The following is a 461373-nucleotide window of genomic DNA, read 5'->3' on the forward strand; positions in this document are numbered from 1 at the left end:
ATCGCCTGAACACGCTTTTGCATGTCGCTCAGATAATCCTGCGTACTGAGTTCAATATCCAGCCACACGGGTTTATCGCCCTGATAGGTCTGGAAGGCGGACAGCTGTTGTTCAATATCACTCAGGCTGCCTTTAATCAGCTGCATCGGCTGGGTTACGGGAATGGGAAGTAGATCTATTTGCGGTGGCGCATCGGGTATGAAGCTGACCAGACAAACGGACTTCTCACTGCCGAGCTCATCAAAACTCAGCGGGATAGGTGAACCGCTGTAGCGAATGTGCTCACTTTGGGTCACGCGCTGCGGGCGGTGAATATGCCCGAGGGCGATATAATCCGCAGGGGGAAAAGCCTGAGCAGGGAAGGCATCGAGCGTACCAATGTAGATATCGCGCACGGATTCCGAGGCGCTTGCACCAATCGTCGTCAGATGCCCGGTTGCAATAATTGGTAACGGCAGGCCAAGCTCGTCTCGCTTTTGGCAAGCCAATTGGTAACACTGTTGGTAGTGCGCGGTAATGGCTTCCTGTAGCGCGAGCTGTTTTTCATCACCGGATTGTCCGGCTTTGCTGGTTAGCACATCACGCGGACGTAAAAAAGGAATGGCACAGAGCAGGGCGCCGGGCTGCCGCTGACGGTTTTCCAGCAGGAGCACCTGTTGGGCGGGCTCGTCGCTGGCGCAGGCGATGACCCGCGTATTCAGGCAGGCCAGTAAACCACGGGATTCATTTAACATCGCGACGGAATCGTGGTTGCCGCCGAGAATGACAAGCTGGCAGCCCGTGCGCTGTAGTTCCACCACGAAGCTATAGTACATTTCCCGCGCATAGCTAGGAGGCGAGCCGTTATCAAAAATATCGCCTGCGACTATAATGGCATCGACGTGGTGCAGTTCCACTTGGGCGATAAGCCAGTGCAGAAAAGCCTGATGCTCAGTTGCGCGGCTTTTGGTATAAAAATATTGCCCTAAATGCCAATCGGCGGTGTGGATAATGCGCATCGTGCTCTCTCGATATTCATGCCGTGTGGCGTTGGATGACGTTGTCATTGTTCATTATGTGACATGGTGTGTCATCGCGATGGTGCTCTGTCACCGTAATGCCGTGATTATATATAGCAGGAATGACGGCTGTCGCGGTGGAATCAAGAGTTTGGAAAGCAGCTCGAAAAATCAGATGTACGCGCTGTAACACCATGCGATGAGGAGCCGTATGTTTTTCATAAATCTGTCATAAAACTGACGCATAATGCCTTTCGCCTGCTAACAGCGACGATGATTAACGACAGGATTAACAATGGCAAAACGCATATTAGTCGTGGAAGATGAAGCACCAATTCGTGAAATGGTCTGCTTTGTACTGGAACAAAATGGTTATCAACCAGTGGAAGCCGAAGATTATGACAGTGCGGTAACGCAACTGTCAGAGCCGTTCCCAGAGCTGGTGTTATTGGACTGGATGCTGCCAGGCGGTTCGGGCCTGCAATTCATCAAGCATATGAAGCGCGAAGCGCTGACGCGTGATATTCCGGTAATGATGTTGACCGCGCGTGGCGAAGAAGAAGACCGCGTGCGTGGGCTTGAAGTGGGGGCGGATGATTACATTACCAAACCGTTTTCACCCAAAGAATTAGTGGCGCGTATCAAAGCCGTGATGCGCCGAATTTCACCGATGGCGGTGGAAGAAGTGATTGAAATGCGTGGCCTGAGCCTTGACCCTTCTTCCCATCGCGTGACGACCGAAGAGCACGCGTTAGACATGGGGCCGACAGAATTTAAACTGCTGCATTTCTTTATGACGCATCCTGAACGTGTTTATAGCCGGGAACAGTTGCTGAATCACGTTTGGGGCACTAACGTTTATGTTGAGGATCGTACTGTCGACGTCCATATTCGTCGCCTGCGTAAAGCGCTGGAAACCAGCGGACATGACAAAATGGTGCAAACCGTTCGGGGAACGGGCTACCGTTTTTCAACGCGTTACTGAGGTAATCGTAACCGGAGAAATATTAACGTGCTAGAACGTTTATCCTGGAAAAGGCTGGCATTGGAGCTAGCTTTTTTTTGTTTGCCCGCTTTACTGCTGGGGCTGATTTTTGGCTATCTGCCCTGGTTTCTGCTGGTCGCCGTATTAGGCTTACTCTGCTGGAATTTTTATAACCAGCTCAAACTCTCTTATTGGCTGTGGGTTGACCGTAGTATGACGCCACCGCCTGGTCGCTGGAGCTGGGAGCCATTGTTTTATGGGCTCTATCAGATGCAGTTGCGTAATCGACGCCGTCGCCGGGAACTGGCGCTCTTGATCAAACGGTTTCGCAGTGGCGCTGAATCATTGCCAGATGCCGTAGTGATCACCACCGAAGAGGGAACGATTTTCTGGTGTAATCATCTGGCACAGCACCTACTCAATTTCCGCTGGCCGGAGGATAACGGTCAGAATATCCTCAACTTATTGCGCTATCCTGAATTCACTAATTACATGAAGGGGCAAGATTTTAGTCGTCCTCTCACGTTGCAGTTGAATAATTCCCACCATGTTGAATTCCGCGTGATGCCGTATTCCGAAGGGCAACTTCTGATGGTAGTGCGTGACATTACGCAAATGCATCAACTCGAAGGTGCCAGACGTAACTTTTTTGCCAATGTTAGCCATGAACTGCGTACGCCACTGACGGTGTTGCAAGGCTATCTGGAAATGATGCAGGAAGAAACGCTGGATGCCGCGCTACGTGGGAAGGCGTTGAATACGATGCAGGAACAGACTCGACGCATGGACGGGCTGGTCAAACAACTGCTGACCTTGTCGCGGATTGAGGCTGCGACGGCGATTGATTTGAATGAAAAAGTCGATATTCCGTTAATACTGCGCGTATTACAGCGTGAAGCGCAGACCCTGAGTCAGGGGCGTCATGAGATCGTCTTTCGTGTAAATGAAAACCTCCGCGTGTTTGGTAATGAAGAACAACTGCGCAGTGCGGTATCCAATCTGGTGTATAACGCGGTCAACCATACGCCAGCAGGAACGCGTATCGAAGTCTGCTGGCAGAAGATCCCACAAGGTGCGCAATTTCAGGTCAGCGATAACGGGCCGGGGATTGCGGCTGAGCACTTGCCGCGCCTGACTGAACGTTTTTATCGCGTGGATAAGGCGCGTTCGCGGCAAACCGGCGGCAGCGGGTTGGGGCTGGCGATTGTTAAGCACGCACTTAGCCACCACGATTCCCGTCTGGAGATCATGAGTGAAGATGGTCTGGGATCGCGTTTTGTCTTTACGTTGCCGAATCGGTTGATTGTCCCTGCCTCTCTGGCTGAAAATACGGTGAAACCTTCAGCCTGACGGAAAACGCTATCTATGACATCCGCCACTCGTATTGCGGGCGCTTTTTTACTGCTGCTCAGCGCGTTGTGCTCCGCACAGCCTCGTCAGATGCTGGCGGGTAATCTTTCCAGTGCGGGGTCGGATACGCTGGCTAACCTGATGGCCTTTTGGGCGGCGGATTTCAGTCAGCATTATCCGAACGTGAATTTACAGATTCAGGCTGCTGGCTCATCGTCTGCGCCGACGTCTCTGGCGTCGGGGGCAGCCCAGCTTGGGCCGATGAGCAGGGCGATGAAAGCTAGCGAAATTGAGGCGTTTGTTCAGCACTACGGTTATCCACCGCTGGCGGTGCCTGTGGCTATGGATGCGCTAGTCGTGTTGGTTAATCAGGATAACCCTCTGCTTGGATTAAACTTGTCACAGTTGGATGCTATCTTTTCGATTACGCAGCGCTGTGGTAATCAGCAGCCGATAAAACAGTGGGGCGACCTCGGCTTACGCGGTAGCTGGGAGAAACGGACGTTACTACGCTATGGGCGAAATTCTGCCTCAGGAACCTATGGGTTCTTTAAACAAAAAGCGCTATGCCGCGGCGATTTCCTTCCTCAAGTTAATGAATTACCCGGTTCGGCGTCCGTGGTACAAGCGGTTGCGGCATCAACTGATGCGATTGGTTACGCCAGCGTGGGCTTTCGTACTAGCGGCGTGAAGATGTTGCCATTAGCTGCTCAAGGCACCGATTATATTTATCCTTCGACGGAAAATATCCGCAGCGGTTTGTATCCCTACACCCGTTATCTCTATATCTATGTCAACAAAGCGCCCAGTCAACCCCTGGAAGCGCTGACAGCGGCATTTTTAGCCCGTGTGCTGTCCGAAACGGGGCAGTCGCTGGTGAATCAGGATGGTTATTTGCCGCTGCCAGAAGAAACGCGTCGTCAGGCGCGGCAGCAGATTGGCTTGCCTGAATAATGTCTCTTCCATCATGAATTTGCGCTATCTTCACGCTACATGAATTTTATTCATGTGATGTGAAAAATCTTCTATTGCCCTGTGATTCGCCACGTGACAGGATAGCTTTAAATTTAGACGTCCAGATGGCTAAATAAGATTAAATGTAACTATCCCTCTGGGCAAATATTTCATATTGAAACTATATGCCAGTACGTTTCTTTCCTAAAGATAGGTGCTGGTAACATGTCAGGAGCGACAGATGGCGAATACCTTATCCCCTTTCCGTGCCGATATCGTCGGCAGTTTCTTGCGTCCGGCTGCGATTAAGCAGGCTCGTCTTCAGCATCAGGCGGGCGAGATTGATGATGTCGCGCTGCGGAATATTGAAGATCGTGAGATTCTGCGGGTGGTAGACAAGCAGCGTGAAGCGGGCTTGAAGATAGTGACGGACGGTGAGCTGCGTCGTGCCTGGTGGCACTTTGACTTCTTTGCCGACTTGCACGGTGTAGAGCGTTACGAAGCCGATCACGGTATTCAATTCAACGGTATTCAGACTAAATCCCATGCGATTCGTGTCGTGGATAAAGTGAGTTTTAATCCCCAACACCCAATGCTCGATCATTTCCGCTACCTGAACAGCATTTCTGGTGATGCAGTTGCTAAAATGACGATTCCTAGCCCAAGCGTTATGCATTTCCGCGGCGGACGAAAAGCGATTGATGCGACAGTTTATCCCGATCTGGCTGACTACTTTGACGATTTGGCGCAAACCTGGCGCGATGCGATCCACGCATTTTATGATGCGGGTTGCCGCTTCCTACAACTGGATGACACCGTGTGGGCCTATTTGTGCTCTGACGATCAAAAACGCCAGATCCGAGAACGTGGTGAAGATCCCGCACAGTTGGCACGGACCTATGCCGATGTCCTGAATAAAGCGCTGGCTGATAAACCAGCCGATCTGGTTATCGGTTTACACGTTTGTCGTGGCAATTTCCGTTCGACCTGGATTTCTGAAGGCGGGTATGAACCTGTTGCAGAAATTCTGTTTGGTGAGGTGAACGTCGATGCATTCTTCCTGGAATACGACACCGAGCGAGCGGGGGGCTTTGAACCGCTGCGTTTTGTGAAACCGGGTCATCAGCAGGTTGTGCTAGGGCTGATCACCACGAAGAACGGCGAGCTGGAAGACGCTGAGGTTGTGCAGGCACGCATCGCGGAAGCGGCAAAGTATGTCGATCTCAGCCAGATTTGCCTGAGCCCGCAGTGTGGCTTTGCTTCAACGGAAGAGGGCAACAGCCTGACGGAAGAGCAGCAGTGGAATAAGCTGAGACTTGTTGTGGATATTGCTAATCGCGTGTGGTGACACCGATGAAGTAACCTTATTCCTATAATGGATATACCGAGGCTGGATCGTACGATCCGGCCTTTTTTGTGGCTGTTATCCCGCTTTCTATCTGCGACGTTTTTGTGCAATATGTTTTTTTTATGATCGAACAACGCATTTTATGTCGTTTTTTGTCAGTTTTATTGCAATGAAATATCGATAAATGCGCAAATCATGTGTCATGCAAATCAGTATAAACCAATTTATATCCTTATTTTTTAGTATAGAAAGGATAGATACTCTGGTTTTTAGATCTCCGCTTGTCTTTTTACGCTATAAACGGTTTACTTAGCACCCAATATGGCTGTTCAAAAAATAACTCCTAGTATATGACCGCCATCTTTCGCGTCGCCAGAGTGTTGGCATCATGCTTCGGGCTACTCATTTGCGGATGGCTTCTGGCGGCGATAAACGACACGATTTCCTTTCTATCGATTTGATACAGGCAACACGACATAACTATGAGCCATCGTTTAACTTCCAAAGATATTGTGGCATTAGGTTTTATGACCTTTGCTTTATTCGTGGGGGCTGGAAATATTATTTTCCCGCCTATGGTGGGATTGCAGGCAGGAGAGCATGTTTGGACTGCTGCAATCGGCTTCTTGCTGACAGCGGTTGGCCTACCTGTACTAACTGTCATTGCGCTTGCTCGGGTTGGTGGCGGCGTTGATGCGTTAAGCTCGCCGATTGGTAAAAAGGCCGGTGTAGTCTTGGCTACCGTGTGCTATCTGGCTGTTGGGCCACTGTTCGCGACGCCGCGTACGGCAACCGTTTCGTTTGAAGTCGGCTTGGCTCCTTTGGTTGGTAATGGCGCGTCTCCTCTGTTGATTTATAGCCTGATTTATTTTGCTATTGTGATCGCGATTTCCCTGTATCCGGGCAAACTGCTGGATACGGTCGGCCATGTGCTGGCGCCGTTGAAGATCATCGCTCTGGCGGTATTGGGTATTGCCGCAGTGCTGTGGCCTGCGGGTACGCCAATTCCTGCGACAGAGGAATATGAGCATCTGCCGTTTTCCAATGGTTTCGTTAACGGCTATCTGACGATGGATACGCTGGGCGCAATGGTCTTTGGTATCGTGATCGTCAATGCGGCGCGTTCACGTGGAGTGACAAGCTCAGTACTGCTGACGCGTTATACCGTGTGGGCTGGGTTAATTGCAGGTATTGGCCTGACGTTGGTCTATTTGAGCCTGTTCCAGCTTGGTTCTGTCAGCGGCGAACTGGTGCCGCAGGCGCTGAACGGGGCAGAGATCCTCCATGCTTATGTGCAACACACTTTTGGTAACATGGGAAGCAGCTTCCTGGCGTTGCTAATCTTTATCGCGTGTCTGGTGACGGCGGTGGGATTGACCTGTGCGTGTGCTGAATTCTTTGCACAATATCTGCCGTTGTCCTATCGCACGCTGGTATTTGTGTTGGGAACGTTCTCGATGGTGGTGTCCAACTTGGGTTTGAGCCATTTAATCCAACTTTCCATTCCTGTACTGACGGCGATTTACCCACCGTGTATCATTCTGGTTTTACTGAGTTTTACGCTGCGTTGGTGGAATAGCGCTTCGCGTATTGTGGCTCCCGTCATGCTAGTCAGCCTGTTATTTGGCATGATTGATGGTGTAAAATCATCGGCTTTCAAATCGCTGTTGCCAGAGTGGAGCCTCAATCTGCCACTGAGTGAGCAAGGATTGGCCTGGTTGCCACCGTCGCTGCTGATTTTACTGGTTGCAGTGATTTACGACAGACTGTGTGGTCGTCAGGAAGTTACGGTACATCAATAATATCGTTAAGACCTGATAGCGCTGGGGCGGTAGGGGTATCCTACTGTTCCAGCACAGCGTTAGGTTTCTGCACCACAGGTATTTGCCTGTGGTTTTTCTTTTTGTAATGTTTTTCTCTTATTAAGACAGGGTTGCTTATCAATGGAACAACCATCTTCCAAGCTCAAGCGTGGGTTAAGCACGCGGCATATCCGCTTTATCGCCCTTGGCTCGGCGATCGGAACCGGCCTGTTTTATGGCTCCGCTAGCGCGATCCAAATGGCTGGCCCCAGCGTGTTGCTGGCTTACCTGATTGGTGGGATTGTCGCATATATCATCATGCGCGCCTTGGGTGAAATGTCGGTGCATAACCCGCAATCCAGCTCGTTTTCTCGCTATGCGCAGGATTATCTCGGTCCACTGGCGGGCTATATCACCGGCTGGACCTACTGCTTTGAGATGCTGATTGTCGCCATTGCCGATGTGACCGCGTTTGGTATCTACATGGGCGTCTGGTTCCCTGCGGTGCCGCATTGGGTGTGGGTCTTGAGCGTGGTGCTCATCATCGGTGCCATCAACCTGATGAATGTAAAAGCGTTTGGTGAACTGGAGTTTTGGCTCTCTTTCTTCAAAGTTGCCACCATTATCATCATGATCGTTGCTGGAATCGGCATTATCGTTTGGGGGATTGGCAACGGCGGAGAACCTACCGGTATCCATAATCTATGGAGCAATGGCGGATTCTTCAGTAATGGTGTAATGGGGATGATTCTATCGCTACAGCTAGTGATGTTTGCTTATGGCGGCGTGGAGATCATTGGGATCACCGCCGGTGAGGCCAAAGACCCGCATAAATCCATCCCTCGCGCGATTAACTCTGTACCCTGGCGTATTTTGGTGTTCTATGTCGGTACGCTATTCGTCATTATGTCGATTTACCCGTGGAATCAGGTAGGCACCAACGGTAGCCCGTTTGTGTTAACGTTCCAGCATATGGGTATTACGGCGGCGGCAGGTATTCTGAATTTTGTTGTGATTACCGCGTCGCTGTCGGCGATTAACAGTGACGTCTTCGGCGTCGGCCGTATGCTACACGGGATGGCGGAGCAGGGGCATGCACCGAAAGTGTTTAGCCGCATTTCCAAACGTGGTATTCCGTGGGTTACGGTGGTCGTGATGATGATGGCGCTGCTGGTAGCGGTGTACCTGAACTACATTATGCCCGGCAAAGTATTCCTGGTGATTGCTTCACTGGCCACCTTTGCGACAGTGTGGGTGTGGATCATGATTCTGTTCTCTCAGATTGCGTTCCGTCGCCGTTTGAGCCCGGATGAAGTGAAGGCGCTGGCATTCCCGCTGCGCGGGGGGATAGTGACCTCCGTGTTCGGCATTATCTTCCTGTTCTTCATCATCGGATTAATTGGCTACTTCCCGGACACGCGCGTGTCGCTGTATGTCGGTATTATCTGGATAGGGCTGCTTTTAGTGGGCTATGTCTGGAAGAAGAAGCATCAGAACGCGGTAGCGGCACAGAATTAAGTTAGTTGCTTGCTATTAGAAGAAGCGCTCAGACTGTCAGTTGACAAACCTTTTTGTCGAACGAAAACGGGAGTAACGAAATAGAAGAGTAAAGCGTTTGCGCCATGGATGGCGCAAGCCGAGCTTACATGGACGTACTTGCAGCGTCTTTACGATCTATTCGTTACTCCCGCACTACGGACTTTATTAGCAACCTCTGCGCTTCCATTGGAGCATTTTTTTGTGCCTATTTCGCTTCCTGCGTAGTCATTTTCTGCGCCATTACCCGCATATCGTGACCGGTTGGTGTCTGATGAATGCGGAGATCGAACTCGGGCAGAATCGCAAAGATATGGTCGAAAATGTCAGACTGAATACTTTCATAGTCGACCCAGGCGGTGGTGTTGGTAAACGCATAAATTTCCAGCGGTACCCCTTCAGACGTTGGCGCAAGCTGCCGTACCATTAGCGTCATTCCTTTATGAATTCCCGGATGGGTACGCAGGTAAACCTGAAGATAGGCGCGGAACGTCCCCAGATTGGTTAGACGACGGCCGTTCAGCGGGGATGTCAGATCGGAGTCTGACTGTGCGTTGTGCTGCTCCAACTCGCTCTTCTTGTTTTGGATATACGCTGACAGTAACTTGCTGCGCAGCAATCGCGCCTGTTCGTCTTCCGTCATGAAATGCACGCTGGTGGTATCGATATTGATGCTACGCTTTATGCGCCGTCCCCCCGATTCCGACATCGAACGCCAGTTTTTGAAGGAGTCGGACACCAGCGAATAGGTGGGAATGGTGGTGACAGTATTGTCCCAGTTTTTCACTTTTACTGTTGTCAGCCCGATGTCGATAACGGCACCGTCAGCGCCATATTTCGGCATTTCGAGCCAGTCTCCCAGCGTCAACATATCGTTAGCGGAAAGCTGGATTCCTGCCACGAGTCCCATAATCGGATCTTTGAACACCAACATCAGCACGGCGGCCATGGCACCTAAACCACTAATCAGAATCAGCGGTGATTTCCCGATGAGCAGTGATACCACCATGATACTGATGACGATGGTGGCGATCAGTTTCAGACTCTGGAAGATACCGCGCAGCGGCAATTGAGCGGCGACTTTGGTTCGTGCGGAAACATTGAGCAGCACATCGAGTAGCGAGAACAGAGACAGCAGCGCAAAAATCATGATCCACACTTGAGAGCAGATGATGAGCGCTTCACGGGTTTCACTTTGCGAAGGCAGCCACACAAAGACCTGAATATTCAGGATCACCCCTTGCAACAGGAAGGCGAGCCGGTTAAACAAGTTGTGCTGTGTCAGCGCCTGCTTCCACCCGTGTCCTTCGGTCTTTCCTGGTTTATTGAGTGAGCGTAGAACCAGCCGTTTCAACACAACCTGATGCAAAATCAGGTGGATGACGGCAGAAATGAGCAATATCAGCCCAAGAACAATCAGTAACGCAATGAGGCTAGCGTGTTGTATTCCAGCTTCTCTCAGCCATAGCGCGAGATTTTGTTGCATGCGTTCTCCTTTTATTCCAGTGAATCTGTCGTGCATTAACACGATGTGGCTTTAAGGCTAAGGATTTAGCGCCCCTAGTCAACCTTTTGTATTTTTTGGGATCGCGAAGGCGAGCAGTGAGAAGATCGATGAGAGAAACATCGCGAAAAAAAAGCCAGTCGCATAGCAACTGGCTTGATTATCACATTGCCCATGAGGGCAACGATGAGGGATTACAGCTTGTCTGCGTTTTCAGACAGGTATTTCGCTACGCCATCTGGTGACGCGCCCATACCGGATTTCCCTTTTTCCCACTGTGCCGGACAGACTTCGCCGTGCTCTTCGTGGAATTGCAGCGCGTCAACGGTACGCAGCATTTCATCAATGTTACGACCCAGCGGCAGATCGTTAACGACCTGATGGCGAACCACACCGCTTTTGTCGATCAGGAAAGAACCACGCAGTGCAACACCGGCTTCTGGGTGCTCAATGCCGTAGGCCTTCTGGATTTCGCGCTTAATGTCAGCAACCATCGCATATTGCACTTCGCCGATGCCGCCTTTGTCTACAGGGGTTTTACGCCATGCATTGTGAACAAACTCGGAATCGAAAGAAACACCAACCACTTCTACGCCACGTTTCTTGAACTCGGCATAGCGGTGATCGAAAGCAATCAGTTCTGATGGGCAAACGAAGGTAAAGTCCATCGGCCAGAAGAAAATCACGGCTGCTTTACCGTTGATGTGCTTCTTCAGGTTGAAATTTTCGACGATTTCGCCACTGCCTAAAACGGCAGCTGCGGTAAAGTCTGGGGCTTGACGAGTTACCAGGACCATAATTACTCCTGTAGATAGCGGTTAATGATCGGAAGATATAAAAAACAGCGATCAGTATAGGGATTCTGTCTGAGTGAATACAGGCAAAGAGACCAATCAATGAGATAGCTTTTGTCTATTGAACTCATCGCTATTTCCTTTCAATAAATTATATTAACCCTTTTAATCGAAAGGACAATATCCCTGTCATACTTCAAGCTGCTTGTGCGTTGGCTGCCCTTACTCGCCCCAGTCACTTACCTGAGTAAGCTCCTGGGGACTCGCGCAGTTGCCGCGTTACAAGGCCGCATGGCCTTGTCCTAAAGGACCAACGCAGAGCGTTGTTCAAAACGCTCACGTTTTGTCACGCAACTCGAATTATTTAAGGTATAGGTGGCGTAGAAAAACGGAAAAGTTGTGATCTCACAGCCGTTGCGTTTTCGCTAATTGCATCATGCGTGGATAAAATTGCCAGAAGAGTATTTCAAATTGGTGATAGTGCTGTTCGATGTCCTGAAACGAGCCGGACAGCGCGGCCAGCTTCGGGCGTCGTACTGACATTCTGTGCAGCACATCAGCGATAAACGGCAGTTCCGCATAGCGTGTCATCCAACGTTCCGGCCACAAATAGCGATTCAGGTTCTGAAAGCGTTCGGGGGTTTGCGCCAGATGAGGTTCGATTTGTGACTGGGCACCATCGATAAAGGTCTGCAAAGGCGTATCGGGCACCAGCTGTAGCCAGTGACGTGCAAGATAGTGATCCCACAGCACATCTAGCGTAATGGGAGCGACGCGGCGAAATTCATCACTGAAATACTGACGTGCCTGTTTGACCTCTGGCAGACTGTCGGTCAGCGAGTCAACGCGGCGATGCAGTCGGATACCCGCGACAATCTCGTCAGCGTAGCTGTCCTGTGGGTTGCCGCGAACAAAGTCCGCCATCAGATTACCTAATAGGGAACTGTCGGCCAGCGTGGCCAGATGAAGGTGTGCAAGAAAATTCATCGTGACAGTATATACCTTTTCTATTGGGTATAATGCATTCCACGACTCAGATGCTTATTTCTTGCAGCCATGCGCTTGCGGCTCTAGACTAGGCCGCCCATTTTTAATGTATTAACAGCTAAGTGAATTGCCATGCGTGTTACCGATTTTTCGTTTGAACTTCCTGAATCATTGATTGCCCATTATCCACAAGCAGAACGCAGTGGGTGCCGCCTGCTATCGCTGGACGGGCCGACGGGAGATCTGACGCACGGCGTGTTTACCGATTTGCTGGATAAACTGAATCCCGGCGATCTGCTGGTGTTCAACAATACGCGCGTGATTCCTGCTCGTCTGTTTGGTCGTAAAGCCAGCGGCGGCAAACTGGAAGTGCTGGTGGAACGCGTGCTGGACGATCGTCGGGTATTGGCGCACGTTCGCGCGTCAAAAGCGCCAAAGCCGGGCACGGAGCTGTTGCTGGGCGATGATGAAAGCGTCAAGGCCACGATGGCGGCTCGTCACGATGCGCTATTTGAGCTGCATTTTGATGACTCCCGCGATGTTCTATCGATCCTGAATGCTATCGGCCATATGCCGTTGCCACCTTACATCGATAGGCCTGATGAAGACGCTGACCGTGAGCTATATCAGACGGTGTATAGCCAGCGTCCGGGGGCGGTAGCGGCGCCGACGGCAGGTTTGCATTTTGATGAGCCGATGTTAGCTGCGCTACGCGAGAAAGACATTGAAATGGCATTCGTCACGTTGCACGTTGGTGCCGGGACTTTCCAGCCAGTACGCGTCGATACGATCGAAGATCACATTATGCACGCCGAATATGCTGAAGTACCGCAGGATGTCGTCGATGCTGTGCTGGCGTGTAAGGCGCGGGGAAATCGCGTGATCGCGGTGGGTACCACCTCGGTACGTTCACTGGAAAGTGCCGCTCAGGCCAGTCAGGATGCGCTGATTGCACCATTTTTCGACGATACCAAAATTTTTATCTATCCGGGTTATCACTACCGCGTTATTGATGCGCTAGTAACTAATTTCCATTTGCCTGAATCGACGTTAATCATGTTGGTGTCCGCCTTCGCCGGTTACCAGAACACGATGTCTGCCTACCGTGAAGCGGTGGCAGAGCAATATCGCTTTTTCAGCTACGGTGATGCGATGTTTATTACGCACAACCCGCTGGCTGAACAGGAAAAAGTGGGATAAATCCTGCTTTCCGCTCAAGAGGAACGTCACAGACCACGCTCTGTCAGGCGTTAATACATCATTATCATCAGACTGTTTTTCTGATGCTGGAGGTTAAGTGAAGTACGAATTACAAACAACAGACGGCCGCGCGCGACGCGGCAGATTGATTTTTGAACGTGGCGTGGTGGAAACCCCGGCTTTTATGCCCGTGGGGACGTACGGCACGGTGAAGGGCATGACGCCGGAAGAAGTGAAAGAGACTGGCGCACAGATTTTGCTCGGCAATACGTTCCATCTGTGGCTACGTCCCGGTCAGGAAATCATGAAACTGCACGGCGATCTGCATGACTTCATGCAGTGGCACGGCCCCATTCTGACGGACTCTGGCGGTTTTCAGGTATTCAGCCTCGGCGACATTCGCAAAATTACTGAGCAGGGCGTGCATTTCCGTAACCCGATCAATGGGGATTCGATTTTCCTTAGCCCGGAAAAATCGATGGAGATTCAGCACGATCTCGGTTCCGATATTGTCATGATCTTTGATGAGTGTACGCCGTACCCCGCCGATTGGGATTACGCCAAGCGCTCTATGGAGATGTCCCTGCGCTGGGCGAAACGCAGCCGTCAGCGTTTTGACGAACTAGAGAATAAAAATGCGCTGTTCGGTATTATTCAGGGTAGTGTTTACGAAGATTTACGTGATGTATCCGTAAAAGGTCTGGTAGACATTGGCTTTGATGGGTACGCTGTGGGCGGTTTGGCAGTGGGTGAACCGAAAGAGGACATGCACCGTATTCTGGAGCACGTTTGCCCACAGATTCCAGAAGATAAACCACGCTATCTGATGGGCGTGGGCAAGCCGGAAGATTTGGTGGAAGGTGTACGTCGCGGTGTCGATATGTTTGACTGCGTGATGCCAACGCGTAACGCACGTAACGGACATCTTTTCGTGACTGATGGCGTGGTGAAAATCCGTAATGCGAAGCATAAAGATGATGTCAGCTCGCTGGATGAACACTGTGATTGCTACACGTGTCGCAATTATAGTCGCGCCTACTTGCATCATCTTGACCGTTGCAACGAAATACTCGGAGCACGACTCAATACCATTCATAACTTGCGTTATTATCAGCGTTTAATGGCAGGTTTACGTCAGGCCATTGAAGAGGGTAAATTAGAGCACTTTGTGGTGGATTTTTACCAACGGATAGGCAAACCCATTCCGCCGCTTGCTGAAAAAGACGTTGCCGCAAGCAACTGACAGCCCGTTTGCTATGAATAGCATTTTGCTGTGAAGCGTTTTTACGATTGTAAGGTTGATAATTTATCTTTTTGATAGCTTATCTTTTGACAAAAAAGAGGATATTTAAATGAGTCTTTTCATCTCCGATGCTGTAGCTGCAACCGGCGCTCCGGCTCAGGGAAGCCCGTACTCTCTGGTTATTATGCTGGCCGTTTTTGGTCTGATTTTCTACTTTATGATCCTGCGTCCTCAGCAAAAACGCGCCAAGGAACACAAGAAGTTAATGGATTCCATCGGCAAGGGTGATGAAGTCTTGACGACTGGCGGTCTGGTTGGTCGCGTGACTAAAGTGTCCGAAACTGGCTATATTGCGATTGCGTTGAACGAGACCAATGAAGTGGTTATCAAACGTGATTTCGTGGCTGCCGTGCTGCCGAAGGGCACGATTAAGGCCCTGTAATTTCCGATTTTCCCGAAGGGAACTGCCGTGTTAAATCGTTATCCTTTGTGGAAGTACCTGATGCTGGTCGTGGTGTTGTTCGTCGGCCTGCTCTACGCACTTCCTAACCTATATGGTGAGGATCCGGCGGTACAAGTTACTGGCGCGCGGGGAACCGCCGCCAGCGAAACGACGCTGATCCAAGTCCAGAATGTCTTAAAAGAACAAAACATTACCAGTAAGTCGATTGCATTGGAAAATGGTGCAATCCTGGCTCGCTTCTCTAACCCTGATGTTCAACTCCGCGCGCGCGAAGCGCTCGTTAATGAGCTGGGCGAAAAATTCGTCGTCGCACTTAACCTTGCTCCCGCCACGCCAACGTGGCTGCGGTTGTTAGGCGCTGAACCGATGAAATTGGGGCTCGATCTGCGCGGCGGCGTTCACTTCCTGATGGAAGTGGATATGGATACGGCGCTGGGTAAACTGCAAGAACAAACCATGGACTCTTTGCGCAGCGATCTGCGTGAGAAGAACATCCCTTATGCCGCAGTGCGTAAAATTGATAATTACGGCGTCGAAATTCGTTTCCGTGATGCTCAAACGCGTGATGAGGGCATCAACTATCTGACGACTCGTCACCGTAATCTGGTTCTCAGCAGCAGCGGTAGCAACCTGCTACGTGCAGTGATGTCTGATGAACGTCTGCGTGAAGCACGTGAATACGCCGTACAGCAGAACATCAATATCCTGCGTAACCGTGTGAACCAACTGGGTGTCGCCGAACCGCTAGTACAGCGTCAGGGCGCCGATCGTATCGTTGTTGAGTTACCGGGTATCCAGGACACGGCGCGCGCGAAAGAAATTCTTGGTGCCACCGCTACGCTGGAATTCCGTCTGGTCAACAGTAATGCTGATGCGACCGCAGCGGCGAACGGCCGCGTGCCGGGCGATTCCGAAGTGAAGAATATGCGTGACGGTTCACCCGTTGTGCTGTTCAAACGCGTCATTCTGACGGGTGATCACATCACTGACTCAACATCAAGCAATGACGAATACAACCGTCCTCAGGTGAATATTTCTCTGGACAGCGCGGGTGGCAACACCATGTCCAACTTCACCAAAGACAGTATCGGCAAGCTGATGGCGACGCTGTTCGTGGAATATAAAGACAGCGGTAAGAAAGATGCGACGGGCCGTTCGATACTGGAAAAACACGAAGAAGTCATCAACGTAGCGACGATTCAGTCGCGACTGGGTAACAGCTTCCGTATTACCGGCATTGATAACCCGAATGAGGCGCGTCAGCTTTCTCTGCTGCTGCGTGCGGGTGCGCTGATTGCACCGATCCAGATTGTGGAAGAACGTACTATTGGGCCAACGTTGGGGATGCAAAACATCACTCAGGGTCTGGAAGCCTGTTTGTGGGGCTTGATCGCGTCGATCCTCTTCATGGTCTTCTTCTACAAGAAGTTTGGTGTCATCGCGACCAGTGCATTGGTTGCTAACCTGGTGTTGATTGTCGGCGTGATGTCTCTGCTACCAGGCGCGACGCTAACTATGCCGGGTATCGCGGGTATCGTGCTTACACTGGCGGTTGCAGTCGATGCTAACGTACTCATTAACGAACGTATCAAAGAAGAACTCAGCAATGGTCGCTCTATACAGCAGGCTATTCATGAGGGCTACAAAGGTGCATTCAGTTCGATTGTTGATGCGAACGTCACGACGTTGATTAAAGTCATCATCCTGTATGCGGTTGGTACCGGTTCTATCAAAGGGTTTGCTATCACGACTGCGATTGGGATTGCGACCTCAATGTTTACGGCGATCGTCGGTACTCGTGCCATCGTTAACCTGCTTTACGGCGGTAAACGTATCAACAAGCTGTCTATCTAGGAGTGCGTTGTGGCACAGGAACAGGAATACAACATTGAACAACTCAATCACGGGCGTAAAGTCCATGATTTCATGCGCTGGGACACATTGGCATTTGTCATTTCCGGTCTGCTGATTATCGCGTCTATTGCGATTATGGGTGTACGTGGTTTCAACTGGGGACTCGATTTTACCGGTGGTACGGTCATTGAGATTAACCTTGAGAAACCGATCGATCTCGATGTCCTGCGTAGTTCATTAGAGACCTCTGGGTTTTCAGAGCCGCAGGTGCAGAATTTCGGTAGCAGCCGTGACGTGATGGTACGTATGCCACCAGTTTCTGGCAGCGAGAACGAAGCGCTCGGTAACAAAGTGCTGAAGGTGGTGAACGATACCTTCCAGCAGCATGCGACGGTGAAACGTATTGAGTTTGTCGGGCCGAGCGTGGGGAGTGATTTGGCACAGGCGGGCGCATTGGCGCTGATGTCTGCGCTGATTGCTATCCTCATTTATATCGGTTTTCGTTTTGAATGGCGTCTGGCGATGAGTGCCGTACTGGCTTTGGCGCACGATACGATCATCACGATGGGTCTGCTGTCTCTGTTCTCTATTGAGATTGACCTAACGATCATTGCGTCGCTGATGTCGGTAATTGGTTATTCACTTAACGATAAGATCGTGGTATCTGACCGTATTCGTGAGAACTTCCGCAAGATTCGTCGTGGCACACCTTACGAAATTACCAACATTTCTCTGACGCAGACATTGCACCGTACCATTATTACATCAGCGACCACGTTGGCGATGATCGTGATCCTCATGGTCTTCGGTGGAGCCCTGTTGCATGGCTTCTCGTTAACGATGTTTATTGGTGTGATCATCGGTACGATCTCTTCTATCTATGTTTCTTCTGCTCTGGCGCTGAAACTGGGTATGAAGCGCGAGCATTTGATCGTTCAGAAAGTGGAAAAAGAAGGGGCGGACCAACCGTCTATCCTGCCTTAATCTGCTGACGGTAAACATGAAAAACCCCGCGTCGCTGCGGGGTTTTTTGCATCTTAGCGTTGGGAAATGTGTTTACTAAGGGGACTCGGTGGCGGCAACAGGCGGCGGAGCCTGTATTTCCTGGACCTGATGTAAACGAACAAAGCCAAGTTCTTCCGGCGACAAACCACTCAGACGCAATTCAATAATCGCTTCAGCTTTGGGTAACAATGTGGGTGAGACAACAAAGGACTGTGTTTGCGTATCCCCTGCTAAAGGTTTCCCGCTAACGGGGTCGAGTCGTCCCCAGTCCAACTGTGCGCCAAAGGCGGGTAATCCCTTCGCATCAAGCGTGCGAATGTGTAACAACGCGCTGGTTCCGTTCGCTTCAGTCTCTATATTGCGTAACGAGACACTGAGCCTGCCAATACTGCTTTCTAACGGTATGCTCGTCTGCGCAGCCGGCAGTAAATAAACACCAGAGGTAGATTGGGAATTCAACGCATTTTGCCGCTCCAACGCCGTGGCCTGATCGGTTAGCGTTTGTAATTGATGGTTTAGCTGACCTATCTGATTCTGCAATTTGGGCATCTGGCGCTGTTCGGCGCACCCCGCTAGCAATAATAGCGCTGGCAAGAAGGTCAGTACGCGATATCGGGTTCTCATATCTGTGGTTCCCCTTTCGATGTCTTATTCATTGATCCCTGTTGCTGAGTTTAGCTGTGATTAAGTCTAAGTCATAGGTGAGACAGCTTTTTTCATCCGCTTACCGGAAGAGATGCGAAACCCTTCGCAACGTGAATCAGGAGTTTTGGTTAGTCCGTTAATTCAGGGTAAACTGTCTTTACGTTAAGGATTACTGGTCAGGACACATCATGCATTGCCCATTTTGTTCCGCTGTTGATACCAAAGTCATTGATTCCCGTCTGGTCGGCGAAGGTTCTCAAGTCCGTCGTCGTCGGCAGTGTCTGGTTTGTCATGAACGCTTCACTACGTTTGAAGTGGCTGAACTGGTGATGCCGCGAGTCATCAAAAGCAATGAAGTGCGCGAGCCGTTTAATGAAGACAAATTGCGTAGCGGGATGTTGAAAGCGCTGGAAAAAAGGCCAGTGAGTTCTGATGACGTCGAAATGGCGATTAATCATATAAAATCTCATCTCCGTGCGACCGGAGAACGTGAGGTGACTACCAAAATGGTCGGCAACCTGGTAATGGAGGCGTTGAGAAAGCTGGATAAAGTGGCTTATATCCGGTTTGCCTCGGTGTACAGGAGTTTTGAAGATATCCGCGAATTTGGCGAAGAGATTGCGCGTTTGCAGGATTAAGACGCGTCGATTTGAAAGAGATAAGAGGGTCGGAATGAGCGCTTTTCAGGAAAACGGTCACTTGCCGCAGGATGAATTCTACATGGCGCGTGCGTTAGAGCTGGCACGTCGTGGCCGTTTTACGACGGCACCTAACCCCAATGTTGGCTGTGTGATCGTGCGTGATGGTGAAATTGTCGGTGAAGGCTACCATTTCCGTGCGGGTGAACCCCATGCTGAGGTACATGCTCTGAGAATGGCGGGAGAGCGCGCGCGTGATGCGACGGCCTATGTCACACTGGAACCGTGCAGCCACCACGGACGAACGCCGCCTTGTGCCGATGCGTTGATTGCGGCTGGCGTTTCCCGAGTGGTTGCCGCGATGCAGGACCCCAACCCGCAGGTTGCTGGTCGTGGTTTGCATCGCTTACAGCAAGCAGGGATTACCGTTAGCCATGGCGTGATGATGGCTGAAGCAGAGAAAGTCAATGTTGGCTTCCTGAAACGTATGCGGACGGGTTTTCCTTATGTGCAGCTCAAAATGGCGGCGTCTTTGGATGGGCGTACTGCGATGGCGTCGGGAGAAAGCCAGTGGATTACTTCACCGCAGGCACGGCAGGATGTACAGCGTTTTCGTGCCGAGAGTGCGGCGATTCTAAGCAGCAGCGCGACGGTATTGGCCGACGATCCTTCTCTTACTGTACGGTGGTCAGAACTGGATGCTGATGTCCAGAAGCGCTATTCCGAAGCCGATCTCAGGCAGCCCATTAGGGTGATTGTGGACAGCAAGCAGCGGGTCACGCCGCAACATCGTGTTATTAGCCAACCGGGTGAGACCTGGCTGGCGCGTGTTCAGGCAGATGAACAGATATGGCCGCAGGGCGTTGAGCAAGTCATGCTACCGCAGCACAATGGCGGTGTTGATCTGGTGGCACTGATGATGGTGTTGGGAAGACGTCAGATTAATTCTGTCTGGGTTGAAGCTGGAGCGAGTTTGGCCGGGGCGTTGCTTAATGCCGGTGTCGTTGATGAACTCATCGTTTATCTTGCCCCCAAACTACTGGGTGAAAATGCCCGTTCGCTATGCCTCTTGCCAGGGCTAGATCAACTGTCTCAGGCACCGGAATTTGACATCGTAGAGGTTCGCCAGATTGGTCCAGATTTGCGATTACGCCTGAGACCCAAATTCTGATATACCCTAAATAATTCAAGTTTCAGGACAAACGTTAATGTTTGAACAACGCACATGCAACTTGAAGTATGACGGGTATACATATGTAAATACGTGGCACAGGCCTGACAAAACCGGATACGTGCCAACAAAAATTATGATAGAATCCGCCCCCCTGCGGGCCATAAAGACCAAATACAAGGAAAGCTATGAACGTTATCGAAGGTGTTGTTGCTACTCCTGATGCCCGTGTGGCGATTGCGATTGCGCGTTTTAACCATTTTATTAACGATAGCCTGCTGGAAGGTGCGGTTGATGCATTGAAACGCATCGGTCAGGTTAAAGACGAAAATATCACCGTTGTTTGGGTGCCGGGTGCTTACGAACTGCCATTGACGGTTCGTGCGCTGACCAAAAGTGCGAAAAATGGCGGGTATGATGCCGTTATTGCTCTGGGAACGGTCATTCGCGGTGGAACAGCGCATTTTGAATTTGTTGCTGGTGAATGTAGCTCAGGCTTGTCCTCCGTTGCGATGGATAGCGAAATTCCTGTTGCTTTCGGCGTTCTGACGACGGAAAGCATTGAACAGGCGATTGAGCGTGCTGGCACGAAAGCGGGGAACAAAGGTGCAGAAGCCGCCTTGACCGCGCTAGAAATGATTAATGTATTGAAAGCGATTAAGTAAGCCTGATTAAGTAAGGGGAATTCCGTGAAACCTGCTGCTCGTCGCCGCGCTCGTGAATGTGCGGTTCAAGCGCTTTACTCCTGGCAATTATCTAAAAATGATATTGCCGATGTTGAACACCAATTCCTGAGCGAGCAGGATGTCAAAGATGTCGACATTGCCTATTTCCGTGAATTGCTGGCGGGTGTTGCCACTCAAGCTGAAAAGCTGGATCAACTGATGGCACCTTTCCTGTCTCGCCAGATCGAGGAATTGGGACAGGTTGAAAAAGCGATTCTGCGTTTGGCTATGTTTGAGCTGAGCAAGCGCGAAGATGTTCCTTACAAAGTGGCGATTAACGAGGCCATCGAACTGGCTAAAATCTTCGGTGCTGAAGATAGCCATAAGTTTGTGAATGGCGTGCTGGACAAAGCTGCTCCGAGTGTACGGAAAGGCAAGAAGTAAAATGAATCGCATCAGGGCCGGATATCCGGCCCTGATCGCTTTTGAATGATAGGCTGGCTGGAAAGGTTATGGTTGAAGGTGAGTTTGACCTTATTGCCCGCTATTTTAATCGGGTCCGAAGTTCACGTCGCGATGTTGAGTTAGGCATCGGTGATGACTGTGCGTTACTGACGGTGGCAGATAAGCAGATGTTGGCGGTGAGTACCGACACACTCGTATCTGGCGTTCATTTCCTACCTGATATCGATCCCGCCGATCTAGGTTACAAATCTCTGGCGGTCAATTTAAGCGATCTGGCTGCAATGGGTGCCGATCCTGCCTGGCTTTCTCTGGCTATTACTCTACCTAAAAGCAACAGCCAGTGGCTGTCCGCCTATAGCGACAGCTTGTTTGAGCTGCTTGATTATTATGGCATGCAGTTGGTAGGCGGCGATACGACGCGTGGTCCATTGAGCCTGACATTGACTATCCATGGTCTGGTGCCTGTAGGACGGGCATTGACGCGTCGCGGGGCGAGAATTGGCGACTGGATTTATGTTACCGGTTCATTAGGCGATAGCGCTGCCGGTCTGGCTATCCTCCAGAATTCACTGCATGTTGATGATGAGGGCACGCGTCAGGGATTGATTCAGCGTCATCTTCGTCCTCAACCTAGAATTTTGCAAGGGCAGGCGCTGCGCGATCTGGCTAGTTCCGCCATCGATCTTTCCGACGGTCTCATCTCCGATCTACAGCATATACTTAAAGCCAGCGAGTGTGGTGCACGTATTCATCTGGATGCGATTCCACAATCTGATTGGTTGCGAAGCTGCACGGACGAAGAACAGGCGTTGCGCTGGGCACTATCTGGCGGCGAAGACTATGAGCTGTGCTTTACCGTGCCGGAAATTAACCGTGGTGCGCTGGAACTTGCCTTGGGGCATCTCGGCGCTGACTATACCTGTATCGGGCAAATCGGGCCTTCATCCGAAGGGTTACGCTTTTTCATAGATAATAAAGTGACCGAGTTGAGCTGGAAAGGGTATGACCATTTTAGCGAACAAGACTGACCCCGCGAACAAAACGAAGGGTTCTGTTGTAACAAAACTCCGCTTATGGTTGGGTAATCCGTGGCATTTGCTGCTGGCGACTCTACTGTGTCATTGCACCGGGGCTATGTGTCGCCCCGGTTGCCGATAGTTTCTTATTTCGTCCACTGTATAATTTTTCGCTCGATGCCAGCGGCATCCAGATCGAAGTCGGCACGGATCTCTTCCTGCGAACCTTGCGGGATAAATACATCTGGTAGCCCGATGTTCAGCACCGAGATGGCAAGGCGTTTCGCCATCAGGAATTCATTTACGCCGCTCCCGGCACCGCCCATGACTGAGTTCTCTTCCAGCGTCACGAATGTGCTGTGAGACTGTGCCAACTCTTCAAGTAACGCTTCATCTAGCGGTTTCACAAAACGCATGTCGACGAGCGTGGCGTTCAATTTCTCAGCCGCAATCTGCGCTTCCGGTAATAGCGTACCAAAATTCAGAATAGCGATCGTTTCACCCTGACGACGCACCACACCTTTACCGATTGGCAGTTCTGATAATGGCGCCAGTTCCGTACCCGTACCGTTTCCACGCGGGTAACGCACCGCTGTAGGGCCTTTCTGGTAGTGGTAGCCGGTGTGCAGCATCTGACGACATTCATTTTCATCGCTGGGTGTCATAATGACCATATTCGGGATACAGCGTAAGAAAGAGAGATCGAATGCACCCTGATGCGTTTGCCCGTCTGCACCAACAATACCACCGCGATCGATCGCAAACAGAACCGGTAGATTCTGAATCGCCACATCGTGGATAACCTGATCGTAAGCACGTTGCAGGAAAGTAGAGTAAATGGCGACGACGGGATGATAGCCACCGACGGCCAGACCAGCAGCAAACGTTACAGCATGCTGCTCGGCAATCGCCACGTCAAAATATTGTTGCGGATAGTCGCGGGAAAATTGCACCATGCCGGAGCCTTCACGCATTGCTGGTGTGACCGCCATGAGCTTGCTGTCTTTGGCGGCAGTTTCTTGTAACCATTGGCCGAAGATCTTGGAATAGGTTGGCTGTGCGCCTTCTTTGCTTTTTGGCAATGTGCCGCTGGCGGGATCGAATTTTGGCACGGCGTGCCAGCTGATCGGATCTTGCTCGGCGGGGGCGTACCCTTTGCCTTTCTTCGTCATGATGTGCAGAAGCTGAGGGCCTTTCAGATTACGCATATTTTTCAGCGTATGCGCCAGAGCCTGAACGTCATGACCATCGACTGGGCCGATATAGTTAAAGCCGAGCTCCTCAAATAGCGTACCTGGAACGACCATGCCTTTAAGGTGTTCTTCGGTGCGTTTCACCAGCTCTTTGATTGGAGGCAAGCCGGATAACACCTTTTTACCGCCTTCACGTAAACTGGCATAAAGCTTGCCGGATAGCAGTTGCGCCAGATGGTTGTTCAATGCACCGACGTTTTCCGAAATCGACATCTCATTGTCGTTTAGCACCACCAGCAGATCGGATTTGATGTCGCCTGCGTGGTTCATCGCCTCAAAGGCCATGCCCGCAGTAATCGCGCCGTCACCAATCACACAAACCGTACGACGGCCTTTTCCTTCACGCTCGGCTGCGACGGCCATGCCCAGTCCAGCACTGATGGAGGTGGATGAATGCCCGACGCTTAATACGTCATATTCACTTTCATCACGCCACGGAAAGGGGTGCAGGCCGCCTTTTTGGCGGATCGTTGAAATACGATCGCGACGACCCGTCAGGATCTTATGCGGATAAGCCTGATGACCAACATCCCATACCAGATGATCAAAAGGGGTGTTGTAGACGTAGTGTAGCGCAACCGTCAATTCAACCGTCCCCAACCCTGAAGCAAAATGTCCGCTTGAACGGCTGACGCTATCTAGCAAATATTGGCGCAGTTCATCGCACAGCGCTGGTAGGCTCTCTTTCGGCAACAGTCGAAGTTCATCCGGTGTTTCCACTAACGCTAATGTAGGGTACTTCGCGGTATCAAAACTCATAGAGACTCATTAGGTAATTACTTATCGCGTTCAACGATGAAATTCGCCAGCGCTTGTAGTGGTGCAATATTCAGGGACGTAGAGCTAGATGCAACGAGATCGTCCAGCGATGCCAGTGATTCCTGATAAAGCTCCTGTGCTTTTTTTCGTGCGTTATCTAACCCCAGCAGGCTGGGGTAGGTGCTTTTACCTAACTGCTGGTCTACACCCTGACGTTTGCCTGTTGTCGCGCTGTCGCCAACAACATCGAGAATATCGTCCTGAACCTGAAAGGCGAGCCCAATCGCGTTAGCATAACGATCCAAGTGCGGTAAAGCTGCACGCCCTGCGTCACCCGCGGCGAATGCGCCCAGTCGGACTGCGGCGCGGATCAAGGCTCCCGTTTTGTGGCGATGAATTCGCTCTAACGCAGCTAAATCGACCTGATGGCCTTCCGCTTCCAGATCGAAAGCCTGACCGCCGCACATGCCTGCTACGCCACTTGCCTGCGCTAATTCTGAGATCATTGCCAGCCGATCGCGGTCAGAAACCTGCGGCATCGGCGCATCGGTCAGTATAGAGAATGCCAGCGTTTGCAGTGCATCACCTGCCAGAATGGCGTTGGCCTCACCAAATTTGATGTGGCAGGTCGGTTGTCCGCGGCGTAAATCATCGTCATCCATTGCTGGCAGATCATCATGAATCAATGAATAGGCATGGATACATTCTACTGCCGCTGCTGGGGCATCCAGGCTCTCTAGCGGCATGCCAAACAGTTCGCCAGTAGTATAAACCAGAAATGGACGCAGGCGTTTGCCACCTAAGAGTGAGCCATACTCCATTGCATTGACCAGTGGACTACTCTGAAAGGGGAGAGCGGCGATGAAGTGCCCCAACATACGGTTAGTACGTTGGTAATGCGCATTCAGTTGCGTGCTGAAATCGGTCATAGCGACTCATTATCCGGCGTAAATGGTGACAGCGGTGCATCGGGGTCGTCGCTCAGCAGGATTTGTACGCGTTGTTCGGCCTGTTGCAGCTTTTGCTGTCCCTGACGAGCGAGCTGGATGCCATGTTCGAACGCATTTAGCGCATCATCCAGCGGCAGTTCACCTGATTCGAGGCGGGTAACGATTTTTTCCAGTTCGTTCAGCGAGCTTTCAAAGCTGACTGGCTGCTCGGTCTTCTTAGGCATAGTGGTTTCAGAATCCTGGTGTTATACGCCGTTGGCTTGTAGCGGCAAAGCGTGGTATTGCGTTTAGTCACCCGTGGATGGCGTGACGATTATACGGTTAAAACGCACAGTATATCTGCATATAATGATATACTCCGCGCCCTGGATGCTATTGGTAAAATCATCTCTGTTCTGGCTGATTTTACCGATAACGTGATTTTAGTGCTCAGGGTAAATTTATTTACACCTGTCTGACCAAGTAACGACAGCCACCATGAAGTTTATCATTAAATTGTTCCCGGAAATCACCATCAAGAGCCAATCTGTGCGGTTGCGCTTTATCAAGATTCTAACCGGAAACATTCGCAACGTATTAAAACACTATGATGAAACGCTGGCGGTTGTCCGTCACTGGGATCATATCGAAGTTCGGGCCAAAGACGAAAGCCAGCGTGGCGCGATTCGTGATGCGCTGACGAGAATTCCGGGTATTCACCATATTCTGGAAGTTGAAGATCATTCCTATACTGATGTGCACAACATCTTTGAACAGGCGTTGGCGCTGTACCGTGAACAACTGGAAGGCAAGACGTTTTGTGTGCGGGTGAAACGCCGCGGTAAGCATGAATTTAGCTCACAGGATGTGGAACGCTATGTTGGCGGCGGGCTGAATCAGCACATTGAAACGGCGCGAGTCAATCTCACTTCTCCGCAGATCACTGTAAATCTGGAAATCGAGCAGGATCGTCTGCTGCTGATTAAAGGCCGCTATGAAGGGATCGGCGGCTATCCGATCGGTACGCAGGAAGATGTACTGTCTCTCATTTCTGGTGGTTTCGATTCTGGTGTGTCCAGCTACATGTTGATGCGCCGAGGGTGCCGCGTGCATTACTGTTTCTTCAACCTTGGCGGTGCGGCGCACGAGATTGGGGTGAAACAGGTGGCACATTACCTGTGGAATCGATTTGGTAGTTCGCACCGGGTGCGTTTTATTGCTATCGATTTCGATCCCGTTGTCGGTGAAATTCTGGAGAAGGTTGACGACGGCCAGATGGGGGTTGTTTTGAAGCGCATGATGGTGCGTGCGGCCTCCAAAATAGCTGAGCGTTATGGCGTTCAGGCGTTGGTGACCGGTGAAGCGCTAGGGCAGGTTTCCAGCCAGACGCTGACTAACCTGCGCTTGATCGACAATGCTTCCGATACCCTGATTTTGCGCCCGCTGATTTCTCATGATAAAGAGCACATTATCAAACAGGCTCGCGAGCTGGGAACGGAAGATTTTGCTAAAACGATGCCGGAATACTGCGGTGTGATCTCCAAAAGCCCGACGGTGAAGGCGGTAAAAGCGAAGATTGAGGCCGAAGAAGGGCATTTTGATTTCGCTATTCTGGATCGTGTGGTGAGCGAAGCGCGGAATATTGATATTCGTGAGATCGCCGAGCAGACCAAGCAAGACGTGGTTGAAGTCGAAACGGTTGCCTCATTTGCACCAACCGACGTACTGCTGGATATCCGCTCGCCGGATGAACAGGATGATAAGCCGCTGGAGCTGGATCAGATCGAAATCAAATCCTTACCGTTCTACAAGCTGGGTACGCAGTTTGGCGATTTGGATCAGAGCAAAACCTACCTGCTTTACTGCGAGCGCGGCGTGATGAGCCGCTTGCAGGCGCTATACCTGCGTGAGCAAGGTTTTAGCAATGTGAAGGTCTACCGACCGTAATAGAATAAGGCGTGAGCCTTGAATTTATTCGTGGGGCGAAAACGGTGGTAAAGGATAGAAGAGTAAAGCGTTTGCGCCATGGATGGCGCAACCCGAGCGTACAGGGATGTATTTACAGCGTCTTTACGATCTATCTATTACCACCGCGTGATGAATAAAATCAGGCGCGCAAGCGCCTTTCTCATTTACGCTAATCACGATAGTTATGAATACCCGGTGGCAGGATGAGCTGTGCGGCGACTTCAGCAGCTTTTTCTTTTCCCAGTAGCAAATCAATAATCTTCAAGGCGAAATCCATGCTGGTGCCCGGTCCCTGTGTGGTTAACAGATTCACACGCGGATCGTAGACGACACGTTTTTCCATCCATTTTTCTGGCGCAATCTTATCCTTAAACGCCGGATAGCCCGTCATGTTTCCGACGGGGAACAACTGATGATATTCCAGCACCAGCGCAGGCGTTGCACACATCGCAGCGACAATTTTTCCTTCCAGATGCGCCTGTCTGATGCACTCCACCAGTATTGGGCTATCGCGGAAGCATTCCGCGCCTTGCAGTCCACCTGGTAAGACCAGCACATCGAAAGGCCGATCGGCGACGGCAGCCAGCGGCGCATCCGCCAGTAGCCTTACCCCGCGTGAGCAGACGATTTCAAGATTGCCATCGCTGGCTACGCTGGCAAGCGTGACCTGAATACCCGCGCGGACAAGCAAATCGATGGTCGTGACGGCTTCAGTTTCTTCACTACCAGGTGCCAGACACACCAGTGCCGATGCGGTCATAATCGTTTTCCTTTTGCTTAATGTAGTCAAACAGGCGGGCATTTTCGGGGAGCGTCAGGCCGTGAAGACGTGCTCGGTGCAGTAAATACCCGGTAATGTAGTCAATTTCGGTATGTCGCTGAGCGATGACGTCCTGCAACATTGATGAGGTATTTGCTGCGGTGTTCTGAATAATTTGATTCACGTAGAGCAGTAGACTGTCTTGCGATGTATGGAAGCCCTCTCGTTCCATAACATCGGCTACTTCCTGACAAAGTGAAGCGATCGGTTCTGGATAGGCGGCAAGTTCGCCATTGGTGCAGTGATATTTCACTGTTAGCGGATTGATGACGCAGTTAGCCGCCAGCTTCAGCCAGCAGGTCGCGCTGATATTGCTATGCCAGGCCACATCAGGTAAAGCCTGATGGAGTATTTCAGCTAAATGACTTTGACTACTGTCCCCGTTAAACGTCCCTATGTGCGTCGTGCCTGCGGCAACGTGTACAACGTTGTTTGCGTCGCGCCGTGCGGCATGGGTGGTGATTCCGATCACCAGCGGCTGTAGTAACCGCGGTAATTCTTCCTGTGTACCCATGCCGTTATGTAATAGCAGAATCGTGCAATGTGGGTTGAGCTGGGGCAACAGTATGGTAACGGCATCGGAGACCTGCCAGGCTTTTAGCGTGACCAGCAGCAACTCGCTCTGGGCAAGGTGATCGGGATCGTTAGCTGTCAGATTGAGATTACAGTGCTGGCCGTCCAGCATGGTGACATTGACCGCACAATACGGTTGCGGAATGCGGAGCCATCCCTGGACATCATGCCCTTGCTGATGCAACGATGCGAGCCAAAGTTGGCCTAGCGCACCACAGCCAAGAACGGTGATTTTCATGTACGTCTCCCTTATTTGATGCGGGCGCTGTCGTTCTGCCATCATAGGCTATCATTCATGTCACGATCTTGTGCTATTCGGCCTGTTTACCCGATATAGAGTAAAAATCGGGATCGTGTCTGGTATCTTGCTTATCGCAGAAGAGCGGTTATTATGCTCGCCAGCCACATTTGTCAGGAGAGCGAATTATGCCATCTTTCGATATTGTTTCGGAAATTGATATGCAGGAAGTCCGTAACGCGGTGGAAAATGCCACGCGTGAGCTGAGCACACGCTGGGATTTTCGTAATGTTCCGGCCAGCTTTGAACTGAATGAGAAATCGCAAAGTATTAAAGCGACCAGCGAGTCTGATTTTCAGGTGCAGCAACTGATTGATATTATGCGCGAGAAACTGCTGAAGCGTGGGATTGAAGGTGGGGCGTTAGAGGTCCCGGAAGCGTTCGAGCACAGCGGTAAAACGTACAGCGTGGAAGCGAAGCTGAAGCAAGGCATTGAAACTACGTTGGCGAAGCAAATTATCAAGCTGATTAAAGACAGCAAGCTGAAAGTGCAGGCGCAGATTCAAGGTGAACAGGTTCGCGTTACTGGGAAATCACGTGATGATTTACAAGGTGTGATGGCATTGATTCGCGGTGGTAATTTGGGACAGCCGTTCCAGTTTACTAACTTCCGCGATTGATACTTTTAGTCCCATGTCGGTGAATAACAAGGCCAGCGAAAGCTGGCCTTTTGCTTGACTTAAACTTGGCCCGCTACTTGTTCTAACTGCTGCCGATTGGTCTTTTTGTTGTCGATCTTCACATAGGCGCTGTATTCATCCGGCACGATAACGACTTCCGCAACGCCGGGCTGAGTGCGAATTCTCTGTTCCAACTCACTATCCTGCAATGCTAAATCAGTCAGAGAGATTCTCAGACTACTGAGATAGGGCGGTTCCTGCATGGTGAAGCTGACGAATAGCCAGATAGCCGCAATGGCTGCGCCAGCCATAAACACGACAGATGCGCCATAAAGCTCAAACAGCCCGCCACCGAGACTTCCTCCGATTGCTACACCGATAAACTGTGTGGTGGAGTAAACCCCCATTGCAGTGCCTTTGTATCCGGCAGGCGATTCCTTGCTGATTAGCGATGGTAGCAGCGCCTCCATGACGTTAAAAGCCAGGAAGAACAACTGTACGCCGATGATAATTTGCCAGAGATGGTTACCCGCATCCCACAGGACGACCTCTGCGGCGATTAATACCACGATGCAACCGATGAAAACCTGCTTCATCCGCCTTTTCACTTCGGCATAGATAATGAAGGGGACGACACCGGCAAAGGAAACCAACATAGTGACTAGGTAAACTTTCCAGTGATCTTGCGGTTCCAGTCCTGCGGATTCCATTGCGCGGGGTAGGGCAACGAAGCTCGACATCAATAAAATATGCAGGCACATGATGCCGATATTCAGTTTCAGCAGGCGGCTATTGCCGAGCACCTTGCGGAAACTGCCACGTACCATCGCTGATTCTCGATTCAGGACGTGTGCTGGTGCGGAAGGAATCAATGTCAGCGTGATAGCAATGCCCGCGAGTGATAGAACGGCGATGCCCCAGAAAAGTGCCTGCAAGCCGAAAGCGTGAGTAATGATAGGACCAAGGACCATGGCGATAGCAAAGGTGACGCCGAAGCTCACGCCGATAAACGCCATAGCTTTGGTTCGGTTTTGTTCACGCGTCAGGTCGGAAAGCAGCGCCATGACGGCAGCGGAGATGGCGCCCGCGCCCTGCAATGCCCTGCCAAGGATAATGCCCCAAATGGAGTCGCTCAGTGCGGCGATGGCGCTACCCAGTGCAAAAATGAGTAGTCCCCCGACGATCAGCGGCTTTCTACCAATACGGTCGGAGACCAGACCGAAGGGGATCTGGAAAATAGCCTGCATCAAACCATAGATACCAATCGCAATCCCGATCAGTGCTTCACTGGCACCTTGTAATGCCATACCGTAGGTGGTCAAAACGGGCAACACCATGAACATGCCAAGCATGCGTAGTGAAAAAACGGCACCCAAGCCCCATGTGGCGCGTAATTCGCCTGGGGTCATTTTATTATCGTTCATTCATTACCTCTGAAAACAATTGGCGCTATTTTAGTGCGTTATTGGCCAGACAGTAAACGATAGGTTTGTTACGTGATTTGGCGGAGGGGAAAGTAGGGGAGGAAAGTAGGGGGGGAAAGTAGGGGAAAGTAGAGGGAAAAGAAAAACGCAGGGAGCGTTTTTCAACGTCGCTTTTGCGACGGCCCGAAGGGGGGAGAGCAGGAAGCTCGCCATAAAAAAACAGGCGGACGAGCCACCTGTTTTTTAATGTATAGAACGCAGCTTGTGATTAACGCAGATAGGTCAGCAGGACTTCATGCGCTGGCGCCATTGAATCTACAGACATCATCACGCTCAGTGAGGTAATCGCGACGATGGAGAAAACAAACAGCTTTCTTGCCCATACGCGGTCATCAATCGCATTTTTATAGCCTGACAACGCCATACCTAACCACCATACGCTAACTGCGGCGGCAACGATGAGGTATTTGTAGCCGGCGTAACCGCCGAGAGACAGCATCAATGTTGCGACCGCAAACGCGACGATATAGAGCGTGATGTGGTTTTTCGCAACGGAGATACCTTTCACAACAGGTAGTACCGGGATGTTAGCTGCTTGATAATCCTTGAAGCGGAAAATCGCAATCGCGTAGGAATGCGGCATCTGCCACAGGCTAAAGATCAACAGTAGAATCAATGCACCCGCGTCGAACTGGTTGCTGACGGCGCAGTAACCAATAACCGGGGGTGCTGCGCCGGACAGGCTGCCAATCAGCGTGCCATAAACAGAATGCCGCTTCATATACAGGCTATATACACCGACATACACAACGAATCCCATCACCGCCAGCCACATAGCCAGCGGATTAGCCGCGATGTACAGCAGAGCAAAGCCCGCAATACCTAACAGCGATGCGTAAACCAGCGTTACCTTCAGCGAAATCAGTCCTTTTACCAGAACCCGATTTTTGGTTCTCTCCATTTTCTTGTCGATGTCGCGGTCAATAACGTTGTTAAACACGCAGCCAGATGCAACGACTAACGACACACCCACGAGGGTGGCGAGAAACAAGGGATAATCAATGCGGCCTTGTGCCGCAAGGAGAAACCCACCGATAACGGAAATCAGATTTCCGAAAATAATTCCTGGTTTAGTAACTTGCAGGTATTGCTTAATCATCTTTTACGGCTCTGTTACTGGATCATCATATTGTGGTGTGCGCTCATCATAATCCAGATGGAGCCCACGACGACAATCGCGATAATCAGGACGGCAAACACAAGAGCCACCACGTTCCAGCGCTCTTCTGAGGACGTATTCAGGTGCAGGAAGTACACCAGATGCACCAGAATTTGAACCACTGCACATCCCACCACCGTGAAAAGAATGGCGTTATGCGATGCGGTGCCGCTCATGACCATACTGAAAGGAATGACTGTCAAAATAACAGACAGAACAAAACCTATCACATACGACTTAACGCTACCGTGGCTGGCACCTGCATGATCGGTTGTTGAATGACTCATTAGATTGCCCCCAGCAGATAAACAACGGTGAAGACACAAATCCACACCACGTCAAGGAAGTGCCAGAACAGGCTCAGACACATCAGACGCGTTTTGTTGGTTGCAGTCAGCCCACGTTTGGACACCTGAATCATCATGATGACCAACCAGATCAGACCGCCCGTTACGTGGAGCCCGTGAGTACCGACCAGTGCGAAGAAGGCGGACAGGAACGCGCTGCGATCCGGGCCATAGCCTTCAACGATCAGGTGATGGAATTCATAGATTTCCATCCCGATAAACACCAGACCGAACAAGAAGGTCACACCTAACCAGGTATTAACCTGAGCTTTGTTGCCCTTGTTCATGGCGATCATCGCCATGCCGTAAGTAATACTACTGAACAACAGCGCGAACGTTTCCACCAGCACGAAAGGCAGTTGGAAAATGTCTTTCCCGCTTGGGCCACCAGCAGTACCGTTAACCAGTACCGCATAGGTCGCGAACAGTGACCCGAAAATGATCAGGTCGCTCATCAGGTAGACCCAGAAGCCAAATACCTTATTGGCTCCTGTGTCGTGGTGCCCATGCTCTGCATGGGCGGTATTGTGGTTAGTCAGAGTTTCAGTTGACATGTTTCACGCCTGCCTTACTGAGTTGATCAAAATTCTGATTCTCAATTTGCTCAATTTCTTTAACCGGTACGTAGTAATCCACGTCCTGATTAAAGCTGTGCACAATCCAGGTCACAATCATGCCTGCGAAGCTAGCGATGACCAGCCACCAGATATGCCAGATCATAGCAAAACCGAATACCAGGCTAAATGCAGAGATAATCACACCAGCGCCGGTATTCTTCGGCATGTGAATCTCTTCATAGCTGGCAGGACGTTTGTAAGCTTCACCTTTTTCTTTCGCTTCCCAGAAAGCATCACGCTCGTCAACATGTGGCACGATAGCGAAGTTGTAGAACGGCGCAGGAGAAGACGTTGCCCACTCCAGTGTGCGTCCACCCCACGGGTCACCCGTCAGATCGCGATTCTGGTCACGGTCACGGATACTGACGTAGAACTGGATAACCTGACACAGTACACCGATACCGATTAATACTGCACCGATGGAAGCCACAACCAGCAACGCGTGGAACTCAGGGTTAATTTGCTGGCTCAGACGACGCGTCATACCCATGAAGCCGAGAATGTACAGCGGCATAAAGGCAACGAAGAAGCCGATAATCCAGAACCAGAAAGCGCGTTTACCCCAGGTTTCATTCAGGGTGAAACCAAAGGCTTTAGGGAACCAGTAAGTAATACCTGCGAAGCAACCAAACACCACACCGCCGATGATCACGTTATGGAAGTGAGCAATCAGGAACAGACTGTTGTGTAGGACAAAGTTCGCGCCCGGTACGGCCAGCAGTACCCCGGTCATCCCACCAATGGTGAAGGTGATGATGAAGCCCGTCGTCCACAGCATCGTGGAGTGAGACTGAATACGACCTTGGTACATGGTGAACAGCCAGTTGAAGATTTTAACCCCGGTAGGGATTGAAATAATCATGGTGGCTATACCAAAGAAGGCGTTGACGTTCGCGCCGGACCCCATGGTAAAGAAGTGGTGCAGCCAAACGATGAACGACAGAACCGTAATCGCAATGGTTGCCCATACCAATGAGGTGTAGCCAAACAGACGTTTTTTACAGAAGGTAGCAACCACTTCGGAGTAAACACCGAATATCGGCAGCACCAGAATGTAAACCTCAGGATGACCCCATGCCCAAATCAGGTTGATGTACATCATCATGTTGCCACCCATATCATTGGTAAAGAAATGGGTGCCGAGGTAACGGTCAAGCGTCAGCAGCGCAATGGTAACGGTCAATATCGGGAATGCGGCAATGATCAGCACGTTGGTACACAGCGCTGTCCAGGTAAATACTGGCATTTTCATCAGCGTCATGCCCGGTGCACGCATCTTCAGAATTGTCGCGAAGAAGTTAACGCCCGTCAGCGTGGTACCGATACCGGATATCTGTAGACTCCATATCCAGTAATCGACCCCGACGCCGGGACTGTACTCCTTGCCTGACAGCGGCGGATAGGCTACCCAGCCAGTCTGCGCGAATTCACCCACGCCGAGAGAGAGGTTGATCAAGACCACGCCAGCTACAAACAACCAGAAGCTGAGGGAGTTCAGGAAGGGGAAAGCAACGTCACGCGCACCGATCTGCAAGGGAACCGCAAGGTTCATCAAGCCAACAACGAACGGGGTTGCCACGAAGAAGATCATGATGACACCGTGAGCGGTGAAGATCTGATCGTAGTGGTGAGCGTTTAGGAAGCCCTCTTGCCCGGCAGAGGCAAGAACCTGCTGACCGCGCATCATGATGGCATCGGCAAAGCCACGTATCATCATCACCAAACCAACGATGATATACATGATACCGATTTTTTTGTGGTCTACAGAGGTGAACCACTCGGCCCACAGCCATTTCCACTTACCGAAATAGGTTATTGCCGCCAGTAGCGCAAGGCCACCAACGATGATCGCCGCCACGGTGACCATAATAATGGGTTCGTGGTACGGAACCGCATCGAGTGTAAGTTTTCCGAACATCGTATTATCCCTCGGCTCCTTTGTGCGAGCTATGCTCGCCCATGTTCATACCCTCACCGTGTTGCATGTTTTCATCGGGCTTCATGCCTTCACCATGATGTTGCATGTTCATGTCGTTGCCTATGAATTTGCGAATAATATTATTGAACAAATCCGGCTGGACACTGGAGAAGTATTCGACAGGATGGAATTCACTTGGCTTAGCCAGCGCGTTGAATTCATCCATGGTATTCAGTGTCTTGGCGGACGCACGAACGTTCGCAACCCACTGATCGAATTCCTGTTGGGTTGGTGTGGCAATTGCGGTGAACTTCATACCAGAGAAGCCTTTACCACTATAACCGCCAGAGATACCGTCATATTTGCCCGGTTCATTAGCAATTAAATGGAGCTTCGTCTGCATTCCAGCCATGGCGTAAATCTGTCCACCAAGACGAGGGATGAAGAAGGAGTTCATCACGGAGTCGGATGTGATCTTGAATGCAACAGGCACGTTGGCAGGGAAAGCCAATTCGTTAACCGTAGCGATACCAAGGTCCGGGTAAACAAACAGCCATTTCCAGTCAAGCGAAACAACTTCGACATTGATAGGTTTGACGTCTGATACCAGCGGCTTGTACGGATCAAGCGAGTGGGTCGTCTTCCAGGTAATCGTGCCAAGAATAACGATAATGATAATTGGTACAGTCCAGACTACGGCTTCTATCTTGTTGGAGTGTGACCAGTTCGGGGTATATTTTGCCTTTTCATTAGAAGCACGGAACTTCCAAGCAAAAGCTATCGTCATAACGATAACGGGAATCACAACGATCAACATCAGCCCGATGGCAGTCAGTATTAGCGATCTTTGTTCTAACCCGATCTCTCCTTTGGGGTTCATCAGCGCCATATCGCAACCGCTCAGTAGAACAGTGGCTGCAAATAAAGACAGCATCCCAAAAATTTTATTGTATTTCTTGAGTCTCATCTAGCGACCTCAATAACAAGGGCTCTATTGTCATTTCATGCGAGCGGGCATTTTACGGGAAGGTTACTGCACTGTAAACATGATTAAGGTTATGTCAGCCGATTGTTGCTGTTTTTTGCCCTTAATGTCACAAAGATAGCCAAAATAAAAATGGTATTTAAAAACAGCAAATTAAGTGGCTACCCAGATGAGAGTATGGATGGATAATAAGAAATTACAACTTACCGTAACGCTTATTTTCTATTTTTAGTTTACTGGGATTTTTGCCCAATCTGTGTTTTTGATAACGAATGAAATTAGTTCTGGGGAGATTTTACGAGGAAATAAAATTCCCTCTAGCAAGATAATTATGAAAAAAATAATTAAATAAGGAATGGGGTAATTGGTCCAGGCAGTAGGGGGGAACAGCCTGAACCAATATCGTTAGTGTACGGACGGCTTAGATGCTCGTCTGAGTGACAGATAATCCAGCAGACTACCGAAGAAAATTCCCAGCAGCGCGAGCGTACCGCCTGCGGCGAGCAGGCATTCTGCCAACAGCGGCAATGAAGACCATTCCAGCGCATTACTGATGAGCAAAATGAGCCACAATGCCAGCAACATCACACCCAATCCCAACACATGCAAAGCCTTCTTGTAATAATTCGGGAAGTTTGTGCGTAACTGAAAGGTGTCTGTTTTTTGGGTAAATTCCAGCGTCTCGCGGCAAATCATCAGGATTGCCAGACCCGGCAATGCGGCAAAAATCGAGAATAGATAGAACCATGCCCAGCCGTAAGATTCGACAAACCAGCCAGCAATAGGGCCAACATAAACCCGCCCGACGGCGGCAAGGGCGGAAAGCAGAGCAAACTGTGTGGCTGAGAACGACTTATTACACAGCGTCATCAATAGTGCGACGAATGCTGCTGTCCCCATACCGCCGCAGAGATTTTCCAGAAAAACAGCGGTAGCCATGGTGAACAGATTTTTGGCGGTGATAGCGAGCAACCAGTACCCCGCGTTGGACACGGCCTGAAGAATACCAAACAGCATCAGCGCTCTGAACAGGGAGAGCCGCTGCATCAATAATCCACCGTAAATGGCTCCCACGATGGTGGCGAGGAGTCCAAGCGTCTTATTAACCAGCCCGACATCACCCGCATTGAAACCAACGCCGCGTATCAGGAAGGTTGTTGTCAGGCTGACCGCAAAGGCGTCACCGAGCTTGTATAACACGATAAGCAGAAGAATGAGCCAGGCGTTGTTGCGTGCGAAGAAATCGCGCAGGGGGGCAACAATCGCTTGCTCCATGCTGCGCGGCGCTGGCTGGCTATTCAGTGGTTCCGGTGCTAACAGGGTCGCGAAGACACCGATCAGCATGAGTCCTGCCATTAACCAATAGGTGGCCTGCCAGCCGAAATAGCGATCGGCCATCCACAACGCCAGTCCACCAGAAACCAGCATCGCCAGACGATAACCTAATACTGAGGTGGCTGCGCCTGTGCCGCGTTCTTCTGGGGGAAGTAAATCCGTCTTATAGGCATCAAAAACAATATCCTGAGAAGCGGAGCAGAATGCGACCAGAACCGCCAGCGCAGCCAGCCACCAGAGATCGCGAGCCGGGTTCATAAACCCCATACCAATAATGGCAGCAATCAGCAGAAGTTGACTGAGTATCAGCCAGCCGCGGCGTCGGCCGAGAAACGGTGGGGTGTAGCGGTCCATCAGCGGGGACCATAAGAACTTGAATACGTAGGCCTGACCAACCAAAGAGAAGAAACCAATGGTTTTCAGATCGACATTCTCGACGGTCATCCAGGCTTGCAAGGTGCCGGAGGTCAATGCCAATGGTAAACCGGAAGCGAAGCCAAGCAACAGCATAAAAAGCGAATTACGTTGGCTGAACAAAGCAATGATGCGACTAAACATGAAGAGTCCTTTCCCTTGCTCCGTGAGCGTTCAGGAGCAAGGGAAGCGGCGTACAGAAATTAACGGGCGTTTTCTTTGATAAAGCTACTTACTGTTGTGTCTTGTGCCATGTCGTTGATGACATCGCCTAACACCGTGTTAACGGCATTGGTAATGTTCTCATTATTGGCAGTAAACGCGCCCTGAACGTTATAGGTTGAGCGGTAGTTCTTCACCTGCTTGTTGCCATTTGCTGCCTGAGAAATGATGGAGATATCCGCTTTGGTGGTGATGTTGTAGCGCAGGTTGCCTTCGGAGACATCGGCGTACAGGTGGTTAACCACGATCTGCAAGGCTACTGGGCCGCCAGTACCGATCATGTAACCACGCGCGGTCATTTGTTTCTCCAGCGCTTCTTGCAACAGAAAACGCAGATCGCGAGAAGGCGTCAGCGTAATCAGTTGGCCATCGCGATTCACTTTCGCCAGAGCCTGATCGGCGCGTTGGTCTGCACCATTGATACTAATCGTTACGCCCATCAGCGTCGGGTCTTGGGAAGGCAGGCTGATTTTGGGGGTGATGTTCAGCGTGTTGCTTTTTGCTGCACATCCTGCAAGCAGAATGACGGCCAGAAGAGGGAAAAATAATTTTTTTAACATTCGTATTTTCTCAGTAATGATTAGTGTGGTGAGCTGACAAATATTGTTGATATCATATCATCGCCACAGGCAGGAAAAAGAGCCGATAGCAGGTAAATTGTCCTGAAATTCATCTTTTTCATGCTTTTGACACGAAAAAAACGTTTTATCACATCAAGCCCGTCGATGGCATATCAACCTGTTGCGAACATTTTTCTTCCTTTAATGCCGTCTTTTGCGCATTGCAGTTTGAAAAAACGCTAAGGTTAAATGATTCGGGCATCGGTGAATGACAGCTATGTCGCGTTGATATCAATTTTTCTCCAAGCTGAAAGGGTAGCCGTATGATGCGTGAAACGATAGAAGAAAAGTTGCGTGTGGGTTTTGAACCCGTTCACTTAGAGGTGACTGATGAAAGCTATCGCCACAACGTGCCTGCGGGAGCGGAAAGTCATTTTAAAGTTGTGCTGGTCAGCGATAAATTCACGGGCGAACGCGTGATTGGACGACACCGTTCTGTCTATGCCGTATTAGCGGCGGAACTTGCAGGCTCCGTACACGCCTTAGCGCTACATACATACACGACGAAAGAGTGGGTCAGTTTGCAAAATGCCGTCCCTTCTTCACCGCCCTGTGGCGGCGCTGGCATCCTTTCTTAAGTCATGAATATGACCCGTTCCTGACATATCGGAGCGGGTTACTAACAAAAGTGTGAATCTGTTGCTGTAATAGTCTGCCCGCCGTTCTCGACTCATCCTCTCTATATCGCTATAATGCTGCGTCTATTTTTCCTGAATGTATTCGGGACGCTTCTGACTACAAGGACGGGGTTGGCAATTTCCCGGTTCTGCAGGGTTGATTCGAGCTGTGCGCTTTGGTGCTGGCCATCTGAATTAAATCTTGCTGTCGTGAGAGTTTTTCGTCGCGAGAATAGTTTTGGGGTTGACCGATCACTGTGATTTTTTGAGGTAACAAGATGCAAGTTTCAGTTGAAACCACTCAAGGTCTGGGACGTCGCGTAACGATTACCGTTGCAGCTGACATCATTGAGAGTGCGGTGAAGAGCGAGCTGGTCAACGCGGCTAAAAAAGTACGTATTGACGGTTTTCGTAAAGGCAAAGTGCCGATGAATGTTGTTGCTCAGCGTTATGGTGCCTCTGTGCGTCAGGACGTATTGGGTGACCTGATGCAGCGCAACTTTGTTGACGCTATCATCAAAGAAAAAATTAATCCGGTTGGCGCGCCTAACTATATCCCTGGCGAATACGCTGTCGGTGGCGACTTCACTTACTCTGTTGAGTTTGATGTCTACCCAGAAGTCGAACTGAAAGGTCTGGAAGCAATCGAAGTTGAAAAACCGGTTGTTGAAGTGACTGATGCTGACGTTGACACCATGCTGGACACGCTGCGTAAGCAACAGGCGACCTGGAAAGAAACTGATCGCGCTGCGGCAGCGGAAGATCGTGCCACTATCGATTTCACCGGCTCTATTGACGGTGAAGTTTTCGAAGGCGGAGAAGCATCTGACTTCGTTCTGGCAATGGGCCAGAATCGCATGATCCCAGGCTTTGAAGATGGCATCGTTGGGCACAAAGCGGGCGAAGAATTCACGATCAACGTGAACTTCCCAGAAGATTACCACGCAGAAAACCTGAAAGGGAAAGCGGCTCAGTTTGCTATCGTCCTGAAGAAAGTTGAAGAGCGTGAGCTGCCTGAACTGACTGAAGAATTCATCAAACGTTTCGGCGTGGCTGATGGTTCTCAGGAAGGCCTGCGTGCTGAAGTCCGTAAAAATATGGAACGTGAGCTGAAAGGCGCGGTGCGTAACCGTGTGAAAACTCAGGTTCTGGACGGACTGATCAACGCCAACGAAATCGAAGTGCCTGTTGCACTGATCGATGGCGAAATCGATGTTCTGCGCCGTCAGGCTGCACAGCGTTTTGGTGGCAACGAGAAGCAAGCGCTGGAATTGCCGCGTGAGCTGTTCGAAGAGCAAGCGAAACGCCGCGTTGTTATCGGTCTGCTGTTGGGCGAAGTGATCAGCAGCAATGAGCTGAAAGCTGATGAAGCGCGCGTTAATGCACTGATCGAAGAAATGGCTTCTGCCTACGAAGATCCGCAGGAAGTTATCGAGTTCTACGGCAAAAATAAAGAACTGCTGAACAACATGCGTAACGTTGCGTTGGAAGAACAAGCGGTAGAAACGGTTCTTGCTAAAGCGAAAGTCGTTGAGAAATCAGTAAGCTTCAACGAACTGATGAACCAAACGACTACGGCATAAGCTTTGTTGATATCAACATTGTTTATTGTGTAGCGGGGATGCTTCCCTATTAAAAGCCCGTGCCTTATGGCGCGGGCTTTTTGCTTGTAGGTCTATGCCATCTTGATACTGATGGTGAGCATTTGGACGCTACGTGATCTCCTGCGTACCCGTCAGAGAAGACTCAAGGCATGATTGCCTGAAATTGCACTATGATTAACTCAGTGAAGAATTTATTAGGTCAGGCAAAGAGTTAAACCACAGGTTTACTGTGTCGATAACGTGTTAATAATAAAATAATTGGCTCTTTAATACAGAGCGATTGATAGTGTAAGCTTGAAATACAATGTATGTGCCCCCACTCACTGAAGAGGAAAAGCTGGCACAGCAGGTAAAGATTATCGGCGGTTGGGTTGTTCAACAGGAGCTCAGGGATGGATAGGGCAGGGTTCCATAGTCATCCCCCCCTATCTCTAGTAGAATTGAGCGATGCAATGATTGAACGACGCAATAAGAGTGCCGGACGCATTTTATCTAGGAGACGTGAATGTCATACAGTGGCGAACAAGAAAGACAAGCACCTCATATGGCGTTAGTGCCGATGGTGGTTGAACAGACCTCGCGTGGGGAACGTTCTTACGATATCTATTCCCGTCTGCTAAAAGAACGGATAATCTTCCTGACTGGTCAGGTGGAAGATCACATGGCGAATCTGGTTGTGGCACAGATGCTCTTTCTGGAAGCCGAAAACCCAGAAAAAGACATTTATCTGTACATTAACTCGCCAGGTGGCGTTATTACGGCGGGCATGTCCATTTACGACACCATGCAGTTTATCAAACCGGACGTCAGTACAATCTGTATGGGGCAGGCTTGTTCAATGGGCGCGTTCCTGCTGACGGCAGGCGCTAAAGGCAAACGTATTTGCTTGCCTAACTCGCGTGTCATGATTCACCAGCCGTTGGGTGGTTTCCAGGGGCAGGCAACGGATATTGAAATCCATGCCAAAGAAATACTGAAAGTGAAAGCCAAAATGAATGAGCTGATGGCGAAGCACACGGGGCAACCTCTTGAAGCGATAGAGAGAGACACTGAGCGCGATCGTTTCCTCTCCGCGAGTGAGGCAGTAGAATACGGTTTAGTAGACTCCGTATTCACTAACCGTGGGTGATCATTCGCCATATTAGCGATCTGGTGTGGCTAAAATCAGTGTTCGACCGATAGTCTGTTGTGCGGGGTTGTTTTACGCGTATTGGCTATAAGTATCGGCGTTCGTTGTAGCGGTATCGCTGTGGTTGGCCTGCGGGCAAAAGACGAAAAGAGGTTTGACTCATGACAGATAAGCGCAAAGACGGTTCAGGAAAGTTACTGTACTGCTCTTTTTGCGGCAAAAGCCAGCATGAAGTGCGTAAGCTGATTGCCGGGCCGTCGGTGTATATCTGCGATGAATGTGTTGACTTGTGTAACGACATTATTCGCGAAGAAATTAAGGAAGTTGCGCCCCACCGTGAGCGCAGTGCGTTGCCGACGCCGCACGAAATTCGCCGCCACCTTGACGATTACGTCATTGGTCAAGAGCAGGCCAAGAAGGTATTGGCCGTTGCGGTCTATAACCACTATAAACGCTTGCGTAATGGTGACAGCAGCAACGGGATCGAACTGGGTAAAAGTAACATCCTGCTGATCGGCCCGACAGGGAGTGGTAAAACGCTGTTGGCCGAAACGCTGGCGCGTTTCCTGGATGTTCCGTTCACGATGGCGGATGCGACCACGCTGACTGAAGCGGGTTACGTCGGCGAAGACGTTGAAAACATCATTCAGAAGCTGTTGCAGAAATGCGATTACGATGTGCAGAAAGCGCAGCGTGGGATTGTCTACATCGATGAAATCGACAAAATTTCTCGGAAGTCAGACAACCCATCGATCACTCGTGATGTCTCTGGTGAAGGCGTGCAGCAGGCGCTGCTGAAGCTGATCGAAGGGACAATTGCCGCAGTTCCACCGCAGGGTGGACGTAAGCATCCACAGCAGGAGTTCTTGCAGGTTGATACCTCTAAGATCCTCTTTATCTGCGGCGGCGCGTTTGCGGGTCTGGACAAAGTGATCGAGCAGCGTACCGATACGGGACGCGGTATTGGCTTCAACGCGACGGTTAAAGGATCGGCTGAGAAAGCGACCGAAGGCGAACTGCTAAGCAATGTTGAACCAGGTGACTTGATTAAATTTGGTTTGATCCCTGAGTTCATTGGCCGTCTACCTGTGGTTGCTACGCTGAGAGAATTGAGCGAAGACGCGTTGATTCAGATCCTGCGTGAGCCGAAAAATGCACTGACTAAACAGTATCAGGCGCTGTTCAATCTGGAAGGCGTTGAGCTGGAATTCCGTGATGAAGCACTGACGGCGATTGCAAAGAAAGCGATGGTACGTAAGACCGGTGCTCGCGGTTTGCGTTCTATTGTTGAAGCCGCGTTGCTGGAAACGATGTACGATCTGCCGTCGTTGGAAAGTGTGGATAAAGTGGTTATCGACGAATCTGTGATTGCTGGGCAGTCGGAACCATTATTAATCTATGGAAAACCTGAGACACAGCAGGCTTCCGGCGAATAATTAATCAATTAAACAGCGTCACAAAATAAAAATGGGGGATTTTATCCCCCATTTGTTTTTTACACGCATGCTGGTCGTTGAATGTGAGATATTTATCCCCATATACTCAAATACCTATTTGATGAAACCGTGAAAACCGCGTTTCACGAGATTCCCATAACCTGGCGGAAACGAAACTAAGAGAGAGCTCTATGAACCCTGAGCGTTCCGAACGCATAGAAATCCCCGTATTGCCCTTGCGCGATGTGGTGGTTTATCCGCACATGGTCATTCCGTTGTTTGTTGGTCGGGAGAAATCGATTCGGTGCCTTGAAGCCGCAATGGATCATGACAAGAAGATCATGCTGGTGGCACAGAAAGAAGCTTCAACGGATGAGCCAAGTATTAACGATCTTTTCTCGGTAGGGACGGTAGCCTCAATTCTTCAAATGCTGAAACTGCCTGACGGTACGGTAAAAGTACTGGTCGAGGGGTTACAGCGTGCGCGTATTACCACGCTCTCTGATAGCGGTGAGCACTTCGCGGCACACGCCGAATATCTTGATTCCCCGGCGATTGACGAGCGCGAGCAGGAAGTTCTTATGCGTACGGCGATCAATCAGTTTGAGGGATATATCAAACTGAATAAGAAGATCCCGCCGGAAGTGCTGACATCGCTGAACAGCATTGATGATGCTGCGCGTCTAGCCGATACCATTGCTGCGCACATGCCACTGAAATTGGCTGATAAACAGTCTGTACTTGAAATATTCGATATTACTGAACGTTTGGAGTACCTGATGGCGATGATGGAATCTGAAATCGACCTGTTGCAGGTAGAAAAACGAATCCGCGGTCGTGTTAAGAAGCAAATGGAAAAAAGCCAGCGTGAGTACTATCTGAATGAGCAAATGAAAGCCATTCAGAAAGAGCTGGGCGAGATGGACGACGCACCGGATGAACACGAAGCGTTAAAGCGTAAGATTGAAGCGGCAAAAATGCCGAAAGACGCGCGTGAAAAAGCCGAAGCTGAATTGCAAAAGCTGAAGATGATGTCGCCAATGTCTGCGGAAGCGACAGTGGTGCGTAGCTATATCGACTGGATGGTGCAGGTGCCATGGAATGCGCGCAGCAAAGTGAAGAAAGATTTGCTGAAAGCGCAGGAAATGCTGGATACCGATCATTATGGTCTGGATCGCGTCAAAGAACGTATTCTTGAATATCTCGCAGTACAGAGTCGCGTCAGCAAAATCAGAGGTCCAATTCTCTGCCTTGTAGGGCCTCCTGGCGTGGGTAAAACGTCGCTTGGTCAGTCTATTGCTAAAGCGACCGGGCGTCAGTATGTGCGTATGGCGTTGGGTGGCGTGCGTGACGAAGCGGAAATCCGTGGGCACCGTCGTACCTATATCGGTTCAATGCCGGGCAAACTGATCCAGAAGATGGCGAAAGTCGGTGTAAAAAACCCGCTGTTCCTGTTGGATGAGATCGACAAGATGTCTTCCGACATGCGTGGCGATCCGGCTTCTGCCTTGCTGGAAGTACTCGATCCTGAGCAAAACGTGGCGTTTAACGATCACTATCTGGAAGTCGATTACGATCTGTCCGATGTGATGTTTGTTGCCACGTCTAACTCCATGAACATCCCAGCACCGTTGCTTGACCGTATGGAAGTTATTCGTCTTTCCGGCTATACCGAAGATGAAAAACTGAATATCGCCAAACAGCATTTACTGCCGAAACAAATTGAGCGTAATGCACTGAAAAATGGCGAGTTGTCGGTAGAGGACAGTGCGATTGTTGGTATTATCCGTTATTACACACGTGAAGCTGGCGTGCGTAGTCTGGAGCGTGAAATCTCCAAACTGTGCCGCAAAGCAGTGAAAACGCTGCTGATGGATAAATCAACTAAACACATCCAGATTTCGGGCGATAACCTTAAGGATTTCCTTGGGGTACAGCGCTTTGACTATGGGCGTGCGGACGATGAAAACCGCGTAGGGCAGGTGACTGGTCTGGCTTGGACAGAAGTGGGTGGCGATCTGTTGACGATTGAAACCGCCTGTGTCCCTGGCAAGGGCAAGCTGACCTATACTGGATCGTTGGGTGAGGTAATGCAGGAGTCGATTCAGGCTGCGCTTACCGTGGTTCGTGCCCGTGCGGAAAAATTAGGCATCAACGCTGATTTTTATGAGAAACGTGATATTCACGTTCACGTTCCTGAAGGTGCGACGCCGAAAGATGGGCCAAGTGCGGGTATTGCTATGTGTACTGCGTTGGTTTCTTGTCTGACAGGGAACCCGGTACGTGCTGACGTGGCAATGACGGGTGAGATTACTCTGCGTGGTCTGGTGTTGCCGATCGGTGGTCTGAAAGAGAAATTGCTGGCTGCACACCGCGGTGGAATCAAGACGGTATTGATCCCAGATGATAACAAACGCGATCTGGAAGATATTCCGCAGAACGTGATTGCCGATCTGGAGATTCATCCGGTGAAACGTATTGAGGAAGTGTTGGCGTTAGCGTTGCTGAATGCGCCTTCTGGCATCCAGGTGGTCTCGACCCCTAAAGCCAGAACCAAGGCCAAGGCAAAATAGTGACCTGTCGCAAAAACCCTTGAGAAAATCAGGGCTGGTGAGTGAAATCGTGCTTGCCAGCTTTTTTTTGTACCGCTAAGTTAGAGCACTGTTAGTTTTAGCCGTAACTGGCTAAGCATGACAGAATTGATAATAAGTTACGTGTCGCGTCTTGGGACATCGAAGCGCGATAAGAGAATTCCAGAGGGGATGACAGAGTGAACAAGTCACAATTGATCGACAAAATTGCCGCAGATGCTGATATTTCCAAAGCGGCAGCAGGGCGTGTGTTAGATGCAATTATTGGTTCCGTTACCGAATCCCTGAAAGAAGGGGATGATGTTGCTTTGGTTGGCTTTGGTACTTTCTCCGTACGTGAACGTGCTGCTCGTACCGGCCGTAACCCGCAAACTGGTAAGGAAATCAGTATCCCTGCGGCAAAAGTACCAGGATTCCGTGCTGGTAAAACGCTGAAAGACGCCGTTAACTGATTATTACGTCACAGGTTTGGCTGATAACCACTTTGGGCGCCAAACAATACCTGACGCAATGATATTGGTAAGGTAAGATACGAGGCGCATCATTTTGTGATGTGCCTTTTATTTATATAGAACCATACCCTAAATAATTCGAGTTGCGTGAAGGCGGCAAAAGAGGGAGTTCCGATGAGCTTACTCCGGTAAGTGATTCAGGCGGCTGGTAAATCTGCCAGAAGCAGATTTGAACGCTGTTTGCAGCGGCTCCTGCGCGGCGAGGTACACGGATGTGTACCGAGTAACGCAGCTAATGCACATGCAGTTTGAAGTATGTAAGTGCGCCCTAGCCTTGTATTGGGCTTATAGCAAGGATGCATGGCTCCGGCCAGCGCAGGGAGTTTTATTCATTCTACAGCGGAGTGTTGTCACATTATGATGGACAATTTACGTACGGCCGCGAATAACGTCGTGCTCAAAATTATTCTTGCTTTGATCATCGCATCATTCGTTTTAACTGGCGTTGGTGATTATCTTATTGGTGGTTCAGGAGATTACGCTGCAAAGGTGAACGGGCAGGAAATTACCCGTGGACAGCTTGAGCAAGCGGTACAAAACGAACGCAGTCGTCAGCAGGAAACCTTGGGTGAGAATTTCTCTATCCTGGCGAGTAATGACGGCTACATGCAGCAATTGCGTAAGCAGGCACTCTCCCAACTCATTGATGAAACCTTGCTGGATCAGTATGCCAACAAGCTAGGACTGAACATCAGTGATGAGCAAATCAGACAGGCAATCTTTGACGTTCCCGCGTTTCAGACAAACAACCGTTTTGATAACGAAAAATATCTGGATCAGGTTCGTCGCCTTGGCGTAACGCCGGATATGTATGCTCAGATGCTGCGTAAGCAATTGACTTCACAACAGTTGATTCGTGGCTTTGGCAATACAGCATTCCTGCTGCCGCAGGAGATTGATAATCTGGTGAAACTGGCTGCACAAGATCGCGTTGTTCGTGTGGCAACCATTGATGTCGCTGCCAAGGCGAAAGCTCAAGCGGTGGCTGATGATGAAGTCCTGAGCTATTACGATCAAAACAAAGGGCGTTTCATCGCACCAGAAGAATTCAAGGTCAGCTATATCGCACTGGATGCTGCAAGCATCATGGACAGTGTGAAAGTGGATGATAAAGCCATCAATGATTTCTACGAACAGAACAAGAACGACTATTCCCAACCTGAACGCAAGAAATTCAGCGTCATTCAGGTGAAGAATGAGGCCGACGCCACGTCTGTTTTGGATGCGCTGAAGCAAGGTGGTGATTTCGCTACGCTGGCTAAAGAGAAATCAACTGACATCATCTCACGTCGTAACGGTGGCGATCTGGGGTGGATGGACGAAAGCAGCATGATTGATGAGCTTAAGCAGGCAAAACTGACGGAGAAAGGTCAGGTTTCCGCAGCGATTAAATCCTCTGTTGGCTATCTTATCGTGCGTTTGGATGATGTTCAGCCGCAGCAGGTCAAGCCGCTGAGCGAAGTGCGTGCTGAAATTGCTGAGAAAGTGAAGCATGATAAAGCGCAGGATGGCTACTATGCGTTGCAACAAAAAGTCAGCGAAGCGGCTAGCAATGACAACGAATCTCTGGCTTCAGCAGAAGAAGCTGCCGGTGTGAAAGCAACGCAGACCGATTGGTTTACGCGTGAGCAGGTTCCCGCCGCGTTGAACTTCCAGCCAGTAACGCAGGCTATTTTTAGCGGTGCACTGCTGGGGGAAAACGGTTCTGCGGGCAATAACTCCGATGTGATTAACGTTGACGGTGACCGTGCTTTCGTTCTGCGTATCACTGAGCACAAGCCCGAAAGTACTCGCCCTCTGGATCAGGTTCGCACCGAGATCGTAGAGACGCTGAAACGTCAGAAAGCTGAACAGCAGGCTCGCGTAGACGCTGAAAAAATTCTGGCTGAACTGAAGCAAGGTAAGGACGATGCACTTAAAGCTGCTGGATTAAGCTTTGGTGAGGCAAAAACGCTGTCATCTATCTCTCAGGGCGATGCAACGGCCGAGACCATTTTTGCTATGCCGCATCCAGAGAAAGATAAACCTTCTTATGCGATTACTCAGGATCAGGCCGGGAACGTTGTGTTGGCTGCGCTGGATAGTGTGACGCCACATCAGCTAAATGAAGAGCAGAAAACACAGTTTGCCAGCCAGGTTCAGCAAGGTTCTCTGGGCGCGCTGTTCGATTCTCTGTTGTCCAGCTTGCGTAGCGAAGCAAAAATCAAGATGGGCAATGCGGCGCAGGAACAGCAATAAGCTCCGCAAAAATTTGCAAATCGTTGCAACAACCAAAGGCCGCTTTCGCGGCCTTTTCCACATTTAAATTCTGCTGTTTGCGGTGTTGATAGGTCTGCGGCAAGGTAGCCGTGCTGTCACACACATGGAGGAAACAGCATGAAAAAATCAGGAATAAAAGCACTGTGTTTGATAATTGGTATGAGTTTGTCTGGGCTGCCATTACTGGGGCAGGCAGCACCTAAAGTCGCTGACAGTACGGCGACGGCGGTGAAGTCTGCGCCAGCAGATCAGAAAGCGGAAAAAGCAACGCTTCCTGATGGTGATGAGGATAAGGTAAGCATTAACACGGCGGGGGCGGCTGAGTTAGCTGAAATCATGAACGGTGTCGGTCTTAAAAAGGCGGAGGCGATCGTTAGCTATCGTGAACAAAATGGTCCTTTTACCCAGATCGATCAATTAACTGAGGTCCCAGGCATTGGGGCTGCATTAGTTGAACGTAATCTCTCTCGTTTAAAATTGTGATATCAGTCGCAGCCCAGTCGAGCGTCTTCTCTGGGCTGTGAACCTCTGCTAGGCTAATTATCAGGTCATACCAGTTGTTGGTTTTGTCACAGGAGTATTACGTCTATGCAGACTTTCATTACCGTTCGTGGTTATCACATTGATGTTTATCAGCACGTTAATAACGCGCGCTATTTGGAGTTTCTGGAAGAGGCGCGTTGGCAGTGGCTGGAAACGTTGCCTGCTTTTGGCTGGATGCATAGCAACAATATTGCTTTCGTCGTGGTGAACATCAATATCAACTATCGCAAACCCGCCGTTCTCGGTGATGTGCTGCGTATTGATAGTGAGCTGCTGCAGATAAATACGAAAAGTGGGGTGATCAGTCAGAAGATAGCCCGAGTGTCTGATGACAGTGATGTGGCGGATGCCACGCTAACGTTTGTCTGCATCGATTTATTGACGCAAAAAGCACTGCCGCTGGAGGGAGAACTGCTGGAACACCTAAACGAGATTTGCCGTTAATTGAAGCAACAGGCCACGGTTGTACGACGTGGCCTGCTGTTTTTTGGCGTTGCGTGATGTCTCTGTGTTGTGAGGTATCAGCGTAGCCCTGCTTTTTGCTTCAGTGATGCCATGACTGCCGCAGAATCGTTTTGGTATTGTGTGAGCCCGTTTGCGCGTAAATGGCAGGCGGCACACTGGCCACATCCATCGCCCTTGATGCCGTTATAGCAGGTTAACGTGTGATAACGTACGGTATCGAGCTGCTGGTAATAATCAGCCAGTGCCCAAGTCTCAGCCTTATTGAGCCACATCAGCGGCGTTTCAAAACGGATATCGCGAGCAATACCTAAAACGATGGCCTGATTCAATGACTTGACGAATTCGTCGCGACAGTCTGGGTAGCCGGAAAAATCGGTCTCACACACGCCAGTAATGACGGCTTCGGCACCAACCTGGTAGGCGTAGATGGAGGCGAGTGTCAGGAAGAGAATGTTTCTTCCTGGAACGAAGGTGTTGGGGATGCCTTGCGCATTGGCATCGTAATCAGGAACCGGGATGCTGTCGCGCGTCAGGCTGCTGGTGGCGAGTTCATTCAGTAAGCCCACGTCCAGAACCTTATGTGCCGTTGCACCCAGTTTCAGGCTGAGTTCCCGAGCGACATCAATTTCGGCGCGGTGGCGTTGACCATAATCGAAGGTGATGCAGTGGACATCATCATAATGTTGCAGAGCTTGGATCAGGCAAGTTGTGGAATCTTGTCCACCGCTAAAAACGACAACCGCACGCTTCATTCTTCATTCACCTTAACGCGACGTTAACCGCAATACGTTTGTAATGCACTGCGGTACAAAGTCGCTATGTTACCTGAAACCAGGTTACCTGAAAAATGGCCTGTATTCAGCGCTGCGGCTGCGCGCCGAATACACAGATCTCACGCCGGGCTGGATTCAGACAGTAGATGAGATATCTCTGGGGTGTTTAGCGCATCAAGGTACGGGCTAATGTCGCCGATATTTTTTTCTACCCAACTGCTGTTGTAGTAGGTATCCAAATAGCGTTCTCCGCTGTCGCATAGCAAGGTCACAATCGCGCCTTTTTGACCACGGCTAGCCATCTCTTTCGCCAGTTGCAGCATACCCCAGACGTTGGTGCCGGTAGAGGCTCCCGCTTTGCGGCCTAATACGCTTTCCAGCCAGTACAGTGTTGCGATGCTGGCAGCGTCCGGTACTTTAATCATGCTATCAATAACGCCTGGAATGAAAGAAGGCTCGGCTCGCGGGCGGCCGATACCTTCTATCCGGCTACCGCACGGACCTGTGATGGAACGATCCCGCTGCTGGTAGCAGTCGTAGAAGACGGAGTTTTCTGGATCGACAACGACCAATTGCGTATCCAATCCCTGATAACGAATGTAGCGTCCGAGCGTTGCCGATGTGCCGCCAGTTCCTGCGCTCATCACGATGTAGTCCGGCACGGGATGCGGTTCGCGTGCCATTTGGCGGTAAATGCTGTCAGCGATATTGTTATTGCCACGCCAGTCAGTGGCGCGTTCTGCATAGGTGAACTGATCCATATAATGGCCGTTCATCTCTTGCGCTAACTGTTCAGATGCCGCATAAATTTGCCCCGCCTGTTCAACAAAATGGCAACGTCCACCATAGAAAGCGATTTGCTCAATTTTTCTTTTTGCTGTGCAGGAGGGCATGACGGCGATAAACGGTAGGCCGAGCAAGCGTGCAAAATACGCTTCTGATACCGCTGTGCTACCAGATGACGCTTCGATAATTGGCGTGCCTTCTTTAATCCAACCGTTGCACAGCCCGTAGAGAAACAAAGAGCGAGCCAGACGGTGCTTCAAGCTGCCGCTGGGGTGTGTGCTTTCATCTTTGAGGTAAAAATAGATACCGGGATAATCCGGCAGTGTCAGACGGATAAGATGCGTATCCGCCGAACGCTGAAAATCTGCTTCGATGGCGCTGATGGCATTTTTAACCCAGGCATTGGTCATGATGAAAACTCGGTTAGATAACTATGTGAATAGATTAACGAGTTTTCAGGATAAAAAAATTATCTTTTTATCTCTTCATGGCCAATTTTATAGAAAAATTAACTCCTTCAATTTATTTTTGGGGTTTATTTTTCTATTAAAATACGATGACATCGTTACCCAAAAATCATAGCAATCGCAGCGGCTATTACTACGAGAGCCATTAAAGTAAATGCCATATTGATGGCACTAATAATGAAAGGGAATGCGATTACTGCGATGCCGAGCATTGCCGCGCTGATGCAAGGTCTGGCAGATTCGCGGCGAGAGAAGCCGAAAATAGCGAAAATAATCGCGAGACAGCCTAATGCTGATGTTGCAGCAATAACGAGTCGTCGTTCATTAAAGGATGACTCAGGTTGTTGTGTCGGGGGGGCTTTCCCCATCAGCCTGTTTAGGGTTGTGTCTCGGATAGAAACAATTTTCTCTGCGATTTGTTCTTCAATGGTGACGTCGGGCGTCGATGGCCCTGCCCAAAAGTAGGAAACGGCAATAAGCAGTGCCAATGCACCAAGTACCATCCCAATCGTGCTGAATTTACTCTTTTTATCTGTTGTCATCATTTTCGCCACTCCTGATTGGCATAAAATACGCTGTTGGTCGATATCGCCACAAATCGTAGAACTCAACCAGCCTGTTTATCGTATCACTCTCTGTAAAAGGTAATGAATTCCCATATTATACAGTTCGTTATGTTTTTTCATTATCGAATGGTGATGTGGTTTTCTGACGTTGTCAGCGAGTGTTGAAGCCAATTTGGGGCGGAAAGAACATTGCTTTTCTCTCCCAATGGCGGAAAGTAGAGAAAAGTTTTCTATGGAGTGGCCTTATGTTGGATAAAATTGATCGCACATTGCTGAATATGCTGCAACAGGATTGTACGCTCTCGCTACAGACGCTGGCCGATGCGGTCAATTTGACATCCACACCGTGCTGGAAACGTCTAAAGCGTTTGGAAGAAGAGGGGATAATCAGAGCGCGAGTGGCACTACTAGATAATGAACGTTTGGGTTTAGGGTTGACGGCGTTTGTCTTATTAAAGACGCAACAGCACAATCGGGACTGGTATCAGACCTTTACTCGCGTGGTGTCCGACATGCCGGAGGTACTGGCTTTCTATCGTATGGCTGGCGAATACGATTACCTGATGCAGGTTCAGGTCGCTGATATGAAAAGCTATGATGATTTCTATAAGCGGTTAGTGAATGGCATTCCCGGGCTAGTCGATGTAACATCTAGCTTTGCTATGGAACGAATCAAACATACCACGGCATTGCCCTTATCCCTGTGATCTATCGTTCATCCGTCTTTTAATAATCATTTTTCTGAGTCTGTCATGACCCGTCTGACTATTGGAACGAAAACCGCGTGAGACTGTTTGCTCAACTAAGTTGGTATTTTCGCCGCGAATGGCGTCGCTATCTGGGCGCTGTCGCACTACTCATTGCGATTGCTATTCTGCAATTACTCCCTCCAAAACTGGTTGGCGTGATTGTCGATGGTGTGACGCAACGCGGCATGTCGATGGCCGAAATGATGCAGTGGATTGGCGTGATGCTACTGACCGCCGTCATGGTCTATCTGCTGCGCTATGTGTGGCGTGTATTCCTGTTTGGGGCCTCATACCAGTTGGCGGTCGAGTTACGAGAAGATTTTTACCGCCAGTTAAGCCGCCAGCATCCTGCATTTTATCAACGCCACCGTACTGGCGATCTCATGGCGCGCGCGACTAACGATGTCGATCGCGTGGTATTTGCTGCCGGCGAAGGCGTGTTGACACTGGTTGATTCGATGGTGATGGGCTGTGCTGTGCTGGTGGTCATGTGTACGCAGATTAGTTGGGAGCTCACTTTGCTGGCGCTGCTCCCGATGCCCATCATGGCACTTTTCATCAAACGTTATGGCACCCAACTGCATAACCGTTTTAAATCCGCACAGGCGGCATTTTCTTCGCTTAACGATCAGGCGCAGGAAAGTTTGACCAGTATTCGGATGATTAAAGCCTTTGGGTTGGAAAACTATCAATCTGCACGTTTCGCGCAGGTTGCCGCGGATGCTGGCGCTAAAAATATGCACGTTGCCCGAGTCGATGCCCGCTTCGATCCCACGATTTATATTGCCGTCGGGCTGTCGAATTTGCTGGCGATTGGCGGCGGCAGTTGGATGGTGATCAATGGTTCGCTGACATTAGGCTTGTTGACCAGTTTTGTCATGTATCTGGGATTGATGATATGGCCGATGCTGGCGCTGGCCTGGATGTTTAATATTGTTGAACGCGGTAGTGCGGCATATGGCCGTATTCGACAGCTACTCGCGGAAGACGCTGTGGTGAAAGACGGTGAGGAGTCATTGCCTGCCGATCGGGGCGTGTTGGCAGTGAATATCTCCGCGTTTCGCTATCCTGATAATACCCGCGATGCTTTAAAAAATATTCAATTTACCTTGGCTCCGGGCAATATGTTGGGGCTATGCGGGCCGACAGGTTCGGGAAAAAGTACGCTGCTAGCCCTGATCTTGCGTAATTTCGATAGCCAATCGGGAGAGATTCGTTATCACGAGCGTCCATTGAATGCCATTCGCTTGGATGAGCTCAGGAGCCGTTTTGCCGTTGTCGGACAAATGCCTTTTTTGTTCTCGGATTCGGTGGCACAAAATATTGCACTGGGTCGCCCGAATGCCACGCAGCAGGAGATTGAACATGCGGCACGGCTTGCGAGTGTGCATGATGATATTTTGCGTTTGCCTCAGGGTTACCTGACAGAAGTTGGCGAACGCGGCGTGATGCTCTCTGGCGGTCAAAAACAGCGAATCGCGATTGCACGAGCGCTACTACTGGATGCTGAAATTTTGGTGCTGGACGATGCGCTGTCTGCGGTTGATGGGCGAACGGAGCACCAGATTTTGCAGAATCTCAAAACATGGGGCGAAAAACGGACGCTGATCATCAGTGCACACCGCCTGTCAGCCCTAACCGAGGCGAATGAAATTGTGGTGCTGCAACAGGGGCAAACCGTGCAGCGTGGCACGCACCGAGCGCTGGCGGCAGAACCTGGCTGGTATCGGGATATGTATCGTTATCAACAGCTGGAGGCGGCGCTGGATGATGTGCCGCAGTTGGAAGGATCGAAAAATGAATAGCCCCCAACAGTTTTGGCCAACCCTGAAACGTTTGCTGGCCTATGGTTCCCCCTGGCGAAAACCGCTGATGTTCGGTGTCCTGATGCTGTGGGTTGCTGCTATCGCTGAAGTTTCTGGTCCTATATTGGTGAGCTATTTCATTGATCATCTGGTGGCTAAAGGCCAATTCCCGGTGGCGATTGCGGCTGGCTTGGCAATGGCCTATATCCTGCTGCAAATTTTGGCGGCTTCACTGCACTATTTTCAGACGTTATTGTTTAATCGGGTAGCCGTTGGTGTCGTGCAGCAACTGCGTATTGATGTCATGGATGCTGCATTGCGCCAGCCGCTTAGCACATTTGATACGCAACCTGTCGGGCAGTTGATTTCACGCGTCACCAATGACACAGAAGTCGTGAAAGATTTGTACGTCATGGTGGTGTCAACAGTATTACGCAGTGCGGCACTGGTTGGTGCGATGCTGGTAGCGATGTTCAGTCTGAACTGGCAGATGGCGCTTGTTGCGCTGATGATTTTCCCCGCAGTAGCGGCGGTTATGGCGCTCTACCACCGCTTTAGTACGCCGATTGTACGCAAAGTGAGAAGCTATCTGGCGGACATTAATGACGGTTTCAACGAAGTCATTAATGGCATGGGTATCATTCAGCAATTCCGCCAGCAGGCACGTTTTGGGAAGAAGCTAGGCGTAGCCAGCCATGCGCATTACGAAGCACGTATGAAGGCCTTGCGTCTGGAAGGTTTCCTGCTGCGGCCTCTGCTCAGCTTATTTGCCGCGATGGTACTGTGTGGGTTGTTGATCCAATTCGGTTTTAGCTCTATGGGGTCGGTTGGTGTTGGGGTCTTGTATGCCTTTATCAACTACCTTGGCCGGTTGAATGAACCGCTAATTGAACTGACGACTCAGCAATCGATGTTGCAGCAGGCGGTTGTTGCCGGTGAACGTATCTTTGAGTTGATGGATGGCACAAAGCAGCGCTACGGAAATGACGATCGTCCTCTGGTGTCTGGACGCGTTGATATTAACGATGTCTCTTTCTCCTATGGCACAGAAAAACGTGTGCTACAGAATATTTCTCTGACGATACCCGATCGCGGCTTTGTCGCTTTAGTGGGGCATACCGGTAGTGGAAAAAGTACATTAGCCAGCTTACTCATGGGGTATTACGCCGCGGGGGAGGGTGAGATTCGGCTTGATGGTCGGCCGCTATCGACGTTATCCCATGGAGTTTTGCGCCAAAATGTGGCAATGGTGCAACAGGACCCGGTAGTGCTGGCGGAGTCCATGTTTGTGAATGTAACTCTGGGGCGTGATATCAGTGAAGAGGCCGTTTGGCGGGTGCTGGAAGTGGTGCAGCTCGCTGAATTGGTTCGTGATCTCCCTGAAGGGTTACATACGCGCATTGGTGAGCAGGGGAATAACCTGTCTACTGGACAAAAACAGCTGTTAGCGATTGCAAGGGTGCTGGTGCAAACGCCTAAAATCCTGATTCTCGATGAAGCGACGGCGAATATTGATTCGGGTACGGAGCAAGCGGTACAAAAGGCGCTGCGAATTATTAGGGAACAGACAACCTTAATTATCATTGCACATCGGCTTTCCACCATCGTTGAGGCAGATACGATCATGGTGCTCCATCACGGACAAACCGTCGAACGGGGAACACATGAGCAACTGCTGCAACAGCAGGGGCGCTATTATCAAATGTATCAGTTGCAACTGGCCGGAGAGGATCTTGCTAGCACCAGTACCGAGCCTTGTACCGCATAGCACCATTATCTGTCATTCCACGTTCTGCACCGCGTCGAGTGGTGCAGAACGACAGTCAGCTCATGTCTTCGCACCATCAGCAAGCATCATGATTCAGCTTTTTGCTCGCTCTGCACTGAAAACACTCTCGATGCACTAATTCGGTGCGTTTTTTGCCCGTATCTTTCCATCTTTCTTTCCTATTGAATTTGATTTTTACCCTTTCCCATCTTTAATCACGTTATCTTTCCTGATTTATGCCAGATAAATCATTTATGGCACACCGTTTGCTTTAATCATTGCGTAGACCGACTTCATAGAGCGCGTAATCGAACAAGTGGCGGGCGAAAGCCTGAACGTAATGGCTAGGGGGAAGATAAATGAAACTGGTTACTGTGGTGATAAAACCATTCAAGCTGGAAGATGTACGTGAAGCGTTATCTTCTGTCGGCATTCAGGGGCTTACTGTCACTGAGGTGAAAGGATTTGGTCGTCAGAAAGGGCATGCGGAGCTATACCGTGGTGCTGAATACAGCGTTAACTTTTTGCCCAAGGTAAAAATTGATATCGCGATTGCAGACGATCAACTGGACGAAGTCATCGACGTCATCAGCAAAGCCGCGTATACCGGAAAAATTGGTGATGGCAAGATTTTTGTCGCCGAGCTGCAAAGGGTTATCCGTATTCGTACGGGTGAAACTGACGAAGCCGCACTTTAACAACACCTAGCGTAGATACGTAAATAGGGATGGATGAAAATGAAAAAACTACTCTCTTCATTAGGTCTCGGTGTGGCGGCATTACTCCCGACCTGGGCAATGGCTGCAACACCGACGATTGATAAAGCGGATAACGCTTTTATTATGATTTGTACCGCGCTGGTACTCTTTATGACTATACCGGGCATCGCACTGTTTTATGGCGGCCTGATCCGTTCAAAGAACGTTCTGTCTATGATGACGCAGGTGAGCGTAACATTCGCAATGGTCTGTATCCTGTGGGTTGTTTATGGATATAGTTTGGCCTTCAGCGAAGGTAACGCGTTCTTCGGTGGGTTCAGCACCTTTATGTTGAAAGGCATTGGGATTGAGTCTATCAGTGGCACTTTCTATCAGTTTGTACACGTAGCGTATCAGGCTTCCTTCGCCTGCATCACCGTTGCGCTGATTGTCGGGGCAATTGCTGAGCGTATTCGTTTCTCTGCGGTGCTGATTTTTGTTGCACTGTGGCTGACATTCTCTTATCTGCCAATGACGCACATGGTGTGGGGCGGTGGTTATCTGGCGGCGGATGGCGCACTGGACTTCGCGGGCGGTACGGTCGTTCACATCAACGCTGCGGTTGCTGGGTTAGTTGGTGCTTACCTGCTGGGCAAGCGTGCCGGCTTTGGTAAAGAAGCGTTTAAACCGCATAACCTGCCGATGGTATTTATCGGTACGGCGATTCTGTATATCGGCTGGTTTGGTTTCAATGCCGGTTCTGCGGGCGCTGCGAACGGTATTGCTGCTCTGGCTTTCCTGAATACGGTTGTTGCGACTGCTGCTGCCATTCTGGCATGGGTTGGCGGTGAGTGGCTGGTTCGCGGTAAACCTTCTTTGCTAGGTGCGTGCTCTGGCTGTATCGCGGGTCTGGTGGCCATTACCCCAGCGGCAGGTACGGTAGGTGTGGGTGGCGCATTGATCATCGGTCTGGCTGGTGGTGTTGCCGGTCTGTGGGGCGTAACAGTACTGAAAAGATGGCTGCGCGTGGATGACCCGTGTGATGTGTTCGGTGTTCACGGCGTGTGCGGTATCGTTGGTTGTATCCTGACAGGTGTGTTCTCTTCGGCTTCGCTGGGTGGTACTGGCTATGCAGAAGGCGTGACGATGGCGCATCAAGTTTGGGTGCAACTGTTCAGCGTGATTGTTTGTCTGGTGTGGTCTGGCGTAGTGGCATTCGTTGCTTTCAAAGTGGCGGATATGATTGTCGGCCTGCGTGTACCTGAAGAGCAAGAGCGCGAAGGTCTGGACGTCAACAGCCATGGCGAGAGCGCTTACAACCAGTAATTGTGCTTATAACCAGTAAGTGAGATCGACAGTAAACAGGCGTGGGGGAAACTCCACGCCTGTTTTATTTACGACATTATATAGCCTAAATAATTCGAGTTTCAGGCAGGCGGCAAGAGAAGGACAAATTCGTCTGGAACGAATTTGACCAGCCAGAGGCTGGCCTTCGGTGAGAGACAGGATGTCTCTCATTTCATCCCGATGAGCTTACTCAGGTAAGTGATTCGGGTGACTGACAAACCTGCCAGAGGCTAGTTTGAACGCTGCTTGCAGCGGCCCCAACGGGGCGAGCCACACGCCAGTGTGCCGAGTAACGCGGCCAACGCACATGCAACTTGAAGTATGACGGGTATAGTGAATTTAGTGCTCGCGGCGACGCATGACGCCTTCCTGCATGCTGGATGCAACCAGCACGCCTTCTCGGGTATAGAATTGCCCGCGCACGAAGCCACGAGCGCCGGATGCGGACGTGCTTTCTACGGTGTATAGCAGCCAGTCATCCAGCCGGAAATCACGGTGGAACCACATTGAGTGATCGATCGTGGCAACTTGCATACCTGGTTCCAAAAAGCCGACGCCATGAGGCTGCAAGGCGGTGAGTAAGAAATTGCAGTCAGACGTATAGCCGAGAAGATATTGATGAATACGCTTATCGTCCGGCAGCGTGCTACTGGCACGACACCAAACGTGCCTGACTGGCTCGTCCACTTCCCCCTTCAGGGGATTGTGGAATTTAACCGGGCGCATCTCAATCGGACTAGCTTGAATAAATTTATCGCGAAAGCGTGGCGGCAGAAGGTGCTGCATACTTTGCGCGATTTCTTGTTCGGATTGTAGTGCTTCTGGCGGTGCGACGTCTGGCATCACATTTTGGTGCTCAAACCCTTCCTCATGGCTTTGAAAAGAGGCCGTCATATAAAAAATGGGTCGACCATTTTGGATAGCACTAACGCGTCGGGCGCTAAAACTATTGCCATCGCGTAGGTTTTCAACGTCATAAATAATCGGTTTCTGGCTGTCGCCGGGTAGCAAAAAGTAGCTGTGAAAAGAGTGAATGTTGCGCTCGATAGGAACGGTCTGCTTGGCGGCTGACATCGCCTGTCCCACGACTTGCCCACCAAAGACCTGGCGCAGCCCCAAATCATCGCTTTGTCCGCGAAATAGCCCTTCTTCGAGTTTCTCTAAATGCAAGAGGTCGAGAAGGTGTTGTAGTGATTGACTCATGGTATCGGCCTCAATGGATGCGGATGGTTAGTTATCTGTTTGTTCTGTAAGGTTTAAAATATCTATTTGTGGCTTTTTACTATAATGAATGTGTGGTTTTTAGGAAAATATCAGAATTTTGCACCATCACTATTATGTTTATTGAATCATACTATTTGTAAGTGCCGGTTTACGATACCGGTAGTCTGACAATAATAAAGGAGACTGACCGAATGAAATTATGGCATATCTTAGGCGGTATCACGTTATCGATGACTCTGGCCGCATGTGCACAGAGAAGTGATTATGGCGTTTCTCCTCAGACTGGCGCACCTGTTACCTCTGTTTCCTCACAGCGCCCGGCTGTCGCAATGCCTGCGGTAACGGGTACAGTGAATATTCGTCAGCGTATTGCGTTGCCTCATAACGCGGTTTTGACCGTTACGGTGTCTGATGCATCGCTGGCGGATGCGCCTTCAAAAGTGATTACTCAGAGTGTGACGCGTACAGAAGGAAAGCAGGCACCTTTCCAATTCGAGTTACCGTATAACCCGGCTGATATTCAGCCCAACGCGCGTATCTTACTCAGCGCGGCAGTTGCGATCGATAATCGCGTCGTCATGGTGACGGAGAACGTCTTACCCGTTATTAGCAATGGGGTGAACCGTGCCGATTTGGTATTGGTGCCTGTTGCTTCAGTCCCGTTACCCGCGAAAAATCAGGGATCGATGATATCCAATCCGGCGAATGAAACCCCTCATATGCTTCAGGGGCAACCTGCTTCATCCTCTATGGTGCCTGCGCAGCCAATCTGGTAATTCATCAGTATACGCGCCGTTATGGCGCGTATTGCCAGCGATACTTAGCAAGATCCACCTTACCCTGGCGATTGAAAATAATGCCTTCCGCTTGTAGCGCTGATTTTTGGCGTAGGTAATCTCCACCGACGAGTGATATTTCGCCTTTACGGTTGATTACCCTATGCCAGGGGAGTTTACTGTCTTTCGGCAAACGTTTTAACACACCGCCGACTTGCCTCGAAGCTCTGGGCGAGTCGGCAAGTTGCGCGATATCGCCATAGGTTGCTATTTTTCCATAGGGAATCGCCGCGACAATTTGAAAAACGCGTTGGCGGAAATTATCGTTTTCTTCTGACATCAGCGCATATTCCTGGCTGCTCCTGAATCGATTGGATGCCATAGTGGCACAGCAGGGTGGGCAAGAAAACAACGGTTAGTGTGTGTTAGCTTGCAATTGCTTATCTCATCGCCGATAATGCCCACCGCTTTGTGACGAGCAGTAGCATTGTTATAAAGTTGTCAATGGAGGCCCTGTCGGTTCTCCCGCAACACTAACCTGTGGACTCGGTCAGATCCGGAAGGAAGCAGCCGCAGCAGGAGACGTGTGTGCCGGGATGTAGCTGGCAGGGCCTCCACCATTTCTGCTCTTGCATGGATGCTTCATCGTCGACGAGGTATTCATTCTCTGTCGATAAACTCGACTCGCCGCCATAAACCCACTCTCATACATAATCTTTGTGCCGTCATTCTCGATTCTACAGGCGTCGTTGCTTGAACTCTGTTTTTTCTGGCGGATTCTCGGATCTCTTTACTTCGCGATTAATCATTGCGCCAATTATTACGACCCCTGTTTTTATCACGGGATATACCATTTATGATGATATCAATGCGATTGCTATATGCCGTTATACTTCAAGTTACCTGTGCATTGGCGGCGTTCATTCACCCGAACCACTTACCTGAGTAAACCCATCGGTATGAAATGATAGACGTCTTGTCTCTCACCGAAGGCCAACTGTTGGCTGGTCAAATTCGTGCCCGATGAATTTGTCCTTTCCTTGCCGCATTATTCAAAATGAGTTCGTTTGGTCCTGAAGTTCGAATTATTTAGGGTATAAATGATAAACGGTAGGGAAATAAATGGGGTGAAATAGTATTTCATTTTTTATGTGGAAAATACAATTTGTTACAAGTCTTGTTTAATTAATGTATTAAAAAGATAATAAAAACAAAGGCCGATAATATTATCGGCACAGTGTATTTAATGTCAGTTTTTGTATGCACGCCGTTAGAAATTAACGGACGTATCGCCATACTGCGGTAGGAACTTTGTCGTAGAGTTTGTTCATCGTCAGCTCTGCCAGACGATGATCGGCTGCAGAAAAGAACATCTCCAGCTCATCATTGGAGAGTTCATACTTGTTTTTTTCAATAACGCGTTCGAGAGTGTCTATGGTTGTGCATTTACGCAAACGCATCAAATAATCGATTTTTTTCATAATGGCCTATGCAAACAGTACCTGGTGGTTAAAAAATATAAATAAATTATTGCTTAAGTTTTAGCAGGCGTACAGACGTTCTCCCCTGAGAACATTCCGAATAATTTTGCTTTAGACTTCTGCCAGCGTCGTAGTTCAGCATCATTAATACCATAGTTGCTAAACAAGACGTAAGTATCATCTAAATACTTTTCTACCTGCTCTGAAAGCTCACTTTCGTTAGGGTATTTTATTTTAAATGTGAGAATAAACGTAGCGATATGCTCAATAAGCTCATTTAATTGGAGATTGATCGCAGAGGTTGGATCATTGACCCAGCCATGACTGCTATCGCCTAACGTTGCTATGCTTTCATCACACAGATTCTCACATAAGAATCTGAGTTGGGCAATATCATAATGTTTTGGTGTGTACTCATCCATATCAATCCCTCCGTTAAGCCGTTATTCAGTGTTACTGCGGTTAACACCTGGTAAACAGGTAGACTGATGAAGCCTGCAAGATAAAGACGTTAGCATTGTTTCGTATTGATGTTGTTACAGACAATGCGTTTAGCCATTGTGATTCGTTCAACATTGAATGAGACAACGGCGATTTTCGAACCTCTCACATATTACTATGTCGTGAAATAGGGCTGGCGTAAATACCAACCTATCATGACTTAACCTTAAGTATAGCTATACCATGTTGGTTACGATTAGGTCATTCTATATATGACTATAGCAAAAGCGTTCGTGAAATTCGCGGATAATAGGTAAGGTTTTCACCGCTATTTATTTTGATTAATCCTCAGATTTTTTTGTAACAATGAGCATAGAATAAACTCATCGGCAGCTTATTTAATTGTTTCTATCTGAAAATATGAGAAAGGGTAGAAGAAATGCGAAGAGATTGTTTGGTAGTACGGTATCGTGATTATTGTTATCTTATTGTTTAATAAGTTTTTTAACGAAAACACATCCCGTACAGCCTTACTCACGTCATAGCATAGACTGTATCGGGATGTGGTAGAGAAAGATTAACCTTTTTTCTTTTTTCCGCCCTGCACGGCCTTGAAGCGCGGGTTGGATTTACATATAACGTAAACTCGCCCGCGACGGCGGACCACAATACAATCTTTGTGACGATTTTTTGCTGAACGCAGCGAACTAAGCACCTGCATTTAATAACCCTCTCTGATTACTTGAAGAAGTTCCCAAAGCGCTGCTGGAAGCGCGCCGTGCTGCCTTCTTTGGAATATTCTTTTTGCTTCCCGGTGTAATAGGGATGCGACGCCGAAGAAACATCAATGGTTATGTAAGGGTAGTTGACGCCCTCAAGCTCGATTGTCCGATCGGTTTTAATGGTTGACCCTGTCCTGTAATAGACATCCGCGCTGGTATCGTGAAATACCACTGTACGATAGTCAGGGTGAATTCCTGCCTTCATTATTGCCTCTATTGTTATGTTATAACATATCTGTATGTTGCGCTTTTTTATCATCATGATCAACCATTATGTTGCAGTGAGGCGGCAGCATTATCTAAATCATTGTAGATACGAATAAGATGAAAAAGCACAGTGTGCCGTTTAGCTTGGATTAGTCGGGTATAGGGCAGAAGAGATAAAAAAGGCCGCTAGGCGGCCTTTTAGAGTAGATATGGGGTGTTACGAAGTATTAGTGGGCTGCTGTATCGTCTGCTTTCTTACTGAAGCGACGACGAACCACAACAAAGAACACAGGGACGAAGAAGATGGCCAGCACGGTTGCTGTAATCATCCCGCCCATTACGCCAGTACCGACGGCATTTTGTGCACCGGAGCCTGCACCGCTACTGATTACCAGAGGCATTACGCCGAGGATAAAGGCCAGCGATGTCATCAGGATTGGGCGCAAACGCATACGAATCGCATCCAGCGTTGCCTCTATCAGTCCTTTCCCTTCTTTTTCCATCAGATCTTTAGCAAATTCGACGATCAATATGGCGTTCTTCGCGGATAGCCCTATGGTTGTCAGCAGGCCCACCTTAAAGTAAACGTCGTTTTCAAGACCTGTCATATTTGCCGCAATCAATGCACCAACGATCCCCAATGGAACAACCAGCATGACGGAGAACGGTATTGACCAGCTTTCATAAAGCGCAGCCAGACACAGGAACACGACAATCAATGAAATGGCATAGATTGCAGGTGCCTGGTTACCAGACAACCGTTCCTGATAAGACATCCCCGTCCATTCGTAGCCGATACCTTGCGGTAACTGTGCCACGAAACTTTCCATCAATGCCATAGCCTCACCGGTACTCTTACCTGGCGCGGCTTGACCTTGGATTTGCATCGATGGCTGGCCGTTATAACGTTCCAGACGCGGTGAACCGTATTCCCAGTGGCTCTGCGTGAAGGCAGAGAACGGCACCATTTGTCCATTGTTACCGCGGATGTACCAGTTTTTGATGTCATCTGGCAGCATACGGAAAGGCGCATCGGCCTGAACGTACACTTTCTTCACGCGACCGCGATCGATAAAGTCATTTACATAAGAACCACCCAGCGTGGTTGCCAATGTTGAACTGATATCCGACAGCGACACGCCAAGCGCCTGTGCTTTTTCCTGATCGATATCGAGACGGAACTGCGGTGTATCTTCCATCCCGTTAGGACGAACTTGTATCAGCGTATCAGGGCGTTGTGCCGCCATACCTAGCAGTTGGTTACGTGCTTCCGTCAGTTTTGCGTGCCCAAGGTTGGCTTGGTCAATTAACTGGAAGTCGAAACCTGTTGCGGTACCCAGTTCGATAATCGCAGGAAGGTTGACTGCGAAAACCATAGCTTCTTTATACTGGCTAAAGGCTGCGTTTGCTCGGCCTGCAATCGCCATAACTTTATTTTCTGCGCCGCTTCGTTCACTCCAGTCATTCAGACTGGCGAAAGCCAGACCGGCATTCTGCCCACGACCAGAGAACCCGAAACCTGTGACCGTAAACACAGACTTGACGTTATTTTTCTCATTTTCGAGATAATATTGCGTCATTCTGTCCATGATTTTTTGGGTGTTTTCCTGCGTCGCACCTGAAGGCAACTGAACAATGTTCAGAAGAACCCCTTGGTCTTCATCTGGCAGGAAGGACGTAGGCAAACGTAAGAACAAGAGTGCCAGACCCACAACAATCAACAGATAGATAACCAGATAACGACCGGTACTACGCAGAATATTAGCAACGCTGTCGGTGTAGTGATGCGTGCTCTTCTCAAACACTCTGTTGAACCAGCCGAAGAAGCCGGTTTTCTCACTGTGATCGCCTTTGGCGATCGGTTTTAGCAGGGTCGCACAAAGAGCTGGTGTCAAAATCAACGCAACCAGAACTGACAGCACCATCGCAGAAACGATTGTGATGGAGAACTGGCGATAGATTGCCCCTGTGGAGCCACCGGTAAACGCCATCGGGACGAATACAGCGGACAATACCAGCGCAATGCCGACCAACGCCCCTTGGATTTGCTCCATGGATCGTTTGGTTGCTTCTTTAGGCGGCAGACCTTCTTCTGCCATGACACGTTCCACGTTTTCCACGACGACGATGGCGTCATCCACCAGAAGCCCGATAGCGAGAACCATCGCGAACATCGTCAAGGTGTTTATGGAATAGCCAAACGCGGAGAGGATAGCAAATGTCCCCAGCAAAACGACTGGTACTGCGATTGTTGGGATCAGCGTGGCACGGAAGTTCTGCAAGAACAGGTACATCACCAGGAAGACCAGTACGATAGCTTCCACCAGCGTTTTCACTACTTCGTTGATGGAGATCTTAACGAAGGGCGTTGTATCGTACGGGTAAACGACTTTCAAACCTGTGGGGAAGAACTCTTCCGCTTTGGTTAGTGCCTCTTTTACTGCCGTTGCCGTATCCAGCGCGTTCGCGCCTGTTGCCAACTTGATACCAATACCGGCAGCGGGTTTACCATTGAAACGTGCGATAACGTCGTAGCCTTCAGCACCCAGCTCAACGCGTGCAACGTCTTTAAGGCGAACCTGAGAACCATCAGCGTTAACTTTCAGCAGTATTTTAGAAAATTCTTCTGCTGAATTCAGGCGAGTCTGAGCAATGATCGAGGCATTCAACTGCTGGCCCGGAACAGGTGGCGCTCCCCCTAATTGCCCTGCGGCGATCTGGTTGTTTTGAACTCGGATTGCTGCGCTGACATCACCTGCGGTTAACTGATAGTTATTCAGCTTGTTCGGATCTAGCCAGATACGCATAGCGTACTGGGAACCAAATAGCTGCGCGTCGCCTACGCCGGATGTACGACTGATAGGGTCTTTAACGTTAGCGGCCACGTAGTCAGCGATATCTTCCTGCGACATTTTACCGTCTTCACTGATGAAGGCGGCAACCATGAGGAAGCTACTACTTGATTTCTGAACGTTAACCCCTTGCTGCTGTACTTCCTGCGGTAATAGCGGCATGGCCAGTTGCAGTTTGTTCTGCACCTGAACCTGCGCGATATCTGGATCGGTACCTGCCTCAAAGGTCAGCGTAATCTGGACTGTACCGGAAGAGTCACTGCTTGATGACATATACATCAGGTTGTCGATACCGTTCATATTCTGTTCGATAACCTGTGTAACGGAATCTTGCAGCGTTGATGCATCGGCCCCTGGATAAGTTGCTGTTACGTCAATCGCGGGCGGTGCGATCGTCGGATACTGGGCAATAGGTAATTTAACAATTGCCAGCAACCCCGTCAGCATCACCATGATGGCGAGTACCCATGCAAAAATGGGTCGATCTATAAAAAACTTAGCCATGAATTATACCGGCTCCTGTTAGAACGTCTTAAGACTTCGCGGGTTCTGCTGACGCTTGCGGCGCCTGCTGATTTTCTGGAGCGACTTCTTGAGTTTTCACCTGTGCACCGGGTCTGATTTTTTGCAGACCGGTGACAATAACGCGATCGCCCGCTTTCAAGCCTTCGGTAACCAACCATTTGTCACCAACTGCTTTACTGGTTTTAAGCGTGCGAGGTTCCACTTTATCGCCTTCTCCCACCACCATCGCAGTAGCCTGACCACGTGGGTCGCGGGTGACGCCTTGCTGTGGTACTAATAAGGCGGTCGGATTAACGCCGGAATCGAGGCGAGCACGCACAAACATGCCGGGCAGCAGGTTATGCTGTGGGTTCGGGAAAATGGCACGCAGCGTGATGGAACCTGTGGTTTCATCTACCGTAACATCAGAAAATTCCAATGTACCCGCCTCTGCATATTCAGTACCGTTTTCCAACAGCAGACGCACATTCGCTTTACCTTGATTCTGCTTCAGCGTGCCGTTTTCCAGTTCTTTTTTCAGTTGCAAGAAATCATTACTGGATTGGGTGACATCAACATAGATCGGATCAAGCTGTTGCACGGTCGTTAATGCTGCCGTTTGCCCGGTTCCTACTAATGCCCCTTCTGTTACCGTTGATCTTCCTACACGGCCTTCGATCGGCGAATTAACTTTGGTGTAAGCCAGATTGATTTGCGCGGTATCCACTGCTGCTTTGGCAGCCAGAACGGCAGCATCAGCCTGACGGGACGTGGCGACAGCCTGATCGTAATCCTGCTTGCTGACGTAGTTGGTGCCCAGCAGTGGCTTATAGCGATTAACCGTCAGACGGGCAATTTCTGCCTGAGCCTGAGCCTGAGCGAGTGAACCTTTGGCGCTGTTGTAATTTGCCTGATAGGTCGCAGGATCGATCTGATACAGCGATGCACCCGCTTTAACGTCAGACCCTTCAACAAAATTACGTTTTAGGATAATTCCGCCAACCTGTGGGCGAACCTCAGCAATGCGGTAAGCACTTGTGCGGCCCGGCAGCTCGGTCATGACATTCAGTGCTTCCGTTTTTAACGTGACAATACCCACTTCAGGCATCTGCTGCTGCGCGCCACCTTGCTGATTATTGCCGCTATCACATCCTGCGAGCATTAAGCCGCCAGAAAGCATCAGAACTGCCGCCAGAGGCGTTAGCCTTCTGTTTTTGTTCATAGATAAACCTCAAGTGTCCGATTTGAAATTGACCAATGGATCACAAGCCCAAAAACCCATTGCTGCTATAGTCTTATGTTCATGCTATGTTACATACATACTTGAATGTATGTAAATCTCACTTTCCTTCAAATACAGCGTTATGGCACGAAAAACCAAATTATCATGGCACGAAAAACCAAAAAACAGGCTCAGGAAACCCGACAACAGATACTGGATACCGCGTTAAGAGTGTTCTCTGAGCATGGTGTGTCTGCGACTTCATTGTCCGACATTGCGACTGCTGCTGGTGTGACCCGCGGTGCTATTTATTGGCATTTTAAAAACAAAGCCGAAATTTTTGACGGAATCTGGGCGTTGGCTGAGTCAAAAATAGATGAGTTTAAAATAGAGTATCAGACAAAATTCCCTGATAATCCACTCTGCGTGATGCGTGAATTATTGATTTATATGCTGCGTTTAACCGTTAGCGATACGCACTGGCGCTCGATTATGGAAATCGCATTTCACAAATGTGAGTTTGTCGGTGAAATGTTGCAATCGTATAATGCGCGCAAAGAGCTCTATCTTTCCTGCTATGTTGATATTGAAGAAAATCTGATTGAGTGCATCCGTCTGGGCATGTTGCCGATGGACATTTATCCCCGCCGTGCTGCGATTGCGCTGCGTGCCTATTTTTCCGGTGTGATGGAAAACTGGCTATTTATGCCGGAAAGTTTCGATCTCGATCAGGAAGCCCCGGCGCTGGTGGATGCGTTTATCGATATGCTGCATTTTAGCCCAGCGCTACGTAAACCTGCGGCTTAACCTGGCTTACAAATTTTACCATTAAGCACCGGAATTATTCTTTTTGGGCAGAAGATTTCACACTGTTTTCTTCTTGCTGGCATTTTTTCTCAAAATCGGCACGCACAATCTCCAGCGCAGCCAGTGCGATACGCGGTTCGATCTGGTTTTCTTCCAGCAGCATAATCAAATCGACCGCCAGCTTGACGTCGGGTGGGGCATTTTCAAGTGACATGAATCAATTCCTCTTTTTCTCTGCGACGCTATAAGCCTTGCTCCCGGCGTTCGATCTGACGTTCTAATCGTGCCAACGCTTGGCGGCAGCGTGCAAGTCGTCCTTCCAGCGCTGCCAACTCTTTTTGCAGCCGCTGTTGCTCGCTGAAAAGCGTTTGGGTGATGAGCAGACTTTCTCTATCCTGAATCATGGAAAGCAAACGGCGTTCATAGTCCTGATGTTCCGCTAGCTTGTGATACACATCTTCATCTGGCTGTGGCGTAGTGCGTTGCTCCTGTCTGCGTAGTGACTGCGTCGCCAGCTCACGCTGCAAGGCGGCTATCTGGCTGACCAGCTTTTCAGCCAGAAATGCTACGCGATCGGTGCGCTGCTCTGCGACCAGCTGTTTTATTGTGTGCAGATTTTGTTCAACCTCGGCGCGATAATCACGCAGTCGGGTGCCGTAACTGCTAAAGAGTTGACGATCAAAGCGTGATTGCGGCACCGCTTTATCCGCCAGCGGTTCTAGCTCTTTCGACAGCGAATTAATTTGTTGCTCAAGCGCCTGCAGCAATTGATGCGTGTTCACTTTTTTCCCTTACGATTAAGGTCAATAATTCAGCCAGCTTACTCAGGCGTGATATGTCAGCATGGTAAGTTATACGACGCTTTGTGGCCTGCATGAGGATATCTTAACTAATCCATCGGGCAAGGTGGTGATAAAGTGTGATGTTAGTTGTAGCAGACAAAGCGTAAAGGTGAATATGTATCGCGTGTTGCTGATTATACTGGGGTGGGTTTCTGTTGTGCTGGCAACGTTGGGTGTCGTGTTGCCTTTATTACCGACCACGCCTTTCTTGTTACTGGCGGCCTGGTGCTTTGCCCGTTCGTCCCCGCGTTTCCATGACTGGCTACTGTACCGTTCCTGGTTTGGCAGCTATCTGCGCCATTGGCAACAACATCGGGCATTGCCGCCGGGAGCAAAATGGAAGGCTGTCACCATGATTCTGTTAACGTTCGCGCTTTCGCTCTGGCTGGTTAAACTGGTTTGGGTCAGGATTTTGCTGTTGGTGATTTTGGCAATGTTGTTGACCTTCATGCTTCGTTTACCTGTGGTTGATCCAGAACAACAAATGCAAGGCGTGAATCCGAAAAGATAGCGTAAGCGGCGGTCTCTGTGACAAGAATACAAAAAATACCCACCCAGAGTGCGGATAGTTGCATTTGTCCGCCACTTTGACTAGATTTGAGCGTTTTCGTGCGCGGGTCGCCATTCTCCTCTTTGTCATAATGCTTATTCATCACATCATGCGATGGTGAAAGCCTTGTGGCGACCGGCATTTGTATGTTTAGAACGTTTTATCAGGCACAACTATGATGACCGTAACAGCGCAGCAGCAGGCAGAATTAATTAAAAACAGTATCAAAAGCATCCCCGACTATCCAAAGCCGGGCATACTGTTCCGTGATGTCACCAGCCTGCTGGAAGATCCCGTAGCCTATGCGGCCAGTATTGAGATGCTGGCGAACCATTACCGCAACACCGGTGTGACGAAGGTTGTCGGTACGGAAGCGCGTGGTTTTCTGTTTGGCGCACCGGTTGCTCTGGCGCTGGGCGTGGGTTTTGTTCCCGTGCGCAAACCGGGCAAACTGCCACGCCCGACGATCGGTGAAAGCTATGAGCTGGAGTACGGTTCAGATACGCTGGAAATTCATGCAGATGCGATCTCCGCAGGGGATAATGTGCTGGTGATCGACGATCTGCTGGCAACGGGGGGAACGCTCGAAGCCACGGTGAAATTGATCCGTCGTCTGGGTGGCACGGTGAATGATGCCGCTTTTATCATTAACTTGTTCGATCTGGGTGGTGAGCAACGTCTGACCGAGATGGGCGTAACCTGCTATAGCCTGGTTGACTTCCCCGGACATTAATCATAACAGTCTCGCCGATAGCGGCGTGGCTGTGTTAGCATGATCGCCTCAATAACTCGACTGTTGCGGTATTGATGAGCTATCAGGTTCTTGCCCGTAAGTGGCGTCCTCAAACCTTTACCCATGTTGTCGGTCAGGAACATGTCCTGACCGCGTTGGCTAACGGCCTTTCTCTAGGCAGAATCCATCACGCTTATTTGTTTTCTGGCACTCGTGGTGTTGGGAAGACGACAATTGCCCGTTTGCTGGCAAAAGGGCTGAATTGCGAACAGGGCGTGACGGCAACGCCGTGCGGCCGGTGTGATAACTGCCGAGAAATCGAACAGGGTCGTTTTGTCGATCTAATCGAAATCGATGCCGCGTCTCGCACAAAAGTAGAAGATACACGCGATCTGCTGGATAACGTGCAATATGCCCCAGCGCGTGGGCGATTCAAGGTGTACCTGATTGACGAAGTACACATGCTATCTCGTCACAGCTTTAATGCACTGCTGAAAACGTTGGAGGAACCCCCTCCACACGTCAAATTTTTGCTAGCGACCACCGATCCGCAGAAACTGCCGGTGACCATTTTGTCGCGCTGCCTGCAATTTCACCTCAAAGCGCTGGATGTCGAACAGATTCGCGCGCATTTGGAACTGGTATTACAGGCGGAAAATCTGGTCAGTGAACCACGAGCACTGCAACTCTTGGCGCGCGCTGCCGATGGTAGCTTGCGTGATGCTCTGAGTTTGACCGATCAGGCGATTGCCATGGGGCAGGGGCAGGTCACGACCGTTTCCGTCAGCCAAATGCTCGGTACGTTGGACGACGAGCAACCGCTAGCGCTTATCGAAGCGCTGGCGAAAGGCGATGGCGCACAGGTGATGTCGCTGTTAGATCAGGTTGCGGCACGCGGTGTGGACTGGGAATCGCTGCTGGTGGAAACCCAGACGCTGTTACACCGTATTGCGATGGTTCAACTGCTGCCAGCAGCGCTGGGCGATGATTACGCTGCTGTTGAAGCGCGTATGCGAGAGTTGGCCCGTGCGCTACCGCCTGCGGACGTGCAGCTTTACTATCAGACGATACTCATTGGCCGCAAAGAACTGCCTTTTGCGCCCGATCGCCGGATGGGCGTGGAAATGACGTTGCTGAGAGCGTTGGCGTTTCATCCCAGTCAGATAATTGCCGAACCTGTTGCACCAATAAGCGTCGCGCCAGTTCAGGCTACGCGAGTGCCTTCTATTCAGCCTCCTGTGCAACAGCCCGTAGCTACAGCATCGGCGACGGTTCGTGTGCCAGTGTCGCAACACGCTGAATCTCATAACGACGTGCTACCGTCGTCTTATTCTCCCGAACTGCCGATGGATGTCTCCGCGTATGCACCGCCGTTAGGGGAACTGACGGCTTCGGCCAGCGCCGCGGAGCAGCATGGTGAGAGCGAACTGCCTGATGCGACGTCTCAACTGCTACAGGCTCGCAGCCAGCTACTGAGAAAGCAGGGGAGTACGCCACCAAAAAAGGCTGAACCGGCAGCGTCTGACAACACGCGGCCGGCAACTTCAGCGCTGGAGCGATTGGCTTCGGTAACTGAGCGTAGCATTCAACGGCAAAACGCGAAAACCTCGCCTTCCGAACCCAAAAAACCGGAAGCGTATCGTTGGCGGGCGCAAAACAAGGTTGATGAGGTGAAGGCCGATGTGGCGACGCCAAAGGCACTGCGTTCGGCCTTAGAGCACGAAAAGACGCCGGAGCTGGCGGCACGGCTGGCGGAAGAGTCGCTGGAGCGGGATGCCTGGGCGGCGGAAATCCATCGCCTGACGTTGCCAAAGCTGGTACAACAGCTGGCGCTTAATGCGTTTAAAGAGAGTGAGGAAGCAGGTAAAGTCCATCTTCATCTGCGTTCATCCCAGCGGCATCTGAATTCGCCTGCGGCGCAAAAGACGCTGATAGATGCATTGACGGCCCACTACGGGCATCCTGTAGAATTACTGATTACTGAAGACGACAACCCGGCGGTGCGGACGCCGCTGGAGTGGCGTCAGGCTATCTATGAAGAGAAGCTGGCGCAGGCGCGTCAGTCGATCCTGGCCGATACGACGATTCAAACGCTGCGGCGTTTCTTTGATGCGGAACTGGACGAAGAAAGTATCCGCCCTGTTTAACCGCTGCGAGTGCGCAGCCCGACGTGATAGAGAGAAAACTATGTTTGGTAAAGGTGGAATTGGCAACCTGATGAAGCAAGCCCAGCAGATGCAGGAAAAAATGCAGCAGATGCAGGAAGAGGTGGCGAATCTGGAAGTCACGGGTGAATCAGGTGCCGGTCTGGTGAAAATCACAATTAACGGTGCGCATAACTGCCGTCGCGTTGAAATCGATCCAAGTCTGATGGAAGACGACAAAGAGATGCTGGAAGATCTGATCGCTGCGGCGTTCAACGATGCTGCGCGTCGCATCGCTGAAACGCAGAAAGAGAAGATGGCAGCGGTTTCCAGCGGTATGCAATTGCCGCCGGGCTTCAAGATGCCGTTCTAATGCAGACCAGTCCGCTTCTTGAATCATTGATGGAAGCGCTGCGCTGCCTGCCGGGCGTTGGACCCAAATCGGCGCAGCGCATGGCGTTTCAACTACTGCAACGTAACCGCAGCGGTGGTATGCGTCTGGCGCAGGCGTTGACGCGGGCGATGTCCGAAATCGGCCACTGTAGCGATTGTCGGACATTCACCGAGCAGGACGTTTGTGCGATTTGCTCGAACCCGCGCCGCCAGCAAAATGGGCAGATTTGCGTGGTAGAAAGCCCGGCTGATATTCATGCGATTGAACAGACGGGGCAGTTTGCTGGCCGTTACTTTGTGCTGATGGGACATTTGTCGCCGCTGGATGGCATCGGCCCAGATGATATCGGTTTGGGGCGGTTGGAAGAGCGCCTGCAAGTGGAATCGATCAGCGAAGTTATTCTGGCTACCAACCCGACGGTAGAAGGTGATGCTACGGCGAACTATATCGCTGAACTCTGCGCGCAACATGGTGTGATGGCCAGCCGCATTGCACACGGTGTTCCCGTTGGCGGTGAGCTGGAAATGGTCGATGGCACAACGCTTTCTCATTCGCTCGCAGGTCGTCAGCCTTTCCGGTTTTAATCTGTCGGCTGTCAGCGTCATTCTCTGACAGCCGCGTCTTCTTTTCTTCTCCCACCATTTTCTTGAACCGCTGAAATTTACCCCTTGAAATCATCCTGATTTATCCCCATCTGGTACTTATCGTCAGTTTAATCAGCCTGAATAATATTAGGATTGAGGTAAGCAACAATGAGTATGAAAGGCCAAGAAACTCGCGGGTTCCAGTCCGAAGTTAAGCAACTCCTGCATTTGATGATCCATTCGCTTTATTCCAACAAAGAAATTTTTCTGCGTGAATTGATCTCCAACTCCTCCGATGCGGCGGACAAATTGCGCTTTCGCGCGCTGTCTACCCCTGAACTGTACGCAGGCGATGGCGATTTGCGCGTGCGAGTGTCTACCGATAAAGAAAAACGAACCCTGACGATTTCTGACAACGGTATCGGCATGAGCCGTGATGAGGTGATTGATAACCTTGGTACGATTGCGAAGTCTGGCACCAAGGCCTTTCTGGAATCCATGGGTTCTGAGCAGGTTAAAGATAGCCAACTTATTGGTCAGTTCGGTGTGGGCTTTTACTCCGCGTTCATTGTTGCGGATAAAGTGACCGTGCGTACCCGTGCTGCGGGCGCGAATGCCGATCAGGGCGTGTATTGGGAATCTGCCGGTGAAGGCGATTACACTATTGCCGACATCACCAAAGACGATCGCGGTACGGAAATCACGCTGCACCTGCGCGAAGGTGAAGACGAGTTTCTGGATGATTGGCGTGTGCGTTCTGTCATCAGTAAATATTCCGACCATATCGCGCTGCCGGTAGAAATCGAATCCCGGACAGAAAGTGAAGAAGAAGGCGGTGAGTCCACCGTTAGCTGGGAAAAGATTAACAAGGCACAAGCTTTGTGGACGCGCAGTAAATCTGAAGTCAGCGATGATGAGTACAACGAATTTTATAAGCACATCTCCCATGACTTTACCGATCCGCTGAGCTGGAGCCACAATCGTGTGGAAGGTAAGCAGGAATATACCAGCCTGCTTTACATCCCTGCGCGTGCACCGTGGGATATGTGGAATCGCGATCATAAACACGGTCTGAAATTGTACGTTCAGCGCGTCTTTATTATGGATGATGCCGAACAGTTCATGCCGAATTACCTGCGTTTTGTGCGCGGCCTGATTGATTCCAACGATCTGCCGTTGAACGTTTCCCGTGAGATTTTGCAGGACAGCCGTGTGACGCAGAACCTGCGTAATGCACTGACTAAACGCGTGCTGCAAATGCTGGATAAACTGGCGAAAGACGACGCGGAAAAATACCAGGCGTTCTGGCAACAGTTTGGTCTGGTGCTGAAAGAAGGCCCGGCGGAAGACGGCAGTAACCGTGAAGCGATCGCGAAATTACTGCGTTTTGCTACCACGCAATCTGACAGTTCTGCGCAGACGGTATCGCTGGAAGATTACGTCAGTCGAATGGTAGAAGGTCAGGACAAGATCTACTACATCACCGCAGACAGCTATGCTGCGGCGAAGAGCAGCCCACATCTGGAGCTGTTCCGTAAGAAAGGTATTGAGGTATTGCTGTTGTCCGAGCGTATTGACGAGTGGATGATGAGCTACCTGACCGAGTTTGACGGTAAATCCTTCCAGTCTGTCAGCAAGGCGGATGATGCGCTGGATAAACTGGCTGATGAAGAAAACGATGCGCAGAAAGAAGCACAAAAAGCGCTGGAGCCGTTTGTTGAGCGTGTGAAAACCCTGCTGGGCGAGCGCGTTAAAGATGTGCGTTTCACCTACCGTTTGACCGACACGCCTGCGATTGTCGTGACTGATGCGGACGAGATGAGCACACAGATGGCAAAACTGTTCGCCGCCGCTGGTCAACAGGCACCGGAAGTGAAGTACATCTTTGAACTGAACCCGGAGCATGCGTTAATTAAACGTGCAGCCGACGTTTCTGATGAAGCTGAATTTGGCGAGTGGGTTGAGCTGCTGCTTGATCAGGCGTTGCTGGCCGAACGTGGCACGTTGGACGATCCGAATCTGTTCATCCGCCGTATGAATCAGCTGTTAAGTGCCTGATAGTGATGTCCTTCAGATCCCGGTGCCAACCGGGATCTTCCCCGACTTTTACGCTTCCTTCCTCTGACGAGGGTTTATTCGTCTACACTAAATGGCAACATTGGGCAGGCGGCAAACCGTATTTTTAGGTATCTGGCTTTTTTTCATCTGCCTATACATTGCTGAAGCGAGCCCGTTCCTTGAGCATAAGCGTCTGGAATGGTATGGTTTAGCGTTTTTCAAATTTATTTTATAAATATTACATAGCAAGGGGATTTACGCGATGCGTATTATTCTGCTGGGCGCTCCGGGCGCAGGCAAAGGTACTCAGGCTCAATTCATCATGGAAAAATACGGTATTCCGCAGATTTCCACGGGTGACATGCTGCGTGCTGCGGTAAAAGCGGGTACTGAATTGGGCAAACAGGCTAAAGAAATCATGGACGCGGGTAAACTCGTCACTGATGAACTGGTCATTGCTCTGGTTAAAGAACGCATCGCCCAGGACGATTGCCGTAATGGTTTTCTGCTGGATGGCTTCCCACGCACTATTCCACAAGCTGATGCGATGAAAGACGCTGGCATCAATGTGGATTACGTTATCGAATTCGCCGTTCCTGACGAACTGATCATCGATCGTATCGTTGGCCGTCGCGTGCATGCGGCATCCGGTCGTGTCTATCATGTAAAATTCAATCCGCCTAAAGTTGAAGGCAAAGATGACGTGACAGGCGAAGATCTGAGCATTCGTAAGGACGATCAGGAAGATACCGTGCGTAAACGTCTGGTTGAGTACCATCAGCAGACTGCACCGTTAGTTTCTTACTATCAAAAAGAAGCTGATGCGGGTAATACGCGCTACTTCAAAGTAGAAGGTACGCGTAAAGTGGAAGAAGTTCGCGCAGAGCTGGAAACTATTCTGGGCTAATTTTTCTAGTGAACTGAGTTCCACCCTCTGAATGCCAGATAATCGTCTGGCATTTTTTCGTTCTGAAACCCTCTCTTGTTTATTTTCCTCTATTAGTAGCATTGGTATTACCCCTGTTATCTACCCGTATTTGTTTAGCTTTTTTTCGCTACAATATACCCGTCATACTTCAAGCTGCATGTTCGTTGGCTTCCCTTGCTCACCCCAGTCACTTACTTGTGTAAGCTCCTGGGGATTCGTGCGGTTGCCGCCTGCCTGCAACTCGAATTATTTAGGGTATAGACACTTGATGTTACGCACTGGCGGGCTGAAAGAAAGCTTGCTTCTCCACAAAAGGAAGACGGCGATGAAACAAGAGAAATACGGCGTGCTGATGGTGAACTTAGGAACACCCGATGCCCCAACGCCGCAGGCGGTAAGACGTTATCTGGCTGAGTTTCTGAGCGATAGACGTGTGGTGGATACGCCGCGTTTGCTCTGGTGGCCTCTGCTGCGCGGCATCATACTACCAACTCGCTCACCGCGAGTGGCAAAGCTCTATCAATCGGTCTGGATGGAAGGGGGATCGCCGCTGTTGGTGATTAGCCGCCAGCAGCAGCAGGCACTGGCTGCACGCATGCCGGAAACGCCCGTTGAGCTGGGAATGAGCTATGGTTCTCCTAGCTTGCGTTCAGCGCTGGATAAGTTACTGGCGCAGGGGGTAACGCAACTGGTGGTCTTGCCGATGTATCCGCAATATTCCTGCTCAACGACTGCCGCCGTGTGGGATGGGCTAGCTGCGCAACTGCGTGATAATCGTCAACTGCCTGCGATTCGCTTTATCCGTGATTACGCTGAACATCCTGCCTATATTGCGGCACTGAAGCACCGCGTTGAACAGTCTTTTGCGGAGCATGGTGAACCGGACAGACTGGTGATTTCTTATCACGGTATCCCTGTGCGTTATGCCAATGAAGGGGACGACTATCCTCAGCGCTGTCGGGCGACGACAGAGGCACTGATTGCTGCGCTGGGGCTGCCGGAAGGAAAAATAATGATGACCTTCCAGTCGCGTTTTGGCCGTGAGCCTTGGCTGACGCCGTATACGGACGAAACCATGCAGGGGTTGCCTGCGCAGGGCGTTAAACATATTCAGATTATGTGCCCGGGTTTTGCTGCTGACTGTCTGGAAACGTTGGAAGAAATTCAGGAACAGAACCGTGAAATCTTCCTGCACGCAGGTGGAGAGGCTTTCCACTACATTCCTGCGCTCAATGATGATCCGCTGCATATCGATCTGCTGGAACAGTTAGTCGGAAAAAATGGGTAAGATGGTGTCTGTTTGGTGGTGCTTGACGATATCGCGTCTGCATCTGAGAGCATAAAAAAATGGCGGACATAATGTGTCCGCCATTTTTTGTATTCAGTAGTATATAGCTACTTAGATAGGACACGCCTGAGGTGCTGGTGGAATTTCATCCAGCTTCAAGAGTGTAATCATACTGTTGGCGATTTCCCGCTCTCCCATTACCACCTCGTTCGCTCCGTGCTCGGTAATGTAGCTGACTTCATCGTCATAGTGCGCACGCGCGATAATCTCCAGATCGGCGCGCTTCTCACGGGCTGCTGCGACGATTTCCCCGGCTTCATAGCCGTTTGGAATCGTCAGTAATAGCCAACGAGCACAGTCGAGACGAGCAATATCCATAATTTCAGGTTTGGTGGCATTACCCAATACGGCCTTGATTCCTTGTTCACGCAGTGCATCGACACGTGTGCGTGAATTCTCAATGACTACTACGGGAATTCCAGCCTGATGCAACTTGGCACCAATAAGACTACCGACGCGGCCATAGCCGACCAGTAGCGCGTGGTTGCACATATCGACAGGAATCTGTTTCTCTTCCTCAATCGCTTCTTCCACAATTTGCTCTTCTATTGTTTCGTTCTTCGCCAGATAGCGTTCAAGCAGCGTAAACAGGAGCGGGTTTATCATGATGGAGAGAATGGCACCAGCCAGTACCAGATTTCGTCCTTCTTCAGACAACAGCCCTAACACAATGCCGAGCCCGGCCAAAATAAAGGCAAATTCACCGATCTGCGCCAGACTGGCGGAAATCGTTAATGCCGTCCGTTTTGAGTGACCAAAGAGACGAACCAGCACGAAAGCGGCCGCTGACTTACCGAACACAATGATTGCCAGTGTGATCAGCACGGAAATGGGGTCGTTCAGTAGGATCATCGGATCAAACAGCATTCCGACGGAAACGAAGAACAGTACAGCGAAGGCATCGCGTAGCGGCAAGGTATCGTGCGCTGCCCGCTGGCTGAGTTCTGATTCGTTCAATACCACGCCAGCGAAGAATGCACCTAGAGCAAAGGAGACATCAAACAGTTTCACTGCGCCAAAGGCAATACCCAATGCCATCGCTAACACTGCCAGCGTGAAAAGCTCGCGTGATCCGGTGCTGGCGCTTTTTGCCAACACCCAGGGCACCAGACGGCGGCCTACTACAATCATCAGGGTGATAAACGCAATGACTTTACCGATGGTCCAGGCTAAGTCAGCCAGCAGTTTGCTGGTATCGGCATGTTCAGATCCGATCATGTCGCCGAAGGCGGGCAGCAGGACTAGCGTAAGCACCATAGCCAGATCTTCTACGATCAGCCAACCGATGGCGATTTGACCACGTTGGCTATCAATAAGCTGACGTTCTTCCAACGCACGTAGCAGAACCACGGTACTGGCGGTAGACAGACAGAGGCCAAAAACCAGGCCGCTCGCCAGGTTCCAGCCCAGCATAGTGGACAACCCCATTCCAAGCAGCGTTGCCACAGCTATCTGGGCTATTGCACCGGGAATGGCGATGGACTTTACCGCCATCAGGTCTTTCAGAGAGAAGTGCAGGCCGACGCCAAACATCAGCAGGATTACGCCGAGTTCAGCCAGTTCTGATGCCAGTGACGTATCGGCGACGAAGCCGGGGGTAAAAGGACCGACAAGTACGCCTGCGGCAAGGTAACCAACAAGGGGAGAGATGCGCAGGCGGTTTGCCAGAATGCCAAGAAGGAAGGCAAGAACCAGCCCCCCGGCGATAGTAGAAATTAGCGGTGTTGCAGCATGCATCCCAACTCCTTGTGCCATAGGTGAAACGTAATTGAGCGGATTTACCCTTCTTGCCTTGAAGCTGCAACGTAGTTAGCAGTACTTACGCATCCTTATCACTTTTATTATATGTATCGAAAAGTGTATTGGGAGGTGTTCGTTTGCTGTCTGCCTGCAACGCCAATTATTCTGGGTATACATAAATTCTATTGCATGTAGAGAAATGTTGCTTGGATAAAAGTGGTATTTTATGAAAAATATCAGTTTCTCCAGCTAAAGATAGTGTAACACAGATTTAGTGATGGTTTCTGGTGATAAGCATTGATAAACATGCGTAATTATTCTGATAGCGTAATGTTCTTGACTGTAATGCCTCACTGCTTTTCACTGTATTCAGTGAAAAAAAATTTTCTACCGGTGTAAAACCCCGGAAAACAGAGGATAAACGGTATGATGCTGGGTTATTCCGATGAAGCATCCATATTAACAAGAGTTCATGACGGCGCGACGACAGTGCCAGGTCAGTACGATATGACTCTAGCTACGATGCCTAATCTGATTTTGTCGGCTATCGCACATTGCTGACGAACGGCGTGAACGTGCTTGGCGCATTGTTCATCTGGCTGTGATAATTTGTGCAATGAATTTCTCAGTGGTTCCACTGCAGTTTTAAAATAAACGGAGATTTATCATGCGCTTTTCACTAAAAGCTCTGGGATGTGCGATGGCGGTATCGCTGGCGCTAACGCCTGTTATGTCAATGGCTTGGGAAAAAGACAAAACATACGCCATCACTATTTTGCATACGAATGACCACCACGGCCATTTCTGGCATAACGATCACGGCGAATATGGTTTGGCGGCACAAAAAACGTTGGTCGACCAGATTCGTCAGGAAGTGGCGAGCAAAGGTGGTAGCGTATTACTACTTTCCGGCGGTGATATTAACACCGGCGTACCTGAGTCCGATTTGCAGGATGCAGAGCCTGATTTTCGTGGTATGAACATGGTTGGCTATGATGCGATGGCGCTTGGCAACCACGAATTCGATAATCCACTGTCTGTGCTGCGTCAGCAGGAGAAATGGGCAAAATTCCCGCTATTATCGGCTAACATCTACCAAAAAAGTACTAATCAGCGCTTGTTCAAGCCTTATGCCCTGTTCGACAAGCAAGGTGTAAAAATCGCAGTTATCGGCCTGACAACGGATGATACGGCCAAATTAGGCAATCCTGAGTATTTTACCGATATCGAATTCCGTAATCCTTCGGCGGAAGCGAAGCAGGTTGTTGAGCAATTGCGTAAGAGCGAAAAACCGGATGTGATTATTGCCGCGACGCATATGGGGCACTATGACGATGGTAATCACGGCTCTAACGCGCCAGGTGATGTGGAAATGGCGCGTAGCTTACCTGCTGGCTATCTGGACATGATCGTTGGTGGTCACTCGCAGGACCCGGTCTGTATGGCGCAGGAAAATAAAAAACAGGTGGATTATGTGCCGGGTACGCCTTGTGCACCCGATCGCCAGAACGGCACCTGGATTGTTCAGGCGCATGAGTGGGGTAAATATGTCGGTCGTGCTGATTTCACATTCCGTAATGGCGAATTGAAGCTTGAACACTATCAACTGATACCGATCAACCTGAAGAAGAAAGTAGAAAAAGACGGCAAAACCGAACGTGTGTTCTATACGCATGAAATCGCACAGGATTCTGACGTCATGAAAATGCTGACGCCGTTCCAGGAAAAAGGGCAGGCGCAACTAGGTATTAAGATTGGTAGCGTGAAAGGCAAGTTGGAAGGCGATCGTAATCAGGTACGTTTCCGTCAGACCAATTTGGCTCGCGTGCTGCTGTCAGCGCAGCTTGAGCGTGCAGAGGCAGATTTTGCCATTATGAGCGGCGGCGGTGTGCGTGATTCGATTGAACCGGGTGATATCACTTATAAAGATGTACTGAAGGTTCAGCCATTTGCGAATACGCTGGTTTATATCGATATGAAAGGCAGTGACGTCGAAAAATATCTGGCTGTTGCCGCCAATAAAAAGGTGGATTCTGGTGCCTATGCACAATTCCTTAACGTCAGCCTGACGGCCGATGGTCAAGGTGTGCAGAACGTGAAAATCAAAGGCGAACCGTTGCAGGCCGATAAAGTTTATCGTATGGCAACGCTGAACTTTAATGCGATGGGGGGCGATGGCTACCCGCGTCTTGATAATCTACCAGGCTATGTGAACACTGGCTTTGTCGATGCGGAAGTGTTGAAGCAATACATCGAGAAACATTCTCCGCTGGATGCAGAAGCCTATGCCCCGAAAGGTGAGATTGTTTATAAATAACTGATAATAATAGCGGTTTTTTCCCCTTTTCTGGTGGCGAAAACCGCTGTTTTTTCTCTGAGGGATCTTCAAGAAATATGTTTTATTTAGTCCCTTAGCTGTTAAATTGAAATAATATAATTAATTGATGTGACTTGTTAAATTATATTATTTTTTTCTTAATTCGCTTTAAAATAGTTCCCCCGCCAAATAAACGACACTCCTGATGCCTTTTATCAACGGAGTCGTCAGCACCATGAAAGATATTAATATTGAAATCAACGTCTGTGACAGCACAGGTAAATCCACATGTACCGTTCACCCTCCTATCCTGATTAATCCTCACACTTGCTGCCATTCTGATAACGGAAGCGGGCAAGAACCCGGCGTTTCGGGTGTCGCCTCTGTATTCGGGCGGACTGGTGTTGTCACTGCCCAGTCTGGAGATTATACGGCCGATCAGATTACCGAAACGGCCACCAGAAAATTTGTCACATCGGATGAAAAAGCAGTCTGGAATGCGAAGCAGAATGAGTTAATTTCTGGCACTACTATCCGTACGCTCTTTGGCCAGTCATTGTTGGGCAGCGGTGATCTTTCACTAACGCCAGCGCAAATGGGTGCAGCCGCGGTAGGACATACTCATACCACAGCGGAAATCACCGACTACACGCAAAAAACAAAACAGCTCATCCATTCCTCACTGGAAGCAGGAACAGGCGTGACGTTGAGCTATGACCCTGCGAATGAGAAAACGGTAATTAGCGCCACGGGCGGCGGTTCCGGCAGCGGCAGTTCCGGTTATGTTGTCGCAGACAGACAGGGCGCAACGGCAGGACAAAATCACGTGTTCAGCATTAGCCCACAAAATAAATTTAATCTCGCGGCGTATGCGCTGAAAGAAGACGCGGGTACGGTAAATCAGACTTATGTTGTTGATGAGTTTAATGCATCGAGTGAGTCAAATTATAATACAACGGCAGATGTTATTTTTGATGGCTCGGTAAATTTATACCGCGGTGGGGTTTCCTCGCTGGTTTATGATGGTAGTAATTTCAGTCACGTTATCCCTAATGAAGGGAAGAATATAAGTATTATGTCGATGACATCATCATTAATTCCGTCCATGACGTCTGACACTAATCTCGGTAATTATGTATTTGGCTCTAGTGGTAATTTTATAGAAAATGGTTTTGAATATAAACCATATGTTCTATTTGATAATGATCCTGATACTAATTGGTTTTCTGATCACCGTAGATCACCATCAGTGTCAGCGCCAATATGGATTAGTATTGAACTGCCTGAACCAGTAGTATGCACTGGATATAAAATTACAAATAGAGTTGATAGTCAATTCGTGAATTCTCCTAACTCATGGGTTTTTCAGGGGAGTTATGATGGTATTTCTTGGGTTGATTTACATTCTATTGTTGGGAATGGGGATAATATCGCCGGGTCAGTTAGAGTATTTGAGTTTAAAAATCACACAGCATATAAAATTTTTAGGATGCTAATTACTGAAAAGAATGGTTCTACAGTAGATAAATATGTTTCTTTATCTGGCTTTAAGATTTTTTCTTTGAGTAAATTTATATTTAATTTTAAAGGAAAGAACTATTCCATTCAAGGTTCAGATCTAGAGGAAATAGTGGGGGATATAGACAGTTCGACAATTGAGATGAAAGGAAATTATGTTGCTGATATTCCTGGTGTTCTCAATTTTGGAAATGATATAAGAGTTATTTCTAATGAAGACTTAAAGGTAAATATATCGTTTACTCCATATTCTCAAATAGTCATATCTAAATCACTAACACCTTTAGCTAGTTATTCCTCCATCAACTCAGCTAGTCTTGTGTCTATGCAAACTGGCAACGGCAAAGTACGTGTCGCTGTCACGCGAGATCTGGTGAACTGGCATGTCTTGCGGAATGGGGTATGGGTTGATGTTGGTGCGCTGTCAGTAGATACGGCAGGTGCAACGGCGCTGATTGCAGACGGTATGACGCCAACTGAACTCGGCGCAATTACGTTGGCACAGTGGGCGCAACTGTTTGCATCCAACAATGGCGTACCGGACTCACTTGCGTTTGCATTCGCACTTGATATCACCGATCCGGTGGCGGATGTCGCGACCATTGACCGGCTGGCGCTGAACGTCAACGATGCGTCTAGCTGGAAAGTGCAATCCCCTGCGGAAGTGGAAATCCGTTGGCGCACCGACAGCGTGACATTCCGCACCGCTACGGCGGGTAATTACAAACTGGCGTATCAGGTTCCGTAATCGCTCACGATACTCAACTCTTTACTGGCCGCGAATTTCGCGGCTTTTTTGCATCTGTGTTTCATATAAAAAGAATAAATAGATTAATAAATCACTTTAAAATAATTCCCCCGCCAAATAAACGATGCTCCTGACGCCTTTTATCAACGGAGTTATCAGCACCATGAAAGATATTAATATTGAAATCAATGTCTGTGACAGCACCGGTAAATCAACATGTACTGTTCATCCTCACACTTGCTGCCATTCTGATAATGGAAGCGGGCAAGAACCCGGTGTTTCTGGTGTCGCCTCTGTATTCGGGCGGACTGGTGTTGTTACTGCCCAGTCTGGAGATTATACGGCCGATCAGATTACCGAAACGGCCACCAGAAAATTTGTCACATCGGATGAAAAAGCAGTCTGGAATGCGAAGCAGGATGAGTTAATTTCTGGCACTACTATCCGTACGCTCTTTGGCCAGTCATTGTTGGGCAGCGGTGATCTTTCACTAACGCCAGCGCAAATGGGGGCAGCCGCGGTAGGACATACTCATACCACAGCGGAAATCACCGACTACACGCAAAAAACAAAACAGCTCATCCATTCCTCACTGGAAGCAGGAACGGGCGTGACGCTGAGCTATAACCCTGCGAGTGAGAAAACAGTAATTAGCGCCACGGGCGGCGGTTCCGGCAGCGGCAGTTCCGGTTATGTTGTCGCAGACCGACAGGGCGCAACGGCAGGACAAAATCACGTGTTCAGCATGAGCCCACAAAATAAATTTAATCTCGCGGCGTATGCGCTGAAAGAAGAAGCGGGTACGGCAAACCAGACTTATATTGTTGATGAGTTTAATGCATCGAGTGAGCCAAATTACAACGCGACTGGTGCGGTTATTTTGGATGGAAAAATGCATAAGTTTTCTGGTGAAGTGCTCAGGCTTAATAAAGATGAGGATGTCTACTCTGTGCCAGTTCGAGCAGATGGAAAATATATTAATATTTCCGTTGCTAAAAAATCTGTTGTTCCGAAGATGACATCAAATACCAATCCACTTGGATATGTTATTAGTGCTAGTGATATGTCCAGACCTCAATTTTTACCTTACTTTGCATTTGATAATGACAATAATTTATCTAGCAATGAATATGACTCTTGGGGCGGGCTAAATGCTGCGACTGTAGCTAATCCTCATTGGGTTAGGGTTGATCTTCCAGCCCCTGCGACAATTTCCAGTTATAGTTTTGCTAACAGGACGGCCATTTATAATAATGGTCCAAAGGACTGGATTTTTCAGGGTTCTAATGATGGTGGCAATACGTGGGATAATTTGCATGTCGTAAATAATGACATCAATAATACGCTTGGTGCTGTTCGTATTTATAGATTGCCATCCCCGGGAACCTATAAAAGTTTCCGGTTGTTTGTTACTGCTGGTTGTAATGGTAATAATTATTTAACATTGAAGAAATTTAACTTATTTCAGCCTGAAAATGTTCTAATTGGTAGCAAGGGTAAATGGTATTCTGCAAATAACGGTGTATTGACTGAGGTATCCTCGGCCGATTTTGATAGCGGCTTCATTAATTCAGGTTGGATACCAGATAAATCAATCTCTGACATGCTACCAATCAAGGTTGTTGGCAATGCTCAAATTGATTTATTTTCGTCGTATATCCCGTATACGCAAATTGCAATTCAAAAATCACTGATGCCCGCCACATGGCCTCAAATCAACTCCGCAACGCTAACAGCAACACAAACTGGCAACGGCAAAGTACGTGTCGCCGTCACGCGAGATCTGGTGAACTGGCATGTCTTGCGCAATGGGGTATGGGTTGATGTTGGTGCGCTGTCAGTAGATACGGCAGGCGCAACGGCGCTGATTGCAGACGGTATGACGCCAACTGAACTCGGCGCAATTACGTTGGCACAGTGGGCGCAACTGTTTGCATCCAACAATGGTGTACCGGACTCACTTGCGTTTGCATTCGCACTTGATATCACCGATCCGGTGGCAGATGTCGCGACCATTGACCGGCTGGCGCTGAACGTCAACGATGCGTCTAGCTGGAAAGTGCAATCCCCTGCGGAAGTGGAAATCCGTTGGCGCACCGACAGCGTGACATTCCGCACCGCGACGGCGGGTAATTACAAACTGGCGTATCAGGTTCCGTAATCGCTCACGATACTCAACTCTTTACTGGCCGCGAATTTCGCGGCCTTCTCTTTTTGATGTAGCCCCATTTTTCTCCAGCCACTCACTGCGTCATTCTAACCGCTTAGCACGCTATTCTGCCGCCTACCCAAATACCTGCTCCACGCGCGTACGCGATGACGTACTGTGCCGCCACTCTCTTCCTTATCTGAAATACGCGATGGCTCGCGTTATCGCACAACGCTTTACCAGGGTTTATTTTTCCACAGCTAACAAAATCAAACGATTGTGATTTTTAATTGAAGGATGTCTTATGAAGAGCAATTCCATTCTTAAACACATCCCCTGGATGATTCTTGGAATCATTGGGGCTGCCTGCCTCGGCGTAGTCGCACTACGTCGCGGTGAGCATGTCAGTGCCTTATGGATTATTGTTGCTTCTGTCGCCGTTTATCTCGTGGCTTATCGATACTACAGCCTGTATATCGCACAAAAAGTCATGCAGTTGGACCCAACCAGAGCAACCCCTGCTGTTGTCAATAACGACGGCCTTAACTACGTGCCAACGAACCGTAACGTGCTGTTCGGGCACCACTTTGCCGCTATCGCCGGTGCAGGTCCGTTGGTCGGGCCGGTACTGGCCGCACAGGTCGGTTACCTGCCTGGCACCTTATGGTTGCTGGCGGGGGTTGTGCTGGCGGGTGCCGTGCAGGACTTCATGGTGCTGTTTATTTCGACCCGTCGTAACGGCGCGTCGTTAGGCGAAATCGTTAAGAAAGAACTTGGTCCAGTACCGGGTACGATTGCGCTGTTCGGCTGCTTCCTTATCATGATCATCATTCTTGCCGTACTGGCGCTGATTGTGGTGAAAGCACTGGCAGAAAGCCCGTGGGGCGTCTTTACCGTTTGTTCTACAGTGCCGATCGCGCTGTTTATGGGTGTCTACATGCGCTTTATCCGCCCGGGTAAAGTCGGTGAAATCTCGGTGATCGGGATCGTACTGCTGGTGCTGGCAATCTGGTTTGGTGGCGTAGTGGCACACGACCCGTACTGGGGCCCAGCGCTGACCTTCAAAGATACAACCATCACCTATACGCTGATTGGCTATGCCTTCGTGTCTGCGCTGCTGCCGGTATGGTTGATTCTGGCGCCGCGTGACTATCTGGCGACCTTCCTGAAAATTGGTGTCATCGTCGGTCTGGCAATTGGTATCGTGATCCTGAATCCTGATCTGAAAATGCCAGCGGTAACGCAGTTTGTAGATGGCACTGGTCCAGTCTGGAAAGGTACGCTGTTCCCGTTCCTGTTTATTACGATCGCCTGTGGTGCGGTGTCTGGTTTCCACGCGTTGATTGCTTCCGGTACTACGCCGAAATTGATGGCTAACGAAAACGATGCGCGTTTCATCGGTTACGGTGCCATGCTGATGGAATCTTTCGTGGCGATCATGGCATTGGTTGCGGCGTCTATCATCGAACCAGGTCTATACTTCGCGATGAATACCCCGCCAGCGGCGTTGGGTATTACGATGCCAGATCTGCATAGATTGGGCACGGCGGATGCGCCAATGATTCTGGCGCAGTTACAGGATGTATCCGCACACGCGGCGGCGACTGTTAGCTCCTGGGGCTTCGTGATTTCTCCTGAGCAAATTCTGCAAACGGCGAAAGATATCGGTGAGCCTTCCGTCCTGAACCGTGCAGGCGGTGCACCAACCTTGGCTGTTGGTATCGCACACGTGTTCCACCAGATCATTCCTGGTGCTGACATGGGCTTCTGGTATCACTTCGGTATTCTGTTTGAAGCGCTGTTCATTCTGACGGCATTGGATGCGGGTACGCGTGCTGGCCGCTTCATGTTGCAGGATCTCTTGGGTAACTTCGTTCCATTCCTGAAGAAAACTGACTCGCTGATCGCGGGTATGATCGGCACCGCGGGCTGTGTCGGTCTGTGGGGCTACCTGTTATACCAAGGTGTCGTTGATCCGCTGGGCGGCGTGAAGAGCCTGTGGCCGTTGTTCGGTATCTCTAACCAGATGCTGGCTGCGGTGGCGCTGATACTGGGTACGGTTATCCTGATTAAGATGAAACGTACACAGTACATTTGGGTCACGCTGGTTCCGGCTATTTGGCTACTGATCTGTACCACTTGGGCGCTGGGTCTGAAACTGTTCAGCGACAACCCACAGTTGGAAGGCTTCTTCTACATGGCGAACATGTTCAAGGGCAAAATTGCAGAAGGTGGTGCGGATCTGAGCGCGCAGCAGATTTCGAATATGAACCATATCGTGACCAATAACTATACCAACGCCGGTCTGAGCATTCTGTTCCTGATCGTGGTGTACAGCATCATCGCGTACGGTATTAAAGCGGCGTTGGCTGCACGTAAAGTCGCTGAACGTACCGATCAGGAAACACCGTATGTTCCGGTTCCTGAAGGTGGCGTGAAAGTTTCTTCCGGTCACTAAGCCACTCGCGCCCGTCAGATTTTGCGAGACCGCTTGCAAGGCTGAACGCGAAAGATGACGGGTATAGATACCCTGTATAATGTATAACGTTATACAGGGTATTTTTTATCTAGCCGCTATTGCAGGCGATGGTCTGGAGGTAATGATGTTTGGCAATCTGGGAAAAGCAGGAAAATATTTGGGCCAGGCGGCGCGTATGCTGGTCGGTATGCCAGATTATGATACCTATGTTCAGCATATGCAGACTAATCATCCCGATAAACCTGCGATGACGTACGAAGAATTCTTCCGCGAACGCCAGCAGGCACGTTACGGCGGAGACGGCAAAGGCGGGATGCGTTGCTGTTAACGACTTGGAATCTGTTATGACTGAACCTTTATCATCTGATGTGACTAAACCCGTGTATGTCACTATTCTGACCGGGTTTCTCGGTGCAGGAAAAACCACCTTACTACGGCATATCCTGAATGCCGATCACGGTTATAAAATTGCTGTGATTGAAAACGAATTCGGTGAAGTCCCCATCGATAATACATTAATCGGTGAACGTGCTAGCCAGATTACGACGTTGAGCAACGGCTGCATCTGCTGTACACAGTCCAATGAGCTGGCTGATGCGCTGCTCGATCTGGTTGATGGTGTGGATACCGGTACGCTGGATTTTGATCACGTCATCATTGAATGCACCGGTATGGCCGATCCGGGGCCGGTGGCACAGACCTTCTTCTCGCATGACGTTATCTGTGAACGCTTTGTGCTGGACGGGATTATTACGCTGGTGGATGCCGTACATGCGCAGCAACAGCTCGATCAGTTCACTATCGCCCAGTCGCAGATTGGCTATGCAGACCGCATACTGCTAACCAAAACCGACGTGGCAGCCGAAGACGAAACGCTGCTACCGCGTCTTCAGCGCATCAATGCGCGTGCACCGATCTACTCTGTGGTACATGGCGATATCGATCTGAGCGTGCTGTTTAACATCGACGGTTTTGTCCTCAGCGACAAGCTGGATGTGAAAACGCCGGTATTTCGCTTTGTTGCACCTACGCAGAATAACGTGCAGTCGATAGTTGTGTATCTTGATGATGCCGTTGAGCTTCAGGCTGTTTCCGATGTGATGGAAAACTTGCTGCTACAATTCTCCGATAATCTACTGCGTTATAAAGGTATTCTGGCCATCAACGGTGACGACCGTCGTCTGCTGTTTCAGGGCGTTCAGCGCTTGTATAGCGCAGACTGGGACAGAGAATGGCAAGCTGATGAAGAAAGAAAGAGCGTGCTGGTGTTTATTGGTGTGGATTTACCTGAACAGGAAATCCGTGATGCTTTCGCTCGTCTGACGGCATAACGTTTCTGCCTTTTTGTGCTGGTCATTCAGGCCAGCACTATCATCTCTTCAATCCTATTCTCGTTCTATTCCTGGTTCTGCTTGTGTCGCATTCTGTCTGACGGGGGAGTGCTGATTCTCAGAATGGGAATAGTGCAATTGCCTGAAAAAAATCCTACCTTATTGTAATTATTACAAATAGAGCTAAAACGTGATCGCCCCTCGCTTTTTAATGATGTGTTGGTGATATTTTATTAAAACGATATTTCATTATTCTGCGAGGTTAAGTATGCGTAGTGGTCTTGCTCTGTCATTAATGGCTTCCTGCATCACACTGGGTATTCAAGCTGGTACGGCACAGGCGGCCAGTTCAGTGAAATTCCCGGATAAAATCTGTGACGTCACGCAATACGGGGCTGAAGGCCATCGCCTACAGATCGCGCTAAATACCGAAGCTTTCCAGAAGGCAATTGATGATTGTGCTGCGGCTGGCGGTGGAACGGTACATGTTCCTCGCGGTAACTATCTGGTCGATCCGCTGTTCCTGAAAAGTAACATCCGACTGGATCTGGCAAAAGATGCCACTATCGTCGCGTCGACCGAAGTCGCGGCGTATCGCGCGACGGAAAAAACTAAATACGCTGAAGCGGAAAATGGCTGGCTTCCCTTTATCAGTATTGCCGATGCGCAGAACGTGGCGATTACCGGCGAAGGCACTATTGATGGGCAGGGCGCTGTCTGGTGGGAGCGCTGGCGTGAGAATATTCGTGCGACTGGCAAGAAAGGCGGGACCGATCGTCCCCGTCTGATTTATATCAAAAGCTCCAGCAACGTGCTGGTGGATGGTGTCACACTCACCCATTCCCCTAGCTTCCATATTGTGATGCGTTACTCGCACGATGTGGATGTTAACGGTACGCGGATTCTGTCACCGTGGCATGCGCCGAACACCGATGCTATCGACCCGATTGATAGCCAGAACATCCGCATTACTAATAATTACATTGACTGTAATGACGACCATATCGCGATAAAAGCCGAGAAGCCGGATAGCCGCTTCCCGAATGGTGTCGTGGATAACATCTACATCGCCAACAATATCCTGAAGCAGGGACGCGGCATTTCCATCGGCAGCGAAACGTCTGGCGGCGTGAATAACGTGCTGGTTGAAAACAACCAGTTTGAAGGTTCCATGTACGGTATCCGCATTAAAACCCTGCGTGGTAAAGGCGGCGAAGTGAAAAACATCACTTACCGTAATACCAAAATGGTGGATGTCGAAATCCCGCTGGTCTTTGCCGCTTACTACAAAGCTGCGCCGATTGTGCAGGCTGAGGTAGATAAGATGCTGGCCGAAGGTGGCTTCACGATGGGTGAGCAGATTTACCCACCGGATACCGATCCAGAGCAGCCGTTCGATCAGTACAAGACGCCGCATTTCAGCAATGTGACGATCGAGAATTTGGAATCGACCGGGAAGACCAAAGCCGCAGCGTACATTATCGGCGTACCGGAAGCGCCACTCAGTGGTTTCCACTTTGATAACGTGCGCATTGATGCGGATAAAGGTATTCGCATCAGGAACGCGGAGCTACAAACCAAAGGACTGACGCTGAATGTGAAGGACGGTCTGGTGATGCAGTTGGATAAAGGGGCGAAAGTCGATCAGTAATCGATTATACCCTAAATAATTCGAGTTTCAGGACAAAACGTTAACGTTTTGAACAGCGCTTGCGCTGACCCCAAAGGGGTGAGGCCACAAGGCCGAATAACGCGGCAAGGGAAGGCATCCCGATGAGCTTACTCAAGTAAGTGATTCGGGTGACTGAGAGCAGCCAACGCACATGCAACTTGAAGTATGACGAGTATATGAAGCGGTAGCAGGGGACACACTGGCCGTGGAGTCCTCTGCTATCTGCTTCACTTTACTACCTATCGTCTGGCAGGCTACGCTTGTTTAACCGCAGTAATTAATCATGTTTGGCGATATCAGCAAAAGTGGCACGCAGTAGCCGTGCCAAATCGTTTGCCGATAGTTCAATGTCCAATCCTCGTTTACCGCCGGAGATGAAAATGGTATCGAACTGGCGTGCCGGTTCATCAATCACGGTCGGCAGTAGTTTCTTCTGCCCGAGTGGGCTGATTCCTCCCACCAGATAACCCGTTACACGCTGGGCGATGACCGGATCGGCCATATCGGCCTTTTTAGCAGACAGCGCGCGAGCGACTTTCTTGAGATCCAGCATCCCTGCGACCGGTGTGACGGCCACGGCGAGGTTTTTTGCATCACCATTCAGGGAAACAAGTAGCGTTTTATAAACCTGTTCTTTATTCAGCCCCAGCTTTCTGGCCGCTTCCTCGCCAAAGTTGGTTTCGTCACTGTCGTGGTGGTAGCTGTGTAGCGTAAAGGCGATCTTGTTTTTTTCGAGTAAATTGACTGCGGGTGTCATGACTTCACTATCCTTAAACCTTTTGTGGGCCTTATCTTACGGACGCGGTGGCACGTCATAGTGTGTTCTTTTACTGAGTTTATGAATGGCTACTTTTTAGCAGAGAAGGTAAATTTTCATCGCCATACAGATGCAGTGCGCCGACGGCCACAATGTAATTTCCAGGTGGTAGCGCCTGAAGCTGTTGTTGCCAGCGGTGGTTACGTTGACCCATCAGCAGGTCGGACATCTCATTGCTGAACGTCGCGGGAATCTCCGGTTTATATTTTCCTGGTCTGCTGTCTAGCCACCAGCCTACCATCGTTTGCAGCAGACGGGCATTGGCGTGCCAGTGTTGAATCGTATCTTCCAGCAGCAACAGGCCACCCTGAGGCAGTTGCTGTAACAGATTAACCTGCGTCTGCTGTCCTTCCAGTTCGATAACCTGAATGCCGTGAGATTTTGCAGCATTAATCAACTGATAATCAATGCCGCAGTCGGGGCGTAAGCCCAGCAGTTGGGCCTGTCTTGCTTGTAGCATCAGCGCGACCTGCCAGCCCGGAAGCGTATTGACCGTGCTCTCATCGAAAGAGAGCGATTCGCAGATTTTTTGCAACTGGCGATAGTTTTCTGGACTGAGGCGCTGTACGAGCGGTGGCTCGGCATCATTCTTACCGAAGGGGGAATGAGAATCAGAGATATCGGCTTCTACGATCAGAGCGGTTGCCTGTCGAAGTTGTTGTAGCAGCGTAGCGGGCAGCGGTGCCATATCTTGGCTGCCCATATGAATGCTGCCGACCAGATGCAACTGTCGTTTGTTAGTGAGTTGAACGTCTATCGCCGGGTAGGCATAAGCTAGCGGTGAAACAAAGCCAAGAAAAGTCGCGATCCTACGCAGCAGTTGCCCCATTGGTTCCGTCTCCTGATGTGTGAACAACTATGCTAAACGCTAGATACGGAACAATACAAGGGGTACCAATCCTAAGGGCGCGGAAGCCTACGTGTTTGGCTACTCACTTCCTATCGATTCTCCCTATGCGTAAAATATTGATGGGTGTGTATTGGTGTGTATAATGAAAGTCAGGTTAGGAGGATACATGAAATCAACCGACCTGATAAAGGAGCTGGCAGCGGCAGGTTGTGAGTGCAAACGGCATAACGGCGGGAGTCACCAAATATGGTGGTCGCCTATTACTGGAAAAACGTTTCCAGTGCCGCATCCAAAAAAGGATTTACCACTTGGAACTGTCAAATCCATCAAAAAAATGGCGGGGATCTGATCCCCGCCTTTTCGGAGGCAATATGTTTTTTTCAGTCGGTGTAGAAACGCCAAAAGATGATGCTACGGCATATGGGCTGATCGTTCCGGCATTGTGTACTGATGATTACGGTTGCTTCTCTGCGGCGGACAGCCAGCAAGAGATTGCACGCATGGCGCGGGAAGCGATTTTAACTCTTATTGATGAAGCCGTGAGCCGTGGAAATCTGGACATTAGACGACTTAATGACGCTGGACACCTCATCTATGCGGCGATGCCAGATTTTGCGGACTATGATAGTTGGTTCGTGCTGGATATCGATCTATCAGCTTTTGAGGGAAAGCCACAGCGATTGAACATTTCTCTTCCCGATACGTTGATACAGCGTATTGATAATCGCGTGCGAGAGCAGCCGGGTACTTATCGCGATCGCAGCCATTTTTTGGCAGAAGCCGCACGCCATGAGCTGGAATGAGCGCGGTTGAATAGGTCTGGTTGCCAGCGATAAATATCGTGACGATGTTCGGCAAAGGAAAACGCGGCGCGTTGTTGAGACGTGCCGCGTTTGCATTACTGGCTTTTAGGCTTAAAGCGCAGCAAGCGGTTGGCGTTGCTGACCACCGTGATAGAGGAGAGCGCCATCGCGGCACCGGCGACGACCGGGCTGAGCAGCGTTCCGGTCAGCGGGTAGAGCACGCCTGCGGCAATCGGTATACCCAGCGAGTTATAGATAAACGCGCCCAGCAGGTTTTGCTTCATGTTGCGCAGCGTGGCATTGGAGAGTGCTAGTGCATCGGCGACACCGTGCAGGCTGTGGCGCATCAGCGTGATAGCGGCGGTCTCAATCGCGATATCACTGCCGCCGCCCATTGCAATGCCGACATCGGCCTGCGCCAGTGCGGGTGCATCGTTGATGCCATCGCCAATCATCGCCACGCGTTTGCCTTGCGCCTGTAGCTTTTTGATAGCCTCTGCTTTGCCGTCTGGCAGCACCCCAGCAATCACCTGATCGATACCGGCTTCTTTAGCAATGCTCCTTGCCGTGAGTGGGTTGTCTCCTGTGAGCATAACTAATTGATAGCCCTGCTGGTGTAGACGTTGCAATGCGCTGACGCTATCCGCTCGCAGTGGATCGTGAATAGAGAATACCGCAATGATGTGACCATTTGCTGCGAGCAACACCGGCGTAATGCCGCGCTGAGCCTGCTCGTTGATCAGCGTTTCACCTTCGGTGATATCAATCTGATGCTGTGTGAGCAGTGCTGGATTCCCCAGCAGTAGATCGACATCCGAGATCTTGCCGCTGACGCCGAGACCACGCAGCGTGCGGAACTGCTCGACTTGCGCGAGCGTAAGGTTTTCCGCACGTTCAAGAATTGCCTTCGCCAGTGGATGATGAGATCCCTGTTCCAACGACGCTGCCCAGGTTAGCGCCAGTGCTTCCGTGACATCACCGACGGTATGAATCGCTACGACGCGCGGCTGCCCTTCGGTTAGCGTCCCGGTTTTGTCAAACACCAACACATCCAACTTGCTGGCCTGTTGCAAGGCATCGGCATCCCGAACCAGAACGCCAAACTCCGCTGCACGTCCAACGCCGGAAATAATCGACATCGGCGTTGCCAGCCCAAGCGCACAGGGGCAAGCAATAATCAGAACCGTTGTGACGATAATGAGCGTATAGACTATCTGCGGCTGTGGCCCGACAAAGAACCAGATCGCACCGCTGAGAAGCGCGATGGCAACGACGACGGGAACAAACACGGCAGAAATACGATCTGCTAGCTGGCCGATAGCGGGTTTGCTGCTTTGCGCCTGTCTGACCAGCCTGATGATTCGCGACAGGGTAGTTTGGTTGCCGATTGCGTCAGCCCGGAAGAGAACGCTGCCATCGGAAACCAATGTGCCGGCGTGAACGTTGTCGCCAGTTGTTTTAGATTGCGGGATCGGTTCCCCGGTCAGCATGGCTTCGTCGACCCACACTTCGCCTTGCAAAATCTCACCGTCGACAGGAATACGATCGCCAGTTGTCAGGCGCAACGTCATGCCGGACTGGACTTCTGACAGCGGAATGGATTTTTCTCCTTCTGCCGTCACGACGCGGGCAGTAGGCGGTGTTAAGTCCAGCAGCCGTTCTAACGCACGTGAAGATCGCTGACGGGCGCGCTGTTCCAGCGCATGACCCAGGTTGATTAAACCAATGATCATCGCGCTTGCTTCGTAGTAAAGATGGCGCGCCGCCATCGGGAAAAGATCCGGCCACAAGTTGACGGTGATAGAGTAAAGCCATGCCGCGCCCGTTCCCAGCGCGACCAGCGTATCCATGGTGGCGGTACCGTTTTTCAAGCTACGCCAGGCATTACGGTAAAAATGGCTACCAGCAAACACCATCACCGCCAGCGTCAGAATACCGATGACGAGCCATGGTGTGCGGCTTTCTGGCGTCAGGCTCATGCTGCCGCCCAATACGCCCCACAGCATCAGGGGGACACCAAGCAGCAAACCTAGCGCCGCCTGCCACTGAAAACGTCGAATTGCCTGCTGAGCCGTTTGCTGTTGGCGCGCCCGGCGCGCTTCTTCGTCCTGAATAATTTCCGCGCCATAGCCTGCTTGCTCAACGGCAGCAATCAGCGCCTCAGGCTCAGCGTGACCGCTTACTAACGCGCTGCGTTCTGCCAGATTTACCCGCGCCTGCGTAACGCCGCTGACGTTTTGCAGCGCCGTCTGTACGCGGCTTACGCAGCTGGCGCAGCTCATGCCCTGAAGCAGGAGCTGTACGCTGTCGTCATCGTTGGTGGACGATGTGGTTGTTGCCGGAAGAGTTTTCTCGGCCGCTGGCAGCGCTTCCGGCGTTGTCGCTACCTGTGCCAGCGGCTCAGTTTTTGGGTGAGCGCTCTCCTGTACGCTGGCGTGATAGCCGGCTTCTTCAATCGCGCTAATCAGTACCGTGGCCTCAACGTTGCCATACACGGCGGCCTGCTCTGTAGTGACATCCGTTGCCACGACGCCGGGAATGGCTTCCAGCACTTTACGTGTCGCGGCGACGCAGTGATTGCAGCTCAGGCCGGAAAGCTGGAGAGACACATCCGGCGTGGTGGCGAGTTGCGCGTCGTAACCAACCTTTTCGATAGTGTCGATCAGCGTTTGAGAATCAACGGCTCCGCTGACTCTGGCATACTGTTGGGTGACGTCGGTTTGTTCGACAGCAGGTAGCGCGTCCAGTGCTTTTTTAACGCGTTGAACACAGTGCCCGCAGGTCAGCCCCTGCAAGGACAACACGATGGTTTGTGACATAACAATTTTCTCCCGTGATCACAGCCGGAGGTGAAAGACGTTGACCGGCTATCTGATTTCTACTAGTTATTGAGTAAGGTAAACCTTCTAGCAAGGGGAGGGTCAAGGGGGAAATCATGAATATCAGTGATGTTGCGAAAAAAACCGGTCTTAGCAGTAAAACCATTCGCTTTTATGAAGAGAAAGAACTTCTGACTACGCCGCTGCGTTCTGAAAATGGTTATCGTAGCTACGACGAGCATCATGTCGAAGAGCTAACGCTGCTGCGTCAGGCGCGCCAGGTTGGTTTTAATCTGGAGGAATGCCGGGAACTGGTTACGCTATTTAACGATCCGCTGCGGCGCAGTGCGGATGTCAAAGCGCGAACTTTGCAGAAAGTGCAGGAAATCGAGATGCATATCGAAGAGTTGAAAACAATGCGTGAACAACTGCTGGCGTTGGCCGAACAGTGCCCTGGTGACGGAAGTGCTGAGTGTCCGATCATTAATAATCTGGCGGGCTGCTGTCAGAAAGGGGAGTCGGGCTCCCCTAAATAGTGCGCTCTGTTAGTGCTCAATCGGCCGGACATGCAGTGTGATGCCGTCAACGGCAAACACTTCAACATGCGTGCCGGCAGGCAGTTCCTGCTCTGATTTCACGCGCCAACTGCTATCGCCGATGTTGACCCGGCCAAAGCCGTTAATCACGGGTTCGGTCAGGGTAGCGCGCAGGCCAATCAACTGTTGCCCACGTTGGTTAAGCGTTGACGGTGGGCGCGACAGCGTTCGCTTACGCAGCCAATACCACCAGAGCAACGCCGTAACGATCGTCATGATGGCGAAAATTGTCCCCTGCCATGGCCAGCCCAGCGGCATAACCCACGTGAGTAGCCCAACCAATACGGCGGATAAGCCGCTCCACAGCAGATAACCGCTGGCACCTAGCATTTCGGCGGCTAAAAGCAGACCGCCGAGTGACAGCCAGAACCAGTGTGCATTTTCCATCACCAGTTCAATGCCCATTATTGACCTCGGCTGTCTTTGCTGTCTTTAATCAGCTCGGTGATCCCGCCAATGGCTCCCATCAGGTTACTGGCTTCTAGCGGCATCATGATCACTTTGCTGTTATTGGAGGAGCCAATCTGCTGCAAGGCATCGGTATATTTCTGGGCGACAAAGTAGTTAATTGCCTGAATGTTACCCGCCGCGATGGCCTCAGAGACCATTTTAGTTGCCTGTGCTTCTGCTTCTGCCGCACGTTCACGCGCTTCCGCTTCAAGGAATGCGGACTGGCGTTGGCCTTCCGCCTTCAGAATTTGCGACTGCTTTTCCCCTTCGGCTTTCAGGATAGCGGCCTGACGTACCCCTTCAGCCTCCAGAATATCGGCACGTTTGTTACGTTCCGCTTTCATCTGCGCGTTCATTGCCGCAATCAGTTCTGCTGGCGGACGGACGTCGCGGATCTCAATACGCGTGATTTTAATGCCCCACGGATTGGTGGCTTCGTCAACGATGTGCAGCAGGCGAGTATTGATGCTGTCGCGCTGGGACAACATTTCGTCCAGCTCCATGGAACCCAGCACGGTACGGAAGTTGGTCATGGTGAGGTTGACGATAGCCTGTTCCAGATTACTGACTTCATAGGCCGCCCGCGCTGGATCGATTACCTGAATAAAGCAGACGGCATCAATCGCTACATTGGCGTTATCGCGTGAGATAATTTCCTGAGAGGGGATGTCTAATACCTGTTCCATCATGTTGATTTTACGACCAACACGATCCATGAAAGGCACGACCAGATTAAGCCCCGGCATCAGCGTTTTGGTGTAGCGGCCAAAACGTTCTACAGTCCATTGGTATCCCTGAGGTACGATTTTGATGCCTGACCAGACGATGATAAGTGCAACAAAGATCAAAACGGGAATGACGGTAAGCATAGTATTAACCTCTATTTATGACTGTTTTTTGAGTGTCCCAGAGAAAATTAGGCGAAAATGTATTGCATGACGATTCTAGCGCCATCCACGGCTAAAACCTATCTTTGACGGCAGCCAGCCCGAGAGAGTCGGACTGGCTGGTTAATTGAGGGGATGCGTTGTCGAGATCAGAGACGAGACGTGGCTGCTGGCAAGCCCGTCAAGAGGCGCTGTGGTGCATTGATGAACTGGGGCGTATCGATAGAATCAGTGAGAATAAAGGTGGAGACGGATGCCGATAGCTGTTGAGCCAGATCTTGCAGCGATTGTGTCGCCGCGGTGGACTGCTCGACCAACGACACATTTTGCTGTGTGGCCATATCAATTTGCCCGATGGCAATGTTTATCTGGTTGATCCCTTCGCTCTGCTCTCCGCTGGCGCGCGCAATCTCATTCATGATCTGGCCGACGGTTGACGCGTTGTCGACCAGCGCACCGATCGATGATTCTGCGGTTTCCACCATCTCCATACCTTCATGGATTTTATCTACTGAGTTATCAATGAGCACTTTAATCTCTTTGGCGGCTAATGCGCTGCGCTGCGCCAGATTGCGTACCTCACCTGCGACAACGGCAAATCCACGCCCTTGCTCACCCGCTCTGGCGGCTTCAACAGCGGCGTTCAGCGCCAGAATATTAGTTTGGAATGCAATGCCGTCAATCGTACCGATAATTTCCACCATGCGGCGCGATGAATCGCGAATGTCGCGCATTTTTTCTGTTACCTGTTTCATCGTCGCTGTGCTGTCTTGCATATCCTTCGATGCTTCGGAAGCAAGGGCGTCGGCGCGATGAGTATTTTCAGCCGTGTTTTTCAGCGTGGACGTTAACTGCTCCATTGATGAGACGGTTTCTTCCAGCGAACTGGCCTGATGTTCAGTCCGAGCCGATAGATCGCTATTTCCGGCGCTCAATTGCGATGTCGCTGTGGAGATCGCGCTGGCACCGTCGCGTACCTGACTGACAATATCTCGTAGGCTGACTGTCATATTGTTTAATTCATTAAGTAATATACCTGCTTCATCTTTCGTCGAGCCTTGCAGAGAATGTGTCAGGTTACCTTTTGCGACATTCTGGGCTAAATGTAATGCCTGCGTTAATGGCGGAATAATGCTGCGAATGACGATGCGAGAAATGATAAAGCTAAAGACAATACCAACTACAATAATAAACAGGAGAAATAACCTGGCTGTGTGATATTCATCATGTACCGTTTTTTCCGACTGCGTCATTCTATTATTCGATTCATCAATAAACTGCTCAGCCAGTGATTTCAGCGTCGTGCCAAGCGGCCAGGTTACATTTAACGCCTGTTCACGTAACCCGTCTTTGTTACCTATTTTGGCTTCCTGAAGTAAGTTATCGCTCGATTGGGAAAAGGCCTGATGCGCTTTTTTTAGTTCAGCCAATTTCTCTTGAAGGCCAGGATCATTTACGACCAGTCGCTGTAGTTGATCCAGATTTTCAACCATCTTGCTGCGATGTTTTTTAATTGCTTCAATTGTTGCCTCGTTGTCTTCCGGCTTTTCATTGATAAAAAAAGCGGATTGTTCGACGAAGACGTTATTTATTTCACTAATTAACGTATTGGCGTAAGCCGTGGTGGGATATAGCGTCTGAACTATTTTTTCTACTTGATTATTAAGGCTGGATAAATTAACCGTTGAAATAAAGCCAATAATAGCGACTATTAGCATCCCTGCACCGAATCCGGTGTTTAATCTTGTGCTTATTCTCATGTGATAGGTCCTTTTTTGCTATGTATAGTCAAAATCGTAAAACAAATGTATATCGAGTTGTAATATGATGGTTATTATTTTGGCATGATGTGTCGATATTATTGACTTATTCTGAGTAAAGAAAAAATAACCAAATAAGCGAGCTTATTCAATTAAATAATCTTCAATAGCAAGAACAAAAAATATGAAAGAGATAGGGCTATAGATCCAGTTCGATGTCGCCTTGCGGCATACAGCAGCAGGGGAGGATTTCATCCTGTTGGATACAGGCTAGTGGTGTTTGACGATACGCGACTCTGCCTTTTACCAGACGCAGCCGACAGGAACCGCAATAGCCAGAGCGGCACTGGTATTCAATGCTGACGCGGTTGGATTCCAGCACATCCAGCAGGGAAGGGCCATCGTCTGAACAGGAAAACTGCGCACCTGATGTGCGCAGCGTAATAGTTGGATTGCTCATCGATTACAGTTGGAAATCGCTCAGGTCGTCGTCGCTGATTTCTGAATCGATCTGACCGACCAGATAAGAGCTGACTTCAACTTCCTGCGGTGCAACCTGTACGTTATCGGATACCAGCCAGGCGTTAATCCACGGAATGGGGTTAGTACGCGTCTGGAATGGCAGCGGCAGACCTACTGCCTGCATGCGGATGTTGGTGATGTATTCCACGTACTGGCACAGAATATCTTTGTTCAGGCCAATCATCGAACCGTCGCGGAACAGGTATTCAGCCCACTCTTTTTCTTGCTGAGCGGCGAGTACGAACAGGTCATAGCACTCCTGCTGACACTCTTCGGCAATCTGCGCCATTTCAGGGTCGTCATGACCAGAACGCATCAGGTTCAGCATGTGTTGCGTGCCAGTCAGGTGCAGTGCTTCGTCACGGGCGATGAGCTTGATGATTTTGGCGTTGCCTTCCATCAGTTCACGTTCTGCAAAAGCAAACGAGCAGGCAAAGCTGACATAGAAACGAATCGCCTCCAGTGCGTTAACGCTCATCAGGCAGATATACAGCTGTTTTTTCAGCGTATGTAAATCCACGGTGATGGTTTTACCGTTAACCTGATGTGTCCCTGCGCCCAGAAGATGGTAGTAGCTGGTCATCTCGATCAGCGAATCGTAGTAGCCGGAGATATCCTTGGCACGCTTCAGAATCTCTTCGTTCGTTACGATATCGTCAAATACCAGCGACGGATCGTTCACGATATTACGAATAATATGGGTGTAGGAACGTGAGTGAATGGTTTCCGAGAATGCCCAGGTTTCCACCCAGGTTTCCAGCTCAGGGATAGAGATTAGCGGCAGTAACGCTACGTTTGGGCTACGTCCCTGAATCGAATCCAGCAGCGTCTGGTATTTCAGGTTGCTGATGAAGATGTGTTTTTCATGATCGGGGAGTGCCTGATAGTCGATGCGGTCGCGAGACACATCAACTTCTTCCGGACGCCAGAAGAAGGACAGCTGTTTTTCGATTAGCTTTTCGAAAATTTCATATTTTTGCTGATCGAAACGTGCAACGTTAACAGACTGGCCGAAGAACATGGGTTCTAGCAACTGGTCATTTTTATTCTGTGAAAAAGTGGTGTAGGCCATTAATCTCTCCAAAAAATGCCGTGAGCATTTTTTAACGCCGCTTGCGGCTGCGGGTAAAACGCCCGCGCTAAAAGGATAAAAGGCTGCATCGCAGCCTTTTATTATTGGCTTAAATCTTACACGCGCCGCCTTCGCAGCCATCGTCCTGTGGCTCTGCCAACAGATCGTCTTGTACGTCTTCAGCGCCGTCACGGGTGTTTTGGTAATACAGCGTTTTAACGCCGAATTTGTAGGCCGTGACCAGATCTTTCAGCAACTGCTTCATCGGCACCCGACCTGACGGGAAGCGTGATGGATCGTAGTTGGTGTTGGAGGAGATCGCCTGATCGACAAATTTCTGCATCAGACCCACCAGTTGCAGGTATCCATCGTTATTTGGCATGTCCCACAGCAGTTCGTAGGCATCTTTCAGCGTTTCGTACTCTGGCACGACTTGGCGCAAAATGCCGTCTTTGGACGCTTTGACGCTGATGTGGCCGCGCGGTGGTTCAATACCGTTGGTGGCGTTAGAGATTTGAGACGACGTTTCAGACGGCATTAGCGCAGACAGCGTTGAGTTACGCAGGCCGTACGCTTTAATATCTTTACGCAACGCTTCCCAGTCGAGATGCAGCGGTTCGTTGCAAATCGCGTCCAGATCGCGCTTGTAGGTATCGATCGGTAAAATACCCTGTGAGTAGGTGGTTTCATTGAACCATGGGCAGGCACCTTGCTCACGCGCCAGCACATTCGATGCCTTCAGGAGATAGTATTGGATCGCTTCAAACGTTTTGTGCGTCAGGCCGTTGGCGCTGCCATCGGAGTAACGTACGCCATTTTTCGCCAGATAGTAGGCAAAGTTGATGACGCCAATGCCCAACGTACGACGACCCATCGCACCACGCTCTGCTGCCTTAATCGGGTAATCCTGATAATCCAGCAGGGCATCCAGCGCGCGTACTGCGAGCGTGGCTAAATCTTCCAAATCGTCCAGGCTGTTAATTGCGCCGAGGTTAAACGCTGACAGCGTACACAGTGCGATTTCACCGTTTTCATCATTCACATCGTTCAACGGCTTGGTCGGCAACGCGATTTCCAGACACAGGTTGGACTGACGAACCGGCGCAATCACCGGATCGAACGGACTGTGCGTATTGCAGTGGTCAACGTTCTGAATATAGATACGGCCTGTAGAAGCACGTTCCTGCATCATCAGGGAGAACAGTTCAACGGCTTTGATGCGCTGCTTGCGGATGCTGTCATCCTGCTCGTATTTCACATACAGGCGCTCGAACTCATTCTGATCGGCGAAGAACGCGTCGTATAGCCCCGGAACGTCAGATGGGCTGAACAGCGTGATCTCTTCACCTTTTACCAAGCGCTGATACATCAGTTTGTTCAACTGTACGCCGTAATCGAGGTGACGAACGCGGTTGCCTTCTACGCCACGGTTGTTTTTCAACACCAGCAGACTTTCTACTTCCAGATGCCACAGCGGATAGAACAGCGTGGCAGCCCCGCCGCGTACGCCGCCCTGAGAGCAGGATTTCACGGCTGTCTGGAAATGCTTATAGAAAGGGATACAGCCGGTATGGAACGCTTCACCGCCACGGATTGGGCTACCGAGCGCACGGATGTGGCCCGCGTTGATGCCGATACCGGCACGCTGGGAAACATATTTCACGATAGCGCTGGACGTTGCGTTGATGGAATCCAGACTGTCACCGCATTCGATCAGCACGCAGGAACTGAACTGACGTGTCGGGGTGCGCACACCCGCCATGATTGGCGTTGGCAGAGAAATTTTGAATGTGGAAATCGCGTCATAGAAACGTTTAACGTAATCCAGACGGGTTTCACGCGGGTAGCCGGAGAACAGGCAGGCGGCGACCAGAATGTACAGGAACTGGGCGCTTTCGTAGATATCACCGGTCACGCGGTTTTGGACCAGATATTTTCCTTCCAGCTGTTTAACCGCAGCATAGGAGAAATTCATGTCACGCCAGTGATCGATGAAAGCGTCCATCTGAGCGAATTCTTCGGGGCTATAGTCTTCCAGCAGGTGCTTGTCGTATTTACCCAGTTCTACCATGTTGGTGACGTGCGTCAGCAGCGCGGGGGGTTCAAACTGACCGTAGGCTTTCTTGCGCAGATGGAAGATAGCCAGACGCGCGGCCAGGTATTGATAATCTGGGCTTTCGCGGGAGATAAGATCGGCAGCGGCCTTGATGATGGTCTCATGGATATCAGAGGTTTTGATACTGTCGTAAAACTGAATGTGGGAACGCAGTTCCACCTGAGAAACGGAGACATTGTGTAAACCTTCTGCGGCCCAGGTAATGACGCGGTGGATTTTATCCAAATTGATTTTTTCTTTACTGCCATCGCGTTTGGTAACGAGCAAGCTCTGGTTCATGTTGGGATTTACCTGTTGATGAAAATAAAAAAATATCCCCCGTTTATTCACAGAAATTCCTCTGTGACTAACTCTGTGGATAAATACTAGATATGGATATTTTTTGATAAATGGCTACTACATGGTGAGTATTCTAGTCTGGATTCGTTTGAGTACAAGGCTTGATTTTGGTGTTAATTTCAGGTTGCTGAAGCGTTGGTTTCTCGAAATCCTGATTTTGTAAGGGCTAAGAGGATGTCAATATTCTGTAAAAAAAATAAGTCGCGTCCATTTTGTTGGTTTTTCAGATAAACCCAAAAAATTGCGCGGTGAAAAACCACGCAACTTTTAAGAGTATTCTTAATGGGTTCTATTTATCGTGGCGGGTATGAAGCATGTAGTTCACGTCTACGTTTGGACCGAGCTTAAAGTGGTCCGTCAACGGGTTGTAATGCAGCCCGGTGATATGCTTTTCACGCAGCGGCGTACTGTCAACCCAGTGCATCAGCTCTGCTGGGCGAATGAATTTCTTAATATCGTGCGTGCCGCGTGGCACCATTTTTAAAACATACTCAGCGCCGATAACGGCCATCATCCACGCTTTTGCATTGCGGTTGATCGTGGAGAAAAACACGTGCCCGCCTGGCTTGACCAACTTAGCGCAAGCCTGCACCACGGAGTGCGGATCGGGAACGTGTTCCAGCATCTCCATGCAGGTGACCACATCGTAAAGGCCTGGGTGAGCATGAGCATGGGCTTCTACCGTTTCCTGCACGTAATCGACAGTGATACCGCTTTCCAGCGCATGTAAACGCGCAACGTCTAACGGCTCTGCGCCCATATCCAGCCCGGTGACGTCCGCACCTTCACGCGCCATGCTCTCGGCCAAAATGCCGCCGCCGCAGCCGACATCCAACACTTTCTTGCCGAACAGGCCTTCCGCACGCCGTGAAATATAGCCCAGACGCAGCGGATTAATGCGGTGCAAGGGTTTGAATTCACCGTCTAAATCCCACCAGCGGGAGGCAATAGCCTCAAATTTGGCAATTTCCTGATGGTCAACGTTCGGGGTTTGATTTTCTACATTCATGTGTCATCGCTGCCTTTCATCATCTTCTACTGCCGCGAGTATACCCCTTCATGTCGCAACGTGCAGCGCTGTCGCTTTTTTCTGTGGGATAAACATTCATGAGGAAAACAGTCTGTTCAGAGCGGAAGGGAGTTTCCCCCGAAACGGCGGTTTGTGATATAATTTTTCACCTTTTGAACAGTTCACCTTTCTGAACGGTTCACTTTTCTGAACACGGGTAGATGCCTAAATAGAGGGATAGCGGCTCCATGAGCGACCTTGCCAGAGAAATCACACCGGTCAATATTGAAGAAGAGCTGAAAAGCTCGTATCTGGATTATGCGATGTCCGTTATTGTCGGACGTGCATTACCAGATGTTCGAGATGGACTGAAACCGGTACACCGCCGCGTACTGTATGCGATGAGCGTACTGGGTAACGACTGGAACAAACCGTATAAAAAATCCGCCCGTGTCGTCGGGGATGTCATCGGTAAATACCACCCGCACGGCGACTCTGCCGTTTATGAAACCATCGTGCGTATGGCGCAGCCTTTTTCACTGCGCTACATGCTGGTTGATGGTCAGGGTAACTTTGGTTCGATTGACGGCGACTCCGCTGCGGCCATGCGTTATACCGAAATTCGCATGTCGAAAATTGCTCATGAACTGCTGGCCGATCTCGAAAAAGAGACGGTCGATTTTGTGCCGAACTATGACGGCACCGAGCAGATTCCTGACGTCATGCCTACGCGTATTCCCAACCTGCTGGTTAACGGCTCTTCCGGTATCGCCGTCGGGATGGCAACGAACATTCCACCGCACAACCTGACGGAAGTTGTGAACGGCTGTCTGGCGTATATCGACGATGAAAACATTACCCTTGAAGGGTTGATGGAGCACATCAAAGGCCCGGATTTCCCAACGGCGGCGATCATCAATGGCCGACGCGGTATTGAAGAGGCCTATCGCACCGGGCGCGGTAAAATTTACATCCGTGCGCGTGCTGAAGTTGAAGCGGACGCGAAAACCGGACGTGAAACCATCATCGTGCATGAAATTCCGTACCAGGTGAACAAAGCACGCCTGATCGAGAAAATTGCTGAGCTGGTCAAAGACAAACGTATTGAAGGGATTAGCGCCCTGCGTGACGAATCCGATAAAGACGGTATGCGTATCGTCATCGAGATTAAGCGCGACGCCGTGGGCGAAGTGGTCCTGAATAATCTGTATTCCCAGACGCAGCTTCAGACGTCATTCGGCATCAACATGGTGGCACTGCATCAGGGCCAGCCTAAGATCATGCCGCTGAAGGACATTCTGGTTGCGTTTGTGCGCCATCGCCGTGAAGTGGTGACGCGCCGTACCATTTTTGAACTGCGTAAAGCCCGTGACCGCGCCCATATCCTGGAAGGTCTGGCCATTGCGCTGGCGAACATCGATCCGATTATCGAACTGATTCGTCGTGCGGCGTCACCTGCTGAAGCGAAAGCCTCGCTGATCGCACAAGCGTGGGAACTGGGCAGCGTTTCTACCATGTTGGAACGCGCGGGCGATGATGCTGCACGTCCAGAGTGGCTGGAGCCAGAGTTCGGTATTCGTGACGGCCGCTACTACCTGACAGAACAGCAAGCGCAGGCGATTCTGGATCTACGTTTGCAAAAACTGACTGGGATGGAGCACGAAAAGCTGCTGGATGAATATAAAGCGCTGTTGGCGGAGATCGCTGAGCTGCTTTATATCCTCAACAGTCCTGAGCGCCTGATGGAAGTGATCCGCGAAGAGCTGGAAGCAATCAAAACGCAGTACAGCGATGAGCGCCGCACAGAAATCACGGCGAATAGCGCCGATATCAATATCGAAGACCTGATTAATCAGGAAGATGTTGTCGTCACGCTGTCTCACCAGGGTTATGTGAAGTATCAGCCGCTGAGCGATTACGAAGCCCAACGTCGTGGTGGTCGTGGTAAATCTGCGGCTCGTATTAAAGAAGAAGACTTTATCGATCGTCTGCTGGTAGCCAATACCCACGACACGATCCTGTGCTTCTCCAGCCGTGGCCGTCTGTACTGGATGAAGGTGTATCAATTGCCGGAAGCCAGCCGTGGCGCGCGCGGTCGTCCGATCGTTAACCTGCTGCCGCTTGAGCCAAATGAACGTATCACGGCGATTCTGCCAGTCCGTGAATACGAAGAAGGCCGCCATATCTTCATGGCAACCGCGAGCGGTACGGTGAAGAAAACGGCGTTGACGGAATTCAGCCGTCCGCGTAGCGCGGGGATCATCGCCGTTAACCTGAACGAGGGTGACGAGCTGATTGGCGTTGACCTGACCGATGGCAGCGATGAAGCGATGCTGTTCTCAGCGGAAGGTAAAGTAGTCCGCTTCTCTGAACAGGCGGTGCGCTCCATGGGGCGTACGGCAACGGGCGTTCGTGGTATCAACCTGCAAGGTGAAGATCGCGTGGTGTCGTTGATTATTCCTCGCGGTGAGGGCGACATCCTGACCGTCACACAAAATGGCTTTGGTAAACGTACTGCGGTGAGTGAGTACCCAACCAAGTCACGTGCGACGAAAGGGGTTATCTCTATCAAGGTCAGCGAGCGTAACGGTAAAGTGGTTGGTGCGGTTCAGGTTGATGCCGCAGACCAGATTATGATGATCACCGATGCGGGAACGCTGGTGCGTACACGCGTGTCTGAAGTCAGCATCGTTGGGCGTAACACCCAGGGTGTTACGCTGATTCGTACGGCGGAAGACGAAAATGTTGTCGGCCTGCAACGTGTTGCTGAACCGGTAGAAGATGAAGAGCTGGATGGCGTGGTAAACGTTGAAGGTGAAATTGCCGAAGACGATGATGCTATCGACGACATGGATGGCGATGATGATATCGCTGAAGATGACGAATAAGCCTTTTCCTTAAACTGGAATGAGCCGAGTAAGCCAGCGCGATGCGCTGGCTTTTTTTATCGACACTCGGTAGTGTATCAGCCAACTGGTTCTTCCATCATTCAACGGTATTCACTTGAAATATCTCGCCTCATTCCATACCACATTAAAAGTCTCCCGCTATTTGTTCCGGGTTTTGGCGATCATGCTGTGGGTGTTAGGCGCGCTAATATCCGTTTTCTATATTACTAAAGTATTGAATGAAAAAGAGTCGGAGCTGCGGCAGGAATATAATCTTAGCTTTGATCAGTCGCAGGGATACATCCGCCATGCTGCGGATATTGTGCGCGAACTTCAGTATCTGGCGGCAAATCGTTTAGTGCTGGCGAGAGAAAGGGCTGAGCCGCCAACAGAAGAGGGGCCGGGTGTTTCTGTTTATGCGCTTACGCCCGGCGCAACCTGTTCCATGCAATATGGCGGGAATGCAGCGCTGCTCTCATTGAGTCATTTTTTCAATGGCTGGCAGGATAATTTCTCTGCCGTCTACGATCTTAATCGGGTCTTTTTTGTCGGCGGCGATCGGCGCTGTATGGTTGATTTTGGCATTCGTAATCAGTCGCTTGACCGTGATAACTTGCTTAAAAATGTGCAGGATCGGTTTCAGGATCAGAAGAAAAATCGTACCCAAACTGGGCGTGATGAAACGCTTTATTGGATTACCCCCGCATCCATCCCCGATGTCGGCTATTTATATGCACTCACGCCGATCTATGTGGATAACAAGCTGGAAGTCATCATGGGGATTGAACAGACGATTCGTCTGGATGACTTCGTCACCGTCAGCAAATTTCCGCTCAATGCCAAGTTGTTGGATCAATATAATCAGGTCGTTTTACAGTTTTCCGATGACAGAGGGCTCTCTGCTTCCTCGGCAGAGGGTTATCCCTCCGATCATAACTATTTTGGTTATGCGAATGGCTATGATGAACTCATTCTGAAGAAGGCGCTGCCGCCTACTTCGTTCAGTATTGTGTACTCGCTGCCGCTGAAGGTGCTGTTGTCACATATCAGTGCATTGATGATCAATATGCTCGTGCTGAATATCCTTTCGGCAATTCTATTGTTTGTGTTGGCGCTGGTGTTTGAGCGAAAAATGCTGTTGCCTGCGGAAGTGAATGCCTTTCAGTTGGAAGAGAATGAGCAATTCAACCGCAAGATCGTGGCGTCGGCACCGGTAGGCATTTGTATTCTGCGTATTAGTGACGGTACAAATATCCTCAGTAACGAACTGGCGCACAACTACCTTAATTTACTCACCCACGAAGACCGATTGAGAATTACCCGCATTATTTGCGAGCAGCAGTCCAAGTTTGTGGATGTGATGACCAGCCGTAACCACCACCTGCAAATCAGCTTTGTCCATTCGCGTTACCGCAATGAAAATGTGGCGATTTGTGTGCTGCTGGACGTTAGCGCGCGCGTCAAAATGGAAGAGTCGCTACAGGAAATGGCGAATGCCGCCGAGCAGGCAAGCCAGTCTAAATCGATGTTCCTTGCCACTGTGAGCCATGAATTGCGCACGCCGCTTTATGGCATTATTGGCAATCTTGATTTGCTGCAAACCAAGGCGCTGCCGCAGGATGCTAACCGTTTGGTCTTGGCGATGAACAACTCTTCCTCACTGCTGCTGAAGATCATCAGCGATATCCTCGATTTTTCCAAGATTGAGTCGGAGCAGTTGAAGATAGAACCCTGTGAATTTGCACCGCATGAGGTGATCAGCCACATCACCAGTAACTATCTCCCGCTGGTGGTCAAAAAACGCCTGATGCTGTACTGCTTTATCGATCCTAATGTACCGGTCAGCCTGTTTGGCGATCCTGTTCGTTTACAGCAGGTGCTGTCTAACCTGTTGAGTAACGCGATCAAGTTTACGGATACGGGCTGCATCATTTTTGAAGTTGGCTGCCGCGATGGTTATCTGGAATTTGTGGTGCGTGATACTGGTGTGGGTATTCAACCGCGTGAGGCAGTGAAGTTGTTTGATCCATTCTTCCAAGCGGGGAGTGGTGTACAGCGCCATTTTCAGGGTACAGGACTAGGGTTGGCCATTTGTGAGAAGCTGGTCAATCTGATGGATGGCGACATTACCATCGAGTCGGAACCGGGGCTCGGCAGCCTGTTTGGCGTCAGGATTCCGTTGTATAAAGCGCACTATGCTCCCGTGGCGATCAACGCCAGCCTGCAAGGGAAAATATGCTGGTTGAGGGTGCGCAATGCCCGGCTGGAGGCATATCTACTGACGTTGTTGCAGAACCAAGGCGTGCAGGCTGTGCGTTACCAAAATCAAACTGTGTCGCCCGATGATGTGATGATTAGTGATTACAGCCCGCCAGAAGATATTACTGTTCGGGCGCATATCGTGATAAGCGGCGCACATAACGGATCGGCACAGAAAGTGAGTGAGGGCCACTGGGTGCAGGGGACATCGACACCTCAACATCTGCCTGATTTGCTGGAGAAAATTTATCGCTCAGAAAGTGAAGAAAACACTCGCGAGGAGATTTCACCGCCGCTGACGCACTATGAGCGGGTTGAGAATGGCGACATTATGATTCTTGTCGTTGACGATCACCCTATCAACCGTCGATTGCTGGCCGATCAGTTGGGTTCTCTGGGGTATCAGGCGATGACGGCGAATGACGGCGTAGATGGGCTGAGCGTATTGAGTAAACACCACATTGATATCGTGCTGACGGACGTCAACATGCCGAATATGGATGGTTATTTATTCACCCAGCGCATGCGGGAGCAGGGGCTACGCTTCCCGGTCATTGGCGTGACGGCGAATGCATTGGCAGAGGAAAGAGAACGCTGCCTTGGGGCGGGGATGGATCACTGTTTGTCAAAACCGGTTACGCTGGATACATTGCAGCAGGCGCTGGCGTATTACAGTAACGTGGTGCGTCAGGCGAGAACATCCGAGAAGTGACCTGCATCGGCGCAATTGCCGATGCAGGGAGAAAAACCTAGTCGACCTGTGTCGCGCCGCCGTTAACGGAGGACAGGTAGTTGAGCAGGGCGATATCGTTCTCGACGCCGAGCTTGGTCATGGCTGATTTCTTCTGGCTACTGATCGTTTTGATACTGCGATTCAGTTTTTTGGCGATTTCGGTCACTAAAAAGCCTTCTGCAAACAAACGCAGTACTTCACTTTCTTTCGGGGACAGACGTTTATCGCCGTAGCCGCTGGCGCTGATTTTCTCCAGCACTTTGGATACGCTGTCCGGCGTGAATTTCTTTCCTTTTTGCAGGGCTGCTAGCGCTTTGGGTAAATCGGTCGGCGCGCCCTGTTTCAGTACGATGCCTTCAATGTCCAGATCCAGCACCGCACTCAGAATCGCCGGATTATTGTTCATGGTGAGAACAATAATAGAGAGATGAGGGAAGTGACGCTTAATGTATTTAATGAGCGTTATACCATCGCCGTATTTATCGCCTGGCATGGATAAATCGGTGATTAAAACATTAGCGTCCAGCTTAGGCAGGTTATTGATCAGCGCGGTTGAGTCTTCAAATTCGCCAACCACATTGACCCATTCAATTTGCTCAAGTGATTTTTTGATTCCAAAAAGGACAATAGGATGGTCGTCGGCAATAATTACGTTTAGGTTACTCATCGTTTTGGTTACTCATCTTGTTGGCTACCTTGCTGCCCTTTAGGTTCGCTTGGGGATAGTAATGCACTGACAAACCTCTCAATTTCATGAAGGTTAGCCTCAATCTGTACACTATCGTGCGCGGTAATATGCTGTTCAAGCTGTTCACACAACTGTTTGCCAGGGTGCAGATTCAGCATGGCAAACACGCCTTTCAGCCGGTGCGCCGTCTGCGAAAGTGACGGAAAATCGCCTGCTTCCGCTTCAGTATACAGCCTCTTTAAATCATCCGGTACTGTCTCCACGAACAGCGAATAATAGTCGCTTGACGCCAATTGTGCGGCGTAAAATTCGATATCGTTCTGTTCTCCTTCCTGCGTCGTATCGGGGGGTGTTTCCAGTTGCAGTTCAATCAGCTTAAGCAATGCCTCCAGCAGGAGGTGGCTGATATTGTAGTTCACCCGTAAACGGCGCGGGCCCAAAGGCATTAGCGTGTCATCGTCATGACTCAACAGCAGCGTATAATCTGCTTTTTTCTCCGGGTCATCAGTAATAAAAATATCGGCTTCCTGAGTAATCTGGCGTTCATCGCTGATCAGATAATTCGCTCCCCAGCCCGCCAGCATATTACCGACGATATTCTGTACTTCATCAGACGTTACATCCAGCAGAACGGTAATACCATCCAGCAGTTTTTCGTCCTCAACGGACAGCGCTTCCGGCTCTAGTTTTAACGTCAAAATATAGTGTGTACCTAGCCCGGATTTACTGTTGATGGTTAACGCGCCGCCCAGTCTATTACAGAGTTGATTGCACAAAAATAAGGTCAATCCTGAATTTTGTCCGAAATGGTCGGAAGTTGCAGGATGCAGGAAAGGATGCCGAATATTTTCCTGCTCTTTACCTGAAATATGTGTTCCTGTATCGCTGACCTGAATAACCAGCCTGTCCGGCTCATTATTTTTTCTGTCAACCGACACCGTAATTTTTCCGTAATCCGTATTGGTCACCGAATAATTTAGCAGCAGTGCCAGCATCTTTTTCAACAGCTCGGCATCACCCACATAAGTTTGATTACTATCCAGATGATAATGATGGAATAAGGTTAACCCTTTTTGATTCAACCGTGGCAGCAGCTCAAGGAGAACATTGTCGATAAGCGCTAGCGGTGAAAAACTGGCGTTGACTACCGTCCATTCCTGCGCCTCCAGCTTTTCATGCAGGGCGATATTTTCCAACAGCTCGATCGCGCAGCGGGTATCTGCTGTGAGTTGCTCCAGCGTCTGTGCTTCTATGACCGCCGCATCACTGTGGCGTATCGCCTGAATATGTTGTTGTAGTGAGATCAACGGTTGTTTGAATTCGCTGAGCAGGTTTTGGAATAGGCGTTTTCTGGCATGAATATTCTTTTCATATTCACGCTGGGCTAGCAGTAATTTCCGCTGCACCAGAATCTCTTTATCCTGTTCGCGCAGTAGGAAGAGACAATAGTCTGGTGAATATTGGCTACGAAATTGGCGGATTTCATACATTTCATTATTGATAGTGACCTGAATAACGCCCTGATGTTCGTCTGCCATATTGGTGATTTTTTGCAGGCTCAGGTGAGGAAGCAGATGCTCTGCACGCTCATTTTGTATAATGATCTTGTTGCTGCTGAAATCATAAACCAATACGCCCATCGGGATTTTTCCCGTGGTTTCGCGGTAAATATCCAGCTTATTTTCCAACTGATGGGATAAGTCTTCGTCGGGATGCGCATACGTCCGCCGGAAAAGATAAAAACCTATAACGGACAAACTCAGCAGAACCAGATTCAGCAGTAGAAACCAGATGTTATTACGCAACACATCAATCATCAGAGCTTTCACCGGCACCTGAAAAACGATTTTTAGCGGTGCATTAACGAGTGTGGCGGAGATTTCAAGATTAGAGCCATGAAGCTGCACGTCAGCTGCGCCTTCGCCATTATTGCTGCTGTCAATATTGCTGGCCGCTGGCGTATCTGGCTTCAGCATAAGATGCTCGCGCGGAATCGTGTCTGGGATTAAATCGTTAATTGGCAAATCGAATGCCAGAATCGTCGCCAGATGGCCCGGCTGATTGAATGTGGTGCGCAGCGTAAAATAGTAGTCGTTATAGAAGCGTAATTTACGCAGCGGGGAAAAACTTTCGCGCTCGTCTAATACATTCGCCTGTTGTAGCATTTCTGTTCGGCGGGCTTCGGCAATGACCGTAATATAATTGCCGCGGAACTGCGAAGAGATATCTTTCAGCGTTTGCGTAGAAATCATCGTCAGGCTGTTGTCGATACCGTTCAGGTAATACATGGAATAGACGTTATTCTCTGCTCCCCAGAGAATATCGAGATAGCGTGATATCCGACGAACCGATGTCAGCGTCCCTTTATCGTGTTGCCCAAAAATCAACGCATCCGTTTTCTGACCGTTTTTTTCTACATAGAAAACATTGGGCATTAAATTAATCGCGCTAATGTTGGCGTCACTAGCGGACGGTTCACTATTCAGACTGCCGTAAATTTGATAGGTGAAAAAACGGTAAGTATCGACGCGTTTCTGTATGCCCTGAGCAATGGTCGTCAGCGAATGCTTTTTGTCCGCCAGCAAATCGTTGATGTAGCTATAGCCAAACGTTCCAGTAATAAGGAGCGATAACACCGTAAGGAGGGAAAAATAACGCAAGATCATGGCTGGCATCAATTAACGCTCCTGATTAGCGGATGACTGCTCGTGCACTGGCGCTGACGGCCAGCAACAGCAGTGCGACGAACCCGAATGCGGTAGCCAAATTGCTGAGCTGCGCAATAAAGCCGAGAATGGTTGGGCCGATAAGAATGCCCGCATAGCCTACTGTGGTAATGGAGGCGATGGCCAGATTGGGTGGCATGATCTTTTGGTTTCCCGCCGCGCTGAAGAGGATCGGTACTACATTGGATGCGCCGATACCCACCATCACGAAGCCAAGAATGGCGGTTACTGCATTATCAATACTGATCGTTAACAGCAGACCGAGTGCGGCACAGAGGCTGCCGCCAGTCAGAATCGCGTAGCGCCCAAGCGCATTAACAATGCGATCGCCATTGAGTCTGCCGAGCGTCATCGCGACGGAAAATGCCGCATAGCCCATACCCGCCTGTGCGCCGCTCAGGTTGCGCTCAACCGTTAGAAAGAGGGCGCTCCAATCCAATATCGAACCTTCGGCCAGGAACATGATGAAGCAGAGTGAACCAATGAACATGACCCATCCGCGTGGGATCACAAACAACGGGCCGCCTTCATTTTGATTTGTGGTGCGTAGCAGATGCTTATGCGCCATTGTCATGAATAGCAGCACCAACGCAACAATAGTCAGTATCGCCATTAACGGGGACAGACCAAGCCATAGCAGGGCGCTGACGCCACCAGCGCCGACAATCCCGCCGATGCTAAAGAAACCATGAAAGCCGGACATCATCGCGCGGCCGCTGGCACGTTCTACGATGACGGCCTGAATATTCATGGCAACATCGATCATACCAATAGATGCGCCAAAAAAGAGCAGCACGACTGCCATCAACGGCAGCGTTTCTGCTTGCGTCAGGGCGGGCAATATCAGACAAAGCAGCGCGCTTGCCAGCAAAATAACGCTGCGGCATCCCCATTTACTGGTGAGGAAGCCGGTGAGCGGCATGGCCAACAGCGAACCAATGCCCAGAGAAAGTAACAACATCCCGAGAGAGGCATCACTGATAGCCAGTCGCGCTTTAACAAAGGGCACCAGCGGTGCCCAGGAAGCCATAGCAAAACCTGCAACAAAGAAAGCGATGCGCGTGGCTGCCTGTGCTTTTTTGCCCGGCAGATTCTGATTAATGCTTAACGAGTTGGAATGCAGTGTCGTACTCATCCTGAACGAGGCTATCCGGTATACGTGACAAGAGCCTATTTTTACCATAATTAGCAGTCTGAATGGAAAGAATCCAAGCAGACGGCGAAAGGCGAGAGGTGAAAATATGTCTTGATGCGATGCCGCACGCAAAAAAATGCCGACTAGATAATCGGCAGAAGAAAGGGTCAATTGAAGCAATAATGATGATGAAATAAGATTTTAGTGCGATGTGTGCGTACCGTTTTGCCGTTTGATGCGATTTCACCCCGTGCTCACCGTTGTGGTCATGCGGATACCCTTTAGGGAGTAAAAAATTTCCAGGAGAAATTTTTAACGTTGCGCAAGCAACGGCCTGTAAGGGTGACGGCCAGGGATGGTACGTCATAAAAATGTACTGAAACGCACTCTGCTGGTGGTGGCTTTTGCGTCTTGCATAACCTCTCACCCACGACGTGTTTTTTTCCCGTATAATCCCCTACTTTGTGTTAGGTCTCCGGGGTGACGGTGAAACAACTTTCCGACTTGCTGCGCCATATGCAGCAAGATTTGCGCGAGCCACAGCCTGAACGCGCAGGTTTCAGACAAATAACGCGTTCATTACGCCTCAGTGAGGCGGCTGAGTTATTGCCGTGGTTGGCGACTCAGCCTGTGTATCCCCAGTTCTATTGGCAGCACCGTCAGGATCGTGAAGAGGTTGCCGTTTGTGGCAAGGTGTGTGGATTTCGTCATATTCAGGACGCTGAGGCATTCCTCGTTCAGCTGCAGTGCGATCCCGATGTCCGCATCTGGGGGCTGAATGCATTTAACCAGTCGAAAGAAGAGGGCGCTTCGTCGCCCGGCTACCTGTTCTTGCCCCGTGCGGAACTGCGACGTCAGGATGATACGCTCAGCCTGAGCATTAACCTGTTCAGTGAAACGTCATTGCAACAGGATGCTGTCGAAGCTTCTGCGTTTATTAACCTGCTGCTTCCACCCGCGCCATTGCCTCTTTTGCATGCGCAAGTGCAGTCTGTTGCGCATCTGCCTGAGCGTCAGGGGTGGATTGATTTGCTTCAGCGGGCGCTGCATGACATCAAAACAGGGCTAATGGAAAAAGTCGTTTTGGCGCGGGCAACCACGCTAACCCTGACACAACCGCTACAGGCAACCACTTTTATGGCTGCCAGCCGTGCGGCGAATCATCACTGTTTCCATTTCATGCTGGCACACGATGCGCGTCATGCGTTTCTTGGTTCCAGCCCGGAGCGGCTTTATCGCCGGCGAGGGAGCGAATTGGAAACGGAAGCTTTGGCGGGAACGGTGGCAAGCGATCGCGATGCACACAAAGCCGCGGAACTGGCCGATTGGCTGATGAAAGACACTAAGAATCAGTGCGAGAACATGCTGGTGGTGGATGATATTTGTCAGCGGCTACAGCAATCTGCGCTGTCGCTGGATGTCATGCCGCCAGAAATTGTGCGTTTGCGTAAGGTGCAGCACCTGCGTCGCACCATTCATGCCACGCTGCGAACCGCGTCTGATAGTGCGTGCCTGAATACATTGCAGCCTACGGCGGCAGTAGCGGGTTTGCCGAGGCAGGAGGCACGCCGCTTTATTGCGGCTAATGAGCCGTTTGAGCGCGGTTGGTATGCGGGTTCTGCGGGTTACTTGTCGCGTCAGCAGTCTGAATTCAGCGTGGCACTGCGTTCAGCAGAAGTGCGGGATCATGTTTTGACGCTCTATGCTGGTGCCGGAATTGTGGCCGATTCTGATCCAGAACAAGAATGGCAGGAGTTGGAAAACAAAGCTGCGGGGCTGAGATCGCTGTTAGACGGTGATATGTCATAGTTTTGTTTTATGGTTGTTGTGCCAGGTACTGGTTTATATCAAAGTCGGCGTGGTAAAAAAAAATATAATAAGGCTGATCGCGATAGTTGTTGAAGGGCAACCAGGCCGCCAACAGTTGGATCAAGAGTATTTGCTATACCCTAAATAATTCGAGTTGCAGGACAAATTGGCTTAGCCGATTTGAACGCCGCTTGCGGCGGCCCTTCAGGGTGACGCTCAGAGATGAGCTGAGTATTGCCAACGCACATGCAGCTTGAAGTATGACGGGAATAACCTGCAACCTGAGTTGTTGAGTACATCATGTCAACAAGTGTATTTAATCGCCGCTGGGCTACATTGCTGCTGGAATCGCTGACCCGTCATGGCGTCCGGCATATCTGCATCGCGCCTGGTTCTCGCTCTACCCCGCTGACGCTGTCTGCGGCAGATAATCGTGCACTAATTTGCCACACGCATTTTGATGAGCGGGGGTTGGGGCATCTTGCGCTCGGGCTGGCAAAGGCTTCGCGTGAACCGGTTGCGATTATCGTGACGTCAGGTACTGCCGCTGCCAACCTTTATCCGGCAATTATTGAAGCAGGACTGACCGGTGAACGGCTGGTGGTTTTGACAGCCGATCGTCCACCGGAGCTGATTGACTGCGGGGCGAATCAGGCGATTCGCCAGCATGCACTGTATGCGTCACACCCCACGCTGGCGCTGGATTTACCGCGCCCTACGCCCGATATTCCTGCTAACTGGCTGGTTTCCTCCGTGGATAGTGCGATGGCACGGCTTACGCACGGTGCGTTGCACATTAACTGTCCCTTTGCTGAACCGCTTTACGGTGCTGATGATGGCACGGCTTATCAAGACTGGCTGATGACGCTGGGTGACTGGTGGAACAGCCGCGAGCCTTGGCTACGTGAAATGCGCCAGAGTGCGCTGGCGGTGCAGCCGGACTGGCCGCAGTGGCGGCAGAGGCGTGGCGTTGTCCTCGCTGGGCGTGTGAGCCCCGAACAAGGAACGCGTCTTGCGGCGTGGGCGAGCGAATTGGGCTGGCCGTTGATTGGTGATGTGCTGTCGCAAAGCGGGCAACCTTTGCCTTGCGCGGATATTTGGCTGGCACACCCTGAAGCGGCAAGTCTTTTACGACAGGCAGACATCGTCTTACAGTTCGGCGGTAGCCTGACCGGTAAACGCCTGCTGCAATGGCAAGAACAGTGTCAGCCGCAAGAATTTTGGTTAATTGACGATCTGCCGGGACGACTGGACCCGGCTCACCATCGCGGGCGTCGTTTGGTTGCGGATGTTGGCGAATGGCTGTCGGCGCATCCAGCAGAAAAACAGGCGTCGTGGGCGGATTTGTTGGTGGATATTGCCGACAGAACGCAGCGGCAGATCGATACGCATCTGGCTTCCCGTTTTGGTGAAGCGCAGCTGGCGCAGCGAATACCAGCGCTGCTGCCGCCGGATGGGCAGCTGTTTGTCGGCAATAGCCTCGTGGTGCGTCTGATCGATGCACTGGCACAGCTTCCGCAGGGATATCCCGTGTATGGGAATCGAGGAGCCAGCGGCATCGATGGCCTGATTTCTACGCTGGCTGGTGTACAGCGCGCCACGGCGAAAGCGACGCTGGGCATCGTTGGCGATCTCTCTGCATTATACGATTTGAATGCGCTGGCGCTGTTGCGTCAGTCTCCCGCACCGCTGGTGCTGATCGTGGTGAACAATAACGGTGGTCAGATCTTTTCCCTGCTGCCTACGCCGGTTGACCAGCGCGAAGCGTTTTATTGCATGCCACAAAATGTGGAATTCGGACACGCTGCGGCGATGTTTGGCCTGAATTACGGGCGTGCCGAGAACTGGGAACAACTCGCGGATACGGTGTCAAATTGCTGGACGCAGGGCGGGATCACGCTGCTTGAAGTGGTGGTTGAACCGAAAGACGGCGCGGAAACGCTCAATGAGCTGGTCGCGCAGGTGGCGGCGTGGGTTCACTAGATTCTCAGGGGCTAGGTTGTCGAACAGTGATGCATGGCGCGGTGGCTCCCATGCAGCCGTGGCTGGTGTGCCTGCATGGTTTATTAGGCAGTGGCGAGGACTGGCTGCCTGTCCTGCCGTGTTTTCGTGACTGGCCCGTGCTGCTGGTCGATTTACCCGGACACGGCACGTCACGAGCTAGTACTACAGCAGATTTTGCCGATATCAGCCGCCAATTAACCGCAACGCTGCTGGCGCAGGGCATCGAACGTTATTGGCTGCTGGGCTATTCGCTCGGTGGGCGCATTGCGATGTATCACGCCTGCGACGGGCACCATGACGGCATGCTGGGGCTGCTGGTCGAAGGGGGACATCCCGGTTTGGCAACGCAAGAACTGCGTACGGAACGTATTCATCATGATGCACGCTGGGCGCAGCGTTTTCGTCAGGAGCCCTTGCCAGAGGTCTTGCAGGATTGGTATCAGCAGGCCGTTTTTGCCGATGTGGATTCAGCGCAGCGTGAGCAACTGATAGTACGTCGCAGCGGCAATCATGGCGCGTCTGTTGCGGCGATGCTGGAAGCGACCTCGCTGGGGCGGCAGCCTTTTTTGGCGGAACGCCTGCGGCATCTGTCGATCCCTTTTGTTTACTTATGCGGTGCCCGCGATGTGAAATTTCAGACGCTGGCGGCGCAATACGGCCTGCCGTTACTGAGCATCGCTCAGGCGGGTCATAATGCTCATCAGGCGAACCCAACGGCCTATGCCGAGCGGGTTCGCTCTTTTCTTTTGCACCCCGTTAAGGACTGATAACTATGCTTTATCCGAGTGAAGAACTGCTTTACGCCCCCGTTGAATGGCACGATTGCAGCGGCGACTTCGCCGATATTCTCTACCATAAATCTATCGATGGGATTGCCAAAATCACCATTAACCGTCCTCAGGTACGCAATGCGTTTCGTCCGCAAACGGTAAAAGAGATGATTCAGGCGCTCGATAATGCGCGTCATGACGATGGTATCGGGACGATTATCCTGACCGGTGCTGGCGATAAAGCATTCTGCTCCGGCGGCGATCAGAAAGTACGTGGCGACTACGGCGGTTATCAGGATGACAGCGGTGTGCACCACCTGAACGTGCTGGATTTCCAGCGCCAGATCCGCACCTGCCCAAAACCGGTTGTCGCGATGGTCGCAGGCTATTCCATCGGTGGCGGACATGTGCTGCATATGATGTGCGATCTGACGATTGCGGCAGAAAACGCCATCTTCGGTCAAACTGGCCCGCGCGTCGGCTCCTTTGACGGCGGCTGGGGCGCTTCTTACATGGCTCGCATTGTTGGTCAGAAGAAAGCACGTGAAATCTGGTTCCTGTGCCGCCAGTACGATGCGGCACAAGCGTTGGATATGGGGTTGGTGAACACCGTGGTTCCGTTGGCCGATCTGGAAAAAGAGACGGTGCGCTGGTGCCGTGAAATGTTGCAAAACAGCCCGATGGCGTTGCGTTGCCTGAAAGCGGCACTGAACGCGGACTGTGACGGTCAGGCTGGCTTGCAGGAACTGGCGGGCAACGCCACCATGTTGTTCTATATGACGGACGAAGGGCAGGAAGGTCGTAACGCGTTTAATGAAAAACGCCAGCCTGACTTCAGCAAATTCAAACGGAATCCGTAATGCGTCGGGTCACTCTCTATCGTTACAGCGTGCCGATGGAAGCCGGGGTGGTGCTGCGTAATCAGCGTCTGAAAACCCGCGATGGCCTTATCGTTCGCCTGCAAGACGGTGAACGGTTGGGCTGGGGCGAGATTGCGCCGTTGCCGGAGTTCAGCGTGGAAACGCTGGCAGAGGCGGAATCCGCCGCGCTTGAACAACTGCAATCGTGGGCGACGGGGCGAGCATTTTCTGACGATCTTCCGCCGTCTGTTGCCTTTGGATTGAGCTGTGCACAGGCCGAACTGGATCAGCACCTGCCTCAGGCGGCGGACTATCGCAAAGCGCCGCTGTGTAATGGCGATCCTGATGAACTGTTCGAGATGCTTCAGGCGATGCCGGGCGAGAAAGTGGCAAAGATAAAAGTCGGTCTGTACGAAGCGGTGCGTGACGGCATGATCGTTAACGTCCTGCTGGAAGCCTTGCCGGACTTGAAGCTCCGCCTGGATGCCAACCGTAGTTGGACGCGAGCCAAAGCGGACGGCTTCGCCCGCTATGTCGCTCCGTCATTGCGTTCACGTATTGCCTTTCTCGAAGAGCCCTGCAAAACCCGTGACGAATCCCGTGAGTTTGCGCGGGAAACCGGCATCAACATTGCCTGGGACGAGAGCGTGCGCGAGGCGGATTTTCGGGTGGAAGCCGAGCCGAGCGTGAGCGCGATTGTGATCAAGCCGACGCTGGTCGGCAGTCTGGCACGCTGTCAGCAACTGGTGCAGGAAACGCATCAGGCCGGATTAACGGCGGTGATCAGCTCCAGCATTGAATCCAGTCTGGGTCTAACGCAACTGGCGCGGGTGGCACACTGGCTAACGCCGGGCACGGTTCCAGGGCTGGATACGTTAGATCTGATGCAGGCACAGGTGATTCAACGCTGGCCGGATAGTACGTTGCCGCTTCTGGCTACCGAGCAAATGGACGTGGTATGGCAATCCTGACTGACTGGCCTTGGCGATACTGGGCTAGCCAGACGCCCCTGTCTGTTGCATTGATTGAAGACGAAATCCGCTGGAGCTGGCAGGCGCTCGCCCAGCGGGTGGATCGTTTGGCAGAACATCTCACACAGCAGGGTGTTACCGCTGAAAGCACGGTAGCACTACGTGGGAAAAACAGCGTACAGATGCTGTTCTGTTATTTGGCGCTGTTACAGTGCGGTGTGCGAGTACTTCCGCTGAATCCACAATTGCCTGATGCATTAACCGAGGCGCTGCTGCCCACGCTGGGTGTGGGCTATGGCCTGTGTCTGAATGATAAGCTCTGGCCGAACACCGTACGCTCGCTTTCTTTACCATCGGCTTCCTCGTCATTAGGTGATACCGAAGCAACCAACTACACGAGTCGATTATGCTGGCAGGCCGATCGGCTAGCGACGCTGACGCTGACATCCGGTTCTAGCGGAATGCCGAAAGCGGTGGTGCACACGTTCGCTGCTCATCTCTCCAGTGCGGAAGGCGTGGTCCAAATAATGGCATTTTCCGCCAGCGACAGTTGGCTGTTGTCACTTCCGCTCTTTCACGTATCCGGGCAAGGTATTGTCTGGCGCTGGCTTGCTACTGGGGCGACGATCGTTGTCCGTGCGCATCAACCGCTGGAAAGCGCACTGCGCGATTGTACCCATGCTTCTCTGGTGCCGACTCAACTGTGGCGACTGCTATCGGAGGAGACATTACCTACGGCTCTGAAAGCCGTATTGCTTGGCGGTGCGACGATCCCGCAGGTGCTGACGCAGCAGGCAGAAGCACGAGGCGTAAGCTGCTGGTGTGGTTATGGTCTGACGGAACTGGCGTCCACAGTTTGCGCTAAACGTGCCGATGGTCGCTCGGGCGTCGGTATGCCGCTACAGGGACGAGAGATCCGGTTGGTGGAGGAGGAAATTCTGCTGCGTGGCAGCACGTTAGCGACTGGCTATTGGCGTGACGGAAAACTGATCCCGCTGCTTGATGATGACGGCTGGTTCCACACGCGAGATCGCGGGCGATTTGTCGAGGGTGAGTGGCACATTCTGGGGCGTTTGGATAATCAATTTTTCAGCGGTGGGGAAGGCGTTCAGCCCGAGAATATCGAAGCCGTGCTGTTGACGCATCCCGACGTTCAACAGGCATGTGTGGTGCCCGTTGAAGATGTGGAGTTTGGCCATCGCCCTGTTGCGGTAGTCGAGGTGGCGCATTCCACGACGCTTGATGCGGTGTGCGATTGGCTACAGCCGCAGCTTGCCGGATTTCAGCGTCCGGTAGCGTATTACACGTTGCCAACTGAACTGAAAAACGGTGGAATTAAGCTTTCTCGCCAGCAGGTGAAAAGCTGGGTCAACGCCATGCGCCATCAGCTCAAACCATAGTGCGACTTGGCTTTACACTATTTCATGCTGGAGTGAAGGCGCGTTTCGGGTAGAATCGGCAGCGATAACATCTTTACACGCGCGTTTAACGACGGTTTTAAGGATATTGAAAATGAAAAGATTTGTGATTGCCTGTGCGGGAAGCCTGTTGCTTGCAAGTGCTTCTGTACATGCCATTAGCCTTTCCGGGGAAGCAGGCCGTGACTACGCAGGTGCTAGCGCGGGCTTCGGTCTGGGTATTCCAGGGCTTGCTGGTAACGTGAGCTATTCCCATGGCGACAACAACAATGATGTATACGGTTTTGGTCTGGGGTACACCATCCCTGTTGGCCCACTTAAGTTGACGCTGGGTGGTAAAGCGCTGTACCTGAATCAGGATCACGGCAATGATGGCTATGGTGTTGCTCTGGGCGGTGGCGTGCAGTGGCCGCTAAGCCGTCAGTTCTCACTGTATGGTGAAGGTTACTATGCGCCGGATTCATTCTCCAGCCATGTTGACCACTATGTTGAAGGGAAAGCGGGCGTTCGTTGGCAGGTGTTTGCACCGCTGAGCGTCGATGTCGGTTACCGCTATATCAATATGGCGCGTGAAAACGGCCCAGATAACAAGTTGGCTGATTCTGCCTATATCGGCGTTGGGCTGAACTTCTAATATACCGTCATACATCAAGCCGCAGGTGTACTGGCTTGATGTCGTGACTGGAAAGAAAAAAGAGCGTGAATGTTGAGTTCACGCTCTTTTTTATGGCGTGCTTCCTGCACGCGACGTTAATTGATTGACGGCAGCCAGCCCGCCACCATCGCTAACTGGATCAGAATAATGCCCACGCCGCTGGCGAAGATCAGCACCAAGACGGGTGCACCACCGCGGGTCGCGCGCATTTCAGGACGCCGCTTGCGTACCTGCCAGCTCAGCAAGGCGGGAATGAGTAACGCTAGCACGGCCAGCGCAATTGCTGCATAGCCCAAGGCCATTACAAAACCTTGCGGATAAAAGAGTGCGAATACCAGTGGTGGAATAAAGGTCAGCAGGCCCGTCTGCGCGCGCCCTATGACGCTATTCTTACGCTTAAACAAGTCGGCTAAATAATCGAATAACCCTAGCGCCACGCCGAGGAAAGAGGTCGCCAGTGCCAGATCGGCAAACAGGTGGACGGCGAGTTCAACGTGCGGTGAGGCAACCAGCGTACGAATAGCCTGCATCAACCCATTCAATCCTGCCTGATCGGCCAAAATAGCATTGAATGTTGAAGAGCTGAGGCTGCCCAACATCACGAGCTGCCAGAAAATATAGGCAATCAGCGGTATCACGCTACCGATAAGAAATATTCGGCGCAGCTTACGGCTGTCGCCCCCCATGTAGTGGACAATGCTGGGGATGCTGCCGTGAAAGCCGAATGAGGTCAGAATGACGGGCAATGCCGAGAGCGTCAGACCCTGTTGCAGTGGGAGCGTTAACAGATTGACGCGTTGAATGTGTGGCACCATGACTGCGAGCATGATGACGAGCATCAGTACCTTGCCGCTAAACAGGATACGGTTAAACAAGTCGACGGAAGACGTGCCGATGCAGACGACCCCGCCGGCAACCAGCGTGAAGAGCAGAATGCCTGCGGACAATGGAAGTGAGTAGCCACTCCACTGACTAATGCTGCTAGCGAGCAGTTCGCCTGCGCCGCTGATATACGCTGCCGTGAGCGCATACATCAGAAATAGCATACTGAAACCGGTGATCCACTGTCCCCAACGGCCGAGATAGATTTTTGCCAACGTGCCTAACCCAGTGTGCGACGGCTGATGTTGATACACTTCGACCAGCAACAAGGCGCTGTAACACATCAGCGCCCACAGACCGATTAATATCATCAAGGTAGTACCAAACCCGACGCCAGCCGTTGCCAGTGGCATCGCCAACATTCCTGCTCCAATTGTGGTACCAGCAACGATAAAAATACTGCCAAGAGTACGATTTTTCACCTATTCCTCTATATATAGCGTGGCTATCCAGATATTTTTGGCAGCAGGGTAGAGTATTCAGTGATTTCTGTCAAAACGCCGTTACGAAGAGTGTAATTTTATATTTACACCAGAGGCGAGCCATCGGCAGCGGAGCATTATTGGACAGGCTGAAAGAAATATTGTGTTTGCTCATCCGAGTTTTTAAAGTGGATTCAGGATTATCATCAGGAGTAAAAAAATGCTTAGGGTTGAGATGTTATGTACCGGCGATGAAGTGCTGCATGGCCAGATTATTGACACCAATGCGGCCTGGCTGGCGGATTATCTGTTTGTGCAGGGATTACCGATGACCAGCCGGATGACGGTGGGTGACGATCTCGATGCGCTGGTGACCGCAATCACGCAGCGTAGCCAGATAGCCGATATCCTGATTGTAAACGGTGGGCTGGGGCCGACCAGCGACGATCTCAGCGCATTGGCGGCAGCTACCGCCGCTGGAGAGGGATTGGTTGAGCACGCCGAATGGCTGGCGCGTATGGAGGCTTTCTTTGCCGAACGCGGTAGAGTCATGGCTCCCAGCAACCGCAAACAGGCGCAAATCCCTGCCAGCGCGGAAATGGTGGATAACCCGGTAGGCACCGCCTGTGGCTTTGCACTGCAATTGAACAAATGCCTGATGTTCTTTACGCCGGGCGTCCCCTCTGAATTTAAGGTCATGGTCGATCAGCAAATTATGCCGCGTCTGCGCGAGCGTTTTGCTGTCGCCGATGCTCCGCTGTGCTTGCGTTTGACGACCTTTGGCCGTTCAGAAAGCGATCTGGCAAGCCAGTTAGATGGTATGGCATTACCGCCGGGCGTGGTGCTGGGCTACCGATCTTCTATGCCGATTATTGAACTGAAGTTAACTGGCCCGGCTGCGCAGCAGGAAAAGATGGAGCAACTGTGGGAAACGGTGCGCACTGTAGCAGGCGAGAATACGATCTTTGAAGGCACAGAAGGGTTACCCGCACAGCTTGCTCGACGCCTTGCCGAACGTGATATGACGTTGGCGGTGAGTGAGCACTTCACGGCGGGGTTGCTCAACTGGCAGCTCCAGTCTGCAAGTGCTCCGCTGGCTGGCGGAGAGTTGCTGGCAAGCGTTCAAGATGCCAGCCTGTCTGGATTAGCGGGCTACGCTCGCCATCTGGCAGAGCGTCAGGGCGCATCGTTAGCGCTGGTGGTCGGCAGCAGGGACGATGCTGAGCTTTCCTTAGCGCTGCATACGCCGGAAGGATCTTTCGCCCAAACGATACAGTTCAACGTACAGCGCTACAGCCTGAAAACGCATCAAGAGGTTGTTGCTATGCTGGCGATGAACATGCTGCGCCGCTGGCTAAACGGCTGGTCAGTCTACGGCGGACACGGTTGGATTACGGTGCTGAAGACGCTGTAGTCAGCGGGGGATTGAGGGGCTCTGCCTAGCTGCATTTCTATTCGGCTTTCGGGGGTAGTTTCGTGCGCGATGATACCGTTATTTTCATGCTACCTCGTAGCACGCGCCCGACAAGGGACGGCTCAAACGCCGCTCGCCCCTTGACCCCAGGCTTTTCGGCGGAAATTATGCCGCTAACGCGGTGCCTTCGTCGGTATCAGGCTCAACGGACCGCTTGCGACACGTTTACTCGCCCCATAAATAATGGGGCTCACCCTTCGGGCCAGCACACGTGCTGTTCAAAAACGTCTCTGACGTTTTTGTCCGACGTGGCGCAAGCTTTCGCCGCGTCCTGCGGCTCATCCTAAGCCTGCTATCTCCTCAGCATAATTTTTTACGCCGAGTTAGCACACCCGAAATCATCGTATCAATCCAATATAGGCGATGACGAATGTTTGAAATAAGAAGGCCAGAATCAACGTTCTGGCCTTCTTCACAAGAGAATTAATACAGTAGCGAGTAGAGTTGGCGCCGGTAGCGGGCAGCGAGGGCGTCGCTGGTACCGAGGGCGGCCATGATGTCCATCAGCGTTTTGCGTGCGCTGCCGTTAGCGGCGGCCAGATCTTTTTTCAGGAATCCCATCAGTAGTTCAAGCGCTTCTTCATTACGGCCAACCTGATGCAGTTGCAGAGATAACTGTACTGCCAGATCCGCATTTTGTGGGTCAGCGTCCAACTGCTGCTGTAAATGCTGAATTTCCGGCGTGTCTGCTGCCTGTTTCAGCAACTCAATCTGCGCAACGAGGCTGTGATAGCGCGTGTCTTGATCCTGCAAAGGAATGGTCGCCAGCACGGCTTCAGCGTCTTCACTGCGCTTAATTTGAATCTGCACTTCTGCCAGCAGCAGGCCGATGTCGCTGCGCTGTTGGCTGAGTTGCCAGGCGTCTTTCAGTAGCTGCATCGCTTCTGGCAGTTTGTCTTCTTGAATCAGCTGCTGTGCCTGCGCGACTTTCAGCTCTTCTTCTTTCGGCAGTGCGCGTTTCAGTAGTTCACGAATCGCTTCTTCCGGCTGTGGCCCTTGAAAACCGTCCAGCGGTTGCCCGTCTTTAAACAGATAAACGGTTGGGATTGAGCGCAGGCCAAACTGAGCGGCGACGCGTTGTTCGGCATCACAGTCCACCTTCGCCAGAACAAACTGCCCCGCGTATTCCTGCGCCAGTTTATCCAGCACCGGCTCCAATTCCAGACAGTGCTGGCTACGTCCCGACCAGAAGTAAAACAGGACTGGCAGTGTCGTGGAGTGTTCCAAAACCTGATGCAGGTTGGATTCGTTAACGTCAACGATAGTCGCTTGTTGTTCTAACATGAGTAGTCTCTCTTACTTCTTGAATTCACTTGACCTTTAGATGGGGCCTGTCGGTGCCACTTACAAGCCTCGTGCAGCGGTGAGTGAGCAATACGTCACTTTCTACTGCCTTATCCTCGTAATACTTTATCCAGCAGACATCCCGGTAGCAGGCGACGCAGCCAGGTTAAGGCATGGGCTACCAGCGTCACGGGATAGCGTAATTTAGGCCGCGAGCTTTCCAGCGCATGATGGAGCTTCGGCAGTATCGCTTCCGGCGGCAGCGTAAAACGTTTAGCGATACCGGGGTTGGTGACCGGCTTGTCCGTCTGCGTCTGTGCCACGTTATCAGTAAAGCGAGTGCTAATCGGGCCGGGTTCGATCAGGCTGACGTGCAGCCCGCTGCCGTGTAATTCCATACGCAATGCGTCCGACCAGGCTTCCAGTGCATATTTGCTGGCGGCATACGCGCCGCGTCCCGGTGTGGATACCAGCCCCATGACCGAACTGGTCTGGATGATGCGGCCTTCGCCGTGTGGTAGCATCGCGGGTAATAACAACTGCGTAAGCTGGTGCGTGCCAAACAGGTTGCTGGAAAACTGCTGTTCGAGCTGCTGGCGTGAGATTGTATTCAATGGTCCATACAGGCCATATCCGGCGTTATTAAACAAGCCATACAGATGGTTATCGGTCAGTCTGATCACCTCCGCTGCGGCCTGTTCAACGCTGGCGTTGTCATCCAGATCGAGCGCTATGGTTTCCAAACCCAATGCGGTCAGACGCGCGATATCCTCTGCGCGGCGGCAGGCCGCGATCACGCGATAGCCGCGTTTTTGCAAATCCTGTGCGGCAATCAGGCCAATGCCGCTAGAGCAACCGGTAATGAAGACCGTTTTTTGCATAACTTTACCTAATTCAAAAGCCTATTTATTAAGACTCATGGTTAACTAAGGGTTCCAGCTGCTTCGCCATCCATTCTGCGATAAACGGTTGGGCATCACGGGTTGGATGGATGCCATCTTCCATCATCCATTCGGGTTTAAGATACACCTGCTCCATAAAGAAAGGCAGCAGAGGAAGCGCAAACTGCTCCGCGAGTTTGGGGTAGATATTGCTGAATGACTCGGTGTAGCGGCGGCCATAGTTGGTCGGCAAACGAACCTGCATGAGCAGCGGCTGGGCGTTAGCCTGTTTGACTAGCGTAATGATTTTTGCCAGATCTTGCTCGATATTGGCTGCCGGAAACCCTCGAAGCCCGTCATTGCCGCCCAGTTCAATCAGCACCCAGCGTGGCTGGTGCTGTTTTAGCAGAGCAGGAATACGAGCCAGCCCTTGTGCGGTGGTGTCACCGCTAATGCTGGCGTTAACCACCGCGATGCCTTTTTTCTGCGTCTGCCACTGGGTGTTCAGCAGCGTTGGCCACGCGTTAGCAGCCGGCATCTGGTAGCCCGCACTGAGGCTATCACCCAGAATTAATAATGTGTCAGCGGCGAAAGCGCGTACGCTGCATAATCCCAGAAGCAAAAGGACGAAAACATGTTTGCGAAGACCAGCCCAGCGAGTGCTACGCCAAGCAAAACTGCGCACGTAGAAAACATTCTTGAAGTTCATCATCTTAGTAAGCACGTTGGTCAAGGAGAGAATCGGCTTTCCATCCTTACCGGAGTTGAGCTTATTGTCAAACCTGCGCAGACAATTGCCCTGATTGGCGAATCTGGTTCGGGGAAGTCAACCTTGCTGGGGATTTTGGCTGGTCTGGATGATGGCACAGAAGGGGATGTGAGCCTGATGGGCAAATCGCTGAATGCGCTGGATGAAGAAGGCCGCGCGGCGCTACGTGCCCAGCATGTCGGTTTTGTTTTTCAGTCTTTTATGCTGGTACCGACGCTGAATGCATTGGAGAACGTACAGTTACCCGCGTTGCTGCGCGGTGAAAGCGACAGCCACAGCCGTGGGCAAGCTGAACAACTTCTGCAACAGCTTGGGCTAGGCGAGCGCTTACATCATCTTCCTGCTCAGTTGTCTGGCGGTGAACAGCAGCGTGTGGCGCTGGCGCGTGCGTTCAGCGGTCGGCCTAATGTGTTGTTTGCCGATGAACCCACCGGGAATCTGGATCGTAAAACCGGTGAACGCATCGTTGATTTGCTGTTTTCTCTCAATCGTGATTATGCCACGACGCTGATTTTGGTGACGCACGATGAGCAACTGGCGGCGCGCTGTGAGCGACGCCTGCGGTTAGTCGACGGCAAGCTGCGGGAGGATGCATGATCTGGCGGTGGTTCTGGCGCGAATGGCGCTCTCCTTCCTTATTGATTGTCTGGCTGGCGTTAACGTTGGCAGTAGCCTGCGTGCTGGCGTTGGGTACGATCAGCGACCGTATGGAAAAAGGTCTTAGTCAGCAGAGCCGTGATTTTCTGGCGGGTGACCGCGTGCTGCGTGCGTCACGGCCTGTTGCGGAAACCTGGCTTCTGGACGCGCAACAGCGCGGGTTGACGCTCAGCCGCCAGATCTCTTTCATGACCATGACGTTCGCAGGCGATACGCCGCAGCTGGCGCAGGTCAAAGCTACCGACCAGCGCTATCCGCTGTATGGCAATTTGCAGACGCGTCCTGAAGGGCTGCATGCTGAAGCGGGAACGGTGCTGGTAGCGCCGCGCCTGCTGGCGTTACTTGGGCTGAAAGTCGGTGACATGCTGGACGTTGGCGATACCTCGCTACGTATCAGCGGTGAACTGATTCAGGAACCGGATTCCGGTTTTAATCCGTTCGAAACCGCGCCGCGTATTCTGATGAATCTGGACGATGTCGAGAAAACCGGTGCGATTCAGCCGGGGGGCCGCATTACCTGGCGCTACATGTTTTCCGGTGATGAGAAGCAAATTAGTGAATTTAGCAACTTCATCAAGCCACAGCTCAAGCCCGATCAGCGCTGGTATGGCATGGAGGATTCTGAAGGTGCGCTGAGCCAGTCGTTAAAGCGGTCACAGCAGTTCCTGTTGCTGTCGGCGCTGCTGACGCTGCTGTTGTCTATCGCTGCCGTTGCCGTGGCGATGGGGCATTACTGCCGCAGCCGTTATGACTTGGTCGCTATCCTGAAAACGCTGGGCGCAGGTAAACAAGCGCTGAGGCGCTTAATCATCGGCCAGTGGCTCTCTGTGCTCGGGCTGGCAGCGGTTTGCGGTAGCGTGCTTGGTCTGGGCTTTGAAGCGCTGTTGATGAAAATGCTGGCGCCGGTGCTACCCGCCGCACTGCCAGCATCCGGGCTATGGCCATGGGTGTGGGCGCTGGGGTCGCTAGTGCTGATTTCACTGCTGGTTGGGCTACGTCCGTATCGACTGCTGCTGGCGACACAGCCGCTGCGTGTGCTACGTCAGGATGTGGTGGCGAACGTGTGGCCGCTGCGTTACTACCTGCCGATTGTTCTACTTATTGTCGTCGGTCTGCTTGCGGTGTTGTCCGGCGGCGGTGTGCTGCTGTGGTCGCTGCTCGGCGGTGTGGCGGTACTGTCGCTACTGTTGGGCGTTATCGGCTGGGGCGGGCTGCTACTGTTACGGCGTTTGACGGTGAAACGACTGGCGTTGCGTTTGGCTATTAATCGTCTGTTGCGTCAGCCGTGGTCGACACTCAGTCAACTGGCCGCGTTTTCGCTGTCTTTCATGCTCTTAGCGTTGCTACTGGTGATGCGCGGCGATTTACTGGATCGCTGGCAGCAGCAGTTGCCACCGGGCAGCCCGAACTATTTCCTGCTGAACATCACGGCGGAACAGGTGCCGCAGGTGAGGGACTTCCTCTCTCAGCATAACGTGATGCCAGAGCAGTTCTTCCCGATTATTCGTGCGCGGCTGACGGAAATTAATCAACAGATTGCGACGGAAGTGATCCATGAGGACGATCCGGGCGGCAACACGGTGAACCGTGAACTGAACCTAACCTGGATGAACGGGATTCCGCAGCACAACGTACTGGTGGAAGGGGAAGCACCCAAGGCGGGTGAAGTCTCGATGGAAGCGAAAGAAGCCAAAGAGATGGGGATCAAGATTGGCGATACGTTGACCTTTACTGGTGATACGCAGCCGTTTAGCGCTACGGTAACCAGTTTCCGTCAGGTGGATTGGGAAAGCTTGCGTCCGAACTTCTTCTTTATTTTCCCCGTAGGGGCGTTGGATAACCAGCCGCAATCCTGGCTGACCAGCTTCCGCTACGATGGCGATGAGAAGATGATTACCCAACTGAATCGCCAGTTCCCGACGGTGAGCGTGCTGGATATCGGCAGTATTCTGCGTCAGGTTGGGCAGGTCTTGCAGCAGGTAAGCCGTGCGCTGGAAATTATGGTCATTCTGGTGTTGTTCTGCGGTGTATTGCTGCTGCTGGCACAAATTCAGGTCGGGATGCGTCAACGGCGTCAGGAACTGATGGTGTACAGAACGCTTGGCGCCGGATTACGCCTGCTGCGCACCACGTTGTGGTGTGAGTTTGCGGTACTGGGGCTGGTGGCAGGAACGGCGGCGGCGATTGGCGCAGAATCGGCTTTGTGGCTATTGCAGCGTAAGGTCTTTAACTTTGCCTGGGAACCGAATATCACGATGTGGATAACGCTCCCGTTAATCGCGGCGTTCCTGCTGTCGCTCTGCGGCGGCTGGCTGGGACTACGACTCTTACGCGGTAAAGCCCTGTTCCGCCAGTTCGCTGGGTAACGGACGAAAAACAGGCCGGGGGAACCGGCCTGTTTACGTTTGGAAAAGAAAGAACAATGTTTTGCGCGCGTGATTTGGGAAAGCGTTACTCGGCGGCATAACCCTGTGGAGGAATACGCACGCTGTCCAACCAGGCTTCATTTTCGCGCATCACCAATCGACCGTTCAGGAACCAGTTAATGACCATCGGATAAATCGTGTGCTCATGCGTCTTCACGCGTTCGCTTAGACTTTCTTCCGTATCGTCACTAAATACTGGCACTTTCGCTTGCAGAATTAGCGGGCCGCCATCCAGTTCATCGGTGACAAAATGCACGGACGTGCCGTGTTCCCGATCGCCGTTTTCCAGCGCTTTGCGGTGCGTATGCAATCCAGGATATTTCGGCAGCAGGGACGGGTGAATATTCAGCATTTTGCCTGCGAATTGCGCGACAAATTCCGGGCTGAGGATGCGCATATAGCCTGCTAAGACCACCAGCGCCGGTTCATATTGCTCAATTTCATTTGCCAGTGCCGCATCAAATGCAGCGCGGTCGGCAAAATCTTCAGGGTTCAAGACGCACGTAGGAATATCCGCATTCTGTGCGCGTTCTAGCCCGTAAGCCTCCGCATTATTACTGAATACGGCGACGATCTTTCCTTTAAGGCGCCCGTTCTTACAGGCGTCAATTAACGCCTGTAAGTTGCTTCCATGACCTGAAATCAGCACAACGATGTTTTTCATCAGTTAATAACCACTGCGTCTCCGGCATCGGTTTGAGTAATGACGCCGATTTTCCATGCGTTTTCGCCGCTGCTGTTGAGTAATGCAACGGCCTCGTCTGCCTGTTCGGCTGGCAGTGCGATGATCATACCAACACCGCAGTTGAAAGTACGATACATTTCATGGCGGCTGACATTACCGGCCTGTTGCAGCCAGTTAAAGACAGCAGGCCATTGCCAACTGGATTCGTCGATAGTCGCCTGCATGCCTTCTGGCAACACGCGTGGGATATTTTCCCAGAAGCCGCCGCCAGTCAGGTGAGAAATCGCGTGGACATCCACTTTCTCAATCAGGGACAGGATAGATTTCACGTAGATTTTGGTCGGTGCCAACAGGTGATCGGCCAGCGGTTTGCCTTCCAGCTCGAACTGCTCTGGATTGGTCTTGCTGACTTCAAGCACTTTACGTACCAGCGAATAGCCGTTGGAATGTGGCCCGCTGGACGCGAGGGCAACCAGAACATCGCCATTTTTGACTTTGTTGCCGTCGATGATTTCCGATTTTTCTACGACGCCGACGCAAAAACCAGCAACATCGTAGTCTTCGCCGTGGTACATGCCCGGCATTTCGGCGGTTTCGCCACCGACCAGCGCACAGCCTGATTGCTTACAGCCTTCCGCGATACCGGTAATCACGCTGGCAGCGGTATCGACATCCAATTTGCCTGTGGCGTAATAGTCGAGGAAGAACAGTGGTTCAGCACCCTGAACCACCAGATCGTTCACGCACATCGCAACCAGATCGATACCGATGGTATCGTGGCGCTTCAGATCCATCGCCAGGCGCAGTTTGGTGCCGACTCCGTCAGTGCCGGAAACCAGAATCGGTTCGCGGTATTTTTGCGGTAAGGCGCACAAGGCACCGAAACCACCCAATCCACCCATAACTTCCGGGCGACGGGTCTGTTTCACTACACCTTTAATACGGTCGACCAATGCATTGCCTGCATCGATATCCACGCCTGCGTCTTTATAGCTGAGAGAGGTTTTGTCGGTCACTGCTGAGTCCCCACGAAGGTTACGGGTCGTATTCAGAAAACACGGTATTTAGAAAACATACTGTGGTAAAAATAGTGCGCGCTAATTCTAACAGTGTAGGCAATCGTTTGCGAGTGATGAGTCATCGGCTGGCTATTTTTCGTTAATGGCGACAATTTCTCTTCTCGGTTGATCTGGATCAGGCTTAATCATATGGCGCTAAGTAAAAAAGGCGGTATAATCCCGCGATTTTTTTTACGACGGGCTCTCGTGCCCGCCGCCCTGCGGGCCGCCGCAAGCGGTGTTTAAAAACGCGTTTGGCGTTTTTGTCCGTCCACTAGCCGATGGGGAGATAATGATGAAGATCGTCGAGGTGAAACACCCGCTCGTCAAACACAAACTGGGTTTGATGCGAGAGAACGATATTAGCACGAAGCGTTTTCGTGAACTGGCTTCCGAAGTGGGAAGTTTGCTGACTTACGAAGCGACGGCTGACCTGGCAACCGAAAAAGTCACCATTGATGGTTGGTGCGGTCCGGTTGAAGTCGATCAGATCAAAGGCAAGAAAATTACCGTTGTACCCATTCTGCGTGCAGGATTGGGGATGATGGAAGGCGTGCTGGAAAATGTCCCTAGCGCGCGTATCAGCGTTGTCGGTATTTACCGTGATGAAGAGACGCTGGAGCCTGTCCCTTATTTCCAGAAGCTGGTTTCCAATATCGAAGAGCGCATGGCGCTGGTGGTTGACCCTATGCTGGCGACCGGTGGCTCGATGATCGCGACGATCGATCTGCTGAAAAAAGCAGGCTGCCACAGCATTAAGGTGCTGGTGTTGGTCGCGGCGCCAGAAGGCATTGCCGCACTGGAGAAAGCTCACCCGGATATCGAGCTTTATACTGCATCCATTGATAAAGGTCTCAACGAGCAGGGTTACATCATGCCAGGCCTGGGCGATGCGGGCGATAAAATATTTGGTACGAAATAACAGGTAAGCCGACTTATAGTCGGCTTTTTTTTGGCGTAAACCTAAGTATTGCCTATGGTGCGCCACGGCCTGTATTACGTCGCACGCGGTTCTTTTATACATCAGCAGCCAACATGTTCCTGCTTCACTACGGTGGGGCGGGATGCGTCTGGCTGTGATAATAAGTGCGGGTCTACCTGCACACACAAATAGCAACACTACAGAGGATATTGAAGATGACTCGTCGCGCCATCGGGGTGAGTGAACGACCCCCCTTGTTACAAACCATCCCGTTGAGTTTCCAGCATCTGTTCGCGATGTTTGGCGCTACCGTTCTGGTCCCCATTCTGTTCAAGATCAACCCCGCGACCGTACTGTTATTTAACGGCGTGGGTACGCTGCTTTATTTATTCATTTGTAAGGGAAAAATCCCGGCATATTTGGGGTCGAGCTTCGCATTTATTTCTCCGGTTTTACTGCTGCTGCCGCTGGGATATGAAGTCGCACTGGGTGGTTTCATTATGTGCGGCGTGTTGTTTTGTCTGGTGGCGCTGATTGTTAAGAAAGCGGGCACTGGCTGGCTGAATGTCCTGTTTCCGCCTGCGGCGATGGGGGCGATTGTCGCCGTCATCGGTCTTGAACTGGCGGGTGTTGCAGCAGGGATGGCTGGATTGTTGCCTGCCGATGGCACATCCGTTGATTCCACCGCGGTAACAATTTCTCTGGCGACGCTGGCGATCACCATTCTGGGATCGGTGCTGTTTCGCGGTTTTCTGGCGATCATCCCGATTCTGATCGGGGTACTGGCTGGCTATGCGCTGTCGTTCGCGCTGGGCGTGGTAGATTTAACGCCGATTCGTGAAGCGCACTGGTTCGCGATGCCGACATTCTATACGCCGCGCTTTGAGTGGTTTGCCATTCTGGCGATACTGCCTGCTGCGCTGGTGGTGATTGCGGAACACGTTGGCCACCTGGTGGTGACGGCGAATATCGTGAAGAAAGATCTGATGCGTGAGCCGGGTCTGCACCGTTCTATGTTCGCTAACGGCATTTCAACCGTGTTGTCCGGCTTCTTCGGTTCTACGCCGAATACGACCTATGGCGAAAACATCGGTGTACTGGCGATTACCAAAGTGTATAGCACCTGGGTTATCGGCGGTGCAGCGATCCTCGCGATCCTGCTTTCCTGCGTAGGTAAACTGGCGGCGGCGATTCAGGCTGTACCGGTTCCTGTCATGGGCGGCGTATCGCTGTTGCTGTACGGCGTGATCGGTGCGTCCGGTATTCGCGTGCTGATTGAATCCAAAGTGGATTACAACAAAGCGCAAAACTTGATCCTGACTTCCGTGATTCTGATCATCGGCGTCAGCGGCGCAAAAGTGCATCTGGGCTCGACCGAGCTGAAGGGCATGGCGCTGGCGACGGTTGTCGGTATTGGGATGAGCCTGGTGTTTAAGGTCATCAGCCTGTTCCGTAAAGAGGAAGAAATCCTCGATGCGCCGGAAGAGAACGACGCGCGTTCATAACGGCGTTATTCACCCCGTTGAGGCCGTCAATATCGCGGTCTCAACAGGGACTGGTTTCTGTGGTAAACTCGATCCGTTTTCCTGCCCGTTTTGCTTGAGGTGATTCTGAACACGCCGGCACAGCTTTCATTGCCACTCTACTTACCCGATGACGAAACATTTGCCAGTTTCTATCCGGGCGAAAACGCGTCTCTTCTTGCCGCCATCAATAATGCTTTGTATCAAGAGCATGGTAGCTATATCTATTTTTGGTCACGCGAAGGAGGCGGGCGCAGTCATCTGCTGCATGCTGCCTGTGCCGAACTGTCGCGTCAGGAACGCGCGGTGGGCTATGTGCCGTTAGATAAACGCGCCTACTTTGTGCCGGACGTGCTGGAAGGCATGGAACAGCTGGCGCTGGTCTGTATCGACAATATCGAATCTATCGCAGGCGATGAAGAATGGGAAATGGCGGTATTTAATCTGTATAACCGCATTCAGGAAACGGGGCGAGCCCGGCTGTTAATTACCGGAGATCGTCCGCCGCGTCAGCTAAATTTACGTCTGCCCGATCTGGCTTCTCGTCTCGACTGGGGACAAATCTACAAGCTACAACCGTTATCGGATGACGAAAAGGGGGAGGCATTGCAGCTGCGTGCCAAACTGCGCGGGTTCGAATTGCCAGAAGACGTGAGTCGTTTTCTGCTTAAGCGTTTGGATCGAGAAATGCGCACGTTATTTATGACGCTCGATCAGCTTGACCACGCTTCCATCACTGCACAGCGCAAGCTGACCATTCCTTTTGTGAAAGAGATCCTCGGGCTGTAGCTGGGGATCGCTAGCTGAAGATCCTCGATCTCTGACGGTTACAGAATTTCCAGTACCTGTTCTGGCGGGCGACCAAGACGTGCCTGATCTTGTACCACGACGATAGGGCGCTCGATGAGCTTTGGATTATCGATCATCGCCTGAACAAGTTGCGCTTCCGTCAGCGCTGCGTCGGATAGCCCTAACTGCTGATAAGCCCCTTCTTTGGTTCTCATCAATTCGCGCGCGCTGCTAAAACCCAACTGTTGGATAAGCTGAGCCAGCGTCGCGGCATCGGGCGGTGTGTCGAGATAGAGCACGACGTTTGGGGCAATATTGTGCTCTTGCAGTAGCGCCAGCGTTTCACGGCTTTTGGAGCAGCGCGGGTTGTGGTAAATCGTCACGGATTTTTGCTTTGAAGGCTGTGTCATCGTTATGCTCCTTATCAGGATTTCTGGTACTGGCGGAAACGCTGTTGTAACTGGCGGAACTGATCAATACGGGCATCGTAGCGCGCCTGCTCCAGACTCCCCAGTTTGACCAATGAACTCGCGTTGCTCAGTAGCCGAATAGATTGATCGAGTTGGCCGTTAAGTGCCAGACTCTCTGCACGAGCAGCCAGCTCTTCTGCACGCTGTCCTTGGGCTGCGGCGGCCTGCGCCAACAGCTCCCAGCCGTTCGGATCGTCAGGGTGCGCGTAGGTATAGCGATATAATATTTTGCCAGCGGCAGCCGGCTGCTTCCCTTCCACATAAGCATTCGCCAGATTAAGCTGAAGTACCGGGTTCGCCTGCATACCGGATACGTTTTGTAAACGGGCGATAGCTTGCGTAGCGCGGTTTTGTCCCAGATCGATATCGGTCATCATATCCAGAAACCACGGGTTTTCTGGCGCGCTGCTTAGCAGCGGTTGCAGCACATTGCGCGCGTCATCGTACTTCTTAGCCTGATACAGCTGAATGGCACGACCATACTTCGCGGCCAGCTGTTCCCGCACGTTACCTTTTTCCCATTGCACCAGCAGATCGTCGTTTAATGGGCGATCCGGCGAACCATACATGCCAAAAGTGCGTATTTTGGCGAACAAGAAATCTTGAGAAGACTGCACGGGCGTTGAGCGCATCTGATTGGCGCGGTTACGGGCGTCTGACAGGCGGCTTTCCGGCAATGGGTGGGTCAGCAACATTTCCGGCGGTCTTGAAGCATAACGTGATTGGTCAGCCAGCTTTTGCAGGAAATTCGGCATAGCTTGTGGATCGAAGCCCGCGCGCTGTAACACCTGAATCCCGATGCGGTCTGCCTCTTGTTCATTCGACTGCGTGAACGTGATCATGCCCTGCTGCGCACCTGCCAGCGTGCCGCTGAGCGCTGCCATTCCCAACTGTGGATTGGCCATTGCCAGCAGAATAGAACCGAGCGCGCCAACCCAGGTGAGCGGGGCGCTACGCTGCTGTGATTCCATGCTGCGCGCCAGATGGCGCTGGGTAACGTGAGAGATTTCATGCGCCAACACCGAGGCCAGTTCGCTTTCGCTATCGGCATAGCGAAACAGCGCAGAATGCAGTACTACGTTGCCGCCGAAGAAGGCGAAGGCGTTGATGTCGTCATTACGGATTAGATAAAAATGGAACGGCGTACGTACCGAATCAGCCTGCTTGACCAATCTGTTACCGAGCTGGTTAATGTAATTGGACAGCAGCGGATCGTTGATAAGCGGCGCACCAGCCCGCAGTTGACGGACGTAAAAATCGCCCATCGCCAGTTCCTGATTGATACTGAGCGTACCACCTGCGGTCGTGCCAATATCCGGCAGTCGATCCTGCGTGTCAGCCTGAACAGGAAGCAGGTTGCCAGCCAGTAGTGTCCCAAACAGGACGGACATGAGCGTTTTTCTTAACCGAATAGACATAACGGAAGATAACCTTATCAACAGCTAACGTGAAAGCATTCTGCCGACTATCTTAGCCAGCGATGGAAGACAAAGAAATGCCCGAGCGGGAAAAACGTGGTGAAGAGAGATAAAGGCAGGAAAAACCGGCACGTATGACGGTGCCGGTGGGCGATTTGAAAACCGCGAATTAGGCGTTTTTCAGATAATCGAGAACGATGTCGTGGTGGTTGCTGGTTTTGAAGTCGTCAAACACCTTCTCTACCTTGCCATTTTCATCGATCAGAAAACTGATGCGATGAATACCGTCATAGGTTTTCCCCATGAAGGTTTTTTCTCCCCAAACGCCAAACCCTTCTGAAACCTGATGATCCTCATCAGAAAGCAGCGTGAAATTTAAGACCTCTTTCTCGACAAAACGGGACAGTTTTTCTGATTTGTCCGTACTAATACCGAGAACTTCAACGCCATGTTTTTTCAAATCGTCCATGTTATCGCGCAGGCCGCAAGCCTGAACGGTGCATCCTGGCGTCATTGCTTTAGGGTAGAAATACACCAACACTTTCTGTCCCTGGAAGTCGGTTAAATTTACTTGTTCGCCATCTTGGTCGGGCAAGCTAAATTTCGGTGCAATATCACCGGCTTTCAGTGTGTTCATCACGACTCTCCGTCTTGTGTCTCTTCATGCTGTGGATATACCCATAATTATACTATTGGGCATAGTTAACGACGCTAATACTGCCTTGTGCGTTCAATTCTGTACATAGCTGATGAAAGGCTGGCTCAATAATTAAGCTATCAAGCGTTGCAGAACTGTGTGCGGCAATCTGAATATACAGCTGCGGTGGTTTTCCACCCTCTGCGGGCTGCGTTTTTGAAACCAACTCAGCAATGTTTAACTGGTGAGAATCGAACAAATCAGTGAAACGCTCAATAATGTGAGGCGAATCGGCGACGTCAACCTTCACCCAAACGGTGGACGGTGTTGGCTGGCTGGCCTGTGACTCTGTCCGCTTCATCACGATCAATAAATCCATCTCCGCACCTTTCAGCGGCAGGGTAGATTCAATCAGCGTTATGGCGTTCCAACTGCCGGACAGCAGCATAATAAACGTGAACTCTTTGCCCAGCATAGCAAGACGGCTATCTTCGATATTGCAGCCACAGCTACTGACGTGGCGGGTAATCGCATTGACAATACCGGGGCGATCGACTCCCAGCGCGGTAATAACCAGATAGTGTTCTTGTGAGCTTGGCAACATCATGCTTCCTGTCTTTTTTCCCATTAATACATGGTAAACATAAAAAATTGCCTGGAGCAATTTTTAACGCCGCTTGCGGCGGCCCGAAGGGCGGCGGGCAGGGATAGCCCGCCGTAAAAAACCTGGAGCCATTTTTAGCTCGATTTACGCGGTCTATTTTCCCAAAACGTCAGAAGCATTTTTAATTTCGTTTACTGCGTCATAAAAAAACCTGCGTCAGGCACCTACAACGCCCTTGTCCGCTTGCTTTTGCATAGAGGTCAAAAGTACCATGAAGCACTTGTTTGTGGAGGGGATGGCCAATGTTTACGGGAAGTATTGTTGCGCTGGTTACGCCGATGGACGCCAAAGGCGCTGTCGATCGGGCGAGCTTGAAGAAACTGATTGATTATCATGTCGCTAGCGGTACATCGGCGATTGTCTCTGTCGGCACGACGGGCGAATCCGCTACGTTGAGCCATGACGAACATGGCGATGTTGTATTGTTGACGCTGGAACTGAGCGACGGGCGTATTCCCGTTATCGCTGGAACCGGTGCGAATGCTACCGCCGAAGGTGTTTCACTGACGAAACGCTTTCACGGCACGGGCGTTGTTGGCTGCCTGACGGTGACACCGTACTATAATAAACCGACGCAGGAAGGGCTGTTCCAGCACTTCAAAGCGATCGCCGAACATACCGATTTGCCACAAATCCTGTATAACGTACCTTCTCGTACCGGTTGCGATATGCTGCCGGAAACGGTTGCCCGTTTGTCTGAAGTGAAAAATATTGTCGCAATTAAAGAAGCGACGGGGAACTTAAGTCGGGTAAGCCAGATCCAAGAGCTGGTTAGTGAAGACTTCATTTTGCTGAGCGGCGATGACGCTAGCGGGTTAGACTTTATGCAACTCGGCGGTAAAGGGGTGATTTCCGTAACGGCGAACATTGCTGCGCGTGAAATGGCGGAACTTTGCAAGCTGGCGGCGCAGGGCAATTTTGTCGAAGCGCGCCGTTTAAATCAGCGCCTGATGCCACTGCATCAGAAGTTATTTGTTGAACCCAATCCTATTCCGGTGAAGTGGGCCTGTAAGGAATTGGGACTCATAGCGACCGATACGCTGCGCTTGCCGATGACACCGTTGACCGATTCTGGCCGCACGGTGATGGGGCAAGCACTTAAGCAAGCGGGTTTGCTGTAATCGTTAGGGAGATTTAATGAGTTATTCATTACAAAAGTCGATGGTGGCAAAAGTCGTTGGCTTATCACTCGTGATGTTGCTTGCGGCTTGTTCCAGCGATCAGCGCTATAAGCGTCAGGTCAGTGGCGATGAATCCTATTTGAAAGCGCCTGAGCATCACGCGCTGAATACGCCTGCCGGGATGATTTTACCCTTGCAGAACGGGGATTATGACATACCACCGGTTACCCTGAATGGTGCGGTCGGCAAGGCACTGGATATTCGTCCTCCTGTGCAGCCATTGGCTTTGTTGAATGGTTCCCGTACCCAGGTTTCGGGGGATACGGCAACGCTGTTTTTAGAAAACAGCGCGCAAAATAGCCAGCTCTGGTCTCAGGTTATCCGCGTGTTGCAAGACAAAGCGTTCACCATTGCTAGCCGTCAGGATGCCAGCCAAACGCTGACCACTGACTGGATCTCATGGCCGCGTGAAGATGAAGACGTACCGTATCAGGGGCGTTATCAGGTTTCCGTACAGCAGCAGGGCTATCAGGTTGCTTTGGTCGTAAAATTGCTGGGATTGCAGTTGAACGGCCAGCCAGTGACAGCGGGCGATCAGACTCAGCGTTACACCGGGTTGATGCTGAATGCGCTTAGCAATGGTCTGGATTCTCAGGCAACGGCACGCGAAAATGCGCTGGCAAATCGCACTATTGGTTCGCTGGATGTACAGAGTGGAGCGGATGATACAGGCCTGCCACTTCTGATTGTGCGCGGTCCGTACACGGTGGTATGGGATCGTCTGCCTGCGGCGCTGGACAAGATCGGTATGAAGGTGAACGATCGTAGCCGTCCGCAAGGCTCTGTCTCCGTCACGTATCGTGCACCAAGCGGCGGAACCTGGGATGATCTGGGCGCGAAAAACCCTGAACTGCCTAACGGCGATTACAAATTGCAGGTTGGTGATTTAGATAACCGCAGCAGTTTGCAATTTATCGATTCCAAAGGGCATACGCTAACCCAGTCTCAGAATGATGCGCTGGTGGCCGTATTCCAGGCGGCGTTCGGTAAATAACGCATAAATCAAGGGTCGGATTATCCGGCCCTTCTTCATTCAACCTCTCTACCCGAATTGGCGGGCGCTGTTGGCAACCGTTCGGGAAAGCGTTAAATATACGGGTCGTATTTTTGACCCTCACTGTGTGGAGTAATAAAGATGCAAAAGCTAGCTGAGCTGTATCGTGGAAAGGCGAAAACTGTCTACACCACCGAAGATCCCGATCTACTGGTGCTGGAGTTCCGCAATGATACATCAGCAGGAGACGGTGCGCGCATTGAGCAGTTTGACCGGAAAGGAATGGTAAATAACAAGTTCAACCATTTCATCATGAGCAAACTGGAAGAAGCTGGAATCCCAACGCAAATGGTGAGCCTGCTTTCTGACAATGAAGTGCTGGTGAAAAAACTGGAGATGGTGCCGGTCGAGTGCGTCGTGCGCAACCGTGCGGCGGGATCGCTGGTAAAACGTCTGGGGATCGAAGAAGGTATCGAGCTGAATCCGCCGTTGTTCGATTTGTTCCTGAAAAATGATGCGATGCATGATCCAATGGTGAACGAATCTTACTGCAAGACGTTCGGCTGGGTGAACGAAGAGAATCTGGCTCGCATGAAAGCGCTGAGCTACAAGGCGAATGAAGTGCTGAGCAAACTGTTTGGCGACGCTGGGCTGATTCTGGTCGATTTCAAGCTGGAGTTTGGTCTGTTCAAGGGCGAAGTCGTGCTGGGTGATGAATTCTCACCAGACGGTAGCCGCCTGTGGGACAAAGAAACGCTGAACAAAATGGATAAAGACCGTTTCCGTCAGAGCCTCGGTGGTTTGATTGAAGCGTATGAAGAAGTTGCGCACCGTATCGGCGTAAAATTAGACTAACTGCGCAATCGTTTACGTTCAGGTCGCCAATCTGCAATACCCAGGCGACCTGAATGTTTTAATGATTTTTCTCTCGAAAAGCCGCCTTTCTCTTCTCGTCTTTGCTGAATGATTTGCTGACCTGTCCCTCACTCCGATTAATGCTATCATCGCGGTTTGCTTAACGCGCAACCTGACTACTTTCGACAGACTCGCATCCATGGCTTACTTCGATCCAACATTGTTAATTCTGCTCGTTCTGGCGGGGCTGGGTATTATCAGCCACAACATGACCGTCACGCTGGCAATTCTGGTTCTGCTGGCAATACGTATCACCCCTTTAAATAACTATTTTCCGTGGGTGGAAAAATATGGGCTGAGTATCGGTATTGTGGTGCTGACGATTGGCGTAATGGCACCGATTGCCAGCGGAAAAATTACCGCCAGTGAAGTGATGCACTCCTTTCTGCACTGGAAATCCCTGCTGGCGATCCTCATTGGCGTTGTTGTGTCCTGGCTTGGTGGACGCGGCGTGTCGCTGATGAGCAGCCAACCCTCCGTGGTGGCGGGATTGCTGGTGGGAACGGTCATGGGCGTGGCGCTGTTTCGCGGCGTTCCGGTCGGACCGCTGATCGCCGCAGGGTTACTTTCTCTGCTGATCGGCAAGACCTGATTCATCCGGCGCGTGTGATGATGCTGCGTGATTTTCTCCACAGCCAACACCGGCAGCAACGCTATGGCGTCCGGCGACTGTTGGTGCTGAGCGGTGAAGCTAACTGGTGTGAAGAACAGGCGCTGGCGCTCAGTTGTCAGTCAATTGGCGACTGGCTGTGGATTAGCGAAGATGCGCCGGATTCCGTCGCTTCACTCTCTGCCAGTCGGGTTCGCATGCTGCTGGGGCGAGAGTTTCTCCACGCGGTGTTTGATGCGCGTAAAGGCGTGGATGTCGAGGCGTTGGCGATGCTGTCAGGCACGCTACAGGCCGGTAGCTGGCTGATTATGCTGGTGCCGTCGTGGCAGTCATGGCCGACCTTACCCGATGAAGACAGCCTGCGCTGGAGCGAACAGCAACAGCCGATTGCCACCCCGCACTTTATTCAGCATTTCCAGCGCCAGCTGTTGGCCGATGAAGATGTCGTTCTCTGGCAACAGGGGCAGGAATTAGCGGTTCGGCCTTTGGCTGAGCGGGGCGACTGGCAGCCTGTAAACGGTGAACCGACCGCGCCACAGCAGCAGATTCTGCATGAACTGAGCGCCGCCGAGTCTGGCATATTTGTGATTACCGCGCCGCGTGGTCGGGGGAAATCGACGCTGGCGGGTATGCTAACGCAGCGTAGTCGCGGAACCTGCTGGCTCACCGCACCTTCTCGCGTAGCGACGGATATCCTGCATCAGCATGCGCGTGCTGATGCGCAATTCTGGGCACCGGATGCGTTGTTGGCGCACTGTCGCCTTCATGGCTCGCCCGATATCGAGTGGTTATTAATTGATGAGGCGGCGGCGATTCCGTCTTCCGTCCTCTCAGCGCTGTTGCCCTATTTTCCCCGTATTCTGATGACCACGACGGTGCAAGGGTATGAAGGCACGGGGCGGGGGTTTCTGTTGAAGTTTTGCGCGGCATTGCCGCAGTGTCGCGTATTTTCTCTGGACGATCCGCTGCGCTGGGCCGTTAACGATCCGCTAGAGCGCGTGTTGGATCAGACACTGCTGTTCAACGAGCCTACCTCGCTTCATTCTCCGCTGAATCCCGTTGCTGATTCGCTGGTTTCGCCCTCTGCCGAACTGGATATTCGAACCGAACGTGCCGCCGACTGGCTGACACATCCCGAACGCCTGACGTGGTGCTACGCGCTATTGTGCAGTGCGCATTATCGTACCTCGCCGTTGGATTTGCGCCGTCTGATGGATGCGCCAGGTATGCACATCGCCAGCGCACAGGTAGCGGGCGAGGTGTGTGGCGTACTGTGGCTGGTGGAGGAAGGCGGGCTGTCTGCTTCATTGGCTCATGAGGTGTGGGCAGGACGGCGACGCCCACGTGGTAATCTGGTCGCCCAATCGCTGGCGGCGCACGCTGGCTTGTGGAATGCGCCGATGCTACGTGCTCGTCGCATAAGCCGGATCGCGGTGGCATCGTCGTCTCGCCGACAGGGAGTAGGACGAGCGTTAATCGCCGAGCAGATGCACGAAGCACAAAAACAGGCGCTGGATTACCTGTCAGTCAGTTTCGGCTATCAGCCAGCGCTGTGGGCGTTCTGGCAATCGTGTGGGTTTCAACTGGTGCGCATTGGTAGCCACCTTGAGGCCAGCAGCGGCTGTTACAGCGCGATGGCGGTATTGCCGCTAAGTGAGGCGGGGCATGAACTGGCACAGCAGGGGAGCCAGCAATTGGCGCGTGACTGGTATTGGTTACAGCGCATGATTCCGCTGAACCTCGCGCTGCCGCAGACAGAAAGTACGGCGTTGGATGTCGAGAGTACGGAACTGAATGATGACGACTGGCGTGAGCTGGCGGGATTTGCCTTTGCGCATCGGCCGATGGAAGCCAGCTTCGCTGCGCTTTGCCGCCTGCTTATTCACACTACATTGCCGCTGCCTGCACTACGTTTGTTGACGGAAAAATCGGATGAAGGCGAACAGGCTGCCGCTACGTTGGGGCTAACGGGCAAGAAAGCGCTTCTGAAACGCTGGCGAGAAGAAACTGCCAGTGCGCTAATCGATCTCGATGCGCAACGCGGTGAGCTTTGGCGACAATGGGGACTTTCCACCCATTCGACGGGTGATGCGCCTCATCCCTGAAACGCATCGTTATCGAAACGCAGGTTGTGGCATCAGTCCAACTGCGATTTGAAGGCGGGGGCGTGACGAAGCAATTCCCACAGCGTTGCCTGTAAGAGGATTTTCTGATTTTCGATCAGCTCAGGATAACGCTGATGAAATGCCGCTTCTTTAGCGGAAAACACCGGATTTTCCTGAAGCCACTGCTCACGTAATTGGGTGATTTGTTCACGCGTTAGCTGCTTATTGGGCATGGCATCTTCCTGTTTCTCAAACCAGCGTTCGCGTTTGGCGGGCGTTGCGCGTTCTTCGGCACTCCAGCCATCTTGAATTTGCAGTATCTGCGACAGCGTAAAGCCAAGCTGTACAGAGATACCTCGCCAGCTCTCCGCATCCGAGGGCGCAGGGGGCGGGGAAAGGCGGGACAATAGCGACGCCAGATTTTTTTCCAGCCCCTGCTCGCTGGTGGCCGCTTCTGTCAAATTAACGGTCTGCTGGTGCAATTCGGTCCAGGCGCTTTCGGCCACGCTTTCGCCAGCCAACAGCGGTGCAACGAGCTGTAACCACTGCTGGCGTAAGTCATTTAGCGTGCGGTCAGCCAGCCACTCGCTCCATGGGTTCCCGTCGTTAGTTAACCAGTGGTGTAGCCATTGTAGGGCGATGCCGTCTACGGCTTTTCCTGGGGGAATCGCAGCAAAGAGTGCATCCACCTGCGCTGGCGTGGTGCAGGGAAGTTTTTCCAGCAGCAGGCCAAGGGCCGAGGGAAACCCGGTTAAACGTTCAAAGATGCGAATATCCGCGCTGTGCGCCAGCACGGCGGAGATTGTGCCTTTATTCTCTTCCCAGTAAGGGGAATAGGCTTGTTGAATGTCGCCATTGACCGCGTGTTGGCGCAGGCGCTGGTGTAAAAAGTCGCGCAGCGACGGGTCGCCGTAAAACGTTCCCCACGCTACGTGGGCATCTGCCAAGGGCTGTGTCGTTTTTTGTATCGCAACCTGATGTGATTCCAGCCAGCCGCGTAGCTGCGCCAGCGTTTTTACGCCGATCTGTCGTGAGACTTCCTGCCCATTTTTAAACAACAGGAGAGTAGGAATGCCGCGCACGCCAAAGCGTCGCATGAACGCAGGGTATTGCTCCACATCCAGCTTGGCCACGGTCAAATTGTCTGGCGTGTTATCGGCGAGGGTATCCAGCAGAGGAGCCAGCGTTTTACAGGGCTGGCACCACGGGGCCCACAGATCAAGCAATACGGGCTTGTCGCTAGTCGCGAGTAGCGTATCCAGCGATGTGTCGCTGGTGGTAATAATGGCGTCGGACATAGTGTCTCCATTAAAAAGAGTTAAAAATCAATAGAATTCAGACGAGGCTTACTGCGAACCCCCTACGGTCATATTGTCGATGCGCAGCGTTGGCTGGCCGACGCTGACGGGCAAGGTTTGTCCTTCTTTACTGCATACGATATTGCCGTCATCCAACGCCAGATCGTTGCCCACCATCGCGACGTGCAGCAGCGCTTCTGGCCCGTGACCAATCAGCGTCGCGCCTTTAACGGGACGGGTCACTTTGCCGTTCTCAATCAGGTAGGCCTCGGTCGTAGAAAAAACATATTTCCCACTGCTGATATCAACCTGCCCGCCACCGAAGCCGACGGCATAGAGGCCATTTTTAACGGAGGCGATCACTTCTTCTGCGGGATATTGTCCTGCCAGCATGTAGGTGTTGGTCATTCGTGGCAGAGGTAGCGCGGAGTAGGAGGAACGGCGGGCGTTGCCCGTTAATGCGGTATTCATTAGTTTGGCGTTAAGACTGTCCTGTAAATAGCCGCGTAGTATGCCGTCCTCAATGAGCGTCGTGCATTGCGATGGCGTGCCTTCATCATCCACATGCAGCGAGCCCCGGAGAGTGGCGAGTGTGCCGTCATCGACGACGGTAATCCCCGGTGCGGCGACCCGTTCCCCTAACAAGTTGGAAAAGGCGGAACTGCCTTTGCGGTTAAAGTCGCCTTCCAACCCGTGTCCGATGGCTTCATGCAGCAGAATACCGGGTGAGCCTGCGCCGAGTACCACGCTGTACGTTCCTGCTGGCACTGGGCTCGCATCCAGATTATTCAATGCCTGATCGACTGCTCGGTTCACCCAGTGCGTGATCGCTTCGTCATCAAAGAAACCGTAGTCGAGACGTCTTCCTCCGCCGCTGCTTCCATTTTCTCTGCGGCCCTGCTGTTCCACGACGACGCTGATAAACAGATTAACCAACGGGCGAACGTCCGTCGCGAGCTTGCCGTCGTGGCGGGCGATGAGAATGGTTTCATGCGAAGCATTCAGGTAGGCCGTTACCTGTGTTACGCGCGGGTCGCGCGCGCGCGCCTGACGATCGATCGAAAACAGTAATTGCCGTTTATGCTCTTCAGTCACGGCAAGCAGCGGGTTATTTGATGGATAGAGTGTGGTCGCGCCGTGCGGTAAAGAGGCGGGGAGCGCGACGCTAGCCGTTTGCCCCTGTCGGCTGATTTCCCTTACGGTGCTGGCGGCTTGCAGAATCGCCTGTGGGCTCAAGTCGTTGGTGTAGGAGAACGCGGTTTTCTCACCGCTGACGGCACGAACGCCAACCCCTTGATCGCGGCTGAATCCTGTCGGGCGCACGATACCGTTTTCGAGCTGCCAGCCTTCCTGCTGACGGCGCTGAAAATAGAGATCGGCATAGTCCACCTGACGCTGCATGATGTGATTCAGCGCGTGCGTTATCTCCGGTGTGCCCAGCGAGAATGCCGACAGTGCAGATGAGACTGACGTCCCAGTGGCATGTATGGTCATGATGGTGATCCTGTTTCTGTGACGCAATAGGGGAATTACTGCCCGGCGATCTGCATCTCTTCAATCAATAAGGAGCCGCAGGAGAGGTTGCCCTGCGTGTGGATATCCGCACCGAGCGCGACGCATTGTTTAAGCAGCGTTTTTAGGTTGCCCGCAATGGTGATCTCGTCGACCGGGTACTGTATTTCGCCGTTTTCGACCCAAAAACCGGCAACGCCCTGAGAGTAGTCACCCGTCATTGGATTTAGCCCATGCCCCAGCAACGTGGTGACCAATAGCCCTGTCTGCATAGTGCGCAGTAGTGTCGGCAAGTCATCGTTAGCGTGACTTTGGCTGCTGCTGACAATCAGGTTATAGGCTCCGCCAGCGTGTCCAGTTGTCGTGAGCCCCAAGCGTCGAGCGCTGTAGCTGGAAAGAAAATAGCCTTGTGCAATGCCGTCGTGGATAACGTGACGTGGCGCGGCGGCGACACCTTCGGTATCAAAGCAGGCGCTGGCTAGTGCGCCGGGAATAAACGGATTTTCATACAGGCTCAGGTGTGGTGCGGTGATGGCCTCACCGAGGCATTGCCCCAGAAAGGACGTGGAACGATAAAGCGCCGCGCCACTGAGCGCATTGACCAGATGATGAATCAGGCTATGCGCGACGGGCGCTTCAAACAGTACCGGGCAGCGTCGAGTTGAGAGTTTACGAGCCTTTAATTGTGCGATGGCACGTTGTGCGGCGGTGTGCCCGACCGTTTCCGGCGCTGCCAGGAATGCTGGCGATCGTCCCGTGGTGTGCCAGAATCCTTTCTGACGCGCCGTATTGTCACGGGCGATGGCCTGGCTCCACAGCGTGTGTAGCGAGGTGGGGTAGCCCGCGTAAAAACCAGCAGAGTTTGCCAGAATAAAGTCCCCCTGCTGTGAGGTAATCTCCGTACTCTCGCTATAGCTGTATTCGTGTGCGGCATTGGCGGCCTGTTCGGCACGTAATGCCAGCGACAGCGCTTGTCCGACGGTTAGCGCGTCGTTGTGGTGCAGCTTCAGATCGTAAATGTCTCGGGCGAAATACTGGGCTTCTGGCAGGCCGCTACACGCATCTTCATCTGCATATTTAGCCAGCGTACTGGCAGCGTCAACGGCGTCCTGCAAGGCTTCCTGACTAAACAAGGTGGATGACACGGTGCCTGAACGCTGACCAAAGTAAACCGTAACGGACAGAAACTGGCTCTGATTTTGCGTCAGCGTATCCATATCACCCTTTCTGACGCGCAGCGTGCGTCGGTTTCCCTGAGAAACGTTAACGACTGCCTGACTTGCGCCTTTTGCGGCAGCGAGATCCAGCACGTTTCCGGCCAGTGATTGGAGCGTGCCAGACTGCGGCGTAGCAAGAGTGAGAGATTCTTCAAGAGAAGGCATATTGGGTATCCATGCGTAGCAGTGTTCTACTCATGATGTGCAACGAAGACAGAAAAGCGTCAGTGCGAGGTGAGACTTTTTTACAAGGTGCTAAGAGGCAAGGGGGATGTTGTCCGCAGAAGCTGACGGCAGGTCGTCAGCTTCTGCGGGGAAGGGAAAATCAGGGGGCTTTGACCGGTTGCAGGACGAAATCGATTTTGCTCAGGCCACGCTGCTGAGCGCTGGTCATGACATAGGCCACTCGACCATACTCGACGGCCTGATCGGCAAACAGCCGTATATTCGGGTGTGTTCCTTCGGCTGAGGCCGCATCAAGTTTGGCAATCAGTTGCGCATCATCAACCGCTTCTTTATTCCAGTTAATTTGTCCGGTCGCGGTAATCGCGATATCCACGGCTTGCGGATCTTTCGTGATTTTCTCGACGCTGGCGCGCGGCAGTTCCACTTTGACGGCGTGATTAATGACCGGCAGGGTAATCATAAAGACGATCAGCAGCACCAGCATGACATCAATAAATGGCGTCATGTTGATATCGTTGAGCAGGGCGTCGTCCTGACTTTCAAACGGGGATGACATACTCATGGCAGTGTTCCTCCTCAGGCTGAGCGTTCAACGGGATGAGATGATTGATGCGGGATCGCCGTGTTCAGATCGGCGAGACTGGTTTCAACACGTGCGCCAGTCAGCAGGTAAGCGTGCAGATCGTGGGCAAAGCGATTCATGGCATGCAGAACGACGCGGTTACGGCGGTTGATCGCGTTGAACCCTAATACGGCAGGGATTGCGACGAACAGGCCGAACGCCGTCATGATCAAGGCTTCGCCAACAGGGCCAGCAACCTGTGCCAGATCGGGCTGGCCGATAGTGCTGATGGTTTGCAGCGCGTGGAAAATACCCCAGACGGTGCCAAGCAGGCCGATAAACGGTGCGGTGCTGCCAATAGACGCCAGTGTTCCGAGGCCGGATTGCAGTTTTCCTGCGTTGGTGTCCAGCGTGTTGCTCAGGCCGCGTACCAGCCAGTCGCTGAGATCGACATGTCCGCCTAGCGTGGAGGAGAATTTATGCGGGTGTTTCAACAGTGCATGGCCTTCAACCACTAAATCACGGAATGGGTTAAAATGCTGTTTACCAAACTGGCCGAGGCTATCTTGCAGGTTTGTGGCCTGCCAAAATGCCTGTCGGCTGTGCTGAACGCTCTTATTCAGCGTCAATAACTGCCGCGCTTTGACCAAAATAACGGTCCATGACAACAGCGACATGATCAGCAAAATAATCGCTACCGAGTGGGTAACTGCATCGCCCTGCTGCCAGAAATGTTGAATATCTAACGTGTTCATGTGTGACCTCTTGTGCAATAGACTGATTCGGGCGTCAGTGAAACGGCGTGTGAGGCCATTTCGACGCGAGTTCTGTGTTAACGAGCCAATCGGAAGTTGACGGGCTGAACGGTCATGACGGTGATAGCCTGTCCGTTTTCGCGGTAAGGTGTACAGCGTGCTTGCGCCACAGCACTCATGGCCGCCTCATCTAAGGCTTCAACTCCGCTGCTGCGGGCAATATCGTGCCGGATTAAGCGACCTTCCGGGCTGATGACCAGACGCACTAGCACATCCCCCTCTTGCTGGAGACGTTTAGCGCGGCGGGGGTAATCCGGCTGTGGCACGATGCAACCAACGGACGCCACCTGTTTGGGCTGCGCACCGGGATGGTTCTGCATCATATTGCCTTTGCTGGTGCTGGTGAGCGCCCCTGCGGTGGCATCAGGTACGGCTGGCACGCTTTCTGGCGCTGGGGGCGCGGCAGGCTGACGCTCGGCCGTGGTTTTGGGGCGGACGGGCTGCGGTTTAACCACGGGTTTCACCGGCGGTTTCGGAACCTCTTTCTTAACGGGAGGCGGCGGGGTTTCTTGCCGTTCTACGATCGTTTTTTCCACGACGGGCGCGATTTCACGCTCGGCTTGTTCCGATGTGAGTACCGGCGGTTCCGGCGACAGTACGGGAACGGGTTCCGGTTCTGGGGCTTCAACCATCGTGGCCTGAATGCTCACGCTGGCAGCCGGATTAAGCAGGTTGATCGGCTTATATTCGGTAGTGCGAGTGATGAGCAAGGCTGCAACGCCAGCATGGATCAATGCCACCGCCAGAAAGCTGATTGCGATCCTTCTGGTTTCTCCCTGAGTAGATGCCCCGACGCTTAGCGATGACAGCGTGGTGACGTTTTCATACCGTGCTGCGGGAGTCGCCTCAGCGCGCGCGTTTAACGATAGGTGTTGCACGGATGCCTGTTGCACGTTTTCCCCTACTGCTCTTAGCTTACTGTGTTGGTGACGTCAGCCGACCAATCGTCATACTCTTTATTAATGATGTGCAACGAGGTAGAAAAAGTGTCACCACATAACGTGAATTTTTTACCCGTGTCTGATAGCACGGATGTGAATCCAGTAATCTGTGGTGTGCACGATAGCGATAGGCATGGTTTGCGCGAGCGAATCCAGCGTGTAGTTAATGTCATTGAGGGGGAAATTTCCGCTGACGCGTAAATCAGCGATGGCAGGGTCGAGCCTGATGATGCCTGGCGTGTAGTCGCGTAGCGAATTAATCACCGAAGCGAGTGAACGATCGCGGACTTCAAGTCGACCTTTCAGCCAGGCCATTTCTGATTCTGGCGTAATAGCGACCTGATAGAGCGTTGCGTCATCGAACCATACGCCTTGACCCGCATTAAGGCGCAGGCTTTGCCCGGCTCGGTTGGTAATTTTGGCGATGTTATCCAGTACGCCGACGTGTACGCCGCCGCTTTCATAGCGCACGTTCACATTGGCCTGGAGGGCGACAATATCACCCATTTGGGTCGCGATAACGAAGGGACGTTGGGTATCGGATCTGATTTCCGCGAAAATGCCCCCGGTGTGCAGGGAGACCTGACGTGCATGGCTCTCGGGTTGTACATTAACGTCGACGGCGGTACGCGCATTGAGCATGATCGCACTGCCGTCGCTGAGTGACACTTGCTGGCGCTGTGCTGTCGCGGTTTTCATATCAGACAGTAGTGGCGACAGCGGGTAGTGCTGATTGAGCAATAGACTGCTCAACGAGGCGATAGCGACCATGCCTAATCCGTATTGCAACACTTTTCGCCGCCCCGACGGCGCTAACAACGCCTGACGAATCGGGTCGTTGGGTAACGCGGCGAGAAGCGGTTGAAATTGCCCCAACGTTTGCTCGATGCGCTGGCAGGCGCGCTCATGCAGGACGTTTTCATCTCGCCAATGGCGGTAATCGTCATAGTCGGTCTGCGTTGCTTCACCGGACCGCAGCAATACCATCCATTCAATTGCCTGCTCGGCAATTGGGTCATCCATGTGTCTTCTGGCCATGCGGTTCACCTATAAATCACTGCTGTCTTGTGTTGCCAGGTAGCAGTTGGTGAGTGCTTTGGCGATATATTTTCTTACCATGCTGACGGAAACATCAAGCTTTTCGGCAATGTCGGCGTAGGTCATCCCATCAAGCTGGCTGTACAAAAAAGCCCGCCGTGCATTGGTAGACAGTCCGTCCAAGGCTTGATCGATAGTCAACAGTGCTTCTATTAACAGTTGCTGATCTTCCGGCGAGGGATGGTGAAATTCTGGCTTACTTGCCAGTGCCGTGAGATAGGCTTTTTCCAGATCGCGCCGACGCCAGTTTTCGTACAACACACGTTTAGCCAGCGTGGTCAGCATCGCTCGTGGCTCCTGCACGCTGGCGAGATCGGGTAGCGAGGCTAAACGTAAAAATGCTTCTGAGGCAACGTCTTCCGCTTCACAGCCGTAAGCAATACGGCGGCGTAATCGGTCCGTTAACCAGCGATAATCGCTGCGAAAAATAAGCGACAGTAAGTCGGTTTTTTTAACAGACTCGGTATACATGGGGAATCCTCAGCAACATAAACCACAACCTAAACAGACAATCTTTGAACCGGGATACCCCGAGGCCGCCAATACAGGGAAATTCGTTATTTCCGAATAAGAGCATTCTGTCTTGCGTTTTTAAGACAAAACACGGAAGAGTCAAACAACGATTTTCTTATATGTTTATTTAAAATTGTTATGTTGCTAAGAAATTTGTAAAAAAAGCCAGTTGGGGAGCGTGGAAGAGCAGAGTGAAGGAGAGAAATCGAGGTTCCAGACAGATTTATCCTTGTCTGACAGGCGATTATTCTTCTTCCCGAATCAGGATGAATAGGTTGGTTTTAGTAGAAAAAGGTATCCGGCGTTTTTTCAATCAGGCTGATTATTGTTAGATGAAATTTTATTCATAAAAAAAAATTATTGCTGTCACTTTTTCATCGTCATTGCACAACTCATACGAAGACCAATAAAAACTGATTTGTTGAAGCAATTGACGAGGGAAATATGAAAAAACGAGATGGTATCTCTCCCGCTCTGGGGCTGGGTTTTAAGCAACGCCTGCTTCTCACCAAAATGTTGACGATCAATACCGCTCTATTTGTCGGTGCGGCGACCTTACCGATTGCCGCCTATGCGGCGGGTGAGAATGACACGATTGCCTTTTCTATTCCGGCCGGTGACCTGCAAAAAGGATTGCTGGCAATCGCCAACCAAAGTCAGCAGACCCTCTCATTTAATCCTGCCTTGGTGGCGAATTATCAAAGCGCCGCGCTGAAGGGCAATTATTCGACGCGTCAGGCTATTTTGCGCTTATTACAGGGGACGCCGTTATTATTGACGACCACCGATAACGGTACGCTGACCATTATTTCTTCCCGCGCCAACGATGCGGAAGTGGCGCAGGCCAGCGATAACGCGCTGCCAGCGATTACTGTCAACGCCGGCAGCGAAGATGAAACGGTATTGAACCCTGGCACTTCGTCGTCAGCCTTACGTACCAGCACCTCGTTACAGCAAACGGCGCAGTCGGTTCAGGTCATCAGTAACAAACTGATTACGGAACGTCAGGCGACGTCACTGGAGGATGTACTGAAAAACTCGGGTAGCGTTGTCGCCGTTAAGTCAAACCGTGGTGAACCGACCTACTGGATACGCGGCTATGCGGTTACCTCTGGGGCAACGGATGGGCTATCCGGGTCCAGCAATGCAGGGATTGGCCGTGGCACTGAGATCGAGGGGGTTGAACGCGTCGAAGTGCTGAAAGGGCCACAGTCCGTGCTGGCGGGCAGCAGCTCGGCGGCGGGGACGATCAACGTGGTGCGTAAAAAACCGGTGACGGAACCGCTACGTCGAGTGAAAGTGGAAACGGCAAGCTACGGCGAGATAAAAACGTCGTTCGATTTAGGCGATGCCATTACCGAGGACAAGTCCTGGAGCTATCGCCTCAATGCATCCAGCATGAAGTCACGCAATGCCTTTCCTGACTTTAATGGCAATCACAGTGACTATTTAGCACCTGCGTTTACGTGGAAAAATGACAACACCACGCTGACGTTTGGGGCGGAAACCAGCCAGAACCGGCGTTCTGGCCCCGCGGGCACCGTGTATCTCAACGGCGCTATCCAGCAGTTGCCTAAATACCGTCTTGGTGACAAAGACGATCATAATAAAACCAAGACCACCAATACGTATTATGAGCTGGAGCAAAAGCTCGTTAACGATTGGACATTCAACAGCAAAGCGGGCTTTCAGAGTACCGCGTCTCAGATGAAGCTGAATGAAACGCTGGCCATCGCACCTAATGGAGCTAAAGTCAGCCACCCGCTGGCCTATAAATCTACCAATCAGACATTTAGCCTGCAAAATGATATTCGGGGGAAAATTGAGACGGGGCCTGTCACCCAGACCGTATTGTTCGGCCATGACTATAAGCATGAACGTTATGCCAGCTACGATAATGATTTTATTCTGTTGAATAATGGGAATATCTATAACTCGGATTCTCTCTCTTTCCCTGGCATCGGTGAACCAAGCTATCGCTCTTACACAACGAAATTAATCCAGAGCGGTTTCCTGTTTCAGGATCAGATCGATGTGTTTGATCGCCTGCATTTCCAGCTCTCGGTTAAACGCTCGACGTGGAATAACACGTATCTGGTCGGCGCAATGCCATCGGCCTTTACCACCAGCAAATGGATACCTAACTATGGCGTCAGCTTCGATATCACGCCAGATGTGACAATTTATGCCAATTTGCTGAACAGTTTTAGCGGTAATGCCGCGGTTACGCGTACCGGCATCCAACTGCCACCGACCACCGGGCAATCGAAGGAAGCGGGGCTGAAATTTAGCCTGCTGGAAGACGATCTGACGCTAACAACGGCGGTATTCAATATTGAGCAAAATAACCTGAGGGTGACGGATGCTAACGGCTTTCCGATCGCCTCCACCGGGAGAAAAAGCGAAGGGTTTGATGTCGATTTGAATGGTACGCTTTTGCCGGGATGGGATGTTTCAGCCAGTTATACCTACTCCACCAGCAAAGACCCAGGTACGGTGACATATCGGACCAACACGCCGCGCCATACCGCCAATATTTGGACGTCTTATGAGGTTCAGTCCGGTCGCTATCAGGGCTTTGGTGCCTCTGCCGGGATTAGCGGAACATCAAAAACCGAGAACGGGGATACGCGTCAAACCTTCACCATTGGAAGCCAGGCCTCCACGGACGTCACCGTCTTTTATCGTCAGCCAATCTGGTCAGTCACCTTTGGTGCCAATAACGTCTTCGATCGCGATATCTACTACACCAGCACGACACCGTTGTATATCGGTATGAAAGAAGGGCGGACATGGCGTCTCACCGGAACGTACTCGTTCTGATAACCCGTCTAGCGGATGGCCTGCATGGTCATCCAGACGAATTCGCAGGTAGAAACGGCGCATGAGCGTGAAAGAAGCGAGTACGACAAGACCGAGCATCGGCCAGATTCTGGTGCCCTATTGGCTGACGCCGGAGAAGTATCTGGCGCTGCTGATTCTGGTCATGATTATTAGCATCAATCTGGGAACGGCCTACATCAGCGTGGAGGCAAACCGTGTCGCTGGGAAATTTACCGATGCGCTGATTGGGGTGGATTGGGAGCAAATAAAACCGTTGTTTATCTTCAGCTTTATACTCGGCTTGGGCGCGATGATGCTGAAGTGGGTAAACGTACTGGGTCAAGGCTATCTGGCCTTGCGCTGGCGTACCTGGATGACGCTTCACTATATCCGCCGCTGGACGGGGACATCGGCTTATTACCAAATAGAAAGGGAAGGTGTGCTGCCGAACATCGATCAGCGCATTGCCGATGATGTGAATGAGCTGGTGACAGCTTCACTGAATTTCTTTCTCAATATTCTCTCGGTTGTCATCAGTACCGTCACCTACACGGCGCTATTGTGGTCGATTTCTGGCGTATTACGCTTTTCATTTATGGGCAGTGACTGGGCGATACCCGGCTATATGGTCTATGCCCTTTATATCGAATATGTTCTTCAGGTTGCCCTTTCGCACTGGCTTGGTAAGACATTGATTAAGCTGAATATGAACCAGCAGAATGCGGAAGGCGATTTCCGTTTTCTGGGTGTGCAACTGCGTGAAAATGCAGAACAGATTGCCTTTTATCAAGGCGGCAATCGGGAAGGCGAGCGACTTGCTCAGCGCTTTGCTCGCGTGCGTGATAATGCGCTGTCTGTGCTGTTGCGCGGCTTTAAAGTGTCGTTTGGTCAGAGCCTGTTTAGCCATTTCCTTTCTCCATTACCGACGCTGCTGGCATTGCCACAGTTGTTACGTGGCGAGATCACCTTTGGCGATTTGACACGGATTCAGATGGCTTACGGTTCTCTGGGGGCGGTGTTAAGTTATTTTATGCAAGCCTATCAGTCCTTTACCCGCTGGCTAGCACTGGCGAGGCGTTTGCAAGATATGGAAACTGCGCTGAATAAAAGCGAGCAGTCGCCGTCGCCTATTCGCGTGACGGAGCTGGATGTGCCGGGGTTTTCCTGTCGGGCACTGCATCTGTTAACGCCGGAGGGGCGTGCGCTGACGGCGCTCGACGACTGGCAGGTCTTACCCGGTGAACGTTGGATGGTGAACGGCGTATCCGGTGTGGGCAAGAGCACGCTGCTGCGTGCCTGTGCCGGACTATGGCAGCACGGTACAGGGGAAATTGTGCGTCCTCGCAACGGCCACACTCTCTTTTTACCACAAAAAAGTTATCTCCCGACAGGGACGCTGAAAGCGGCATTATGTTACCCCGGCAATGCGCAAGATTTTACCGACGAGCAGTGTCGACAGGCGCTGTTAGACAGTGAATTGCCGGATATGGTCACACAGTTGGAGAATGAAGATCGCTGGCAGCAGCGGCTATCCGGCGGCGAACAGCAGCGAATGGCAATAGCCCGCACGTTGCTGCACCGGCCCGACTTTATTTTTCTGGATGAAGCGACCAGCGCGCTCGATCCTGAAACCGAGCAGCGGGTTTATCAGGCGCTGGTGACTTGCTTGCCTGACAGCGCCATTATCAGCGTGGCGCACCGGGAAACATTAGCGACTTTCCATACTCATCATCTGCATCTGACACCGGCAATCGGAAGGGGCAGCGAGCCTGATAGGGAAGACCAGACTGGCGATGAAGCGACGTCGCATCAAGCGTTTAACGATCGCGGTTTTGCCTGACGTCATGAATGATGTGTTTTGAAACTCGCCGTGTGGGGTGGTCAATTCCTGTGATGTGTTAAATCGTCACAGGAATACTCGATCGGTGCGTCGAGCATAGGCAGGTTATTGCGTCTCTAAGAGTCGGAAAATAAGAGGCGCTTTTCCCTGTTTGTCTGGGTAATCGGCAATTAACGTGAGATCGGTTTTTTTCTCTCCAGACCAGAGCTGACACTCGATTCTTGTTTGCTGCGGGCTGGCGTCCATCGCATAACTGTACAGGGGAATCCTTCCTGTTTTATCAGGCGTAAAAGCAACGTCGTAAGGCGGAACCGCCAACTCAGCCATGTTTTCCCCCGCGCTCTCCAGTTCCTCAATCATCTCTTCGTAAATAGCTGGGCTCACACCAAAATTTACCAGAGTAACCGGATCGCCATGTTGGATGCCGCGCAACAGCTCACTCACGAGCCGATAGACTTCATCTTTGTCGCCTGTCATCTCTCATTTCCTTGGTTTTAGAAAATATGGCGACATGCTACGTGTTCTCGTCGCCGTCGTCTTCATCGGCGAATAAGATATTCATCATGCCCTGCGGGTTATTTAAAAACTGCCGGGTGATTTGATAGTGCTCCGTATCCTGCCACTCCACCTGTTGAATGCCATTTTCATCGAACTGATAAATCACCGCGTTGGGGTAAGCCAGAATAATCGGGGAATGAGTAGCAATAATGAACTGACACCCAGAGTTCACTAGCTGGTGGATACGCGCTAGCGCAGTGAGTTGCCGGGTAGGGGACAGTGCAGCTTCCGGTTCGTCCAGCAGGTAAAACCCATTGGCACCGAAGCGGTGGTTTAACAATGCCATAAACGATTCGCCGTGCGACTGCTGGTGGAGCGAAACACCACCGTAAGCCAGTTGAATCAGGCCGGGGTCGATATTTTCTATTTCTGTTGCGACATTGAAAAAACTTTCTGCCCGTAAAAAATAGCCGGTGCGTGGGCGTTTAATACCTTTGACGATACGGAGGTGGTCGCTCAGGCTGGAATGGGAATCTCGCGTGCTGAAATTGATGTTACGCGAACCGCCTTCCGGGTTGAAGCCCATCACGATTGCCAAGGCTTCTAACAATGTCGATTTCCCAGAACCGTTCTCGCCAACAAGAAAAGTGACATCGGGATGAAAGCGAATCTTTTCGAGATCCTTTATCGCCGGAATATTTAATGGGTAAGTATGTGGATCGAGTGTTTTCTGTGGATGGAAATAGACGCGTTGTAAATAGGGTTTATCATGCTGTTCCACTTTATTCCCCTTGTGATACTGAGAGGTGGTTACTCGCTTCTGGATGGTGTATTTCTATTAGAATGATGAAAGATTTTCAGCGCAATAAGGCCCCCTATCAGTAAGATTACACTGGTTATGAGTACGTTAATTGGCAGCGTTGAATTTGACAAGAATAGGCCAGAAGTAGCGGTGACGAGAGAGAATAATGTAGTGATGACAGTAATAGCCGAGACATCATATTCTGATATTTTACGCTTGAAAATTATTTTCTTAGTCGCCAGGACTATTATGGCACCGATGAAGCATCCAGCGACGGACATGGCAATGCTTGAATAGGCCTTGTCGGTGACAGCAAGGTAACCTGCGATGAGGAGAATAAAAAAGTTGAAAATAACCAATAGTGATATTTTCCTTTTCACGATTTTTTCCTGTATTGAATATCATTATATTTTAGGTGAGAAACGATATCGGTTGTTCGGTTATTTTACGCAATTTACGGCATCTGGCCTATTTTATATGTCATGATTTAATCGGTATAGAATAGATAAAATATAGCTATGTGGAATACATGATGGTAATAAGTGGTACGTCGCCAAAAGTGATTTCCCGTTTAAATAATGTGTTCTTTCCGGTGATCACATTACTATCAAATTGACGCCGACGGATGATACCGTCGGCGTCATGGATGATTAGAAGGAAACGTCGATACCGCCGCGCAGTACTTCTTCGTTACCCCGGTCAGCAAAGTGTTTGTCAGCACGCAGGAAGAAACGCGCATCGGCTGCCTTACCTACGTCCAGCCGCACGCCTGCCCACTGGGAGTCTTTGTCCAGTCGGATGCCGGGAATATCCAGGCGTTCTCCTTCGCGACCCAAACCGCTCCAGCGTGCGGTCACATCCAGCGAAGGATTGGTAAACGCATGCTGATATTCACCGTTTATGCCGATGCTGCTCCACCATCCCTGATTCCATTGCAGCAGGGCGCGCAGGTTAACCCCTGTCAGACCGACGGTACGAGAGTAATCGTTGCCTTCCCCCGTCAGACCGAATGCGCTGCCGGTATCCGTAAAGCCACCGGTAGACAGGTAGCTGTATTTGAGTCCCGCATAGGGCTGTACGCTAAAGATATCGTTGAGCGCCCATTCGTAGCCAGTTTTGAGCAGGCTCTGCCAGCTATCGCTTGAGGTACTGCTGGAAACGGCTTCGACATTATTCAGTAAGACCGAACGGTTCAGCTTATCGCGGCCATGTTGATAGCTCAGGTTACCCTGAACATACCATTCTGGCGTGAGGTTATAACGGGCATAGGTCATCACCCCGTGCAGCTTATTCTCACTGTTGCCGCCGCTACCGGCGTAATCGGCTTTGATCTGGCTGTTGGTATAGGCAATCCCGGCACGTAATCCCGATGTGTTAAAATCAGTATCCGTCCCGATGGCGGTCAGGGTGATATCGTAATCGCTACCCAAATAGCCTTTTTGATTGAGATTGCCGCGCAGCTTGCCCGTCTCAATCCACAGTCCGTAGCTTTTCTCTCTTCCCAATAAATCCAGACGGTTGTTCAGCAACTGATTCTGATAATCCAGGCTGTTAAACAGGATGGCGTTGCTGGACGCGTGCGCCTGACCAGACAATGAATCCAGTGCGATAGCGGCAGCACCCGTACTGCCTAACTGCTGGAAGGCGGCGGCTTTGGCCAGCAAGCTGGATTGTTGATCGGTTGTTGAAGACAAGGTAGACCAGCGGTCGGCAACCCGTAGCGCCGATTCGATATTGGCAGCGGTCTGCAACTGTGCCGCGCTTTGTAAGCCGCTGCTGGTGACTGCATCGACGGTGTTGAGGCGGCTGAATGCACCCGTCACGTCGTTGCTGCCGTAAGTCAGATTTCCCGTCAGGAACAGCCCGAGATTGGTGGTGCTAAATGTGCCACTGATCCCCTGATTGCTGTGCAACAGCGTTTCCTGTGCCTGAACGATGTAGGTATCGCTGGGCAGGCCAACGCGTAATGTGCCATCCAGCGCTGCGCTGCCTTCAACGGTGAACGGGTTGGCTAGCGTTACGCTCAGCAGGCCGTTGCTGCCTTGGGTATAATTGCCCCCGACGGTCAGCCCGCCCTCTGCGGTGGTGGCAACGATACCCGTGTTACTCACATTGCCGCCAATGCGGCCTCTTCCTGCCAGCGTGCCAGCCTCGGATACCGTCGCGTTACCGACGATTGAACCATCAACGTAGAGACTATTGGCGGTGACTTGCGTATCGCCCCTATAGGTATTGCTGCCCGTCAGATGAAGCACACCGCCTGCATTGTTGGCACCGTTGACGATCAGCCCATAGTCGCCGCTGATGTCGTTAGAAAATGTGTAGTCACCTGCGGTTAAACGCGCAGTAAAATTATCGGCATAAAACATCGCCGGGCCTTTTATCGCCTTCTCAACGTTCATGTCGCCCCAGCCAAACGTATCGTTATAAGGTCGACCGTTAGCGGTGTCTGCTATTGAAATATAGACCGGATGAAACACGCTGTTGATGATATTGCCATCGTTGTCTCTGATGATTTCGTAGTAAGAATTATCAGGATCATAGCGGTTGAACCCATCAGTATGGTAGGTCGCAGTAGTCAGCAGTGTTTGTTGCAGGTTGTACCCAGTCATCCACGGATAGACGGCCTGTACCCGTGAAGCTCCGCCTGCCACGCGTGGAGCGGCAAATGACGTGCCGTGTTCTCGTTCTGAAAACTCACTGCCCGCAACGGGGTAATCTACATAGCCTGGTGCACTCATGCAATAAGCGGCGACATTGCCACAGGCATCAAAGAGATAGAGCTCAGCGGGGCGCGTGGTGCCTTCACCGCCTACCCATTCAGGGATGTAGCCCGTCACGGCCAAAATGCCTTTTTGCAATGAGGCATCGCTAAAAATCAGTGGGATTTGGGTATTGGGTGAGGGGGTTGAGCCTGCATTGTTCCCCGTGGCGACGATGCTCAGTGCTTCGGCATCGACGATACTGCTCAATTGGTTACGGACTAGGAGGTAGCCCAAGCTGTTACTGGCATTATTCAGCTCTGCGGTGGTGGTGAGTCGCTCATCCGCAGCATAAGACATATTGATAATTTTCACGCCTGAATTGAGTAGCCAGTTTACGGCAGACGTGGTGTTTTGATCGCCGAAACGGTTTTGGAATGATGCTTGTGCAATATAGAGTTCGCTGTCCGGTGCTACGCCGCCCTCATAATTTGCCGTGGCCAAGCCAGCTGCCGCCAACGCAACCAGCGTACCGTGGCCGTTAACGCCCTGATTGTCGTGAAGCTGTGAACTGCCACCGACAAAAGAGGAAAAATGCAGGTTGCTGTAGTTAAATTCTGGTCGAGCCGCTTCCAGACCAGAGTCAATAATCCCGACTTTAACGGCAGACACTGTCGGTGTTGTTGGTGTTGTCGGCGTGGTTGGTGTAGTTGGTGTAGTTGGTGTTGTGGGCGTGGTTGAATTGCTGGAAAGGGTAACGTTGTTACCTGTGCCCCCTTTTCCCGTACATCCAGCCAAAACCAATAAAGCCAGACCAATATGCGCAGCCAGTATGGAGCGATGGAAGACGGTTTTTTTATTTGGAGAGCGTAGCGATAGCGTGCTTTCTTGCTGTGCCATAGTCGTTTCCCTGGAGGATAAGAGACATAAAATTTCCTCCCGAATGACGTCGGGACGAAATAACGGATAGTTGTCCATTGGGCGAATAACGTAATGGAAGGCTAATGGGGGATCAGTGCCTTCGAAAAATGGCTGGTTATTTCGCTTTCATTGTCTTTGTGGGATGAGTAATAAAAAGCGTCAGCGATCATGAGGTATTTTTTACTGATTCTTTATGGATAGCCGAATGAATACGTTTTTCTTCCCCACAGGCGTGATGTCACTACGTTGATGTTGGCACCGTGTGGTAAATGGATTCACGCAGGGTGATGGGATCTGCTACGTTGTAGCGACCGTATTTGATTGAATCAGGATAAGCCGATGCTGGAATTACGCCCTAACTGTGAACGCTGTGACTGTGATTTACCGCCGGACGCAGAAACCTATATCTGCTCCTATGAGTGCACGTTCTGTCCTGACTGTGCGGATTCCCTATTTCACCACGTCTGCCCGAACTGCGGTGGTGGATTGGTCAAACGGCCCGTGCGGCCGGCACGTTGTCTGGTGAACGATCCGGCCTCAACGATCCGCATTATCAAATCGCACTGACGGCGCGCGGGTTGTTGTGCATCCCTCCTTGTTATTGCAAAAAATGGAACATCTCGTTCAGTAATTCCCGATTTCTCCTGTCAACGTGCGGCGTATAGTGAGAATTAACCGTATTTTATGACGAATGTCGGCAGATGATGCGTTCGGTGCACGACGTCAGGAGAGAAACGTGAATCAAGATTATATTGTTGTTCAGCAGCCCTCGGAGGCGAATCGCTTAATCCTGCTGTTCCATGGCGTGGGTGATACCGCGGCGGGTATGGCGCAAATTGGGCGCTATTTTGCTGCCGCATTACCGCAGGCGATGGTGGTCAGCATTGCTGGGCCGTTTAGTACTGGCTATGGCGATGGACGGCAGTGGTTCTCTGTTCAGGGCGTGACGGAAGAGAATCGGTTATCGCGCATTGAAGCCAACCTGCCGCGTTTTGTTGATACGGTGCGCCACTGGCAGGAACAAAGCGGCATTAGTGCAGAACAAACCGTACTGGTGGGGTTCTCGCAGGGGAGCATTATGTCGCTGGAAGCGTTGAAGTCCGAAGCCTCACTCGCTGGACACATTATTGCTTTCAGCGGCCGTTTTGCTGTTTTACCAGAGACGGCATTTGCCGATGTTGTGGTGCACCTGATTCATGGTAAAGCGGACGGTGTGATTGTGGTTGGGCATGCGCATGCTGCTGCTCATCGCTTTCAGGAACTGGGGACGTCGTTTACGGTGGATAGTGTACCCGGCGTTGGGCACGGCATTGATGAACGGATGCTGAAACTGGCATTGGCTTACCTTAAATAAACGCGATTCCATTATACTTCCGGCAGCCGTAGCGTTGGCTCTTTAGGCCAACGTACAAGCAGCTTGAAGTATGACGGGTATATCGGTTATTTTGATAACGAACGTTGCCTCTATTTAAATTAAATAATATGTTTTTTGAATAATGGTTTTTATCCATATTAAAAATAATATTATCCATATTGGAATGTTAAATAATATCGGCAATGTTTTGATTTGTGTTGAGTGTTCAATATTTACCTTCTTTTTTCGGATATAACTATCACATCCTTATGGAAAAAGAGGGTGTGCCATGTTTAAGCGTATTAAAGTCATTACCATCCTTGTCATTTTATTGTTTGTATTAGGAATATCTCAGTTTTTAACAGGGGCGCTATCCGTTCGGGCATTGATGAACGATAGAGACAGTTTCCTTGTTTCTCAACGCTCTAACCAGAATGTGGCCGCCTTTACTGATGCCTGGATTATGATGAACCAGACACGCATCGCTATCGGATCTATTATACAAAACATGATGATGGGGAATGCGGATAAAGAGGCCATGCAGGCACTCTTACAGCAAGCCAAATCGCAATTGGCTGCTTCAGAGAGTAGCTATAAATATTATTTGTCTCTGCCTAATACGCCCGGATTGGATGAGTCATTATCTAAAAAACTTGAAGAGAGTTATACCGCCTACGATAAGTTGCTGAACGATATTGTTGATTCGCTTTCCGGTGGGTTAGCAGGGGCAGCGATGAAATTGAGCGGTGGGGCGACGCCATTTAACGTGGCGATGCAGGATGCCTATATTGCGTGGCGTGCGGCACAAAACCAGCTGTCAGACGACGGTTTACAGGAAAACCACGTCGCGTTTGAAACGATGCTGTGGGTTTTAGGCGCACTCTCTGTGGTTGTCGTGCTGGTGATTCTTCTCAGTTGGATCGGGTTGCAGCGCATCCTTTTACATCCGCTGCGCACGCTCATGCAACATATCAGCGCCATTGCTGAAGGTAATCTAACGCAGCATATTGATACTAGCGGCCGTAATGAGATGAGCCAACTGGCGGCGGGGCTACACCATATGCAGCAGTCACTAACCCGCACCGTGAGCTTGGTACGCGACAGTTCCCACTCCATCCACGCGGGTGCCAGTGAAATTTCAGCGGGCAGTAATGACCTGTCTTCGCGTACGGAGCAGCAGGCCGCCTCGTTACAGGAAACGGCTGCCAGTATGGAACAACTGACCTCAACGGTGAAGCAAAACTCAGACAATGCACGTCAGGCCACATTGCTGGCAAAAAATGCGTCAGAGACGGCGAATAAAGGTGGCATTGTGGTTAATAACGTCGTGAAAACGATGGATGAGATATCTGATAGCTCACGGAAAATTGCCCACATTACCAGCGTGATTGATGGTATTGCTTTCCAAACCAATATTCTTGCGCTGAATGCAGCGGTTGAAGCTGCGCGAGCTGGGGAGCAAGGGCGTGGCTTTGCCGTGGTGGCGGGTGAAGTGCGCACGTTGGCACAGCGCAGTGCGCAGGCCGCAAAAGAGATCAAAGTGCTGATTGATGATTCGGTTAGCCGTTCGAATACCGGTTCTTTGCAGGTGAAAGACGCGGGCGATACGATGAAGGAAATCGTCAGTGCCGTGAGCCGGGTAACGGATATTATGGGCGAAATCGCATCAGCATCGGATGAGCAAAGCCGGGGTATCGATCAGGTCGGACAGGCGATCAATGAAATGGATCGCGTCACGCAGCAAAATGCCTCGCTGGTTGAAGAATCGGCTTCTGCCGCCGCGGCATTGGAAGAACAGGCTAGATTTTTGCAGAACGCGGTTGAGGTGTTCAATATTAACCAGGCGATAACGCAGGCACATCGTGTCGAGAGCGTACCCTCTCCGGCTGCATTACCGACATCGCTATTGCCCAAACCTGTGTCCGGCAGATCATCGAATGCGAATTGGGAAACGTTTTAACTGAGGAATCGTGCTGCTGCTGATCGAAACGTATAGCACAACAAAGCAATGCAGGCCGTAATGGCCTGCATTGTCGTTTTAACCGGGAACAACCCGCTTTAAACGCGCTCGACGATCATCGCGATGCCTTGCCCGCCGCCGATGCACAGCGTCGCCAACCCCAGCGTTTTGTTATAGCTGTGCAGCGCATGTACCAGCGTAACGAGAATACGCGCGCCGCTCGCGCCGATAGGGTGGCCTAATGCAATCGCGCCGCCGTTAACGTTCACCTTGGCTGGATCGAGTTGGAGATCGCGCTGTACCGCTAGGAACTGTGCGGCAAAGGCTTCATTGGCTTCGATCAGGTCAATATCGCCGAGCGTCAACCCAGCCTTGATCAGCGCTTTCTGCGTCGCAGGAATTGGCCCCAGTCCCATGACGTCACTCGGCACGCCGGCGGAGGCCCAGCTACGGATGCGCGCTAGTGGGGTAATCCCCTGTTTTTTCGCTTCGGATTCACGCATTAACACCAGCGTCGCGGCCGCGTCATTAATGCCGGATGCATTGCCTGCGGTAACAGTGCCGTTAGCGGAAAAAGCAGGACGTAACGTCGCCAGCGACGCCAGCGTGGTGTCTGCGCGAGGGAATTCGTCCCGATCGAAAATCCGTGTCTCTTTTTTGCTACGCAGCGACAGCGGGGTAATTTCGGCTTTGAAGCGGCCCGCTTCAATCGCGGCGACCGCTTTCTGTTGCGACGCCAGCGCTACCCGATCCTGTTCTTCTCGCGTGAGCTGATAGCGATCGGCGATATTTTCTGCCGTGGTGCCCATGTGGTAATCATTAAATGCGCACCACAGGCCATCCTTAATCATGATGTCAACGAGTTTGCCATCCCCCATGCGGTAACCGTGGCGTGCTTTTTCCAGCAGATAAGGCGCGGCGCTCATGTTTTCCATCCCGCCGGTCACACAGACCTGGTTATCTCCAGACAGAATAGACTGCGCCCCCAGCACAACCGCTTTTAAGCCGGAACCACATACTTTGCTGACGGTCAGCGAGGGCGTTTCAACGGCGATACCGGCGGCCTGACTCGCCTGATGCGCGGGGTTTTGCCCCAGACCGGCTTGCAGCACGTTGCCGAGAATCACTTCATCAATCGCCAACGTGTCCGGCAGCGTAGACAGACAGTCGCGAATGGTGGCAGAAGCCATCTCGATAGCAGATGTGTTGGCCAGACTGCCTGCGAATTTGCCAATCGCGGTGCGTTTGGCACTAACAATAACAACGGAGTCGTTCATGGTCGCCTCGATTAATGAATGCTGAAGGGTTGTAAATCGGCGGACACGATGAAGTTCGCCTCGGTTTTCTGGCGCAGCTCGTCCACGGTGATGTTCGGGCTGATTTCGGTCAGCACCATTTGCCTGTCGATAAACTGGAAGACCGCCAGTTCAGTGACGACCATGCTGACTTTATTGGCGGCGGTCAGTGGGTAGGTGCACTGATGCAATAACTTCGCATCGCCATTTTTGGCGCAGTGCTCAAGGGCGATGATGACCTTCTTGGCGCCGACAACCAGATCCATTGCGCCGCCCATGCCGGGCACCATTTTTCCCGGTACCATCCAGTTGGCGAGGTTGCCATGTTCATCGACCTGCAAACCGCCCAACACGCAGACATCGACATGACCGCCACGAATTAGCGCAAAGGAAAACGCGCTGTCGAACATGGCCGCACCAGGCACCATGCCGCATGCCTGACCCCCGGCGTTAACCAGATTGCCATCCGGTTCGGTAACCGCGCCGAGTCCCAAAAAGCCGTTCTCTGATTGGAAAGTGACTTCGATGCCGTGCGGCACGTAATTCGCCACTTTGGTGGGTAAGCCAATACCTAAATTCACCACGTCACCGTTTTTCAGTTCCTGCGCGACGCGGCGGGCGATTAATTCTTTCGCATCCATTATTTCTCTCCCAAATACAGGTGATCGACCAGCGCGGCTGGGGTGACAATACATTCCGGTGCTAATTGACCAACCGGAATAACCTGCTCGCATTGCGCCACGACTTTCTTCGCGGCAAGCGCAATGAGCGGGTTAAAATTACGGGCGGTGAGGTGATAAATAAGATTTCCGCTGGTGTCGGCAATGCTGGCCTGTAATATGGCGAGATCGGCCTTAATGGGCAGTTCTAATAAATAAGTAATATCGTTAATGGTTATTTTTTGCTTATTTTCTTCGACGATGGTGCCAACGCCGGTTGGCGTTAAAAAACCGCCTAGCCCCGCGCCACCGCTGCGAATGCGTTCCGCCAGCGTCCCTTGTGGCACTAGCTCTACGTCCAGTTCACCGGAGAGCATACGGCGTCCAGTTTCTGGATTCGTACCAATGTGTGAAGTAATCAGTTTTTTTACCTGACCGCTGACAATTAACGGCCCAACGCCGGTATCGACAAATCCGGTATCATTTCCAATCAGGGTTAAATCAGAGACGCCGGATTTAATGATTTCATCTACCAATAATTTCGGTGTTCCGACGCCCATAAAACCACCGAACATAATTGTCATTCCGTCAAATAAATAAGAACGGAAATGGCTGGCATCAATGACTTTATTGTTCATTGCATATTTACTCTTAAATAATGACTCTGAAAGTTGTTGCTCTGAAAAATGGCCGCACGAATCCCCGCAGATAAATAAATATCTGATAATCATGGCGGCACATGTACGTTATTTAGCGGGAACAGAGGGAATTGAATAACTCCACCTGTTCCCTGTTATCGAATTAAATATCGATATCCAGTATGGCTGAGCTTAGTCCTTTGCCGTGCATGTCCAGCGCCAGCGAGCGGGTGACACCGCCGCCGAGTGCGCCGTACATGACGAAGTTCAGTGCGCCGATGCTCGGTAACTCATAGCGAACGACATCACCCGTCACGATATCGGCAAACCAGGATTTCACTTTTTCGGCAGTGATCTTCTCTTTCAGCACGTCGTAATCTTCTGCACGGTAAGCAATCAGCGAAATATTGGAGGTATTTCCTTTATCGCCGGTACGAGAGTGAGCAATTTCACGCAGTTTCATTATTTAATCTCCAGATAATCAACGGCTGGTGTGACGCAGGCGCGAGACAGCAGGGTGGAATCCATCGCCAGTATTTCTTTCACCGCTTTGTTAACGCCGCCGCCGCCTGCCGGGCCGTTGGTATAGAGCGTTTCAACTTCGTTGCCTACTTTCACCGCCTGTGCTCTGGAGGTGCAGCGTGCCGCGACGCGCGCGCGCACTTCATACGGTTCGCTGCTTTGCGACCGCTGTGCACCGTGCAGGGCATCAACGCCGATCAGGTCATAGCGCACTTCCTGAAAATCGATCTGGCACAGCGCAAAGCGCCCTTTGACGATATCCAGCGCTAAACGGCCGCGCGCCACCGCACCGGGACCCGCGTAAGAAATTTCGCCTTCACCGATGAACCCATCCTGATAGCCAACAGACACTTTCAGCGTGTCGGTTTTTGCCCGTCCGGTTGCTCCCTGTACGCGTACGCGGTTCTCACCGTCTTGCGTAAACGTGACGCGGCTGAAATCGGCAATCACGTCCGGGGTGATATAGCTATCCGGGCGGTGGATTTCGTACAGTAGCTGTTCTTTACAAGTATCAACACAGACGCAGCCGCCGGAGCCTTCAACCTTGGTGATCACCGCGCTGCCATCTTCGCTAATTTCCGCAATTGGGAAGCCAAGACGGTCAAGATTGGGGATATCTTTAACACCGGGATCGGCATAGTAACCACCGGTGATTTGACCTGCGCATTCCAGCAGGTGTCCGAGGCAGGTGCCTTTACCCAGACGATCCCAGTCATCGGCTGCCCAGTCGAATTCATACATCATCGCGGACAGGAACAAAGACGGATCGGAAACGCGGCCGGCGATAATCACGTCTGCACCCTGATGCAGCGCTTCAACCAGCGCATCCGCACCCAGATAGGCATTGGCGGAAAGAATGTCTTTACCGCAGCGAGAAACAGGCTGGCCAATCTCATCCAATTTGGAATCTTGTGCGATCAGCACTGAGTGCACATCGTCACCAGTGACGATCGCAATCTTCAGCTTATCCGCACCGAGTTCTTTGGCGATTTCCAATACGCGCTGGCCGGCGGCGACAGGGTTAGCCGATCCCATATTAGTGATGATCTTGATACCTTTTTCCAGGCAGAGCGGCAGCACGGCGTGCATGCGGTCAGCCAGCAGCTCGTTGTAGCCTTTTTCTGGATTCTGCTGTTTCTGCTTTTGGCCGATAGCGATAGTGCGCTCTGCCAGACATTCAAATACCAAATATTGAATGTCGCCTTTTTGAGCCAGTTCTACGGCCGGTTCGATGCGATCGCCAGCATAGCCAGCCCCGGAACCAATACGAATTGTTTTCATAAACTTACCTTTATCAATGAAATGTGTCTGTTGGCATCATCAATGGGAAACCATATGTCCCCTACAAGGGGAAGACCCCGAAGATGACGCAGGCGAACGTCATGATGACGCTAGCGGCCCAGAGCACAGGGATAGAGAATTTCTGGTGGTCGGCGAGATCGACACCCGCAAGGCTGACCAGCAGGAAGGTGGCTGGCGTCAGCGGACTAACCGGGAAGCCGGTGGTCATCTGTCCTAATACGGAAGCCTGTGCGACCTGAATCGGTGGTACGCCTAACATGTCCACTGTGTGGGCAATGACTGGCATGATGCCGAAGTAGTACGAGTCCGGGTCAAACACCAGGCTCAGCGGCATGGAGATCAGGCCGACGATAAACGGAATGTGGGAGGCAAAAGATTCTGGCACAAAGCTGACCGCCGAGAGCGACATGGCTTTCAGCATGCCAGTACCGCTCATGATGCCGGTGAAAGCACCCGCTGCGAACAGGATGCTAGCCATCATCAGCGCCGCTTTCGCATGGGCATTAATGCGTTCCTTCTGCATTTCAACGTTGGGGTAGTTGAACATCAACGCCAGCGTCAGGGCGATCATAAAGGCGACCGTCGGTGAAATTTTGGTAAACACCATGGTGCCGATAACGGCAAGCACCAGCGCAATGTTGACCCAGAACATTTTTGGGCGGCGCAGCGCTTTTTCCGCATCGGTCAGCTCTTTCACATGCGCTTCCGCGGTGATGGATTGCGTACCACCTGCCAGCGGATTACCCGATGCCAGCCCCAGACGCTTCTCTTCTTTCTTACCCCAGTAATAGCCCATGAGCACCATGAAGGTCAGGCCGCAAAGTTGCGCTGGGATGAGGGGAATAAACAGATCGTGCGTGGTGGTGTTCAACGCGGCGGCGGCACGGATCATCGGCCCGGTCCACGGCAGGAAGTTAACCCCCGCGCTGAGTGCGGTAATGCCGACCAGGATGCGTTTATCCATGCCGAGCTTATTAAACAGCGGCAGCATCGCGGGAATGGTGATCAGGAAGGTGACGGCACCGTTACCGTCCAGGTGTGCAATCAGTGCCAACACGCCGGTACCGATAATAATTTTTACCGGGTTGGTGCCGACCATGCGTAAGATCCCTTTGATAATAGGATCAAACATACCGGCATCGGTTACCACACCGAAGAAGGCGATGGCAAAAACAAACATCGCTGCCATCGGTGCTAGTTTGGTGATACCGTCCACCACGTATTTCGCAGTATCGGTGCCGCTGCCTGCGGCGAGCGCACCGAGAACCGGAATAACGATGAGCGCCACCAAAGGCGACATTCGCTTGGTCATGATAAAAAAGAGCAGGGTGGCTATGGTTAGCACCCCGATGAGAGCCAGCATAAAAACTCCTCATTAGTATAATTGTATGTTGCCCATATGTTTCATTTACAATAAATTAAACAACTCAATAACAATCCATGTAATAATTAACAAATAAAAAATGAATGCTTATCCCAGAGTCATTTGATTTTTTGTCTGCGCTATTTTTACCACCTCAGTCCACCGTTATACTAACTCGTAATAGCAATGGTTTTATTCGTAAATCTGATGGATTTATTTCATTCGTTAATGGAATTAATTGCTCTGGTTTTCTTATTAATGGCTAATTGATTGATTTGGTTTGTATAGTTGGGTCTTTTTGTTCAATTGTTTTTTCCAGTTTGTGATATTTATCTAGAATGTCCATTTTTATGAATACCGGACGTTGTTTGAATGGAATTAAATAAATGCGGGAAGGATCATAAAAATAGTAGGTGCCTGTCGTTTTCTATTGAATTTGTTCCTTTCTTACCGGAGACTTCATTTTATTTATATAAAAACACTATGAACTTATCGATAAAACAATTACGCGCCTTTATCGCACTGACTGAAACTGATAATTTCACGCGTGCCGCTCAGAAAATAAATCTCTCTCAGCCTGCATTTAGTTCATTAATTGCCGGGTTAGAGGAAGAAGTCGGCTATCGACTATTTGACCGTGATACACGTAAAGTGCAACTCAATGCCGATGGTCTCCATTTCATTGACATTGCCCGTCGGCTGGTGCAAACCCATGATGATGCTGTCGGTGAGATCAAGTCGTATGCTACGGGGTACAAAGGGAAGATTGTGCTGGCGGTATTGCCGTCAATGGCGGTGGAATGGTTGCCTCAGGTGCTGGCGCAATATCATCGTGCTTACCCCAAGATAAAGGTTGAACTGCTGGATACACAGTGGGATCGCTGCCTGAAAGCGGTATTGGATGGACGCGCCGATTTGGCACTGACGGCAGGGCAGCCATCGCCGGGAACGTTCAGCTCTCGCATGCTGTTTGCCGACAGTTTTTACCTGATCTGCCAGAACTCGCACCCGCTAGCGCAGCGCGACAGTGTTGATGTGGCCGATGTGGCGCAATACCCGTTTGTCGGGTTCTGCAAAGGCACCAGCATCCGGCAGTATACCGATCAGCTTATCGAGCCGGAGGGCTTTAACTACGTGCTGGAAGTACGTCAATTGACCACCATGATGGGGCTGGTGGCGGCAAATTATGGCGTGAGTATTGTAACGGGGCTGACGCTGTTCCAGTTCCAGCACAAAGACATTGCGATTATTTCGTTCCGGGATCTATCGTTGCAGCGCGGCATCTATCTGGTGACGGATAAAGAACGGCAACTGTCGGTGTGCGCGAAAGAGTTTTATGATTTTCTTCTGGAGCGGGCGGAAAGTTTTGTTCCCGCCGCGTGAGAACCCAAACCGCCCGCAGCGTAAGGCTTAACGCACGTGCAGGCGGTTTGGCGATGATAGGTATCAGGGTTTTTTCTGCGGCCAGTCGTCGTCTTCATTGTCCCATTTGTCGTTGTTGTCACGATGTGGGGGCAATTTCGGTTTATTGAGCAGAAAACGCGTATGGTCAACGTTGCGCAATTCTTTGATGCCGTTAATCAGCATGCCTATCAGGATAATCAGGATTATCCACCAGTAATCAGCCAGCCATGCCATGGTTACGCCTCATCAACATTATGAATATAACGGGTAAACAGCTGCGGCAAGTGCTGGCAAAGCCAGTGGTAGCCTGCAATATCTTCATCTTGCCAGGCGGCAAGGATGAGGTCGGGTGTAAGCTGTTCTTCCGCATACTGTGCTAATGGATAATAGCTGATATGCCAGGGTTCGACTGCGACACCGCCGAGATCGTGCGCATAAGGCCGATAAAAACCGTATTCATGCATGTGTACGCTCAGCCATGCATTCAGCGCGGCAAAATAACCGCCTTCTTCATATTCCCACGGCTCCAACTGAAGCGAGCTGTCTACGGGTAATAAATCAGGATCGTAGATATCAAGATCGCTGCCCCAATGGTGACGGCTGGAGCCGGGCATCGCAGACCAGCGTAGAATGGCTTCACAGCGCTCGCCGTCGTCCAGAGACGAGACATCCAGCGGTTGGCTGTTGGCATCCATGACGGGGCGTTCGCCATGAAACTTGCTATTCCAGATTTGACGCTGGCGCTCAAAATCGCGAAACGTGCTGGCGGGCTGTAGGTTGAATCCTGCCGTTTTGGCCGCGTGCTGTAGCGCCAGAAACGCGGTTACCGCCTCTGGCTGAAGACGGTGGCGACCCTGCAAAGCAACCAGATGCTGGTCGCTTTTACCGGTTAACATAGCTGGCGTCATCATGCGATGAGCTGCTCCATAATGCGCTGGTACATGCGGCTTAGCAGTTGCAGGTCTGCGGCGCTGACACATTCATCCACTTTATGGATCGTGGCATTAACGGGACCCAGTTCAACGACCTGTGCGCCCATGCGGGCAATGAATCGGCCATCGGAGGTGCCGCCATTTGTCAGCAGTTCTGGGGTAACCTCGTTGTAATGCTTGACGGCATTCACCACGGCATCGACCAGTTCGCCGCGAGCGGTTAGGAATGGCTGGCCGGAGAGCTTCCAGTCGATGGTGTAATTAAGCTGGTGGCGATCCAGTAATTCCGCTACGCGCTGCTGAATTAACACATCCGTTAATTCGGTGCTGAAGCGGAAATTGAACTGTACAAACAGCTCACCCGGGATGACGTTATTGCTACCCGTACCCGCCTGAATATTGGCGATTTGCATGGTGGTTGGCGGGAAGAATTCGTTGCCCTGATCCCACTCGGTAGCGATCAGTTCGTTGAGCGCCGGTGCTGCACGGTGAACCGGGTTGTCCGCCAGATGAGGGTAGGCAACGTGCCCTTGTACGCCGTGTACGCGCAGATTCGCGGTGATAGAGCCACGACGACCGTTTTTTACTACATCGCCTACGACATGCGTACTGGACGGCTCGCCGACCAAGCAATAGTCCAATCGCTCGTTACGAGCCATCAGCGCGTCGACGACTTTTACCGTGCCGTTAACGGCGCTGGCTTCTTCGTCCGACGTAATCAGAAACGCCAGACGCCCCTGATGGTTGGGGTGGGCAGCGACAAAGCGCTCGGCGGCAATCACCATGGCGGCCAGCGAACCTTTCATGTCCGCCGCGCCGCGACCGTACAACATGCCGTCACGAATGATGGGTTCAAACGGCGGATGCTGCCAATGGCTTTCATCGCCGCTGGGAACCACGTCGGTGTGTCCGGCGAAGGCCAATGTTTTTCCTGTGCCGCGCCATGCCCAGAAATTTTGAGTATCGCCAAAATCCATCGCTTCGACGGTAAAGCCGATCGCCGTCAGGCGTTCAATCATGAGTGCCTGGCAGCCCTCGTCATTTGGGCTGAGGGAAGGGCGTTTAATTAACTGTTGAGCAAGCTCTATGACTGGGCAAGACACGTTATTTGTTCTCCGCAATAAATTTCTGATAGCTGTCGGTACTGAACCCAAGTAATGCATTGCCGTCATCGGCAATCAGCAACGGTCGTTTAATCACAGCTGGCTGTTCTAGCATCAGGTTTTTGGCAGCCTCTGCGCTGTCGCTGGTATCGCTGTTGATCCGTTCGCGCAGTTCTTCGCTGAGTTTACGCCAGGTCGTTCCGCGCGTGTTGAGTAAGGCATGAAGCCCCAATTGGTCGATGAAACGCTGTAGCTGCTGTGCATCCAGACCGTCGGCGCGATAATCATGAAAATGGTACGCTACCTGTTGATCGTCCAGCCAGCGGCGCGCTTTCTTTATAGTGTCACAATTTTTAATGCCGTATAGGGTCAGCGCCATAGAGGGAAAATCCTTTCTGCTTATTGAGTTGCATGACGATTGCTGTACTGGACAGCACGGCTCGGCGGAGCCTAATCGTGCGATAGCCCAGCATGCCGAAAAAAGGCGGGGAGATCTACTGTGAACTGTGTAGCAGAAATAGGCGTCAGTACACTTTTTATACTTTCATAACACTTTTACCTGATTAAAAAGTGTGCGTATAATGCGTCGCCGTTAATCACCAAGAGGTTCGCATGGTAGAAGTAGAAGTGAGTACTTGGAAAGATTTTATTGAAGCAATGTTACGTAAATAATAACGAGAAGTACTGTTAGTCATTGCATACCAGGAATAAAATCATACGAATAAGCAGTATTGAGTCTCTCAATACTGCTTTTTTTCTATCCAAAAAGGGGAAACCTGAGTAAATAAAAGAGGCTATTATTGGCTAGCGTGCGAATTTTATTTTTCTCTATTTAATTCATGATAATGGCTGATTAAGGGCGAATTTCGCGGCGGCGATGGCGTGGAGGTAACTCGTATCAAAAAGAGGAACCGTCGCATCTGCTGCACCGATTAACAGCGGAATTTCCGTACAACCCAGAATGATGCCTTCTGCGCCTTGCTGTTCAAGCTGCTGGATAATGTCCCGATAAACCTGCCGCGAGGTGTCGTTAATGTTCCCCAGACACAGTTCGTCGTAAATGATGCGGTTAACGGCCTCTTTCCCCACCTGATCGGGAACAATCACGTCCACGCCAAAGCGTTCCTGAATGCGTTGGCGATAAAAGTCTTGCTCCATCGTGTAGCGGGTGCCGAGCAAACCAACTTTCTTCAATCCGTGCTGTTTCAGACTGGCTCCGGTAGCATCGGCAATATGTAAAAGGGGGCGCTGGCTGGCGCGTTCAACTTCATCAGCGACTTTATGCATGGTGTTGGTACAGATGACGATCGCGTCAGCTCCCGCCTGACGTAATCCTACGGCGATATTACCCAGCACGGTAGCAGCCTGAGCCCAATCCCCCTGTGACTGTAATTGTTCTATCTCGTGAAAATCGACACTGTGAAGGATGATTTTGGCGGAGTGCAGGCCACCTAGTTGGTTTTTCACATATTCGTTAATAATGCGATAATACGGGATAGTGGATTCCCAGCTCATTCCCCCGATAAGACCCAGCGTTTTACTTACCATAGTGTCTCCCTTCGATATCATAAAAAGTAATGAATCAGCCAGAACTGAACTCTCCGCGTTCTGCATCGGATTAAAATAGGGCAACCGGGCTACTCGGTATACATTTTTAGCGACTTTTATCACTTTTTATCCAACTTCAACTGGACAAAAGGTCAATCTATTGTTGTACTGTACGTGACACAGATTTTGTGTCTTTCATTCATGTAAAGGTAAGTTTGATGTCTAAGATTAAAGGTAGTGTTAAGTGGTTTAATGAGTCCAAGGGCTTCGGTTTCATTACTCCAGAAGATGGTAGCAAAGACGTGTTCGTACACTTCTCTGCCATCCAGAGCAATGGTTTCAAAACTCTGGCTGAAGGTCAGCGTGTAGAGTTCGAAATCACTGACGGTGCCAAAGGTCCTTCTGCTGCTAACGTTAACGCTATTTAATTATACCGATTTCGTGAAAAACCCGCCGATGGCGGGTTTTTTTTGCTTTATTTTTCATGATGGTGTCAGAGTGTTGCCACCCAAGTGACCAAGGCAAACGCCAATGCGGTCATCAGCAATGAACCCGCCAGATTCAACAGGACGTGTAACCCCGCTGCCGCCAACTGCCCACTTTGCAGAAACATAACGACTTCTGCGGAAAAGGTCGAAAACGTTGTTAAGCCGCCGCACAGCCCAGTAGTAATCAATATTTTCCAGTCCTGATCGAGACTGGGATGACGCAGGAAGAAAGCGAGCGCGCCACCAATAACGAAAGCACCAATCAAGTTGGCAAGCAGGGTACCCAACGGCAACGCTGGATACAGATTGTTAAACTTAACGCCTAACTGCCAGCGCGCCACGCTACCGACTCCGCCGCCAATAAATACTGCGAGTAATGTACTAAGCATAGAAACCTTTCTTGGATTGCTTTTGCATGGATTGTTTCCGCATGGTTTTTTTGCGATCTCGGAGAGTTGTGGGCAGGACGCTACGCCCTCTCTGCGAGGTGGACGTAGACATCATTAGCCGAGTGGCGGTTGTACCCTATATCTCGGGCTGCCAGCGTTTTTGGTGGCGTTAGGGTAGGGAGGAATGTCATCTCCGCTTTAGTATGAAAAGTTTACGCCGTCAGGCGGGGTTTTTGTAGTGATGCAGAGAGGAAAGTTGTAAAGCGATCTGAATGCGTGCGAAAGCGGCGTCTTACTTTGTTACAGATGCAGATTGTGTCGTGCTGCGTAAGGTTTTACATAGAGGACATAGGGTACAAAGAATTTTTTCGACAACGATGTTTTTTTGACAACCACTATTCGACAAGTACGAGTTCTCGTTTGCTGGCGTCTCCAGCCTCTGTAAATCAGGTAGGTTTGTATGGAAGGTATCAGTATTGCCAAACTATTGGTGATTGGCGCATTAATCATTCTGCTGTTCGGTACGAATAAACTTCGTAGCCTGGGCGGTGATTTAGGTACGGCGATTAAAGGCTTTAAAAAGGCGATGAATGACGATCAACCGACCAAGACAGATGACACGGCTGCGCTGAATGATTCGTCTCGCAAAGAATCCTGATCGCACTCCACATAACAAAACGGACGGCAATTGCCGTCCGTTTTTTATTTCCACACAAAAAATGTGTAAAAAACTATGAGCGCTTATTTTACTTCGATGCCCTTTGCCTGTAGGTCGGCATGGTAGGATGAGCGAACAAACGGGCCACAGGCCGCGTGGGTAAAGCCCATCGCCATCGCTTCGGCTTTCATCTCATCGAACTCATCCGGGCTGACGTAGCGCTGTACCGGCAGGTGATGGCGGCTCGGCTGTAAATATTGTCCCAGCGTCAGCATCGTTACGCCGTGGCGGCGCAGGTCGCGCATGACTTCTACGATTTCAGCATTGGTTTCCCCCAATCCCACCATCAGGCCAGATTTGGTCGGGATATCGGGATGCGCGCTCTTGAAGTTTTCCAGCAGCTTCAGCGACCATTCATAGTTCGCACCGGGGCGAACCTGACGGTAAACGCGCGGTACGTTTTCCAGGTTGTGGTTGAACACATCCGGCGGCGTGGCGGTCAGGATTTCTAACGCGCGATCCATACGACCACGGAAGTCTGGCACCAGCGTTTCGATACGGATATTCGGGTTCTTGCGGCGAATGGCGCTAATACAATCCGCAAAGTGCTGAGCACCACCGTCGCGCAGGTCATCACGGTCAACAGAGGTGATCACGACGTAGCGCAAGCCCATGTCATGGATGGTCTGTGCCAGTTTCTCAGGCTCATTCGCATCCGGTGTAAGTGGGCGGCCGTGGGCAACGTCACAGAACGGGCAGCGACGGGTACAAATGGCACCCAGGATCATGAAGGTGGCGGTGCCGTGGTTGAAACACTCTGCCAGATTCGGACAGGACGCTTCTTCGCAAACTGAGTGCAACCCGTTTTTGCGCATGGCCGCTTTGATTCCCTGAATACGGCTCGAATCCGCTGGAAGTTTAATCTTCATCCATTCAGGTTTGCGCAGAAGCTCTTGGCGTTCGGTAACAACAGTACGTACCGGGATTAGCGCCATCTTATCGGCATCGCGGTATTTGACGCCGCGTTCGATCTGAATCGGTTTACTCATGTTTGCGTAAGTTCCAGTTCTGAATCGTTTCTTTAAATTTATTTTTCAAATTCAAAGGATTATGTTTTTGGTTAAACTTTTTTTTAAAAAACTATAAAAATTATATCATCTTGCCTAATCACAATCAGCCTTTGCGCGATCAAAATGAAGAAATTATGTGAATAAAATGTAATTTATCAAAAAATGATCGCCTAACCGACTGATTTTTATTAACAGGATGAAATGCGTTAACCAGGAAGCGGCTCACCCTGAACGTCCAGATTCCACGAAACAAATTCGGGTGCGGAGTAGCCGACTAACTGCAAAAAGGTGTTTACCAGCACAGGGGCGGTGTCATCCAGCGTGACGCCCTGCACCAGATCGCTGATTTGCGTCATCTCCATTCCGGCGTAACCACACGGGTTAATGCGCAGGAAAGGAGAAAGATCCATGGCGATATTCAGCGCCAGCCCGTGAAAAGAGCAACCTTTACGAATACGCAGTCCTAGCGAACAGATTTTACGCTCACCCACATAGACGCCGGGTGCATCAGGGCGCGCATGGGCGTCAATCTGGAAGTGTGCCAGTGTAGCAATCACGGTATTTTCAATCGCGGTGACGAGCTGACGAACGCCGAGCTTGCGGCGCTTTAGGTCAATCAACACGTACATAACCTGCTGACCGGGGCCGTGGTAGGTCACCTGACCGCCTCTGTCACTTTGAATAACGGGAATATCGCCGGGCATAAGGACATGTTCGGCTTTGCCTGCCTGACCCTGTGTAAATACGCGAGGGTGCTGAACCAGCCAGATTTCGTCTGGGGTTTTATCATCACGTCGGTCGGTGAAATTATGCATCGCCAGAGAGACGGGTTCATACGGCTGTACGTCAAATTGGCGTACGATGATCTTATCCTGTAGCAAGTGTGTCATCTTCAGGTTAAGGAAAGGTGGGGAGATTATAACGGCGGGAAGCCTCAGCGAACAGCACTTTGCAAAATCACAAAACCCTGGCGCACTCGCCAGTTTCCCCGCCCGTTTTGATTACAGTACGACTTTTACAGAACGCTATGCCTTGCTTTATAGAACCATGCGCACGATGTCGATATTGCCCAGTTCTTCGTACAGCGTTTCCACCTGCTCAATGTGTGTCGCCGTGATGGTGATGGAAACCGAGTGATAATTCCCTTTGCTGCTGGGTTTGATCTGTGGGGTGTAGTCGCCAGGCGCGTGACGCTGTACCACTTCAACGACCAGATCGACTAATTCCGGCTTTGCCTCACCCATAACTTTGTAGGTAAAAACACACGGAAATTCAAGCAGTTCGTTTAATTTGGTTTTCATTTGCGCTCCAGAGAGGGGAATACCGTCGGTATTAGCACTGACATAGGTACATTATACTAAAAAATATAACTCCCGCGTTCTGCGGGAGTTATGGATGCTAGCTATATGGGGGCATTTTTGCCCCAGACAAGGGGGATTAGCCGAACCAGTGGTGGAACATCAGTTTGATGTAGTCGATCATGCGGCCAAAGATCCCGCCTTCTTTCACTTCGTTCATGACCACCAGCGGGCGCTGATCGATGGTTTTGCCATCCAGTTGGAAGTTGATGGAACCCACAACCTGATTTTTGGCTAACGGTGCATGCAGTTCCGTGTTGTCCAGAACATAGCTGGCTTTCAGATCTTTCATACGGCCACGTGGAATGGTCAGATAGGCATCTTTCTCCACGCCTAACGCCACACGGTCGCTGTCGCCAAACCAGACGGGTTCAGACGCGAATTCTTTACCTGCTTTCAACGGCGCAACGGTTTCAAAGAAGCGGAAGCCCCAGGTCAGCAATTTTTTGCTTTCTGATTCGCGCCCTTTGGCATTACGTCCGCCCAGTACCGCTGAAATCAGGCGCATCTGACCTTCTGTTGCCGAAGCAACCAGATTAAAGCCCGCTGATGAGGTATGGCCGGTTTTGATGCCATCAACATTCAGGCTGGAATCCCACAGCAAGCCGTTACGGTTAGGCTGGCGAATATTGTTAAACGTGAACTCTTTTTCTTTGTAGGTCGCGTACTCTTCTGGCACATCGCGGATCAGTGCCTGACCGATCAACGCCATATCACGCGCCGAACTGAACTGACCCGGAGCATCAAGACCGTGTACGGTTTCAAAATTGGTGTTTTGCAGCCCCAGCGCTTTCACGTAACCATTCATCAGGTTAACGAAAGCATCCTGACTGCCAGCAACATAGTCGGCCATCGCGACGCAGGCATCGTTACCCGATTGCAGGATAATGCCACGATTGAGTTGGGAAACAGGAACACGGTCGCCCGGTTTAAGGAACATCAGGGAAGACCCCTGGAAGGTCGGGTTACCGGTTGCCCAGGCATCTTTACCGACGGTAACGATGTCGTTCGGGCTGATTTTTCCTGATTTAATCGCCTGACCAATGACATAGCTGGTCATCATTTTCGTTAAGCTGGCCGGATCGCGGCGCGTGTCGGCATTCATTTCCGCCAACACTTTCCCAGAGTTGTAATCAATCAGGATGTAGGATTCAGCATCAATTTGCGGGACGCCGGGGATCATCGTTTTAAGATTGATATCTTCGGCATAGGCAAAGGAAGAGGCACTAATGACGAGCAGTGCGCCAAGCGCAGTACGCTTAGTAAAACGAGACGTGTTTACAGTATTCATGATTGGAACAACAACATCCGTGGGTATGAGTTAAAAAACGAGCCACACTATAGCAGATGGGGAATAGGCAGGCATCAGGCATTACGTTACGTGATTTTGCAAAAGGGCGGTATGTTCAATGTCATAGCCACCGCTTTCGCTTCGTGAGCCTGCCGATTATCCGTGACTAGAGAGTACCGGGTGCGGCGGTAATAAACGACTGCTGCTGAGCTTCGACTGACAAACGTTGTTGAAGTTCAGTGGCTTGCTGACGATTCTGGAATGGCCCCAGTTGGATACGGTACAGTCCACCACTCGCGGTGACTTTACCCGCTACGCGGAAGCGTTCACTCAGGCTACGCTGCCAGGTTTGCGCGCGCTGTTGATCGCTCAACGCACCGACCTGAACGACATAGCGACCCGTAGAAGATGGTGCGGCGGCGGCGGGAGCAGCAACGATGGCAGCCGCTGGAGCGACGTTTACTGGCGCAGCGGACGGTGATGAGGTTGCCGTTGGTGTCACGCTGGACTCAACCACGCCAGCGCGCAGCGCGGAAGGTGCCCCCAGAAAACCACCGCTGTGCGACAGCGCGCTGCTCTGCGGCTGCGTGCTTTCTGCTGGCACGCTCAGGCCGCTATTGCTGATTGGCCGTACGTCGCTATTGGATGTTGGTTGTGTCGTTTCCATCATGGGCGTACCCAGTCCGCTGGCACCGAAGCTCGGACGTTCCGGCAGAGCGAAGCTTTGCTTGGCGACGGTGGTGCCCACGGTTCCGGGGCCTGAAAGCGTGCCGTCTGGTGCGACGTTGATGAAATCCACTTTCACTTTGGTATTGTTCGAAATATTCAGGCGATCGCCTGCGGCCTTCGACAGATCGATAATTCTGCCCGGCGTATATGGCCCGCGGTCGTTTACGCGTACAACCAGGCGACGGCCGTTACTCAGGTTGGTGACGCGGACATAGCTTGGCAGCGGCAGCGTCGGGTGGGCGGCAGTTATCGCGTTAGGGTCAAACGTTTCGCCGATTGACGTGCGATTACCGCTGGCCTCCTCGCCGTACCATGCGGCTAAGCCTGTTTCGCTAAAGTTTTGTGGATCTTTGACAATTTTATAGCTCTTGCCTTTGATGCTGTAGTCTTGGAGCGTACCCTGATTGTAGGGTTCATAACGCGGTTCCGCGCCGCCGATCTCTTCCGTCGGGCCGCTGTAAACCTGAGTAACAGGCGGTGCAGGCTGCCGCTGTTCCGTTGTGGTACAGGCCGCAAGCGCCAGAGTTGCTACGCCGACCCAAAGCCAATCCTTACGCATCGCTCACCTCGTGTTATAAATTCTTGGATAGCAGTTTGCGGTGAGTATGTATCGACATGACGATACCGAATCCCGCCATTAAAACGACCAGCGCCGATCCGCCGTAGCTGATTAGCGGCAGCGGCACGCCAACGACGGGAAGTATACCGCTGACCATCCCGATATTGACGAAAACATAGAAAAACAGAATTAACATCAGTCCGCCGACCATAACCCGGCCGAACGAGGTTTGCGCATTAGCGGCAATGACCAGACCGCGCATAATCATGAACAGGTACATCGCGAGCAGAATTAAGACGCCGATTAATCCAAGCTCCTCAGCCAACACGGCAAAGATAAAGTCAGTGTGCCGCTCCGGCAGAAACTCTAACTGAGACTGTGTGCCATGCAGCCAGCCTTTGCCAGACAGGCCACCTGAGCCTATCGCAATTTTCGACTGAATAATATGGTATCCCGCACCGAGCGGATCGCTTTCCGGATCGAGCAGCATCATGACCCTGGCTCGTTGATAATCGTGCATCAGGAAGAACCAGAGTATCGGAATAAACGCGGCGAGTAGTAGCACAGCAATGCCAATCAAGCTCCAGCTCATACCGGCGAGAAAAAGCACAAACAGGCCAGATAATGCAATCAGGATCGAGGTGCCTAAATCCGGCTGTGCAGCAACCAGCAGTGTAGGAACAAAAATCAGGATCAACGCAATCGCCGTATTTTTTAGCGAGGGTGGACACATATCACGGTTAATAAAACGGGCAACCATCAGTGGCACGGCGATCTTGGCTATTTCCGATGGCTGGAAGCGAATAAAACCTAAATCCAGCCAGCGCTGTGCGCCTTTACTTATTTGTCCGAAAATATCTACGATCAGCAGCAAAATGACACAAACTACATAGAGGTAGGGTGCCCAGCCTTCATAGACGCGAGGAGGAATTTGCGCCATTACGATCATTACCGTAAACCCTAGCACGATCTGAACGACTTTTCGCTCCATCATGCCGACGTCCTGTCCGCTAGCGCTCCATAAGACAAATAGACTATAGCCCAGCAGTGCCAGGATGCAGAGAAGGAACGGAAGGTCGATGTGGATTTTCGCCCAGAACGAACCTTTTTGTTGGCTATCGGTCATGACTGTCTGTTACTCACTCTCGCTACCCGGCGGCGCAGGAGGCGCGCTAGGTAAATCGGTATTGTTGTCACCCAGCAGGATATGATCAAGGATCTGGCGAGTGATAGCACCCACGGTCGGACCAGCCCCACCGTTTTCCAGAATAATCGACATCGCGACTTTTGGGTCCTTATACGGGGCAAATGCGACCATTAATTTATGGTCACGCAGATGCTCTGCGATCTTGTGCGCATTATAAGTTTCGTTTTCTTTCAGGCCGAAAACCTGCGCCGTACCGGATTTTGCCGCAATTTTATAAGGCGCATCATCGAAACTCTTGTGTGCGGTGCCGTTAGCGCGGTTAGCCACGCCATACATTCCGTCCTTCGCCACTTCCCAATAGCCAGAGTGGATATTACCAATCTGTAGATTCTCAGTTTGTCGGAAAGGCACGATAACGCCATTTTCCCGCGAACTATAAAGCAGGTGTGGCGTTTTTACCTGGCCGTCGTTAATGAGCGTGACCAATGCCTTATTCATCTGGATAGGGGTCGCCGTCCAGTAACCTTGGCCGATCCCGACGGGAATGGTATCCCCCTGATACCAGGGCTTCTTAAATCGCCTGAGTTTCCACTCACGGGTTGGCATGTTGCCGGCGCTTTCTTCCGAAATATCGATGCCGGTTTTCTCGCCATAACCAAATTTATTCATCCATTCGGATAGGCGATCGATTCCCATGTCATACGCGACCTGATAGAAGAAAGTATCCGCGGATTCTTCCAGTGACTTGGTGAGGTTAAGACGACCATGCCCCCATTTTTTCCAGTCGCGGAAACGCTTTTCGGAGCCGGGTAATTGCCACCAGCCAGGATCGAACAGGCTAGTGTTAGTGGTGATAACGCCAGCAGTCAGGGCGGAAACCGCAATATAGGGTTTAACGGTGGAAGCCGGAGGGTAAATTCCCTGCGTTGCACGGTTGATCAGTGGACGATCGGGATCGTTTTGTAGTTTGGTATAATTTTTGGTGGAAATCCCGTCGACAAACAGATTGGGGTCGTAACTGGGCGTGGAAACCATCGCCAGAATACCGCCGTCGCGTGGGTCGGTGACAATGACGGCGGCGCGGCTGCCTTCCAGCAGTTTCTCGATGTAGATTTGTAGGCTCAGATCCAACGTTAGATAAATATCGCGCCCGGCCTGCGGTGGCTGTTCGTGAAGTTGGCGGATCACGCGGCCACGGTTGTTAACTTCAACTTCTTCATAACCGGGTTTGCCGTGCAGCAAATCCTCATAATGACGTTCGATACCCAGCTTGCCGATGTCACGCGTCGCGGCATAGTCGGCAATTTTTTCTTCTTTGGTCAGCCGTTCTACGTCTTTATCGTTGATTTTGGAGACATAGCCCGTGACGTGCGTTAACGCAGAACCGTAAGGATAATAGCGGCGTTGATAGCCTTTAACCTCAACGCCAGGAAAGCGGTATTGGTTGACGGCAAAACGGGCGACCTGAATCTCATCAAGCCCGGTTTTTACTGGAATGGAGGTAAAACGGCGTGAACGCTTGCGCTCTTTTTCAAAATTTTCCAGATCGTCATCGGTCAAATTAACGATGGGGCGCAGTGCTTCCAGCGTTTCTTTCAGGCTGTCGACTTTGTCAGGCACCAGTTCTAATTGATAGATGGTACGGTTCAGTGCCAACGGGGTACCGTTACGGTCGTAAATGATACCGCGGCTGGGCGCGATAGGAACCAGCTTAATGCGGTTCTCGTTAGAGCGCGTGCGATAGTCATCGACACGCAAAATTTGCAGGTGATAAAGATTAGCGACTAATACACCAGAAAGCAGCAAAATGCCCAGAAAGGCTACCAAAGCACGGCGCACGAACAGAGCGGACTCCGCCGTATAATCACGAAAGGGTTTGCGTTCTACTTTCATCCAGTGTTATTTCACATGTTTCATCGTATCGCCTTACTCCCGATGGTAAGGGTGATTAGTCGTAATGCTCCATGCTCGATACAGGCTCTCTGCCACCAGCACGCGAACGAGCGGGTGCGGCAGCGTTAATGGCGAGAGCGACCAGCTTTGTTCCGCCGCGGCTTTGCATTCTGGCGCAAGCCCTTCCGGTCCGCCAATCAGCAGACTGACATCGCGCCCATCCTGTTTCCAGCGCTCAAGCTGTTGCGCCAACTGTGGCGTTTCCCAGCGAGTACCTGGAATATCCAGCGTAACAATACGGTTGCCTTTGCCCACCGCAGCCAGCATCTGTTCGCCTTCGCGCTCCAGAATGCGTTTAATATCGGCATTTTTACCCCGCTTCCCCGCCGGAATTTCGAGTAATTCGAAAGGCATGTCCTTCGGGAAGCGCCGCAGATAATCGGTGAAACCAGTCTGCACCCAGTCGGGCATTTTGGTGCCAACGGCGACCAGTTGCAGTTTCATGCTAGCCCCACAGTTTTTCCAGTTCGTACAACTGGCGACTTTCTTCTTGCATGACATGAACCATCACGTCACCTAAATCGACAACAACCCAGTCAGCGGCGCTTTCGCCTTCTACTCCGAGTGGGATCAGACCCGCGGCGCGTGAAGATTGCACGACGTGATCGGCAATAGACGCGACATGGCGTGTAGAGGTGCCCGTACAGATAACCATGTAATCGGTGATGCTGGATTTACCCTGGACGTTGAGTGCAACGATATCCTGGGCTTTTAAGTCATCGACCTTATCAATAACGAAGTCTTGGAGTGCTTGACCTTGCAAAGGTTCCCCCTCAATGGCGTTCTATCAGTCACTGATGAACGCGTGTGGCGCTGAATTGTTTAAGAAAAACGTAAATCACCGAGTAATTGCCGAGAATTCCCGCTTTTCCCGGTGATTGAAACCAGCCGCGGAGTATATCACGCACTTTTGCCGAGTGGTATAAAGCCCGTGGCTGATGGACGGGAAAACCTGTGCTAGTGGTACAGGCCGTGTTCGTCGATGTAATTGAGCACGATGGGAGGCAATAAATCGTGACAGTTCAGACCGTGCTGTCGCCGTTGGCGAATGTCCGTTGCGGAAATGGTGACCAGTGGCGTGTCTGCCAAAAAGATCCGCCCGTGCGGTTGCTGATGAAGATCGTCCGGCGTGTGCGTCAGATGATCGTCCAACCATTGCTGTAATTCGGGTGTTTCCATCGCCGAGCGATAGCCGGGGCGAGCGCACACCAGCAAATGGCAAACGCTGAGTAGATCTTGCCAGCGGTGCCAGCGGTGTAGCGTCAGCAGTGAGTCCTGCCCGATGATAAAACCCAGCGGTGCATCGCCGCCTTTTTCAGCCCGCAATGCTTCCAATGTATCAATCGTGTAGGAAGGCGTTTGTCGTTGCAGTTCTCGATCGTCCACGCTAAATAGTGGGTTGCCTTCAACGGCCAGCTCAGCCATATGAAAACGCTGGCGGGAACTGGCTTCGGGCTGCTGTCGGTGCGGCGGAACGTTATTGGGCATCAGGACGACGTGAGTCAGCCCCACGAGCTTTGCCAGCGCGGTCACTGGTTGAAGGTGGCCGTAATGAATCGGGTCAAACGTGCCGCCAAAAAACGCGGTCAACGATGGTGCTGCGGATGATGTATTCAGATGAATGCCTCCGGCAAGGCTTTGCCGCACAGCAGCATGGCAAGTGATTCCAATTCAGACCAAACGGACTGACCGTAGTCTTGCTTTAGGGTTATTTCCACCTGCGTTAGCAATCGCACGGCCTGCTGTAGCTGCTGAAGAGAGAGCCGCTGTAATGCCTGTGTGAGCAGGTCACGTCGGTTTTGCCACACTTTTTGCTGATCGAATAACGTACGCAGCGGCGTGTCTGACATACGCCGTTTTAGCGCCAGCAGTTGTAGCAGTTCACGCTGTAGCGTGCGTAGCAAAATAACAGGTTCGCAATCTTCCTGCTTTAGCTGCTGCAAAATGTGCCAGGCGCGCTTGGCTTTACCTGCCAGCAATGCATCAAGCCAGTGGAAAGGCGTGAAATGAGCGGCATCGTTTACCGCATTCTCTACACGCGGTAGTGTCAGCTTGCCATCAGGATAAAGCAGTGCCAACCGTTCTAGCGCCTGAGACAGCGCGAGAAGGTTGCCCTCATAACAGTAACAAATGAGCTGCGTGGCCTGTTCATCCAGCGTCAATTTCATGGCTTTGGCGCGTTGAGCAACCCAACGGGGGAGCTGTGCTTGTTCCGGCGTCAGGCAATTGATATAGACACTGTCTTGTGCCAGCGCTTTAAACCAGGCGCTGTTTTCCTGCGCTTTGGTCAGTTTATGGCCGCGCAGAATCAGCAAAATATCGGGGTGTAATAATCCAGAGAGCTTGACCAGATTGTCGCTCATCGCCGCGTTCGGGCCGTTTTCCGGCAAGACCAGCAGAAGCGATTGGCGAGAAGCGAACAGGCTGAGCGCCTGACAGGTACTGAAAATCGCATCCCAGTCGGTATGCAGATCCAGAATGAAGCTGAAATGCTCGCTGAATTCGTGCTGCTGAGCGACTCGTTTGATGTTATCGAGACTTTCTTGCAGTAGGAGAGGGTCTGAGCCAAAGACTAAATAACAACCGCGCAGCCCCTCATGGAGCTGCGCGGTGAGTTGTTCGGGGTAAAGCCGAATCATGAACGCGTGGCGGCAGTCGTTGAATCGGTGGATTGCAGCCGATTTTTGACTTCCTGACTACCGTTGATAGTCAGCAACTTACGTACCAACTGCTGAGCAGCTTGTTCACGCATTTCCTGACGGACGATATCCTGTTCGGCATCTTTAGCCAGTGCAGCCAGCGGGTTATCAAAGAACGTGCGGAACACCGTCACACTGAGTGGGTAAATATCTTCACCCGGCATCAGCACTTGCGCCTGCAACGTTAGCACCATCTGGTATTCCGCTGTTTTACCGTCCTGAAAAATAGAGACAGTATCACGTGTTTCGCTTGAGCCCAGTACCCGCAGAGACGGGATATCCTGACGTGTCGCATCATCAACGATTTTTACATCGCTGAGACGGAGCTGCTCGCGCACCGCACGTGTTAGCGGACCATAAGGGTCACTGCTGTCGACGATGAGTGTTTGTAACTGCGTGGGCACTTGTGTCGTGCCGCGCAGATGAAAACCGCAGCCAGCGGTGATTAACACCGCCAGCCCCAGCAACAACGTGAATAGACGATGTCGCACAGTTCCTCCTTGCCTTAACCTACAACCAGGTTAAGCAGTTTGCCAGGGACATAAATCACTTTACGAACCGTGACGCCGTCCAGATATTTCGCGACCAGCGGTTCCTGAGCAGCGCGTTCGCGAACCTGTTCTTCGCTGGCGTCAGCGGCAACGGTAATTTTACCACGTACTTTACCGTTAACCTGAACGACGACCAGTTTGGAATCTTCCACCATCGCGTTCTCATCTGCAACCGGCCACGGTGCGGTATCCACATCGCCTTCACCTTGCAGTGCCTGCCACAGTGTGAAACAAACATGCGGAGTGAACGGATAGAGCATACGAACGACGGCAAGCAGTGTTTCCTGCGTTAGTGCGCGGTCCTGATCGCTTTCCTGCGGCGCTTTCGCCAGCTTGTTCATCAGTTCCATGATGGCGGCGATTGCGGTGTTGAAGGTTTGGCGACGGCCAATATCATCGGTCACTTTAGCGATCGTTTTGTGCAAATCGCGGCGCAGTGATTTCTGATCTTCCGTTAACGTCGCGACATCCAGCGCCGTTGTTGCCCCTTTCTCGGTGTGCTCAAAGGCTTGTCTCCAGACGCGTTTCAGGAAGCGGTTCGCGCCTTCTACGCCGGATTCCTGCCATTCCAGCGTCATTTCCGCAGGAGAAGCAAACATCATGAACAGACGAACGGTATCTGCACCGTATTTCTCTACCATAACCTGCGGGTCGATGCCGTTGTTTTTGGACTTCGACATTTTGCTCATACCGGCGTAGATCACGTCATGGCCTTCGTTATCGACGGCTTTGACGATGCGACCTTTCTCATCACGCTCAACGGTAACGTCGGTAGGTGAAACCCAGATGCGCTCGCCGTTATTACCCAGATAGTAGAAGGCATCCGCTAGCACCATGCCCTGACACAGCAGGCGTTTGGCGGGTTCATCAGATGTCACCAGACCTGCATCGCGCATCAGTTTGTGGAAGAAGCGGAAATACATCAGGTGCATGATGGCGTGTTCGATACCGCCGACATATTGGTCAACAGGCAGCCAGTAGTTGGCGGCAGCCGGATCTAACATTCCTTGGTCGTACTGCGGACACGTATAGCGGGCGTAGTACCAGGAGGATTCCATAAAGGTGTCGAACGTGTCGGTTTCACGCAGTGCTGGCTGACCGTTAACGGTAGTTTTCGCCCATTCCGGGTTAGATTTCAGCGGGCTGGTGATGCCATCCATCACGACATCTTCCGGCAGGATCACCGGCAGTTGATCTTCTGGCGTTGGGATGACGGTGCCGTCTTCCAGCGTCACCATTGGGATTGGTGCGCCCCAGTAACGCTGACGGGAGACACCCCAATCGCGTAGACGATAATTGACTTTACGCTCACCAATGCCTTTTTCTACCAGCTTATCGGCAATAGCATTGAACCCAGCGTCGAAATCCAGACCGTCAAATTCGCCGGAGTTGAACAGGTTGCCTTTTTCGGTCATCGCTTCAGCAGACAGATCGGGTTCACTGCCATCGGCATTCAAAATAACTGGCTTGATGGACAAGTCATATTTGGTGGCGAATTCCCAGTCGCGCTGGTCGTGGCCCGGAACGGCCATCACTGCGCCTGTGCCGTATTCCATCAGAACAAAGTTGGCGACCCAGATAGCGACTTTCTCACCGTTCAGCGGGTGAATCGCATACAGGCCGGTGGCCATGCCTTTTTTCTCCATCGTCGCCATATCGGCTTCGGCAACTTTGGTATTACGGCATTCTGCAATGAAATCGGCCAGCGCGGGATTCGCTGCGGCAGCTTGTGCTGCGAGAGGGTGGCCTGCGGCAACGGCAACGTAGGTCACACCCATAAACGTATCTGGACGCGTGGTGTAAACCGTCAGTTTCTCTGCGCTGTCTGCCACGTCAAAGGTGATTTCTACACCTTCGGAACGGCCAATCCAGTTACGCTGCATGGTTTTGACCTGCTCAGGCCAGCTTTCCAGCGTATCCAAATCGTTCAGCAGTTGGTCGGCATAAGCGGTGATTTTGATAAACCACTGCGGAATCTCTTTGCGCTCAACCTTGGTGTCACAGCGCCAACAGCAGCCGTCGATAACCTGTTCGTTCGCCAACACGGTTTGGTCGTTCGGGCACCAGTTAACGGCGGAGGTTTTTTTATACACCAGACCTTTTTCGTACAGCTTGGTGAAGAACCACTGTTCCCAGCGGTAGTAGTCTGGTTTACAGGTCGCGACTTCACGATCCCAGTCATAGCCAAAGCCCAGCAGTTTGAGCTGGTTTTTCATGTAATCGATGTTGGCATAGGTCCAGGGTGCTGGCGCGGTATTATTTTTGACCGCAGCGCCTTCAGCTGGCAGGCCAAACGCATCCCAACCGATTGGTTGCAGAACGTTTTTACCCAACATGCGCTGATAGCGGGAAATCACGTCACCGATGGTGTAGTTACGGACGTGGCCCATATGTAGTCGACCAGAAGGGTAAGGTAGCATGGAAAGGCAATAGTATTTTTCCTTGCCAGGCTGTTCGGTGACTTTAAATGTCTGCTTCTCTTGCCAGTGAAGCTGGACGTCCGCTTCTATCTCTTCTGGGCGGTATTGCTCTTGCATGGCTGCCAGGGGTCCTGTTTAGTGGAGAATCGCTACGTGAGTAGCCTGTTCTGATTCATAACAAAAGATCCGCATAGCATAGCCGTAAGCGACGCAGGCAACAACACCCAGCGCCTGACTGAGGGATATTTATGATTTGCGAGCGGCATACTGCGATGAATTGCGCAAATTGACGACAATTTCCTCAGTTGTGCGGGAAAAATAATCTAAAATAGAGAGAGATAGGCAACATGTCGGTTTTTGATTTGGTGTGCCAGACGGCGAATAGTCGTGCTTTATCGCCCCTCAACCCGCTTATTCAGGAGGAAGCATGAATAAACTAGCCCGCTATTACCGCGAGTTAATGGCTTCAGTTACAGCCCGGCTGAACAACGGTGAACGCGATCTTGATAGTCTGGTGCAGAGCGCCCGCAAAACCCTGCTGGAAGGCTCGGAGCTGACGCAGAAAGAAATAGAACAGGTGATTCAGGCTGTTCAGCGCGATCTGGAAGAGTTTGGCCGCAGCTATAGTGAAAGTCAGGATGAATTCACCGACAGTGTTTTTATGCGAGTGATTAAGGAAAGTTTGTGGCAGGAACTGGCGGATATTACGGATAAAACGCAGCTAGAGTGGCGTGAGATCTTCAAAGATGTGAATCATCACGGGGTGTACCACAGCGGTGAAGTGGTGGGGCTAGGTAATTTGGTGTGTGAGAACTGCCATCATCATATTGCATTCTACACGCCGGAGGTTTTGCCACTGTGCCCGAAATGCTCGCATGACCTGTTCCACCGCCAGCCGTTTCAACCGTAGGGCTGTAGGGCTGTAGGAGCAGTAAATAAGCTGCCTTACGGCATATTAAGATTTTTGGCAAACCGATTTACAGAACGAGAACGGTGATAATGGGATAGAAGAGTAAAGCGTTTGCGCCATGGACAAAAGCGTCAGGAACGCTTTTGAACGTCGCTTGCGACTGCCCTGCAAGGGTGAATCTCAGGGATGATATTCATATCTGCGCAATCCGAGCTTACACGGATGTACTTGCAGCGTCTTTACGATCTACCCATTACCACCGCTCGACGCGCTTTACCAGTCAGCAGCGTGCCTTGCGGCACGCTGTATCTGATTATTAATGCAGGATTTTCGCCAGGAAGTCTTTCGCGCGTTCAGACTGTGGGTTGTTGAAGAAATCATCCTTGCGGGTGTCCTCAACGATTTTGCCCTCATCCATAAAGATCACGCGGTGCGCCACTTTACGGGCAAAGCCCATTTCATGGGTGACGACCATCATGGTCATACCTTCCTGCGCCAGTTCAACCATAACGTCCAGTACTTCGTTGATCATCTCTGGATCAAGTGCGGATGTCGGTTCGTCAAATAACATCGCGATAGGGTCCATACATAGCGCGCGCGCGATGGCGACACGCTGTTGCTGACCACCGGAAAGCTGCCCTGGGTATTTGTTGGCGTGCGCCGCCAGCCCCACACGTTCTAACAGCTTCTGCGCTTTAGCTTTGGCGTCTTCACGCTTACGTTTCAGCACTTTCACCTGCGCGAGCGTCAGGTTCTCGATAATCGACAAGTGTGGGAACAGTTCAAAGTGCTGGAACACCATCCCGACTTTGGAACGTAACTGGGCCAGATTGGTTTTTTTATCGTTAACAGCAGTGCCATTGACGGTAATTTCACCTTTCTGAATCGGTTCCAGACCATTTACGGTTTTGATCAGGGTTGATTTACCCGAGCCAGAAGGCCCGCAGACGACCACAACTTCACCTTTTTTTACTTCTGTGGAGCAGTCGGCTAGCACCTGAAATTGGCCGTACCATTTAGAAACATTTTTCAGGGAAATCATCAAACCGTCCTTTTTTTCAGGTAACTGACCAGCATTGAGGCAGTAATGCTGAAGAGAAAATAAATGAACCCAGCAAATAGGATCATTTCAACTTGTGTTCCGTCACGCTCGCCGATGGTTGAGGCGGTACGGAAGAAATCAGCGAGGCTGAGTACGTAAACCAGTGAGGTATCCTGAAACAGGACAATACCTTGCGTCAGCAACAGCGGCACCATGGCGCGGAATGCCTGTGGCAAAATAACCAGCTTCATGGATTGCCAGTGCGTCATTCCTAATGCTAACGCCGCGGAAGATTGACCGCGTGACACGCTGAGGATACCCGCACGAATGATTTCAGAATAATAGGCTGCCTCGAACAGCGAGAAGGCTACCATAGCTGAAATCAGTCGAATATCGGTTTTCGGCGATAGCCCAAGCACATTTTGTAATAAGCTAGGAACCACCAGATAGAACCACAGCAGAACCATGACGAGTGGAACGGAGCGGAACAGGTTCACATACAGCTTGGCAAACCAACTGATAGGCTTGATCGGCGACAGGCGCATTACCGCCAGAATCGTGCCCCAGACAATCCCGAAGACCACCGCCGTTAGCGTAATTTTGAGTGTGACGACCATCCCCTGAATCAGGTACGGCATGCTTGGCCCAATTGAGCTCCAGTCAAATTCATGCATGATTTATTTGCTCCCCATATTGCCCGGCAAACGGGTTTTTCGCTCAACGACCTGCATAATCAACATAATGATGGCATTGATGCCAACGTACGCCAGCGTGATGGCGGTAAAGGATTCATACGCGTGGGCGGAATAGTCCAGCAGTTTCCCTGCCTGTGCTGCCATATCAACCAGACCAATCGTGGAAGCGATGGCCGAGTTTTTTACCAGGTTCAGCATCTCTGAGGTCAACGGCGGAACAATCACACGGTACGCATTCGGTAGTAATACATAGCGGTAGGTTTGCGGCAACGTCAAGCCCATTGCTAGCCCGGCGGCTTTCTGGCCGCGTGGTAGCGATTGAATCCCTGCACGCACCTGCTCACAAACGCGCGCTGCGGTGAAGAGCCCCAGACAAATCATCGATGACAGGAAAAATTGAATATTGGGATCTAGCTCGGCTTTAAACCACATACCGATGTTGACGGGAAGCAGCTCGGGAACCACCAGATACCAGGTAAAGAACTGGACAATCAGTGGGACGTTACGAAATAGTTCGACGTAGCAGGTGCCAATGCCCGCAAGAAAACGATTTGGGACGGTACGCAGGATTCCAAATAAAGAACCAATAAGAAAGGCGATAATCCAGGCACAGATAGATAATGTGACGGTGACTTGCAGACCGGACAAAATCCACCCGAGGTAGGTTGTGTTGCCGAAGGGGGCGGCTTGTAGAAATATGCCCCAGTTCCAATCTATTGACATAACGAACTCCGGTAAAAAAAGGGTAGCGAAGCTACCCTGAAGATTGATGAGCGGCCATATTCCCGTTCTGTTTCAAACTACAGGTGTATTGTTTATTTTCCTGTTTATCGAAATTTCTCGGGGCAACATGTGATGGGGAACGACCATCAGATGCCTGTCTGTCCTGCCACGAATCAGCAATCAGAGGGCAGATAGCTCTGCCCTTATTCTCATTATTAATTAGTTTAGTGCTTTGTCATTTGGCGCTTTGAACAGCGCTTTCATTTCGTCTGACAGTGCAAAGTTCAGGTTAAGATCTTTTGGTGGGATCGGTTGTTTGAACCAGCGATCGAACCATTTTTCAGCTTCACCGGAGGTCTGAACTTCAGCGATGGTGTCATCAACCAGCTTCTTGAATTGCGGATCGTCTTTACGCAACATACAGCCGTAGGCTTCTTCAGACTGCGCTTTGCCGACGATATCCCACTGATCGGCGTTTTTCGCTTTCGCACGTTCGCCTGCCAACAGCGCATCATCCATCATAAAAGCGACAGCGCGGCCGCTTTCCAGCGTACGGAAGGAGTCGCCATGGTCTTTCGCACTGATGATACGCATTTTCAGCTGTTTTTCTTCATTCAGCTTGTTCAGCAGAACTTCAGAGGTGGTGCCGGAAGTCACTACGACGGTTTTACCCGCTAGATCCGGGAAGTCTTTTACGCCGGAATCTTTTTTGGTTAACAGACGCGTACCGACCACGAAAATGGTGTTAGAGAACGCGGCTTGTTTCTGACGTTCCAAGTTGTTAGTCGTTGAACCACATTCAAAATCAAAGGTACCGTTCTGCAACAGTGGGATACGGTTCTGAGAGGTGATAGGGAGTAGCTTGACCTGCAGATTAGGCGCATCCAGTTTTTTCTTAACCGCTTCGACAATTTTGTCAGAGTAGGCTTGAGAGTAGCCGACCACTTTTTGCGTGTTGTCATAGTAAGAAAAAGGCACGGACGATTCGCGGTGTCCAATGACGATCACGCCATTATCTTTGACCTTTTTCAATGTACCGGCCAGATCTTCAGCCTGAGCTACGCTGGCGGCGGTGCCAAGCAGAAGCAGTGATAATGCCAGTTTACGCATTTGCATGTTCTAACCCCTTTGCTGTCGTTATATACCTGTCATCTTCAAGTCAACATTGTCTTCAAGCTAACATCGTATTGCTGTATCACTCATAATGCTTTGCGACTTCTTTGTGATAACGCTGCACCGTTAAAGCGCGAAGTTACTGTCTATACAGTTAAAAAGTAGCTGATTGTAAATAGATTGAAATGGGAATGTTTGTTTTTTGCGATATCCGCCGCACCAAATAGCAGCAATGTCAGAAGGTGGCACCAATTTGGTGCGTTACTTGCCCCGTAAGAGAGCTTTACGCCGACGTAATATCCAAAAAAATACAGAAACAACCCTTTACAGGGTAATAAGAGGCAAATACCGTGCCAGAAATAAAAAAAGGCATGCAAAAGCATGCCCTTAGGGATGTGAAGAGGGGCGGGTTATCGGCGACGCGAACCGAAGAAAACGGCAGCAACGCCGCCCAGTAACGTAATGATCCAGAGCGGCCAGGAACCGAAGCGCGCATAAGGCGTTATCCCCGTTGCTGGCACGACCTGCGTATCCAGCACTGCACGCGTGAACTGCGGCAGACTGGCGCTGACTTTGCCATCTGGCGTAATCACCGCTGTGACGCCGTTGTTGGTACTACGAACCAGAGGACGGCCTAATTCCAGCGCACGCATGCGTGCCATCTGGAAATGCTGCCACGGGCCGATTGAGTGGCCGAACCACGCGTCGTTCGAGATGGTCAACAGCATATCGGTGTCTGGCCGGAAGTTATCTCGTACCTGTTGCCCTAAGATGATTTCATAACAAATAGCGGCATTAAGCTTGAAGCCATGCACAGAAAGCTGCGGCTGAACGTAGTCTCCGCGGCTGAACGATGACATGGGGAGATCGAAGAACGGTGCCAACGGACGTAACAACGTTTCCAGCGGGACAAACTCGCCAAAAGGTACCAGATGGTTTTTGTTGTAGCGATTCGTCGTGGGGTAGTTGTATGGCTCTTTGTCGCCGAGTACGATAATTGAGTTATAGAAATCGGTCTTATTACCATCACGTCGGATATCAACGATACCCGTAATCAGGCTGCTATTACGACTACGTAGAATATCGTCAATCTGCTTTAAATAAGCGTTCTGACGGCTTTCAATATCAGGAATTGCCGTTTCCGGCCAGATAACGATAGGTGCCTTGTCCATATAAGGCAGACTGTTATCCAGATAGATCCTCAGCGTGTTCAACAGCTCGTTTTGTTCCCACTTCATGGCCTGCGGGATATTACCTTGTACCAACGCGACATTAACGGCGCGTTCTGGTTGCAGGGTGTACCACTGCACGCTGCGTAGCGGCCATGATAAAACGAAAACACCGATAGCAATGGCCGCTGGTGCGATTTTTCGCTGATTGATAGCGTAAACGAGTAGCCCACTGAGGCTCATCAAGAGGAAGGTAATGGTGTCGATACCCAGAATAGGCGCGATACCTTTTAGCGGCCCGTCAATTTGGCTGTAGCCGAATTGCAGCCACGGAAAGCCAGTGAGCACCCAGCCTCGCAGAAATTCGGTTAATTGCCAGAGCACAGGGGCGGCAAGCGCCAGACGCCACAGCGTGGCTTTCGGCCACAGGCGTGAGAGCAGGGCAGAAAACAGCAGAGGATAGAGTGACAAATAGGCGGCGAGCAGAATGACCAGGGCAACATTGACAGGGCCTGGCATCCCGCCGAATTGCGCGATACTGACGTAAACCCAGTTTACGCCGCTGCCGAACAGACCTAACCCCCAGCAAAACCCTATCCAGGCTGACTGGCGACTCGTGCGGTTGAGCGTCAGTGCCTGTAGCCCCATGAGCGAGATAATCGCCGCAGGCCAGAAATCAAAGGGAGAAAATGCCAGCGTGCCACAGGCACCAAATAAGAGCGCCAGCAGGGCTTTAACCTGCTGGCGTTGTAGAAAAGAAGCGACAACCATTGCCAAATTATTCTTCCAATTTTGGTTGAGGAGCATTGTCAGGGATTCTGACATGAACTTGAATAATACGGCGACTGTCTGCCATCGCAACCTTAAACAGGTAACCTTCTATGTCGATGGTTTCGCCACGAGCAGGAAGATGGCCGAAAGACTGCATGACCAAGCCGCCGATGGTGTCAACTTCATCATCACTAAACCGTGTGCCGAAAGCTTCGTTAAAATCTTCGATATCGGTTAACGCACGGACGGTGTAAGTCTGGCGATTAAGCTGACGAATATCTCTGTCTTCTTCATCGTCGTATTCGTCTTCAATTTCGCCGACGATCAGCTCAAGGATATCTTCGATTGTGACCAGACCGGATACGCCACCAAATTCATCAATGACAATCGCCATGTGATAGCGCAATGAGCGGAACTCATTCAGCATTCTATCAACGCGTTTACTTTCCGGCACAACAACGGCTGAACGCAGGACTTTATCCATACTGAAGGGCTCGGAGTCGCTACGCATAAACGGCAGCAAATCCTTGGCCATCAGGATACCTTCAATATGGTCTTTATCTTCGCTAATGACGGGGAAACGAGAGTGGGCGGATTCGATAATCACGTCCAGGCACTCTTCCAGCGTTTGATCGAGCTTGAGCGTAATCATCTGCGAGCGAGGGATCATGATGTCGCGTACACGCTGGTCGGCGATATCCATGACGCCTTCGAGCATATCTCGCGTTTCAGGATCGATCAGTTCATTCTGTTCGGAATCACGAATCAGAGTGAGTAAACCGTTACGATCTTTTGGCTCGCCGTGAAAAAGCTGATTAAGAATAAGAGAAAAGAAGCCCTTTTTGGGACTGGGTGCATCGCTGTTTTGAGAATGGTCGTCGCTCATGCGTTTTAATTAACATCACTCTTGTTAAGGAATTATTGCCAGCCGTTGGAATCGACACTGCGGCTGACGTGGAGCAAACAGAATAAGTACCCGACATCTTCCCGATCTCGGGCTATACCCGTCATACTTCAAGCTGCATGTGTGTTGGCTTTCCTCACTCACCCAGTCACTTACTGGTGTAAGCTTCTGGGATTCGTTGTGTCGCCGCCTTCCTGCAACTCGAATTATTTAGGGTCTATACAAAATGTATTTCTATTTATTCGGTGAGGCCATCTTTTTCTGCAAGGTAAGGATCGGCATAGCCCATACTTTGCATAATCTCGGTTTCCAGCGCTTCCATTTCTTCGGCTTCGCTGTCTTCGATATGGTCATACCCTAGCAGATGCAGGCTACCATGGACAACCATGTGCGCCCAGTGCTCTTCTACGGTTTTTTCCTGCTCTGTAGCTTCACGTTCCACAACCTGACGGCAGATGATTAAATCGCCAAGCAGAGGAAGTTCGACTTCAGGCGGTGCTTCAAAAGGAAACGACAGCACGTTGGTCGGCTTGTCTTTCCCGCGATAGGTGTTATTCAGGTCGCGGCTTTCTGCTTCATCCACGATACGGATGGTGACTTCAGCGACTTCCTGAAACTGCGGCAGAACGCCTTCCAGCCAGCGCTGAAAGTCTTTCTCTTCCGGTAATCCCTGTGCTTGCTCGCTGGCGATTTGTAAATCGAGAATCACCTGACTCATTTTTGCTCCTGATCTGATGCCGCTGCCTGCGCTTCACGCTTACGCTGTTCTGCTAAGGCGTCTTTACGTTTCTGTTCGGCATTTTCCCATGCTTCATAGGCATTCACAATCCGTGCGACTACGGGATGGCGCACTACGTCTTCGCTGTGGAAAAAGTTAAAGCTGATCTCTTCCACATCGGCCAGCACTTCAATGGCGTGGCGTAGGCCGGATTTCAGGTTTTTCGGCAAGTCGATCTGTGTTACGTCGCCAGTGATGACGGCTTTTGAGTTGAACCCGATGCGCGTCAGGAACATTTTCATCTGTTCGATGGTGGTGTTCTGGCTTTCATCCAGAATGATAAAGGCATCGTTCAGCGTTCGGCCACGCATGTAAGCCAGTGGCGCAACTTCGATTACGTTGCGTTCGATAAGCTTTTCGACGCGCTCAAATCCCAGCATTTCAAATAGGGCATCATAAAGTGGGCGCAGGTAGGGATCGACTTTCTGGCTTAGATCGCCAGGCAGGAAGCCCAGCTTTTCACCGGCTTCGACCGCTGGGCGCGTTAGCAGAATACGGCGAATATCCTGACGCTCCAATGCATCTACGGCGGCAGCGACGGCCAGGTAGGTTTTCCCCGTTCCCGCTGGACCAACACCGAACGTGATGTCGTGATCGAGGATATTGGCGACATACTGTGCCTGATTCGGCGTGCGCGGTTTGATTACGCCGCGTTTGGTGCGGATATTGACCACTTTGCCATAGTCAGGAACGTGTTCCGCAGACTGCTCCAGCACGCGGGATTCTTTAATCGCAAGGTGAATTTGCTCAGGATCGATATCACCGATGACGCCACGTACCGGTGCTGTATCAACATACAGACGTTGCAGAATATCTGCCGCAGCCTGCGTCAGCAGGCTTTTACCGACCAGTTTGAACTGATTGTCTCGGCGATTGATTTCGATGCCTAAGCGGCGCTCTAGCTGTTTAATATTGTCATCAAACGGACCGCAAAGGCTGAGTAGGCGTTGGTTATCTGCGGGTTCAAGGGCAATCTCTTTTGTCGTTACGTTCAAATTATTCCTCTTGAGCGTTACTGTACGGGCGCTATTCTGCCCATACAAAATGAACGGTTGTCAGACGGCCTGATGTGCCCGCCATATGAATGAATTATTCATCGTGAATGCCCGATGGTGCAAGTCACAATAATGATATTGGGATGCCGCTTCGCAAAAGCAAATGTAAGCGGCATGAAATTGAAACTGACAGAAGGTTATCTCTACCTGCCATAAAAAAACGCAGGGAACGTTTTTCAACGTTGCAAAGCAACGGCCCGAAGGGGCTGCTATTCCGGCTTGCCATAAAAAATGGGTGGCAAAGCCACCCACAATACTATTCAAGTGCATCAACATCGATTACGGCTGGTAGAATCCAACGCCGATCTCGTTCTCTTTACGGGTACGAGCAATCACGGAAGATGGTGATTCATGTACACGCAGATCCATTTGATCTTCGGTACGCACCACGATGCCACGCAATGAGTTGGTATAAACGTCAACGATTTCAACATCGACAAATTTACCGATCATATCTGGCGTGCCTTCAAAGTTGACAACGCGGTTGTTTTCCGTACGGCCAGACAGCTCCATCACGCTCTTACGCGAAGTACCTTCTACCAGAATACGCTGGATGGTGCCCAGCATGAGGCGACTAAACCGCATTGCCTGCTGGGTAATACGTTCTTGCAGAAGGTATAGACGCTGTTTTTTCTCTTCTTCCGGTACATCATCGACCATATCCGCAGCCGGCGTTCCCGGACGAGCGGAATAGACAAAGCTGTAGCTCATGTCGAAATTCACATCGGCAATCAACTTCATGGTCTGTTCAAAGTCAGCTTGCGTTTCGCCAGGGAAACCGACGATAAAGTCAGAACTGATCAGGATGCCAGGACGCGCATTGTGCAGTTTACGGATGATAGCTTTGTATTCCAGCGCGGTATGACGGCGTTTCATCATCGTCAATACGCGGTCAGAGCCGCTTTGTACTGGCAAATGCAGGAAGCTGACCAGTTCTGGCGTATCTTCATAAACGCTGATTATATCGTCTGTGAATTCAATTGGATGGCTGGTAGTGAAGCGGACACGATCGATTCCGTCGATGGCGGCGACCAGGCGCAGCAGCTCGGCAAAAGAGCAGATTTCACCGTCATAGGTTTCGCCGCGATAAGCGTTAACGTTCTGTCCCAGAAGGTTAACTTCACGTACGCCTTGTGCGGCCAGTTGGGCGATTTCAAATAATACATCATCGCACGGACGGCTGACCTCTTCACCACGGGTATAAGGCACCACGCAGAATGTGCAATATTTATTGCAGCCTTCCATGATGGAAACGAATGCCGTTGGCCCTTCAGCGCGGGGTTCAGGTAAACGGTCAAATTTCTCGATTTCAGGGAAGCTGATGTCAACTATAGGGCTACGGGTGCCCTGAACGTGATTAATCATTTCCGGCAGGCGGTGCAACGTTTGCGGGCCAAAAATAACGTCAACGTAGTGCGCACGTTCACGAATGTGTGCGCCCTCCTGTGAGGCAACGCAGCCACCGACGCCAATAATCAGGTTCGGATTAAGATCTTTCAGCGCTTTCCAGCGACCAAGTTGATGGAAGACCTTTTCCTGCGCCTTTTCACGGATCGAACAGGTATTGAGCAGCAGGACATCGGCTTCTTCAGCGATTTCAGTAAGCTCATAGCCGTGCGTACTTCCCAGTAAATCAGCCATCTTTGATGAATCGTACTCATTCATCTGACAGCCCCAGGTTTTAATATGCAGTTTTTTTGTCATCGACTTGCCATTACTCAGTGCGGATAAGAAAGATTCCCCTCATTTGGGGCGGGTATTGTAATCGTTCGCTGGCGTTGTGACCAGTGCCGGAAACTGCGCTGATTTGATAACCCCTTACTTTCTATAAAAATGCGGCTTTTCTGAAAAATCTCCCGTAAATCCAGTACACTATTTTCATGCATTTTTACTGGTGTGAATAAACCAGAATCAGAGGGGATAAAGCCAATATGCATTACGATGCGATTGTGGTTGGCGGTGGTATGGTCGGTGCGGCTGCGGCGCTTGGGCTAGCACAACAGGGATTTCAGGTTGCGGTCATTGAGCAGGACATGCCGGCGCCGTTTGATGCCGCCAGCCCGCCAGATTTACGGATCTCGGCGATTGGCTACGCGTCGGTTGCGTTGCTGAAAGAGCTGGGCGTATGGCAGCGAGTGCAGCAGATGCGTAGTGCGCCTTATCGCCGGCTGGAAACCTGGGAATGGGCGAATGCCAGAGTGGTTTTCGATGCCGCCGACATTCACCTGCCTGAGCTGGGCTTTATGGTGGAAAATCGCGTGCTGCAATTGGCGCTCTGGGAAAGCTTACAGGAAGAAGGGCATTGCCAATGTTACTGCCCGGCAACGCCGCAGAACCTGCAACGTATGGGGGATGACTGGTGTTTACAGCTTGCCGATGGACAACAACTGACGGCTTCACTGGTGGTTGGCGCTGATGGCGCGAACTCTCAGGTTCGCCAGTGGGCGGGAATTGGCATCAGCGGCTGGCAGTATCGTCAGTCTTGTATGTTGATCGGCGTTGAGACTTTGCAGCCGCAGCAGGATGTTACCTGGCAACAGTTCACGCCGAGTGGCCCGCGTGCATTTTTACCGCTGTTTGGCCAATGGGGGTCGCTAGTGTGGTATGACAGCCCGCAGCGTATTCGCCAGCTTCAGGCTATGCCGCTCACACAGTTGGATAAAGAGATTACCGCCGCGTTTCCAGAGCGATTGGGTACAGTAAAGTCATTCTCCGCGGGGTCATTCCCTCTGGTCAGACGTCATGCGCAAACTTATATCAAACCCGGTTTGGTGCTGCTGGGCGATGCCGCGCATACCATTAATCCGCTGGCAGGGCAGGGTGTTAACCTAGGATATCGAGATGTTGAGGCGCTGCTGGATGTGTTGATCAACGCACGCAATGCGGGGGAAGAGTGGGCTTCTGAACGGATTTTACGCCGTTATCAGTGTCGTCGTATGCCGGATAACCTGATGATGCAAAGTGGGATGGATTTATTCTATAACGCGTTCAGTAACGCATTACCGCCACTGAGCTTTGCACGTAATATGGCGCTGATGGTCGCACAGCGCGCTGGCGTGTTAAAACAGCGCGCATTGAAATATGCCATTGGTGTTTGATTGATGATAATGAGGATGCCGCCTGCTATCGTACTGGCTCGGCGGTAAAGATAATATTGGTGTCCTCATTAGTTGTTGCCGTAAAGCGAGTATTCCCTATCTGCCGAATGCCTTTATCTGAGGTTCGGCTATCCTGAAGCAGGCCGTACATCATCTCGGTCACTTCACGGTTTTCGATGTTATCTCCACCTAATAGCGCAGAAAATGCGGCTGTGACGATTTGCAGGTTTTGTGTCGCCGTTTCGGCGGATTCTGATGAGGCGCTAAACACGATGAGCCCTGTGAGTTGTTGATTTTTTTTCTCAGCCGATCCGATTAACCCGACATGCTCATTGAAAATATGCTGAAAATCATCAACGGAATGTCCCTTCTCCAGATTAATGGTCAGTTTGAGAGGGATATTGAGTTGCGTCAGGTTGGCATTCATTCTGTCAGCAAACTCTTGTGATGAAATCTTGAAAGAAGCGACATTAGCGGCATAAGCTGGAGCGGTGAAGCAAAATAGCAGGGCTAGACTGAGTAGCAGCGTGCTTAACCGCTCGCGTATAGCGGATTGCCGCGATGATACGACGAGACTGAGATCATGAGTAACAAAGAATGTAGATAAAACCTTCATGCCGCCCTTTTGGGAAAATCGAATGATTGATTCGGGATATGTTAGCACCAGACTACGTTAATACCCGACATAACAAACAGGGCGACGTCTTTCGACTGTCGCCCTGTTTGTTTGCTGTTTTACCAGCTTTATTTGGCTGGGGTACGAGGATTCGAACCTCGGAATGCCGGAATCAGAATCCGGTGCCTTACCGCTTGGCGATACCCCAAAAATGTGGTGGCTACGACGGGAATCGAACCTGTGACCCCAGCATTATGAGTGCTGTGCTCTAACCAGCTGAGCTACGTAGCCAAATGTACTGCTATTATCAATTCACTTCAAGAAAATCTTCTACTATCAAGTAGATGGCTGGGGTACCTGGATTCGAACCAGGGAATGCTGGTATCAAAAACCAGTGCCTTACCGCTTGGCGATACCCCAACAGAACAACAAATTTTTCGGCATGTATTTTGAAATGGCTGGGGTACCTGGATTCGAACCAGGGAATGCCGGTATCAAAAACCGGTGCCTTACCGCTTGGCGATACCCCAATCACTACAAAACACTAACAGGCTTCGAAAAGCGATGTTAAACCGAAAAGATAACATGGTGCGGGAGGCGAGACTTGAACTCGCACACCTTGCGGCGCCAGAACCTAAATCTGGTGCGTCTACCAATTTCGCCACTCCCGCAAAAGATGGTGGCTACGACGGGAATCGAACCTGTGACCCCAGCATTATGAGTGCTGTGCTCTAACCAGCTGAGCTACGTAGCCATCTTTTCCGCGTTACCTTCATCGGCGTTGCGGGGCGCATTATGCGTAGTTGGCCTAATTGCGTCAACTAGTTTTTTCCCGAAAAGTGCCCTTGATGTATCGTTTGTTTGGGTTGTGAACAGTATGGTGAGAAAAGCGCCAAAAAGCACGTAATCCCAGTCAATTAAGCCTACAAAAACGGGCCATAAAGGCCCGTTGACTGATAAAACTAAATCAAATTATTTGTAGGCTGATTGGTGCACACCAACTGCGCGGCCTGATGGATCATCCAGTTTTTTGAAGGATTCATCCCACTCAATCGCTTTAGCCGACGAACAGGCGACTGACGGGCCGCCAGGCACGCATTCTGCTGCGCTTGGAACCGGGAACAGCTCTTCAAAGATTTCACGGTACAGGTACGCTTCTTTGGAGCCAGGCGTGTTGTACGGGAAGCGGAAACGTGCAGTTTCCAATTGTTGATCGGTAACCTGATTCGCTGCCACTTCTTTCAGCGTGTCGATCCAGCTGTAGCCTACGCCGTCAGAGAATTGTTCTTTCTGACGCCAGGCAACGCTGTGCGGCAGGTAGGATTCAAAGCACTCACGCAGAATGTGTTTTTCCATCTTGCCGTTGCCGCACATTTTGTCGCGCGGGTTGATGCGCATGGCGACATCGAGGAAGTTTTTGTCCAGGAAAGGCACACGAGCTTCCACGCCCCAGGCTGACATCGCTTTGTTGGCACGTGCGCAGTCATACTGGTGCAGAGCCAGCAGCTTACGCACGGTTTCTTCATGCAGTTCTTTGGCGTTTGGCGCTTTGTGGAAATAGAGGTAGCCGCCGAACACCTCGTCAGAGCCTTCGCCTGACAGCACCATTTTGATGCCCATCGCTTTGATTTTACGTGACATCAGGTACATCGGCGTTGACGCGCGAATCGTGGTGACGTCATAGGTTTCGATGTGATAAATCACGTCGCGGATCGCATCCAGCCCTTCCTGCACGGTGAAGTGAATTTCGTGGTGCACGGTGCCCAGATGGTTAGCGACTTCCTGTGCAGCTTTCAGGTCTGGTGCGCCTTCCAAGCCGACGGCGAAAGAGTGCAACTGAGGCCACCAGGCTTCACTACGCTCGTCATCTTCTACGCGACGTGCGGCATATTTTTTGGTGATTGCGGAGATAACGGAAGAATCCAGGCCGCCAGAGAGCAACACGCCGTAGGGCACGTCAGACATCAGGTGGCTTTTCACCGCTTCTTCCAGCGCGTCGCGCAGTGCTTCTTTATCCGTTTCGTTGTCTTTTACTGCGTCGTAATCAAACCAGTCACGCTGGTAATATTCACGAATTTCGCCATCTTTGCTCCACAGATAGCTGCCTGCTGGGAATTCTTTGATCGTACGGCAAACCGGCACCAGCGCTTTCATTTCAGATGCGACGTAGAGGTTACCGTGCTCATCGTAGCCCATATACAGTGGGATAATGCCGAGATGGTCACGGCCAATCAGGTAGGCGTCTTTTTCGCTGTCATACAGTGCAAAAGCGAACATGCCGCGCAGTTCGTCCAGGAATTCCGGACCTTTTTCCTGATACAGCGCCAGGATGACTTCGCAGTCGGAGCCAGTCTGAAACGCGTAACGGTCGCCGTATTGCTGACGCAATGCCTGATGGTTATAAATTTCACCGTTTACGGCCAGAATGTGGGTGCGCTCGGCGTTGTAAAGCGGCTGTGCGCCCGTGTTGACGTCAACGATAGACAGACGTTCGTGAGCCAGAATCGCTTTGTCGCTGGCATAAACGCCGGACCAGTCTGGCCCGCGATGACGCATTAAACGAGATAACTCCAGCGCTTTCTTACGTAGTTCAACAGGATCGCTTTTCAGATCAAGCACACCAAAAATAGAACACATACATGACTCCCAGTAATTACGAATTCGGCCTTAGTGCTATTGATTTAGCATCAAAACACTATGGGAATTCAATATTATTTAATGAAAAAAGCGCTTGGTGTGGTGTTTCGATAATTATTTAGCGGATTTTGTATTGATTCGTCAAATTAACAAAGGGGAAAGGCCGGATTTTTAGTGATTACATAATCCGGCTAGAAAGGGAATCACGCGTTTTCGAGTAATTGCTGAAGTAGCACGCCGTTTAGCATCGCACGTTTAACCAGGGCGAAGGCGCTGATAGCGGAAAGATGGTTAAGGCTTGAGATCTGAATCGGCAGATTATGACGAAATTCTTTTAGCACCTGCGCGTTGATGCAGCGTTGAATCGCAGGAAGCAGCGTTTTTTCTGCTTCGGTAATTTCACCAGCGATCACGACCTTCTGCGGGTTGAACAGATTGATCGCGATGGAAAGCGCTTTGCCGAGGTTGAGTCCAACCTGTTCTATCACTTCACGGGCGAGGGCATCGCCTCGATTCGCTGCTTTGCAAATTGCTGAAATCGTACTGTTATTCGCAGACAGTTTGCTGGGGTAGCCTTGGCGCAGCAGGTGTTGTACGCGTTGTTCAATCGCACCGTTGGCGACGATAGTTTCCAGGCAGCCGAAATTACCACAATGGCAACGATCGCCGAGTGGATCGATTTGAATATGGCCGATTTCACCCACGTTGCCGTTGCTGCCAAGAAAAATCTGCCCGTTGACGAGAATACCCGCCCCCGTACCCCGATGGACGCGTACCAGAATAGAATCCAGTGAATCGTGGGTAGCACCGAAATAGTGTTCCGCTAGCGCCAGGCTGCGGATGTCGTGACCGACAAAACTGGTGACATTGAAGCGACGTTGCAGGTTTTCAACCAGTTGCCAGTTATCTACGCTGATATGTGGCATATAGCGAACGATGCCTGCAACCGGATCAACCAACCCCGGCAGCACCACAGAAATTGCAATAAGCTCGCGGATACGGCGCTGGTGGCTGGCGATAAAGTCGCTGATAGACTGAAAAAGCGTGCCCTCCAGCGACGCCTGCGTTTTGTCTTGCAGTTCGTAGTGTGCTTCTTCCAGTGCTTTTCCCTGCAAATCGTACAACGCAATGGTGGCGTCATAACGGCCGAGACGTACGGCGATGGTATGAAAAGGACGATTTTCGGTGATAATCGAAATGGCACGTCTGCCACCTGTGGAAGCCTGTTGATCGACTTCCTTGATTAGCCCGCGATCCAGAAGCTGGCGGGTGATTTTCGTGACGCTGGCGGGTGCAAGCTGGCTCTGCTCTGCAATCTGAATCCGTGAGATCGGGCCTTGCTGATCAATCAGGCGGTAAACTACCGCGCTGTTTAATTGCTTAACCAGATCGACATTCCCTATCTGCGCCTGTCCGCCTGTGGTCATTAAGAAGTACTCGCTTAGGTTTAACTCAACGTTGGGGAAACCTTGTTTGGTTTTTCCCAACGTATTTCCGCGTTACCCCAAGACGCTTTTCGCTTTACCCCCAAACAGGGTGGCCGTTAACAAATGTCTTGAGAATGTGATAATCACGGTCAAAGGCGGTCAGGTTCGCCACTTTACCGCTTTCAATGCTGCCTAGCCGTTTGTCGACACCAATGGCACGAGCGGGATAGAGCGTCGCCATCCGAATGGCTTCATCCAGTGCGATACCAACGTGTTCGACGCTATTACGCACGGCGTCAATCATCGTCAGTGCCGAACCGCTTAGGGTGCCGTGTTCATCGACACAAATGCCATCACGGTAGTATATGGTTTTACCAGCAAAAATGAACTGGTCAATATCCGCGCCTGCTGGTGCTGTGGCGTCAGTGACCAACACCAGCTTATCGCCTTTAATGCGCTTGCTGTTGCGAATGTTGGCCCAGTCCACATGTCGTCCATCTGCGATAATGCCGCAATAGACTTCAGGGGCATCATAAATCGCGCCAACGAGTCCAGGCTCACGACCTGTCAGGTACGGCATGGCGTTGAACAGGTGGGTTGCAAAACGAATACCTGCGGCGAAACCCAGCTTAGCCTGTTCCCAGGTGGCGTTAGAATGCCCAGCAGAGACGATGATACCTGCCGCCGTCAACTGGCGGATGAACAACGGTTCGACTTCTTCTGGTGCCAGCGTAATTTTCGTAATGGCATCCGCGTTGGCACACAGAAAGTCGACGAGATCTTGCGTTGGCTTGCGAATAAAAGCAGGGTCATGCGTGCCTTTTTTTATCACATTCAGCCACGGACCTTCGAGATGTAGCCCAAGCGCCTGATGCTTATTCTGCGCCAGCCACTCTCTCATTACCTTGATGCTGTGTTTCATGAACGCATCGCTGGAGGTAATCAGCGTAGGTAAAAAGCTGGTGCAGCCTGAACGCTGGTTCGCCTGTTGCATGATTTCCAACGTATTGACGGAGATCGTGTCCAGCGAGTCGTTGAATTGCACGCCGCCACAGCCGTTCAACTGGAGATCGATAAACCCCGGGGCGAGGAACGCACCGCCCAAGTCGTGTTGTTCAATGCCAGAAGGGAGGTCGGCAAGTGGGCAGACCTGCTCGATCAGCCCATCGGCAATCACCACAGCGTGATTATCCAAAATCTGATGGCCGGTAAAAATCCGGCTATGGGTTAACGCGTACATCATCAACTCCCGCGATCGGTTAGAGATTTTTCATACTTTCCGTTTCTAACTCACGGAAATATTTAACGGTTTTTACTTTGAGTTCCATCGTTGAAGGCTCATCACAAACCATGATGGCTTTAGCATGGAGCTGCAGACAGCTGATGGTCCACATGTGGTTGACGTTGCCTTCTACCGCAGCCTGTAGCGCTTGTGCTTTGTTGCGTCCGGTCACCAGAATCATCACTTCTTCGGCATCCAGCAACGTACCAACGCCAACGGTTAGGGCAAATTTAGGCACCAAATTGACGTCCCCGCCGAAGAAACGGGAATTCGCGATACGGGTTTCTTCCGTCAACGTTTTGATACGGGTGCGGGAAGCCAGAGAAGAAGCAGGCTCATTGAAGGCGATGTGTCCATCGTTGCCCACGCCGCCCATAAAAAGATGAATTTTCCCGTAGGATTTTATTTTCTCTTCATAACGGCGGCATTCTGCTGTGGTGTCTTCGGCGTTGCCGTTCAACAGGTTAATGTTTTCACGCGGAATATCAATGTGATTGAAGAAATTCTGATACATGAAGGTATGATAGCTTTCCGGGTGGTCGGTTGGCAGGCCGACATATTCATCCATATTGAAGGTCACGACGTATTTGAAACTCACCAGGCCGGCGTTGTGCATGGCGACTAGCGATTTGTAGGCTTCTAGTGGTGAGCTGCCTGTTGGCAACCCGAGGATAAAAGGGCGCTCTGCGCTGGGCTTGAAAGCGTTAATTCTCTCAACGATGTGGCGGGCGGCCCATTTTCCGACGTCTGCGGCGGTAGTTAAAGGTATGAGTCTCATCAGCGCTCTCCTATTTCTGGTGAAATTAAATACGTCATCGCGCCAGTGACGCGTGCTGTCTATGCATTAAAATTAGTCTACTCCGTTTTTTTTAATCTTGAAATAAGTTGGGGTTTTATTCAGGCATAAACTTTTTGTATGCAGTTTTTTGGTGATTTTTATCACATAATTATGGTGATTAATTTGTGTAGCGAATTATTTTTCTTACACTCCTCCTGGAACCACCGCTGGCCAGGTTTTTTGACAATGAAGCTTTCTACAGTGAAGTTTTTCGGCAGTGAAATTGATTGGCAGGTTTGTTTGCCCCACAACATTTCATTTACCTCGCAAAGGTAAGAGAGGGAAAAGTGAGTACTCTGAGCTATTTACAAAAAGTCGGCCGGGCATTGATGGTGCCTGTCGCGACGCTGCCTGCTGCCGCTATCCTGATGGGGATAGGTTATTGGCTTGATCCGGTTGGATGGGGAAGCGAGAACGCATTGGCGGCACTTCTCATCAAATCGGGTGAGGCGATTATTGGGCATATGGCGGTGCTGTTTGCGGTCGGTGTCGCTTACGGTATGTCGAAAGATAAGGATGGCGCGGCAGCATTGACCGGCTTTGTCGGTTATCTGGTGCTGACTACACTGTGTTCCCCCGCAGTGGTTGCTATGATTCAGCGAATTCCCGTTGAACAGGTGCCAGCTGCGTTTGGCAAAATTGAAAACCAGTTCATCGGGATTCTCGTCGGTGTGATGTCCGCTGAACTGTATAACCGCTTTAGTCAGGTTGAACTGCCGAAGGCGCTGTCGTTCTTCAGCGGGCGGCGTCTGGTGCCGATTCTGGTTTCTTTTCTGATGATTCTGGTCGCGTTCATTTTAATGTACGTCTGGCCAGTCATTTACAATGCGCTGGTGTCGTTCGGTGAGCAGATTCAACAGTTGGGATCGGCTGGCGCTGGGGTTTATGCGTTCTTTAACCGTCTACTGATCCCTGTTGGGTTACACCATGCGCTGAATTCTGTGTTCTGGTTTGATGTGGCGGGTATCAACGATATTCCTAACTTCCTGGCTGGCCAACAGTCGATTGATTCTGGCAAAGCCGTGGTGGGGATCACCGGACGTTATCAGGCGGGCTTTTTCCCAATTATGATGTTCGGCCTGCCGGGAGCCGCACTGGCGATTTACCACTGCGCGCGTCCTGAGAACAAAAGCAAAGTGGCCGGGATTATGCTGGCAGCGGCATTTGCTTCATTCTTCACCGGGATTACCGAGCCGCTGGAATTTTCGTTTATGTTTGTCGCGCCGGTGTTGTATTTCCTGCATGCGTTGCTGACAGGTTTTTCCGTCTTTATTGCAGCCAGTATGCATTGGATTGCCGGTTTTGGTTTCAGCGCCGGTTTGGTGGACATGGTGCTGTCTTCGCGCAACCCGCTTGCAACGCAGTGGTATATGCTGCTCGCACAGGGGCTGGTGTTCTTCGTCATTTACTATGTCGTGTTCCGTTTTACCATCACGCGCTTCAATCTGTTAACGCCGGGACGTGAGCTGGCAGTGAGCGGTAGCGAGGCCGATGGATATGACGTGATTAAGGCGTCTTCGGGCAAGAAGTCAAACGATACGGCTGAATTGGCACAGGGGTATTTGCAGGCGTTGGGTGGCAAAGCCAATCTGATTGGCATCGATGCCTGTATCACTCGTTTGCGTTTGAACGTGGCTGATTCCTCTCTGGTTGATGATGCACTGGCGAAACGTCTTGGCGCGGCGGGCGTTATTCGCCTGAATAAACAAAGCGTGCAGATTGTTGTGGGGACGCAGGCTGAATCGATTGCAACGGCGTTGAAAGTGGAGCATGCCAAGTCGTAATATCATGGCGGTATTTGTGTAACGCCGTGTCATGTCGATGATACTCAAGGGGGGTGAGGTAGCAATCTCACCCCTTTTTTTCGTTATGAATAATTAACGGTTGTTTCCCAGCGTAGCTTGTTGGATCATTGTCGGTTATACGTCGTTTTAGCATTGAGGAATGAAGAATGAGTGAGGCTGAAGCCCGCCCGACTAACTTTATCCGTCAGATTATTGATGAAGATCTGGCATCCGGTAAGCATGACCATATTCAGACGCGTTTCCCGCCAGAGCCGAACGGTTATCTGCATATTGGGCATGCCAAATCTATTTGTCTGAATTTTGGGATCGCGCGTGACTACCAGGGGCAATGTAACCTGCGTTTTGACGACACCAATCCGGTAAAAGAAGATATCGAATACGTTGAGTCGATCAAACGTGACGTCGAGTGGCTGGGTTTTTCATGGAGCGGTAACGTTCGTTATTCTTCTGATTATTTCGATCAACTGCACGCTTATGCGGTTGAGCTGATCGGTAAAGGACTGGCTTACGTTGATGAGCTGACGGCCGATCAGATTCGTGAATATCGTGGCACGTTGACGGCACCGGGTAAAAACAGCCCTTATCGTGACCGTACCGTGCAGGAAAACCTGGCGCTGTTTGAAAAAATGCGCAACGGTGGGTTTGCCGAAGGTACTGCTTGTCTGCGTGCAAAAATCGATATGGCATCATCCTTTATCGTGATGCGCGATCCTGTGTTGTATCGCATTAAGTTCGCCGATCACCACCAGACGGGCAATAAGTGGTGCATCTACCCGATGTATGACTTCACCCACTGCATTTCCGACGCATTGGAAGGAATCACGCATTCGCTGTGTACGCTGGAATTCCAGGATAACCGCCGTTTGTACGATTGGGTACTGGATAACATCACGATTCCTTGTCACCCACGCCAGTACGAATTCTCCCGCCTCAATCTCGAATACGCGATTATGTCCAAGCGTAAGCTGAACCAACTGGTCGTGGAAAACGTGGTTGAAGGCTGGGATGATCCGCGTATGCCGACTATCTCAGGCCTGCGTCGTCGTGGCTATAGTGCGGCTTCCGTCCGTGAATTCTGTGTGCGCATCGGCGTAACGAAGCAGGACAATAACGTGGAAATGGCTGCACTTGAATCCTGCATCCGTGACGATCTGAATGAGAATGCTCCGCGTGCAATGGCAGTGTTAGATCCGGTCAAAGTGGTGATCGAGAATCTGTCTGCTGAGCACGAAGAGTTTGTTGCGATGCCAAATCATCCTAATAAGCCGGAAATGGGCTCACGTCAGGTGGCATTCAGCCGCGAAGTTTACATCGATCGCGCTGACTTCCGCGAAGAAGCCAACAAGCAGTACAAACGTTTGGTGCTGGGTAAAGAAGTGCGTCTGCGTAATGCCTATGTGATCAAAGCCGATCGCATTGAAAAAGACGAGCAGGGCACTATCACCACGATCTATTGCAGTTACGATGCAGAAACGCTGAGCAAAGATCCGGCTGATGGACGTAAAGTGAAAGGCGTCATCCACTGGGTCTCCGCTGCACATGGCGTCCCTGCGGAATTCCGCTTGTACGATCGTCTGTTCAGTGTGGCGAACCCTGGCGCGGCGGATGACTTCCTGTCGACGATTAACCCAGACTCACTGAAAGTGACGCAAGGTTTTGTCGAGGCGAGCTTGGCACAGGCGGAAGTAGAGAAAGCGTATCAGTTTGAGCGCGAAGGTTACTTCTGTGCCGATCGTGTTTACTCCAGTGCAGAACATCTGGTGTTTAACCGAACGGTCGGACTGCGCGATACTTGGGTTGGCTAATGCCACGAAGTAGAAGACAAAAATAAAACCGCCTCGGCGGTTTTATTTTTTGATGCGGTCGATTTATCGTGTGGACTCATGCAGAGTTTCGTCTTCTCGACAATCCCCTTCACTGCAATGCCCATAGAGATACAAACTGTGGTTGGTCAGTTTAATACCGTGTCTTTCTGCGATCTCACGCTGACGTGCTTCGATAGATTCATCGCGGAATTCAATGACTTTGCCACAGTCGAGGCAAATTAGGTGATCGTGATGATGCTGTTGCGTCAGTTCAAAGACGGATTTACCCCCTTCGAAGTTATGACGGGTTACGATGCCTGCATCATCAAACTGGTTGAGTACGCGATAGACGGTAGCAAGACCAATCTCTTCACCCATATCAATCAGTCTCTTATATAAATCTTCCGCACTGACGTGATGACAGACAGGGTCCTGTAGCACTTCCAGTATTTTCAGTCTTGGAAGAGTGACTTTCAGGCCGGCCTTCTTTAATGCGGTATTGTTGTCAGTCATGCGGGTTTAGTCCTGTTGCTTACTTATCAATGGAGGCTGCCTAGCCTATGACATCGGTCGGCTCAAAAAATGTAATTGCGTCTCAATTATAGAACCGCGCATACAAAATGAAAACAAGGGAATGTTAACAATATTGTCCCCATTCATACTACTGATATACAGCGCAGTCCATTGTTGATGAATGAAGAAAGGATGAAGCACGTATAAAACCGATGGGATTATTGTACAGGTTTACTGATAGAAGTTAAAAAAATGTATCAATTATTATGAAAGGTTTTACCTATCGATACTATTTTGGCCCTGATCGAAATTATCAGGGCCAAAATGGCTTAGCCAACCAGCTCTTTTAGATTCAGTTCATCACTGATTTGTTTCACCCACGTCGTTACGCGTTCGCTGGTCAGCTCAGGCTGACGGTCTTCATCGATAGCCAAACCAATGAAGTGATTGTCGTCGGCGAGCCCTTTAGAGGCTTCAAAGTAATAACCTTCAGTTGGCCAGTGGCCGACAATCGTCGCGCCGCGAGGCTCAATGATGTCACGAATGGTGCCCATGGCATCACAGAAATATTCCGCATAGTCTTCCTGATCGCCGCAGCCAAACAAGGCAACCAATTTTCCGGTGAAATCAACCTCTTCCAGCGAAGGGAAGAAGTCATCCCAATCGCACTGAGCTTCACCGTAATACCAGGTTGGAATACCCAACAGCAGAATATCGAAACCTTCGAGGTCCTCTTTGCTGCTTTTGGCGATGTCATGAACATCAGCAACGTTGGTGCCTAACTGCTGTTGGATCGTTTTGGCGATGTTTTCCGTGTTGCCCGTATCACTGCCAAAGAATATTCCGATGAGTGCCATGAATTGAATAACCTCTTGATTCCTAATGGTATGGTGTAATATTTCACCCACTTATCTGTTAATAATAACAGACACTCACATCAGGAGAAACTCGTATCGGTATGGAGGCGTAAATCAAGAGCATGCGAAATGCTGAGGGCAATAAAAGAAACGGAAAACCCTCTCCATGGGCGTTAAAATACCCACCTTAATTGTGTGAGTATGATGTCTTCTGAGATTAGGTCTACACAGCCTTAGTATTATAAAGGTTATTTATTTGCAACACCGTTTCATTTTTTATGAATGATATTTTTATTTTATGGTTTGTTTCAATTGTAATTAAAAGCAGACTTCTGTTTGTGAAAAATAAAAGTCACGGAACGGTACATCCCTATTCAGGGAAATTAAAATGCATACAAAAGATAATGTTTTATCGAATTGAATGCGTGTAACATTTTGCGGGAAAATTCCTAATGAAGAAGATAAGAATTATAACCATTTACAGCTGAAACGATGCAACCTTAAAGAGAAAGGTTTTAGCTTTTTGATGTTAAAGAATAAAATGAAAATGATGCCCAAATTGCTTTGCCAGCCTGGCTGCATACCCACGCCAATCCGCATGGGAAGCGGGTGACCGTCGGTTTGCGTTCAACCCTATGATTAAAAACCTTATATTTATAAAAATAGGCTAATTTATTATCAGTGCGAAAAATTATATTAATAAATATAGCAAGAGTGCTAAATATTCTCTGTATTTAGCCGATGAGTTAGCGTGGTTTTTGAGTTTTCAACTCGGTGAAATGTGAACGCTAGGGAGAAGTGACCTGTTTCATGGTGTGAATTTTCTGATTCATATCGGTTGATTAGCGATAAAAATCTTTTTAACCATTTTCCTGATTTGGAGTGAGCTATGAGACTTATTAAAAATATTGCCATCAGAACCGCTATGCTATGGGTGCTGGGCATTTTTTGTGTTCTTTGGGGCGGCGTATCAATATATACCATGTTCTCTTTTAAAGAGATGACAGCGACCTCGAAAACCAGCACCTTGCTGGTTCAGAACATGAACTTTATCAATCAGGGTAACGATCAATACTTTCGTATGGTAACTCGTCTGGCGCGCGCTGTAGATGCGCGTCGCAGTGGTGATAATGCCACCGCAGATAAAGAGCAGGCCTCCGCGCTCGTCGCGCTGGATAAGCTGAAGTCTGATCTGGTGGCGTTTAATGCTATCGATCATGCGAGTCTGGACGATGCTCTGGTGCAAGCTGTCAGCCGTGACTGGAATAATCTGGTTGTTCAGGGCGTAGAACCGCTTTATCAAAAGGCCGCTGCCAACGCGCTGGATGATTACCAAAATCAGGCCAAGAATGTTGTGCCGCCATTGAGTCGCCAGTTTGGTGCTTCTCTATCTGCGTTCAGTAACGCCAGCGCAGAGAAATTCGATGCGGCGGGCGTGCGTTTTGAACAAATCACCACGATTGGGCAGAACATTTTGCTGAGCGGGTTGGTTATCGGCCTCATCATGCTGTTCCTGACAGACCGTTATCTGGTGGTGTGCTTGGTTCGCCCGTTGAATAACCTGCGCGATCACTTTAGCGTCATTGCTTCTGGTCACCTGGGCAAGCCGATTCTGGACTTTGGTAATAACTGTGTTGGCCGCTTGTTCCCACTTTTGCGTGAAATGCAGGGGAGTTTGGCTAGCACCGTTAGCACCATTAGAAACAGCACAGATTCCATCTATCAGGGCGCTTCTGAGATTGCCGCAGGCAACAACGATCTGTCTTCACGTACCGAAGAGCAGGCTTCCGCGCTGGAAGAAACGGCGGCGAGCATGGAGCAACTGACGGCAACGGTGAAACAGAATGCCGAAAACGCCAACCATGCCAGCCAACTGGCGTTACAAGCCTCGACAACGGCGAAGAAGGGCGGTGAAATCGTTGAGAACGTGGTGAAAACCATGGCAGAGATCTCCGGCAGTTCGAGAAAAATCGCAGAAATCACCACCGTGATTAACGGCATTGCTTTCCAGACCAACATTCTGGCGTTGAACGCGGCGGTTGAAGCGGCGCGTGCAGGCGAACAAGGGCGTGGTTTTGCCGTGGTAGCCGGAGAAGTACGTAGTCTGGCGCAGCGTAGTGCTCAGGCGGCGAAAGAGATTGAAGGGCTAATTTCTGAATCGGTTCGCTGCGTGGATACCGGCTCCAATCTGGTTAGCGATGCCGGAGACACGATGCAGGATATCGTTCGCGCGGTGACTAACGTAACAGATATTATGGGTGAAATTGCCTCGGCATCGGAAGAACAGAGCAAAGGCATCGCACAGGTTGGTCAGGCTGTGGCGGAGATGGACAGCGTAACGCAGCAAAATGCCGCATTGGTTGAACAGGCCTCTTCGGCAGCGTTGTCTTTGGAAGAGCAGGCGGCACTGTTGAACCAGACCGTATCGCTGTTCCAACTGTCCGATACGCAGTCAGGGCTGCAAGTGGCGGCAAAACCGGTGCAGAAAACGCCAGCGATTGCCCCGCGTGCAAGCAAGGCGCTACCGCCCAGTAACGACAACTGGGAAAAGTTCTAAGCGTCGTTTTAATCTGAGATAGCGTGTGTAATCTTGGGTGAATGTTCAGGCGGCGTCAGAAATGGCGCCGCACAAAATATGAATGCTTAAGTTATTTATAAATATCAGGTTACGTCAATCAGGATTGCTGTTCGGCCAACTGCGCCAGCAGCATCTCTTCAATCAATTCACTGCGGCTAATGTTCCGCTGTTCAGCAAGGCTGTTCAGGATATCGACGGCGTCGCTATTAATCTTTAATTCAACACGGCGCAAGCCACGCACTTTATCGCGACGTAGTTGATTACGCTTGTTAATTCTTAGTTGTTCGTCACGTGTGAGCGGGTTGGTCTTGGGGCGGCCCGGACGACGCTCATCTGCGAACAGATCCAGTGTAGTGCGATCCGTTTGTTCTTTTGCCATAAGTAATGATACTGCAAGGTATTCTGACCAAAATACACAGCGCTGCTCGTTCTGCCCTACAGATAAAATCGATGCCTGCTCTCACTCTGCAATAGGATTGTCAGAGTGCGGTTTGGCTATCTGTTGAACATGCCGGGAAATTACGCGTGCACTTTGATGAAGTGGTTACAATGACTTGTGGCTGAATCAGCCGTCCCTCTACTGCGAGCGCCATCATACCCTAGCCGCACTGGCGGCGACAACGGTTAACTGCCGCTGTTGCCATGAATCCGCCAGTGTCAGTAGGGTCTGGTTAATTCGCGTCCAGAAAACGGTGGATAGCGCGCAAAACTGCATCGGGTTTTTCTGAGTGAACCCAGTGGCCAGCTCCGCTGACAACATGCGCCCGCGCCGCCGGGAACTGACGCAGTAGCGAATCGCGGTAGCGATCGTCCAGATAGGGGGAATCGCCGCCGCGGATGAACAATATTGGCCCTTGCCAGGCCGGAACCTCTTGCCAGCCAACAATGTTTTCGTACTCATCCCACAAGACCGGTACGTTAAAACGCCATTCTCCCTGCTGGAAAGATTTCAGCAAAAACTGAATCACGCCCTCTTCTTTTATATGCTGGCGCATGAGCGCTGTCGCTTCGGTTCGTGATGTCAGGCCCGCTTCCGTTACGTCACGTAGTGCGGCGAAAATGGTGTCGTGGCGGCGCACTTGATAATCCACCGGGGCGATATCAATCGCGACCAGTTTGTCCAGTCGTTCAGGAATGAGTGCACTGAGCGCCATTGCGACTTTTCCGCCCATCGAATGGCCAATAACGATAGCGCGTTCGATATGCAATTCATCTAACAGCGCCAACACATCCTCTGCCATTGCGGGGTAGTTCATCTGTGATGAACGTGGCGACAAACCGTGGTTGCGTAAATCGATTTGTAGGATGTCATGCGTATTTTGCAAATCCCGTCCTAATACACCCAGGTTATCTAATGTGCCAAACAGGCCATGAATCAGGACAACAGGACGTTTATCTGTGGACTGGTGCGCATTTTGCCAGCGATGATTCAATTTCATGGTGAAGTTCATTCAGAGAGACATGGGCTTAGGGTATCATGACTTTAGAAGCAATGTTGTCACTGAAGGAATGGTAAGGGACACGTATAGCTACTTGAATGGATGTGAAAGGCATTGGGGCATAGTCTGACTTTTGGTATTGTCCCATTATGCCGCTGTTCGATAATGTTTGAACGCCTGTATAATCCTTTTGATTTGAGTCATCTACCCATCGATGTCGGGTTGCAGAAGGGAAGCGTCTCTGTAATTTGCACGGTAATGGGTAAAAACAGCACTGGATAAAGATGAAAACTATAGAAGTCGACGAAGAGCTTTATCGTTATATTGCCAGCCACACACAGCATATTGGTGAGAGCGCATCGGATATTTTACGGCGTATGCTGAAATTTACGGCCGGGCAGCCTGTCACAACGCCGGTGGTAGAAGCGACGGCAACGGCGACGTCTCAGCCTGTTACTGCGCCGAGTCCGCGCGATCGGGTTCGAACCCTGCGTGAGCTGCTGCTGTCAGATGAATACGCTGAACAAAATAAGGCCATTAATCGCTTTATGCTGGTTCTGTGCACGCTGTATACCCTATCGCCGCAGGAGTTTGCTGCTGCGACAGAATCGCTTCATGGCCGTACCCGGGTCTATTTCGCGGGTGACCAACAGACATTGCTTCAGCATGGCACACACACAAAGCCTAAACATATTCCTGGCACGCCATACTGGGTGATTACCAATACGAATACTGGCCGTAAACGCAGTATGGTTGAGCACATTATGCTGACGATGCAGTTTCCTGCGGAACTGACAGAGAAAGTGTGCGGAACCATCTAATCATCTACCTATCCCCTAAATAATTCGAGTTGCGTGAAGCCAACGCACAGGCAGCTCGAAGAATGAGGGGAATAACATTAACCACTTATCTAACTACACTAACTACAGCGTTAGGGAGAAGCGCCAATGGCTAATCACCCAAGGGCCGGACAGCCTGCCCGACAGAGCGATTTGATTAATGTGGCACAGTTAACGTCACAATATTATGTGCTGCGCCCGGAAGTCGGCAATACCGCGCATGCGGTGAAATTCGGTACGTCTGGCCATCGTGGTAGTGCGGGGCGTCATAGCTTTAATGAACCGCATATTCTGGCGATTGCGCAGGCCATTGCAGAAGAGCGTAAAAAGCAGGGCATCAGCGGCCCGTGCTATGTCGGAAAAGACACGCATGCGCTTTCTGAGCCTGCCTTTATTTCCGTGCTGGAAGTGTTGGCTGCCAATGGCGTGGATGTGATCGTTCAGTTGGATAATGGTTTTACCCCAACGCCAGCGGTGTCTAACGCGATTCTGGTTCACAATCGTCAGGGCGGTGCGCTGGCGGACGGTATTGTGATTACGCCGTCCCACAACCCGCCGGAAGATGGTGGCATTAAATATAACCCGCCGAACGGCGGCCCTGCGGATACCAACCTGACCAGCGTGATTGAAACGCGTGCGAATGCGCTGTTGGCAGATGAACTGCGTGACGTGAAACGCATTACGCTGGATCAGGCGCTGAAAAGCGGACATGTCCACGAGCAGGATCTGGTTCAGGCTTATGTCGAAGGTCTGGCTAGTGTGGTGGACATGGCGGCGATTCAACGCGCTGGCCTTAAACTGGGCGTCGACCCGCTGGGTGGTTCCGGTATTGCCTATTGGCAGCGCATTGCAGAACACTACAAACTGGATCTGACGCTGGTTAACGACGCTGTCGATCAAACATTCCGCTTTATGTCGCTGGATCACGACGGCGCGATCCGTATGGATTGCTCGTCAGAATTCGCCATGGCTGGGCTGCTGGCGCTGCGTGATAAATTCGATCTGGCGTTTGCCAACGATCCTGACTATGACCGCCACGGTATTGTCACCCCAGCAGGGCTGATGAACCCGAACCACTATCTGGCGGTGGCGATCAACTACCTGTTCCAGCATCGACCACAGTGGGGACAGTCTGTTGCTGTCGGCAAAACGCTGGTATCCAGCGCGATGATCGATCGCGTAGTGGCAGATTTGGGCCGCAAGCTAGTAGAAGTTCCGGTTGGCTTCAAATGGTTCGTTGACGGTCTGTATGACGGCAGCTTTGGCTTCGGCGGTGAAGAAAGCGCGGGGGCTTCTTTCCTGCGCTTTGACGGCACGCCGTGGTCGACGGATAAAGACGGCATCATCCTGTGTCTGCTGGCAGCAGAAATTACGGCCGTGACGGGTAAAAACCCGCAGCAGCATTATGATGAGCTGGCACAGCGCTTTGGCGCGCCAAGCTACAACCGTATTCAGGCTTCCGCGACGCACGCGCAAAAAGCCGCGCTGTCCAAGTTGTCTCCTGAGCAGGTGTCAGCGAGCACGCTGGCGGGCGATCCGATTACGGCTCGTCTGACCGCTGCGCCGGGTAATGGGGCATCAATTGGTGGCCTGAAAGTGATGACGGAGAATGGCTGGTTTGCTGCGCGTCCTTCCGGTACGGAAGAAGCCTACAAGATCTACTGTGAAAGTTTCCTCGGGGTGGAACACCGCGAGCGAATCGAGAAAGAAGCGGTAGAAATTGTCAGTGCGGTGCTGGCAAGCGCCAAATAAGTGAAAAGGGCGCTGCTTGCAGCGCCTTTCAGACTGCTGACAAACCTATTTACAGAACAAAAACGGTAGTAACGGAATAGAAGAGTAAAGCGTTTGCGCCAGGGATGGCGCAAGCCGAGCGCACAGGGATGTGTTTACAGCGTCTTTACGATCTATCCGTTACTACCGCTCTACGGGTTTTGTCAGTAACCTTCGTATAATAGGTTTATCCCAACGCGACCAGTAGCGCTCCGACGGAAATCAGCGCCACGCCAGCTCCCGCCATCAGCGAAATTTTTTCTCCCAGCAGAATGACTGCCAGCACGACGGCAAATACCACACTGAGCTTATCGATAGGCGCGACCTGTGCGACGTTACCGTTCTTCAACGCCACAAAATAAAATAGCCACGACAGCGCACCTGCGACGCCGCTGAGCACAATGAACAACAGCGCTTTCTTATTAGCGATAACGTCACCGACCAGCGCCAGCTTACCTTGCGCGACCACTACACCCACCAGAAAAAGTGCCATGATGACGGCACGAATCGCGGTCGCCGTATTGGCGTCCAAATTTTGCAGACCGATCTTGCCGAATATTGCGACCATCGCGGCACATACGGCAGACAACAAAGCATAAATTAACCAACTACTCATGACGGCGTATCCCTGAAGAGAAGGCAGGCGCGCACCGTGGAAAAGGTTCTCCAAGGACGCTGCCTGATACAGAAGGATGATTTTACGGTATAAATCGATAACCGATAGCGGTTTCAGTCAAGAGATGGCGAGGTCTTGCCGGGTCGCTTTCCAGCTTCTGGCGTAGATGCCCCATATAAATACGCAGATAGTGGCTGTGCTCGACGGCGTTTGGCCCCCAGACCTGCGTTAGAAGCTGGCGCTGCGTCAGCACTTTGCCGGGGCTGGCGAGCAAGGTTGCCAGAAGCCGAAATTCGATGGGCGTCAGGTGCAGTTCCTGACCGTCGCGGTTCACCTGCCGATTAAGCAAATCTACGGTGATCGTACCGAAACTCACCAGCGGCGTTTCCTGCTGGGTATGGCTGTGGCGACGGAGCGCGACGCGCAGCCGTGCCAGCAGCTCGCCAATGCCAAACGGTTTGGTTAGGTAATCATCGGCACCGGCATCCAACGCATCTATTTTATCCTGCTCGTCGGTACGGGCAGATAGCACAATAATGGGCAGGCTGCTCCACTGACGTAAATCGCGGATGTAGTCGATACCGTTGCCGTCCGGCAGGCCCAAATCGAGAATAATGAGATCGGGTTTGCGCGTGGCCGCTTCTAACAGGCCGCGCTGCATTGTTTCTGCGTCAAACACGCGACAGCCTTCGCCTTCCAGCGCCTGACGTACAAAACGACGGATCTCTTTTTCATCTTCGACGATCAGAATAGTGGCCTGCAATGGATTTAGTGCTCCTCAATATCTTCCGGTTCAAGATCCGGCGGTACCGACAGGGGTAGCGTGAAATGGAAGGCCGCGCCGCCGCTTTCCGCATTCGTTGCCCAGATACGGCCGCCGTGTATTTCTACAACGGCTCGACAGATCGCCAGCCCCAGCCCCACGCCGGGAATCGATGACTCTTTGTGACCACGAGAAAATTTATCAAAAATCATGCTTTCCTGGCCGGGCTCAATTCCCGGCCCATTATCCTGCACGATGATTTCCAACGCATTTTCTTGCGTATCTGTCTGTGGAATAGTGTGCGCCGTAATGGCGATCGTGGCCTGTTCTCCGGCGTACTTCAGCGCATTCTCCAGCAGGTTAATGAACACGCGTTCCACCAGCCCGGCATCACAATAAACCAGAACCATTTCAGCAGGTAGATTAACCTGAATAGTGTTTTTCGCCAGCGCACTTTCCAACTGTTGCAGGGTACTACCGATTAACTCCTCGGGTGTTTGCCATTCTTTGCGTAGGTTAAAACCATCCGACTGAATACGTGCCATGTCGAGCAGATTATTGACCAATCGCGTAGTATTCAAAATGTGCTGGCGAATCTGATTGGCCTGCTGAGCGTAAGGTGACCCTTCGCTTGCCAGATTCAATGTTAGAATCTCGGCCTGACCAAAAAGTACCGTCAGCGGCGTGCGCAGATCGTGCGAGAGTGCGGCAAGCAGAGAATTACGCAACTGCTCACGCTCGGCATCGAGCCGGGCATTTTCTGTACTTTGCATCAGGTGCAGACGCTCCAGTGCATTAGCGATCAGCACGGTAAAGGTTTCCAACAGCCGCTGCTGCTCGGGAATCATCAACTGCCGCGCATTATTGGGTTCAATCGCCAGCACGCCGAAGATTTGCTGCGTGGTGGTGAGTGGCAGAACCTGATACGACACACCGGGCAGGGTGGATGTCCCCGCACCGGCAGGCGCACGATGATCGACGCTCCAGCGCGCAATAGCGTTATCGACAATCAAGGACTGGCTATCGCGCGTGGGCTGCTGGCGGTCGGGCGAGATGGGGTGCAGGCTATCGGTCAACAGCACTGCGATCTTGGCCTGAAACGTGGTGCTGAGAAAATGCTGGCTGGTCTCGACGATATCTGCGCTGGACAGGCTACGGTTCAGCGCCTTGGACATCTCATACAGATGACGGACGCGCTGCTCGCGATAACGAGCGACTCTGGCCTGATAGCGTACGCCTGCCGTCAGATTACCAACCAGCAGACCGACGCCGAGCATCACGGCAAAAGTAAGCAGATATTGCGCATCCGATACGGCAAAGGTACCGCGCGGCAGAATGAAAAAGAGATCGAAACTGGCGACGTTAATCACGGCAGCGAACACCGACGGCCAACGACCGAAGAAGAGCGCGACGATGACGACAGCCAGCAGATAAATCATCACCAGATTGACCGATTCCAGCATGGCAAACGGTGACCACGAGGCAAGCAGGGTGATAAAGGCGCACAACAGCGTTGCCAGCCCGCAGCCGAATAATTGCATGCGCCATTTTTCTACCAGCCCACGAGCATCAGGCGTTTTTATCGGTGTGGCGGGGGGATCGTCCTGTACGGCGACGACGACCAGATCGAGATCGGGTCCCAATCTGCCGAGTCGTTCGGCGAAGCGAGTGCGCCACCACCAGCCGAAGCGCTGTTCCACATGGCGACCAATGACGATTTTTCCGAGGTTGTGCTCACGCGCATAGCGCAGGACGGCAAGCTCTTCGTCGGGTTCCGATAGCGTAACGGTTTCAGCCCCAAGATCCTGTGCTAGCTTGAGTGCCCGCAAGATGGCACGCCGCTGCGGTTCGGGTAACCGGTGCAAGCGCGGTGTTTCGACGTAAACCGCGTGCCAGACACTCCCCAGCCGTGCCGCGAGCCGTGCTGCCGTGCGCACCAGCTTTTCATTGCCTGTGCCGTGACCGATGCATAGCAGAATGGCATCGCGGGTATGCCAGACCTGCTCACGTCCTTGTCCCGCACGCATGGCGCGCATTTGATCGTCAACCCGATCCGCCAGACGCCGCAGTGCTAATTCACGCAGGGCGATCAAATTGCCTTTACGGAAAAAATTCTCAACGGCGCGTTCGGCCTGTAGCGGCAAATACACTTTGCCTTCATTTAAACGCTGTCGCAGATCGTCCGGCGGCAGATCTACCAAAATGACTTCGCTGGCCTGATCGAAGATGGGGTCCGGCACGGTTTCCCGCACTCTGATACCGGTTACGCCGCCGACCACGTCGTTCAGACTTTCCAAATGCTGGACGTTCACTGTGGTAAAGACATCGATACCGGCATCGAGCAGTTCCTGTACGTCCTGCCAGCGCTTGGGATGACGTGATCCATTCACATTGCTGTGCGCCAGTTCATCGATCAGAATCAGTGCCGGACAGCGTGCCAGCGCGGCATCCAGATCGAATTCGACAGTGTGACGACCGTGATGGCGAAGATGCTTGAGCGGCAACTGCGGTAACCCCTCCAACAGCGCGGCGGTTTCGCTACGACCGTGGGTTTCGACTACGCCGACAAGAATATCCAGCCCTTGCGCCCGCAGCCGTTGAGCTTCCTGCAACATGGCATAGGTTTTCCCTACGCCCGCACAGGCACCAAAAAATATTTTTAGCTTGCCACGCGGCGGCGCGCCGATCTGTGCCAGTAGGCTATCGGGGTCCGGGCGACGATCTTCACCGTCAAGCATGTTCTATCCCTTATTAGCGAGGCCTGAACCGTGGTCAGGCCGCAGATAGCGATTTGTGGAACGAAAACGGTGGTAATGGGATAGAAGAGTAAAGCGTTTGCGCCAGGGATGGCGCAAGCCGAGCGTACAGGGACGTATTCACAGCGTCTTTACGATCTACCCATTACCACCGCTCTACGGCCTCAGCGGGGTTCCGTATGATGATTAATAGTAACGCACTGTCGATTACGGCAGTGGCTTTTCCTTATCCAGCGCCAGATTTAACAACAGGACATTGACCGTCGGCTGCCCAATGAACGCAGGCTTGCTGGTCTCAGTAAAGCGATCGATCAAGTGTTGTATCTGCTGGAGCGACAGCCCTCTGGCCTGTGCGACGTAAAGTGCCTGATAGAGTGCTGCCTCTGGGGAAATCTGCGGGTCCAGCCCGCTGCCGGATGCTGTCACCAGATCGGTAGGAATGGGCTGCTGATTGCCGACTACCTGATGCCAACGAGTGGTGCGTTCGCTTATCTGCTGATCGAGCACTGGGTTGCTGGCCGCCAGATTGCTACCGCCGGACGCCAGTGCGTTATAAGGCGCATCTGATGTTGCGGAGGGACGTCCCTGAAAATAGCCAGCACGATTGAACGGCTGCCCGATCAGGGATGAGCCGACGACGGCATCATCACGATAAATAAGCGATCCGTTTGCCTGTGTCGGGAACAGCCACTGTGCCAGCACGGTGGTCAGCAGCGGGTACGCCAGACCGGTAAACAGCAGTAATAACAAGAATAAAAACAAAGAAGAACGTAAATAGCGCATAGCGTATACCCGTCAGTCCTTAAGCCAGATTCAGCCCGGTCAGTAACATATCAATGAGCTTGATACCGAGGAACGGCACCAGCAGCCCGCCAAGACCATAAATCCACAGATTGCGGCTTAACTGTGCCGCCGCGCTCATGGGGCGATAGCTAATCCCTTTGAGCGCCAGTGGGATCAGAAAGACAATAATCAACGCATTGAAGATGACGGCCGAGAGCATGGCCGAGGTAGGGGAGTGCAACTGCATCACGTTTAGCGCATTGAGCTGCGGATAGGTAGCAGCAAAAGCGGCCGGGATAATGGCGAAATATTTCGCCACGTCGTTGGCGATACTGAACGTCGTCAGCGAACCTCGCGTCATCAGCATCTGCTTGCCGATATGCACCACTTCGATCAGCTTGGTTGGGTTGGAATCCAGATCGACCATGTTGCCCGCTTCTTTCGCTGCCTGCGTACCGGAATTCATGGCAACGGCCACGTCTGCTTGCGCCAGTGCGGGCGCATCGTTAGTGCCATCGCCAGTCATCGCCACCAGCCGACCTTCGGCTTGATATTGGCGAATCAACGCCAGCTTGGTTTCCGGTGTGGCTTCCGCCAGAAAATCATCAACGCCCGCTTCTGCGGCAATAGCCGCCGCCGTGAGCGGGTTGTCGCCGGTGATCATCACGGTTTTGATCCCCATATTGCGTAGCTCGGCGAAACGCGCCTTAATGCCGCTTTTCACGATATCTTTCAGTTCCACCACGCCAAGCACGCGTTTGCCTTCCGCAACGACCAGCGGCGTTCCTCCGCTGCGTGCCACATTGGATACCGCTTCTTCGACCTGATGCGGGAAATCGCCGTTGTTCGCTTCAATGTAGCGGCGCAGAGCATCGACGGCACCTTTACGAATGGTGCGCTGACCGAAATTGACACCGCTCATACGTGTTTGCGCCGTAAAGGGAACAAAAGTGGCGTCCAGCGAGGTGAGATCCTGATCTGCCAAATTAAAGCGCTGCTTTGCCAGCACCACGATGCTGCGGCCTTCGGGCGTTTCATCGGCTAAGGACGCGAGGCGTGCGGCATCAGCCAGCGCTTGCTCAGTGACGCCCGGCGCAGGCAGGAAGGCGGAAGCCTGACGGTTACCGAGTGTAATGGTGCCGGTTTTATCCAGCAGCAGAACATCGATATCGCCCGCCGCTTCAACTGCCCGCCCGCTGGTGGCAATCACGTTAGCCCCTAACATCCGGCTCATCCCCGCCACGCCGATTGCTGATAGCAGGCCGCCGATGGTAGTTGGGATCAAGCAGACGAGCAGGGCGACAAGCACCGTCACACCGACGACATCACCGCTGTGATTCGCCTGCACGCCGAACCAGGAAAACGGGTAGAGCGTGGCGGTGACCAACAGGAAGATGAGCGTAAGTTCGATCAACAAAATAGTCAGCGCGATTTCGTTCGGCGTTTTTCGACGCTGTGCACCTTCGACCATGGCGATCATTCGATCGAGAAACGTTTCGCCGGGGTTGACGCTACACTGAATCACCAGCCAGTCGGACAGCACGCGCGTACCGCCAGTGACGGAAGCGAAATCGCCGCCGGACTCGCGGATGACGGGGGCAGATTCCCCGGTAATAGCGCTTTCATCGACGGACGCGCCGCCTTCCAGTACTTCACCGTCGCACGGGATGGTTTCCCCCGCGCTTACCAGCACGATATCGCCTTTACGCAGGCTGTCGGCCGGAACCGATTCCGAACTGGCATCGTGATTCGGTGCAGAGAGTTTGTTCGCCCAACTGGTTTTTTTTACACCTTTCAGCGCATTAGCCTGTGCTTTGCTGCGACCTTCCGCCAGCGCTTCGGCCATGTTGGCAAACAGCACGGTAAACCATAGCCAGAGTGACACCAGCCCGGTAAACACGGCATTGCCTTCCGCTTTGCCTGCCAGAATAACTAACCAGACGAGGGTTGTCAGCAGACTACCGAGGTACACCACAAACATGACTGGATTACGCCATTGCACGCGTGGGTCGAGTTTCTTCAGCGCCTCTTTCAGTGCCGAACGGATTAACGAGCTGTCAAACAGCGTTTGCTGTTTACGTTTGCCAACGTGGCGGGAGACCTCACCCTGTTGTAATGAGGTGGGTTCCGGTGTTGCCTGATGATTCATCGTGTGACGAGTCATAAAAAGTCTCCAGCCTTAGTGAGTCAGGCCGAACTGTAAATGTTCAGCAACTGGCCCTAACGCCAGTGCAGGGATAAATGTCAGCGCACCAATCAGTAGAACGATGGCGATGAGCATGCCGATAAACAGCGGACTACGGGTAGACAGTGAACCTTTGCTTTCCGGCTGGCGCTTTTTCACCACCAGCGAACCGGCGATAGCCAGCACGGGGATCATGACGGCAAAGCGGCCCAGCAGCATGGCGACAGCGAGCAGAACGTTGTAGAACGGCGTGTTGACGCTCAGGCCAGCAAACGCGCTGCCGTTGTTGTTCGCGGCGGAGGACACTGCATAGAGCACTTCACTAAAGCCGTGTGCGCCAGGATTCAGAATGCCGCTACGGCCTGTTTCTGTACTCAGCGCCAGCGCCGTACCGATCAGCACCAGCGCAGGAGGAATCAGAATCGCCAGTGCTGTCATCTTCATCTCGTAGACTTCGATTTTTTTACCCAGATATTCCGGCGAGCGGCCAATCATCAGGCCGGCAATAAAGACGGTCAGAAGCACGAACAGCAGCATGCCGTACAGCCCTGAGCCGACGCCGCCGAACACGACTTCGCCAATTTGCATCAACCACATAGGAACCATGCCGCCGAGCGCGGTGAAGGAGTCGTGCATGGCGTTCACTGCACCTGTCGACGTCGCCGTGGTGACAACGGCATACAGGCTGGACGTCAGAATGCCAAAGCGTGTCTCCTTGCCTTCCAGATTCGCACTGCTATCCGCGCCTAATGCCAGCAGATGGGGATTACCGGTGACCTCCATCTTCATTACTACGGCTGCCGCGACGATAAAGATTAGCCCCATGGCCCACAGCAGTGCATGGCCCTGACGGTTGTCGCTGACGGCTTTACCAAAGGCGAAGCACAGTGCAGTAGGAATCAGCAGGATCGCCAGCATTTGCACGATGTTGCTCAGCGCGGTCGGGTTTTCAAATGGGTGAGCCGAGTTGGCACCAAAGAAGCCGCCGCCGTTGGTGCCGAGCAGTTTAATCGCTTCCTGTGAGGCAACGGGCCCCATCGGCAGCGTTTGGGGTGTGCCGTCCAGCGTGGTTAAGTGCTGATAAGGCAGTAAGTTTTGCAGCACGCCCTGGCTAACAAAAAACAGCGCCAGCAGCAGGGACAGCGGCAGCAGCACGTACAGCGTGATGCGAAACAGATCGAGCCACGCATTGCCCAGCGTGTCGACGCAGCGACGGGAAAACGCGCGGATTAACGCGAAGGCCACGGCGATGCCGCTCGCGGCAGACAGGAAGTTTTGTACCGTTAGGCCAACCATCTGGCTCAGGTAGCTCAGCGTGTTTTCACCGCTGTAAGCCTGCCAGTTGGTGTTGGTGACAAAGCTGACTGCCGTGTTTAACGCCAAATGCCACGACAGACCCGGCATATTTTCTGGGTTAAGCGGCAGGTAGCCCTGTGCCATTAGCTGCACGAACAGGACGATAATACCGATCAGATTAAGAGTTAGAATAGCCGCCGCATACTGCTGCCAGCGCATCTCCGTTGTATCTAAGGCAAGGAAACGTGCCGCCCCCGTTTCGAATTTTTGCAGGAGCGTCCCTGTTTCGCCCTCAATCAGATGAGCCAGCCCGCGACCCAACGGCTGAGCGACGATCAGCACTGTGAGCAGCAGACCGAAGATCAGTAAAAAAGCGTCAGCGGCCATCAGAATTCCTCCGCCTTCAATAAGGCATAAACCAGATAGACCAGTAACAGCAGCACGAGTAGGCCGCCTAAGACGATGCTAAGCGTCACAACACACCTCCAGAACAAAATAGACAGCGTCAGAGTAGGAAAACGCAGGAAAAGAAGGTGCAAATTTCCCATCTGCGAGCGTAAAAAAAGTATAAAAATGGGATGAAAAGTAGGCGGCGGAGAGGTGAGTGGCGTTACGGGATTAACAAAATCGTCTGCGGCGAGAAAAGGGTATGAAGCGGAGGGAATAAAGTGATCCAATTTAAAACCATAAATTAACCAATGGTGAGTTTATTTTTAACGTCATTGTAACCTAATAACGTAATGGCGAAAAAATTGGCGATTATTTCATCTTTTACTGGTCAGATGAGTAGTAAACTTTCAGGAAAGGCGGTAAAATTTTAACCAATATCACAGTTCTTATTTTATCGTTATGAAAAGCGCCGCTGAACAAGGGTGCTTATCCCAGAGGAGGATCGTTATGTCGCTTTATACTACTTATCCCTTGCACCGTATTCTCCTGCGTCGCGCCGCTGTGGTTGCTATCGGCGTGTTGGCATTACCGGTGATGCTGTTCCGTCGCGATCGGGCACGTTTTTACAGCTATTTACACCGTGTCTGGCTGAAAACCAGCGATAAACCGGTATGGATGGCGCAGTCTGAAGCGGCTGCCTGCGATTTTTATTAAGGCCCGTGTGTAAGATCTGTCGTGTTTATCTGCTGTATACCTAAAACGGGAATGGCAGATAAACACGAAAAATGAACGGCATTTTATTGATGGGGTATCGGTTAAGCGATCTTCCGATGCTGTCTGCCCCTTTCCTTTCCCGCCAGCTATCCCATTATCCCTTTCCAATCTTATGATTTATTACTTTATTCTTTGCTGTGACAGCACTGAATCGCGGTGAAATCCGCTATGCTGGTCAGAGGGTTTGCAGAATGCCAACGCACATGCAGCTTGAACTATGACGGGTATAAGGATAAATCATGACGCTCGAACTCATCCCTGTTGGTATCAGCGCCTGCCTGCTCGGTAATCCCGTGCGGTTTGATGGTGGACACAAGCGCTTGACGTTTGCTGCTGAACAATTGGCACCCTATTTTCGTTTTGAGCCGGTTTGCCCGGAAATGGCAATTGGTTTACCGGTGCCGCGTCCGGCACTCAGGCTGGTGCGCGAAGGGGAAAGCCACATCACACTACGCGCCAGCAATGGCTCACCGCTGGATGTCACCCAGCAGATGACGGTGTTTTCTGCTGACAAAGTCAGTCAACTTCAGCATTTATGCGGTTATATCGTCTGCGCGAAATCGCCAAGCTGTGGCATGGAGCGCGTGAAGGTTTACGATGAAGCGCAAAAGGATGCGCGTAAAAGCGGAATAGGCCTGTTTACGCAGGAGTTGATGCGGCAAATGCCTTGGCTGCCGGTTGAGGAAGATGGGCGCCTGCAAGATCCCGGCTTGCGGGAAAATTTCATTGAGCGCGTTTATGCGCTGCACGAACTGAATCAGCTATGGCAAAACGGGCTGAGCCGTGGTGCGCTTATTGCCTTTCATAGCCGCTATAAATTACTGCTGTTGGCGCACTCCCAGCCGGAATATCGCGAGCTGGGGCCATTTGTTGCGGGAATCGATAAGTGGGAATCGCTGGAAGACTATATTGTTGAATACCGGATGCGGTTGATGAAGCTGCTATCAACCCCTGCGACGCGACGTAACCACACCAATGTGCTGATGCATGTTCAGGGCTACTTCCGACGCCAGCTAAATTCTCAACAGCGACAGGAACTGGCGCAGCTTATCGATCGCTATCGACAGGGTTTACAGCCGCTATTGGCACCGATCACATTGCTAAAACATTACATGGCGGAATACCCCGATGCGTATCTGGCTCAGCAGCGTTACTTTGAGCCGTACCCGGAAGCATTGCGCCTGCGTTATGGACACTAATTTGATCGCCTGAGGAGTTTCATGACCACGCCTGTCGTTACACATGTTGTCTGGCTGCGCAATGATCTGCGCGTTACCGATAATCTGGCGCTGTATGCGGCCTGTAAGAATCCGAATGCGACCGTGCTGGCGGTATTCATCGCGACGCCTGCGCAGTGGAAGCAGCATGATATGGCACCGCGTCAGGCGGCTTTTCTGCTAGAGAACCTGACGTTGGTACAGCATGCGCTAGCCGAGAAAGGCATCCCGTTGCATTACCACGAATGTGCTGATTTTGCGGCGTCGGTTGATTGGCTAGTGCAGTTTTGTGCGCAGCAGCAGGCCTCCGATCTTTTTTACAATTATCAGTATGAAATCAACGAGCGCCTGCGTGATAAGCAGGTGAAAGCGAGACTGGCGGAGAGCGTGGTTTGCCATGGCTACCATGACAGCCTGTTGCTGCCGCCGGGAAGCGTGCTGACGGGCAATGGTGAGATGTATAAAGTATTTACGCCATTTCGTCAGGCTTTTATCAAACGCTTGCTGGAGGCGGATACCACGTGTGTACCGGCACCGGATGTTCGCGGTGAACCGATCAATCACACGGTGGCACTGGTGCCGTTCAGCTATCCACAGTGTGAGGTGGATAACGATGATTTCCCCTGTGGCGAACGTGCTGCTTTGCAACAATTACGCCGTTTTTGCCGAGAGCAGGTACAGGATTACGACCAACAGCGGGATTTCCCCGCGCAGCCAGGCACCAGTAAACTGTCGCCGTATCTGGCACTTGGAATGGTATCGCCGCGCCAATGTTTTAACCGCCTGCGCACTGAGTGCCCAGAGATGCTGGAACGGCGTGAAGGCGGAGCATTTACCTGGTTTAACGAGCTGGTCTGGCGTGAATTTTACCGTCACCTGATCGTCTCCTGGCCGCAGTTGTGTAAACACCGTCCATTTACTGCGTGGACGCAGTGGGTGAAATGGCGGGAATCGCCGGAGGATTTAGCGGCCTGGCAACAGGGGAAAACCGGCTATCCGATTGTAGACGCCGCGATGCGTCAACTGAATGAAACGGGGTGGATGCATAATCGACTGCGTATGATCTGCGCCAGTTTTCTCGTCAAAGATTTACTGATCGATTGGCGTGAAGGCGAGCGCTACTTTATGTCGCAACTGCTGGATGGCGATCTGGCGGCGAATAACGGCGGCTGGCAGTGGGCTGCTTCGACTGGCACCGATGCGGCACCTTATTTTCGTATTTTTAATCCGACAACGCAGGGCGAGCGTTTTGATCCCGACGGTCGGTTTATTCGTCACTGGCTACCTGAATTGGCCGCCGTGCCGGATAAAGACATTCATCAGCCCCATCGCTGGGCCGACAAACAACATTTTAAGCTGAGCTATCCGCTGCCCATCGTCGACCACAAAACCGCCCGTCAGGATACGTTGGCGGCATTTGAAGCGGCAAAAAATACCGGTATGGCGAATAACGATCGAGAAGAGAAGAGTAAGTATGCGTAATACGGAATTGGAAAGGGTCATTAACGAGAAGCTGAGTACCGCGGCGTTTCAGGATTACGCGCCTAATGGTTTACAGGTTGAGGGACGTGCTGAAGTCAAACGCATTGTGACGGGCGTAACGGCCTCACAGGCGCTGTTGGATGCGGCGGTAGAAAAGCAGGCCGATGCGATTCTTGTTCACCACGGCTATTTTTGGAAAAACGAACCGCAAATAGTCTGTGGCATGAAGCGTAACCGACTGAAAACGCTGCTGCTCAATGATATTAACCTATACGGCTATCATCTGCCGCTGGATGCACACCCGGAATTGGGGAATAACGCACAGTTGGCTGCGCTGCTTGAGATTCAGGTACAGGGCATGATCGAACCGCTGGTGCCGTATGGCGAGCTGGTGCAGCCCATGACAGCAGAAGCATTTTGCCGTCGCGTAGAAAAACGGCTGGGGCGCACCGTGCTGCATTGTGGGGATAATGCACCGCAACAGATACAGCGTGTGGCCTGGTGTACCGGTGGCGGCCAAGGGTTTATTGAACAAGCGGCCCGGTTCGGCGTTGATGCCTTTATTACTGGTGAAGTGTCTGAGCAAACCATCCATATTGCTCGCGAGATGGGGCTGCACTTCTTCGCTGCCGGACACCACGCTACCGAGCGCGGCGGCATTCGTGCGTTGGGCGAATGGTTGGCGACGCAACATGGTTTTGATGTGACATTTATTGATATTCCTAACCCGGCCTGATGGGCTGAAAATATCGGTATCGCACAGGAATGATGGCGTATTTTTGATGTTGGCATCGTTGTTGCTTCGCTATTGAGAAGAAAATAGTTCGGTAAGCAGCGCTAATCATTTAGCCATGTTCACCATGATGGATAAAACGTGATTCAGGAGGAAAGATTGCAACGAGCACGGTGTTATCTTCTGGGCGAGAGGGCTGTTGTTCTGGAACTGGAACCGCCCATGTCTCTGGAGAGCCAGCAGCGAATATGGGGGCTTGCCGAGCGCTTGAATCACCATGAAGAGGTGCTGGAAGCGATTCCGGGCATGAACAATTTGACGGTGCTGCTGGCACATCCGCAACAGATGGCGCTGGATGCGATTGAGCGTTTACAGCGCTGGTGGGAGGAGAGTGAGTCGCTAGTGTTTGACCCGCGCGACATCGACATTCCCGTTGTTTATGGTGGAGAAGCGGGGCCGGATCTGACAGAGGTTGCCGCTTACAGTGGCCTGTCGGCGAGCCAGGTTGTGGAAGCGCATGCGGCTGCACAGTACGTGGTCTACTTTTTGGGCTTCCAGCCGGGCTTTGCCTACCTCGGTGGGTTAAATGAGAAACTGCATATGCCGCGTCGCGCCGAGCCGCGCCTGAGTGTGCCCGCAGGATCGGTCGGGATTGGCGGTGCGCAAACGGGGATTTATCCGCTGGCGACACCGGGTGGTTGGCAATTAATTGGCCGCACCTCATTGAAGCTGTTCAACCCGCAAACGATGCCGCCAACGCTGTTGCGCCCTGGGGATAACGTCCGGTTTCTGCCACAGAAGGAGGGCGTATGCTGAAAGTTATCCATGCCGGATTGCATACGTCAGTGCAAGACGGCGGTCGCGTCGGTTTTCGTCGTTTGGGCATCAGCCAGTCAGGTGCGCTCGATCTGCCTGCTCTGCAAATGGCTAACCTGCTGGTGGGCAACGCGGAGAATGCGGCCGCGCTGGAAATTACGCTGGGCAAGTTTACCGCAACATTCACCACCGCCTGCTGGGTGGCGCTGACCGGTGCGGATTGCCATGCTGACCTCGATGGCAAGCCGCTCTGGACAGGCTGGCGCTTCGCCGTGAAGCCGGGGCAAACGTTGAAAATGCGCCTGCCGCGTAATGGAATGCGCAGCTATCTGGCTCTGTCTGGTGGTGTTGATGTGCCGGAGGCACTGGGTTCGCGCAGTACCGATTTGAAAGCCGGTTTTGGGGGCTTTGACGGACGTTTATTAAGGGATGGCGATGCGCTTCCGCTGGGAACGCCGATGCGTGAATTGACGCGAGAAGTGGGTATTAAGCAGTTGTTATTCAGCAACCGTGTACGGGCATTACCGGGGCCTGAATATCAGGAGTTCAGCGAAGAGATGCAGGAGTTGTTCTGGCGCACCTCCTGGCAGTTGAGCCCGCAAAGTAACCGCATGGGGTATCGTTTGGTGGGGGCTGAGCTACAGCGCACTACGTCATCAGGTAATAAACCGCGCGAGCTACCTTCACATGGGTTGCTGCCGGGCGTCGTGCAGGTTCCCCACAATGGTCATCCTATTGTCCTGCTGGCGGATGCGCAGACCACCGGCGGTTACCCGCGTATTGCGAGTGTGATTGAAGCGGATTTATTCCATTTGGCGCAAATCCGGCTCGGTGAACCGATACATTTTATTCACTGTACGCCCGCTCAGGCGCAAAAAGCCGCAGAAGAACAGCGGCGTTACCTCGAACAATTGGCGTGGAGGCTGCATGATTATTGATCTAAATGCTGATTTGGGCGAGGGCGGTGAGAACGATGAAGCGCTACTGAAGTTGGTGACATCGGCCAATATTGCCTGTGGATTTCACGCCGGTGATGCACAGACCATGCGCCAGTCAGTACGCTGGGGGATGGGCTATGGGGTCGCGCTTGGCGCTCACCCAAGTTTTCTCGATCGTGAAAATTTTGGTCGCAAGGCGATGAATGTACCCGCAGAAATTGTCTTTGCGCAGATGGTCTATCAGCTTGGTGCGCTCAGCGCGATCGTTGCTGCTGAAGGGGGAATGCTGTCGCACGTAAAGCCTCACGGTATGCTTTACAATCAGGCTGCCAGCCAGCCAGGGCTAGCTGATGCGGTAGCCAAGGCGGTGAAGGTCGTCAATCCGGCATTGCGTTTGGTTGGGCTGGCGGGAAGTGAGCTAATCCGCGCTGGAAAACGACTGGGGCTAGAAACGCGTCAGGAAGTGTTCGCCGATCGCTGCTATCTGCCAGACGGGGCGCTGGTGCCACGTACTCAGGCTGGGGCATTGATTAACAGCGATGAACTGGCGCTGGCGCAGACGTTGGAAATGATTCAACGCCAGCGGGTGAGGGCGATCGACGGTTCCTGGGTGAATGTACAAGCCGATACCGTATGTATTCACGGCGATGGGCAGCATGCGCTGTTGTTTGCTCGCAAATTGCGACACTGTTTTAGCCAGCATCAGATAGCGGTTTCTGCCGCGTAATCATTATTTTTGTATGACAGGGATAACAGATGAAAACCGTTTTAATTACGGCGTTTGAACCTTTTGGGGGGGAAGCGATTAACCCTTCCTGGGAAGCGGTAAAAGTCCTTCATCAGCGGGAGGTCGGCGGTGCACGCGTGGTGGCTTGCCGTTTATCTTGCGCCTTCGACCTGTCACTGGAACAACTTTACCGTGCGATGACTGAATGGCAGCCGGAAGTGGTGATCGCGGTGGGACAGGCAGGCGGCCGTGCCGATATTACCGTCGAACGTGTGGCGATCAACATTAATGATGCTCGAATTCCTGATAACCGAGGCAACCAGCCGATTGATACGCCCGTGGTAAAAAACGGGCCAGCGGCGTATTTCTCGACGCTGCCGGTGAAAGCGCTGGTACAGGCATTACGCGTGGCGGGTATTCCCGCGGCAATATCGCAAACTGCGGGGACGTTTGTCTGCAATCACGTGATGTACGGGCTCTTACACCACCTCCATCAGCAGGGAGATGTGGTACGGGGTGGTTTTGTGCATATTCCCTATTCGCCGGAACAGGCCGCACAACATCCCGGTGAGCCGAGCATGCCTACGTCGCTAGTCACAACGGCGCTGGAAGTGATGATCAAGCAGTCGCTGATGCAGCAGGGTGATGTGGTACTAACTGGTGGTTCATTACATTAGTCTGGTGAATTGCTCTGTCGCAGAGCGTTTGATTTTCAGGGAGTAAAGTATGCCGGAAGGACCGGAAATTCGCCGGGCGGCCGATAAGCTAGTTGAGGCAGTGGTGGGGAAAACGCTGATGCGTGTCTGGTTTGCGTTTCCAGAACTGAAGCCGTACGAAACACAATTGGTTGGGCAGCAGGTCAGGCAGATCGAAACGCGGGGGAAGGCGCTGTTGACCTATTTTAGCAACGATCGGGTGCTGTATAGCCACAATCAGCTTTATGGCGTTTGGCGAGTGGTGAATGCGGGGGAGTCGCCGGAAACAAAACGAGATTTGCGCATCCGGCTGGAAACGCAGGATCGCGCTATTCTGCTTTACAGTGCATCCGATATTGAAATGCTGACGCCGGAGACGCTCTCGACGCATCCTTTCCTGCAACGTATTGGCCCGGATGTGTTGGATCTGTCGCTGACGCCGGAACAGGTCTGTGAGCGTTTGTTGCTACCGCGTTTTCGTCGTCGCCAGTTCAGTGGGCTGTTGTTGGATCAGGCTTTTCTCGCGGGGTTGGGAAATTATCTGCGCGTTGAGATTCTCTGGCAGGCCCGACTGGCACCTCAACATACGGCGTCGCAGTTGAATGAAGAACAGTTGCAGATACTGAGTCGAGCGCTGCTAGATATTCCCCGGCTGTCCTACAACACGCGCGGCACCGTTGATGAAAACCACCATCATGGTGCAATTTTCTCGTTCAAGGTTTTCCATCGTGAAGGGGAAAGCTGTGAGCGCTGCGGTGGAACCATTGAAAGAACGATGCTGTCATCGCGCCCGTTTTATTGGTGCCCGCACTGTCAGAGCTAGTAGAAGTAAGAGAAATTCGGTTCTGAAACAACAAAGGCCGGATAGCCCGGCCTTATTGCACATGCTGAATAGATTAATCGTATTTCAGGTTGGACGAGAAGTCACGTTTGTCGTAGCCGGTGTACAACTGACGTGGACGGGCAATTTTGATGCCGTCGTCGTGCATTTCGTTCCAGTGCGCAATCCAGCCTACAGTACGCGCCATCGCGAAGATAACGGTAAACATGGAAGACGGAATACCCATCGCTTTCAAGATGATACCGGAGTAGAAGTCCACGTTCGGGTACAGTTTCTTCTCAATGAAGTACGGGTCGTTTAGCGCGATGTTTTCCAGTTCCATCGCCACTTCCAGCAGATCGTCTTTTCTGCCCAATTCTTTCAGCACTTCATGGCAGGTTTCACGCATGACGGTGGCGCGCGGATCGTGGTTTTTGTACACACGGTGACCGAAGCCCATTAGTCGGAAGGAGTCGTTCTTATCTTTTGCACGTTCGATAAACGCCGGGATGTGTTCCACACTGCTGATTTCCTCCAGCATACGCAGACAGGCTTCGTTCGCGCCGCCGTGTGCAGGTCCCCACAGCGAGGCGATCCCCGCGGCGATACAGGCAAATGGGTTTGCACCGGACGAACCCGCCGTACGCACGGTCGAGGTTGAAGCGTTTTGTTCGTGATCGGCATGCAGGATAAGAATGCGATCCATAGCGCGTTCCAGCACCGGGTTCACAACATATTCTTCACAAGGGGTGGAGAACATCATGTGCAGGAAATTACCCGCGTAGGACAGGTTGTTTTTCGGATAAACAAACGGCTGACCCAGGGAATATTTATAGCACATCGCAGCGACGGTCGGCATTTTCGACAGCAGGCGATAGGCCGCGATTTCGCGGTGACGCTCGATATTAATGTCGAGAGAATCGTGGTAAAACGCCGCCAGTGCGCCGGTGACACCGCATAAAACGGCCATTGGATGTGAATCACGACGGAAACCGTGGAACAGACGGGTAATCTGCTCATGGATCATGGTGTGACGCGTTACCGTTGTCTTGAAAGTCTCATATTGTTCGACCGTTGGGACCTCACCGAACAACAGGATATAACAAACTTCAAGATAATTAGATTTTTCAGCCAGTTGGGCAATCGGGAAGCCACGGTGGAGCAGGATGCCTTCGTCGCCGTCGATATAGGTAATTTTTGATTCGCAAGATGCGGTAGAGGTAAAGCCTGGGTCAAATGTGAAGTAACCTTTGGAACCGAGGGGACGAATATCAATCTCATCATATCCTAGCGTACCAGATAGGACATTTAGCTCAATCGGTTCTTTACCTTCTAGGGTAAGTGTTGCTTTTTTATCAGCCATTTACAGTCTCCTTAGCGCTTTAATTTTAAAAATTCTCACTGAAGAAATACCGTCATGCCTGTGCACCGGACGAGTAATGGCCGGTGAAACTCTGTCGTGACACAGTCGTCAAATAGGATACAGAGTAAGGCGGGTAGCCGCATTCAGGATGAAAAATTCGTTCTCCAGGCGATTAACAATTATCAGATAATTAATCACGTTCTGAATAGATTGTAGCCATTACCTATGACTTTTACGTGGACTCTCTTCACTGTTACATAAGTTACGCCAGTGTGGAAGTGTCCCGCCGAGCTTTAACACATCATAAGAAATTCAATCCCCTAGTTGTAATTGAAATGTTGAAGTTTTGTCAAATCAGATAATTAATTTTATATAAATTGTGAAGTTCGTGATCTAAATCACTGTTCGGGGCAAATGTCACCAAACAGTTTGTATGGGAATTGTAATAGGAATGTGAAGGACCTATACTCCCGCCAGGTCTCCGGAATCACCCTGCAGTAGGAGCACCCAGTATGAAAGGATCATGCGCTGTTTAGACACCGGAATGTCGATGTTTGAGCGCGTATCGTAAACCCACTCTCAGGGCTGTAACTTTCATGCTGTCTGACCTCACATCAGGCCCGGAGGAAGAAACAATAATAAAAGCTGTGTGGGCAAATCTGTGAAAAAACAAAGACCTGTCAATCTGGAATTGCAGACGATCCAGTTTCCCGTTACTGCGATAGCATCTATTCTTCACCGCGTCTCCGGCGTTATCACCTTTGTCGCTGTCGGTATTTTACTGTGGCTGTTAGGCACTTCTCTTTCTTCAGAGGAAGGGTTCCTGCGTGCTGCGGAAATTATGGATAGCTTCATCGTCAAATTTATCGTTTGGGGCATCCTCGTCGCGCTGGCTTATCACATTGTTGGTGGGATACGTCACCTGTTGATGGATTTTGGCTATATAGAAGAAGACCTTGCCGCAGGTAAGCGTTCTGCAAATATCTCCTTTATTATTACTGTCGTGCTTTCAATTCTGGCTGGAGTCCTCGTATGGTAAGCAATGCTTCTGCGTTAGGACGCAATGGCGTACACGATTGGTTACTGATTCGCGCTTCCGCCATCGTCATTGTTCTGTATGTAATTTATCTTATTGGTTTTATTGCTACGGCTGGCGACATCACTTATGAAATCTGGCGTGGTTTCTTCGCGATGGCCCTCACCAAAGTATTCACACTGCTAACGTTATTTTCCATTCTGGTTCATGCCTGGATAGGGATGTGGCAAGTGCTGACCGACTACATTAAACCGCTGGCCTTACGCCTGACTTTACAGTTGGCAATTGTGGTAGCGCTGTTGGTGTACGTCATTTATGGAACTGTTGTGGTGTGGGGTGCGTGATGAATTTGCCAGTCAGAGAATTTGATGCAGTCGTTGTTGGCGCAGGTGGCGCAGGTATGCGCGCCGCGCTGCAAATCTCCCAAATGGGCCTGTCCTGTGCCCTGTTATCTAAAGTGTTCCCAACCCGTTCTCATACCGTGTCCGCGCAGGGTGGTATTACCGTTGCGTTGGGTAATACTCATGAGGATAACTGGGAATGGCACATGTATGACACCGTAAAAGGGTCAGATTACATTGGCGATCAGGACGCAATTGAATATATGTGTAAAACCGGCCCGGAAGCGATTCTGGAACTGGAACACATGGGGTTACCGTTCTCCCGTCTGGATGATGGCAGCATTTATCAGCGTCCGTTCGGTGGTCAATCCAAGAATTTTGGCGGCGAGCAGGCTGCACGTACCGCCGCAGCCGCTGACCGTACAGGCCATGCGCTGCTGCACACGCTGTATCAGCAGAACCTGAAAAATCACACCACTATCTTCTCCGAGTGGTATGCCCTCGATCTGGTGAAAAATCAGGATGGCGCAGTTGTTGGCTGTACGGCGATCTGTATCGAAACCGGTGAAGTTGTCTATTTCAAAGCGAAAGCAACTGTGCTGGCAACCGGTGGTGCGGGCCGTATCTATCAGTCCACCACCAATGCACACATTAATACTGGCGATGGCGTGGGCATGGCACTGCGTGCGGGCGTTCCGTTGCAAGACATGGAAATGTGGCAGTTCCACCCGACCGGTATTGCTGGTGCGGGTGTGCTGGTGACAGAAGGTTGCCGTGGCGAAGGCGGTTACCTGCTGAACAAGCATGGTGAACGTTTCATGGAACGTTATGCGCCAAACGCGAAAGATCTGGCTGGCCGTGACGTTGTTGCCCGTTCCATCATGATCGAAATTCGTGAAGGCCGCGGCTGTGAAGGCCCGTGGGGACCACATGCCAAGCTGAAACTGGATCATCTGGGTAAAGATGTTTTGGAATCCCGTTTGCCGGGTATTCTGGAACTGTCCCGCACATTTGCTCACGTTGACCCGGTGAAAGAGCCGATTCCGGTTATCCCAACCTGCCACTACATGATGGGCGGTATTCCTACCAAAGTGAGCGGTCAGGCATTGACGGTGAATGAGAAAGGCGAAGATGTGGTGATTCCAGGGCTGTTTGCCGTGGGTGAAATTGCCTGCGTTTCGGTTCATGGTGCTAACCGTCTGGGCGGTAACTCGCTGCTCGATCTGGTGGTATTCGGCCGTTCGGCGGGTATTCACCTGCAAGAGTCGTTGAACGAGCAGGGCGAAAGCCGTGATGCCAGCGAATCCGATATTGAAGCCTCTCTCGACCGTCTGAACCGCTGGAACAATACCCGTTCTGGGGAAGATCCGGTTGAAATCCGCAAAGCGCTGCAATCCTGTATGCAGAATAACTTCTCGGTCTTCCGCGAAGGCGATGCAATGGCTAAAGGGCTGGAAGAGCTGAAAGTGATCCGTGAGCGCCTGAAAAATGCGCGTCTGGATGACACCTCAAGTGAATTCAATACCCAGCGCATCGAGTGTCTGGAATTGGATAACCTGATGGAAACCGCGTATGCAACGGCAGTTTCCGCTAACTTCCGTACCGAAAGCCGTGGTGCGCATAGCCGCTTTGACTACCCAGAGCGCGACGATGAAAACTGGCTGTGCCATTCGTTGTATCTGCCGCAAACCGACAGCATGACGCGCCGTGAGGTGAACATGCAGCCTAAACTGCGTCCGGCGTTCCCGCCGAAAGTACGTACTTATTAATTGCGGAGATCAAACGATGAAACTCGAATTTTCCATTTATCGTTATAACCCGGATGTTGATGATGCTCCGCGGATGCAGGATTACCAGTTGGAGGCGGAAGAAGGCCGCGACATGATGCTGCTGGATGCGCTGATGCTGCTGAAAGAGCAAGATCCAACGCTCTCATTCCGCCGCTCCTGCCGTGAAGGCGTCTGTGGTTCTGACGGCGTTAACATGAACGGTAAGAATGGGCTGGCCTGTATTACGCCAGTTTCCGCGTTACGGCGCGGAAAAAGCAAAATTGTTATCCGTCCTCTACCCGGATTACCGGTTGTCCGTGATTTGGTAGTAGACATGGGACAGTTCTATGCCCAATATGAGAAAATAAAGCCTTACCTGTTGAATAATGGGAAAAATCCGCCAGCGCGTGAGCATCTGCAATCGCCTGAGCAACGTGCCAAGCTGGATGGGTTGTATGAGTGCATTATGTGTGCTTGCTGCTCAACGTCTTGCCCGTCGTTCTGGTGGAACCCGGATAAGTTCGTTGGGCCTGCGGGATTGCTGGCAGCGTACCGTTTCCTGATTGACAGCCGTGATACGGAAACTAAGCCACGGTTGGACGATCTGGATGATGCGTTCAGCGTCTTCCGTTGCCACGGCATCATGAACTGCGTCAATGTTTGTCCGAAAGGGTTGAACCCGACCAAGGCTATTGGCCATATTAAATCTATGCTGTTGCATCGTAGCGCGTAACGGATAGCCATTACGTAAGGCGTTATTGCATAAAGATTAAGTAGTAAAACATGTATCTCCCTCTGAAGTTGCTATTCTTCAGAGGGAGCGCAGGAAACCTTTAAAAACCGGCTTACGCGCCAGAACCGGTTTTTAAAGGTTCCTTAGGGGGATGGATACTCTAAGCACGTACCGATGTACGACAAGTGAACCGTTTGTACGGCACACGATATACGGACACTAATTACATGTTAACCACGGCGAAAACTGAAGCTTATTAGCTTAAGGGATCATAATGCAGAACGGCGCGATGAAGGCCTGGCTGGATTCCTCCTATTTGGCGGGTGCGAATCAGTCCTACATAGAGCAACTCTATGAAGATTTTTTAACCGATCCTGACTCGATCGAACATAGCTGGCGCTCGATCTTCCAGCAATTGCCTACGAGTGGGGTCAAACCGGATCAACTCCATTCCAAAACGCGTGAATATTTCCGCCGTCTGGCGAAAGACGCTTCGCGCTTTACCTCGTCAGTCACCGATCCCGATATTGATGCTAAGCAGGTCAAGGTATTGCAGCTGATCAATGCGTTCCGCTTCCGTGGACATCAGCAAGCTAACCTGGACCCGATCTTCCTGCGTCCTCAGGAACCCGTTGCAGAACTGGATCTGGATTACCATAACCTGACGCAGGATGATTTGCAGGAATCCTTCAACGTGGGTTCTTTTGCTATTGGCAAAGACACCATGAAGCTGGAAGATCTGTATGACGCGTTGAAACGCACTTATTGCGGTTCTATCGGCGCGGAATATATGCATATGACCAGCACGGAAGAGAAACGCTGGATACAGCAACGCATCGAATCGGTAATGGGGCAACCGTCATTTACGGTAGAAGAGAAACGCCGTTTCCTGAAAGAGTTAACCGCAGCGGAAGGACTGGAGCGTTACCTGGGGGCTAAATATCCCGGTGCCAAGCGTTTCTCGCTGGAGGGCGGTGATGCACTGGTTCCGATGCTGAAAGAGCTGATTCGCCATGCGGGTGCAAACGACACTCGCGAAGTGGTATTGGGGATGGCGCACCGTGGTCGTCTCAACGTCCTGATCAACGTGTTGGGCAAAAAATCTCAGGATCTGTTCGACGAGTTTGCCGGTAAGCATAAAGAACACTTGGGTACCGGTGACGTGAAATATCATCAGGGCTTCTCGTCTGAATTCGAGACTGCGGGTGGTCTGGTGCACTTGGCGTTGGCGTTCAACCCATCGCACCTGGAAATCGTCAGCCCGGTGGTGACAGGATCGGTTCGTGCGCGTCTTGACCGCCTTAACAGTCAGAGTGGTCCGCGTGTTCTGCCAATCACCATTCATGGCGATGCGGCAGTGAGTGGTCAGGGGGTGGTGCAGGAACTGTTGAATATGTCGACAGTGCGTGGATATGAAGTTGGCGGTACGCTACGTATTGTTATCAACAACCGTATCGGCTTCACGACCTCTAACCCGTTGGATATTCGTTCCACCGAATACTGTACCGATATCGGCAAGATGGTGCAGGCACCGATTTTCCACGTTAACGCAGACGACCCGGAAGCGGTGGCGTTTGTTACGCGTCTGGCGCTGGATTTCCGTAATGAGTTTAAGCGTGATGTGTTCATCGATCTGATTTGTTATCGCCGTCATGGTCATAACGAAGCTGACGAGCCAAGTGCAACGCAGCCGATGATGTACCAGAAGATCAAGAAACACCCGACGCCGCGTAAGGTATACGCCGATCGTCTGGAGCAGGAAAAATCCATTACGCTGGAAGATGCCACCGAAATGGTCAACCTGTACCGCGATGCGCTGGATGCCGGTGAATGTGTGGTGGAAGAATGGCGTCAGATGGATATGCAGTCCTTTACCTGGACGCCGTATCTGAACCATGAGTGGGATGAGCCTTATCCGCACGCAACAGAAATGAAACGTTTGCAGGAACTGGCGAAGCGTATCAGCGAAGTGCCGGAAGGGATTGACGTTCATCCTCGCGTTGCCAAAGTTTATGCTGACCGGGCTGAGATGGCCGCTGGCAACAAACCTTTTGACTGGGGTGGAGCAGAAACGCTGGCCTACGCTACCTTGGTTGATGAAGGGATTCCGATTCGTCTGTCTGGTGAGGATAGCGGTCGCGGTACGTTCTTCCATCGCCACGCTGTCGTGCATAACCAGAAGAATGGCTCCAGCTACACGCCATTGAACCACGTGCATAACGGACAGGGCGAGTTCAATGTTTGGGACTCCGTGCTATCCGAAGAAGCGATACTTGCGTTTGAATACGGCTATGCGACGGCAGAACCGCGCACCCTGACCATCTGGGAAGCGCAGTTTGGTGACTTCGCTAACGGTGCGCAGGTTGTTATCGATCAGTTCATCAGTTCCGGTGAGCAGAAGTGGGGTCGGATGTGTGGTCTGGTCATGCTGCTGCCGCACGGTTACGAAGGCCAAGGCCCTGAGCACTCGTCTGCTAGACTGGAGCGTTATCTGCAACTCTGCGCCGAGCAAAATATGCAGGTCTGTATTCCGTCAACACCTGCGCAGGTTTATCACATGCTTCGCCGTCAGGCGCTGCGCGGTATGCGCCGTCCTCTGGTGGTGATGTCGCCAAAATCTCTGTTGCGCCATCCGCTGGCGATCTCTTCACTGGATGAACTCGCAAAGGGTTCCTTCCAGCCAGCGATTGGTGAAGTTGAAGAATTAGATCCAGCAGCCGTGAAGCGTGTCGTGCTTTGTTCCGGTAAGGTCTACTATGATTTGGTGGAACAGCGCCGCAAGAACGAGCAAAAAGATGTCGCTATCGTTCGTATCGAACAGCTTTATCCGTTCCCGCATCAGGCCGTTCAAGCTGCGCTGGAATCGTTTGCCCATGTTCACGATTTCGTGTGGTGTCAGGAAGAGCCGCTGAATCAGGGAGCTTGGTATTGCAGTCAGCACCATTTCCGTGAAGTGATTCCGTTTGGGGCTTCTTTACGTTACGCAGGACGCCCGGCGTCTGCATCACCCGCCGTTGGCTATATGTCCGTACACCAGAAACAACAGCAAGATCTGGTCGATGACGCGCTGAACGTTGATTAAATAAAAGGATAGATAATGAGTAGCGTAGATATTCATGTACCCGACCTGCCTGAATCCGTCGCTGACGCCACGGTGGCTACCTGGCATAAAAAGCCAGGCGATGGCGTCCAGCGCGATGAAGTACTGGTTGAAATTGAAACTGACAAAGTTGTACTGGAAGTTCCTGCCTCTGAAGCCGGTATTCTGGATGCCGTGTTGGAAGAGGAAGGTGCAACAGTAACGTCTCGCCAACTGCTGGGCCGCATTCGTCGTGGCGACAGCTCTGGTAAAGAAACCAGCGAGAAATCACAAAGCAAAGAATCAACACCGGCACAGCGTCATACGGCTGGGCTGGAAGAAGAGAACAGCGACGCGCTCAGCCCGGCTATCCGCCGTCTGATTGCAGAGCACGATCTCGATGCTTCTGCTATCAAAGGCAGCGGTGTAGGCGGTCGAATTACCCGTGAAGACGTGGATAAACATTTGGCGGCCCAGAAGAAAGAGTCTGGTAAAGCGCCTAAGTCTGAAGCGCCTGCCGCTTCTCCGGCACCGGCTCTGGGCGCGCGCAGCGAAAAACGCGTGCCGATGACGCGTCTGCGTAAGCGTGTTGCTGAGCGTCTGCTGGAAGCGAAAAACAGCACGGCAATGTTGACGACGTTCAACGAAATCAATATGCAGCCAATCATGGATCTGCGCAAGCAGTACGGCGATGCATTTGAGAAGCGTCATGGTGTGCGTCTGGGCTTCATGTCCTTCTACATCAAAGCCGTGGTCGAAGCGCTGAAGCGTTATCCAGAAGTGAATGCGTCTATTGATGGCGAAGATGTGGTTTACCACAACTACTTCGATGTCAGCATTGCGGTTTCTACCCCGCGTGGCTTGGTTACGCCAGTGCTGCGTGATGTCGATGCGCTGGGCATGGCCGATATCGAGAAGCGAATCAAAGAGCTGGCCGTGAAAGGCCGTGACGGCAAACTGACGGTTGAAGAACTGCTGGGCGGTAATTTCACCATTACCAACGGTGGCGTCTTTGGCTCTCTGATGTCTACCCCAATCATCAACCCACCGCAGAGTGCGATTCTGGGTATGCACGCCATTAAAGATCGTCCGATGGCGGTTGATGGTCAGGTAGTTATTCTGCCGATGATGTATCTGGCGCTGTCTTACGATCACCGTTTGGTCGATGGCCGTGAGTCCGTTGGCTTCCTCGTGACGGTGAAAGAGATGCTGGAAGATCCAGCGCGTCTGCTGTTAGACGTTTAGTCCGACAGATAGGCTTTCGGGCGGGTAACCCTGACGGTTTCCGCCCGAAACGGTATACCCGTTATACTTCAAGCTGCATGTGCGTTGGCCTTCCTCGCTCACCCCAGTCACTTACTGGTGTAAGCTCCTGGGGATTCACTGTGTCGCCGCCTTCCTGCAACTCGAATTATTTAGGGTATAGACAAGATTATGTGCTATGCAGGCCGTTTTTTCTTAACGGCGTTATCCAAATATATCAGAGAGTTAATGGCGCTTTTCTCTACCGAAAGATTCGGTGATGAAAAACCGTCTGCCGACTTATCTCCAAACCTAAATGGATAGAACATCATGAATTTACACGAGTATCAGGCAAAACAACTCTTTGCTCGATATGGTTTACCGGCACCGACCGGCTATGCCTGCACCACTCCGCGTGAAGCGGAAGAAGCCGCGTCTAAAATTGGTGCGGGTCCGTGGGTCGTAAAATGTCAGGTTCACGCAGGCGGTCGCGGTAAAGCGGGCGGCGTTAAAGTTGTCAGCAATAAAGAAGATATCCGCGCCTTTGCTGAAAACTGGCTGGGTAAAAAACTCGTTACTTATCAAACTGACGCGCAGGGTCAGCCGGTTCATCAGATTCTGGTTGAAGCCGCGACAGATATCGACAAAGAGCTTTATCTGGGCGCAGTTGTTGACCGTGGCACGCGTCGCGTGGTGTTCATGGCGTCCACCGAAGGTGGCGTAGAAATTGAAAAAGTGGCGGAAGAGACGCCGGAACTGATCCACAAAGCTGCCATCGATCCACTGGTAGGCCCACAGCCTTATCAAGGCCGTGAATTGGCTTTCAAACTGGGCTTAAGCGGTAAGCAAGTTGCTCAGTTCACCAAAATCTTCATGGGTCTGGCGACGCTGTTCCTGGAACGCGATCTGGCGCTGGTAGAAATTAACCCGCTGGTTATCACCAAGCAGGGCGATCTGATCTGTCTGGATGGCAAACTGGGTGCGGACGGCAATGCCCTGTTCCGTCAGCCTGAGCTGCGTGAAATGCGCGACCCAAGTCAGGAAGATTCCCGTGAAGCGCATGCGGCACAGTGGGAATTGAACTATGTGGCGCTGGACGGCAACATTGGCTGCATGGTCAACGGTGCTGGTCTGGCGATGGGCACGATGGACATCGTGAAACTGCACGGTGGTGCTCCTGCGAACTTCCTCGATGTTGGTGGCGGCGCGACGAAAGAACGTGTTACTGAAGCGTTTAAAATCATCCTGTCTGACGACAAGGTAAAAGCTGTCTTTGTTAACATCTTTGGTGGCATCGTACGTTGCGATTTGATCGCTGACGGCATCATCGGCGCCGTAGCCGAAGTGGGTGTTAACGTACCGGTTGTGGTACGTCTTGAAGGAAACAATGCGGAGCTGGGTGCCAAGAAACTGGCGGATAGCGGCCTGAATATTATTGCCGCGACCAGCCTGACGGGTGCTGCTCAGCAGGTTGTTGCAGCTGTGGAGGGTAAATAATGTCCATTCTGATTAATAAAAATACCAAAGTTATCTGTCAGGGTTTTACCGGTAGTCAGGGGACATTCCACTCTGAGCAAGCGCTTGCTTACGGTACGCAAATGGTTGGCGGTGTGACGCCGGGTAAAGGCGGCACGGAACATCTGGGTCTGCCCGTATTTAATACGGTACGTGAAGCGGTAGAAGCGACGGGCGCAACGGCATCCGTTATCTACGTTCCCGCTCCGTTCTGTAAAGACTCCATTCTGGAAGCGATTGACGCAGGTATCGAGTTGATCATCTGTATCACCGAAGGTATCCCGACGCTGGATATGCTGACGGTGAAAGTGAAGCTTGATCAGAGCGGCGTGCGGATGATTGGTCCGAACTGCCCAGGGGTGATCACACCGGGTGAATGTAAGATCGGTATTATGCCGGGCCATATTCACCTGCCGGGTAAAGTCGGTATCGTTTCTCGTTCAGGTACGCTGACGTATGAAGCCGTGAAGCAAACAACTGATACCGGGCTGGGTCAGTCCAGCTGTGTGGGTATCGGCGGCGACCCGATCCCAGGTTCTAACTTCATTGATATTCTGAAGCTGTTTGAACAGGACCCACAGACAGAAGCCATCGTCATGATTGGTGAAATCGGTGGTACGGCGGAAGAAGAAGCTGCGGCGTATATTAAAGAGCACGTGACTAAACCCGTTGTTGGTTACATCGCGGGTGTAACTGCGCCGAAAGGCAAGCGTATGGGCCATGCTGGCGCCATCATTGCCGGTGGTAAAGGTACTGCCGACGATAAATTCGCAGCGTTAGAAGCGGCCGGTGTCAAGACCGTTCGCAGTCTGGCGGATATCGGTGATGCCGTAAAAGCAATATTAGCACGTTAATCGATTGTTCGATTAAACATACTAGCCACCTCCGGGTGGCTTTTTTGTGCAAAAGAGAATGGAATTCAATAAGATCAAATATGAGAGAGTATTGTTAATTTATGCAACAATTATAAAACAATAAAAAAACGGAAGAATCAGTAATAAAATAAGAAAAAGCATACGAAAAAAAGAATAAAAAATGTGCCTTATTGTATGTAAATAATCGATAACGGAAAGTAGCGATTATATTGCTGAATTAATTTAACTTAAACCTAAAAATTACATTGCATTAACAATAAGCGCAATAAAGAAATTAATGCAACGCATCAATCACGAGAAAGGCGTTAAATTGTTTTAGATCAAAAAACGCCTCTGGATATAATTTATGAAATAGGCTTAAATTGCGCGAGGTCAATTATCGCCTTTTGCACCTTTTGGCGGGAAAGTTGATTTGAAGCCAAAAACCTAGTCTAGGTCACGTAAAAACCTATTTATTGTAGGGGATTACAGGCGTAATATACGGCTACCTCCTTATGGGGTACGCTATTTGTAATACTTGTGATTTATCTTGAGCTTGCTGTCGGGGCGTCGCGATGTGACTGCTCTGGTGAACGGTATTTTTAGTGTTTGTTACAGCCGATGTTAAAGCAATTCTTGTTGTGTTCTTTTTGGGTGTAATGGCCGAATGTTTGGCGGCTTGTCAGCGTTTGCAAGCTAATCCCTTCCTGCGAGGAGCAAGGAGTCAAAATGTTTGATGTAGTCGAACTGTCACGTTTACAGTTTGCCTTAACTGCAATGTACCATTTTCTATTCGTACCATTAACGCTGGGGATGGCGTTTTTGCTGGCGATTATGGAAACGGTATATGTGCTGTCCGGCAAACAAATCTATAAAGATATGACCAAATTCTGGGGCAAGTTATTCGCAATTAACTTTGCTCTTGGGGTCGCTACCGGATTGACCATGGAGTTTCAATTCGGGACCAACTGGTCATATTTCTCTCACTACGTCGGAGATATTTTCGGCGCGCCGCTGGCTATTGAAGGCTTGATGGCATTCTTCCTGGAATCGACCTTTGTTGGCTTGTTCTTCTTTGGTTGGGACCGTTTAGGAAAAGTGCAGCATATGGCCGTTACCTGGCTGGTCGCACTGGGTTCTAACTTCTCTGCACTGTGGATTCTGGTCGCTAATGGCTGGATGCAAAACCCCATCGCATCAGATTTCAATTTTGAAACCATGCGAATGGAAATGGTGAGCTTCGCTGACTTGGTACTGAATCCAGTTGCTCAGGTGAAATTCGTTCACACGGTGGCAGCAGGTTACTGTACCGGCGCGATGTTCATTCTGGGTATCAGTTCCTACTATCTGTTGAAAGGCCGCGACATTGCGTTTGCCAAGCGTTCATTTGCTATCGCAGCAAGCTTCGGTCTGGCTTCTGTCTTGTCTGTTATCGTACTGGGTGATGAATCCGGTTATGAAATGGGTGACGTGCAGAAAACCAAACTGGCAGCGATTGAAGCCGAATGGGAAACACAGCCGGCTCCGGCATCCTTTACGCTGATTGGCATCCCTAATCAGGATACGATGGAAAACAACTATGCCATCAAGATCCCTTACGCTTTGGGGATAATTGCCACCCGTTCGACTGACAAAGAAGTGACGGGTCTGAAAGAGCTGATGGCGATGCATGAAGTGCGTATTCGCAATGGTATGAAGGCGTACCACTTGCTGGAAGAATTACGCGCGGGCAACACCGACCCGGCAGTAAAAGAAGCGTTCGATCAGTCTAAGAAAGACTTGGGCTATGGTCTGTTGCTGAAACGCTATACGCCGAAAGTCTCTGATGCATCAGAAACTCAGATTAAACAAGCGGTTAAAGATTCTATCCCTCGTGTAGCACCGCTGTATTTTTCTTTCCGTATCATGGTAGGTTGCGGCATTCTGATGCTGTTGATCATTGGCCTCTCTTTCTGGACCGTTCTGCGTGGCAAAATTGGTCAGAAACGCTGGCTGCACCGCATCGCCCTGTATGGTATTCCGCTGCCGTGGATTGCTATCGAAGCAGGTTGGTTTGTTGCCGAATACGGCCGTCAACCTTGGGCTATCGGTGAAATCCTGCCAACAGCTGTCGCGACCTCATCGCTGACAGCAGGGGATATTCTGTTCTCAATGGGGCTGATCTGTGGTCTGTATACGCTCTTCCTGGTTGCAGAAATGTATCTGATGTTCAAATTCGCACGTCTGGGGCCGAGCAGCTTGAAAACTGGGCGTTACCATTTTGAACAACCTATAGCGGCTGCGCAGGAAGCACGGTAAACAGGAGTCCACTATGTTTGAATATGAAGTCTTACGTTTTATCTGGTGGCTGTTGATCGGTATTTTGCTGATTGGCTTTGCTATCACTGATGGTTTTGACATGGGTGTGGGCATTCTGGTCCGTCTGATGGGGCGTGGGGATACCGAGCGTCGCGTCATGATTAACAGTATTGCTCCGCACTGGGACGGTAACCAGGTCTGGTTGATCACCGCAGGTGGCGCACTGTTTGCTGCCTGGCCGATGGTTTACGCCGCCGCGTTCTCTGGTTTCTACATTGCCATGATTCTGGTGCTGGCCTCACTGTTCTTCCGTCCTGTCGGCTTCGATTACCGTTCAAAAATCGAAGATCCGCGCTGGCGGGGAATGTGGGACTGGGGCATCTTTATTGGCAGCTTTGTGCCACCGGTTGTCATTGGTGTGGCGTTTGGCAACCTGTTGCAAGGTGTTCCGTTCCACGTCGATGAATATCTGCGCCTGTACTACACCGGAAACTTCTTCCAACTGCTGAATCCGTTTGGTTTGCTGGCTGGTGTGGTGAGTCTGACGATGATTCTTACTCAGGGTGCAACCTACCTGATGATGAGGACCACGGGCGATTTACACGTGCGTTCCAAATCTGCCGCGCAAATTTCCGCGCTGGTGATGATGGTGACGTTTGCTCTGGCTGGCGTATGGGTGATTTACGGCATTGATGGTTATGTGGTGACGTCGGCGATTAACACTGCTGCTGAGTCTAACCCACTGCGTAAAGAAGTCGTTCAGCAGGCAGGTGCCTGGCTGGTCAACTTTAATAACCATCCTGTGCTGTGGGCGATTCCCGTACTGGGCGTGGTGTTGCCAGTGTTGACTACCCTTATGGCGCGTGCAGAGAAAGGAGCGTGGGCATTCTTGTTCTCTTCTCTGACTATCGCCTGTGTGATTCTGACCGCTGGGATCGCCATGTTCCCGTTCATTATGCCGTCAGTCACCGTGCCTAACGTCAGCTTGACGGTATGGGATGCGACATCGAGTCTGCTGACGTTGAAAGTGATGACTGTGGTTGCGATTATTTTCGTTCCCATCGTGCTTTCTTACACTGCGTGGTGCTATTACAAGATGTTCGGTCGTATTACTAAAGAGCAGATTGAGCAAAACACTCACTCTATGTACTAAGTAAGGAGCTTAATTTATGTGGTATTTTGCCTGGATACTCGGAACGCTTCTTGCTTGCTCACTGGGGATCATCACAGCCCTGGCTATTGAGCAGAGTGAGGCAAGTAAAGCGGCTGAAGACGATAAGCAATGAATGATCTGGTCGATAAACTCTATCGCCTGATGGATAAGAGCCCGTTAAGGGCTCTTTCCCTTATAATGGCGTTGCTACTCGCTGGCTGTGTCTTCTGGGACCCGACGCGTTTTGCTGCGCGTACCAGCGAACTCGCAGTTTGGCAGGGGCTGCTGTTGATTTGGGCCGTTTGCGCAGGCGTTGTTCATGGCGTGGGTTTCCGTCCACATCGCCTGCTTTGGCGCGCGTTTTTCGCACCACTTCCTGCCTTTGTGATCCTGTGCGCAGGATTGTACTATTTCTTCGGTTAAAATAGTCTCCTATTCCATTTAATTATGGGTTGCTTGCGACCCATAATTATTTTCTTTCCGCTGTCACAATCCATTCCAAACCTCATTTCTCTTGCGTATAGTAGCGAGGTTTAATGCATTACCGGGATGTAGAGTGAGTAATTCGTTGTTTCGCTGGCCAGTTCGAGTCTACTTTGAAGACACTGATGCAGGTGGCGTTGTCTACCATGCGCGCTATGTTGCCTTTTATGAAAGGGCAAGAACCGAAGCGTTGCGGGAACGTAACTTTCACCAGCAAGCCTTGCTAAGTGAGCATGTCGCGTTTGCTGTTCGTCGGATGACGGTGGAGTATCTTGCTCCTGCACGCCTCGACGACATGCTGGAAGTGCAGAGCGAGATTATCTCGCTGCGTGGTGCTTCTCTGACTTTCGCACAGCGTATTCTCAATGCTCAGGGCACCCTGCTAAGCCATGCTGAAGTTTTGATCGCATGCATCGATCCACATCAAATGAAGCCAATTGCGCTTCCTAAGTCTATTGTCGCGGAGTTCAAGCAGTGACTGACATGAACGTTTTTGATTTGTTCCTGAAGGCAAGCCTTCTGGTCAAACTAATCATGCTGATTTTAATCTGTTTTTCTATCGCTTCCTGGGCGATCATTATTCAACGTACCCGAATTTTGAATGCGGCGACACGTGAGGCTGAGGCGTTCGAGGACAAATTCTGGTCGGGTATCGAACTGTCGCGTCTCTATCAGGAAAGCCAAAGTCGCCGCGATAGTCTGACGGGTACTGAACAAATCTTCCATTCAGGTTTCAAAGAATTTGCGCGGTTGCATCGTGTTAACAGCCATGCGCCGGAAGCGGTGGTAGAAGGTGCATCCCGGGCGATGCGTATTTCAATGAATCGTGAATTGGAAACGCTGGAAACGCACATTCCCTTCTTGGGCACCGTGGGTTCTATCAGCCCGTATATCGGCCTGTTCGGTACTGTTTGGGGGATTATGCACGCTTTTATCGCGCTGGGCGCCGTGAAGCAGGCAACCTTACAAATGGTTGCACCTGGTATTGCCGAAGCCTTGATTGCTACGGCAATCGGCCTGTTTGCTGCGATTCCTGCGGTCATGGCGTATAACCGCCTTAGCCTGCGGGTGGGTAAACTGGAGCAGAACTACGACAACTTTACGGAAGAGTTCATCGCGATCCTGCACCGTCAGGCATTCTCCAGCGACAACAGCAAGTAATCAGGGGGGATCATGGCACGAGTACGCAGAGGTCGTCGTGAGCTGAAATCCGAGATCAATATTGTTCCGCTATTGGACGTGCTGTTGGTGCTGTTGCTGATTTTTATGGCGACAGCCCCGATTATTACGCAGAGCGTTGAGGTAGATCTGCCGGATGCAACCGATTCAAAAACGGTCTCCAGCAATGACAATCCGCCCGTGATCGTAGAAGTTTCAGGCATAGGGCAATATAGTCTGGTTGTTGAGCAAAACCGTATGGAGCAGCTTCCGGCAGAGCAGGTGGTTGCTGAAGCGCAATCACGACTGGCTACTAACCCCAAGACGGTCTTTTTGATTGGTGGTGCGAAAGATGTTCCTTATGATGAGATCATTAAAGCGTTGAATTTGTTGCATCAGGCTGGCGTAAAGTCCGTTGGTTTGATGACGCAACCGATTTAAATGAGCGCATCACGGTTATGATCGTTAAGCCTATTTCTGGCAACACTGTTTTTGGGAATCGCTTGTGCTAAAGGCAAACGAACAAAACGATAAGCTGAAACGCGCCGTTATTATCTCGGCTGTTCTGCACATCATACTGATTGCTTTGCTGCTCTGGAGTTCGTCGACGCAAACGATGGATGCCAGCGGGGGCGGTGGAGGCTCGTCAATTGATGCAGTGATGGTCGATCCGAGCGCGGTGGTAGAGCAGTATAACCGCCAACAGCAGCAGCAGACCGATGCAAAACGTTCTGAACAGCAGCGTCAAAAGCAGGCTGAACGGCAGGCCGAAGAGCTTCAGCAGAAGCAAGCCGCTGAACAGCAGCGGCTGAAAGAGCTAGAAAAAGAGCGTCTGCAAGCGCAGGAAGAAGCGAAAAAGCAGGCTCAGGAGCAGGCTGAACAGCGTAAGCAATCTGAAGCGGCGGCTCAGCAGGCAAAAGAACAGCAGAAGCAGGCAGAAGCCGCGGCGGCAAAAGCGAAAGCTGAAGCTGAACAGCAGGCGAAAGCGGCAGCGGACGCTAAAAAGAAAGCGGAAGACGAAGCGAAGAAACAAGCTGCTGCGGCCGCTGCTGCTAAGAAGCAGGCGGAAGAGGAGGCTAAAGAAAAAGCCGCTGAGGCTGCCAAGCAAAAGGCAGCAGAAACCGCGAAAGCAGAAGCAGCCAAGGCTGCCGCAGAGGCGGCAAAAGAGGCTGAACAAGCTAAACAAAAAGCAGCAGCTGAGGCAGCGAAACAAAAAGCTGACGCTGATGCAGCGAAAAAAGCAGAAGCAGCTGCGGCGGCTAAAAAAGCCGCTGATGATAAAAAGAAAGCGGCAGCAGAGGCTGCTAAGCAGGAAAGCGCCGTTGATGATTTGCTGGGTGGGTTGGCTTCATCGAAAAACGCGCCGAAATCGGGCGGTGGTGCACCAGCGGGCACGGGTAACAATAAGAAGAGCGGTGCATCAGGTGCGGCGCTCGATAGTTATGGTAGCCAGGTTCGTTCAGCCATTCAGAGCAAATTTTATGACTGGCAGCTCTACAAAGGACGTACCTGTACATTACGAATTAAGCTGGCGCCAGATGGTCTGCTGATTGATGTCACGGCTGAAGGTGGCGATCCGGCGCTATGCCAGGCGGCTATTGCAGCTGCCAAACAGGCCAAAATACCGAAGCCACCGAGTACGGATGTTTATGAGGCTTTCAAAAATGCGCCAATAGACTTTAAACCGCAGTAACCGGGCTGTTTACCCAATAGATTTAAGATTATTACGATGGTAAATAAACCAGGTTATGTTGTTTTGTTGACATTGGTTTGTTTTTGTTAAAATTCTGCTAATTTATCGTAGACTTCGCGTCTGGATAAGGGAGATGAGATGAAGCAAGTACTGAAAGTTGCAGTAAGCTTTTTAATGCTGTGGGCAGCGGTGCTGCACGCGGAAGTACGTATAGAGATTACCCAAGGGGTAGACTCTGCACGTCCTATCGGCGTGGTTCCGTTCAAATGGGCGGGTCCGGGTGCTGCGCCTGAAGACGTAGGCGGCATCGTAGGTGCTGATTTGCGTAATAGCGGTAAATTCAACCCTATCGACGCAAACCGTATGCCACAGCAGCCCGCAACGGCATCTGAAGTGACGCCTGCTGCATGGACGGCGTTGGGTATTGATGCGGTGGTTGTTGGTCAGGTTCAGCCGAGTGCCGATGGCAGCTATCTGGTTTCTTACCAGCTTGTCGATACTTCTGGTAACCCGGGGAACGTACTGGCTCAGAACCAGTTCAAGGTGACCAAACAGTGGCTGCGCTATGCTGCGCACACGGCCAGTGATGAAGTGTTTGAAAAACTGAGTGGTATCAAAGGTGCGTTCCGTACCCGTATCGCTTACGTTGTTCAGACTAACGGTGGTCAGTTCCCTTATGAGCTGCGCGTTGCCGACTATGATGGCTACAACCAATTCGTTGTTCATCGTTCACCACAGCCGCTGATGTCTCCGGCCTGGTCCGCTGACGGTAGCAAACTCGCTTATGTAACGTTTGAAAGCGGTCGCTCTGCGCTGGTTATCCAAACGTTGGCAAATGGTGCAATCCGTCAGGTTGCGTCTTTCCCTCGTCACAACGGTGCGCCTTCTTTCTCTCCTGATGGCAGTAAACTGGCGTTTGCTCTGTCTAAGAGTGGTAGCCTGAATCTGTATGTGATGAATCTGGGCTCGGGTCAAATCAGTCAGGTGACCGATGGCCGCAGCAATAACACGGAACCAACCTGGTTCCCAGATAGCCAAACCTTGGCCTATACTTCAGACCAGGCTGGTCGTCCTCAGGTTTACAAAGTTAATGCTAACGGCGGTGCACCACAACGCCTGACCTGGGAAGGTTCTCAGAATCAGGATTCCGATGTGAGCGCCGACGGGAAATTTTTGGTAACGGTGAGCTCGAATGGTGGGGCTCAGCATATTTCCAAACTGGATCTGGTAACGGGTGCCGTACAAGTATTAACGGACACGTTCCTGGACGAAACGCCAAGTATCGCACCGAATGGCACGATGGTGATCTACAGTTCCAAACAAGGGCTGGGTTCAGTGCTACAGCTGGTTTCGACCGATGGCCGTTTCAAAGCGCGTCTTCCGGCTACTGATGGACAGGTTAAATTCCCTGCCTGGTCGCCGTATCTATAAGTACAGATATGTACAATAAACTCGTCAAAGGACATAAGAAATGCAATTCAATAAAGTGCTGAAAGGCCTGATGTTGGCTCTGCCGGTACTGGCAGTGGCCGCTTGTAGCTCCAACAAGAACGCGGACAATGACCAATCTTCCATGGGTGCGGGTAACAACGGCATGATGGACGGCGGTAACATGTCTTCTTCTGAGCAAGCTCGTTTGCAGATGCAAGAATTACAGCGCAACAACATCGTTTACTTCGGTCTGGACAAATACGATGTGAGCTCTGAATTTGCTCAGATGCTGGACGCCCACGCTGCATTCCTGCGTAGCAACCCGTCTTACAAAGTGACTATCGAAGGTCACGCGGACGAACGCGGTACGCCAGAATACAACATCGCTCTGGGTGAGCGTCGTGCCAACGCGGTACAAATGTACCTGCAGGGTAAAGGCGTTTCTTCCGATCAGATCTCTATCGTTTCTTACGGTAAAGAAAAACCAGCTGTTCTCGGTCATGACGAAGCGGCCTATGCCAAAAACCGTCGTGCCGTTCTGGTATATTAAGAGAATCGCATGAGCAGTAACTTCAGACGTCACCTGTTGGGTCTGTCGTTACTGGTTGGCGTAGCGGTCCCTTGGGCCGCTACTGCCCAAGCGCCAATCAGTAATGTCGGCTCAGGCTCGGTCGAAGACCGTGTCACTCAATTGGAGCGTATTTCTAACGCTCACAGTCAGCTTTTAACTCAACTTCAACAGCAGATCTCTGATAATCAGCGAGACATGGACAGCCTCCGTGGGCAGATCCAGGAAAGTCAGTATCAGTTGAATCAGATTGTTGAACGGCAAAAACAGATTTATCAGCAGATTGATGGATTAAGTTCGCAATCATCTTCTACACCGACGACAGGCGGCACACCTGCCGCTGCTGCGGGTACTGACACCGGTGCGGCCAATACGGCTGCACCGGCCAGTACGGGTGATGCGAATAGCGACTATAATGCCGCAGCTGCGCTCGTGCTGGAGAAAAAACAGTACGATCAGGCTATCAGCGCGTTTCAGGCATTTGTCAAAAAGTATCCAGACTCAACCTATCAACCAAATGCCAACTATTGGCTTGGTCAGTTGAATTACAACAAGGGGAAAAAGGACGATGCTGCGTACTATTTCGCCAATGTTGTTAAAAATTATCCCAAGTCACCAAAAAGTTCCGAAGCCTTGCTGAAGGTTGGGGTGATCATGCAGGAAAAAGGTCAGGCTGATAAAGCCAAAGCCGTTTACCAGCAAGTTGTAAAAATGTACCCCAATACGGAAAGTGCAAAGCAAGCGCAAAAGCGTTTAGCGGGATCGTAATACCGTATTAATTGGCACAAAAATTGCGCATCATGCGCGGTTTTTGTGCCTAAACGTCTTAAGAGTAAGCAATCAAACAGTTTTTTAAGAAAATAGGTTGCGCTGAAAATTTAAATCAGTAATATGTGCCGCCGTTGCCAAGGCAAACAGCGAAACGCTAAAGCAGCATGAAATTGGGTCGTTAGCTCAGTCGGTAGAGCAGTTGACTTTTAATCAATTGGTCGCAGGTTCGAATCCTGCACGACCCACCAATTTCAAGTTTGATAATTGATTTTGAATCGTGATGGATGAGAACCGAAAGGTTCGACAAAATCGGTAGTATCGATTTTGAACAGCGCGAAAGCGTTGGCCCGAAGGGCGAGTCCGTAGGACGAGTAATCCTGCACGACCCACCAATTTCAAATGTAGTTAATGTAGTTGTAGTATCGGTAAGTATCAAAGCAGTTCCGCATTGCGGGTCGTTAGCTCAGTCGGTAGAGCAGTTGACTTTTAATCAATTGGTCGCAGGTTCGAATCCTGCACGACCCACCACTTCAGCAGTAAAGTTCCTCCCTTGAATAAATTCGTTTTAAATTACATATTGCACGTGTCGTGTAGGTGAGACAAAACCATTGAAAATGGTTTTGAACAACGCTTGCGTTGACCCTGCAAGGGTGAGCCTTAGAATAAGGCGAATAACCTGCGCTTAGGTTCGAGCCGAGCGAAGCGAGACAGCAACGCGTCAGCGCTGATCCTGAAGGCTGAGTCATTCTGCAAGACCCACCATATCGGTAGTAAATTTCCCCCTCAAAGAAACTCACGTTATGGCTAGCGCACGTGCTGTGTCGATAAGATAAAACCATTATCATTCCCTGCTCGTTAAGGCTTTGGAATATATTAGGTCTTTGCCCCTCTCTATGGACTGTATAACCCGTCAGGAACTGTTTTCTAATCCTATTGAGCAGGGATGGAGTCATTGCCACAGGGAAGCGCGTATAGCCCTGTTTAGGAAGATATATGATTGGTCCGTTGATTAATGGTGCCGCTATCTTGATTGGTAGTGGTCTGGGTATTGCTTTGCGTCGTTTTATTCCCCAACGCTTGCAGGATGGCCTGCCCCCGGCGTTTGCGATGGTATCGATTGCAATGGGTATTACGCTGGTTGTTAAAGTCCAGCAACTGCCGGCGGTGGCGCTGGCTATTGTGATTGGTGTGGCGTTAGGAGAACTGCTACGGATGGAGTCCGCCGTGCAGCGGGCAGGTACGATAATTCAAAAAGGATTAAACCGCGTTCTGCCTGCACAGGAGCACCGTTTACCGCAGGATGTCTACACTCAGAATTTTACCGCGTTAATCGTCCTGTTTTGTGCCAGCGGCACTGGCGTAGTTGGGGCGTTGACGGAAGGGTTAACCGGTGATTATCAACTGCTGATTATCAAATCTGCTTTGGATATTTTCACTGCACTGATCTTTTCCATCACGCTTGGTCTTGCCGTGATGTCGATTGCGATACCGCAGATGATTGTCCAGACGCTGCTGTTCTTCTCCGCCAAATTGATCATGCCCTTTATGACAGACATCACGATGGGGGACTTTTCTGCCTGTGGTGGGATTATCATGATTGCCGTTGGACTACGGATTGCGCAGATCAAATCCTTTGCGGTAGTTAACTTTCTCCCCGCTTTGGTTTTGATTATTCCGCTCTCTCTCTATTGGCATCGGTTATTCGCCTGATGCGCGACGGCTGGTTAGCGGCTGACGATCGAGGGGATGTTGCCGCTAAAGATTTGTATCACTTCTTGATCGGTAAGCGGCACATTTTTGCTACACACATAAATATGCTTTCCTTGCGGGCTGATGCTCCTGGCGAGCTCCATGTAACTGGCAAATTCGACCTGGCTATGTCCGCCTTCATTCATCTCCATGGCATGGATGATGACCTTGTGCGAAGTGAATAGCCCAACCCATCGTTTGGCCGCAACCTTGGGTGCGAGCCGAGCCAATAGTGTCATTGCGGGAATCATTTGCCCGAGCAGTAGACGCGCGGTTGTAAAAGGTATTTCTGATTGCTCGGTGACCTCTTTTTTCGTGTCCACGTTTCTGACCATCAGCGTATCGCGATATATTCTGATATAGAGGCTGGCCATGCCATTTATCTCCTTGTCTCTCTTCTACAGATAATGTCTTTCACGCATTTCATCTCATTATTTTAAGCATAATAAACAAAATGGTGCGTAACCTCGAAAAAATACCGCGACTTTACGACGTGTTTTCGGTATTTTGTTTAGGATAAAAAACTCCGATGCTGATGCTAAATCAGTATCAGGTGTTGCAACCCGAGTTGTCATCGTGGAAATCCATAATGAGTATGCTTTTTGATAGCAATGAGACTATTTATCCCTTTCCGCCAAAGCCCAAGCCATTATCGGCTGATGCAAAACAGCACTATCGTAACAGGATAAAGGCACTGCTGCGGGAAAGAAACGCGGTCATGGTTGCGCATTACTATACCGATCCTGAAATTCAGGCGCTGGCGGAAGAAACGGGCGGCTGTGTGGCGGATTCGCTGGAAATGGCGCGGTTTGGTAGCACCCATTCGGCATCGACGCTGTTGGTGGCAGGGGTTCGCTTTATGGGAGAGACGGCCAAGATTCTCAACCCAGAAAAGACGATTCTGATGCCTACATTGGAAGCAGAGTGTTCACTCGATCTTGGTTGCCCCGTCGATGAATTCAGCCGTTTTTGTGACGCGCACCCAGACCGAACCGTGGTGGTGTATGCCAATACTTCTGCTGCGGTAAAAGCGCGTGCAGATTGGGTGGTGACATCCAGCATTGCGGTGGAGTTGATCGAACATCTGGATAGCCTGGGAGAAAAGATTATCTGGGCACCGGATCGCCATCTGGGAAGCTATGTACAAAAACAGACGCAGGCGGATGTCCTGTGCTGGCAAGGCGCGTGCATTGTGCATGACGAATTTAAAACGCAGGCGCTGAAGCGCATGAAGATCCTGTACCCCGATGCGGCAATTTTGGTTCATCCAGAATCGCCACAGAGCGTGGTAGAGATGGCTGACGCCGTTGGGTCAACCAGCCAGCTGATTCAGGCGGCGAAGACGCTGCCACAGCGCGAACTGATTGTGGCGACCGATCGCGGCATTTTCTACAAGATGCAGCAGGCCTGCCCGGAGAAAACGTTGCTGGAAGCGCCGACCGCAGGAGAAGGGGCAACCTGCCGCAGCTGCGCCCACTGTCCGTGGATGGCGATGAATGGGCTGGAGGCGATTGCTAACGGTCTGGAGCAAGGTGGCCATGCACATGAGATTCATGTAGATGCAGCCCTGCGAGAAGGCGCTTTAATCCCGTTGAATCGCATGCTGGATTTTGCAGCTTCGCTAAAATTGCGTGTGAAAGGGAATGCCTGACGGCGATCTTGAGCATCTTGATAGACATTTCTTACAATAATTGAGACAGGGTGGTGAGATGGATTTTTTTAGTACCAGTAATATTTTAATTCATATTCCGTTGGGGGAAGGGGGATACGACCTTTCCTGGATTGAAGCGATCGGCACGTTGTTTGGCCTGCTGTGTATCTGGTTCGCGAGTCAGGAAAAAACCATCAACTATCTGTTTGGGCTGATTAACGTCACGCTGTTTGCGGTGATCTTTTTCCAGATCCAGCTGTATGCCAGCCTGTTACTGCAAATTTTCTTCTTTGCCGCCAATATTTATGGTTGGTACGCCTGGACGCGTAAAACAGATGCGCAGGAAGTAGAGTTGCGCATCCGTTGGCTACCGGTGCAGAAGCTGATTGGCTGGTCGGTGGCCTGTATTATCGCAATTGGCTTGATGACGTTCTATATTGATGCGGTATTTGCCGTGCTGACGCGTATCGCTGTTTCTGGTATGCAGGGACTCGGGTTAGCGGTGCAGATGCCTAATCTCCAGCCGGATGCATTCCCATTCTGGGATTCTACCATGATGGTGTTGTCGATCGTGGCGATGATCCTGATGACGCGCAAATACGTCGAGAATTGGCTGCTGTGGGTGGTGATTGATGTGATAAGCGTGGTGATTTTTGCTTATCAGGGCGTGTACGCGATGGCAGTAGAATACGCGATCCTGACGCTGATTGCCCTGAACGGCTCTTGGCTGTGGATTAAGAGTGCGCAGGAAAACCGCGTCAGCGCGGTTTCAAACGGCGTGTAATCCAAACTTAATGCTTGTGGTGATGACCTTCTGCATCATGCTTTTCACCATCATGAATAGCTGAATGATGGTTTTCCTGATGAAAAGAGCAATGGTCATCATCACAGCGTTGATATTCCATCTGAATTGTCGCGTGTGTAATCTGATACTGCTTCAGCAAATATTCCTGAATACGTCTTAATAACGCATCGTGGTCGTGAGGTGGAACCACCTGCGCATGCAGCGTCATCATTGGTTTTTCGCCAACCTGCCATAAATGCACATGGTGGATATTCCTGACCTCAGGGATATTCAGCGTCAGATCTTTCTGTAGAACCTCAACGCTGAGTTGGCTCGGTGTGCCTTCCAGCAGTTCGTGAATACTTTCTTTCAATAACGACCATGCACTGCGTAGTACCAGACATGACACCAAAATAGAGAGAATCGGGTCGATAGGCGTCCAGTTGGTATAAAGGATGATGACGGCAGCAGCAATCGCACCGACGGAGCCTAGCAGGTCGCCCAGCACATGTAGGGCTGCCGCGCGGACGTTAATGTTTTTTTCTTCGCTACCGTGGTGTAACAGCCAAAAGGCCACGATGTTCGCCAGCAACCCGGCAATAGCGACAAGCAGCATAGTGACGCCAGCAACGGGCTGGGGGTCATAGAAGCGTTGAATCGCCTCCCAGAAGATGAAGGCAGTAATCAGTATCAACGTTAGCGCGTTCACAAAGGCGGCGAGGGTGGTGAGCCGCAAATAGCCGAAGGTATGGCGAGCATTGGGTTTACGCTGTGCGAAACGCACGGCGATAAGCGCGACGAACAGCGCCGCTGCATCCGTCAGCATATGACCCGCGTCCGCAAGCAGCGCGAGGGAACCGGACAACAGACCGCCAATGACCTCAGCAACCATAAACGTGGCGGTAATGATAAACGCGGCCAGCAGACGTTTACTGTTGCCCGATTCCGTGTGGCTGTGGTTATGTGCCATAAATCACCCTGAGTTGCGGTTTTATCCCATTTTATTGAAACCCACAGAGAAAGCCTATCCTGTGTTCACCGACCTGGCGGTTGGGCTATTTTCTAGTGAAAATAGGATGGATGCGGCATCTGAGAGCATTTGATCGCGTAAATCCCGCTGATTTCAGCGTCCTGATAACACCAGCTTGACATATAATAATCAATCTTCAATATGAAACATCCCGTTTCTCAGTCTGCCCGCACAGGCGGGATGGCGCGTATTGGATGGGGCTAACATACCGTTTCGGAACCGATGGATTTATTTATGAATTACCAAAATGACGATTTAAGAATTAAAGAGATCAATGAACTTTTGCCGCCGGTTGCTTTGCTAGAAAAGTTTCCAGCCACGGATAAGGCCGCGGAAACGGTATCGTTCGCGCGTACAGCTATCCATAAAATTCTTAACGGCAATGACGATCGCCTGCTGGTGGTGATTGGTCCTTGCTCGATCCACGATACGAAAGCGGCGAAAGAGTATGCCGCGCGTCTGCTGACGCTGCGTAACGAGTTGAGTGACGATCTGGAAGTGGTTATGCGCGTTTATTTTGAAAAACCGCGTACGACGATCGGCTGGAAAGGGCTAATCAACGATCCGCACATGGATAATAGTTTCCAGATCAATGATGGCCTGCGTATTGCGCGCCAGTTACTGCTGGAAATTAATGATATTGGTTTACCCGCTGCCGGTGAATTCCTCGATATGATTACCCCGCAATACATGGCGGATCTGATGAGCTGGGGCGCTATTGGCGCACGTACAACCGAATCTCAGGTACACCGAGAACTGGCATCTGGTCTGTCATGTCCTGTCGGTTTTAAAAACGGCACCGACGGCACCATCAAAGTAGCGATTGATGCAATCAACGCCGCCAGTGCGCCACACTGCTTCCTCTCTGTCACCAAATGGGGACATTCGGCTATCGTGAATACCAGCGGTAACAACGATTGCCACATCATCCTGCGTGGCGGTAAAACGCCGAACTACAGCGCAGAGCATGTTAAGGATGTGAAAGTAGGTCTGGAAAAAGCCGGTTTGACTCCGCAGGTCATGATCGATTTCAGCCACGCGAACAGCAGCAAACAGTTCAAAAAACAGATGGAAGTCTGTACTGATGTTTGTGGACAGATTGCACAGGGTGAAAAAGCGATCATGGGCGTGATGGTGGAGAGCCATCTGGTTGAGGGTAACCAGAATCTGGAAAGTAGTGAGCCGCTAGTTTATGGCCGTAGCGTGACCGATGCTTGTATTGGCTGGGAAGATACGGAGTCTCTACTGCGCCAGTTAGCCTCTGCCGTACGCGAGCGCCGCAATAAGTAACATCGAATGGCGTGCTATCCGGCACGCCAATAAAAAAACGGCAGTGAAAGCCTTGAGTTTTTCAGCTCGCGAAAATGAAAACCAGGCTAACACTACCGTTAATGATGCATACCCACCTTTATTCCCTTTCGGTTCGTTTTTTATCTCTAGCGATAATGCTTTACTTCTCAATTAGTTCCGTTTTGCATCGAGGCTATATTTACTCGGTCCAAAAGCCACAATCTGTAGTAATCCCCCGACAATAATGATGTTCTTAAGAAAGTTAATCATCGCGTTTTGATCGGCAAAGTTATGATGAAAAAACAGGGCAGTAGCAACAGTAAAGGCGGACAAAACGAGCGCAACCACACGCGTGCGGTAACCAATAAGTAGAAGCATTCCTCCACCGATTTCGACCACTAAGGCGATCAAATAACCGAGAAGAGGAAAAGGTAAACCAACCGAGGCGATGTAGCCTTGGGTGGCCTCTGATGCCCCGATCTTGCTAAGGCCGCTGATCACAAAAACAATTGCAATGAGAGCACGACCAATTGCTGAAATGATTGAAGCGTTCTTTTCCATGGCGATTCCCTTTCTTGGTAGGTCGGCGTTGTTAGGCTTCTAAACTAGCAATACTGAGCTTTGCTTGGCTGATGATGGCAGATTTCGTCTCTTCATTTCCTTGGCCCAAGCCTTCGGCGCGGATGATCGTTACATCGGTCAGACCGATAAAACCAAGCACGGCCTTCAGATACGTTTCATGATGCTCAAGCATTGCGATAGTACTATCGCCACTGTAAGTTCCGCCGCGAGTTGAGACGATGAACAGCCTCTTCCCTTTCTGTATTAGTCCTTGTGGTCCGTTGGGCCCGTAGGCGAATGTGCGTCCGCCGATAACGACGCGATCAATCCAGGCTTTGAGTTGGGAAGGGACGGTAAAGTTATACATGGGGGCACCAATGACAATGATCTCGGCAGCAAAGAGATCGTTGATATAAGCATCGCCATGGGCAATTTCGTCACTCAACTGCGGATCGGGATTTCCACCACCGCGAACCACGGCCATATACGCTCCGGAAAGATGACCCACAGCATCTTCGACAAGATCGCGATAGACGATCTCGGAACCTGGGTGTAACTCACGCAGCCTTGCGACAATATCGGCAGAAAGTTGTCGGCTGACGGAATAGTCGCCGAGTATGCTGGAATCGATATGAAGAATTTTCATAAGGTGGCTTCCTGACTTGTTTCGTAGCATAACGAATAAGCACAACGATCAGGCACCGATCGTTTCCATGTCAGTATATTTGCGCCAAAGACACCCGAAAACCCGATATTTTCCGAAGGAATCCATCGGTTTCTGCGATAGGTAGGTGTTAGCCTGAGCGTTTATTGGCCCGTGGTTGCTTCCCCATGAAGACTTTTCAGGCGGTCAAGGAACCAACGCCCGGCAGGGCCGGGAGGCGCAGCTGTTCGGTAGATGGTGGACATCGGAACAAAGATTCCCTCAGGCGGGATATCTTCAAGCATCAGTTCAACTAACTCTCCTTCTGCAAGATCGCGCTGTACCACATGCAATGGCATACCGCCCCAGCCTAGCCCGCTAAGAAGAAAAGCATGCTTGGTAAATAAGTCCGTGAGCCGCCAGGTAGATGAGGATATAACGGCATATTCAATCCCCTCGGATAGGTTTGTTCGGTCGGTAAGGACAAGCTGCACGTGCTTTACCAGTTCCGATTTAGGGATGAATCCCCTGAATGCAGCCAACGGATGATGGCGTGAAGCGACCATAACCAGCGTGATGCCAGCAAGGTGCTCAGTGCTTAGTGAGGCAAGAGCACTTGGCAACGCTGCGACAGCCCCGATTGCCGCTGTCCCGTCGAGCACGCGATGATAGGTTGCTCCTAGCGCCTCAGCGAACACCCGAAGAGGCGTGCCGGGAAAGCGCTGTTTGAACTCGTTTGCAATAGCAGCGACAGTGGCAATAGGAAACAGCACATCGACGACAACGGAAAGCTCTGCTTCCAGCCCTTCTGATAACCCCTTTGCCCGTGCTTTCATGAAATCGACGGAGGTTACGATGCCGCGTGCATCGGCCAGCAAGGCTTGCCCTGCCGGAGTGAGTTTGGGATATCGTCCAGAGCGATCGAATAATTGAACGCCCATTTGGGCTTCGAGGTTACTCACCAAATCACTGATGACCGACTGCGCGCGATAGAGTTTGCGTGCTGCTGCGGAAAAACTTCCTTCATCAACAGCAACGATGAATGTTCTTAATTGATCAAGCGATACTCCATTTATCATACAAAGTAACCCTCGTCTTTTTATCAATGAGGCATTGATTGTGAATGTCCGTGCTGAAGATTATGAAATAAAAAAACCCGGCACAGGCCGGGTTTATTTATTTCAACGGTAAATTACTTCGCTTTACCTTGGTTCGCTACTGCGGCAGCTTTTGCGGCGATTTCGTCCGCGTTGCCCAGGTAGTAACGCTTGATTGGTTTGAAGTTCTCGTCGAACTCATATACCAACGGCACGCCAGTTGGGATATTCAGTTCCAGAATTTCATCTTCGCCCATATTGTCCAGGTATTTCACCAGTGCGCGCAGTGAGTTACCGTGAGCCGCAACGATGACACGCTCACCGCTCTTAATGCGTGGCAGGATGGTTTCGGTCCAATAAGGCACAACGCGTTCGATGGTCAGCGCCAGGCTTTCAGTCAGCGGCAGCTCTTTGTCGCTCAGCGCTGCATAACGTGGATCATGGCCTGGGAAACGTTCGTCATCACGCGTCAACTCTGGAGGCGTAATGGCGAAACCACGACGCCATTGTTTAACCTGCTCGTCACCGTATTTTTCAGCGGTTTCGGCTTTGTTCAGACCTTGTAACGCCCCGTAGTGGCGCTCATTCAGTTTCCAGGATTTCTCAACTGGCAACCAGGCTTGATCCAGCTCGTCCAGTACGTTCCACAGTGTGTGAATGGCACGTTTCAGCACGGAGGTATACGCGAAATCAAAGGCAAAACCTTCGTCTTTCAGCAGTTGACCTGCGGCTTTGGCTTCTGAACGGCCCTTGTCGGACAGATCAACATCGTACCAGCCTGTGAAGCGGTTTTCGTTGTTCCACTGGCTCTCACCGTGTCTTACCAGTACTAGCTTAGTTACAGCCATAGCTAAACTCCTTCCTATCCTAAGATTTCTGTGATAACTGATTTCATTATAGGGGGGGAGAGCGGTTATCGGCAATCGATAGTCGATGGCAAGCGTGATTTATCCGCAGGTTATTTGCGTAAAATCACGCTCAGGCTTTACCGTTTCAGCAAACCGGAATCTCCCTTGTGTAATAGCAGATAAACTGCCGGAATCACCAGCATTGACAGCAGAGGAGCGCTGACCATGCCACCAATCATCGGCGCGGCGATACGCTGCATGATTTCGGAACCGCTACCGCCGCCCCACATGATGGGCAGCAGCCCTGCCATAATCGTTGCCACGGTCATCATTTTCGGGCGTACGCGCAGAACGGCCCCTTCGTGGATGGCATCCATCAGCTGTTGGCGTGACAGCGCCTGACCCGACACCCGATGTTTTTCTACTGCATGGTTGAGATACAGCAGCATGATGACGCCAAATTCCGCCGATACCCCCGCCAGTGCAATAAAGCCCACGGCACCCGCGACAGAAAGATTATAGCCGAGGAGATAGATCAGCCAGACGCCGCCAATGAGCGCGAAGGGTAAGGTTGCCATAATCAGCAGTGCATCTTTGATGCGGTTGAAGGTGATATACAGCAGCACAAAAATGATCAGCAGCGTGAAGGGCACGACGATTTTCATTTTCTCCGTGGCGCGTTCCAGATACTCAAACTGACCGGACCAGCTTAACGACACGCCTTCAGGCAGCATGACCTGCTGGGCGACAGCCCGTTGCATGTCTTCAACGGCAGATTTCAGATCGCGGCCGCGTAGATCGACATAAATCCAATCCGACAGTCGACTGTTTTCACTTTTCAGCATGGGAGGTCCTTCGCTGACGTGAACATTGGCCAGTTCAGCCAGCGTGACCCTGCTGCCATTGGCCGTCACAATGGGAAGGTCGCGCAATTTTTGTAGCGAATCGCGTAATTCACGCGGGTAGCGGATGTTGATGGGATAACGCTGACGACCTTCAATGGTTTCGCCGATGTTTTGCCCGCCGATAAGCGTCGCGACCACCGACTGAAGTTCCTCGACGGACACGCCGTAACGTGCGGCACGCTGGCGATCGATATCAATATCGATATAGCGTCCACCCGCTAACCGTTCCGCCAGCGCAGACGTCACGCCCGGAACCTGTTTTACCACCTGCTCGATTTGCGCGGCGGTACGTTCGATATCCTCCAAATTGTTTCCGTTAACTTTAATACCTACCGGACTTTTGATGCCAGTAGCCAGCATGTCTAGCCGGTTGCGAATCGGCGGAACCCACACGTTGGCGATACCCGGCAGATTGACGGTACGATCCAATTCGGCAACCAGTTTGTCCATGGTCATGCCCTCACGCCACTGGTCGCGCGGTTTCAGTCTAATCGTGCTTTCCAGCATGGTCAGCGGCGCAGGGTCAGTCGCCGTATCGGCACGGCCTGCTTTGCCGAAGACCGACTCGACTTCGGGCACGGTTTTAATCAGCCTGTCCGTTTGTTGTAGTAGACGACCGGCTTCACGCGCGGAAATGCCGGGCAGGGTGGAAGGCATATACAGCAGATCGCCCTCATCCAGCGGCGGCATAAATTCGCTTCCCAAACGGCTGAGAGGAAATAGCGTCAGTAGTAATAGCAGAGCGGAAACCAGCAGCGTGGTCTTCGGGTAGTTCAGTACCTTTTGCAGTATCGGGTGATAGAGCGCGATCAACCAGCGGTTTATCGGATTCGCCTGCTCGTCCGGTATCTTTCCGCGTACGAAATACCCCATTAATACCGGCACCAGCGTAATCCCCAATCCGGCGGCGACGGCCATGGCATAGGTTTTGGTAAAGGCCAGCGGTGAAAACATGCGACCTTCCTGTGCCTCGAGTGAAAACACCGGTACAAACGACAGCGTAATGATCAGCAGGCTGCAAAACAGCGCGGGGCCAACTTCCACGGCTGCCCTTTCTGCTAACTGCCACCACTCATTATTCTGCGGCTGTTTTCCGGGGTTTTCATGCCGCCACTGTTCAATGACTTTATGCATGTTTTCTATCATCACAATCGCGGCATCTACCATCGCGCCGATGGCAATTGCGATACCACCCAGCGACATGATGTTGGCGTTCACACCCTGATAGCGCATGATGATAAACGCTCCCAGAATCCCGAGCGGTAGGCTGATGATCGCCACTAACGCTGAGCGAAAGTGAAACAGGAACAGGGCGCAAATGGCCGCAACGACGGCAAACTCTTCCAGCAGTTTGAAGCTGAGGGTGTCGATGGCGTGTTCAATCAACTGCGAGCGATCGTAGGTTGGGACGATCTCCACGCCTGCGGGCAGGCTTTTTTGTATCTCCTGTAACCGCGCTTTGACGGCATGCAGCGTATTCAGTGCGTTTTTTCCATAGCGCATAACGATGATGCCGCCCGCCACTTCGCCTTCACCATTCAATTCGGCGATACCGCGCCGCATCTCCGGGCCTTCACGGAGCGTTGCCACATCTTGCAATAGCACGGGAATGCCGTTGCGGATGGTAATCACCACATGGTTAAAGTCGTGCGCGGTTTTCAGGTAACCGGTGGTGCGAACCATGTACTCGGCTTCACCTAACTCCAGCACGGAGCCACCATTTTCCTGATTGGCTGCCTGAACGGCAGTCACGATCTGCTGGTGGGTAATGCTCTGCGTCCGCATACGTTCCGGGTCAACGACGATCTGATATTGTTTGACCATACCGCCCACGCTGGCGACTTCCGCTACATCGGGAACGGTTTTCAGCTCATACTTCAACAGCCAGTCCTGAAAGCCGCGTAGATCGGCCAGACTGTATTTGCCGCTGCGATCGACCAGTGCGTATTCGTAGATCCAGCCGACGCCGGTGGCATCCGGGCCAAGCGAGGTTTTCGCATCGGTAGGTAGGCTGGATTGTACCTGACTAAGGTATTCCAGCACGCGAGATCGTGCCCAGTAGGGATCGGTGCCATCTTCAAACAGTACATAGACGTAGGCATCGCCGAACATGGAGAAGCCCCGTACCGTTTTGGCTCCCGGAACGGAGAGCATGGTGGTCGTCAGTGGATAGGTCACCTGATTTTCCACCACCTGTGGCGCTTTGCCCGGATAGCTAACGCGAATGATAACCTGAACGTCAGACAGGTCGGGCAGGGCATCCAGCGGTGTTTTTTGCAGAGAAAGCAAACCCCATGCCGCCATGAACAGCGCTGCCAGTAAAACCAGCAGGCGGTTTTTGAGTGACCACCGGATCACGAAGGCAATCATGAGTGACCTCCGTGCCCGGTATGTGGATCGTTAGCGGGTAAAAAATGCAGAACGTGAATCCCGCTGTCGTCCATATTGAACTGGAAACTGACGGTGCTACCGATCCCCACACCCTGTGGCAGCCCTGACAAGGGTAGCGTGAAATCCATTGTCATCGGCGACCAGTTGAGTGCTGGAACGGCTTCATGCTCAATGGTGACCTGATTGCCATTTATCGCTTTGATCACTCCCTGAGTTTGATAGCCAACGGGAGCGTCGGGCGTTGCCGATGTTGTTGGTGGTGTAGATGCATCGGCAGCAAATTGGGGCAGGGCGCTGCGTAGGCTGGCTTCGGAGTCAATCAGGAACTGACCGGAGGTCACTACACTGTCGCCTTCTTTCAGTCCATCCATGATTTCCACCCAATCGCCTAACGATGCGCCCGTGGTCACGTTACGCGGGGTGAAATGACCGCTGCCGTCGCTCAGTAAAACCCGATTTTGGCTACCGCTAACTAACAAGGCTTCCTGTGGGATCGCCAGACGTGGCAAGGCCTGTGTGTGAGAAAGTTGTACTGTCAGGTACATGCCGGGTTTAAGCTGCTGTTGCGGGTTGTCGAGTACGACGCGTGCTTTTAACGTGCGCGTCGTGCTATCCAGCACAGGGAGTAGTTCGCTGATTTTTCCATGGAAGGTTTTACCCGGCCAGGCACTACTGGCGGCGCTGATATCGCTGCCGATCGTGAGCTGCGCGGCCTGCGCCTCGGGATAATCGACATCTACCCAAATTGGGTTCAAGCTGGCAAGCTCGAATAGCGGCTGAGCCGGAGTTAACTGCATACCTTGCCGCACTTCCAACTTATTAACATAGCCATCTTCCAGCGCGGTAATCGTCATCCTATCCTGCGGTTTTCCGCTACGCTCGACCTGTCGAATAATGGCTTCCGGCATGAATAGCAGTGCTAGTCGCTGGCGTGCCGCTTGGGTTAGTACGTCGTCGCCTAACTGCCGTACCGCCAGATATTCGCGCTGTGCCGCCGCCCAGGCCGGGTTCCACAATGTGGCTAGCGTTTCGCCTTTCTTCACCTGCTGTTGCAGCGCGTTGACCGAAAGTTTCTCGACAATGCCACCGCTGGGTGCGACCAGCATGTGCAATCCGCGTTCGTTGAGCGTAACGGTGCCATAACTTGTGCTGTGGTCGGCAAGTTCGCGCATTTCTGCGCGGGCTGTGCGAACGCCAAGATTTTGCTGCTGGCGGGCGCTGACGGCGACTCCGCCGTCTTCCTGTACGTCATCGGCGTAGCGGGGAACCAGTTCCATATCCATAAAGGGCGATTTTCCCGGCTTATCGAAACGCTTATCCGGCACCATTGGGTCGTACCAATAGAGAACCGACCGTTCTGGCGCGGCGGTAGAAGGTGAGTGCGGCGTTTGCTGGTTACCTACCAGATAACCCGCGCCACCCGCGCTGAGAATAGCCAGCACTATCAGGCTAAACATCAGTGATTTTCTTATGACTATTTTGCTCATCGCGTAGGGTTTCCTTGTGGCGTCAGGTAGCGGATGGCGGCCCAATATTGCGCCATCTCTCGTGCGGTATCCTGAACGGCAATCCGGCTTTCGAGCAGCGCTCGGCGGGCATCCAGTACGGCGGAGAGATTGCTGCTGCCGGATTGATATTGAGCCTGAATCACTTTGATGCGCTGCTGTTGGAGAGGGAGCGTGTCGTTGTTTTGACGCAGCCAGCGTGACTGTGCGGCTTGATATTGAGCAATTAGCGTATCAAGTTGCGCCTGATGTTCTCGTTCGGTGAGTAGTACTCTGTCACGTGCTTCCATGCTGCGTGATACGTCAGCGGCGTAGTCTTTATCCTGACGTTTGGATTTGAACAGCGGCAAATCGACCGTCACCATCATGCCTGCCATATCGTCGTAATCGTCCCCACGCTTCGCGTAATAGACCTCAACATCAACATTGGGGATGGCAGCGACGGCTGACTGTGCAGAGCGAGCCTGAGCTAGCTCTGCTTCGCGCTGTGCCTGCTGCATTTCCGGGTGTTGATGAATGGCGCTGCTGAGTAGCGCTGGTGAGGCTGGCAGCCGTTCAAAACGAGGAAGCTCGCCGTGTACGTTGATATTCGCGATACCGGTAAGCTGTACCAGCCGGGCGTGTGCGATACGGGTATCTCGCTCGGCGTCGGCCAGCCTGTCCTGCATGGCTGCCAGCGTCAGACGGGCATCCAGAACGCTACTGGCTTCGCTGCCTGCCGCCACACTCGCTTTTTGCGAGGCGATCTGGCGCTGGCTTTCGTTGACCAGCATCGTGACCTCGCTCAACGCTTTGCGTGAAAGCGCCAGATCCAGCCATGCCTGCGCGGTTTCTCGTTGCAGGCGAGCACGGATGCTTTCGCTATTACTTTGCAGCGCATCGGCTTCTACCCGAATGGCCTGCGCCTTGCTATCACGCTTACGGCTGCTGACATAGGTTTGCATGACGCCGATACGCTGCATCGTCATGCCTTCCCGCGTGAGTCGGCTACCGTTGTTGCCGCCCAATGGCAGGTTCTCAACGCCAAATTTCAGTTTGGGATCGGGAAGTTGTGTAGCGGAGTCGGCCATGTTTTGTAGCGCGTTAATCTGGTGTTGATTAGCTGACAGATCGGCGGAGTAACGCTCCGCTGCCTGTAAAGCCTGATCAAGACTCAGATCTGCCGCAAAGATTGCGGCAGGCAGCCACAGCAACATCGCCAGACACGCGCGCGCAGCGTCGTGTTTGGATATGTTCATGATGTGCTCCGGTTAAGGCTGCTGTGGCGTAATCGCGGTCAGAGTGTAGCCGCTGTCGTTCTGGATAAAGCTGAACGTGACTGGCGTATTGACCGCGAGCGGCGCTATCTCGCTACTAGATGGCAGCATGAATGCCATTGTCATCGCGGGCCATTTCAGGTCGGCAACCGGGGCGTGAGAGAGCGTGACGCTATCGGTGTTCCACTGTTTAACAATCCCGGTTGTCTGATAAACGGCAGCGATCGCAGGCGAGTTGGCATGCATCATCGCGTGATGCTGGTGGTCGTTTGCCCACACTGGGAAGGCGAAGGAAGAAACAGAAAGAATCAGGCTGCTGATAACGGCAGTGTAAGTGATACGCATAAAATAATCCCAATAAAAGTCATTGATAAACAAGGTGTTGCGCTCGATGGCGCAGGCGTTATCAATATCTTGGGTTATTCTCTGAATCGACAGAAGCGGATCTCAGCCGGAGGGCCAGCCGCAGGAGGAGAGAGCCAGGCATCACATGCCTGATTAAGCGTGATTGGGTTATCCGCTAAAACCAGTTCGTTACTGACTGGCAGCGCTAACAATGCCAGCGATCCATTATCCTGCTTCACACTATCCGGCACGCAGTGCTTTTCACACAGCGGTGTTTGCTGGTCTGCAGCGTAAGAGGCTTTCGCTGCATGGTGAGCGTGAGAGGATTGCGGCTGAACGTCAGTCTGTTGCAGATGTGCTTGATGCTGGATCGCAGGAGGTGTCTGGCTGAGCGTTATATCGCATTGATGACCTGCGATAGCCAGTTGTGCATTCAGGAAAAGCCAGCACAGTGCCAATAGCCATCCCCACCTGCCTTTGTGGCGCAGATGATGAATGAGTAATGGAGACCGTGATGATGCGGACATGGCATTTCCTTTTTGGATGTCGTGGCAGTGTAAGCGTCTGGGCAGGAAGGGGGCAAGCGGGGAATGGCATAGTTTTGTAAAGCCGGTTTGTAAATTGGCAGATAGTCATCTGCCAATGTTATCAATGAGTTAATTATATTTAATCGTACGGTTACTGGATGAGGAACTGGTACGTGGTATCCGAGCGATAGACTTTCCCCGGTTTCAGCCAGCAGTCGGGCTGCGGCCAGTCGGGGTGATTCGGGCTGTCTGGCAGGAATTCACTTTCCAGTGCGACACCGGCATAGTTTTCATACTGGCCGCCGTCTCGTGAGGGTGTTCCGGTCAGAAAGTTGCCGCTATAGAGCTGTAAGGCGGGAGCGCTGGTGAAAACGCTCATCAGCACGCGGCCATCGGATGACCATAAATTGGCTGCTGGGCTTTCGCTGGAGCCACAGGTGCGATGCAATAAATAGGCATGATCGTAGCCGCCAACAGCCATTTGATCGCTATCGCGCAGGAAATCTTCCTCTAGCGTTTTGGGCTGGCGAAAATCCATGCCAGTCGCGTTTACCGACGTCAGGTCGGCGTTGGGAATGCCTGCACTATTGACGGGTAAATAATAGTCGGCAAATAGCTGCAACTGGTGCTTACGTACATCAGCCAGATCGCCATCCAGGTTGAAATAGGCGTGGTTGGTCAGGCAGACAGGACAAGCTTTCTCCACGGTAGCCTGATACGAGATTTCTAACGAGTTATGTTCGGTCAGCGTGTAGGTGACCTGAACATTGAGGTGCCCTGGATACCCCTGATCGCCATCCGGTGAGTGCAACTGGTAAGTCACCTGCGCTGCATCCTGACTCGTAATTCGCCAGCGGCGGGCATGAAAGCCTTCCGGGCCACCGTGCAGTTGATGCTCGTTCTGATTTGGAACCAAATTGAAGGTTTCGGCCTCTCGGCTGAATGTTGCTTTGGCTATGCGGTTGGCATAGCGGCCAATCGATGCACCGAGATAAGCGTTTTGTCGCGGATACTGCTCGGGCGATGCACAGCCCAATAAGACTTCTCGCACCTCACCCTCTGGTAGCGGCAGCTCACAGGAAAGCCAGGTTGCACCCCAGTCCATCAGGCGCACGCGCATGCCTGCTTGATTCTGCAAGGTCGTTAATTGAAACGGCTGACCATCGGGTGCCAGCGTGCTAAGACTTTCATTCAACATGACTTGCTCCTGTAGAGGCCTGAGAAGATAGAGAAGGTTGGCCGATGGTTGTAATGTTGGGAAATTAAGCAGAAAGGAGTTTGCTGACAAAGTACGTCGAGCGGTGTTAATGGGTAGATCGTAAAGACGCTGCAAGTACGTCCCTGTAAGCTCGAGCCGCGCAGATATGAATCTCATCCCTGAGATTCACCCTTTTGGGGTCGCCGCAAGCGACGCTCAAAAACGTTCCTGACGTTTTTGTCCCTGGCGCGGACGCTTTACTCTTCTATCCCATTATCACCGTTCTTGTTCCGTAAATGGGTTGTCAACGGTATGAATCAGTTCTGCTTATCTTCCCTTATCTGTCACTCAGCGTGAAAAAACGCCGTCATTCTTCGTCGTACCCGTTGGGGTGCTTGGATTGCCAGCGCCAGGTATCCTGCGCCATTTCTTGCAATGAGCGTGTGACCCGCCAGTTAAGATCTTTCGCTGCACGTTCGGCATCCGCCCAATAAGCGGGCAGATCGCCCTGACGACGGGGAGCAAAATGGTGAGCGAGCGGTTTACCACAGGCTTGGCTAAAAGCCTCGACGACCTGCAATACACTGTAGCCTACGCCAGCACCGAGGTTGTAAATGTGCACACCAGCACGATTTTGCAGGGTATTCATGGCGGCGATATGACCGTCGGCCAGATCGACAACGTGGATGTAATCCCGTACACCAGTGCCGTCAGCGGTAGGGTAGTCATTACCGAAAATCGCCAGCGAGTCGCGACGTCCGACAGCAACCTGAGCGATGTAAGGCATCAGGTTATTGGGCACACCCTGCGGATCTTCACCCATCTCACCCGATGGATGTGCGCCAACCGGGTTGAAATAGCGTAACAGTGTAATACTCCATTCCGGCTCGGCATGCTGCAAGTCTTGCAGAATTTGCTCGACCATCAACTTGCTGCGGCCATAAGGGCTAGCAGGGTGTCCCGTTGGGAAACTTTCTTGATAAGGTGTGCGTGGCTGATCGCCATAGACGGTGGCGGAAGAGCTAAAAATCAGGTTTTTTACGCCGGCTTTCTTCATCGCCTCAACCAGTACGAGCGTACCGTTGACGTTATTGTCATAGTAACTCAGCGGCTCACGTACGGATTCACCCACGGCCTTTAAGCCAGCAAAATGGATGACGGAATCAATGGAATGTTTAGCGAAAATGTCGTCCAACAGTGCGCTGTTGCGGATATCTCCCTGATAAAAAATGGGCGTTTTGTCGGTTAAACGTGTGATGGTTTTAACGACGCTAGCTTTGCTGTTGCACAAGTTATCGAGAATGATGGGAGTGTGTCCGGTCGCCAGCAATTGTACACAAGTATGGCTTCCTATGTAACCGCTACCACCAGTGATGAGAACGTTCATAATGACCTCTATTATCGCAATGCTGCAAAATAACATGGCTAGATACTGAAAAAGGTGATCTACAGCGAGAATCTGCCTCTGTTATCGATGATTTTTTTACGAATAAACATAGTGAAGCGTAGGCTATAGTGTAAATGAGCCTGATCTTCTACTCTATATTTTATTTTGTGGTAGCGTTATCATCCCTGTTTTTAGGCATTATTTACATAACTCATCAATCTGATAGCGATAGATGTCGTTGTGAGGAACGAAAGTAAGCCGGTGTGTGATGCACTCGGGCGCGTCTTCCGCGTGGTGAGAGACAAAGAGTAGCTGTGTTTCCCCTTCTCCAATCAAGATATCCAGCCAGCGGCGCACCAATTGCCGATTGAGTGGATCGAGCCCCTGTAAGGGTTCGTCCAGAATGAGCAACGTGGGATGTTTGACTAACGCGCGAGCAATCAGCGTCAGGCGCTGTTGGCCCCAGGAGAGCGACTGAAATGGCGTATCGGCGATAGCACCATTGAGTCCAAGCAGGGTAAGCCATTGTTCGGTCAGGTGGCGCTGACGATCGGAAACGGCCTGATAAATACCGATAGAGTCAAAGAAGCCAGACAGGATGACGTTACGTACGCTGGTGCTGACGCGGTAATCCAGATGGAAACTGCTGCTGACGTAGCCGATGTAGCGTTTGATATCCCAGATGGTTTCACCGCTGCCGCGTTTACGACCAAACAGGGTGAGGTCATTACTGTAGCCTTGTGGGTGATCGCCGGTAATCAGGCTGAGCAGCGTTGATTTTCCTGCGCCATTTGGCCCAACAATCTGCCAATGCTGGCCAGACAAGACTTCCCACGTGAGTTCGTGGAGAATCGGACGATCGTTGTACTGCACCACGCCGTTGCGCAGTAGAACACGCGCTTTGTCAGGAGGAAGCGTTATATAACGCTGTGGATCTTCGGGTTCTGGCAGCGAACTTCCAGATAGCTTTTCGCTAAAAGCGAGCTGAGCCACCAGCGCCTCAGAGAGGATCGCTTCACGCTGGCCGATGCGGGTCAGCGTACAGTCTGCTAACACACCAACATGGTTGATAAAGTCAGGGATGTCGTCAAAGCGGTTGAGAATAAGCACTAGCGTATAGCCGCTGTCAGCCTGTTTCCGCAGTTCATCGGCAAGCTGCTGGCGGGAGGCAATATCCAGCCCGTCAAAAGGCTCATCAAGGATTAGCAGGTCAGGCTGAGGCATCAGCGCCTGACACAGCATCGCCTTGCGTGTTTCCCCTGTAGAGAGGTACTTGAAGCGGCGCTCCAGCAAATGCGCAATGCCAAACTGGTGTGCCAACTGTTGGCAACGTGCGGGATCGTTGAGGCTATCTTGAATTACCTCTGCCGTAGTGCGGCCAGTGTCATCCTCGCCTTCACTCAGCATGTCGGTGTTATTGCGCTGCCACTCGTCGGAAACCAGTTTTTGTAATTGTTCAAACGACAGGCGTACGGGACGTTGGAATCCCGTGGTGCGTTCACCACTCAAGAGCGGCAGTTCACCGGATAAGGCCCGCGCCAGTGCCGATTTACCGCTTCCATTGGCTCCGACAAAGGCCCAGCACTGGTTTTGTTCAATCGTCAGTTCGTCCAGACGCAGCATGCGGGTATCGCTGAGACGAAATAACCCTTGCGTGATTTTCAACAATGACATCTTCTATCCTTCGTCAGTGGTTTGCTTAGAGGTCTCGCATCCCAGTGAGATTAACAAAGCGTGGCGATGATGACTCGGTCAGCATTAAAACAGGCTTTCACATCCGTTCCCTGCTGTAGTTTTTGTTGCTCAAGCAAGGTATTTGGCACCATGGCACACAGGGTTTCTCCCCCGTTAAGCGTAATCAGAAGTTCGCTGTTCTCCACACCCTGCTGAATGGTTTGAATCCGTCCTGCCAGGACGTTATCTGTGGCAGGTGCGGTAGAGGTGGTCGCGTATACGTCGATCCACGGTGCTTTAATTAATGCCAGTACCTCTTTCCCTTTCTGTAATTGCAGACGTTCGGCGCTTTGCTGCGTAATCAGTGCGCTGATCGTTGTTTTACCATCGGCGAGCAAAATATCCAGATGTTGTTGTACCTGTTCTTCACTGCGTGCGAGCACGGTTCCAAAAAACTGGTTACGTGCGCTGGTTTGCAGCGAGAAACGCGCGATGGCTGCCAGCAGGCTATCCAACGGCAATCCGTCTTCCTGCAAGACATCAAAGGCTTTTTGCTGAATCTGTGCGAGCAAATCGTACAGTTGGAGAAGGCGTTCACCGTAGCGAGTGAGTTGCGCACCGCCGCCACCTTTACCGCCGGTCATACGTTCGACGATAGTTTGCTCGGCCAGTTGGTTCATTTCATTGATGGCATCCCATGCGCTTTTGTAACTAATTCCCGCCAGTTTGGCTCCCTGACTGATTGAACCGGTATGACGAATTTGCTTGAGCAATTCAATACGCCGTGGGTCGGCGAATAAACGCTGTTGGAGTTTCAGGGTGAGAAGAATTTCAGCCTGCATAGTGGGATCACCATTAGAAAGTTTAATTCACTGTATTGTCGCTATTTTCTGCATCAGGGGCAAATCGCACAAATAGACGCACTATTTTCTCTTACTGCGGTAGACTACGTGGCAATTACGACGATCTCGGCTTACAGTGAAATAGCACATTTTACCCTAGATAATTCGGGTTGCGTGAAGGCGGCAATCGCGCGAATCTCCAGGAGCTTACACAAGTAAGTGACTGGGGTGAGTAAGGGCAGCCAACGCACAAGCAGCTTGAAGTATGACGGGTATAGACGAGCTAAAGTAGCGGTAACCGTTACAATAAGTGAGGTAAGCATGTTGGAGTTGTTGAAGAGCCTGCTGTTTGCAGTTGCTATGGTTCCTGTGATGATGGTGGTTATCATGGGGGCAATTTATTGCCTGGGCGAAGTGTTTAACGTGTTGTCCCGCATCGGTCATTCTGACGGTCAACGCGCAAAGAATCAGCACTGATTCACGATCCTTTCCTATTTTGATGTCCGGCTTTTGGCCGGACATTGCTTTTCTACCTCTCTGTATCTACCTCTTTAAAGCGCATGACAGTGCTTCATGATTCGTTATATCATTATTTACACAACGATAATTGTCAGGAGACAAGAATGAAGCAGCAATGGTTAAAATGGGTTGCCGCATTGACCCTCAGTGCAGGAATGGTGTTGCCCGCGGCGGCAGAAGATAAAGTCACGGTCTTTGCCGCAGCATCACTAACCAATGCGTTGCAGGAGATCGCTGCGCAGTATCAGAAAGAGAAAAACGTCGCTGTCGTGGCGTCTTATGCCTCGTCTTCAACATTGGCGCGCCAGATTGAGCAAGGTGCACCTGCCGATCTGTTCATCTCCGCTGACCAACAGTGGATGGACTACGCGCAGGATAAAAACCTGATGGATACCGCCACACGTCACACACTGCTGGGCAATGAGTTGGTCGTGATTGCACCGAAGGCGAGTGCGCAGAAAGATATCAAGATTGACGATAAAACCGACTGGAAAAGCCTGCTGAAAGGCGGACGTCTGGCCGTTGGTGACCCGGATCATGTACCTGCCGGAATCTATGCTAAAGAAGCTTTACAGAATCTGAAAGCCTGGGATGAGCTCTCCCCGTTGATGGCGCGAGCTAACAACGTGCGTGCAGCCATGGCGCTGGTGGAACGTGAAGAAGCGCCGCTGGGCATTGTTTATGGTTCTGACGCGGTTGCCAGTGACAAAGTTAAGGTTGTCGGTACGTTCCCAGCGGCGAGCCACAAGCCTGTCGAATATCCGATGGCGGTAGTAAAAGAACATAAAAACCCTGCGGTTACTGGTTTTTATGACTACCTGAAAACGCCGGAAGCGGCAGCCGTGTTTAAACGTTATGGCTTTGCGCCGCGTTAACGATGCTGAGTGATTACGAATGGCAGGCTATTGAGCTGAGCCTCAAAGTATCCGTTGTGGCCGTGGCTTGCAGCTTGCCGTTTGGGATACTGATGGCGTGGGTTTTGGTGCGCTGTCGGTTTCCCGGCAAATCGCTGCTGGATAGTATTATCCATTTACCACTGGTGCTGCCGCCAGTGGTGATTGGTTATCTGCTGCTGGTGGCGATGGGAAAACGCGGCGTAATCGGTTCCTGGCTCTATGACTGGTTCGGCTTCAGCTTTAGTTTTAGCTGGCGCGGTGCGGCGTTAGCGTCTGCGGTGGTCGCGTTTCCGCTCATGGTCAGAGCCATTCGCCTCTCGCTTGATGCCGTCGATACGCATCTGGAACAGGCTGCCAGAACGCTGGGTGCCACGCCTTGGCGTGTGTTTTTCACCATCACTTTACCTCTCTCTTTTCCCGGAATCGTTGTTGGCACTGTATTGGCATTTGCTCGCTCTCTGGGGGAATTTGGCGCAACGATTACGTTTGTTTCTAATATCCCCGGCGAAACCCGAACCATACCACTGGCGATGTATACCTTGATTGAAACGCCGGGCGCAGAGGCGGATGCTGCAAGGCTATGTATCATTGCCATCGTCCTGTCGCTGGCAGCGTTGTTGGCATCAGAGTGGCTAACAAACTGGAGCCGTAAGCGGTTGGGGGGATAATGCTACAACTCGATTTTTATCAACAACTGGGTAGCCTCGAACTCCACGTTCAGTCTGAACTGCCCGCGAACGGTATTACCGCCATTTTCGGCGTGTCTGGGGCAGGAAAAACGTCACTGATCAACGCGGTTGTTGGCCTGACGCGGCCTGATAGCGGTCGGATTGTGCTTAATGACCATGTGCTGGTGGATACGCAGCAGCGTGTTTTTCTTCCGCCAGAAAAACGGCATATCGGCTATGTGTTTCAGGATGCCCGTCTGTTTCCACATTATCGTGTGCGCGGCAATTTGCGCTACGGTATGGCTGAAAAAATGGCATCGCAGTTTGATGACATCGTCAATTTGCTGGGTATCGAACATTTACTGAATCGCTATCCGCTGACGCTGTCTGGTGGCGAAAAGCAGCGTGTTGCGATAGGTCGGGCATTGCTGACCGCGCCGGAACTGCTGCTTATGGATGAACCTCTGGCGTCGTTGGATTTGCCGAGAAAGCGTGAACTTTTGCCGTATTTGGAACGGCTGGCGAAAGAGGTCAATATCCCGATTCTGTATGTCAGCCACAGTTTGGAAGAAATAGTTCGGTTAGCCGACCATGTTGTGGTGCTGGATAAAGGCAAAGTGAAAGCACAAGGTTTACTGGAAGAGGTGTGGGCAAGTAGCGCACTACGTCCTTGGTTACCAAAAGACGAGCAAAGCAGTATTCTCAGTGCGCGCGTGTTGGCTCAGCATGCGCATTACGCGATGACGGCATTGGCATTAGGCGATCAGCAGGTGTGGGTCGGCAAAGTCGAGCTCCCGCAGGATGCCGCATTGCGCATTCGTGTGAATGCCGCCGATGTCTCTTTGGTGCTACAGCCTCCGGAAAAAAGCAGTATTCGTAATGTACTCTGTGCCAGTGTGGTGGAGTGTATCGATGTCGACGAACAGGTTGAAGTGAAGCTTGCGATTGGCCAGCAGACGTTGTGGTCCCGTATCACGCCGTGGGCTCGAGACGATCTTGCGCTTCATCCTGGACAAACGCTCTATGCGCAGATTAAGAGCGTGTCGATTACGGCGTAAACCTATACCAGGCTGAGCGATAGGGAAGTGCTCTATATCGCTCGGTTTATCGTGTTAATTTCGCCAGTATTCTGTGACTAAGATAACAGAATGCATATTGAGAGTGATTTTCAATTCGTTTTTCCTACCGTATGGGCAAGGTAGTCAGATAAATTATCCCCGCGTTATTTTTTTTAATCATAAAAAGTAATCGATTACTTTTTGTTTTCACCTGTGCTACGGGATAAAAATAGGAGAAGGACATGCTCTGTATGACGTTACTACGCCGTGCGTTCGCTATACCGCTATTGTTGATGGTTTCATCAGGTCTGGCGCTTGCCGAGCGTCCAACAGAAAACCAGAAAATAGCCTTGCAGATGTATACGCTGCGCAGCCTGAATACGCTTGATGAGCAATTTTCCATGGCGCGAGACGCCGGATTTAAGGCGGTAGAACTCGTGGGGACGCACGGCATTAGTGCGTCAGAAATGAAAGGGTTATTAGGAAAATATCAGTTGAAAGCCATTGCTGCGCATGTCCAGCTTGGCGAACTGAAAAGCAATATGGCTGAGGTTGTCGCCTTTAACAAAGCGATAAGCAACCGCATGATTATCGTGCCGTGGCTCAATGTTGAAGACCGACCGAATAGCGCAGAGGGATGGCAGCGTTTTGGTGCGGAAATGAACGATCTTGGGCGTGAATTGAAGAAGCAGGGCATGCAGTTGGCTTATCACAACCATAACTTTGAGATGAAGAAGTATCGCGGTAAAACGGCGCTGGAAATCATGTTAGATGCCGCAGAGCCAGAGAACCTGATGCTGGAAATGGATGTTGCTTGGGTATCCCGAGGAGGGCAAGACCCCGCGCGCCTTCTGCGCCAGTACAAAGGCCGTATCTACTCGATTCATGCGAAAGACAATACTTCCATCGGTATTCGCGATGATGAAATGAACTTTGCCCCACCAGGTGAGGGCATTTTGGCATGGGAAGACATTCTCCCTGCGGCGGCTAAAGCGGGTGCCCATTGGTATGTCGCTGAGCATGATTTGCCGAAAGATCCACAGACCATTATTTCCACCGCCTATCAGTCTCTATATGAAAAGCTGAGTAAAGTGAGAAGTAAGTAAGAAACGGAAATGACAACCTGCGGTCAACGAGCCGCAGGTTGTCAGAAGTCGAAGCGCGAAAGGTGAATGCGACGTAAGTTAGCTGGATGCCCGCTCGACAAACGTCCATTCCAGTAAGCGCTTTTCTGTTGCGCTGGCAGGTTGGTCGATCTGTTGTAAGAGCAACTTCACGGCTTCTCTGCCGATATGTGCCGAGGGTTGTTGGATGGTGCTAAGCTGTGGTGAGGTGATGTAACCCAACTCCGAACCGTCAAAACCAATTACCGCAATGTCCTGCGGTGCACTCAGCCCTGCCTCACAGATTGCGGATAGGGCACCTGCTGCCAGCGTATCGGATACCACAAAGACGGCATCCGGTCGTTCAGACGTGTTAAGCAGCGCCGCCATTGCCGCTTTTCCACCTTTATAGCTCAGCGTACTGGCGTATTCTACCTTGCTATAATCAAACGCATTTTCCGCGAGCGCGTCGCGATAGCCTTTTTCTCGCTGCTGGGCGTAGAGGTAATTCATATCGTGGTTAATCATGGCGATACGGCGGCGGCCTTTGCCAATAAAGTGATTAATCACAAAACGGGATGCTTCTGCGTTATCAATCCCGACGGATGAAATGGCAGACGTATCGTCATGCTCGGCGCACTGCACCCAAGGCGCGTTGCCAATCATGTCCTGAAGCGCAGAAAGCGTCGAAATAGCGTCCATGGTGATCACGCCATCGACCATTTTACCGGACAGCAGTTGCAGGCTGGAGTGTGCGCGAACGATATCGGCACCTGAATTGCACAGAAGGATGCGGTAGCCATTTTCTTCCGCTTCCGCCTCAATGCCTTTCACCACATCGGCGCAGAAAGGGTTGGCAATATTGGAAACCATCACCAATAACATGTTGCTGCGTGCGGTACGTAGCTGACGGGCCAGTAAGTTCGGCTGATAATTGCTGCTTTTTATCGCATTGAGAACACGTTCCCGGTTTTGCGGCTTCACGGTATCAATGTTGTTCAATACCCGTGAAACGGTTGCGACTGAGACACCGGCTATCCGTGCTATTTTTTGAATCGACATAATTCAGAAGGCACTCACGCTACTTATGCTTGGCTGAGCAGATTACCATAAATATCTCTGGCTGCATCCCGCAGGCGTCGCCCCTGCGGGATGAGTATCCTCAGCGAATAAACGGCCTGATACCTTAATTGGCGACCTTCACCCACTTTTGCTGCTGATGGCTTTGTACGATGGCATCAATGATGAACATGATGTTCGCACCGTCGTAGAAGGTGGCGAAATTAAACGGATCGACCCCCGGTTGCTTGCCGTCGCGCAGATAGCTGTAAAAATTCGCCATCATATTCTTGAATGCGTCCGGCCAGCCTTCGATATGACCGCCGGGGAAGTGGACTGCGGCGGCGGCTTCCGGATTCAGCAATGCGGGATCGTCCGATAACAGCTGATTGGGTTTATCGCGATGACCAATCCATAACTGCTGCGGCGTTTCCTGATCCCAGGCCAACGATCGTTCGCTACCATTCACTTCGAACGTCAGACGGTTTTTTCGGCCTGCGCTGACCTGAGAAACGGTAAACGATCCGCGGCTGCCATCATCAAAACGCAGCAAAACGGTCGCGTAATCCTCGGTTTTAACCGGCTTGTCGTCGTATTCGAGCGGTGTATCGGAAGAGGAGAACGTGGCGGTGCCATTCCGATTGGATTTGCGGATCGGATGGACGATCGCGAAATCGGCGAGAACCTCGACAATTTTCCGGCCGGAAATAAACTGCACCGTGTCGCACCAGTGCGAGCCGATATCAGCTACCGCACGGGAAATGCCACCATATTCCGGTTCAACACGCCAATTATAGTCGGTGTCGTGTAGCATCCAGTCTTGCAGATAGCCGCCGTGCACCGCAAAGAGGCGTCCGATCTCCTGACGTTTAATCATGCTGGCAGCCTGCTGCACCATGCCAAACTGGCGATAGACGAAGCTGACGCCGTGGACAACGCCTTTTTCTTCCGCCAGCTCCACCAGCTCACGTGCTTCTTCGCTGGTCATACACAGCGGTTTTTCCGAAAAGACGTGTTTTCCCGCCTGAATAATCTGCTTATTGATTGCCGCATGAAGGTGGTTTGGCGTGCAGTTATGAATCGCATCAATGCCGGGATGATTTAACAAATCAGCGACGCTGCCGTAGGCGTGAGGAATGCTGAGCTGACGGGCTTTTTGCTGAGCGACATCCAGCGAGTTTTCTGCCAGCGCCACCACGTCAACAAAGCCGAGGCGACGAATCGCTTCTATATGTGCTGGGCCAATAAAACCGGAACCAATAATGCCAACGCGGATCATTCTGCGTTCTCCTCTTTTAATCCCAACATTTTTCTTACCAACGGACGATCGTCGCTGGTGGCGGCGAAATCGTCAAAAGCGCGCTGAGCGACGGGAATAATATGGCGATTGATGAACGCAGCGCCTTCTTTCGCTCCACAGTTACTGTCTTTCAGGCAGCATTCCCACTCAAGTACGGCCCAGCCGTCATAATCGTATTGGGCAAGTTTGCTGAAGATAGCGCCAAAATCGATCTGACCATCTCCCGGTGAACGGAAGCGCCCGGCGCGTTCTGCCCATGACTGATAGCCGCCATAGACACCGCTTTTGCTGGAAGCGGTAAATTCTGCATCTTTCACATGGAACGCTTTGATTCGCGCATGGTAGCGATCGATAAAACCGAGGTAGTCCATCTGCTGCAAATGCATGTGACTCGGATCGTAAAGAATATTGGCGCGTGGGTGATGATTAACGACCTCAAGGAAGCGTTCAAAGGTTACGCCGTCGTGTAAATCTTCTCCCGGGTGCAGCTCGTAGCACACATCCACACCGTGCTCGTCAAAACAGTCGAGGATTGGCGTCCACAGGCGGCCGAGTTCTTTAAAGGCTTCCTGAATCATGACCTCTTTACGCGGTGGCCAGGGGTAAAAATAGGGCCAGGCCAGCGCGCCAGAGAATGTGGCGTGGGCGTTGAGCCCCAAACGTGAAGAGGCCTGTGCTGCCTGCTTGATTGCCGCAATAGCCCACTCTTGACGAGCCTGCGGATTGCGGCGATAAGCCGGTGGTGCGAAATCGTCAAAGGCATCGTCATACGCGGGGTGGACGGCAACGAGCTGTCCTTCCAGATGGGTCGACAGTTCGCTGATGGTTAGCCCATGCTGCGCCAGTAGACCTTTCACATCATCACAATACGTTTGGCTGTCGGCGGCGGTGGCGAGATTGAATATATGCGGGTGATTACAGGGGATTTGCAGCGCTTTAAAGCCTAATTCGGCTGCCCATTGCGCCAGATTTTCCAGCGAGTTAAAGGGAGCCTGATCGCCAATATACTGGGCGAGAAAAATACCCGGTCCTTTTAACGTTTTCATTATTACCTCCTTTGGCAACGGTTTGTAGTCATGAATACCGTTGCACGATTGCGATAGCAGTAGTGGAGAATGTGTAAGGATGAGGTGCCAAAGGCGACCTCATCCCGTTTTCTCCTTAAGTAATCCGTATCAGACGGTTAGGCGCGCTCTTCTTTATATTTGAAGGAGAAGAGGAAAATGACGGCGATGATGGCTGCGGCAACCGCAGGAATCCACCAGAACGTCGCCCAGATTTCGGGAGCGTTTAGCGTGCCGTTGTCGAAAAGACGGTTGTAAATCGCACCGGAAACCTGCGATCCCAATAGCATGCCGATCCCGTAGGTGAACAGAACCACCAGACTTTGTGCCTGACCTTTGATTTTTTCTCCGGCAATGCGGTCGGTGTAGATGAAGCCAATGACGAAGAAGAAGTCATAGCAGACACCGTGAAGCAGGATGCCGATATAGAGCAACCAGCGCGTTTCTTCATTCACGCCCATGGCGAAGAGGGCATAGCGTACGAACCACGCCAACATGCCGATGAACAGCATGTATTTCACGCCCAGCTTTCTAAACAGCAGCGGAATGATCAGCATGAAGACGATTTCGGACATCTGACCAAACGACATCGCGGTGCTGACGTCGCTGATACCCGCATTGCTCAGGAAAGACGCGGTGTAAGCATAATAGGTGCCCAGCGGGATGGAGATCAGCATGGCGCAGAGGGCAAATACCAGAAAATGGCCTTTCTTCAGCAGCGCGAACGCATCAGCACAGAACAGATCGCGTACTGCCAGCGGCAAGCCTTTTGCTGGCGCTGGGGTATGCGGCAGCGTCAGGCTGTAGGCCGCCAGAATGGCGGAGCACGCCGCAGCGACATAGAAAATATTGACGCTTGCGGAGATGCCTGCCGTCCCGATGCAGACTCCGGCAACGATCCAACCGATGGTGCCGAAGACCCGCACAACCGGAAAGCTTTTCTCACTGTTAGTCAGGTTATGGAACGCGATGTTGTTGGTTAATGCCAGCGTTGGCATGAAGCACAGCGTGTAGGCGAACAGCAGGATCAGTAGCTGCGAGCCGTCTTCGTTGATCAATGCGGTCGGTACAAACCACAGGATGACCGCGCCGATGAGGTGCAGCAGCGCCATGACTTTTTGCGATGGAAAGAAGCGGTCAACCACCATGCCCAGCACAAACGGAGAAAGGATCGAGGCGATCGGCCCAGCAGAGAAGGCATCGCCAATCATGGCGGCCAAATTATACTGTGTCATAACCAGGCCTAGTGTGACTGACCATGAGCCCCAGATGAAGAACTCTAAGAACATCATGAGCGACAGTCTAGGAACGACGAAGGCCGGCTGTAACGATTTGGTAGCTGTGTTTTCAGATGAAGAAACCATGCGGTATCCCTCTTAAAAGTAATCGATTACAATTTGTGTTTTAAGAATGTAATCGATTACTTTTAACTTAACCGCAGCTTTTAGCCATAAATGAGATCCTTATCACTAGAAAGTTATATAGCCATAGCGTAACGGGCTGTTTTCGCGCAATGATCGGGTATCTGCTTTGCTTGAGGGGAAAAGAAGAATGACGCACGTTGTTTTAGTGGGTGATGTGGGTGGCACCAATACGCGTTTGGCGCTGTGTGACGCCATGACGGGCGAACTGTCGCAAATCGAAACGTATTCTGGGTTGGATTTTCCTTCTCTGGAAGGGGCGATCCGCGATTATCTCGATTCTCGGCAGGCGACGGTGCAGGATGCCTGTATCGCGATTGCCTGTCCGATTACTGGTGACTGGGTGGCGATGACGAACCATACCTGGGCATTTTCCATCGCTGAAATGAAAACGAGTCTGGGTTTACGCCACTTTGAGGTCATCAACGATTTTACCGCGGTTTCCATGGCGGTTCCGGTGCTGGGGCGTGAAAGTTTGCTCCAGTTCGGTGGCGGGGAACCGGTGCCGGGTAAGCCCGTTGCCGTGTATGGTGCAGGTACTGGGTTAGGTGTTGCTCACCTGGTTCATGTCGCCAATCAATGGATTAGCTTGCCGGGTGAAGGCGGACATGTGGATTTCGCGGCCAATAGTGATGAAGAAGACAACATTCTCGCTATTCTGCGCCAATCATTAGGGCATGTTTCTGCGGAGCGTTTGCTGTCCGGGCAGGGGCTGGTCAATATTTATCGTGCCATCGTGCAGTCCGACGATCGCACGCCGGAGGTGCTGGAACCGAAGGATATTACCGAACGGGCGGTCAATAATACGGATGTGGATTGTCGCCGCGCGCTATCGCTCTTCTGCGTCATCATGGGGCGCTTCGGTGGTAATCTGGCGTTAAATTTAGGCACATTTGGCGGGGTTTATATTGCTGGCGGCATCGTACCGCGCTTTCTTGAGTTTTTTAAAGCTTCTGGTTTTCGCGCGGCTTTTGAAGACAAAGGGCGATTTAAACGCTATATGCAAGATATCCCTGTGTACCTGATTACCCATGAGCAGCCGGGGTTAATGGGAGCGGGAGCTTACCTGCGACAGGTACTGGGCAGCGCGCTATAAGTCAGTCTGGTCGTCGAACGCAATCAGGAAAGGCGATGCGCTTGCTTGCCTGATTGCGCCATTATTGGTTATGCCAGAATACGAGTACGGATAACCTCTGCGATGCTGGGCTCTTCATTGCTGCCAATGACCAGATCGGCTCGCGCTTTGATTTCATCGGCGCTGTTACCCATGGCAACGCCCAATCCAACGCCTTCCAGCATACTGATATCATTAAAATTATCGCCGAACGCCACGACATCTTTCATACTGATGCCCTGTTCGCCAAGCCATTGCTGGAGCAGCTTACCTTTACTGTTGCCGGTTTGAGCGATATCAACCTGATCCTGCCATGACCACTCGCATGCCAGCCCGAGTTGCTTTTCCACTTCTGCGGCGAAATGGTTCAGTGTAGGGATATCGGTATGCGTGGTCGCAAATTTCCAAATGGCCTGAGAGGCTTCCGTCTGGAGCAGCAGATTTTCCACCTGTGCGAAACGAGGGCGCTGCTGTTCCGGCAACGTGGAAGCCCACGCCAGCGTGCGAACCACATGCCCCGTAGAGTGTTGATAATACATATCGTCGTCAGCATACATCAGGCCATGAATATCAAATTCCTCTAGCAGGGTGATGACATTTTTTGCCTGTTCGACAGAGAGTGGGTTGGTATGTGATGCACGGCCCTGCTGGTAATCATAGACATACGTGCCGTTGCAGCAGATCGCAGGCGTATCCAACTGCAATCCCTGATAAAAAGGGTGGATTGCTGAGTGATGGCGTCCTGTAACGATCATCACTTGTATGCCTTGCTGACGGGCTAGCGCAAGTGCGCTAAGGGATTCGGGGAGGATTTTTTTCTGTTGATTCAGTAGCGTACCATCAAGATCAAGCGCAATTACTCGGTAGGTCATCGTTGTCTCGCAAATAAAAAGGTGGGTATCGAATGAGTCTTACGATAAAGGACGCGGCGAAAAATAGACAGACAACAATGGGATAAATGTGTCCCACGTTGTTTGGTGAGGAAGCGTCAGCGCTATGGGGGGAAATAAGGGTAAATGGACGTTTTGGCAATCTTTCTGTCTATTTTCTATGCTTTCAACGGGTTATCATCTATTTTTTAAGCAATTGACCACAACGTCGCTTTACAACACGCGGCGTACTGTTTATAGTGCGCGTCATTGCGGAGGAGTGGCCGAGTGGTTGAAGGCACCGGTCTTGAAAACCGGCGACGCGAAAGTGTTCTAGAGTTCGAATCTCTACTCCTCCGCCACTTTCAATATTTCCCCTGTGTATCTCCTTGTTATCCTTTTATCTTCTCTCGATGTTCTGCACTGTCACTTTTCACCACTCATTTATTAGCGCACCATCAGTGTCCATTCGCTAAATTAATCATTACTTAAATCAGTCATTATTTAAATCAATAGTAGCCTTGCGATGTCTCTGTAGAATAGAGTGATTGGTCATTTATGGTATACCGTGCGTCAGGTTGAGCCAGTTCGCTATTCTTTCGATGAACCTCTTTTGAGCCTTCCTGTGCCACCACATTCGCGTGAAAAATAAGGAGAATACGATGCAGCAAGTTGTTTATGTCGCCAGCCCGGAAAGCCAGCAGATTCATGTTTGGCAGCTCGGTGTTCAGGGAAGTCTGACATTATTGCAAACCGTTGAAGTCCCAGGGCAGGTTCAGCCGATGGTGATTGCGCCAAATAAGCGCCACCTGTATGTCGGGGTTCGTCCTGATTTCAGGGTTCTGAGCTATCGTATTGATGAACAGGGTAAATTGACGCAAGCGGGTGTCGCGTCTTTGCCGGGTAGCCCGACGCACCTGTCGACCGATAACGACGGGCGTTTCCTGTTCAGCGCGTCTTACAGCGGTGCCTGCGTGAGCGTTAGCCCGATTGGTGCTGATGGCATTGTTGGCGAGCCGATTCAGCAACTGGATGGATTGGAAGGGTGTCACTCTACCAATATCGATCCAACCAATTCCGTGGTATGGGCTCCGTGCCTGAAAGAAGACCGTATTCGCCTGTACGATCTAGGTGCGACGGGCGAATTGAGCGTACATCGTCAGGCTGAAATGACAACGGTAACGGGGGCGGGTCCACGCCATATGGCTTTCCACCCGAATCAGCGTTTTGCCTATTGCGTGAACGAACTGGACAGCTCAGTCGATGTGTATCAGTTGGATGCGGCCAGCGGCGATTTACAGAAAGTGCAAACGCTGGATGCGATGCCTGCTGGTTTCAGCGATACACGCTGGGCAGCGGATATTCACATCACGCCGAATGGCCGCTTCCTGTACATCAGCGATCGCACAGCCAGCCTGCTGAGCGTTTTCCAGGTGTCTGAAGATGGCAGCACGTTAACGCTGACCGGGCATCAGCCGACCGAAACGCAGCCGCGCGGTTTCAATATCGATCACACGGGTGAGTTCCTGATTTCAGCAGGGCAGAAGTCTCAGCATATTGAGGTCTATCACATCGATCAGCACACGGGCGATCTGCAACCGCTGGCGCGTTACGCCGTCGGCCAAGGACCAATGTGGGTGTCTGTGCTGGCACTGGATTGAGTTAGCGAAGCACAATAGTAAGCCCTGCATTGATCCGCAGGGCTTTTTTTCGATTAGCCTCGGTATTCGATAATCGACAAACCTGCGTTGTAGTCTGTGCTGTAGATGATGCCATTGGCATCAACAAACACATCGCAAGACTGAATAATCTGCGGTCTGCCGGGGCGTTTATCGACCATTCTGGCTGGCGCAGCAGGAACCAGTGCGCCAGTTTCTTTTGGCTGATACGGATTACTGATGTCGTAAGCCCGTACCCCCGCATTTTGATAAGTGGCGAAAATCAGTGACGAACTGATGAAGCTGCCAGGCCGGTTTTCATGCAGGTTATGCGGGCCAAAGTGCGCGCCCTTTTTCACATAATCTGCCTCTTTCGGCTGTGGAAAGGTGGAGATGCTCACTGGATTACTCGGTTCACGAATATCGAACACCCAAATCAATTTCTCGCCATCTTCCTGATTATCCAACACGGCTTCATCCAACACGACTAACAGATCTCGATCCGGCAGCGGTAGCGCCGTGTGTGTACCACCGCCAAACGGTGGACTCCAGTTACGGTGGCTGATGAGCTGCGGGTTGGTACGATCGCTTACGTCCAGCAGCGTCAAGCCGCCATCGCGCCAGCTTCCGTAAGCGGTGTCGCCGCTGATGATGGCGTGGTGCAGAGCATAACGTTTACCATCCGGCCAGCTTGCGGCCTCTCCGCCTGCGGTATGCATGCCGGGTAACCAGTAACGTCCGGCCACTTCCGGGCGCTGCGGATCGGCCAGATCGATAGTCAGAAAGATGTAGTCACTGTAGCCATCGAGCAGAGCGGAAACATAAGCCCAGCGCCCGCCCACGTACCAGATGCGGTGAATGCCGATGCCGTCTAGCGGCAAGAAGCTGATTTCACGTGGTTTATCTGGCGTAGAGATATCGAAAATTCGTAATCCAGCACTCCAGCTTTTTCCCTGTTGCCTGGTACTGACCGTATCGGCGACGGAACGGGTGTAGTAGACCTTTTCCTCGGCAAAGCTGGCGTCGGCAAATAAGTCGCGCGCGTTGACGACGAGTAGCAGGTCATCGTGGGTTTGCAGGTGAATATTCCAGGTGCCGGGCGGGGCAGCAATAAATCCCGCCGGCTTGGGATTCTTGGCATCGCGTACATCCACAATCGACACACCTTGTGAAACCATATGCCCGATGTAAGCGTAGCCGCGATGAACCATCACCTGCACGCCATCGGGTCTGCCGCCCTGATCGCTGTGTCCAATCAGTCGCATATTGCGACTGTAATCGGGGGTGGGCAGAGGAGTCGATGCCATGAATTATCTCCGTATTATTTCGCCTGTTTGGCTTCCAGTGTAGCAAACCACGGTGCGATAAAATCATCCGTGTGACCCCAACCTGGGATGATTTTCGCCAATCCAGCGACGTTGACCGCACCCGGTTGGCTGGCTAACAGCGCTTGTGGAATCGCAGCGGCACGGAACTCGTAGGTTGCAGGTGTCGGTTCACCAGCTATCTTATTAGCAACCAAACGCAGGTTCACTTTACCGATCAGTTTTGGATCGACGGCTACACTGACTTTCCACGGACTGCTCGCTTCGCGCATCAGCTGTAAATCCTGATTGGAGATGTCGATGCTATATAGCTTAATCTCAGTCCGGCCATTTTCTTTCAAGGCTTTATAAGCGCCTTGGCTGAAGGCATCCCACGAGCCCCAGATCGCATCGATTTTGCCTTTCGGGTATTTCGCCAGTACCGCACCGACTTTGTTGGCAGTGTCGCCCTGTACGTCAGAAGACACGGCACCAATCGATTCCAGTTCCTTGATGCCAGGGTTGGCTTTCAGGATCTGTTGATAAGCAAGCTGGCGGCGTTCCATCGGCGGGAAGCCAGCGACCCACAGTTTGATGATATTGGCGTTGCCGTTGAAATCCTTCACCAGTTGGCCGAGCGATTCGTTAGTGAGTGAAGCATCATCCTGCTGCGTAACGGTCACGCCTGGAATCTCGCCGTTCACGGCGGTATCAAACACGGAAACAGCAATGCCGCTGTCGACGATGCGCTTAATCAAATCGGTAGAGTAGGGATCGCGACCCTGCGACAGGATGATGCCATCATATTTCTGGCTAATCGCTTGATTCACGAAATCCTGGAAACGAGCATCGTCGCCGTTGCTCAGGAAGGTGCTGACCTTGAAGCCCAGTTTTTTGCCTTCTTCGAGTACGCCGGAAACAAACTGTGTGGTGTTGTCATCCGACCCCAGGTTGCGGATAACGGCGATGCGCACCGGACCATTATGATTGGCGATAGCGGCTGGAACGGGGGCAATGGTGGCGTTCTGATTAGCCAGTGCCGGTAATGCGGTCAGTAAGCTCAGTGCAAGCAAGGCAGGCGTAAATTTCTTCATTATCAGCTCCATGGCGTTTTATAAATTGATCTTGTAGTGATGACGGTGTGTCGTGTCGATGACAGTATTGTTATGTAGTTTGCATCACTACTTTATAGCTGTCTTTATGTCTGGATGTCTATTTAAAAATAATACTGCATCATAGCCACCGAGTGATAGCCGAGAAAGAGGGATAAGTTATGACGTTTGGATGTAAGTTATAACGATTTGTACTGACTGCGGATGAAAAGAAAAATGCCCGCGAGGCGGGCATTTGAGGAAAACAATGGAGTGAAAAGAGTGAATTATTTCTTCGTTTCTTTTTCTTCCATTTCACGCGCCCAGCGCGGGTGGTGCTTACTCGCCCAGCGTTTGGAGACTTTGCCTTCAATCATGCCTTTAATCGATCCTTTAACCCAGAATGCCATGTACATGTGGATCAGGATGGCATGGATCAGCACGATGGCCGCAGCCGCGTGAATCAGAATGGCATAGCGCACGACATCAATTGGGAACAGGTGGGCAAAATAAGGACGCCACATGATAACCCCGGTGATCAGCAGAACCAGCGTTAGCCCCATGATGCTCCAGAACATCATTTTCTGACCAGGGTTGTATTTACCCACTTGAGCGACTTCATGCTCATTGCCTTTTAACACCTCAACGATATTGAGGAACCACGGCAGATCGCGTTTCTTCGGAATGTTATGGCTAACAAAACGGAAGAACATCGGGATCAGGCAGATGACGATCAGCACGCCAAAAAATGGGTGCAGGATACGCCCCATTTGCGGCGTACCAAACGTCTGCGTCAGCCACTGTAGGGTCGGGAAGAACAAGGCAATACCAGAAAGCGCGACCAGGAAAAAGCTAATCACCACAATCCAGTGACAGATGCGATCGATAAACTTGGTACGCAAAATCATTTGTGGCTTACTCATGTTTGTCTCCCCCTTCTTTGTCTTCTCCCTCGTGTTCATGCTCCATTTCCTCTGTGTTCGGACCCACACCGATGTAGTGGAACATTAACCCGGCGAACGTGGCGACAAAGCCTAATGCAGAGAGCGGCTTCAGAATGCCTTTCCACAGATTGACCGGCGTAGAAATCTGCGGGTCATCCGGCAGATTGTGATAAAGCGATGGTCTGTCTGCGTGGTGCAGAACATACATTACATGCGTACCGCCTACGCCCTGTGGATCATAGAGGCCCGCGTGCTCGTAACCGCGGCTTTTCAGATCGGCAATGCGCTCTTCCGCTAGATGCTTCATCTCTTCTTTCGTACCGAAACGAATAGCACCGGTTGGACAGGTTTTCACACAGGCTGGCTCTTGACCAACGCTGACCCTGTCGACGCACAGCGTACATTTGTAGACGCGGTTATCTTCTTTATTCAGACGTGGAATATTGAACGGACAACCGGCGATGCAATAGCCACAACCGATACAATTTTCGGATTGAAAATCGACGATACCATTGGCGTACTGAATGACTGCGCCAGCGGAAGGACAGGCTTTCAGACAGCCAGGATCGCTACAGTGCATACAGCCATCTTTGCGGATCAGCCATTCCAGACGATCGTTCTCTTCCACTTCGGAAAAGCGCATCAGCGTCCAGGATTTGGCACTCAGATCCGCCGGGTTATCATAGACCCCAAGGTTATGACCGACCTCGTCACGAATGTCGTTCCACTCTGAACAAGCCACCTGACAGCCTTTGCAGCCGATACAGGTCGTGACATCGATCAGTTTTGCCACTTCGCTTTTGTCATTACGCACATGCGGAGGCGGTGTAAAGCCGTTGGTGGCCGAACGTTTGATAATATCTTGTGATTGCATTGACATAGTTGGCTACCCTTACACCTTCTCTACATTAACCAAAAACGCTTTGTATTCAGGCGTTTGTGAATTAGCGTCGCCGACGCTCGGGGTGAGTGTGTTAGCCAGGAACCCTTTGCGTGTGGTTCCCTCATAGCCCCAGTGGCAGGGAATACCAACGGTTTCCACGCTGCGTCCGGCAATTTCCAGCGTTTTGATACGCTTAGTGACCACCGCTTTGGCTTTAATGTAGCCACGCTGGCAGGAGACTTTGACTTCATCACCTGCTTTAATGCCTTTGCTTTTCGCCAGATTTTCACCGATTTCAACAAATTGTTCCGGCTGTACAATGGCGTTCAGACGTGCGTGTTTTGTCCAGTGGCGGAACAATTCGGTAATCGAATACGTCGTTGCCACGTAAGGGAAGTCCTTCGCGGTACCCATGGTTTTCGCATCGCGGGCAAACAAGCGCGCGACCGGGCTGGAAATCACCGACGGATGTAGCGGGTTAGTACCGATGGGCGATTCGATCGGTTCGTAGTGCTCAGGGAATGGCCCGTCTACCAGTTTGTCTACGGAGAACAGACGCGCCAGGCCTTCCGGCAGCATGATAAACGGCCCTGTGTCTTTACCCGGCGGTACGGTCGCAGCAAAGTCAGGCACATCAATGCCTTGCCATTTCTGACCGGTCCATTCCAGTAATTTACGTTTACTGTCCCACGGTTTACCTTGCAGGTCGGCGGAGGCGCGGTTGTAGAGAATGCGGCGGTTTTGCGGCCAGCACCATGACCAGTTTGGCGTGCAGCCCAGACCCGCGTCGGCATTGTCGCGTTTATCCATTTGGTTGCCAGCTTCCGTCCAGCTACCAGCGTAGATCCAGCAGAAGCTGGATGTGGTGCCGTCATCACGCAACTGTGAGAAGTCGGCGAGCTGCTGACCTTTTTTCAGGATCAGTTTGCCACTGTCGTCGTAAACATCGGCTAACGCCATCCCGTTGGCTTCGCGGGCAATCTCTTCCGGCGTCGGATCTTCCGGGTCTTTATAATTCCAGTTGATGTTCATCACTGGATCGGGATAAGTGCCGCCTTCTTCTCTATACAGCTCACGCAGACGCATCAGCAGCTTACCGAGAATTTTCCCGTCATGACGGGCTTCTCCTGGTGGCTCAGCCGCCGCCCAGTGCCATTGCAACCAGCGACCCGAGTTGGCGATAGACCCATTTTCTTCGGCAAAGCAGGACGATGGCAGACGGAAAACCTCTGTCTGAATGGACTTCGTATCCACGTCGTTGAACTCACCGTAGTTCTGCCAGAAAGTAGAGGTTTCAGTGATCAACGGATCGATGATGACCATATACTTGAGTTTGGAGAGCGCTTCGGTCGCTTTGTTCTTGTTGGAGAACGCGGCAACGGGGTTAAAGCCCTGAACGATGTAGCCATTCATTTTGCCTTCCACCATCAGCTCGGTTTGCACCATAACGTCGTAGCTGCGATCCCACTTCGGCAACCAGTCATAACCCCAGTTATTCGAAGCCTGTGCGTTATCACCGTAGAAACTCTTCATCATGCTGATAAAGAATTTTGGCGTGTTTTTCCAATAGTTAACCTGATCGGGCAGGGCCGCGGTTGGTGTTATTTGTCCCAGATAGGTTTGCAGGTCTGGCTGTTTTTCTGACGGCAGCGGCATATACCCCGGCAGATTTATCGTTAGCAGCCCGAGGTCGGTGTACCCTTGAATATTAGAGTGGCCGCGCAGGGCGTTGATACCACCACCCGCCATACCAATATTCCCCAGCAGAAGCTGAATCATGCCTGCGGTGCGGATGATTTGCGCACCGTTAGTGTGGTGCGTCCAGCCCAGCGCGTACATGAAGGTTGCGGTTTTATTGGGTACGCAGGTTTCGGCCAGCGTGCGGCAAATCTCTTCATAATCTTTGGCTGATGTCCCGCACAGAGACGTCACCATTTCCAGCGTATAGCGGGAAACGTGCTTTTTCAGCAAATTCCAGACACAGCGCGGGTGTGACAACGTGTTATCGCGTTTAGCGAAACCGGATTCATCAAGCTCATACTGCCAACTGGATTTGTCGTATTGACGTTTTTGTTCGTCGTAACCGCTGAATAGCCCTTCATCGAAGCTGAAATCATCGCGCACGATCAAACTGGCGTTGGTGTAAGACACCACGTATTCGTGATGAATTTTATTGTTCGTAATAAGGTAGTTAACGATGCCTAATAGAAATGCGGCGTCAGAACCTGCACGAATGGGGGCGTAGAGATCGGCTACGGCAGCAGAGCGGTTAAAGCGTGGGTCAACAACAATCAGTTTCGCATTGTTGTGCGTTTTCGCTTCAACGGCCCATTTAAAACCGACCGGGTGTGCCTCTGCTGGGTTACCGCCCATAACGATGATAACGTTGGCATTTTTGATATCAACCCAGTTGTTGGTCATTGCACCACGGCCAAATGTCGGTGCCAGTGCAGCAACGGTTGGCCCGTGACACAAACGAGCCTGACAGTCGATGGCAACCATGCCCAGCGCGCGGGCAAATTTCTGATCGAGAATACCGGTTTCGTTGCTGGCGGCAGAAGAGCACAGCATACCGGTCGTCAGCCAGCGGTTGACGGTTTCGCCTTTCGCGTTGGTGCGTTGGAAGTTAGCGTCTCGGTCCGCTTTCATCAGACGTGCGATACGCTCAATCGCGTCGTCCCAGCTAATGCGTTGCCATTTGTCGGAACCCGGCGCGCGGTATTCAGGGTAGAGCAGACGGTTTTCGCTATGGATGTAGTCGACCAGACCCGCACCTTTCGGGCAAAGGGAGCCACGGCTGACCGGATGGTCTGCATCACCTTCAATGTGAAAAACGGAGGGTTTTGCATTCTTTGCGCCATCACCCAGGCTATACATAAGCACACCGCAACCGACTGAGCAGTATGTACAGTTGTTACGTGTCTCTTTTGCCCGCAACAATTTGTATTGACGCACGGATGCCATTGCTTCTGTGGGTGTAAAGCCCAATACCGCGAGAGTGGTTCCAGCCATCCCCCCCGCGCAAACTTTAAAGAAACCTCTTCTATTGAGTTGCATTAGTTTCCCTGTGTAATTATGTGTCATTTTTGTTGCGAGCAATTTAACAACACACAAAATGTGGGCTTTGCGCAAAATCAAAATTTAAGTATTTAAATGCCCATTACACCTACAAAGAGGTATATTTTTTATTCGTTATATATTGTAATGCATAACGAATTTGTTATTTCATGGTTACAAACCATGCAAGGCAACGAGGCAATTGGAGGGCGATAAACGGGTATTTGTGGTGGAATTGTTGCAAAAAAAGCCGGATAAGAATCCGGCTTGATGTGGTGGTTATTTGACCTGCATACCAGGCTGAGCGCCGCTGTCTGGACTCAGTAGGAAGATATCTTTCCCGCCGGGACCGGCTGCCATCACCATACCTTCCGATATGCCGAAGCGCATTTTACGCGGAGCCAGATTGGCGACCATCACGGTCAAGCGGCCTTCCAGCTTAACCGGATCGGGATAAGCCTCACGAATGCCGGAGAAGACCTGACGCGTTTCGCCGCCCAGATCCAACGTAAGACGCAATAGCTTGTCAGAACCTTCAACAAGCTCAGCTTGCTTAATGAGTGCAATACGCATATCGACTTTGGCAAAATCGTCGAAGTTAATGGTGTCCTGCACCGGATTATCTGCCAACGGACCGGACACGGTTTTCTGCGCGGTGACCATGTCTTCTTTAGAGGCATCAACCATTGCGCTGACTTTATCCAGATCGATGCGATTAAACAGCGCTTTAAATGGATTGACCTGATGGCTCAGCAGCGGGGTGGCGATCGCATCCCAGCTCAGTTCCGTGTTCAAAAACGCTTCTGTTCGTTCTGCGAGAGAAGGCAGGACCGGCTTCAGATACGTCATCAATACGCGGAACAGGTTAATGCCCATTGAACAAATGGCCTGTAGGTCTGCATCCCGACCTTCCACTTTCGCCACCACCCACGGTGCTTGTTCGTCAACATAGCGGTTGGCGATATCCGCCAGTGCCATGATCTCACGAATAGCACGCCCAGATTCACGGCTGCTGTAGGCTTCCGCAATACTGGCTGCCGCGTCGGTGAAGGTTTTGTACAGATCGGGATCGGCCAGTTTGTCCGCCAGTTTGCCGTCAAAGCGTTTACTGATGAAACCCGCATTACGCGATGCCAGGTTCACGACTTTGTTCACGATGTCCGCGTTCACGCGCTGGACGAAATCTTCCAGATTGAGGTCGATGTCATCAATGCGAGAAGACAATTTTGCTGCGTAGTAATAGCGCAGGCAATCGGCATCCAAATGTTGCAGGTACGTGCCCGCTTTAATGAAGGTACCGCGTGATTTAGACATCTTGGCGCCGTTTACTGTGACATAGCCGTGTACGAACAGGTTCGTCGGCTTACGGAAACCGCTGCCTTCCAGCATCGCTGGCCAAAACAGGCTGTGGAAATAAACGATGTCTTTACCGATAAAGTGGTACAAATCCGCATCTGAGTCTTTTTTCCAGAAATCATCAAAACTCAGATCGCCACGTTTGTCGCACAGGTTCTTGAACGAGCCCATGTAGCCGATTGGCGCATCCAGCCAGACGTAAAAATATTTGCCCGGTGCATCAGGGATTTCAAAACCGAAATACGGCGCATCGCGGGTAATGTCCCACTGTTGCAGGCCCGAATCGAACCATTCTTGCATCTTGTTGGCAACCTGCTCTTGCAATGCGCCAGAACGTGTCCAGGCTTGCAGCATGTCGCTGAACGCAGGCAGATCGAAGAAGAAGTGTTCTGTTTCACGCATTTCTGGCGTGGCACCAGACACCACAGATTTTGGTTCGATCAGCTCTGTTGGGCTGTAGGTCGCACCACAGACTTCGCAGTTATCGCCGTATTGGTCGGCTGCCTTACATTTCGGGCAGGTGCCTTTGACGAAACGATCCGGCAGGAACATGCCTTTCTCTGGATCGTATAACTGAGAAATGGTGCGATTTTTAATAAAGCCGTTCTCTTTCAGCCGACCATAAATCAGACCTGACAGCTCGCGGTTCTCTTCGCTGTGCGTAGAGTGGTAGTTGTCATAGCTGATATTGAAACCGGCAAAGTCCTGCTGATGCTCCTGACTCATTGCCGCAATCATCTGTTCCGGCGCAATCCCCATCTGCTGTGCTTTCAGCATGATTGGCGTGCCGTGGGCGTCGTCCGCACAGATAAAGTGAACCTGGTTGCCGCGCATTCGCTGGTAACGAACCCAAATATCAGCCTGAACGTGTTCAAGCATATGACCGAGGTGGATTGAACCATTAGCGTAAGGCAGCGCGCACGTTACCAGAATTTTCTTTGCGACTTGAGTCATGAGGAACTTGCTTTCTTTTGTGAATAGAGGGAGATCGATGTTAACCGATAGCGCCTTACTGCGTAAACCGCTGGCGTGAGTAAAAACGACAGGAAACCACATGGCAGATTCTATTTTGCGTAGCGTTTCCACGTTTTTGATGCCGAAGGGCGTCAGGCTTCCCTCGCTCTGGTATGCTATACAGGTCTCAAGGGTCAAATATGAGAATTTCAAGGAGCCGGAATGAACGCTACAGTCCCCGAACAACGTCCTGAAGCATTGCGTGCGATGGTCACCGGGGTTTTATCTACTTTTCAGCACCCGACACTGAAAAATAATCTGACGACACTGAATGCACTACGTCATTGTGCGTTGCTAGATAATGTGTTGCATATCGAACTGACGATGCCGTTTGTCTGGCTCAGTGGTTTGGCAGTATTAAAAGAAACGGTTAGCGATGAGTTATTACGTTTATCAGGTGCAAAAGCGGTTGAATGGCGCTTAACGCACGATATCGCTACGCTTCGCCGAGTTAACGATCAGGCTGGCGTGAAGGGTGTAAAAAACATCATTGCCGTCAGTTCTGGGAAAGGCGGGGTGGGTAAATCCAGCACGGCGGTCAACATGGCGCTGGCATTGGCGGCTGAAGGCGCCAATGTGGGCATTCTGGATGCTGATATTTATGGACCTTCGATCCCTACCATGTTGGGTTCGGCCAGTGAACGTCCCACTTCGCCTGATGGTCAACACATGGCACCGATTATCGCTCACGGCCTGGCAACCAACTCGATTGGTTACCTGGTGACGGATGATAATGCGATGGTGTGGCGTGGGCCGATGGCGAGCAAAGCATTATTGCAACTGCTGCAAGATACGCTTTGGCCAGATCTGGACTATCTGGTGTTAGATATGCCGCCGGGTACGGGGGATATTCAACTGACGCTGGCGCAGAATATTCCTGTCACCGGCGCGGTCGTAGTGACGACGCCACAGGATATTGCGCTGATGGATGCCATGAAAGGTATTGCGATGTTTGAAAAAGTCAGCGTGCCGGTGCTGGGTATCGTTGAAAACATGAGCGTTCATATCTGTAGCAACTGTGGCCATCTGGAGCCAATCTTCGGTACAGGCGGTGCACAGAAGTTGGCGGAAAAATACCACTGTTCTCTGTTAGGTCAGCTTCCACTACATATCTCCCTGCGCGAAGACCTCGATCGCGGTGAACCGACGGTGGTCAGTCAGCCAGATAGCGAGTTTACTTCTTTGTACCGTGAGCTGGCAGGGCAGGTTGCCGCCCAGCTTTACTGGCAGGGTGATATTATTCCTGGAGAAATTTCTTTCCGGGCGCTGTAGCACTTCCGTTAGTGAGTATAAAAGCCGGGCTTTGCCCCGGCTTGATCCTGCGCCAGTCCCCAGTTTCCCTTGGGCGCAATATATGGAAAGGGTGGCGTGAAGGCAGCTAACTCCCTATAATTGCACGTCAAAGCGCCCGTTGGCGCATTCCCCTCTCTTTTATTTATGTTAATCAGGTCGTTAATACCATGACTGATCAGTCTCACCAGTGCGTCATCATCGGGATCTCTGGAGCATCAGCTTCGGGTAAAAGTCTTATTTCCAGCACCTTGTATCGTGAATTGCGCGATCAGGTTGGTGATCAGCATATCGGGGTGATATCTGAAGACAGCTATTATAAAGATCAAAGCCACCTGACCATGGAAGAGCGGGTAAAAACCAACTATGACCACCCGAGTTCGATGGATCACAGCCTGCTGATTAAGCATCTGCAAATGCTGAAAGCGGGTCAGGCAATTGAAGTCCCGCAGTACAGCTATGTCGAGCACACCCGCAAACAGGAAACGGTGCATATTGAGCTGAAAAAGGTCATTATCCTAGAAGGAATTTTGCTACTGACGGATGCGCGTCTGCGCGATGAGATGAATTTCTCTATTTTTGTCGATACGCCGCTGGATATCTGCCTGCTGCGCCGCATGCGCCGCGACGTGAATGAACGTGGCCGTTCAATGGACTCGGTGATGGAACAGTACCAAAAGACCGTGCGTCCGATGTTCCTGCAATTCATTGAGCCGTCCAAGCAGTATGCCGATATTATCGTACCGCGTGGCGGGAAAAACCGTATTGCGATTGATATCTTGAAAGCCAAGATAAGCCAGTTCTTTGAGTAGTGGATACCTTAACTAATTCACGTTGCACAGTTAATGCGCCGCAACGTGACGTTATGACGGGTATGGGTGAGGTTTATCCCGATATACCCGTGTCGAATGGAGAATAAGATGAGACTGTGTGACCGTGACATTGAAGCCTGGCTGGATGATGGCCGACTGGTGATTACGCCCCGTCCGCCAACTGAGAGGATCAGTGGCGCGACCGTTGATGTTCGTTTGGGAAATCAGTTTCGCGTCTTCCGCGGACACACCGCGGCTTTCATTGACTTAAGCGGTCCGAAAGATGAAGTCAGTGCGGCACTAGATCGCGTCATGAGTGATGAAATCAATTTGCCAGAAGGTGAGGCATTCTTCCTGCATCCAGGAGAATTAGCTCTGGCAGTAACGTTTGAGTCGGTCACGCTACCAGATAATTTGGTAGGCTGGTTGGATGGCCGTTCTTCGTTAGCCCGTCTGGGATTGATGGTTCACGTCACTGCACACCGTATTGATCCCGGTTGGCAAGGAAGAATTGTGCTGGAGTTCTATAATTCAGGTAAGTTGCCGCTGGCGTTACGTCCCGGCATGATGATTGGCGCTCTGAGTTTTGAACCCCTTTCCGGGCCGGCGGCTCGCCCGTACAACCGCCGTCAGGATGCCAAGTATAAAGATCAGCAGGGTGCGGTAGCGAGCCGGATCGATAAAGACTGAGCGTCTGGCGATAGGTCTGTAATATAAAAATCAGGCAGTCGCGCGTTTCGCAATGAGGATGGCATGAGAAGATTTCTGACGACGCTAGCAATTCTGCTTGTGGTGCTGGTGGCAGGAATGACGGCCTTGGTCGTACTGGTTAATCCCAATGACTTCCGCGCTTACATGGTGAAGCAGGTTGAGGAACGTAGCGGCTATCGTCTGCAACTTGATGGCGATCTGCGCTGGCACGTGTGGCCACAACTGAGTATTTTATCTGGCGGTATGTCATTAAGTGCGCCGGGTTCCAGTGCGCCAATTGTCAGCGCTGAAAATATGCGCCTTGATGTGCAGCTGTGGCCGCTGTTGTCGCATAAGCTTGCGGTCAAGCAGGTGATGTTGAAAGGGGCGATTATTCGCCTGACGCCAGAAAGTGAAGCCAGACAGGCCAACAATGCGCCAATTGCCCCTGCGGGATCGCAGACTCCATCTGAAGAACGACGCTGGCGTCTGGATATTAATAAGATAAAAGTCGCCGATAGTCTGTTAATTTTGCAACGCAGTAATAACGAACAGATTAATGTTCGCGATATTAATCTTGCAATGGAGCAGAACAGCGACCGCCAAGTTAACATCGAATTATCGAGCCGTATCAATCGCGATCAGCGCGATATCGCTTTCTCTCTCGCCGCAGATGTCGATCTGTTGCGTTTCCCCCAGCAGGTAAATGCCAATATAACCAAACTGGATTACCAGCTTCAGGGCGTTGGAATACCGACAAACGGTATCAGTGGGACAGGAAGTGTTCAGGCAAGTTATCAGCAACAGCCTGAAAAAATCACGTTTAGCCAGCTTGTACTCAATACCAATAATAGTCAGTTGTCGGGGGCGGGTAGTGTGACGCTAGGTGATATCCCCCATTACGAGCTGGATTTGTTGTCTGAGAAGCTGGATCTCGATTCTCTGCTGGGGATTGCGGCGGTAAAAGAAAATAACGCGTCTACAGTAGCGATTAAGCCACTAGCCCCTGTCATTTCAAATGAAGCTGAAGCGACCACGCCAGAAGATAGCTTACAGCGATTCACTGCACGTCTGTCGCTACAGGCTGCTTCGCTGATTTATCGTGGCCTTGATGTTCGCCAATTCACATTACGGGCAGAGAATCAGCCGGGATTACTCGATATTTCGACCTTAAGTGGCGAACTGGGCAGTGGGCATTTCTCATTGCCCGCTAAGGTTGTGACGAAATCATCAACCAATATCACGCTACGACCCGATCTCAAAGATATTGAACTGTCTCAACTGATGTCTGCGTTTGCGCTGCCTGCCGAGGCGATCAGTGGAAAATTGTCGATGACGGGACAATTCAGCGGTAATAGCGCTGCGCTGCCTGCTTTGCTCCAGCAGTGGCAAGGAACGGCGGCGCTGCAAGCCAATAATGTTCGCCTACAGGGCTTGAATATTCAGCAAATGGTGCAGATGGCTGTGGCGCGCAGTAACGGCAATGTGCGTGGGCAAGAGCGCTACGAGCGTTATACTGAACTGCAACAACTGACCGGAAAAGTACAATTGAATGCAGGTAAATTGCGTCTTACCGATCTCAATGGTCGCTCAGAGCTGCTGTCTCTAAGCGGTGTCGGCCAATTCGATTTGCCAGCTCAGACGTGTGACGTCAACGTGAATGTTTCTATCACGCAAGGGTGGCAAGGGGATGAGCAACTGGTCAGCGTGTTGAAAAATACGGCAATTCCGTTACGCGTCTATGGCGAGTGGGATAAATTGAACTACCAGTTGCAGGTAGAGCAGTTGCTGCGTAAACGTCTACAGGATGAACTGAAGAAACGCCTGAATGATTGGGCCAGCCAAAATCAGCAAAACCAGAAGGGCAAAGACTTGAAGCAACTGCTCGACCGTCTTTAATTTCCAGACATGCTGCGTTCTAGGCCGGTTTGCTGATTTCCGTCAGCAAATCCGGCGGCTTATCCTCAATGCTTTCCTTTCATTTGTCATACTTCCCCAGACAAACTTTGTGTTCGATGTCTCTTTTTTAACGCTGCATATTAATATTTTTCTCTTTTTTTATTTTCTAAAGCAGTAAACTCCGCCCCCTGTTTTCGGTGCGGTGCCATATTCCGCTGCCGGAGAATTTTGTCAGATAATTTATTACTCAGGTATCGAAACTCACTATGCTCGAACTTTTGATTGGTGTTGCTGTAACGATTCTGGTTGGTCGTTACATTATAAAAGGGTACTCCGCGACTGGCGTGTTGTTGGTGGGGGGGCTGTTACTCTTGGCAATCAGCGCCATGCTGGGGAAAAACGTATTGCCAGCCAGTGCGAAAGCGACGGGCTGGAGCGCAACGGATATTGTTGAATACGTAAAAATTTTGCTGATGAGCCGCGGTGGCGATCTCGGCATGATGATCATGGTGCTGTGTGGTTTTGCCGCCTATATGACGCATATCGGTGCCAATGATGTCGTCGTTAAGCTGGTTTCCCGCCCGCTGAAAATGATCAACTCGCCTTATTTGCTGATGATTGCGGCCTATTTTGTCGCCTGTCTTATGTCGCTAGCGGTGTCATCGGCCACTGGGCTGGGCGTGTTATTAATGGCAACGCTGTTTCCTGTCATGGTGAACGTTGGCATTAGCCGCGGCGCTGCGGCGGCAATCTGCGCTTCTCCCGTGGCGTTGATCCTGTCACCTACATCGGGCGACGTGGTGCTTGCCGCACAGGCATCGCAGATGAAATTAGTGGATTTTGCCTTTAAGGCTACGCTACCCATTTCCATCATTGCTATCGTGTGTATGGCTGTCGCGCATTTCTTCTGGCAGCGCTATCTGGACAACAAAGCGAACATTAGCCATGAAATTCTGGATGTCAGTGAAATCACGACCAATGCCCCGCGTTTTTACGCCATTCTGCCGTTTACGCCGATCGCGGGTGTACTGATATTTGATGGTAAATGGGGGCCGGAGCTTCACATTATTACCGTGTTGGTTATCTGCATGGTGTTGGCCGCGATACTGGAATTTGTTCGCTCGTTCAATGCGCAGAAAGTGTTTGATGGGCTGGATGTAGCCTATCGTGGCATGGCTGATGCCTTCTCTAGTGTTGTCATCCTGCTGGTCGCGGCTGGGGTATTTGCTCAGGGGCTTGGCACGATAGGCTTTATCAGCGGACTGATTGGTCTTGCGCAGTCATTTGGCAGCGGTGGGTTGGTGATTATGCTAGTGTTGGTGGCAATCACGATGCTGGCTGCGATGACGACAGGGTCTGGCAATGCGCCGTTTTATGCGTTTGTTGAGTTGATTCCTAAGCTGGCGTCGCAAATGGGCATCAACCCTGCCTACCTGGCCATTCCGATGCTTCAGGCTTCCAATTTGGGCCGTACTATTTCTCCAGTATCCGGGGTAGTGGTTGCGGTCGCCGGGATGGCGAAAATATCGCCGTTTGAGGTAGTAAAGCGCACATCGGTTCCCGTGCTGGTTGGGCTGATCGTGGTGGTGGTCGCCACAGAGATAATGATCCCTACCTGATTATATATACCCACAACCCTTACCATTCTGGAAGGCGTTGTGGGTACGGATAGGGTGTAGGTTGTGTGATAACGCTGTTATCACACTTCAAAATCAGTCTGTGGTTCGTTGTTTGGTGTAATGCGAACTTCCACAATACGGTGGCTTTCTACCGCCAAAATAGTGAACTGATAACCATCGATTGATAGCGTATCGCCCACCTGTGGAATTCGCTGCGCGTGCTCCATCAACAGGCCTGCCAACGTGTAGTACTCACGTTTTTCGTCCAGCGTCAGCGGAACATACATCGTCAGGTCTTCCAGCGGAATATAGCCATTTACGGTCCAACTGCCATCATCATTCTGTTGAATGCTGTGGCGAGCATCGCGCTCTTCTCCTTCGCGCGGTAAGTTGCCCGCGATGGTTTCCATCACATCACTTAATGTGACAATCCCTTCCATTGAACCAAACTCATCAACGACAAACGCAAAATGTGTTCTTCCTTCTCTAAACTGCTCCAGCGCTTGTAAAAGCGAGAGTTGCTCCGGAAAAACCAGCGGCTGGCGGATCAGAATACGTAGGTTGAATGGCTCGCGGTTTAGCTGCTGCTGGAGTAAGTCGGCAACATTTATGATGCCCAGTGGTTCATCAGAGGTATTGCTGTCGGTTACCACGAGTCGGGAATGCTGGTTGCTTGTTAATAGCTTGGCGAGCACATCCTGCGTAATATTCAGCTCAACTGACTCGATATCATGCCGCGACGTCATAATACTGCTAATGGTTCGCTGGGCCAGCCCCAATACCCGTTTTATCATTCTGCGTTCTTGAATATTGAACACCTCCCGGCCTGCCCGAGTGTTGTCTGCAATCATCGACGAGGTCTGATTGTCCAGCTCGGCTTCTTCATGATTGCCGCGCAAAATACGCAAAACAACCTCTGCGGTGCGTTGGCGTAGCGGAACAGAAGAAGAAAGAAAGCGTCGGCGGTTAAACAGGGAAACTTGATTCAACATCTCAATCAATACCGAGAAACCTATCGCAGCGTAGAGATAGCCTTTGGGGATGTGGTAACCAAACGCGTCCGCCACCAGACTGAAACCAATCATCAATAGGAAGCTAAGACATAGGATAACGATGGTTGGATGTTCAGCGACAAAACGGGTCAGCGGTTTACTGGCTAGCAACATCAGGAAGATGGCAATCGTCACGGCGGACATCATGACCAGCAGATGGTCGGTCATGCCAACAGCGGTAATCACGGAATCCAGCGAGAATATGGCATCCAGTACGACGATCTGGGCAACTACTGGCCAGAAACGCGCACCTTTGCGCTGAGCCTGTTGCTCCTCATCTTTTCCTTCTAGTCGCTCATTAAGCTCCATGGTGGCTTTAAAAAGTAGAAATAACCCGCCAACCAGCATGATGACATCTCGAGCGCTGAATGTGTGCTCAAGGAGCGTGAAGAGAGGGGTAGTCAACGATACCAGCCAGGAAATGGACGTCAGCAGGCCCAGTCGCATAATCAAGGCAAGTAACAGGCCGACGACTCTCGCTTTATCACGTTGCTCTTTTGGGAGTTTCTCAGCCAGAATGGCGATGAAGATAAGATTATCAATGCCCAGAACCAATTCCAGGACAACCAGTGTAGCCAACCCGGCCCATATTGTTGGATCAGCGATCCACTCCATAGCTATTTTTTCACCTTTAAATGAAGATAACCTTGATAGCGTATCAGGGCGTGCGCAGATGAACCAGAATTTGCGAGGATATTCTTTATAACAAGCGTTCTCATGGACAAATACCGATCAGAGAGATGACGCTGATAAGCGTTGTCATTTTTTTGACATAGAAAGGTGAGTAGCTTATTGGTAGATTTTGGGTGAAAAATCGACAATAAGTAAAATTTTAAGAATGATACGTAAGGTATCGCACGTTACTATTTGATAATACGTGCATACAACGCATAGAATAATGCGCAGATTTAGCAGGATTTTTGCGACAGGGATGCGCGTAGTCTTATTCTGAAAAGCTCCTTTCAAGCCATCTTGCCCTTGTGCTCTTGATGTCGCCGCCAATATTATGGGCGAGATTTAGTTTTTTTTATTTAGCTAAAATCATATAAAAAATATATTGGCTGATCGTTTTTTGTTATAAAAATCAATTGATTAACAAATAAATTAAAATATTTAGATGCAAACAGATGGTTTACGGGTCCAGGGTGTAGCCATTGGATGGTGTTCCGTACGTTGTTTGACAGCGCATTGGTAGCTACGAGCCAAGGGCGGTAGCGTGTCTGATGCAAAACATTCACATAACGGGTTGGTGATGGTGCAAAAATGCAAGAATTTATGGTGGTCTTCCTGAGTGCTTTCATTGCGTTGTTCTTAGCAAGAAAAGTAGCAATAAAAGTTGGGCTGGTAGATAAACCGAATGAGCGCAAGAGACATCGTGGTCATATTCCACTGGTTGGTGGTGTTTCTATTTATATGGCCCTATGGGTCATATATGCCTTTGATTTTGCATGGATTCCTGATTTCTCTCTCTATATGATTTGCGCCACGGTATTGTTGGTAGTGGGAATATTGGACGATCGCTACGATCTTCCGGTTCTTCCCCGCGTTGGTCTACAAGCGCTCGTTGCAGGTTTGATGATGTACGCCGGAGTCTATCTTGTATCCTTAGGCAAGGTGATGTTCGGGTACGAGTTATTCTTAGGTATTTTTGGTTATACGGTCACGTTATTTGCGGTGTGGGGGGCGATTAATGCCTTCAATATGGTTGACGGCATCGATGGCCTACTGGGCGCACTTTCCTGTGTAACATTTGGTGCGTTGGCTGTGGTTTTTTATCTTGATGGACGGCACGAACTTGCTCGGTGGAGTTTGTGCTTGCTGGCTGCGACGTTACCTTACATTTTGTTGAATCTGGGTGTGCCGTGGGGTAAGAAATTTAAAGTCTTTATGGGTGATGCGGGTAGTACGCTTATTGGTTTTACCGTTATCTGGTTGTTGATTTTGGCTACGCAAGGTGATGATGCAGTGATTCGTCCGGTGACGGCGCTGTGGTTTATCGCTATTCCGTTAATGGATATGGTGACGATTATGGTGCGTCGAATTCGCAGAGGCGATAGCCCGTTCAAGCCCGACCGCGAGCACCTACACCATATCCTGATGCGTGCAGGTTTGACACCTAGGCAGTCTTTATTGGCAATTGTTGTTGTAGCAATGGTTTTGGCTGCAATTGGTATTATTTGTGAATTAAGTGGTATAACCGAATCTGTTATGCTGAGCGCGTTCTTGGTTGTTTTTGTCGGTTATTTTTGGGCAATAACGCGAGTATGGCGTCTGCTGACCTGGATAAGGCGTGCCAGTCATGGGGCGGTTGTTGTTGCAGATAAGATGGAGCAACGACGCTAACAGATAAATTAACGGCTGTTTGCGCTTTAGACTGTAGGTTTGCTTAACGAAATGTCCTCTATAATTATTTGATATTTTGTAGGGATTTGCGCGATTTTTAATCAAAAGTGATGGCATGAACAGGATGATAAAGCATAAATTGAAATTGATACCAATGGTGGTGTCACTCGCTTTGTTGAGCGGCTGTACCTTAATCCCCGGTAGCCATCTTTCTACGAGTGGCAAAGCGGTTATCAAGCAGCAAGACGCTGATTTTAATATTGATAAATTAGTGAATGTTTATCCACTCACACCATATTTAGTGGATAAAATGCGGGCGAAGCCGCTGATTGCGCAAACTAACCCTGCGCTAGAACGTGAACTCCAACAGTATGAGTACCGTATTGGTATTGGCGATGTCATCATGGTTACCGTATGGGATCATCCTGAATTGACTACCCCAGCGGGTACATACCGTACTGCTGCGGATACGGGCAACTGGGTACACTCCGACGGTACAATCTTCTATCCGTATATTGGCAAGGTGAAGGTTGCTGGTAAAACGGTAATGGAGATTCGTGAAGATATCACATCACGTCTGGCAACTTATATCGAATCCCCACAGGTCGATGTTAGTATTGCCGCTTTCCGTTCTCAAAAGACGTATGTAACTGGTGAAGTTAAAACTTCTGGTGAACAGCCCATTACCAATGTGCCACTAACCATCCTGGATGCAATCAATAAAGCGGGTGGGTTAAGCGAGAATGCTGATTGGCGTAACATTGTGCTGACGCATAACGGCCAGGAAAAACGTATCTCTCTTCAAGCGCTGATGCAAAACGGCGATCTTTCTCAAAACACTCTACTATACCCTGGCGACATCCTTTATATTCCCCGCAATGACGATTTGAAAGTCTTCGTTATGGGTGAAGTCAAGAAGCAAAGTACGCTCAAAATGGATCGCAGTGGCATGACCCTGACAGAGGCTTTGGGTAATGCAGAAGGCATTGATCAGACATTTTCTGATGCCACTGGGATTTTTGTGATCCGGTCATTACGAGGAACACAAGGGCCTAAACTAGCTGACGTCTACCAACTTAATGCGAAAGATGCTACGGCCATGGTAATGGGGACGGAATTCCAGTTACAACCTTATGATATTGTCTATGTAACGACGGCACCAATCGTTCGCTGGAACCGTGTCATCAGTCAGCTTGTACCTACTATTTCTGGGTTCAATGAGTTGACCGAGGGCTCGCTGCGCGTTCGTACTTGGCCGTAGAGATAACTATGTTTGATTCAATACTTGTCGTTTGTGTTGGTAATATTTGCCGTTCCCCTACGGGGGAGCGGTTGTTGAAACAGGCTTTGCCGACGAAAAGAATCGCTTCTGCTGGATTAGGCGCATTGGTAGGGAAGCCCGCCGATGCAATGGCAACCGAGGTAGCAAATCATCATAACCTTTCTCTCGAAGGGCATGAAGCGCAGCAATTGACCTCCGCCTTATGCCGCCAGTACGACCTGATTCTAGTTATGGAGAAAGGACATATTGATGGAGTGGGGCGTATCGCACCAGAGGTGCGAGGTAAAACTATGCTCTTTGGCCACTGGCTGAGCCAACAAGAAATTGCCGATCCTTACCGAAAGAGTCGCGAAGCATTTGAATTCGTTTACTTGCAACTTGAGCAATCCGCCCAAAAATGGGTGCAGGCATTAAGCCGTTAACAAGTCAGGGAAATCCATGGCAGAGAAAATTTCAGTAAAAGCATCCGAAACGATTGCGGATGAGATTGATTTAGGGCGTTTGTTGGGAACATTGTTGGATCATCGTTGGTTAATTGTTGGTGTTACTGCAGTTTTCACTATCGCTGGTATTCTTTATGCGACATTTGCTACACCAATTTACAAATCGGATGCTTTAATCCAGGTGGAGCAAAATGCCGGGAATTCCCTCCTTAAAGACATCTCTAGTGTATTACCGGATGCGAAGCCTGAATCAGCTGCGGAGATTGAGCTGATTAAATCGCGGATGGTGGTTGGTAAGACGGTTAGCGATCTCTCTTTAGATATTGTAGCTCAACAAAAATATTTTCCCGTTTTTGGTAAAGGTTTTTCGAGGTTGCTGGGAAAAGATGTGGGGAAGATTGCAGTATCAAGATTGGAAGTGCCTAAATCTTGGGAAGATGAAGCTATCAGACTTACCATTATTGATGAGCAGAATTATGTAATAGAAGCAGGGGATGCTTTAAAATTCAATGGAAAAGTTGGGAGTATAGAAAAACATAATGGCCTTTCTATATTAGTAAGTGATATTAAAGCTGAGAAAGGTACAGTTTTTCACCTTAAGAAATTAAATACTATTACGGCTATTAATAACATATTAGAAAATTTAGTTGTTGCAGATAAAGGAAAGGATACTGGAGTACTTTCGCTAAGTTATGAAGGTGAGAATCCTGAGTTAACCAATAAAATACTTAATAGTATTAGCCAAAATTATCTTCAGCAAAATGTTGAACGCAAATCTGAGGAAGCAGGAAAGAGCCTTGAGTTTCTTAAGGAACAACTACCCAATGTTCGTCTCACGCTTGATGATGCTGATAATAAATTAAACAGTTATCGACAAAAAAATGAATCCGTTGATTTATCGTTAGAAGCGAAAGCTGTTTTGGATACGATGGTATCTGTAGAGTCTCAGCTTAATGAACTTACGTTTAAAGAGGCTGAAATATCCAAGCTATATACTAAAGAACACCCTGCTTATCGTGCGTTGATGGAAAAGCGAAAAACTCTTGAAGAGGAACGCGAAAAAATCAATAAGCGTGTTGGTAGCATGCCAAAAACCCAACAAGAAATATTACGCTTAACACGTGACGTAAATGTTGGACAAGAAGTCTATATGCAGCTGTTGAATAAACAACAGGAACTGAGCATTAACAAAGCGAGTACAGTTGGTAATGTTCGCATTATTGATGCAGCTGCACTTCAGCTTAAACCTGTAAAACCTAAAAAGCTCATTGCTATTTTGTCAATGCTAATTATAGGTGCTGTAATATCAACGATATTTGTTATATTAAAAACAATGCTGCATAAAGGCATTGAAAGCCCTGAGCAGTTAGAGGATTTAGGAATTAACGTGTACGCCAGCGTTCCTTTATCAGAATGGCAGCAGAAGAAAGACAGAGCAATATTAGGAAAAAGCAAGAAAGGGAATACGCGCTCTACAGAACTCCTCGCAGTGGGTAATCCTGCCGATCTCGCTATTGAAGCGATTAGAAGCCTGCGCACGAGCCTGCACTTTGCCATGATGGAAGCTAAAAATAATGTACTAATGATTTCTGGTGCGAGTCCTGCAATTGGTAAAACATTTGTTAGCGCAAACCTTGGCGCTGTTATCGCACAGTCGGGACAGCGAGTTCTGATTGTTGACTGTGATATGCGCAAGGGGTATGCCCATGAATTAATGGGAACCCATGGAACTGATGGCCTTTCTGATATATTGTCTGGGCAGATAACGGCAGAAAAAAGTGTCCGTAAAACCGCTGTGGGAAATATGGATTTTATCGCTCGTGGACAGATTCCACCTAATCCTTCTGAGTTGTTAATGCATAGCCGTTTCTCTCAGTTCGTTGACTGGGCTTCTAAACATTATGATATTGTTTTATTGGATACCCCCCCGATTCTAGCTGTGACTGATGCTGCAATTATCAGCCGGAATGCGGGAACGTCCCTCTTGGTTGCGCGTTTTGAGGTGAATACGCTGAAAGAAATAGAGGTAAGTGTGCGCCGATTTGAGCAGAATGGTACGGAAATTAAAGGTGTTATTCTGAATGCGATTGTAAAACGTGCAGCTAGCTATTACGGTTATGGGAATTATAACTACTATACATATGACTATAAGGACGATAAAAAATAGTCATATAAAATACGAAAAAAGCATTGCCTCTTTTTTATTACTATCTACAGTGGATGGGTTTTTATTCTTTTTTAATGACTTTAAGAAACCATAAATAAAAATACTTATGGTTTCTTAATACCCCTTTTTGTTTTAGAGTTTCAGAATGATTTATGAGCTTAATTAAGAATACATTATATAACCTATGTGGTTTTGCTGTGCCTTCTATTATCGCTATTCCTGCATTAGGTTTGTTATCACGATATTTGGGTATGGAATTATTTGGTGTTTTCACCCTTGCTTTTGCAATTGTCGGTTATGCAAGTATATTCGATGTTGGGCTCACCAGAACAGTGATTAGAGAAATATCAATAAATAGAGATAATGTTAGTGAACAAAGGAAAATAATATCAACATCTAGCATATCTGTATTGATATTAGGTGGTGTTGCGGGGGGCGGGATATTTTTATATTCACCGCAGATAGCTGAAATTATAAAGGTATCAGATGTTTTTTTTGACGATGTAAAGGAATCCTTCCAACTTCTTTCTTTATTAGTGCCAGTTTTTTTATTAAACCAAATATGGTTAGCATATCTTGAGGGCCTTGAGAAGTTTGGTAATATAAATATTCAGCGTATCATCAGTAGTTCTTGTATATCTGCACTTCCAGCATTTGCTGTGTTGATTGAACCAACGCTTAAATCTGCGACTATCGGTTTAGTCTGTGGAAGAGCTATATCTTTGTTTCTTGGTTTTTTTTCATGTCGTAAATTTATATTAGCAAGTAAATTCATTTTTTATAAAGAAACTTTTAGTCGCCTTATTAAGTTTGGCGGATGGATTACGATAAGTAACATTATTAGTCCTATAATGGTTTACTTTGATCGATTTGTGATATCAAATTTATTAGGAGCAAATAAAGTAGCTTTTTATACTGCACCTTCTGAAGGTATCAGCAGGTTATTAAATATCCCATTCGCATTAGCAAGAGTATTATTTCCCAAACTTAGCAGTTGTTATAATAAAGAAGATAATGAAAAATTAGAAAAATTTAGCTACCTTGTACTTATTGTTACCTGTGGTTTTATTGTTTTTTTAGGTGTCTTTTTTTCGGAAGAAATAATGACGATTTGGATGGGGAGCGAATTTTTTGGCGAACCTGCTAACATTTTTAGCATTCTTTTGATTGGTTTCTTTTTTAATTCACTTGCCCAAATACCGTTCGCACAAATTCAGGCAAGAGGTCACGCTAAATGGACTGCAGCGCTACATGGTGTTGAGCTTCTTCCCTATCTACTTTTGTTATATCTATTGACGGTGAATTTTTCTTTGTATGGCACAGCAATTGCTTGGACAATTAGAGTAACTGTTGATTTTCTTCTTCTTTATATTCTGTCGAGAAAATAACATGGTTTCAATAGATATCGCTATGGCAACATATAATGGTGAAAAATATATAGTTGAACAAATCAATTCCATTATAAATCAAACCGTAGGGAATTGGAGATTGTATATCAGTGATGATGCCTCTTTGGACAACACTGTTGGTCTTATTAAGCAGTTGGCCCTGGTTGACGATAGAATTATTCTCATCAATGATGAGAGACAGGGAGGGGTGTTGAGTAATTTCAATAGAGTGTTAGAAGCAACCAAAGCTGATTATGTATTTTTAGCTGATCAAGATGATGTGTGGCCTGAAAATAGAATAGAGTTATTGTTAGATGAAATTCAGAAAAAAGATAAAAATAGAAGTCGTCCGGTAATGCTCTATAGTGATCTTGAATTGGTGGATAAGGATTTGAATACAATCTCCGAGAGCTTCTACAAATCATGTAAAATCAATCCACGGGAAAATATTGATCCTATTAATTTATTATGGAAATGTAGTGTTTATGGCTGTACAACAGTTTTTAATCGTGCATTATTAGATAAATGTCTGCCAATCCCTGATGGTATAACCATGCATGATAATTGGTTGGCTCTGAATGCCGCAGCAGAAAATGGTTTGTTTTATTTTGATAAAATTACGATTAAGTATCGCCAACATGATAATAATGTTGTGGGCGGGGGAAGGAAAAGTCTCATTAAAAGAATTCGTTCGTCGTTAGATTCATTTGGTAGAATAAGTAAATCGAAAGCTAAAATAAAAAGAATGCTATTTGAAATAAAAAAAATAAAAAATAATGATGTTTTTTATTTAGTCGAACTAGACGGTATTAAGTCGATATGTTTTTCTTTTAGGTATATTTTTTTAAGTTTATTTAGAGATAAAAAAATGTTGACTTTTTTTACATTTATTGTCTTTTTAGTAAGATGACCTCAGAGTGAAGATATAATACATGGAAAAATTTTTTTTATACCCACTCAATATATTTACGGCTTTATTCTTTTGCCTTATTTTATCCGCATTGAATTTTTCTTATCTATATAACTCTTTATCTTTCAATAGTTTTATTTTTTTTATATTTCCATTGGTTTTATTTGTAATTTTGTATTCTTTATGTAAAAAGAATTTTTCATCCCCTAAGTTATATAATAATCATGGGTTTGATAATGGTTATAAAGTATTCATAGTAATCTCATTTTTAGGTTTTTTTCTAGAATTTTACTTAAAGGGGATTCCTATCCTCATGGTCTCTGGTAGAGATGAATATCAAGGCCTTCCGTTTTTCCATGTCTTTTTTTATTCATCTTCTATTTGTGCTGTCTTATTATCATCATTGTTTTCTTCTAGAAAGGCCTTAGTTTATTCTTTTTCTTTTGCTGTGATGATTTCTGTTCTTACATTATCTAGGCAATTATTTATGGTCTCATTTTTAATTGTTATTATATCGACGGTTTATAAAAATGGGATTAATAAGAAACTAGTAATGAAAATGGTTTTTTCTTCGTTTCTCTTAATCTTGACGTTTGGTTTTATTGGCAATCTCCGACAGATATTAGCTGGCGATTATACCTCTAATTACATTTTAAATGTCGGAGGGGCAAATGCTAATGGAGAGGCATTAGGTGAGATTTTGTATTGGATTTGGCTCTATATGTCTAGTCCAATTTATAATTTAATATTTAATGTTGAACAATATAATCATGGATTAGACATATGTTATAACGATTCTGCTAATTGCATGGGGTACTATATTTCGTCTTTTTTATTACCGAACACGCTTGTAAAATATTTAGGGTTTTCAGAACTAAAAGTTGATCTTGTTGTTGATTATTTAAATGCAAGCACTGGTTTTGCACAACCAGCAAGATTATTAGGATTAGCAGGTGTTTGTATTCAAATATTCATTCAATTTTTATTCTATGTCATTGGTTTCTTGACCATGCCTGCAAAAATAAGAGTTGCCTATTTTATTTATTTCTCTGTGTTATCTTTTTTTATGATCTTTGATAATTTATTTCTTAAAGGTGAGTTTTTTTTCTGTTTTGTCCTGATTTATTCTTATGGAATTATTAAAAGTGTAATGATTAATAATAAATAATTAGTATTCCATGCTGAATAGAATTTCAAAATTTAATTGGTAAGGATGAATGTGTGAATAAAAAAAATATACTAATTATAGCGACAGCAGCAACAGATGGGGGGGCTCTTACTATTTTATGTCAATTGTTAAACGTTGTGTCGAAGACAGAACATAACTATACAGTGCTTATTAATGAAAGTACATTTGATAAATTGCCACATTATAATAATATTAACTATATCTGTATTAATACCAAAAATTGGATTAGTAGAATTCTTTTCGACTTTTATCGATTGGATAAATTCTTAAAAAAGAAAGGTATGATATTTGATACTTGCATAAATATGCAAAATATCCCTGTTAGGATAAAAAAAATAAAGCAATTTGTTTATATGCATCAATCTATACCGTTTTCAGATTTAAATTTTTCGCCGCTTTCTTCTAAAGAAAGGTTGTTATGGCTATATAAGAAGTTTTATATATTTTTTATAAAAGCAAATTTGCCATTTGCTGACTATTTTATCGTGCAAACTAAATGGATAAAAAATGAATTAGTTTCAAAACTAAACGTAGAAAGTGATAATGTTTTAGTGATCAAGCCAAGTTTACCTGAAATACCTGAAATACCTGAAATACCTGAAATACCTGAAATACCTGAATGTCCTAAAAGTGGAAATATAAAAAATATCATTTTCTATCCAGCTACTGCATTTTCTTATAAAAACCATGAAGTGCTAATTAATGCGCTAGGGATCATAGGGAAAGATTTCCTTGAAGAGAACGATATAAAACTGGTTTTGACAATAAATAAAAATGAACTTTCTAATTTTGTTTCTTCATTAATCGATAAGCATAGGTTATCTGATTCTATTATTTTTCTTGGAAGAATTGATAAAAATAAGGTTAGCGAACTTTACTCTAGAACGAGAATTATGGCTTTTCCTAGCCGCCTTGAGACATTTGGACTACCGTTATTAGAAGCTGCATACTATGGTTTGGATATATTGGCCAGTGACTTACCTTATTCAAAAGAGGTCCTATCTGAGTATAATAAAGCCTCTTATTGTGACCCTATGGATGCAAAAATATGGGCTGACAAAATAAAACAAAAAATGTCCTGTGATGAAAAAAAACCTGCCAAAAGAATAAATTATGCTGATGGGTGGGATGATTTGATGCATGTTATCAATAGAGTATAGCTAGTTATTTCTATAAAGACTGTTTTTAAAATTAAGAACTAAGAGGATGTATGTTTAAAGATAAAGTGTTATTAATTACAGGTGGAACAGGTTCTTTTGGTAATGCGGTCCTCAAGAGATTTTTAAATACCGATATAAAAGAAATAAGAATTTTTTCACGTGATGAAAAAAAACAAGATGATATGCGTAAATACTTTCAATCGGACAAGCTTAAATTTTACCTTGGTGATGTAAGAGATCTGCAAAGTGTCTCTAGTGCAATGCGTGGGGTTAATTATGTTTATCATGCTGCGGCACTAAAGCAAGTTCCATCCTGCGAGTTCTATCCTTTAGAGGCAGTAAAAACGAATGTATTAGGTACGGAAAATGTGCTTGAATCAGCTATAAACCATAATGTCGAAAGGGTTGTTTGCCTAAGTACTGATAAAGCTGTTTACCCCATCAATGCAATGGGCATATCAAAAGCAATGATGGAGAAAGTAATTGTAGCTAAGAGCCGTAATCTTGAAAATACTAATACCACGATCTGTGGTACTCGCTATGGGAATGTGATGGCTTCACGGGGATCTGTAATTCCACTATTTATTCGTCAAGTAGTGAATGGGAATCCTATTACAATAACAGATCCTAATATGACTCGGTTCATGATGACTCTAGATGATGCTGTAGATCTAGTCTTACATGCATTTCAAAATGGTTCGAATGGTGATATTTTCGTTCAAAAAGCCCCTGCTGCTACTATCGAAATATTAGTTAAATCTATATTAGATATTTTGAATAAACCAGGACATCCAGTGAGTATTATTGGCACCCGTCATGGTGAAAAACAATATGAAGCTTTGTGTAGTAGAGAAGAAATGTTTGTGGCTCAGGATCAAGGTAATTACTATCGAATTCCAGCAGATAATCGAGATTTAAATTATTCAAAATATTTTGAAGAAGGTCAAAAAGATCTTTCATCAATAGAAGACTATAATTCTCATAATACAATTCGTTTAGATGTTGATGGAATGAAGACACTTCTTCGAAAACTTGACTTCATTCAAGAAATAGAATCTGGAAATATTATTATTCCTGAGGGAGTATAATGATGAAAGTTCTAGTTATTGGTGCAACCGGAATGCTTGGTTATAGCTTATTTTCTAATTTAAGTGATTATAGGCATCTTAATGTTTTTGGAACAGTCCGTACTATCGAAGGAAAAGAGAGTTTTTTTAAAAAAAATATAAACAATGTAATCGATAATATCAATATTAGTGATATGCACAATATCGAAAGTGTTCTTAAAAAAATATCACCGGACATAGTCTTAAACTGTATTGGCCTTATAAAACAGCATGATATCTCTAAGCAGCACATATCTGCTATTAAAGTTAATGCATTATTCCCACACCAATTGGCCAGCCTTTGCGAACAGAATAATGCAAAGTTAATTCATTTTTCAACAGATTGTGTCTTTGATGGTAAAAAAGGCAACTATAAAGAGAATGATTTACCAACAGCAACAGATTTGTATGGAAAGTCAAAATATCTCGGAGAAGTTAACTACGGGAAGCATATAACATTACGAACATCCATAATTGGCCATGAATTATCTACTTCAGTTAGCCTTATTGATTGGTTTCTAAATCAGAAAGGAAAAATTGATGGTTTTTCAAAAGCCATTTTCTCTGGTCTACCAACTGCCTACATCGCAAAAATTCTTGCGGAGAAAATTTTTATAAATTCAGAGTTAAGCGGCTTGTATAATTTGTCAGTAGATCCTATCGATAAATTTACTCTGCTTTCTTTAGTTGCTGAAATTTATGGGAAGAAAATATTAATCAACAATAACGATAATTTTATTATTGATCGTTCATTAGATTCAATTAAGTTTAGAACATCAACTGGTTTTTTACCGCCAATATGGCATGAATTAATTGAATATATGTATAAAGATTATATAAAGAGATATGTGTTATGAAAAAGCTAAAAGTTGTAACGGTTGTTGGAACTCGGCCCGAGATCATTCGTTTATCGCGTATAATTTCAAAGTTAGATCAATATTGTGAACATATATTAGTACATACTGGTCAAAATTATGATTATGAGCTAAATCAAATATTTTTTGATGATTTAGGTATTCGTTATCCGGATTATTTCCTTGAATGTGCTGGCACTAATCCTGCAGGGACTATGGCGCAAGTCATTAGCAAATCGGATAAGTTATTTGAAGATGTAATACCTGAAGCAGTATTGATTCTTGGCGATACGAATAGTGCTTTAGCCGCAATTTCTGCGAAGCGTAGGAAAATTCCTATATTTCATATGGAGGCAGGTAATCGCTGTTTCGATTTACGAGTCCCTGAAGAAATTAATAGAAAAATTGTCGATCACATCTCTGATGTGAATATGCCTTATAGTGATATAGCTCGTAGCTACTTGTTAAAAGAGGGAATCAGCCCTGATCTTATTGTAAAAACAGGTAGCCCAATGGATGAAGTTTTAAACTTTTATAAAGATAAAATTCAGAAATCAGATGTTTTGTCTCGTCTAGGACTCAGTTCTGGTAATTACTTTGTAGTTAGTGTGCATCGAGAGGAAAATGTTGATTCAGAAAAAAACATCCATTTATATGTGGAAGCATTAAACACAATTGCGGATAAATATAGCCTACCTATAATTGTTTCAACTCATCCAAGAACACGTAAAAAAATAGATAGTCTAAATGTTAAGTTTGATGACAAAATACAACTTATGAAACCACTTAGTTTTAGTGATTATGTTCACTTGCAAAAAGAGGCTAAAGTTGTATTGAGTGATAGTGGTACAATAACAGAGGAATCTTCAATTTTAAATTTCCCTGCTATTAATATTCGTGAAGCTCAAGAAAGACCCGAGGGTTTTGAAGAGGGAGCTGTTATGTTCACGGGTATGAGCATAACTCGTATTCTTCAGGCTATTGAAATATTGGAAACACAGCCTAGAGGAGAAGAACGATTAATAAATACGGTTCAGGATTACATAGCACCAAATGTTTCAGATAAAGTTCTTCGTACTATCTTAAGCTATACGGACTATGTAAATAGAGTTGTGTGGAAAAAAATTTAATGCATTTAGCTCTGATTATTGATGATTACTTACCTCATAGTACACGAGTTGGAGCAAAAATGTTCCATGACCTTGCTTGCTATTATGTTTCATTAGGTTATGAGATTACAGTAATTACTCCTGTTGAAAAGCAGAAGAAAAAGTTAGTTCAGTGCCAACTTGATTCTGTGAATATTTGGTATTTTTCAAGTGGAGCAATCAAAGATGTTCATAAGATCAAACGAGCAATTAACGAAACATTACTTTCATTTCGTGCGTGGAATGCTATATCCTCAAAAATAGGCCCTGAGACTTTTGATGGAATTATTTATTATTCACCATCAATATTTTGGGGGCCATTGGTTTCAAAAATTAAGGGACGTTGTAAATGTAAGTCCTACCTAGTGTTACGTGATCTTTTTCCTCAATGGGTAATAGATGCAGGAATGATTAGGAAAGGATCATTTGTTGAGAAATATTTTCGGTTTTTTGAGAAACATTCATATAACCAAGCAAATGTTATTGGTTTAATGTCTGAAAGAAATAAATTGCTTTTCGATGAAATTACTAATCATAGTTATTTAACTGATATTTTAAGAAACTGGGCTGCATTAAATCCTTATAATCCACCTTCTAAGCCAGTCAGTATCCGCAAAAAACTTCATTTAGAAAATAAAGTAGTTTATTTTTATGGCGGTAATATTGGTCATGCGCAAGATATGGCTAATCTAATGCGGTTAGCAAAATCTATGAGTGTTTATGATAAGGCTCATTTTTTATTTGTTGGTCAAGGGGATGAAGTTAAATTAGTCAATCAATTGGCAAAAGAATGGAATCTTAAGAATTTCACCTATTTACCTTCTGTCGACCAAAATGAGTTTAAAAATATCCTAGCAGACATAGATATCGGACTTTTCTCTTTATCAGCTCAACATACAGCTCATAACTTTCCAGGAAAGCTACTTGGTTATATGGTTCAGTCAATACCCATTTTAGGTAGTGTTAATTTTGGTAATGATTTACTTGATATTGTAAATGGAAAAAATGCAGGCTTGATTACAATAAATGGTGATGATGAGCAACTGTTTAATAATGCATTATTACTTTATGAGAACCCTGAGTTAAGAAATAGTGTTGGTCGTAATGCATATTCTCTACTTGAATGTGAGTTTTCAGTTCAGTCTGTAGGAAATGCTATTATTGATAACTTAAAGGTATAACATGAAAGTATATAATAATGAGTACTTATCTCCGCTATTTGAAAGTGCGAAAGAGTCTCTAATAAAGAGGTCTCATCTCAACCTGCATGCTAATTATGATGAGAAAGTTCAACGATTATTTATAGCCTTAACTAAAGGAAGCTATGTTAGACCTCATTACCATGCTCTTCCACACCAATGGGAAATGTTCATCGTCATAGAGGGGTGTGTGGAAATATGTATTTATGATAATGAAGGGGGGGTGATTAAAAAATTTAATGTAGGTGAAAACACGAATTCTGCAGTTGTTGAACTTAATCCATATGATATTCATAGTTTGGAATGTATTAGCGACAAGGCCTTAATATTAGAAGTTAAAGAAGGGCCTTTCTTAATTGAATATGCCAAAACATATCCTTCTTGGAGTCATGATTAGGCTAATTATATAGAACAAATTTCTCCAATTATATAACTACCACTCTCTATATATTAATTTCATGATTGGTTGATTTTAGTAGATTGTGCAGTAGAAAATCTCATGGCAAAGTTATGATAAATAACTTGCCATGATTAAATATTATTCTATTTAAATGAGAGTGATATTTTTACTTGATTAGCTTATTCAAAACAGCCTGCCAGTTAGACAACTCGATATTAAGCCTTTGAATTTTTTGACATGCTAGAGATGAATAAGAAGGGCGATGTGCTGGTGTTGGGTATTGAACTGTAGTGATTGGTTTTAGCGTTGGTGTTCTCTTCAATTTTTCATTATGTGCAGCGATAGTAAAAATGCTTTGGGTGAATTCATACCAACTTACTTCCTTATCCCCACAATAGTGATAAATCCCACCTTTAGCATTTTTTTCAAGCAGAAAAATAATCGCCTGCGCCAAATCCCCGGCATAGGTTGGACAACCGCGCTGGTCGGCAACAATACTTAATGCATCCCGTTCTTTTGCTAGCCTTAACATTGTCTTAACGAAGTTATTGCCGTATTCACTAAATACCCAAGCGGTTCGCACAATAATTGCTTCAGGAGCAGCTTGTGTCACTGCTTGCTCACCCGCTAACTTGGTTTTACCGTAAACGCTTAGCGGATTCGTTGCACTGTCTTCGTTGTAAGGCTCAGTAGCATTACCATCAAAGACATAATCGGTAGAAACATGGACTAACCGAATGCCTTGCTTGCTGGCGACAACAGCTAAATTCTCTGGGCCTGTAGTGTTGATTTTTTCTGCAAGTTCAGGTTCTGATTCCGCCTTGTCTACGGCGGTGTACGCAGCAGCATTGACGATAGCATCCGGTTGGAAATCCTTTACTGCCTGTTCGATGTGGGCTAAATCCGTAATATCGAGTTCACCAGAGTCCGTCGCCAAAATCTCCCACCCTATTGGCAAACGATCTTGAAAGCAGCGGCCTAATTGCCCATTCGCACCTGTTAATAATATTTTCATTTTCCCAGATCCTTGAATAATTGGCCTAGCTTATCTTTCTCAGAAAGCAATGGATCGGATATTGGCCATTCAATGCCAACTTCAGGATCGTTCCATAACAGGCATCCTTCATCGCTGGGATCATAATAATCTGTACACTTGTACTCGAAATCTGCGGTATCTGAGAGAACGACAAAACCATGTGCCAGCCCCGGTGGGAGCCAGAATTGGGTTTTGTTCTCTTCAGATAGCACTATCCCATACCATTTACCATATGTTGGGGAATCCTGACGAATATCTACTGCAACATCAAAAACTTCCCCGCGTACAACGCGAACCAGTTTTCCCTGTGGATTCGTTTTTTGGAAATGTAAGCCGCGTAATACGCCTTTGCTTGAACGGGAATGGTTATCCTGAACAAAGTCTAAATCGATATCCAACATCTTTTGGTAGCGCTTCTTCTCAAATGTTTCAAGGAAGAAGCCTCTGGCGTCACCAAATACTTTCGGTTGAATAATTTTTGCGCCGTAAACAGCGGTATCAATGATTTGCATATTATTTTTCTGAGATGAGTTGGGTTAAATATTGCCCATAGGACGTTTTGCTCATTACTTTTGCTTCGTCAGCAACTTGCTGTTTAGACAGCCAGCCTTTGCGGAATGCAATCTCTTCCAAGCATGCGACTTTAAACCCTTGGCGTTTCTCTATAGTATGAATAAATTGTGACGCCTCAATCAGGCTATCGTGCGTGCCCGTATCTAACCAGGCGAAACCTCTTCCCAACAGCTCAACATTCAATGTGCCTTGTTCAAGATACATTTGGTTCAGTGTAGTGATTTCTAACTCACCGCGGTGGGAGGGTTTGACTTGTTTCGCCATCTCCACAACATTCTTATCATAGAAGTAGAGTCCAGTGACGGCCCAGTTTGACTTAGGTTTTACCGGTTTTTCTTCTATCGATAGTGCTCTGAAATCTTGATCAAACTCGACAACGCCAAAGCGCTCAGCATCGGTAACTTGATAACCGAAAATCGTCGCACCTTCTTCTTTTGCTGCTACGGACTCAAGTTTTTTGCCAAAGCTTTGCCCGAAATAGATATTATCGCCAAGTACCAGCGCACAGCGTTCCCCATTGATAAATTCTTCACCAATGATAAAGGCTTGAGCTAACCCATCTGGACTAGGTTGAATCGCGTAGCTAAGTTCAATACCAAAACGGCTGCCGTCACCTAGAAGGCGCTGAAATGCTGGCATATCTTCAGGCGTGGTGATAATCAATATTTCACGGATGCCTGCGAGCATGAGAACGGAGATCGGATAGTAAACCATCGGTTTATCATAGATAGGCAATAACTGCTTAGAAACTCCGCGAGTAATAGGATACAGACGTGTACCGCTTCCTCCCGCTAATACGATCCCTTTCATCAATCTACCCTTATGCTATAAAAATTATCTCTAGATCACGACTCTAGTGTATCACGTTACTCTACAAAAATTTCTTTCGGCGTCAGAATCAGAAAAAGTCAGATACCTGAGATCGCTTTGTGGCTGATTGGGTGTAATCTTAGAGTCATGCGTGGCGGGTGGTATTAGGCTACGAAGTGAAAATGATCGGTTCGATCAAAATAGCATTTAAATAAAAACCATCAGATTGAAGAGAGTCAATCCATGACATCATTGAAAGCGATTATCCCTGTAGCAGGTTTAGGGATGAATTTGTTACCGGTGACCAAGGCCATCCCTAAGGAAATGTTGCCGCTGGTTGATCGCCCTGTGATCGAGAAGATCGTCAACGAGTGCGTGAGGGCGGGGATTAAAGAAATTGTTCTGGTGACGCATGCGTCTAAAAATGCGATAGAAAATCATTTCGATACCTCTTTTGAGCTTGAATCTTTGCTGGAGGAACGTGCCAAGCGCCAGTTGTTGGCTGAAGTGCAGTCTATTTGTCCGAAAGGCGTGACGATCATGAACGTTCGTCAGGGGGAAACGCTGGGATTAGGGCATGCGGTCTCCTGTGCTCGCCCAATCATTGGGGATAATCCGTTTGTGGTGGTGTTGCCCGATGTCGTGCTAGATGAAAGCACGGCCGATCAGACGAAGGAAAACCTGGCGCTGTTGATCTCTCGTTTTGAAGAAACCGGGCGTAGCCAGGTGTTGGTGAAACATCGCCCTTATGAGGTATTGCCTGAATATTCTGTGGTTGATTGTGAAAAACCACTGGTGAACCCGGGCGATGCCGCAGCAATTACGTCTATGATTGAAAAGCCTGAGGCGCCATCTGAAACAGGGTCTGATCTTTCTGCGGTCGGGCGCTATGTATTAACTGCCGATGCCTGGCCACTGCTGGAAAAAGCGGTCCCTGGCGCGTGGGGACGTATTCAGTTAACGGATGTCATTGCCGACATGATTGCGACTCAGCAGGTTGATGCTGTGCAAATGTCAGGCAAGAACTTTAACTGCGGCCGTAAATTGGGCTATGCACAGGCATTTGTGTCCTATGGATTGCGCAATCCTGAGTTTGGTGCCGAATTTAAAGAAAGTATTAAGGCGCTGCTGAAAAAGTAATATTGCGTGATAACTCGCTGTAAAACCGCAGATCGTTGAATCGTTCTGCGGTTTTTTCTTTTTCCCGCCATACGTTCCGATTGGGTGAGCTTTCGCTATCAAACCAATCACTACCCACTCACGCAAAGCTGAGTTACCATGTCGGCCTGTTTTTAAATTGCTTGCGAGGTCGCAATGCGAGGCGTTGTCGCCGTTGCAGGCAGGTTATCCTTCAGACAGGAGTTGCTTTAATGTCCAAACAGCAAATTGGCGTTGTTGGTATGGCGGTAATGGGGCGCAATCTGGCGCTGAACATTGAGAGCCGTGGCTATAGCGTTTCCATCTTTAACCGTTCTTCCGATAAAACCGATGAAGTTATCGCGGAAAATCCAGGCAAAAAACTGGTGCCTTCTTACACCGTTGAAGCGTTTGTCGAATCCTTGGAAAAACCCCGCCGTATTCTGCTGATGGTGAAGGCTGGTGAAGCAACCGATAAAACGATTGAATCGCTGAAACCTTACCTGGAAAAAGGCGATATTCTGATCGATGGTGGTAATACCTTCTATAAAGATACTATTCGCCGTAACCGCGAGCTGTCCGCTGAAGGGTTTAACTTCATCGGCACAGGCGTATCCGGTGGGGAAGAGGGCGCACTGAAAGGGCCTTCTATCATGCCGGGCGGTCAAAAAGAAGCTTATGAACTGGTTGCGCCGATTCTGGAACAGATTGCTGCACGTGCAGACGGCGAAGCCTGTGTGACCTACATTGGCGCAGATGGTGCTGGTCATTATGTCAAGATGGTGCATAACGGCATCGAATACGGTGACATGCAGCTTATTGCCGAAGCTTACGCGTTGCTTAAGCAGGCACTGAATCTGGACAACGATGAGCTGGCTGCGACGTTCTCTGAGTGGAACAAAGGCGAGCTAAGCAGCTATCTGATTGAAATCACGGCCGATATCTTCAAGAAAAAAGATGAAGAAGGTAAGTACCTGGTTGACGTGATTCTGGATGAAGCGGCTAACAAAGGTACCGGTAAATGGACCAGCCAAAGTTCTTTGGATCTGGGCGAACCGCTGTCTCTGATTACTGAATCTGTTTTTGCCCGTTACCTTTCCTCCCTGAAAGATCAGCGTGTTGCGGCATCTAAAGTGCTGACAGGCCCGACGGCTCAGCCATTCGGTGGTGATCAAGCCGAGTTCGTTGAGAAAGTGCGCCGCGCGTTATACTTGGGTAAAATCGTTTCTTATGCTCAGGGTTTCTCACAGCTTAAAGCGGCATCAGATGAGAATCACTGGGATCTGAACTACGGTGAAATCGCCAAGATCTTCCGCGCAGGTTGCATCATTCGTGCACAGTTCCTGCAAAAAATTACCGACGCATACGATCAGAAAGCAGATATTGCTAACCTGTTGTTGGCACCTTACTTTAAGAAAGTGGCAGACGAGTATCAGCAAGCACTGCGCGATGTGGTATCTTACGCCGTTCAGCAAGGTATCCCGACACCAACGTTCTCCGCGGCGATCGCTTATTACGACAGCTACCGTTCTGCCGTGTTACCTGCTAACCTGATTCAGGCTCAGCGCGACTATTTCGGTGCGCATACCTATAAGCGTACGGATAGAGAAGGCGTATTCCATACCGAATGGCTGGAATAATTGTTTTATGCATTAAGTAATGCAGTCTGTTAATAAAACGCCAGATTAGGAAATATCTGGCGTTTTTTATATTGGTGAAGCAGTCTATTGATATCGTTAAGATATCTATGATTTTTTTCTGAAATACTGTAAATTTCATTAAAGAAATCTGCATTCTTACCGAGAACATTGCTGTTTATTACATTGGGATCTTGCTATTTTTAACGGTATTGCAAAAATTGAGCGGTAGTTTTGCGCTTTGGCCTTGATTATCCGAGCGTGTTACCTTATCAACAATGCTTGTATCGTAAAGAGTTTCAGCGCCATTGAACTGTAACTCATTGCTGGGAGGAACCCGGTAACGGTCATGCTAGGGCACAATAGTATGTTGCCATCGTGCTGACCGGAATGAAGGACGGAGCATGGTCTTTTCGACGGTGCTCCACCCTGAAGTGCTTCATGTTTAAAAGGAAATCGTAATGAAGAAAACGTTAATTACGCTGGTTGCGGTACTGGCCATGTCGTCAAACGTGTATGCTGCTGTTGGTGGGGCCGCTACTGGCGCGACGAGTTCTGTCGGTACTACTGGTTCTGCTGGCATTGCTGCTGGTAGTGCTGCTGCTGGTGCGGGTGCTGCTGCGGGTACTACTGCGTTAATTTCAGTGGGTGTTGCTGCTGCTGTTGCCGTTGGTGTTGCTGTTGCTGTTGCCAGCAATGACGATAGCAATACTGCTACAACGACAACAGGGACCTGATGTCTCACTAATCCCAAGGCCACTTCGGTGGCCTTTCTTTTTCTGGGCTACGCTGTTCAACGAGAACTTCATCGAATGACAAGAATAAAACGAATAGCAAAAATGAAAGCGCTGGTTGCCGCCCCTCTTTTATCCATTGTACTGATCGGTTGTTCCCAAAATGTAGAACAGGTGGGAAAAACGTTCAACTTGGCGTTTTTTGGGCAGGATGATACCCACGTAACGGCCAAACAGGTTGCCAATACTCCCTATGCGTCAGCCTATCTGAAAGTCGGATCGGCACCACAGGCTTTTGTCGTCCTTGTTTTTGCCGAGCATAACCAGTTGAAATGGATCGGGGCCGATAAAAATATGGTCGCGACCCAACATGGCCGTATAGTAAAGACGCAAGGATTTGGTGAAGACATTACCTATGTGGATAACCTGCAATATGATCCTCTGACGTTAGGCCTATTGAAAGCATCGACACCTATGACGTGGAAAAGCCGGGTTGAGTGGGCTCAGGTTTTTCGCGGTGGTTATGACATGACGTCCGTTTTTCAGGCTCGTGGCAAAGAGACGATAAAAATTCTGGATACCGCGCGCGAATTGTTGCGCTTTGATGAACAGGTCACCGTCCCTGCCTTGAATGCCTCTTATACCAATAGTTACTGGCTTGATCCGACTAACGGAAGTGTCGTTCAGAGCCAGCAGCATATGGGGCCGGATATGGCATTGGTTGCATTCACCGTATTAAAACCCTACTCACAATAAGGGGCTGCAATGTTGGCACTTAATCGCATCACAACTTTGTTGCTGCTCGTTTCTGGCGTCGCGACGTCTGCACAACTGACGGTGAAATCGCCTCAACAGACGATTGCCGTTGTTAAACTGGAAGACGGTACGCGTCTTGAAAAATTTTACGAACAGGTTCCTTGGCCACAGAACATCAACTGGCGAACGGCGTTTATTTCCGATTTCGCTACGACGCAGAACGTTCGGGCACAGGGTGACGTTTTGTTGCAAAAACTGGCTGAACTGGAAACGCGCTGGCGTAATTCAGGTGATGGTGATTTGGCCATTTCCGCCTGGCTGTTGAGAAAGGCTATTAGCCCGATTAATGTGGCAGGCCGTATCCACACAGATTTAGATCCTGACCGTGTGCGTGTTTATATCGAAAATAACCGTCCTTTGGTGGGGGAGTATGCGCTGTATATCGCGCCCCATGATGACAGACTCTCTCTGATCGGTCTGGTCAATACCTCCGCCGATGTAGGCGAACTGGAAACGTCAGGGAAAGTAGCGCTACATGCCGGATGGTCGCTCGAGGATTATCTCGCTGGGCGACGGTTGCTTGCAGGAGCAGATAATAGTTACGGCTATCTGATTGGGGGCAATGGCCAGTGGCGCAAAGTACCGCTAGCGCTGTGGAACCGTCAGCATAGTGAACCTGCCGCGGGCGAAATGCTGTTTATCGGTTTTGATCCCTCTGTTTTACCTCAGGATATGTCATCACTTAACGATCAGCTTGCTGACTACCTTGCTAACCGGACCCCACTCGAATGACCAAGAACAGAAATGTTAAACTAAGCTGTCTGTCGTTGGCGATTGGCGGCATTTTGAGTGCGCAGGTGATGGCGGCGGAAAGTGAAAGCAACCGCACTGCGACGAACCCGAATCTGCGTTTTCAGCCAGCTGGCGTATCGCAGTCTGATTTCGGTGGCACGGGATTGTTACAGACACCAACTGCACGTATGGCGGAAACGGGCGAGTTTAGCCTGAATTACCGCGATAACGAAGAATATCGGCGCTTTTCCATATCCCTTCAGCTTTTTGACTGGCTGGAAACGACGGTGCGTTATACCGATACGCGTACACAGCCATACAGCGGCAGTACCGCTTTTAGTGGTGACCAAACCCAAAAAGATAAAGGGTTTGATATAAAAGCGAGATTGTGGCAAGAAAGTTACTGGTTGCCGCAGGTTTCCGTGGGACTGCGTGATATTGCGGGTACAGGGCTATTTGATAGTGAATATCTAGTGGCCAGTAAACGTTTTGGGCCATTTGATTTCACGCTAGGGATGGGCTGGGGCAATATGGCTGAGAGCGGCAATATTAAAAACCCTGCTTGTTCATTTAAAGCCAGTTTCTGCCAGCGTAGTAGTGGTTTTAAAGCAGGCGGAGGACAGTTTGAGTTTGAAAACTTTTTCCACGGCCCCGCTGCGTTGTTTGGCGGTATCGAATATCAGACGCCGTGGGACCCGTTGCGCTTAAAACTTGAGTACGACGGTAATGACTACAGCCGTGAATTTGCTGGTACTATCAAGCAGGATTCTCCCTTCAACATCGGTGCGGTTTACCGTGTTGGCAATAACCTGGATACCACGCTCTCGTGGCAGCGTGGTAATACTCTGATGTGGGGCTTTACCCTACGTACCAACTTTAACAGCCTGAAGCCAAACTACTTAGATGATGCGCCACCGGTGTACGCACCCGTGCAGGATAGTAAAGGCACCAACTGGCAGCTCGTTTCGAAAGAGCTGAACGATAAGGCGGGCTTTAAGGACGCTGATATCTACGCGGACCAAAAACAGGTCACGATTGTTGCCGAACAGACAAAATATCGTAGCAGTGAAGAGGCCACACAGCGTGCCGCTACGGTGTTAGCGAACCATGTACCGGGCAGTATTGATGAATACCACCTTGTGCAGCGCAGCCAGCGTTTGCCTATTGCCAGTACGGAGGTGGATGCCAAGGCCTTCCATCAGGTGAAGCAGGCTGCTACTCCACTCGGCCAACCGGAACCTGAAACACATCGCAAAGAACCCGTATCCGACGCGCGTGGTCAGCAGGTGCTGCTCGCGGCACCCGATCGTCTGACGTATTCATTAGATCCGACGCTGACGCAGTCTTTTGGTGGCCCAGAATCCTTCTATATGTACCAGATTGCGCTGAAAGGTAACGTCGATTACCGCTTAAGCGATCACTGGAGCGTGGGGGGGACCGCAACGCTGAATTTGGTGGATAACTACGATAAGTTTAACTATAAAACCCCTCCTGCAGATGGTGCAGCGCTGCCGCGTGTCAGAACCTGGGTACGTGAATACGTCACCTCTTCGGATCTTATGTTGACTAATCTGCAATTGACCCGCAGGGATAACCCGGCGCAGGACTGGTATACCCAGGTCTACGGCGGCTATCTGGAAATGATGTATGCGGGAGTTGGGTCTGAAGTGCTATATCGTCCGTTCGGTAAGAGCTGGGCGCTGGGTATGGATGTGAACTATGTCAAACAGCGTGACTGGAATGACATCATGAGAATGGCCGACTACGATGTGGTGACAGGTCATCTGACCGCGTACTGGGAACTGCCGTTCGTGGAAGGTGCGGTAGCGAAGGTCAGCGTAGGTCGTTATCTGGCTGGAGATAAAGGGGTGACGATCGATCTGTCTCGCCGCTTTGACAGCGGGATTGTTGCGGGTGCCTTTGCTACCAAAACCAACGTTAGCGCCGCGGAATACGGTGAAGGGAGCTTTACTAAAGGTTTCTACGTCTCTATACCGTTTGATCTACTGTTTACTGAACCAACGGTGAAACGTGGATCTGTCGGTTGGGTACCGCTGACGCGTGATGGTGGTCAGATGCTGCAACGCCGCAATCCACTGTATAACGTGACCGACCACTAATCGCTCTCCGTTCGTTTAGCGTTAATCAAGCCCGCCATGGCCGAATGCCACGGCGGGTTTTTTTGTGCATCTTTGCTTTACAGAGCAATGTCACCATTTAATAACCAATTTGAACTATTTCATTTGGTTATTGTTTGTATCTTAATCATCAGAAGTCGAAGGTAGAGCCTCAGAGCGTTGATTTATTAGCTGCTTGTAATGTAGCGATTTAATGGCGGATATCGCGATAGGCTGGGCAATTTTTAAGAAAAAGTGTTTCCTGTGAGTAATGGTTGAAATATTTACGTCATGGAAGATTCATATCGCGAAATCTATTATCTCCTGCCGCAGTGGCGAAATAAAAACCTAGCCATAGATCTTCATGGTAAGGCTAACAGGAGAGTGCAACCCGATGAATTTGCCTATTTCCGCTGTTATTTCATTAGTAATGAGTTCTGCCTGGTGTCTCCCTCTGCATGCTGCCGTGCAGGATAGCTCTCTTGGTATTTATCAATTGATTCAGGAGAGAATGGTGCTCATGAAAGATGTTGCGGGGTATAAGGCTCGTCAACATCTACCCGTTGAGGATCTGAAGCAAGAGGAACGTATTCTGAGTAAGGTGCAAGAGCAATCTGTTGCCGTTGGTTTATTCCCTCAGAGTACACAGCTGTTTTTTACTTCATTAATGAATGCCAGCAAAGCCATTCAGTATCGCTACATGGCGGACTGGCTTGCGACACCGGAGAACGGTTGGACGCCCCTTTCGTTGAACGACACGATCAGACCCACGTTACTCACGATTGACGACCAACTCTTGGTCAGCATTAAACGTTACCTCTCGGATGGCGGGCATTTTGCGCCTCAGCAAGAGGACGCTTTTCTTTCTTCTATTAATGTTGAGCATTTGTCACAGAACGACAAACGCCAGATTTATGCGGCATTGAGTCAAATTGAACCAGACGGCAAGTAGCTGAGTGGGGGGAGAAGACGATGACTTATCAATTATTGAAAGGGAGCGAGCGCGGACATATCGCTGATGCAGCGTACCGCGAACGCTGTAATGTTAATGAAAACATCAGAGTCATGCTGGTGCTGCGTTTTACTATGCCAGATGATGAATATTACACCGAATTGCACGATAGTATCGATCCGCAATTTGGCGGGATCAACGCCAACAGGCCGCTGTCGAGAGCCAGTTATGCCAGAAAATTCAGCGCTGATGAGGCCGATATGGAACATGTCCGTGCGTTTGCACGCCATTATCGGTTATCTATCGAACGTGAACATCCTGCCAGCCGTACCGTCTTTTTAACGGGGAGCGTGGGGCAGATGGAGCAAGCGTTTCGCGTTAGCTTAGCCCGATATGACCACAAACAGGGAACATTTCGTGGGAGAGCGGGAGGGATTTATCTGCCGGAATATTTACAGGGCGTCGTGATTGCCGTACTCGGTCTTGATGACCGTCTGGCAACGAATTGCTGCCTGCATGTGAATGATGCGTTCTCTAATGTGGCAAAACGTCCGTCAGGTTACACGCCGCTAGAACTGGCAGAGCATTATCATTTTCCAGAACATGACGGGGCAGGGCAGTGTATCGGCATTATAGAACTGGGGGGCGGATATCACTTACCGCAGTTGAATCACTATTTTAAACGCATGGGCGTTAACCCACCGCAGATTGTCGATGTTTGTGTCGGTGGTGCTGCGAATGCCCCTACATCGTCAGATGGCGACAAAGAAGTGAACCCCATTGATATTGAAGTACAGATGGATATCGAAATTGCGGGTACGCTGGCACCAGCCGCTAAAATTGTGGTGTATTTTGCCCCGAACACTGATGCTGGGTTTTTAGAAGCGATCAATGCCGCAATCCATGATGAGAGAAATGCACCGTCGGTGATTTCGATTAGCTGGGGTGGCAGCGAGTCGAAATGGACGGCGCAAGCATTACAGGTGTTTAATCAGGCTTTTCAAACGGCGGCGGCATTAGGCATTACGGTATGCGTAGCTTCTGGCGATCAAGGGGCGAGTGATGGTGAACCGCATGGCGTGCATGTGAACTTTCCTGCGTCCAGCCCCTATGTTTTAGCCTGTGGTGGTACGCGATTGCAAAAAATGCAGGAGGAAATCGCGTGGCACAGCCGAGATGGTAGTGCCACGGGCGGTGGCACTAGCCAATACTTCGCATTACCCAGTTGGCAGTTAGGGCTGTCTCTGGTCGATAAATATGGTGGCCAGCACTCCCTGCAATACCGTGGTGTCCCCGATGTCAGCGGCAATGCCGATCCCGAAACGGGCTATCTGGTTGAAGTCAACGGACGGGAAGGCGTGGTTGGCGGAACCAGTGCGGTTGCGCCGCTGTGGGCTGGTTTACTCGCGCGTATGCTCGCGTTGACCGAGTCGGTATCGCTATTTATTCCCCCGTTGCTTTATCGCAATCGTAATAGCTGCAAGGATATCGTGCGGGGAAATAATGGGGCATTTGTCGCTTCTGAAGGGTGGGATGCCTGTACAGGACTGGGGTCGCCAGATGGCGTGAAGTTGCTGAGGCTGTTGAAGCGGCTCGTCAGACTCAATGGTGCGCGGGACGTTGATGATGGGCGATGAGTTTACATTTCAGGGAATAGAGGGGCAGGAGACAAATCATAGTCGGATGAGGTGATTATCGGTGATGTTCATCACAGATCGCCCGACCGTGGTTTGAGTCTACCGCAGTTAGCGGATATAACCCGATAATAAGGACGTGATCGGGCTAAGGCCCGAGCGAAACCTGATACGAAACATGTTGTGTAAACATGTTCGTATCAGGTTTTTTTTTACCTAAATCCAGCCCGGTCGCGTGCCACCCGTAACATCAGTAATGTTTTGCTGACATTATCTCGTTGAGAAAAGGAGAAAAACTGTGAAATACCGTCATCTTAAACGTTTCCCAGAAGGTTTTTTGTGGGGCGCGGCGACATCGGCTTATCAGGTTGAAGGAGCATGGAATGAAGACGGCAAAGGGCCGTCAGTGATTGATGCCCGAACATCTTATCCTGAAGGTACAACGGATTTTAACGTCGCCAGCGACCATTACCACCGTTACAAGGAAGATGTCGCACTGTTTGCCGAGATCGGTTTCAAAACTTACCGCTTTTCTATCGCCTGGAGCCGCATCATTCCTGACGGCAACGGCAAGCTAAATCCAGCGGGCATTGCGTTTTATCATAACCTTATCGACGAGTTGCTGCATTACGGTATTGTGCCGATCGTCACAATGTACCATTTCGACCTGCCGCAGGCGCTACAAGAAAAAGGGGGGTGGTACAACCGTGAAACAGTGGATGCATTTGAGCGTTTTGCTAACGTGCTGTTTGATGAGTATGGCGACAAGGTGAAGTACTGGTTGACCATCAATGAGCAGAACATGATGATTTTGCACGGTTCTGCATTAGGTACGTTAGATCCTACGCTGGAGAATCCGAAGCAGAATCTCTATCAGCAGAACCACAACATGCTGGTGGCACAGGCAAAAGCGATGAATGCACTGCATGAAAAAGTGCCCGGTGCGAAAATTGGCCCGGCACCCAATATCGCGTTGATTTATCCCGCTTCACCGAAGCCCGAAGATGTGATGGCGGCATTCAACTATAACGCGATCCGCAACTGGCTGTATCTGGATATGGCGGTATACGGGCGTTACAATACGGCGGCCTGGCGCTATATGGAAGAAAAAGGGTATACGCCGGAAATTTTGCCCGGTGATATGTATATTCTTGCATCGGCCAAACCTGATTTCATCGCGTTTAATTACTACACATCGCAAACGGTTGAAGCCAGTAAAGGCGACGGTTCAGATGAGATCGCTCGCGGTGGTGACCAGCATCTGAAATCGGGCGAAGAAGGCGTGCATCGTGGCGCAAGCAATCCATTTTTGCAGAAAAATGCCTTTGGCTGGGAAATCGATCCCATCGGCTTCCGCAATACCTTGCGTGAACTACACGATCGTTATCATTTACCCCTAATCATCACGGAAAATGGGTTAGGTGCGTTCGATAAACTCGATGAGAGTGGCGAAATTCATGATGATTATCGTATTGATTATCTACAACGCCACATTGAGCAAATTCAGCTTGCGATTACCGATGGTGTCGATGTCTTCGGCTATACACCGTGGTCGGCGTTGGATCTCATTTCTACTCATCAGGGATGTTCGAAACGCTATGGTTTTATTTACGTTAACCGCGAAGAGTTCGATCTGAAAGATTTGCGGCGTATCCGTAAAAAAAGCGCATACTGGTATGCTGATATTATTAAAAACAATGGGCTGGATAGCTCAGACGTGTAAATGATAACAAAATATGCCTCGGCAATACCATGGTCGAGGCGCTAAACGGCAGGGGAGGCCTACGTGCCTTCCCGTCAGACAGGGCGGCTGGTGCGATGATCATTGAAAAAATACTGAGCAATAACGCCGTGCTGGTGCTGGCAGATGATCGACGTGAAATTGTGGCCATTGGCAAAGGTGTCGGTTTTGGCAAAAAGGTCGGTGACCCTGTCGATCCGCAGCGCATTGAAAGTCAGTTTGTGAAGAAAAGCGACGGTATGGCTGATGTGCTGTCACAACTGCTGGCGGACATTCCTCCTGACTGTCTGACGGTAACGCAGCAGATTATTACGCTGGCGCAAAAAACGCTGCGGCTTGATGTGCAGGACACGCTGTTTCTGGCATTAAGTGACCACATCAACTTCGCTATTCAGCGCTATAAGAAAGGGCAGACGATAAAAAATCTGATGTTGTGGGATATTCGCCAGTTCTATCGCGGTGAATTTGCCGTTGGGCTTGAGGCACTGGAGTTGATTCGCGCCAGACTGGATATCGATTTACCGGAGGATGAAGCGGGGTTTATTGCGCTGCATCTGGCGAATGCGGCGAATAACAGCGATATGCAGAGCACGATGCAAAGTGCGGGTATCATTAAAGATATTTTGACCATCCTAAAGTACGATTTGCATATCACTTTTGATGAACACTCCCTTAATTATCAGCGTTTGGTTACGCACCTTAAGTTCTTCGCTTTGCGTTTATTAAATCGGGAAACGGTAAGCCACGGCGACGACTCTATCTATCAAGGGATTACTGAGCTGATGCCGCGAGCCTATGCCTGCGCAATGAAAGTGTATGACTATGTGGAAAAGAATTACGCCTGCCAACTGACTACCGATGAAATCATGTTTCTGACTATTCATATCAACCGGTTACATCCCTCCCCATCTTAATCACGCCGGCTATCGTGGTAGAGACACCTGCGGAATGAATGGTACAGGCTGAATCTCACGGGTAAGACCACCGTGGATTAACATTCGTGTTACTCTGTTTAGCCATTACGACACCCGTTCGTTATGTAACAAAATGAATGTAAAAACTACTCACTGTTGCTGACATGCTTTCAGCCATAATGTTCTTTCTCGCTATTTGTTAGTGAACCGCATGGGGGTCGTTATGTCAGCCTCGCCGCCGACGTTTTTGACGGTAGATGTACGTCGCTCAGGGTTACGCTTTTCCCAGCGTGTCTACATTCCACGTATTGCCGGTACGATATTGTGTTCTCTCTTTATATCCTCGGTGCTGATGACCAAGCCTACGCCGGTGATATTATGGGGACTGCTTTTTCTCAATGTTTTTGCCTGGCCTCATCTGGCTTACATGTTATCCCGACGGTCTCGTGACCCTATGCGGCGCGAGAAACGCAATCTATTGATTGATGTGGTATTTGGTGGCATCTGGATAGGGTTTATGGGCGTAAACCTTTTGCCCAGCGCGCTGATTGTTGCGATGGTTGGAATGAACGGCACAGCTGGCGGTGGTATCAAGCTGTTTGTTCAGGGCATTGTATTACAGTGTGTCACCAGCGTATTGGTTCTTGCGCTATTTGCCGTACCTGTCTCACTGGAGACGACGCCGATACAGCTTTATGCCTGTCTGCCTATGTTGCTGATCTACCCGATTTCTCTGGGCTATGTGACCTACACTACCGCGTTGAAACTGGCGGAACACAAACGTATGCTGATGGAAGTCAGCATTCATGACGGTATGACCAACCTCTATAACCGCCACCATTGGGAACACCTGCTGAAACATGAGTATGACATTTGTCAGCGTTATAAGCGGACGGCGACGTTGATTCTGTTCGATATCGATCATTTTAAAGCGTTTAACGATAACTATGGGCATAACGTCGGCGATCAGGCGATATTGCTGCTGGCACGTGAATTAACGTCCGGTTTTCGGGAAACGGATGTGATTGGGCGATTCGGTGGGGATGAGTTTGCCGTTATTTTACCGCAAACCCGTGCAGGGGACGCACTGGATGCGGTGAATCGTATTCGAGAAAGCCTATCGTTGAAGTTCCTCAACCAGACTCCTCAACTGGCGGTTTTTGTCAGTGTTGGCATTGCGGAAATTTCGCCGGATATGGGGCAGTACATTGACTGGTTAAAAGCGGCGGATATGGCGCTCTATCGGGCAAAAAATAAAGGTCGCCGCCGAACCGAAGTGGCCTGAGTGGATAAGATAGTCGCTTGATATGTGGTTATTTTTCCGCGGTGATATAGAAAAGCCCTTATGCCATAGAGAGGGGGATAAGGGCTTTATCTTGTTTATTCCACGGTTTTTTGTGGCGTCAATCGAACTGCTTGCGAGTGTGATAAATCAGACCACAATCGCGTATTAATGCGGCAATGCTTCTTTTGGGTGCAGTCCCAGGTTGCCCGGAGACGGCTCACCTTTCACCTCGCCGAGATACAGGCCGATCTGAGCACGGAACGATTCTACCGCCGCCCGATCGCTCATGAAATCGGCAAAGGCTTGTGGACTCGTATTTTTATATTCCCAGATAGGTTTATAGCCAGCGGGCGGTGCTACGTCAGTACGAACCGACCACATATACCAGACATTGCTCTGCGTCTCTTTATCCAACAGCCAGCTCAGGTACAGCTTGGCGCTTTCCGGGTGTTTAGCCTGTTTGAAAATGGCTGCACGTTGTGCCCAAGAGACGAACGGATCGCTTTTAGGCAGAACGAAGCGCGAATTCGCGTTTTGATCGGGAGCAAGCGCGCCGTCGGTTGAGAATGTCGCCGCAGATTTACCGCTTTCCACATCATCTGCGGGAGCCTGCGTACCACGCACGTAAACCGGATTCTGTTCTTTGAATTTAGCAACATACTCCCAGCCGTATTTATCCACGACCTGCTTGAACCAGAACAGTACGGCGTCGTCATCGTTCGGGTAGGTCAAGACAATGCTGCCTTTCAGATCGGGCCGCAGGTAATCATTCGCTTCTGTCGGCCAGGCATTTTCGGCAATCAGCTTGGTATTGACTACGTTGCTAAACGCATCGACAAACACGCCGGTCCAGGCACCGTCTTTATCTTTAAACGCTGGGTACACTTTGTCCCAGCCAATAGGTTTGTAACTCAGCAGCACGCCTTCTTTCTTCCAGCGCGGGTAATCTTGCAAGGTTTGTAGCTGTACCACATCTGGCACGAGCGTATTGGTTTCTAACTGGTTATCAATACGGGCATCGTGGAATTTACTGTAGTCCACAATGACGTTGAGTTTCATGCCCGGAAAGCGTTTCTCAAATGCCTGTTTGATGCCATCCTGCTGACCCGGGGTGTCACCGCCCGCGTAGACGGTCACAATACCGCCTTCCCGTAACGCGTTTTGATAAAGCTCGTTAATCGGGCGTTTATCGGCTTCTACTGCCGCATAGCTGGTCGCTGCCGTCGCCATCAGCGCCGTAAATGCGACCACCTGTTTTAGTTTAAACATCGATTCCTCCTGAATGAGAGCCGATATCTACCGATGCACTCTTTATCCTTTGCGGCTGTTGCCAGAATAAGAAGGCATAAGCAGAATCATTAGAATGATTATCAAATTATTTAATTTGTTTGATATTCATTTTCCTGCTGACTTAATCGTTAAATCGCCATTTGTCAGAAGGTTTTTGTATGTTATCCGGTTGTGAATAATGTGAAATAAGAAAAAATTGAGATTTTAATTCAAAAAAAATGAATTAAAAGTTGGCGTCAAAGAAAGCAGAATAACGCGGAATTACGACGATATTTAGGCCGCCAAGCGACCTAAAATCGGATGGATTAAAGCGAGGAGGTCGTGCCGTCAAACGGGTCCATCAATAGAAACGTGCACTCGGCACGCTGGTGGCTATTTATCATAGGAACCAGACGCTGGAAGTGTTCAGTCTGGCAGTGAATGTCTAGTGCGGCTCTATCCGGCCAGGTTTCGATAAAGGTGAAATGCCCCGGATCTTTCTGATTGATAAAAAGCGCATAGGATATGCACAGCGGCTCTTGTCGCGTTTTCTCTACTAATTCTCGGTACAGCGGCATGACTGCCTCAATGCTCTCTGGCTTAATAAAATCCTGCGCGATGACTTGAAGCATAAAATGGGTCTCCTTACTTATTGATCCGGCTAACTAAATGGCTCGTCTAGCCACGCTGCTGCTTTTCGCTCTGTTCCGCGCCGTTTCCCTGCCGGTAGGCGAGCGATACCATCAATGATTGCACCAGACACAGTGTGGCAGACTGTGAACGGAACGCATCAACCTGTGCTTCCTTCACCACAAAACAAACGTCGCTGAGCGTTGCCAGCGGGCTGATCTGGCTGTCGGTAATCACGATTTGCCGCGCGCCAGCTTTTGCTGCCATCTCGCTAACCATCACGGTTTCCTGTGAATAGGGTGAGAAGCTGATAGAGACCACCACATCGCGTGAGTTAACTCGGCTAAGCTGTTCGCGAAACATACCTCCCAGGCCGTTTACCAGAATCGCACTGCTTTCCAGATGGCTGAGCGCATAGGTGAGGTAAGTGGCAACGCTGAACGAGCGCCGTAGTCCCACGATATAGATCGTGCCTGCCTGCGCCAGCAGATCAACGGCTTTTTGCAGATCCTCTTGCGGAGTTCGTGCTGCCAGCTGTTGCATTGCCTGTGCATTTGAGCGGGCAAATTCATGCAGAATATCCAACGGCGTTTCTGGCACCGCATCGGCTTCCATCGCACGAAACAGCCGCGCGCGGTCAGTATAGCTGGCCGTTTCCTCTACCAGATTCATACGGAACAGTTGTTTCATTTCGTTGAACCCGCTGAAATCAAAGGCGTTGGCGAAGCGAATTAACGTTGAGGGAGGAACATCCGCGCGTTCGGCGATCGTTGCGACGGTATCGAACGCGATACTGTTGGTATTATCCAGCACATAATGCGCGACCTGCTGTAGCCGCTTGCTAAGCGAATCATAACGCTCGCGGATCTGTTCCTGTAACTCTCTCAGGCTGGTTGCCATGGGCATATCGGGTTATCTCCCAAAGTCTCATATCACAATTCTGCTCGGCTTCCGTCATGCCTTCCATGGCCGCACCTGAAACGGAACAGAAAATTCATTTCTGTATACGGCTGTTTTATCTGTACGACATTTCTGACGGCACACCTTTTAGGAATCCGGCTATTTTCAGAGGCTGCTCGCCTGTCTTTATGGACAGCCATATTCAAGTTTACCTAAAAATTCGCAGCGGATCACAATAATCAACATTTATTTTATTTTTTCATTAAATGGAATATTCATTTCATATACTGTAATTCGATATCAGCCGTTTGTCTCCTCAAAACCCACAAAGGTGTAAACATGGAAACCGTATCTAGCTTCATTCAGGGGGCGATTGTCTCCAGCAGCAGCCAGCGCTACGCTGCGGTGTATAACCCGGCGACGGGCGAGCAGATTCGCCAGGTTGTGATGTCTGATAAGGCGGAAGTCGAGCAGGCCATTGCCAGCGCGGCGGCGGCATTTCCTGCGTGGTCAAAACACTCTCCGCTACGCCGTGCGCGCGTTTTATTTCGCTTCAAGGCGCTGCTGGAAGAGCGCATGGATACGCTGGCTCGGCTGATTTCACAAGAGCATGGCAAGGTTTATTCCGATGCCGTGGGCGAGGTGACACGCGGGCTGGAAGTTGTTGAGTTTGCCTGCGGTATTCCGCATCTGCAAAAAGGGGAACATTCGGCAAATGTTGGCACCGGTGTGGATAGTCACTCGCTCATGCAGCCGCTCGGCGTGTGCGTCGGGATTACGCCGTTTAACTTCCCGGCGATGGTGCCCATGTGGATGTTCCCGATTGCGCTGGCGACGGGTAATACGTTTGTGCTTAAGCCGTCAGAAAAAGATCCGTCGCTCTCGCTGCTGTTAGCGCAATTGTTGAAAGAAGCAGGCCTGCCGGATGGCGTGTTTAACGTCGTTCAGGGCGACAAAGAAGCGGTGGATGTGTTGTTGACCGATCCGCGCGTGCAGGCGGTGAGCTTTGTGGGATCAACGCCAGTGGCGGAATATATCTATCAGACTGCATCGGCGCACGGCAAACGCTGTCAGGCGCTGGGCGGGGCGAAAAACCACTGCATTCTGATGCCAGATGCCGACATGGATATGGCTGCCAGCGCGATTATGGGCGCGGCGTTTGGTGCGGCGGGGGAACGCTGCATGGCGCTGTCGGTAGTGGTGGCGGTGGGGGATGACACGGCAGAGGCGCTGCATCAGCGCCTGAGCGCACAGATCAAAGCGATGCGCGTTGGGCCGGGCTTGGTGGATGGGCAGGAAAATGAAATGGGGCCGGTGATCAGCGCGCCACATCGGGCGAAAATTGCCGACTATATTCAAAGTGGTGTCGATCAAGGGGCGACGCTGCGTATTGATGGCCGCACGCTGTCCGTGCAGGGGCACCCGCAAGGCTACTTTATCGGGCCGACGCTGTTCGATAACGTCACGCCGGAGATGAAAATCTATCAGGAAGAAATTTTTGGTCCGGTGCTATCCGTTGTACGCGTGCCGGATTATCAGACGGCGGTGACGCTGATTAACAACCATGAATACGGTAACGGCACGGCGATCTTTACCCGCGATGGCGAAACGGCGCGACAGTTCTGTGAAGAGGTGCAGGCGGGTATGGTCGGCGTGAACGTACCGATTCCAGTGCCAATGGCATTCCACAGCTTCGGCGGCTGGAAGCGCTCCATTTTTGGGCCGCTGAATGTCCACGGCAATGACGGTGTGCGCTTCTATACCCGGATGAAAACCGTCACCAGCCGCTGGCCCGCCAGCGTCCGTCTGGAACACCACACCAGCAGCTTCGTCATGCCTACGCTGGAGTGAGGATTTGACCGCTAACGGGTGGTGAAAATAGTGCACCGGTTTTGTTCTGCTGGCGTTAAAAATTATGCTGAGGTAGGTGCGCCGCCGAAAGAGCGACAAGGATGTCGCGAAAGCCAGTGCCGCGGAGGGACCGCGTCACTGGCGGTTCGGATGACGGCGACACATACCGAAGGGCCCGCGTAGCGGCATAATTTATCGCCATAAGCCTGGGTTCTCAGGGCGGCGGCGATTGAGCGCCCTGAGTCGGGCGCGTGCTACAACGTAGCATAAGAATGGCTAAATTTTCGCGCACGAAATGCTCGCTGAATATACATAGTTCATTATAGAAATCAGATCCTTATTTAAGGAGTAGCTCAATGGATACGTGTCGCATCACCATGGCGCAAGCGCTGGTCAGGTTTCTCAATCAGCAATACATCAGCGTAGACGGTGAAGAATCCCCTTTTGTGCAGGGCGTCATGACCATTTTTGGTCACGGTAATGTGCTAGGCATCGGTCAGGCATTAGAGCAGGAAGCGAACCGCCTTACCGTACATCAGGGGTGCAGTGAGCAGGGAATGGCACACATTGCCGTTGGGTTTGCTAAACAACACAAACGGCGGAAAATCTATGCGGTGACTTCTTCTGTAGGGCCAGGAGCGGCGAATATGGTGACCGCTGCGGCGACCGCCACCGCCAACCGCATTCCCGTGCTGCTTCTCCCCGGCGATCTCTTCGCCTGCCGCCAGCCGGACCCTGTGTTGCAGCAGGTCGAGCAGTACCACGATCTGTCTATTAGTACCAATGACTGCTTTAAACCGGTTTCTCGCTATTGGGATCGTATTAATCGCCCTGAACAACTGATGAGTGCACTGATTAACGCCATGCGCGTGCTGACCGATCCGGCAGACACCGGCGCGGTAACGTTGTGTTTACCACAGGATGTACAGGCAGAAGTCTGGGACTATCCTGCATCGTTTTTCCGCAAGCGTGTCCACCACCTCGAACGGCGTCCGCCGGATGCGGCACGTCTGGATGCTGCTGCTGCGCTGATTGCGAGAAAACGCCGCCCTATGCTGATTTGCGGTGGCGGCGTTCGTTATTCTGGTGCCCATAATGCGCTAGCGCAGTTTGCTGAACAGTTTGCGATTCCGTTTGGTGAAACCCAGGCGGGCAAGGGGGCAGTGGTTTCATCGCACCCGCTGAACTGTGGTGGTATTGGTGTTACGGGCGGACTGGCGGCAAATCGGCTGGCGCAAGAAGCGGATCTGATTATCGGTGTCGGAACACGTTTAACCGACTTTACCACGGGTTCCAAGTCACTGTTTCAGAACCCAGAGGTCGAATTTCTATTACTCAACGTTGCCGAATTTGATGCGCTCAAACTGGACGCGCAGCCCTTGATTGCTGACGCGCACATCGGGCTGGTGGCGCTGGCAGAGCGGCTGGCGATGGCGTCGTATCGTAGTGGCTGGCAGCAGGCTATCGAACAGGCGCGTGCGGAATGGAACGACGAGCTACAGCGGCTGTTTACGGTACAGGATAAGGGGGAACTGGTGCCAGAAGTGGTGGATGGTCTGGAAGACAAGCTGGATGAATACCGTCAGATGCTGAATACCCACCTGACGCAAACGCGGGTGCTTGGCATACTGAATGAGGAGCTGGAGGATAATGCGATTGCGGTTGGCGCGGCGGGCTCCCTGCCGGGTGATTTACAGCGCGTGTGGCAGGTGAAAACGCCGGACAGCTATCATCTGGAATATGGCTACTCCTGCATGGGATACGAGATTGCGGCGGCGATTGGCGCACGTCTTGCGGCACCGCAGCAGCCCGTTTATGCGATGCTCGGTGACGGTTCCTATCTGATGCTTCACACCGAACTGCAAACGGCGGTACAAGAAGGTATCAAAATCACTGTACTGCTGTTCGACAACGCGGGTTTTGGTTGTATCAACAACCTGCAAATGAGTCAGGGAATGGGCAGCTTCTGTACGGAAAACCGCTACCGTGATGTGGAGTCGGGGCAGCTGCGCGGTGCGCTTATTCCGGTGGATTTCGCCAAGAACGCGGAAAGTTACGGCTGCAAAGCGTGGCGGGTGCATGATGAAGCCTCGCTCAGGCAGGCGCTGACGGAATCACGCCAGCATGCAGGGCCGGTGCTGCTTGATATCAAGGTGCTGCCGAAGACTATGACGCATGGTTATGAATCCTGGTGGCGCACCGGCACGGCGCAAGTTGCGGATAATCCAGAGATTGAGGCTGCGGCCAATAACGTGAAAGCCGCGCTCTCCCGCGCACGCCAGTACTAGGTGAATTTCCCTATGTCACTGTCTCTTAGTCGCATTATTTATGAAAACTAAGAGACGGTTTCGTGCGCGATAGTACCGTCACTTTCATGTTACCCCGTAGCTCGCGCCCGACAAGGGACGGCTCAAACGCCGCTCGCCCCTTGACCCCAGGCTTTTTGGCGGAAATTATGCCGCTGACGCGGTTCCTTCGTCGGTATCAGGCTTAACGGACCGCTTGCGACACGTTTACTCGCCCCATAAATGGGACTCGCCCTTCGGGCCAGCACAAGTGCTGTTCAAAAACGTCTCTGACGTTTTTGTCCGACGTGGCGCAAGCTTGAGCCGCGTCCATGCGGCTCATCCTAAGCCTGCTATCTCCTCAGCATAATTTTTTACGCCGTAGTATAAGGGCAAAACCCTTGATGACTCCTGTAGTTGTATCTCCGAGAGTGTTCAATGCAGTGGGAGGTAATGAGTTGAAACATCCATTTCATTTTCAAACCGCGGTTTCATTTTTCCCTTCTTTTTACGCCAGCGCCTGAGCGATCCCCCTGATAGGCATGTATACCCCACAAACGTTCTCACAGGATGTGTGATTGGGGTTGCAGAAAACAGTGAAGATGTCATGAAAATGTTAACTGACGCGCAAAAACATAATTTTCAATTTATACAAAATTGAAATAAATGTTTTATTTTAGCTATCAGGATTTGCGGTAAAAAGTGAGTGATGGGGCTGGAGAGAATGAAATTCACCGTCATCCCGTCACTTTATCAGTCTGGCGTTAACTATCACTCAGGCAGCAAGGGAGAAACTATGTTTAACATCGCTTTACTGGGCGCTGGCCGCATCGGTCAGGTTCATGCAGTGAACATCGCGGCACACAAAGAAACCAACCTGTACGCGGTGGTCGATCCCAACCCAACCAATGCCACGGCGCTGGCAGAACGTTACCATACCAAAGTCCAAACTGTTGATGAGGTCATGAACGATCCGGCCGTGCATGCCGTTCTGATTGCTTCCGCGACTGACACGCACGCTGACCTGATTGAGTTAGCCGCAAAACACGGCAAGGCCATTTTCTGTGAAAAACCGGTACATCTGGATATTGCCCGCGTTCGCGACTGCCTGACCGTTGTCAAACAGCAGAACGTGCCATTGTTTGTGGGCTTCAACCGCCGTTACGACCCACAATTCCGCCGTGTCAAAACGCTGGCAGGTGAAGGCAATATCGGCAAACCGGAATCCCTCCTGATTATCTCTCGCGATCCTTCTCCACCGCCTGCTGAGTATGTCCGCGTTTCCGGCGGTATGTTCCGCGATATGACGATTCATGATTTCGATATGGCACGCTTCATTATGGGCGAAGAGCCGGTGTCGGTCTTTGCACAAGGCAGCAATCTGGTCGATCCGGCGATTGGTGAAGCGGGCGACATCGATACCGCATTTATCGTGCTGAAATTCGCCTCTGGCGCGATGGCGACCATCGTCAACAGCCGCCGTTCCGGCTATGGCTACGATCAGCGCCTCGAGTTGCACGGTGCGAAAGGCGTACTCAGCGCGGGCAATATCCGTGAAAACGTGGTCGAGCAGTGGACCGACGACGGTTGTCTGGCAGCGAAACCTGAATATTTCTTCCTGCAACGTTATCACGCGGCCTATGCAGCGGAGTGGCAGCACTTTGTCGAGGTCTTGCATGGTCGCACGCAGCCGGAGTGCTCCGGTCTGGACGGTGAGCGTGCGCTGAATCTGGCGGATAAAGCCTTTGAATCCCTGGCTCAAGGCAAGGAGGTCGCCGTGTAACCCTATCGGCACACCGCGTGTTACCTGCTTTCAACCCTACACCCATACCCATAACAGAAGCAGATGAAGAGAAAAGACATATGAAAAAGATCATCAGCGTTTCCGCAATCGCCATCGCACTGGGTCTGTCTGGTTTTGCTCAGGCCCAAAATGAACAAATCGTTTTCAGTACGCCGAATCTCGCTATGCCGTTTGAAGTTCACATGCAGCGCACCGCCGTCAAAGCCGCCAAAGAATTGGGCGTGAATTTGCAAGTGCTGGATGGACAGGGTAGTTCGCCGAAGCAGGCAGCCGATTTAGAAAATGCCATCACGCGTGGTGCACAGGGCTTTGTTGTGTCACCGAATGACGTCAACGCAGTTTCCAGCGCGGTGACCGAAATTCAGGATGCCAAGCTGCCCGTGGTGACGCTGGATCGTTCGGTAAAAACGGAAAAAGCAGTGCCGCACTTTGGTGCCAATAACTATAAAGGCGGTCAGGCGATTGCTGACTATGTCAAAACCAAATTCCCAGATGGTGCAGAGATCATTCTGCTGACCGGTCAACCGGGTTCGTCTTCTAACATCGAGCGTACGCAGGGGATTCGCGACAGCCTGAAAGCGGGTGGCAGCAAATACCACATCGTCGCGGACCAGACGGGGAACTGGATGCGTTCCGAAGGGATGCGCATCGTGGAAAGCGTTTTTCCTTCGCTGCCTAAACGCCCGCAGGTGATCCTCTCTGCGAATGACGACATGGCGCTGGGCGCGATTGAAGCGTTGCAAGGGCAAGGTCTGAAACCCGGCGACGTGATGGTGACCGGCTTTGACGCCGTGCCGGAAGCGCTGGCTCGCGTACGTGACGGCTGGCTGGCGGTTACCGCCGATCAGCGTCCAGGCTATGCGGTGACCACTGCGTTAACGCAGTTAACCAATAACATCCGCAGTAAAGCGCCGATCACCGGGGCAGACTACCAACCGACCATGATTACCAAAGATAACCTGAACGATGCCGAGCGCATTGGCGAAGCGGGTAAATAAGTCGTTTTCTACGTAATCAATAAAGGTATTCAGCAGGCCGCGTTCGCGCGGCCTTGCGGGAGGAAGGTACGCATGACGGAACCCCTACTGAACATCACCAATCTGGCAAAGAGCTTCTCTGGCGTTTGGGCGCTGAGTAATGCGCAACTGACCGTACAGCCGGGAGAGATTCATGCGCTATTGGGCGAAAATGGCGCGGGTAAATCAACGCTGTTAAAGGCGCTGGCGGGGGCGCAGCCGCAGACCAGCGGTGATATCTGGTTTGGTGGTCAGCAACTATTACCGCTTGAATCGCCCGTTGAACGCCAAAAGCGCGGGATTATCACCATTTATCAGGAATTTAATCTGCTGCCCAATATGAGCGTGGCGGAAAACATGTTCCTGGGGCGCGAACCTCAGAGCAGTGGGTTATTTGTCGACGCGCTGGCGGTTAATCGCGAGGCGAAAGCGGTACTCGATTACCTGAAATTGAATATTGCGCCGACGACGCAGGTGGCACGTTTGAGCGTGGCGCAGCAGCAGATGGTGGAGATCGCCAGAGCGCTGACGCTGAACGCCAAACTGATTGTGATGGATGAACCATCGGCGGCGCTAAGCGATAGCGAAGTCGATAGCCTGCACCGCGTAGTACGTGAACTAAAAGGTCGCGGCGTGAGCGTGGTGTATGTGACGCACCGACTCCATGAAGTTTTCCAATTATGCGATCGCTTTACCGTGTTTCAGGATGGCCGCTATACCGGTTCTGGGGATGTCGCCTGCACCAACGTGCAGGAAATCATTCGCCTGATGGTGGGGCGTGACGTGGTGTTCAACCGCCGCCCACCTTCCGAGACGCATCATCAGGATAAACCAGTACGGCTAGCGGTAAAGGGCTTAAGCCGGGAAAAACCGCCGCTGGATGCGCACGGTATCGCACTGAAAGATATCAGTTTTCAGGTACATGCGGGCGAAGTGCTCGGTATCGCAGGGCTGGTCGGCGCTGGGCGCACGGAAATTGCACGTTGTTTGTTTGGTGCCGACGCTTTCTCTACCGGTGAGTTTGTGTTGGATGACGTACCTTATCATCCCTCCACGCCGCTGCATGCGCTGTCGCAGGGCATTGCCCTGGTGCCGGAAGACCGCAAGAAAGAGGGCGCGGTGCTGGGGTTATCTATCAGGGAAAATATCTCGCTCTCCAATCTCTCGTCGCTTATGCGCTGGCGCTGGTTTGTGAACACCCGTAAGGAAGACGATCTGATTGATGCCTACCGTCAGGCGCTGCATATCAAAATGGTGAACAGCGAGCAGGAAGTGCGCAAGCTGTCGGGGGGGAATCAGCAAAAGGTGATTCTTGCCCGCTGTATGGCACTGAACCCCAAGGTATTGATCGTGGATGAGCCTACGCGCGGCATTGATGTCGGCACCAAGTCTGAAGTCCATCAGGTGCTGTTCGATATGGCAAAACGGGGCGTCGCTGTGATTGTGATTTCCTCAGACCTGCCGGAAATCATGGCGATTTCAGACCGCATCATCACGCTCAGCGAAGGGCGGATCAGTGGGGAAATTCATGGCGATGACGCCACAGAAGAAAAACTGATGACGATGATGGCCATTTGCCACGACGCATTACACGCAGCATAACGGAGGTGACGCATGTCCCAGCAGCCGCTTTCTAAGAGCATTACGCCGTCCAATCCGCGCGGACGTTTTGACCCGATTGCCTTTTTCGAACGCTTCGGCGTGTTTATTTTCATGATTTTGCTGCTGATTTTCTTTCAGTCGCAGAACAGCAACTTTCTGTCCGAACGCAACATCACCAACATCCTGACCGAAGTCTCCATCTACGGCATCATGGCGGTAGGGATGACGTTTGTCATTCTGACCGCCGGGATTGACCTGTCCGTCGGCTCAATTCTTGCGGTGTGTGCCATCACCGCCGCCTCCGTGATTAAGGGCGACAACTTCACCACCGTCGATCCTGATGCCTGGTACGGCTTGAGCTGGCTGGTTGCGTTGGGCGTCTGTCTGGCAATGGGCACTTTCATTGGTTTCCTGCATGGTTTAGGCGTGACCAAACTACGCCTGCCGCCGTTTATCGTCACGCTGGGTGGGATGACCATCTGGCGTGGGTTAACGCTGGTGATGAACGACGGCGCACCAATTGCTGGTTTTGACCCCAGCTATCGCTGGTGGGGGCGGGGCGAGATTCTCGGTATTTCGGTACCGATCTGGATCTTCGCGCTGGTCGCCTTGCTGGGCTATCTGGCACTGCATAAAACCCGCTGGGGACGCTTCGTCTACGCCATCGGCGGCAACACCGAAGCCGCGCGACTGGCGGGCGTGAATGTGCAGCGTGTACTGGTCAGCGTCTACGTCGTGATTGGCTGTCTGGCAGGACTGGCGGGCTTTATCCTCAGCGCCCGCCTTGGTAGCGCGGAAGCCGTCGCGGGGATCACTTTCGAACTGCGCGTCATCGCCTCGGTGGTGATCGGCGGCACCTCGCTGATGGGCGGCTATGGACGAATCAGCGGCACGATTATCGGCTCGATCATCATGGGTATTCTGATTAACGGGCTGGTGTTGATGAATGTATCGGCTTACTACCAGCAGATTATCACCGGGCTGATCATTGTGCTGGCCGTGGCATTCGATACTTATGCCAAGAGCCGTCGCGGTGCGATTTGATCCGCACCTGTACCCAATCTTTTTTACACCGAGGTGGATATGAAAGAGGTACGCATTGGGTTAATCGGCACCGGCTATATCGGTCGTGCCCATGCCATCGCCTACACGCAGGCGCCGACGGTCTTCCCGCTGAAGGGGAATTTGGTGAAAGCCATGCTGGCGGAAGTGTCGCCTGAACTGGCTGCCAGGCGGGCGCAGGAATTTGGTTTTCAGCGTTCAACGGGGGACTGGCGTGAGCTGGTGGCCGATCCCGACATTGACGTAGTGGATATCTGCGCGCCGAACTTTCTGCATAAGACGATGGCGATGGCGGCTATCCAGCACGGCAAGCATGTTTACTCGGAAAAACCGCTGGCGCTGAATGCGCGTGATGCCAGAGAAATGGTTGATGCGGCGCAGCGGGCGGGCGTGAAAACGCTGGTAGGTTTCAACTACATGAAGAACCCGACTTCGCAACTGGCCAAAGAGATCATCGCCAGCGGCGAAATTGGCGAGGTGGTGCATTTTTACGGTACGCACAATGAGGATTATCTGGCCGATCCGCACAAACCCGCAGACTGGCACTGTTTCAAAGAAACCGCCGGGCTAGGGGCATTGGGGGATCTGGCGGCACATATCGTCAACATGGCTCAGTATCTGGTGGGCGATATCGCCAGCGTCTGCGGCGATTTGCAAACGGTGATTACGCAGCGTCCAACGGCATCGGGCAGCAACGAGTGGGTTCAGGTAGAGAATGAAGATCAGGCACATGCCATGGTGCGGTTTGCCAGCGGCGCAAGGGGCGTGATTGAAACCTCGCGAATTGCCTGCGGACGAAAAATGGGTCTGACCTACGTGGTGACTGGCACCAAAGGCACGCTGAGTTTCACGCAGGAACGCATGGCGGAGCTGAAACTCTATCGGCATGACGAACCGGAACATCGGCAGGGGTTTAAAACATTGCTGACCGGGCCACAGCATCCTGATTACGCGGCCTTCTGCGCCAGCGCTGGACACGGCATTGGGTTTAACGATCAGAAAACGGTGGAGGTGCGCGATCTGATTGACGGTATTGCCGCTGACGTTCCGATGTGGCCGGATTTCGAAGAGGGCTGGAAAGTCTCGCGAATTCTGGATGCGATCGTGCTGTCACACGAAGCGGCGCGCTGGGTGAACGTGGACGAGGTGGGCTAATGACGGCTTTTTTACGCGATTTTTACAGGACTGGCTGCTATGAGTAAGGAAAAGACGTTTGATGTGATTTGCATGGGGCGCGTTGCTGTCGATCTGTACGGGCAGCAAATCGGCGCGCGTCTGGAAGACATGGGTAGCTTTGCCAAGTATCTGGGCGGGTCGTCCGGCAACGTGGCTTACGGTACGGCGCGACAGGGATTGCGTTCTTCTATGCTGGCGCGGGTGGGCGACGAGCATATGGGGCGCTTCCTGCGTGAAGAGCTGAATCAGGTCGGCTGCGACACTAGCCATTTAATTACCGATAAGGAACGCCTGACAGCACTGGTGCTGTTGGGTATCAAGGATCGCGATACCTTTCCGCTGATTTTCTACCGCGACAACTGCGCCGATATGGCGATTTCGTCAGAGGATTTCACCGAGGATTACATCGCTTCGTCCCGCTGTCTGGCGATTACCGGCACGCACCTTTCTCATCCTAACACGCGTGAAGCCGTGCTGACGGCGCTGCAATATGCGCGGCGTAACGGGGTGAAGACGGCGCTGGATATTGACTACCGTCCGGTGCTGTGGGGGCTGACGTCGCTGGGCGACGGTGAAACCCGCTTTGTTGAAGCGCAGGCGGTTACGGAGCAGTTGCAGCAGGTGCTGTCGCTGTTTGACGTGATTGTCGGCACCGAGGAAGAGTTCCACATTGCGGGCGGCAGTACGGATACCTTGCAGGCGCTGCGTACGGTACGTCAGCACACGCAGGCAGAGCTGGTATGCAAACGTGGAGCATTGGGCTGCTCGGTGTTTAGCGACGCGATTCCTGACCATCTGGATAAAGGCATCACGATCAAAGGTGTACGCGTGGATGTGCTGAACGTGCTGGGGGCGGGCGATGCGTTTATGTCCGGCCTGCTGCGCGGTTATCTCAACGGCGAAGGCTGGGAGAAAGCTTGTGCGTACGCCAATGCCTGCGGCGCGCTGGTGGTATCACGCCACGGCTGTGCGCCAGCCATGCCAAGCAAGATCGAACTGGATAACTATCTGGCCCGTGCGGCGAGCGTCCCACGTCCTGATTTGGACGAAGAGCTTAACCATCTGCATCGTGTTACGACACGGCGTAAACAGTGGCATGAGCTGTGTGTGATCGCGTTCGATCACCGTAGCCAGTTGGAAGATATGGCGCTGAACTGCGGCACGGAAATCAGCCGTATTCCGGCACTGAAAAAACTGATTCTGCGTGCCAGCTATGAGGCGGCACAGCAAGCAGGGCTGGAAGGCAAAGCGGGTCTGCTGTGCGACGGCACGTTCGGACAGGATGCGTTGAATGACATCACCGGAAAAGGCTGGTGGATCGGCCGACCGATTGAGCTGCCGGGATCGCGCCCGTTAATGATGGAGCGCGGCAATATTGGTTCACAGCTGGTGAGCTGGCCGCTAGAACACGTCGTGAAATGTCTGGTGTTCTTCCATCCGGAAGACGCTCATGCGCTACGGCGCGAGCAGGAAATGAAGGTGATGGAGGTCTATCAGGCCTGTCGTCAATCCGGCCATGAACTGCTGCTTGAAGTCATTCTGCCTGCGGGGATGCCGCACAGTGATGCACTTTATCTGCGTGCGATTCAACGTTTTTATAACCTCGGCGTGCGTCCCGACTGGTGGAAATTGCCACCGCTGTCTTCCGCAGGATGGGCGCAACTGACACCGCTGCTGGCGCAGCGCGATCCCTACTGTCGAGGGGTGGTGATTCTCGGACTGGATGCGCCGCTGGAAACACTGCAACAAGGCTTTAGCGCCGCTGTGGGTTTCCCGATTGTGAAAGGGTTCGCTGTCGGGCGCACCCTGTTTGCCCAGCCAGCGCAAAAGTGGCTGCGCAATGAGATCGATGACGCGGAATTGATTGAGCAAGTTAAACATAACTACCTGCAACTGATCGCCGTCTGGCGTCAGCGCGGTTAACCCATTTCTATATGATCGAATAAAGGGAAAATAAGATGACTGTTCAACTTGGTATTAATCCACTCACCTGGACCAATGACGATCTGCCTTCTCTGGGCGCGGACACGCCGCTGGAAACCTGCCTGAGTGAAGGGCGGCAGGCGGGGTTCGTTGGTTTTGAATTAGGTAACAAGTTCCCACGTCAGGCCAGCGTGCTGGGACCAATCCTGCAAGCGCACGATCTGCGCTTAGTTTCCGGCTGGTATTCCGGTGAACTGCTGACCCGCTCGGTTGAAGAAGAAATTGAAGCGGTGCAGGGGCATCTGGCATTGCTGCGCGACCTCGGCGCGACGGTACTGGTGTTTGCCGAAGTCACGGGCGCGATTCACGGCGATCAACAAAAACCGGTTCATCTGCGTCCGCGTTTCCCAGAAGAACGCTGGCCGGAATACGGCAAGAAGTTGACTGAATTTGCACGCTACACGCAAAGTCAGGGCGTGCAGATTGCTTACCACCACCATATGGGGACGGTGATTGAAAGCGCGCAGGATGTGGATAATCTGATGGAACACACCGGGCCGGAAGTCGGGCTACTGCTGGATACCGGACACCTGACGTTTGCGGGTGCCGATCCGGTGGCGGTAGCCAAGCGCTGGATTAGCCGTATCAATCACGTTCACTGCAAAGATATCCGTCCAGACGTGCTGAAAGATGTGAAAAACCGTAAGACGAGTTTTTTAGATGCGGTGCTGAGCGGCGTCTTTACCGTGCCAGGAGATGGCTGTGTGGACTATCCGGCGGTGTTTAGCATCCTGAAAGCCCATAACTACAGCGGGTGGCTGGTTGTCGAAGCGGAACAGGACCCTGCCGTCGCACATCCGCTAACCTATGCAACACTGGGCTACAATAATTTGCAACGTTTCGCTCAGCAGGCGGAATTGATCTGATTTGTGGTGCTATAGGAGGCCAAAAGATGTCCCGACTCTTATCACGTCACCGTGCCCCTGACGAACATGGCCGTACGCAGCACATCACGCCGGAAACGGCGGGCTGGCGATACGTGGGGTTCGATGTGTACCAACTGGCTCCAGAACAGGTGTTATCGCTGCCCGCCAGCGATAACGAACGCTGTCTGGTACTGATCAGCGGTAAAGCTACCGTTGTCACGCCGAGTGAGCCGTTCGAGCAGATTGGCGACCGAATGAGCCCGTTTGAGCGTAGAAAGCCTTATGCGGTTTATGTCACGGCTGGTGAAACGATTACGGTGACGGCACTCACGGTGCTGGAGCTGGCAGTATGCGCCGCACCGGGGTTCGGCACGTATCCGACTCGACTGATCGCGCCGCAGGATATTGACGCCGAGCAGCGTGGTGCCGGCAATAACCAGCGCTACGTGCATAACATTTTGCCGGAAGATAAAGCGGCGGATAGTTTGCTAGTGGTTGAAGTGTACACTGATGAAGGCTGCACTAGCTCTTACCCCAGCCATAAGCATGACGTCGATAATCCGCCGCAGGAAACCTATCTGGAAGAAACCTACTACCATCGGTTGAATCCAGAACAGGGATTCTGCCTGCAACGCGTCTATACCGATGACCGTTCATTAGATGAATGCATGGCGGTATACGATAAGGATGTGGTGCAGGTACCGCGTGGCTACCATCCGGTCGCCACGATTGCGGGTTATGACAGCTACTATCTGAATGTAATGGCAGGCCCTACGCGGCAGTGGCGTTTCACCTGGGAAGCCGATCACCAGTGGATCAACAGCCCTGAGTATGCGGATAAGCACAGGCAGGGCAAAGCGTAGCATACTGACAAACGCGCTTAATAATGGGCAGTGGCTTATAGATAACCTGTAGGTTACTGCCATAATGTACTTGGGAAAGTTAGCTCGCTAATCCAATATATTTAATCAGTTTCATCTGACAGCAGGTCGCTTTCATAATCCTGTCCGCCATGCCAAATGCCCAGAACCGTTACCGTTTGTTTCTCTTTGTCCACCATAAAAGCAATGAGTGTTCGTTTGCTGTGATTAGTGACACGCAGTCCAGGAAAAATATCGTTGCGCTGGTTTCCTCTTTCAGGAAATAACTCAAGCGACTCACAGTAACTGACAATGCTTTCGGTATAGCTGAGTGCAGTTTTGGGTGACGAAACCCTCGCGATGTAGCGGTATAGTGCTGCGAGTTGTTCCTCCGCTTCCGGTGCGAATACGACCCTATAATCCATTACTTTTCTCCGGTCATCTTCCTGAACTCGGCTTTTAATCTGTTCCTCATGTCGCTACTGCTGAGGCTTTCTGTTTCACCGCGTTGCAGCGCGTTCCAGGCGGGAACGACTTGTTCCTGTAACCAATTCTCTACTGCATTGTCGCGTGCAATCAGCGCTCGAAGTCCTTCCCGAATAACCTCACTTTCTGACGCGTATTCACCACTGGCAACTCGTGCTTTCACTTGCGCAGCCATTTCATTTGGCAACGTTATACTCATCTGCTGTGTTGTTCTCATTGTCTACCCCTTCAACATACTGATATGATTTAATCATACTCATTATTTCCCATCTTGTCAGGGGTGAACCACCTGAATCAGGCATCCCGGTTCACCGAAATATTATCGAGTTTTCCTTCTTTCAAATACCCAATGTGGCTAGCCATCAGCTCAGCTTCCTGCTCGCTGTGCGTGACCAGAAGCGCGGTTTGTCCGGCGTCGCGTAGGATGTCGCGGACTTCCTGCCCGAGTCGTTTGCGGCTGTCGGGGTCGAGGCTGGATAGCGGTTCGTCGAGCAGTAGCACGGCGGGTTGCGGGGCCAGCGCCCGTGCTAGTGCAATACGTTGCTGTTGTCCGCCGGACATCTCATGCGGATAGCGCTGTGCCAGCGAGACGAGATCGACCAGCTCAAGCATGGCGCGGACGCGCGATTGCTGGAGATCCTTTGGCTGTTTTCTCAGGCCAAAGGCAATGTTCTGCGCAGCGGTCAGATGGGGAAACAGCGCGTAGTCCTGAAACACCATCCCGACATTGCGCTGTTCCGGTGGCAGATGCATGTCTGGACCGGCCACACAGCGTCCGCCGACGTGAATCGTTCCCTGACTCACGTGCTCGAAACCCGCAATCGCGCGTAAAGCCGTGGTTTTACCGCATCCTGATGCGCCCAGCAGACAGGCCAGTTCACCCGCGGCAACTTCCATAGAAAAACCGTTCAGCACGTGATGAACATTATACTTGTGCCCGTAGGCGACGTGGACATTATTCAGAACGAGTGTAGCCTCAGACACCTTGACTCTTCCTCATGATTTTCATTCTTTCTCAACCGACGTTTTTAGCTGGCTGCGAGCCAGCAGCACAACGGGCAGCGTACCCGCCAGCACGATCAGCAGCGCGGCAATCGCGCCTTCTTCGTACGTACCTCTGGCGGCTTCGGCATAGAGCACGGTCGCCAGCGTTTCGAAATTAACCGGCCGCAGCAGCAGCGTGGCGGGGAGTTCTTTCATCGCGTCGGCAAACACCAGCAGCGCACTGGTCACCAGCGCGGGTCGCAGCAGGGGAAGGTGCACGCGGAAAAAGGTGACGAATTCACTTTCGCCCAGCAGACGCGACGCCTGTTCCATGACGGGGGGAATGCGTGTCAGCCCCGCATCAAGTGCACCTATCCCAATCGCCATAAAGCGAATGGCGCAGCAGACTACCAGCAGAATACCGGCGGAAAGCAGCGGTAATCCCTTGTAGCCTAGCAAGTCGGCGAGGAAATTATCCGCCGCCATACCGGGCGTCAGCATGCCAATCGCCAGTACCGTACCGGGGACGGCATAGCCCAGCGAGGCAATTCTGAGTATCGTGCGGCGGCGTTCCGGTGAACGGTCGGTGATAGCCGAATGACGGGCATACCACGCAATAATCAGGCTAACGAACGTGACAACCAGCGTGACGCCAACGGCCAGCAGCAGCGAGTTCTGCAACGACTGTATCAGACCCGCGGAGATCGTCACGCTATCGCCCAGTCGTTTCGCGCTTTCCCATGCCAGAAAGAGGGCAGGAGCGATGAAGCCGAGCAGGATAGGCAACGCGGTCACTCCGGTTGCCAACCAGGCGCGAACACCTTTCAGCGGTGCGGGCATGATGCCGCGCATTTGTCGGCTGGTGCCGTAGCGCTGGTTTTTCCGGCCGTAATATTCCAGCGTCAGCAGGAGGATAACGACCGTCAGCATCGTGCAGGCAATCTGTGCCGCAGCGGGTAAATCCGAACGGGTGACCCAGGTGGTGTAAACCGTCACGGTCAGCGTATTCACCCCAAGGAATTCGGAGGCACCAATATCATTCAGCGTTTCCAGCAAGGCCAGACTGGTGCCGACAGCCAACGCGGGGCGTGCCATCGGCAGGGCGACGTGCAGGAAAGTGCCGGTTGCGCTCAATCCTAGCGTGCGTGCGGCTTCCAGCAAGTGTGCTGGCTGGCTGATAAACATCGCGCGCATGGTTAGATAAACGTACGGATAGAGCACCAGACCGAGTAGCAGAATCGCACCCGCCATGGATCGCAGATCCGGTAAGCGGAACTGACGTGGACTGTCGTAGCCCAACACGCTGCGGATCGCTTCCTGAATCGGCCCTATCGGATGCAGCAGATCGAGCCAGGCAAACGCGACAATATAGGTTGGCATCGCCAGCGGTAGCAGCAGTGCCCAGCTAACGAGCTGTCTGCCGGGGAAATCAAACGCGGTTACCAGCCAGGCGCAGCCTGCGCCAATCACCATAACGAGCACGCCGACGCCGACGAGCAGAATGAGCGTATTGAGTGCGGCATCGGGTAGCACGTAGCGCATCAGGTGATCCCAATGGCCAACACCCGCACCGGCCGCTAGCCAAAGCAGGGAAACCAGCGGGGCCAGAACACCGAGTGCAATGATGACGGCAGAGATGCGAAGCGGAGAAAAAAAGAGGCGCGGTCGCCCGAAGGCGCCGCGCAGGGTTGACGAACCGGTCTTATTGATCGAATCCAACTTTATCTACCAACTGACTAGCCTGTTTACGGAATTTAACGATGTCAGTCAGCGGAATGCTATCCACATTCACTTCACCAATCGTGCTGCCGATGGTGGAATCCAGCGTGACACCTTTGCGAACCGGATATTCGTAGTTTGCCTGAGCGTAGATCTGCTGAGCCGGAGCGGAGACCAGATATTCCATCAATTTCACGGCCTGATCTTTATGCGGAGCATGACGTGCAACCGCGGCACCGCTGATATTGACGTGTGTGCCGCCGTTTTCAAATGTAGGCTGAACGACTTTGATGGCATCGCCCCATTTACGGGCATCGGTGCCTTCTTTGGCGTTCTTCATATGGCCGACATAATAAGAGTTCGCCAGACCCACATCGCAGATACCACCGAGGATATCGCGCGCAACGTCGCGGTCACCGCCCGTCGCTTTACGCGCCAGGTTGTCTTTCACTCCGCGCAGCCAGGTTTCGGTTTTGGCTTCACCGTGGTGGGCAATCATCGCGGCAACCAGTGCAGTATTGTAAGGGTGTTGACCCGCACGGATACACACTTTGCCTTTCCATTTCGGATCGGCCAGATTTTCGTAAGTAATGCCGGTCAGCGGCAGTGACTTTTCCGCATAGAGCACGCGAGAGCGCATTGACAGACCAAACCATTGGTTATCTTTGTCGCGCAGCGCCGCCGGGATAGCCTCGGTTAATGTACTGGACTGAATCGGCTGGGTGACACCCGCTTCTACCAGATCGATCAAGTTACCGGCATCAACGGTCATCAGCAGGTCAGCCGGTGAGTTTTGGCCTTCTGCCTTCACACGCTCCAGCATGCCGTCCTTGATGAAGACGGTATTCACTTTAACCGACGTCTCTTTGGTGAACGCATCCAGCAGCGGCTGAATCAGGCCGGGCTCACGCGTGGTATAGAGAGTCAGAGAGTCATCTGCGGCAGCAGCAGGCAGGGCGTAGGCCATCATTAACGATGAGGCTAGCGTGAGCAGGCGCGCTTTTTTGCGCAGAACAGACAGCGTTTTTGACATGTTATTATCTTCTCCAGAGTGAATGTGATGCGTAAATTAATAAAATAAGGAGATATTTTCGGCAGGTGACAAAAACTATATATGATAATCACTCTTGTTTGCAATCTCATTAATGCATGCGCGTCGTTATCGTGATGGGGGTCAACATACAGGCTCATCAAGATGGCCTGTTGCCTTATTGGTCTGCGCGTGGGTAAAACAGCGCCAGATGATTATCTTGCGTGAGGCAAATACTACGGCGTCTGGCTAGCGGCCAGCCTGCTGATATGCATAGTTAGCCAAGTGAGCTCTTCTTTCGGCAAGGCCATGTGGTATTTTTCCTGCACATAATCCCTGATCGCCCATGAAATCGCCATCGCCTCAGGGTAATGTTTCAGCAATTCCTGATAGAAATCGTCTGTGCGTCCCGGTGCGATTTTGCGGGCAATTACCCGTTCGGAGAAATAACGCAGATGGGTGATAAAGCGGAGATAATCGACGGCGTTGACGTCGATATTCTTGTTTAATTTGTAGCGTACTATCTCTGCCAGACGATTCACCAATTGAACCTGCTGGTGGGCATCGGCAATTTCGGCACTGCCTGCGGCATTAATGAGATGAAACGCAATATTGACGGCTTCATCATCAGAAAGCGTGACGTTAAAGCGCGACGATACGCAATCTTTTGCCTGCACGCCGAGGGCGTACTCTTTTTGGTAATAACGTTTCACTTCCCAACTGAGCTTATTGATGAAGTGGCTGCCCGTTTTGCTGCGTTCAACCGCGAAATAGAGATGTTCCGCCAGCGTAAAGAACAGCACTGAATTAAGCTTTTCGGCGTACTGACTTTGCGCTAGCGTGACGATCTCCTGCGTAATGTCAAAAAAAGCCGCAGGAATGGTGTCGGTCAAGGAAAGGAAATGTCGTGATTTCAGGTTTTCCAGCGGAATGAAAACCTGCTCAACGTGCGTCACATCAATCAATGAGCCGGGTCTGGCACCAAATCCGATGCCTTTTCCCAACAGGATCATCTCCTGCTGTTCATGATCGACTAACAGCATGCTGTTGTTTAAGGCTTTTTTCACTTTAATCACGCGGGATTCCTCGTCACTTTCGTTCCCTGCCATTACATGCTTAACCTGCGGCTGAACCTATTTGTCAGGTGAGATCGCTGCCGTTGGTGGCGATGACTTTCTGATACCAGTAGAACGAATCCTTTCTCAGACGCGCCAGCGAACCGTTACCTTCATCATCCTGATCGACGTAGATAAAACCATAGCGCTTGGACATTTGTGAGGTTCCTGCGCTGATGATGTCAATCGCTCCCCAACTGGTGAACCCCATCAGCTCAACGCCTTCGCTAATCGCTTCACGCATTTGCTCGAAATGTGAACGAAAATAATCAACGCGGTAAGGATCGTGGATTTTTCCGTTCTCGACAACGTCTTTCGCGCCCAAACCATTCTCGACAATAAACAGCGGCTTTTGATAGCGATCGTAAAGCTCCAGCAGGGAAATTTTCAGCCCGATGGGGTCGATTTGCCATCCCCAATCCGAGGCAGGCAGGTACGGGTTTTTCACGCCCAGAACGGTATTACCCGGTATTCTCTCTGCGTCCGGCTGCGTGGATTCGGTGAGCGACATATAGTAGCTGAACGAGACAAAATCTACGGTGTGCTGCTTGAGTATGGTCAGATCCTCAGGCTGCATAGTGATGTCGATACCTCTCCTTTCAAGATCGCGCTTGATAAGCGGTGGATACTCGCCGAATACTTGTACATCGGAATAGAAATAATTTTCGAGGTTCTTTTTCAGCGCGGCTTCGACATCTTCTGGACGACAGGAGTGCGGGTAGGTCGTCAGCTTGGTCAGCATGCATCCGACCTGACTGCCGGGGATTTTTTCATGGCAGTCGCGAGTGACGATAGCCGAAGCAACAAACTGGTGATGCAATCCCTGATAAATATCCTGCTTAGCCTGCCCCGATACGCTTTTTTCTTCGCGGATACCTGCGGTGGTGAACGGGTGGCGATGGATACTGTCGATCTCGTTAAAGGTCAACCAGTAGCGAACGAGATCCTTATAACGATCGAAGCAGACATTGCTGAAGCGCACGAAGGCATCCAGTACGTTGCGGTGCACCCAGCCGTTGTATTTTTCACTCAGCGCCAGCGGCATTTCATAATGTGAAAGCGTCACCAGCGGCTCGATGCCGAGTTTGCGCATCTCGCTGAAAAGATTGTCGTAAAATTGTAAGCCAGCTTCATTCGGTTCACTGTCTTCCCCGGTCGGGAAAATACGCGACCAGGCGATGGAAACGCGCAGCACCTTGAAGCCCATTTCGGCAAACAGCGCCAGATCGCCTTTGTAGCGGTGGTAAAAATCGATACCGCGCCGTTTGGGGTAGAACGCATCATTTTTGCCGCTGAGTGCGTCGGCAACGTTTTCATCCGTCAGTGCCATGTGGTCATGATAATTCTTCAGATCGAGATTCGGTTTCCAGGTAATAGCATCCGCGACGGACGGCCCCTTGCCGTCTTCATTCCATGCGCCTTCGGCCTGATTGGCGGCAATCGCGCCGCCCCATAAAAAGTGTTCCGGGAATGCGATGTTTTTATCCATTACACAGACTCCTTTAAGGTCATGATGATGGTGTGGGGAGAGATGGCGACGTCAGTGGCTTCCGGTATCACGCGAAAGCGTTCGCTGTTGGTGATAACCATCATGACGACGGGATCGTAACCCGCAGCGATGAGGCTATCGAGGTCAAATTCAACGAGGACATCGCCGGTATTAACCTGTTGACCGGCCGTGACTTTCGGCTGAAAGCCCTGACCGTTGAGCTTGATGGTATCGATGCCGATATGAAAAATCAGTTCGGCACCGCTATCGGTGAGCATGCTGACGGCGTGACCCGTTTCAAACACGTTCTCAATCGTGCCGCTCGCCGGAGCGTAGAGCACACCTCTCTCGGGAATGATGGCGATACCGTCGCCCATAATACGTTTGGAGAAAATTTCATCATTTACGCTTTCCAGCGGAATCACTTTTCCTTCAATTGGACTGGCGAACTGGCACTCGGTAACCGCATGATGGCCGTCTTCTATGGCAGCAGGTTTCTCTTCTCGCCAGAGGAACAGCGCGGAGAGAAAGGCGATGACAAAGGAGAGCGCAGCACCGGCGATGGCATAAATGATATTCCAGCCATTCTCTGGTGAGACGAACATGGAAATACTTGCCAGACCGGGCCCAACCAGCGCAAAGGCTTCAATCGCCATCCACCCGATAAACGCGCCGCCGACCAGACTACCTGCTAACACGCTGTAGAGCGCTTTTTTATTCAGTAGGGTAATCCCGTACAGTGCCGGTTCAGTAATGCCGAATAGGGCGGAAATACCGGCTGAAAGCGCCGTCGATTTTAGCGTTTTGTCTTTACTTTTGAGCGCAATCGCCATGCAGGCGCCGGATTCGGCAATGTTGTGCGCAAGCGATGCGGGTAGATAGAGCATTTCCTTCCCAAACTGGCTCATGGATGAAACGGCATAGGGCAGCATCGGCTTATGCATCCCTGATGCCACCATGAATGGCAGCGCCGCGGCGAGCAACGCCGTTGCGACAAAGCCTAATTTGCTGTATAGCCAGAGGATTACGCTAGCCAGACCTGCGCCGACTTCATAACCAAGCGGGCCAAGAACCAGCAACGTGACCGGAACGGTGACGAGCAGTGAAAGCATCGGCGACAGAAAAATACGCAGGGCGCTTGGTGAGTAGCGGTTGAAGATCTTTTCGGTTTGCGCATAGAAAATGACGCAGAGAATCGCCGGGAAAACCTGTGACGCGTAAGCGACATTTTTCAGATCCAGAGAGAGAAACTCCGCGCCTTCTGCCAGTTGTTTAGACATGGCGGGCAGTACCATAACGGAGACGGCAGAAACGGCAACCAACACATTCACTTTCAGTTTCATCGCCGTGGTGATGCCCACCAGAATCGGCAGAAAATAGAGCGGGGCGGAACCGATGTTGTCCAGCACTTTATATGTTGAGCTGTCTTTGGTGAGCCAGCCAAGCAGATCCAGCAGCAATAACAGCGATTTGAGCACGCCGCCGCCCGCAATAGCAGGCACCAGCGGCTGAAAAACGCTGATGATAAAATCAATAACAAAAGCCGTGCGATTTTTTGCTGGCGCGACGCGACCTGTGTCTTTACGACCTGCGGCGAGGTTTTGCACTGCATCGTACACTTGCATGACGTCGCTACCAATGATCACCTGGCACTGTACGTTGACTCGAACGCCTAGTACGCCCGGTACCTTGCCCAGTTCGTACTGGTTTACCAGACTGTTGTCATAAAGGCTCAGCCGCAGCCGTGTAGAGCAGTGTTCAATGTGTTCGATGTTGTCAATCCCGCCGACTAATATGATGATTTTTTCAGCGGTGGCAGCATAGTTTGTCGCGTTGTTATCCGTTGTTATGTGGCTCATACGACGGTTCCTCTGGTCCAGAAACGAAAAAGACCTGAAGCTCATCCCCTGATACCAGAGAGGGAGAGCTTCAGGTCTTGCCTAGAAAACTAGTTACACGCCTGTAGTGCTGTTGTAAGTCCTCGTGTGCGAGAAAGTCAAACGGATCGTGTGGCCTTGATAGGTAAGTGTGATGGCAATAGCAGAATGTCAGGTTTAGCCTGGCGGGGCTGATGGATCTTAGGCATGTTGCATAAAAGATGGCCTTTTTTGACCGATTATAGAAAACAGAATGATCTAAACTTACAGCGTGCAAATGGGTAGACGAGAGACGAAAGGCGCGTATGATTTCTGTAATATGGACAGATCATCGTAGAGATAATCAGTTTGCACAGATGGCGGATTTAAATACGTCAAAATTATTTTAATTGATTGTTTTTTATTTAAAAATAGGCACCGTTGGGATTTATTGTTATGACTGATAATTTGCTTTCTCACCTGTCGAATGCGTTACGTTCAGAGGCTTCCTTCGAGGGGCTAGTTCGCCAGTTATTGGTCATGCTGGAATTGGTCACCGACCTTGAATCGACCTATTTGACGCAGGTAGACACCGAAGCGGGCTTCCAAAATATCCTGTTTGCTCATAACACTAAAACGCTCAATATCCCCGAGGGGATATCGGTCCCGTGGCACGACACGTTATGCAAACGTGCATTGGATGAAGGGCAAAGCTATACGCCTGATGTGTCAGCGTGCTGGGGGGATTCGCAGGCGGCGAAAGCGCTGGGCATTATGACTTATGCCAGTACACCGGTACGTATGGAAGACGGGCAATTATATGGCACGCTCTGTGCAGCGAGCTCTGACCATAAACCGCTGACAACTAAAGGTGAACAAATCCTGAGTTTGTTCGCGCAGCTTATTGCTCAACAGGTGCAGAAAGAGTGGCTGGTGCAGCAGTTAACGGCCGCGAATGCGGCGTTGCATGAATATTCTTACACCGATTCACTGACCGGACTGCTTAACCGTCGTGGCGTGTTTTACTCTCTGGAAGCGCTGTTTTCTCAGGCAAAGAATGACAACCAGCAGGCATTGATTGTGTTCATTGACCTCGATGGCTTTAAAAAAATTAACGACCAGTTTGGCCATGACGCCGGTGATACCTTCTTACAAGAGGTTGCTCAACGCTTGTTAATGTGGGGAAACCCCGGTGATGTTGTTGGTCGACTGGGTGGTGATGAATTTGTTTTCGCCCGCATGGTGAATATTGCAGAGGGTGAAAAAGAGCACGTAGTCTCTTCCTTTAGAGACAGTATGACGCCCTTGTTACAGGGGAATTATCCACTCGGTACGGTCAGCATCGAATACTTAGGTGCAAGCATGGGGGTCGTCATGGCAGATCCTTCCATCGATGAACCCGATGGTGCGATCCGCCGTGCAGATGCTGCAATGTACGCCAATAAAGTCATGCGAAAAAAAGATCAAATCAGCGCTTTTGAAGTCATCCCAACACAAGAGTAAATACCTATGCGGGTATGATCATCTGCTCATTATCTGGTGGGCTCGCTCATGCATCTTTGGTGCTATCCAGAGTGAGTTTGCCATCTTCTAAGTGAAGTTTCGTGGTGGAAAGGAGTTCAAATAGGCGCTTAAACGGATCTGCATTTTTGCCTGATTCACCCGTCATAAAGTTGAAGTCCATTTCTATCATGTACTTAAGTCGGGGTACATAGCCTTCTGGTGCCTGTACTTGCTCAATCAATGGCAGACTTTCATGATGAGCTAACACCATTTTAAAAAATTCAGTCTGTTTAAACTCACCGCGATTCCACTCCAGCTTACTTTGCGCTACGGCCATCGTACGCCATACTTGCTCTTGGTCATAAGCTTCACTCCAGGCAGCACGTCGTTCATTCACGGTAAAGGTTCCGCTGTCGTCATAGGTAATCAGCGCCAGTTGTTCACGAGACAGGCCTCTGAAAGGGTTGCTTCCTTGGCGATTGTTATACGCCGTAGCTTGTTTCGCTCTGGCTAATCGCTCAGGGTCATCGCTATTGGGGATTTCCGCATCGTGGGTTTTTTTGTTATTGGCGTAATTCACACCGACTAGTTCATCATCCACGCTTCTGGCTTTGGCTGCCAATGTACTGCGGTCGCTTTTGGCGTCTCTGGCCTCAGCCCTGACAGCGGCATCGCTCAATTGTCTCGCGAGTGTTGACACGGAGCTGGTTTGGTTTGGTTTATCTGGATCGATGGAGGACGAGGGCGACTGAGTGTTTGTTGAGAGTGCCTTTGTTTTTTTGGTTATGCCTGCTTCTGTCAGTTGATTAACAGTGGATGTTGTTGATGTTTTCTGGATGCCAATCATTCAGTGCCTCACTGTTCTCGGAGGATGGGATAAGCCCATCATGCGGAATACGAAGCTGAGTTCTAACACCGTAAAAGCTAAGTAAACCGATTTTTCATAGAGTAAATCGGCATTTAATAGAAATGGTTTAATTTTTTATGGTTATTTTGATGATGATTTCTAGCGGGTGAGAGCATATCCACCACCATGTTTTACCGGAGGGCGAGAGCGATAAAGAGCGTGCGGAATTACATAGCTGACTCATAATGTATAGTTGTGAATAGTTATTTTTAGTAACCAATGTAGGGTACAGTGGCGCTTGTTAAGTCAAAAGACATCCAGCGCCTGTTTTTTAATTGGAATAGTACTGAAGGATACCTTAAATAACTAAAATTGCAGGGGGATAAATAAACGTGCAGCTTGAGTTATGATGACGCTATGCCATCTTACCAGCCGCAGACGTTAGTTTCTTCATCTGCATCGTAACCACGCACGATATTAACCAGTTCTTTTACCGCTTCAGCGGAAGTTGTCTTATCTTTTAATCCTTCAAGCGCGGAGAAGTCTTTGTCAACGGCTACGCCATTGTTATTGTTCGTCACTGTCAGCAAGAAACCTTTTTTATTTTCACTGGTTAAAGACAGTTCATTAATCAATTGCTCAACTGCGCCAGAAGCGAAGTCTGGGACATAAAAAGCCATCGGTTTAAGATAAACTTTTTCTACTTTTTCATTATTATCGCGATTCAATAGCGTTAATGAATACCCTTTATTTTCAGCTGTCATTTTTTCACCTCAACCTTCTATCAGAATTTTTGGATCGACATAAAAGTCTACATTAAATAACGTATCATCAGACAACGCTTCAATTCTGTGCCATTTTTCTGGAGGAAATATGCCAAATTGCCCTGCTTCAATCGTCAGCGTTTCAATTGGCTCAGGACTCGTCTCATCGGCATAGCCATAATAACGAATCGTCCCTTGCATTACGCACAAACGCGGGTAAACACCTTGCCGTGTTCCTGCGTCTAAATGGCGCTGCCAGATTGACGCGGGGGCAGTCTCTTTTGTCCAAAAAGGGGTTGTGCGGGTATGAACATAATTCGCAGGTATGACAATTCGTTCCATGTTTAAACCTCATGCTTTACCCAGCCACATGCGGGTTGGGAGGGGAAAAACCATATAATGCATATCATATACCTCTTTTAAGGCTTGTGAATTATTTTTTGCCAATTAATTTTTTACAATGCCGAAACGCCTCATAAAAGGGCTCTGTTATCAAGCGGAAGTGTGTCACATGTCGGTTATTTTTATCAGCCAGTAAGTTGAAAGGAAGCCTAGCGCTAAGGAATAGTTACATTAAGTTATTTATTAATAAACTACTTATTGGGGATAGAGAGTTTATAAAAATATAACTATAACTACTCAATTATGGTTATTGTTAAGTGGAAGTCAAAAGAGTAGAAATGAGGAATGTAACGATAATCTATGATGAGGTTTTAACTCAGATGAAAAAGAATGTAAAACTCAGTTCGTTTTATTATGGATTTCCGGTTTTCCTCGTTACGACGATGGATAATAGCAACGGAAATATTAATATTGCTTCTATCTCATCATCAATATCCCTCGGGGATAAAATCATTATCGGTGTCAGCAAAGGCAGCAAAACCTACGATAATCTATTATCCGGATCGGATGTTGTTATCAATATTCCTGATTACAAACTTTGGGAGAAGGTTGAAGAGCTTGGCAAGTTGACTGGAAACGAGACACTATCTGAAGGGCAGATAAAATGGGGCGTTCAGATATGTCACGATAAATTTGCCAAAGTGGGTCTTCATACTGAAGCCTCTACAGATATTACTCCGCCTCGGGTTATTGAATGTCCCATTCAGGCAGAATGTAAGACTGTCAGCACGACAGACAAGGGGCGTTTTATTCTGGTCGAGTTAGACATCATTAATGTTTGGGTGGATAGCGAATTATTAGGGTCAAATGATGTTATCGACTCGTCGAAATGGAAACCTTTGATATATAACTTCCGCGAGTACGATACTACGGGTGATGCATTAGGGTTTAATTTTAAATACGGCCATTAATATCGTAGCATAAAGGTTGTCGCTGTATTAGCAAGTGGCAACCTATCTCATCCCTTCTTCTCCTGGAGTCCCAAGTCGTTAACTCTTAAACGATTGACGGAGAGTTGCTGAAAATATGACACAGCGTACTTTACGTACGGTGAATGTGCGTTTTCCTACGCAGATAAATTGTTGGTATACTGCCAAAGCCTTCCTTCATTTTCTCTTTTTCCCCCTCCTTTTTAATATCTTTTTACTCTGCCTTCTTCAGAGGAGAATTGTATGACTAATATTCAGCAACGTATTGTGCTAACCGGAGGACCCGGGTCAGGAAAAAGTACGCTTATCGACGCCCTTACTCAACGTGGGTACACATGCTCAACAGAGGCGGGTAGAGCCATTATTCAGGATCAGCTTGCTATTGGTGGAAACGCGCTGCCGTGGGGAGATCGTGCGGCATTTGCAGAAATGATGCTGTGCTGGGAAATGCGTTCGTATCACCACCTTGACGACGGTAATACACCGTGCTTTTTCGATCGGGGACTCCCTGATATAGCGGGCTATCTGAGCCTTTGTGAATTACCTATTCCAATGCATCTGGAGGAAGCATTACGGCAATGTCGCTACTTTGAACATGTATTTATTGCCCCGCCATGGCGCGAAATTTATGCGCAAGATACGGAGCGAAAACAATCTTTCGAAGAAGCCGTATTAACCTATCAGGTTATGCTTGATACATATCAAAAATATGGTTACCAGTTGTGGGAACTTCCGCGCGTTTCGGTCGATGAACGCGTCAGTTTTATCATATCAAAGATGCACTCGATGGTGCTCATATAGCAAAACGGCCGCTTAAAGAAACTTAAGCAGGATTTTGAGTCAGGCAACACAATATATGACTCATTCTTCCCTGAAATACGAGTCAGATGGAACGCGATATTGTTCTGATAATTTGGCGATGTGCGCTGTACAAAAATCGATATAGGCTCTGGCCGTTGAAGAGATGTACTGCTGCTTTTTGTATACCAGATGCAAAGACGAATAAGGTAACGGATACTCCGGCAGCAGCTCTGGCAAGGTGATCTTTGTCAACCGTATTTCGCGTTTGTCTGCTGATCTAAATGACTTCTTCAGTGCGCTTGAAATGGAGAAAGCGTTTGTATGTTGCTGGTCAATGGGATGCTCCGTTATCTGGAGCTACATTATTTGACGCTTCGGCATATCAAAATAAGCAGAAAGAAAATCCAGCAATGCGCGTAGTGCTTTCGACATGAATTGTCTTGACGTGTAAACCCCATAGATGCCCATTTCATGAGATTTGTAATCTGGGAGGAGATGAACCAACGAACCGTTTTCCAGATGGGGAGCCGCAAGGTACAAGGGCAGCTTTGCGATACCCATTCCTTGTAGTGCCACATCCATCAATACATTACCTTCGTTCGTGGAAAGACTACCGTTAATCGGCACACTGTATAATTCGTTCTGGTTACGAAATTGCCATTCAAACTTAGTGGAATAAACATGGGTGAGACAGTTATGTGCCGTAAGATCTGAAGGATGCTCAGGGATTCCGTTTCGCGTCAGATAGGCAGCAGAGGCACAAATTACGGTATGACAGGTGGCAAATTTTTTAGCAATTAGGCCTGGCTCAAGATCGCTGGTTATTCGTATGGCCAGATCGATACTATCTTCTACCAGATTAAGGCGCTGCTCTCCCAATATTAAGTCAATTTTAACAGCAGGATAACGCGCCATATAGGCTGTCAGAGCTGAAGAAAGATGCGTTTGCCATAACCAGCTACTCGCGGTGATGCGTAGCAGCCCATTGGGTTCAGTTTCATCAACTTTTGACTCGGCTTCGAGCAATTCAATGCGGTTCAAAACCTCTTTACACTGTAATAGGCAGGCCTCTCCGGTTGGAGTCAGGCCAAAACGACGTGTTGTTCGGTGCATTAACCTTGCACCTAGCCAATTTTCCAGCTCAGCCAAGTACCGAGTAACCATTGCCCGCGACATATCGAGTCGCTCCGCGGCGGCGGTCTGGCTTTTGTGTGTAACTACTGTCACAAAAACTTTCATCGCAGTGAGCCGGTCCATATAACCTCACAAAATTAAGCTGACATCATCAACAATCGATATTTATAGGTTGTTTTTATACGCAAAGCAATTGGGGCAATTGCTCGCATACATTAAGTCTAAAACCTACTATTTGACTGATTTATGCAATAAATCAGCCACCGCTACGATGTTTTTTTATACCCCATGGGCCAGTAGACTGAACTCGCCAACTTATTGTTTCACCAGCACCAAGGCATACTTACTCATTATCAGAGGAATAATCATGAAAATTGCACTCGTAGCGCCTACCGGTAAAATTGGGTCTGAAATTGCCAAAGAAGCACTTCGTAAGGGACATAAGGTCATTGGTATTGTCCGCACTCCCCGAAATGCCCCAGAAGCACTGAAGGCTGTTGAATTTAAAGTCGTTGATATATTTGATACACACGCTTTCGCTGAAGCAATCAAAGAAGCTGATGTCCTAGCAAGTGCTTATGGAGCACATGGCGATCATATTGATACTGTTACTGAAGCGGCGAAAGCGATTGTGTCGGCTGCACGGGTAGCGGGCATAAAGCGTGTCATTGTTGTCGGTGGTGCCGGCAGCCTTGAGGTTGCACCGGGTTCTAAGCTGGTTGACGCACCTTATTTCCCTGAAGACTACAGACCATACGGCCAGGCACACGACAGAGCCTTCCAGATTATCAATAAAGCAAGCGATCTGGAGTGGACATTCTTCTCGCCAGCTGCAGAAATCGGTCCGGGGGCCAAGATAGGTCATTATCATGTCGCCGCTAAAACACTGCAAAAAGATACGAAAGGCAAGAGTAGTATTTCTTATCCTGACTATGCTGAAGCTTTTGTGGCAGAAATTGAAAATGGCAACTACGTCAAAAATATTATGACGGTTGCCTATAAATAACCTGGATTTTTTCATCTCTCATGGGGATGCAGATACTCTGCATCCCCATGCTAAAGGAAAAAATAGCATAGATTCTTAAATCGAATCGGTATGCACTTTACTGCATAAGACGGCTTCGTACACATCTAACACTCAGAAATGTGCAGCCCCGATAGACGGGAATCGCCTACCATTCACCCTTGAAAGTACTCAGGAAAAAATACGCCTTGCGGAAGACGTCTGGAATTCAATTAATCCAGAGCGTGTTTCGCTTGCTTATACCCATGATTCATTCTGGCAAAATCGAGGAGAGTTTATCGTCAGGCGTGACGAAGCGATTCTTTTAGTCGTTAAGAGACAGTAGAGGGTCACTTCATTATCGAACCTGAAAGACCCCAAATCTGACCACCACATTCTTCCGATGCGGAGGGGAAATGGCATGGGCATCGGGAACGGCTTTAAGGTGTAACGTATTGAATAAAATGCTAAAAGCAAAAATCCCGCTTAAGTTTCCTTAAGCGGGATTTTCTATGTATGGCTCCTCTGACTGGACTTGAACCAGTGACATACGGATTAACAGTCCGCCGTTCTACCGACTGAACTACAGAGGAATCGTGTTGACGGGGCGCATAATAACGGCGTGTGTTGCACATGTCAAAGGCGTAAACCACAAAATTGCACTGTTCGGTGAGAGAATGCGCAATCTGCCGATATTTTTGGCAAATATCGGCATTGCAGCGTATTTCTCTATCGTTACGGTTGGTTTATTGGTGTTTTTTGTTTATCGGAAAAGGCATATAGCGGCCCTTTTCCTGACAGAGTGAATAGAGATATCGTCGTAAAGGAGAGGGCGATGCCGCCTAAAATCAGGTAAGTGCCATGAAAGCCGATACTGTCATACATATTGCCAGCAAAGATGGACATGAAAATGATTGATATCTGTTTGAAGAAACAGAAGCACACCAGATAAATAGTCGCAGAAAAGCGGACTTCAAAGACAGTGGTAATGTATTTGAAGCAACCGACAATCAGGAAAGGAACTTCAAACATGTGTAGCGTTTTCAGCACAATCACTTCCAGTACAGAATCGGCAAAAGCAGAGCCAATAATTCGCACGGACATAATCGTCCCGGCGATGAGAAGCGCGTTCTTACCGCCGATACGGTTCACAATCAGAGGAGCGAAGAACATGATGGTGGCATTAAGTAATTCACCCAGCGTAGTGACATAACCAAATACTCTTGTACCTTCCTGTCGGGTCTCGAAAAACGAGGTGAAGAAATTGGCAAACTGCTGATCGAACACATCATAAGTACAAGAAACGCCGACGACATAGAGAGTCAGGAACCAGATTTTACGTTCTTTTAGCAGTTCAGCTGCCATTTTCAGGCTGAAGGGTTTCTGGTTGGAGCCTACCTGGTCGGCAACGATAGCGCTGGAGGAGGCCTCTGGTTTTGCTAGCAGCAACAGGATGGCGAGGATGACTGCACAACCTGAGCCAAGCCAGAAAACAAACTGGTTATTGATGGTAAACATGATGCCAACAATGGACGCGCAGAGCGCCCAACCGAGACAGCCGAACAGGCGTGCACGGCCAAATTCAAACTGGCTACGGCGACTGACTTTCTCGATGTAGGCTTCAATGGCTGGTGCACCTCCGTTGTTGATAAACCCCAGATAAATACCACCGACGATAGAACCCAAAACGATATTGTATTTTAACAATGGACCAAAAACATAAATAAAGAACGGCGCAAAAAAAACCAGCATTATGGTGATAATCCATAGCAGATGTTTTCTCAGTCCTAATTTATCTGAAAGTAAGCCAAATATAGGTTGGAATAGTAAAGCGAAAAAAGAAATACAGGCAAAAATGATTCCTGTGTCACTTTTACTTATTTGATTAATGTCATGGAGCCAAATAGGGAAGAAGGGGAAGTAAGCCCCCATGATGAAGAAATAGAAAAAGAAAAACAGGCCGAATATCCAAAAATTCTTGTTATGTAGGTAATACATGTTGTTTTCTCCGATATGCATTATACCCGTCATACTTCGAGTTGTATGTGCGTTGGCTGCGTTACTCGGCACACTGGCGTGTACCTCGCCCCGTTGGGGCCGCTGCAAGCAGCGTTCAAACCTGCCTCGGGCAGGTTTGTCAGTCACCCGAATCACTTACTTGAGTAAGTTCATCGGGATTCCCTCACTTGCCGCCTTCCTGAAACTCGAATTATTTAGGGTATATATCCGCAACGTTTATGTTTACGACGGATATATACTTTCTGGATACAACTAGAATGGAAAGAGACGGTATAACCCGTGCTCTTTCGTTATTTTTTTAATACTCTTTTTTCATATCAATACGGTTAGTGATGTTGAATAGCGACGCGATAGTGATAATGCGTCGCTGTTAGCAAATCATCGCGATGGACGCTGGGACTCCAGGAGTCATCACCACCAATTCCCATGTGGAAACCATCCAGATTGAGCCAAACGCCTTTTTCTTTTTCTAGTAAATGATGGTGGGTGCATGTCATCAGTTGTGTGAGTCCGTAGCGGCTTATCCCGAAATGGAAATTTCCGGTGATAACCCATTTTCCATATGTCAGCATACGTGTGTTGCAGCGTAATCCGTTCTCCGATGGGAAAATGTAGGGCGTGTGAAGGTCATCTAGCGGCAGGCTCCAATGCCCGTGCTGTGCGGCGAGTTGCCGGTCTGGATAATTCTCATGCGGGCCAAGCCCGACCCAACTAACCTGAGGCGTGACGTCAGCTAATTGGCAGCTCAAGCCCACTCTGGCTAGCGAGGGCAGTACCGTTGCAGCATCAACATCGACATCAACGGTCATCATGCCGTGCGCATCAATCTGCCAGCACTTTTTACTCCGTAGCAGGATCTGCCCGGCATGGCGGAATACGTGCTCGGTGATAACGTGTACGGCATCGGCGAGTTGGTCAGCCTGAATGGCAACGCACTGCGCTTGCAATTGATAAAGCCCAGCCGATTTCCAGCGCTCGGCCCAGGCGCGGGGATCGATGCGATCGACTTCACTGATGCCGATGTCATTATCCAGCGGTGCCCGAACAAATTGATCCTGTAAGGGGGTTAGCAGAGTAGGGATATCTGCCGTCCACCACTGTTCTAGCCAACCGCTTTGGCGGTTAAAACGCCAACACTGCTCGCCTTGAACGATTTCAACGTACGTATCGGACGCTTGTAGAATAGGGGATTTTTTTTGCCCAGAACAGGGTGCTTCGGGCTGGTGAAGCGGTGTAGGGAGTTGCCACTGATCCCACGCACAGCGATGGTTTGCCTCTGACCAGGCGGTTTTTCTGGGTTGTACGACTTCTACGTTGAGCCAGAGTTCCCCTGTGCGTTCGGCTATGGGAAGTGCCTCCAACAGCGTCAGCGTTTGAGTGGACTGCGGTGCAAGCGTCAACGGTAACGAACCTTGCGCAAGCGTGCCGCCGTTCAGCGTAATGCACCAGTTCAACTGCTCGTTGTCCGTATGGCGAAACAGATATTCGCTGGTGACGCGTAACTCACATGGGAATTCAGCTTGCCAGGTGAATTGAATATGCTGCTGTGCCCGCTGAGCTTCATATAAGCTGGGGTGCGGGGTGCGATCGGGAAAAAGCAGGCCGTCCAGACAGAACTGGCGATCGTTAGGCGTGTCGCCAAAATCTCCACCGTACGCCCAGTAGACATTGCCCTGTTCATCATGACGAGTCAGCGCTTGATCGACCCAATCCCAGATGAATCCGCCCTGTAACCGGGGATATTGACGAAATGCTTTCCAATAGCGGGCGAATCCCCCCAAGCTGTTGCCCATCGCGTGAGCGTACTCACAAAGGATAAGTGGCCGCTGTTCATCCGGCATACTGACCCATTTTGTGATCGACCACTTAGGCACGCTGGGGAAGGGTTGGTCTTCATCAACGCGGGCGTACATTGGGCACACAATGTCGGTTGCACGACTATTCGCGCCGCCACCTTCGTAATGCACGGGGCGGGTCGGATCGTGGCGTTTGATCCACTGGTAAAGTGCATCATGGTTTGCGCCATAGCCAGATTCATTCCCCAATGACCAAATAATGATGCAAGGATGATTACGGTCGCGTTGCACCATCCTCGATACACGTTCACTGTAGGCTGGCAACCAGGCAGGGTCATCCGAGAGACGGTTCATCGGCTGCATGCCGTGTGTCTCAATGTTTGCCTCATCGACAACATACAAACCGTAGCGATCGCATAGCCGATACCACAACGGGTGGTTTGGGTAATGCGAACAGCGTACCGCGTTAAAATTATGCTGCTTCATCAGCATAATATCGTGCAGCATCGTGTCTTCGTCCATGACCTGGCCGTGCTGTGGATGGTGCTCGTGGCGGTTAACGCCGCGTATCAGTAACGGCTTGCCATTTAGCAGTAGCAGGCCGCTGCGGATTTCAACTTTTCTGAAACCAACATCATAAGCCTCCGCTTCGATTAGCTCGCCTTCTACGGTTTCCAGTGCAATGACGGCGCGGTACAGGTGTGGCTGCTCGGCACTCCACAGCTCCGGCTGCGGCACATCAATACGGAGAGAAGCTTTGTCGTGGTAGGCCCCGCGTTCATCGACAATATTGCAACCGAACGCCTGGCGTGCATCGCCGATGCGTTTATTACCACGCCAGAGCTGTGCGTGGATGCGATAGTTTTTAACCTCAACTTCGGGGATCGCGGCTTTTACCTGAATATCCAACGTGCCGTGGCGGAAATCGGTACTAAGTGGAGTAGTCAGTTGGATATCGCTGAGGTGAACCGCAGGCTTATGTAGCAGCGTGACGTCGCGGAAAATACCGCTCATACGCCACATGTCCTGATCTTCCAGATAGCTTCCGTCAGACCAGCGTAGCACCATTACCGCCAGTCGATTCTCACCAGCGGCCAGATAAGGACCAATATCAAACTCCGCAGGCAGACGGCTATCCTGTGAATACCCCACCCAGTGGCCGTTACACCAGAGATAAAAAGCGGAATTGACGCCATCAAAAATAATCCGGGTTTGTCCGCTGCTGAGCCAGTCGCGATTGACTTTAAAAGTGAGCGAGTAACAACCTGTAGGGTTATCCTTTGGTACATAAGGCGGATTGACGGGGATCGGGTATTTTACGTTGGTGTAAATCGGGGTGTCATAGCCCTGTAGTTGCCAATTGGAAGGTACAGGAATAGTAGTGGAGTCAGGTAGATCTTGCTGTAGCCAGCTTTCTGGTACGGCTTCCGGGCGAGTGAAATAATGGAATGACCATTCGCCATTCAAGCGACGTAGCCGCTGAGAAGGCTCATCTTGCTGTGCAGCAGCCACGCTGCGCCAGCTGTTGAACGGTGGGTGAGCGGGGAGCCGCTGATAGTGAGTACAGGCTGGATTTTCCCAATCACGTCGGGCAAGGATCTCTTGCAGTGTGGCGCGATGGCGTACTGGATACGGTAAAACGGTATCGCTCATGATGGCTTGGCTCCTGAACGTCTTGAGTCTGTTTCTGTGATTGGATATTTAAATTGTTATTCGCTCACAATTTCTGTTGCTCATAACATATCGACTCGTCAGGGCGAGTAAAGTGGAACGTGACAATAAAGTGGAAGCGATCACAAAGATCGTTTGTAAAATGAGTGGCGATACATCGAACTTGGAAAGCGCTACGCAAGAAATCAACGAGAGATGATAAATAACTTATTGTTTATCATCTTATTTTGTTAGGGTTTGACATCGATGGGGAAAAAGGTGCTGTTGTGTAAAGGGTTACAAGTCGTGTAAGGGGTTACAAACATAAAGGGTTACAGCCTTTGTAGCTGGCGTGTAATGTCCAACAGGTTTTTGGTGAGTTCTTGCAGGGAGGCATGGGTTGATGAATGTACGGCGGTGCTATGGCGTACGATCAGTTCGGTGGGTAACAGCAGTGATGTGCTCTGGGTAGGATCGCGCAGCGTGGCGAGCAAACGAGTGACGCCTTCTTTACCTAATAGCCTGAAATCCTGGCGAATGGTTGTCAGTGGCGGAGTGTAATAGGCGCTGTCCTGGGTATCGTCAAAACCGATCACTGACATCTGTTCCGGTACGCGCAGGCCATACTCGTGCAGCGCACGCAGGACGCCAAGCGCCATTTGATCGTTCGCGACAACAATGGCGGAGACGCGCAGGGATTCTCCCAGCAGGGCTAGCGTCTGGTGGTAACCGGATGCGGCGCTCCAGTCACCGTGTAGCACTGAAGCGGGGGGGAGCTGCTGTTTTTCCAGCTCGGCTAGCCAGCCTTCATAACGCAGACGGGCGGAGATCGACGCCATTGGTCCGGTCAACAGGGCGATGTGTTGATGCCCCAGCTGTACCAGATGCGTGATGGCTAAGCGTGCGCCGTGATCGGGGTCGAACATGACGTTGAGTATGTCGGTATGCGGATCGGCATCCATAAACAGGACGGGGGTGTCGGCACAGGTCTGGCTAATGTGGGCGACTTCATCCGTGGATAGCGGAACATTCACGATAACGCCGCTGACACGCTGAGAAAGCAGGTCGTTAACGGCATTATTGCAGGTGTTGACATCCGGGCTGCTCAGCATGGACATCACGATGTTAATCCCTAGCTGACTGGCGGTGGTCTTAATCGCGGCGGCAATTTGTGAAGGCGCGTGTAGTGACAGATCGGTAGTGACCAGCCCCAGTGTGGTGATGGTTTTTCCTGCCAGCTGCTGTGCAACGCGGTTTGGCGTGTAGTTAAGTGCCGCCATCGCCTGTTCCACTTTACTGCGAGTACGGGATGAAACATGAGGCGCTTGATTCAGCACGCGGGAAACCGTCTGATAGGAAACCCCTGCGTACTCGGCGACATCGTTTAAGGTTATGGGTTTCTGTTTCATAGCGGCTATTCCGTGCGTGATTCCATGCGTAAAAGAGCATCATCATAACAAATCGCACAGGGAATCCGTAACAGGCGTATGTATTCCGACACAATCAAAATAGACCGAAGAGAAACTGAGGTTCGTAGGCGTTTTTAGATGTTTGTAAAAAGTAAAACTGGGAACTGACACTAACGTTCAGACTGATAACAAACCTATGTGCAGAATTAAAACGGGAGTAACGGAATAGAAGAGTAAAGCGTTTGCGCCATGGATGGCGCAATCCGAGCGTACAGGGATGTATTTACAGCGTCTTTACGATCTATCCGTTACTACCGCTCGACGACCTTTGTCCTCAAACCGGGAGCAAGCGCTCCCAGTTTGAGGGAGGGTTACTTGATGTTTACTGCTCGGACAACACAAACATGCCGTAAGGATGAATTTGCAGATAGTAGCTGTCGCCTGGATTCGGCTGAAGCTGGGTCGCGTTAACCTGCAACAGCATCGACTGCCCGTGCCAGTCTACCTGCACTTCGTACTGCGGCCCCATATAGGCGACCTGTGTGATCGTGCAGCGCTGGCTTTCTTCGCCCTGATGGCTGAGCGTAATCGCTTCCGGGCGAATACCAACGGTCGATTCGCTTAATCCGGCGGCAAAACCCTGCGGACGCGGAATGAGGTAGCCATAGATGTTCACGTTGTCTGCCGTAAAGGTCGCTGGGAAGATATTGGCATCTCCCATAAAGCTGGCCATGAAGCGGGAAGCCGGCTGGCGATAGAGCTCCTGCGGCGCGCCCAACTGCATGATTTTGCCTTTGTTCATGACTAGAACCATGTCCGACACCGCAAAGGCTTCACTCTGATCGTGCGTCACATACAGCGAGGTGATATTGAATTGCTGCTGAAGTTCGCGGATTTTCTCACGCATACTGCGGCGCAGGTTGGCATCGAGGTTACTCAGTGGCTCATCGAACAGCAGGACTTTAGGCTTGAGGATCAGCGCACGAGCTAAAGCGACACGCTGTTGCTGTCCACCGGAAATCTGGTCGACGTAGCGATCTTCAAACCCCTCCAGGTCGACCAGCGCCAGCGCTTCTTTGACGCGCTGATTGATTTCCGCCTTCGGACGACCGAGCATTTTCAGCCCGTAGCCAATATTTTCGCCCAGCGACATGTGTGGGAAGAGGGCGTAAGACTGGAACACCATGCAGATATCACGCTGTTGAATTGAGCGCTCGGTGACGTCTTCGCCATCGATGAAAATCTGGCCTTCCGTCGGTTTTTCCAGCCCAGCAACGGCACGGAGTACCGTGGTTTTACCGCAGCCTGATGGCCCCAGCAGCGTGACCATTTTTCCCTGTGGGATCGCCAGATTCAAATCATCAATGACGGTGTTGTTGCCGAAACGTTTAGTGACGTGCTTCAGTTCGACAAAGTTTTTTTCAGTATTCAAGGTAATCACTCCGCTTAGTCACTATTCTTGGCTTTTGTGCGGGAAACCCGCGCTTCACCGACCAGATAATCGAACAGGAAAATAATGGCCAGCATGACCACAATCAGGATGGAACCGTAGGCAATCGCCATACCGTATTCACCGTCTTCCACGCGGTTAAGAATGTAAGACGTGGCGACGCGGGTATCTGGCGTAACCAGGAAGATAATGGCGCTGACGGTAGTAATGGCACGCACGAAGCTGTAAATCAGCGCGGACAGAATGGCCGGACGCAGCAGCGGGAGCAGAATATAGAATACTGTGCGCATCGAGCCTGCCCGCAGACTAAGCGATGCTTCATCGAGCGATTTATCTAACTGTCCCAGTCCGGCGATACCCGCACGGATACCGACCGGCACGTTACGCATGACCATCGACATGATGACAATCACCGCCGTTCCCGTTAAATAAACTGGCGCACTGTTAAAGGCCAGGATGTAGGACACACCCGCCACGGTGCCCGGCACGGCAAAGCACAGCATGGTAGTGAACTCGATAGCCTTTTTGCCGTAGAACTGTTGGCGTACCACGATGTAGGCGATAAGCAGCCCGAACAGTGCCGTAATCGGTGCGGCGATACCTGCGAACAGCAGCGTATCCAGCAGGGAAGGCCAGGCGCCGTCGTTAAAGCCTTGTCCGAACAGTTTGCTGAAGTTGTCTAGCGTCAGGGTGTAATCCACGCCCCAGTTAACGGTAAAGCTGCCGTAGAAAATGCTGCCGTACAGCAGAACGTTAAAGGCAATCCAGATATAGAGCAGGATGCTGACGATCCACACCAGCGAAATAGGCAGCGGCTGTACATCACCCCGGTAGGATTTACCGGAAATCGTGACGTAGGAGCGTTTACCGATCCACAGATATTGCACGCAGAACACGGCCAGTGAGAACACCAGTAGGACAACACCGAGCGTACTGGCTGACTGGTAATCCAGCTGTGCCCCGGTGATATAGAAGTAAATCTGTGTGGCGAGTACGTCGAAGTTTCCACCCAGCACCAGTGGGTTACTGAAGTCGGCCAGCGACTGGACGATTACGATCAGGAACGAGTTGGCGAGTGCTGGTTTCAGCAGAGGTAGGAAAACCCGCTGAAAGGTTTGGTAGCGGTTGGCACGTAGCGTATACGACGCTTCTTCCAGCGACGGATGAATCGTCTTCATCGCGCCTTCGAGAATCATAAACGACATTGGCGTGAAGGCGAGCACCTGTGCCAGCCAAATGCCAGTAAAACCGTACAGCCAGTTAGTGTTCGTCAGCCCGAACCAGGCTACCATCAGCTCGGTGACATAGCCGGATCGGCCCATCATCAGCGTCACACCTAACCCAACGACAAACGGTGGCGTAACGATAGGCAGAATGGAGAAAATGCGGCCAATAATTGCAGAACGGCGGGCGATGCGCGAAGTGTAGATCGCCAGCACCATTCCGAAGAAAGTACAGCCGATACCGACGGCAACCGACAGCAGGAATGAGTTCCAGATCACCCGTAAAATGTGTGTCTGACCAAAAATTTGCATAAATGCCAGCGGCGCGAATTCACCGCTGTCGTTGGTGAACATCGGGATGAAGATAGCGATGCTGGGGTAAAGAATAAAGACGCCAATCAGCGCGATGATGCTGATGAGCGAGCCGATGACGAAGCGATCGCCCCCCAGCCAGTCAAGCCGTGAGAGCGCCAGCGTAATAATCGCACTCAGCGCGACAAACAGCACAATGGTGGCATAGCCCATACCGCGGCCTTCAACTGTGGCGCTGATGACCACGAAAAGGGCACAGAACAAGGCATAAGCTGCATCAAAACGGTGGCGGCCACGCTGCTGCCGAGTGGGGGTAAGCAGTGGACGTGCTAGTAATCCTAACGGGAGCAGAAACCAGAGCAGGCTGGTATTCAGGCTCGACCAACTGTAGGCCGCCAGCAGTTCATCGCGTGAGGCATCGAGTAGGCCGTAATCCAGGCTCCACGCTGGCAGCAGCAAAAATGTTGCCGCAATCAGCGCCAGCCACAGGAATATAGGGTCCCACTTAGGCGTTGGTGAAAGAGTGAGTGTGTGTGACATAAGGTTCCCTGGTGCTTTATAGCGTTGTTTTATAAGATTGAATCGTCACAGGTATTGGTTGGTGAATAATATTGAGTAATGGTCAATCAGCGATGTTGAGAACGCGGCGTTAAGCGAAACGCGATATCGCCGTGTTCTCGTTTTTTTGCAATCAATAAAGGGCAATCAGTCGAGGTTATTGACCCATTTTGACTTCGTTAACCCACTTGGAAATCAGCTCTTTACGCACGTCTGCCGCGCCGTATTTGTCCATGTCATAGTTGATCAGTTTCAGATCCTGCAATTTCAGCGACAGAGGGGACGCTTCGGCAGTGGTGTTAGTCAGGATCTGGTAGGATTGGCCTTTCTTCCAGGAGAGTTCCTGTGCTTCTTTCGACAGCGCCCAGTCAACGAACAGTTTGGCGTTATCCATATTGCGCGCGCCTTTCAGGATGCTGACGCCGCCAATTTCATAGCCAGTCCCTTCACACGGGGAGATCAATGCCAGCGGTGCGCCTTTCTCTTTTTCCAGCGAGTAGTCATGCAGGAAGCCGATGCCGATAGCGGTTTCGCCACGCGCAGCGTTACGTGCCGGGGCAATACCAGACTTGGTGTACTGCGACACGTTGGCATTCAGTTTTTTCAGGTAATCAAAAGCCTGATCCTGACCCCAAAGCTGGGAGAAGGTCGCCAGCGCGGTGTAGGCTGTACCGGAACTCTGTGGATCGGCAATCTGAATCTCGCCTTTGTAGACCGGGTTAGTCAGATCTTTCCAGCATTGCGGCACTGGCAGGTTTTTCTCTTTCAGGCGGTCGGTGTTAACGCCAAAACCGAGGATGCCGACATAAATGGCCGACGAGTAGTTGCCTTTACGTTTGGCAGGATCGCGGAACTGCGGCATGATCTGCTCAAGGTTTTTAGACTGATACGGCTCCAGTAATTCCATTTCACCGGCCTGAGATTGCGGGTCCAGCGTGCCGCCGTACCAGACATCAGCCTGTGGGTTCTTTCTCTCCGCATCGATTTTTGCCAGCGTGCTGCCCGCACTGTTACGGAGGAATGATACTTTGACATTGTATTTTTCGCTGAAAGCTTTAGTTTCTTCCTCGCAAAAGGTGTTGGTAGCACCACAATAAACGACTAAGCGGCCTTCGGCCCGAGCAGTGGTGGTGGTAACAGCAGCGACGGTCAGTCCAGCGGCGATGAGGGTCGTTAAGGTAGTCAGTTTCATGATGTTTTCCTTAGTATATCCCCGTCATACTTCAAGTTGCATGTGCGTTGGCAATACTCGGCTCATCTCTGAGCCTCGCCCTCACGGGCCACCGCAAGCGGCGTTCAAATCGGCTAGCCGATTTGTCCTCGCTCACCCCAGTCACTTACCTGAGTAAGCTCCTGGGGATTCGCTGTGTCGCCGCCTTCCTGAAACTCGAATTATTTAGGGTATAGTTATCGATTGTTATTGCTGTTTTGATGTCATTAAGCGTTCCCGGCGGCTGACACCAGCCATCAGCAGCGGCATCAATAACAGTCCGATGCAGGCTGAAGCCAACGCCAGCAGAGTAAAAAATCCCGACCATCCGTAGTGTTGCAGCACCTGTGCCAGCGGCCAGCCCGCCAGCGCTGCCCCCAGATAGGCAAACAACGCCAGAAAACCTGTCACCGTGCCTGCGGCATCCTTATGGCTGTATTCCGTCGCAGCCAGACCAATCAACATCTGTGGTCCAAAAACAAAAAAACCGATACTGAAGAAACAGGCCGCGAGCAGTGAATAATGATGAATCGGTGCCAGCCACAGCGCGGTCATGGTTAAAAACAGCCCTAATGCAAACAGCAAAATCATCGGTGCGCGTTGACCACGAAACAGCAGGTCCGAACCCCAACCGGCAAACAGCGCTCCCATCAACCCGCCCAGTTCAAACAGCGACAGCGTGGCGTTCGCGCTGAGCAGGTTGAAACCGTGGCTCTCCGACAGCCAGATGTTCCCCCAGTCATTCAGTGCGATGCGAATCAGGTACACCAGAATGTAGGAAAACCCGAGTAACCAGATGGTACGGTTACGCAAAATCGCATCGCGCAGAATCTGGCGCATTGACATCGGTGGGCTCTGTTGCTCCTGTCGAAGCTCCAGCGCATCGCGCCGCCACTGGCCGACGCTGGGCAACCCCTGCTGTTGCGGCTTATCGCACAACTGCCAGCACAGCCACAGACCAATCACAATGCCGGTGATGCCCGGCACCAGCAGCGCCGCCTGCCATCCCCATTCGGAGGCCAGATAGCCCGCCAACAGGGGAACCGCCGCACCGCCAATATTGATCGACGTATTCCAGCATCCCCACCAGAGGCCGCGCTCATTGCGCGAATACCAACTGCTCAGCAGTCTGGCGCAAGGCGGCCACCCCCAGCCCTGAAAGAACCCATTCAGCGCCCAAACAATCAGCAAACCCGTGAGCGACTGGCAGTACATGAACAGAATATTCAGCACGCCGGTAATCATCAGCCCGACACCCATAAACCAGCGCACCTGGCTGCGATCGCACACGATGCCGGAGATAAATTTTGACGCGCCATAACAGAGATAAAACAGCGTCCCTAGCAGACCGATATCGCCTTTGCTTAACCCTAATTCCAACTGCATCACCGGCATGACGAAGTTGATGCTCTTACGCGTCAGGTAAAACGTGGCATACCCGATGACCATGGAAATCAGCAATCGCGGTCGCCAGTAGCGATAACGCTGGCTGATTTGTGTGGGTGAAAGCTGTCCCGGTGAAAACATGGGTGCCTGCATGGGGTTCTCCGTCGCGTTGAGAGAAGAGTAGGGGGATGTGAATTAAAAAGGATGAGACAAGGTTTTAGGTGGCTAGGAATAATTCCTAGCTAATCGTCTTTTTGTTTAAATTTTGTGGGCAAGTTAACAATTATGTGCGTACCGCGCGGCGTGGCAGCGTCGCCAATGGTGGCGGCTTTTGCCAGCCAGTTACCGCCCAACGCCTGTACGCGTTCCTCGATGCCCCGGAGGCCAAAGCCACCGCCTGTCGGATGCGACCTGTTTTTTTGTGCGATGCCCACACCGTTATCAATGACGTCGAGTGTAATCAGGTCATCCTGTTGGGAAAGGCGAACCGTAATCTGCGTGGCGCTGGCGTGCTTGTTGATGTTGTTAAGCAGTTCCTGCACCAGCCGATAAAGGGTGAAAACCACCACGTCATCATGAGGGGGGGTGGGAAGCTGATAATCCAACTGAAACTGGATGCCGCGAGCCGCGAAGGCGAACTCATCCGCCAGATGGTGCAGCGCTTTATCCAGCACCATTTCATCCAGCACTGGTGGGCGCAACTGGCGCAGCAGCTGGCGCGTGGTGTGATGGATTCGCCGCGACAGCTCACCGATTTGCCCGGCGGCATGCTGGGCTGCCTCAGCGGGAGCGCTGTGTTTCACCAGCATGGCCTGAATTTGAATCGCAGTGATGTTTTGGCCGATATCATCGTGCAGCTCACGTGCGATCTCTTTGCGCACGGCTTCTTCGGTATGAATAATGCGTTCCATCAGCCGGCGTCGGGTTTTTAGCTCCTTTTCCAACTGCTGGCGGTAGCGCTGAAGACGCTGTGCCAACTGTTGCTGACGGCTTATCGCGATCCCCAATCCAATGCCGAGCAGTGCCTGCGTAGAGAGAAACAGCTCTAGTTCGAGCAGGTCATCAAAGGCTCCGCTCACCTGGCGAGTGACGGCAATCATCAGGCTGCCGAGTACGGCGGAAAGCACGCCACCTTGCCAGCCGAATTTATACGCCATCACCACATTGGGCAGAAAAACGAAGATCAGCAGTAGGCGTTCCATCTCGGGTGTAAATGCCATTTGCAGGCAAACGCCAATGGAAAAAAACAGCGAGCACCAAATCAGCAGCGAGGTACGCAGCGGCGGATCGGGGATCTCCTGCGCCAGTAACGTCTGCAAGTGCTGCTGTTTGATGTATTCGTACAGCAGATAGATGAATGGGATCAGCAGGACGCCGCCGGTAAACGTTGCCAGCAGCGTTTGTGTCAGTTGCGAGTGTAACCAGGGGCCGATAGCGATACCATGCAAAAGGGTGTTGAGCGTCAGCGCCGCCAGCAGCAGCAGGAGCCGTTGCCAATAAAGCGTATAGCGATGCCAGATTTTATGCGTGATGATGGCCGGAATCAGGCTGAGGAACGGAGAAAGTAGCAGCAGCGAACGCGTTATGAGCTGCTCGCTAATAAGCCAGCTCTGGATGGCGATTTCCGCAAGCAGTAAGGTCGGCCAGTACTTTCTAGGCAGCAAAATCATCAACGCCAGCCGCAGCCCTTGCGGTAACAGCAGCGCCGCCTGCTGGCCGTTGTTGCTCAAATAGAAACTGATGGTCCACAGCGCTAGCCAAATCAGGCTATAGAAAAAGGCCAGAAACAGCGTCATGCCGATGACGTGCAGGCGGCGCATGATTTATTTTCCAGCCAGCAATTGGTGTTGCAGCGCAAAGTGCACCAGTTCTACTGTGGACTCACACTGTAACTTACTGAGAATATTGGCACGGTGAACGTGAACGGTCTTATGGCTAAGTTCGAGCTGTTCAGCGATGCTTTTTACACTAATTCCATTGATCAGCAAGCTGAATATTTCCCGCTCGCGCGGTGTCAGCGCCAGCAGCTCTTTCGGTGGCTGCTGCTGATGGCGAATGGCGTGCAGTGCATCGGCGCACAGGTAAAGGCCGCCGCTGCTGACTACGCGAACCGCCTGCACTAATTCTTCCGGGCCACAGCGCTTTGTGAGATAGCCCCCCGCACCTGCGTCTAACGCACTTTGTACAAATGCAGTGGTGTCATAGATGCTCAGAATAATGGCGCGAAAATTAGGGCGCTGTTGACGCAGACGGGTTAATAACGACAGGCCGCTTTCATCCGGCATAGCGATATCAATCACGGCCACATCAATCGGCTGTTTGAGCAAATGCGGCCATGCCTGCGCCGCTGAAGCATATTGGCCAACGACCTGAATATCATTCTCTAATGTCAGAAGTTGTGCAAAGCCAGACCGTACAACGATGTGATCGTCAACCAAAGCCACATTAATCATGGTTCGCCGTGTGAATCCAAAGTCATCAAAACGTCATAATGCGGGGGAATGCAGAGGCGAGCAATAGCAGATAGGTAAAATGGAATCGGCTTAGCAAATATCACCACACTTATTGTCCGAATGATGAAAAGCATATTGATAGAACGCGGAGTTATTTGACTCGGTTAATCGAGAGACATACTGTTTTTCTCTTTAAATCTATATGTTTATGATGTCAGGGAATCAGAATGATGAAGAAATGGCGTATAGCGCTGGTGGCGGGAATGGTCACCGCGTCAATGGCATTGACTGCGTGTGATAATGCAGGCAATTCTGCCAATCATATTAAAGTTGGTGTGATTAATGGCGCGGAACAGGATGTTGCTGACGTCGCGAAGAAAGTCGCAAAAGAAAAATATAATCTGGAGGTTGAACTGGTTGGGTTTAGCGGGTCGCTCTTGCCGAACGAGGCGACGGATAAACGCGATCTGGACGCGAATGTATTTCAACACCGTCCTTTTCTGGAACAGCAAAACCGTGAACACGGCTATAAGCTGGTGGCAGTAGGAAATACCTTTGTTTTCCCAATGGCAGGGTATTCGAAGAAAATTAAGAATATCAACGATCTAAAAAATGGCGATACTATCGCGATTCCTTTCGATCCCACCAATCTGGGGCGAGCCTTGTTATTGTTGGAAAAAACCGGATTAATTACTCTGAAGCCGGATACGGGGTTATTGCCGACAGTGCTGGATATCACGACCAATCCGCATAACCTGCGTATTATGGAAGTCGAAGGAGCACAGTTACCACGTTTGTTAGACGATCCACAAGTGACAATCGCAATTATTAGTACGACCTATATTCAGCAGACGGGCTTAACGCCAACGAAAGACGGTATTTTTATTGAAGGTAAAGAATCTCCGTATGTGAATATCATCGTGACCCGTGAGGATAATAAAGAGGCGGAGAACGTGAATAAATTTATTAAAGCCTATCAGTCTGATGAGGTTGAGCAGGCTGCTGACCGTATTTTTAACGGTGGTGCAGTAAAAGGGTGGTAATACTCATTCTGGCGCTGCCATTCTTTTACTAAAAGGATGGCAGCTTATCAATTGATAATTTAATTATTTGAAAGGTTGTTTTTTTATTAAACTCGATTAATAAGCATAATAAAATCCCCTATATACACTCTTTAATTGTCGGCGGTGTGTTATTTGTTATCGATTAAATAACGCATTAAAAGACACTACTATTCACTAATTGTAAAGAGGGATATTTATGGCTTATCCAACAACGAATCTTACTGGGATTATTGGTTTTGCAAAAGCAGCGAATGTTACCGGAGGAACGGGGGGTAAAGTTGTGACGGTAAATTCTCTGGCAGATTTTAAATCAGCCGTGAGCGGTTCCACAAAAACCATCGTAGTGCTGGGCGCATCGTTGAAAGCATCAGCATTAACCAAAGTCGTATTTGGCAGTAATAAAACCATTGTCGGTTCTTTCGGCGGGGCTAATGTACTGACCAATATCCACCTGCGTGCTGATAGCAGCTCGGCTAACGTCATTTTTCAGAATCTGGTTTTTAAACACGATGTCTCCATCAAGGATAATGATGATATTCAACTGTATTTGAACTACGGTAAAGGCTATTGGGTGGATCACTGCTCATGGCCGGGACATACGTGGAGTGATAGTGATGGCAGTCTCGATAAATTGATTTATATCGGTGAAAAAGCGGATTACGTCACGATCAGTAACTGCTTATTCTCAAACCATAAATATGGCTGCATCTTTGGTCATCCGGCAGATGACAATAATAGTGCCTACAATGGCTACCCACGTTTGACCATCTGCCACAACTATTACGAAAATATTCAGGTTCGTGCACCTGGCCTGATGCGTTATGGTTATTTCCATGTCTTCAACAACTACGTCAATAAATTCAATCTGGCTTTTACAGTCGCGCAGAATGCCAATGTACTTTCTGAACGCAACGTATTTGGCACCGGTGCGGAAAAGAAAGGCATGGTTGATGATAAAGGCAATGGTTCAACCTTTACGGATAATGGCAGTTCACCCGCAGCGGTAGCGAGCAAATCACCTGCGGCTAAATGGACGGCATCATCTAACTATTCATATAGTTTGATGACCACCGCGGCAGCTAAATCTTGGGTAGTTTCTAATGCAGGAGCGCAAAGTAGTACGCTCAAATTCCCATCATAATCACTGAGTGTTCTTATATTCTCAGTGTTTTATTCGAGATTAAAATTCATTAAATATTGAATGTGCGTAATATGCCACTCGGAGAATATATTAATTCCGAGTGGCATGTTTATTTTAATCGGTTAATTGAAAAAATCACCCACCTAAGCAGCAATGTTATTTCTCGGGCTGTGAGTAAAATACCACTCGACCGTTTTCTTAATTAACTCTTCTGTTGCATCGACATAATGTTGCGGTGAGATTCTGACTTCCTGTTCCAGAATTAATGGAAGCTCGGTGCAACCTAAAATAATTTTCTCGACGCCAGCCTGCAATAGGCGATCTTTTACTGGTGACAGCATGCTATAGGCCCCAGAAATGTCACCGGATTTATAGGCATAGATGCTTTCCATTACCTGGTGTTGGTCAGCTTCATCCGGCGTGTAGCACTCAATATTATCGGCGTTCAGGTTGTCCTGATAAATTCTTGCTTTAACGGTCGCCGTCGTCGCTAATAAGCCGACGCGTGTGGTATTGGCATTCTTAATTGCCTGACAGGTCACGTCAATAATGCTGATCATTTCCGCACGGCACTGTTGTTTTAATTCATTGAACCAATAATGTGCGGTATTACATGGAATAATGATGCACTCAGCGCCTGCGTTTTCGAGAATTTTCATATATTGCAGCATCTTACCCAGCGGTGACGCACTGTGCTGGAGAATGCACTGTGTTCTGTCAGGGATATCAGGAATAGAAACCGCAATCATTGGAATGTGGTCTTGATCCCGATACGCTGGCGTGTTTTTGATCAGTTTTTGCATCGCATCGACGGTAGCACCCGGCCCCATACCACCAAGAATTCCCACGAGACTGTTCATGCTGTTAACCCTGTAGCATTATGAAATTAAAAGGATAATCGCACACTGATGGGCAATGTGAATTGCTAAATTCCCATCTGCTATGTATGATTTGCATAACTATTAGCATCTCTATGCTTTTACTGGGTTTAACGGCGTGCCGTGGAAAAAATCTTTGTTGATGATGTAAAGCGCGGGTGTAGAGAACGAAAGCATAGCGCTGAGCGTCTTGAGTGAGGGGTGATGCTAAACAATATCGAAACCAAGTGGCTCTATGACTTTATCGTGCTTGAAGAGCACCGTAGTTTTACGCTGGCAGCCGAGAAGCGAAATATCTCTCAATCCTCATTTAGTCGGCGTATTCAGGCGCTGGAAGCGGCCGTCGGGTTTGATATTTTCGACCGCAGCGCGCTGCCGTTGCAATTAACTGAGCAGGGGCGCGTGTTCCACGCCTATATCCGCAATACGCTGGATGATTTGGAGTATCAGCTCAATAAGCTGCACGGCGGGGATAATTACAAAAATAAGATCACCATTGCAGCAGCGCATTCGCTGTCGGTGTTTATCATGCCGGAGCTGTTAAAAGATGTGCCGGACCCGCAGGAAAAAATCTTCTATGTCGAATCGATCGATGTCGATGAAGCGGTGCTGAATCTTAAAGAAGGGCGCAGTGACTTTATTTTCTCGTTTTACAATGAGGATCTGATGGGAGAGCCTTTTATGCACGAGAAGATACTGGAATCCCGACTTTATCCGGTTTGCGCGTGCGACAGTGCAGGGAAGCCGCTGTTTGACGTGAGCGCCTCATCGGTGCCGCTGCTCAACTATACTGAAACAAGCTACATGGGGCGTCAGGTCAGCCGTTACTTATCCAGCGTCGACAGCGATAAGTTCACGGTTAATTTTGTTTCTTCCATGAGCGATTTGCTCAAACGCATGACAAAGAAAGGTTATGGTATTGCTTGGCTGCCGGACTATTCCATTCAGGAAGAGCTGAAAAACAAAGAACTGGCGATTTTGAGCATGGAAAACGCGGTGATACGTATGGGGGTTTATCTGTATCGGCTTGATGCGCGTCTGAATGTGGCTTCTGAGAAGTTTTGGCGCTATATGAAAGGGCTGTCATCGACGTCTGGGCTATAAACGTTAGACCACGAGATAAAAAAATAGCGGCCACGTGACGTGGGCCGCTATAGAGTATTCACTCAGTCAGCATTAGCTATTTTGCGTCGCCTGCTGAGGTTCCTGATAGGCGACGACACCGTCGGTAACCTCTTCCTCCTCATCATCGTGGATGTCTTTTTCCAGACTGGCCACAACGGCGGTAGAGATACTGTTGCCGATGACGTTAGTTGCAGTACGGCCCATATCCAGGAACTGGTCGATACCGATAATCAGCAGAATACCCGCTTCTGGCAGGCTGAACATCGGCAGCGTTGCCGCAACCACCACGATAGAGGCGCGTGCTACGCCTGCCATCCCTTTACTGGTGATCATTAGCGTCAGCAGAATCAGGATTTGCTCAGTGACGCTCAGGTCGATGTTGTAAGCCTGTGCGATAAACAGAATCGCAAAGGACTGGTACATCATAGAACCGTCGAGGTTGAATGAGTAACCAAGAGGTAGCACAAAGCTGGTGACTTTTTTCGGTACGCCGAATTTGGTCAGTGCTTCCATCGTTTTCGGGTAAGCCGACTCACTACTCGCGGTGGCGAAAGCCAGCATGGTAGGTTCGCGAATCAACTTCGCTAGCGTAACGATGGCTTTGCCCAGGAACAGATAGCCCACCAGGAACAGAACACCCCACAGTACGGCCAGGCCAAGGTAGAACTCACCGATCAGTTTACCGAAGTCGTAAAGCAGTCCCAGACCTTGCGTGGTAATCGCGGAAGCGATTGCGGCAAAGACAGCAATAGGAGCCAGCGCCATTACGTAGTCAGTTACGCGGAACATCACTTTGGTCAGTTCTTCGATCATGGAAATGATCGTGGTCGCGTGTTTGTTTTTACCTTTTACATAGGCAAGTGCGGAGCCGAAGAACAGAGAGAACACCAGAATTTGCAGGATCTCATTGTTCGCCATCGCTTCTACGATACTTTTCGGGAAGATATGGCTGATGAAGCTCTTAAGCGTAAAGCTGTCGGTATTCAGGCCTGTCGCAACGTGCTGCGCTGGGATCTCGAGATTCATGCCTGCACCAGGTTGGAACAGGTTAGCGAAGAGCATACCGATGAGCAGGGAAATGAATGATGCGCTGACAAACCAGATCATGGCTTTCATACCGATACGGCCAACAGCAGAAGAGTTTCCTCCCATGCTTGCCAGGCCAGAAACTAGCGTAGCGAAGACCAGTGGTGCGATGATCATTTTAATCAAGCGCAGGAAGATATCGGTAACCATGTTGAAATAAGATGCAACTTCTTTTGCTCGACTGCCATCAAGATATTGATGGCAGGCCCATCCGATTAATATCCCCAGGACGATAGCCAAGACTATCTGTACAAGTAACTTCTGCCTTTGCATATAAACCTCATGTTGATGAATTGATTCAGACAACACAATATTATTGCCGCGTGATGGCTGGTGCTTTCCCTGAATACACCAAGCCCTCACCCGAATCTGTTATTGGGGTGTTGTGTCTGCCCGCCGATATTACAACGATTCTTGCTTTTTACATTTTTTTTCTGCGGATTGTTATGTAATTGTGATCTTTGTCATGCGAAAAATGCATGTCCATGCCGCTTGTAATGATTAATGAGGATGTGGGGCGCAGATCGAGAAAAAGGTGTTATTTTAATTAACTTCTTATTAAACAGTGCTTTGGGTGTGTTTTCTGTTGGTAAGATAAGGTGGGGTAAGGTGTTGAATTAGTGTTGCTAATGATGCTGTGGATTACATCAATAAAATACATGGTCAATTGGTTAAAAATTAGGTAGTAATAAAAAAACAATCAACGAAAGAATGATATATATCGCATTTTTTGATTACATTAGTTTTTTAATTATTTTAACTATGACTTGTTTTAATTAATCATGTAGCGATAGCTCCACGCCAAATAAAGTGTAATTATTAATCAAAGTGTTTCTGTTTTGTAATATTTCAGTGTTTCGGTTATTTAAAATAGTGTTCTTTGTTGCCTAAAAGACTGTTATCAATTATTTAAAATAATGTTATTAATTCATTTCACTGAAAAAATCGCTATTTGCTCTCGGTGTCCTGACCAAGCTGAAACAACCCTGCATCGAAAAGGATGAAACCACCACGTAAAAGCGCGTTATGCCAACATTTATCGTGGTGGTTCAGTAGGGCTATTGGTTAGTTGACGTTTTCTGCCGTGGAGCGTAGGCGATCTTTCAACTGGCTGTACTCATGTTGTACATAGGCTTCCGCTGCCTGCTGATCGTCAATGGCTTCTAGCCTAACGGCGCAGTGTTTGTATTCTGGCGTTTTGGAAATGGGATCGAGATGATCCAGCGTGAGTTCGTTACAGGCACCAATCCACCATTGATAGGTCATATACACGGCACCTTTATTGATGCGTTCGCTAACGGCGACACGAGAGATAACCTTGCCGCGTCGTGAGGAAATCCAGACCAATTGCTGATCGCGTATTCCTAAGCGCTCGGCGTCATGCAGGCTAATCTGCACATAACCGGGCTCATCCGCTAACGTTTGTAGCGCGGTGCAGTTACCCGTCATGGAGCGGCAGGAATAGTGACCGACTTCACGCACGGTGCACAACACCAGAGGGTAATCTTCATCTACCAATTCCATCGGCGGTCGCCATTCGGCCGTTGACAGCAGGCCTTTGCCGCCAGGGCGATCGAAGCGGTTGCCCGCGTATAGCCACGGTGTTCCAGGGCTGTCTTCGCTCGGACATGGCCACGGCACATAGCCTAGTCCTGCCATTTTCTCGTAGGTCGCCCCGTAATACAGCGGACAGAGCTGTCGCAGTTCGTCCCAGATTTCCTGCGTATTGTTATAGTGCATCGGATAACCGAGGGCTGTCGCCATCAGGCTGATGATTTCCCAGTCTGGTTTGACATCGCCCTGAGGTTCCACTGCTTTATAAAAGCGTTGGAACCCTCGGTCAGCAGCAGTGTAGACCCCTTCATGCTCGCCCCAGGAGGTCGCAGGTAAAATGACATCGGCAATCGCGGCGGTTTTGGTCATGAAGATATCTTGTACGATCAGCAGATCAAGCTCGTTGAACGCATCACGCAGCATTGACAGATCTGGCTCGGTTTGCAACGGATCTTCGCCCATCACGTAATTGGCTCTGATTTTTCCTTCTTTTATTCTGTGTGGCAGATCGGTCAGTGAGTAGCCAATTTTGTCAGAGAGTTCGGGGACGCCCCAGGCATCGGCAAATTTTGCCAGTACGGCCTGATCCGTGACTTTTTGATAACCGGGAAACATATTAGGCAGCGCACCCATATCGCACGCGCCCTGCACATTATTTTGGCCCCGTACTGGTCCGACGCCAACGTTCGGACGCCCTAAATTCCCCGTTAGCAGTGCCAGACCGGATAGCCCTTTGACCACATCAACGCCTTGACCCCACTGCGTCACGCCCATTCCCCATAGAATGGTAGCGGACGGCGCGGCGGCATACATCCGCATCGCCTCTCGAATCAATTTCGGCGATAAACCGGTAATATCGGCGACATACTCAGGCGTGTATTTTGCGACGGTCTTACTGAATTCTTCGAAGCCTTCGGTATGGCGAGCGACGTAGGATTTATCGTAGCGGCCTTCATTGATCAGGACGTTAGCAAATGCATTGACCAGTGCCATGTTGGAGCCATTTTTTAATGGTAGCCACAGATCGGCGATGCGTGCGGTTTCGATGCGGCGCGGATCGCATACGATGATTTTTGCACCGCGCGCTTTGGCTTTCAGTATCCGGCGTGCCACGATGGGGTGCGAGTCTGCGGCGTTGTAGCCAAAAATCAGAATGCAGTCGGTGTTTTCAATTTCGCAGATGGAGTTACTCATCGCGCCATTGCCCAGCGTAACCTGTAACCCGGCAACGGAAGGGCCGTGGCAGAGCCGAGCGCAACAGTCGACGTTGTTATTGCCGGTTACCGCCCGAGCAAATTTCTGCATCACGTAATTGGTTTCATTGCCGGGGCCACGGGACGAGCCGGTGTGCATAATCGACTCGGCACCGTACTGCTCTTTAATGGCTTGCAGCCGGGAACTGGCGAAGCCGATGGCTTCATCCCAGGATACGGCTTCAAAGGGCGCGCCTTTCTGACGTCGGATCAACGGCTGTTTCAAACGCGGAGTGAGGATTTTGGTGTCGTTGAGAAAATCCCAGCCATAGTAACCTTTCAGGCAGAGTTCACCTTCGTTGGTGACGCCGTTTGCCCCTTCCGCACCCACCACTTTGCCATTCTCTACCAGCAGGTTAATTTTGCAGCCTGACCCGCAATACGGGCAGACGGTAAGCACTTTCTGCATGATTATTCTCCAAAGCCGAGTCTTGGATCGTAAGAACTGCATTCTTGTCGCGGGGTATTGATGCAGTTGTCTAACCTTCGATAATCACCGATAAAGAAAATTAATTTACTGATCGTGGTCATGCTCAGCGCGTGACAAATTGTCCTAACGCCTTGAGCGTCACAGCCTTTTTCCATAAGACATTTGTCTGGAAAATAACGTGGTAGCGCATTCATCCTCTTTATCCGTTAATGCCTATACTGTTTTTGACGATACTAACTCTATGTGCCACCGGCCAGGCTGATGTATTCATGCCCGTCGGCTGTTTAAAACAACGGAAACTGGCCTCTCAAGGAAGATAACGCATTCTTTTCGTTAATTTTTTTAGCACAACTTCCCAGCTAATGGGTAATGAATCAGGGAATTCCAGAACGTCTGTCAGATCGCGCGGGATAAAGGGCGTGATACGACGGACGGCACCGTCATGAGCAAAAAAGTAAATACTTTTCCGACAGCGTGTGTGGGCGGGAAATGTTTGTTAACGTCGCGGAGTGCATTATGGAATTTCTAAGAAATGTCAGCATAAAAATAATGGTGCTGCTCATAGTGGCTTCCCTGCTAGTGGCGTGGGGAGTAGCATCAGGATTCAGTCTTTACTCGCTTTATCAGGTCACCAATTTGCTTGATAAAAGTGAAACTCAGCGAAAAACCTATTCCCATCTGGTCTATGGAACCGATCAATATTTTCGGGCCGTCACTCGCATGGAAAGAACGATGGATTATTTGCAGCGTAACGAGCCAGAAAACGCCAGAAAGACGTTGGAAATGGCACAGGTTGCGCTGAAAAACACCAAGGATTCGCTGGAGAAGTTCCAGGCCGCGGAGCATGTTGGCGTTGAGTCAGCGACGGTGGATGCGGTAAATAAAACATGGACTACCCTGATTGCTACCGCGATCGACCCGATGAATGCGGCGCTACAGCGTAATGATTACGAAGGATTTCGAGAGATATTCCGCTCCATTTACCCACCGATTAGTCTGACGTTTGGTGAAGATATCAAGCGCTATTCTGACGGCATTACCGCCTCGTCGTTGATTCCAAGCGTGAATGAGCACAATACCCAAAACCGTAATGCGCTTATTGCCGTGATGGTTATTGGCCTCATTGTGTTGATTTTCACCGAATATTACTTGAGGAACTATCTGGTTATCCCGATTTCAGTGCTTAAATCCCATTTGGCGCAGCTAACGGCGGGTCGGTTGGGATGCGAACTGGTTGAGTTCGGTCGAAACTGTGCGGGAAGGTTGATCCCCGATATCAAAAAATTGCAGAAAAGTTTGCGCGATACGGTAACCGTCATCCGGCAAAGCACATCGGAAATCAACAGTGGGACATCCAGCATTAAGGATGGCAATGATAATCTCTCTAGTCGCACAGAAGAGCAGGCGGCGGCATTGCAGCAGACGGCCGCAAGCATGGAAGAAATTAGCTCAACGATACGGCAAACGACCGACCATGTGCATCAAGTGCGTAAGCTGGCGCAGGATGCGGCTGACATGGCGCAAAAAGGCGGAAATATCAGTACCAACGTGATGGCGACGATGGATGGTATTAGCGCCAGTTCGCGGCAAATTTCCGATATTACTTCTGTCATTAACAGCATTGCATTCCAGACCAATATCTTGGCACTGAATGCGGCAGTTGAAGCGGCGCGAGCGGGGGAGCAAGGACGAGGGTTTGCTGTGGTAGCGGGAGAAGTGCGTACGCTGGCGCAGCGCAGTGCGCAAGCTGCAAAAGAGATTGAGGCACTGATTGCGGAATCCGTTTCGCGGGTTAAAACCGGCGCTGGGCAAGTGAGGCAATCTGGTGAGGCGATGACGGCCATTATCGCTTCCATCGCGCATGTGAACGATCTGATTGGTGAAATTGCGGCGGCAACGGATGAACAAACACGCGGTATTACGCAAATTAGCCAGGCGGTGCATGAAATGGATAGCGTCACACAGCAGAATGCGTTGTTGGTGACACAATCGGCAGAGGCCGCTGCACGGTTGGATGAACAAACCAGCGAGCTGTCTGCCGTTGTGGATGTGTTCAGTTTGGATTCGGACAGCGATCGGCAACCTGCCTTTTCGCGCCCGGCGTTGTCCGCACCCGCTCATCGGGCTATCGGGCAGAGCGCCACACCGCTGTTGTCGGTACAGGGTCGCCACGGCGAGGGATGGGAAAAATTCTGATCCGCAATGGGGTTAACGTGTGGCAGTTGTGGAACGCAAGTATGCGGTGAGTTTGAGATAATCAGTCAATAAGACTGGGATGAGCCGGCGGAAAGGAGTCTGCCCGGCTGCCTTGCTTTCCGTCTAAAGGCTATTTGGTACTCGCCTAAAAAGGTGAATGAAAAGGGTTAACGTCAACGTGTGTAACATCTTGGATTATCGCGGTAAAACGGAATTTTTCTGTAAATCTGACTATGGTAACGTAAAGAAATATCATATTAAGACGGGTGTCTCTAGGTTTTTAGTTGCTGAGATTAATTAATGGTATGATTTTTGCTTAATGATCCATGTCGGTTTAAGTGGTTATTTTGCCGTTTTTGCGATCAAAAAAAACCGTATTTACCCTATGGATTAGAAAGGACGGGATTTTTTGGGCGAAAAATAATCTATGTAACTTTTAGTTACATACTAAATCTCTCATTGCTCATGTTTTCGTGACGTAAATCAAGACAGATGCTGACTTCAAAGTGATAATAAGAATAAATATCATTTGTGATTCATCACTCGCTTATGTCTATCTGGCAAAAAACGCTTCTGTTGCTGTGTTGGCTGTTTAGTTGTTCAGTGGCACTTGCCGCGACCGATTACGCCTCATTCATTCACGATATTGAAACCAGGCTGGATAAAACGGCTCAGCTCTATGAGCAGCAAAAGCCGGATGACGCCCGCACTGAAGTTCAGATGGCCTATTTTGAGGTATTTGAAAACCTCGAAGGCCCTATCCGCATCAATATTTCCGCGCAAAAAAGCTATCAGTTAGAAGCGACCTTCGGTGAAATTCGCCGCATGATTGGCGAAGGAAAGCCGCAGGCCGAGGTGCAGGCAAAAATCTCATGGCTAAAAGGCGAACTGGATGCCGTTCTGCCGGTGCTGTCTGAAGGGCACAAGTTGGTCGCGCAGGAGCAGCACGGTGCTTATGACAATGCCGAAATCGCGCCGTACTGGCAGCAGAGTTTTAAAATCATCGATGACCAGCTCGCGCAGGCCGTAACGGAGTACCAGGCTGGCGATTACAAAAAGGCTAGCCAGAGCGTACAACAGGCTCATTATCAGGGTTTTAAAAATTCTGAGATGGAGATGTCGGTCAGACAGAATCGCTCGGCACAGCAGGCCGCTTCTATTAATCAACAATTCTCCGCACTGATTACGCTAGCCAGCCAGCCCGATCAACTGACAGACGTTGCTTATCGGGTCACCACGCTGTTACAGGACATCGAAGATGTCTTGCCGGGATTACCGACAACACGCGACAGCCAGCAGGCGACAGCCACACCTGCTGCGAACGCCGATACCGGTGCCGTGCCGGATGCTAACTGGGCGAAGGTCTCCGACGATATCAATCAGGCGATTACCGCCGCAATTGCACAATACCGTGAGGGCCAGATCAAACCTGCCATCATGGCGGTGCAGGACACCTACTTCGATCTATTTGAAGCCACTGGCATGGAGAACAAGGTGGGTTCTCGTGATGCGGCGTTCAAATCTACGCTGGAAGGATATTTCACCCGTCTGGTGAGCATGATGAACGCCAGGCAGCCTGTGGAGCAATTGCAAGGGCAGGCCGACGCGTTGCAGCAGGAACTGGCGAAGGCCGTCACCATGTTGGGCGACGGCGGTGAAACGCACTGGAGTCTGTTGATATACAGCCTGCTGATTATTGTGCGTGAAGGACTGGAAGCCCTGCTCATTGTGGCAGCGATCGTAGCCTATCTGGTGAAAAACAATCAGCAAGACAAACTGCCGCTGATTCGCCAGTCGGTTTACGTTGCGCTGCTGTGTAGCGTGATTACCGCCGTCATTTTCCAACTTGTGTTCACCAATTCCGGTGCCAGCCGTGAGCTGCTGGAAGGCATTACGATGCTGATCGCGGTGGTGATGCTGTTCTTCATGAGCTACTGGCTGTTGTCCAAAGTAGAGGCGCGGCACTGGAAGGCTTATCTGGAAGGCAAACTGTCCCATTCGCTAAGCAGCGGTTCCATGATCGGCCTGTGGCTAACCAGCTTTCTGGCGGTGTACCGCGAAGGGGCGGAAACCGTGCTGTTCTACTACGCCTTGGTGGGTGATGCCAACAATATGGCGGGGCATCTCTCCATTCTGGCTGGGTTTGCCATCGGCTGTGTGATCCTGCTGATCGCTTACGTCGTGATGCGCTACACCATCGTCAAATTACCGCTTAAGCCGTTCTTCATGTTTACCGGCTGCTTTATGTATCTGATGGCGTTTGTGTTTGCAGGAAAAGGTGTGTTGGAACTGATCGAGGGCAAACTGTTTGAACCGACGTTGCTGACTCGCGTGCCGGAAATCAGCTGGCTGGGTATTTATCCTTATGTGGAAACGTTAATACCACAGGGTGTGCTGGTTGCCGCAGCGTTGATCGCTCTGTGGGTGATGCGACGCAGAGCGTCCGCCGTCTGATAAATAATTACTCTGATGTGACTGTAATACTGAAAGCAATAAGAGCAGAACATAACCATAACAACCCCAATCGCCTAGCGACATAAGCGTAGGGGAGACGACTGAGATGATGAGGATGGGTTTGATGAATATGCAAAAAAGTCTGATTGCAGGTGCCGTTATTGCCGGTATTTTCACTGCGCCTGCCGCGCTGGCGTTTAAAGAATATCCAGCGGGTGAGCCGGTTTCCATCAACGAAATGGAAATTGCTGCCGTTTATCTGCAACCTATCGACATGGAACCGCGCGGGATGGGGCTGCCAGCTGCGAAAGCGGACATCCATCTGGAGGCCGATATTCACGCTGCTGAAGGCAACAAAAACGGCTTCGGTGCCGGTGAGTGGATGCCGTTCCTGACCATCGCGTACACCCTGACTAACACCGATACCGGTGCGAAACAGGAAGGGACCTTTATGCCGATGGTTGCCAGCGATGGCCCACACTACGGTGCGAACATCAAAATGATGGGCGTGGGTAACTACAAAGTGACTTACCACATCGATCCGCCATCAAAAGCGGGTATGCACCGTCACACTGACGGTGAAACGGGTGTTGGCCGCTGGTGGAAACCGTTTGATGTCAGCTTTGACTTCAAATACGTCGGCTTAGAATAAGGTCTGCTGTCCGCGACGTGCTGTCGCGGTCATATTTACGTCTCTGTGGGTTTGCTATTGCTGCCCACTGAGACGGTGATTTTTCGGTCAGCGTGCTGATGTCACCACACATCATGCCCAACTGATACACCTGCAAAACGCAGTCAACGCACATGTAACGTGAAGTGTGACGAGCCTATGAGTTATTTCTTTATCACGACACTCCAATCCTTCCTGCCGATTGCACTATTACTGGGGCTAAGTTGGAGTCATCGTTCCACGCCGACGATCGGGCAGTTGGGCTGGATCACGCTGCTGGCGCTGTGTGCCGGTACGTTTATTGGCGTTCATTTTCCTAACGGGCAAGCGTTTCTGCTTGGGTTTACGGCGTTTCAGGCGCTTGCCTTGATCCTGTTTCTTGCCTGTCAGTGTTTTTCCCATCCGCGTCTCGGCTATTTGTGGCAGGCGTTGCTAGTGGCAGGCGCGGCGGTGCAGTGGGGCCGCGATCCCAATCTGACTGCATTGACCACCACCCATGTGGTGAATACCGATCTGCTGCTGAATTTCAGTGCCGTGGTACTGGCGTTTGGCTGGCTGGTATTTTGTGCCGCGCTGTGCGGCATGATTGTACGTCGCATTCGTTTACTGCGTTGGCCGCTGCTGGCGTTGCTGGTCGCACTTCTGTTGTTGCCGATAAGCGGTAACCTGCTGCTGTTGCTAATGAAATTGCAGACGATCGGGCTAACCAAACCGCGCCTTAGCTATGTGGCGCACGTCACCAACAGCGCGTATTTATTAAACTATCTCAGTGCGCTATGCATGGCGGTATTGGCTGTGGGGCTGGTTTGGCCGCTGTTGCATGCGCGTCGTCAGGTGCTGGTTACGCATGAGGCGATTGAAAAACGAAAAGTGACGGCAGGCTATCGCAATGTACGCCGCACGCTGCTGGCGACGGTAGCAGCGCTGCTGGTTGTCGTTTTCGTTCAGCTTTACTGGGACAAGGTCGCGTCGCAGCCGCCTCGCTTGTCTGAAGCACAGCCGGTGACGCTGGCGGCCGATGGCAAAGTACATATTCCGATTGAACAGGTACGTGATGGCAAACTGCATCGCTTTGTGTGGATTGCCGATGATGGTAAGGCCGTGCGCTTTTTCATCATTAACCGCTATCCCGATCGTCTGCGTCTGGGCGTGGTGTTTGATGCCTGTCTGCTGTGCGGCGATCAGGGCTACGTGATGGAAGGCAATCAGGTGATTTGTGTCGCCTGCGGGGTGCATATTTTCATTCCTTCCATCGGGAAAGCGGGTGGCTGCAATCCGGTGCCGATTGAAGGATGGAGCAACGACGATAACGAACTGGTGATTGGACGCGCTTCACTGGCAGCGGGTACTAACTACTTCTCGACGGTGGTGTCGATGGAAGTGATCGATCCGGTCGATGGTTCCAAGCTGACCAACGTGAACGCAGAGCATAAATATCGCTACGGCGGTAAAACGTACTTCTTCTCGTCAGAAGCGAACTATAACCGCTTCCGCGAAAGTCCCGCGAAATTTGCCACGGCTAAAGCGGCGGCTGGCGAACCCGCGGAGGAGGAATAATCATGCTGTGGCGACTGTTACGCCAGTCCTGGCGCAGAAATATTCGGCGCAAATCGCTGGCCGTACTGACCGTGTTTTTGGCGGCCGGGTTGATCTCCGCGCTGCTGGCGGTATCCATCGATATCGGCGATAAAATGGCGCGTGAGTTGAAGTCCTACGGCGCGAATATTTTGATTGAGCCCGCAGGTCAGGCGGCGATGCCCGCGCTGTTTGGCGAGCGCAGTAATCCGCTGGAAGGACAGGATTTTCTAGATGAAGCCGAGCTGCCGAATATCAAAGACATCTTCTGGCGCAATAATATTGTCGGTTTCGCGCCGCTGTTGAGCGGTGATGTCGAGATCAATGGTCAGCCCGTTGCCGTACTGGGCACCTTCTTTTCTCAGCCGGTCGCGGTGCCGGATGAGGAGGACTATCGCACGGGACAAATAACCGTTAGTCCTTACTGGCAGGTGGCAGGGCAGTGGCCCCAGGAACCGGTGACGACAGAAAATGTAGCGCAGGCACTGGTGGGAAAACAGCTGGCGACGCAAATGGGCTGGAAAGTGGGGGATAAACTCGCGCTGCACGGCTCGAAAGGCGACGTGACGGTAGACATTAGCGGCATTCTGAGCAGCGGCGGTGATGAAGAAGGTCGGCTGGTGATGCCGCTGGCAACGGTGCAGTCGCTACTTGGGCTAGCCGGTAAAATCCAGGCTATTCGCGTGTCAGCGTTAACCGTGCCAGAAAATGAGCTGTCGCGGCGGGCGCGTGAAAATCTGGAAGCGCTCAACGCCGAAGAATATGACCTCTGGTACTGCACTGCGTATGTCTCTTCGATTGCGCACCAGTTGGAAGAGGCGATTTCCGGTTCGGTTGTGCGCCCCATCTGGCAGGTGGCTGCGTCGGAAGGCGTGGTGATCGACAAGATTCAACTGCTATTGGCGGTGGTGACCTTCGCGGCGCTGGTGGCTTCTGCGATGGGGATCGCCTCACTGATGACCAGCACCATCATGGAGCGTGCCAAAGAAATCGGGCTGATGAAAGCACTGGGTGCGCGCCAGTGGCAGATCATGCTGCTGTTTTATCTCGAAGCGGCGCTGAGCGGCCTGGCGGGCGGTATCGCAGGCTGTGTCGCAGGCTGGGGGCTGGCAAAAGCGATTGGCCTGATGCTGTTCGGTGTACCGTTGAGTTTCGCGTGGATCGTCATCCCCTGCGTACTGGTGATCTCGATGCTGATTGCCATCATCGGAACGTGGTTCCCAGCACGAAAAATTGCCAAACTGTATCCGGTGGAGGTGCTGTATGGGCGCTAATAGCTGGATGAACAGTATGTTCTGGCGTCTGGTGTTCCGTGCGTTGCGGCTCCGTATGCAGCGCGTTAGCGTCGTGTTTGCTGCTCTGACGGTAGGGGCGGCGATTGTGACAGCGATGTCCGCCGTCTATTTTGATATCAACGCCAAGATGAGCCAGGAACTGCGTACCTTTGGGGCAAATTTTTACATCGGTCCGGCGCGCGGGAATTCACTTCCACAAAGCACGTTTCAGCCAATTATCGATAATGCACCTGCGGGGTTAATCAATGCGTCCAGCCCTTATCTGTATGGCATGGCGCGTACGGAGCTGGAAAAAGTGGTGCTGATGGGCGTGTGGTTCGAATCGCTGCGTCAGTTGGCACCGTACTGGCAGGTTACGGGTAACTGGATTGGCGTCAGCTTCGACGATCGTAATGCCATGATCGGGGTGAAGCTGGCGGAACGGTTAAACGTTAAAGTCGGCGACAGCATCACGCTGGTGGGTGACGGCGGGAAGCAGCGCTTGCAGATTAAAGGCATCGTGGAATCCGGCGATGCAACGGACAACATGCTGATCGTGAATCTGGATCTGGCGCAAAAGTGGCTAGATAAAGAAGGCGCGATCAGTAATGCGTTGCTGAGCGTCAGCAACGATCTGGGACAGGTCGATCGTTTCGCTGCACAGCTTCAACAACAGTATCCGCAACTGGAGATCCGCCCGATTCTGAAAGTGTCGGCGTCGGAAGGTCAGGTGCTGAATAAAATCAAAGGGCTGATGGGGTTGGTATCGGCGGTGATCCTCGTCTTGTCTTCACTGTGTGTGAACACCACGCTGATGGCGATTGTCGGCGAGCGCGCGCGCGAATTTGCGTTACAGAAAGCACTGGGCGCGAGTGGGCGGGACATTATTCGGCAGATGCTGGCAGAAACTGGCATCATCGCGCTGGCGGCCGTGGTGTGTGGTTCGCTGCTGGGGTTCTTGTTGGCACAGGTGCTAGGTATGGCGGTATTCAACGCGACCATTTCGCTGCGCTTGCCCGTGTTTCCGCTCACGCTGGGGCTGTCTTTGCTGGTGGCGGCGGTTGCCGCTGTCGTTCCCACTCGGCGGGCGATTTATGTCGAACCGGCCAAAGTTTTGAAAGGAGAGTAGGTCGATGTCTGTAGAAGTAAACGTGCAGGAAAAGACGCAGGCAGCGGAGGCGGTGATTGAAACTCGCCAGCTCTATAAACGCTTTGGTCAGGTTACCGCGCTGGAAGATATTAATATCCGCATCGCACGCGGCGAGTTTGTCGCCATCATGGGCGCGTCTGGTTCCGGTAAAACCACGTTGATGAACATTCTCACCTGTCTGGATACGGTAAGCGAAGGGCAGGTGCTGTTGGATGGCATTGATGCTGCTGGGCTGGACGAGGAAGGGCGGCGACAGTTCCGTGCCGATAAAATTGGGCTGGTATTCCAGCAGTTCCACCTGATCCCGTTTTTGACCGCGTTGGAGAATGTGATGCTGGCGCAGCATTACCACAGCGTGGTGGATGAAGCCGCGGCGCAGCGCGTACTTGAGCAGGTTGGGCTGGCGCATCGCGTTGATCACTTACCGAGCCAGCTTTCCGGGGGGGAGCAGCAGCGTGTCTGCATCGCCCGCGCGCTGGTGAATGAACCTCCGGTGATTTTTGCCGATGAACCGACGGGAAATCTGGACGAAGAGAACGAACGACGGGTGCTGGATCTGCTGAAAGATCTGCATCGGCAGGGGCGCACCATCGTGATGGTGACGCACAATCCTGAATTGGGGCGGTTTGCCGATCGCATTATCCGCCTGCAACACGGTAAGTATTTCGGTGAAGAGGTGAATCATCATGAAATGGCGTAACGGAATTACCGCACTCTGTCTACTGGGGGCAGTGGCGCTGAGCGGCTGCAAGGAAGAACAGGTTAGCGTCGGGGCACAGGCACCTGCGTTGGCAGCCTACGATCTCGCGGGGCAGCAGGTGGATCTGTCGCGCTGGCAGGGGAAAAGTGTCTATCTGAATTTCTGGTCGTCGGGCTGTGGTGGTTGCATGATTGAAATGGGGGCGCTGGAAAAGCTGAGCAAGGAGTTCGGTGATAAAGTGGTTGTTGTGGCAGTGAACACCGATCCTGACGGTGTAGATATCACCTCGATGCTGGCACACCATAACGTGACGTATCCGGTGGTACGCGATCAGTTGGGTATTACCAAAGAGCGCTATCAGGTCAGCGGTACGCCGACCTCATTTATCATTGATGCCAACGGTAAGGTGACCGATCAGCATCAGGGCGCAAGAGATGAAGCGCAACTGACCGAACTGTTTCAGAAGCTGGCAAGCCGGACATAACGGACGACTTGCCTTATTTCTTCACTGACCGATCACTCTGTCCGTGAAACCGGAACCGTGACTTCTACCACGACAGGTTCTGGTTTCACTCGCATGGCGTAGATTACACCGATAATCAGGCAGGCGATGCCGCAGAGCGTCAACAGCGGCGGCAAGGATTGCCGAATCATAAAGGCATAGGCCAGCCCCGCCAGCGTTTCAAATACAATCAACGGTCCGACCAACACCGTCGGCAGACGTTGGCTCGCCTCGTTCCAAAATAGCGTGCCGATCCATGAACACAACAGCCCAATGGCCAGCATGAGTGAAATGAAAACCTCAGGCCGTGGGCCGAACGGTTGCGCAAACGACGCATCCGTCAGCGCCAGATGACCACACACCAGAATATAACCCAATAGCGCCAGCGGTAGCGTGACCAGACCTTGTGCGGTGGCCCAGGTAAGCGGCGTATGGTTTTTGTGGTCGCGCAACCAGCGGGCGTTACGCAGCGGATACCAGGTCCAGCAAATGACGGCGCAAAACGCCATTGCAATACCGCTGGCGTAACGCCAGAAATCGAAGGCGATCTCAGTTCCCTTTAGCTCCGCGATGTTCACGCAGACAAGCCCGGAAGCAATCAGCAGCAGCGAGGGTAGCAACCGACGCCAAGCCACGCGACCGTCATGTTTGCTGTACAGGACATTCGCGGTGACGGAAATCACGACGGGCAGCGTGCCAATAATCATCGTCGATATTGGTGCCCCCGTGCGTTGGATCGCGCTGGCAAGCAGAAAGTAGTACAGCAGGTTGCCAATAACCGTGAGCTTTGTGGCTTCCAACCAATCGCTGCGGGTTAGCTTGCGCAGGCGACGGCGATCGAGCCAGGCTAGCGGCAGGGCAATCAGCCCAAAAGCCAGATAGCGCCCAGTGGACTGCAAGGCAGCAGAGTAGTCCGGTACGATCAAGGGGCCAACGAAAATCAGTCCCCACATCAGCCCGGCGGCAAGCGCAAATAAAACACCAATCAGCATAATAAACCTGTTTGTTCACAATATTTCATCGCGCCAGTCTAGGGAGAGTTGGCGACGAATTATTGTAGGATATTGCTGTTTATTATCAGAAGGGAACTAGCGTTGAATCGGATAAACCTGCTTTTGATAGCGAATAGGTGTGACGCCATAGCGCTGAGCAAAAGTGCGGGTCAGATGCGCCTGATCGGCCAGCCCAACGGCGACGGCGACATGGGAGGCCGCCATACCGCGTGTCAGCATCTGCTTGGCCTCATACAGCCGAATTGCCATCAGCATCTGGTGCGGCGTCACGTGAAACTGAGCTTTGAACTGGCGCAGGAAGTGGTACGGGCTGAGGGAAACCAGTGCCGCTAACTCTTTTAAGGTAATGGTGTGGGCGAAATTCTCTCGCAGATAGGCTTTCACTATGTCAAAGCGATGGAACGGTTCAACAATTTGACGTTGTGCAATACGCGCATGGGGGCGGAAAAGCGCAATCAGCGACAGCAGCAGGCTTTCGCTTGCTAATGGGTCGGTCGTCTGCCATAGCGCAGCCAGCGTCATTGCCAGTTGACGTGCGGTCGCCGGATCGTGGCGCACGACGTCGGTAAACCACCAGCCTTTCTCGCCGGAGACGCTCTCCAGCACATCGGGCGGAATGTAGATCATGCGATAGCGCCAGCCGTCTTCCGTGGCGGACTCCCCGGTATGCAGTTCATCGGGGTTCATCAAGACTAACGAATCGACAGGCGCAATATGTTTGGCACCGCGGTAGCGGAATCGCTCTGCACCGTCGTCGATGGTACCGATGCCAAACGCCTCATGCGTGTGTGGCTCAAAGGCATAGCGGCAGATATGCGCGTGATAAAGCTCTATGCCGGGCAGCGTCGGCAAGTGCCGAAACTGGGCATAGTCTCTTTCATCGGTAAAGTGTTCTGGTACGCCCTGCATGCTGCCACCTTGTCTCTGATTCTGCCCGTTATCATAGCAGTGATATACCCGTAATACTTCAAGTTGCATGTGCGTTGGCTACGTTCAGTCACCCGAATCACTTACTTGTGTAAGCTCATCGGGATTCCCTCTCTTGCCGCCTTCCTGAAACTCGAATTATTTGGGGTGTAGCGCGTCAGCTTGAAGTCGTGCGTCCTATTTAGCCTGAGCAGAAATACTGGAAAAAGGGAATAAAAGCACCGAGATAAATAGATCAGAAAAGCATAAATCATAGCGAAATGGTTGATTGACGCTGTGTGAGATATAAAACTGATTTTATCTAACATTTTGATTTTACTATTTATGTCTATTCCTTGTTAGATAATCTATATCGGCAGACATACCGTTAGTATAAAAAAATATAATCAACTCCATTTGCTTATTTGTTCTGCCTCTCATTCCTTGGATCAATGTTGCTATCTGTAATAAAGAACAAGGGAGTGAAAGGTGAACTTTCAGCAACTGAAGATTATTCGTGAATCAGCACGGTGCAACTACAACCTGACCGAGGTAGCGAATACGCTGTTTACCTCTCAATCCGGCGTGAGTCGCCATATCCGCGAGCTGGAAGAAGAGCTGGGGATTGAAATTTTTATCCGTCGCGGTAAGCGCCTGTTAGGGATGACTGAACCGGGGAAAGAGCTACTGGTGGTGGCGGAGCGCATTCTGAATGACGCTAGCAACATTCGTCGGTTGGCGAATGTCTTCACCAATAACGACACCGGGCAACTGGTGATCGCGACCACGCATACGCAGGCGCGTTACAGCCTGCCGCCGGTGATTAAAGCCTTCCGCTCTTTGTATCCACAGGTGCGTCTGGTGCTGAATCAGGGCACGCCGGATGAAATCGTGGCGATGCTCCATTCCGGCGAAGCTGATATCGGCATTGCCAGCGAACAATTGATTAACGATCCCTCACTGGCGGCGTTCTCCTACTACCGCTGGCACCACTCGGTGATTGTGCCAGAGCACCATCCGCTGACACAGGAGCCGGTTATTACGCTGGAAATGCTCAATGCAGAACCACTGATTACCTATCGTCAGGGGATTACGGGGCGTTCGCGCTTGGATCGTGCATTTCAGGCGGTGGGAATGTCGCCGGATATTACGCTGAGTGCGCAGGATTCGGATGTGATTAAAACCTATGTTGAGCTGGGACTTGGCGTCGGGATTCTGGCCGATATGTCATACGACGCCGTGCGTGACAAAGGCTTGGTACGGTTAAATGCCGAGCATTTGTTTGAGGCCAACACGGTCTGGCTGGGGCTAAAAAAAGGTCAGTTACAGCGTAACTATGCCTGGAAATTTATTCAGCTGTGTAATACAGAGCTGTCGCTGGATGACATTAAGGACAAGGTCTTCTCGGATAACGATGAAGCGGTGATTGACTACCAAATCTGAGTCGCGACACCGTTTCCTAACCTGATGCCTAGCCAGCATTTTTTCTGGCTGGGCGGACGTTTTTCTTTCTGCATCGTCGCTATTTCTTGCCACGCGACACCCGCCTTTTTCTGTTCTCGATTCAGCATAAATATGGTTTATCGTGACGATAATCTGCTTGATATGATCGTGGTGGAATAGTAGCATTCCTATCATAACAATAACTTATATGTTTGTTTTTGTTAAGTGATACAAATAGTTGTGCATTTTTATTGAATAATTATGTTAACGATTTTTGTGTCGCAGTAGAAAAATAACGATAGCAACCAATCAGATATTCTTACTAGTCAATCACCTCCACGTTGATTTTTTCGGTTCGTATTGCGCCGGAGTCGCGCTAGCGCCATGTTTGTGATGGCGGGGAGTTTAAAACGGAAAATGACGATGAAAACACAAAAAATCAGCCTTGCCTGGCAAATCCTTATTGCGTTGGTTCTTGGTATTGCACTCGGTGCCGTGCTGCATGAACAGCAGGAAAGTCGCCAGTGGCTCATCAGCAATATTCTCAGCCCTGCGGGCGATATCTTTATCCGCCTGATTAAAATGATTGTTGTCCCCATTGTTATCGCAACCCTGATCGTCGGGATTGCAGGCGTAGGGGATGCCAAAAAACTTGGGCGCATCGGCTTCAAAACTATCCTCTATTTTGAAATCATCACGACAGTGGCGATTATTCTGGGCATCACGCTGGCTAACATCTTCCAACCGGGTCATGGCATTGATATGTCGACGCTGACTGCCGTTGATATCTCGCAGTATCAAAAGACAACGGAACAGGTGCAGAGTGGTTCACATAGTCTGGTTGGCACGATACTGTCGCTGATTCCGCCGAATATCTTCGCGGCGATGGCGCGCGGTGACATGTTGCCGATCATCTTCTTCTCGGTGCTATTTGGTTTGGGCTTGTCTTCGTTGCCTAAAGAACATCGTGATCCACTGCTGAACGTCTTTCGTGGTGTATCGGAAACGATGTTTAAAGTGACGCATATGATCATGCGTTACGCGCCGGTTGGGGTGTTTGCGCTGATTTCCGTCACCGTGGCCAACTTCGGTTTCGCTTCGCTGTGGCCACTGGCTAAGCTGGTGATGCTGGTTTATGCGGCGATATTCTTCTTCGGGCTGGTGGTGCTCGGCGCGGTGGCACGGTTGTGTAAGCTGCGTATCACCGTGTTGATTCGTATTTTGAAAGATGAGCTGATCCTCGCCTATTCCACCGCCAGCTCTGAAACCGTGCTGCCACGTATCATCGAAAAAATGGAAGCCTATGGCGCGCCAAAATCGATAACCAGCTTCGTAGTGCCGACGGGCTACTCCTTTAACCTCGATGGTTCGACGCTGTACCAGAGTATTGCAGCTATTTTCATCGCACAGCTGTACGGTATCGACCTGTCGATTGGGCAGGAAATCGTGCTGGTATTGACGCTGATGCTAACTTCCAAAGGTATTGCTGGTGTACCGGGTGTGTCGTTTGTCGTACTGCTCGCCACGCTGGGTAGCGTTGGCATTCCGCTGGAAGGTCTGGCATTTATTGCGGGTGTTGACCGCATTCTCGATATGGCGAGAACTGCGCTGAACGTGGTAGGAAATGCGCTGGCGGTGCTGGTGATTGCCAAGTGGGAACACCAGTTCGACGAAAAGAAAGCGCAGGCCTATGAGCGTGAACTTAAAGGGATAAGTACGCAGCCGGCTCAGCAGGGATAATTCAGGAAAGAAAAAGAGAAACGGGCGCATCGATGATTCGAGGCGCCCGTTTCCATGTTGAATGCATGCTGATGCTCACTATGCCGCATGGCTGTTGATTGTATTCTCTTCCAGCGTTTGTGTGCGCCATAGTGCCTGCTGAATACGTTCAGCATCCGTTGCGAAAGGCAGACGTGCGGCAATTTTTGGCGCGATCTTTACGTTTTGCGCGAGGCTTTCAACTAACTGCGGGCGTTCGTTCAAACCGAGGGCGCTTAGCGTTATCGGGCTACCATAGCGGCGCAGTTGCGCAAACAGTTCTTCGCGGTCAGCGGCGTTATCGTGTTCCAGAAAAGCCTGTGCAGCCAGCCCAAAACCTACTTTTTCCCCATGTAGCCAGTCATGTAATTCCGGCAGACGCGTCATGCTGTTGTGAATAGCATGCGCGACGCCAATACGCGGCACCTCATCTTTCATGCTGTTCGCGATGCCAGCCAGCGCGATAACGGCGTCGATCACGCGGCGTAGTGCTGGTGTGACCACACCTTGCTCATTATCTGCAATGGCCTGCTCGCCATACGCGTTAAACGTCTCCACGGCCAGTCGTGCCGCCTGCGCTTTGAGCGCCAACGCCAGCCCATCATCACCGCGACGTAAATAAGACTGAAATTCGTACCACGTTGCCAGCGCATCCACGATACCAGCTTTGAGGTAACGTGAGGGGCTATGGGCGATAATTTCGCTATCTACCAGCACCCATATTGGCAACCGAGTCAGTGGGAAGGAGCCATTGTGTGCGCCACTGTCGCTGTAAATCACGCTGATCGGCGACCAGGCGGCGCAGGTAGCGGCAATGGTGGGTACGGTGATGACGGGGATCTGTCCCAGTATGTCGCCAACGGCTTTCGCGGCATCCAGCACGCGCCCGCCGCCAATACCTAAAATCAGTTCCGCGCCGAGTGCACGCGCCTGTGTGGTTAGCACTTCTATCGCGGGTTTGGTGCAATCACCCGACAAAAATTCAACCTGATACCGGAGGCCATGCTCATTGAGACTGTGCTCGACGGCATCCGACGTTGTTTTCCATGCCTGCGGGCTGGTAATAACCAACACTGTGCTCGCATAGGGAGCGGCGTATTCGCCGACAGAACGAATGACGCCATCACGATTCAGATAGGTTTGTGGCGCTTGTATTGCAATCATGTTCGCGATCTCTCATCTCTGTAGGAAAAGACCAATCAGTTGTAACAGTGATATCGAACGCTGCAAAAGAATAATTCTGGCTATGAATGGGTAGATTCTGCATAACCAGAAGAGTATTTAGCGCTGCATTCCCCGGCGTTTCACCGCGATCTTTTTGATGGCCGGAGGGAGGAGAGTAAGCGATGAAAAGCCGCCCATTGCTGGACGGCTTTTAGGGGTAGAGAACGGAATTACAGGAAGCCGTACATTGCGGCGAACACCCAGCCAAAGACGCAAGAGGTGCTCACACCGATCAAACCAGGAAGAATGAAGCTGTGGTTGATAACGAAACGGCCGATTTTGGTGGTGCCAGAACGGTCAAACTGGATAGCAGCCAGATCGCTTGGATAGGTCGGCAGAATATAGTAACCGTAGCAGGCAGGTGCTGACGCCACGATATACGCCGGGTCAACCCCGATAGCCAGCGCAACAGGGACAATCGCAGCCAGTGCCGCTGCCTGTGAGTTAACGAATTTGGACACGATCAGCAGGATAATAGCGTAAGCCCAAGGATAGACCTTCACCAACGAGCCAAGCGTGGATTTGATCTGTTCCAGATGTGCACCGAACATGGTTTCTGCCATCCAGGCGATACCATATACCGCGACGATGGCAATCATCCCTGAGCGGAACACTTCGTTTTTCGAGATCGATGACGGATTGGTTTTAGTGGCGATAATGATGATTGCGCCGGAGAGCAGCATAAACATCTGAATGACCAGCACCATCGACAGCGGCTTACCTGCGAAAACCGGACGCAGCTCTTCAACCGCCCCTAGAATTGCTACTGCACCGATAGTTGCCAGAAAAATCCACATGGCAACCCAGTTGCTGCGCGGCAGTTTTCTGTCCAGCAGCGTGGCGGTATCGCCATACACATACTGTTTGTTTTCCGGGTCGGCGATGAATTTCTGGAAATCGGCATCTTTGTCGAGATCTTTCCCGCGGAACCAGCTGAAAATCCCTATCGCCAGAATACCCAACAGGGTAGAAGGGATGGTGATTGACAGCAGGTCGAGGAATCCCAGATGCTTACCCTGGAAGGTGAAATTAGCCAGCATGGCAACCAGTGAAACGACGGCAACGGAAACCGGGCTGGCAATAATCCCCATCTGTGCGCCGATTGAACTGGCAGCCATTGGCCTTTCAGGACGAATATTATTCTTGATGGCGACATCATAAATAATTGGCAGAATGGTATACACCACGTGGCCCGTACCACACAGGATCGTCAGAATACAGGTGACAAACGGCGCGATAATCGAAACGTATTTCGGGTTACGTCTCAGCATACGCTCCGCGAGTTGCAGCATCACATCCAGCCCGCCCGATGCCTGAAGCGTTGCCGATGCGGCCACCACGGCAATGATAACCAGCATGACGTCAACGGGCGGTTTACCCGGTTGCAGTTTAAAAATAAAGACCAGAATAACGAGTCCGACCCCGCCTAATAAACCCAGCGCGATCCCGCCTTTTCTTGCCCCGTAAAAAAGGCAGATAAGGACAATGACTAATTGAATGATGAAATCCATAGTAGCCCCATTGCAGTATTTTATAAGATGAACTGATTAGTTAGAATTAAAATAAGTGAGTTTTTACTGTGGGTACTATATGGACGTGTTGTTATTTGTTTTCTTGATCTAAATCTATTAATTTTTATCTTTGTCCTATTTCCTGAAAATAAAAGATCTCGCTCGCAATAATCATGTCTTTCTGGTTTCTTTAGTTTTTTAAGTGTAATTTTAATTTATTAATGATTCTGATGAGCGTTCGTTGGCGCGGTTGTTAATGATTGGTGGGGTGTTTTTAATAGTAATTAAATTCATGTTCTTATTTTGTTGTGGTTTGTGTCGTTTTATTTTTTATTTTCGTTAACGAACACCACAAAAAAATCATACTTTAATGTCAATCAATCTACCTCTAATGGGGTATTTTATCATATTTCATTGTTTTTAAATGATTAGTTTTAAAAATGGCATAATGAATCCCTTTTTGGTAATGAAGTCAACGCCAGACCATAGCGGGATTATCGAAAAATAAAAATAGCGGCTACGTCACCGCTATTCACCTCAAGAATATAGCTAACGTATTTTCTGCTATGTTTGCATTAGATGCGAAGGAGAACGTTCTTTATAGTGTGATTAGTTATTAATATAAAAATTCTATAAGTTTTATCGAATATATGGATGCAAACTATTTTCATTTCAAAGAAGAATATGGCCGAATATCGGCACGTCAGCGACCCTGTCTTCTTTCTAGCGGCACCCTTTATGCCGCTAGGTATGCACGAAATAGGTCGCTAACTGGCGTAATGTCTGCTCATCCAGCGTGCCTGCGTAGTAACGCAGCTGTAGCCAGGCCGTCAGCCAGGTATAGCGTGCTTCGGTCAGGTTGCGCCGGGCGCCGTAAAGCTGCTGTTCAGCATTCAGCACATCAAGATTCACGCGCTCCCCACCCTGAACGCTCTTTTGGGTCGCGGTAACCAACGCCAGCGCTGATTTTTCCGCTAGTTCATAGGCGCGGATTTTCGCCTGACTGCTGGTGACCAAATTAAACTGGCGACGCAGTTCCGTCTGGATGGTCGCCGTCTGTTCGTCCTTTTCCCGCGCGGTTTGCTGATAGCGCTCCTTTGCCTGACGCGTTGCGGCAGAGACGCCGCCGCCCGCAAAAATCGGTACGCTAACGCGGATGCCAATCGAACGCGTATCGTATTTCTGGTTATAACTGTTTTCAGTATCTGATTGCGTGTTACGGGTGCTGGCGACCAGCGTGACCTGCGGCAGGTGGCCTGCCCGATTGCGTTCAATGCTGTATTTCGCCACGGCGAGCGATTGATTCAGCGCCAGTAGCTGAGCGTTGTGACGTAACGCCAGCGATTGCCAGTGCTGATAGCCCGAAGGTTGAAGTGGCAGCGCGGTGAAGCGCGGGGTTAATACCGCAAGCTGCTCTACGCCAACGGGCATCCCCAGCAGTGTTTCCAATTCCCGCAGGCTGATATCCAGGTTGTCTTGCGCTTCGATGAGCTGTGCTTCCGTCAGGTTGACCCGTGCCTCAGTTTCCAGCATATCGGTGCGGGTGCCTTCTCCCTGCTGGAAGAGGCGTTGATTCAGTTGATATTGTTCGCGATAGGCACGCTGCTGTGCCTGAACCAGCGCAATCTGTTCGCGGCTAAACAGCACGTTGGTGTAGGCCTGAAACAGGCGTACCAACAGCTGCTGGCTGGCATCGCGCAGCTGTTCGTCTGCCAGCACGGCGCTGGCTTCACCTTGCTGATAGCGCGACCACGCGGCGTAGTCGATCAACGGCTGTTGCACGGAAAAGCTGGAAGCGCGGCTAGTGTAATCCCGCTCTGACTGTTGGTTTCCCGCCGTAACGGTAGAATCGTTACGGGACTGGCTGTAGTCATAGGTGATTTTTGGTAGCAGTCCGGCACGCCCGATATGCTTCTCTTCGCTGTCGGCGTTGCGCGCATGTACGGCAGCCAGGAAAGCGGGATCGTGCGTTAACGCATGCTGCCAGGCTTCCATGAGCCCCAGAGCCTGACTCGGCGCGCTGTAGCTCAGTATGAGAAAGAGAGGGGCGAAATAGCAGGAGCGGATCGCCGCGCGATAAACAGATGAGAGGCGCAGCATGGTTATTCCTCGGTCAGTGCCAGATGCAGGCGGTCGGCAAGCGGTTTGAACAGATAGTTGAGCAGGGAACGCTCACCGGTACGAATAAAAGCCTCCACTGGCATACCAGGGCGAACATCCAGCCCGGCAAGCTGCTGTTTACCCTGTTCATCGACATGTATACGCAGGGCGTAATAGGGTTTTCCCGTCTGTTGCTCGACTAACTGGTCGGCACCGATGAGTGCGACCACGCCGGAAATACGCGGCGTGGTGCTTTGATTAAAAGCGGAAAATAGCAGCTCGACCGGCAGCCCGTTGCTGACTCTGTCCACCAGCTCGATAGGCAGCTGTGCGTCAATCAAGAGCGGTTGTCCAGCGGGAACGATTTCCATCAACATCTGTCCGCTATTCACTACGCCACCTTCGGTGTGCAGCACCAGCCCGACCACCGTGCCGCTGGCGGGCGCGCGAATGTGCGTGTGCTGAAGTTCATACTCCGCTGTTTTCAGCCTCTGGGTGAGATCTTGAATGGAACGTTGAGTATCGGCGAGTTGGGTGCGTACCTCTTTCTGGTATTCGTTCTGGCGTTGCTGGATCTTTTGCTCCAGTTCGACGACCTGCTGCTGGAGCTGTACCTGATTATTCCGTTCCTGCGCGATCGCACCAGCCAGTTGGGCGGCTTGCCGCTCGACGTCCAGCAGGCGATTACGGGCGATATAGCCTTCCTGTGCCAGCGGACGCAGCCCGCGCAGCTGTTCGCTGACGATCTGAAATTGCGTTTGGCTGCTGGCAAGCAGCGCCTGTGAACCTTGCGACTGCGCTTTTGCCCCGATGATAGCGGCCTGTATCGCTGTGTGTTCCTGTTGAAGGGCTGCACGACGGCTGATGAACAGCTGCTGCTGGGCAATCTGAATTTGTTGCGTGACGGTGTTGTGTTGCTCAGTGGGAGCAGGGAAGGCGATCGTGTTCAGATCGTCGCGTTCCGCCCGCAAGCGCGCTTCGCCCGCGAACGCTTCCTGAAGCTGGGTGACGAGATTGTCGCGCTGTGCCTGAGCGGGCGTTTGGTCCAGCGTGGCAAGGATTTGCCCAGCCTGCACACGATCGCCATCCCGTACGGTGAGTGAGGCGATGCGTCCACTACTGACGGGCTGCACCACTTTACGGTTATCCGCAACGACAACCCGACCGGATACCGCGACGCCTTTATCCAACGGTGCCATGCCTGCCCAGAGTAGCAAGCCACCAAAGCCGACAAGTACCAGCCAGAGGCCATGCTTCAAATAGCGTCCGGCATCAGTATGTAACGGCATCGCTGCAACGTTATCCTCCACTTGAGGAAGTGGGGCTGTCGATTGTGATGTGACTTCGCGTAACGCGGACATGGTTATCCTCTTCTTTCCATGATGCTTTTCTGACGGCAGGCGTTCGTTATCAATGCGCTAAGCCTCATTTATCCGGAGCGGCACGGCGTGGCGTCGGCGCGCTGTATACCATGCTCAGCCCGGCAGAACCGGGTTCTTTTGGGGTAAAGGCATTTGCGGCGTTGCCTGTCTTAGCTGGCGTGGATTGGGCGCTGGCGGATTTGGTAACAGATGTATTAGCGGGCTTAGCGCGCTGTAGTTCTTTCAGTACCTGCTCGGTTGTGCCGAAATACTGGATCTGCCCAGCGCGCAGGACTAATAGCTTATTGGCGCAGGACAGTAGCGCGGGTTTATGGGTGATTAATATCTGCGTGCTTTGGTTTTCCTGTTGGGCGGCAATGGCGGCCAATAAGGCTTTCTCGCCATCGTCATCCAGGCTGGCATTCGGTTCATCCATCACAATCAGGCGTGGCTGGTTGTAAATGGCTCTGGCGAGAGCGACACGCTGCTTTTGGCCGCCGGATAGTCTGGCACCGCCTTCCCCCAACAGCGTATCGTAGCCCTGCGGCAACCGTAGAATCATCTCGTGAACGCCTGCCGTGATGGCGGCGGCAACGATCTTTTCTGCATCCGGCTGAGTGAAGCGCGCAATGTTTTCGGCAATCGTTCCGTTAAAAAGCTGCACATCCTGCGGCAGATAGCCGATGAACCGACCTAGTTCGCCTTTGTCCCATTGGTGCATGTCTGCGCCATCTAGCCTGACTTTGCCGCTGAGGGCGGGCATGGCCGCAACCAGCAGGCGGGCGAGGGTGGATTTACCTGAACCGGAGGGGCCTAAGACGCCGAGCACATCGCCGGGGGCCAGTTCAAACGTAATATTGGCGAGTAGGGGCGTTCGGGAGTTGGGGGCGTTGGCGCTGAGTTGTTCGACCTGGAGTCTCCCTGCTGGTGCAGGAAGCGCCATGCCAACAGGTCGTGCCGGGTGATTATCGAGCAAGATGTTGACACGTTGCCAGGCGAGACGTGCCTGCATCCACTGTTTCCAGACGCCAATGATTTGATCGATTGGGCTGAGAACGCGGCTTACCAGAATGGAACCTGCGATCATCATACCCGGCGTGATATCGCCGTTGACGGCCAGCAGTGCGCCCAGACCCAGCATCAGCGACTGAAGTGCCAGCCGGGTGCTTTTCGTCAGCGAGGTAATGTTGGCGCTTTTTTCGCTGGCAACGTTCTGATAATAGAGAAAAGCGTTATGCTGCGTCAGCCAACGTTCACGCATGGCGGGCAGCATTCCCATGGCTTCAATCGCATCGGCGTTGCGCAGGTTAGCGTTAGCCTGCTGTGTCGCCTGAACGGTGTTTTGTGCCGCTAAGGCCAAAGGTTCGCGCGTCAGTTTTTGATTCAGCCAGGCCAGCACAATCAGCACTATTGCCCCCGCCAGCGCCATCGCGCCCAGCCAGGGATGAAGTAAGAAGATCACCAGAAGGTAAACGGGAAACCACGGTGCATCAAAGAAGGCGAACAGCGCATTCCCGGTGGCGAACTGGCGCAGGGCGGTCAGATCGTTTAAGGCTTGCCCGGCTCCCGCCGTGCCGTTCCTGAGATTACTTTCGAATGCGGCGTTATAGATACGCTGATTCAGCCGCATATCCATCTGTGTACCGAGTCGGATCACCACGGCGCTGCGTATCCATTCCAGTAATCCCATCAATAAAAACAGGCCCAGCATCATGATCGTCAGCATCGCCAGCGTCATGGTGCTGCTGGAAGGCAGGACGCGGTCATAGACTTGGAGCATATAAATTGCTGGTGCCAGCATCAGCAGGTTGATGACGGCGCTAAACAGGCCAATACCCCAGAACCCCCGACGATAGGCGGCCAGCGCGTCAATGATCTCCCGGCCTGATGGCGCCGGATGGAGTGCGGGCATGGGGTATTCCTTCTTCAATAAAATCGCCATGGTTCTCACTGTGGTGTGCCTACAGCGTGGCAGAGGGGAAAGCGGTTAGCCGTATCGCTATTGACGCGGTTTGCCAACGGTTATTACACTCAATAAGCCGCCGCGGTGCCGTACCCGCCATAATTCACGCTGCGTCCCTGCAACGCGCATTATTTAGGGTACATACTCTCTCCGTACCGCGACGGTGTTCACTCAAACGGCTAAAAGCGTCATCTTTTAGCCGTTTTCTTATGCCGCCAGCAGATCAGCCGTTTCGGCGACGCCAACGACGTCAACCACGGTATCGGCAGAAAGCGCGGCATCGGAGGTCGCCGTGGCGAAGCTCAGGCTATCCAGGCTCGCGTTAATATCGATACCCGCATTTGTCAGTGCAGTCAGCAGCGGCTGAACCTGTCCGCTCATCAGGCCATAAATCACGTCATGTACCACGCCGCGATCGTCAACATTCTGGTTGGCAATATCCGTGGAGAGACCCAGCCCGCTGAAGGTGACTTCTGGCTCAGCAAGAGAATAGGTGGTGCCTGCGGTAGTGCCACCTTGCAGAACGTTCCCGAAGGACAGCGTGTCTAACTGACCCCACAGCGTATGAGCAGGAGGAGAGAAGAGGCTGTAGGTCAGATCGCCGCCGGCAATAAGTGCAGAAAAGTCATTCTGCGTACTCGTGATCGCATATTGAGTACCGTCTATAAAGGTGTCGCCGCCGTAAAAGCCCCCGGTATTATTGCCACCGACTTGTGTATTACCCGCGGTATGATTAACGTCGCCAAAGGCTGCAGACCATTCAGTCAGGTAGCTGGCAATGCTGTAATTGGCATAGTAGGCATCGTAGGTAATTGCAAAACTCATAATAGATTCCTCATTAACTAACGATCTACAGGCACGGTCATCCGTGTCTGTCGTGAAAGAGGATGAGCCATCCCATCCCCTTTGTTTTCCTGCCTCCCGCATTGGGAAACAGAGAAATTAGAATCGATACTCCACGCCAGCCTGCACCGTTCTTCCCCGGCTTGGCGTGTAGCCCAGTGATTCGCCATAGCTCACGATGTAAGTACGGTTAGCGATATTCTCGACGGAACCGCGTACCGTCAGGCTGTCGGTCAGACGATAGCTGGCGTACAGATCGTAAACTTCATATTTGGGCCAGTCGGCTAAATAGGCGGAGTTGGCCGGTGCGGCAGCGTCCTGATAGCCGGGAGCAAAGCGCATCGTGACGCCCATATCCAGCTTGCGATCGAAGACGCGCGTCCCCAGCGTGACCGAACCGCGGTCGCCCGGCAGATAGGCGGCGTTGCTGAGTAACAGCGTTTTTTGGCAAGTGAAATCACTGGCCGTGGTATCGACAGGTGTGGAGTAGTAGTTTCTTCTGGAGCCACCAACGGTCGTGACGCCGCCCATCCAGGCCACTGGCGCACAGAAATCGTTATTGCCGATCATATGGGTGTAGGTCGCATCGACGTACAGAAAGCCCGCGTCGTAATTAAGTTGATATTCCATCCCGCGGAAACGGCTTTTCACTAGATTGTTCTGGAACACGGAATTGCTGAGCGAATAGCCGTTATAGCCCGGCTTATTACGCGCACCGTTCAGGCTGATGTAGTCGTTTATCCGGGTGTCGAAGTAGGACACTTTGGTGACCAGCCTGTCGCCATCCATAAACAATTCGGGTTTCTGTATATTGAACCCGACCTCCCAGGCGCGGGAACGCTCCGGTTTGAGATTAGGATTTGGATACAGGTAATAGTTACCTGCGCTGTAGGTGCCGTTGGCAAAGGTTTCACTGACTGACGGCGGCCGCCAGGACAGGCCATAGCTGGTGAACAGCTGTAGCCATTCAACGCCGGGTCGGACACCAGCAAATAGCGTAGGGGATAGCTTGCCTTGCTCGTCATCGACATTCCAATCCTGCGTGGTGGTCACAAACGGCGGGCAGAGTGCGATCGACCTTTGCCTACAGGGGTCCGTGATGGTATAGGGAATGTCCCGATAGCTGATGCTGGTGGTGCCGCGTAACCGATAACGATCGTAACGCAGGCCACCTTGCAGCGTTACCCACTCGTCGTAGGCGTAATTCAGATTCGCGAACAGGCTGGCCATCGCGCGGTTCCCTTCCGGGGTGGCGTTACTGGCCGTACTGTTGGTGCTGTCCGTCGTGATTTTGTCATAATAAAAATCTAACCCGTAATCGGCTTTTAGCTCGTGTGCGCCCCGTTGTAACAGCGTCGAGGTGTTTTGCGCCTGCGCGCCGTAGGTACGCAATCGCGTGCGTTCGTGATAGGCGCTGGTATTGGAGAGGGCATAGTTATCGGTGTCGTTATTGGTATCGGCGTAGTAAATTTTGGTCTTCAAATCCAGCCAGCGCTGGTTGTCTGGCTTCAGGCTGTAATCGAGCGCGGTACTGCGCGCCATAATATTGCTGTGCCCGCTGGCTCGCCATCCCAGATCGGTATTGGAGAGATTGGATAGCGTCCCTGCGTTTTCAGAAGAGGTTTGCGTTTGCATATAGCTGAGCTGGAAGCGCTGATTAGCTGGCAGATTCCAGCCGATTTTCGCCAGCCGCGAGCGCATGGTATAAGCTGCGCTGGTCACTTTTTGATGCTTTAAGTTATTGGCCCACTCTTCGTAATTATTTGAATTGCCGGGGATACGGATATTACCGAGGTTGCCGTCGTTACCCGGCCAGTAGTCGCCGAGATGACGTTCGCTGGCACCCACCAGAATATCGCCGCTTTCATTGCCCAGTGCGAGGATGCCGCTGCCAATGAAATGTGTCCCGTTGTCGCCCGTGCTGGCGTGCAGTTTTCCGCCGAGTTCTTTACCCGGTGCTAGAAAATCGTGGGCGCTGGCGGTATTAAAGGTGGCGACGCCGCCCAAGGTTCCTGCGCTGCCCATCACATTTGTCGCGCCTTTTTCAATGGTTGCGCCGGTGAGCAATTCCGAGTCGATATACATCTGCCCGTTACGCTGGCCGTAACCGGTTTTTTGAAAATTTTGCCGTACGCCGTCAATGTTCATATTCACGCGACCAAAGTCCTGTATCCCGCGAATGTTTACCGACAATGAAGGGTCTTGCTGGCTGACGCTGGAGTAAACACCAGCAGATTGTTCCAACATATCGGCAGCGTGGCGTGCAGGACGCTGATCCATCTGTTCACGTGAAATCACGCTGATGGCGCGGGGTTGCTCGTAGATCCAGTCGCCCGGATTGGCAACCGTAAAAGCGCGTACCGTCATCACATCGTCTATTTTTGCCGTATCGACATTGACTGAACGAGGTCGCAGGGTAATCACGCCGTTGTTGTCGATCTGAAAATCAACCGGGTTGGTGCCAATCAACTGGCGTAGCCCTTGCTCGGGCGTGAAGCGGCCTTGAAGCGCGGCGGCCTGCATATTTTCGAGTTTGACGTCAGCAAAGAACACCTGTAGCCCGGCCTGCTCGGCGAAGCGGAGCAATGCGCTACTCAAGGGTTGTGGATTAATGGAAAAGGTAACGCTTTGACGAGCGGCTTCCTGAATGTTGGCGGCCTGTGTTTCTGCTTGTGCATAGTGGTACGAACTAAGCAGTGAGAGTGCAATGCCGACGGCAAGAGAAAGAGGACTAAGTTGTAACAAACGGACATTTTGCTGTGGTGTTTTTTTAAACATTTTCGCCTGGTCTACCGTCAGTTAAATGACTAATAAGCATTAACAAACAAAGGGATGATTAATCTCTTTGCTCTTAATGAAAATGATAATAAAAATCATTACCTAAATATGAAGACGGTTGAGAAAGCAGAACCCGTAAAAAAATATTTAAAATTTTTTCACCGGTGAGTTGCGGCATTGTAAACGCCGTGGTTCTTAATGAACGCTCACCGCTCCCGAACGGCGTTGCAGGAGCGGCAGAGAAAGGAAACCGGGGGAGGAGAATCAGTACAGAATGGTGACACCGGGCAGAGCAACGGTTTTGGCGCCCAGTTCAGCGGTCATGGTTTGCAGCGCGTTATCCAGTTCGTTCAGAGAAAAAATGCCGCTAACCTGACGTTGGCGCAACGCTGAACTCGGGATGACGATCGTACCAGAACGGTACTGGTTGATACGTGCGATCACGATAGCGAGCGGCTGTTGATCAAATATCAGCAAGCCACGCCGCCAATCGCCACGTTCGCGACTATTCCACCCGGGCAGACGCGTCAGGCCTTGTTCGGTATAACGTGCTGCTTGCTCCTCATCAAGCCGTAGTGTTTGTCCATTTGCCGTGACCTGAACGCTGTGCTCCACCACGCCGACCGTCGTGATCTGCGATGTATTCTGCACAATGAATTGCGTACCGAGTGCCTGTGTTGTTCCTGACGCCGCATCGACCAGGAAAGGACGTTTTTCCTGTGCATTCGTCGGGGCAACGGTGAACCAGGCCGAGCCTTGCAGCAATGTGACGCGCCGTTCTTGCGGCGTGTAAGCAAGAGCAATAGCGCTACCCGCATCCATATCGACCTGGCTGCCGTCCGGTAGCGTAACCTGTTTGACCTGATGATCGGCATGATAATCCGAGCGCAGCGTTATAATACCGTCGGAAATCCACGTTGTGCCGAGACTGAAACCCAGCAGTAATAAGGCCGCGATTTTCCACTGTGTCGCACGGTGGGGGCGTCTGGTGGGCAACTTGACTAACGGCTGTGGTTGCAGCACCTTTTTTTGCTCGGCGCTGAGCGACCCTAACTCGTGCCAGAGCATCCCTGCCTGTTCCAAAGCATGGCGATGGCGTGAGTCCTGCGCCAGCCAATGCTGAAATGCCAGTTCCTGTTCATCGTCCAGCGGCGCTTCGGCTAAACGTATAGCCCATCGTGCTGCCTGCTGATGGATTTCAGGGGGATAATCGTTCATGTTGATAGGCCTGGAGTGTGTAGGGTCTCTAAATACGTAGACGTCTGACGGCAATAAACCCGTAAATAATTTGTGATTATTTCATTATTGGCGGCGATTTTCACGAGGAGCGGATCGTCAGCATGGCATGCAGTGTCATCGCAAGATGCTTTTCAACGGTGCTGAGGGATATGTCCAACTGCTGGGCAATCTGCGCCTGTGTCATGTGTTCAAACCGGTGTAAATGAAATATCTGCTGTGTACGCTCAGGCAGAGTCAACAGTACGTTTGCCAGACGTTCCAGCTCCTGTTGGGCGATCGCTGTCCGATCGAGTTGGGGAGCGGCATCAGGCAGAGAGTCCAGCGTCGTATCCACGTCGTCAACACCCGTTGTCATCTGCCAACGCTGCTGGTGGCGGACATGGTCAAGCAGCAAATTATTGGCTGTTTTATAGAGATATGCTTTCTTGTCGTCTACATCATCTTGCTGTTCCAGTCGTTGTGCCAACCGTAAAAAACTCTCTTGCACCAGATCTGCCGCTGCCTGAGGGTCGCGCAGTTTATGATTGAGATAGCGTTCTAACCGTTCTGCATAGTGGTTGAACAGCATTCTGAGTTCAGACTCTGACATGCCAACGTCCCGTCAGGTGACCTTCCCGCCGACTCTGCGGCAACAGAACTCCTTTCCCTTGTCACGGTGCTATCTATCGTGATTGTCCGCTGGCGGGGTAAGGCCCTGAATAATAAATATGATGTAATTGATAATTATTATCACATATGACGAACGGGAAAGCAGAGTTAAATCTTCTTCAGATTGGCGGATTTTAGCTGTCGACTACACTTACCTTTGTTGACGTATCATTTGATTAAGAGGAATGACAATGACGACAAAGGACGATCCCAAAGACGTGACGGTCAGCGAAGGGCTGGCAAAGGTGCATGAGGCGTCAGGTCAACTGACGAAAGAAGAGATTGAGGCGCTGGCGGAGGAAGCACGACAGGCCGCGACGCAGACGAAGCAAGAGTCGGGTAACACGCCTTAGTCTGATGCCGCCTGTTGCAGAACGGATTGACGCCCAAACATAACGTGGCAGGTTTTTTGCACAGACATTTTGCAGATAGTGATGAAAAACACGATCGTTTTCTCTCTGTAAGGAAAATGTATGCATGACAAATTACTGATAGAAGGCAAGCTGGTTGCAGGAAAAGGCGAGGCATTGGCGGTATTCAACCCCGCAACGGGAGAGCAAATTGCTACCATTGCGCAGGCCGATCTGCACCAGGTTGATGCAGCCGTTCTGGCTGCGGAGTCCGCCTTTGCACACTGGGGACAGACCACGCCGAAAACACGCGCCACGCTGTTGCTACGGATTGCCGATGCCATTGAGGAAAACGCTGAGACGTTCGCCGAGCTGGAGTCATTGAACTGCGGTAAACCTTACCATGCCGCGCTAAATGATGAAGTCCCCGCGGTGGCTGATGTCTTTCGTTTTTTTGCCGGGGCGGCACGTTGCTTGAGCGGTTCAGCCGCGGGAGAATATCTGGAAGGACACACCTCGATGATACGGCGCGATCCGGTTGGTGTGGTAGCGTCCATTGCCCCATGGAATTACCCGCTGATGATGGCATCGTGGAAGCTGGCACCCGCGCTGGCGGCAGGAAACTGTGTGGTGCTGAAACCGGCGGAGCAAACCCCGCTGACGACATTCTATCTGGCGCACCTGCTGGCGGAGATACTTCCTGCTGGCGTGGTGAATATCCTGTTTGGTCGTGGTGCAGATATCGGTGATGCGCTGACAGGGCATGAGAAAGTCAATATGGTGTCGCTAACCGGTTCGATTGCGACCGGAGCGCATATTCTTGCCCATACTGCTGCTAGCGTAAAGCGCACGCATATGGAGTTGGGCGGCAAAGCGCCAGTGATTGTGTTCGATGATGCCGATATCGATCAGGTGGTTGATGGCATTCGCAGTTTCGGTTTCTACAACGCGGGGCAAGACTGTACTGCTGCCTGTCGACTGTATGTACAGCGTGCGATTTACGATGAGGTCGTGGAAGCATTAGGAAAAGCGGTGGCAACGCTGAAAATAGGCGATCCGCACGATGAAACGACCGAGCTGGGGCCGTTGATTACTGAGCCGCAGCTTGAACGTGTGATTGGTTTTGTCGAACGAGCAAAAGCGCTGCCGCACATCACGGTGGTGACGGGTGGCGAACGGGTGAAAGGGCAGGGATTCTATTTCCAGCCTACGGTGTTGGCAGGCGCAAAGCAGGAAGATGAAATCGTCCAGAAAGAGGTGTTTGGTCCCGTCATTTCTATTACGCCGTTTGACGATGAGGCGCAGGTGATTGGCTGGGCGAATGCCTCGCATTACGGGCTGGCTTCGTCGGTCTGGACGCGCGATATCGGGCGAGCACACCGTCTTGCCGCATGTCTTCAGTACGGCTGCACCTGGGTGAATACTCACTTTATGTTGGTGAGCGAAATGCCGCACGGCGGACAGAAGTTGTCTGGCTACGGCAAAGATATGTCGATGTACGGACTGGAAGATTACACCATCGTGCGTCATATCATGATTCGGCACTGAGGTTATTCACGCCGTCGGGGCTGCTTTTCCTGAAAGAACAATCAGGGGAATGAGGTAGCGAGTTTGTCCAACACAGGCGCGCCCCAAAAGAGGGCGTGCAGGGCAAAAACGGGGCAGCGCAAGATATTTTAATTGCCTTCACACTGGCATTCCCCCTGTCATGTGGTTATTAATTTTAAATATCCGTATTTAGTTCAAATCATCTGCTGAATTTTTGGTTTAGATCGCGTTTTTGTATTTTATTCTGATTTAAGACGGGCGACTGGCGTGTTATGTGCATTAATTAAATTGGCATCGCGTGATGTCCGTTTTCAAGGAGCGCATTTTGTCCAGATCAAACGCCCACCTTAACCCGCTAGAGTGTACTCAGCAGGCACTGCATTGGATTCATAGTGATACGCTATCCCACGATGACATAGCGGCACTGAATCGAGAAGTTTTGAGTTGTTTTCGTGAATACGTCAATCCAGGTTTTCTGGAGTACCGAAAATCTGTCACTACCGGCGGCGATTATGGCGCAGTCGAATGGCGCGCCAGCGGCCCGAATACGTTGATTGATACCCAAGGGAATGAATATCTGGACTGTCTGGGCGGTTACGGCATTTTTAACGTGGGGCACCGTAATCCTAATGTGATTGCCGCCGTTGAGAGTCAGCTTGCCAGACAACCGCTGCATAGCCAGGAACTACTCGACCCGCTGCGAGGGCTGTTGGCAAAAACGCTGGCGGCGCTGACGCCGGGCAATTTGAAATACAGCTTCTTCTGTAATAGTGGAACGGAATCGGTGGAAGCAGCCCTGAAGTTAGCGAAGGCCTACCAATCACCGCGTGGTAAATATACGTTTATCGCCGCAACCGGTGCCTTCCACGGGAAATCGCTCGGTGCGCTTTCCGCCACCGCCAAACCCGCGTTTCGTCGACCTTTCATGCCGCTGTTACCCGGCTTCCATCATGTTGCTTTTGGCGATATTAGCGCCATGCGCAAGCAGGTCCAGCAATGCCAGAAGACCGGCGATGACGTTGCCGCCATCATCCTTGAGCCCATTCAGGGGGAAGGTGGCGTGATTGTGCCACCGGAGAATTACTTGCCTGCGGTCAGAGCATTATGCGATGAGGTTGGAGCGCTGCTGATTTTGGATGAAGTGCAAACCGGGATGGGGCGCACGGGTAAGATGTTCGCCTGTGAGCATTATGGCGTGCAGCCTGACATTCTGTGTCTGGCGAAGGCGCTGGGGGGCGGAGTAATGCCGATTGGTGCAACGGTGGCGACGGAAGCCGTATTCTCCGTACTGTTTGAAAATCCATTCCTGCATACCACCACGTTCGGCGGCAACCCGTTGGCCTGCGCGGCGGCGCTGGCAACTGTCAATGAACTGCTGACGAAAAATCTGGCAGAACAGGCGGCAATGCAGGGAGAATTTTTGTTACAGGGCTTACGGCAGTTGGCGACAGAGTATCCTCAACTGATTATCGAGGCGCGCGGAATGGGGTTGCTACAGGCTATCGAGTTCAGAAAAAACGAGATCGGCTACGCCTTCGCGAAAGAGTTGTTTCAGCGCAATATATTGGTCGCCGGTACGTTGAACAATGCTAAATCGGTTAGGATCGAGCCACCGCTTACCATCACGCACGAGCAATGTGCCTGTGTGCTGAAAGAGGCAAAAGAGGTACTTAAGAAACTTAGTGGCACAATGCCTGACGAAAATAAAATGAAGGAATATGCAGTAGAGTGAAAAACAAGACGGAAACACGCAGAACGCGATTATGGCCACACCGAAAACCAGTCAGCTTTCACTGACTGGTTTTTTTTATATTGCCAGGCACAAGTGGTCTACTTTCATGCTTAAAATCTAATTAGTTCATCTATGTTACGCTATATCGAACGGCTCACAACGTCGTGGTGTGGGCGTTATTATGATGCTTCGTAAACTATTAGCCTTCTAATGTATAAGTTCAATTTAATGAATGAAAACCGGAACTTCTTTTCTGATAGAAAAAATCGATCGAATACAGGGGATTGAACGGTTTAATGATCGTTATTTTCGATCGATATTCTATTTATGATAGTGTAAAGTTATAGAACGTAGACTACGGAACCTTTATGTTCTTTTTATCAGTTCATAACATTAATTAAGCGCAACGTATGCCAGTAGGGTAAGGGCGAAAATGAAAACGGAGCCGTTTTTATAAATGGTTTGTTTCCAACTAGTCGCGTGTACCTGTGATTTTTAGGATGGAATAAAAAGGGGCTTGAATTACTTTACCAAGTAAACAATTTCAGTAAGTAAATGTCGTCTACATAATTATTATTTTAAAACTATATATGGCTAAATGAGTTTCTTATGCCTCTATACTCGTCATACTTCAAGTTGCATGTGCGTTGACAGCGTTCAGTCACCTGAATCACTTACTTAAGTAAGCTCATCGGGACTCCTTCGCTTGCCGCCTGCCTGAAACTCGAATTATTTAGAGTGTACTCTGCTGTTTACATCAGAAAATAAGAAATTTAGAAGGGCCAGGGACCCTGTTGTGATAACGATTCACTTTACCGTTTGTCGTATTTTATTTAGACCAGTCATCGGTAATATGTTTATCAATCGCCATAGGGAAAATATTTTGCAAAAATGTAAAGTTCTGGTGCTGACATGGATTTATTTAAAAATATAAAAATTGGGAAGCGGCTTTCTCTGGGCTTTGGTTTGTTAATCATGCTGACGCTTGTTTTGTCATCTGTGGGCTATTATTTCATGAAAAACATTGGTGCCGAGGTTGATGAAATTACCGAGGGCCGAATGATAAAAGTCGACATGCTGCGTGATATTCAAGATATATTAAATACTAACATTCGTACTTTACGCGACATTATCCTCCTTCCAGCAGATCAACAACAGGAAAAGCAGGAACTCAAGGTTATCATAGTAAAAACGACCAACTCGGCAAGTGAAATATATAAAAATCTCGATAGCGGTATCAACTCGCAAAAAGGGCGGGAGTTATTTAATCAACTTATCGATATCAGAAAACAGTATAGCCTGAGTATTAATAAAGCCATTGATTATGCGATGGAAGATCAGGATACGTTGGCTACTGAATTAGTGTTTGGCGATATCGCTACTATCCAGTCGCTTTATTTTACCAAGCTCCGTGAGTTAACGGAGTTACAGGTGTCGTTCGTTGACCATGCCAAACAGGTGACGAAAGAATATATCAATAATGCGCTGTTGTGGATGGCAGTGCTATCGGTCTTCTCTGCTGTTTTAGGCTGCTTTATCGCCTGGTTATTAACCCGAAGTGTCACCGTTCCGCTCTCTGTTGCGCTTTCTTCTGCGAAGCGCATCAGTGTGGGGGACTTGAGTGGTTCTATTGTGGTCAATAACCGTGATGAGACAGGTTTGCTGCTAGAGGCTATGCAGGAAATGCAAGCGGCGCTGACGCAAATGGTTGTTGGCGTCAGAAACAATGCGGAGAGCGTTGCTACGGCCAGTATGCAGATTGCTCAGGGTAATGCCGATTTGTCATCACGGACTGAAGAGCAGGCGAGTGCGCTGGAAGAAACGTCTTCGACCATGACGCAATTAGGCATGACGGTAAAAAACAATGCCGACAATGCTCGTCAGGCTAATGCGCTGGCCCAAAATGCGAGTACCGTCGCGCTTCAGGGAGGGGAGGTTGTCAATGACGTCGTGGATACGATGAAGTCCATTAATGAGAGCTCGCGCAGTATTGTCGATATCATTAATGTCATCGATAGCATTGCGTTCCAGACGAATATTTTGGCGCTTAACGCCGCCGTTGAAGCGGCGCGAGCGGGCGAGCAGGGGCGAGGATTTGCCGTTGTTGCGGGTGAAGTGCGCAATCTGGCGCAGCGTAGCGCAGAAGCCGCTAAAGAAATTAAAAATCTGATTACTGCGAGCGTTGAGCGCGTCGAGCGTGGTTCTGTGCTGGTGAATAAAGCGGGGGAAACAATGCAGCAGGTTGTGGTGTCTATCCGCCAACTGAGCGATACCGTATCAGAGATTAGCTCCGCCAGTGCCGAACAGTCGACGGGAGTCGAACAGGTAGGCATTGCGGTGAGCCAAATGGATCAGACTACGCAGCAGAATGCCGCGTTGGTGGAAGAGTCTGCGGCAGCAGCACAAAGTCTTAAGGAACAAGCGGATCAGCTTGTCAGAGAGGTCTCGGTGTTCAAAATCGCGAGTTATGGACTATCCACACCGAAGCCAGCAACGCAGACGCTCCCGATTGCCAGGCTTCCAGCCTCTGCCAGTGCATCGGCTTCAGGGGCGTCAGATTGGACGAGTTTCTAATATATAAACGTTATGTTATGGCTGCCAGCATGTCAGGGATATAGAGAGAATAGCGAAGTATAATAAATAGATATTGTTATAAGAGATTTGTTTGCCAGTCAGCACACACTGACTGGCTTTTTGCCTATGTCTTACCGCGTTTCACATCTGCTAGGGGCACCGCTTTCCGCCAGTTTCTCGATCAAATCGAGACGCACCCGCCACGGATCGACCATCTCTCTGGTATGTTCCGCACCTGTGGCAGGGATAAACAGAATGTTGTCTTTCTGGCTGCTATAGGCGTTCCAGGCTGGTAAGCCAGAGGCATTAGGGTTACCGGTACGAGCGAAATTAACCCAATATTGGTTCATTTGCTGCGCCACCGCGCGATCCTGTGGCGTGGTTTTCTCGCCATAGCGTGCGGCTACCGTGTTAAAGACATACGGAATCTCACTGGCGTGAACGGCAGCAGGCCACTGTGCGCGCATGCTGTCGGCAACATAGCCAAAGCGGAATTGCCAAACGGGCAACGCAGCTTTTTCCCAAATACGTGCGACAAAACGTGCCGGTTCGACCATGAAACGATCGCTTGAAACAGCCTTTGCTATCTCCTGCGGTGACATACCGTGGTAAGCCTGAAGCGCCTGCTGTCGATCGCTGGCAGGGAAGACAGCAACGGCATCGTCTGATGTCGTGACCTTCGGCGGGAAGCTGATATCGGCATCCGTGGCACCAATCATCAACGGTACTCGCTGGAAATTACCCTGACGATAGCTATCCTGCGGTTCTGCGGCGATCGCTTTGCCATCAAGCATCGGTCCAGAATAATCCGGTGTATTCATGGAGGCCATATTCAGGCCATTCACCACTTTTTCCGCAGGGATCTGCCGCAGCGCCGTCAGGGCTTTCGCATCGTGACCGCTAATGCCATTTGCGCTGGCGAAGGCGAGACCGGCCTGTTCTGCTTTTTGCCAACTTTGGTTAGGCACGATATTTTGTCTGCCGGAGCCGGATTGGATAATCGCTTTCTGGAATAATCCCTGCGAGAGCTCGCTGGTCAGCAGCGAGCCGACGGCAAAACCGCCGGCAGATTCACCAAACAGCGTGACGTTTTGCGGGTCGCCCTGAAAAACGACGATGTTTTTCTGCACCCACTTCAGCGCCGCCACTTGATCCATCAGACCGTAGTTGCCACGCAGCGGCTGGTCGGCCAATGCCGGATGTGCAAAAAAGCCAAAGCGGCCGACGCGATAGTTAAAGCTGACGAAAACGACGCCCTGACGGGCAAACTCCTGCCCGGAGTAAATCTCAGGCGACGCGCCGCCGTTGACGAAGCCGCCGCCATAGATCCATACCATCACAGGCAGCGGGCCTGTGGCATTGGCTGGACGCCATACGTTGATAGTCAGGCAATCCTCACTAAACCCTACGCCGAGCGGCGCGGCATCGCCGGGAAAAGGGTTCTGCATACAATCCTTGCCGTATGCCGTTGCCGGACGAATACCGTTCCAGCTTTGTACCGGCTGCGGCGGTTGCCAGCGCAGCTCGCCGATGGGAGGGGCAGCAAAGGGAATGCCTGTAAAGGCGTCGACGCCTTGCGTCTCGGTCCCGCTGATACGGCCGCTGTCTAACGCAACCTGCGGATCGTTTGCCAGTGCTGAGTGGCTGGCGGCAGCCATCAGTAATATCAGGCTGGCAGTGATTTTTTTATCCATGCGTTTTTCCTTAGGGATGAAAACAAAAAAACCTGCCAGACGTGATGGAAACATCACGTCTGGCAGGTTCGCCTTTTTTCAATCAGTCACGCCCTGTAATGTCATTTATAGGCGCTTTGCATCAGCCTGACAACCTTAGGTACGCAGAAATATGATAATCATCAACATGATGCACAACGGTATCGTCAGTTTTTCGACTCCAAACGCAGCTGAACAGATGTGGTTACCGACGTTTACGGGCAATCAGGACATTGAGCGGAGCCATGGGAAAAGCCTGATGACGTCGGGTTTCGACAGAGGTAAAGCCAGCAGCCAGTAACCACTGAGTGAGCTGTCCTTCTCGTGTGACGTGGCGTCCACTCATTTGCATCGGTAGATAAAACGGCAGAACGGGAGCCGCATCGTTGGCCTCTTCGGCAATTTCCGCCTGTGCAAGGACCAGTGTTCCCTCTGGTGCGAGTGTGTGGTGAAGCGTTGCCAGCATGGTGGGAATATCCTCAACAAAATGCAGGAAGGAGGAGCTCCAGATCAGATCGTATTTTTCGCTGGGAAACGCGCCGCTTTGTGCTGACAGCCGTGAGGATAACCCGGCATCGTTGATATTACGCTGTGCCACGGCAGCGGTTTGCGGCAGGTCATAGACCGTGCCGGAGATCTGCGCGTGGCGCAGCGCCAGCGTAATTGCCACCCAGCCAGGGCCACCGCCCAGATCGAGAACGTGCCTGATTTGTGGGAAATCCGGCAGGCTGGAGATCAGTTGCTCAGCAAGGTCTGCGGTTACCGAGCGCTGCTCCTGCGCGATTTGCTGTTCTGCCGCGTTGGCCCACGCCGCATCGCGCGGTAATTCGCTCAACTGTGTGGGCAGTGGCTGGGGCATTCCGCCGCCGAGTCCCTGACCGAACTGGCGCAGGCTGGTGAGGCGAAAACGCCAGGCGTCACCGAGAAAACGCGGGCTGCGGCGACAGAGCACGGCTGCGCTGGCGGGGGCGATTCTATAACCGCCATGATGGCGCGTCAAAAGCTGCATACTCCACAGGATCTCAAGCAAAAATTCGGTTTTCTCCGGCTGCCACCCCAGCGCTTCCGCCAGTTGTTCCGGCGTGGTGGCGTCCTCCAACTGGTCGAAAATCTGCTGTTCCAGCGCAAGATGTAACGCGTCGGCCTGCACGCTGCTAGCGGCAAGCTGCCATAATGTCTCTAGTGGGTTCATAAGCGATCTTTCTCATTGATGGTCAGTCGATAGGGAATATGCTATCTATAAATGAGAATGGTTATTATGTTCATTGTTATGCGAGACGGCGTTTTTCATATGCGAAACGGCGAGGGAAGATGATGCAAAGACAGCGACACAGGCGAAGTGAAAAACCAGCAGGCGATCGGTGCTGTGCGAGTGAGGCTGATATCTCAGGTTCACGCCGTACTTTGCCAGATGGCATCGGAGAATGCTGGTCGGATTTCAGTCGTATTGATGCCGATCTGTCGTTGGCGCGCTCGCAATACCGGCCACGTCGTGCATGGGTGGAGGAAACCCAAAATCCACATTCACAGCCAATGCTGGTTATGACGTTTGCGCTGGCAGGGGAGTCTACCTATTGTGACAGCAGTGGCTCACAGATCTGGTTTCGTCAGCAACATGTCACTATCACGACGTTTGGCTCCAGCGTGGGCGAACGCCGTTATCAGGCCCAGCAGCATGTCGATCAACTGCGGCTGCGGATAGGGAAAACGGCGGCGGCGCGCTATTTGGGGTCGGACTGTGCGGAACAACTGTTCAGTGACGATGGTGTGCGACAGCGCGCGTTTACATCGATATCTGCGGCTAGTCAGGTTCATGTCAATGCGTTGTGCAGTGACACCGATCCGCTGAATCGCCACATCCATGCGTTAAGCCTGCTGTCACAGTATCGACATCTTCTACAACCGAAAGACAGGCGTGATGCTGTTTATCCACAGGAGCGGCAGCAGTTGGAGCGGATATGTTGCTGGATGCGGGAACATTTGGCTGAGCCGCTGACGCTGGCCTGCATTGCGACTCAGGCAGGGATGAGTGAATCCCGACTCAAACTAGGGTTTCACCGCTGTTTCGCAACGACGCCGGGTCAAATGCTATTACGAATGCGAATGGAACGGGCGCACCAGCTATTGGATCAAGGGTTTCAGGTGGCGCAGACGGCCTGGCAAGTCGGCTATCGGCATCCCGCCAATTTCAGTCTGGCATTTACGCGCTATTTTAACCGTAATCCGAAAATGATTGCGGCACGTAAGTAATCTATCTTGTTGGCATTAATATCAGACCGTTAACAAATCTACTTGCGGCACGAATCAGAAATATGCCGCGCTCAGCGACCAATAAGCCGCAACTGGGTACAAAATGGGCAACCACAGCCGTTAATGGAGGTCGCATCACACTGGCCGGGGTGAATAGTTTCCAGCCCCATTGGCGTAAAGCCAGAAAAGGTGCGCTTAGGTTCATCGATATTGTTCAATCCACTCTCCGTAGACTGGGCTATTTTGGCCTGAAACGCAGAAGCTTGTGCCGCAACCAGGGAAAGAAATAGAACTGACAGACCTTTTTTCATCGAGTTTATCCGTTATGGAATTTGGTTTGTTATAACATAACAAGTTAAGCCATGCCAGCTCAGGCGAGCGCACAAATGCGGCCGCCTGTCCTAATAAAAGCCATGTAATCAGCGGAACGGTGGCTCGTTAAAGGTGCGTAGTTTACGTGAGTGCAGCTTGTCGCTTTCCGCTCGCAGTAGATCGATGGCGCAGATACCAATCTGCAAATGCTCCGAAATCGCCCCTTCATAGAAACGGTTTGCCTGTCCCGGCAGCTTGATCTCACCGTGCAACGGTTTATCCGAGACACACAGTAGCGTACCGTAAGGCACACGGAAGCGATAACCCTGTGCGGCAATCGTCGCGCTTTCCATATCGACTGCGACAGCGCGGCTGAGATTAAACCGCAGTGCGGAAGCGGCATAGCGTAGCTCCCAGTTGCGATCGTCGGTGGTGACCACGGTGCCGGTACGCAGGCGTTGCTTCACTTCTTCCCCCGGCATACCGCTGACCATCTTGGTGGCGTCATACAATGCGCGCTGCACCTCGGCGATACTGGGTATCGGGATATCCGGCGGTAAAACGGCGTCCAGTACATGATCGTCACGTAGATAAGCATGTGCCAGTACGTAATCGCCAATAGACTGACTTTCGCGTAGACCGCCGCAGTGGCCGATCATCAACCAGGCATGCGGGCGCATTACCGCGAGATGATCGCAGATGGTTTTCGCATTAGATGGCCCGACACCGATATTAACCATCGTAATACCTTTCCCGTGGCGGGGAATCAGATGATAGGCGGGCATCTGGTGGTTTTTCCATGCCAGATCGGATACGGTTTGCTCGGGATTGGGCGTCTCGGCTGTGATGTAGATACCGCCCGCGCAGGACAGTGCCTCATAGGGGCTAGCGGGATCGGCAATTTGCGCACAGGCCCAGCGCACAAACTCATCAACATAGCGGGTGTAGTTGGTGAAGAGAATGAATGGCTGAATGTGTTCCACTGGCGTGCCGGTATAGTGACGAAGCCGGGCAAGCGAGAAGTCGGTACGCAGTGCGTCAAAATGCGATAATGGCGACGTGGTGGTGGCATGATACAAGCCATCAGCCGTTTCATCCCCAATCTGTGACAGCTCCGTGGTCGGAAAATGTTTCGCGATGCCCGCGCTCATGGAACGATCAAGAATCAGGTCGGAACCGTCGAGCACGTAGGGGAACGGGATCTCCTGCTGTGATGGACTGACTTCAATGCTGACGTCATAGTCTCCTTCAAGCAGCGCCAGCTGTTCCGCGAGATAAGCGCGCAGAAACGCGGGGCGGGTGACGGTGGTAGAATAACTGCCGGGATGGGTAAAACGCCCATAGGCACGATGTCGAGGATGTCCGGTCGATTCACCGTTCCAGCTCACGCGCAAGGCGGGGTAGGAAAACAGCCCGGCGGCACGCGCGTTGGTATCGGGTAGCGTGCCGTGGGTGATAAAGTCTCCGATGGCGTCGCGCAGCGCCGAGACGGCATCATCATACAGCGCTTCCAGTTTATCCAGAGCCTGAGTGACGGTGAGGCTGATGTGGGATTCGCTGCTATGCATGTTCTCTCCTTTATTCACACTCTTCATATTCTGTACTTCGGCAGAGGTTAGCTAACAGCGTAACTGAAGATGCACTGACCCGCCATCGTCAAATCTGGCGGGTAAACGCTCATGAAGCGAAGCATGCGGTTAGTGCTTGTGGCGACCAGAGAGATTCGCTGCGCTCACGGCCAGTATCGACAGCACGCCGAGTGCGGCAGCCGGTGCCAGAACGCCCCAGAAGGCGCGTTCGATATATGGCATACCTTCCGCTAATACGCGTCCCCATTCCGGCGTTGGCGGTGACGCGCCCAGACCTAAAAAACCGAGTGATGCCAGCGCCAGCGCGATGCCGGGGAGCCGCAGCATGGCGTGACGAAAAAGCGGGCCAGCCAGCGCGGGCAGAATATAGAACAGGCTACGCCGTATCGGGCCCACGCCGAGTATCGGCAACATCCGAATATAAGGGCGCGCATTAATTTCAGCGACCAGCGCTGCGGTGTGGGCAGCGAGTGGAGCCCAACTGACGGCGATGACCGCTATCGCCGCACCTGTGGCCGTTGGGCCATTGACGGCGGCAACCAGCAGCCCGGCGATCACTGGCGGCAGGGCGTTAGTCACTTCGATGGGGCCGGTGAACAGACGCGGGAACAGCCCGACCAACAGGCCAATGGCGAGACAGGCCAGCGATACCGCCAGTGCCAACAGGCAGGTATTCAGCGTGCCGTGTGCAACGCGTGCGAGTAAATCACGCCCCATCGCGTCTGCGCCAAAGGGCAGCGCGAATGAAGGCGGTTGCAGGCGTAAAAAAGAGGAGGTAACGGGATCGCGCGGCAGACCCGCGAGTAGCAGAAGTGCCAACAGCAGTACGCAGACAATCGGTAGCCAGATGGCGTGGCGAGACACGAGGCTAGCGCGTTCTTCCGGCACCGGCATTGCCCCGCTGCGCAGTGCACGTCCGAGGATCAGCAGCCGCACACCGCCAGCCGCCATGCCAGCTAGCGAGGCGATAAGGAGTAATATCAGCACGCCGACCTGCAATGCGGGCAAATCCTGCGCGGCAGCGGCGCCCAGCGTTGCGCGTCCCAGACCGGGAATAGCAAACACTTTTTCGACGGCAATGGCACCGCCAGTTAGCGATACCAGTACCAATCCGACCAGTGGCATCACGCTGGGCAGCGTGCGTTTCAGCACGGCCAGCGCGATATGACGACGGCTCACGCCTGCCACACTCCAGGTGGTGAGCCAGTTTTCGCTAAAGGTGGCGGAGAGCGCATCGGCAATAATCCGGCCAAGGTAACCGCCTGCCGGAATACCGAGCGCCAGCGACGGCAGCACCGCGTAGTGCAGGCCTAGCCAGCCATAAGGGGGAAACCACTGTAGCCAGACGGCACCGACAATCAGCAGAAATGACGCCAGCAGGAATTCGGGCAGCGCGGTAAAGAAGGCGGCAAACAGACCGCCTGAACGGTGAATATGACCACGAAGCCCCTGCCGGAACGTTGGGGCGCACAGCACCGCAGCCAGCGTGAAAGCCACCAGCGCTGAAGAGGCCATCAGCGTGAGCGAGACGCCCGCCGCTTGCAACATGCCTGGGAGCACGGGTTGACCAGAAACCCAGGAATTGCCGGCATCGCCGTGCAACAGGCCGGTCAGCCAGTTCAACAGTAGCTGCAACGGGCCTTTATCCAGCCCGAGCGACTGACGAATCGCGTTGAGCGTTTCCGCTGTTGCTTCCTGTTCACCAGAGCGGGCGCGTAACAATGCCAGCGCCGGGTCCTGGCCAGATAGCCACGGCAGCATACCAATCAGTACCACAATGCCCGCTAGCGTTAGCAGTCGCGAAAACAATGGGATCAGTACGCCATAGCGTGGGCGTTGCGTCTGGTTAATGTTGGCACAGGTGCGGCAGTACAGCGATTCGCTCATAGACTCTTCATCTTTCTGGTTACAGGTGCGTTACCTGCTATTTCGTCGCAGCAATATGCGTGGCTGAATTGATCAGCGTACGTTCACGTGGGTCGCGCAGTGCGTCTTTCACCTGTGCGCCTTCCCCCTGGATGACGCGTTCATGCAGCATTGGGATCGCGGCATCGCTGGCAAGGATCAGATTTTCTGCCTGCATAATGGCCTGACGGCGCGCTTCTCCTGCGGGAATGGCCGCTGCTTTTTGCAGAGCCTGATCGATTTCCGGGCGGCACAACTGAGCGATATTGAACGACCCTTCACAGGCAAAGTCGCTATACAGATAAGCAACGGGATCGCCGGAGTCTAGCACCGTTGCTCGCGATAAAATAAAGGCGTCAAACTTGCCTGCCAGCGCGTCAGACTCAATCTGCGCATACTCACGTACAACTTGCTTTACCGTAAATCCAGCGGCAGTGAGTTGCTGTGCCAGATAGACCGCGACTTCAGGTAGCTCGGCGCGATCGCTGAAAGTGGCTAGCGTGATGGTGGCACCCGCAGGCGTACCGGCTTTAACCGGATTCGCCACGGGTTGGCGCAGCTCGGCAGCCCATGGCAGCGCAGGGCCTAACAACCCTTGGGCGACATCGGCACGCTTCTCATACACATTATCCACCAATTGCTGGCGGTTGATCGCATCGCGTACGGCAGCCCGCATTGTGGGATCTTGCATCACGCCATGGCGCGTATTCAGATACAGCGTGTTGGTGCGTGGCATGGGGACTTCATGTACCAGTGATTGATCCAGCAGCGGAGCCTGAGAAACCGGAATGGCTTCGACAATATCTGCCGTACCGGTACGTAAGGCGGCAGCACGTGCTGCGCCATCGGACACAAAGCTGACATCAATACCGCTGGCCTGTGCTTTCTCCCCCCAGTAGCCGTCGAACCGATCCAATACCGCGCTGCTGGTGCCCGTGACGCTACGCAGAGCGAACGGGCCGCTTCCGGTGTTGATCGGATTAACGACTCGATTTTTACCGTACGCATGCGTGGAGAGGATCGCCAATTGCGGGCTGGATAAACGCTGTGGCAGCAGTGGATCGGGTTTAGCAGTGGAAACGATAACAGCACTATCGCCATCGGCTTTTATCGTTAACTGCACGCCGTCCAGAATACGCGGCTTGGGCGATGCGGTGGAGGCCACCGTCAGCGCATTCACTACCGTGGCGGCGTTTAATGTGGTGTTGTCATGAAAATGGACGTTGGGACGCAGTTCAAAACGCCAGGATTTATCATCGATCTGCTGCCATTTTGTCGCCAGCGCGGGCTGGGCTTCACCCAGTTTGTCGAGCACCACCAGCGTTTCTGCCGTACTCCAGCGTGACAGCTTAAAGGCGTCATCGCTCAGCGGCGTCAGGCCGGAGCGCGGTGGCTGGAGCATCGCCAGTTTGATTCGACCGTCATGATGTGAAGTAGGGGTTTCTTCCGGTTCATTGAAGCAGCCTGAAAGCAGTAGCGTGGCTGACAGCAGGCCGGAAACGGGCCACAGGAGATTACGCATATTCATCAATCTGTCCTTATTCATTCACGGTTGACGCGGATTTAAACGGGCGGCAGATAACCATCATGGCTAGCGAGCTGCACAGGGGGACGGCGGCGAGCAGCACCCACGGAATGGCGGCCTGTGGCGATGGTGTCAGTGCACGATCGAGTTGGCTACCGAGTATAAAATTACCGACCAGCACGGCGATGCCGCCCATTGACGCTAATGCACCATAGTGCGCGCCCAGATTCTGGTTGTTAGCAAAGCGGGGAATAAGATCCATGCCAACGGGAACGATTAACATCTGCCCCAGCGTCAGCAGGGTAATTAATGAGATAGCGGGAAGCAGACGTTGCCATCCCTCAGGCGGCGTGCTGGAGGCAAACAGCGCCACGCTAAAGAACGACGCGGCCAGCAGTGCGAAACCCAATGGCAGCATGCGTGCTGCGCCAATCCGGCGGGCAAAACGTGCTAGCGGGAGCTGTAACCCGATCACCAGCAGGGAAGCCAGCACAAACAGCGGGCCGAGATCTTTCTCACTGCTGCCAGAGCGATGCAGTTCAACTGGCAGCGCCAGATAGAGCTGGTTGTAGCTGAACAGGTAAGCGCTATAGGCGATGATGAATGCGACAAAGCGCCGTTGGCGGAAGGTCTCCCACCAGGGGGCAATCTGCAATTCGCCCCGATTGCGCTGCGTTGGCGGCAGGCTGAAAAACAGGATAATGAGCGCGATAACAAACACTCCCGCACCGGCTAGCGCCACGCGCTGGAATCCGTATCCCGCCAGCACCGAGCCGAGCAACGGCCCTAGCACGGCACCCAGCTCGCCGCAAATGGCAAACAGGGCGAACCATTCGGAACGGCTACGCTTTCCCTCTTTTTCGCTTTGCGTACCGGCCTGCGCCATCAGCGCTTCAATGGCGGGAGAGAACAGGGCACCACCAACCCCAGTCAGACAGGCGCCTAGGATGATCGGCCACAGCGAGTCGCCTAACGCCAGCAGTAAATAGCCGCTAATGCGCACCACACAGCCGCACAGGATAATCACGCGTGCACCGAAGCGGTCTGCCAGTGCGCCGCCGACTAAAAACATGCCCTGCTGAGAAAAGGTGCGTAAGCCAATCACTAGCCCGATAGCCCAGCCGGACAGCAGCATGTCATCGCGCAGGAAAATAGCCAGAAACGGCACAACGGCATAAAAACCAATGTTGAAAACAAGCTGGCTACCCAGAAGTAGCGGGGGATAAGGCCGTGGAGCGCGGTTGGCGGTAAGGTCTAACATTCAATCATCCGTTATAGAACAAGCCGTGATAGAAATCCCCGTGATGGGGAAATGTGTTATTGACGCGGTATTTTATTGTGAAACGGGTGTTTTGAGCGAGCTAATAGCCTAGGGTCGACAGTACGGGAACGGCCTGCAATAGGCGGGCGGTGTGCGGTTGCTGCGGTGAAGTCAAGACCGCAGCCGTGGGGCGATCTTCGATGATACGCCCGCTATCCATAACCAGCATTCTGTCGCACAACCCGGCGAGCATAGAAATGTCGTGCGATACCATCAGCAATCCCATCTTGTTTTGTTCAGTGACGTGTTGCAGCAGGGTTTTGATCTGTTCACGTAACGGTAAATCCAGACCGCTGACAGGTTCATCCGCCAGTAAAAAATCGGGGCGAATAATCAACGCTCGCGCCAGCGCGACGCGCTGCGCCTGCCCACCAGAAAGCTGACCAGCGGCTTTGTCCAACAGCGTTGTACTGAGTTCGACTTGTTCCATGACATTGCGCAGGGATACTGGCGCATTTTCACCAGGACGCAGGCGCTTTAGCGGCTCAGTGAGGAGATCGGCGACGCGTTGGCGTGGGGCAAGCGATCCTGCTGGATCTTGCGGAATATACTGAACGCGGCGGCGATACCAAAGCAACGAACGTACCGAACCGGGCTTAATCAGGTTACCGTCACAGTACACCGTACCACTCTCCGGCTCTTCAAGTGCGAGCAGCGTTTTCAGTAAGGTAGATTTACCGCAGCCCGAGGCACCAACCAGACCGACACGTTCGTGACGGTGCAAGTGTAGCGACAGGTCGTGAAAAATCGCACTGGCAGGATCGGCCTTTTGCCACGGTAAACGCGACGTCTGGCGATAGCGGCTGACGTGCTCAAGACTTAAAAAAGGTGAAGGAACTGCATGCAGGTGGTGATTCATCCGGCAAGCGCTCCGGCAACGGGTAACACACTAGTGGGTAAGATATTGATGGGTAAAACATGGGTTGATAAAACATTGGTTGATAAAAAATTGGTTGATAAAACATCGTCAGCGCGACGGGCAGCAGCCACCAAACGACGAGTATAAGGATGTTGTGGTGCATTCAGTAGTTGCAGCATACTGCCGGATTCAACGATCTGACCATTTTCCATTACCAGACCGCGCTGGCAGAGTTGGGCGGCGACAGCAATATCATGCGTAATAAACAGCAGTGCAGGTGCATCCGGCTGCGCGCTACGTTCCTGTAAGACGCGTAATACCTGCTGCTGAGTGATGACATCAAGCGCGGTTGTGGGTTCGTCTGCCACCAGTAACCGAGTTTTGCCAAGCAGCGCGAGGGTAATACAAACACGCTGACGCTGACCGCCGGACAGTTCGGCAGGGTAGCGCTGCAATAGGTTGGGAATATCGTCCAGCTTCATGGCTGTCAGAAGCGCAGCAAGCTCAGCAGAAGAGGGGGATTTCAACGCCAGCGAGAGCTGTTTCCCTAACGGCATGAGCGGATTCAGCGCCGTCGCAGAGTCTTGAAAAACGGCAGATGCCCGACTGGTATGCGGGCGCGCCAGCGCTTTCAACTGACTGACCTCTTCACCATTTACCTTAATACTGCCGCTAATCTGGCAGCCTGTGGCTGGGGTGCCGATCACGGCTTTAGCCGTGAGGGATTTACCTGAACCCGATGCGCCGAGTAAACAGACGCGTTCGCCTGCGAACAGCGTAAAGCTGATGTCACTGACTTTGGTTTCACCACCAATAGACAGGCGAAGGTTCTCCACCTGAAGAATGGCGTCTGTGTGTCTGTCCCAACTGATCATGGTTAAGGTATACGGTTGATGTAAATAGATATGTAATAACATAACAAATTAAAGCGAAATGATGCAAAGGAAATGTGATCCAGAGCGAATAAATTGGCGCAGAGACGCCGTCTTAGTCGACTGCGTCGATGATTAAATAGAGGGGGTAAAGAATAAACCGTAGGGAAGTGCGGACTATCTCGTGGCGTTGTATTTTTAGAGCCTACTCATTCGGTGAGTCAACAAGCTGTGCCAGTTCCGTTGCGCTCAACTGAGTAATCTGACAAACCTGAGCAGGTTCCATGCCGCTAAGCAGGAGCTGACGAGCAATGTTTCGAGCACTGGCTTTCATACCATGCTGTATTCCTTGCTGCATGCCATGTTTGATGCCTTTTTCAAACCCGATTTTCTCAAGCTGCTGTGCGATGGTCATGATCGCCTCCCGATCCGTTGACAGAGACTGCGCGACGGCCTCAATAAACTCTGCCGGTTTTGATGTATTGCCGCTCCGCGCGATGTAAAACAGAATCGCTCTTTTTTGCGGCAGCGGTACCTGCCAGCGCTCAAATAATAGCCCGATATCCTGCGCCAGTTCCAGCATATCTCGCGTGCGAATGTGTTTTTGTACTAATTCTAGTAGTGCTACGCGGCGATGCGTCTTGATTTCTTCATCTGGCATCACCGTCAGGTCAACCAAAGGAAAGGGGGCGTTGTAGAGTTTTTCTGCCTGAATAGAGTCAGCAAAACCGTCGAGCCAACGCAGCGTATAGGGATAAGGGCTACGCTGGCCGTGATAAAACAGTAAAGGAACGACGAGCGGCAACGTGTCATGACCTTGAGAGAGGTGCTGTTGCATAGCAGCCAGCGCGTAGCGCAGCAGGCGAAATGGCATCAGTTTTTCTGGGCGGCTCTGATGTTCAATCACACAATAGATATAACCTTGTCCTGTGGTGGTATGAATCGAATACAGCATATCCGATATTCTTGCGCGTAGTTCTTCGTCGACAAAAGAAGCCGATTGCAGTTGTAATGAGCTGAAATCACAGATATTCCTGATTTCTTCTGGCAGGTGAGCGGCGAAGAAATCCTTTGCGATGGCTGGATCGCTGAGAAACTGTTTAAACATCGCATCGTGCGCGGCCATGCTGTTTTTCCGTCCCTGAATGTCTGTCCACAATGATAAAAGAGGCGGATATGAGCAGGGAAGAAACGCAGAGGATAATTACTCTGATATGGAAGCGTACACGCAAGAAAAGGACGAAATGAAAGAAACGCAGCGATCTCACTGGGAGCGAGATCGCGTTAAGGTGTGAGAGTTAAATCTGTTGCTCGGCCAGCCACTGGCGCAGGCGTTCGGACTGCTGTGCGCCGCTCAGGCGAGCACGTTCTTCACCGTTTTCAAGCCATAGCAGCGTCGGTAGCGTCCTGACTGCCAATTGCTCCGCCAGTGTAATGTGATGATCGGCGTCCAGATAATGGCTCGACACATGTTGGTATTCCTCGTTATCCAGCATCGTTTCCAACTGGCGGTAGAGGCTCTTACAGTGGACGCAGCGCTCGGCACCGACTAGCAACAGCTGTGGTTCAGCTTGTGCTGCTAGTTCCGGCCAGTCGTCGGCGGTAAGCGGAGCAAAGCGCTCACGGTTGACGGCAAAGAGTTTCGGGCTGCGTTTAAGGTCTTCGCTGTCGGTCGCGACACACAGGGCATCGCCGCTCTTTTTGTAGGGGCGCGTGCCGTCAATACGAATGATGCTGGCGAAGCCTGGCGCGGCGGCACCGGGCTGACGTAGCTGGGTGTTATCCGGGGCGATCACCGGCGTTTCCTGTGGGCGCGGCAGTTGTGGTACCCACTCATAGGGGACGCGGTAGGCGCGATACAGCATATTGGTGTTCACCGTCTTGCCCCAGTAAGGTGAAACAAATTCCCAGACAATTTCATGATCGACGGTGACTTCAAACAGCCGGCCGTTAGCCCCTTCGTTAATCAGTGTATTGCCGTTTGGCAGGCGTTGGATATTGCTGATGTACGGGCTGTAAAAACGAAAGGCGTCGGTCGGGTGTGGAATGCCGGCTTCATAAGGCGAATAGCGCCAGACAATATCCAGCGTCACTGGGTTGATTTCCAGCACGCGGGAATGGTCGCGCCAGGCGTTTTTCACTCCATCAGGGGATGCTGGGTTGGGCGCGCCGTAGCCTGCCCAGCCGCCGTTATCAAACACCAGAATATTGCCTGCGCCTGGCAAGCCGGCGGGGATCATATGCGCATGATGTTGACCGATAATCCAGCCGATGTGTTTGAGTTCGGGCGTATTGTAATTGGGACCAAGCTGCCAGACGATATCGCCGCTTTGCTTGTCGATGATGGCAATAATATTGGATTCGCGGGCGTCCCAGATGATGTTATCGGGGTGGAAACGGGTATCGCCCTGATCGAACCACGGATTGGGGCCGAGTGCCGACATCGAGTTGATATGCATCCAGTCGCCCATCCCGCCGCCGCTTTTGCGCAGGTTAGGATTATTGTACAGCGCGGTTTTGGCATCGTCGTCAAAGCCCAATTCATCGAAATGGTCGCTGCACCGCCACTCCCATAAAATATTGCCCTGCCAGTCTACCTCGATGATGGTGTCATCAAGTAATAGTTTGTCGCTGATGCGTTCGTTATGCAGGTTGGTGTGCGCCAGTAATAGCGTGTTGCCGCCAATCGACTGCGGTTCTTGCCCCGGTGCGTAATAGCCGACTGGGTTGCCGCTGCGCTGGTAGTCATGATGGACGCGCGCCATCCACTCGGGCGGGAGATCAGGATCGGTGATGTGCTCATAGCCGTTGAATTTCCAGACGACGTTGCCATCCCAGTCTACCTGAATCAGATCGACCATATCTTGCATACCGTAGCGCGAGTCACGTTCGCCGCTGTGACCGAGGATGTAACCGCCGGGCAGAATTTTGTTGGGGAAGCCGTGCAGACCTTCCCACAGGCGCAGTTCGGTGCCGTTCATATCCACCAGCACCGCGCCGCGCTCCAGTGCCTGAAAAACGGTGTAGCCGCCCCAGGCTTTTTCTGGGTTGTAAATCGTTGTGCCGGTTGGATAGACGGATGGGTGTCCCATAATGGTGCTCCAGTATTTACGTGTTCAGAGTAGAGGAGATGGCCGCCGTATCGGCTGGCTGTGTCAGCAGTGCGAGCAGATCGCTACACTGCTGGTGAAAGTCTTGGCTGTCACGCTGGCGCGGGTGCGGCAGAGAAATGGTTGCAATCTGGCGGATACGCCCCGGTCGTGGTGCCAGTACGACAACGCGGTCTGCGAGGTAGACGGCTTCTTCGACGTCGTGCGTCACCAGTAGGGTAGTGGTGCCTTCTGCCTGATGAATACGACGCAACTCTTGCTGCATCTGCTGGCGAGTCAGGGCATCTAATGCACCAAAAGGTTCATCCAGCATTAGGATGCGGGGATTGGCGACGAGCCCGCGCGCGATGGCGACACGCTGCGCCATACCGCCGGAAAGTTGGGCGGGCAGGGCATCGGCAAAATCCTGCAAATGCACTAACTGAATAAAGTGGTCGATCAGGCGTTTGCGCTCTTTTTCGCTGATTGATTCATTCGCCAGCCCGAGTGCGATGTTTTGCCGCACGGTCAGCCATGGAAACAGGCGTGGTTCCTGAAACACCATGCCGCGCTCGCGTCCAATACCACGAACGGTTTTTCCTTCAACCAGCACGCGTCCCTGATAGTCGTTGTCTAATCCGACCAACATGCGCAGCAGTGTGGATTTTCCGCAGCCGCTGCTGCCGACAATCGCCACCAGCTCACCGCTGTGAATCGACAGTGAAAAATCATCGATTACCGTCAGCGGTTCGCCTTGTACACGAAACTGTTTGCGTAGATGGTCGAATTGCACCACGGGCGGCGACACATCAAGGGAAGGGGACGTCATACGATTTCTCCTGCGGAACGCCAGCGCGTCATCCGCTGTTCCAGACTGAGTCCGACGCGATTGAGCACCGCGCCTGTTAATCCAATCAGCAGCATACCGCTGATAATCAAAGGCATATCCAGCAACTGTTGGGCATTGATCATCAGGCTGCCGATTCCGGTGCCGGATGACATGAAATATTCTGCGCCGATGGTGCCAAGCCAGGCATAAATCAGCGACAGGCGTAAACCCGTGAAGATGGCAGGCGCTGCGCCTGGCAGGATCAAGACTCGCAGACGGGTCGATAAACGGAGTTGCAACACGTGAGCGACTTCCTCTAATGCCTGTGAACGTTGGCGAATGCCGCGATGGCTGGCCACCAGCATAGGAAAGAAGGAGGCGAGTGCGACAAACGTGATTTTTCCAGTTTCATCGTTACCGACCCAAGCGGTCAGCAGCGGTAGCCAGGCAAACAGCGCAATTTGGCGCAGCGTCGCGACAGTCGGCGTGAAGAGGGCGTCGCTGGTGGGATGTAGCCCCAGCAGAACACCGCATATGAGGCCCGCGACAATACCGCCTATCGCACCGGCCAGCGCACGAGTCAGGCTGGCCTGCATCGCCTCGGTAAGCGAACCGTCGCGAATGCCTTGTAGCAGGATGTGCCACACATCGGCGGGCGGAGGAAGCAAGAGCGGGTCGATCCAGCCAAAGCGGCTGGCCTGCTGCCAGAACAGCAGAAGCAGAAAGGGTAAAACCAGTGCCGATAGGCGGCGAGACGGTGCCGTGGTTAAGCGGCTGATTGGTGGATGCGGCCAGAAGACCAGACGGCGATCCAACTGATTGATCATCCATTCCATCGTCAACCCTGCCAGTCCGATGGTGGCAATGCAGACAAACACGATGTCTAGCTGAAACAGCTGACGTCCCCATACCAGCAGGTAACCAATCCCCTGAGATGACGCCAGCAGTTCGACTACGATCAGCGATACCCACGCCTGTGAGAGTGCGAGCCGCAGGCCAGTGAGCCAGGTCGGGAACGCAGCGGGCAGTGTTAATTTGATGAGACGCTGATGCCACGGTAGGCGCAGCGTACGTGCGACTTCCTGTAGTGCATGCGGCACATTACGCACGCCCGTTTGCGTATGCAGCGTCACGGGAATAATGACGGCTTTGATAATCACCGCCAGCTTCAGGCCGTCATCAATACCGAATAGCACCATAAACAGAGGTATCCACCCCAGCGTTGGGATCTGCGCCAGCACGTATACCGTTGGGTGCAGCAGGTGTTCGGCGCGCCGTGATGCCCCCATCAGCGCGCCAAGTAAGGTTCCTGCGAGTAAACCGGCCAGCAGGCCGCTCGCTAAGCGTTGCAAACTGATAAAGAGCTGTGGCAGGAGATCGTTGTGCCAAAGCTCGACGGCGGTGTTGGCGACAATATGAGGGGCAGGAAGAATCTGGGAGGGCATCCAGCCGTAGTAGGTACTGATATACCACAGTGCCAGCAACGCCAGCGGCACGACGAGCGGATAGGCCAGCGCTATCGGCAGCGAAGGCCAGACGATCACGGTTTTTTTCAGCACTATCGACTTATTCATTTTATTCCACGAAAGCATCACTATTGGATGGATAAGGAATAAAAAACAGGTTTCAGCGTTGAACGCCAATGCAATAAAGCGATGGGCATCGTGCAATAAATGCATATGCGTAGCTCAAGCCCGCCAGCGCTGATTTATGCTTTTTTCCGCTGAACAAACCTGTAAATGTTATTTAAGCCTGACACCAACGGTTCGCTAGTTTCATGGCAGATAAAACGGATGACTGAGGAAAACCGTATGCAGCAAGCAACTCCTTTAGATGTGATCGCCCCCTATGCTCGCTGGCGGCAGGGAATGAATAAGATGCTAGCTATTACGCTACTGATGAGCACCGCGCTGGTTTCTACGGTGCAGGCGAACGAGAGCGTAGCGTCGGATGCGCAGAAGCCGACGGAAATTCGTATCGGTTTGCCAGACCAAAGCGCGGGTAGTAAGCCCTTTATCCGCGGGCCGCTGGGGCTGGCGCATATTCAAAAACAGTTGGAGAAGGAATTTGAGCCGCAGGGCATCAAAATTCAGTGGTCGTTCTTTAAAGGCGCAGGGCCAGCGGTGAATGAAGCGCTGGCAAACAAGCAGTTGGACGTGGTGTATCTGGGCGATCTCGCCGCCATTATTGGTCGTGCTGGGGGGCTCCCGACGCGGGTGCTGGTGGGATCGCGCGGTTCGAATTCCTACCTGGCGGCAACCCCGGAATCGGGTATTCAGCGTATTGAGGATTTACGCGGCAAGCGGATTGCGGTCTACAAAGGAACGGCCGATCAACTGTCATTTGAGCGCGCAATTAAAAGCGTCGGGCTGAACGAGCGTGATGTACGAGTCATCAATCTGGATTGGACGGCGGGCAAAGCCGCGCTGGCGGCCAGACGTGTGGATGCGGTGTGGGGCGGTGTCTCTCTGCTGGCGCTGCGTAAGCAGGGCATCAATATTGTCACGACCAGTCGGGCGCTGGGCTGGGCGAATACCACGCAGGCTGCGGTGCTGGCGACGCAGGATTTTATCGATCGCTATCCGGGTACAACGCAGCAACTGGTGAATGTGTTGGTGGATAATGCGCAATGGATCGGCGATGCGCAGCACCTACCGGAATACACTGCGCTGATGTCCGAACAGAGCCAGATACCGCAGGCAATCTTTCAGGAAGAACTGAAAGCGGAAGATCTCCCATTCCAAAGCTCGCCGCGTCTCGACCCGTTCCTGCTCAGCAGCTTGCAGGACAGTATCGAGCGGGCGAAAGCGGCAGGGCTGATTCGCAACACGTTTTCAGCCAGCGATTGGTTTGCCGGCGAGTTTGCCGCTCGGGCATTGAAGGCCAAATCGCTGGAGTCGAACTGGCCGGTGTATGACGCCAGCGGTCATCCGACAAAATAATCATGAAGGCGCTCACAGGGTCGACAGTGCCGGAACGGGGGAGCGTAGCCTATCTTGTGCCAGTAGAGTTTCAATCATCAGTTCGGCTAGCGGGGGCAGCGTTCTTTGCAAACAGGTGACAATCCCGAATCGGGTTTGCATGTTTCCCCATTCCGGTGGTGTGCCCGTGAGCGGAATTTCTACCAACTGATGGCTTAATCGTCCTAGTGCAAAGCCATCCTCACTGGCGAAGCTGATGGCCTGCGTGTGCCGTAGGATGCTGAAGACAGAGTAGATATGGTCACACTGAATCTGAGGGCGGTAGTCGGGCTGACGCGTCAGGGCGGCCAGAATTTTGCGCATGCCGACAGGCATAAAAGGAGAGGCGAGCGGAAAGCGCAAGAGGTCGTCCGGCGTCACGTTTTCCTGCTGAGTCAGCGGGTGTGAGGAGTGACAGATAAAGAAACAACGCTGCGGGCTTAATGGTTGCACGTGGAGGCCCGTTTCCATTTCAGCCTGCCAGGTATCCGCGACAATAAAAGGCCACTCGTCGGCGAGCAGACGCTCTCGCAGGGATTGCCAATTATCCACGCTGTAAGTGACCTTGGCACGTGGCCGTAGAGCATGGAAATGTGCGACCGCTTTGGGGATCAACGTGGTAGACGGTGCCGGGCCACAGCCAAACGTCAGTTCGCCTTCCTGCGCCTCGCTGATCTGCCGCATGTCGGTCATCAGCTCCCAGGACAACTCCTGCATACGCCGCGCAAACGGCAGCAGCGTATTGCCTTGCCACGTCAGTGCAAAGCGTCGGCTCTGGCGATCGATAAGCGGATGTCCCACCGTCTGTTCCAACGCCTGAATGCTGCGGCTGAACGCTGATTGTGACAGACAGACCGCTTCTGCAGCCTGTACGAAACTCCCCTGTTCGGCCAGTGCAAGAAAATTGCGTAATTGCCGTAAATCCAGATGCATGTTGCAGCTACCTACCCTATCGATTTTCCCCACTTTTTAGGCGGAGGTTGGCTGGCAACGCAATGAACAAAAAGTCATAACTTATAGCGAATTGATTGCTATAGGCCTTCAGGCCGCTGTCTGGCGCGGTCAGCGGCTATTGTGCCAGCGCACAGGAAAAATCCTGAATTTCCTCGACGGAACCGAGACTCATATTGAACACGTCAAGACTGCTGGCAAGTAGCACCTTGTTACCCGTCGGCGCAGAAACCATCGCCAGGCCGTATTTGCCGATGGATTCGTTCCGCTGCTGTGCATAGCGATCTAAGGTTTTGAACGGATCGCTTTGCGTCAGTTCG

At 51.0% G+C, this 461373-nt stretch carries 391 protein-coding genes, 10 tRNA genes, 3 other RNA genes and 1 riboswitch (2 of these 405 cut by a window edge); of the genes, 197 read left to right on the top strand and 207 right to left on the bottom strand.

Features of this window, described 5'->3' with window-relative positions; all coding sequences use genetic code 11:
- A protein-coding gene (gene sbcD / locus E2566_RS05640; RefSeq protein ID WP_107168812.1) for an exonuclease subunit SbcD crosses the window boundary here: on the bottom strand, nt 1-998 show its 5' portion. Its footprint begins 229 nt before the window's first position; only the first 998 of its 1227 coding nucleotides appear in the window; its start codon is at nt 996-998; its stop codon lies beyond the left edge, outside the window.
- A 295-nt stretch (nt 999-1293) separates the two neighbouring features.
- On the opposite strand from sbcD, the gene phoB reads away from it, so the two are divergent.
- The 6 genes from phoB to proY all read left to right on the top strand — a co-directional run bounded on the left by phoB (nt 1294) and on the right by proY (nt 8955).
- Nucleotides 1294-1983 (top strand): phosphate response regulator transcription factor PhoB, encoded by a 690-nt coding sequence (phoB, locus tag E2566_RS05645; RefSeq protein ID WP_005975981.1) that lies wholly within the window; start codon nt 1294-1296, stop codon nt 1981-1983.
- Nucleotides 1984-2010: 27 nt separating this feature from the next.
- Nucleotides 2011-3333, top strand: a complete 1323-nt coding sequence (phoR, locus tag E2566_RS05650) for a phosphate regulon sensor histidine kinase PhoR (protein WP_107168813.1) — start codon at nt 2011-2013, stop codon at nt 3331-3333.
- A gap of 15 nt (nt 3334-3348) precedes the next feature.
- Nucleotides 3349-4287, top strand: coding sequence for a PstS family phosphate ABC transporter substrate-binding protein (locus E2566_RS05655; RefSeq protein ID WP_107168814.1), 939 nt, complete (start codon nt 3349-3351; stop codon nt 4285-4287).
- Between the two features lie 241 nt (nt 4288-4528).
- Nucleotides 4529-5635: a cobalamin-independent methionine synthase II family protein gene (locus E2566_RS05660; protein ID WP_107168815.1), complete on the top strand. Its 1107-nt coding sequence runs from the start codon at nt 4529-4531 to the stop codon at nt 5633-5635.
- Nucleotides 5636-6117: 482 nt separating this feature from the next.
- Entirely contained in the window at nt 6118-7437 is a 1320-nt protein-coding gene (gene brnQ, locus E2566_RS05665; RefSeq protein WP_107168816.1) for a branched-chain amino acid transport system II carrier protein, read from the top strand.
- 141 nt (nt 7438-7578) lie between these two features.
- The gene (gene proY / locus E2566_RS05670) at nt 7579-8955 is read left to right on the top strand and encodes a proline-specific permease ProY (RefSeq protein WP_107168817.1); all 1377 of its coding nucleotides are present in this window, start codon (nt 7579-7581) and stop codon (nt 8953-8955) included.
- A 226-nt stretch (nt 8956-9181) separates the two neighbouring features.
- Here the strand turns inward: proY and E2566_RS05675 are convergent, their stop codons facing one another.
- From E2566_RS05675 to E2566_RS05685, 3 genes are all read right to left on the bottom strand, one after another.
- Nucleotides 9182-10459, bottom strand: coding sequence for a mechanosensitive ion channel family protein (locus E2566_RS05675; RefSeq protein ID WP_107168818.1), 1278 nt, complete (start codon nt 10457-10459; stop codon nt 9182-9184).
- Between the two features lie 212 nt (nt 10460-10671).
- Nucleotides 10672-11274, bottom strand: a complete 603-nt coding sequence (locus tag E2566_RS05680) for a peroxiredoxin C (protein WP_025918784.1) — start codon at nt 11272-11274, stop codon at nt 10672-10674.
- Between the two features lie 402 nt (nt 11275-11676).
- On the bottom strand, nt 11677-12258 hold the full coding sequence (locus E2566_RS05685) for an acyl carrier protein phosphodiesterase (RefSeq protein ID WP_107168819.1): 582 nt from the start codon (nt 12256-12258) through the stop codon (nt 11677-11679).
- Nucleotides 12259-12390: 132 nt separating this feature from the next.
- On the opposite strand from E2566_RS05685, the gene queA reads away from it, so the two are divergent.
- The 5 genes from queA (at nt 12391) to secF (ending at nt 18002) form a co-directional block, all read left to right on the top strand.
- Nucleotides 12391-13458, top strand: a complete 1068-nt coding sequence (gene queA, locus E2566_RS05690) for a tRNA preQ1(34) S-adenosylmethionine ribosyltransferase-isomerase QueA (RefSeq protein ID WP_107168820.1) — start codon at nt 12391-12393, stop codon at nt 13456-13458.
- 97 nt (nt 13459-13555) lie between these two features.
- Nucleotides 13556-14701: a tRNA guanosine(34) transglycosylase Tgt gene (tgt, locus tag E2566_RS05695; protein ID WP_107168821.1), complete on the top strand. Its 1146-nt coding sequence runs from the start codon at nt 13556-13558 to the stop codon at nt 14699-14701.
- Nucleotides 14702-14810: 109 nt separating this feature from the next.
- The gene (gene yajC, locus E2566_RS05700) at nt 14811-15143 is read left to right on the top strand and encodes a preprotein translocase subunit YajC (protein ID WP_010282033.1); all 333 of its coding nucleotides are present in this window, start codon (nt 14811-14813) and stop codon (nt 15141-15143) included.
- A 27-nt stretch (nt 15144-15170) separates the two neighbouring features.
- Nucleotides 15171-17018, top strand: a complete 1848-nt coding sequence (gene secD / locus E2566_RS05705) for a protein translocase subunit SecD (RefSeq protein ID WP_107168822.1) — start codon at nt 15171-15173, stop codon at nt 17016-17018.
- 72 nt (nt 17019-17090) lie between these two features.
- Nucleotides 17091-18002, top strand: coding sequence for a protein translocase subunit SecF (gene secF / locus E2566_RS05710; RefSeq protein ID WP_052238873.1), 912 nt, complete (start codon nt 17091-17093; stop codon nt 18000-18002).
- A gap of 75 nt (nt 18003-18077) precedes the next feature.
- Here the strand turns inward: secF and E2566_RS05715 are convergent, their stop codons facing one another.
- On the bottom strand, nt 18078-18647 hold the full coding sequence (locus E2566_RS05715; protein ID WP_107168823.1) for a SadB/YajI family lipoprotein: 570 nt from the start codon (nt 18645-18647) through the stop codon (nt 18078-18080).
- 209 nt (nt 18648-18856) lie between these two features.
- Between E2566_RS05715 and nrdR the strand changes: the two genes are divergently transcribed.
- The 5 genes from nrdR to thiL all read left to right on the top strand — a co-directional run bounded on the left by nrdR (nt 18857) and on the right by thiL (nt 22635).
- Nucleotides 18857-19306, top strand: coding sequence for a transcriptional regulator NrdR (gene nrdR, locus E2566_RS05720; protein ID WP_005975999.1), 450 nt, complete (start codon nt 18857-18859; stop codon nt 19304-19306).
- Between the two features lie 34 nt (nt 19307-19340).
- Nucleotides 19341-20477: a bifunctional diaminohydroxyphosphoribosylaminopyrimidine deaminase/5-amino-6-(5-phosphoribosylamino)uracil reductase RibD gene (gene ribD, locus E2566_RS05725; protein WP_107168824.1), complete on the top strand. Its 1137-nt coding sequence runs from the start codon at nt 19341-19343 to the stop codon at nt 20475-20477.
- A 188-nt stretch (nt 20478-20665) separates the two neighbouring features.
- Nucleotides 20666-21142, top strand: coding sequence for a 6,7-dimethyl-8-ribityllumazine synthase (gene ribH, locus E2566_RS05730; RefSeq protein WP_107170904.1), 477 nt, complete (start codon nt 20666-20668; stop codon nt 21140-21142).
- Nucleotides 21143-21166: 24 nt separating this feature from the next.
- Nucleotides 21167-21586, top strand: a complete 420-nt coding sequence (gene nusB / locus E2566_RS05735; RefSeq protein WP_014914514.1) for a transcription antitermination factor NusB — start codon at nt 21167-21169, stop codon at nt 21584-21586.
- Nucleotides 21587-21654: 68 nt separating this feature from the next.
- Entirely contained in the window at nt 21655-22635 is a 981-nt protein-coding gene (thiL, locus tag E2566_RS05740; protein ID WP_107170903.1) for a thiamine-phosphate kinase, read from the top strand.
- A gap of 134 nt (nt 22636-22769) precedes the next feature.
- Here thiL and dxs read toward each other — a convergent pair whose 3' ends face one another.
- Genes dxs through xseB form a run of 3 tightly spaced genes read right to left on the bottom strand, consistent with a single transcriptional unit; the run spans nt 22770 to nt 25809 of the window.
- Nucleotides 22770-24635: a 1-deoxy-D-xylulose-5-phosphate synthase gene (dxs, locus tag E2566_RS05750; RefSeq protein ID WP_107170902.1), complete on the bottom strand. Its 1866-nt coding sequence runs from the start codon at nt 24633-24635 to the stop codon at nt 22770-22772.
- A gap of 17 nt (nt 24636-24652) precedes the next feature.
- Nucleotides 24653-25564, bottom strand: coding sequence for a (2E,6E)-farnesyl diphosphate synthase (gene ispA, locus E2566_RS05755; protein ID WP_107170901.1), 912 nt, complete (start codon nt 25562-25564; stop codon nt 24653-24655).
- Nucleotides 25561-25809 carry an exodeoxyribonuclease VII small subunit gene (gene xseB, locus E2566_RS05760; protein WP_107170900.1) on the bottom strand — a complete coding sequence of 83 codons (249 nt, stop codon included), beginning with the start codon at nt 25807-25809 and terminating at the stop codon, nt 25561-25563. Before xseB ends, ispA begins: the two co-directional genes overlap by 4 nt.
- A 253-nt stretch (nt 25810-26062) precedes the next feature.
- Here xseB and thiI point away from each other — a divergent pair, with 253 nt between their 5' ends.
- Nucleotides 26063-27511 (top strand): tRNA uracil 4-sulfurtransferase ThiI, encoded by a 1449-nt coding sequence (gene thiI / locus E2566_RS05765; RefSeq protein ID WP_107170899.1) that lies wholly within the window; start codon nt 26063-26065, stop codon nt 27509-27511.
- 190 nt (nt 27512-27701) lie between these two features.
- Here the strand turns inward: thiI and yajL are convergent, their stop codons facing one another.
- On the bottom strand, nt 27702-28292 hold the full coding sequence (gene yajL / locus E2566_RS05770) for a protein deglycase YajL (protein WP_014914519.1): 591 nt from the start codon (nt 28290-28292) through the stop codon (nt 27702-27704).
- Nucleotides 28255-29163: a 2-dehydropantoate 2-reductase gene (gene panE, locus E2566_RS05775; protein ID WP_107170898.1), complete on the bottom strand. Its 909-nt coding sequence runs from the start codon at nt 29161-29163 to the stop codon at nt 28255-28257. The genes yajL and panE overlap by 38 nt, the downstream gene beginning before the upstream one ends.
- Nucleotides 29164-29351: 188 nt before the next feature.
- Here panE and E2566_RS05780 point away from each other — a divergent pair, with 188 nt between their 5' ends.
- Complete coding sequence (locus E2566_RS05780) at nt 29352-29843, top strand: YajQ family cyclic di-GMP-binding protein (RefSeq protein WP_107170897.1); 492 nt, start codon at nt 29352-29354, stop codon at nt 29841-29843.
- Between the two features lie 59 nt (nt 29844-29902).
- On the opposite strand, the gene E2566_RS05785 is transcribed toward E2566_RS05780, so the two are convergent.
- The 8 genes from E2566_RS05785 to E2566_RS05820 all read right to left on the bottom strand — a co-directional run bounded on the left by E2566_RS05785 (nt 29903) and on the right by E2566_RS05820 (nt 38884).
- Nucleotides 29903-31267 carry an MFS transporter gene (locus E2566_RS05785; RefSeq protein ID WP_107170896.1) on the bottom strand — a complete coding sequence of 455 codons (1365 nt, stop codon included), beginning with the start codon at nt 31265-31267 and terminating at the stop codon, nt 29903-29905.
- Between the two features lie 268 nt (nt 31268-31535).
- Nucleotides 31536-32426 carry a heme o synthase gene (gene cyoE / locus E2566_RS05790; RefSeq protein ID WP_005976015.1) on the bottom strand — a complete coding sequence of 297 codons (891 nt, stop codon included), beginning with the start codon at nt 32424-32426 and terminating at the stop codon, nt 31536-31538.
- A gap of 14 nt (nt 32427-32440) precedes the next feature.
- The gene (locus E2566_RS05795; RefSeq protein ID WP_011092734.1) at nt 32441-32773 is read right to left on the bottom strand and encodes a cytochrome o ubiquinol oxidase subunit IV; all 333 of its coding nucleotides are present in this window, start codon (nt 32771-32773) and stop codon (nt 32441-32443) included.
- Nucleotides 32773-33387 carry a cytochrome o ubiquinol oxidase subunit III gene (locus E2566_RS05800; RefSeq protein ID WP_107169975.1) on the bottom strand — a complete coding sequence of 205 codons (615 nt, stop codon included), beginning with the start codon at nt 33385-33387 and terminating at the stop codon, nt 32773-32775. The genes E2566_RS05795 and E2566_RS05800 overlap by 1 nt, the downstream gene beginning before the upstream one ends.
- The gene (cyoB, locus tag E2566_RS05805) at nt 33377-35368 is read right to left on the bottom strand and encodes a cytochrome o ubiquinol oxidase subunit I (protein ID WP_107169974.1); all 1992 of its coding nucleotides are present in this window, start codon (nt 35366-35368) and stop codon (nt 33377-33379) included. The genes E2566_RS05800 and cyoB overlap by 11 nt, the downstream gene beginning before the upstream one ends.
- A gap of 4 nt (nt 35369-35372) precedes the next feature.
- A complete protein-coding gene (gene cyoA, locus E2566_RS05810) occupies nt 35373-36335 on the bottom strand; it encodes a cytochrome o ubiquinol oxidase subunit II (protein WP_107169973.1) in 963 nt (320 codons plus the stop codon).
- 423 nt (nt 36336-36758) lie between these two features.
- The gene (ampG, locus tag E2566_RS05815; protein ID WP_107169972.1) at nt 36759-38246 is read right to left on the bottom strand and encodes a muropeptide MFS transporter AmpG; all 1488 of its coding nucleotides are present in this window, start codon (nt 38244-38246) and stop codon (nt 36759-36761) included.
- Between the two features lie 59 nt (nt 38247-38305).
- The gene (locus E2566_RS05820; protein ID WP_039274486.1) at nt 38306-38884 is read right to left on the bottom strand and encodes a lipoprotein; all 579 of its coding nucleotides are present in this window, start codon (nt 38882-38884) and stop codon (nt 38306-38308) included.
- A 323-nt stretch (nt 38885-39207) separates the two neighbouring features.
- Here E2566_RS05820 and bolA point away from each other — a divergent pair, with 323 nt between their 5' ends.
- From bolA to E2566_RS05865, 9 genes are all read left to right on the top strand, one after another.
- Complete coding sequence (gene bolA / locus E2566_RS05825; RefSeq protein ID WP_107169971.1) at nt 39208-39522, top strand: transcriptional regulator BolA; 315 nt, start codon at nt 39208-39210, stop codon at nt 39520-39522.
- A 317-nt stretch (nt 39523-39839) separates the two neighbouring features.
- Nucleotides 39840-41144, top strand: a complete 1305-nt coding sequence (gene tig / locus E2566_RS05830) for a trigger factor (protein ID WP_107169970.1) — start codon at nt 39840-39842, stop codon at nt 41142-41144.
- Nucleotides 41145-41670: 526 nt separating this feature from the next.
- The gene (gene clpP / locus E2566_RS05835; protein ID WP_014700831.1) at nt 41671-42294 is read left to right on the top strand and encodes an ATP-dependent Clp endopeptidase proteolytic subunit ClpP; all 624 of its coding nucleotides are present in this window, start codon (nt 41671-41673) and stop codon (nt 42292-42294) included.
- 161 nt (nt 42295-42455) lie between these two features.
- Complete coding sequence (gene clpX / locus E2566_RS05840) at nt 42456-43730, top strand: ATP-dependent protease ATP-binding subunit ClpX (RefSeq protein WP_107169969.1); 1275 nt, start codon at nt 42456-42458, stop codon at nt 43728-43730.
- Between the two features lie 191 nt (nt 43731-43921).
- On the top strand, nt 43922-46303 hold the full coding sequence (gene lon / locus E2566_RS05845) for an endopeptidase La (protein WP_107169968.1): 2382 nt from the start codon (nt 43922-43924) through the stop codon (nt 46301-46303).
- Between the two features lie 197 nt (nt 46304-46500).
- Nucleotides 46501-46773 carry a nucleoid-associated protein HU-beta gene (gene hupB / locus E2566_RS05850; RefSeq protein ID WP_005976031.1) on the top strand — a complete coding sequence of 91 codons (273 nt, stop codon included), beginning with the start codon at nt 46501-46503 and terminating at the stop codon, nt 46771-46773.
- Nucleotides 46774-47190: 417 nt separating this feature from the next.
- Complete coding sequence (gene ppiD, locus E2566_RS05855; protein ID WP_107169967.1) at nt 47191-49071, top strand: peptidylprolyl isomerase; 1881 nt, start codon at nt 47191-47193, stop codon at nt 49069-49071.
- Nucleotides 49072-49209: 138 nt separating this feature from the next.
- Complete coding sequence (locus E2566_RS05860) at nt 49210-49575, top strand: helix-hairpin-helix domain-containing protein (protein ID WP_107169966.1); 366 nt, start codon at nt 49210-49212, stop codon at nt 49573-49575.
- A 105-nt stretch (nt 49576-49680) separates the two neighbouring features.
- Nucleotides 49681-50079 (top strand): acyl-CoA thioesterase, encoded by a 399-nt coding sequence (locus E2566_RS05865; RefSeq protein WP_107169965.1) that lies wholly within the window; start codon nt 49681-49683, stop codon nt 50077-50079.
- 77 nt (nt 50080-50156) lie between these two features.
- On the opposite strand, the gene queC is transcribed toward E2566_RS05865, so the two are convergent.
- The 3 genes from queC to E2566_RS05880 all read right to left on the bottom strand — a co-directional run bounded on the left by queC (nt 50157) and on the right by E2566_RS05880 (nt 52671).
- Entirely contained in the window at nt 50157-50852 is a 696-nt protein-coding gene (gene queC, locus E2566_RS05870) for a 7-cyano-7-deazaguanine synthase QueC (protein ID WP_107169964.1), read from the bottom strand.
- A 140-nt stretch (nt 50853-50992) separates the two neighbouring features.
- On the bottom strand, nt 50993-52069 hold the full coding sequence (locus E2566_RS05875; RefSeq protein WP_107169963.1) for a PLP-dependent cysteine synthase family protein: 1077 nt from the start codon (nt 52067-52069) through the stop codon (nt 50993-50995).
- A 155-nt stretch (nt 52070-52224) separates the two neighbouring features.
- Nucleotides 52225-52671, bottom strand: a complete 447-nt coding sequence (locus tag E2566_RS05880; protein WP_234257787.1) for a hypothetical protein — start codon at nt 52669-52671, stop codon at nt 52225-52227.
- Between the two features lie 266 nt (nt 52672-52937).
- Here E2566_RS05880 and E2566_RS05885 point away from each other — a divergent pair, with 266 nt between their 5' ends.
- The 5 genes from E2566_RS05885 (at nt 52938) to amtB (ending at nt 59038) form a co-directional block, all read left to right on the top strand.
- Nucleotides 52938-53399 (top strand): Lrp/AsnC family transcriptional regulator, encoded by a 462-nt coding sequence (locus E2566_RS05885; RefSeq protein WP_005976040.1) that lies wholly within the window; start codon nt 52938-52940, stop codon nt 53397-53399.
- A gap of 77 nt (nt 53400-53476) precedes the next feature.
- The gene (locus tag E2566_RS05890; protein ID WP_107169962.1) at nt 53477-55246 is read left to right on the top strand and encodes a SmdA family multidrug ABC transporter permease/ATP-binding protein; all 1770 of its coding nucleotides are present in this window, start codon (nt 53477-53479) and stop codon (nt 55244-55246) included.
- Entirely contained in the window at nt 55239-57014 is a 1776-nt protein-coding gene (locus tag E2566_RS05895) for a SmdB family multidrug efflux ABC transporter permease/ATP-binding protein (protein WP_107169961.1), read from the top strand. The genes E2566_RS05890 and E2566_RS05895 overlap by 8 nt, the downstream gene beginning before the upstream one ends.
- 359 nt (nt 57015-57373) lie before the next feature.
- On the top strand, nt 57374-57712 hold the full coding sequence (gene glnK, locus E2566_RS05900; RefSeq protein WP_002208627.1) for a P-II family nitrogen regulator: 339 nt from the start codon (nt 57374-57376) through the stop codon (nt 57710-57712).
- A 39-nt stretch (nt 57713-57751) separates the two neighbouring features.
- Nucleotides 57752-59038, top strand: coding sequence for an ammonium transporter AmtB (amtB, locus tag E2566_RS05905; protein ID WP_165800659.1), 1287 nt, complete (start codon nt 57752-57754; stop codon nt 59036-59038).
- 360 nt (nt 59039-59398) lie between these two features.
- On the opposite strand, the gene tesB is transcribed toward amtB, so the two are convergent.
- Nucleotides 59399-60262 (bottom strand): acyl-CoA thioesterase II, encoded by an 864-nt coding sequence (tesB, locus tag E2566_RS05910; protein WP_107168395.1) that lies wholly within the window; start codon nt 60260-60262, stop codon nt 59399-59401.
- Between the two features lie 212 nt (nt 60263-60474).
- Here tesB and E2566_RS05915 point away from each other — a divergent pair, with 212 nt between their 5' ends.
- Complete coding sequence (locus E2566_RS05915) at nt 60475-61059, top strand: YbaY family lipoprotein (RefSeq protein ID WP_107168394.1); 585 nt, start codon at nt 60475-60477, stop codon at nt 61057-61059.
- A 19-nt stretch (nt 61060-61078) separates the two neighbouring features.
- Here the strand turns inward: E2566_RS05915 and E2566_RS05920 are convergent, their stop codons facing one another.
- Nucleotides 61079-61399, bottom strand: a complete 321-nt coding sequence (locus E2566_RS05920; RefSeq protein WP_107168393.1) for an MGMT family protein — start codon at nt 61397-61399, stop codon at nt 61079-61081.
- A gap of 174 nt (nt 61400-61573) precedes the next feature.
- Between E2566_RS05920 and ffs the strand changes: the two genes are divergently transcribed.
- Nucleotides 61574-61670: signal recognition particle sRNA small type (gene ffs / locus E2566_RS05925), an RNA gene on the top strand.
- Between the two features lie 666 nt (nt 61671-62336).
- On the opposite strand, the gene E2566_RS05930 is transcribed toward ffs, so the two are convergent.
- The 6 genes from E2566_RS05930 to E2566_RS05955 form a co-directional block, all read right to left on the bottom strand.
- Nucleotides 62337-62540, bottom strand: coding sequence for an HHA domain-containing protein (locus E2566_RS05930; RefSeq protein ID WP_005976087.1), 204 nt, complete (start codon nt 62538-62540; stop codon nt 62337-62339).
- A 53-nt stretch (nt 62541-62593) separates the two neighbouring features.
- Nucleotides 62594-62962 carry an Hha toxicity modulator TomB gene (gene tomB, locus E2566_RS05935; protein ID WP_005976089.1) on the bottom strand — a complete coding sequence of 123 codons (369 nt, stop codon included), beginning with the start codon at nt 62960-62962 and terminating at the stop codon, nt 62594-62596.
- A 596-nt stretch (nt 62963-63558) separates the two neighbouring features.
- Nucleotides 63559-63702: a type B 50S ribosomal protein L36 gene (gene ykgO / locus E2566_RS05940; RefSeq protein ID WP_005976091.1), complete on the bottom strand. Its 144-nt coding sequence runs from the start codon at nt 63700-63702 to the stop codon at nt 63559-63561.
- Nucleotides 63703-63719: 17 nt separating this feature from the next.
- Complete coding sequence (locus tag E2566_RS05945; RefSeq protein ID WP_107168401.1) at nt 63720-63968, bottom strand: type B 50S ribosomal protein L31; 249 nt, start codon at nt 63966-63968, stop codon at nt 63720-63722.
- 229 nt (nt 63969-64197) lie between these two features.
- Nucleotides 64198-67326 carry an efflux RND transporter permease subunit gene (locus tag E2566_RS05950; protein WP_107168392.1) on the bottom strand — a complete coding sequence of 1043 codons (3129 nt, stop codon included), beginning with the start codon at nt 67324-67326 and terminating at the stop codon, nt 64198-64200.
- A gap of 28 nt (nt 67327-67354) precedes the next feature.
- Entirely contained in the window at nt 67355-68548 is a 1194-nt protein-coding gene (locus tag E2566_RS05955) for an efflux RND transporter periplasmic adaptor subunit (RefSeq protein ID WP_107168391.1), read from the bottom strand.
- A gap of 165 nt (nt 68549-68713) precedes the next feature.
- Here E2566_RS05955 and acrR point away from each other — a divergent pair, with 165 nt between their 5' ends.
- Complete coding sequence (gene acrR / locus E2566_RS05960; protein ID WP_107168400.1) at nt 68714-69355, top strand: multidrug efflux transporter transcriptional repressor AcrR; 642 nt, start codon at nt 68714-68716, stop codon at nt 69353-69355.
- A 34-nt stretch (nt 69356-69389) separates the two neighbouring features.
- Here the strand turns inward: acrR and rsmS are convergent, their stop codons facing one another.
- A complete protein-coding gene (gene rsmS, locus E2566_RS05965) occupies nt 69390-69569 on the bottom strand; it encodes a pleiotropic regulatory protein RsmS (RefSeq protein ID WP_107168390.1) in 180 nt (59 codons plus the stop codon).
- 28 nt (nt 69570-69597) lie between these two features.
- Nucleotides 69598-70137 (bottom strand): primosomal replication protein PriC, encoded by a 540-nt coding sequence (gene priC / locus E2566_RS05970; RefSeq protein WP_107168389.1) that lies wholly within the window; start codon nt 70135-70137, stop codon nt 69598-69600.
- A gap of 175 nt (nt 70138-70312) precedes the next feature.
- Here priC and E2566_RS05975 point away from each other — a divergent pair, with 175 nt between their 5' ends.
- The 8 genes from E2566_RS05975 to hemH all read left to right on the top strand — a co-directional run bounded on the left by E2566_RS05975 (nt 70313) and on the right by hemH (nt 78876).
- Nucleotides 70313-70708 carry a DUF454 family protein gene (locus E2566_RS05975; protein ID WP_107168388.1) on the top strand — a complete coding sequence of 132 codons (396 nt, stop codon included), beginning with the start codon at nt 70313-70315 and terminating at the stop codon, nt 70706-70708.
- Between the two features lie 217 nt (nt 70709-70925).
- Nucleotides 70926-71480 carry an adenine phosphoribosyltransferase gene (gene apt / locus E2566_RS05980; RefSeq protein WP_107168399.1) on the top strand — a complete coding sequence of 185 codons (555 nt, stop codon included), beginning with the start codon at nt 70926-70928 and terminating at the stop codon, nt 71478-71480.
- A gap of 74 nt (nt 71481-71554) precedes the next feature.
- Entirely contained in the window at nt 71555-73627 is a 2073-nt protein-coding gene (gene dnaX / locus E2566_RS05985) for a DNA polymerase III subunit gamma/tau (RefSeq protein ID WP_107168387.1), read from the top strand.
- 40 nt (nt 73628-73667) lie between these two features.
- Complete coding sequence (locus E2566_RS05990; RefSeq protein WP_010286242.1) at nt 73668-73997, top strand: YbaB/EbfC family nucleoid-associated protein; 330 nt, start codon at nt 73668-73670, stop codon at nt 73995-73997.
- Nucleotides 73997-74602, top strand: a complete 606-nt coding sequence (recR, locus tag E2566_RS05995; RefSeq protein ID WP_014914551.1) for a recombination mediator RecR — start codon at nt 73997-73999, stop codon at nt 74600-74602. Before E2566_RS05990 ends, recR begins: the two co-directional genes overlap by 1 nt.
- 174 nt (nt 74603-74776) lie before the next feature.
- A complete protein-coding gene (htpG, locus tag E2566_RS06000; RefSeq protein WP_205942455.1) occupies nt 74777-76660 on the top strand; it encodes a molecular chaperone HtpG in 1884 nt (627 codons plus the stop codon).
- A 262-nt stretch (nt 76661-76922) separates the two neighbouring features.
- The gene (adk, locus tag E2566_RS06005; protein WP_107168385.1) at nt 76923-77567 is read left to right on the top strand and encodes an adenylate kinase; all 645 of its coding nucleotides are present in this window, start codon (nt 76923-76925) and stop codon (nt 77565-77567) included.
- A 346-nt stretch (nt 77568-77913) separates the two neighbouring features.
- Nucleotides 77914-78876 carry a ferrochelatase gene (hemH, locus tag E2566_RS06010; RefSeq protein ID WP_107168384.1) on the top strand — a complete coding sequence of 321 codons (963 nt, stop codon included), beginning with the start codon at nt 77914-77916 and terminating at the stop codon, nt 78874-78876.
- A gap of 111 nt (nt 78877-78987) precedes the next feature.
- Here the strand turns inward: hemH and ybaL are convergent, their stop codons facing one another.
- Complete coding sequence (gene ybaL / locus E2566_RS06015; RefSeq protein ID WP_107168383.1) at nt 78988-80673, bottom strand: YbaL family putative K(+) efflux transporter; 1686 nt, start codon at nt 80671-80673, stop codon at nt 78988-78990.
- Nucleotides 80674-81343: 670 nt separating this feature from the next.
- Here ybaL and ushA point away from each other — a divergent pair.
- The 7 genes from ushA (at nt 81344) to E2566_RS06050 (ending at nt 92869) form a co-directional block, all read left to right on the top strand.
- Nucleotides 81344-82993, top strand: a complete 1650-nt coding sequence (ushA, locus tag E2566_RS06020) for a bifunctional UDP-sugar hydrolase/5'-nucleotidase UshA (RefSeq protein ID WP_107168382.1) — start codon at nt 81344-81346, stop codon at nt 82991-82993.
- 235 nt (nt 82994-83228) lie between these two features.
- Entirely contained in the window at nt 83229-85259 is a 2031-nt protein-coding gene (locus E2566_RS06025) for a discoidin domain-containing protein (protein WP_107168381.1), read from the top strand.
- A gap of 163 nt (nt 85260-85422) precedes the next feature.
- Nucleotides 85423-87420, top strand: coding sequence for a discoidin domain-containing protein (locus E2566_RS06030; protein ID WP_107168380.1), 1998 nt, complete (start codon nt 85423-85425; stop codon nt 87418-87420).
- 292 nt (nt 87421-87712) lie between these two features.
- Complete coding sequence (locus E2566_RS06035; RefSeq protein WP_107168379.1) at nt 87713-89866, top strand: carbon starvation CstA family protein; 2154 nt, start codon at nt 87713-87715, stop codon at nt 89864-89866.
- Nucleotides 89867-90011: 145 nt separating this feature from the next.
- Nucleotides 90012-90215, top strand: coding sequence for a YbdD/YjiX family protein (locus E2566_RS06040; protein WP_005976130.1), 204 nt, complete (start codon nt 90012-90014; stop codon nt 90213-90215).
- A 16-nt stretch (nt 90216-90231) separates the two neighbouring features.
- Nucleotides 90232-91218, top strand: a complete 987-nt coding sequence (gene yjiA, locus E2566_RS06045; RefSeq protein ID WP_107168378.1) for a GTPase — start codon at nt 90232-90234, stop codon at nt 91216-91218.
- Nucleotides 91219-91486: 268 nt separating this feature from the next.
- Complete coding sequence (locus E2566_RS06050) at nt 91487-92869, top strand: glycoside hydrolase family 28 protein (RefSeq protein WP_107168377.1); 1383 nt, start codon at nt 91487-91489, stop codon at nt 92867-92869.
- Between the two features lie 298 nt (nt 92870-93167).
- Here E2566_RS06050 and ybaK read toward each other — a convergent pair whose 3' ends face one another.
- Together ybaK and E2566_RS06060 are read right to left on the bottom strand one after the other, a co-directional pair.
- Nucleotides 93168-93647 (bottom strand): Cys-tRNA(Pro)/Cys-tRNA(Cys) deacylase YbaK, encoded by a 480-nt coding sequence (ybaK, locus tag E2566_RS06055; protein ID WP_107168376.1) that lies wholly within the window; start codon nt 93645-93647, stop codon nt 93168-93170.
- A 79-nt stretch (nt 93648-93726) separates the two neighbouring features.
- On the bottom strand, nt 93727-94536 hold the full coding sequence (locus E2566_RS06060) for a TraB/GumN family protein (protein ID WP_107168375.1): 810 nt from the start codon (nt 94534-94536) through the stop codon (nt 93727-93729).
- A gap of 187 nt (nt 94537-94723) precedes the next feature.
- On the opposite strand from E2566_RS06060, the gene E2566_RS06065 reads away from it, so the two are divergent.
- Complete coding sequence (locus E2566_RS06065) at nt 94724-94906, top strand: type II toxin-antitoxin system HicA family toxin (RefSeq protein ID WP_039485998.1); 183 nt, start codon at nt 94724-94726, stop codon at nt 94904-94906.
- Nucleotides 94907-94928: 22 nt separating this feature from the next.
- Nucleotides 94929-95360, top strand: a complete 432-nt coding sequence (locus E2566_RS06070) for a type II toxin-antitoxin system HicB family antitoxin (protein ID WP_107168374.1) — start codon at nt 94929-94931, stop codon at nt 95358-95360.
- 95 nt (nt 95361-95455) lie between these two features.
- On the opposite strand, the gene copA is transcribed toward E2566_RS06070, so the two are convergent.
- Nucleotides 95456-98179 carry a copper-exporting P-type ATPase CopA gene (gene copA, locus E2566_RS06075; RefSeq protein ID WP_107168373.1) on the bottom strand — a complete coding sequence of 908 codons (2724 nt, stop codon included), beginning with the start codon at nt 98177-98179 and terminating at the stop codon, nt 95456-95458.
- Nucleotides 98180-98295: 116 nt separating this feature from the next.
- Between copA and cueR the strand changes: the two genes are divergently transcribed.
- A complete protein-coding gene (gene cueR / locus E2566_RS06080) occupies nt 98296-98715 on the top strand; it encodes a Cu(I)-responsive transcriptional regulator (RefSeq protein WP_107168372.1) in 420 nt (139 codons plus the stop codon).
- Between the two features lie 9 nt (nt 98716-98724).
- Here the strand turns inward: cueR and E2566_RS06085 are convergent, their stop codons facing one another.
- From E2566_RS06085 to ubiG, 7 genes are all read right to left on the bottom strand, one after another.
- Complete coding sequence (locus E2566_RS06085; RefSeq protein WP_107168371.1) at nt 98725-99180, bottom strand: NfeD family protein; 456 nt, start codon at nt 99178-99180, stop codon at nt 98725-98727.
- On the bottom strand, nt 99180-100094 hold the full coding sequence (locus E2566_RS06090; protein WP_107168370.1) for an SPFH domain-containing protein: 915 nt from the start codon (nt 100092-100094) through the stop codon (nt 99180-99182). Before E2566_RS06090 ends, E2566_RS06085 begins: the two co-directional genes overlap by 1 nt.
- A 167-nt stretch (nt 100095-100261) precedes the next feature.
- Entirely contained in the window at nt 100262-101872 is a 1611-nt protein-coding gene (locus E2566_RS06095) for a methyl-accepting chemotaxis protein (RefSeq protein WP_107168369.1), read from the bottom strand.
- 199 nt (nt 101873-102071) lie between these two features.
- Nucleotides 102072-102332, bottom strand: coding sequence for a class I ribonucleotide reductase maintenance protein YfaE (yfaE, locus tag E2566_RS06100; RefSeq protein ID WP_107168368.1), 261 nt, complete (start codon nt 102330-102332; stop codon nt 102072-102074).
- 3 nt (nt 102333-102335) lie between these two features.
- Entirely contained in the window at nt 102336-103466 is a 1131-nt protein-coding gene (gene nrdB / locus E2566_RS06105) for a class Ia ribonucleoside-diphosphate reductase subunit beta (protein ID WP_107168367.1), read from the bottom strand.
- A gap of 109 nt (nt 103467-103575) precedes the next feature.
- Nucleotides 103576-105861 carry a class 1a ribonucleoside-diphosphate reductase subunit alpha gene (gene nrdA / locus E2566_RS06110; RefSeq protein ID WP_107168366.1) on the bottom strand — a complete coding sequence of 762 codons (2286 nt, stop codon included), beginning with the start codon at nt 105859-105861 and terminating at the stop codon, nt 103576-103578.
- Between the two features lie 349 nt (nt 105862-106210).
- Complete coding sequence (gene ubiG / locus E2566_RS06115; RefSeq protein ID WP_107168365.1) at nt 106211-106930, bottom strand: bifunctional 2-polyprenyl-6-hydroxyphenol methylase/3-demethylubiquinol 3-O-methyltransferase UbiG; 720 nt, start codon at nt 106928-106930, stop codon at nt 106211-106213.
- A gap of 248 nt (nt 106931-107178) precedes the next feature.
- Here ubiG and gyrA point away from each other — a divergent pair, with 248 nt between their 5' ends.
- Nucleotides 107179-109818: a DNA topoisomerase (ATP-hydrolyzing) subunit A gene (gyrA, locus tag E2566_RS06120; RefSeq protein ID WP_107168364.1), complete on the top strand. Its 2640-nt coding sequence runs from the start codon at nt 107179-107181 to the stop codon at nt 109816-109818.
- A gap of 115 nt (nt 109819-109933) precedes the next feature.
- On the top strand, nt 109934-112789 hold the full coding sequence (rcsC, locus tag E2566_RS06125) for a two-component system sensor histidine kinase RcsC (protein WP_107168363.1): 2856 nt from the start codon (nt 109934-109936) through the stop codon (nt 112787-112789).
- Nucleotides 112790-112826: 37 nt separating this feature from the next.
- Here the strand turns inward: rcsC and rcsB are convergent, their stop codons facing one another.
- The 3 genes from rcsB to E2566_RS06140 are packed head-to-tail and all read right to left on the bottom strand — an operon-like array spanning nt 112827 to nt 117359.
- Nucleotides 112827-113477, bottom strand: a complete 651-nt coding sequence (gene rcsB / locus E2566_RS06130) for a response regulator transcription factor RcsB (protein WP_005976164.1) — start codon at nt 113475-113477, stop codon at nt 112827-112829.
- Between the two features lie 8 nt (nt 113478-113485).
- Nucleotides 113486-116173 carry a phosphotransferase RcsD gene (gene rcsD / locus E2566_RS06135; protein ID WP_107168362.1) on the bottom strand — a complete coding sequence of 896 codons (2688 nt, stop codon included), beginning with the start codon at nt 116171-116173 and terminating at the stop codon, nt 113486-113488.
- 16 nt (nt 116174-116189) lie between these two features.
- Complete coding sequence (locus E2566_RS06140) at nt 116190-117359, bottom strand: MFS transporter (protein WP_107168361.1); 1170 nt, start codon at nt 117357-117359, stop codon at nt 116190-116192.
- Nucleotides 117360-117845: 486 nt separating this feature from the next.
- Between E2566_RS06140 and menF the strand changes: the two genes are divergently transcribed.
- From menF to E2566_RS06175, 7 genes are all read left to right on the top strand, one after another.
- Nucleotides 117846-119168 carry an isochorismate synthase MenF gene (menF, locus tag E2566_RS06145; protein WP_107168360.1) on the top strand — a complete coding sequence of 441 codons (1323 nt, stop codon included), beginning with the start codon at nt 117846-117848 and terminating at the stop codon, nt 119166-119168.
- A 300-nt stretch (nt 119169-119468) separates the two neighbouring features.
- Entirely contained in the window at nt 119469-121151 is a 1683-nt protein-coding gene (menD, locus tag E2566_RS06150) for a 2-succinyl-5-enolpyruvyl-6-hydroxy-3-cyclohexene-1-carboxylic-acid synthase (RefSeq protein WP_107168359.1), read from the top strand.
- Nucleotides 121139-121939: a 2-succinyl-6-hydroxy-2,4-cyclohexadiene-1-carboxylate synthase gene (menH, locus tag E2566_RS06155; RefSeq protein WP_107168358.1), complete on the top strand. Its 801-nt coding sequence runs from the start codon at nt 121139-121141 to the stop codon at nt 121937-121939. The genes menD and menH overlap by 13 nt, the downstream gene beginning before the upstream one ends.
- Before the next feature lie 5 nt (nt 121940-121944).
- A complete protein-coding gene (gene menB, locus E2566_RS06160) occupies nt 121945-122802 on the top strand; it encodes a 1,4-dihydroxy-2-naphthoyl-CoA synthase (protein ID WP_107168357.1) in 858 nt (285 codons plus the stop codon).
- Nucleotides 122802-123773, top strand: coding sequence for an o-succinylbenzoate synthase (gene menC / locus E2566_RS06165; RefSeq protein WP_107168356.1), 972 nt, complete (start codon nt 122802-122804; stop codon nt 123771-123773). Before menB ends, menC begins: the two co-directional genes overlap by 1 nt.
- A complete protein-coding gene (menE, locus tag E2566_RS06170) occupies nt 123761-125173 on the top strand; it encodes an o-succinylbenzoate--CoA ligase (RefSeq protein WP_107168355.1) in 1413 nt (470 codons plus the stop codon). The genes menC and menE overlap by 13 nt, the downstream gene beginning before the upstream one ends.
- A 112-nt stretch (nt 125174-125285) precedes the next feature.
- Complete coding sequence (locus tag E2566_RS06175; RefSeq protein WP_107168354.1) at nt 125286-125825, top strand: YfaZ family outer membrane protein; 540 nt, start codon at nt 125286-125288, stop codon at nt 125823-125825.
- Nucleotides 125826-125941: 116 nt separating this feature from the next.
- Here the strand turns inward: E2566_RS06175 and tyrP are convergent, their stop codons facing one another.
- Nucleotides 125942-127150: a tyrosine transporter TyrP gene (tyrP, locus tag E2566_RS06180; protein WP_107168353.1), complete on the bottom strand. Its 1209-nt coding sequence runs from the start codon at nt 127148-127150 to the stop codon at nt 125942-125944.
- A gap of 220 nt (nt 127151-127370) precedes the next feature.
- On the opposite strand from tyrP, the gene E2566_RS06185 reads away from it, so the two are divergent.
- Nucleotides 127371-128564, top strand: a complete 1194-nt coding sequence (locus E2566_RS06185; RefSeq protein WP_107168352.1) for a nicotinamide mononucleotide deamidase-related protein YfaY — start codon at nt 127371-127373, stop codon at nt 128562-128564.
- Between the two features lie 483 nt (nt 128565-129047).
- On the opposite strand, the gene E2566_RS06190 is transcribed toward E2566_RS06185, so the two are convergent.
- From E2566_RS06190 to tesA, 3 genes are all read right to left on the bottom strand, one after another.
- Nucleotides 129048-129908 (bottom strand): co-chaperone YbbN, encoded by an 861-nt coding sequence (locus E2566_RS06190; RefSeq protein WP_107168351.1) that lies wholly within the window; start codon nt 129906-129908, stop codon nt 129048-129050.
- A 110-nt stretch (nt 129909-130018) separates the two neighbouring features.
- Nucleotides 130019-130789 carry an SDR family oxidoreductase gene (locus E2566_RS06195; RefSeq protein ID WP_107168350.1) on the bottom strand — a complete coding sequence of 257 codons (771 nt, stop codon included), beginning with the start codon at nt 130787-130789 and terminating at the stop codon, nt 130019-130021.
- Nucleotides 130790-130817: 28 nt separating this feature from the next.
- Nucleotides 130818-131501, bottom strand: coding sequence for a multifunctional acyl-CoA thioesterase I/protease I/lysophospholipase L1 (gene tesA / locus E2566_RS06200; protein WP_107168398.1), 684 nt, complete (start codon nt 131499-131501; stop codon nt 130818-130820).
- Between tesA and ybbA the strand changes: the two genes are divergently transcribed.
- Together ybbA and ybbP are read left to right on the top strand one after the other, a co-directional pair.
- Nucleotides 131424-132155, top strand: coding sequence for a putative ABC transporter ATP-binding protein YbbA (gene ybbA, locus E2566_RS06205; RefSeq protein WP_005976200.1), 732 nt, complete (start codon nt 131424-131426; stop codon nt 132153-132155). The two genes, tesA and ybbA, sit on opposite strands and share 78 nt — an antisense overlap.
- Complete coding sequence (ybbP, locus tag E2566_RS06210) at nt 132152-134581, top strand: putative ABC transporter permease subunit YbbP (protein WP_107168349.1); 2430 nt, start codon at nt 132152-132154, stop codon at nt 134579-134581. The genes ybbA and ybbP overlap by 4 nt, the downstream gene beginning before the upstream one ends.
- 85 nt (nt 134582-134666) lie before the next feature.
- On the opposite strand, the gene purN is transcribed toward ybbP, so the two are convergent.
- Nucleotides 134667-135305: a phosphoribosylglycinamide formyltransferase gene (purN, locus tag E2566_RS06215; RefSeq protein WP_107168348.1), complete on the bottom strand. Its 639-nt coding sequence runs from the start codon at nt 135303-135305 to the stop codon at nt 134667-134669.
- Complete coding sequence (gene purM / locus E2566_RS06220) at nt 135305-136342, bottom strand: phosphoribosylformylglycinamidine cyclo-ligase (RefSeq protein ID WP_107168347.1); 1038 nt, start codon at nt 136340-136342, stop codon at nt 135305-135307. The genes purN and purM overlap by 1 nt, the downstream gene beginning before the upstream one ends.
- A 337-nt stretch (nt 136343-136679) precedes the next feature.
- Between purM and upp the strand changes: the two genes are divergently transcribed.
- The 3 genes from upp (at nt 136680) to hda (ending at nt 139618) form a co-directional block, all read left to right on the top strand.
- On the top strand, nt 136680-137306 hold the full coding sequence (gene upp, locus E2566_RS06225; RefSeq protein WP_014914591.1) for a uracil phosphoribosyltransferase: 627 nt from the start codon (nt 136680-136682) through the stop codon (nt 137304-137306).
- A gap of 215 nt (nt 137307-137521) precedes the next feature.
- On the top strand, nt 137522-138811 hold the full coding sequence (gene uraA / locus E2566_RS06230; protein ID WP_010286494.1) for a uracil permease: 1290 nt from the start codon (nt 137522-137524) through the stop codon (nt 138809-138811).
- A gap of 99 nt (nt 138812-138910) precedes the next feature.
- Nucleotides 138911-139618 carry a DnaA inactivator Hda gene (gene hda / locus E2566_RS06235; RefSeq protein ID WP_107168346.1) on the top strand — a complete coding sequence of 236 codons (708 nt, stop codon included), beginning with the start codon at nt 138911-138913 and terminating at the stop codon, nt 139616-139618.
- A gap of 38 nt (nt 139619-139656) precedes the next feature.
- Here hda and arsC read toward each other — a convergent pair whose 3' ends face one another.
- The 4 genes from arsC to E2566_RS06255 form a co-directional block, all read right to left on the bottom strand.
- Nucleotides 139657-140028, bottom strand: coding sequence for an arsenate reductase (glutaredoxin) (gene arsC, locus E2566_RS06240; RefSeq protein WP_107168345.1), 372 nt, complete (start codon nt 140026-140028; stop codon nt 139657-139659).
- Between the two features lie 14 nt (nt 140029-140042).
- Nucleotides 140043-141506, bottom strand: coding sequence for a beta-barrel assembly-enhancing protease (gene bepA / locus E2566_RS06245; protein ID WP_107168344.1), 1464 nt, complete (start codon nt 141504-141506; stop codon nt 140043-140045).
- Nucleotides 141507-141675: 169 nt separating this feature from the next.
- Nucleotides 141676-142143 (bottom strand): thioredoxin-dependent thiol peroxidase, encoded by a 468-nt coding sequence (bcp, locus tag E2566_RS06250; RefSeq protein WP_010286501.1) that lies wholly within the window; start codon nt 142141-142143, stop codon nt 141676-141678.
- Between the two features lie 52 nt (nt 142144-142195).
- Complete coding sequence (locus tag E2566_RS06255; RefSeq protein WP_193555632.1) at nt 142196-142747, bottom strand: glycine cleavage system transcriptional repressor; 552 nt, start codon at nt 142745-142747, stop codon at nt 142196-142198.
- A gap of 302 nt (nt 142748-143049) precedes the next feature.
- Here E2566_RS06255 and dapA point away from each other — a divergent pair, with 302 nt between their 5' ends.
- The 5 genes from dapA (at nt 143050) to E2566_RS06280 (ending at nt 148612) form a co-directional block, all read left to right on the top strand.
- A complete protein-coding gene (dapA, locus tag E2566_RS06260) occupies nt 143050-143928 on the top strand; it encodes a 4-hydroxy-tetrahydrodipicolinate synthase (RefSeq protein ID WP_107168343.1) in 879 nt (292 codons plus the stop codon).
- A 16-nt stretch (nt 143929-143944) separates the two neighbouring features.
- Nucleotides 143945-144982, top strand: coding sequence for an outer membrane protein assembly factor BamC (gene bamC / locus E2566_RS06265; RefSeq protein WP_107168342.1), 1038 nt, complete (start codon nt 143945-143947; stop codon nt 144980-144982).
- Between the two features lie 141 nt (nt 144983-145123).
- Nucleotides 145124-145837, top strand: coding sequence for a phosphoribosylaminoimidazolesuccinocarboxamide synthase (gene purC, locus E2566_RS06270; RefSeq protein WP_107168341.1), 714 nt, complete (start codon nt 145124-145126; stop codon nt 145835-145837).
- Nucleotides 145838-146036: 199 nt separating this feature from the next.
- On the top strand, nt 146037-146489 hold the full coding sequence (locus tag E2566_RS06275; protein ID WP_107168340.1) for a DUF441 domain-containing protein: 453 nt from the start codon (nt 146037-146039) through the stop codon (nt 146487-146489).
- A gap of 17 nt (nt 146490-146506) precedes the next feature.
- On the top strand, nt 146507-148612 hold the full coding sequence (locus E2566_RS06280; protein ID WP_107168339.1) for a tRNA(Met) cytidine acetyltransferase TmcA: 2106 nt from the start codon (nt 146507-146509) through the stop codon (nt 148610-148612).
- Between the two features lie 32 nt (nt 148613-148644).
- Here the strand turns inward: E2566_RS06280 and trxA are convergent, their stop codons facing one another.
- The 8 genes from trxA to E2566_RS06320 all read right to left on the bottom strand — a co-directional run bounded on the left by trxA (nt 148645) and on the right by E2566_RS06320 (nt 156712).
- Nucleotides 148645-149910: a thioredoxin gene (trxA, locus tag E2566_RS06285; protein ID WP_107168338.1), complete on the bottom strand. Its 1266-nt coding sequence runs from the start codon at nt 149908-149910 to the stop codon at nt 148645-148647.
- A 48-nt stretch (nt 149911-149958) separates the two neighbouring features.
- Nucleotides 149959-151404: a metalloprotease TldD gene (gene tldD / locus E2566_RS06290; protein ID WP_107168337.1), complete on the bottom strand. Its 1446-nt coding sequence runs from the start codon at nt 151402-151404 to the stop codon at nt 149959-149961.
- A 35-nt stretch (nt 151405-151439) separates the two neighbouring features.
- Complete coding sequence (locus E2566_RS06295; protein WP_107168336.1) at nt 151440-152804, bottom strand: metallopeptidase TldD-related protein; 1365 nt, start codon at nt 152802-152804, stop codon at nt 151440-151442.
- A 160-nt stretch (nt 152805-152964) separates the two neighbouring features.
- On the bottom strand, nt 152965-153387 hold the full coding sequence (locus E2566_RS06300) for an ExbD/TolR family protein (RefSeq protein WP_107168335.1): 423 nt from the start codon (nt 153385-153387) through the stop codon (nt 152965-152967).
- A gap of 14 nt (nt 153388-153401) precedes the next feature.
- A complete protein-coding gene (locus tag E2566_RS06305; RefSeq protein WP_107168334.1) occupies nt 153402-154142 on the bottom strand; it encodes a MotA/TolQ/ExbB proton channel family protein in 741 nt (246 codons plus the stop codon).
- A gap of 77 nt (nt 154143-154219) precedes the next feature.
- A complete protein-coding gene (locus E2566_RS06310) occupies nt 154220-155095 on the bottom strand; it encodes an energy transducer TonB (RefSeq protein ID WP_107168333.1) in 876 nt (291 codons plus the stop codon).
- Nucleotides 155096-155212: 117 nt separating this feature from the next.
- The gene (locus E2566_RS06315) at nt 155213-156166 is read right to left on the bottom strand and encodes a FecR family protein (protein ID WP_107168332.1); all 954 of its coding nucleotides are present in this window, start codon (nt 156164-156166) and stop codon (nt 155213-155215) included.
- A 24-nt stretch (nt 156167-156190) separates the two neighbouring features.
- Nucleotides 156191-156712, bottom strand: a complete 522-nt coding sequence (locus E2566_RS06320) for a sigma-70 family RNA polymerase sigma factor (RefSeq protein WP_107168331.1) — start codon at nt 156710-156712, stop codon at nt 156191-156193.
- 486 nt (nt 156713-157198) lie between these two features.
- Here E2566_RS06320 and E2566_RS06325 point away from each other — a divergent pair, with 486 nt between their 5' ends.
- Both E2566_RS06325 and E2566_RS06330 read left to right on the top strand, forming a co-directional pair.
- The gene (locus tag E2566_RS06325; RefSeq protein WP_107168330.1) at nt 157199-159577 is read left to right on the top strand and encodes a TonB-dependent siderophore receptor; all 2379 of its coding nucleotides are present in this window, start codon (nt 157199-157201) and stop codon (nt 159575-159577) included.
- 61 nt (nt 159578-159638) lie between these two features.
- Nucleotides 159639-161417, top strand: coding sequence for an ABC transporter ATP-binding protein/permease (locus tag E2566_RS06330; RefSeq protein WP_107168329.1), 1779 nt, complete (start codon nt 159639-159641; stop codon nt 161415-161417).
- Between the two features lie 105 nt (nt 161418-161522).
- Here E2566_RS06330 and E2566_RS06335 read toward each other — a convergent pair whose 3' ends face one another.
- Both E2566_RS06335 and E2566_RS06340 read right to left on the bottom strand, forming a co-directional pair.
- Nucleotides 161523-161894 carry a hypothetical protein gene (locus E2566_RS06335; protein ID WP_107168328.1) on the bottom strand — a complete coding sequence of 124 codons (372 nt, stop codon included), beginning with the start codon at nt 161892-161894 and terminating at the stop codon, nt 161523-161525.
- A 37-nt stretch (nt 161895-161931) separates the two neighbouring features.
- Entirely contained in the window at nt 161932-162696 is a 765-nt protein-coding gene (locus E2566_RS06340) for an AAA family ATPase (protein WP_107168327.1), read from the bottom strand.
- A gap of 117 nt (nt 162697-162813) precedes the next feature.
- On the opposite strand from E2566_RS06340, the gene E2566_RS06345 reads away from it, so the two are divergent.
- The gene (locus tag E2566_RS06345; protein WP_165800629.1) at nt 162814-163014 is read left to right on the top strand and encodes a hypothetical protein; all 201 of its coding nucleotides are present in this window, start codon (nt 162814-162816) and stop codon (nt 163012-163014) included.
- Nucleotides 163015-163367: 353 nt separating this feature from the next.
- Here E2566_RS06345 and E2566_RS06350 read toward each other — a convergent pair whose 3' ends face one another.
- The gene (locus E2566_RS06350) at nt 163368-166319 is read right to left on the bottom strand and encodes an autotransporter serine protease (protein ID WP_107168325.1); all 2952 of its coding nucleotides are present in this window, start codon (nt 166317-166319) and stop codon (nt 163368-163370) included.
- A 360-nt stretch (nt 166320-166679) separates the two neighbouring features.
- On the opposite strand from E2566_RS06350, the gene E2566_RS06355 reads away from it, so the two are divergent.
- From E2566_RS06355 to E2566_RS06365, 3 genes are all read left to right on the top strand, one after another.
- Nucleotides 166680-166907 carry a DUF1272 domain-containing protein gene (locus E2566_RS06355; protein WP_107168324.1) on the top strand — a complete coding sequence of 76 codons (228 nt, stop codon included), beginning with the start codon at nt 166680-166682 and terminating at the stop codon, nt 166905-166907.
- Nucleotides 166908-167076: 169 nt separating this feature from the next.
- Complete coding sequence (gene ypfH / locus E2566_RS06360) at nt 167077-167694, top strand: esterase (protein WP_107168323.1); 618 nt, start codon at nt 167077-167079, stop codon at nt 167692-167694.
- A 289-nt stretch (nt 167695-167983) separates the two neighbouring features.
- Nucleotides 167984-169654, top strand: a complete 1671-nt coding sequence (locus tag E2566_RS06365; protein ID WP_107168322.1) for a methyl-accepting chemotaxis protein — start codon at nt 167984-167986, stop codon at nt 169652-169654.
- A 98-nt stretch (nt 169655-169752) separates the two neighbouring features.
- Here the strand turns inward: E2566_RS06365 and E2566_RS06370 are convergent, their stop codons facing one another.
- The 6 genes from E2566_RS06370 to E2566_RS06395 all read right to left on the bottom strand — a co-directional run bounded on the left by E2566_RS06370 (nt 169753) and on the right by E2566_RS06395 (nt 175433).
- Entirely contained in the window at nt 169753-170931 is a 1179-nt protein-coding gene (locus tag E2566_RS06370; RefSeq protein ID WP_107168321.1) for an acetyl-CoA C-acetyltransferase, read from the bottom strand.
- Nucleotides 170932-170942: 11 nt separating this feature from the next.
- Nucleotides 170943-171590: a 3-oxoacid CoA-transferase subunit B gene (locus E2566_RS06375; RefSeq protein WP_107168320.1), complete on the bottom strand. Its 648-nt coding sequence runs from the start codon at nt 171588-171590 to the stop codon at nt 170943-170945.
- Complete coding sequence (gene atoD, locus E2566_RS06380) at nt 171590-172246, bottom strand: acetate CoA-transferase subunit alpha (protein WP_015730933.1); 657 nt, start codon at nt 172244-172246, stop codon at nt 171590-171592. The genes E2566_RS06375 and atoD overlap by 1 nt, the downstream gene beginning before the upstream one ends.
- Nucleotides 172247-172409: 163 nt before the next feature.
- Nucleotides 172410-172709, bottom strand: coding sequence for an AtuA-related protein (locus tag E2566_RS06385; RefSeq protein ID WP_005976252.1), 300 nt, complete (start codon nt 172707-172709; stop codon nt 172410-172412).
- On the bottom strand, nt 172709-174049 hold the full coding sequence (locus E2566_RS06390; protein ID WP_107168319.1) for an acyclic terpene utilization AtuA family protein: 1341 nt from the start codon (nt 174047-174049) through the stop codon (nt 172709-172711). The genes E2566_RS06385 and E2566_RS06390 overlap by 1 nt, the downstream gene beginning before the upstream one ends.
- A gap of 61 nt (nt 174050-174110) precedes the next feature.
- Entirely contained in the window at nt 174111-175433 is a 1323-nt protein-coding gene (locus E2566_RS06395) for a CitMHS family transporter (RefSeq protein ID WP_107168318.1), read from the bottom strand.
- A gap of 483 nt (nt 175434-175916) precedes the next feature.
- On the opposite strand from E2566_RS06395, the gene E2566_RS06400 reads away from it, so the two are divergent.
- Nucleotides 175917-176816 (top strand): LysR family transcriptional regulator, encoded by a 900-nt coding sequence (locus E2566_RS06400; RefSeq protein WP_107168317.1) that lies wholly within the window; start codon nt 175917-175919, stop codon nt 176814-176816.
- Between the two features lie 63 nt (nt 176817-176879).
- Here E2566_RS06400 and E2566_RS06405 read toward each other — a convergent pair whose 3' ends face one another.
- From E2566_RS06405 to E2566_RS06420, 4 genes are read right to left on the bottom strand one after another with little or no spacing between them, the layout of a single operon-like run.
- Complete coding sequence (locus E2566_RS06405; RefSeq protein WP_014700752.1) at nt 176880-177071, bottom strand: YpfN family protein; 192 nt, start codon at nt 177069-177071, stop codon at nt 176880-176882.
- Nucleotides 177072-177073: 2 nt separating this feature from the next.
- Nucleotides 177074-177748 (bottom strand): M15 family metallopeptidase, encoded by a 675-nt coding sequence (locus E2566_RS06410; protein WP_107168316.1) that lies wholly within the window; start codon nt 177746-177748, stop codon nt 177074-177076.
- Nucleotides 177745-178872: a succinyl-diaminopimelate desuccinylase gene (gene dapE, locus E2566_RS06415; RefSeq protein WP_107168315.1), complete on the bottom strand. Its 1128-nt coding sequence runs from the start codon at nt 178870-178872 to the stop codon at nt 177745-177747. The genes E2566_RS06410 and dapE overlap by 4 nt, the downstream gene beginning before the upstream one ends.
- Before the next feature lies 1 nt (nt 178873).
- Nucleotides 178874-179251 (bottom strand): ArsC family reductase, encoded by a 378-nt coding sequence (locus tag E2566_RS06420; RefSeq protein ID WP_107168314.1) that lies wholly within the window; start codon nt 179249-179251, stop codon nt 178874-178876.
- 233 nt (nt 179252-179484) lie between these two features.
- On the opposite strand from E2566_RS06420, the gene ypfM reads away from it, so the two are divergent.
- The gene (ypfM, locus tag E2566_RS22025; RefSeq protein ID WP_137739554.1) at nt 179485-179544 is read left to right on the top strand and encodes a protein YpfM; all 60 of its coding nucleotides are present in this window, start codon (nt 179485-179487) and stop codon (nt 179542-179544) included.
- A gap of 165 nt (nt 179545-179709) precedes the next feature.
- On the opposite strand, the gene E2566_RS06430 is transcribed toward ypfM, so the two are convergent.
- Nucleotides 179710-180420, bottom strand: a complete 711-nt coding sequence (locus tag E2566_RS06430) for an aspartate/glutamate racemase family protein (RefSeq protein ID WP_107168313.1) — start codon at nt 180418-180420, stop codon at nt 179710-179712.
- A gap of 218 nt (nt 180421-180638) precedes the next feature.
- Here E2566_RS06430 and cspE point away from each other — a divergent pair, with 218 nt between their 5' ends.
- Nucleotides 180639-180848 (top strand): transcription antiterminator/RNA stability regulator CspE, encoded by a 210-nt coding sequence (gene cspE, locus E2566_RS06435; RefSeq protein ID WP_005976270.1) that lies wholly within the window; start codon nt 180639-180641, stop codon nt 180846-180848.
- A 65-nt stretch (nt 180849-180913) separates the two neighbouring features.
- Here cspE and crcB read toward each other — a convergent pair whose 3' ends face one another.
- Nucleotides 180914-181297: a fluoride efflux transporter CrcB gene (crcB, locus tag E2566_RS06440; RefSeq protein WP_107168312.1), complete on the bottom strand. Its 384-nt coding sequence runs from the start codon at nt 181295-181297 to the stop codon at nt 180914-180916.
- Between the two features lie 98 nt (nt 181298-181395).
- A riboswitch (Fluoride riboswitch) is annotated at nt 181396-181501 on the bottom strand.
- Between the two features lie 256 nt (nt 181502-181757).
- Between crcB and tatA the strand changes: the two genes are divergently transcribed.
- Complete coding sequence (tatA, locus tag E2566_RS06445) at nt 181758-181955, top strand: Sec-independent protein translocase subunit TatA (RefSeq protein WP_107168311.1); 198 nt, start codon at nt 181758-181760, stop codon at nt 181953-181955.
- A gap of 83 nt (nt 181956-182038) precedes the next feature.
- On the opposite strand, the gene lipA is transcribed toward tatA, so the two are convergent.
- The 13 genes from lipA to leuS all read right to left on the bottom strand — a co-directional run bounded on the left by lipA (nt 182039) and on the right by leuS (nt 195849).
- Nucleotides 182039-183004, bottom strand: a complete 966-nt coding sequence (lipA, locus tag E2566_RS06450) for a lipoyl synthase (protein WP_107168310.1) — start codon at nt 183002-183004, stop codon at nt 182039-182041.
- A gap of 227 nt (nt 183005-183231) precedes the next feature.
- A complete protein-coding gene (gene lipB, locus E2566_RS06455) occupies nt 183232-183915 on the bottom strand; it encodes a lipoyl(octanoyl) transferase LipB (protein WP_205541640.1) in 684 nt (227 codons plus the stop codon).
- 147 nt (nt 183916-184062) lie between these two features.
- Nucleotides 184063-184326: a DUF493 family protein YbeD gene (gene ybeD / locus E2566_RS06460; RefSeq protein ID WP_005976281.1), complete on the bottom strand. Its 264-nt coding sequence runs from the start codon at nt 184324-184326 to the stop codon at nt 184063-184065.
- 136 nt (nt 184327-184462) lie between these two features.
- A complete protein-coding gene (dacA, locus tag E2566_RS06465) occupies nt 184463-185674 on the bottom strand; it encodes a D-alanyl-D-alanine carboxypeptidase DacA (RefSeq protein ID WP_014700744.1) in 1212 nt (403 codons plus the stop codon).
- 166 nt (nt 185675-185840) lie between these two features.
- Nucleotides 185841-186962: an endolytic peptidoglycan transglycosylase RlpA gene (rlpA, locus tag E2566_RS06470; protein ID WP_107168309.1), complete on the bottom strand. Its 1122-nt coding sequence runs from the start codon at nt 186960-186962 to the stop codon at nt 185841-185843.
- A 13-nt stretch (nt 186963-186975) separates the two neighbouring features.
- A complete protein-coding gene (gene mrdB / locus E2566_RS06475) occupies nt 186976-188088 on the bottom strand; it encodes a peptidoglycan glycosyltransferase MrdB (protein WP_107168308.1) in 1113 nt (370 codons plus the stop codon).
- Nucleotides 188089-188097: 9 nt separating this feature from the next.
- Complete coding sequence (gene mrdA, locus E2566_RS06480; protein WP_107168307.1) at nt 188098-190002, bottom strand: peptidoglycan DD-transpeptidase MrdA; 1905 nt, start codon at nt 190000-190002, stop codon at nt 188098-188100.
- Between the two features lie 33 nt (nt 190003-190035).
- Entirely contained in the window at nt 190036-190506 is a 471-nt protein-coding gene (gene rlmH / locus E2566_RS06485) for a 23S rRNA (pseudouridine(1915)-N(3))-methyltransferase RlmH (RefSeq protein WP_015730925.1), read from the bottom strand.
- A 1-nt stretch (nt 190507) separates the two neighbouring features.
- Complete coding sequence (rsfS, locus tag E2566_RS06490) at nt 190508-190825, bottom strand: ribosome silencing factor (RefSeq protein WP_010284049.1); 318 nt, start codon at nt 190823-190825, stop codon at nt 190508-190510.
- A gap of 194 nt (nt 190826-191019) precedes the next feature.
- Nucleotides 191020-191679, bottom strand: a complete 660-nt coding sequence (gene nadD / locus E2566_RS06495; RefSeq protein WP_205942453.1) for a nicotinate-nucleotide adenylyltransferase — start codon at nt 191677-191679, stop codon at nt 191020-191022.
- A complete protein-coding gene (holA, locus tag E2566_RS06500) occupies nt 191676-192701 on the bottom strand; it encodes a DNA polymerase III subunit delta (protein WP_107168305.1) in 1026 nt (341 codons plus the stop codon). The genes nadD and holA overlap by 4 nt, the downstream gene beginning before the upstream one ends.
- The gene (lptE, locus tag E2566_RS06505) at nt 192698-193252 is read right to left on the bottom strand and encodes an LPS assembly lipoprotein LptE (protein WP_014700736.1); all 555 of its coding nucleotides are present in this window, start codon (nt 193250-193252) and stop codon (nt 192698-192700) included. Before lptE ends, holA begins: the two co-directional genes overlap by 4 nt.
- Before the next feature lie 14 nt (nt 193253-193266).
- A complete protein-coding gene (gene leuS, locus E2566_RS06510; protein ID WP_107168304.1) occupies nt 193267-195849 on the bottom strand; it encodes a leucine--tRNA ligase in 2583 nt (860 codons plus the stop codon).
- A 310-nt stretch (nt 195850-196159) separates the two neighbouring features.
- Here leuS and E2566_RS06515 point away from each other — a divergent pair, with 310 nt between their 5' ends.
- On the top strand, nt 196160-196642 hold the full coding sequence (locus tag E2566_RS06515; RefSeq protein WP_107168303.1) for a zinc ribbon-containing protein: 483 nt from the start codon (nt 196160-196162) through the stop codon (nt 196640-196642).
- 316 nt (nt 196643-196958) lie between these two features.
- On the opposite strand, the gene E2566_RS06520 is transcribed toward E2566_RS06515, so the two are convergent.
- From E2566_RS06520 to miaB, 9 genes are all read right to left on the bottom strand, one after another.
- The gene (locus E2566_RS06520) at nt 196959-197684 is read right to left on the bottom strand and encodes an amino acid ABC transporter ATP-binding protein (RefSeq protein ID WP_005976306.1); all 726 of its coding nucleotides are present in this window, start codon (nt 197682-197684) and stop codon (nt 196959-196961) included.
- Complete coding sequence (gene gltK, locus E2566_RS06525; protein ID WP_014914631.1) at nt 197684-198358, bottom strand: glutamate/aspartate ABC transporter permease GltK; 675 nt, start codon at nt 198356-198358, stop codon at nt 197684-197686. Before gltK ends, E2566_RS06520 begins: the two co-directional genes overlap by 1 nt.
- Before the next feature lie 3 nt (nt 198359-198361).
- Complete coding sequence (locus E2566_RS06530; RefSeq protein ID WP_010285409.1) at nt 198362-199102, bottom strand: amino acid ABC transporter permease; 741 nt, start codon at nt 199100-199102, stop codon at nt 198362-198364.
- Nucleotides 199103-199321: 219 nt separating this feature from the next.
- Nucleotides 199322-200218, bottom strand: a complete 897-nt coding sequence (locus E2566_RS06535; RefSeq protein WP_010298785.1) for an amino acid ABC transporter substrate-binding protein — start codon at nt 200216-200218, stop codon at nt 199322-199324.
- Between the two features lie 407 nt (nt 200219-200625).
- Complete coding sequence (gene lnt, locus E2566_RS06540) at nt 200626-202155, bottom strand: apolipoprotein N-acyltransferase (protein WP_107168302.1); 1530 nt, start codon at nt 202153-202155, stop codon at nt 200626-200628.
- A gap of 7 nt (nt 202156-202162) precedes the next feature.
- Nucleotides 202163-203041: a CNNM family magnesium/cobalt transport protein CorC gene (gene corC / locus E2566_RS06545; protein ID WP_107168301.1), complete on the bottom strand. Its 879-nt coding sequence runs from the start codon at nt 203039-203041 to the stop codon at nt 202163-202165.
- Between the two features lie 256 nt (nt 203042-203297).
- Nucleotides 203298-203777, bottom strand: coding sequence for an rRNA maturation RNase YbeY (ybeY, locus tag E2566_RS06550; protein ID WP_107168300.1), 480 nt, complete (start codon nt 203775-203777; stop codon nt 203298-203300).
- The gene (locus E2566_RS06555; protein ID WP_039472515.1) at nt 203774-204832 is read right to left on the bottom strand and encodes a PhoH family protein; all 1059 of its coding nucleotides are present in this window, start codon (nt 204830-204832) and stop codon (nt 203774-203776) included. Before E2566_RS06555 ends, ybeY begins: the two co-directional genes overlap by 4 nt.
- A 339-nt stretch (nt 204833-205171) precedes the next feature.
- Complete coding sequence (gene miaB / locus E2566_RS06560) at nt 205172-206596, bottom strand: tRNA (N6-isopentenyl adenosine(37)-C2)-methylthiotransferase MiaB (RefSeq protein WP_107168299.1); 1425 nt, start codon at nt 206594-206596, stop codon at nt 205172-205174.
- Between the two features lie 227 nt (nt 206597-206823).
- Between miaB and ubiF the strand changes: the two genes are divergently transcribed.
- Nucleotides 206824-207990 carry a 3-demethoxyubiquinol 3-hydroxylase gene (ubiF, locus tag E2566_RS06565; protein ID WP_107168298.1) on the top strand — a complete coding sequence of 389 codons (1167 nt, stop codon included), beginning with the start codon at nt 206824-206826 and terminating at the stop codon, nt 207988-207990.
- A gap of 25 nt (nt 207991-208015) precedes the next feature.
- Here the strand turns inward: ubiF and E2566_RS06570 are convergent, their stop codons facing one another.
- From E2566_RS06570 to nagB, 11 genes are all read right to left on the bottom strand, one after another.
- The gene (locus E2566_RS06570; RefSeq protein ID WP_107168297.1) at nt 208016-208606 is read right to left on the bottom strand and encodes a hypothetical protein; all 591 of its coding nucleotides are present in this window, start codon (nt 208604-208606) and stop codon (nt 208016-208018) included.
- Nucleotides 208607-208739: 133 nt separating this feature from the next.
- Nucleotides 208740-208814 (bottom strand) — tRNA-Gln (locus E2566_RS06575).
- 6 nt (nt 208815-208820) lie between these two features.
- Nucleotides 208821-208897, bottom strand: a tRNA-Met gene (locus E2566_RS06580).
- 54 nt (nt 208898-208951) lie between these two features.
- Nucleotides 208952-209026 (bottom strand) — tRNA-Gln (locus E2566_RS06585).
- A 35-nt stretch (nt 209027-209061) separates the two neighbouring features.
- Nucleotides 209062-209136: transfer RNA gene (locus E2566_RS06590), tRNA-Gln, on the bottom strand.
- 56 nt (nt 209137-209192) lie between these two features.
- Nucleotides 209193-209277 (bottom strand) — tRNA-Leu (locus E2566_RS06595).
- Nucleotides 209278-209283: 6 nt separating this feature from the next.
- A tRNA-Met gene (locus tag E2566_RS06600) sits at nt 209284-209360 on the bottom strand.
- 218 nt (nt 209361-209578) lie between these two features.
- Nucleotides 209579-211243, bottom strand: a complete 1665-nt coding sequence (gene asnB / locus E2566_RS06605) for an asparagine synthase B (protein WP_039472522.1) — start codon at nt 211241-211243, stop codon at nt 209579-209581.
- Nucleotides 211244-211446: 203 nt separating this feature from the next.
- Nucleotides 211447-212670, bottom strand: a complete 1224-nt coding sequence (gene nagC / locus E2566_RS06610; protein WP_107168295.1) for a DNA-binding transcriptional regulator NagC — start codon at nt 212668-212670, stop codon at nt 211447-211449.
- Nucleotides 212671-212764: 94 nt separating this feature from the next.
- Nucleotides 212765-213910, bottom strand: coding sequence for an N-acetylglucosamine-6-phosphate deacetylase (gene nagA, locus E2566_RS06615; RefSeq protein WP_107168294.1), 1146 nt, complete (start codon nt 213908-213910; stop codon nt 212765-212767).
- A 19-nt stretch (nt 213911-213929) separates the two neighbouring features.
- Nucleotides 213930-214730 carry a glucosamine-6-phosphate deaminase gene (gene nagB / locus E2566_RS06620; protein ID WP_107168293.1) on the bottom strand — a complete coding sequence of 267 codons (801 nt, stop codon included), beginning with the start codon at nt 214728-214730 and terminating at the stop codon, nt 213930-213932.
- Nucleotides 214731-215077: 347 nt separating this feature from the next.
- Here nagB and nagE point away from each other — a divergent pair, with 347 nt between their 5' ends.
- The gene (gene nagE / locus E2566_RS06625; protein WP_107168292.1) at nt 215078-216574 is read left to right on the top strand and encodes an N-acetylglucosamine-specific PTS transporter subunit IIBC; all 1497 of its coding nucleotides are present in this window, start codon (nt 215078-215080) and stop codon (nt 216572-216574) included.
- A 167-nt stretch (nt 216575-216741) separates the two neighbouring features.
- Complete coding sequence (glnS, locus tag E2566_RS06630; RefSeq protein ID WP_107168291.1) at nt 216742-218400, top strand: glutamine--tRNA ligase; 1659 nt, start codon at nt 216742-216744, stop codon at nt 218398-218400.
- 63 nt (nt 218401-218463) lie between these two features.
- Here glnS and fur read toward each other — a convergent pair whose 3' ends face one another.
- Both fur and fldA read right to left on the bottom strand, forming a co-directional pair.
- Complete coding sequence (gene fur / locus E2566_RS06635) at nt 218464-218913, bottom strand: ferric iron uptake transcriptional regulator (protein WP_005973843.1); 450 nt, start codon at nt 218911-218913, stop codon at nt 218464-218466.
- A gap of 329 nt (nt 218914-219242) precedes the next feature.
- Nucleotides 219243-219770, bottom strand: coding sequence for a flavodoxin FldA (fldA, locus tag E2566_RS06640; protein WP_010285453.1), 528 nt, complete (start codon nt 219768-219770; stop codon nt 219243-219245).
- 889 nt (nt 219771-220659) lie between these two features.
- On the opposite strand from fldA, the gene E2566_RS06645 reads away from it, so the two are divergent.
- On the top strand, nt 220660-222327 hold the full coding sequence (locus E2566_RS06645) for a methyl-accepting chemotaxis protein (RefSeq protein WP_107168290.1): 1668 nt from the start codon (nt 220660-220662) through the stop codon (nt 222325-222327).
- Between the two features lie 118 nt (nt 222328-222445).
- Here E2566_RS06645 and ybfE read toward each other — a convergent pair whose 3' ends face one another.
- Together ybfE and ybfF are read right to left on the bottom strand one after the other, a co-directional pair.
- Nucleotides 222446-222727 (bottom strand): LexA regulated protein, encoded by a 282-nt coding sequence (gene ybfE / locus E2566_RS06650; RefSeq protein ID WP_107168289.1) that lies wholly within the window; start codon nt 222725-222727, stop codon nt 222446-222448.
- 292 nt (nt 222728-223019) lie between these two features.
- Nucleotides 223020-223787, bottom strand: coding sequence for an esterase (gene ybfF, locus E2566_RS06655; RefSeq protein WP_107168288.1), 768 nt, complete (start codon nt 223785-223787; stop codon nt 223020-223022).
- A gap of 284 nt (nt 223788-224071) precedes the next feature.
- On the opposite strand from ybfF, the gene seqA reads away from it, so the two are divergent.
- Both seqA and pgm read left to right on the top strand, forming a co-directional pair.
- Nucleotides 224072-224608: a replication initiation negative regulator SeqA gene (seqA, locus tag E2566_RS06660; protein ID WP_107168287.1), complete on the top strand. Its 537-nt coding sequence runs from the start codon at nt 224072-224074 to the stop codon at nt 224606-224608.
- A gap of 126 nt (nt 224609-224734) precedes the next feature.
- Complete coding sequence (gene pgm, locus E2566_RS06665) at nt 224735-226378, top strand: phosphoglucomutase (alpha-D-glucose-1,6-bisphosphate-dependent) (protein WP_107168286.1); 1644 nt, start codon at nt 224735-224737, stop codon at nt 226376-226378.
- Between the two features lie 205 nt (nt 226379-226583).
- Here the strand turns inward: pgm and E2566_RS06670 are convergent, their stop codons facing one another.
- The 7 genes from E2566_RS06670 to kdpF all read right to left on the bottom strand — a co-directional run bounded on the left by E2566_RS06670 (nt 226584) and on the right by kdpF (nt 235271).
- A complete protein-coding gene (locus E2566_RS06670; RefSeq protein WP_107168285.1) occupies nt 226584-227012 on the bottom strand; it encodes an EamA family transporter in 429 nt (142 codons plus the stop codon).
- A gap of 82 nt (nt 227013-227094) precedes the next feature.
- The gene (kdpE, locus tag E2566_RS06675) at nt 227095-227775 is read right to left on the bottom strand and encodes a two-component system response regulator KdpE (protein WP_107168284.1); all 681 of its coding nucleotides are present in this window, start codon (nt 227773-227775) and stop codon (nt 227095-227097) included.
- 5 nt (nt 227776-227780) lie between these two features.
- Nucleotides 227781-230513: a two-component system sensor histidine kinase KdpD gene (gene kdpD, locus E2566_RS06680; RefSeq protein WP_107168283.1), complete on the bottom strand. Its 2733-nt coding sequence runs from the start codon at nt 230511-230513 to the stop codon at nt 227781-227783.
- 225 nt (nt 230514-230738) lie between these two features.
- Nucleotides 230739-231314, bottom strand: a complete 576-nt coding sequence (kdpC, locus tag E2566_RS06685; protein WP_107168282.1) for a potassium-transporting ATPase subunit KdpC — start codon at nt 231312-231314, stop codon at nt 230739-230741.
- 19 nt (nt 231315-231333) lie between these two features.
- A complete protein-coding gene (gene kdpB / locus E2566_RS06690; RefSeq protein WP_107168281.1) occupies nt 231334-233478 on the bottom strand; it encodes a potassium-transporting ATPase subunit KdpB in 2145 nt (714 codons plus the stop codon).
- A 15-nt stretch (nt 233479-233493) separates the two neighbouring features.
- Nucleotides 233494-235182: a potassium-transporting ATPase subunit KdpA gene (kdpA, locus tag E2566_RS06695; protein WP_107168280.1), complete on the bottom strand. Its 1689-nt coding sequence runs from the start codon at nt 235180-235182 to the stop codon at nt 233494-233496.
- The gene (gene kdpF / locus E2566_RS06700) at nt 235182-235271 is read right to left on the bottom strand and encodes a K(+)-transporting ATPase subunit F (protein WP_014914657.1); all 90 of its coding nucleotides are present in this window, start codon (nt 235269-235271) and stop codon (nt 235182-235184) included. Before kdpF ends, kdpA begins: the two co-directional genes overlap by 1 nt.
- A gap of 421 nt (nt 235272-235692) precedes the next feature.
- Here kdpF and E2566_RS06705 point away from each other — a divergent pair, with 421 nt between their 5' ends.
- The 9 genes from E2566_RS06705 to nei all read left to right on the top strand — a co-directional run bounded on the left by E2566_RS06705 (nt 235693) and on the right by nei (nt 243390).
- Complete coding sequence (locus tag E2566_RS06705) at nt 235693-235899, top strand: YbfA family protein (protein WP_010299142.1); 207 nt, start codon at nt 235693-235695, stop codon at nt 235897-235899.
- A 299-nt stretch (nt 235900-236198) separates the two neighbouring features.
- The gene (locus E2566_RS06710; protein ID WP_107168279.1) at nt 236199-237158 is read left to right on the top strand and encodes a YbgA family protein; all 960 of its coding nucleotides are present in this window, start codon (nt 236199-236201) and stop codon (nt 237156-237158) included.
- A 21-nt stretch (nt 237159-237179) separates the two neighbouring features.
- Nucleotides 237180-238658: a deoxyribodipyrimidine photo-lyase gene (gene phrB, locus E2566_RS06715; protein WP_107168278.1), complete on the top strand. Its 1479-nt coding sequence runs from the start codon at nt 237180-237182 to the stop codon at nt 238656-238658.
- Nucleotides 238651-239394 (top strand): type 2 GTP cyclohydrolase I, encoded by a 744-nt coding sequence (locus E2566_RS06720; RefSeq protein ID WP_107168277.1) that lies wholly within the window; start codon nt 238651-238653, stop codon nt 239392-239394. Before phrB ends, E2566_RS06720 begins: the two co-directional genes overlap by 8 nt.
- A 156-nt stretch (nt 239395-239550) precedes the next feature.
- A complete protein-coding gene (pxpB, locus tag E2566_RS06725; RefSeq protein ID WP_107168276.1) occupies nt 239551-240207 on the top strand; it encodes a 5-oxoprolinase subunit PxpB in 657 nt (218 codons plus the stop codon).
- Complete coding sequence (gene pxpC / locus E2566_RS06730; protein WP_107168275.1) at nt 240201-241145, top strand: 5-oxoprolinase subunit PxpC; 945 nt, start codon at nt 240201-240203, stop codon at nt 241143-241145. Before pxpB ends, pxpC begins: the two co-directional genes overlap by 7 nt.
- The gene (pxpA, locus tag E2566_RS06735) at nt 241135-241872 is read left to right on the top strand and encodes a 5-oxoprolinase subunit PxpA (protein WP_107168274.1); all 738 of its coding nucleotides are present in this window, start codon (nt 241135-241137) and stop codon (nt 241870-241872) included. Before pxpC ends, pxpA begins: the two co-directional genes overlap by 11 nt.
- Before the next feature lie 29 nt (nt 241873-241901).
- A complete protein-coding gene (gene pcp / locus E2566_RS06740) occupies nt 241902-242549 on the top strand; it encodes a pyroglutamyl-peptidase I (RefSeq protein ID WP_107168273.1) in 648 nt (215 codons plus the stop codon).
- A 49-nt stretch (nt 242550-242598) separates the two neighbouring features.
- Nucleotides 242599-243390 carry an endonuclease VIII gene (nei, locus tag E2566_RS06745; protein WP_107168272.1) on the top strand — a complete coding sequence of 264 codons (792 nt, stop codon included), beginning with the start codon at nt 242599-242601 and terminating at the stop codon, nt 243388-243390.
- A 73-nt stretch (nt 243391-243463) separates the two neighbouring features.
- On the opposite strand, the gene E2566_RS06750 is transcribed toward nei, so the two are convergent.
- The gene (locus tag E2566_RS06750) at nt 243464-244750 is read right to left on the bottom strand and encodes a citrate synthase (RefSeq protein ID WP_107168271.1); all 1287 of its coding nucleotides are present in this window, start codon (nt 244748-244750) and stop codon (nt 243464-243466) included.
- Nucleotides 244751-245399: 649 nt separating this feature from the next.
- Between E2566_RS06750 and sdhC the strand changes: the two genes are divergently transcribed.
- The 24 genes from sdhC to E2566_RS06870 all read left to right on the top strand — a co-directional run bounded on the left by sdhC (nt 245400) and on the right by E2566_RS06870 (nt 266584).
- Nucleotides 245400-245789: a succinate dehydrogenase cytochrome b556 subunit gene (gene sdhC, locus E2566_RS06755; protein WP_039275597.1), complete on the top strand. Its 390-nt coding sequence runs from the start codon at nt 245400-245402 to the stop codon at nt 245787-245789.
- Entirely contained in the window at nt 245783-246130 is a 348-nt protein-coding gene (gene sdhD, locus E2566_RS06760; protein WP_107168270.1) for a succinate dehydrogenase membrane anchor subunit, read from the top strand. The genes sdhC and sdhD overlap by 7 nt, the downstream gene beginning before the upstream one ends.
- A complete protein-coding gene (gene sdhA / locus E2566_RS06765; RefSeq protein WP_039535911.1) occupies nt 246130-247896 on the top strand; it encodes a succinate dehydrogenase flavoprotein subunit in 1767 nt (588 codons plus the stop codon). The genes sdhD and sdhA overlap by 1 nt, the downstream gene beginning before the upstream one ends.
- Nucleotides 247897-247912: 16 nt before the next feature.
- A complete protein-coding gene (locus E2566_RS06770) occupies nt 247913-248629 on the top strand; it encodes a succinate dehydrogenase iron-sulfur subunit (protein WP_107168269.1) in 717 nt (238 codons plus the stop codon).
- A gap of 274 nt (nt 248630-248903) precedes the next feature.
- The gene (gene sucA / locus E2566_RS06775; protein ID WP_107169821.1) at nt 248904-251711 is read left to right on the top strand and encodes a 2-oxoglutarate dehydrogenase E1 component; all 2808 of its coding nucleotides are present in this window, start codon (nt 248904-248906) and stop codon (nt 251709-251711) included.
- A gap of 15 nt (nt 251712-251726) precedes the next feature.
- Nucleotides 251727-252953 (top strand): 2-oxoglutarate dehydrogenase complex dihydrolipoyllysine-residue succinyltransferase, encoded by a 1227-nt coding sequence (odhB, locus tag E2566_RS06780; RefSeq protein ID WP_107169822.1) that lies wholly within the window; start codon nt 251727-251729, stop codon nt 252951-252953.
- Nucleotides 252954-253280: 327 nt separating this feature from the next.
- Nucleotides 253281-254447: an ADP-forming succinate--CoA ligase subunit beta gene (gene sucC / locus E2566_RS06785; protein WP_010285004.1), complete on the top strand. Its 1167-nt coding sequence runs from the start codon at nt 253281-253283 to the stop codon at nt 254445-254447.
- Nucleotides 254447-255319 (top strand): succinate--CoA ligase subunit alpha, encoded by an 873-nt coding sequence (gene sucD / locus E2566_RS06790; protein ID WP_107169823.1) that lies wholly within the window; start codon nt 254447-254449, stop codon nt 255317-255319. The genes sucC and sucD overlap by 1 nt, the downstream gene beginning before the upstream one ends.
- 729 nt (nt 255320-256048) lie before the next feature.
- Entirely contained in the window at nt 256049-257617 is a 1569-nt protein-coding gene (gene cydA, locus E2566_RS06795; RefSeq protein WP_107169824.1) for a cytochrome ubiquinol oxidase subunit I, read from the top strand.
- 13 nt (nt 257618-257630) lie between these two features.
- On the top strand, nt 257631-258770 hold the full coding sequence (gene cydB, locus E2566_RS06800) for a cytochrome d ubiquinol oxidase subunit II (RefSeq protein WP_107169825.1): 1140 nt from the start codon (nt 257631-257633) through the stop codon (nt 258768-258770).
- Between the two features lie 16 nt (nt 258771-258786).
- The gene (gene cydX / locus E2566_RS06805; RefSeq protein ID WP_069956042.1) at nt 258787-258903 is read left to right on the top strand and encodes a cytochrome bd-I oxidase subunit CydX; all 117 of its coding nucleotides are present in this window, start codon (nt 258787-258789) and stop codon (nt 258901-258903) included.
- Nucleotides 258900-259193, top strand: a complete 294-nt coding sequence (gene ybgE / locus E2566_RS06810; RefSeq protein ID WP_107169826.1) for a cyd operon protein YbgE — start codon at nt 258900-258902, stop codon at nt 259191-259193. Before cydX ends, ybgE begins: the two co-directional genes overlap by 4 nt.
- A 133-nt stretch (nt 259194-259326) precedes the next feature.
- On the top strand, nt 259327-259731 hold the full coding sequence (gene ybgC / locus E2566_RS06815) for a tol-pal system-associated acyl-CoA thioesterase (protein ID WP_107169827.1): 405 nt from the start codon (nt 259327-259329) through the stop codon (nt 259729-259731).
- On the top strand, nt 259728-260414 hold the full coding sequence (tolQ, locus tag E2566_RS06820; protein ID WP_107169828.1) for a Tol-Pal system protein TolQ: 687 nt from the start codon (nt 259728-259730) through the stop codon (nt 260412-260414). The genes ybgC and tolQ overlap by 4 nt, the downstream gene beginning before the upstream one ends.
- A 12-nt stretch (nt 260415-260426) precedes the next feature.
- Nucleotides 260427-260852 (top strand): colicin uptake protein TolR, encoded by a 426-nt coding sequence (tolR, locus tag E2566_RS06825; RefSeq protein ID WP_005973933.1) that lies wholly within the window; start codon nt 260427-260429, stop codon nt 260850-260852.
- Nucleotides 260853-260916: 64 nt separating this feature from the next.
- Nucleotides 260917-262104, top strand: coding sequence for a cell envelope integrity protein TolA (gene tolA / locus E2566_RS06830; protein ID WP_107169829.1), 1188 nt, complete (start codon nt 260917-260919; stop codon nt 262102-262104).
- Nucleotides 262105-262242: 138 nt separating this feature from the next.
- A complete protein-coding gene (gene tolB, locus E2566_RS06835; protein ID WP_107169830.1) occupies nt 262243-263535 on the top strand; it encodes a Tol-Pal system beta propeller repeat protein TolB in 1293 nt (430 codons plus the stop codon).
- 40 nt (nt 263536-263575) lie between these two features.
- Nucleotides 263576-264085, top strand: a complete 510-nt coding sequence (gene pal, locus E2566_RS06840; RefSeq protein WP_010299226.1) for a peptidoglycan-associated lipoprotein Pal — start codon at nt 263576-263578, stop codon at nt 264083-264085.
- Nucleotides 264086-264094: 9 nt separating this feature from the next.
- Nucleotides 264095-264871: a cell division protein CpoB gene (gene cpoB, locus E2566_RS06845; RefSeq protein ID WP_107169831.1), complete on the top strand. Its 777-nt coding sequence runs from the start codon at nt 264095-264097 to the stop codon at nt 264869-264871.
- A gap of 175 nt (nt 264872-265046) precedes the next feature.
- A tRNA-Lys gene (locus E2566_RS06850) sits at nt 265047-265122 on the top strand.
- A 15-nt stretch (nt 265123-265137) separates the two neighbouring features.
- Nucleotides 265138-265266, top strand: a non-coding RNA gene (locus E2566_RS06855) — RtT sRNA.
- A 60-nt stretch (nt 265267-265326) separates the two neighbouring features.
- A tRNA-Lys gene (locus E2566_RS06860) sits at nt 265327-265402 on the top strand.
- Between the two features lie 123 nt (nt 265403-265525).
- A non-coding RNA gene (locus E2566_RS06865) (RtT sRNA) lies at nt 265526-265636 on the top strand.
- Nucleotides 265637-265867: 231 nt separating this feature from the next.
- The gene (locus E2566_RS06870; protein WP_107169832.1) at nt 265868-266584 is read left to right on the top strand and encodes a DUF554 domain-containing protein; all 717 of its coding nucleotides are present in this window, start codon (nt 265868-265870) and stop codon (nt 266582-266584) included.
- A 14-nt stretch (nt 266585-266598) separates the two neighbouring features.
- Here E2566_RS06870 and E2566_RS06875 read toward each other — a convergent pair whose 3' ends face one another.
- Nucleotides 266599-266997, bottom strand: a complete 399-nt coding sequence (locus tag E2566_RS06875; RefSeq protein ID WP_107169833.1) for a YjaA family stress response protein — start codon at nt 266995-266997, stop codon at nt 266599-266601.
- Between the two features lie 215 nt (nt 266998-267212).
- Here E2566_RS06875 and nadA point away from each other — a divergent pair, with 215 nt between their 5' ends.
- Together nadA and pnuC are read left to right on the top strand one after the other, a co-directional pair.
- A complete protein-coding gene (gene nadA, locus E2566_RS06880) occupies nt 267213-268274 on the top strand; it encodes a quinolinate synthase NadA (protein ID WP_107169834.1) in 1062 nt (353 codons plus the stop codon).
- 58 nt (nt 268275-268332) lie between these two features.
- Nucleotides 268333-269058 (top strand): nicotinamide riboside transporter PnuC, encoded by a 726-nt coding sequence (gene pnuC / locus E2566_RS06885; RefSeq protein WP_107169835.1) that lies wholly within the window; start codon nt 268333-268335, stop codon nt 269056-269058.
- 7 nt (nt 269059-269065) lie between these two features.
- On the opposite strand, the gene zitB is transcribed toward pnuC, so the two are convergent.
- A complete protein-coding gene (zitB, locus tag E2566_RS06890) occupies nt 269066-270028 on the bottom strand; it encodes a CDF family zinc transporter ZitB (RefSeq protein ID WP_107169836.1) in 963 nt (320 codons plus the stop codon).
- A 294-nt stretch (nt 270029-270322) separates the two neighbouring features.
- Here zitB and aroG point away from each other — a divergent pair, with 294 nt between their 5' ends.
- Nucleotides 270323-271378, top strand: a complete 1056-nt coding sequence (gene aroG, locus E2566_RS06895; protein ID WP_107169837.1) for a 3-deoxy-7-phosphoheptulonate synthase AroG — start codon at nt 270323-270325, stop codon at nt 271376-271378.
- Nucleotides 271379-271549: 171 nt separating this feature from the next.
- Here the strand turns inward: aroG and E2566_RS06900 are convergent, their stop codons facing one another.
- The 13 genes from E2566_RS06900 to modE all read right to left on the bottom strand — a co-directional run bounded on the left by E2566_RS06900 (nt 271550) and on the right by modE (nt 286557).
- Nucleotides 271550-271939, bottom strand: a complete 390-nt coding sequence (locus tag E2566_RS06900) for a DoxX family protein (protein WP_107169838.1) — start codon at nt 271937-271939, stop codon at nt 271550-271552.
- Nucleotides 271940-271970: 31 nt separating this feature from the next.
- The gene (locus E2566_RS06905; protein ID WP_107169839.1) at nt 271971-272585 is read right to left on the bottom strand and encodes an FMN-dependent NADH-azoreductase; all 615 of its coding nucleotides are present in this window, start codon (nt 272583-272585) and stop codon (nt 271971-271973) included.
- Between the two features lie 161 nt (nt 272586-272746).
- Nucleotides 272747-273661 carry a LysR family transcriptional regulator gene (locus tag E2566_RS06910; protein WP_107169840.1) on the bottom strand — a complete coding sequence of 305 codons (915 nt, stop codon included), beginning with the start codon at nt 273659-273661 and terminating at the stop codon, nt 272747-272749.
- A 113-nt stretch (nt 273662-273774) separates the two neighbouring features.
- Nucleotides 273775-274527: a 2,3-diphosphoglycerate-dependent phosphoglycerate mutase gene (gpmA, locus tag E2566_RS06915; RefSeq protein WP_005973959.1), complete on the bottom strand. Its 753-nt coding sequence runs from the start codon at nt 274525-274527 to the stop codon at nt 273775-273777.
- 137 nt (nt 274528-274664) lie between these two features.
- Nucleotides 274665-277802 (bottom strand): efflux RND transporter permease subunit, encoded by a 3138-nt coding sequence (locus E2566_RS06920; protein WP_107169841.1) that lies wholly within the window; start codon nt 277800-277802, stop codon nt 274665-274667.
- On the bottom strand, nt 277799-279310 hold the full coding sequence (locus E2566_RS06925; protein WP_107169842.1) for an efflux RND transporter periplasmic adaptor subunit: 1512 nt from the start codon (nt 279308-279310) through the stop codon (nt 277799-277801). Before E2566_RS06925 ends, E2566_RS06920 begins: the two co-directional genes overlap by 4 nt.
- On the bottom strand, nt 279307-280566 hold the full coding sequence (locus tag E2566_RS06930; protein ID WP_107169843.1) for a TolC family protein: 1260 nt from the start codon (nt 280564-280566) through the stop codon (nt 279307-279309). The genes E2566_RS06925 and E2566_RS06930 overlap by 4 nt, the downstream gene beginning before the upstream one ends.
- Nucleotides 280567-280578: 12 nt before the next feature.
- Complete coding sequence (locus E2566_RS06935) at nt 280579-280929, bottom strand: copper-binding protein (RefSeq protein ID WP_107169844.1); 351 nt, start codon at nt 280927-280929, stop codon at nt 280579-280581.
- 74 nt (nt 280930-281003) lie between these two features.
- Nucleotides 281004-281456, bottom strand: a complete 453-nt coding sequence (locus E2566_RS06940; protein ID WP_107169845.1) for a hypothetical protein — start codon at nt 281454-281456, stop codon at nt 281004-281006.
- 151 nt (nt 281457-281607) lie between these two features.
- Nucleotides 281608-282654 (bottom strand): galactose-1-epimerase, encoded by a 1047-nt coding sequence (gene galM / locus E2566_RS06945; RefSeq protein ID WP_107169846.1) that lies wholly within the window; start codon nt 282652-282654, stop codon nt 281608-281610.
- 367 nt (nt 282655-283021) lie between these two features.
- Nucleotides 283022-284041 carry a UDP-glucose 4-epimerase GalE gene (gene galE / locus E2566_RS06950; RefSeq protein ID WP_107169847.1) on the bottom strand — a complete coding sequence of 340 codons (1020 nt, stop codon included), beginning with the start codon at nt 284039-284041 and terminating at the stop codon, nt 283022-283024.
- A 198-nt stretch (nt 284042-284239) separates the two neighbouring features.
- Entirely contained in the window at nt 284240-285715 is a 1476-nt protein-coding gene (modF, locus tag E2566_RS06955; RefSeq protein WP_107169848.1) for a molybdate ABC transporter ATP-binding protein ModF, read from the bottom strand.
- A 50-nt stretch (nt 285716-285765) separates the two neighbouring features.
- Nucleotides 285766-286557 (bottom strand): molybdenum-dependent transcriptional regulator, encoded by a 792-nt coding sequence (gene modE, locus E2566_RS06960; RefSeq protein ID WP_107169849.1) that lies wholly within the window; start codon nt 286555-286557, stop codon nt 285766-285768.
- A 321-nt stretch (nt 286558-286878) separates the two neighbouring features.
- Here modE and E2566_RS06965 point away from each other — a divergent pair, with 321 nt between their 5' ends.
- The 5 genes from E2566_RS06965 to E2566_RS06985 all read left to right on the top strand — a co-directional run bounded on the left by E2566_RS06965 (nt 286879) and on the right by E2566_RS06985 (nt 290804).
- Nucleotides 286879-287034, top strand: a complete 156-nt coding sequence (locus E2566_RS06965) for an AcrZ family multidrug efflux pump-associated protein (protein WP_010285329.1) — start codon at nt 286879-286881, stop codon at nt 287032-287034.
- Between the two features lie 146 nt (nt 287035-287180).
- Complete coding sequence (gene modA / locus E2566_RS06970) at nt 287181-287951, top strand: molybdate ABC transporter substrate-binding protein (protein ID WP_107169851.1); 771 nt, start codon at nt 287181-287183, stop codon at nt 287949-287951.
- A 2-nt stretch (nt 287952-287953) separates the two neighbouring features.
- Nucleotides 287954-288640, top strand: a complete 687-nt coding sequence (modB, locus tag E2566_RS06975; protein ID WP_107169852.1) for a molybdate ABC transporter permease subunit — start codon at nt 287954-287956, stop codon at nt 288638-288640.
- Complete coding sequence (gene modC, locus E2566_RS06980) at nt 288640-289698, top strand: molybdenum ABC transporter ATP-binding protein ModC (RefSeq protein WP_107169853.1); 1059 nt, start codon at nt 288640-288642, stop codon at nt 289696-289698. Before modB ends, modC begins: the two co-directional genes overlap by 1 nt.
- A gap of 242 nt (nt 289699-289940) precedes the next feature.
- The gene (locus E2566_RS06985) at nt 289941-290804 is read left to right on the top strand and encodes a sugar phosphate isomerase/epimerase family protein (RefSeq protein ID WP_205942485.1); all 864 of its coding nucleotides are present in this window, start codon (nt 289941-289943) and stop codon (nt 290802-290804) included.
- Between the two features lie 78 nt (nt 290805-290882).
- On the opposite strand, the gene E2566_RS06990 is transcribed toward E2566_RS06985, so the two are convergent.
- The 4 genes from E2566_RS06990 to E2566_RS07005 all read right to left on the bottom strand — a co-directional run bounded on the left by E2566_RS06990 (nt 290883) and on the right by E2566_RS07005 (nt 295588).
- Nucleotides 290883-291863: a LacI family DNA-binding transcriptional regulator gene (locus E2566_RS06990; RefSeq protein ID WP_107169854.1), complete on the bottom strand. Its 981-nt coding sequence runs from the start codon at nt 291861-291863 to the stop codon at nt 290883-290885.
- Between the two features lie 124 nt (nt 291864-291987).
- On the bottom strand, nt 291988-293139 hold the full coding sequence (locus E2566_RS06995) for a Gfo/Idh/MocA family protein (protein WP_107169855.1): 1152 nt from the start codon (nt 293137-293139) through the stop codon (nt 291988-291990).
- Nucleotides 293136-294206: a sugar phosphate isomerase/epimerase family protein gene (locus E2566_RS07000; protein WP_107169856.1), complete on the bottom strand. Its 1071-nt coding sequence runs from the start codon at nt 294204-294206 to the stop codon at nt 293136-293138. The genes E2566_RS06995 and E2566_RS07000 overlap by 4 nt, the downstream gene beginning before the upstream one ends.
- 137 nt (nt 294207-294343) lie before the next feature.
- Nucleotides 294344-295588 (bottom strand): MFS transporter, encoded by a 1245-nt coding sequence (locus E2566_RS07005; RefSeq protein WP_107169857.1) that lies wholly within the window; start codon nt 295586-295588, stop codon nt 294344-294346.
- Between the two features lie 187 nt (nt 295589-295775).
- Between E2566_RS07005 and glk the strand changes: the two genes are divergently transcribed.
- Nucleotides 295776-296741, top strand: coding sequence for a glucokinase (glk, locus tag E2566_RS07010; RefSeq protein ID WP_107169858.1), 966 nt, complete (start codon nt 295776-295778; stop codon nt 296739-296741).
- A 68-nt stretch (nt 296742-296809) separates the two neighbouring features.
- On the opposite strand, the gene E2566_RS07015 is transcribed toward glk, so the two are convergent.
- The gene (locus E2566_RS07015; RefSeq protein WP_107169859.1) at nt 296810-297631 is read right to left on the bottom strand and encodes a pyridoxal phosphatase; all 822 of its coding nucleotides are present in this window, start codon (nt 297629-297631) and stop codon (nt 296810-296812) included.
- Between the two features lie 271 nt (nt 297632-297902).
- On the opposite strand from E2566_RS07015, the gene E2566_RS07020 reads away from it, so the two are divergent.
- Nucleotides 297903-297990 (top strand) — tRNA-Ser (locus tag E2566_RS07020).
- Nucleotides 297991-298290: 300 nt separating this feature from the next.
- The gene (gene pgl / locus E2566_RS07025; protein ID WP_107169860.1) at nt 298291-299289 is read left to right on the top strand and encodes a 6-phosphogluconolactonase; all 999 of its coding nucleotides are present in this window, start codon (nt 298291-298293) and stop codon (nt 299287-299289) included.
- Nucleotides 299290-299342: 53 nt separating this feature from the next.
- Here pgl and E2566_RS07030 read toward each other — a convergent pair whose 3' ends face one another.
- The 6 genes from E2566_RS07030 to metG form a co-directional block, all read right to left on the bottom strand.
- The gene (locus tag E2566_RS07030) at nt 299343-300593 is read right to left on the bottom strand and encodes an LVIVD repeat-containing protein (RefSeq protein WP_107169861.1); all 1251 of its coding nucleotides are present in this window, start codon (nt 300591-300593) and stop codon (nt 299343-299345) included.
- Between the two features lie 14 nt (nt 300594-300607).
- The gene (locus tag E2566_RS07035; RefSeq protein ID WP_107169862.1) at nt 300608-301684 is read right to left on the bottom strand and encodes a sugar ABC transporter substrate-binding protein; all 1077 of its coding nucleotides are present in this window, start codon (nt 301682-301684) and stop codon (nt 300608-300610) included.
- Nucleotides 301685-301968: 284 nt separating this feature from the next.
- On the bottom strand, nt 301969-302604 hold the full coding sequence (gene fdnI / locus E2566_RS07040) for a formate dehydrogenase-N subunit gamma (protein ID WP_107169863.1): 636 nt from the start codon (nt 302602-302604) through the stop codon (nt 301969-301971).
- Entirely contained in the window at nt 302597-303505 is a 909-nt protein-coding gene (gene fdxH / locus E2566_RS07045) for a formate dehydrogenase subunit beta (protein WP_014700652.1), read from the bottom strand. Before fdxH ends, fdnI begins: the two co-directional genes overlap by 8 nt.
- Before the next feature lie 12 nt (nt 303506-303517).
- The gene (gene fdnG, locus E2566_RS07050) at nt 303518-306565 is read right to left on the bottom strand and encodes a formate dehydrogenase-N subunit alpha (RefSeq protein ID WP_107169864.1); all 3048 of its coding nucleotides are present in this window, start codon (nt 306563-306565) and stop codon (nt 303518-303520) included.
- 279 nt (nt 306566-306844) lie between these two features.
- Nucleotides 306845-308875, bottom strand: a complete 2031-nt coding sequence (gene metG, locus E2566_RS07055) for a methionine--tRNA ligase (protein WP_107169946.1) — start codon at nt 308873-308875, stop codon at nt 306845-306847.
- Between the two features lie 222 nt (nt 308876-309097).
- Between metG and apbC the strand changes: the two genes are divergently transcribed.
- From apbC to dcuC, 5 genes are all read left to right on the top strand, one after another.
- A complete protein-coding gene (gene apbC / locus E2566_RS07060; protein WP_107169865.1) occupies nt 309098-310207 on the top strand; it encodes an iron-sulfur cluster carrier protein ApbC in 1110 nt (369 codons plus the stop codon).
- Between the two features lie 188 nt (nt 310208-310395).
- Complete coding sequence (gene udk / locus E2566_RS07065) at nt 310396-311037, top strand: uridine kinase (RefSeq protein WP_005974035.1); 642 nt, start codon at nt 310396-310398, stop codon at nt 311035-311037.
- A gap of 108 nt (nt 311038-311145) precedes the next feature.
- Entirely contained in the window at nt 311146-311727 is a 582-nt protein-coding gene (gene dcd / locus E2566_RS07070) for a dCTP deaminase (RefSeq protein WP_005974037.1), read from the top strand.
- A 63-nt stretch (nt 311728-311790) separates the two neighbouring features.
- Nucleotides 311791-313626: an outer membrane assembly protein AsmA gene (gene asmA, locus E2566_RS07075; RefSeq protein ID WP_107169866.1), complete on the top strand. Its 1836-nt coding sequence runs from the start codon at nt 311791-311793 to the stop codon at nt 313624-313626.
- A 266-nt stretch (nt 313627-313892) separates the two neighbouring features.
- Nucleotides 313893-315245, top strand: coding sequence for an anaerobic C4-dicarboxylate transporter DcuC (gene dcuC / locus E2566_RS07080; RefSeq protein WP_107169867.1), 1353 nt, complete (start codon nt 313893-313895; stop codon nt 315243-315245).
- Between the two features lie 80 nt (nt 315246-315325).
- Here dcuC and E2566_RS07085 read toward each other — a convergent pair whose 3' ends face one another.
- Complete coding sequence (locus E2566_RS07085) at nt 315326-316912, bottom strand: TerC family protein (protein WP_107169868.1); 1587 nt, start codon at nt 316910-316912, stop codon at nt 315326-315328.
- 648 nt (nt 316913-317560) lie between these two features.
- Here E2566_RS07085 and wecA point away from each other — a divergent pair.
- The 13 genes from wecA (at nt 317561) to E2566_RS07150 (ending at nt 331883) form a co-directional block, all read left to right on the top strand.
- The gene (gene wecA, locus E2566_RS07090; protein ID WP_107169869.1) at nt 317561-318640 is read left to right on the top strand and encodes a UDP-N-acetylglucosamine--undecaprenyl-phosphate N-acetylglucosaminephosphotransferase; all 1080 of its coding nucleotides are present in this window, start codon (nt 317561-317563) and stop codon (nt 318638-318640) included.
- Nucleotides 318641-318764: 124 nt separating this feature from the next.
- Nucleotides 318765-319901 carry a polysaccharide export protein gene (locus E2566_RS07095; protein ID WP_107169870.1) on the top strand — a complete coding sequence of 379 codons (1137 nt, stop codon included), beginning with the start codon at nt 318765-318767 and terminating at the stop codon, nt 319899-319901.
- Nucleotides 319902-319909: 8 nt separating this feature from the next.
- On the top strand, nt 319910-320344 hold the full coding sequence (locus E2566_RS07100; protein ID WP_107169871.1) for an arsenate reductase/protein-tyrosine-phosphatase family protein: 435 nt from the start codon (nt 319910-319912) through the stop codon (nt 320342-320344).
- Between the two features lie 16 nt (nt 320345-320360).
- Entirely contained in the window at nt 320361-322532 is a 2172-nt protein-coding gene (gene wzc / locus E2566_RS07105; protein WP_107169872.1) for a tyrosine-protein kinase Wzc, read from the top strand.
- 152 nt (nt 322533-322684) lie between these two features.
- Nucleotides 322685-323920 carry a flippase gene (locus E2566_RS07110; protein WP_107169873.1) on the top strand — a complete coding sequence of 412 codons (1236 nt, stop codon included), beginning with the start codon at nt 322685-322687 and terminating at the stop codon, nt 323918-323920.
- A 1-nt stretch (nt 323921) separates the two neighbouring features.
- Nucleotides 323922-324830: a glycosyltransferase family 2 protein gene (locus tag E2566_RS07115; protein ID WP_107169874.1), complete on the top strand. Its 909-nt coding sequence runs from the start codon at nt 323922-323924 to the stop codon at nt 324828-324830.
- A gap of 22 nt (nt 324831-324852) precedes the next feature.
- Nucleotides 324853-325998: an O-antigen polymerase gene (locus tag E2566_RS07120; protein ID WP_133169870.1), complete on the top strand. Its 1146-nt coding sequence runs from the start codon at nt 324853-324855 to the stop codon at nt 325996-325998.
- Between the two features lie 53 nt (nt 325999-326051).
- Entirely contained in the window at nt 326052-327179 is a 1128-nt protein-coding gene (locus E2566_RS07125; RefSeq protein WP_107169876.1) for a glycosyltransferase, read from the top strand.
- Nucleotides 327180-327229: 50 nt separating this feature from the next.
- Nucleotides 327230-328267 carry a polysaccharide biosynthesis protein gene (locus E2566_RS07130; protein ID WP_107169877.1) on the top strand — a complete coding sequence of 346 codons (1038 nt, stop codon included), beginning with the start codon at nt 327230-327232 and terminating at the stop codon, nt 328265-328267.
- Complete coding sequence (locus E2566_RS07135; RefSeq protein WP_240618646.1) at nt 328267-329142, top strand: dTDP-4-dehydrorhamnose reductase family protein; 876 nt, start codon at nt 328267-328269, stop codon at nt 329140-329142. Before E2566_RS07130 ends, E2566_RS07135 begins: the two co-directional genes overlap by 1 nt.
- Entirely contained in the window at nt 329139-330269 is a 1131-nt protein-coding gene (gene wecB, locus E2566_RS07140) for a non-hydrolyzing UDP-N-acetylglucosamine 2-epimerase (protein WP_107169879.1), read from the top strand. The genes E2566_RS07135 and wecB overlap by 4 nt, the downstream gene beginning before the upstream one ends.
- Complete coding sequence (locus E2566_RS07145; RefSeq protein WP_107169880.1) at nt 330269-331468, top strand: glycosyltransferase family 4 protein; 1200 nt, start codon at nt 330269-330271, stop codon at nt 331466-331468. Before wecB ends, E2566_RS07145 begins: the two co-directional genes overlap by 1 nt.
- Nucleotide 331469: 1 nt before the next feature.
- The gene (locus E2566_RS07150; RefSeq protein ID WP_107169881.1) at nt 331470-331883 is read left to right on the top strand and encodes a WbuC family cupin fold metalloprotein; all 414 of its coding nucleotides are present in this window, start codon (nt 331470-331472) and stop codon (nt 331881-331883) included.
- Between the two features lie 169 nt (nt 331884-332052).
- Here the strand turns inward: E2566_RS07150 and rfbD are convergent, their stop codons facing one another.
- The 3 genes from rfbD to rfbA are packed head-to-tail and all read right to left on the bottom strand — an operon-like array spanning nt 332053 to nt 334305.
- Entirely contained in the window at nt 332053-332901 is an 849-nt protein-coding gene (rfbD, locus tag E2566_RS07155) for a dTDP-4-dehydrorhamnose reductase (protein WP_107169882.1), read from the bottom strand.
- Nucleotides 332898-333434: a dTDP-4-dehydrorhamnose 3,5-epimerase gene (gene rfbC / locus E2566_RS07160; RefSeq protein ID WP_107169883.1), complete on the bottom strand. Its 537-nt coding sequence runs from the start codon at nt 333432-333434 to the stop codon at nt 332898-332900. Before rfbC ends, rfbD begins: the two co-directional genes overlap by 4 nt.
- A gap of 1 nt (nt 333435) precedes the next feature.
- Complete coding sequence (rfbA, locus tag E2566_RS07165) at nt 333436-334305, bottom strand: glucose-1-phosphate thymidylyltransferase RfbA (protein ID WP_107169884.1); 870 nt, start codon at nt 334303-334305, stop codon at nt 333436-333438.
- Between the two features lie 243 nt (nt 334306-334548).
- Here rfbA and E2566_RS07170 point away from each other — a divergent pair, with 243 nt between their 5' ends.
- The 11 genes from E2566_RS07170 to adrA all read left to right on the top strand — a co-directional run bounded on the left by E2566_RS07170 (nt 334549) and on the right by adrA (nt 348004).
- The gene (locus E2566_RS07170) at nt 334549-335445 is read left to right on the top strand and encodes a sugar phosphate nucleotidyltransferase (protein WP_107169885.1); all 897 of its coding nucleotides are present in this window, start codon (nt 334549-334551) and stop codon (nt 335443-335445) included.
- Nucleotides 335446-335675: 230 nt separating this feature from the next.
- On the top strand, nt 335676-337082 hold the full coding sequence (gene gndA, locus E2566_RS07175; protein ID WP_107169886.1) for an NADP-dependent phosphogluconate dehydrogenase: 1407 nt from the start codon (nt 335676-335678) through the stop codon (nt 337080-337082).
- 458 nt (nt 337083-337540) lie between these two features.
- Nucleotides 337541-337816 (top strand): hypothetical protein, encoded by a 276-nt coding sequence (locus E2566_RS07180; protein WP_107169887.1) that lies wholly within the window; start codon nt 337541-337543, stop codon nt 337814-337816.
- 75 nt (nt 337817-337891) lie between these two features.
- Nucleotides 337892-338569, top strand: a complete 678-nt coding sequence (locus E2566_RS07185; RefSeq protein ID WP_107169888.1) for a YjbF family lipoprotein — start codon at nt 337892-337894, stop codon at nt 338567-338569.
- A 9-nt stretch (nt 338570-338578) separates the two neighbouring features.
- Nucleotides 338579-339361 (top strand): capsule biosynthesis GfcC family protein, encoded by a 783-nt coding sequence (locus E2566_RS07190; RefSeq protein ID WP_107169889.1) that lies wholly within the window; start codon nt 338579-338581, stop codon nt 339359-339361.
- Nucleotides 339358-341481 carry a YjbH domain-containing protein gene (locus E2566_RS07195; RefSeq protein WP_107169890.1) on the top strand — a complete coding sequence of 708 codons (2124 nt, stop codon included), beginning with the start codon at nt 339358-339360 and terminating at the stop codon, nt 341479-341481. Before E2566_RS07190 ends, E2566_RS07195 begins: the two co-directional genes overlap by 4 nt.
- A gap of 391 nt (nt 341482-341872) precedes the next feature.
- Nucleotides 341873-342430 (top strand): chorismate mutase, encoded by a 558-nt coding sequence (locus E2566_RS07200; protein ID WP_107169891.1) that lies wholly within the window; start codon nt 341873-341875, stop codon nt 342428-342430.
- Between the two features lie 20 nt (nt 342431-342450).
- Entirely contained in the window at nt 342451-344067 is a 1617-nt protein-coding gene (locus E2566_RS07205) for a S53 family peptidase (RefSeq protein ID WP_107169892.1), read from the top strand.
- 295 nt (nt 344068-344362) lie between these two features.
- Nucleotides 344363-345787 (top strand): glycoside hydrolase family 1 protein, encoded by a 1425-nt coding sequence (locus E2566_RS07210; protein ID WP_107169893.1) that lies wholly within the window; start codon nt 344363-344365, stop codon nt 345785-345787.
- Between the two features lie 95 nt (nt 345788-345882).
- The gene (gene licT / locus E2566_RS07215) at nt 345883-346719 is read left to right on the top strand and encodes a BglG family transcription antiterminator LicT (protein ID WP_107169894.1); all 837 of its coding nucleotides are present in this window, start codon (nt 345883-345885) and stop codon (nt 346717-346719) included.
- 223 nt (nt 346720-346942) lie between these two features.
- Complete coding sequence (gene adrA, locus E2566_RS07220; protein WP_107169895.1) at nt 346943-348004, top strand: diguanylate cyclase AdrA; 1062 nt, start codon at nt 346943-346945, stop codon at nt 348002-348004.
- 165 nt (nt 348005-348169) lie between these two features.
- On the opposite strand, the gene E2566_RS07225 is transcribed toward adrA, so the two are convergent.
- The 3 genes from E2566_RS07225 to E2566_RS07235 all read right to left on the bottom strand — a co-directional run bounded on the left by E2566_RS07225 (nt 348170) and on the right by E2566_RS07235 (nt 350809).
- Entirely contained in the window at nt 348170-349273 is a 1104-nt protein-coding gene (locus E2566_RS07225) for an ABC transporter substrate-binding protein (protein WP_107169896.1), read from the bottom strand.
- A 326-nt stretch (nt 349274-349599) separates the two neighbouring features.
- The gene (locus E2566_RS07230; RefSeq protein ID WP_107169897.1) at nt 349600-349905 is read right to left on the bottom strand and encodes a putative quinol monooxygenase; all 306 of its coding nucleotides are present in this window, start codon (nt 349903-349905) and stop codon (nt 349600-349602) included.
- Between the two features lie 46 nt (nt 349906-349951).
- Nucleotides 349952-350809 (bottom strand): MurR/RpiR family transcriptional regulator, encoded by an 858-nt coding sequence (locus E2566_RS07235; RefSeq protein ID WP_107169898.1) that lies wholly within the window; start codon nt 350807-350809, stop codon nt 349952-349954.
- 333 nt (nt 350810-351142) lie between these two features.
- Here E2566_RS07235 and E2566_RS07240 point away from each other — a divergent pair, with 333 nt between their 5' ends.
- From E2566_RS07240 to iolB, 10 genes are all read left to right on the top strand, one after another.
- On the top strand, nt 351143-352654 hold the full coding sequence (locus E2566_RS07240) for a CoA-acylating methylmalonate-semialdehyde dehydrogenase (RefSeq protein WP_107169899.1): 1512 nt from the start codon (nt 351143-351145) through the stop codon (nt 352652-352654).
- A 356-nt stretch (nt 352655-353010) separates the two neighbouring features.
- Nucleotides 353011-354942, top strand: a complete 1932-nt coding sequence (gene iolD, locus E2566_RS07245; protein ID WP_107169900.1) for a 3D-(3,5/4)-trihydroxycyclohexane-1,2-dione acylhydrolase (decyclizing) — start codon at nt 353011-353013, stop codon at nt 354940-354942.
- Nucleotides 354943-355735: 793 nt separating this feature from the next.
- Entirely contained in the window at nt 355736-356722 is a 987-nt protein-coding gene (gene iolG, locus E2566_RS07250; protein ID WP_107169947.1) for an inositol 2-dehydrogenase, read from the top strand.
- Nucleotides 356723-356802: 80 nt separating this feature from the next.
- On the top strand, nt 356803-357741 hold the full coding sequence (locus E2566_RS07255) for a substrate-binding domain-containing protein (protein WP_107169901.1): 939 nt from the start codon (nt 356803-356805) through the stop codon (nt 357739-357741).
- A gap of 72 nt (nt 357742-357813) precedes the next feature.
- A complete protein-coding gene (locus tag E2566_RS07260; protein WP_107169902.1) occupies nt 357814-359361 on the top strand; it encodes a sugar ABC transporter ATP-binding protein in 1548 nt (515 codons plus the stop codon).
- A 12-nt stretch (nt 359362-359373) separates the two neighbouring features.
- Complete coding sequence (locus E2566_RS07265) at nt 359374-360405, top strand: ABC transporter permease (protein ID WP_107169903.1); 1032 nt, start codon at nt 359374-359376, stop codon at nt 360403-360405.
- 39 nt (nt 360406-360444) lie between these two features.
- Nucleotides 360445-361578 carry a Gfo/Idh/MocA family protein gene (locus E2566_RS07270; protein WP_107169904.1) on the top strand — a complete coding sequence of 378 codons (1134 nt, stop codon included), beginning with the start codon at nt 360445-360447 and terminating at the stop codon, nt 361576-361578.
- Between the two features lie 39 nt (nt 361579-361617).
- The gene (locus tag E2566_RS07275) at nt 361618-363522 is read left to right on the top strand and encodes a bifunctional 5-dehydro-2-deoxygluconokinase/5-dehydro-2-deoxyphosphogluconate aldolase (RefSeq protein ID WP_107169905.1); all 1905 of its coding nucleotides are present in this window, start codon (nt 361618-361620) and stop codon (nt 363520-363522) included.
- A gap of 35 nt (nt 363523-363557) precedes the next feature.
- Nucleotides 363558-364448 carry a myo-inosose-2 dehydratase gene (gene iolE, locus E2566_RS07280; RefSeq protein WP_107169906.1) on the top strand — a complete coding sequence of 297 codons (891 nt, stop codon included), beginning with the start codon at nt 363558-363560 and terminating at the stop codon, nt 364446-364448.
- 26 nt (nt 364449-364474) lie between these two features.
- Entirely contained in the window at nt 364475-365311 is an 837-nt protein-coding gene (iolB, locus tag E2566_RS07285) for a 5-deoxy-glucuronate isomerase (protein ID WP_107169907.1), read from the top strand.
- A gap of 101 nt (nt 365312-365412) precedes the next feature.
- On the opposite strand, the gene E2566_RS07290 is transcribed toward iolB, so the two are convergent.
- The 8 genes from E2566_RS07290 to E2566_RS07325 all read right to left on the bottom strand — a co-directional run bounded on the left by E2566_RS07290 (nt 365413) and on the right by E2566_RS07325 (nt 373990).
- Complete coding sequence (locus tag E2566_RS07290) at nt 365413-365733, bottom strand: type II toxin-antitoxin system RelE/ParE family toxin (RefSeq protein ID WP_107169908.1); 321 nt, start codon at nt 365731-365733, stop codon at nt 365413-365415.
- On the bottom strand, nt 365733-366011 hold the full coding sequence (locus E2566_RS07295) for a type II toxin-antitoxin system ParD family antitoxin (RefSeq protein ID WP_010281452.1): 279 nt from the start codon (nt 366009-366011) through the stop codon (nt 365733-365735). Before E2566_RS07295 ends, E2566_RS07290 begins: the two co-directional genes overlap by 1 nt.
- A 77-nt stretch (nt 366012-366088) precedes the next feature.
- Nucleotides 366089-366778 carry an ABC transporter ATP-binding protein gene (locus E2566_RS07300; RefSeq protein ID WP_107169909.1) on the bottom strand — a complete coding sequence of 230 codons (690 nt, stop codon included), beginning with the start codon at nt 366776-366778 and terminating at the stop codon, nt 366089-366091.
- Between the two features lie 21 nt (nt 366779-366799).
- Nucleotides 366800-368497 (bottom strand): ABC transporter permease, encoded by a 1698-nt coding sequence (locus E2566_RS07305; protein ID WP_107169910.1) that lies wholly within the window; start codon nt 368495-368497, stop codon nt 366800-366802.
- Nucleotides 368481-369530, bottom strand: coding sequence for a Fe(3+) ABC transporter substrate-binding protein (locus tag E2566_RS07310; protein WP_107169911.1), 1050 nt, complete (start codon nt 369528-369530; stop codon nt 368481-368483). Before E2566_RS07310 ends, E2566_RS07305 begins: the two co-directional genes overlap by 17 nt.
- 233 nt (nt 369531-369763) lie before the next feature.
- Nucleotides 369764-370603 (bottom strand): PRD domain-containing protein, encoded by an 840-nt coding sequence (locus tag E2566_RS07315; protein WP_107169948.1) that lies wholly within the window; start codon nt 370601-370603, stop codon nt 369764-369766.
- A 64-nt stretch (nt 370604-370667) separates the two neighbouring features.
- The gene (locus E2566_RS07320; RefSeq protein WP_107169912.1) at nt 370668-372131 is read right to left on the bottom strand and encodes a glycoside hydrolase family 1 protein; all 1464 of its coding nucleotides are present in this window, start codon (nt 372129-372131) and stop codon (nt 370668-370670) included.
- A complete protein-coding gene (locus tag E2566_RS07325; protein ID WP_107169913.1) occupies nt 372131-373990 on the bottom strand; it encodes a beta-glucoside-specific PTS transporter subunit IIABC in 1860 nt (619 codons plus the stop codon). The genes E2566_RS07320 and E2566_RS07325 overlap by 1 nt, the downstream gene beginning before the upstream one ends.
- Before the next feature lie 453 nt (nt 373991-374443).
- Between E2566_RS07325 and E2566_RS07330 the strand changes: the two genes are divergently transcribed.
- Nucleotides 374444-375490 carry a sensor domain-containing diguanylate cyclase gene (locus tag E2566_RS07330; RefSeq protein ID WP_107169914.1) on the top strand — a complete coding sequence of 349 codons (1047 nt, stop codon included), beginning with the start codon at nt 374444-374446 and terminating at the stop codon, nt 375488-375490.
- Nucleotides 375491-375536: 46 nt separating this feature from the next.
- On the opposite strand, the gene E2566_RS07335 is transcribed toward E2566_RS07330, so the two are convergent.
- From E2566_RS07335 to E2566_RS07345, 3 genes are all read right to left on the bottom strand, one after another.
- Nucleotides 375537-376337 carry a hypothetical protein gene (locus E2566_RS07335; protein WP_107169915.1) on the bottom strand — a complete coding sequence of 267 codons (801 nt, stop codon included), beginning with the start codon at nt 376335-376337 and terminating at the stop codon, nt 375537-375539.
- 425 nt (nt 376338-376762) lie between these two features.
- On the bottom strand, nt 376763-377101 hold the full coding sequence (locus E2566_RS07340; RefSeq protein WP_107169916.1) for a DUF1869 domain-containing protein: 339 nt from the start codon (nt 377099-377101) through the stop codon (nt 376763-376765).
- 9 nt (nt 377102-377110) lie between these two features.
- Entirely contained in the window at nt 377111-377443 is a 333-nt protein-coding gene (locus E2566_RS07345; RefSeq protein ID WP_107169917.1) for a TehB family protein, read from the bottom strand.
- A 380-nt stretch (nt 377444-377823) separates the two neighbouring features.
- Between E2566_RS07345 and E2566_RS07350 the strand changes: the two genes are divergently transcribed.
- Nucleotides 377824-378414 (top strand): flavin reductase family protein, encoded by a 591-nt coding sequence (locus tag E2566_RS07350; RefSeq protein ID WP_107169949.1) that lies wholly within the window; start codon nt 377824-377826, stop codon nt 378412-378414.
- A gap of 261 nt (nt 378415-378675) precedes the next feature.
- Nucleotides 378676-379233: an AAA family ATPase gene (locus tag E2566_RS07355; protein ID WP_107169918.1), complete on the top strand. Its 558-nt coding sequence runs from the start codon at nt 378676-378678 to the stop codon at nt 379231-379233.
- Between the two features lie 357 nt (nt 379234-379590).
- Here the strand turns inward: E2566_RS07355 and E2566_RS07360 are convergent, their stop codons facing one another.
- Nucleotides 379591-380490: a LysR family transcriptional regulator gene (locus E2566_RS07360; RefSeq protein ID WP_107169919.1), complete on the bottom strand. Its 900-nt coding sequence runs from the start codon at nt 380488-380490 to the stop codon at nt 379591-379593.
- Nucleotides 380491-380734: 244 nt separating this feature from the next.
- Between E2566_RS07360 and E2566_RS07365 the strand changes: the two genes are divergently transcribed.
- Nucleotides 380735-381373 carry an NAD(P)-dependent oxidoreductase gene (locus E2566_RS07365; protein ID WP_107169920.1) on the top strand — a complete coding sequence of 213 codons (639 nt, stop codon included), beginning with the start codon at nt 380735-380737 and terminating at the stop codon, nt 381371-381373.
- 229 nt (nt 381374-381602) lie between these two features.
- Nucleotides 381603-381716, top strand: coding sequence for a DUF1348 family protein (locus E2566_RS22030; protein WP_240618647.1), 114 nt, complete (start codon nt 381603-381605; stop codon nt 381714-381716).
- A gap of 171 nt (nt 381717-381887) precedes the next feature.
- On the opposite strand, the gene E2566_RS07375 is transcribed toward E2566_RS22030, so the two are convergent.
- The 10 genes from E2566_RS07375 to E2566_RS07420 form a co-directional block, all read right to left on the bottom strand.
- A tRNA-Asn gene (locus E2566_RS07375) sits at nt 381888-381963 on the bottom strand.
- A 142-nt stretch (nt 381964-382105) separates the two neighbouring features.
- Nucleotides 382106-383368 carry an MFS transporter gene (locus E2566_RS07380; protein WP_107169921.1) on the bottom strand — a complete coding sequence of 421 codons (1263 nt, stop codon included), beginning with the start codon at nt 383366-383368 and terminating at the stop codon, nt 382106-382108.
- A 347-nt stretch (nt 383369-383715) separates the two neighbouring features.
- Nucleotides 383716-386838, bottom strand: coding sequence for a beta-galactosidase (locus E2566_RS07385; RefSeq protein WP_107169923.1), 3123 nt, complete (start codon nt 386836-386838; stop codon nt 383716-383718).
- A 329-nt stretch (nt 386839-387167) separates the two neighbouring features.
- Nucleotides 387168-388244, bottom strand: a complete 1077-nt coding sequence (locus tag E2566_RS07390; protein ID WP_107169924.1) for a LacI family DNA-binding transcriptional regulator — start codon at nt 388242-388244, stop codon at nt 387168-387170.
- Nucleotides 388245-388626: 382 nt separating this feature from the next.
- Nucleotides 388627-389685 (bottom strand): ferric ABC transporter ATP-binding protein, encoded by a 1059-nt coding sequence (gene fbpC, locus E2566_RS07395; protein ID WP_205942486.1) that lies wholly within the window; start codon nt 389683-389685, stop codon nt 388627-388629.
- A 5-nt stretch (nt 389686-389690) separates the two neighbouring features.
- Entirely contained in the window at nt 389691-391769 is a 2079-nt protein-coding gene (locus E2566_RS07400; protein ID WP_107169926.1) for an ABC transporter permease, read from the bottom strand.
- A 175-nt stretch (nt 391770-391944) separates the two neighbouring features.
- Nucleotides 391945-392979, bottom strand: coding sequence for an ABC transporter substrate-binding protein (locus E2566_RS07405; protein WP_107169927.1), 1035 nt, complete (start codon nt 392977-392979; stop codon nt 391945-391947).
- 225 nt (nt 392980-393204) lie between these two features.
- Nucleotides 393205-394536, bottom strand: coding sequence for an MFS transporter family glucose-6-phosphate receptor UhpC (gene uhpC / locus E2566_RS07410; protein WP_107169928.1), 1332 nt, complete (start codon nt 394534-394536; stop codon nt 393205-393207).
- Nucleotides 394537-394625: 89 nt separating this feature from the next.
- Nucleotides 394626-396203: an MASE1 domain-containing sensor histidine kinase gene (locus tag E2566_RS07415; RefSeq protein ID WP_107169929.1), complete on the bottom strand. Its 1578-nt coding sequence runs from the start codon at nt 396201-396203 to the stop codon at nt 394626-394628.
- A 3-nt stretch (nt 396204-396206) separates the two neighbouring features.
- Nucleotides 396207-396836 carry a response regulator transcription factor gene (locus tag E2566_RS07420; protein ID WP_010285873.1) on the bottom strand — a complete coding sequence of 210 codons (630 nt, stop codon included), beginning with the start codon at nt 396834-396836 and terminating at the stop codon, nt 396207-396209.
- Between the two features lie 227 nt (nt 396837-397063).
- Here E2566_RS07420 and E2566_RS07425 point away from each other — a divergent pair, with 227 nt between their 5' ends.
- Both E2566_RS07425 and E2566_RS07430 read left to right on the top strand, forming a co-directional pair.
- Nucleotides 397064-397879 carry a MetQ/NlpA family lipoprotein gene (locus E2566_RS07425; protein ID WP_107169930.1) on the top strand — a complete coding sequence of 272 codons (816 nt, stop codon included), beginning with the start codon at nt 397064-397066 and terminating at the stop codon, nt 397877-397879.
- A gap of 217 nt (nt 397880-398096) precedes the next feature.
- A complete protein-coding gene (locus tag E2566_RS07430; protein ID WP_107169931.1) occupies nt 398097-399041 on the top strand; it encodes a pectate lyase family protein in 945 nt (314 codons plus the stop codon).
- A 143-nt stretch (nt 399042-399184) separates the two neighbouring features.
- Here E2566_RS07430 and cuyB read toward each other — a convergent pair whose 3' ends face one another.
- Nucleotides 399185-399901, bottom strand: coding sequence for a cysteate racemase (cuyB, locus tag E2566_RS07435; protein WP_107169932.1), 717 nt, complete (start codon nt 399899-399901; stop codon nt 399185-399187).
- A 222-nt stretch (nt 399902-400123) separates the two neighbouring features.
- Between cuyB and hypT the strand changes: the two genes are divergently transcribed.
- Complete coding sequence (gene hypT / locus E2566_RS07440; RefSeq protein ID WP_107169933.1) at nt 400124-401023, top strand: hypochlorite stress DNA-binding transcriptional regulator HypT; 900 nt, start codon at nt 400124-400126, stop codon at nt 401021-401023.
- A gap of 72 nt (nt 401024-401095) precedes the next feature.
- Here hypT and E2566_RS07445 read toward each other — a convergent pair whose 3' ends face one another.
- Nucleotides 401096-402403 carry a dicarboxylate/amino acid:cation symporter gene (locus E2566_RS07445; RefSeq protein ID WP_107169934.1) on the bottom strand — a complete coding sequence of 436 codons (1308 nt, stop codon included), beginning with the start codon at nt 402401-402403 and terminating at the stop codon, nt 401096-401098.
- A gap of 792 nt (nt 402404-403195) precedes the next feature.
- Nucleotides 403196-405346 carry a formate dehydrogenase subunit alpha gene (fdhF, locus tag E2566_RS07450; RefSeq protein WP_107169935.1) on the bottom strand — a complete coding sequence of 717 codons (2151 nt, stop codon included), beginning with the start codon at nt 405344-405346 and terminating at the stop codon, nt 403196-403198.
- A gap of 537 nt (nt 405347-405883) precedes the next feature.
- On the opposite strand from fdhF, the gene E2566_RS07455 reads away from it, so the two are divergent.
- The 8 genes from E2566_RS07455 (at nt 405884) to E2566_RS07490 (ending at nt 415870) form a co-directional block, all read left to right on the top strand.
- Nucleotides 405884-407563, top strand: coding sequence for a methyl-accepting chemotaxis protein (locus tag E2566_RS07455; RefSeq protein ID WP_107169936.1), 1680 nt, complete (start codon nt 405884-405886; stop codon nt 407561-407563).
- 549 nt (nt 407564-408112) lie between these two features.
- A complete protein-coding gene (locus E2566_RS07460; RefSeq protein ID WP_107169937.1) occupies nt 408113-410017 on the top strand; it encodes an FTR1 family iron permease in 1905 nt (634 codons plus the stop codon).
- Between the two features lie 124 nt (nt 410018-410141).
- A complete protein-coding gene (locus tag E2566_RS07465) occupies nt 410142-410669 on the top strand; it encodes an iron transporter (protein ID WP_107169938.1) in 528 nt (175 codons plus the stop codon).
- A gap of 177 nt (nt 410670-410846) precedes the next feature.
- Nucleotides 410847-412244 (top strand): Fe-S-containing protein, encoded by a 1398-nt coding sequence (locus E2566_RS07470; RefSeq protein WP_107169939.1) that lies wholly within the window; start codon nt 410847-410849, stop codon nt 412242-412244.
- A 2-nt stretch (nt 412245-412246) separates the two neighbouring features.
- On the top strand, nt 412247-413536 hold the full coding sequence (locus tag E2566_RS07475; protein WP_107169940.1) for an ABC transporter permease: 1290 nt from the start codon (nt 412247-412249) through the stop codon (nt 413534-413536).
- Nucleotides 413526-414665: an FtsX-like permease family protein gene (locus E2566_RS07480; protein ID WP_165800657.1), complete on the top strand. Its 1140-nt coding sequence runs from the start codon at nt 413526-413528 to the stop codon at nt 414663-414665. Before E2566_RS07475 ends, E2566_RS07480 begins: the two co-directional genes overlap by 11 nt.
- Nucleotides 414666-414669: 4 nt before the next feature.
- A complete protein-coding gene (locus E2566_RS07485) occupies nt 414670-415386 on the top strand; it encodes an ABC transporter ATP-binding protein (RefSeq protein WP_107169941.1) in 717 nt (238 codons plus the stop codon).
- A complete protein-coding gene (locus E2566_RS07490; RefSeq protein ID WP_107169942.1) occupies nt 415373-415870 on the top strand; it encodes a TlpA family protein disulfide reductase in 498 nt (165 codons plus the stop codon). Before E2566_RS07485 ends, E2566_RS07490 begins: the two co-directional genes overlap by 14 nt.
- Nucleotides 415871-415902: 32 nt before the next feature.
- On the opposite strand, the gene E2566_RS07495 is transcribed toward E2566_RS07490, so the two are convergent.
- The gene (locus tag E2566_RS07495; RefSeq protein WP_107169943.1) at nt 415903-416880 is read right to left on the bottom strand and encodes a DMT family transporter; all 978 of its coding nucleotides are present in this window, start codon (nt 416878-416880) and stop codon (nt 415903-415905) included.
- A 96-nt stretch (nt 416881-416976) separates the two neighbouring features.
- Complete coding sequence (locus tag E2566_RS07500; RefSeq protein WP_107169944.1) at nt 416977-417810, bottom strand: AraC family transcriptional regulator; 834 nt, start codon at nt 417808-417810, stop codon at nt 416977-416979.
- A gap of 486 nt (nt 417811-418296) precedes the next feature.
- Between E2566_RS07500 and cbl the strand changes: the two genes are divergently transcribed.
- Together cbl and gltP are read left to right on the top strand one after the other, a co-directional pair.
- Nucleotides 418297-419250 (top strand): HTH-type transcriptional regulator Cbl, encoded by a 954-nt coding sequence (gene cbl, locus E2566_RS07505; RefSeq protein WP_107170306.1) that lies wholly within the window; start codon nt 418297-418299, stop codon nt 419248-419250.
- A 423-nt stretch (nt 419251-419673) separates the two neighbouring features.
- Complete coding sequence (gene gltP / locus E2566_RS07510; RefSeq protein WP_107170305.1) at nt 419674-420990, top strand: glutamate/aspartate:proton symporter GltP; 1317 nt, start codon at nt 419674-419676, stop codon at nt 420988-420990.
- A 78-nt stretch (nt 420991-421068) separates the two neighbouring features.
- Here gltP and E2566_RS07515 read toward each other — a convergent pair whose 3' ends face one another.
- The 9 genes from E2566_RS07515 to E2566_RS07555 all read right to left on the bottom strand — a co-directional run bounded on the left by E2566_RS07515 (nt 421069) and on the right by E2566_RS07555 (nt 434616).
- On the bottom strand, nt 421069-422172 hold the full coding sequence (locus E2566_RS07515; RefSeq protein WP_107170304.1) for an iron-containing alcohol dehydrogenase family protein: 1104 nt from the start codon (nt 422170-422172) through the stop codon (nt 421069-421071).
- Between the two features lie 230 nt (nt 422173-422402).
- Nucleotides 422403-423743, bottom strand: a complete 1341-nt coding sequence (locus E2566_RS07520; protein ID WP_107170303.1) for an anaerobic C4-dicarboxylate transporter — start codon at nt 423741-423743, stop codon at nt 422403-422405.
- Between the two features lie 744 nt (nt 423744-424487).
- Nucleotides 424488-425843, bottom strand: coding sequence for a TolC family outer membrane protein (locus tag E2566_RS07525; protein ID WP_107170302.1), 1356 nt, complete (start codon nt 425841-425843; stop codon nt 424488-424490).
- A 2-nt stretch (nt 425844-425845) separates the two neighbouring features.
- Nucleotides 425846-427204, bottom strand: a complete 1359-nt coding sequence (locus E2566_RS07530) for an HlyD family type I secretion periplasmic adaptor subunit (RefSeq protein ID WP_107170301.1) — start codon at nt 427202-427204, stop codon at nt 425846-425848.
- A 64-nt stretch (nt 427205-427268) separates the two neighbouring features.
- Nucleotides 427269-429116, bottom strand: coding sequence for a type I secretion system permease/ATPase (locus tag E2566_RS07535; protein WP_107170300.1), 1848 nt, complete (start codon nt 429114-429116; stop codon nt 427269-427271).
- A gap of 258 nt (nt 429117-429374) precedes the next feature.
- A complete protein-coding gene (locus E2566_RS07540) occupies nt 429375-429992 on the bottom strand; it encodes a heme acquisition protein HasA (RefSeq protein WP_107170299.1) in 618 nt (205 codons plus the stop codon).
- 117 nt (nt 429993-430109) lie between these two features.
- Complete coding sequence (locus E2566_RS07545) at nt 430110-432788, bottom strand: TonB-dependent receptor (protein WP_107170298.1); 2679 nt, start codon at nt 432786-432788, stop codon at nt 430110-430112.
- 264 nt (nt 432789-433052) lie between these two features.
- Complete coding sequence (locus tag E2566_RS07550; RefSeq protein WP_107170297.1) at nt 433053-434006, bottom strand: FecR family protein; 954 nt, start codon at nt 434004-434006, stop codon at nt 433053-433055.
- A 100-nt stretch (nt 434007-434106) separates the two neighbouring features.
- Nucleotides 434107-434616, bottom strand: a complete 510-nt coding sequence (locus tag E2566_RS07555; protein ID WP_107170296.1) for an RNA polymerase sigma factor — start codon at nt 434614-434616, stop codon at nt 434107-434109.
- 250 nt (nt 434617-434866) lie between these two features.
- Between E2566_RS07555 and E2566_RS07560 the strand changes: the two genes are divergently transcribed.
- From E2566_RS07560 to E2566_RS07575, 4 genes are all read left to right on the top strand, one after another.
- Entirely contained in the window at nt 434867-435028 is a 162-nt protein-coding gene (locus E2566_RS07560; protein ID WP_165800669.1) for a hypothetical protein, read from the top strand.
- 120 nt (nt 435029-435148) lie between these two features.
- Nucleotides 435149-436573 (top strand): aminobutyraldehyde dehydrogenase, encoded by a 1425-nt coding sequence (gene patD / locus E2566_RS07565; protein WP_107170295.1) that lies wholly within the window; start codon nt 435149-435151, stop codon nt 436571-436573.
- Nucleotides 436574-436898: 325 nt separating this feature from the next.
- The gene (gene ygjG, locus E2566_RS07570) at nt 436899-438305 is read left to right on the top strand and encodes a putrescine aminotransferase (protein WP_205541859.1); all 1407 of its coding nucleotides are present in this window, start codon (nt 436899-436901) and stop codon (nt 438303-438305) included.
- A gap of 912 nt (nt 438306-439217) precedes the next feature.
- A complete protein-coding gene (locus tag E2566_RS07575) occupies nt 439218-440879 on the top strand; it encodes a methyl-accepting chemotaxis protein (protein WP_107170293.1) in 1662 nt (553 codons plus the stop codon).
- 131 nt (nt 440880-441010) lie between these two features.
- On the opposite strand, the gene E2566_RS07580 is transcribed toward E2566_RS07575, so the two are convergent.
- Entirely contained in the window at nt 441011-442573 is a 1563-nt protein-coding gene (locus E2566_RS07580; RefSeq protein WP_107170292.1) for a carboxylesterase/lipase family protein, read from the bottom strand.
- A 223-nt stretch (nt 442574-442796) separates the two neighbouring features.
- Nucleotides 442797-443783: a class I SAM-dependent methyltransferase gene (locus E2566_RS07585; RefSeq protein ID WP_107170291.1), complete on the bottom strand. Its 987-nt coding sequence runs from the start codon at nt 443781-443783 to the stop codon at nt 442797-442799.
- A gap of 119 nt (nt 443784-443902) precedes the next feature.
- Between E2566_RS07585 and E2566_RS07590 the strand changes: the two genes are divergently transcribed.
- Complete coding sequence (locus E2566_RS07590; protein ID WP_240618654.1) at nt 443903-444841, top strand: AraC family transcriptional regulator; 939 nt, start codon at nt 443903-443905, stop codon at nt 444839-444841.
- Between the two features lie 71 nt (nt 444842-444912).
- On the opposite strand, the gene E2566_RS07595 is transcribed toward E2566_RS07590, so the two are convergent.
- The 11 genes from E2566_RS07595 to E2566_RS07645 form a co-directional block, all read right to left on the bottom strand.
- Nucleotides 444913-445152, bottom strand: coding sequence for a hypothetical protein (locus tag E2566_RS07595; RefSeq protein ID WP_107170290.1), 240 nt, complete (start codon nt 445150-445152; stop codon nt 444913-444915).
- Nucleotides 445153-445260: 108 nt separating this feature from the next.
- A complete protein-coding gene (locus E2566_RS07600; RefSeq protein WP_107170289.1) occupies nt 445261-446721 on the bottom strand; it encodes an AMP nucleosidase in 1461 nt (486 codons plus the stop codon).
- A 129-nt stretch (nt 446722-446850) separates the two neighbouring features.
- Nucleotides 446851-448629, bottom strand: a complete 1779-nt coding sequence (locus tag E2566_RS07605) for an ABC transporter permease subunit (RefSeq protein ID WP_107170288.1) — start codon at nt 448627-448629, stop codon at nt 446851-446853.
- 37 nt (nt 448630-448666) lie between these two features.
- Nucleotides 448667-450175: an ABC transporter substrate-binding protein gene (locus E2566_RS07610; RefSeq protein ID WP_107170287.1), complete on the bottom strand. Its 1509-nt coding sequence runs from the start codon at nt 450173-450175 to the stop codon at nt 448667-448669.
- 10 nt (nt 450176-450185) lie between these two features.
- Nucleotides 450186-451433: an MDR family MFS transporter gene (locus tag E2566_RS07615; protein ID WP_107170286.1), complete on the bottom strand. Its 1248-nt coding sequence runs from the start codon at nt 451431-451433 to the stop codon at nt 450186-450188.
- A gap of 100 nt (nt 451434-451533) precedes the next feature.
- Nucleotides 451534-452352 (bottom strand): ABC transporter ATP-binding protein, encoded by an 819-nt coding sequence (locus E2566_RS07620; protein ID WP_107170285.1) that lies wholly within the window; start codon nt 452350-452352, stop codon nt 451534-451536.
- A complete protein-coding gene (locus tag E2566_RS07625; protein ID WP_107170310.1) occupies nt 452349-453227 on the bottom strand; it encodes an ATP-binding cassette domain-containing protein in 879 nt (292 codons plus the stop codon). The genes E2566_RS07620 and E2566_RS07625 overlap by 4 nt, the downstream gene beginning before the upstream one ends.
- 202 nt (nt 453228-453429) lie before the next feature.
- Nucleotides 453430-454350 carry an Rpn family recombination-promoting nuclease/putative transposase gene (locus tag E2566_RS07630; protein WP_107170284.1) on the bottom strand — a complete coding sequence of 307 codons (921 nt, stop codon included), beginning with the start codon at nt 454348-454350 and terminating at the stop codon, nt 453430-453432.
- A 172-nt stretch (nt 454351-454522) separates the two neighbouring features.
- Nucleotides 454523-456316 (bottom strand): aryl-sulfate sulfotransferase, encoded by a 1794-nt coding sequence (locus E2566_RS07635; RefSeq protein ID WP_107170283.1) that lies wholly within the window; start codon nt 456314-456316, stop codon nt 454523-454525.
- A 16-nt stretch (nt 456317-456332) separates the two neighbouring features.
- Nucleotides 456333-457142: an ABC transporter ATP-binding protein gene (locus E2566_RS07640; protein ID WP_107170282.1), complete on the bottom strand. Its 810-nt coding sequence runs from the start codon at nt 457140-457142 to the stop codon at nt 456333-456335.
- Nucleotides 457139-458716: an ABC transporter permease gene (locus E2566_RS07645; RefSeq protein ID WP_107170309.1), complete on the bottom strand. Its 1578-nt coding sequence runs from the start codon at nt 458714-458716 to the stop codon at nt 457139-457141. Before E2566_RS07645 ends, E2566_RS07640 begins: the two co-directional genes overlap by 4 nt.
- A gap of 237 nt (nt 458717-458953) precedes the next feature.
- Between E2566_RS07645 and E2566_RS07650 the strand changes: the two genes are divergently transcribed.
- Nucleotides 458954-460084 (top strand): ABC transporter substrate-binding protein, encoded by a 1131-nt coding sequence (locus E2566_RS07650; RefSeq protein ID WP_107170281.1) that lies wholly within the window; start codon nt 458954-458956, stop codon nt 460082-460084.
- Nucleotides 460085-460096: 12 nt separating this feature from the next.
- Here E2566_RS07650 and E2566_RS07655 read toward each other — a convergent pair whose 3' ends face one another.
- Complete coding sequence (locus E2566_RS07655; RefSeq protein ID WP_107170280.1) at nt 460097-461035, bottom strand: LysR family transcriptional regulator; 939 nt, start codon at nt 461033-461035, stop codon at nt 460097-460099.
- A gap of 136 nt (nt 461036-461171) precedes the next feature.
- On the bottom strand, nt 461172-461373 hold the 3' portion of the coding sequence (locus E2566_RS07660; protein ID WP_107170279.1) for a CDP-diacylglycerol diphosphatase. It continues 557 nt past the right edge of the window; 202 of the gene's 759 nt are visible here — the last part of the coding sequence; the start codon falls outside the window, past its right edge; its stop codon occupies nt 461172-461174.

The sequence above is a fragment of the Pectobacterium punjabense genome, assembly GCF_012427845.1.
In the GTDB taxonomy this organism is placed as follows: domain Bacteria; phylum Pseudomonadota; class Gammaproteobacteria; order Enterobacterales; family Enterobacteriaceae; genus Pectobacterium; species Pectobacterium punjabense.

Coding starts and splice junctions, on each gene's coding strand:
- phoB (WP_005975981.1), top strand. CDS start 1,294: ATGGCAAAACGCATATTAGTCGTGGAAGATGAAGCACCAATTCGTGAA.
- E2566_RS05655 (WP_107168814.1), top strand. CDS start 3,349: ATGACATCCGCCACTCGTATTGCGGGCGCTTTTTTACTGCTGCTCAGC.
- E2566_RS05660 (WP_107168815.1), top strand. CDS start 4,529: ATGGCGAATACCTTATCCCCTTTCCGTGCCGATATCGTCGGCAGTTTC.
- brnQ (WP_107168816.1), top strand. CDS start 6,118: ATGAGCCATCGTTTAACTTCCAAAGATATTGTGGCATTAGGTTTTATG.
- proY (WP_107168817.1), top strand. CDS start 7,579: ATGGAACAACCATCTTCCAAGCTCAAGCGTGGGTTAAGCACGCGGCAT.
- E2566_RS05675 (WP_107168818.1), bottom strand. CDS start 10,459: ATGCAACAAAATCTCGCGCTATGGCTGAGAGAAGCTGGAATACAACAC.
- E2566_RS05680 (WP_025918784.1), bottom strand. CDS start 11,274: ATGGTCCTGGTAACTCGTCAAGCCCCAGACTTTACCGCAGCTGCCGTT.
- E2566_RS05685 (WP_107168819.1), bottom strand. CDS start 12,258: ATGAATTTTCTTGCACACCTTCATCTGGCCACGCTGGCCGACAGTTCC.
- queA (WP_107168820.1), top strand. CDS start 12,391: ATGCGTGTTACCGATTTTTCGTTTGAACTTCCTGAATCATTGATTGCC.
- yajC (WP_010282033.1), top strand. CDS start 14,811: ATGAGTCTTTTCATCTCCGATGCTGTAGCTGCAACCGGCGCTCCGGCT.
- secF (WP_052238873.1), top strand. CDS start 17,091: ATGCGCTGGGACACATTGGCATTTGTCATTTCCGGTCTGCTGATTATC.
- E2566_RS05715 (WP_107168823.1), bottom strand. CDS start 18,647: ATGAGAACCCGATATCGCGTACTGACCTTCTTGCCAGCGCTATTATTG.
- nrdR (WP_005975999.1), top strand. CDS start 18,857: ATGCATTGCCCATTTTGTTCCGCTGTTGATACCAAAGTCATTGATTCC.
- ribD (WP_107168824.1), top strand. CDS start 19,341: ATGAGCGCTTTTCAGGAAAACGGTCACTTGCCGCAGGATGAATTCTAC.
- ribH (WP_107170904.1), top strand. CDS start 20,666: ATGAACGTTATCGAAGGTGTTGTTGCTACTCCTGATGCCCGTGTGGCG.
- thiL (WP_107170903.1), top strand. CDS start 21,655: ATGGTTGAAGGTGAGTTTGACCTTATTGCCCGCTATTTTAATCGGGTC.
- dxs (WP_107170902.1), bottom strand. CDS start 24,635: ATGAGTTTTGATACCGCGAAGTACCCTACATTAGCGTTAGTGGAAACA.
- ispA (WP_107170901.1), bottom strand. CDS start 25,564: ATGACCGATTTCAGCACGCAACTGAATGCGCATTACCAACGTACTAAC.
- xseB (WP_107170900.1), bottom strand. CDS start 25,809: ATGCCTAAGAAGACCGAGCAGCCAGTCAGCTTTGAAAGCTCGCTGAAC.
- thiI (WP_107170899.1), top strand. CDS start 26,063: ATGAAGTTTATCATTAAATTGTTCCCGGAAATCACCATCAAGAGCCAA.
- yajL (WP_014914519.1), bottom strand. CDS start 28,292: ATGACCGCATCGGCACTGGTGTGTCTGGCACCTGGTAGTGAAGAAACT.
- panE (WP_107170898.1), bottom strand. CDS start 29,163: ATGAAAATCACCGTTCTTGGCTGTGGTGCGCTAGGCCAACTTTGGCTC.
- E2566_RS05780 (WP_107170897.1), top strand. CDS start 29,352: ATGCCATCTTTCGATATTGTTTCGGAAATTGATATGCAGGAAGTCCGT.
- E2566_RS05785 (WP_107170896.1), bottom strand. CDS start 31,267: ATGAACGATAATAAAATGACCCCAGGCGAATTACGCGCCACATGGGGC.
- cyoE (WP_005976015.1), bottom strand. CDS start 32,426: ATGATTAAGCAATACCTGCAAGTTACTAAACCAGGAATTATTTTCGGA.
- E2566_RS05795 (WP_011092734.1), bottom strand. CDS start 32,773: ATGAGTCATTCAACAACCGATCATGCAGGTGCCAGCCACGGTAGCGTT.
- E2566_RS05800 (WP_107169975.1), bottom strand. CDS start 33,387: ATGTCAACTGAAACTCTGACTAACCACAATACCGCCCATGCAGAGCAT.
- cyoB (WP_107169974.1), bottom strand. CDS start 35,368: ATGTTCGGAAAACTTACACTCGATGCGGTTCCGTACCACGAACCCATT.
- cyoA (WP_107169973.1), bottom strand. CDS start 36,335: ATGAGACTCAAGAAATACAATAAAATTTTTGGGATGCTGTCTTTATTT.
- ampG (WP_107169972.1), bottom strand. CDS start 38,246: ATGTTTAGTCGCATCATTGCTTTGTTCAGCCAACGTAATTCGCTTTTT.
- E2566_RS05820 (WP_039274486.1), bottom strand. CDS start 38,884: ATGTTAAAAAAATTATTTTTCCCTCTTCTGGCCGTCATTCTGCTTGCA.
- bolA (WP_107169971.1), top strand. CDS start 39,208: ATGATGCGTGAAACGATAGAAGAAAAGTTGCGTGTGGGTTTTGAACCC.
- tig (WP_107169970.1), top strand. CDS start 39,840: ATGCAAGTTTCAGTTGAAACCACTCAAGGTCTGGGACGTCGCGTAACG.
- clpP (WP_014700831.1), top strand. CDS start 41,671: ATGTCATACAGTGGCGAACAAGAAAGACAAGCACCTCATATGGCGTTA.
- clpX (WP_107169969.1), top strand. CDS start 42,456: ATGACAGATAAGCGCAAAGACGGTTCAGGAAAGTTACTGTACTGCTCT.
- lon (WP_107169968.1), top strand. CDS start 43,922: ATGAACCCTGAGCGTTCCGAACGCATAGAAATCCCCGTATTGCCCTTG.
- ppiD (WP_107169967.1), top strand. CDS start 47,191: ATGATGGACAATTTACGTACGGCCGCGAATAACGTCGTGCTCAAAATT.
- E2566_RS05860 (WP_107169966.1), top strand. CDS start 49,210: ATGAAAAAATCAGGAATAAAAGCACTGTGTTTGATAATTGGTATGAGT.
- E2566_RS05865 (WP_107169965.1), top strand. CDS start 49,681: ATGCAGACTTTCATTACCGTTCGTGGTTATCACATTGATGTTTATCAG.
- queC (WP_107169964.1), bottom strand. CDS start 50,852: ATGAAGCGTGCGGTTGTCGTTTTTAGCGGTGGACAAGATTCCACAACT.
- E2566_RS05875 (WP_107169963.1), bottom strand. CDS start 52,069: ATGACCAATGCCTGGGTTAAAAATGCCATCAGCGCCATCGAAGCAGAT.
- E2566_RS05880 (WP_234257787.1), bottom strand. CDS start 52,671: ATGATGACAACAGATAAAAAGAGTAAATTCAGCACGATTGGGATGGTA.
- E2566_RS05885 (WP_005976040.1), top strand. CDS start 52,938: ATGTTGGATAAAATTGATCGCACATTGCTGAATATGCTGCAACAGGAT.
- E2566_RS05895 (WP_107169961.1), top strand. CDS start 55,239: ATGAATAGCCCCCAACAGTTTTGGCCAACCCTGAAACGTTTGCTGGCC.
- glnK (WP_002208627.1), top strand. CDS start 57,374: ATGAAACTGGTTACTGTGGTGATAAAACCATTCAAGCTGGAAGATGTA.
- amtB (WP_165800659.1), top strand. CDS start 57,752: ATGAAAAAACTACTCTCTTCATTAGGTCTCGGTGTGGCGGCATTACTC.
- tesB (WP_107168395.1), bottom strand. CDS start 60,262: ATGAGTCAATCACTACAACACCTTCTCGACCTCTTGCATTTAGAGAAA.
- E2566_RS05915 (WP_107168394.1), top strand. CDS start 60,475: ATGAAATTATGGCATATCTTAGGCGGTATCACGTTATCGATGACTCTG.
- E2566_RS05920 (WP_107168393.1), bottom strand. CDS start 61,399: ATGTCAGAAGAAAACGATAATTTCCGCCAACGCGTTTTTCAAATTGTC.
- E2566_RS05930 (WP_005976087.1), bottom strand. CDS start 62,540: ATGAAAAAAATCGATTATTTGATGCGTTTGCGTAAATGCACAACCATA.
- tomB (WP_005976089.1), bottom strand. CDS start 62,962: ATGGATGAGTACACACCAAAACATTATGATATTGCCCAACTCAGATTC.
- ykgO (WP_005976091.1), bottom strand. CDS start 63,702: ATGCAGGTGCTTAGTTCGCTGCGTTCAGCAAAAAATCGTCACAAAGAT.
- E2566_RS05945 (WP_107168401.1), bottom strand. CDS start 63,968: ATGAAGGCAGGAATTCACCCTGACTATCGTACAGTGGTATTTCACGAT.
- E2566_RS05950 (WP_107168392.1), bottom strand. CDS start 67,326: ATGGCTAAGTTTTTTATAGATCGACCCATTTTTGCATGGGTACTCGCC.
- E2566_RS05955 (WP_107168391.1), bottom strand. CDS start 68,548: ATGAACAAAAACAGAAGGCTAACGCCTCTGGCGGCAGTTCTGATGCTT.
- acrR (WP_107168400.1), top strand. CDS start 68,714: ATGGCACGAAAAACCAAAAAACAGGCTCAGGAAACCCGACAACAGATA.
- rsmS (WP_107168390.1), bottom strand. CDS start 69,569: ATGTCACTTGAAAATGCCCCACCCGACGTCAAGCTGGCGGTCGATTTG.
- E2566_RS05975 (WP_107168388.1), top strand. CDS start 70,313: ATGTATCGCGTGTTGCTGATTATACTGGGGTGGGTTTCTGTTGTGCTG.
- apt (WP_107168399.1), top strand. CDS start 70,926: ATGACCGTAACAGCGCAGCAGCAGGCAGAATTAATTAAAAACAGTATC.
- dnaX (WP_107168387.1), top strand. CDS start 71,555: ATGAGCTATCAGGTTCTTGCCCGTAAGTGGCGTCCTCAAACCTTTACC.
- E2566_RS05990 (WP_010286242.1), top strand. CDS start 73,668: ATGTTTGGTAAAGGTGGAATTGGCAACCTGATGAAGCAAGCCCAGCAG.
- recR (WP_014914551.1), top strand. CDS start 73,997: ATGCAGACCAGTCCGCTTCTTGAATCATTGATGGAAGCGCTGCGCTGC.
- htpG (WP_205942455.1), top strand. CDS start 74,777: ATGAAAGGCCAAGAAACTCGCGGGTTCCAGTCCGAAGTTAAGCAACTC.
- adk (WP_107168385.1), top strand. CDS start 76,923: ATGCGTATTATTCTGCTGGGCGCTCCGGGCGCAGGCAAAGGTACTCAG.
- hemH (WP_107168384.1), top strand. CDS start 77,914: ATGAAACAAGAGAAATACGGCGTGCTGATGGTGAACTTAGGAACACCC.
- ybaL (WP_107168383.1), bottom strand. CDS start 80,673: ATGCATGCTGCAACACCGCTAATTTCTACTATCGCCGGGGGGCTGGTT.
- ushA (WP_107168382.1), top strand. CDS start 81,344: ATGCGCTTTTCACTAAAAGCTCTGGGATGTGCGATGGCGGTATCGCTG.
- E2566_RS06025 (WP_107168381.1), top strand. CDS start 83,229: ATGAAAGATATTAATATTGAAATCAACGTCTGTGACAGCACAGGTAAA.
- E2566_RS06030 (WP_107168380.1), top strand. CDS start 85,423: ATGAAAGATATTAATATTGAAATCAATGTCTGTGACAGCACCGGTAAA.
- E2566_RS06035 (WP_107168379.1), top strand. CDS start 87,713: ATGAAGAGCAATTCCATTCTTAAACACATCCCCTGGATGATTCTTGGA.
- E2566_RS06040 (WP_005976130.1), top strand. CDS start 90,012: ATGTTTGGCAATCTGGGAAAAGCAGGAAAATATTTGGGCCAGGCGGCG.
- yjiA (WP_107168378.1), top strand. CDS start 90,232: ATGACTGAACCTTTATCATCTGATGTGACTAAACCCGTGTATGTCACT.
- E2566_RS06050 (WP_107168377.1), top strand. CDS start 91,487: ATGCGTAGTGGTCTTGCTCTGTCATTAATGGCTTCCTGCATCACACTG.
- ybaK (WP_107168376.1), bottom strand. CDS start 93,647: ATGACACCCGCAGTCAATTTACTCGAAAAAAACAAGATCGCCTTTACG.
- E2566_RS06060 (WP_107168375.1), bottom strand. CDS start 94,536: ATGGGGCAACTGCTGCGTAGGATCGCGACTTTTCTTGGCTTTGTTTCA.
- E2566_RS06065 (WP_039485998.1), top strand. CDS start 94,724: ATGAAATCAACCGACCTGATAAAGGAGCTGGCAGCGGCAGGTTGTGAG.
- E2566_RS06070 (WP_107168374.1), top strand. CDS start 94,929: ATGTTTTTTTCAGTCGGTGTAGAAACGCCAAAAGATGATGCTACGGCA.
- copA (WP_107168373.1), bottom strand. CDS start 98,179: ATGTCACAAACCATCGTGTTGTCCTTGCAGGGGCTGACCTGCGGGCAC.
- cueR (WP_107168372.1), top strand. CDS start 98,296: ATGAATATCAGTGATGTTGCGAAAAAAACCGGTCTTAGCAGTAAAACC.
- E2566_RS06085 (WP_107168371.1), bottom strand. CDS start 99,180: ATGGGCATTGAACTGGTGATGGAAAATGCACACTGGTTCTGGCTGTCA.
- E2566_RS06090 (WP_107168370.1), bottom strand. CDS start 100,094: ATGCTTACCGTCATTCCCGTTTTGATCTTTGTTGCACTTATCATCGTC.
- E2566_RS06095 (WP_107168369.1), bottom strand. CDS start 101,872: ATGAGAATAAGCACAAGATTAAACACCGGATTCGGTGCAGGGATGCTA.
- yfaE (WP_107168368.1), bottom strand. CDS start 102,332: ATGAGCAATCCAACTATTACGCTGCGCACATCAGGTGCGCAGTTTTCC.
- nrdB (WP_107168367.1), bottom strand. CDS start 103,466: ATGGCCTACACCACTTTTTCACAGAATAAAAATGACCAGTTGCTAGAA.
- nrdA (WP_107168366.1), bottom strand. CDS start 105,861: ATGAACCAGAGCTTGCTCGTTACCAAACGCGATGGCAGTAAAGAAAAA.
- ubiG (WP_107168365.1), bottom strand. CDS start 106,930: ATGAATGTAGAAAATCAAACCCCGAACGTTGACCATCAGGAAATTGCC.
- gyrA (WP_107168364.1), top strand. CDS start 107,179: ATGAGCGACCTTGCCAGAGAAATCACACCGGTCAATATTGAAGAAGAG.
- rcsB (WP_005976164.1), bottom strand. CDS start 113,477: ATGAGTAACCTAAACGTAATTATTGCCGACGACCATCCTATTGTCCTT.
- rcsD (WP_107168362.1), bottom strand. CDS start 116,173: ATGCCAGCCATGATCTTGCGTTATTTTTCCCTCCTTACGGTGTTATCG.
- E2566_RS06140 (WP_107168361.1), bottom strand. CDS start 117,359: ATGAGTACGACACTGCATTCCAACTCGTTAAGCATTAATCAGAATCTG.
- menD (WP_107168359.1), top strand. CDS start 119,469: ATGTCAACAAGTGTATTTAATCGCCGCTGGGCTACATTGCTGCTGGAA.
- menB (WP_107168357.1), top strand. CDS start 121,945: ATGCTTTATCCGAGTGAAGAACTGCTTTACGCCCCCGTTGAATGGCAC.
- menC (WP_107168356.1), top strand. CDS start 122,802: ATGCGTCGGGTCACTCTCTATCGTTACAGCGTGCCGATGGAAGCCGGG.
- menE (WP_107168355.1), top strand. CDS start 123,761: ATGGCAATCCTGACTGACTGGCCTTGGCGATACTGGGCTAGCCAGACG.
- E2566_RS06175 (WP_107168354.1), top strand. CDS start 125,286: ATGAAAAGATTTGTGATTGCCTGTGCGGGAAGCCTGTTGCTTGCAAGT.
- E2566_RS06185 (WP_107168352.1), top strand. CDS start 127,371: ATGCTTAGGGTTGAGATGTTATGTACCGGCGATGAAGTGCTGCATGGC.
- E2566_RS06190 (WP_107168351.1), bottom strand. CDS start 129,908: ATGTTAGAACAACAAGCGACTATCGTTGACGTTAACGAATCCAACCTG.
- E2566_RS06195 (WP_107168350.1), bottom strand. CDS start 130,789: ATGCAAAAAACGGTCTTCATTACCGGTTGCTCTAGCGGCATTGGCCTG.
- ybbA (WP_005976200.1), top strand. CDS start 131,424: ATGTTTGCGAAGACCAGCCCAGCGAGTGCTACGCCAAGCAAAACTGCG.
- tesA (WP_107168398.1), bottom strand. CDS start 131,501: ATGATGAACTTCAAGAATGTTTTCTACGTGCGCAGTTTTGCTTGGCGT.
- ybbP (WP_107168349.1), top strand. CDS start 132,152: ATGATCTGGCGGTGGTTCTGGCGCGAATGGCGCTCTCCTTCCTTATTG.
- purN (WP_107168348.1), bottom strand. CDS start 135,305: ATGAAAAACATCGTTGTGCTGATTTCAGGTCATGGAAGCAACTTACAG.
- upp (WP_014914591.1), top strand. CDS start 136,680: ATGAAGATCGTCGAGGTGAAACACCCGCTCGTCAAACACAAACTGGGT.
- uraA (WP_010286494.1), top strand. CDS start 137,522: ATGACTCGTCGCGCCATCGGGGTGAGTGAACGACCCCCCTTGTTACAA.
- arsC (WP_107168345.1), bottom strand. CDS start 140,028: ATGACACAGCCTTCAAAGCAAAAATCCGTGACGATTTACCACAACCCG.
- bepA (WP_107168344.1), bottom strand. CDS start 141,506: ATGTCTATTCGGTTAAGAAAAACGCTCATGTCCGTCCTGTTTGGGACA.
- bcp (WP_010286501.1), bottom strand. CDS start 142,143: ATGAACACACTGAAAGCCGGTGATATTGCACCGAAATTTAGCTTGCCC.
- E2566_RS06255 (WP_193555632.1), bottom strand. CDS start 142,747: ATGTTGCCAAGCTCACAAGAACACTATCTGGTTATTACCGCGCTGGGA.
- dapA (WP_107168343.1), top strand. CDS start 143,050: ATGTTTACGGGAAGTATTGTTGCGCTGGTTACGCCGATGGACGCCAAA.
- bamC (WP_107168342.1), top strand. CDS start 143,945: ATGAGTTATTCATTACAAAAGTCGATGGTGGCAAAAGTCGTTGGCTTA.
- purC (WP_107168341.1), top strand. CDS start 145,124: ATGCAAAAGCTAGCTGAGCTGTATCGTGGAAAGGCGAAAACTGTCTAC.
- E2566_RS06275 (WP_107168340.1), top strand. CDS start 146,037: ATGGCTTACTTCGATCCAACATTGTTAATTCTGCTCGTTCTGGCGGGG.
- E2566_RS06280 (WP_107168339.1), top strand. CDS start 146,507: ATGATGCTGCGTGATTTTCTCCACAGCCAACACCGGCAGCAACGCTAT.
- trxA (WP_107168338.1), bottom strand. CDS start 149,910: ATGTCCGACGCCATTATTACCACCAGCGACACATCGCTGGATACGCTA.
- tldD (WP_107168337.1), bottom strand. CDS start 151,404: ATGACCATACATGCCACTGGGACGTCAGTCTCATCTGCACTGTCGGCA.
- E2566_RS06295 (WP_107168336.1), bottom strand. CDS start 152,804: ATGCCTTCTCTTGAAGAATCTCTCACTCTTGCTACGCCGCAGTCTGGC.
- E2566_RS06300 (WP_107168335.1), bottom strand. CDS start 153,387: ATGAGTATGTCATCCCCGTTTGAAAGTCAGGACGACGCCCTGCTCAAC.
- E2566_RS06305 (WP_107168334.1), bottom strand. CDS start 154,142: ATGAACACGTTAGATATTCAACATTTCTGGCAGCAGGGCGATGCAGTT.
- E2566_RS06315 (WP_107168332.1), bottom strand. CDS start 156,166: ATGGATGACCCAATTGCCGAGCAGGCAATTGAATGGATGGTATTGCTG.
- E2566_RS06320 (WP_107168331.1), bottom strand. CDS start 156,712: ATGTATACCGAGTCTGTTAAAAAAACCGACTTACTGTCGCTTATTTTT.
- E2566_RS06325 (WP_107168330.1), top strand. CDS start 157,199: ATGAAAAAACGAGATGGTATCTCTCCCGCTCTGGGGCTGGGTTTTAAG.
- E2566_RS06330 (WP_107168329.1), top strand. CDS start 159,639: ATGAGCGTGAAAGAAGCGAGTACGACAAGACCGAGCATCGGCCAGATT.
- E2566_RS06335 (WP_107168328.1), bottom strand. CDS start 161,894: ATGACAGGCGACAAAGATGAAGTCTATCGGCTCGTGAGTGAGCTGTTG.
- E2566_RS06345 (WP_165800629.1), top strand. CDS start 162,814: ATGAGTACGTTAATTGGCAGCGTTGAATTTGACAAGAATAGGCCAGAA.
- E2566_RS06350 (WP_107168325.1), bottom strand. CDS start 166,319: ATGGCACAGCAAGAAAGCACGCTATCGCTACGCTCTCCAAATAAAAAA.
- E2566_RS06355 (WP_107168324.1), top strand. CDS start 166,680: ATGCTGGAATTACGCCCTAACTGTGAACGCTGTGACTGTGATTTACCG.
- E2566_RS06365 (WP_107168322.1), top strand. CDS start 167,984: ATGTTTAAGCGTATTAAAGTCATTACCATCCTTGTCATTTTATTGTTT.
- E2566_RS06370 (WP_107168321.1), bottom strand. CDS start 170,931: ATGAACGACTCCGTTGTTATTGTTAGTGCCAAACGCACCGCGATTGGC.
- E2566_RS06375 (WP_107168320.1), bottom strand. CDS start 171,590: ATGGATGCGAAAGAATTAATCGCCCGCCGCGTCGCGCAGGAACTGAAA.
- atoD (WP_015730933.1), bottom strand. CDS start 172,246: ATGAACAATAAAGTCATTGATGCCAGCCATTTCCGTTCTTATTTATTT.
- E2566_RS06385 (WP_005976252.1), bottom strand. CDS start 172,709: ATGAAACTGCGTGAAATTGCTCACTCTCGTACCGGCGATAAAGGAAAT.
- E2566_RS06390 (WP_107168319.1), bottom strand. CDS start 174,049: ATGAAAACAATTCGTATTGGTTCCGGGGCTGGCTATGCTGGCGATCGC.
- E2566_RS06395 (WP_107168318.1), bottom strand. CDS start 175,433: ATGCTGGCTCTCATCGGGGTGCTAACCATAGCCACCCTGCTCTTTTTT.
- E2566_RS06400 (WP_107168317.1), top strand. CDS start 175,917: ATGAACTTATCGATAAAACAATTACGCGCCTTTATCGCACTGACTGAA.
- E2566_RS06405 (WP_014700752.1), bottom strand. CDS start 177,071: ATGGCATGGCTGGCTGATTACTGGTGGATAATCCTGATTATCCTGATA.
- E2566_RS06410 (WP_107168316.1), bottom strand. CDS start 177,748: ATGATGACGCCAGCTATGTTAACCGGTAAAAGCGACCAGCATCTGGTT.
- E2566_RS06420 (WP_107168314.1), bottom strand. CDS start 179,251: ATGGCGCTGACCCTATACGGCATTAAAAATTGTGACACTATAAAGAAA.
- E2566_RS06430 (WP_107168313.1), bottom strand. CDS start 180,420: ATGGTAAGTAAAACGCTGGGTCTTATCGGGGGAATGAGCTGGGAATCC.
- cspE (WP_005976270.1), top strand. CDS start 180,639: ATGTCTAAGATTAAAGGTAGTGTTAAGTGGTTTAATGAGTCCAAGGGC.
- crcB (WP_107168312.1), bottom strand. CDS start 181,297: ATGCTTAGTACATTACTCGCAGTATTTATTGGCGGCGGAGTCGGTAGC.
- tatA (WP_107168311.1), top strand. CDS start 181,758: ATGGAAGGTATCAGTATTGCCAAACTATTGGTGATTGGCGCATTAATC.
- lipA (WP_107168310.1), bottom strand. CDS start 183,004: ATGAGTAAACCGATTCAGATCGAACGCGGCGTCAAATACCGCGATGCC.
- lipB (WP_205541640.1), bottom strand. CDS start 183,915: ATGACACACTTGCTACAGGATAAGATCATCGTACGCCAATTTGACGTA.
- ybeD (WP_005976281.1), bottom strand. CDS start 184,326: ATGAAAACCAAATTAAACGAACTGCTTGAATTTCCGTGTGTTTTTACC.
- dacA (WP_014700744.1), bottom strand. CDS start 185,674: ATGAATACTGTAAACACGTCTCGTTTTACTAAGCGTACTGCGCTTGGC.
- rlpA (WP_107168309.1), bottom strand. CDS start 186,962: ATGCGTAAGGATTGGCTTTGGGTCGGCGTAGCAACTCTGGCGCTTGCG.
- mrdB (WP_107168308.1), bottom strand. CDS start 188,088: ATGACCGATAGCCAACAAAAAGGTTCGTTCTGGGCGAAAATCCACATC.
- mrdA (WP_107168307.1), bottom strand. CDS start 190,002: ATGAAAGTAGAACGCAAACCCTTTCGTGATTATACGGCGGAGTCCGCT.
- rlmH (WP_015730925.1), bottom strand. CDS start 190,506: ATGAAACTGCAACTGGTCGCCGTTGGCACCAAAATGCCCGACTGGGTG.
- holA (WP_107168305.1), bottom strand. CDS start 192,701: ATGATTCGGCTTTACCCCGAACAACTCACCGCGCAGCTCCATGAGGGG.
- leuS (WP_107168304.1), bottom strand. CDS start 195,849: ATGCAAGAGCAATACCGCCCAGAAGAGATAGAAGCGGACGTCCAGCTT.
- E2566_RS06515 (WP_107168303.1), top strand. CDS start 196,160: ATGAATAAACTAGCCCGCTATTACCGCGAGTTAATGGCTTCAGTTACA.
- E2566_RS06520 (WP_005976306.1), bottom strand. CDS start 197,684: ATGATTTCCCTGAAAAATGTTTCTAAATGGTACGGCCAATTTCAGGTG.
- gltK (WP_014914631.1), bottom strand. CDS start 198,358: ATGCATGAATTTGACTGGAGCTCAATTGGGCCAAGCATGCCGTACCTG.
- E2566_RS06530 (WP_010285409.1), bottom strand. CDS start 199,102: ATGTCAATAGATTGGAACTGGGGCATATTTCTACAAGCCGCCCCCTTC.
- E2566_RS06535 (WP_010298785.1), bottom strand. CDS start 200,218: ATGCAAATGCGTAAACTGGCATTATCACTGCTTCTGCTTGGCACCGCC.
- lnt (WP_107168302.1), bottom strand. CDS start 202,155: ATGGTTGTCGCTTCTTTTCTACAACGCCAGCAGGTTAAAGCCCTGCTG.
- corC (WP_107168301.1), bottom strand. CDS start 203,041: ATGAGCGACGACCATTCTCAAAACAGCGATGCACCCAGTCCCAAAAAG.
- ybeY (WP_107168300.1), bottom strand. CDS start 203,777: ATGAGTCAGGTGATTCTCGATTTACAAATCGCCAGCGAGCAAGCACAG.
- miaB (WP_107168299.1), bottom strand. CDS start 206,596: ATGACAAAAAAACTGCATATTAAAACCTGGGGCTGTCAGATGAATGAG.
- ubiF (WP_107168298.1), top strand. CDS start 206,824: ATGCATTACGATGCGATTGTGGTTGGCGGTGGTATGGTCGGTGCGGCT.
- E2566_RS06570 (WP_107168297.1), bottom strand. CDS start 208,606: ATGAAGGTTTTATCTACATTCTTTGTTACTCATGATCTCAGTCTCGTC.
- asnB (WP_039472522.1), bottom strand. CDS start 211,243: ATGTGTTCTATTTTTGGTGTGCTTGATCTGAAAAGCGATCCTGTTGAA.
- nagC (WP_107168295.1), bottom strand. CDS start 212,670: ATGACCACAGGCGGACAGGCGCAGATAGGGAATGTCGATCTGGTTAAG.
- nagA (WP_107168294.1), bottom strand. CDS start 213,910: ATGTACGCGTTAACCCATAGCCGGATTTTTACCGGCCATCAGATTTTG.
- nagB (WP_107168293.1), bottom strand. CDS start 214,730: ATGAGACTCATACCTTTAACTACCGCCGCAGACGTCGGAAAATGGGCC.
- glnS (WP_107168291.1), top strand. CDS start 216,742: ATGAGTGAGGCTGAAGCCCGCCCGACTAACTTTATCCGTCAGATTATT.
- fur (WP_005973843.1), bottom strand. CDS start 218,913: ATGACTGACAACAATACCGCATTAAAGAAGGCCGGCCTGAAAGTCACT.
- fldA (WP_010285453.1), bottom strand. CDS start 219,770: ATGGCACTCATCGGAATATTCTTTGGCAGTGATACGGGCAACACGGAA.
- E2566_RS06645 (WP_107168290.1), top strand. CDS start 220,660: ATGAGACTTATTAAAAATATTGCCATCAGAACCGCTATGCTATGGGTG.
- ybfE (WP_107168289.1), bottom strand. CDS start 222,727: ATGGCAAAAGAACAAACGGATCGCACTACACTGGATCTGTTCGCAGAT.
- ybfF (WP_107168288.1), bottom strand. CDS start 223,787: ATGAAATTGAATCATCGCTGGCAAAATGCGCACCAGTCCACAGATAAA.
- seqA (WP_107168287.1), top strand. CDS start 224,072: ATGAAAACTATAGAAGTCGACGAAGAGCTTTATCGTTATATTGCCAGC.
- pgm (WP_107168286.1), top strand. CDS start 224,735: ATGGCTAATCACCCAAGGGCCGGACAGCCTGCCCGACAGAGCGATTTG.
- E2566_RS06670 (WP_107168285.1), bottom strand. CDS start 227,012: ATGAGTAGTTGGTTAATTTATGCTTTGTTGTCTGCCGTATGTGCCGCG.
- kdpD (WP_107168283.1), bottom strand. CDS start 230,513: ATGCTTGACGGTGAAGATCGTCGCCCGGACCCCGATAGCCTACTGGCA.
- kdpC (WP_107168282.1), bottom strand. CDS start 231,314: ATGCGCTATTTACGTTCTTCTTTGTTTTTATTCTTGTTATTACTGCTG.
- kdpB (WP_107168281.1), bottom strand. CDS start 233,478: ATGACTCGTCACACGATGAATCATCAGGCAACACCGGAACCCACCTCA.
- kdpA (WP_107168280.1), bottom strand. CDS start 235,182: ATGGCCGCTGACGCTTTTTTACTGATCTTCGGTCTGCTGCTCACAGTG.
- E2566_RS06705 (WP_010299142.1), top strand. CDS start 235,693: ATGTCGCTTTATACTACTTATCCCTTGCACCGTATTCTCCTGCGTCGC.
- E2566_RS06710 (WP_107168279.1), top strand. CDS start 236,199: ATGACGCTCGAACTCATCCCTGTTGGTATCAGCGCCTGCCTGCTCGGT.
- phrB (WP_107168278.1), top strand. CDS start 237,180: ATGACCACGCCTGTCGTTACACATGTTGTCTGGCTGCGCAATGATCTG.
- E2566_RS06720 (WP_107168277.1), top strand. CDS start 238,651: ATGCGTAATACGGAATTGGAAAGGGTCATTAACGAGAAGCTGAGTACC.
- pxpC (WP_107168275.1), top strand. CDS start 240,201: ATGCTGAAAGTTATCCATGCCGGATTGCATACGTCAGTGCAAGACGGC.
- pxpA (WP_107168274.1), top strand. CDS start 241,135: ATGATTATTGATCTAAATGCTGATTTGGGCGAGGGCGGTGAGAACGAT.
- pcp (WP_107168273.1), top strand. CDS start 241,902: ATGAAAACCGTTTTAATTACGGCGTTTGAACCTTTTGGGGGGGAAGCG.
- nei (WP_107168272.1), top strand. CDS start 242,599: ATGCCGGAAGGACCGGAAATTCGCCGGGCGGCCGATAAGCTAGTTGAG.
- E2566_RS06750 (WP_107168271.1), bottom strand. CDS start 244,750: ATGGCTGATAAAAAAGCAACACTTACCCTAGAAGGTAAAGAACCGATT.
- sdhD (WP_107168270.1), top strand. CDS start 245,783: ATGGTAAGCAATGCTTCTGCGTTAGGACGCAATGGCGTACACGATTGG.
- sdhA (WP_039535911.1), top strand. CDS start 246,130: ATGAATTTGCCAGTCAGAGAATTTGATGCAGTCGTTGTTGGCGCAGGT.
- E2566_RS06770 (WP_107168269.1), top strand. CDS start 247,913: ATGAAACTCGAATTTTCCATTTATCGTTATAACCCGGATGTTGATGAT.
- sucA (WP_107169821.1), top strand. CDS start 248,904: ATGCAGAACGGCGCGATGAAGGCCTGGCTGGATTCCTCCTATTTGGCG.
- odhB (WP_107169822.1), top strand. CDS start 251,727: ATGAGTAGCGTAGATATTCATGTACCCGACCTGCCTGAATCCGTCGCT.
- sucC (WP_010285004.1), top strand. CDS start 253,281: ATGAATTTACACGAGTATCAGGCAAAACAACTCTTTGCTCGATATGGT.
- sucD (WP_107169823.1), top strand. CDS start 254,447: ATGTCCATTCTGATTAATAAAAATACCAAAGTTATCTGTCAGGGTTTT.
- cydA (WP_107169824.1), top strand. CDS start 256,049: ATGTTTGATGTAGTCGAACTGTCACGTTTACAGTTTGCCTTAACTGCA.
- cydB (WP_107169825.1), top strand. CDS start 257,631: ATGTTTGAATATGAAGTCTTACGTTTTATCTGGTGGCTGTTGATCGGT.
- cydX (WP_069956042.1), top strand. CDS start 258,787: ATGTGGTATTTTGCCTGGATACTCGGAACGCTTCTTGCTTGCTCACTG.
- ybgE (WP_107169826.1), top strand. CDS start 258,900: ATGAATGATCTGGTCGATAAACTCTATCGCCTGATGGATAAGAGCCCG.
- tolR (WP_005973933.1), top strand. CDS start 260,427: ATGGCACGAGTACGCAGAGGTCGTCGTGAGCTGAAATCCGAGATCAAT.
- tolB (WP_107169830.1), top strand. CDS start 262,243: ATGAAGCAAGTACTGAAAGTTGCAGTAAGCTTTTTAATGCTGTGGGCA.
- pal (WP_010299226.1), top strand. CDS start 263,576: ATGCAATTCAATAAAGTGCTGAAAGGCCTGATGTTGGCTCTGCCGGTA.
- cpoB (WP_107169831.1), top strand. CDS start 264,095: ATGAGCAGTAACTTCAGACGTCACCTGTTGGGTCTGTCGTTACTGGTT.
- E2566_RS06870 (WP_107169832.1), top strand. CDS start 265,868: ATGATTGGTCCGTTGATTAATGGTGCCGCTATCTTGATTGGTAGTGGT.
- E2566_RS06875 (WP_107169833.1), bottom strand. CDS start 266,997: ATGGCCAGCCTCTATATCAGAATATATCGCGATACGCTGATGGTCAGA.
- nadA (WP_107169834.1), top strand. CDS start 267,213: ATGAGTATGCTTTTTGATAGCAATGAGACTATTTATCCCTTTCCGCCA.
- pnuC (WP_107169835.1), top strand. CDS start 268,333: ATGGATTTTTTTAGTACCAGTAATATTTTAATTCATATTCCGTTGGGG.
- zitB (WP_107169836.1), bottom strand. CDS start 270,028: ATGGCACATAACCACAGCCACACGGAATCGGGCAACAGTAAACGTCTG.
- aroG (WP_107169837.1), top strand. CDS start 270,323: ATGAATTACCAAAATGACGATTTAAGAATTAAAGAGATCAATGAACTT.
- E2566_RS06900 (WP_107169838.1), bottom strand. CDS start 271,939: ATGGAAAAGAACGCTTCAATCATTTCAGCAATTGGTCGTGCTCTCATT.
- E2566_RS06905 (WP_107169839.1), bottom strand. CDS start 272,585: ATGAAAATTCTTCATATCGATTCCAGCATACTCGGCGACTATTCCGTC.
- E2566_RS06910 (WP_107169840.1), bottom strand. CDS start 273,661: ATGATAAATGGAGTATCGCTTGATCAATTAAGAACATTCATCGTTGCT.
- gpmA (WP_005973959.1), bottom strand. CDS start 274,527: ATGGCTGTAACTAAGCTAGTACTGGTAAGACACGGTGAGAGCCAGTGG.
- E2566_RS06920 (WP_107169841.1), bottom strand. CDS start 277,802: ATGATTGCCTTCGTGATCCGGTGGTCACTCAAAAACCGCCTGCTGGTT.
- E2566_RS06925 (WP_107169842.1), bottom strand. CDS start 279,310: ATGAGCAAAATAGTCATAAGAAAATCACTGATGTTTAGCCTGATAGTG.
- E2566_RS06930 (WP_107169843.1), bottom strand. CDS start 280,566: ATGAACATATCCAAACACGACGCTGCGCGCGCGTGTCTGGCGATGTTG.
- E2566_RS06935 (WP_107169844.1), bottom strand. CDS start 280,929: ATGCGTATCACTTACACTGCCGTTATCAGCAGCCTGATTCTTTCTGTT.
- E2566_RS06940 (WP_107169845.1), bottom strand. CDS start 281,456: ATGTCCGCATCATCACGGTCTCCATTACTCATTCATCATCTGCGCCAC.
- galM (WP_107169846.1), bottom strand. CDS start 282,654: ATGTTGAATGAAAGTCTTAGCACGCTGGCACCCGATGGTCAGCCGTTT.
- galE (WP_107169847.1), bottom strand. CDS start 284,041: ATGAACGTTCTCATCACTGGTGGTAGCGGTTACATAGGAAGCCATACT.
- modF (WP_107169848.1), bottom strand. CDS start 285,715: ATGTCATTGTTGAAAATCACGCAAGGGTTATTTCGTCTCAGCGATACC.
- modE (WP_107169849.1), bottom strand. CDS start 286,557: ATGCAGGCTGAAATTCTTCTCACCCTGAAACTCCAACAGCGTTTATTC.
- E2566_RS06965 (WP_010285329.1), top strand. CDS start 286,879: ATGTTGGAGTTGTTGAAGAGCCTGCTGTTTGCAGTTGCTATGGTTCCT.
- modA (WP_107169851.1), top strand. CDS start 287,181: ATGAAGCAGCAATGGTTAAAATGGGTTGCCGCATTGACCCTCAGTGCA.
- modB (WP_107169852.1), top strand. CDS start 287,954: ATGCTGAGTGATTACGAATGGCAGGCTATTGAGCTGAGCCTCAAAGTA.
- modC (WP_107169853.1), top strand. CDS start 288,640: ATGCTACAACTCGATTTTTATCAACAACTGGGTAGCCTCGAACTCCAC.
- E2566_RS06985 (WP_205942485.1), top strand. CDS start 289,941: ATGCTCTGTATGACGTTACTACGCCGTGCGTTCGCTATACCGCTATTG.
- E2566_RS06990 (WP_107169854.1), bottom strand. CDS start 291,863: ATGTCGATTCAAAAAATAGCACGGATAGCCGGTGTCTCAGTCGCAACC.
- E2566_RS06995 (WP_107169855.1), bottom strand. CDS start 293,139: ATGATCCGCGTTGGCATTATTGGTTCCGGTTTTATTGGCCCAGCACAT.
- E2566_RS07000 (WP_107169856.1), bottom strand. CDS start 294,206: ATGAAAACGTTAAAAGGACCGGGTATTTTTCTCGCCCAGTATATTGGC.
- E2566_RS07005 (WP_107169857.1), bottom strand. CDS start 295,588: ATGGTTTCTTCATCTGAAAACACAGCTACCAAATCGTTACAGCCGGCC.
- glk (WP_107169858.1), top strand. CDS start 295,776: ATGACGCACGTTGTTTTAGTGGGTGATGTGGGTGGCACCAATACGCGT.
- E2566_RS07015 (WP_107169859.1), bottom strand. CDS start 297,631: ATGACCTACCGAGTAATTGCGCTTGATCTTGATGGTACGCTACTGAAT.
- pgl (WP_107169860.1), top strand. CDS start 298,291: ATGCAGCAAGTTGTTTATGTCGCCAGCCCGGAAAGCCAGCAGATTCAT.
- E2566_RS07030 (WP_107169861.1), bottom strand. CDS start 300,593: ATGGCATCGACTCCTCTGCCCACCCCCGATTACAGTCGCAATATGCGA.
- E2566_RS07035 (WP_107169862.1), bottom strand. CDS start 301,684: ATGAAGAAATTTACGCCTGCCTTGCTTGCACTGAGCTTACTGACCGCA.
- fdnI (WP_107169863.1), bottom strand. CDS start 302,604: ATGAGTAAGCCACAAATGATTTTGCGTACCAAGTTTATCGATCGCATC.
- fdxH (WP_014700652.1), bottom strand. CDS start 303,505: ATGTCAATGCAATCACAAGATATTATCAAACGTTCGGCCACCAACGGC.
- fdnG (WP_107169864.1), bottom strand. CDS start 306,565: ATGCAACTCAATAGAAGAGGTTTCTTTAAAGTTTGCGCGGGGGGGATG.
- metG (WP_107169946.1), bottom strand. CDS start 308,875: ATGACTCAAGTCGCAAAGAAAATTCTGGTAACGTGCGCGCTGCCTTAC.
- apbC (WP_107169865.1), top strand. CDS start 309,098: ATGAACGCTACAGTCCCCGAACAACGTCCTGAAGCATTGCGTGCGATG.
- udk (WP_005974035.1), top strand. CDS start 310,396: ATGACTGATCAGTCTCACCAGTGCGTCATCATCGGGATCTCTGGAGCA.
- dcd (WP_005974037.1), top strand. CDS start 311,146: ATGAGACTGTGTGACCGTGACATTGAAGCCTGGCTGGATGATGGCCGA.
- asmA (WP_107169866.1), top strand. CDS start 311,791: ATGAGAAGATTTCTGACGACGCTAGCAATTCTGCTTGTGGTGCTGGTG.
- dcuC (WP_107169867.1), top strand. CDS start 313,893: ATGCTCGAACTTTTGATTGGTGTTGCTGTAACGATTCTGGTTGGTCGT.
- E2566_RS07085 (WP_107169868.1), bottom strand. CDS start 316,912: ATGGAGTGGATCGCTGATCCAACAATATGGGCCGGGTTGGCTACACTG.
- wecA (WP_107169869.1), top strand. CDS start 317,561: ATGCAAGAATTTATGGTGGTCTTCCTGAGTGCTTTCATTGCGTTGTTC.
- E2566_RS07095 (WP_107169870.1), top strand. CDS start 318,765: ATGATAAAGCATAAATTGAAATTGATACCAATGGTGGTGTCACTCGCT.
- E2566_RS07100 (WP_107169871.1), top strand. CDS start 319,910: ATGTTTGATTCAATACTTGTCGTTTGTGTTGGTAATATTTGCCGTTCC.
- wzc (WP_107169872.1), top strand. CDS start 320,361: ATGGCAGAGAAAATTTCAGTAAAAGCATCCGAAACGATTGCGGATGAG.
- E2566_RS07110 (WP_107169873.1), top strand. CDS start 322,685: ATGAGCTTAATTAAGAATACATTATATAACCTATGTGGTTTTGCTGTG.
- E2566_RS07115 (WP_107169874.1), top strand. CDS start 323,922: ATGGTTTCAATAGATATCGCTATGGCAACATATAATGGTGAAAAATAT.
- E2566_RS07120 (WP_133169870.1), top strand. CDS start 324,853: ATGGAAAAATTTTTTTTATACCCACTCAATATATTTACGGCTTTATTC.
- E2566_RS07130 (WP_107169877.1), top strand. CDS start 327,230: ATGTTTAAAGATAAAGTGTTATTAATTACAGGTGGAACAGGTTCTTTT.
- E2566_RS07135 (WP_240618646.1), top strand. CDS start 328,267: ATGATGAAAGTTCTAGTTATTGGTGCAACCGGAATGCTTGGTTATAGC.
- wecB (WP_107169879.1), top strand. CDS start 329,139: ATGAAAAAGCTAAAAGTTGTAACGGTTGTTGGAACTCGGCCCGAGATC.
- E2566_RS07145 (WP_107169880.1), top strand. CDS start 330,269: ATGCATTTAGCTCTGATTATTGATGATTACTTACCTCATAGTACACGA.
- E2566_RS07150 (WP_107169881.1), top strand. CDS start 331,470: ATGAAAGTATATAATAATGAGTACTTATCTCCGCTATTTGAAAGTGCG.
- rfbD (WP_107169882.1), bottom strand. CDS start 332,901: ATGAAAATATTATTAACAGGTGCGAATGGGCAATTAGGCCGCTGCTTT.
- rfbC (WP_107169883.1), bottom strand. CDS start 333,434: ATGCAAATCATTGATACCGCTGTTTACGGCGCAAAAATTATTCAACCG.
- rfbA (WP_107169884.1), bottom strand. CDS start 334,305: ATGAAAGGGATCGTATTAGCGGGAGGAAGCGGTACACGTCTGTATCCT.
- E2566_RS07170 (WP_107169885.1), top strand. CDS start 334,549: ATGACATCATTGAAAGCGATTATCCCTGTAGCAGGTTTAGGGATGAAT.
- gndA (WP_107169886.1), top strand. CDS start 335,676: ATGTCCAAACAGCAAATTGGCGTTGTTGGTATGGCGGTAATGGGGCGC.
- E2566_RS07180 (WP_107169887.1), top strand. CDS start 337,541: ATGAAGAAAACGTTAATTACGCTGGTTGCGGTACTGGCCATGTCGTCA.
- E2566_RS07185 (WP_107169888.1), top strand. CDS start 337,892: ATGACAAGAATAAAACGAATAGCAAAAATGAAAGCGCTGGTTGCCGCC.
- E2566_RS07190 (WP_107169889.1), top strand. CDS start 338,579: ATGTTGGCACTTAATCGCATCACAACTTTGTTGCTGCTCGTTTCTGGC.
- E2566_RS07195 (WP_107169890.1), top strand. CDS start 339,358: ATGACCAAGAACAGAAATGTTAAACTAAGCTGTCTGTCGTTGGCGATT.
- E2566_RS07200 (WP_107169891.1), top strand. CDS start 341,873: ATGAATTTGCCTATTTCCGCTGTTATTTCATTAGTAATGAGTTCTGCC.
- E2566_RS07205 (WP_107169892.1), top strand. CDS start 342,451: ATGACTTATCAATTATTGAAAGGGAGCGAGCGCGGACATATCGCTGAT.
- licT (WP_107169894.1), top strand. CDS start 345,883: ATGATCATTGAAAAAATACTGAGCAATAACGCCGTGCTGGTGCTGGCA.
- adrA (WP_107169895.1), top strand. CDS start 346,943: ATGTCAGCCTCGCCGCCGACGTTTTTGACGGTAGATGTACGTCGCTCA.
- E2566_RS07225 (WP_107169896.1), bottom strand. CDS start 349,273: ATGTTTAAACTAAAACAGGTGGTCGCATTTACGGCGCTGATGGCGACG.
- E2566_RS07230 (WP_107169897.1), bottom strand. CDS start 349,905: ATGCTTCAAGTCATCGCGCAGGATTTTATTAAGCCAGAGAGCATTGAG.
- E2566_RS07235 (WP_107169898.1), bottom strand. CDS start 350,809: ATGCCCATGGCAACCAGCCTGAGAGAGTTACAGGAACAGATCCGCGAG.
- E2566_RS07240 (WP_107169899.1), top strand. CDS start 351,143: ATGGAAACCGTATCTAGCTTCATTCAGGGGGCGATTGTCTCCAGCAGC.
- iolD (WP_107169900.1), top strand. CDS start 353,011: ATGGATACGTGTCGCATCACCATGGCGCAAGCGCTGGTCAGGTTTCTC.
- iolG (WP_107169947.1), top strand. CDS start 355,736: ATGTTTAACATCGCTTTACTGGGCGCTGGCCGCATCGGTCAGGTTCAT.
- E2566_RS07255 (WP_107169901.1), top strand. CDS start 356,803: ATGAAAAAGATCATCAGCGTTTCCGCAATCGCCATCGCACTGGGTCTG.
- E2566_RS07260 (WP_107169902.1), top strand. CDS start 357,814: ATGACGGAACCCCTACTGAACATCACCAATCTGGCAAAGAGCTTCTCT.
- E2566_RS07265 (WP_107169903.1), top strand. CDS start 359,374: ATGTCCCAGCAGCCGCTTTCTAAGAGCATTACGCCGTCCAATCCGCGC.
- E2566_RS07270 (WP_107169904.1), top strand. CDS start 360,445: ATGAAAGAGGTACGCATTGGGTTAATCGGCACCGGCTATATCGGTCGT.
- E2566_RS07275 (WP_107169905.1), top strand. CDS start 361,618: ATGAGTAAGGAAAAGACGTTTGATGTGATTTGCATGGGGCGCGTTGCT.
- iolE (WP_107169906.1), top strand. CDS start 363,558: ATGACTGTTCAACTTGGTATTAATCCACTCACCTGGACCAATGACGAT.
- iolB (WP_107169907.1), top strand. CDS start 364,475: ATGTCCCGACTCTTATCACGTCACCGTGCCCCTGACGAACATGGCCGT.
- E2566_RS07290 (WP_107169908.1), bottom strand. CDS start 365,733: ATGGATTATAGGGTCGTATTCGCACCGGAAGCGGAGGAACAACTCGCA.
- E2566_RS07295 (WP_010281452.1), bottom strand. CDS start 366,011: ATGAGAACAACACAGCAGATGAGTATAACGTTGCCAAATGAAATGGCT.
- E2566_RS07310 (WP_107169911.1), bottom strand. CDS start 369,530: ATGTCAAAAACGCTGTCTGTTCTGCGCAAAAAAGCGCGCCTGCTCACG.
- E2566_RS07320 (WP_107169912.1), bottom strand. CDS start 372,131: ATGGATAAAAACATCGCATTCCCGGAACACTTTTTATGGGGCGGCGCG.
- E2566_RS07325 (WP_107169913.1), bottom strand. CDS start 373,990: ATGAGCCACATAACAACGGATAACAACGCGACAAACTATGCTGCCACC.
- E2566_RS07330 (WP_107169914.1), top strand. CDS start 374,444: ATGACTGATAATTTGCTTTCTCACCTGTCGAATGCGTTACGTTCAGAG.
- E2566_RS07335 (WP_107169915.1), bottom strand. CDS start 376,337: ATGATTGGCATCCAGAAAACATCAACAACATCCACTGTTAATCAACTG.
- E2566_RS07340 (WP_107169916.1), bottom strand. CDS start 377,101: ATGACAGCTGAAAATAAAGGGTATTCATTAACGCTATTGAATCGCGAT.
- E2566_RS07345 (WP_107169917.1), bottom strand. CDS start 377,443: ATGGAACGAATTGTCATACCTGCGAATTATGTTCATACCCGCACAACC.
- E2566_RS07350 (WP_107169949.1), top strand. CDS start 377,824: ATGAAAAAGAATGTAAAACTCAGTTCGTTTTATTATGGATTTCCGGTT.
- E2566_RS07355 (WP_107169918.1), top strand. CDS start 378,676: ATGACTAATATTCAGCAACGTATTGTGCTAACCGGAGGACCCGGGTCA.
- E2566_RS07360 (WP_107169919.1), bottom strand. CDS start 380,490: ATGGACCGGCTCACTGCGATGAAAGTTTTTGTGACAGTAGTTACACAC.
- E2566_RS07365 (WP_107169920.1), top strand. CDS start 380,735: ATGAAAATTGCACTCGTAGCGCCTACCGGTAAAATTGGGTCTGAAATT.
- E2566_RS07380 (WP_107169921.1), bottom strand. CDS start 383,368: ATGTATTACCTACATAACAAGAATTTTTGGATATTCGGCCTGTTTTTC.
- E2566_RS07385 (WP_107169923.1), bottom strand. CDS start 386,838: ATGAGCGATACCGTTTTACCGTATCCAGTACGCCATCGCGCCACACTG.
- E2566_RS07390 (WP_107169924.1), bottom strand. CDS start 388,244: ATGAAACAGAAACCCATAACCTTAAACGATGTCGCCGAGTACGCAGGG.
- E2566_RS07400 (WP_107169926.1), bottom strand. CDS start 391,769: ATGTCACACACACTCACTCTTTCACCAACGCCTAAGTGGGACCCTATA.
- E2566_RS07405 (WP_107169927.1), bottom strand. CDS start 392,979: ATGAAACTGACTACCTTAACGACCCTCATCGCCGCTGGACTGACCGTC.
- uhpC (WP_107169928.1), bottom strand. CDS start 394,536: ATGCAGGCACCCATGTTTTCACCGGGACAGCTTTCACCCACACAAATC.
- E2566_RS07415 (WP_107169929.1), bottom strand. CDS start 396,203: ATGCGCCGCCTGCACGTCATCGGCATGACGCTGTTTCTGGCCTTTTTC.
- E2566_RS07420 (WP_010285873.1), bottom strand. CDS start 396,836: ATGATTAATGTGGCTTTGGTTGACGATCACATCGTTGTACGGTCTGGC.
- E2566_RS07425 (WP_107169930.1), top strand. CDS start 397,064: ATGATGAAGAAATGGCGTATAGCGCTGGTGGCGGGAATGGTCACCGCG.
- E2566_RS07430 (WP_107169931.1), top strand. CDS start 398,097: ATGGCTTATCCAACAACGAATCTTACTGGGATTATTGGTTTTGCAAAA.
- cuyB (WP_107169932.1), bottom strand. CDS start 399,901: ATGAACAGTCTCGTGGGAATTCTTGGTGGTATGGGGCCGGGTGCTACC.
- hypT (WP_107169933.1), top strand. CDS start 400,124: ATGCTAAACAATATCGAAACCAAGTGGCTCTATGACTTTATCGTGCTT.
- E2566_RS07445 (WP_107169934.1), bottom strand. CDS start 402,403: ATGCAAAGGCAGAAGTTACTTGTACAGATAGTCTTGGCTATCGTCCTG.
- fdhF (WP_107169935.1), bottom strand. CDS start 405,346: ATGCAGAAAGTGCTTACCGTCTGCCCGTATTGCGGGTCAGGCTGCAAA.
- E2566_RS07455 (WP_107169936.1), top strand. CDS start 405,884: ATGGAATTTCTAAGAAATGTCAGCATAAAAATAATGGTGCTGCTCATA.
- E2566_RS07460 (WP_107169937.1), top strand. CDS start 408,113: ATGTCTATCTGGCAAAAAACGCTTCTGTTGCTGTGTTGGCTGTTTAGT.
- E2566_RS07465 (WP_107169938.1), top strand. CDS start 410,142: ATGAATATGCAAAAAAGTCTGATTGCAGGTGCCGTTATTGCCGGTATT.
- E2566_RS07470 (WP_107169939.1), top strand. CDS start 410,847: ATGAGTTATTTCTTTATCACGACACTCCAATCCTTCCTGCCGATTGCA.
- E2566_RS07475 (WP_107169940.1), top strand. CDS start 412,247: ATGCTGTGGCGACTGTTACGCCAGTCCTGGCGCAGAAATATTCGGCGC.
- E2566_RS07480 (WP_165800657.1), top strand. CDS start 413,526: ATGGGCGCTAATAGCTGGATGAACAGTATGTTCTGGCGTCTGGTGTTC.
- E2566_RS07485 (WP_107169941.1), top strand. CDS start 414,670: ATGTCTGTAGAAGTAAACGTGCAGGAAAAGACGCAGGCAGCGGAGGCG.
- E2566_RS07490 (WP_107169942.1), top strand. CDS start 415,373: ATGAAATGGCGTAACGGAATTACCGCACTCTGTCTACTGGGGGCAGTG.
- E2566_RS07495 (WP_107169943.1), bottom strand. CDS start 416,880: ATGCTGATTGGTGTTTTATTTGCGCTTGCCGCCGGGCTGATGTGGGGA.
- E2566_RS07500 (WP_107169944.1), bottom strand. CDS start 417,810: ATGCAGGGCGTACCAGAACACTTTACCGATGAAAGAGACTATGCCCAG.
- gltP (WP_107170305.1), top strand. CDS start 419,674: ATGAAAACACAAAAAATCAGCCTTGCCTGGCAAATCCTTATTGCGTTG.
- E2566_RS07515 (WP_107170304.1), bottom strand. CDS start 422,172: ATGATTGCAATACAAGCGCCACAAACCTATCTGAATCGTGATGGCGTC.
- E2566_RS07520 (WP_107170303.1), bottom strand. CDS start 423,743: ATGGATTTCATCATTCAATTAGTCATTGTCCTTATCTGCCTTTTTTAC.
- E2566_RS07525 (WP_107170302.1), bottom strand. CDS start 425,843: ATGCTGCGCCTCTCATCTGTTTATCGCGCGGCGATCCGCTCCTGCTAT.
- E2566_RS07530 (WP_107170301.1), bottom strand. CDS start 427,204: ATGTCCGCGTTACGCGAAGTCACATCACAATCGACAGCCCCACTTCCT.
- E2566_RS07535 (WP_107170300.1), bottom strand. CDS start 429,116: ATGCCCGCACTCCATCCGGCGCCATCAGGCCGGGAGATCATTGACGCG.
- E2566_RS07540 (WP_107170299.1), bottom strand. CDS start 429,992: ATGAGTTTTGCAATTACCTACGATGCCTACTATGCCAATTACAGCATT.
- E2566_RS07545 (WP_107170298.1), bottom strand. CDS start 432,788: ATGTTTAAAAAAACACCACAGCAAAATGTCCGTTTGTTACAACTTAGT.
- E2566_RS07550 (WP_107170297.1), bottom strand. CDS start 434,006: ATGAACGATTATCCCCCTGAAATCCATCAGCAGGCAGCACGATGGGCT.
- E2566_RS07555 (WP_107170296.1), bottom strand. CDS start 434,616: ATGTCAGAGTCTGAACTCAGAATGCTGTTCAACCACTATGCAGAACGG.
- E2566_RS07560 (WP_165800669.1), top strand. CDS start 434,867: ATGACGACAAAGGACGATCCCAAAGACGTGACGGTCAGCGAAGGGCTG.
- patD (WP_107170295.1), top strand. CDS start 435,149: ATGCATGACAAATTACTGATAGAAGGCAAGCTGGTTGCAGGAAAAGGC.
- E2566_RS07575 (WP_107170293.1), top strand. CDS start 439,218: ATGGATTTATTTAAAAATATAAAAATTGGGAAGCGGCTTTCTCTGGGC.
- E2566_RS07580 (WP_107170292.1), bottom strand. CDS start 442,573: ATGGATAAAAAAATCACTGCCAGCCTGATATTACTGATGGCTGCCGCC.
- E2566_RS07585 (WP_107170291.1), bottom strand. CDS start 443,783: ATGAACCCACTAGAGACATTATGGCAGCTTGCCGCTAGCAGCGTGCAG.
- E2566_RS07590 (WP_240618654.1), top strand. CDS start 443,903: ATGATGCAAAGACAGCGACACAGGCGAAGTGAAAAACCAGCAGGCGAT.
- E2566_RS07595 (WP_107170290.1), bottom strand. CDS start 445,152: ATGAAAAAAGGTCTGTCAGTTCTATTTCTTTCCCTGGTTGCGGCACAA.
- E2566_RS07600 (WP_107170289.1), bottom strand. CDS start 446,721: ATGCATAGCAGCGAATCCCACATCAGCCTCACCGTCACTCAGGCTCTG.
- E2566_RS07605 (WP_107170288.1), bottom strand. CDS start 448,629: ATGAGCGAATCGCTGTACTGCCGCACCTGTGCCAACATTAACCAGACG.
- E2566_RS07610 (WP_107170287.1), bottom strand. CDS start 450,175: ATGAATATGCGTAATCTCCTGTGGCCCGTTTCCGGCCTGCTGTCAGCC.
- E2566_RS07615 (WP_107170286.1), bottom strand. CDS start 451,433: ATGTTAGACCTTACCGCCAACCGCGCTCCACGGCCTTATCCCCCGCTA.
- E2566_RS07620 (WP_107170285.1), bottom strand. CDS start 452,352: ATGAATCACCACCTGCATGCAGTTCCTTCACCTTTTTTAAGTCTTGAG.
- E2566_RS07625 (WP_107170310.1), bottom strand. CDS start 453,227: ATGATCAGTTGGGACAGACACACAGACGCCATTCTTCAGGTGGAGAAC.
- E2566_RS07630 (WP_107170284.1), bottom strand. CDS start 454,350: ATGGCCGCGCACGATGCGATGTTTAAACAGTTTCTCAGCGATCCAGCC.
- E2566_RS07635 (WP_107170283.1), bottom strand. CDS start 456,316: ATGGGACACCCATCCGTCTATCCAACCGGCACAACGATTTACAACCCA.
- E2566_RS07640 (WP_107170282.1), bottom strand. CDS start 457,142: ATGACGTCCCCTTCCCTTGATGTGTCGCCGCCCGTGGTGCAATTCGAC.
- E2566_RS07645 (WP_107170309.1), bottom strand. CDS start 458,716: ATGAATAAGTCGATAGTGCTGAAAAAAACCGTGATCGTCTGGCCTTCG.
- E2566_RS07650 (WP_107170281.1), top strand. CDS start 458,954: ATGCAGCAAGCAACTCCTTTAGATGTGATCGCCCCCTATGCTCGCTGG.
- E2566_RS07655 (WP_107170280.1), bottom strand. CDS start 461,035: ATGCATCTGGATTTACGGCAATTACGCAATTTTCTTGCACTGGCCGAA.